The following is a 334,360-nucleotide window of genomic DNA, read 5'->3' on the forward strand; positions in this document are numbered from 1 at the left end:
AGTGGTCGAGACTCGCGCCTTCGGCGCATGCGCTTCGACCACTCGGACGCGAGACGAAGGGGGCCGCGAACCCGCGGCCCCCGGGCCGCCGAAACCTCAGCCCGTGAATGCGTTGCGACGCTTGGTGAGCAGTTTGTACAGGGTCTGCTGGATGGTTTCGCGTACCTGGTCGGTGACCTCGAACATCGTCATCGGATCGTCGGCCGCTTCCGGTTCGTAGGCGGTGGTCGCGATCGGCTCGCCGAATTCGATGTACCACTTCGAGGGCAGCGGCAGCGCGCCCAGCGGGCCCAGGTGCGGGAACAACGGTGTCACGGGGAAGTAGGGCAGGCCGAGCAGGCGCGCGAGCGGCTTCAGGTCGGCCAGTTTCGGGTAGATCTCCTCGGAACCGACGATCGAGCACGGGATGATCGGCACGCCGGTGCGCACCGCCGCGGCGACGAATCCGCCACGGCCGAAACGCTGCAGTTTGTACCGGTCGGAGTACTGCTTGCCGACGCCCTTGAAACCCTCGGGGAACACTCCGGTCAGTTCGCCCGCGCGCAGTAGGCGTTCGGCGTCCTCGCGGCACGCGAGAGTGTGCCCGGCCTTGCGCGCGAGGACGCCGAGCACCGGCATCTCGAAGATCAGGTCGGCGGCGAGCAGGCGTAGCGCCCGCTGCTTGGCGTGGTGGTCGTGTACGGCCAGTTGCAACATCAGCCCGTCGAGCGGCACCGTGCCCGCGTGATTGGCGACGATGAGCGCGCCGCCGACCTCGGGAATGTGCTGCATGCCGCTGACCTCGACCCGGAACCACATATCCGACAGGGGTCGCAGGGCCGGCAGGATGACCGATTCGGTCAGATGTTCGTCGAAGCCGAATTCATCGATCTGGTAGTCGCCGCTGAGGCGACGGCGCGCGAATTCGGCGGTTTTGCCGATCTGCGCGCCGAGCGCACCGCGCACCAGATCCGTTACCGACCGCGGTTGCGGCGGTTCGGCGGCCGCGAGGCGGTCGGTCAGCGATGTCACCTGGCCTGGCGTCGCTTCCCCGGCCGGATTCTCCGGTCGGCGACGCACGGCGACCCGCTGACGCGATTCCACATTCTGATCGTGGAGGTGGATCACTTTCGCTACGTGGTTCATCAATGTGCTCCCGTACCGGCCCCGAGCAGGCCGAGCAGTTTGTGTTCTGCGGCATCGATCCACGCGGGATCGAAGACGGGCCGCAACGCTGCGCCCCCGATGAAGTCGTCGAACGCCTGCACCGTGGTCCAGCGCGGGACGAACTGGAGTTCGGTCCGCATCCGGGTGGTGTCAAGGCCACATCCGAAATGGAAATAGTCGAGCTGTTCGCCGGTGAACTCACGCATGACCGGCCCCATCAGCGCACGTCCCGCGGTGCGGAACAGGACGAAGGGAACCGGCAGTTCGATGCGGCCCGCACGCCGCAACGCCTGGGACAGTGCCAGCGCACCGTCCCCTGCCACATTGTAGGTGCCGCCGGGCGCCATGCGGGCCGCCTGCTCGAGCGCGGCGACGGCGTCCTCTTCGTGCAGCAGTTGCAGCCGCGCGTCCCGGCCGAAGACGGTCGGGGTCACCGGGGATTGCAGATACTGCACACCGCGCCCGGCCAAACGCGGGCCGACAATCGGTGCGAAACGCAATATCGATGCCGATATATCCGGCCGACGCCGGGCGAGTCCGCGAACGAAACCTTCGATTTCGATCATGTCGCGCGCAAACCAACCGCGCGGTGGGGTTCGCGCACTCATTTCCTCGGTGAATTTCGCGGGATCCTTGGGACTGCATCCGTAAACCGCCGATGTGGACCGCACCACCACGCGGCGCACCGAGGGCGATTTCTGGCAGACCGCGAACAACTGCATCGCGCCGAGGACGTTGAGATCCTTCATCACGGCCCTGCCACCACCGGCGGGCGGCCGTGACAGCATCGCGGCATGGACGACGGTATCCACCTCGTTTCCACTGATTACCTTACGGATCAACGGATTTCGAATATCGGCGCGCACGAACTCGGCGCGTCCCATGCGGCGGCGCAACTCGCGACTCGGCGTCATGGTGTCGACCGCGATGACCCGTTCGATGCCCGGATCCTGCGCGAGCCGAGCCACCGTATTGCCACCGAAGAATCGGCTCGCACCGGTCACCATCACCACTTTGGGCGCGTTCCCGTCTCTTACCTCAGATCCCACGGCACCGGATCCCAACTACGAGGCCCTCATTTCGATTTCCTGGCGGTTCCAGCGTAACCGCTACCGTCGAAGACGCCGAGAGTATTAACCAGCTTCTAACGATGACTTCAGTCACCGGATACATTCGCGGATTTCAAATCGTATTGTTTCAAAAAGTGAGGCCCGTCACCACAAGGGTAACGGGCCTCATCTGTCGAGCGCGAGCTTACTTGCCGAGTTTGCGCCGCTGAACACGTGTACGGCGAAGCAGCTTACGGTGCTTCTTCTTCGACATGCGCTTGCGACGCTTCTTGATCACAGAACCCATAGGGTTGTCCTCGCGTTCTCTCTACTCGGCTGGTCGGCGCGCACGTTCTGGACGTACGCCATTTTCGGTGCTCGCGCTGCCGGCAGGCACCGGACACCACAAAGGGGGCCGCCGGCAGGCGAACACGAACCGAGGGTCCATGCTACCGTGCCCGACGGCGGCGCTTCCGCGGCCCTCCGTGGTGACGCGAGCGTATGCTCGCGGGCGCGTTGTGCACGCCGCGAGCTGGATGAATTTGTTTCACCCCGCGTCGAAGTAGGACGTCTCCAGGTAGTCGTGCACCGCCTTCGCGTGCACCCGGAACGAACGACCAACCCGCACCGCGGGCAGTTCACCCGAGTGAACGAGTCGATACACCGTCATTTTGGATACCCGCATCAGATTCGCTACCTCGGCTACCGTCAGGAATTGCGTACCGCCGCCGAGGACAGGTTGCCCTGTGCTCGCTCGGCTACCCGATGGACCCGACGAACCTGGGGATGAACCCGAACTATTTCCAGACATCTTATTCGCAGACATCATTGCACCATTGACCTCCGGCACGTCCGCGCCGCCGGCTTCCCCACCGGCGGAACAGACACGCACGTGCTCCTTGAAGCTTAGCGTTGCCACTGGGATTACTGCGACGGGTGTGAGAAATCAGCGCCGCTTGCAGGGCATCGGCGAGTCACTTCACGGACGCGCGGTGTTCGATTTGCGTTGTTCGCGGTTCGCCTCCGCGCAATCACCGGTTCACGGGTCCGCGATCACCGGTTCACGAGTCGGCGATCACCGGTTCACGAGTCGGCGATCACGCCGCGCCGCCGGTTCCGTCGTTCGCACCCTGTTCGGCCGAACGCGCCATGGCGGCGTGCAGCGCCTCCATGAACGCCGAGCGGACGCCGCCGCGCTCCAATTCGCGCAGGGCGGCGGCTGTCGTGCCCGCGGGCGAGGTGACCGCCGCGCGCAGTTCCACCGCGCTCTGACCGGAATCGTCCAGCAGGGCCGCCGAGCCGATCATCGTCTGCACCACGAGCTGGGTGGCCACATCCCTGGTCAGACCGAGTCCGACAGCCGCGTCGACCAGCGCCTCGACCACCAGGAAGAAGTACGCGGGGCCGGATCCGGACACCGCCGTCGCGGCGTCCATCTGGGCCTCGGCGACCGTCGCCACCTGCCCCACCGAGGCGAGCAACTCGTTCACCAGCGCCAATTGTTCCGGGCGGGTGTAGCGGCCGGGGGCGACCACGCTCATGCCCTGCCCGACCAGCATGGGGGTATTCGGCATCACCCGCACCACGGGGAACCCCGCGGGCAATTTGGCCTCCAGCCGCGCGGTCGGCACACCGGCCGCGAGCGAGACCAGCACCTGATCCTTGTCGCCGCCCAGATCGGCCTTGCCGAGCTGAGTGAGCACGGTATCGACATCGCCCGGTTTGACGGCGATCACCAGCAGATCCGCGCCGACGGCCGCGTCGGTCACCGAATCGGTCACCCGCACGCCGAAGCGGCCCGCGATCTGCTCGGCCCGTTCTTTGTACGTCTCCACGACGACCAGGTCTTTGCTCCCACGCCCGGACTCGAGCAAACCGGCGATCAACGCCTCCCCGATGCGACCGCCACCGATCACCGCAATTCTCGTCATGGGGATAAAGGCTAGACGCGCGACCGCCTCGGCCAGAAACGGGGCAACCGGTCTATCGGACGCGGCCGACCGCGTCACTCGCTCGGCTTGCGGACCGGTATCAGCGCCAACTGACGACTTTGGGCGACCACGGCACCGGTGGAATCGAGAACGAGCTGATCCTCATCGAACATGCGGCCACCGACCTCGTGCGTGGTCGCGATGATGCGCAGCCAGCCGGGGGCCGGTCGGCGGCGCAGGTAGGTCGTCATCTGCACGGTGGGAGCCCAGCCGAAGTGGCCGAGATTCATCGGGACGGGCGGACTCATATCCGCCGCCATCATGGCGAAGTAGGCGGCCACCTGCGGATCGGCCTGATCTCCCGCGCGCGGGCGCATCCACAGCCGCAGTCGCGGTTCGCCGTGCTCACCATCGAGGAATCGGGCCCAGTCGCGATCGAGGCGCAGGTCGGCGCCCTTTCCCACGTGCACGATCTTGCCCATCGGCGAGTCGTCCCCGTAACCGATGGTGTCGGAGGGCGGTTCGGCGGGCATATCGCCGTGTTCCGGCGCGTAGATCGGATCGACGTCATCGAGGTGACCGAAGGTGAACGCGGTCCGCACCAACCCGCGCTCGCCCTGGATCAGGGTGACATCGGCCAGACAGATCTGGCGGCCGATTTTGCGGATGGCCACCTCGTATTCGACCGGCCCCGGCTCGGGCGCGCCGAGGAAATCCGAACTGCCCGCGATGGGGGCCATACCGACCAGCGCCGGTTCGCAGGCGTGCAGCCAGTCGGCGGCCGCGGACGCGCTGGCCGCGACCATGGTGCCGCCGTGCACCTTCGAGCCGACGGTCCAGATGTCATCGATGACGCCCGCGTAGCGCCCGGTGCCGGTCGCGGCCGGCTCGGTCAGCGCGGTCAGCGCGCAGACGCGGCTGAACGGGGCATCCGTCGCTGTGGGCCGCTCCCGTTCGGCGGTCAGCTCCGAGGTCATCGTCACTCCTTGTCCACAGGCCGCGTCCGATCGGATCGCGGCACTTCGATGCCGCGCACGGCGGTCACCGAGACCGTCACCGGTTCGCGGCATTCGTACAGCGTAGAACGAAGCGAGGACACCGCGTCGTTCCCCCCTGGCGACCCGGTCGGGCTTCGTCACACTTGTTTCGTGCGGGGGGCCACGGCGACGGGGGCGGGAGCATGCCCGTTGAGATGTTCGCGGGCGAAGGTGAGCGTGCGGTGCAGCATGGCCGCCCGGTCGGCGGTGGTACGCGCGTTCTGGGTGTTGATCTCGGCCACCGCGTGACCGGAGAATCCGGAGCCGACCAGCATCGCGCAGACTTCGACACAGGGCTGGGTGCCCTCGCCGGGGACCAGGTGCTCGTCATGGGCGGCGCCACGCCCGTCGGCCAGATGCAGATGGGCAAGGCCACTGCCCATTCGCGCGGCGAGCACCAGCGGATCCGCGCCCGCGGTCGCGGTATGCGAGAGATCGAGGGTGTAGTGCTGAAATCCGGTATCGGTCGGATCGTAGGAGGGACTGAAGGCCGTCAGTCCTGGACCGGGCCCGCCACGACGCTCCAACCGCTTGACCGCGGTCTCCCTGCGACCGAACAGGGTGTCCGCGCGCATCGGGAACATATTCTCGACCGCGACGACCACCGAGCTGTGCTCCTCGAGTTCGGCGACCTGCGCCGCGAAACCCTGCGCGTAGCGGCGCTGCCAGCGAAACGGCGGATGCACGACCACGCTCCCCGCGCCCAGCGCCTCGGCGGTCCGCACACTTCGTTCGAGTTTGGCGACCGGATCCGCCCCCCAGACCCGTTGCGAGATCAGCAGGCACGGTGCGTGGACCGCAAGCACGGGCACACCGTAGCTGCGCGCATAGCTCTGCACGGCGGCGATGCTCTGACTGGCGGGTTCGGCCCACACCATCAATTCCACACCGTCGTAACCGAGTTCGGCGGCGTAGCGGAACGCGGCCTCGGTGTTCTGGGGATATACCGACGCCGTTGACAGGCCGACAAGGATCTGGCTGCCACCTTCCTGCGCGTCGCCCCGGGAACCGCCCTCGTCGAGCACGACCGAATCGGCGGCGCCCGCTCGGCCCGCCGCGTCGTTCAGGGTCGCCTGCTCGGCGCGAAAATCGTTCGCCTGCCCGATGTTCCCCACGGCCGCTCCCTACTCAGTTCGTACTGAGAAGAAAGGCTAGCGGCCCGAGCGTGACGAAGATGCCCACGATCACGGCGATCACCGTGCTGAGGATGTCGTCGGTCCGCCGCAGGATCCGCACCAAGGTCACCAGCCCGAGGATGACGATCATCGCCAGGGTCAGCGCCACCCACGGCAGCATCTCCCACATGCGCTCGAAACCCTTGAACAGCAACATGCCGGCAATCGCGGCGCCCGCGCTCTGACCGCCGAGCACCATCCATTGCCGCCGGTTGGCGTCGTGTTCGGCGCTGCGCGTCGCGCGCGACCGTCGCCCGCCCGTCTTGCTCGCCCGTCGCGATTTCGGCGCATCGCCGTCGTAGTAGTCGTCGTAATCGTCCCCGTCGAAACCGTCTTCGTCATAGGCATCCGCGTCACCGGAGAACGGCTCGTACACATCGGTGTAGCCCTCGTCCGCGTCGAGGAGATCGACCGGCTCACGGCCCTTGCGCCCCGCCCGGTCCCGCTCGGCCCGCTCGACACCGTCGCGCAACAGGTCGCCCGCGACCGTCGACCCCGAGACGAGCTGTTGGTCCTGACTGGCCAGCGACCACGCCGCGGTCGATATACCGCCCGATTCCGGTGCGTTGTCCGGCTGTGGCGGGGCCGTGGGGGCATGTCTTCGCACCGACCACGCGGGCAGCGCACCGCCCTGCCGTCCCTGCGCATCGCGGCGCGACGGCCGCCGCCCACCCCGATCCGGCGGTTCGGGAGCGGGGGGACGTTTGCGCGGCGGCGCGAGTGACGCGGCTTCCGGTAGCGGGGACAACGGCCGCTGCGTCGGCTCCTGGGGGAAATCGTCGGCGGGAGGCGACCACGGCGCCGTCGATGGACCCTCGTCCACCTCGGCCGCGCGCCTGCGCGCCGCCCTGCCCTGCCGCGAACGCGGTTCGGGGAGTTCGGTGCCGGCCGAATTGCCGTTACGCGCACCGAGATCCGGGCGTGCGGGGTCGACAGGGGCGACACCGGGCAGTCGATAGACCTGGGTGGCCGATTCGTCCGGTTCGTGTTTACGCCTGCGCCCGCTGCGCCGTGCGCCCGACGGTGGCTGGACCGGGTCGGCGACGGGCGGCGGATTCGGCGCGTAGGAAGGGGCGGGCGCCCCATACGGGGTCGCGACATCGAGCGGATCGGCCGGGGCGCTGTGGCGCGAGGTGGCGGCGGGCATCTCCCGTCCCGGCATGACCCGGCCGGAACGATTCAGCAGCGGGTCGGTCACGCGCTGGGGCGGTTCCGCCGGCGCGTAGGGCGAAAGCGGGTCGTACCGCGTGATCGGCCCCGACATCGGCGAGTAGCTCGGCTCGGGTTCGGGAACGGGCGGGGCGTACGAAACCGGTTCGGGCGCAGCCGTTCCGAACTGCGACGGATCGAACCGCGACGGTTCGTACGCGGGCGGTTCGTACGCCTGCGGCTCGTAGGCGGGCGGTTGCGCGGTCTCGCCTTCGGGCGCGGCATGGGCCGAATGGCCGCCGCCTTCGCGGATGACGGGCAGGTCGCCGGTCAGCTCGGCGACCGAGATACCGCGCCCGCCTCGTCTGCGTCTGCCACCGCCGGAGGACGACGAGGCCGCGCCCTGCGCGCCGTTGCGCGCCAGCAGCTCCGCGACCGACAGCTGCTTGGAATCTTCACTACTCATGACGACACCGTTTCGATCGGGCCGGATAGCGCTGACCCGCCACCGGACGTCGGCGGACCGCTTCCGGCCGCCGGGCCCGGTAGGTGCGTCGCCCTGGGTCCACCGTTCATATCGGTATCCAGTTTGCGCAGAATGAGCCCCTCGCGCAGCGCCCATGGACAAATCTCGAGGGAATCCAGCGATAGTGCCCGCATACTCGCCTCCGCGATCAATGCGCCAGCCACCAACTGCTGTGACCGATCCGAACTCACACCTTCCAATTCTGCCCGGTCCGACGCAGTCATCCGCGAGATGAACGCGATCAGCTGACGTAGACCGGAACTGGTGAGTGTACGACGAACCCTCGGGCCCGCGGCAGAGGGTGCGGCTCCGGTCAATCGGGCAAGCGACCGGAATGTCTTGGACGTGCCAACGGCCAGATCGGGTCGCCCGGCGTCGACCAGCTCTCGCGCGGGGGCGACGAGTTCGGCGTCGAGCCAGTCGCGCAACACGGCCACGCGGCGTTTACCCGGCGGGTCCTCACGCAGCCAGTCCCTGGTGAGACGGCCCGCGCCCAGTTGCAGCGAGAGCGCGACATCGGGTTCCTCGTCGCCGCCGTTGGTCATTTCCAGCGAGCCGCCGCCGATATCCAGACTCAGGATGCGTCCCGCGCTCCAGCCGTACCACCTGCGTACCGCGAGGAATGTCAGCCTGGCCTCGTCGACGCCGGACAGCACCTGGAGGTCGACGCCGGTCTCGGTACGCACCCGGCCGAGCACGTGCTCGGAATTCGTGGCCTCGCGCAGCGCCGAGGTCGCGAACGGCATGAGCTCGACGCATCGGGACGTCTCGGCGATGCTGGCGAATTCGGCCACCGTCGCGATGAGCCGTTCGGCGCCGTCGACGGTGATCGCGCCCTCGTCGTCCATGTTCTCCGACAGCCGTAACGCGGCCTTCGTCGAGCTCATCGGCGTCGGGTGCCCACCTCGGTGGGCGTCCACCACGAGCAGGTGGACGGTATTGCTTCCGACGTCGAGTACCCCAAGGCGCACATGAACACGGTACTGGGTCGACCAGCACTTCAGGCCAGGCGACCGAGCTGTTAGCGTCTCCGAGCGTGACGGAACGCGGCAATGCCGAGAGCGCGGCCCGACCCCGACCAGCGGGGAAGATCGACCCGAGCCCCGAGGTCGATCTGGATTTCCCGCGCGAGTGGATCGAGTTCGTCGACCCAGCAAACGACGAGCACCTGATCTCCGCCGATCTCACCTGGCTGCTGTCGCGGTGGACCTGTGTTTTCGGGACGCCCGCCTGCCAGGGAATCCTGTCGGATCGGCCCGATGACGGGTGCTGTTCGCACGGAGCCTTCCTCTCCGACGACGACGATCGGGACCGCCTCAAAGACGCTGTGAAAATGCTCACACCCGCGGACTGGCAGCTCATGAACGAGGCGACCACGTCGAACGGGAAGGTGTCGAAGAAGGGGTATCTGGAACTCGACGAACTCGAGGACGAGCCCGCGCTGCGCACCCGCCGTTTCGACGGCGCGTGCGTCTTCCTCAACCGGCCCGGTTTCGCGGGCGGCGTCGGCTGCGCCCTGCACTCCATGGCGCTGCGCCGCGGCCTCGAGCCGCATACGGTCAAACCGGATGTCTGCTGGCAGCTGCCGATCCGGCGCACGCAGGACTGGGTGGACCGGCCCGACGGCGTCCAGATCCTCAAAACCGTTGTCACCGAATACGACCGTCGCGGCTGGGGGCCCGGCGGGCTGGACCTGGACTGGTACTGCTCGGGTTCGCCCGACGCTCACGTCGGCGCGGAGCCGGTCTGGAAGTCCTACGCGCCGGAACTGAAGGAGTTGCTCGGCGAACCCGCCTACGAGGAGCTGGCACGGCATTGCAGGCGTCGCGAGGGCCTCGGCCTCGTCGCCGTGCATCCGGCGACGGTGCACGCGCGGCGCAACGCCGAACAGGCACAACCGAGCGCGTCCGCGTAGTCGGAATACGCGCCGGATCGCACCACGGGTGAGTCGGACGCCCCGACTGGTCACCTGCCCGCCATGCGAGCTTCACCCTTTTCGGGTTGGATGCTGAGTCATGAAGAAAGCGTTCACCCTCGCAGCAGTCGCTCTCGGCTCCACCCTCGCCTTGGCCGGAGTCGCGCACGCCGAACCGAACGGCGATCCGGCCAAGTACGCAGACTTCACCGCGAGCTTCGTCTCGGCCCTCGATCCCGGCGCTGTGAATGCCAAGGCAGAGGGCAAATACGTCATCATGAGCCCCTACGGCACCTCCCACACCATCGCCTGCCGAGGCAACGGCGCGGACGTGCCGATCTACGAATGCATGCAGGAAGACGACCTCGGCTGGATCAGCCTGCGTCTCACCGACTTCCCCGGTGTCGGCCCGACCTGGACCTACTTCCCGTAAGTCCGGCGCATACGTGAAAGGGGACGGGCGATGCGCCCGTCCCCGCCGATAACCGATACGCTCGCGCGGCCTCGGCCCCGATCTCACGCTTCGAGTTTGTAGCCCAATCCACGGACGGTGACCAGATGTTCCGGCTTGGCCGGATCGGCCTCGATCTTGGAACGCAGCCGCTTGACGTGCACGTCGAGGGTTTTGGTGTCACCCACGTAGTCGGCGCCCCAGACCCGGTCGATCAACTGGCCGCGGGTCAGTACCCGGCCCGAATTGCGCAGCAGGTATTCGAGTAGATCGAATTCCTTGAGCGGCAGGGTCACCGACTTGCCGTTGACCAGCACCGTGTGCCGGTCCACGTCCATCCGGACCGGCCCCGCTTCGAGTACCCCGCTCTCGTTGGAGCCGTCGATCTCGTCGCCGGCGCCGCGGCGCAGCACCGCGCGGATGCGGGCGATCAGCTCGCGCGCCGAATACGGCTTGGTGACGTAATCGTCCGCGCCCAATTCCAGCCCGACGACCTTATCGATCTCGCTGTCACGCGCGGTCACCATGATCACCGGCACACCGGAGCGGGTGCGCAGCTGTTTGCAGACATCGGTGCCGCTCATGCCGGGCAGCATGAGATCGAGCAGCACGATATCGGCGCCGGAGCGATCGAATTCGGCCAGCGCGGACGGCCCGTCACCGACGACGGTGACCTCGAACCCCTCCTTGCGCAGCAGGAACGCGAGCGGATCGGCCAGCGACTCCTCATCCTCGACGATCAGAACACTGGTCATCTGCGTGCCTCCACACCATTGGGTCTGCCCACGCTCGAAGGTCGCGGGCCGGTTTCTCTCATATTCATCACGGAACCGTCGGAGAACTCGTCTGCCTCGGCCTCGCGATGTGCGGGTATTCGCAGGGTGAACGTCGATCCGGTGCCGAGCTTGCTCCACAGGGTGATCTCACCGTTGTGATTGGCCGCGACATGTTTGACGATAGCCAGCCCGAGCCCGGTACCTCCGGTGGCACGCGAGCGCGCCTTGTCCGAGCGGAAGAAGCGCTCGAACACGCGCTCCTGGTCTTCTTTGGGAATGCCGATACCGCGGTCGGTGACAGCCATCGCCACGTGATCGCCGCGCAGCGAGCGACTCACCGAGACATGCGAGCCCGCAGCCGAATAGGCGATCGCGTTCTCCACCAGATTGGACAGCGCGGTGACCAACAACGTCTCGTCGCCGAGTACCTCCAGTCCGCTCGGCCGGTCGGTGCTGACGGTGATCCCCGCGGCCTCGGCGGCGGTGCGCGAACGATCGACGGCCTGCATCACGACGGTGTCCACGTCGACCACTTCGAGTTCGGGCAGTTTCTCCGCACCCTGCAACCGAGACAGCGCGATGAGTTCGGTCACCATCTTGCCGAGGCGGCGCGATTCCCCGAGCACGCGATTGCCGAAATGCCGCACCGCCTCCGGATCGTCGGCGGATTCCAGCAGCGCCTCGGCCAGCAGACTCATCGCACCGACCGGGGTTTTCAGTTCGTGGCTGACATTGGCGACGAAATCGCGGCGGGTGGCCTCCATCCTGGCCTGCTCGGAATCGTCGTCGGCGAACAGAACGGTGAAACTGGGCTCCTCCGGCGACAGCGGCCGGGCGACACCGCGCACCGCGATCCGGCTGCGGCCTGGCAGCGGATTCTTGGCGGTGAGATCGAATTCGGACGATTCGCCGCTGGCGAGTACTTTCTCCACGGCGGCCCAGGCCCGCTCATCGAGTAGCCGGTTGCGAACCAGGCCGAGTTCCTCGGCGCGCGGGTTCACCAGCACCACGTCGCGGTATTCGTCGACCACCGCGATGCCGCTTTCGGAGGCGAGCACGATCAGGTCGAGCACCTGCGACATGGTGAGGCCGGAATCCGCTTGTCGGCGTTCGGCCTGACGAGCGTTCACGTAGGGGATCAGTAGCCCGCCGACTGCCAGGCCGACGACAGCCGCGAGGACTGCCAAAAGCACCGCCTGCGGAACACTCACCCTTGAATCGTACGGTCGCCGACCGGCTGCCCAACGCCGGGTACACGAAGTTTCGCGCAGGTCACACCCCCTTCCGGGGCCGTTTGCCGCGTGTTTACGTGCTGTTTGTCCATCGAGATCGGGAGCCCTCCGACCCGCCTGTGAACTGCGACTCACGGACTCGACGACCGACTTCGACGACCGACTTCTCAGCCGTCTGCTCGGGCCCCGAGGACAACCGTGCGCACGGCCGCGACTCCCCCGCGCGCAGAGGAGAGCGGCCGTTGGCCGGATCGGGCTCACCAGCCCGGATTACCCCGCAGCGGAATGTTGACGAAACTCGGCCGATCCGGGTCGAGCCGGACATGCTGCGGCTTCAGACCCGTGTCGAGCAGCATGGGCAGTACCGGCAAGCCCTTCGGGAAGTTGCCCGCGAAGACGTCGACGCGCAGCCGGTGGCCGGGTTGCAGAACCGCCTCGGTCGCGGTCAGCGTGATGTCGAGGATGGTCGGCTCGCCGGGAACCGTCGGCTGCCGCTTGTCCAGCGAGGTGAACGGCCTGGGATCGGTGTAATCGCCGTTCGGGGACCTGGAGCTGTTCGCCTCGTCGACCTCGCGCAGCGACGCCATCAGCTGACCGGAGGACAGCACCGTCGATTGCCCGTCGGGGGCGACATCGTTCACGGTCACGGTCCAGTAGCCGTCCGCGTCATCCTGAACGGTCTCCAGGCGTATCGCGATCGGGCCGGATACCGAGGTCGCCTCAGCTACCGGGGCGCTGGTGAAGGTGAGCGCGTTCAGTTCGGCGATCCGCGAATCCTTGGCACAGCCGTCGATGATCGACAGCACACCGGCGGTGCCCTGCGCGGCGTCGTTGGAGCACACGGTCGTGAGGCCGGGATCGACGGTCAGGCTCGCGTCGCCGGAATCCGGCGCGGCCGTGAGCGATCCGTCGTAGCGGCTGGTCGCGGTCCCGCTCGGGGCCGCGGACAAATACATCCTGCGGTGAGCGGCCTCGTCGGCGCCGCTCGCCGTAGTACCGAAGCCGTTGACGGTGACCCACCCGCCGCCCTGCTGGCGCAGGGTGACCGGGCCGAAACCGTCGATGCCGTTGTCGATGCCCTTGAGCCACTTGTCGAACCAGGCGCGCTGGAGCACGTCCAGGCGTGGCGGCAGTCCCGGCTTGCCGTATTCGTTGCCGGAATTCAGGTGATAGGTGTTGCCCATCAGCAACTGCTTCTGTCCGGCCGGCAGCGGAATCTCGTTGTAGATCTTGGATTCGGAGTACGTGAACAGATCGTGCCAACCGCCGACGACGAAGGTGGGCACCTGGATTCGGCTCGGGTCACTGAGGTACTCCTGGCGCGAACGCGAGGTATCGGTCAGCAATTCGGTCAGCCGCGGATCCGCGTCCTGGAACCGGGTCGCGGTGTAGGCGTTGAGGAAGACGTCCATGAAGGTCAGCGGCGAGGCGGCCCGGTCCGCGAGCCACTGCTGGTCGAACTGCCCGTTGATGATCGATTGCGCGTCCGGCACCCATTTGAGGGTGTTGATCGCGGTGAGCCACAGCGGGATGAAGTTGAAACCGAAGCCGCCGCCCGGCGCGAGTACGTCGTTGACCAGATCGCTGCCGGGCACCACCGGGAAGATGGCCCGCAACGCGGGCGGCCGCGCGGCCGCGGCCTGCACCTGGTTGATCCCGGAGTAGGAGATGCCGTTCATCCCGATACGCCCGTTGGACCACGACTGACGCGAGGCCCAGTCGATCACCTCCAGGGTGTCCTGCTGCTCCCGGCCGCGCAGCATATCCCACTCGCCCTGCGAGAAGCCGGTGCCGCGGACATCGACGACGACCTGGGTATATCCGCTCTTGATCAGCTGGCGATCGACGGTGAAGTTACGTAGTTCGCCACCGCCGAATGCCTTGGTGAGATCGGTGACACCGGACAGCGCGGTACCGCTGAAGTCGATCTGGCGGAACAGGTCGAGCAGCGCGTCGGACATACCGGGAATCGACTGCGCGTGATCGGCGAGATTGGATACCAACTTGGTGTAGGGCGTCAGGTTCACGACCGTCGGCGTCGGGTCGTCCACGGGCCGCCCCGACTCGTCGGCGGGCCGGTAGACATTGCCCTTCAGCACCGTCCCGTCACTCATCGTGATGGGCACATCCCATTCGATGAACATATTCGGGTATTGCTGGGGGCCGTCCTCGGTCGCCGCCCACGCGGCACCGGCGGCGCCGCCGTCCGGGCCGGTCGACGTGGGCGCGGCAGCCGCGCCCGAGCCGAGGAAGGGGACGAGCACCGCGGCGGCTATCGCAGCCGCCGTGACCCGCAACGCGTACTTCATCGGACGTGTTCCACCTCTCCGCACTGATCGGACGATCGGAAGTGTACAGAACCTACCCGTCGGTAAGAACCTTCGGCCTACCCAAAAATAGGATGAATACACGTTCACATATGGCTAGCGGAAAACCGGAACGACGATGCGCCGCAGTCGATCAATCGACCACGGCGCATCGAAGGCAGTGAGAATACTTGTTTTGAGAATACCTATTTGCCGCCCTGGTTCGCGACAGCGGCCGCGCCCGCGGCGGCGGCCTCGGGGTCCAGGTATTCGGCCGGGCGCACCGGACGCAGATTCTCGTCCAGTTCATAGCGCAGCGGAATGCCGGTCGGGATGTTGAGACCGGCGATATCGTCGTCGGAGATCTGATCCAGATGTTTGACCAGGGCGCGCAGCGAATTGCCGTGCGCGGCGACGAGCACCGTCTTACCTGTCAGCAAATCCTTGGAAATCGTCGACTCCCAGTACGGGATCATCCGGTTGACCACGTCGAGCAGGCATTCGGTCCGCGGAACCTCGATACCGGCGTAGCGCGCGTCGCCTTCCTGGCTGTACTCGTCGGCCGGATCGATCGTCGGCGGCGGGGTGTCGTAGCTGCGCCGCCACAGCATGAACTGCTCGTCGCCGTACCGGTCGCGCACCTGGGCCTTGTTCTTGCCCTGCAACGCGCCGTAGTGGCGTTCGTTGAGCCGCCAATCGCGGATCACCGGAATCCAGTGCCGGTCCGCGGCATCCAGCGCGATATTCGCGGTGCTGATCGCGCGACGCAGCAGCGAGGTGTAGACGATATCCGGCAGGATGCCATGCTGGGCCAGCAGCTCACCCGCACGCTTACCCTCGGCGATGCCTTTGTCGGTCAGATGCACATCGACCCAGCCGGTGAACAGATTGAGGGCGTTCCATTCGCTCTCGCCGTGGCGCAGCAGCACGAGGTTGTACGTCATGCAGGCCATTCTGGCATGTCATGGGCGAGCCGCCCGCCCGCGGCTCAGCCGAGCCGACGTCGGTCGCTCAGCCGAGCCGACGTCGGTCGCTCAGCCGAGCCGACGTCGGGGCCTCGGCCGAGCCTCACCGCCGCGGCTCAGACAGGCGACGACAGGGCGGTGAGCAATCCGGCGCCGACCAGCGTCGCCCGATCGCCCAGTTCGGAGGGAACCACCTGCAGATCGCGCAGGAATCCGATGCGGGCGTGCGCGCCGAGCGACTCCTGCATCGGACGCCACAGCGGTTCACCGGCCTGGGCGAAGCCGCCGCCCACCACGACCAGGTCGACGTCGAGCAGCGCCGCCGCCGACGCAATCGCCTGTCCCAGTGCGATTCCGGCCCGTCGCAGCGCGGCCTTGGCGATCCGGTCGCCCTCGTTGGCCGCCTCGGCCAACTCTTTACCGGTCTCGCCGATCCACCCGCGCTCCTGCGCCCAGCGCACCGAGGAAGGACCGCTCGCGACGGCCTCCACACAGCCGACACCGCCGCAGGCGCACGGATCGGTCGACCCAGGGACGACCACGTGACCGATATGTCCCGCGTTGCCGGTGTGCCCGACCGCGACCATGCCGCCGACGATGACACCACCGCCGATTCCAGAGGACACCGTCATCGCGAGGGCGTCCGGCGTCTCGCGGGCCGCGCCGAAATGGCGTTCGGCCAGGGCAAGGCAGACCCCGTCGATCGCGAAACGCACGGCGGCGCCGGGAAATGCCTCCTGTACCGCGGACACGATCGGAAAGCCGTCGGCCCATTCGGGAATATTGATCGGCTGCATCAGCCCGACTGGCGAATCCACCGGACCGCACGCCCCGATCCCGACGACACGCACCTCCGACCCGTTCGCCGCCGCGAGCAACAGCCCACGACACGCCTCCCACACCCCCGTCGGCGGCACCTGAATTCGACCGACCTCGTGTGTCGTGCCATCGGGGCCGACCAGCCCCACCGCGATCTTGGTCGCCCCGATATCGAGCGCGAGCGCCGTCATATCAACCCCCCACGTCGGATCATCCGGGCCCACAGCGTTTGCGGCGCCCGCGGATGGCTGCCTTTCATAACGACAGAACGCTACGTGCCGCCCCGGTCGCGAAGACGGGCAGGGGCTATCGCCACCGCCTTCGCTGTCGACGTCGCGATATTCGCCCGGCTCAGGGCTGGTCGGCGGCGTCCACCAGATGTTCGAACGCGCGCAGATTCTTCAGCGACTCACCGCGCGAGACGCGCCACTTCCACTCCTTGCGAATGGATTCCGCGAAACCGAGTTCGAGCAGGGTGTTGAAGTCGGCGTCGACCGCCTCCAGCACCTGGCCGAAGATCCGGTCGAGTTCGTCGGCGGTGACGGCGTGCGTCGCCATCCGCCCGATCAGATAGATATCGCCGACCCGGTCCAGGGTGTAGGCCACGCCGTAGAGACGACGGTTGCGCCGCAACAGGAATTTGTAGACGCCCTCGAAATTCTCGTCGGGCTTGCGACAGACGAAGGACTCCACGCGCACGCCGTGTTTGCCGACGGTGAGCATCAACGTCGTCTTCAGTTTGCGTTCACCCGGCAGGATGACGACGAACACATCCTCGCTCGGGTGCGTGTACTCGATGTCGCGCTCGCGCAGCGTCTCATCGATCAGCAGCGCGGTCGCCCGTACCGTTTCCTGTGCCTGCGTCATCGGGGAACTCCCATCCTGCGCCGTCGAAGCGCCCGCGGTCCGGCTTGGCCGCCGAGGCCGACACGTTCACCGGGTACCCGGTCACGCGGGTCCTCACGCGGCACACCATACGAGCCCTCGCGCGCCGCCGCCCGGTCGTCGCCGAATCCCGCTATCCCGGAATGGAAGTCGGCGAGCGCGGCACAGTAGCTGGTGAGCAGTCCGTCGGCGGTGTGCGCCCAGGAGAAGTTGGCCGCGTGCTCGACGGCGCTGACACTCATGCGGTCCAAGCGTCGCGGATCATCGAGCAGTGCGCCGAGCGCGCCCGCCCAGTCCTCGATGCGGTGGCCGGGGACGAGCAGTCCGGTTTCGCCGTGGCGGACCGCGGTGCCGAGTCCGCCGACGTCGGCGGCGAGTACGGGGGTGCCGCTGGCCTGCGCTTCGATGGCGACGAGGCCGAAGGATTCGTTATAACTGGGTACCGCGACCAGATCGGCGGCCCGGTACACCTGGACCAGCCGGTCCGGTGGCTGCGGCGGCAGGAATGTGACCGAATCGGTGATGCCGAGTTCGGCGGCCAGTTCGATGAGCGCGTCCGGGCGTTTCAGCCCGCTGCCCGACGGTCCGCCGACGATGAGCACCCGCAGTGTGCGCGCACTGCGCGTATCGGAGACGCGCAGCAGTTCCGCTGCCGCGCGCACCAGGACGTCGGGGGCCTTGAGCGGCTGGATACGCCCGATGAACGCGACGATCCGCTCATCGGCGGCCAATCCGAGCGCGGCACGCGCCTCGGCCTTGTCGCCGGGGTGGTAGCGGGCCAGATCGGCCCCGGGGGGCACCACGTCGATACGTTCGGGCTGTGCGCCGTACAACTCGACGAGCTGGCGCGCTTCGTCGGCGGTATTGGCGACCATCCGGTCGGCCTCGGCGATGATCTGCTTCTCCCCGATTTCACGGGTCATCGGCTCCGGGCAGTCGCCCTCGGCCAGCGCGGCGTTCTTCACCGCGGCCAGCGTGTGCGCGGTATGCACAAGCGGAACGCGCCAGCGGTCCCTGGCAAGCCAGCCGACCTGGCCGGAGAGCCAGTAGTGCGAGTGCACGAGGTCATAGTGGCCCGGCTGATGTCGAGCCTCCTGGCGCAGCACCTCGGCGGTGAACGGGCACAGCTGGGTCGGCAGATCCTGCTTGTCGAGGCCCTCGAACGGACCGGCCACCACATTGCGCACGAGCACCCCCGGCGCCGCCTCCTGCACGGGCGGCACATTCGAGGAGGTCGCGCGGGTGAAGATCTCGACTTCGATGCCGCGCCTGGCCAGCTGGACGGCGGTCTGCAGCACATAGACGTTCATGCCGCCCGCATCGCCGGTGCCGGGTTGGGCAAGCGGTGAGGTGTGCACCGATAGCACGGCTATCCGACTAGGCCGTAGATCCGGGCGTGTACTCACATATCCATAGTGCACGGTGCATCCCCGAGCCCGGCAACCATGACCGGCCGAGTGACAGCCATCACAAAGTATTCGTGACCACGCTCACGAGGTGGGCGCATCCCTCCTCGAAAGCATGTTCGACAAGCGATCAGAGTTCGTCGACGAACGCTCCGACCTCGGCGACGAAACGACCGCGATCCTCGATGAACAGGCCGTGCTGGGCGTCCTCCCAGAAGGACGCGCGGGCCCTCGGCGCCGACTCGAGAATGTAGCGGCCGTCGGCGATCGGGACGACCGGGTCGGCGGTGCCGTGCAAAACGAGTACCGGAATGTCGAGCGCGCGCAGCATTTCGGTGTTGTCGACCGAGCGGTAGAACAGCGCCTTGCGCACCGAGGGTGGTGTCGCCAGACTCGAGCCGAACAGCCGTTGGGCTTCGACGCCCTTGTCACCGGGACCGGTATTGGCATTGCCGAAAGCCCCGAAGGCGCGCAGCGCCCTGCCCGCGCTCTCCTCGAAAACCCCCGGAATCGCCGCCCGCATGGCGGGCCCGGTCTCCGCGCCGGGAATATCGCGACCGATATTGGCCATCGACCCGGTATAGACGACCCCGGCGACCGCGCCGGTCCCGTAGGCGGCGAGGTAATCCGACACCACGATGCCGCCATAAGACCAGCCGAGCAGTACCGCACCGGATTCGACACCTTCGGCCGCCAGCACCGCGGCGATATCGGCGGCCCAGTTCTTCGGATCGTCGTACCCCGACGTGGGCACACCGGAATATCCGTGCCCGCGTAGGTCGACCGCGATCACCCGGAAACGCTCGGCCAGATCCTCGGCGGCCCCGCCCCAGCACCGCAGGTCGGCGGCCCAGCCGTGCACCAGAATCAGCGCTCTGCCCGCGGCGGGCCCTGAAACCCGATAGACGATGCCGGTTCCGTCCGCACTGATCGCTTCACGAATTGCCATGGCACCGAGATTAACGGTGATCCGGGCAACAGCCTCGGCCCCCGCAAATCCGCCGCACTTAGGATCGCAGCCATGACCAGTCGCAACGCCGTCGTCACGGGAGCCAGTTCGGGTATCGGAGAAGCCACCGCGAGGACGCTCGCCGCACAGGGCTACCACGTCTACGTCGGTGCGCGCCGACTCGACCGATTGAAAACCCTTGCCGACGAAATCGGCGGCACCGCACTGGAACTCGATGTCACCTCGGACGAATCGGTCCAGAACTTCACCGACGCCGTCACCTCGGCGGACGTCCTGGTCAACAATGCGGGCGGCGCCAAGGGCATGGCCTCCGTCGCCGACGCCGATCTGGACGACTGGCGCTGGATGTGGGAGACGAATGTGCTCGGCACCCTACGCGTCACCAAGGCGCTACTACCGAAACTGATCGCCTCCGGCGACGGCCTGATCGTCACCATCACCTCGGTCGCGGCCTTCCACTCCTATGACAACGGCTCCGGCTACACCTCGGCCAAACACGCCCAGGCCGTTCTGCACCGGACCCTGCGCGGTGAATTGCTCGGCCAGCCGGTCCGACTCACCGAAATCGCGCCGGGCGCGGTCGAAACCGAATTCTCGCTGGTCCGTTTCGAGGGCGACGCCGAGCGCGCCGCGAAGGTCTACGAAGGTATCGACCCGCTGGTCGCGGCCGATATCGCCGAAATCGTCGGCTTCGTCGCCTCGCGACCGCCGCACGTCAATCTGGATCAGATCATCGTCAAACCCCGCGATCAGGCCGATCCGGGACGCTTCGCCCGGCGGTGATTTCGGCGGCCCGGGGGCCGCGGGTTCGCGGCCCCCTTTTGTCTCGCGTCCGAGTGGTCGAGACTCGCGCCTTCGGCGCATGCGCTTCGACCACTCGGACGCGAGACGGGCCGCGAACGGGTCGCTCGTAAGACTCGCTCCGGGCGGGGCTGGGATGGCCGGGCGGTCACTTTGTCGGGATGCGGTTTGCGGTGGGGTCGTTGTTTCACTGTGCGCCGAGCGGCGGGTATCGCCGTCGCTCGTACACTCGGCCTCGGGGCGCGTTCGTCCGGCAGTCCTGTGCGGGACGCTGGTCAGCGGGCTTGCAGGATGATGTTGCTCAGCACTCGGACGCCGACGGCCAGAGCGCGTTCGTCCAGGTCGAAGGTGGGCTGGTGCAGGTCGAGTTGCTCGCCCTCGCCGGACCACACGCCCAGGCGCGCCATCGCGCCCGGCACTTCTTCCAGGTACCAGGAGAAATCCTCGCCACCGCCGGATTGCGGGGTGTCGGCGAGCGCCTCGGGGCCGAGCGTTCGAATGGCGTTCTCCATCATCCGGGTACAACGCTCGTCGTTGACCACGGGCGGAACGCCTCGGCGATAGTTGAGCTGGTACCGCACACCCGTGGGAGCCAGCAGGCCGTCGACGATCTCGCGCACCATCGGTTCCAGCAGTGACCAGGTGGCGTGGTCGCCGGTGCGGACGGTGCCGGTGAGCATGCCTGTCTGCGGGATGGCGTTGGGGGCTTTGCCCGCCGAGACCGCGCCCCACACCATCACCGTGCTTGTACGTGGATCTATGCGCCTGGTCAGCAAGCCGGGCAGCCCGGTGATCACCGTGCCGATGGCGTAGACCAGGTCGCTGGTCAGATGCGGGCGCGAGGTGTGCCCGCCGGGCGAATCGAGCACCAGTTCCACCGTGTCGGCGGCCGAGGTGATCGCGCCGACCCGCATACCGACCCGGCCGACCTCGAGGCGAGGATCACAGTGCAGGGCGAAGATCCGGTCCAGACCCACCGTCGCGCCCGCAGCGACCATATCGATGGCGCCCCCCGGCATGACCTCCTCGGCGGGCTGGAAGACGAACCGCACGCCGACCGGCAGTTCCACGTCCGCCAGCGCGAGCGCGGTGCCGAGCAGGATCGCGGTGTGCGCGTCGTGTCCGCAGGCGTGCGAGACGCCCGGCACCGTCGAGGCGAAGCTGAGGCCGGTGAACTCCTGGAGCGCGAGCGCGTCCATATCGGCTCGCAGGCCGATCCGCGGCGCGTCGACGGGGCCGATATCACAGATCAGGCCGGTACCACCCGGCATCTTCTGCGGCGTCAACCCGGCCTTGGTCAGCCACGTCGAGATGAACTCGGTCGTGGCGAATTCGGTGCGGGACAGCTCGGGATTGGCGTGGATATGTCTGCGCCACTGGATCAGATCCACCGTGTGCTCGGCCAGCCACGCGTCGATGGCCTCTGACCCGCTCACGCTGCCTGGCCCGGCATCCCCCTGGCCCTCCGTGGTCGCACACGCGCCCCCCTCCGCATGCGCCGACGACCGGCCGGTAGTGCTCACCGAATTTCCTCCTGTCGTTGAACCAACCGTTGCAACAACCTGCCTCTGTGTACTTCATCGCGAGCGACAGCGATGGCGGTACGCGCGAGCGCTAGCGCACCGTCGGTTACCGCACGATCCGCCGAGGCGTTGATACTGGCCGCGGCGAAACCGGGCTGATGTGTCACCGCCCCGCCGGCGTCGATGCCGATCACCGGGTGGATGCCGGGGATGACGTTGGTGACATTGCCCATATCCGTACTGCCGAGCGGTCGCTGAGCCTCGAACTCCGGTGCGATCGGCACCCGACCCAGGCTGGCGAGCTGCTCACGATAGGCACACAGTAACGCCGCATCTGGAGTCAGCTCGGTATATGTCGGCGCGAGCGTCCGGATTTCGTGGGTGCAGCCCGTCGCCAGGGCGCCCGCCTCGAAACACGCCGACGCGCGTCGCATCAGTTCATCGAGGGATGCGGAGTCGACTGCGCGAAGGTAATACAGCAGTTCCGCACGCCCGGGCACGATATTGGGAGCTACGCCACCATCGCCGACTATACCGTGAAGTTGCTGACCAGGCCGTATATGTTGCCGCAGCAACCCGATGGCTACCTGAGACACGGTGACCGCGTCGCCCGCGTTGCGGCCGAGTTCCGGCGCTGCGCTGGCGTGTGCCTCACGGCCGTGGAAGACCACCCCGATATCGGCGAGGGCCAGCGATCGGGCGCCGACGATATCGACCGGACCCGGATGCACCATCATCGCCATCGCCACATCGTCGAAGACACCGCGCTCGAGCATCAGCACCTTGCCGCCGCCGCTCTCCTCGGCCGGTGTGCCGAGAACGACCACCGTGATGCCGAGTTCATCCGCGACCTCGGCCAGGCCGAGACCGGTCCCGACCGCCGCGGCGGCGATGATGTTGTGCCCGCAGGCATGACCGATCTCGGGTAGCGCGTCGTATTCGGCGCAGATGCCGATGGTCAGATCGCCGTCGCCGTAGGTCGCGCGGAAGGCGGTCGGCAGATCGGCGACTCCCAGTTCGATCTGGAAGCCACGCTCCGCCAGCGGCGTCACGGTCTTGGCCACGCTGCGCGTCTCCTCGAACGCCAGTTCCGGCTCCGCGTGGATGGCGTGCGAGAGAGCGATGAGCCTCTCCGACGCGGCAACGATCGCGGCATCCGATACCGCGGCGGTATCGACCCGACGTTCGCTGCGCGTTTCATCGTGCCCGCTGCGCGGTGGTGGCATGCGACACAGTGTCGCACCTCGCGGCGGGGCCGGCGCACCCCGCGCCCGCCCGCCGCTCGTCGTGGGGCTATCCCGCGGCGAAGGCCAGGTTCTCCGGGGTGGTCGCGACGGCCAGCCCGGCCAATGCCTCCGCGTGCAGCGCGCGCTTGATCACCGGCAGATTCGGCTTGCGATTGCTCGCCAGTGCCGCGGCGCGGGCGACGGCCGCCGCCAGCAACGCGTCGGCATCGGAGGTCTCGTCCACGATGCCAGCGGCGACGGCCTGATCCGCCGGGTAGCGATGGCCGGTGGTCATCGCCTGCACGCAGACCTGGTTGCTCAGCCGCCGAGTCAGCAGGGCGTTCATCCCGAGGGTGAACGGCATACCGAGATGCACTTCGGGCAGGCACCAGAAGCCGCGGTCGCCGCGCATCACCCGGAAATCGTGCGACGTGGCCAGCATCGCGCCCGCACCGAAGGCATGGCCGTTGATCGCCGCGACGGTCGGCAGCGGAAAGGTCAGCAGCCTGCTGAAAATGCCGTGCACGCGGTCGAGGTAACCGTGCATTCGATCGAGGTTGCCGAACAGCCAGTCGGTGTCGAGCCCGTTGCTGTAGTACTTGCCGGTGGCGACGGTGACCAGCGCGGCGGGGCCGTCATGCCCCTCGACCTCGTCGAGAAGTCCGTGGAATTCATCGATCCAATCCGGATGGAAGCGGTTCTCGCTATCGGTCTGTCCCTCGTTCCCGAGATACAGGACGAACACCTCTGCCTCGCGCTCCAGATACGGCATGCGCGCAGCTTATCCCGGCCGCGGCCACGAGTCCTACTCGCGGGTAGCCATTGTGCGCGGCATGGTTTCGACGCGAAGCGAAGTCCGCGGCGACCGGCGCTCGCCCCGCGACCGCTACTGCGCGACCCGTATCCCGTCGCGGTCGAATAGAGTGAGTTCATGCTTGCCGAACAGGCCGCCGAGGCGATCGCCGAACGTACGGGAGTCGAGCGCCACCGGGTCGCGGTCGTGCTTGGGTCGGGCTGGCAGGACGCCGCCGCCGAGATCGGGACGCCGCAGGCGTCGGTGGCCATGCCGGAACTGCCAGGATTCGGCGCACCGAGCGCGCAGGGACACGTCGGCATGGTGCATTCGATCGCCGTCGACAGCACGCCCGTCCTGCTGCTCATGGGACGCCAGCACCTGTACGAGGGCTACCGGCCCGCGCAGGTGGTCCACCCGGTCACCGCGGCCATCGCGGCGGGCGCGGACACCGTCGTGCTCACCAACGCGGCGGGCGGTATCCGAGAAGGACTCCACGTCGGCGAGCCGGTGCTGATCGGCGACCACCTCAATCTCACCGGGCAGACGCCACTGGAAGGCGCGTCCTTCGTCGACCTCGTCGACGCATGGGATCCCGAGTTGCGGGCGCTGGCGCGCGAGATGGACCCCGACCTCACCGAAGGCGTCTACGCGGGCCTGACCGGGCCACAGTACGAGACGCCCGCCGAAATCCGCATGCTGCGCACCATGGGCGCGGACCTGGTCGGCATGTCCACGGTGCTGGAGGCCATCGCCTGCCGCGCCCTCGGCGCCAGGGTGCTCGGCATCTCGCTGGTCACCAATCTGGCCGCGGGCGTCACCGGTGAGCATCTCTCGCATGCCGAGGTGCTCGCCGAGGGCCACGCGGCGGCCCCGCGCCTGGGCAAACTGCTGCGCGGCATCCTCGAACAGCTGTGATCATGGGCGTCACAGCGCTGTCCGTCCCGGTGCGCGAGGCCCGCTGATGTTGCGATTCGGGACAGCCGGATTGCGCGGTCCGCTCCAGGACGGCCCCGACGGCATGAACGTCGACACCGCCGCCCGCGCCACCGCGGGGTTGTCCGAGTGGTTGCGCGGACGTTGTCTCGGCGGCGGCATCGTCGTCGTCGGTCGCGACGCGCGTCACGGCTCCGCCGCGTTCGCCGAGGTCACCGCCGAGGTTTTCGCCGGTGCCGGTTTCACGGTGCTGATGCTGCCGCGTCCGCTGCCGACTCCGCTGGTCGCCTTCGCGGTGCGGGAACTGCGTGCGGTCGCGGGGGTGCAGATCACCGCGTCGCACAATCCGGCGACCGATAACGGCTACAAGGTGTTCCTCGACGGCGGCGCGCAATTGATCCCGCCCGCCGACTCCGAGATCGAAACGGCGATCGATGCGGTGCGCGTCCCGATTCCGCGCGCCGACTACGTCGCGGGCTCCGGCGACGCGCGCGTGGTGGCCGCGCTCGGCGACGATCCCGGCGAGGAGATCGTGCGCCGCTACCTCGCCCGTGCCGCGCGAGTGCCGACCGCGATCGGCGGTCCCGGCGACCGCGCCGCAATCAGGGTCGCGCTCACCGCCCTGCACGGCGTCGGTGGCGCGACCGCCGTGGCCGCGCTCGCGGCGGCCGGATTCACCGACGTGCACGTGGTGCCCGAGCAGTTCGAGCCCGATCCCGACTTCCCCACCGTCGCCTTCCCGAATCCGGAGGAGCCCGGCGCGACCGATCTGCTGCTCGGTCTCGCCGAGCGAGTCGGGGCCGACGTGGCGCTCGCACTCGATCCGGACGCGGACCGCTGTGCCGTCGCGATCCCGGGACCCGACGGGTGGCGGATGCTGCGCGGCGACGAGACCGGTGTGCTGCTCGGGGATTGCGTTCTGCGCACCGCGCCGCCCGGCTCGCTGGTAGCCACCACCATCGTCTCGTCGCGGCTGCTGTCCCGACTGGCTCCGGCCAGGGGCGGTCGCTACGCGGAAACGCTGACCGGTTTCAAATGGCTGGCCCGCGCGGGCGACGGACTCGTCTACGCCTATGAGGAGGCCATCGGCCACTGCGTCGACCCGGGGGCGGTGCGTGACAAGGACGGGATCACCGCCGGCGTCCTCGTCGCGGATCTGGTGGCCCGCCTGAAGGCCGAAGGACGCGCCCTGACCGACGAACTCGACGACTACGCTCTCGAATTCGGCGTGCACGCCGGTGACCAGGTCTCCTTGCGACTCGCCGACGCAGAGGCCGCAGCCGCCGTGGTGAACCGCCTGCGCGCCGACCCGCCGGACGAGATCGCGGGCGAGCCGGTGAAATACATCGATCAACTCCTGGTGCGCGGCCGGATGCGGACCGACGCACTGATTTTCGAGGGCGCGGGCATTCGCGTCGTGATTCGGCCGTCCGGCACCGAACCGAAACTCAAATGCTATCTGGAAGTGGTCGAACCCGTGCTCGACCGCTCGCGGCTCGGTGCGGCGAAAGAAGTTGCCGCTGATCGTCTTTCGCTGCTACGGGAATTCTGCGAACGGCTCTGATCGCCCGGTGCCGAGCGGCATGACGCCCGGCCTGGACCGCGACGCCCTGCCCTCAGCGCGGTCCGAATTGGCGATCGCCCGCGTCGCCGAGGCCGGGGACGATATAGGCGTCCTCGTTCAGGCCCGCGTCGACTGCGGCGGTGACCAGACGCACCGGCAATCCCGAATCACCGAGCGCGGCAATACCTTCGGGGGCGGCGACAACACAGACCGCGGTGATGTCGGTAGCGCCGCGGGCAACGAGCAGTTCCAGGGTGTGACGCATGGACCCGCCGGTGGCGAGCATCGGATCCAGCACGTAGACCGGGATGTCGGCGAGGTCGGCGGGCAGCGATTTCATATAGGGGACGGGCTGGTGGCTGTCCTCGTCACGGGCGATGCCGACGAATCCGACCCTGGCATCGGGAATCAGCCCCGCCGCCGCGTCGATCATGCCGAGACCCGCGCGCAGCACCGGCACGAGCAACGGCGGCTTCGCCAGCCGCGCACCCCCCGCGACGGCGACCGGTGTGACGACATCGAAGTGGGTCACCGGCGCCTCGCGCAAGGCTTCGTAGATCAGGATTCCGGTGAGATCGCGCAATGCCGCGCGGAAGGCGGGATTCGGTGTGCGCGCGTCGCGCATGGTGGTCAACAGGGTGGTGGCGAGTGGGTGGTCCACGAGGTGCGTGCGCATGAGGGAACGATAAGGTCGTCGGCGACCCAGGTGGCGAATGCCGGCCCGAAATTTTTTCCAGCGAGCTGGAACCGATCGGGAAGACAGCGCGTCGAACTAGGTGGATGACGTACTCTGCCTGGGAACAACGGATGGGGGAAGCACTATGCGAAAGATGTCGGCGGACACCGAAGGCATTGCGGCTTATAGCGCGACCGCCGAGGTGATGTCCGGCGAGATGGCGGGGGCCGCGGCGAGCGCGGCGGCGGCGAACCCGGCACTGCTCGGACCGATCATGGGCCTCATCGGCGGTGATTTCATGACGGCCTACGCGGCCGCGCACGCGGGGCATATCGCCTCGATCGGCCAGCTTTCCGCCGTGCTGTCGAGTCTGGGCGGGGCCACCGCGGGCGCGGCGACCGTGCTCACCGAAACGGATCTGAACAACGCCGCCGCGCTGAAGTCCACAGATTTGGGCGGATGAGCCGGTGATAGATATCAACGTGCTGGCCAAGCCGCTGTTGGATCTGCTCGCCAGCTTCGGTACCGGTGTGCTGCCGACGGGCGGGGCGTCGGACGCGCTGAACTCCACCTCGACGGTGCTCGATCAGCTACATCAGTTGAGCCGCAACAGCATCAACCAGATGAACACCGCGTGGGACGGCGTCGCCGCCGATGCCGCGACGTCGAAGGCGTTGCGGGTGCAGACCTCGACCGCGACGATCTCCGACCGCGGCACCGAGATGGCCACCGTCGTCGATCAGGCCGCCGCGCAGGTGGAAACCGGTCAGAAGGATCTCAACGGCATCGTCCAGTCCTTCGTCACCCAGGCCGCCAGCCTCGGCCCCGCCATCGCCACGCCCCAGGGGCTGACCGTGCTCGTCGGCTCCGCCATCGACCACCTGAATCAGGGCCTGAGTGTGGTCAACCGGACCCAGACCGAGCTCAATACGCAGACCCAGGCGATGAACTCGTTGACGCCGCCGCCGTCCACCTCGTTGGCCTCGGTGCCGAGCAACCTGTCCTCCGGCCTCACCTCCGGCGTCAAGTCGGGTATCGAGGGCCTGGTCGGTCTCGCGAGCAGTGCGGGCAGCATGGTGAGCACCGTCAGCAAATCGGCGTCCTCGGCCGCGACCACCCCCGCCGCGAGCAAGGCCACCGGTAACTCGGGTACGCCGAGCAATACGAATACGGCCAAGTCGGCGACGTCCAACGGCACCGGGGTGAAGATCACGCTGCCCGACGGCAGCACGGTCGAGGCGCCGAACGAGAAGGCGGCCACGGCGGTGAAATCGGCCCTCGGCGCGGTCGGCACGCCCTACGTCTGGGGCGGCAACAGCCCGGGCTCGGGCATCGACTGCAGCGGTCTGACGCAATACGCCTACGGCGAGGCCGGCGTGGAATTGCCGCGTCTGGCCCAGGAGCAGCACATCGGACACCCGCAGGTGTCACCCGGTGATCTGATGCCGGGCGATCTGGCCGTCTGGGACGGTCACGTCGCCATGGTGGTCGGCAACGGGCAGCTCGTCGAGGCCGGCGACCCGGTCTCGGTCAGTTCCATCCGAACGGAGAACATGGGTATGGAGTTCTACGGCTTCTACAGGCCCACCGAATGAGCAGGCCGGTAGATCCACAGCAATCGCAGCAGGTGCCGAACGTGACGGTCGCGGGCAGCACCAACCGGTCGGGCACCATCGCGGTGCGCGCGACCGATCAGGGAATGCCCGTCGAGATCAAATTCGAGCGCAGTGAATACCGTTACGGTGCACAGGCTCTCGCGGCCGAGATCCTGCGTCTCACACAACGTTCCACCGTCGCCGCACGGGCGCGCCGCCGCGAGGTTCTCACCGAGGCGGGTATGCCCGCCGACATCCTCGATCGGCTCGGACTGCCCACCCGACAGCAGGCGGTGGACGAACTGGACCGGATCGACGACGCCGACACGGGGCCGACGAGCTGGATGAGGCCGGTATGAGGCAGACGAGGACAGAGGTGATCCCTCCGGAACCGAGTGGCAGCGAGGCGCAGGCATGAGTGCGGAAATGGACGCGCTCGTCGCGAACGCGACGGCGAAACTGGAGGCGCTCGAGGCCGCGCTGTACGGCCTCAAGCAGGTGCGCGGACAGTTCACCACCGATGACGGAGCGGTCAGCGTCGAGGTGAACAGCGACGGCGCGCTCGTCGGACTCTCGCTGTCGGAGGCCGTCACATCGATGGCGCCGACCGATGTCGGCCAACTCATCATCTGGGCCTGCAGGCAGGCTTCCGAGGACGCCGGCGCGCAGCGGTCGAAGGTCGTTGCGACACTGAACGAGTCGTTCGCCCCCGCCGCTTCCGATGCCGCGGAGCGCGTTGGGGGCGGGCCGGATAGTGCCTGACGCGGAAGGTCGATAGGCTTCCGTTCATGGCTTCTGGAGACATCGTCCCGATCGAGCTCGGCCTGACCGACGGCGATCTCGTCACACTGTGGGCACCGCGCTGGCGTGACGGTGACGACGAGTGGGAGGCGTTCCTCGGACACGAGGATTCGCTGTACGGTTTCGAGTCCGTGGCGGAGCTCGCCGCCTTCATCCGGACCGACGCCGACAACGACCTCGTCGACCATCCGGCCTGGAAGATCGTGGCCGGACTGTCAGCGGTGGAACTGGAGCCGGAGGAGAACTTTTCCTTCGATCTGGTCGCGGTTCCGGAGCTGGCCGCGGGCGATCCCGAGGTGGACGCCATCGCCGAACTCGAGGACACCCTCGCGATGGTCCGCAATATCGGTGAGGTCTGCGAGCTGGAGGTCGTCACCAAATTCTTCAGTTCGCACCCGGTCCTCGGCGCCCTGCCCGCGGGCGTGAGCTCTTTCTTCGGTCGCGACGGTGAAGAGTTGTGGGGTCAGATCGGCGCGGCCATCGCCAAGGACTGGGACACCGTGCTCGACGCCATCGACTCGGTGGTCTCCACCCCCGAGGTCGACGCCGCGGCGGTCGCCGTCGCCGAGGCGGAGCTGCTGGCCGCCGAGGAGAACGTCATCGACGCCGACGACGCGGCCGACAGCGAAGAGGACGAGGAGTTCGAGCGGGTCGACCTCGACGAGGACGACGAGGACGACGTCGAGGACGAGACGTTCTGGCACGAGGTCGGCATCGACCCGGTGAAGATCATCACCGCCGACGGCGAGTACTTCACCCTCCGCTGTTACCTCGACGACGAGCCCATCTTCCTCGGCAAGGACGGCTCGATTTCGGTCTTCGGCTCGGAACGGGCGCTGGCACGCTATCTGGCCGACGACCACGAACACGATCTGTCCCGGGTCAGCACCTACAGCGACGTGCAGACCGCGGCCGTGGACGGCTCGCTCGAGATCGAGGTCACCGACGAGAACGTCTATGTGCTGAACGGTCTGGCCGACGACCTGTCCCAGGGCCCGGAATCGGTCGATATCGACCAGCTCGACCTGGCGGTGGAGTTGTTCACCGACGCGGCCGACTACGCCGAGGACGAGACCGTTGAGCAGGCCCTCGCCCAGTCCACCCCGTTGGGCTGGTATGTCTCCTACCTGCTCAATCCGGACCCGACCCGGCTCGCCCCGAATCCGCCGTTCACCGCCGAGGCGCAGGACTGGCGCGAACTGGAACGCAATTTCGAAGCTCGCATAGTTCAGAAATAGGGACGCCGGCGCGGATTCCGCCGGGCACGCCGCGTCGCCATCGAGTGCTGGGACCGGGCCACTGGGCCCGGGCCCTCTCCCCGTCCGGCGACGCTGCCACGCCGTGTCGCCGGGCGAATCGGCCGACAGCCGACGGGCAGTGCGTCACTTCAACCGGATCCACACCTGTTCGGCGCGACCGAGAAGTCGTCCATCCGCCCCGTAGACGGCAGAGGACGCGAACGCCTTACGCCCCTGCTCGCCGTGGAGTTCACCGACCGCGACGCAATGTTCGCCGACCTCGGGCAGGTCGGCGACGGTGGCGGTCATCCTGCCGAGGACGGCGGGGCGTTCGACCATATCCGGCAGCGACCAGCCGCCAGGACAGTCCATCGCCGCCCACACCAGCGCCGGGCCGAGCGGCAGCGACGCGTCCGGTATCCACTGCGAGGCGACCAGACCTTCCCCGACCGGACCCGGCTCGATGCGCAGCCCGTCCGCGCGAGCGCTGCCGCAGACGAAACAGGTCGAGAAGGTCTCGTTGCAGCGGTACGCACTCGACGCCGCGCCCGCCACCGGGAACGGCACCGCTCGCGGTACCTCGTGTTCGAAAGCGCCCGCACTCGATTCGGCGACCACGATGTCACCGTCGAGCAACTGCCCGGCGCGCACCAGCAGCGGGGTTTCCAGCCGAGGCGGACTCCGCAGCACCACCGTGACGGTGGTGTCGTCGTGCCGCTCGGCCAGCAACCCGCTCACATAACCGCCGTTCGCGGAGTCCGGCGGGCCGTTGAAACGGCGGGGAACCTGCAGCACTGTCATGGTCAGGCACGCTAGCCAATCGACGCATCGGCTCCCGAAGGCCGGGGTATGTACCGCGCCTCGCGGAATACAGCGCGGTACCGCACGGCCCGTCCGGCGGAGTCCGACCGAGCGGGGTGGACAGACCCCAACCATCGGCGCCCGACTACCGAGCCGCCGGGTAGTGCTGGTCGAGCCAGGCGTCGAAGGTCGGCCCGGTGCGGATCGCCCCTGGCCCCGGAAGCAACGCGCCCTCGGCTTGGAGTCGGTGATCCGGAGTGGCGGGGTCGGACACCTCGGTCACCCGCGCGGGCGCACCGCGACGGGAGGCGAGTTTCGCGGTGGCCGCCGCCAGATTCAGCGCTTCCGGACCGGCGATCTCCAGGCGTTCAGCGCCGGATTCGTCGACGGCCAGGTCGGCCAGGTATTCGGCGACGGTGCGGGCGGCGACGAGTTGGGTGCGGACTTCAGGGACATAGGCCGTGTCGCCGCGGGTGGTCCAGTCCAGCATCATCTCGGTGAATTCGTGGAACTGAGCGGCACGCAGGATGCGCACCGGCACCGGACCCGCCAGATAGGCGCGTTCGTGCGCGAGCTTGCCCGCGTAGTGACCCGCGGTGAACGCATCGATGCCGATGATCGACACCAGCACGATCCGCCGCACCCCGGCGGAAGCGGCGGCGCGCTGTACATTCCCAGCCACCGTGCCGAAGAATTCCGTCACCGCCTCGGTATCCGTCGTCGCCGCGTTCACCGCGTCCACCACGACCTCGACACCGGTCAGCGCCCGCTCGAGACCCTGACCGGTGTAGACGTCCACTCCCGAGGAGCGCGTGATCGCCACGACATCGTGCCCCTGGTTCTTCAGCACATCGACCACTTCGCGTCCGATCCGCCCACTCGCCCCGACTATCGCGATCCGCATTGCGTTCTCCTCTGTCTCGTTCGGTCATCGAGTAGACGAAGCGGTGCGGCGAGGTGTGACAGAGGTCGGGTCAGCCCAGCAGAACCGCGTACCCGGGTTTGATGATGTCGTCGATGATGCGCAGACGTTCGGGGAACGCGATGAACGACGATTTCATCGCGTTGATGGTGAAGCGCTCCAGATCGCTCCAGCCGTATCCGAACGTCTCGACGAGTTTGAACATCTCCTTGCTCATCGTGGTGTCGCTCATCAGCCGGTTGTCGGTGTTGACGGTGACGCGGAACCGCAGCCTGGCGAGCAGGTCGAACGGATGTTTGTCCAGTGAGGGCACCGCACCGGTCTGCACATTCGAGGACGGACACAATTCGAGTGGAATTCGGGTGTCCCGCACGTAATTCGCGACCAGCCCCAACGTCGCGTCCTCGATCGCGCCGGGCACCTGGATATCGTCGGTGATCCGCACACCATGCCCGAGACGGTCGCAGCCGCAGAAGGCCAGCGCCTCATGGATGGAGGGCAATCCGAATGCCTCACCGGCGTGAATCGTGAAATGCGCGCTATGGGCCCGCATGTATTCGAAGGCGTCCAGATGGCGACTGGGTGGATAGCCCGCCTCGGCCCCGGCGATATCGAATCCGCCGACACCGCGATCGCGCCAGCGCACCGCGAGTTCGGCGATCTCGCGTGACCGCGCCGCATGTCGCATGGCGGTCAGCAGGCAGGTCACCACGATCGGGTGACCGTCGGCCGCTGCCGCCGCCTCGCCCTCACGGAACCCGGCGAGCGTGTGCTCGACGACCTGGTCCAGGCTCAGTCCGCGTTCCAGATGCTGTTCGGGCGCGAATCGCACCTCCGCGTAGACGACGCCGTCTGCGGCCAGATCCTGCGCGCATTCCCTGGCCACGCGGCGCAGTCCCTCCGGCGTCTGCATCACCGCGACGGTGTGGGCGAAGGTCTCCAGATACCGTTCCAGTGATCCGCTGTCGGCGGCGTTTCGGAACCACTCGCCGAGCGATTGCGCGTCGGAGGCGGGTAGATCGTCGTAACCGCAATCGGCGGCGAGCTCCAGCACGGTCGCGGGCCGCAGACCACCGTCGAGATGATCGTGCAGAAGTGCCTTGGGAGCCTGGCGGATCGAGGCGAGGGTCAAAGGCATCGGTCCTGTCATGAATCCACGTTAGCCGCACCCGCCCGGCCCGGCAGCCCAGTTGGCGGAGTCGTCATCCGGCGGGTGGGAGTGATTACCCTCTCGGCCATATCCGCGCGGGGAAACCGAGACACCGGTCGCAGCGCGACGCTCAGGTGCGGCCGATCCGGTCCAGCACCAACGGCGCCGGCGCGGGTGCGGTAGCGCCGATCTCGTAGGCATCGTCGAGGGCGGCCACGGCACGGGGAAAGGCATCGGGGGTATCGGTGTGCAGGGTGAGCAGCGGCTGACCCGCCGTCACCGAATCGCCGGGTTTGGCGTGCATTTCGACACCGGCGCCGAATTGGACCGGCTCACCCTGGCGGACGCGGCCCGCGCCGAGACGCCAGGCTGCGACGCCGACGCCCATGGCATCGAGGCGGGTGAGCACCCCGTCGCGCTCGGCGCGAATTGTTTCGGTGTGCCGGGCTCGGGGCAGCGGCGCGTCCGGATCACCGCCCTGGGCGCGGACCATGGCGCGCCAGTGATCCATCGCGCGCCCATCGGCGAGAACATCGGCCGGCTCGATATCGAGACCGGCCGCGGCGACCATCTCGCGGGCCAGCGTCAGGGTCAGTTCGACCACATCGGCGGGGCCGCCGCCCGCCAGCACCCGCACCGACTCCTCGACCTCGAGTGCGTTACCCGCCGTGTGCCCGAGCGGGGTGTCCATCGCGGTGAGCAGCGCGACCGTGCGCACCCCGGAATCGGTGCCGAGTTCGACCATCGCGGTGGCCAGTTCACGCGCACCGTCGAGGGTTTTCAGGAAAGCGCCCGAACCCACTTTGACGTCGAGTACCAGGGCCGCGGTGCCCTCGGCGATTTTCTTGCTCATGATCGAGCTCGCGATCAGCGGAATGGATTCGACCGTGCCGGTCACATCGCGCAACGCGTACAGACGTTTGTCGGCGGGGGCGAGATCCGCGCCCGCCGCGCACACCACAGCGCCGATCGCGGGATCGGCGAGAATGTCGCGCATCCGCGCCACGGGCACATCGGCGCGCCAGCCGGGTATGGATTCCAATTTGTCCAGGGTGCCGCCGGTATGCCCGAGACCGCGCCCGGACAACTGCGGTACCGCCGCGCCGCATGCCGCGACCAGCGGGGCGAGCGGGAGCGTGATCTTGTCTCCGACGCCGCCCGTGGAATGTTTGTCCACCGTCGGCCGCGCCAGATTCGTGAAATCCATCCTGCTGCCGGAGGCGATCATCGCCGCGGTCCAGCGGGCCGTCTCGCGCCGCGTCATCCCTCGCCACACGATCGCCATCGCCAGTGCCGACATCTGTTCGTCGGCCACCTCGGCCCTGGTGAAGGCGTCGACCACCCAGTCGATCTGCGCGTCCGACAGCTCGCCGCCGTCGCGCTTGGTCGTGATGATCGAAACCGCGTCCAATGCCGTCACATCGGCCAGTCTGGCACGGGATACGCGCCGCCCCTGGTCGAGCTGCGGCTCATCGGCGTCCGGCGTCCAGATCCTCCGGACCGAAGGCGTCGGGCAGCAGCCGCCGCAGCGGTACCGGTCCGTCCCGGTGGTCGACCAGGAGTTCGGGGCCGCCGTGTTCGTACAGGAGTTGTCTGCAGCGACCGCACGGCATCAGGATTTCGCCGCGTGAATCGCTCACCGAGACGGCGATCAGACGTCCGCCTCCGGTCACAAATAAGTTACCGATGAGTACACATTCGGCGCACAGGCCTAATCCATATGAGACATTTTCCACATTGCAACCGCTCACAATTCGGCCATCGACACTGAGAGCCGCAGCGCCGACCGGAAACCGCGAGTACGGCGCATACGCATTCCGCATAACTCCGATGGCATTGTCGCGCAATACATTCCAGTCGATTTGTGACATCGCACCCCTCCCGTGTGACAAGCCGAATACGAACGCGAGAAGGCTACGACGCACCCCATTACCCATCAAGAAAGGTAAGCCTAACTATGCCCTGTGTAGCGCAACGCACGGCACGGTGAATTAGTTCCAGGAATGACAGGGGATTAGAGTTCAGAACAGATCGGTTCAGGTTCCCGGCAGCGGGCCGGAGTGTAGCCACCTGGGCATTCACCCCCCAACGCGACCGGCGTTAGGACTTGCAACCGGGTCCATCAACGACGTTGGAGGCGACCGCACTCTATGACCACGATTGAAGCTCCGGCCCAGCCGAAGCGGAAGACGCTGTACCGAGGCGACCCTGGCATGTGGTCGTGGGCGCTGCACCGGATCACCGGGGTCACCATCTTCTTCTTCCTGTTCGTGCACGTGCTGGATACCGCGCTGGTGCGCGTCAGCCCGAACACGTACAACGAGGCCATCGAGACCTACAAGACCCCGATCGTCGCGCTGATGGAAATGGGCCTTGTCGTCTGCGTGCTGTTCCACGCGCTCAACGGCGTCCGGGTGATTCTCGTCGACTTCTGGGCCAAGGGCCCCAAGTACCAGCGCGTGATGCTCTGGATCATTCTCGCGATCCTCGTGCTGCTGGCGGCACCGGCGATCGGCCGCATGTTCTTCTACCTGTTCACGGAGCACTGATACCCATGAGTGAGCACAGCGAACGAATCATCAGCGAGGCACTGGCATGAGCGCACCCGTTCTCGGCAAGTCCTATGACCGGCCCGCGAGCCTGGATCTGCCCCGCTCCCCGCGCGCCCGCGCCAACAGCAATTTCGAGAAATACGCGTGGCTGTTCATGCGTTTCTCCGGCCTGCTGTTGATCGTGCTCGTGCTGGGCCACATGGCGATCATGCTGCTGCTCGACGGCGGCGTGAAACGCCTCAACTTCGCCTTCGTGGCCGGTCGCTGGTCGAGCCCGTTCTGGCAGATGTGGGACCTCACCATGCTGTGGTTGGCCCAGTTGCACGGCGGTAACGGCCTGCGCACTGTGATCGCGGACTACTCGCGCAAGGATTCGACCCGCTTCTGGCTGAACACCGCCCTGGCGATCTCGATGATCCTGATCATGGGCGTCGGCACCTACGTCATCTTCACCTTCGACCCCAACATCAGTTAGGAACAGGCCACCTCACATGAGTGAGCGCAGCGAACGAATCATCGACACAGCGTGCTTCGCACAGGCCGGAGCCGAGCGCAGCGAGGTGCAGGCATGAGTGAGTCCCGGATTCAGGAGCACCGCTACGACGTCGTGATCGTCGGCGCGGGCGGCGCCGGCATGCGTGCGGCGATCGAGGCGGGCCCCCGCGCTCGGACGGCGGTCCTGACCAAGCTGTACCCGACCCGCAGCCATACCGGCGCGGCGCAGGGCGGCATGTGCGCGGCGCTGGCCAACGTCGAAGAGGACAACTGGGAATGGCACACCTTCGACACCGTCAAGGGTGGTGACTACCTCGTCGACCAGGACGCCGCGGAGATCATGGCCAAGGAGGCCATCGACGCGGTGATGGACCTCGAGAAGATGGGTCTGCCGTTCAACCGGACCCCCGAGGGCAAGATCGACCAGCGCCGCTTCGGCGGTCACACCCGCGATCACGGCAAGGCCCCGGTCCGCCGCGCGTGCTACGCCGCCGACCGCACCGGCCATATGATCCTGCAGACGCTGTACCAGAACTGCGTCAAGCACGACGTGGAGTTCTACAACGAGTTCTACGTTCTCGACCTGGTGATGACCGACAGCGACCGCGGCCCGGTCGCCACCGGCGTCGTCGCCTACGAGCTTGCCACCGGCGACATCCATGTCTTCCACGCCAAGGCGATCGTCTTCGCCACCGGCGGCTCCGGCCGGATGTACAAGACCACCTCGAACGCGCACACGCTGACCGGCGACGGTATGGCGATCGTGTTCCGCAAGGGCCTGCCGCTCGAGGACATGGAGTTCCACCAGTTCCATCCGACGGGCCTGGCCGGACTCGGCATCCTCATCTCGGAGGCCGTCCGCGGTGAGGGCGGCATCCTGCGCAACGCATCCGGCGAACGCTTCATGGAGCGCTACGCCCCCACCATCAAGGACCTCGCGCCGCGCGATATCGTCGCCCGCTCGATGGTGCTCGAGGTGCTGGAGGGTCGTGGCGCCGGACCGAACAAGGATTACGTCTACATCGACGTGACCCACCTCGGCGAGGACGTGCTCGAGGAAAAGCTGCCCGACATCACCGAGTTCGCCCGCACCTACCTCGGTGTGGATCCGGTGCACGAACTGGTGCCGGTCATGCCGACCTGTCACTACGTCATGGGTGGCATCCCGACCCGGATCCGCGGCGAGGTGCTGCGCAACAACACCGACGTCGTCCCCGGCCTGTACGCCGCGGGCGAATGCGCGTGCGTCTCGGTGCACGGCTCCAACCGCCTCGGCACCAATTCGCTGCTCGATATCAACGTCTTCGGCAGGCGCGCGGGTATCGCGGCCGCGGAATACGCCCAGCGCACCGAATTCGTGGAGATGCCCGAGGCTCCCGCGCGGATGGTGCAGGACTGGCTGGAGCTGATCCTGTCCGATCACGGCACCGAGCGGGTCGCCGATATCCGGACCGAATTGCAGTACACGATGGATATGAACGCCGCCGTGTTCCGCACCGAGGACACCCTCAAGCAGGCGCTCACCGATATCCACGCGCTCAAGGAGCGCTACGCGCGAATCACCGTGCAGGACAAGGGCAAGCGCTACAACAGCGATCTGCTCGAGGCCGTCGAACTGGGCTTCCTGCTCGAGTTGGCCGAGGTCACCGTGGTCGGCGCGCTCAACCGCAAGGAATCGCGCGGCGGCCACGCCCGCGAGGACTACCCGGACCGCGACGACGTGAACTTCATGCGGCACACGATGGCCTACAAGGAGGGTCCGGAGCTGATCTCCGATATCCGCCTCGATTTCAAGCCGGTGGTGCAGACCCGTTACGAGCCGATGGAGCGTAAGTACTGATGACTGCTGTAGCCGAAGCACCTTCTTCGCAGAAACCGGCTCCCGTGCCCGAGGGCTCGGTGATGGTCACCGTCAAGGTGGCGCGGTTCAACCCGGAGGACGACAAAGGCGCGCACTGGGATTCGTTCCAGGTGCCGGTGCTGCCGACCGACCGCTTCCTGAACGTGCTCATCTACATCAAGTCCTACCTGGACGGCACGCTCACCTTCCGTCGTTCCTGTGCGCACGGCGTCTGCGGTTCGGACGCGGTGCGGATCAACGGTGTGAACCGGCTCGCCTGCAAGGTCCTGATGAAGGACATGCTGCCCAAGGGCGGTAAAACCCTCACCGTCACCGTCGAGCCCATCCGCGGCCTGCCCGTGGAAAAGGATCTCGTGGTGAATATGGAGCCGTTCTTCGACGCGTTCCGCGCCGTGAAGCCCTACCTGATGACCTCGGGTAACGAGCCCACCCGCGAACGCATCCAGAGCCAGGCCGACCGCGCCCGGTTCGACGACACCACCAAGTGCATCCTGTGCGCCTGCTGCACCACCTCCTGCCCCGTGTACTGGAGCGACGGCAGCTACTTCGGCCCGGCCGCGATCGTGAACGCCCACCGCTTCATCTTCGACAGCCGCGACGAGGGCGCCCGCGAACGCCTCGACATCCTCAATGACGTCGAAGGCGTGTGGCGTTGCCGCACCACCTTCAACTGCACCGACGCCTGCCCCCGTGGCATCGAGGTCACCAAGGCCATCCAGGAAGTCAAGCGCGCCCTGCTCTTCGCCCGCTGATCGAGGAAACACCCACGAAGGCCGTCCCATCGAAAGGTGCGGGCGGCCTTCGTCGGTCCCGGATCACAGGCCGAGCTGGCAGCCGCCATCAACTTGGACAGATCGGCTCTGGCGAAGATCGAGGGCGGAACCCGACGTGTCTCGGCACTCGAACTCGCCTCGATCGCCACCGAGGTCGGCGAACGCGTCGAGTGGTTCATCCACGCCTCCACCCCGGCAATCGTCTCACATCGCAATCTCCAGGAACCGGGCTCGCCCAGCCCGGAAATCGATCGCGTACTCGAGCGCATCGCGTGGAACGTCGAGTTCGTCATGGACAACGATCCCGCCTTCACCCTGAATACGCCGACTCCACTGGATAAGCCGACGACGATCAATGAAGCGGAGAATGTCGCGAAGCAGGTTCGCGCTTTGCTTGCCCTCGCTTCCGACGAGCCGGTCCATGACATCGCCGGCGCTGTCGAGCAGTTGGGGCTTCTCGCTTTTTCTTTCGATCTCGGTACCGATGGCGCCGAGGCGGCATCACTCGCGTTGCGCTCTGGAGGCGTAGCGCTGATCAATGGCACGCTGCGCGTGGGTCGACGACGCATCGCATTGGCACACGAACTCGGCCATTACCTCTTCGCCGACGAGTACACAATCGATTGGCGACTCGGCACGAGCGACGACGACGCGGCATGGGAAGCTCGACTCGATCGTTTCGCCCGCGCTGTACTACTTCCCGCTACTGCCATCCCTCGCGAGTGGAATGAAGCGGTGTCCGTAAACGACACCCGGACGGCTGCGGTACTTCTGGGGAGCAAATACCAGGTCGATATGACGACGCTGGCACTGCGCTTGAAAGAGCTCGGCGCTATCAACGGAAATCAATTCAACTTCATCAGGTCGGTCCGTACCACCCAAGCCGACATCATAGAATTGGACCTCGTGCTTCGTCACGATCTCGAACCGAAGTACCTCGCTCGCGTATACGAAAAGGCCGTTCTTCGCCTCCACCGCGCATCGGTCGTTTCACCCGCCCGCGCTGTCGTCGGTGAACCGAGAAGCCTGGGTGCGTCCGACCGGCGGGTACGCGCTGTCCTCGAAACCGGTTGGATCGAACAGCGAGAATTGCGGAGTCCGGCAGAGCTGGAAGCATTCGCAGACTTCTCGGCTCGCTTGGTCCGCAATGACCGCAATCGCGGGGAGGCCGGAGTGCTCGCACTGGCGCGAACTCTGCCAGGCATCGCCGTCATAGATGACGCGGCGGGCAGAAAGGCGGCCAGAGACTTTCACATAGAAAACAGCCCAACGCTGCGACTGTTGTGCGACGCCATTCGACAGGGACTCCTGACTGTCCCGCTCGTATCCATATTGGCCGACGATCTGCTCATCAATGAATATCGTCTACCGTTCAAGCCCGGCGATTTCGAAAAATGGGCGCGCGAGAATGGCATGCTGGACTGACCTCTGAGTGGCGATCTCACGAAGGCCTCCCCGAAGGTGCGGCAGCTTCGTTATTCGGCGGGTGGCGCGGCGGCGCGGGTGTGGACGTCACGGATCGCTTCGATGATCGCGTCGGGTTCATCGAGTTGGATGGTGCTGTGCCTGGCGGTTGGCAGCGGCCGATATTCGCCGTTGGTCACCGATTCGGCCATGGCGGCGTACAGCCGCGCCTTACTGTCGTTCAATTGACCGAGCATCTTCTTCGACAGCGAAAGACGTTGGCCGGAGTCGCTTCCGAGGGCGGCGATGGCGATGAGCGGAACGTCGGGGAACGCCGGGCCGGCTTTCAGTTCCTCGCGCAGCGCGGTCATATTGCTTCGCTCCTTCGCGCCGATCACCATCCAGTCTCGATCGACATGTCCCGCGACGAGCGGCGTGCGGATCTCGGCGGGCCAGGCCGAGAACATCTTTCGATAGAAGGGGCGAGACAGCACGCGCAGCAGGGTGGTCTGGAACCGGCCGGGGACGGCATCGGGGGTCTGATCCAGATATAAATCCTCGGGCATATAGGCGTCCCAGTCCTCGGAGAACGATTCCAGGGCGACAAGACCGGCCACATCACCGGGGAACATCTGCGCGAATCGGCGCGCGTACGCCCCACCGAGCGAATGCGCGACGAGGATATAGGGCCCGTCGATACCGGCGGTCGACAGCAGCGAACGCAGTTCTGCCGCGACTTCGCTTGCGGTGCGCGGTAATTCGATGCGGTCGCTCCAACCGGTGCCGCCGCGGTCGTAGAGCACCGAGGTGGTGAACGCGGCGACCGCCTCGTGGATTTTCAGGTAGTCGAGGCCGACCGAGTTCGCGCCGGGCAGGAACACTACGGCGGGGCCGCCCTCACCGGAACGGTGCAGGAACAATCGCCGCCCCGCGACCCGGTAGCGGTCGCCGATCGGAGGTATGCCGCCATCGTTGCGCTCCACAGCCTGCTGGTTCATCGACCACCTTCCGCGAGGTTTATACGCACAAGTATACGTATATCCCCTATGGCGGGTCCCATCGGACCGCGATCCCCGCCGAGCGGCAGTCTCAATCCCCGCCGAGCCGCAGAGGCGCGGCGCGCGACCAATCCTCCCCCGCCACCACCACGTGATCGAGGAAACGTAAGCCGACGGTACGAGCGGCCTCGACGAGCAGGGTGGTGGCGCGACGATCATCGAGACTGGGGGCCGGGTCGCCGGACGGGTGGTTGTGCACGATCGCGAAGGCGCGCCCGTCGTGCCGTAGGACGGTGTTGAGAATTTCCCGCACGGGGACGGCCACCTGATCGATCGCGCCCTCGGCGACGAAAACCTTGCGCCTCAGGCGGTGCTGCGCATCGCACACGAGTACGAGTAGCCGCTCCACCCGTTCGCCCGCGAACAGCGGACCCGCGACACCGACCACGTCGGCGGCGCTCTCCAGGCGCGGCGCGAGGTCGATACTGTGCCGCACCCTGGCCCCGAGTTGGAAGGCGGCCGCGATCGTCGCGGCCTTCGCCGGCCCCACCCCGGTACGCAGGGCCAACTCCTCCGGCCTTGCCGCGGCGAGCCCGGCGAGCCCGCCGTGTTCGGCCAGCAACTCCGCGGCCATGTCCAGGGCACTCTCCCCGCGCCGACCCTGCCCGAGTAGCAGGGCCAGCAGTTCGCTGTCGCTCAGCACCCGGGGACCGAGGCTGAGCAGTCGCTCCCTCGGACGCTGGCCGAACGGCAGATCCGCGATCGGTACCGACATGCGCAGCCCCCTCGAATGCGTTGGTCGACTCGCATGATGCCAGCAGCCACCGACAAGATCGGAGTCGACGCGTTCGGACGGGAGCGGCTTGCGTCTAACCGCCTGCCACGGTGACTATCTCCGGTCCAGGCCTCGCGCTCAGCGCCCCCGACGCCAACCGCTCCAGATGATGGAGTTGTCGTTCGTGTACCACGATTCGACGCAGCGCCTCGTTGACGGTGGCGTTACTGTTGGACGTCCCCATAATGGCGGCGGCAGCGGCCAACAGTTTCTGGTCGAGATCGATCCGCACGCTGTTCATGCGCCCTCCTTCGTGCTTTCGTCATCTTGCGGCATCGAGCCCGCTCATATACGGCAAATGGCGCAGTCGGATCGGTCCGGGGAATCACGGCGGCCACGCAACCTTCGCAACCGTCGTGCGTACACCCGGCGGTGCGCCCCGAATCTCCGGGCGAAAGGTGCGCACGCCAACTGGTCATATCCGCGTCCCGATGACATCTTCCTCTCGGGACGGCGAGGACAGATCACGGTCATCTAGTCAGTTTGCGCAGTTGGGCGTGGCTTTGTTGTCGCATCGGGCACTCGGTGCTTGCATCGAAGTATGTTCACCGAGGCCAAATTGTATTCACCGGTGACAAGGACCGGCGGCGATGTGACCGTCCATCTGAGCGCCGAGCATCCCGGCGTGCACGACCCGGAGTACCGGGCACGCCGCAATGCGATCGCGGCGCTCGCGCTGGAGTACACGCCGGATGCGCCGCTACCGAGAATCGCCTACACCGAGGCCGAGGAACAGGTCTGGCGGACCGTCTCGGTCGAGCTCGCTCGCAAACATCGCAGCCACGCCTGCGCCGAAGTGCTGGCGGCATCAGAACGCCTCGCGCTGCCAACCGATCACATACCGCAACTGGACGAGGTCTCCGCCGCGCTGTCCCCGCTGACCGGTTTTCGCTATGTCCCCGCCGCGGGTCTGGTGCCGCTGCGTGAATTCTTCGGCTCCTTCGCCGACCGGATCTTCCACTCGACCCAGTACATCCGGCACCATTCGGCCCCGCTCTACACGCCCGAACCCGATGCCATCCACGAGATCATCGGCCACGCCACCCAGATCGCCAGTCCCCGATTCGCCGCGATCTACGAAACAGTCGGCGCGGCGGTCGCCCGGCTGCGGACCGATGCCGCGCTGAAATTCCTCGCCGACGTCTTCTGGTTCTCCCTCGAATTCGGGGTGATCCGAGAACACGACGAAATTCGTGCCTACGGAGCGGGACTGCTCTCCTCCTACGGCGAGATCGATGAATTCCGGCAGGCCGAACTACGCCCGCTGGATGTGTCGGCCATGGGGACCGGCGCCTATGACATCACTCACTATCAACCAATTCTATTCTGCGCGGAATCGATATCGGAAATCGAGGACGTGATCGGCGGGTTCTTCGAGACCATGGACGACGAAACCCCCATGCGCGTGCACTCTCACGCCAATGTCGCAGGTGCGCAATAGGTTTCACTCCGACTTGGGGGTTTCCGCTCGTCGTGACAACTCGGCCATCGGCTGTTACGGTCTTTCGCGTCCAACACAGCCTACGGGACGAGAACCAAATGACAATTGATGCAACGGATTCGACGCAGACAGCGGAAACACCGCTGTGGTTGCAGGGCAGGGACGCCGTGGTCGCGGCAGCCGCGCCCGAGGACTGGCGTCATGAAGCGCCGGATTACCACCTGACCGAGGTGACCGTGCCGCGTGAGCGCACCACCGAACACGCGCCGGGATCGCTCGAGGCGATCGTCGAGGATCTGGTGCGGGTATTCGAGATGGAGATCTCGCACAAGAAGGATCCGGCGACATGGGTGTCGCTGGTGGCCGAGCACTACCGCGGCCGCGTGAACGGCGGCCCGTGGCAGAACGCCGAGGAGTTCGCGCGAATCGGCAGCTACAACATCCTGATCGGCGACAATCCGTACTACGACGGCGCGGCCGAGACCTTCGAGAGCTCGCACGCGATCTTCCACACCGCGATGCCGAACGGATTCTTCTGGGAGGTACTGGAAGTGATGTCGGGCCCGCCGACCGTCAGCTTCCGCTGGCGGCACTGGGGCAATTACGACGGCCCTTACCGCGAGCATCAGCCCACCGGCGAGCTGATCGAGATGTTCGGTGTGACCATCGCCAGGGTCAGCGAGGATCTGCGCATCCTCGAGCTGGAACACTTCTACGACAACAGCACGCTGCTGCGCCCGCTTGCCCACGGGTGCCCGGTCACCGGTCCGCAGAGCTAGCCGTTCGGAGGCAGGCGCGATACCCGTTCGGCGACGTTCAGGATTCGCCGCGCAGGGGAAATCCCGCCTCCATGAACATCAGCGCCCGGCCGATGTTCTCCGCGTTCATCGGAACCATCTTGGTGACGGCCAGCGCGGCGCCCGCCATGGCCCCCGCCGTGACTCGCACCTCGAAATCGGCCTCGTCCCGACCGAGATAATCGGCCAGCAGGCTGGAGATGAGATCGATACTCCGCTCGAACTCCCTGGTGATGGCGGCGCGCAGATCCGGGACGTGGTACAGCAACGCCTGCCGTTCCTGTTCGAACGCCAACTCCTCATTGGACAGGTTGGCGAAAACCGTCACCACCGCCTCGCGGAACGCCGTCAGCGGCGGGGTGTCGCGCGGCTGCCGCCGGATCGCCTCGATCATCGGCGGGTCGAGGTCGTCGGTGATGACCAACTGTTCCTTGGACGGGAAATAGCGGAAGAAGGTGCTCGGCGAAACCTCCGCCGCTTGCGCGATCTGCTCGATGGTCGTCTCGTTGTAGCCCTGTTCGCGGAACAGGCGAAACGCCTCGGAACGAATCGTCCGGCGCGTACGTTCCTTCTTCCGCTCGCGAAGGCCCTGTGTCTCCGGCAGGGCCTTCGCCGCGGTCCCGTCACCGGGTGAGTCAACCGACATGTGTCGATTCTGGCGTATCGACGGCAACCGGTGCGTCCGATACCGATCTGCGCCCGCGCGGCAGTACCCAGATCGCCAGCGGCACCGCGACCGCACAGATCGCGGCACACACCCACAGCATGGCGTCCATGCCACTGACGAAGGCCGCCTGTACGTGGTCGAGCACCGCCGGATCGCCCGACGCCTTCGCCGCCGCCACGCCGGAATTCACGCTGTCGCGGAGGGGATCGACATCCAGATCACCGAGTTCGGAGCGATAGACGGTCACCGAGACGGTACCGAGCAGCGCCACCGCGACGGTGCCCGCCGCTTGCCGCAGCGCCTGCAACAGCGCCGAGCCCATCCCCGCGCGCGCCACCTCGAGATCATCGATGGCCACGGCCATACCCACCGGCATGGCGACACCCATTCCCGCCCCGGTGAGCGCGATCCACGATGCGCTGTACCAATACGGGGTATCGAGCGCGGTGCGCGCACCGAGTCCGAGCCCGACCGCGAGCGCCACCAGACCCACGGTGACCAGTGGACCCGCCCCCAGCCTCGGCAGCAGCCGATCGCACAGTCGCGCTCCGACGACGAGCCCCCCGATCAACGGCAGTAACCGCAGTCCGCTGCCGAGTGCGTCGGTGCCGAGCACCGCCTGGTGATACTGCGGCACCGTGAAGAACAGGCCGAACATGCCGAAGGTGATCAGCACCGTGAACACCGCGCCCCAGCGGAAACCGGCGGCGCGGAACAGCGCCAGATCGATGAGCGGGTATGCCGCACGGCGCTGCCACAGCAGGAATACCCCGAGCACCGCGACACCTGCGGCGAGCACAGCCCACGCCGGGCCGTCGCCCCAGCCCTCATCGCCGAGACGGATGAACCCGTATGTCAGACCGAGCATTCCGGCCATCGATGACAACGCGCCGACCACGTCGAGCGGACGCCGATCCGGGTTGCGCGATTCCGGAACCAACGCCGCGACCGCCGACGCCCCGATGACCACCATCGGGACATTGATCAGGAAGACAGAGCCCCACCAGAAGTTGTCGATCAGCCACCCGCCGAGGATCGGGCCGAGCGGTAATCCGATCGCCGTCGACGTCACCCAGACCGACATCGCGCGTGCCCGCTCGCCGGCGTCGGGGAACAGCACCGGCAGCACCGCCATCGACAGCGGCATCATGGCCGCCGCCGCGAGACCGAGGACGACGCGGGCGGCGATGAGCTGACCGGACGACGCGGCGAACGCACAGGCCAGCGATGCGGCGCCGAACAGGATCAGCGCGCCGAGCAGGATCTTCTTGCGCCCGTACCGGTCGCCGAGCGCACCGGCGGGCAGCATCATCGCCGCGAGCGCGAGCGTGTAGGCCGAGCTGAACCATTGCAGCGCACCGCTGTTCGCGTTCAGGTCGACCGCGAGGGTCGGCAGCGCGACCGTCAGCACGGTCATATCGAGCCCAATGGTGAGCATCGCCACCGCGAGCGCGCCGAGCGCCAGCCAGCGCCGAGCGGAATCCGTCGTCATACCGCACTCCTGAATGAGAGTTACTATAATTTGATATTAGCTCTCATTTAAGAGTTGATGTCAATATATGCGCGACGCCGCGCCGACCGACCGAGGGTCCGCCCCGCCCAGCGTGACCGCGTGCCCCGACATCCGGCGGGACCGACCGATAGGCTTCGAGCCGATGAAATTTCGGAATTCTCGCCTCCTCGCCGCGCTCTGCCTCGTCTCCACGCTGATCACGATGGCCGCGACCGGCGCCGGATCGACCGCACCCTCCCACGCGGAGCCGCCGGGTAGCACGACAAGCACACCGTTCACGACACCCAATACCGATACCTGCCCGCAGAAAACCAGACCCCCGGCCCCCATCGACCTGTCCGAGGTACCCGCCGCCGGGGAGCCGACGCCGAGCGCGCTGGCGATCCCGGCGTCCCCGGTGGGCGGTACCCGCATGGGCGAGTGCGGGGTCGTGCTCCCCAAAGGCGCACTCGCTGTGCCGGAAGAGATTTCGGCGACCTCGTGGATGGTGTCCGACCTCGACACCGGTGAAGTGCTCGCCGCCAAGGATCCGCACGGCCGCTACCGGCCCGCGAGCACGATCAAAGTGCTGCTCGCCACCGTCGCCCTGCGCGCCCTCGACCTGAACAAGACGGTGATCGGCACCCAGGCCGACGCCGATGCGGACGGCACCAGGGTCGGCATCGGGCCCGGCGGCCGATACACCAACCTCCAACTCATGCAGGCCCTCATCATGGCCTCGGGCAACGATGCCGCGCACGCCATCGCGGCCCAGCTCGGCGGCGACGGCGCGACCGTTGCCAAAATGAACAATGTCGCGAAATCGTTGTCCGCCTTGGACACTCGTGCCGCCACCCCGTCCGGACTCGACGGCCCCGGCATGAGCACCTCGGCCTACGATCTGTCGACGCTGTTCCGCGAGGCCATGACCATCCCCCTGTTCGCCGAACTGATCCACACCGAGCAGGTCGACTTCCCAGGGTTTCCCGAGGATCCGAAGGATCCCGACGACAAGGACCGCCCCGGATTCACCATCGGCAACGACAATCAACTGCTCTACAACTACGACGGCGCGATCGGCGGCAAGACCGGATTCACCGACGACGCCAGACAGACCTTCGTGGCCGCGGCCGAGCGCGACGGCCGCCGACTGGTGGTATCCCTGCTCAAGGCCGACGTGAAACCGATCCGCCCGTGGGAACAGGCCGCACGACTACTCGACTACGGATTCGCGCTCCCGCGCGGCACCAAGGTCGGCACCCTCCCGACGCCAGAACGCCTCGTGCCGAAGGACGCGCCCGCACTGGCCGCCCCACCCGCCGACGACACCGTCCAGCAGGCGGAACCGCAGGGCGAGACACCTCATTCGGACACCGAGACGGTGCTGCTGGTCGGCGGTGTGGTTGTGATCCTCGCACTGCTCATCGGCGCACGCCGCGCCAGTCGTCCGCGCCGCGACCGGTACCGACGCCGCCGCTGATCGGCGGTCACGCGCGAGCGGTGGACCGGTCGGGTACTCAGCGCCGATCCGACAGCCGACGCAGCTGTGACAGGGCCAGCGCGGCGAGAGCGCCGGCGCCGAAGGCCGCAGCCGCACCCGGCGACATGCCCGAGCTGCTCACCCGTGGCCTGATGACGGCGGGGGCGGGCGCGGGGATATCGGCTTCGCGCATATTGTCGGAGGCGGTGGCGGCCCAGGCGGTGGCGAACAGGATGATCCGGTAGGTGATGTAGCTGAACACCATCAGACCGATGATGGATCCGAAGGTAGCGCCCGCCGGGCTGCGCAGCACGATCTGCAAGTAGATCGAGGCGATGAATTTGAACGCCTCGAACGCCACCGCCGCCAACAGCGCCGCTCTCGCCGCGCTTTTCAGCGTGACGGGTTCGCGCGGCAGTCTTGCGATGATCCAGGCCAAAACCGCCCAGGTCGCCAGAAGTGCGAGCGCGATGGAGGCCATCGCGAGCAGGAAGCGGGCGCCGGGCAGATTCGAGAGCCCCAAGGTCTCGAGCACTCGCGCGCCGAGACTGCTCGACCCCAGTGCGGACAGTCCGAACGAGACGACGAAGGCCAGGCCAAGGCCGACCAGCGCACCGAGATCCGATAATTTGCTCATCACCCAGTTGGGTTCCCGAGTCTTCTGGTCCCACTGTTCGGTGAGCGCGGCGCGCAGATTCGCCATCCACCCCAACCCGGCATAGGCCGCGCCGAGCAGACCGAGCACGCCGACCGTCCCGCGCGATCTGATGGCTTGATCGATCAACTCGTTGATCTGCGTGCCGAGCGAACCCGGGATGTTCTCGACGATCTTGTCCTGCATCTCGACCAGCAGACTCGGATGACTGGACAGGATGAAACCCGCGACCGCGAAGGCGACCATCAACAGCGGAAACAGCGAAAGCACGGTGAAATAGGTGATTCCGGCGGCGTAGTAATCGCCTCGTTGACTGCGGTAGCGCCCACCCGCCCGGATCATATGAGCCAACCACGGCCGCGCCTGGACCTGTCGTTCGATCCACGCCTTGCTGTTATCGATCGCCTGCACCTGTCCAGCCCCCTTCGACCGAAATTCGCGGGCGCCGCCGGATCAGCGAGTCAGGAAGCCCACCCGATCGTAGACCTGTGCGAGAGTGTTGCCGGCGATCTCGCGCGCCCGCTCGGCGCCGCCTGCGAGGATACGGTCGAGTTCGCCCTGATCCGCCAGGTATTCGTCCACTTTCGCACGCAACGGCGTGACGAATTCGACCAGCGCGTCGGCGACATCGGATTTCAGGTCACCGTAGCCCCTGCCCGCGTAATCCTGTTCCAGGGTGACGATCGGCGCGCCGCTCAGCGAACTGAGGATCACCAGCAGATTGCTGACCCCCGGTTTGGCCTGCGGGTCGTAACGGATCTCGCGCTCGGTGTCGGTGACGGCGGAACGGATTTTCTTCGCCGTCACCTTCGGGTCGTCGAGCAGGTTGATGAGACCGGCGTCCGTCGACGCGGATTTGCTCATCTTCGCCGTCGGATCCTGCAGGTCGTAGATCTTGGCGGTGCCCTTGACGATATGGGCCTCCGGCACCAGGAACGTCTTCTTGAACCGGGTATTGAAGCGCTGGGCCAGGTTTCGGGTGAGCTCGAGATGCTGGCGCTGATCCTCGCCGACCGGCACCTGGTGCGGGCGGTACAGCAGGATGTCGGCGGCCATCAGCACCGGATAGATGAACAAGCCTACGGTGGCGTTCTCGGCGCCCTGTTTGACCGACTTGTCCTTGAACTGGGTCATCCGGCTCGCCTCACCGAAGCCGGTGATGCAGCTGAGCACCCAGGACAGTTCGGCGTGCTCGGGTACCTGACTCTGCACGAACAGCGTCGACTTCTTCGGGTCGATGCCGAGCGCGAGCAACTGCGCCGCCGCGGCCTTGGTGCGCGCCCGCAGTTGTTTGGGATCCTGCGCCACGGTGATGGCGTGCATATCCGGGATGAAGTACAGCGCGTCGTAATCGTCCTGCATCGTCACCCAGTACTGCAGCGCGCCAAGGTAGTTACCGAGGTGGAACGATTCGCTGGTCGGCTGGATCCCGGACAGGACACGCTGCTTGCGCTCTGCGGCCGGGGTGTGCGCAGGACTGGACATGCCCTCAATCTTTCCATGCCGGTCGAGCGGAATTTCGCGCCGCCCAGGTGCGGGGGTCGACGCCGGGCATACTCGGGCGCCCGGTGCGCACGAGTTCGTGTTCGCGCCGCGAGACCAACGTGTAGACCGGCCCGCTCGGCCCGGCCAGGGTGCCGCGCAGCACCGGGGGAACAAGCGGCGGGGAGATATGCGCGGTCCGCACGCCATGGGCGAGGGTGCGGTAGGCGAGTTGATCCGCCGTACCCCAGCGCATTCCGTACATCTCACGAATCCGCGGCGGCAGACTGCCCCGCACCAGCAGGAAGAACGCCGACGTCAGCTGATGCACCGGCATCCGCTGACGGTAGGCCACCTTCTCGCCCGCGAGGTAGGAGCCGACCAGCCGCGCCTCGTCGGTGAGGAACAGTTCGTCCGAGGCCAGGTAGTCGTCGAAATGCCGGCGGAAATCCGGATAGCTCGCCGGCGCGGCGTCGGCGGGCATGCCGAACAGTTGCGCCCATCGCACGTAGTCCTGGTACAGCCCCTCGCGCTCGCCGTCGGTCATGGGCCGTACCAGCAGGTCGTACATCACCTCGGCGGAATCGAAGGTGAAGGCCATGGTCATGAACATCAGGTGCGGATCGAGGGCGGAATACCCGGTGCCCGCGGGGTGGTGCGCCCCCGCGTCCTCGGGGAGCGCGCCCACGACTTTCGCGTGCTTCTTCGTGGTGAAGGCCAACGCGCGATCGGCCTCTTCCTTGGTGCCGAGGAATACCGCCTCGAACAGCTTTCCGGTCAGCGCGAGCCGGGTGTACGGGGTCATCCGGTGCTGGGTGTTCTCCGCGGTGCCTACGTAGAGCAGCGGATGTACCGCGCCGACCACCAGGGCGCGCTGGCCGTAGGTGAGTCCGACCGCGCGTTTGCTCATGACCCGCCGAGCCATCGAATGGTCGGCGAAGTAGCCGGGTTCGGACATGATGCCTCCTGGTCGCGCAGATCTGGCAATAGAATCCCCCAGATCGGCGATTCTGGCAATACTCTCTGCCAGAATCGTGGTCGTGCCAGAATCGAAACGTGACAGCGCAGCGGACCTACGGCGGGATCTCCGCGGATGAGCGCCGGGCCCAGCGGCGCGCCGCGCTGCTCGACGCCGCACTGGAACTGATCGGCGACCAAGGGCTGTCCAAGCTCACGGTGTCGGGGCTGTGCGCGCGGGCCGGTTTGAACGAGCGCTACTACTACGAGAGTTTCACCGGCCGCGATGCCGTATTGACCGCGGTGGTCGATCGGATCGCCGAGGAACTGGCGATCGCGATCATCGAGGCACTGCGCGCGGCTCCCGACGACTCGCGAGCCAAGGCCCATGCCGCGATCGAGGCGGGGATCCACGTGCTCACCGATGATCCGCGCAAAGCGAAAGTCGCCCTGATCGCGGGCCAGGCGACCCCCGAACTACGGGCCAGGACAACCGAAACCGTCCGGGTCTTCATACGACTCGTCGCCGCGGAGGGTATCGGTTTCTACGGCGTCACCGGCCGCGCTCCCGATCCTGCGATCGACTTCCGCGCCACCTATCTCGTCGGCGGTCTGGTGCAGACCCTCACCGGGTGGCTCCAGGGAGATCTCCCCCTGAGCCGCGAGGAACTGATCGACCACACCACCGACATCTTCGTCCTGCTCGGCGAGGATCTGGCAGCCAGACTCGGCTGAGGGCGCTTTCAGTCGAGAGCGAGCGCGGGAATCCGAGGGGGCGCCGGCCTGCCCTGGAAGATGACGCGGAAGGCTACCTGGCGGCGGGCCCAGTAGTCGGCGCAGTCACCCATCGCCCTGGTGAACCATTCCCGCTCCTGTGGCGCGTTGGCGAGCAGTTCGTCCGACCTTCGGAGCACGACCACATACCCGGGGGCATCGCCGATGAAATCGTCCAGATCACGCAGACATTCGTCGAAGGCGTCCTTGTTCTCGCCGAAGTAGTACGGGAATTGGAACGCGGCGGCGAATTCGTCGAATACGCCCGCGACGCTGCGCATCTTCACGGCCCGTAATTCTCGCACCTGGTATCCGCTCGGCACGCGGTAGCGCAGGCTGCTGAGTTCGGCCGAGGCGACGGCGAGCGCGCCCAATGCGGGACCGCTCGCCTTGGAGACGGCCGCGGCCATCGGTGCCGCGCCGAGCGCGACGGGACGGGCAAGGAACTGCGACAACGGAACCGGCTTGGTCATCAGCGCATCCTCGTGAAAGTCGTGTAGTGGTCACCGGTGTACCAGGCGGATCCGTCGCTACCGGTGACGATGCGTTCGGCATCGCGGGATCTGTTGCGTTCCTTGGGATTGACATCCCATTCCCGATAGGTGACGGTGCGGCCGGCGGCATCGGCGCGCGGCAGGTCGCCGCCGCGATTCATCCATTGCTCGCCGCCCTTGGTGCCGGGCGCGTTCGCCGAATCCGGCCAGCGGCCCGCGTCGATCTCGACCAGGGTCGTGTACGCCCGATCCGGGACGCCCGGCGCGCGGGTGGACGAGGCGACAGGCGCACCGACCGCCGAACGCGGAGTCGTCACGGGTGAGAGACTCGTCGTGGTGGCAGCGAAGGTGCGTGCGGTCGCATCCGTTTCGCCGGTCTCGCCGCCGCGCCCGACCAGCACCGCGACAAGCACCGCCACCACCAGCGCGCCGAGCGCGCCGAGTAGTCGCATCGCCTTGGGGTCGAGTTTCATCGGTACTGTACCGTCACCGGGGCGTGATCGGACCAGCGCAGCGCGTAGGTCGGCGCGCGTTCCACGAGCGCCTGCTTGGCCCGTCCGGCGATATCGCCGCGCGCCAAGTGGTAATCGATGCGCCACCCGACGTCATTATCGTAGGCACGACCGCGATAGGTCCACCAACTGTAGGGCCCTGGCACGCCGGGATGCAGGGAGCGCACCGTGTCGACGTAACCCGCGGCGAGTATCCCGTCGACCCAGGCGCGCTCATCCGGCAGGAAGCCCGAGTTCTTCACATTGCCTTTCCAGTTCTTGATATCGGATTCGGTATGCGCGACATTCCAGTCGCCGCAGATCACGAAATCCTGTGTGCGCGAGGTGAGGTGGGCCCCGAGCTCGCCGAGGAACCGGTATTTCTCGTCCTGCATCGGCGTATCGGCCTCACCGGTGTGCACGTAGACGCTCGCGACGGTCACCTCGTCGAAATCGGCCTCGAGGTAGCGGGCCGCCCCGTCGAATTCGGCGCTGCCGAAGCCGATGCGGACCGCGAGAGGTTCGCGCCGGGACAGAATTCCCACCCCGGCCCTGCCCTTGATCCCCGGTTCGGCGTGCGACAGGTACCACCCGGCGTCGAGTGCGGGCGCGAGCGCGACACGTGTCTGCGCGTCGGTGGCCCTGGTCTCCTGAACGCAGACGATATCGGCCTCGGTCGCGGCCAGCCACTCGAGCATCCCCTTGCCGGTTTTGCCCGTAGCAGCGCGGATGCCGTTTACATTCACGGTAGAGATGATCGTGGGCACGTGACGACCGTACAATGCTGTTCAGACATACCTCCCCCCGGACACCGCCGTCCAGGAAGGGGTGACGACGATGACGTCCGACACCTCCAAGTCCCTGGTCCCTGCCACGCGCACCGCCGCGGCGAAACGCGCCGCGGGCGCACGAGCCGTCCGCAAGCCCGATTCCCGCCCGAAACCGACGAAAGCGCTGCATATCGGCTCGGGCGATCCAGTGCTCTTGCTGCACGGGTTCCTGTTGTCGCCGCACAGCTGGGAACAGACAGCCGCCCGCCTCGCCGGACAGTGCGAGGTTTTCGCACCGGCTCTCACCGGACACTGGGGCGCCGCCGCGGCCGACAGTTCGACGATGAATGTGCACATCCTGGCCGATCGGGTCGAGCGGCAACTCGACGAACTCGGTTGGCGCACCTGCCATATCGCGGGCAATTCGCTGGGCGGCTGGGTCGGCGTCGAACTGGCACGACGCGGCAGGGCGCGCACCCTCACCCTGGTCGCGCCCGCTGGCGGCTGGAATTCCCCTTCGCTGACCCAGATCCGGGTCGGGATCAAATTCCTCTCGCTCGTGCCGATGGTCGGAATCGGCAAGCTGATCGGCGATTTCGCCGCCGCCAATCCGGTCCTCCAGCGCTTCGCGAGCCTGCTGCTCGGCAAAAGCGCCACCTCGGTACCGCGCGGTGCCGCCGCCGCCGCCATCACCGCCGCCCTGAACTGCGACGCCATGATCCCGATGATTCTCGGCGGCATGCGCATCCCGGCTCTGGCGGATCTGTCCACCCTCACCACCCCGGTGCGGCTGCTGCTGGCCGAACACGACCGGATCATTCCCAACCGGGTCTACGCTCGGCGCTTCCTGCGGGAACTGCCGGATTCCGCCGATCGCATCCTCGTCAACGGGGTCGGTCACGTCCCCATGTTGGAGGCGCCCGACCGGATCGCCACGTTGATCGCCGAACACATCTACGCCAGCCGCACCCGCCTGCGCGCGGTGTGATCGTCCCGGGTGCGCGTACCGCACCCGGGTCCGGTATTACCGTTCGAGCAGCCCCTTGGCGATATGGGTCACCTGGATCTCGTTGCTGCCCGCGTAGATCATCAGCGATTTGGCGTCACGGGCGAGCTGCTCGACCCGGTATTCGGTCATGTAGCCGTTGCCGCCGAACAGTTGCACCGCCTCCATCGCCACCTCGGTGGCGGCCTCGGAGGCGTACAGCTTGATGGCCGACGCTTCGGCCAGACTCGGCGGTTTCCCCGCGCGGCCACGCTCCAGCACGTTGAAGACCATGTTCTGCACGTTGATCCGCGCGACCTCCATCTTCGCCAGCTTCAGCTGGACCAGCTGGAATCGCCCGATCTCCTGCCCCCAGAGCTTGCGGCTCTTCGCGTATTCCAGGCACAGCCGATGGCATTCGTTGATGATGCCGAGCGCCATGAAACCGACCCCTATGCGTTCGGCGGTAAAACTGGAACGGGCGCTCTCGCGGCCGTCGCCGCCGCTGTGCTCCTCGGTCTCGCCGAGCAGACGGTCGCGCCCGAGGCGCACGTTGTCGAAGAACAGCTCACCGGTCGGCGAGGAGTGCAGGCCCATCTTCTTGAACGGTTTGCCCTGTGTGAGGCCCGCCATCCCGCTGTCGAGGACGAAGGTGAGAACCTTTCGCTCGCGTTTGTCGGCGCCGTCGCCCTCGTCGAGTTTGGCGTAGACGATGATGACGTCGGCGAAGGGACCGTTGGTGATGAACGTCTTCTGCCCGTTGAGGATGTAATCCTCGCCGTCGCGCCTGACGTAGGACTTCATCCCGCCGAAAGCGTCGGAGCCGGAGTCCGGTTCGGTGATCGCCCACGCCGCGACCTTCTTCATGGTCACGATATCGGGGAGCCAGCGTTGCTTCTGCGCCAGCGTCCCGCGCGACATGATGGTGGTGGCGCCGAGTCCGATGGAGACGCCCATCGCCGTCACCAAACCCATACAGACACCGGACAATTCGCCGATCAGCACGGCCATCATGGATTCCTGACCCGCGAACGGGCTGCCGCCGGACTTCTGCTTGTCCGCCGGTTCGGGCTCACCCGCCGCGGCGGCATCGGCTCTGGTCTGCTCCTTGTCGAGCAACTTCCGAATCGACTCCCCCGCCGCGGCGTCGATGCCGAACTGGCCGAACAGTTTCCGGATGATCGGATACGGCGTCATCTCCCCGTTGTCGAGCGCGTCGAGATGCGGGCGGACCTCCTTGTCGACGAAGGTCCGCACGGCATCGCGGATCATCACATCGGTTTCGGACCATTCGAACATCGTTGTTCTCCTATCTTGGTCAAGGCAGCCGTGCGGCGATGTCGTCGATGAGCCACGGCCCTTCCGCCTCGATCGTCTTCACGTCGTGCCAACCGGCCAACTCGGAAATGGCGCCGCCCTGAACGGCGAACACCTTGCCGGTCGTCGTGCACTTGTCCGAAGCCAAGTATGCGACCAGCGGGGAGATGTTGGCCGGGCTGAAGGCGTCGAACTCGCCCTCCTCCAGATGTTCGGCCTGCGCGGCCAGCATCTCGCCCATACCCGGGGTGGCCAGGGTGAGCCGGGTCCGCGCGATCGGCGCGATGGCGTTCACCCGCACGCCGTAGCGCCCGAGTTCCTCGGCGGCCACCAGGGTGAGCGCGGCGATACCGGCCTTGGCCGCGCCGTAATTGCTCTGCCCCGCGTTCGGCAGGGTCGTCCCCGACGCCGAGGCGGTATTGATCACCGCGGCATCGGGCTGGTTACCCGCCTTGCTCTGCCGCTTCCAGTACGCGGCGGCGTGGTGCAGGACCGCGGCATGGCCCTTGAGATGGACCGCGATCACCGCGTCCCAGTGCGCCTCGTCCATTCCCGCGAGGAAGGCGTCGCGCAGGATACCCGCGTTGTTGACCACCACATCGAGTCCGCCGAATTCCGAAACCGCCTGTTCGACGACTTTTCTCGCGCCGTCCCAGGTGGCGATGTCATCGGTGTTCGCGACAGCCCGGCCACCGGCGGCGACGATCTCACGCACGACCTGCTGCGCCGGGCCGGTATCGGCGCCGTCGCCCGCGTTGCCGCCGCCGAGATCGTTGACCACCACGGCCGCGCCCTCCCGGGCGAAAAGCAGCGCGTGTTCGCGACCGATACCTCGGCCCGCGCCGGTGACGACGGCGACCTTTCCCTCCAATGCGCCCATTACTCACTCCTCGTCTCCCGCACGGCAGACCGTGCGGGTCGTCATCACCCGCTTCGGCGGCGGTGCTGAACTCTGTTCACGTGCCGGGCCGAGGTCCTGCCGGGCCTCGGGGGCGGTGGTGTATGCCGGTCCGGCGCGCGTCAGTCGGCGATCTCTGCCAGTCCGTCACTGAGCACCAGGTCGGCTCCGCGCACCGTTTCGAAGGCGTAGGTGGTGATCCCGTCGCCGGACCCGACCTTCCATATGCGGGTCTGGAGGTCGTCACCGGGGAAGACCATCGCGGCGAAGCGCACCGCGAATCGCGCGAGCCGGTGTGCATCCGAACCGGCCACCTCGGTGAGCACCGCCCACGACGCGAAGGCCATGGTGCACAACCCGTGCGCGATGATGCCGGGCAGCCCCGCGTCCCGAGCGATTTGCTCGTCCAGATGCAGTGGCACCGGATCGCCCGCGGCGGGTGCGTAGCGAAAGGTCTGGTCCAGGTCGACGTGCTGGGCCACCGTCGCGACCGGATCCGCCGACCGCAGAGTCTCATCGGATATACGCGCGGGCACGATCGCACCGACCGACGCACCCGCATCGATGCCGCGGAAGAAGGCGGTCAGATACTGCTCGTTGACCAGTTCGCCCGCGTCGTCACGGCATTCGATGAGGATCGTGATGGTGGTGGCGGTGGGACGACTCGTGTAGCCGATCGCCTTGGCCCGCGACACCAGCCGGTCACCGGGCCGGATCGCCCGGTGGAAGTGGAAATCGTACTCACCGTGCACGACTCGGCCGAAGATGTCCGTCGGCGCCACCTCGATCACCGGCATCAGCATGGCCTCGAATACCGGGACGATGGCGAAGACCGGCGACGCGACTCCACCCGCGAGATGGGCCGCGATCGGATCATTGGTGGCTGCCGCGTATTCGGCGATCCGCTCCGGTGTGACATCGAAAGTCACCTCGTCACACCAGGTTCCCAAACCCGCGTCGTCGAATTCGACCACGCGGGCGCTGGTCTGCGCTGTCATCGGATACCCGTCGATCAGGCCGACGCCAGGGCGTCGAGCTCTTGCAGCGACTTGTCCAGCTGTTTGAGCCCGTCCTTCTCGACGGCCTTGCCCAGCGCGCCCTTGATGAGCGCCCCCTCGAAATCGCCGGAGACGACGACGGTGCTGCCTCCGTCGCCCTTGGGGCGGATATCGAAGGTGAACTCGGTTTTCACACCGGCCATTCCGGCCCCACCGAGGGTGAGCCGGTGCGGCTGCGCGACGGACATCACGGTCCATTCGAGTTTGTTCGCCATGCCGAGCATGACGATCTTCGCGACGAGTTTCGCGCCCTCGGCCAGCGCGGTGGGCGGTTCCTCCATGAACCGCTCATGGATGGTGAACCACCTCTCCCAAGTCCGCGGATCGGCGACGACGGCCCACAGTGCCTCGGGGGTGGCGTTGACGTCCTTGGTTGCCTCGATATGTCCCATGTCCGACTCCTGTAGCGGTGAACGTCGATGTGGTACAGCGGCTTTCGTACGAACAGCTCAGCGCTCGGCGCGCTGGTAGGCCGTGACGACAGCCGCGCCGCCGAGGCCGATGTTGTGCTGCAGGCCCGCGGTCACGTTCTCGACCTGGCGCTTGTCGGCCGCGCCGCGCAGCTGCCAGGTGAGTTCGGAACATTGCGCGAGGCCGGTGGCGCCCAGTGGATGCCCCTTGGAGATCAGGCCACCGGAGGGATTGACCACCCATTTTCCGCCGTAGGTGGTGGCGCCGTCGTCGACGAGCCCACCCGCCTCGCCCTCCCCGCACAGACCGAGGGCCTCGTAGAGCAACAGTTCGTTGGCGGAGAAGCAGTCGTGCAATTCGATGACCTGGAAATCTTCCGGGCCGAGTCCGGCCTGCTCGTACACCGTGCGCGCGGCCCGCGCATTCATGTCGTAGCCGATCAGATTCTTGGCGGTGCCGTCGAAGGTCGAGCCGAAATCGGTGGTCATGGCCTGGCCGACGATTTCCACCGCCTGCGCCGCGAGCCCGTGCGCGTCCACGAAAGCCTCGCTCGCGAGGACGACCGCGCCGGACCCATCGGAGGTCGGCGAGCACTGCAATTTGGTGAGCGGGTCGTAGATCATCCGCGAGCCCAGAATGTCGTCGAGGGTGTATTCGTCCTGGAACTGCGAATACGGGTTGTTCACCGAATGCTTGTGGTTCTTGTAGCCGATCTTGGCGAAATGCTCGGCGGTGGTGCCGAACTGCTTCATGTGTTCGCGGCCCGCCGCCCCGAACATCCACGGCGCGACCGGAAACTGCGCCTCGGAGATTTCGGCGAGCGCCATGACGTGTTTGGCCATCGGCTGTTCGCGATCATCCCAGGTGGAACCGAGCGAGCCGGGCTGCATCTTCTCGAAGCCGAGCGCGAGTGTGCATTCGGCCAGGCCGCCCCGGATGGCCTGGGCCGCGAGGAACAGCGCGGTCGAACCGGTGGAACAGTTGTTGTTCACGTTGAGCACCGGAATGCCGGTCATCCCCAGTTCGTAGACCGCGCGCTGCCCCGAGGTCGATTCGCCGTAGACGTATCCGACATAGGCCTGCTCGACCTCTCGATAGTCGATTCCGGCGTCGGCGAGCGCCTTGGTGCCCGATTCCCTGGCCATGTCCGGGTAATCCCAGCCGGTGCCGTCCTCGTTCTTGCGGCGACCCGGCTTTTCGAATTTCGTCATGCCGACGCCGACCACGTAGACCTTGTTCGCCATCGAACTCCCTCAGGTTGGCCGCCCGCACCTCGCGGATGACGTGGCGGATCCGTGTGAACCGAACTGATAACAAACATACAAGCATGTATGTAACTGCGCAAGACAGGTATCCCGGGTTTCTCCGGGCACATCAAGCTGCCTGCGATAAGTGCGCGACTGCGCTACATACAGCTGATCGCGTATGTGGTCGGCCGCGGCTCGTTCAGCCGGCGGAGTGGGACTCCGTGAGCGCCGCGTTGGCGATGCCACGCAGGTGCACGCAGGCGCGACGCCAGCGACGGCGTGCCCGCCCGGAATCTGCGTCGATGAAATTCGCGACGAGGATGCCGCGCAGCGCGTCCATCGCGGTGTAGACGAAATCGCGAGCTTCCTTGCGGCGCATCTCATCCGGCACGAACCGGGCCACCGCCATCAGCACCGCGTTGTTCACGAACGGCTCGACCTTCTCCATCGCCGAGGCCAGCACCGGATCGGTTCGCCCCGCCACCCACAACTCGGCCGTCGCGATGAACAGCGGCCCCTGATGCAATTCCCAGAGGACGTTGAGGGCCGCGTCGACCGGATCGGCGCCGATCACCACCCGATCCATCTCCCGCATCGCGGTTTCGGCACGCCGCTGCGCGAGATGACTGATGGCCGCAACCACCAGGTCGGCCTTGGATCCGAAATGGTGGACCTGCGCACCACGGGTGACCCCCGCCCGCTCGGCGACCCGTGGCGTCGTCGTCCCCGCGTACCCGTACTCCACCAGACAGTCGATCGTCGCGTCCAACAACCGCGTCCGCATTTCACTACTGCGCTGTTCCTGCGTACGGCGCTGCGGCTTCGGGGCATCGGTCCTGGTCATTCGGATGATTCTACACTTACATACAGTCCTGTATGTTCTACGGCATTCGGGCGGCCGTGCGCTTCGACGAGGTGGCGGCGGGCAGCCCGGACGGTGAGCGTGAACAGGGCACCGCCCAGCACCGCCGAGCCCGCACCGACCGCGGCGGGTGCGGTGTAGCCGAGGGCGGCGGCGAGGGTCTGCGCGTCGGCGGCGACATCCATCAGCCGGGTTCGCAGGCCGGGAGCGAGCGCCGCGCCCGCCGCGCCGATCGGGACCAGGAACGCCGACGACGTTGGCGGCGCTCATTTCCAGCATAACCGCAGCAACCGCCTTGGCACGCTGCCCTACGGGAGCCAACGTGGCCGCTGCCAGCGCCGCGATCACCGGCGCTCCGAGCACCACACCCAGCGCGTAGGCCGATACCGCATGCCCCTGCCGTCGGCTCGGAGACGTGCATGGCCTCGGCGATATCGGGCAGCAAACCCATGGTGACGAATTCGGTCGTAGCGATGCCGAAACCCCCGAGCGCGAGGGCTCGGGAAACAGCTCGGGCACCCGTTCCACCACACGGTGGGCGGGTGCCCGTGTCGACCCGGCGCTGGGACGTCCAGCGCCGGAGAGGTGAGCGCATCACTCACCCCCGATGCTCCGGCTCAGCGCAGGGCGCGAGCCAGGTTCTCGTCGAGCGCGCCGAGGAATTCCTCGGTGCTCAGGTAGCCCTGGTCGCCGCCGACGAGCAGCGCGAGGTCCTTTGTCATCTGGCCGCCTTCGACGGTCTTGATGACGACATCCTCGAGGGTCTGGGCGAAGCCGATCACCTCGGGGGTGTTGTCCAGCTTGCCGCGATGCTCGAGTCCGCGCGTCCAGGCGAAGATCGACGCGATCGGATTGGTCGAGGTCGGCTTGCCCTGCTGATGCTGACGGTAGTGCCTGGTCACCGTGCCGTGTGCGGCCTCGGCCTCGCAGGTGCGACCGTCCGGGGTGAGCAGCACCGAGGTCATCAGGCCCAGCGAGCCGAAGCCCTGGGCGACGGTGTCGGACTGGACGTCGCCGTCGTAGTTCTTGCAGGCCCAGACATAGCCGCCCTCCCATTTCATGGAGGAGGCGACCATATCGTCGATGAGGCGGTGCTCGTAGGTGAGACCTGCCGCGTCGAACTGGGTCTTGAACTCGGCGTCGAAGACCTCCTGGAAGGTGTCCTTGAACATGCCGTCGTAGGCCTTCAGGATGGTGTTCTTGGTGGACATGTACACCGGGTAGTTCTGCGCGAGACCGTAGTTGAACGACGCGCGGGCGAAGTCCTCGATGGACTTGCGGAAGTTGTACATGCCCATCACGACGCCGCCCTCTTCGGGCATCTTCACGACCTCGTGCACGATCGGCTCGCTGCCGTCGTCAGGGGTGAAGGTGAGGGTGACGGTACCGGCCTGGAAGACCTTGAAATCGGTGGCGCGGTACTGATCGCCGAACGCGTGGCGGCCGATGATGATCGGCTTGGTCCAACCGGGGACCAGACGCGGCACGTTCGAGATGATGATCGGCGCGCGGAAGATGGTTCCGCCCAGGATGTTGCGAATGGTGCCGTTGGGCGAGCGCCACATCTTCTTCAGGCCGAATTCCTCGACCCGGGCCTCATCCGGGGTGATGGTGGCACATTTGACGCCGACACCGTGCTCTTTGATGGCGTTCGCGGCATCGATGGTCACCTGGTCGTCTGTTTTGTCCCGGTACTCGATTCCCAGGTCGTAGTACTCGAGGTTCACGTCGAGATACGGGTGGACCAGCTTGTCCTTGATGAACTGCCAGATGATCCGGGTCATCTCGTCGCCGTCGAGTTCTACGACGGTACCTTCAACCTTGATCTTGGACATGGATCTTCGTGTCCTCCTAGGATGGTGCCCTCATTGCACGGCCAGGCGAACACGCTTGTGAGCGGACCCCAGCTGTTCCAACAGACAACGTATATGTCCCGTCTTGTCGGCGGGACGTGTGGCAAAACAAGACAAGCGTACTGCTGGTGATGTGCTCACCGTGCGGGGAGGTGCCACTGTGCGCAACCTCGCAGCGTACCCGGGTAACGGCGTTAGTTATTACTCGCAGGTAGGTATTGGGTGATCCAGACCACGTCCGCGCAGGTCACGCATGGATCGCACCGACCCGCAGAAAGCGACGAGGGTCCGCGCGCCCAACCCGGCGCACGGACCCTCGCATCCCCTCGAGTCAGACCGTCATCGGAACCTTCACACCCTCCTCGGCCCCTTCGATCAGATTCTCCGGCTTATCCCTGATCATCAGCGCGACCACCGCGACAGCGGCGAGGAAGAAGCCCGCGCCGACGTAGAACGCGACGTCGTAGCTGTGGATGGAGGCACGCGCGGTGAGATCGCCGAGACCCTGATTGTCGATCACATAATTCTTGGCGACCTGCACCGAGATCGTGGTGAGCAGCGCGGTGCCCACCGCGCCGCCGACCTGCTGCGCCGCGTTCAGCAGCGCACTGGCCACACCGGAATCCCGTTCCTCGACCTGATGCAGGGCAACGGCTTGCATTCCGACGAACAGCGGACCCATGCCGAGCGCGATCAGCGACTGGGCGGGCAGCACGCTGAGCGCGTAGCCGTCGCCGAAGCTCAGCTGGGCGAGCCACAGCAGGCCGATGACACCGAGGACGGCGCCGGTCAGCATCAGCGGACGGGGGCCGAATCTGGGCAGCAGGCTACTGGTGATACCCGCGGAGATCGCGATGCCGATCGGGAAGGGCAGGAAGGCGACACCGGCCTTGAGCGGCGTGTACCCCAGCGTGTTCTGGAAGTAGAAGCTGAGGAACAGGAACATCGCGAACATCGCGATCGGAACCAGCAGCGCCACGAGCAGCGCGCCACCCCGGTTGACCTCACCCGGAATACGCAGCGGAAGCAGCGGATTCGACGAGCGCTGCTCGACGGCGACGAATACCGCGAGCAGCACGACACCGAGGGCGAGCAGCCCCAGCGTGCCGGCCGAGGTCCAGCCGGCTTCCGCGGCACGGCTGAAGCCGTACACGATGGCGATCAGACCGAGGGTGACGGTGATCGCGCCGGGCACGTCGTAGCCGCCCGTGCGCGGTGCGGGCACATCCCTGACGACGAAGGTCAACGCGCCGACCAGCGCGATGATCGCGATCGGGGTATTCACCAACAGCGTCCACCGCCACGAGGCGTATTCGGTGAGCGCGCCACCCGCGAGCAGGCCGATCGCGGCGCCGCCCGCCGAGATGCCGGCGAAGATGGAGAAGGCCGTCGCCCGCTCCTTCGCCTCGGTGAACGTCACCGAGAGCAGTGACAGCGCGGCGGGCGCGAGAAGCGCGGCGAAAGCGCCCTGCAGGCCGCGGCCCGCGAAGAGCTGCGCCCCGTTCTGCGCGAGGCCCGCCAGCGCCGACGCGGCGGCGAAGCCGATCAGGCCGACCATGAAGATCCGGCGACGGCCCAGGTAGTCCGCCATGCGGCCGCCGAGAAGCAGCAGACCGCCGAAGATCAGCGTGTACGCGGTGAGCATCCACTGCTTGTTGCTATCGCTGATGTCGAGATCACGTTGTGCGAAGGGCAGTGCGATGGTCACGATGGTGGCGTCGAGAACCACCATGAGCTGCGCCAACGCGATGACTGCGAGGGCGAGCCAGCGTGCGGAACTCCCCCGTTTCTCCGGTGCTTCGGCCACCGATGCGGTGTCGGTCATCTCGGTCTCCTCGTTCGAAGTGCTGGACTCTCGGATCAATTCGGCCAATCCTGTCACCGTCAGACAATTGGCGTCAAGAGAAAAATGTCGCAATCGGACATTTGTCGGTTGCGGACAGCGACTGGGCGCCGTGCGATAGAATGCGGACATGCTCGACTCATCAGCGCCGATCGCCGCGGCGGCCGACGCCCGCGCCAACGACCCGGCCGATGGTCGGTGCGGACGGGGACCGAGCCTGCGCGAGCGCAAGAAAATACAGACCCGTGCGCGAATCATCGAAGTGGCGCTCGACCTGTGCGACGCCCAAGGGTTCGACGCGACGACGGTCGAGCAGATCGCGCATGCCGCCGACGTCTCGCCGCGCACCGTTAACCGATATTTCGAGACCAAAGAGGACATCGTCCTCGGACCGGTCGCCGACTTCGGCGAGGGCGTCGCCACCGCGCTGCGGCAACAACCAAGCACCGACGGCGACCTGCCCGCGCTGTGCAACGCCTACCTGGACATGATCGACCGCGCCACCGCCGGGGACAGCACATCCTTCCGGCAGTTCCAGCAAATGCAGCGGATCGCTCGCAGCAGCCAGACGGTTAACGCGCGCGCCCTGGAATTCGGCGAGACCAAGACCACGGCGATCAGTCGCTGCCTAGCCGAACGCGCGGGCACGGCGCCCGACGCGCTTCCGGTCCGGCTGGTGGTGGCGACCTGGCAGATGCTGTGTCATATCGCGATGGCGGATTCGGAGGAACTGGTCGTCAACGGCGACCCGCAGACCGCCGCCCGCGCCGCCCGCGCCGCGGTACTCACCGCGTACGACGAGCTCCGACGCATCTGCTCGCACGCGCGCCCGCTCGACTCCGCGTGATATTTCCAACGGGATTCGGGCGTTGCCCGACCGCCGGTTACCATGTTTGTCAGGTCATGAGTGCCAGCGCCAAGCCCCGGCTCGCTGGACGGCAACCCTCCAGCTGCGGTGGGGTGCTCCGGGTGATGACCGGGTTCCCGAAGGCCGGGAGCAAGCGCGCTGTTCAGGAGGATCCCGAAATGTGTTGTTGTCCGTCGCCCGCAATACGATAACCCGTTCGTCCGGCGAACAACCCCCCATTTGGAGAACGATATGAGCGAACCCATCGCGTCCCCGATCGATCCGGCCGCCTGGTCCTTCGAGACCAAACAGGTCCACGCGGGCCAGTCCCCCGATCAGAGCACCGGCGCCAGGGCCCTGCCGATCTACCAGACCACCTCGTACGCATTCCGCGACACCGCGCACGCCGCGGCGCTGTTCGGTCTGGCCGAACCAGGCAATATCTACACCAGGATCATGAACCCCACCCAGGACGTGGTGGAACAGCGCGTCGCCGCGCTGGAAGGCGGAGTGGCCGCGCTGCTGGTGGCCTCGGGGCAGGCGGCGGAGACCTACTCGATCCTCAACCTGGCCTCGGCGGGCGATCACATCGTCTCCAGCCCGCAGCTCTACGGCGGCACCTACAACCTCTTCCACTACTCGCTGCCCAAACTCGGCATCGAGGTCTCCTTCGTCGACGACCAGGACGATCCGGAGCAGTGGCGGGCCGCGATCCGGCCGAACACCAAAGCCCTCTACGGCGAGACCATCGCCAACCCGAGCGGCGCCATCTTCGACATCCGCGGTGTCGCGGACGTGGCCCACGCGGCCGGGCTGCCGTTGATCGTCGACAACACCGTCGCTACGCCGTACCTGATCCAGCCGCTTGCCCACGGCGCCGACATCGTCGTGCACTCGGCGACGAAGTACCTGGGCGGGCACGGCACGGCCATCGGCGGTGTGATCGTGGACGGCGGCAACTTCGACTGGACGGTGCGCGACGAGAACGGCGCGGCTCGCTACCCCGGTTTCACCACACCCGACCCGAGCTACCACGGCGCGGTCTTCGCCGATCTCGGCGCACCGGCCTACGCGCTGAAGGCGCGCGTGCAGTTGCTGCGCGATCTCGGCGCCGCGATCTCGCCGTTCAACGCGTTCCTGATCGCTCAGGGCATCGAAACGCTGAGCCTGCGACTCGAACGGCATGTCTCCAATGCTCAGGCCGTCGCCGAATTCCTCACCGAGCACGCGGACGTCGAAGCCGTCTTCTACGCTGGCCTGCCCACCTCGCCGTGGCATACGCGCGCCAAGGAGCTGGCCCCGAAGGGTGCGGGCGCGATCGTTGCGTTCGACCTGCGCGGCGGGATCGACGCGGGCAAGAAGTTCGTCGACGCGCTGACACTGCACAGCCACGTCGCCAATATCGGCGATGTGCGCTCGCTGGTGATCCATCCGGCCTCGACCACCCACTCGCAGCTGACACCCGAGGAGCAGTTGGCCGCGGGCGTGACACCGGGACTGATACGTCTCGCCGTCGGCATCGAGGGCATCGATGACATCCTGGCCGATCTACGCGCCGGTTTCGCGGCGACCTCGTGACCGTGAGCGCCGAGCCGAGCACCACCCGTCCAGCGACCGGTGTGACACTTCTGCCACCGCCGGACGGGCGGCTCGGCGTGATCGCCATCGGGGATGTCGCGCTGGAGAACGGCGCCGTCGTCCCCGACGTGCTTCTCGCGGTGCAACGTTGGGGTGAGCTCTCCCCCGCGCTGGACAATGTCGTACTGGTCGAGCACGCGCTGACCGGTGATTCACACGTGGTCGGCGGGCCCGACGACGCCCACCCGCAGCCGGGCTGGTGGGAGGGCATGGTCGGCCCCGGTGCGCCGCTCGATACCGACGAGTGGTGTGTGATCGCGACGAATGTGCTCGGCGGCTGCAAGGGCAGCACCGGGCCCTCCTCCCTCGCTTCCGACGGAAAGCCGTGGGGCGCAAGGTTTCCGGAGATCTCCATCCGCGATCAAGTGACCGCGGAGATCGCGTTGACGCGGTTGCTCGGCATCGACCGGTTGGCCGCCGTGGTCGGCGGGTCGATGGGCGGCATGCGGGTGCTGGAATGGATGATCGAAGCACCGCAACGAGTGGCGGCGGCCCTGGTGCTCGCCGTCGGCGCGCGCGCCACCGCCGACCAGATAGGAACCCAGACCACCCAGATCGCCGCCATCAAGGCCGATCCGGACTGGCAGGGCGGTGATTACCACGACACCGATCGCGCCCCGATGACCGGCATGGGCATCGCGAGGCGGATCGCGCACCTGACCTACCGCACCGAGTCCGAATTGGATCACCGCTTCGAGAATCACGCGCAGGACGAGGAAGATCCGTGGCGGGGTGGTCGCTACGCGGTGCAGAGCTACCTGGACCATCAGGCCGAAAAGCTCTGTAGCCGTTTCGATCCCGCCACCTACGTCCTGCTCACCGAGGCGATGAACCGGCACGATGTCGGCCGCGGGCGCGGCGGTGTCGCGGCGGCGCTCGCCTCGACCCCGGTCCCGTGCGTGGTGGGCGGCGTCGACTCCGATCGGCTGTATCCCCTACGGACACAGCAGGAATTGGCCGACGCGCTACCCGGCTGCGACAGGCTGGAGATCGTGCATTCCAGGGACGGGCACGACGGATTCCTGACCGAGGCCGCCGCGGTGTCGAAACTGCTGATCGAAACCATGCGGCTGGCACGCGAACATCGCTGAGCGGTACCGGGGTTGGTTCCTCACCAGCCCGGGGCTGGTCAGCCGACGCCGACCGTGCTGATCGTGGCGGCGATGGTCACGATGGCGGAGCCGAGCAATCCGAGGGCGGCCACATCGAAGGGTCTGCTGCGCACCGCGAGCAGTCCGACGCGCGCGGTCGGCAGACACAGCCGGAACGCCGCCGCGAGCAGGGTGGCGCCCCCGAAGAACAGCGCGCCACGTCGCCACCGATCGGAGGCGACGAAGACCACGGCCAGCACGATGACCAGGGTCACCACGACCATCGGCAGATGGCAGCGCAGGAACTGTTCGCCTGCGCTCGGCTTCCTTCCCGCGGGCGATTCGACATCGGTCACGCCCCCGATTCTTGCAGACCCCGACCCTACGAGCACCCGGCCCTCACCCCGAGGACGAACTCGGCGCCCGATGCCCGACCGGCGCTCGGCCCCCTTGACCGGTGACCGTCGGCCGTACCAGACTGGGCGCGGCATACGGGGCCCGCAGATCTGGCGGAACCTCGATCATCGGGGACGAATCGGGGGAAGACCATGCGAATCAATCGTGCCGTCATGACCTTCGTGGTGCTGGCGACCGCCCTCGGCGGCGCGGGAGGCTGTTCGGGGGACACCGTGGCCGAGTCGGCGACACCGAATTCCGTGGCGTCATCGACCACCGTCGCACCGCCGCTGCCCGACTTCGGGCCGCTCGGGTACGGGAAGATCCGGCTCGGCATGAGCGTCACCGATGCCAAGGCCACCGGGGAGATCGCGAAACTCGAGGACATGGGCGGCGACCCGCCCGGATGTGGCCGCTACACCGCCGCCGCGGGCTGGAGCGGCTTCTACAACCAGGGCGAAATCGTCGCGATCACGCACAACAAATTGCCCGCCCACACCCCCGAGGGCATCACAGTCGGCTCCACCCTGGAACAGGTGCGCACCGCCTACCCCACCCTGAAACTCGGTCATAACTGGAGTTCCGCCGACGTCCCCGGCCACCCCGCCCACTACGGTTTCCTCGGCATTCGATCCGAGAGCCCGCCCGAGGCGAAGGTCACCCAGATGCTGCTCTACAACGACAAGGACACCTGCCACAACTGATCGACCCGCTTCATCGCCGATGTGCCACGAGCCGCAGGTGATTCACATCGAATCAGAATATCGCCGCCTGATCCGGTCGGTTCGCCAGAAGCGGTGTGATCGTGTCGACGTCAGTGACCATCGCGTGCCCCTGGAAGGCGAATTCGTCGTAGGCCCTCGCCATGGCCTCCTTGTCCTTCCCGCCACAGGCGTCAGCGATCACCACCGGCACGAATCCCAGGTCGGTGGAATGCGCGACGGTGGGCGCGATGCCGATCTCCAACGCCACCCCGCAAATGGCGTAGCTGCCGATACCGAGGTCGCGCAGCGTAGCGGCCAGCGGAGTGCCCTCGAACGCCGACATCGAAGTCTTGTCGAAGACGATCTCATCCGCCTGCGGTCGTAACTCGGGAACCAACTCGAAGGACGGAGTGTCGCGCTGCAGGATCGGTTTCAACTCTTCGACGGTCTCGACCCGCTGCCAGCTCATCGCCATACGCAGACCGAATACGCCACTGAGTCGAGGTGGCAAGAAGAAGTGGCGCAGGAAAATCACCGGATAGCCGCCGCGCCGCGCCGCCTCGACCAGCCGCACGACCCGCTCGATGATCTGCGGTCCGTCGCTCAGTTGCGACAACACCCCGACCTGCATGTCGTATACGAGCACCGCCATTCGGTCCGGTGCGCACACGTCGGCGAGTCCTTCGGGTATGTCGAGTCCGTTGCCGAACCGCATCGTCCCCGCTCCTTACATCGATAGTGTTCTCCGGGATGACCGCTGTCCACGGCGATCCGATCGGGCTCCGACCACTGTACGTCCAGCGACACTGTGCGATACCTCGATGGCACGTGCCCCGATCTACCTCAACGGCGAGACGGCAGCTAGACCACCTTCGCGATCTCATTCGTGCTGACGGCGGTTTCGGACACAATCTCCCGAACGATGCGCTCGGGGTCACTCCGATCGTCCAGAGGGATCACATCGACGGCCGACCGGCCGGCATGACTGGGCCAGACCAAAGCGATTTCGCTTCCCGACGCCGTCGTCACCAGAACGCCCTGACGACCAGCTACCCGACTGACCAACTCATCGACGGACAGCGACCACCTGGTTGACTGATACTTGTGTTCCGACTGATGTTCCACGAGCCCGCCATCCCGGGGAATACCGGTAATGCGATTCGCCTGGTCGCGGGCACCGGATGCGAATTGCATCTGGTCGAGCCATTGGGATTCGACCTGTCCGAATCGAAGTTGCGGCGGGCCGGGTTGGATTACCACGATCTGGCGTCGGTGACGGTGCACGGGAGTCTCGCCGAGGCGTGGCGGACACTGGAGCCGGAGCGGGTTTTCGCGTTCACCACCCAGGCGACGACGCGCTACACCGATATCGCATATCGGGAAGGCGACGTGCTCCTGTTCGGCACCGAGCCCACCGGACTTCCCGCGCAGGTGCTTGCCGATCCGCACATCACCGAACGGCTGCGGATTCCGATGCTGCCGGGGCGGCGATCGATGAATTTGTCCAATGCCGCCGCGATCACGGTGTACGAGGCGTGGCGGCAGCACGGGTTTCCCGGCGGGGTTTAGCGGTCCACCTCGAAACGTTTGAAGCGGGAGGTCGCGCCCGCGGTCAAACGGACCGCGCTCTTGGGGACGCCGAAATGGTCGGCGAGGAGTTCGATGGCGGCTTTATTGGCCTTGCCCTCGACGGCGGGTGCGCGAACGTAGAGCTGAAGGGTGCCGTCGTCGAGGGTTTCGACGAGCGGGCCCTTACGGCTGTTCGGTTTGATCGTCACCCTTACCACCGTTGGGGGCACCGGATTCTCCTTCCTTGGCAACGGTTTTCGTGGTGTCGGGGGTGGATTCCGCGGTTCCGGTCGCGGCCTCTGCGGCACCGGTCCTCGCTTGCGCGGTGTCGGGAGCCGCCCGGCGCCGCTCGGCTTTCGGTGTTCGGCCCGCCGCGGCGCCCCCCGTCGGACGCCGCCGCACCAGGCGCGCGATCCCCCATACCACCGTGCCGACCACCGCCAGGAATCCGAGCCATGGAATCGCCTTGCCGACGAAGACGACAGCATCCTGCAACCAATCCACCAGCGAATTCCAGCCGGAGATGACTCCGTCCCAGAAATTGCCCGGGTCGTCGTCGTGGTCGGACTTCTGCTCCGTGGCCGTGATGTCGACAGTCAGGCTGGAAAGGCTCACCTGGTCGTCGAGCAATCGTTGCCGCGCGGTGAGGCTGTCGAGTTCGCCCTGCCTGCTCGACAGCGCGTTCTCGGCGGCGAGCAGGTCGGCCGTGCTGGTCGCGCCCGCGATGAGCGCACGCAGCCGGTCCACCGAAGCCTGCAACGCCTTGATCTTGGCGTCGAGATCCTCCCACTGCATGGTCACGTCTTCGCGATTGGTGCTGACGCGGGTGAGTTTGCCGACGCCGCCGAGTCCGTCGATGAACCTGTCGGTCTTGTCGGCGGGTACGCGCACGGTGAGCGACGCGCTTGGATCGTCATCGTCGGTTCCCGGTTGTTCGGTGCGGCTGTCGATCCGTCCGCCCGCGGCTCGCACCTGCTCCGCGACTGTCGCGGCCGCGGCGATGGGATCGTCGGCGGTGATGTCGACGCTGCCGGTGACGACTTCCTTGCGCGCGACCGTATCCGGCGACTGCCCGCGACTGTCGGCGGGTGAGGGCGCCTGTTCGCGCAGACCGGGCGGCGTTATGGCGGGCGCGACCGTCGACGCGGATTCCAAGGTCGACGTCGTCTGACTCCCGCAAGCCACGAGCAGCACCGAACCCAGGAGACCGATGCACAGCACCGCAAGCTTCCGCATGATCGCAGAGTAGTCGTTACGCGGACTGCGGCGGCGGGATAACGCGGCCAGGGTCGGCCCAAGCGCCCCTGCGGGTTCGGATGGCGCGAAGGCGCGTCTCGATCGGCGGGTGGGAGTCCAGCAGCCTGGCGATCGGCCTCGATTTCCGTCGAGACGAGTGGTGGCGTAACCACAGATCGAGCACGGTACGGGTTTCCCGCCCGTACCCGAGGTCGACGGCGACACCGTCGGCCTGGATTTCCGACCATCGCCGCTGTGCCTGTTTCGCGAACGGCTCCACCAGCAGTGCCGTCGCCGCGCATGCCACCGCTGGTGCGCCGAACACCCGCGCCGATCCGATGGCCGCTGCCGCGAACACCAGCGCCCTGGTCGGCGCGAGGACCGTGAAACAGATGACGTCCATGGCATTTCGCATGCCGAACAGTCGCAGCAGCGCGACGAGTCCGACGATATGCGCTGCCTGCGCGACGAAAACGGCGAACAGCCAGGTGATCTTGCGATAGACGGTCCTGATGACACTGATCGGCAGGCCATACCAGTAGGCCAGCATGTGCGCACGCTGACCGCCGCCGAGATGATGGCCGAGTTCGTGGGCCAGTACGGCCTCCAGTTCGCGCGGGCCGAGTGCCGCAACCGCCCATCCGGTGACCGCGACGATGCGTCCCGGTGCGGCGAGTGCGTTGACGTCGCCGGTGTCCTGGACCCAGAGCGAGTAATCGGCGGCGCGCACCCGCGCGGCGTGAGCGACGTTGTGCCAGGCCGGAATCAACGCGGATTGTTCCTCGGGGCGTGGTCTGCGGACCCCGAAGATCCGCGGCGCCATATCGGCGGTCGGCGCGGGAATGAGTGGGCCGACAAGTGACCAGGCGAGTATCAGTCCGAGGGCGAACCGCGGGCCTGCGAGGGTGCCGACGCCGTAGACCAACAGTCCGCTGAGCACCGTCGACGGCAGCGAAACCACCAGCACGACCATGGCCGTCATGCCTCGGGCGCACGGCGATACCGCAGTCCGATCCGATATGCCTGCGCGCATAGGGTGTTCATCCCGTCGGTCGTCGGCCGGATCCACCGTACTTCACCTCCTCCCGGCCGTGAACGACCTGAGGGACCGGGCTCGCGCGCTGGTTCGTCAGCGGAAGTCGCGCGAGGTGGAATCGACACGGAGATCCATGCGCTGCAGATGTTCCGCGACGACGCTGACCGCCCCCTCCGCATTCTGCACCCGGCCGCGAATGAGCAGCGCCGGTGCGCCCTGGGCCAGTCGCCGGTAGCGGGTCCACAGGCCGACCGAGCAGACGATATTCACCATGCCGGTCTCGTCTTCCAGATTCAGGAAGGTGACGCCCGCCGCGGTGGCGGGCCGCTGCCGATGCGTGACCGCGCCGCCGACCAGCACCCTCGATCCATCGGGGACAGCGAGCAATCCGGCGGCGGGGATGACGCCGAGCGCGTCCAGTCGCGGGCGCAGGAATTCCGTCGGATAGGTGCCGGGAGAGACTCCGGTCGCCCAGACGTCGGCGGCGGCCAGTTCGAGATCGCTCATACCGGGCAGGGCGGGTGCGGTGGTGGCCGCGCCGGTGCCTGGCAGGCGGTCGGGGCGTTCGCCCGCGGCGGCGCCCGCGGCCCACAACGCCTCGCGCCTGGTGCCGCCGAGGCTGCCGAGCGCACCCGAGGTGGCGAGCGATTCCGCCTGCGGGACAGTCAGTTCCACGCGTCCGGTCAGATCGAGGAAGGAGGTGTATGGCCCGGCTTCTCGTGCCGCCACGATCTTCTCGGCCAGTTCCTCGCCGATATGGCGCACCGACGACAGTCCGAGTCTGATGCTCGTACCGCGATCTTCCAGCGTCGCCTCGGCGCGACCGGCGTTGATATCGGGACCGCGCACCGTGACGCCGTGTCTGCGCGCGTCGGCCACCAGCGACTGGGGCGAATAGAAACCCATCGGCTGTGCTCGCAGCAGCCCCGCGCAGAAGGCGGCGGGATGGTGCAGTTTGAACCAGGCCGAATAGAAGACGAGCGAGGCGAAACTCTGCGAATGACTCTCCGGGAAACCGAAATTCGCGAAGGCGTACAGCTTCTCGTAGATGCGGTCGGCTACCTCGCCGGTAATGCCGTGCAGGTCACGCATGCCGCGATAGAGGCGTTCGCGTAATCGCTCCATCCGTTCCGGTGACCGTTTGGAACCCATGGCACGGCGCAGTTGATCGGCCTCGGCCGCGGTGAATCCGGCGACGTCGACGGCCATCTGCATGAGTTGTTCCTGGAACAGCGGAACCCCGAGGGTGCGTCGGAGCGATTTCTCCAGCGCCGGGTGGTCGTAGCGGACCTTCTCCTGCCCGTTACGGCGACGGATATACGGGTGCACCGAACCGCCCTGGATCGGGCCCGGCCGGATCAGCGCGACCTCCACCACCAGATCGTAGAAATTCCGGGGTTTCAGGCGGGGCAGGGTAGCCATCTGAGCGCGCGATTCCACCTGGAAAACCCCGACCGAATCGGCGCGCGAGAGCATGTCGTAGACCCCGGCCTCCGCCAGGTCGAGCCGGTGCAATTCGACCGTCTCGCCCACGTGTTCGCGCACCATATCGATCATGTAGTGCAGCGCGGAGAGCATGCCGAGGCCGAGCAGGTCGAATTTCACCAGACCGACGGCCGCGCAATCGTCCTTATCCCATTGCAGGACACTGCGACCGGGCATCCGCGCCCATTCCACCGGGCAGACATCGGCGATGGGCCGGTCACAGATCACCATGCCGCCCGAGTGGATGCCGAGATGTCGCGGCAGACCCTCGATATCGGCGGCGAGTTCGAGTACCGGCTCCGGGATATCGGTGCCGGTCTCGGCCGCGACGCCGGTCCAGCGGCTCACCTGTTTACTCCACGCGTCCTGTTGGCCCGGCGAGAACCCCAGTGCGCGAGCGGCATCGCGGACCGCGGATCTGCCGCGATAGGTGATCACATTCGCCACCTGGGCCGCGTATTCGCGTCCGTATTTCGTATAGACATGCTGGATCGCCTCTTCCCGGCGATCGGATTCGATATCGATATCGATATCGGGCGGACCGTCGCGCTCCGGCGAAAGGAACCGTTCGAAAAGCAGCTCATTGGCGACCGGATCGACATTGGTGATGCCGATGGCGTAGCAGACCGCCGAATTGGCCGCCGAACCCCTGCCCTGGCACAGGATGTCGTTGTTCTTGCAGAAGGTGACGATATCGTGCACCACCAGGAAGTAGCCGGGAAAATCGAGTTCGTCGATGGTCGCGAGTTCGTGTTCGAGTTGGCGATACGCCCGGGGATCACCGCTCGGTGGACCGTAGCGGGCTCGCGCCCCTTCCATGGTGAGCCTGCGCAGCCAGGAATTCTCGTCGTGGCCGTCGGGCACGGCGAACGGCGGCAATCGGGGAGCGATCAGCCGCAGGTCGAAGGCGCATTCGCGCGCCAGTTCCGCCGCGTTCGACACCGCGCGCAATCCCGCCCGTCCGGCCCCAGCCCCCAGCAGTCGCGCCATCTCCGCGCCGGAGCGCAGATGCGCGCCACCCGCCGGGGCCAGCCAGCCCGCGATATCGTCCAGACTCTGCCCGGCGCGGATCGCGGCCAGCGCCATGGCGCGGCGACGTTGTCCCGGTCCGGCGAAATGCGCACCGGTGGTGGCCAATACGGGAAGACCTACCCGGTCGGCGAGGGCGATGAGGTGGGCGTTGCGCTCGTCGTCCTCGGGGACGCCGTGGTGGGTGAGTTCCACGCCGACCCGGTCCGCGCCGAACCGATCGATCAGCTCGCGCAGTGCCGCCTCCGCCCGCGTCAACCCGGTGTCCCCGGCCCGCAGATCCTGTTCGACGGCCTGCCTGAGGTGGCCTTTTCTGCAGCCCGTCAGGATATGCCAGTGCCCGTCCGCCGCCGCGGCGAGCGCGTCGAGGTCGTAGCGGAGGATGCCCTTCTCTCCCGCGGCCATATGCGCGGCCGAGATCTCCCGCGCGAGCCGCCGGTACCCCTCCTGGCCCCGAGCCAGGACCAGCAGATGCGGACCGGCCGGATCCGGCGAGCCGGTGCGCGGCGCGGAATCCCGCGCGTGGGCGGACTGCGCGACCGGCCGCCTGCCACCGCGCCCGGAGAGCCCGGGGAGAACGTGCCCGCCCGGATCGAATCCGGAGCCGAGTGAGAGCTCCGAGCCGAAGACGGTCGGCATGCCCCACTCCTTGGCCGCCTCCGCGAAGCGCACCGTCCCGTAGAAACCGTCGTGGTCGGTGAGCGCGATCGCCTCGAGCCCGAGCCGTACGGCCTCCTCCACCAGTTCCTCCGGCTGACTCGCGCCGTCGAGAAAGCTGTAGGCCGAGTGGGCGTGCAGTTCGGCATAGGGCACGGCGGGGCCGTCGACCCGGTTGATCGGCTCGGCCAGGTATCGGCCGCGTTTGCGCGACCAGGCCGGGCTGTCGCCGCCGTCGCCGGGGTGCATCGTCTCCGGATTCGTCCGGCCGGGACGCCCCGACAGCACCCGTTCCATCTCCGCCCATGTGGGCGGCCCGTTACCCCACCCCACCAGCGCATCACCTCCTATCTATCGAACATACATTCGATAGATGAGAAGTCATGCATCGGGCCGACGAATCGCCGAGTTCTTCGGTTAGGCGACCCGGACGTCCTCGGCCGACGCGGCGACCTCGGGTTCGAACATGTGCGTCCGTTTCGGCAGCAGGAGCGGGGTGGCGAGCAGGAGAACGCCGGACATGGTGATCGCGGTCAGCGGGTTGGTGAGTGTGGCGAGGATGCCCCAGACCACCATCAGGACAGCTTGGAGGAGTTTGCCGCCGACACTCCAGGTACTGAGGACTCGAGCGGCATGATCCGCGGATACCCGTTGCAGGCGTTCTGTCGCGTAGATCGGAGTGAAGACGCCCATGCAGGTGATCAGCAGGCCCTCGACGATGATCACCGTGATGAGCCCGGAGATGCCGGGATGGATGAACGCGAGACCGAGCGGGAAGATCGATCGCGACCAGCCGGAGACGATCATGACCCGGTGCCGTCCGTAGCGGGCCACGAGGGGTGCGGAGAGCCGGGCGCCCACGAAACCTCCGAGCGCCGGACCGCCGAAGGCGAGACCGTATTGCCAGGCCGGGAAGTGGTATTCGCCCAGCAAGAGGACGGCCAGCAGCGGGGCGGTGGCCATGATCAGGCCGCCTACCAGGATCGAGTTGAGGAACAGGCGCAATAGTGCGTGGTCATGGCGGATGAACCGCCAGCCGACCAGCAGGTCCGCGCACCGCAACCTGGCGGCCGGGTCACGGGGGGTCGCGATGTCGCCGCCGCGGATGCGGAGAACCCCGAGCGCGGACAGTAGGTAGCTGAGGGCGTCTGCCATGACGGTGACGACCGGGCCGAGCAGTCCGGCGAGCGCACCGCCGAGAGGCGGCCCTACCGCGGTCGCCACCCAGGTCGTGCCTTCGAATCTCGCGTTCGCGACAAGGAGGTGATCGCCGCGGACGAGGTGTTTCAGGTACGCGCCGGAGGCGGCGGTGAAGACGATGCTCGCGGTTCCGGAGACGACCGAGGCAATCAGCAGTTGACCGTAGGTCAGTAAGCCGAGGACGTAGGTGATCGGAACACTCGCCATCGCGAGGAACCTGGCCAGGTCCATCGCGATCATCACCGGGCGTTTGGCCCGGTGCTCGATCCACGGCCCGAGCGGGAACGCGACGATCGCCGCGACGACGAGCCCGGCCGCCTCGAGCAGCGAGACGGCGAATGCCGGTGAGTGCAGCACCCGCACCGCGATGAGCGGGAACGCGCCGAAGGCGATCCACGTGCCGTATGTACTGACGGCGTAGGCCGACCACAGCCAGCCGAAACCGCGTCCCAATTGCACAGGCATGCGACTCCTTCGCAGCAACCGATATTCGGTACATCTGGCCGCGGCGAACTACGACCTACGCCGCATCCCGATCGTGAATCCGACGCTCACATACGCGCTTTCGCTCATCTTCCACGAAACGAATCCGCACCGAGGACCAGGGGTGATCATCGACCACCCCGCAAGCCCGACACCGGTCCCGAAGACAGCTCGACTCCCCTCTCGGGTGAGGACCCCGCGCCGCAGCCGCGCGGATTACTCGGCCATCAACCGTTCCGCCGATCCGGCCACGAGGGCGGCTTCCACCCGATCCAGCCCGGCCCGGATCATCGCGCCGTAGGCGTCCTCCGCCAGGATCCGGAGATGACCGCGAGCGATAGCCAGTTGCATTCGGGCGCCATCGAAATCGCCCACCCTGCGGTGACTGTCGGCCAGATTGAGGTACAGGGAGGGCAGGAAGCAGCGCAGTCCGTCATCGAGCGGTATGCCGGGACCGAAAACCGCGGCCAGCGCTCGCTGATCCCAGATCAGCGACTCCTCGGCAGTCTTCTGCAGAACGGCCAGATGATGCGCCACCACGCAGCGTTGCAACGGATCTCCGGCCGGACCTAGCTCATCCCACAGCGTGCGCAGGACGCGACGTCCCGCCTCCGAGTTACCACTGCCGAGCCGCACCGCGGCAAAGATGTCCGCCATCCGATCGTCCGCCATGCGCACGAGTATCGCACATATGTTCGATAGATTCGAGGCTTGCCGAAAGGAATCACCGAGCCTTTGCGCGAGGATTGCCCGAACAGGTTTCCCGCCCGTCCACCGAATCTTCGATACGCCGAATGCCTTACCGCGGAGTATCTTCGAAATATCCCGCGACCAGCGGCGGGACCGCGATCCCCGGCGCGAGGACTACCGACCGCGACGCCGCTGAGTGGCAACCCGGTGGCGTCGAACGCTTCGACCGGACGCCTCTCACCGCGCCGACACCGCCTGCCCGGTCCGGCGAGGCGGAACCTCGACGCCGGCGACCACCACTTGGCAGTGAACTTACTTCGGAGTAAGTTCATGCTCATTCGACTGCGAAGGAGCAGCCATGAACGCAGCGTCGGGCAGCGACTCACCGGGTGACGAACCGTCACCCGACGCGATCACCGCCGCGGGTGAGCGGATCCGGCGCGACCGGCGCAGCCGCGACCTCACCGGTCGTCACGTCGTGATCACCGGCGCGTCCTCCGGTATCGGCAGGGCCGCCGCACTGGCTGTCGCGGCAAAGGGCGCGACCGTCTTCCTGCTCGCCCGCCGTGGTGACGAACTCGCGGACGTCGTCGAGGAGATCAGGGCCGCGGGCGGCAGCGCCTACGGTTACCAGTGTGATGTCACCGAATCCGATTCGGTGGACCAGATCGTCAAAGCCATCCTCGATGAGCACGGCCACGTCGACATGCTGGTGAACAACGCGGGCCGCTCCATCCGGCGCGCCATCCACCGCTCCACCGACCGGCTGCACGACTACGAGCGCACCATGGCGGTCAACTATTTCGGCGCGCTGCGCATGACGCTGGCCTTGCTGCCGCAGATGCGCGAACGCGGTTTCGGCCACATCGTGCAGATCAGCAGCGCGGGAGTGCAGGTCGCCACCCCACGGTTCTCGGCGTACCTCGCGAGCAAGGCGGCACTCGATAAGTTCACCGAGGTCGCCTCGGTCGAAACCATGGCGGACGGTGTCACTTTCACGACCATCCACATGCCGCTGGTGCGCACCCCGATGATTGCGCCGAGCGGCGCTCAGGGTCCGTCCGAATCCCCCGAATGGGCCGCCGCGACCATCGTGCGCGCCCTCGTCGAACGCCCCAAACGCATCGATGTGCCGCTGGGCACCTTCGCCGAATACGGCGCGCTCCTCACCCCCAAGATCCGCGACCGCATCCTGCACCGCTACTACCGGGCGCTGCCGGACTCACCCGCCGCCAAGGGCGAACAGGCCGACGAAGCGCCGGAAACCGCTGTCCCGCACTCCGAGCCGCGACAGCGGTCGGCGGCTCGCCGCGTCACCGGCACCGCGCTGCGCCGCGCCGCGCGCTGGGTACCGGGAACGCACTGGTGAGCGCACCCATCCCCACCCCGCAGGGGGCGGTGGGGATGGGTGCGACGCAAGCGCTCGGACGCAGGTCGACGAGGACAACGACCGCGACAAAGGCCGGTGAGCCTACGACACGGGTCGGACCGGCGGCAGCGGGCGCGGGTCGCCTGCCACGACGGCGGTGGCCGGTTTGGGGTTCGCGCCGCAACTGGCCTGACGCGGGTCGAAGGTGACGGTACGCGCGCTCACCCGCCAGCGGCGGCCATCCCTGTGAGTGACCACCGCGGTCGCGGTCACCGCCGGATCAGCGGCATCCGCGGCATCAGCAACCGCGGCATTCGCAGCCACGTAATCCGCTGGCGCGATGCCGTTTTCGGGTTCCATGTGGACGAGCAGATCATCCGCGCCCGCGGCGGCGATCCTGCGGACCGCGATATCGGCGGCCTGCTCGACCGGGTGATGGCAACTGCGACCACGCAGTCCGGTCAGGGAGACCGCACCGCGGCGGGCGGCCTCCACCGCCTCGATGGCCGCGGCGGAATCGACCCGGCCGTAGGTCGATCCGGACGGCAGTAGGACCATGGCGGGGGCGAATCGGTGTCCGCCGGTATGCGAACACTCCCAGACCTGATCCGGATAGCGCGCGGCCAGCGCGGCCGCGATCGGCCTGCCGAGCAGGGCGCAGCACTGGTCGCGTTTTCCGTGCGCGCACACCAGCGCCAGCGGATCACGCACCGGCGCGCCGATTCCCGGCGGCGGGCCGTTGAGCAGGTCGAGATCCAGCTCGAGCAGCTGTTTCACATCGGTGATCTCGAAACGTTCACACCAGGAGCCTTCCTGGCGTGAACTCGCGATCAGCACCGTGCGCGTACCGGTGAACTCGTACCGCCCCGGCCGCCTGATCAGCGTCGGCCGCACCCGCGCGGCCTTGGTGCGCGCCGCGAGCTCCTCGGTGATCTCCGGACCGAGCACCGCGTCGCCGATCACGTCGCGACCCCACCCGCCGGGATGTTCGATACACAACCACCCGGTTACTCGGGTCGCCGTTCCCGGCAGGGGAAGATCGACCGCGGCGGCCGAACAGGTCATGCCGTCGAAGCGGGTGACGCCGAGTGGCCGCGGGGTCATCCGGCGCCCCGTTCGGGCGCTCGCCCGCGCGGGGCACGCATGATTCTCACTGTAGGGTCCCGGTCTGCGCGGACATTTCGCCGCCGTGATGTCGGATTCCCCACAACATGACGCGACAATGTCCGCGCGGGCCGGGTATCACGCCAGGAACGGAACAACCACGGCCTCGAATTCCCGATGACGATCACGATGAATGCTGTGACCGCACGTGAACGCGCGCACGGTGCAGTCCGAGACGGCGGACTGCACGATCGCCAGCTTCTCCGGATCGACCATGCCTCCGGAACCGCCGCGCAGCATCAGCGTGGGCGCGGTGATGTCGGGGAGCCGATCCCACCACTGCGGATCGGGTTTGCGGAACTGTTCGAGCGCGGTCGCGGTCATCGTGCGGTCGAAGGCGAGGACGGCACGGGGATGGCGGATCAGGCTGGACGCGGCATGCCAGAGTTCGGGCACGCTCGGGAATCGGCGGGTCAGCGTCATCTGCTCGGCGCCGGAACGCGCGGGCAGCGGGCATTCCTCGATGACCAGCCTGCGGACCAGATCGGGACGCTGCTGCGCCACGCACGACACCGCGTAACCTCCGAGCGAATGCCCGACCAGATCCACCGACGACTGGCCCAACCCCTCGATCAGCCGCAGCACATCGGTCCCGAAATCGGCGAACAGGTATGAGTCGGAATGTGAGCTGCGCCCGTGACCGCGCAGGTCGGGGATGATCACGCGCCTACCGCTCTCGATCAGGGTGCGCGCGAAACGCTTCCAGGTATGCCCGTCACCCCCCATGCCGTGGACCAGCACGATCGGTACGTCGCTTGGGCCGGGTCGAGCAGTTGATCGGCCGGTCGCCGTCGCGGAATCCCGGTAGGCGATCCGCACATCACCGATCGCCATCCTGGTCACCGACAGATCCACGGTATTGGAGCGTACCGGGAGCGCGGCTCAGTCGTAGAGGCCCTCCGCCCGCCATATCTCGTCGCGGTAGATGAGGAGCAGGACTCTGGCGTCGGTTTCCTTGCCGTCGAGTTGCACCTGGGCGCGGGCGGACGCGGCGGCGGATTCGGGGGTCCACCAGTGTTCGTCCACCGGCCACGGACCCGCCCATCCGGCCAGCTGCCACTGCCTGCTGCCCCAGCGCAGAGCCGCGGGCTCGGCGGAGAACAGGCCGCGGGCGGTGACGCTTACCGGGCTGCCGTCGGCGGCTTCCAACAGCACCGGAGGACGGTTCAGCAGTAGTACGGCGGGGGCGGGCTGGGGCAGACGGCCCGGCCAGGGCAGCGCCGGATCGGTGGCGGGCACCAATTCGTCGCCGAGCACGACCATCGTGATGCGTTCGGCGGGGCCGCGACCGCCGCTGAGAACCCCGACCCGCACCGCTTCGCCGCCGAGCAGACCCTGCACCCGGATCAGGGCGCGCCTGGCACGCTCGTCCTGCTCCCCGACGCCGCCCCACAGTCCGAGTTGCAGCGCGCCCGCCTGCGCGATCTCGACGGGCTCGAGGCGCAGCAGGGTGATCGGCGCGCTCGGGCGGTCGCGCCGGGTCAGCCAGCCGTCCAACTGCCAGCGCACCCGATCTGCCGTACCCTCCGGGGTCAGCGGTTCAGCGCACCGCCAGATACGCGAGAGCCGCTCTCCCGCTTCGGTTTCCGCGAGCACCGAAAGTCTGGTGCAGGATACCGACGCGGCGGCGAGGGCGGCGTGCAGCCGGGTCGCGAGCATGCGGCCCGCGAACGCGGCGGCGTCGACCCGGTCGATCGGCGGATCGCAGCGGTACTCCACGGCCAATTCCGGCGGCGGTCGGCGCGCCGAAGGGGGACGCTCCGGCACCGCCCTGGCGCAGCGATGCGCCAGCACGGCGTCGACGCCGAAGCGCGAAGCGACCTCCACCGGACTCAGTGCGGCGAAATCACCGACGCGTCGCAGGCCGAGGCGGTGCAGCAGATCCACCAGGTCGGCGCGTTGCGGGGCGGCCAGACTCGGTTCGGCGGCCAGTTCGGAAATCGGCAGCGGCGCAAGGAACCGCGCCCCCTCCCCCGGCGGCACCAGCGCGCCCCGTTTGGCGGCGAGCACCGCCGTGGAGAGTTCGTCGGCGATGCCGATCTGCGCTTCCGCACCGAGCGCGGCCACCGCGTCGACGAGACGTTCGGCCGCCGCTTCCTCGGATCCGAAAAACCGTGCGGCTCCGCGTGCCCCGAGAACGAGCAGTCCAGGCCGCAGCACCTCCACCCCCGGCACCGTCGCGTCCACCGCCGACAGCACCGGCTCGAAGAGGCGCGCGTCCCGATCCCTGTCGTCCTGCGCAAGGAACAGACCGGGACATCGCGCCTGCGCCTCCCGCCGCCGTAATCCCCGCCGCACCCCCTCGACCCTGGCCACCGCCGAACACGCCACCACCCGGTTCCCGGACAACACCGCGACCGGTCGCGTCGCGGGCAGTTCCGCCGCCGCTGCCGCCGCCACCGCTGGCCAGTCCTGGCACCACACGGCGAGCACCCGAGCACGCCCCGGCCGAATCACGCGCCGCGCACCGCGACCGGCGTCTCGCCCGTGCCCGCCGGATTCTCCCGCCTGACCCATTCGACGCGTCCCGCGTTCGGGCACAGGTCGATGCGGCCACGACGCGGCGGGCCCGACTTGGCGCGGACTCCGACGTCGAGGCAGAGCGAACGCAGACGGCCGTGGCCTGCGCCGAGCCCGGCATGGCCGCAGACGCGGGCGTCCAGCCGCAGGGTGGGGTTGGGCCAGTGACCGTCGGTGACCACGAGGGTGGCGCCACGGCTGCGGGCACGGGCGGCGATCACCCGGGACCGGGATGGCGCCACCGAGGTCTCACCGAGGCCGAGCACCACCAGATCCAGGCCTTCGAGCAACACCGCGGCGATCTCGACGGGGTCGGGGCCGGGATCGGACACCACGGCGAGTCGCGTCAATTCGGCGCCCATCTCCACCGCGGCGAGCAGACCGAACCGGGGCATCCCCACCACCGCGGCGTGGCCGCCGTGTTCGGTCACCGCGGCGAGCAGACCTGCCAGCAAGGAGCGCGCCCCCGCGTACGCCACGACCGAACCCTTGACCAGACCGCCATCGGGCAACAATTCCGCAAGGGCGCTCGGCACCGGAAGCGCTTCCCTGCGCAGCTCGGTCCCATGGGGAATCCGCGCCGCCGCCGACTCCCCGCGCCCCGGCACCGCGGCCATTCTCCTGCGGAGTTCCTCCAGCTTCCACTGGTGATTCTCATCCCCCACCCGCACGTCCGAACCCATCACAACCACCTACTTCCCACGATGGACCCCGAGGCGAAGCGAGCGGGCCGACTCCCTTTCTCGGCCGAGAAAGAGCAGCCAGCACCGATACAGCTATCGATCGCTATCGAATATACGTTCGATAGATCTCAAGTAGAAACCCGACCCCGTGTTCCGTCAAGAGCGCCGTGCCAGCACCGTTTCACCCCGTCCCCGCGGACCATCTCCGGCCCCAGCCGCCCCAGAAGTATCCGGATATTTGCCAGCGCGCACCCACCCGGCGGCGGGCGAGGAACGATCACACGGGTAGGGTCGCCACTACTGCGGGAGCGGCCTCGGCGAGCACGGCAGCCCGGTCGAGATCGGAGTCACCGTCGGCTCGAATCAGGTCGCCTAGCACAAGATTCGGATACCCTGCACCCATGATCGATCGCCCCCGTCCCATCGTCGGCCCCCAATACCTGGTCGCCGGTCGTTACCGCCTCCAGTCGAAACTCGGCGGCGGCGGTATGGGAGCGGTGTGGCTGGCACACGACCGTCTGCTCGATCGCGATGTCGCCATCAAACAGGTGCTCACCACCGCGGGATTGCCCGAAGAAGAAGCGGAGAAGATCCGCAGCCAGATCCTGCACGAGGGGCGAGTCGCGGCGAAACTGTCGCACGATCACGCCATCGCCGTCTATGACGTGGCGCTGGAGGCCGGTGAGCCCTGGCTGGTCATGGAACACCTACCCTCGCGCAGCGTGGCCGCGGCGCTCGGCATAGCGGGAACCCTGCCCGTGGTCGAGGTCGCGCAGATCGGGGCGCAGGTCGCCGACGCCTTGGCCGCCGCGCATTCGGTCGGCATCGTGCACCGTGACATCAAACCGGGCAATATCCTCGTCGCCGATCGCGGGCCCGCTGCCGGCCTGGCCAAACTCAGCGATTTCGGCATCTCGCGCGGCGCGGGTGATCTCACCGAGGAACCCGACGGCATCATCACCGGAACCCCCGCGTATCTGCCGCCCGAGGTGGCGCGCGGCGCACGGCCGACCGAGGCCAGCGACGTATTCTCCCTCGGCGCGACGCTGTACACCGCGATCGAGGGGCAGCCGCCGTTCGGCCTCGACGAAGACAGCGACGTGTTGGTCGAACGCGCCGCCATGGCCCAGATCATTCCCCCGACCCGCAGCGGCGTTCTCACCAACGTCCTGCTGCACATGCTGGAACCCGCCCCGCAGCGCAGGCCGACGATGGCCGAGGCCAGGGACGAAATCCTCACCGCCGCCTTCGGTCCCGGCACCGGCTCCTATATTCTCGGCGCCCCGATCCGCACCGAGGACGGCACCATCCCGTCCTGGGCCGCCCGCAGTTCCGCCTCCGGCCTGCGCAGTCCGCATGCCGCGCCGCTGCCGCGCCCGCAGCACACCGCACCCGTCAGAACCGCCGCCGCCCCCGTATCGCAGCGCCCGCAGGGAAATCCGCCCAGTAACGCACCGCTCGCCATCGCCGTCGGTCTGCTGATCGGGCTGATCATCCTCATCGCGATCCTCGTCGCGGTGATGTAGTTCCGCTCAGTCGATCCGGCGACGATGCGCCCACCGGGTCAGGGCATTGCGATTGGACTGCTGGGTTTTGCGCAACACATTGGAGGCGTGGGTCTCCACGGTTTTCACCGAGATGAACAGGTTCTCGGCGATTTCGCGATAGGTGTAGCCACGGGCGAGCAGACGGAGCACCTCGAGTTCGCGCGGCGTCAACGAGTCCAGTTCGGGGTCGAGCGGCGGCTCCGGCACCGGTGACCTGCCCGTGAACGAGTCGAGGACGAATCCGGCCAGGCGCGGACTGAATACCGCGTCGCCGCCCGCGACCCGCCGAATACCATCGGCCAGTTCGGATCCCGAGATCGTCTTGGTGACGTAGCCGCGCGCGCCCGCGCGGATCACCGCGATCACGTCCTCCGCGGCATCGGACACGCTCAGCGCCAGACAGACCGGGCCGTCCTCGATTCCCGCCAGCACCGCGACACCCCCGCCGTCCGGCATATGCACATCGAGCAGCACCACATCCGGGCCTGCGGTCTTGATTCCGGCGATCGCCTCGGCCACCCCACCCGCCTCGCCGACCACTTCCATATCGGGTTCACGACTCAACTCCGCCCGCACACCCGACCTGAATACGGCGTGATCATCGACGAGAAAAACCCGCACGCTCACCTGCTCCGCTCCTCCGCCGCTCCGCACCCGCCGCCGGTCGAGAAGAACCCGGCGGCACCGTCGCGGATCGGTGGTCGCATGCCGGGCCGAATTCTGGGCGCACCCGGCGAGTCACCGATATCAGCGCGACATCGGTTGCCCGGATGCCACCCTAACCGCGGCGGCGACTTTGTCACTTCTCCCGTCCGGTCGGTTGCGGAATCCGCGCCGTGACAGCGCCGTCGGAGCCCGCACCGCCGTCGTCGCGACCGGAATCGGTGCGGGGCATGATGATCCGGACCTCGGTGCCGCGGCCGGGGGTGGACAGGATCTCGACCTGCCCGCCGCGGCGCTCGACCCGGCCGCGAATGGATTTCGCCAGACCCTGGCGGTCCTGCGGAACGGCGTCGAGGTCGAAACCCGCGCCGCGATCGCGCACGAAGACGCTCACCTGATGCGGCTCCGCCTCGGCGAACAGATCGATGGCCGGGACGCCCGCGTGTTTGGCGGCATTCACCAGCGCCTCCCGGCTCGCGCCGAGCAGTGCGGTGAAATGTTCCTTCGGCAGGCCGTTTCCGGTGTCACCGATATCCATCGACACATCGCCGACGGTCACCGTGGTGACCTGCACGCCGTGCTGATCTTCCACCTCACCCGCGATGGTGCGCAGCGCCGCGGCCAGACTCGACTGGGGCGGGGCCGAGTCCTCGAACAACCATCGGCGCAACTCACGTTCCTGACTGCGGGCCAGCCTGGTCACTTCCTGGGGATCGTCGGCCTGACGCTGGATCAGGGCCAGCGTCTGCAACACCGAATCGTGCAGGTGGGACGCGATCTCCTCGCGTTCCTCATTGCGTATGCGGGCGGCGCGTTCGGCGTTCAACGCCCGCATCATGCGCAACCACAGCGGCACCGTCAGCAGACCTGCGCCGATCAGCGTGACCGCGACCGCGATCAACGCCGACCCGAGTGAACTCAGATCGATACGGGCCAGCACCACAACGCCGAGTCCGAAGACGACCATGGTGGCGCCCGCGACGATGCGTGCCCATGTCACCACCGAGGGGCGCGCGGGCAGGCCGAGCAGCGAACGCGGGCCGTCGGTGTCGTATTCACGCCACACCAGCGCCGCGCCGACCGTCACCACAACGATCGGGACGATGATCTTCGCCGCGACCGTCCCGTTCATCAGCCACGACACCACGATCGACAGCCCGAGTCCGAGCAGGGCCAGACCGACCGCCTGCCTGCGTTCGGTAGCCGACGGCTTCACCGTATCCGCGCCGCCCGGGGTGAAGACCCACAGCAGTCCATAAGCCGCGATGCCCGCCCCGGCCAGCGCGGACAGCAGCACGAACGCCATCCGCACCTTGAAGACGTCGAGCCCGAGATGGTCGGCGAGACCGCCCGCCACCCCGCCGACGATGCGGCCACCCGAGCGCCTGACCAGCCGCACCTGCGGTTGCGGCCCGAGATCCAGCACCGGCGAGGGGGTGACCCCGCGTACCGGCGCGAACCCGTACCCACCGGCCGGATCGGGTGGATACCCTACCTGTCTGCCGGCAGCGTCGGACGCTGGTTCAGTCGGGTACATATTTCGATACTGGCACGGCACGCCGACAGCGGGCATCAGGAATCACCCTGATGTCCGCATCGGTGTGACGACAGGTTGTAGTTGTCACTTGCAGGTTGTATCTGTCACCTGGTGCGTGGTCGGCGTCCGAGTGGTGGGGTGGGCTTGGGCGGGCCGGCCTCGCCGACGCCAACCAACGGCAACCCCGGCAATGCCCGAACCGGCGCGGTTATCTCACCCGAACGGTGATAGCAGGTCGCCGTCCACCTGCCCGGCCGATCACCATCAAGGCAAGGCGATCGATCATCGTGGTCGTGGGCGTTGAACGCCGCGTACATACTCCGAGCCACCGCCCGCACGTCGTCGGTCACGAGTTCTCCAGTTCGGTTGTATTCGCGCGGATGCGCTCCAGCACATCGAGCACGATCTGTCGTTGTCGCGCGGTGACGCCGTCGAGCAACCGTTGCTGGTATTGCTCGTGAGCTCGCTCGAGGTCGGCAGCTGTCTGCTCGCCGATGGGTGTCAGCGCGGCAAGGTTATAGCGGTTGTCGGTCGGGTCGAGGCGACGGCCGAGCAGTCCCTGGGTTTCCCATGCTTCTCGATTCCCGATCGGTCGCTCACCCGTCCGCTCGCGGACCGTTGGCGTTCCCTCCCGCCACCACACCGGCATTTCCGTTGCCGACACCGTCCGGTCCGGACAGAAAAGTGCCGACCACCAGCGAACTCAGGGAGAACTCAGACAGGCCGGATATATCTGATGCCGAGAACACGGATGTGCGCGAGCCGCCGGACCGGAAACTCGAACTTCGGCTTCTGCCAGTGGGTTTCCGCTCCGAATCAGCAGTGGGGGGCGGTCGCGGCGTGCCGCCGCACACACGTTTCTCACGGGCCGACTCACCGACCGAGCTGGTCCCGTTGGAACACAGGGGAGGAATTTTGTCGTACAAATCCGCACGCATCGTCGTTGCCGCCCTGGCATCGATCCTCGGAGTCTTCGACATCGGGGCGGGGCCCGCCAGTGCTTACGTATTCGCGGCGCACGAGAACCACTACGCCACGCCGACCGGTTTCCAGTTCACCGTCGGCCACACCGATCTCGTGGCCAATCCGGTGGCTCCGCAGAACGGACTGCCGACCACAAGGGAAGTGTTCCTGGACAACACCTCCTACGGATACGTCGACGCTCCGGGTACCGGAACACTGAAAACCGGGTACCTCGTCAGCTGCGCGGTCGGCATCGACCTGACCTTCGGGACACACGTCGGCGCCGGCTTCGACGCGGGTGTCACACTGGGCGTCGGCGCCAGCCCCGACGCACTGGTTCCCGGCCTCAACGCAGACATCGGCCCGGCGATCCACGCGTCGATGGATCTCGACCTGGACATCACCCCCGGCGTCATCAAACAGATCGAGGTCGGCACGAAAACCCTCTCCGGTGGCGCCAAGGGCTACGTGATGAGCCGAGACTTCCACCTGTTGGCCGAAGGCTGCGGCGGACCGCTGACCATCCGGCCCTATACCCGGATCGAGGTCGATTCCCCCGAGACATCGGCCAACGGGGCGGTCTACGGAGACGTCATCGTCCTGTAGACACCGAATTCGCCCGTGGCGGTGCGGATCAGCCCGCACCGCCACAGCACCCGTCTCCGACTCGGCGATCGGCGCGGATCGAAGCGTGCGGCCCGGAGACACGTATGCGCGGCATCAGGTGAACTCTCAGGGTTACCCCCGATGCGCCGTAGGCCGGTTTCGGCCCACCATGGAAACATGACGAAAACGAGCTTCGGCGATCAGCTCCAGCAGATGTGGCTCTCGCGGCCCGTCCGGTTGCCGCGGCAGGGGCCGGTCGCGGGTATCGCGGCAGGTTTCGGCAGGCGCTATCACGTCGATCCGGTGCTCGTGCGGGTCGCTTTCGTGGTGTCGGCGCTGTTCGGCGGAGCCGGGATCGTCCTCTATCTGCTGGCGTGGCTGTTACTCAGCCAGGCGGGCGATGAGACCTCGGCGGCGGAATCGCTGTTCGGCAAGGGCCACAGCTCGCAATCGCCGACCAAGACCATCGTGCTGATCGTGGCGCTGGCCATCGCGGTGAGCACCATGGGACCGGTCGGGGTCGGCATGGCCGGTTCCGGAGTCATCAGCCTCGCACTTATGCTGGCGGGCTGGTGGATGCTGTTCATGCGCACCCCCGAGCCGCCACCGGGCACGAGCCAGCTCGACGAATACGGCTTCGACACCGGACTCACCGCCACCGGATATCCCGGCGCGGCCTTCCCTAGCGGCACGACCGGCAGCTTCTACGCTCCGGAAGCCCCGTCGGCCAGCATGTACACGCCGTATACGAAGCTGCCGGAAACGTACACGCCGGACAACGTCGCTGGTAACGACGATCCGCCCGTCGCGGATGCGGGGCAGGCGGTCGCCGATGCGGACAACGCGACCGTCGTACTCGACAAGTCCCCGGCCCCGACCGGTGCGCAACCGGACGCGGGAACCGACGTCATCGCCGCGAACTCCGGCAGCACGTCGACGGGCACCCCTCCCGACGACAGCGCGGCCGGGGAGAGCGATTCGGCGTCTGCGGGGCAGGGCAGCGGCCACACGAACGCGAAGCCGGCAGCGGCGGCAACACCCGCCGCCGAGAACATCCCCCAGCGCGTCCGGACCGTGACACCCGCCCAGCGGGCCATCATCGGCGGCCCGATGCCGCCGTCCTGGGATCCCCTCGGCGTCGCGCCTCTCGCCTGGGATCTGCCCGATCCCACCCCGGCTCGCCCGGTCATGGCCCCGCCACCGAGACGTCCCCGCTCCAGGCTGACCCCGGTGGTGATCGGTCTGGCAATCCTGGCCGCGGCCGGTGCGGGCGCTGCCGCCGCCTCCGGCGTCGAATGGATGACGCCCGCGCGGATCGGGGCGGTGGCGCTGGCGGTGGTCGGCCTCGGACTGGTGTTGGGCGCATTCCTGCGCCGCGGCTACGGACTGCTGGTCGTCACCGCTCCGCTCGCCGGTTTCGTCCTACTCGCCTCGCTCGTCGGTCCGATCGAATTCGACCAGGCCACCCTGGGCGACCACACCTGGGCGCCTGTTTCGATCAGTGACCTGAAACCGGAATACCACCTGTCCATGGGTTCGGGGACGCTCGATCTGCGCGGGTTGAATCTGACCGAGAACCGCACGGTGGATCTGTCCGTGCAGATGGGCGAGGCACGGGTACTCGTTCCGGCGGGAATGACGGTCCATACCGAATGCACCGTCGCCATGGGCGACCAGTCGTGTCCCACCGGCATCACCGGCCCGAAAACCCCTGGCGCGCCGGTGCTCGATCTGAATGTCGATGTCCGAATGGGAGATGTGGTGGTGGAACGTGGCTGAGCAGACCGATAGCGACAGGACGAGCCAGGGCCGCGGCCCCTCCGCGTCGCTACTGATCGTCGGATTACTCGCACTCGCGCTGAGCGTCTGCGCTCTCGCCGGGCCCGCGACCGTCTCGGCGGCGGGAGCCATCTCCTTCGGCTGGATCATCGTGATCGCCGCCATCGTGGTCGGCATCGTCCTGGTGATCTCACCCCGCAAACGCGGTTGACCCGGCAGCCGATTCGCCACATGACGCGATGGCCCGCCCGACCGGACGGGTCATCGTCTTCGACATCGAGGAGAACCCCATGGCCACACCGCATCTCGACCGTCCCGAACGGGACGAGGATCGCCGCCCCGGCTCGCGTCAGCCGATCACGCCCCCACCGGGGCTCGGGTTCGGTGGCCTACTGCTCGGACAGTTGATACTCGGCCAGGCCCGAACAGGTACCACGCCGAAGTAACCCGCTCACGAGCAACGCGCTCGGAATCGTCCGCGACGAACCGTCACGTGGCGGAAATACTCACCCCGCCACCGGTGACGGTCACTCCCACTCGATCGTGCCCGGCGGCTTGCTGGTCACATCGAGCACGACCCGGTTGACCTCGGGCACCTCGTTGGTGATGCGGGTCGAAATACGTTCGAGTACTTCGTACGGCAGCCGCGTCCAGTCCGCGGTCATGGCATCCTCGCTGGACACCGGGCGCAATACGATCGGATGTCCGTAGGTGCGGCCGTCACCCTGCACGCCGACACTGCGGACATCGGCGAGCAGCACCACCGGGCACTGCCAGATCTGACGATCCAGATCGGCGGCGGTCAGTTCCTCGCGCGCGATGGCATCGGCTTGGCGCAGCGTGTCGAGCCGATCGCCCGTCACTTCGCCGACGATGCGGATCGCCAGGCCTGGACCGGGGAAGGGTTGGCGCGCAACGATTTCCTCGGGCAGGCCGAGTTCGCGGCCGACCGCGCGGACCTCGTCCTTGAACAGCAACCGCAGCGGCTCGACGAGTTCGAATTCCAGATCGTCGGGCAATCCGCCGACATTGTGATGCGACTTGATATTCGCGGTGCCGGTGCCGCCGCCGGATTCGACCACATCGGGATACAGGGTGCCCTGCACAAGGAATTCGACCTCGGGGGCATCGCCGCCTGTGCCTTGTTCGGCGACGACCTCGCTCACCGCGTCCTCGAAGGACCGGATGAACTCCCGGCCGATGATCTTGCGCTTCTCCTCCGGGTCGCTGACGCCTTTCAGCTCACCGAGGAATTTCTCCACCGCGTCGACGGTGACCAGCCTGGCCCCGGTCGCGGCGACGAAATCCTGCTGGACCTGTTCACGCTCCCCCGCCCGCAACAGGCCGTGGTCGACGAATACACAGGTCAGGCGATCACCGATGGCGCGCTGCACCAGCGCGGCGGCGACGGCGCTGTCCACGCCGCCGGAAAGCCCGCAGATGGCGTGCCCGTCACCGATCTGCTCGCGCACCGCGGTGATCAGCGATTCGGCGATATTGGCCGGGGTCCAGGCGGCGGGAATACCCGCGATCTCGTGCAGGAAGCGGCTGAGTACCTGCTGACCGTGCGGGGAGTGCAGCACCTCGGGGTGGTACTGCACCCCGGCCAGGCGACGTGCGCGATCCTCGAAGGCGGCGACCGGCGCGCCCGCGGTGGTGCCGGTGACTTCGAACCCCTCCGGCGCGTCGGTGACCGCGTCGCCGTGGCTCATCCACACCGGCTGAATGGTGGGCAGACCGCCGTGCAGGACACCGCCGTCGATATTGAGTTCGGTCCTGCCGTATTCGCGGGTGCCGGTATGGGTGACGGTGCCGCCGAGCGCCTGCGCCATCGCCTGGAATCCGTAGCAGATGCCGAAGACCGGCACGTCGATATCGAACAGCCGCGCGTCGAGCCGCGGCGCGCCTTCGGCGTACACGCTGGCCGGACCACCGGACAGGATCACCGCGAGGGGCCGCTTGTCCGCGATCTCCTCGACCGTCATGGTGTGTGGGATCACCTCGGAGTAGACACGCGATTCGCGAACCCGCCGTGCGATCAGCTGGGCGTATTGGGCGCCGAAGTCGACGACGAGGACCGGTCTCTGGGATTCTGCCACCGCCGTAGTCTAGTGAGCGGGCACGGCGAGCCGATCAACGGGCACGGCGGCGCATTTCCGACACGCTCGGACGAAACTCGGCCGACGTGGCAAATCCCCCCGCGCGCCACCGCGCCCCTGGCTATCCTCATGGTCGTGCCCTTCGCCCGCGCGATAGATGCCGACATCCACTACGAGGACAGCGGCGGGGACGGCCCGGTAGTGCTATTGGCGCACGAATTCTTCATGGACCGTACGATGTTCGCGTCTCAGATGGCAGCGCTGGCACCGGAATTCCGCATCGTCTCCTGGGACGCGCGCGGACATGGCCGCACCAGGGATCAGGGCCTGCCGTTCACCTACTGGACCGCGGCCCGCGACGCGCTCACCGTGCTGGACCACCTCGGCGCCGAGCGCGCCGTATTCGGCGGCACCGCACAGGGCGGCATCACGGCGCTGCGCACCGCGCTGATCGCACCCGAACGAGTTTCGGCGCTGACACTCATCGGCACCGAAGCGCACGGGCCGACTCCGGAACAGTCGACGGCGACCCAGGAATTCCTGGACAAGTGGTATGACGACGAATCCCGCAGGGGTGCGGTCAATCAGTTGGCGCACTGGCTGATCGGCGACGACGACTGGTACCGCGCCATCTGGACCAAACGCTGGCTGGTGCGCGACCGCGGCGGCATCGAAGTCGCCGCGGGCTGTCTGCTCGGCCGCGAGTCGGTGGTCGGCCGCCTGCGCGAAATCACCTGTCCCGCACTGGTGATCCACGCCACCGACAGCGGTATCCCCGACCACCGCGCCAAACGACTCGCGCAGGATCTGATCGCCGCGACCTACGTCGAGATCGCGGGCGCTCGGCTCGCGGTGACCATGACCCACCCGGAACCGGTGAACCACGCCATCAAGCAATTCCTCCGCGGCTACCGCGCGCCGAGCCACGCGCGCTGAGCTCAGCGCTCACGCGCGGACGCTGAGGTTCACGCACCGACGCTGAGGTTCACGCGCGGACGCTGAGGTTCACGCGCGGACGCTGAGACCGACCCGCTGGAATTCCTTCAGGTCCGAGTAGCCGGCCTTGGCCATGGAACGTCGCAGACCGCCGACCAGATTCAGCGAACCGAACGGGTCGTCGGACGGGCCGTACAGGACACGCTCGAGATTCGGCCGCACCGGTTCCCCGATGGACTCGCCACCGAGATCCCACGGGTCGTCGACATGCAGCATCGAACCGCGCGGCACCGAAGGATGCGCGGCGGCCGACGGCCAGTACCAGCCCCGGCCCGGCGCCTCGGCGGCCGAAGCCAGTGGAACACCGAGCATCGCCGCGTCGGCGCCGCATGCGATGGCCTTGGCCAGATGACCGGACGTGGCGATATCACCGTCGGCGATGACGTGCACGTAGCGTCCGCCGGTCTCGTCGAGATAATCGCGACGCGCCGCGGCGGCGTCGGCGATGGCGGTGGCCATCGGCACCCCGATACCGAGTACCTCGCCGGTGGTCGTTGCGCCCGGGTAGGAGCCGTAGCCGACGATGACACCCGCCGCCCCCGTGCGCATCAGATGCAGCGCGGTGCGGTGATCGCTCACGCCGCCCGCGACCACCGGCACATCGAGTTCGGCGATGAAGGTTTTGAGGTTGAGCGGTTCGCCGTCCCCGACATGTTCGGCGGAGATGATGGTGCCGTGCACGACGAGCAGGTCGATACCCGCTTGCACCAGCGACGGCGTCAGCGCGCGCGCGTTCTGCGGACTCACCCGCACCGCGACCGTCACCCCGGCGGCGCGAACCTCCGCGACCGCCGCCGCGAGCAGATCAGCCTGCATCGGCGCGGCGTGCAATTCCTGCAACAGTGCGACCGCGCGCTCGTACCCGCCCTTGCCGACGAGTTCGAGCAGCTGATCGATCTTCGCCTCGACATCGGCGTGCCTGGCCCACAGCCCCTCGCCGTTGATCACGCCGAGTCCGCCGAGACGGCCCAATTCGATGGCGAACCTCGGCGACACCAGGGCGTCGGTGGGGTGGGCGAGGAACGGGATCTCGAACCGGTAGGCGTCGAGCTGCCAGGCCAGCGACACCTGCTTCGACGAGCGGGTCCGCCGCGAGGGGACGATATCGACATCGTCCAGTTCGTAGGTACGCCGGGCGGTTCGGCCCATGCCGATCTCGACCATGTCGCGCACGTGTCCTCCTGTGATTCGGCCGCGCGGGCGCGGCGGGTTCGCGGCCGGCTCGGGGGGACGGGCGCGGCGTGGCTCGGCGGTGGCCGGGCCGGTACGCGTATCCCCTTCGGGCAGGTCACTCATGCACCGACCGGGTAGGGCCGTGCACGACCGCCGACCCGGTGGCCGCTCGGCGAACTCACGGCCCGGTTATCGCGGCCGGGTTGTCGCGATTCGGCGCGCCGGATTCGGCGCGCCTAGTCCTCATCGTTCGATCAGCCGCGACCAGTGTAGTTCGGGGCCTCCACGGTCATCGTGATGTCGTGCGGGTGGCTCTCCTTCAGACCGGCCGCGGTGATCTGCACGAACTGCGCTTCCTGCAGATGCGCGATCGACTGTGAGCCGGTGTAGCCCATCGCCGCCCGCAGGCCGCCGGTGAGCTGGTGTATCACCTGGTTGACGGGGCCGCGGAACGGCACCCTGCCTTCGATGCCCTCGGGAACCAGCTTGTCCTCGGCCAGGACGTCGTCCTGGAAGTAGCGGTCCTTGGAGTAGGACTTGGCCTGCCCGCGGCCCTGCATCGCCCCGAGCGAACCCATGCCGCGGTAGCTCTTGAACTGCTTGCCGCCTACCAGGATCAGCTCACCGGGCGATTCGGCGGTGCCCGCGAGCAGCGAACCGAGCATCACGGTGGACGCGCCCGCGGCGATCGCCTTGGCGATATCACCGGAGAACTGGATGCCGCCGTCGGCGATCACCGGCACACCGTGCGGCTTGCACGCGGCGACAGCCTCGAGTATCGCGGTGATCTGCGGCGCGCCGACACCGGCGACGACGCGAGTGGTGCAGATGGAGCCGGGACCGACGCCCACCTTCACCGCGTCGGCGCCGGCCTCGACCAGGGCGAGCGCGCCCGCCCTGGTGGCGACATTGCCGCCGACGATCTGGATGCGGTCGCCGACCTCTGTCTTGACCTTGGTCACCATCTGCAACACGCCTGCCTGATGTCCGTGCGCTGTGTCGACGATCAACACGTCGACACCGGCGTCGGCCAAGGTCATGGCACGCGACCAGGAATCCTCGCCGACGCCGATCGCGGCGCCGACCAGCAGGCGGCCGTCGCGATCCTTGGTGGCGTTCGGGTACTGATCGGTCTTGACGAAATCCTTGACGGTGATGAGCCCGCGCAGCCGGCCATTACCGTCGACGATGGGCAGCTTCTCCACCTTGTGGCGGCGCAGCAGCCCGAGCGCGGCCTCCGCGGTCACACCCTCCCGAGCGGTGATGAGCGGCGCCTTGGTCATCACGTCGGCGACACGGCGGTTCTGATCGACCTCGAAGCGCATGTCGCGGTTGGTGATAATGCCCACAAGCGCGCCGGTCTCATCGACCACGGGCAGGCCGGAGATACGGAACCGGGCGCACATCGCGTCCACTTCGGCGAGCGTGTCGGAGGGGCGACAGGTCACCGGATCGGTCACCATGCCCGCCTCGGAGCGCTTCACTGTCTCGACCTGGGCGGCCTGATCGGCGGCGGCCAGATTACGGTGCAGCACACCCATACCGCCCGCCCGCGCCATGGAGATGGCCATCCTGGCCTCGGTGACGGTATCCATCGCCGAACTCACCAACGGGGTGCGCAGACGGATCTCCCGGGTGAGCTGACTCGAGGTCTCGACCGAGCTGGGGATGAGATCCGATGCGGCAGGCAGCAGCAACACGTCGTCGAACGTGAGGCCGAGCATGGCGATCTTGTTCGGATCGTCGCCACCCGTATGGGGGCGGACTGCGATTCGTTCGCCCGTTACGGGACTACTCATTCGGATCGACCCCTCCTGGACATCGAAAGCGACAGACGCCGAATGGACCGGCGTCGCGCACAATTTCTGGGATGAACGGTGACGGCGACGACCAGCGTGTCGGGAACCGGGCGGCGCCTGAACCCATGGTATCTGTCCCGCAAACTCTCCAGTGACCGCGCCTCGATGCCAGCGCGCCGACCGCGCGAACCGACACCGCCCGCGAAACTTGCGGGCCGCATCGCTGGCGCAGACCACCCTGTTCTGCGTACCGTGGGTGTGTGCGTGACCATCTACCACCTGGCTTGCCGCCGGATCCATTCGCCGGAGACCCCTCCGACCCGTCCGCCGCGCTCGATGCCATCGAGCCCGGCGAACCGCTGGATCCCCACGAGCGCCTTGCGGTCGAGGAGGATCTCGCCGATCTCGCTGTCTACGAGGCGCTACTCGCGCACCGCGGGATCCGCGGACTCGTAGTGAGTTGCGAGGACTGTAGGCAGGATCACTACCACGATTGGGACATGCTCCGCGCCAACTTGCTTCAACTGTTGGTCGACGGAACGGTCCGACCGCACGAACCCGCTTACGACCCGACCCCGGAAGCGTATGTCACCTGGGATTACTGCCGGGGATACGCGGACGCCTCGATGAACGAGGCATTCCACGGCGACGGATTCGACGGATTCGACTGAATCCCGCACGTCCCGGTCGACGCTGTTCCGGCGGTTGACGTACCGGAACGACTCGCGGACCCGCTTCGGGCGTGTCCGGCGAGTCGTGGGCGCTTCCACTGTCATTTCTCGCACTGTCATTTCTCGCTCGCGACGCACAGCGGCACGAGAAACGACACACGCGCGACTATCGGGTGGGCACACCGTGAAAAACCGATCGCCGGTCCGGCGATCGGTTTTCGGGTCGAGTGACTTTTCCACGGAGCTACCGGAAAAGCCATCCCCGGTATGCGGGGAGCGAGTCGGAATCCGATCCTTCACGATCAGGGGTCCGGATTACGGCAATCAGCTGGTCGGACGACCCGGAAGTGTGAAAGGCAGGGTCGGTATCGTGATGCCCGGATTCGGGGTCAGATTCGAGGGCTGCGTGGGAATTTGCCCACCACCGGTCGGAGCCGCGGTCGACGGCTCCTGGGTGGGCTGCTGAGCCTGAGTCGGCGGCTCCTGCGTGGGTGAGGCCTGGGTGGGCGGCTCCTGCGTCGCCTGGGGCACCGTGGTCACCGACGGCGGCTCCTGCTGAGTCGGCGCGGTGGGCTGCGTCGCTGTCGGCGGCTTCGGCTCCGAGGTTTCGACCGGAACCTGCATGATCGTGTTGTTCGGCGTGGTCTGGCTCGCGGGCTGCTGACCCGACTGTCCCGGAGTCGACGGCGTATTGCTGCCCGGACCCGTGGTCGGCTTCGGCTCGGCCGGTTTCGTTATCGACTCGATCTGCTCGGCCAGCGCGGGCGAATCCTTGCGCAGCGTTTCGAGCAGTTGCGCCCACTGCGTCTGCAACTGAGCGCGTTTCACCGGATCGCTCACCTGATCGACGTTGGCGAGCGCGGCCTCGAGCTGAGCCTTGGCGGAGGACGGATTATGTTGCGCGAGGGCCTGTTCGGCTTGATCCAGCTGGCTGTCGGCGCGATTGACCACGGTGGTCTGCGCCTGTTCGCTGAACACGACTTCCTTGACCCGCCACAGCGGATTACCCGGCTCGGCGTTATACGAGAACGCCGTCAGACCACCGATGACCAAGGCCAACGCGGCCGCGGTACCGAGGATGGGACGAACCAGCCGCAAACGGCCGTTGGCCTGGGCCCCGACCCGCACCTTGCGCGCGCCGATCTCCTGATTCACCGCTGCGGCCACCACGTCCAGATCGGGGGCGCTCGGTAGCGGGGGCACGATGATCTCCGCCCGCCAATCCGCGAGCAGCGCCGCGAGCTGGAACTCCTCCGTGCTGTCGGTCTGCACCGGCCCACCATGAGAGATGGCGTCGATCAGCGCGTCGTCCCAGCGGACCGCGGCGATATCCACCGGTCCGGAGTCACCAGAAGCCCCGGCGTAGGGACCGCTGTTCCGCGATCCACGTCGCGCCTTCCAGTCGCCCCGACCGCGCTCGCCATCCCTAGCCATACATTTCACCTGCCCTCGCCACTTGTGACTTCAGTTTCGCGAGCGCCCTGTGCTGGGCAACCCGTATCGCACCCGCCGTACTGCCCACGGCGACCGCGGTTTCTTCCGCTGACAAACCCATAACCAAACGCAGGATCAGAATCTCTCGGTGCTTCTCGGGAAGCGTCGATAGCAGGCGGTTCATCTGCCTGCTCGTCTCGGATTCGAGAGCTCGTTGTTCCGGCCCTTGGTCGGTGGATATGACATCTGGTACTTCGGCCATCGCCTCCGCCTTGTTACGGGCGGCGTTTCGATGAGCGTCTGCGACCTTGTGCGAAGCGATTCCGTACACGAAGGCCATGAAGGGCCTGCCCTGGTCCTGATACCTGGGCAAGGCGGTCATCACGGCCAGGCATACCTCCTGCGCGACATCGTCGGCGGAGAGCTGTCCGCGCTCCGCTGCCCCGATCCGCGCGCGGCAGTAACGGACTACCAACGGGCGGATCAGCTCTAGTACCTGAGCTAAAGCGGATCTGTCGCCCTGCGCAGCGGCAGTGACGGCGAGGTCCAACTCTTCGCCCATGTTCGTCATCGTCAGAGAGATTCCTGGCGTTACAAGTGGCACCGGCCAGAGGACCCTGTGCTTCCGCGGAGCTGCGGAACGGGTCTAACAATAGCGATACAACACACACTGCTGGGCAACGCGGTGTGTTGTCGCCACAACGTCCCCGGTCGGCTCAGTCGGCGCCGAAGGGCCGAAAGTGACCGCCGCGCCTGGCAATCGCCGCGCCACACGCTGCGGCCTCGTCGGCGGCGCTCGAATCCGAGAGCCCCGTCCGCAGCATCGCGCACGCCCATCCGAGTGGAAGTAATTCGTGTTCGCGACACCGCGCGGCGACCTCGCCGGCGACCTCCGCCGCCGCGACCTCATCACCCCGGGTCATCGCCGCCGCCGCGACGAGCAGCAGCGACTTGACCCGGTGCCGTGTCGATGGACACTGTTCGGCGAGCGCGAGCGCCGCGTCGGCGTGGATGGTCGCGGATTCCGGCCGCCCCGCTGCCAACGCGGTCTCCGCGCTCACCCAATGCCAGCGGATCATCGCCCTCGGGTGCCGCGCGTCGAGCACCTTCTCGACGCGGCGCAGCAATCGGGTGGCCAGTGCCGTTCGGCCGGTGCCGAGCGCGTCGGCGGCCAGGCCCGTCAGCGCATCGCACAGCGCGGCGACCCGATCGGGTCGGGCAGCGAACTCGGCGAGTGTCCACGGCTCGGACAGCTCGAGTGCGCCAGGTTGCTCAGCTGGGACGGCGGACGTGACCACGGCATCGGGATTCGCCCCGCCGAGCAGCGGCCCGTCCGACAACAACGCGACGGCCCGGCCATCGGCCACGGAGGCTCGCGCATGCCAGCCCAGTTGACGCAAGAGCGATCCTTCGGTGCTCGCCGCCAGCGACAGCAGCACCGGATCGGTGGTCAGCGCACGGATGCGGCGCAGCTGCGCGCGTGCCGCGGCGTAGTGGCCCTGACCGCCCATAACCACCGCTCGCAGCCATGATTCGCCCGCGTCGGCGGCGGCCGGCAACTCGGCAGCGGCGATGCCGGGCCGGTCACCGAAGGCCGCCACAGCGAGTACTTCAGATCGGATATCCACGAGCGGAGCTGGTGCGAACACGGCCGCACTCTATCCCCTGGCGGCGCGGGGACCGCACCGGCGCAAAACCGCGCCGCGCGACCGGCAACTACTCAGCACTTCCAGTACGAAGCAAGTGTTTCCATCAGGTAAATCTCGTTCCGGCTTTGGCGGATCCGCATCGACGCGAATTCACATGCGTTTCGCGCAATTAACCTGCGCGCCCCGCTTCCGCCATCTCTCGCGCGGCAACCGGACACAGCCACCGAGGCGGTCGCGACCACCGATACCTCACCGCTACCGCCCCGACAACCGGCGAATTCACTGAAAAATTCGCTTCTACCAGCGGAAACGAGGCCAGGGAGAGGCCAGATGAGGTCCAGCCACCTACTGGCCAGTCGAACAGTATCACCGGAGTCAACGTAAAAAGTAAACAGCGAGTAGGTTAAATCTCGCGGTTGAAGATTTGGGAAACCAGTGCGTCGAACTATTGACGGAATTTCGCGGCTGGACCTAACGTAACTCATCGCCACGGTCGGCGCCGCGCGAAATTGCAGCGACCGAGAAGGGCGAGCCTCGGGCCACCCGCCAACCCGGCCGCGGTCCGAGAAACTTTGCAGAACAAACTGCTCGACAACGCTGACGAGCTCGCATCACGAGGAGTTCACCATGCCCATGCCGACCCACCTCCCCGGACCGAACGCAGATGTCTGGGATTGGCAGATGCGAGGCTCATGCCGCGGGCAGGATTCCGCGGTGTTCTTCCACCCCGACGGCGAGCGTGGACGCGCTCGGACCGCACGGGAGATGCGCGCCAAGGAAATCTGCCGCAGTTGCCCGGTACTCATGCAGTGCCGCAGTCACGCGCTGAAAGTCAGCGAGCCCTACGGCATCTGGGGCGGTATGTCGGAGACCGAACGCGAGATGCACGCCAGGCGCAATCGGCGCCGTATGGCGGTGTAGCGCCCTTTCGCCGAATCCGTCCCATCCGAACCGTGCGGTGCGCCGAATGCCTAGCGAACAACCGGCCACTGAACAACACACGCACGATCACCGGTCGACCCCCTGACGGTCCATTCGCGTCGGGAGTTCACATCCGGCAATCGGCGCGCAGGCTGCCCGACGGTCACCACCGTCAGCCCGCCGCCGTGGCGGTCAGAAGCCGTCAACTGCCGACCCGGCGTTTCGCGCAACGCATCGGCGAGTCATGGCGCGTCATCCGCGAAACGCCGTTGCGTGCCATCTACGTGCACTCGGTGTCCGGCAGTAGCCGAACCGAAGTCGCTGAGCGACGGGCGGTTTGCCTACACCCACCGAAAGGGAGGCGATAGCGGCCCGCTACGGTAGTGACCGATGACACAGAATGGAGCGTTGTGACAACGCGGCAGCCGGCCGCAGAGGGCGACTCGTTCCGAAGAGAAGCCATCCCACCCCGTGTGGATTCTGCGACGTCGGCACGCGCAGCCGAAAGTATCGAGCTCGCCGCCCTTTTGCATCGTTGCGGCCAGTCCGATCAGAAAGCTTTCGCCGAACTGTACGACCGAACGTGTGCGCGCGTATTCGGTCTGGTGCTCCGGGTTCTCCACGATCCCGGGTACGCGGAAGAGACCACGCAAGAGGTCTATCTCCAAATCTGGCGCACCGCGGCCAGCTACGACCCAGCGAAAGGGTCGGCGGTGACATGGCTGATGACCCTGGCCCACCGACGAGCGGTCGATCGGGTGCGCGCCGAACAGGCCCACACCCAACGTGAAGTCGCTTACGGAATAAGGGTGCTCGGCAACGAATTCGACGAAGTCACCGAAGAGGTCGAGCGCAGGCTCGAACAACAGGCCGTCATCGAAGGGCTCGCGACATTGACCGAGACCCAACGAGAAGCCATCTCGCTCGCCTACTACGGCGGGCGAACCTACGCTGAAGTAGCGGCCTATTTGGGCGTGGGATTACCGACCGTTAAGTCCCGAATTCGGGACGGACTGACACGACTGAAGAAAAGTTTGGGGGTGACGTGAGATGAGCGAAGTCCGGATCGATCTCGCGCACGCCGTCGCGCTCGGATCGATCGACGACGAAGACCATCACGCGGTACAAGAATTGCTCGACAGTGAGGACCCCGCCCTACGCGCCGCGTTCCTCGCGGAAGTGCGCCGGACGAAGGACGCGTTGTCCGCACTCGCGGACATAGCGTCGACCCAGCCGCCGGTCGCCCTGCGCGACCGCCTACTCGCGGCCATCACCGACGAACGGCCCCCGGCCGCATCCTGACGCCGCGATCACCCATCGCCGACTACGGCGCTCCCGCACACGGCGTTCACCCCCTCGCCGACCACGGGCCCCTTCCGCGGCTCACCCCTGCGCGATCGCCACTCGCCTGCCGCGGACCACGCCCCGCCACGGCCCTCGCCATCGTGCGCTCGGCGACTCCCGCGCGGGCTGATTCCAGATATCCGCGCTATGAGCGCCCGAGTTCCCCACCGACGACGAAACCCCCGGACCATGGCGGATCCGAGGGCCTCGTCTGTTATGCGATGCGAGCCGAGCTCAGTGGCTGTGGCCGTGATGACCGTGGTCATCGGCCTGTTCGGCCGGCTTCTCCACGATGGCGCTCTCGGTGGTGAGCACCATGCGCGCCACCGACGCCGCGTTCACGACGGCCGAGCGGGTCACCTTGACCGGGTCGACGACACCGTCGGTGAGCAGATCGCCGTAGGTGAGGGTGGCGGCGTTGAAACCTTCCTTACCCTCCGCGACCTTGCTGACCACCACGGCGCCGTCGAGGCCGGCGTTGCTGGCGATCCAGTACAGCGGCGCGCTCAGCGCGGTCCGAACGACCTCGACCCCGATGGCCTGATCGCCCGACAGCGAATCACGCAGCTCGACGAGTTTCGCGGCGGCGTGCACCAGCGCGGTGCCGCCGCCGGGCACGATGCCCTCGTCGACGGCGGCCTTGGCCGCGCTCACCGCGTCCTCGACCCGGTACTTACGCTCCTTGAGCGCGGTCTCGGTGGCCGCGCCGACCTTGATCACCGCGACGCCGCCGGCCAGCTTCGCCAGCCGCTCCTCGAGCTTCTCCCTATCCCAATCGGATTCGGTCGCCTCGATCTCGCGACGCAGCTGCGCGCTGCGGGCCGCGATGTCCTCGGCGGTGCCCGCTCCGTCGATGATCGTGGTCTCGTCCTTGGTGACCACCACGCGCCTGGCCTTGCCGAGCACCTCGAGGCCCGCTTCGCGCAACGTGATCCCCAGATCGGGGTTGATCACGGTGCCCGCGGTGACGACGGCCAGGTCGTCCAGGAACGCCTTGCGGCGGTCGCCGAAGAACGGCGCCTTGACCGCGACGGCCTTGATCGTCTTACGGATCGAGTTGACCACCAGGGTGGACAGCGCTTCGCCCTCGACGTCCTCGGCGATGATCAGCACGGCCTTGGCGGATTCGGCGATCTTCTCGAGCAGCGGCAGCAGGTCAGGCAGCGAACTGACCTTCTCGCGGTGCAGCAGGATGTAGGCATCCTCGAGCACGGCCTGCTGGCTGTCGCCGTCGGTGACGAAGTACGGCGACAGGTAGCCCTTGTCGAACTGCACACCTTCGGTGACGACCAGTTCGGTCTGCAACGTCGAGGATTCCTCGACGGTGACGACGCCGTCCTTGCCGACGGTGGTCAGTGCCTTGCCGACCATCGCGCCGATTTCCGCGTCGCGCGAGGAGACGGTCGCGACCTGCGCGATGGCTTCCTCACCGGAGACCGGCGTCGCCAGCTCCAGCAGGGCCTGGGAGACCACGTCGACCGCCTTCGCGATGCCGACGCCGAGGCTGATCGGATTCGCGCCAGCGGCGACGTTCTTCAGGCCGGCGCGGATCAGCGCCTGCGCCAGCACGGTGGCGGTGGTGGTGCCGTCACCCGCGACGTCGTTGGTCTTGGTGGCGACACTCTTGACGAGCTGCGCGCCCATGTTCTCGAACGGATCCTCGAGCTCGATCTCGCGCGCGATGGTGACACCGTCGTTGGTGACGGTCGGGCCACCGAAGGCCTTCGCGAGCACCACGTGCCTACCGCGCGGGCCGAGAGTTACCTTGACGGCGTCGGCGAGTTTGTCGACACCGCGTTCCAGAGCCCGGCGAGCCTTCTCGTCGAACTCGATCTGCTTTGGCATATGTCCTTTTCCTTGGATAGGCCTCGAACGACACTGCCCCGGCCCCGCTGTAGGGGAACCGGGGCAGTGTCGTTACGACTCGATCCCGGCCGGACGGCCGGGGAACGCGGTCACTTGCTGACGACAGCCAGCACGTCGCGCGCGGAGAGGATCAGGTATTCCTCGCCCTGGTACTTGATCTCGGTGCCGCCGTACTTGCTGTAGATGACGGTGTCGCCCTCTTGGACGTCCAGCGGAATACGCTTCTCGCCTTCGTCGTCCCAGCGACCGGGTCCGACGGCGACGACGGTGCCTTCCTGCGGCTTCTCCTTCGCCGTGTCCGGAATGACCAGGCCGGAGGCAGTCGTCGTCTCGGCCTCGTTGGCCTGGACGAGGATCTTGTCCTCGAGCGGCTTGATGTTCACGCTCGCCACGTTGAGCCCTCCACTTTCAGGGGATATACGGTCGTCCGAAACCTGTTGTCCCGGACCATCGGTGTCGTGTTGTCTCGAGCGGCCCGCAGGCATTCGCCTACGACCGAACGATCTGACCCTGCGCATAGCCCCGTCGTCGCGGGTGCCGGGACCCCTGCTCAGTGGTCAAAGGCTTGGCACCCACACATCACGCGGTGCCTGCTAGCACTCTATACATGAGAGTGCCAGCGCTCAAGGGCGGGCCGTGCCAATTCCCGTCCGCGCGGCTCGCGGCGCACCGAGAACGGGTCGACACACACTGAACAGGGCACGTTGGCCCACACTCCGTGGGCTTCCTATTAGTTCGCCGAATCTGTAACGTTCGGATAACAGATTGTGACAGTATTGACGACGGTCGCTGTACGCCCGCCTGATTCGTCACGAACCGGCGTCGCAGGGAGCGCGGTCAGTGTCACGAAACACCCAGCCAGAAGACATCACCTGTAACAGCAGCACCACAAAGCTTCACCAGAGAGCAACTCCACACGTGATCGAAGGCCGTTCCCAGCGACCCCACCGGACAACGGGTCGGCCGGATTGTGCGTCCGGATCGTCCGTCATCCACGTGGCGGCCCCGCAGTCCAGTTCGAGATGGTCGGCGACACGGTGACCATCCGCTCGAAGGGAGGTGAAATGCGAACATCACTCGGCATCTCCGCCGGCACCGAGGTCGTGTGCTCCGCGCTGGTCGCCACCGCGCCGAACGGGGCCCAGAGTTTCGACTATCGTGTCGTCTCCGTCGACGCCGCCCAGTCCGATCTCGGCGATCTCGTGTCCTCCTCGATCGAACTGATGACGACCCAGCTGCCCGCCAGTCAGCAGATCACCTACGACGTCGCCTTCCCGGTCGGAGCGCGCTTCACGGGCAGCCATCCCACCGGCCTCGACGCCGTGCCGACCAGTGTCGCAGTCGCCTATCGCAGCAAGGAGCAGGCCCAGCTCATCCGGGCCGCCACCGGCAAGCAGCGCGATCTCCAGCTGATCCCCGAATGCGACGCCGCCCTCACCTATCTGCGCCACACCGGACTACTCGACCGCTATACGACGGTCGCCATCGTCGATCTCGGCGCCTCCGGGCTCACCGTCACCGTCGCCGAACAGGCCGACGGGACCGTCCTCCGGTCCGAACGCACCACCGCGATCTGCGGCAACGCCATCGACGACCTCATCTACCACCACCTGGTCGATCTGCACTACGCCAGGCGCGGAACCAGGCCCAATCGCGGCATGCTGACCAACCGCGGCAGGGCGGCCAAAGAGCACCTCTCGATCGCGCCCGCGGTGACGATCGATCACGTGGCCGGGCGTCCGCTGAAGCTGACCAGGGCAGATTTCGAGGAACTGATCGCCGACCTCCTGCGGGATACGGCTGCTTTCGCCGCCGCGGTCTTCGCGAGAACGTCCACCTACCCGGAAGCGGTGGTGGTAATCGGCGGCGGGGCCAATATTCCCTCGGTGGTGACCACCCTCGCCGACAACCTCGGCCTGCCGGTGCACACGGTGGACGATCCGGAAGCCGTCATCGCCAAAGGCGCGGCGCTGGTGGCCGATTCGGTACAGCCATCGACCTTCCCGGTCGCGACACTCGGCACCGACGCGCCGGTCGGCACCTTCACCAAGGTCATCGGCACCCTCGCGGGCGCGATCGTCGTCGTCGGCCTGGTGATCGGTTACGGCATCAAGACTTTCGCGCCCACCGCGGACGACGAGATCTCCCCCGCGGGCACGACCAGCAGCGCCCAGCAGGTGCCGAACCCGCCGATCAACGTGGCCCCGCCCACCGCAGCGGGCACCGCCACCGGCCGCGACAGCACGAGTCGGCCCGCCATCGGCACCATCCCCTCCACCACGCAGGAGCCCGCGCAACCGCCGAGCAGTAACGGTCCGACCTCACCCCTGCCGACCACCCCGGCCGCGCCGACCCAGCCGACGCTGCGGCCCGACCCGAACCTGCCGTCGATCCCGTTCCCGGAGTTGCTCGCTCCGCCCCTCGGCGACAGCGACGAGCCCGCGCCGGTGCTGCCGGAACACAACGGTTCCGATACCCGAACCCCGTCCCCGACGACCGGCGCGGCGCCGACGCCGGCGCGGACCCCGGCACGGACGCGCATTCCCCTGACGTTCCCGCCGCATTCCGATTCGGGATCATCGACGCCACCTACCGTGGGCGCCCCCCGGTAACGGTCGGCCGCGGCGATGGTCGTCCGGGCTTCAGGCGACCTGGCTGGTCGACACCGGAAGGCCCGGGTCGGTGGCGACAGTCAGCGCGGACGGCGTCGCACCACCCGCGATGACATGCGCGCCCAATGCCGCGATCATGACGCCGTTATCGGTGCACAGCCGGGGTTTCGGCACGCGCAGCGTCAAACCGGCCGCGAGGCAGCGTTCTTCGGCCATGGAACGGATGCGGGAGTTGGCGGTGGCGCCGCCGCCGAGCACGAGGGTGTCCACGCCGACATCGGTGGCCGCCCTGATCGCTTTCATGGTGAGTACATCGGCGACCGACTCCTGGAACGAGGCCGCGATATCCGGAATCGGAAGCCGATCCGGGGTGATGCCCTGACGCTGGGCCGCCTCGACATGCCTGGCCACCGCGGTTTTCAGGCCGGAGAACGAGAAGTCGTAGCGGGGATCACGCGGTCCGGTCATACCGCGTGGGAAGGCGATCGCTTTCGGATCTCCCGCTTGCGCCGCCGAGTCGAGCGCGGGGCCACCGGGATAGCCGAGGCCGAGCAGCCTGGCCACCTTGTCGAAGGCTTCCCCCGCCGCGTCGTCGACGGTGCTGCCGAGTTCCACGATCGGCTCGCCCAGATCGGTGACGTGCAACAGGTGGGTATGACCGCCGGAGACCAGTAGCGCGACGCACGGCGGCATCGGACCGTGTTCGAGAGTGTCCACCGCGACATGTCCGCCGAGGTGATTCAACGCGTAGAACGGCACATCCCACGCCGCCGCATAGGCTTTCGCGGCGGCGACACCGACCAGTAGCGCACCGGCGAGACCCGGCCCGATGGTGACGGCCAGCGCATCGGGTTTGACGACGCCCGCCGCCGACAGCGCCCGCCGCATCGCGGGAACGATCGCCTCCAGGTGCGCGCGCGAGGCGATCTCGGGCACGACACCGCCGAAACGGGCGTGCTGGTCGACGCTGGAGGCGACCTCGTCGGCGAGCAGTTCGCAACCGCCGTCGCCGTTCCAGCGGACGATCCCGACTCCGGTTTCGTCGCAGGAACTTTCGATACCCATCACGATCACGACAGCACCTCGTCCTGCTGGATGCTGCGCCACGCCTGTCCTTGCGCGGTCAATTCCGGCCTGCGCATGGTGTAGGCGTCCGCGCCGCTGGGGTGGTAGTAGTTCTTGCGCAGTCCGATGATGTGGAACCCGTGTTTGGCGTACATCGCGATGGCGGGCTGATTGTCGGTCCGCACCTCGAGGAATACCGGCCCGCCGCGTTTACCCGCCTCGGCCAGCAGCGCCTCTAGCAGCAATGTGCCGACGCCGCCACGGTGGCAGGTCGGGTCGACGCCGATGGTGTGCACTTCGGCCTCGGGGTGTTCGGTGTCACCCAGCAGGGCGATACCCGCGTACCCCACCATGCGCCCCTGTTCGTCGCGGGCCGCGATATAGCGATTGTGCGCAGCGGCGAGTTCCGACCGGAAGGCCACCGCCTGCCAGGGATCGTCCTCGGGGAACAGCAACTGCTCCAGGTCGACGCAGCGCTCGATATCGGCGACGGTCATCGGCTCGATACGGATAACGCCACGGACCGTCTTCTCCTCGGCCGACTGCTCGTGCGACTCCCTTTCCTGATCCACGGGCGTCACGCTCCCGTCCGGTCGAGGGTGCGGAAACTGTTCTCGACCGCGTCGGGTCTGCGCAGATACAGCGGCGTCAGCGGTTGCGGCACCGCGCGCGCGAGCAGATCGGTCGCGGCGACGCGCACCAGTCCGGCAGGCGAGGGTGTCTCGACCGGCACCACGGGAAGATCGAAAAAGTCCACGTGCGATGCCGATCCGGCGATGACCTCCGCCTGCGCCGAATCCAGATCACCGGGTTTGGTCACCTCGGGTCCCGCCACCCGAACGCCGTCGCGGTAGCGAGCCCAGTACACCTCGCGCCTGCGCGCGTCGGTCACCACGAGCAGTTCACAGTCCGGCGTCAGATCCGGCGCGGAATCGGCGGCGATGGCGTCGAGGCTGCACACGCCGTATACCGGAATGCCCAGCGCGTCCCCGAACGCGGCGGCGGTCGCCATGCCGACCCGCAGCCCGGTGAACGGTCCCGGGCCGACGCCGACCACGACCGCGGCGATATCGGTTCTGGAACGGCCTGCCTCGGTGAGGCATTCGAGGATCTGCGGGGTCAGCACCTCCGCGTGCGCCCGGGGATCGACCCGGACACGCGAGGCGACTGTCCGCAGGTCCACCGTGGTGGTCGCATCCGACGCGCCCTGCTCCAGTTCCACCAATCCCGCTGTAACGGCGGGTGTCGCGGTGTCGACAGCTAGTACAAGCATGATTGGCCCAACGATACCGGGTGGTACCTGGCCGTGGCGCGGAGCTACCGGGTAGCAACGAGGAACTGGTCATTTCCCGTTTCGCACGGCGCCGCGACTGTGATCGGCGCTACTGCACCCACTCCCAGACGGCAGTTCGCACATCGGAATCCGGTTCCCGCGACAACCGCACCCGCAGATGCCGGTCGGTCAGATGCTCGACCACCCCGAGTCCCCACTCCACCACCACGACCGCGTGCTGCAGATCGGTGTCCAGATCGAGCGCGTCCAACTCATCCAGATCCCCGCCCAGCCGATACGCGTCGACGTGCACCATCGGCACCGCACCGGCCCCCGTGCCCGCCCGGTGCTGCCTGGCGATGATGAACGTGGGCGAACTCACTCGCCCCTGCACCCCGAGCCCCGCCGCGATCCCTCGCGTCAGCGCAGTCTTGCCAGCACCGAGTGGTCCGTCGAGCACCACCAGATCCCCCGCCGACAATTCGGCCGACAACTCCCGGCCCAGCGCCTCGGTGTCCTCCACCGTCGGCAGCACCCGCTGTCGTAGCGCCACCGCCGCCTCCGATCCGAACGTCCGCTGAACTCGCCCGAGCGTACCGGCGCGGGCTTGGTGAGCAGGCGGGCGGCTCGCCACGCGGGTCGCGACTCGCCCGCGTTCAGCTCCCCGTGGCCTCCGGCGCCGATTCCGAGCGCGCCGAGTCGACGCGCGCACGGGCCGCGCCGAGGAGTCGGTCGATGGCGTCGTTGACGACATCCGGGAATTGCAGGTGCGGCATGTGGGCGGCACCGTCGAGACGGACCAGCGTGCTGCCGGGAAGTTCGCGGTGCAGCGCACGGGAGTTGCGGAACGGAATGACCAGGTCGTGGCCGCCGCCGAGGACGAGAACGGGCATGTCGGCCAGGATCGGCAGCGCACCCGATTCGTCGTGCAGTTCGAACGCTTTCAAGAATTTGACGATCGTCTCGACGGGGGTTCTGTCGATCATGGCCGTGGTGAAACGCGACAGTGTCGGGCTCACCGGACCGTGGTAGGAGCTCACGTGCAGGATCGGGGCGATGATGTGGCGGACCGTACTGCGTCCCGCCTGGACGAGGGTCGGCGCGGTGTGCACGGCCAGCCGGAAACCGTCGATCGCCGGATTGCGCAGCAGTTGGGTGACACCGGCCGCGGTGACCTCGGCGGCCGCGGTGGACAGCAGCCCCACGCCGATCACCCTGTCGGAGAACAGCGTCGGGAACTGCGCCGCCGCGGCCAGCACCGCCATCCCGCCGAGGGAATGACCGATCAGCACGACAAAACCGGTGGGCGCGGTCTGTTCGAGCACCGCCGCCACATCACACCCGAGTTGAGCGATGGTGCACCGGTCGGTGGCCGGGGTGCCGGAACGTCCGTGCCCGCGCAGATCGAAGAAGACCATGCGAACCCCCGCGCCCCAACGTTTTTGCAGATCGCGACGCTGGAAGTGGAAGGACTCCATGCTGTTGCAGAACCCGTGCACGAAGATCACGGTGACCGGCGCGTCCGCAGGTCCGCATTCCCGGGTGGCGAGGCGGACACCGTCGTGGGTGAGCACCGCGCCCGCGCGGTCACGCTCCAGCAGAGTGAAATCCTCGCCGCGATATTCGTCACGGCCCATCGGCCACAGCACCCGCGCCCCCACCCTGCGTAACGCGTGTGCTCCCGCCAGCGCGCCGACCACCCCCGCCGTCGCCATCCCCCCACGCAACATGCGATTCGACCGTCGCGATCCCATCGGAAACCCTCTCAGATAACGGCATGCACACGAGTCGGCCACGCGACGCGAACAAGCGCTGCCACGGTCACCATAATCGCCCCGCGAGCGTGACGTCGACGCTCAGGTTCGCCCGCCCACATGACGACGGATAACCCGACCCTTCGGCGCGCAAACGACTTCGTAGTGAATGGTGTCGAGCAGATCGGCCCAGTCCTGCGCTCCGGGCTCGCCCGCACCGACGCCGAACAGCACCGCGGTATCGCCCTCGATGACGTCGGCCGGGTTGTCACCCAGGTCGACGACGAATTGGTCCATGCAGACGCGGCCGACGCTCGGGTGCCGCGAGCCACCGAGAAAGACCTCGAAACGCCCACTCAGCGAGCGGAAGACGCCGTCGGCGTACCCCGCGGGGACGAGCGCGACCGTGGTGTCGCGCGGGGCGATCCACTGATGCCCGTAGGACACCCCCTCCCCCGCCGCGACCCGCTTGACCAGCGCGACCCGCGCCTGGAATGTCATCGCGGGCCGCAGCCCGAAATCGGGCAGGCCGGGAACGGGAGGAAGCCCGTACACCGCGATGCCGGGACGCACCATATCGAAGGCCAGGTCGGGTCGGGTGAGCGTGGCGGCCGAATTCGCCAGATGCGTCGTTTCCGGATCCAGACCGACCGCCCTCGCGGCGGCGATAGCCCCGATGAAGCGGTCGCGCTGCTCGTCCAGGAAGGGATGTTCGGGCTCGTCGGCATGCGCGAGGTGGGAGAAGATCGCCCGGAACCGCACCACGCCCTCGTCGACCAGCGAGCGCAGCGCCGCGAGGACCACCGGGTACTCGTCGGGCGAGATACCGTTGCGGTTCAGTCCGGTATCGACTTTGAGCGTCACGATGGCGCTGCGTCGCATCCCGCGCGCGGTCGCCGCCACCGCCCGCAGATGCGCCAGCGACGACACCCCGATCTCGATATCGGCCCCGATGGCCGCGGCGTAGTCCGCATCGGCATTGTTGAGCCAGCACAGAATCGGCACGGTGATCCCCGCGGCGCGCAACCGCACCGCCTCCGGCACCGTCGTCACCCCGAGTTCGGCCGCCCCCGCCGCCAACGCGGTGCGGGCCACCTCGACCGCGCCGTGGTTGTATCCGTCGGCCTTCACCACGACCATCACGGCCGCGTCACCGGCGTATTCACGCAGGACACGCACGTTATGGGCGATGGCATCCAGATCGACGACGGTTTCCACTTGGGCGTTCACGGCTAACGATCCTGCCATCCCCGGTTCACTTCGAGAGCGGACTTCGCCCCGGCGCATCCACGTCGCGGCGATTTTTCGGGTCCGCTAGCGGGTCGAACGATCCCACAGGTGATGTGACGCACGCTTATCGTCTATCGGGTGCCAGAGCACGCAGTGTGCCGATCGCGGGACGCAGGTGGTCGAGCAGTGGCGATGCCGAGATGGGGGCCGCGGCGGGACCTGCGCTGGCGGCCAGGTTGGCCGCGAGGCTGTGCGCGCGAGCCGCCGCCGCCGCCGACCAGACCGGATCGCGGCCCGCCGCGAGGAGCGCGCCGATGATTCCGGACAGGACGTCGCCCGCGCCGGCGGTGGCGGCCCATGAACCGCCCGCCTCGTTGACGAGAACCGGGCGACCGGGGGCGGCGATCAGTGTCGCACGGCCTTTCAACAGCACGGTGAGCCGCCAGGATTCGGCCAGTTCGCGTACCGCGGCCACCCGGTCGGGCCCGACGTCATGGCCGGTCAGGCGCGCGTATTCACCGGCATGCGGGGTCAACACGGTGGGTGCGGCGCGGCCACGGATCAGCGCGGGGTCCGCAGCGAGCAGGGTGAGTCCGTCTGCGTCGACGACGACGGGGAGATCCGTCGCGAGGATTTCGGCCAGACGCCCGCGCGCGTCGGAATCCGTGCCCGCTCCCGGACCGAAGACCCAGGACTGCACGCGACCCATCGCCGAGACGGACTCAGCAGCGATCACTTCGGGGAAATGCGTCAGTACCTCACCGGCCCCGGTGCCCGCATAACGCACCATCCCGGAAGTGGCCGCCACCGCCGCACCGGTGCACAGTACGGCCGCGCCCGGATAGGTCGCGCTGCCGGCGCACACACCGGTGACACCCTGCGAATACTTATCGTCGGCGGGGCCGGGCACCGGCCAGTCGGCGCCGACAGCGCCGGACTCCAGCGCCGCCAGCCTCGGTTCGGGCAGCTGTAAACCGATGGGCACCAACTCGATTCGCCCGCAATACGGCGCGGCGAGCGCGTGCACCGGTTTGTACGCGCCGAAGGAGACGGTGACATCGGCACGAACAGCAGGCCCCGTCACCGCGCCGGTATCCGGGTCGACACCACTGGGTAGATCCACGGCGACGATCGGAACATCGATTCCGGCGACGAGTTCCGCCGCACGCGGGCGCAGCGGACCTAGCCCGGAGATGCCGACGATCCCGTCGACGACCAGATCGGGTGAGCCGATCCCGTCTCCGATCCGGCCACCGGTCGCGCGCAGAGCGGCGAGGCCTTTCGCATGCGCGCGTTCGGGATTCAACAGCACCGCCGTCACCGTGACGCCGCGGCGGCGCAATATCGAACCGGCCCACAGCGCGTCGCCGCCGTTATCCCCCGACCCCACCAGCAGCGTCACCGAACGACCCGCCACACCGCCGGTGCGCGCACGCAGTTCCGCCGCGACGACTCTGGCCAACCCGTACGCCGCGCGCCGCATCGGCACGCCATCCGGCACCCGGGTGAACAATTCGGCTTCCGCCGTCCGAACTTCGTCGGCGGTGAAATATCCCCGCTGCGTGGACATCCGCGCATCGCCTCCACTGCGTCGATCCGGCATTGCCTTCCCGCCCCGGTTCGGGGGGCGATCCGACCCTACCCGCCGACGAACGCCGAGGAGGGCGTCGGCCACGGTGCCGGGTGGCCCGGCGGTGACCGCGACTAGGCTTGGCCATCATGTCGATCGGTAGCCACGCCAAAACCGCCCGGGTCGTGACCGGATTCGTCCTGGCCGCCACCGTCCTGCTGTCGAGTTGCGGGTCCGGTGACTCCGATTCGCCCGCGACCTCCACCGCGAAATCCCCGAACGCGGCCACCTCGGCCCCCGCGAACACCGGTGCGCGCAAGACCGCCGCGGTAACCGTCACCGTCGATGATATGAGCTTCTCGCCGGAGAACGTCACCGTCAAAGTCGGCGATACCGTGGCATGGAAGTTCTCCGACCGGTACCCCCATTCCGTGCAGGGGATCGGAGACAAGGCGATGGGTATCAACAGCCCCATATTCACCACCGGCGAATGGAGTTACACCTTCACCGCCCCCGGCACCTACCGCTACCTCTGCTCCCTGCACCCGCAGATGCGCGGGACTGTCACGGTGGAGTAGATCCAGCACCGCGGTGCGCGACGCACGATCTGTTACCGAGTATCAGAGGGCGATCGCCGACCGGTCCCGGATCATGCCGACTCCGGGACCGTTCCTATCGGTGAAACACCGTGCATCACAACAGATTCGGTCGATTCACTCGACGGTGACGGATTTGGCCAGATTCCTCGGTTTGTCCACGTCGTACCCACGCGCCTGCGCCACCTCGGCGGCGAATATCTGCAACGGGACCGTCGACAGCAGCGGCTGGAACAGCGTCGGCGCCGAGGGAATCTCGATGAGATCGTCGGCGAACGGGCGAACCGTGTCGTCACCCTCCTCCGCGATCACGATGGTGCGCGCGCCGCGTGCCTGGATCTCACGGATATTGCTGAGCAGTTTGGAATGCAGCACGGCACGGCCCTTCGGCGATGGCATCACCACGATGACCGGCAGTCCGTCCTCGATCAGCGCGATCGGACCGTGCTTGAGCTCACCCGCCGCGAAACCCTCCGCATGCATGTAGGCGAGTTCCTTGAGTTTGAGCGCACCCTCCAGCGCGACCGGATAGCCGACGTGACGACCGAGGAACAGCACGGTCGGCACGTGAGCCAACTCCCGTGCGATCGCCCGCACCTGCGGACCGGTCTCCAGCACCCGCGCCACCAGCTTCGGCATCGCCTCCAGCTCGGCGAATTCCCTGGCCACCTCGTCCGGATATTTGGTGCCCCTCGCCTGCGCGAGCGCCAGCCCGACCAGATAGTTCGCCGTCACCTGGGCGAGGAACGCCTTGGTGGAGGCGACGCCGATCTCCGGGCCGGTCCTGGTGTAGAGCACCGCGTCGGACTCGCGCGGAATCTGCGCGCCGTTGGTATTGCAGATCGCGAGGACGCGCGCCTTCTGCTCCTTGGCGTGGCGAACCGCTTCCAGCGTGTCGGCGGTCTCACCCGACTGGGAGATCGCCACGACCAGGGTGGACCGGTCGAGCACCGGATCGCGGTAGCGGAATTCGCTGGCCAGCTCGACCTCGACCGGCAGCCGGGTCCAGTGCTCGATCGCGTACTTGGCCAGCAGACCCGCGTGATAGGAGCTGCCGCAGGCCACGACGAAGACCTTGTCGAATTCGCGCAATTCCTGATCGGCGAGGCGCTGCTCGTCGAGCACGATCCGGCCACCGGCCTCGTCCTGGGTGAAATGCCCGATCAAGGTGTCCGCGACACCCGCGGGCTGCTCCTCGATCTCCTTGAGCATGAAGTAGTCGTGGCCGCCCTTCTCGGCGGCGGCCAGATCCCAGTCGATGGTGAACGGGCGGGTCTTACCGCTGACCTCGTTACCGTCGAAATCGGTGACCAGGTAGGAATCCGCGGTGATCACCACGGCCTGATCCTGCCCCAGTTCCACCGCCTCACGCGTGTGCTCGATGAACGCGGTGACATCGGAGGCGACGAACATCTCGCCCTGGCCGACACCCACCACCAACGGGGTGGAGCGGCGGGCGGCGATGATCAGGCCCGGGTGGTCGGCATGGGTGAAGACCAGCGTGAACGCACCCTCGAGCCGCCGCAGCACGGCCAGCGCGCTGGCGACGAAATCACCCGCGGTCGGGCCCGCGGCGTAGGCGAGGCCGACCAGGTGCACCGCGACCTCGGTATCGGTATCGCTGCGCAACTCCACCCCGGCCGCTTCGAGTTCCTTACGCAGCGGCGCGAAGTTCTCGATGATGCCGTTGTGCACCACGGCCACCTTCTCGGTGATATCGCGGTGCGGGTGCGCGTTGCGATCGGTCGGCGCGCCGTGTGTCGCCCACCGGGTATGGCCCATTCCCGTGGTGCCGACGAAGCGCTCGGCCCCCGATTCGGCGAGTTCGGCCTCCAGATTCGCCAGCCGTCCCGCCTTGCGTTCCACGGCCAGAACGCCCGAATCGCTGAGGATCGCGACCCCCGCGGAGTCGTAGCCCCGATATTCCATGCGGCGCAACGCGTCAACGACAACGCCGAGCGCGTCCCGGTACCCGACGTAGCCAACGATTCCGCACATGGCTCCCCAGAGTACTTATCGGATAACGTTCACGTCGTGTCGGCGTCTGTGAAATCCCTTTTGAGCACCCTGACCAGCCGTGGCCCGCACCGCGTGTTGCGCGGCAATCTGGCGATCGCGGGCCAGCCCGGGGTCGTCTATACGCCCGAATCGGGGCGCAACCTGCCCGCTGTCGCCTTCGGCCACGGCTGGCTGACCGGCGCGTCGAAGTATCGACAGCTGATGGAGCATCTAGCTTCCTGGGGTTTCGTCGTCGCCGCCCCCGACACCGAGCGAGGGCCGATTCCGTCACATCTGGGTCTCGCCACCGATCTGCTCACCACCCTGGATATCTGCACCGGCGTTCGACTCGGCGACGGCGACATCAGCGTGCACCCGGATCGCCTGGCCCTCGCCGGGCACGCCATGGGTGCGGGCGCCGCGGTGCTCGCCGCCGGCCAGCGCGAGGTCGCCGCCGTCGCCGCCCTCTTCCCCGCCCCCACCGCGCCGTCCGCCGAAAGCGTCGCACCCGATATCGACTGCCCCGCCCTGATCCTGGCGGCTGCCTCCGGTATCGAATCGGTCAACTCCAACGCCATCCCCCTCGCCACCGTCTGGGGCGGGCAGAGCATCCTGCGCGCCCTCGACGGCGCCTCCAACAACGGCATCGTCGAGGGCCGTCGAGCACTCGGCGCTCTCGGAGTGGGCAAGCACGAACGCAAGACCGCCCGTGCCACCCAGGCCCTGCTCACCGGCTACCTGCTCCACACCCTCCTCGGCGACAAGACCTACGAACCTTTCGCCGATCCCGAAGCCGAAATTCCCCACACCCACGTGATCGACCCCCACGCCCCCCGCGAGGAGGAGAAGCCCAAACTCTCCCTCGGCACTGTCGCCTCCCTGATCCGGAAGTGAGGGGCAGCACCGATCAGCACAGATCGGCGCCGCGGACCACCCCTCCGGTCAGATCAGCCAACTCTTGCGCCGGTAGTACTCGCCTTCGGGATCGTCGTCCTCGTCGATGGGGGTAACGACATCCTTCGATTTGCGGGCGGCGATAGACCGGGCGATCGCTTCTCGCTGCTCGCGCGCCTCGGTCTCGAGCCGCTTCCGTTCATCGGCTTCGAGGCGGGCTTGCGCTTCCCGCTCGGCTTCGACACGCTCGATGGCTTCGAGCAACGCCGCACCGTCGTCCGCGCTGAGGCTTCTCTTCATCTCGTCGTATTCGCTTTGCAGTCGCAGCACACCACGCCGGTATTCTTCGACGACGCACTCGATTTGATATCCGTAATCCATCGCGATCACTTTTCACTCGGGTGTCTCACAGCGGGCCTGCCTCGGCCAATTGCGCACCACTGTCGGGCTGCCGCACCGCCTGCTCGTCTTGTGTCCCCGGTGCCGGAGCGACCGTGGGTGTGTGTTCTCCGTCCTCCCCCCGACGCGCACCGGACGGTACGCCGGGGCTCGCACCCGGCTGACCCGTGTCCTCCTCGGAGGATTTTGCGGCAGGCTGCTCCCGTTTGTCTTCCCCGTTCGCTCCTCGCTGCTTACCTTCCTCTTTCTCACCGCCGCCTTTCTCGCCGTCGCCTTTTTCGCCGCCACCTTTTTCGCCGCCGTCCTTCCCGACTTCGTCGATGGAGATCTGCGGATGACCGTCTTCGTCCAACTTCACGCTGTACTCGTGCGATGTGCCGTCGGCGTCGGTCGCGACTAGCTTCGGCTGACCGTCCGGACCGACTTCGAGCGCGAAATGCTTACCCGCGAGGTCGAACTCGCTCACCTTCTTCTCGCCCTTGGTCTCTTCGCCGGCCTTCTCGTCGTCCGGCTCAGCATTCTTCTGCTCTTCGGCCGCTGCTTCCGCTTTTTCCAGAGCATCCTGGATGCCGTCGGTAATCAACCCGCTGAGCGAACTCAAGCCGGTCTCGAGACTTTGAGTCAACGTGCTTGCCGCCGACGCCAGCGTCTGGGCGGCCTGACCGAGGGAGGCGAGACCAGTCAGAGAGTTGGAAGTGGCCTTGCTGTCACCGGATTTGCCATCACCGGAGTTGCCATCGCCAGATTTGCCATCACCGGATTTGCCATCACCGGACTTGCCATCACCGGACTTCCCATCACCGGACTTCCCATCACCGGACTTCCCATCGCCAGATTTGCCATCGCCAGATTTGCCGTCACCAGATTTGCCGTCACCGGACTTCCCATCACCGGACTTCCCATCACCAGATTTGCCGTCACCGGACTTCCCATCGTCACCGGACGTCTTCTTGCTGTCATCGTTCGGGGTACTGACTTTCGGTGTTTCGACAGGCATCGGATACGCGGCCGTATCAACGCCGTTCAGCGCTGCAACCAGATCGTCGTATATTTGCCTTACCGTCGTCTCGGTGTCGGCGCACAGTTTTTCGAAGTTGGCTACCGTGGCTTCGACGTGAGGGACGAATGTTCCTTCCAACCACCGCTTGGCCTCTCGCCCTTCGGCCGATTCACCGTCGTTCCACGCGACCACGATGAATTTGTCGATATTCTCCCTGCCTTGCCCGTTCGCATCGGGAATATCCGGCAAAGTCGGATGCCAATAGTTCTTGACCGCTTGAGCTTTGGCCTTGACGACTACACGTAAACCAGTGGCGGCCTTGGTCAACACCGAGGACAAGGTCGAAACATCCGTATAGTCTGCTTCTGCTCGCTTGATCTGAGCGTCCAACATCTGCCATGCCGCATCGCCAGCCTGCCCCTGCCAGACAGACGGTAAAGCCGTCCGCTGTTTGGCTTGTTTATCGAGTTCCTCCTTGGCGGTGGTGACCACCCGCCCCATCGCCACGGCCATACAGTCCAATGCCGCGATATCCATACCACGCTCGACATCGTACTTAGCGTAAATCGTATTCATCTGCGTCATCGAAATATCGCTTCGGCCGAAACCGAAAGAGTCGAAGCATGTGCTGTACCGCGGCAGATACTCCTCGAAATACATCAGACCGGTAGCACCGTCGTTCAATAGATCGTCCGCCGATGCGTCGGCGCGCGCCGACAACGTAGTCGATTCATTTCCGGCCACTTGGTACACCCCCCAATCGACGGCACTCTGGTGTGCCTACGGCGTGGAATATCGCGAAGCTCATCCGAGGTCGACCGCCGCTGCGGCTATCCGCTTCACGTTGCTGTCGTCGACGGAGGCATAGGTGCCGGCACTCGAACTCAGCTGAGCTCCGGTCTTATCGACAGCCGTCTGCCAACTCTTCAGCCATGTCGCGACGCGACCGATTCCCCCGGCGACCTTCGTACCTTCGGCGGCGTACGCTCGACCGGCCTGTCCCGGCCCGAACGTCCAACCTTCGACATCGGCCGTCTTACCTCCGACGATGGCGGCCGATGTCTGGAGGTTGCTACCGATCTTCCCCAGCGTGGTCGGGTCCACCGTTACCTGTCCGCCAGTCGACACGAGAATCCTCCATCCGTCTCGCAAAACCGTCCGTCATCGGGCAGCTCTGACGGCCGGGAGCCGCCATACCATTTGGACGTCCCCGAGAAGAGTTCGGTTCCCTCGAATCCCGATCCGTCGGCCGCTCATCGGCAATTCGGAAGCGACCGACACCGCCGAGCGACGCCTACTTTCCGAGTTTTCCCTGGTCCGTGCGAACCCACCCCGAAGTCCCATCCGGATGGTGATGGAACTCCCAGGCGGCGTAATCGCCGTCTTTCTCGACGACGGTGACGTGATCGGCGATGCCGTCGTGGTCGTAGTCCGTCCAGACCTGCATGGCATCGTCACCGGTGGTCGTCTCGGTGTCGAGGATGCCGTCGCCGTTGATGTCCTGGGTGGGGTGGTTCAGTTCGACGGGGCCGAGCCCGTCCAGCGAAGACGAGATATCGATGTCGGGTAGATCCAGGCCTGCGAACTCGCCCGATGTGATCATGACTCCTCCTCGACGAACTCGTGTGACGACGCTGTGGACTTCGCCATGCGGTGGACTCCCCCTGCGCGATGAGACCACACCATCCTGTCATCCACGAGTCCACGGCGCAGCCCCTTACCGGGTCGGGGTAGTCACTTTTTCGGGATGATCAGCCACAACACCAGATACAGGATGAACTGCGGGCCGGGAAGCAGACAGGACAGGACGAACAGCAGACGCACGACATTGGCGTTCCAGCCGAAGTATTCGGCGATGCCGCCGCAGACTCCTGCGATCCAACTGTCGCCGGTAGAACGGGTGAGGCGGCGAACGGGTGCGGTCATCGGAATCCCTTTCGGAGTCGGTCGGTACGACAACAACTCTGCTCCGTGCGGGAGCGCGGCGCATCGGTCCGATAACCGATCTCGACCCTGATTTCCGTGACGTCGGACTCAGGGTGCGACCCCGACAACCCCGACAACGCGGAAGCGCGGCGACAGCGAGTCCGCTCGCCCGGACCGACCGGGTGCGGAGGCCCCGGACGAACACGGCAGACTTCTTGCGGTGAGCACCACTCTGCATGCGCGCGGGCTGTCGGCGGGACACGGCGAACGCACCCTGTTCGACGATCTCGATCTGATCCTCGCGCCCGGTGACGTGATCGGCCTTGTCGGCGTGAACGGCGCGGGAAAATCGACTCTGCTGCGTATGCTCGCCGACCGCGACGCTCCTGCGGGCACCATCGCCTTGAGCCCTCCCGATGCGACGGTGGGCTACCTCGCGCAAGAACCTGAGCGCGTGCCAGGGGAAACGGTGCTCGAATTTCTCGGCCGCCGTACCGGCGTAACCGAAGCCCAGCACGCCATGGACGCGGCGGCGCAGCGACTGGCCGAGGGCGGCGACGATGATTACACGCCCGCCCTGGAGCGGTGGCTGGCCCTCGGCGGCGCCGACCTGGAACAGCGGGCCGAGGAAGTCGCGGCCGATCTCGGTCTGACCGAATCGCTGGCCGGCGGCCTCGATACCCCGATGACCGGTCTGTCGGGCGGACAGGCCGCTCGAGCCGGATTGGCGTCGGTATTGCTGTCGCGCTTCGACATTCTGCTGCTGGACGAGCCGACCAACGATCTGGATCTGGACGGGTTGGCCCGGCTCGAGCAGTTCGTGAACGGTCTTCGGGTGCCGCTGATGGTGATCAGTCACGACCGAGAGTTCCTGGCACGCACCGTGAACGGGATCGTGGAGCTGGATCTGGCGCAGCGACAGGTCGGCATCTACGACGGCACTTACGACTCGTACCTGGCCGAGCGAGCGATCGCCCGCCAGCACGCCCGTGAGGCCTACGACGAGTTCGCGGATACCAAATCCGGTCTGGAGGCGCGGGCTCAGATGCAACGCAACTGGCTCGAGCACGGGGTGCGCAACGCGCGGCGCAAGGGCAAAACCGATTCGGATAAGGCCGGACGCAAGATGCGCGCCGAATCCACCGAGAAGCAGGCGGCCAAGGCCCGCCAGACCCAGCGCCGGATCGAACGCCTCGACGTCGTCGAGGAACCGCGCAAGGAATGGGAACTGCGGATGTCGATCGCCGCGGCCCCGCGCAGTGGCGCGGTGGTCGCCACGCTGACGAATGCTGTCGTCACGCGCGGAGATTTCACCCTCGGCCCTCTCACGACCCAGGTCGACTGGGCCGATCGGATCGTACTCACCGGCGCGAACGGCTCGGGTAAATCCACGCTGCTCGCGCTGCTGCTCGGCAAGCTGGGCCCGGATAGCGGGACGGCCGCGCTCGGCTCCGGCGTCGAAATCGGCGAGGTCGATCAGGCACGCGAACTGTTTCGCGGCGGCGCCCCGCTCGCCGAGACTTTCGGCACCGAGATGCCGGACTGGCCCGATGCCGAGGTACGGACGTTGCTGGCGAAATTCGGCCTTCGCGGACAGCATGTCACCCGCGCCTGTGAAACCCTCTCCCCCGGTGAACGCACCCGCGCCGCGCTCGCGCTCTTGCAGGCGCGCGGGGTGAATCTGCTGGTGTTGGACGAGCCGACGAACCATCTCGACCTGGTTGCCATCGAACAGTTGGAGCAGGCTGTCGAATCCTTCACCGGCACACTGCTGCTCGTCACCCACGATCGCCGCATGCTCGATGCGGTCAGTTCCACCCGCCGTTGGCGCATGGACAACGGGCAGCTCATCGAGGACCGATAGCAAGGCGCAGGCCGTCGCCGAGTCCGGATACTCCGTGTTCGCCATCGGGAACACCGGGCTCACTCGCCGCCGACGGCGGCCGAGACCGCCCGCGTCGGGACGCAGCGCAACCACTCCGCGCCGGGCAGTACGCCCACCGGCGTTCCCGAACGCAGCAGGCCGATCAATTCCGCCGCCTGCCCATACCCGCGCCGCCCGCGGTGCCTGCACACTTCCTGCGCCAACTCACGCAGTGAAATACCCCGCTCGACAGCAGCTTCCAGCGTCGCCGAGGCGACCGCCGGGCTGGTAGTCCTTGCGACGTCGACGGCGGTGCGCGCCGCGGTGGTGGTCAGCGTTCCCCTGATCAGTTCGAGCTCTGCGGCATCGGCGTGATCGCGGTGGACGAACAACTGCGCCGACCGTGCCGCGCGGGCGCCGAGCACATGTGTTGTCCGCGTGTCGGACACCGAGAATCCGTGTAGTTGCGCCGCGGTCTCGTAGGCAGCGGTCACCGATACGAGCCCGGTCGTCAATCGCGCGGCTTCCACCCGCAATTCCGGCACGGGCGGCGTGCCCGCCTCGCGGTAGACGCCGCGGAAGACCCGCACCCACTCCCCGCGGTCGACCAGCCTGCGCATTTCGCCCCTGGTGTACTCGCAGAGCACCTGCCACACGGCGAATGCCCCGAATTGCATATCTCGTGCCTGTTCCAGTCCTGGTCGCATGGGCCGAGTCTGGCCCTCGGCCGCGCCGCCGCCGTCGGACCGACCTGCGCGAACAACAGGTCTGTGGATAACTCGGGACCTGTGGATTACCGGCCGGTCCCTCACGGGGGGCCGACGGCGACCGGGGCGATCGGGCGATGCTTCGGACGCTCTCGCCGAGGGCGATACCGAGTGCGGCCGGTCGGCGTGCGTCGAAATCGCCCGGTCGCGCTACATGCCGACGCAGTCGATGATCGGTGCGGGATAGCCTGTGGTGCTACTGTTTTCACGCCAGGGCCGATGCGCCGACGCGCCTGGCAATTCGGCGACCTCCGGCACCCACCTGCGCACGTACACGCCGTCGGGATCGAAGCGTTCGGCTTGCCGCAATGGATTCAACACCCGGTTCGGCCTGGTGTCGGTGCCCGTTCCAGCCACCCACTGCCAGTTCAGCTGATTATTCGCGATATCCGCGTCCACCAGCCAACGCAGAAAATGCGCCGCTCCTATCCGCCAGTCCACCCGCAGTGATTTCGCCAGGAAACTGGCCGCTATCAACCGCGCCCGCCCCGGCATCCACCCCTGCTCCCGCAATTGGCGCATGCCCGCGTCGATGATCGGATAACCGGTGCGGCCGTCGCACCACGCCTCGACGGCCCCCGGATCGTCGCGCCACCGGATCGACCTGTCGCGGTAGTCCTTCCACGCGACGGAAGGACGGGCCGCGAGCAGTTGGTGATGAAAGTCCCGCCAGGCCAATTGGCGTGCGAACGCCAATCCGCCTTCATCGGACACATCCGTCCGATGCAATACCTCCGACGCCGAGAGACAGCCGAAATGCAGATACGGCGACAGGTGCGAGGTGGCGTCCGCGACGAGGTCGTCACTGCGCCCGGCGTAGCCCTCGATGGGTCCGGCCAGCCACTGCCGCAGCAGTTCGCGCCCCGTCGTCTCGCCACCGACGGCCAGTTCGGGCGATGGTGCGCCCGCACAGATCGAGCCCGCCACCGGCACGTTCCCGGCCGCGATCCTCGGCAACGTCATCGCCGACGGCCGCGAGAGCGGGGCCCGCCGGTGCACGTCTATCCACCTGCGGAAATACGGTGTGAACACCGCGAAATGATCACGACCTGTTGACGGCGCCACCGCCTCGGGTTCCACCGTCATGATGGAGGCCTCGTGCACACGCAGCTCACATCCGCGCCGCGCCAAGCGCTCTCGCAGCGCGCTTTCACGACGCCGGCTGTATCCGCTGACATCGGCCGCGATATGCACGACGCCCGCGCCGACCTGCTCGACGACCCGATCGACCTCCTCGGCCACCACACCCCGGCGCACCACCAGTCGGCCGCCCATTCCCCGCAGTTCGCCATCGAGTTCGGCGAGGGCGGCGGCCAGGAAGGCGGCACGATTGGGGGTAGCCGCCCGGCCCGAGAGGATCGTCTCATCGAGGACGAACAGCGGAACCACCCGCTCGCCGCGGCATCCGGCGGTCAGGGCGGGATTGTCGTGCACTCGCAGATCCCGGGTGAACAGCACGATACTCACGGTCATCGGATATCGACCATGCCGTCGCACCTCTTTCACTGGAAAGTGTCATCGCAGAACGCATTTCGCGCGACGACCACGAGGGTCGCGCCGCGACAGCAGTGGGCGGCTCAGCTTCTACCGGTACGGCGCGACCCTCGCGGGCGTCGCGCTGCGGAACGCGCGATCCCCTGGGGCAAGCCCATGGTAGCCGATGAACGATGCATATTCGATGCACAAGACGAAAGAGGCCGCGCGCAACCCTCGAGGCCGCCGATCACAGTCACCCACTCGACGTTCTGACGAATCAGAGCTACGGCCTCTGCGACACCTCGAGGTCGCAAGCGCGACCCGGCCGGTTCGGCGGTAAGGCCCCGACGCCTCCTCGCCGAATCGACACAAGCAATTCGAGGCGTAATCGATGCGTCTGTCAGGCGTGACGTATAGCCCAGGCGCAATCCGCCCCGCATCCGGACACCGAAATCCGGCGACGCGTCAGACCCGGCCTACACCGAAGCGACACGCTTGGCCAGATCATCGGCCAACTGCCGCGCCTGCACCGGATCGGTCGCCTCGACCATCACCCGAACCAGTTGTTCGGTTCCGCTGGGCCGCAACAGCACTCGGCCGGAATCCCCGAGAATCCGCTCCGCTTCCCGCACCGCGTCCAGCACCTCGGGCGCGCGAGCTACCAGGGATTTATCTGTCACCGGCACATTCACCAGCACCTGCGGCACGGTCTGCAGCACAGCGGCAAGGTCCGACAGCGTGCGGTGGGTCTGCGCCATCCTCGACATCAGCGTGAGCCCGGTGAGGATGCCGTCACCGGTGGTGCCGAATCGGGGCAGCACCGTATGCCCGGACTGCTCGCCGCCGAGGGTGTAGTTGCCGCGGCGCAATTCCTCCAGCACGTAACGGTCGCCGACGGCGGTGGTGCGCAACGTGATTCCGGCCTCACGCATCGCGATATGCAGGCCGAGATTACTCATGACGGTGGCGACCAGCGTGTTGTCGGCCAGTTCACCCGATTCCCGCATGGCGATGGCGATGATCGCCATGATGGCGTCACCGTCGACGATCTCTCCGCTCGCGTCCACCGCGAGACAGCGATCGGCGTCTCCGTCGAGCGCCAGACCGAGATCGGCTCCGTGTTCGCGTACCGCGTGCTGGACCTGCTCCAGATGCGTGGATCCGCAGCCGTCGTTGATATTGAGGCCGTCGGGTTCGGCGTTGATGGCGATCACGGTCGCGCCCGCCTCGCGGAAGGCCGCCGGGCCCACCTCGGATGCCGCGCCGTGCGCGCAGTCCAGGACGACGGTCAATCCGGTCAGATCCTGCCCGGTCGCCTCGACCAGGTGCTCGACATACCGTTCGTGCGTGCCCTCGAGGCTGTATTGACCTGGGATGGCCAGACCGTGGTCGCGTGCGCCGGAGGCATTGAGCACCCGCCCGATACCCGCGCCGGTCGGCCGATTCGGCGCGCCGTCGGCGATCAACGCCTCGATCTTGTTCTCGACCGCGTCATCGAGTTTGCGCCCGCCCGCGGCGAAGATCTTGATGCCGTTGTCCGGCATGGGGTTGTGCGAGGCGGAGATCATCACACCGAGGCACGCGTCGTAGAGCCCGGTGAGGTAGGCGACGGCGGGCGTCGGCAGCACCCCCACCGAGAGCACGTGCACCCCGGCTGCGGTCAGCCCCGCGGTCACCGCGGCTTCGAGCATCTCACCCGAGGCACGCGGATCGCGGCCGACGACGGCGAGCGCCCGTTTCTTTCCCCTGCTCAGGATATGCGCCGCCGCTCCCGAAACCGCGAGCGCCAGCTCCGGACTCAACGACTCATTGGCCAGCCCACGGACTCCGTCGGTGCCGAACAAACGTCCCATAGTCGTGTCCCTCGTTCCCCTTCATCGGGAATACAGCACGAGAGCAGGCAACCAGCGGTGCTGGAAACCTGCTCTCATACAGCTGCCGCGCCGACCATACCGCCACCGGCAGCCCGAAGGCGCCGGATGACGGAGGCCGACGATGCCAAAATCAGCGCTTCGAGTACTGGGGCGCCTTACGCGCCTTCTTCAGACCGTACTTCTTGCGCTCGGTGGCACGCGGGTCACGCGTCAGGAAGCCCGCCCGCTTCAGGGCGGGGCGATCGTCCGGGGTGACCTCGATCAGCGCGCGGGCGATCGCCAGACGCAGGGCGCCTGCCTGACCGGACGGGCCGCCGCCGTGGAGGCGGGCGTGGATGTCGAAGTTCTCGGTGCGCTCGACGGTCACCAGCGGGGACTTGACCAGCTGCTGGTGCACCTTGTTCGGGAAGTAATCCTCGATGGTGCGGCCGTTGAGCACGAAGTTGCCGGAGCCGGGGGTCAGCCGCACGCGGACGACGGCTTCCTTACGACGGCCGACGGTCTGCACCGGACGGTCGATGAGGGCCGGGGCGTAGGTGGCGGGCTCGGCCTCGTAGCCGTACTCCTCCTCGACGACCTCGACGGTGCCATCGGCGTCGAAGGTCTCCTCGACGGCCTCTTCGGTGTATTCCTCGGGCGCGGTCACTGGGCCACCTGCTTGATCTCGAACGGAATGGGCTGCTGAGCGGTATGCGGATGCGTCGGGCCCGCGTAGACCTTCAGCTTGCTCGCGATCGCGTTGCCGAGCTTGTTCTTCGGGATCATGCCCTTGACGGCCTTCTCGACCAGCCGGTCGGGGCGGCTCTCCAACACCTGACCGACAGTGCGCGACTTGAGGCCGCCCGGATGCCCGGAGTGGTGGTGGATCAGCTTGTCCGCCTTCTTGTTGCCGGAGATGGCAACCTTGTCGGCGTTGATGATGACGACGAAATCGCCACCGTCGAAGTTCGGGGCGTAGGTCGGCTTCGTCTTGCCACGCAGCAGATTCGCTGCCTGGACGGCGAGACGGCCGAGCACTACGTCAGTGGCGTCGATGACGTACCACTGACGGGTCACGTCACCCGCCTTGGGGCTGTACGTAGGCACAGTGCTTCCCTGTCTGTAGTCGGTGTTGCCGGCCACGGCGCGCGATCGAGGCTGTTCCCGGCGGCCGGTGGAGACCCGGGCCTCGGTGATGCCGCACGCCGACGAGCCACGATACCAGGAAGGTATGGCTCCCGAAGAATCGCCTCAGATCTCGACCGGTGGCCCGGGATCGCTCGCGCCCGGCCTGCCGGGGACCACGAACCGCAGGTTGTCCACGCTCGGTTGGGCGCATTCGGAATCGGCGTCACGAGCCCGCGCTACGCCCGAACCGGGCTCCGCGCCCACGTACGGAGTCGTCGCGCACGCGAGCGGATCGGACGAATTCGCCAGTTCGACATCGTCCCGATGCTGCGGGAACGCGACCACCGCCAGCACCACCGCGCCGACTACGGCGTGAGCGCCGAAGAGATTGTCCCTGATCTTGTTCCACCGCTTGCCCTTGCGGGCGCCGGACTCGTCGTCCTCATCACCGGCGGGCGGGCGGGCCTGCCACTGCTCGAGACGAGCCTGCTCCGGTGTCGGATAGGGCGATCGGGGTTCGGACGGCGGCGTGGTCCGCTGCTCGTCGGGAGCATCCGGCGGCCGTGTGAAACGACTGCCGAGTTCGGCGAGATCGGGCGGAAGACCGCGTGACAAATCCTCACGGGTGACCCTGGTCGTCGGTTCCTCGCTCGGCGCGGGCTCGGGCGGCACCGTCGGATATCCGGGACCGTAGACGACCGCGGGCGGTGTACGTGGTTCGGTCGCCCGCTGCGGGGGCTCGACCGGTCGCTGCGCGGGCATCGCCTGCTGCCGCGCGGCCTCGGCCTGCTGGCGCGCCACCATCGGCGGCGGTGCGTCGTGGCGCGCGGACGGCGGATCGGTATGCCCCGGCTCCGGCGCGGCCGATTCGGCATCGGTCACCAGCAGATGAGTGGCCCCGAGTACCAGGGCGTGCATGGGATGGTCGGCCACCTGCAATCGGTGTCCGAGGTGGTTCTGGAACGCGAGCCGCAGCGCGTCGTTGAAGCACACATTGCCGCAGAGCAGCACCGTCGAGGTGTCCGCGCCGATCGCGCGGGCCGCGGCCATCACCTCGATCACCACGTTGTCGGCCGAGCGCGCGTCGCGCATGGCTTCGGCGGTGACCGGGACGTCCACCGATTCGGTCGGCTGCTCGTCGTCCCCGTGCACCGCGACGACGAGCATGGTGCGGCCGTCGGAGTACACGCCGGTGGCGCCCACCCCCCTGGGATTGCGATCGTCGGGCGCGCGGACCAACCCCAGCGCCCGCACGTAACCCGACAGCGCCACACTTTCCGGCAGTGGCTCGACCGCCACATCGAGTTGTTCCACCAACTCGGCGTAGATGTCGATCCTCTCGTCCGGCCAGCCGTCCGGGTACGGCAGCGCCACCACGTCGGGCTTGCCGCGCAGGTATTGGCCGATGGCCGCGAGCGGGTTGTACATCCGCGCGCGAAACACCAGTTCCGCAGGCCATGTCGCGCCCGCGACCACGATCTGCGGATGCCCGAGAATGTCACGCACATCGGCGATGGCCATCCCCAGATCCGGCCGTTGCCGCTCCACACCGGCGGTATGCAACCGACCGGAAGAGTCGGCCAGCAGATAGGCGGGCGGCGTATACGTCCCTTCCACCTGAACAGGGCGGATCGGTGTCCCCGCACCGCCCGCAGCCACCGACACCACATCCCAGCCGAGATGCACTGCCCCTACTCGCACCGTCACAGGCATAAGTGTGCCTGGTACGTGAACGTCGTGCTCGCGATCCCCGCCATCGCGACATCGCCGAACCGATCGAATCCACTCACGTCGTCGACTTCTTCAATCGCAGCCTGCTCCAGGTGAATACGGCAAGTATCACGGTGATCACCACCAGCAACGAGATATCGAGGATCCAGGTTCCCGCCGTGTGATCCCACAGCCCGTCCGGTTGCGCGTTGAGGAAGATTTCCCTGATGTTCACCGTCGACGCACCTGCCGCGTAACCCCATCGGGAGGGGAACAGCCAGGAAGCCTGTTCCAGCCCCGGCCGGTCGGTCACCGGGATCAGTCCGCCCGCCATGACCAACTGGACCATGATCATCACCACGAGCATCGGCATGACCTGTTCGCTGGACTTCGCCAGACTCGACAGCAGCAGACCGAAGACCACACAGCAGACCGCGGTCAGCGCGATATCGACATACAGCTCGACGCTGCCGGAGGGAATCACCGATCCGGCGCCCGGCGGTTTCTTGCCGATCAGCGTGATCACGACGAGCACGGCGGCCTGTAGGAAGGCCGTCACGCTGAAGATGGCGATCTTGGCCAGCAGGTACGCGGAAGGCAACAGCCCGACCGCACGCTCCCGATAGAAGATGGTGCGCTCGCCGACCAGGTCTCGCACCGTGAGAGTGGCTCCCATGAAACAGGCCCCGAGTATCAGCACGACCAGTAGTTGCTGGGCCTCGGCGCCACCGGAGGGGGTAATGGCGCCGCTGACCGGATCCTGGACCAATCCGCCGGCGGTGAACCCGTTCTTGCCGGGAACAACCAGCGAAAGCACGCCGAGAATGAACGGCAACACCAGGAGGAAGGTCAGATACCCCCGATCGGCGAAGATCAGGCGCACCTGTCGGCGCATCAGCGTGGAGAACTGTTTGAAACCGCTGGCGCGCGGCGGACGGCCCGCTGCCCCCGCTCGGGCGGGCGCGGGGGGAGGCGGCGGTGGAGTGAATGCCTGACGGGACCGATAGGCGGCGAACGCCTGGTCCGGATTGGCCGCCACATTCGCGAAGATCTCGGCCCAGTCGCTGGTGCCGAGCGCTCCACCGACACCGGCGGGATGGCCGCAGAACGCGGTCTTGCCGCCCGGTGCGAGCAGCAGGACCTGATCGCACATATCGAGGCAGGCGACCGAATGCGTCACCACGATGACGACGCGACCCGCGTCGGCCAGTTCGCGCAGCATCACCATGACCTGACGGTCCAGCGCCGGGTCGAGGCCCGAGGTCGGCTCGTCCAGAATCAACAGCGAAGGGCCGGTGAGCAGTTCGAGCGCTACCGACGCGCGTTTACGCTGACCGCCCGAGAGTCGGTCGACCCTGGTGTCGGCGTGTTCGGTGAGCGACAGTTCCTTCAGCACACCGTCGATCACCTTCTGGCGATCGGCCTTGCTGTTGTCGGGCGGCAGCCGTAGTTCCGCGGCGTAGCCGAGGGCCTGACGGACGGTGAGTTGGCGATGCAGCACATCGTCCTGCGGGACCATGCCGATCCGGGAACGCAGGGCCTCGTATTCGGCGTGCAGGTTGCGACCCTCGAAACTCACCACGCCACCGGAGGGCTGGGTGCTGCCCGCGATGAGTTTCGACAGTGTCGACTTGCCCGCGCCGGACGGTCCGATCAGCGCGGTCAGGGTGCCGCGCCCGGCCTGCATATTCACGTCGACGAGCAGTTGTTTGTTGTTCTCGACGGTGAATCCGACACCGTGCACATTCAGACCCTGCTCGGCGACGGGCTTCTGCCGATGCGCCAGCGCGCCCTGCTGGACGACGAAGTCGACATTGCCGATCGTGACGATGTCGCGCTCGCGCAACACGGTGCGCTGCTGGCGGGTGCCGTTGACGAAGGTGCCGTTGGCGGACCCGAGGTCCTCGATGGTCAGCCCCTCCGGGGCGGCGACCAGCCTGGCGTGTTTACGCGACGCGAGCGGATCGTTGACGACGATCTGGTTGTCGGTGGTGCGGCCGATGGCGAGCCCACCGGGCGGCAGGCGATCGGCGCGCGCGATCGGCGAGGTCGACGGCCTGGCACGTAACGGCGGCAGCGCCGAGGTGTCCGCCTTGGTCGTCATATTGAAATTCGGCTGCGGGGGAACCGGCGGCTGCGCCGCGGACTGGGGCGGCTGGGGCGGGGACTGCTGCGGTATCGGTGGCTGCGACGCCGACTGCGGCGGCACCGGAGGCTGCTGCGCCTGGCGTTGGGGCTGGCCGGTACCGGGCCGGTTCGGATGCTGATAATTCGGCCGCTGCGCCTGCTGCGGCTGCGAGACGGGAGGCGTCATCGGGCGCTGCTGATGAACTGGCGGCGCCGAAGGCAGCAGATGCAGCAGCGGGCCGCTGATCGCGTCGCCGAGCCGAACCTGGGTCGGGCGATCGACCGATACCGGCTGACTCAACCGCCTCGCGTCGACGAACACGCCGTTGGTACTGCCGTTATCGGTGAGAACCCAGCCGCTCCCCTGCCAGGCGAGAGTCGCGTGCACCCGCGAAACCAGTGGACTGTCCACGAACAAGGTGACCTCTGGTGCGCGGCCCATGGTGATCTTCTGACTCGAATCGAAGACCCGTTCGGTTCCATCATGGCGCACGGTGATGGTCTGCGCCCCCGGTGAAGACATGCAGCGGATACTATGCCATCACCCGGACATCGGCGGTGCCCCCGACGCGCCTTTTCGTCCCGATCCGGCGCCCGACGCGAACGTTACACCGGCCGACTTAGGGGGAGCCTTGCCGAAACTCCTGGCGAACGCGGTCATGACAGCACTGCTCTGCGCGACAGTGCTGCTGGCGGGCTGCACACATCTCGTGGCCGGACGCGCGGTTTCGGTCTACGACGATCCGTTCAAGGTGGCCGGACTGCCGACGACGAGCGGCCCCAGCGGCCCGCGGGCGAATGTTCCCGACACCACTCTCACCGCGGCCAACGGCGACGGCGGGGCCGCGGACACCCTCGCCCTCAACGCCGTCGACGATATCCAGACGTTCTGGCGCGCCGAATACCCCAAATACTTCGACGGCGAATTCGTTCCGGTGGACCGACTGCTGTCGTGGAACGCCAAGGCGCCGCGCAGTCAGGCCAAGGAGTTCTGCAAGGAGACCACCTACCACCTGGTCAACGCCGCCTACTGCCGACTCGACAATTCCATCGGGTGGGACCGCGAAGTGCTGTTGCCGAGTATGGAGGAGACCTTCGGCAAAATGGCCGTGGTCATGGTGCTCGCCCACGAGTACGGCCACGCGATCCAGAACATGGCCAAAATCGTCGACTCCAAGGATCCGGTGATCGTCAAGGAACAGCAGGCCGACTGCTTCGCGGGCGCGTTCATGCGTCACACCGCCGAGGGCAAATCTCAGCATTTCACCATCAACACCTCCGATGGCCTGAACTCGGTGCTGGCCGCGACCGTGGCCATCCGTGACTCCGACCCCGACGATCCGGAAAGCGTGCACGGCTCGGCCTTCGAGCGGGTCACCGCCGTGCAGATCGGTTTCACCGACGGCGCCGAGGCCTGTAGAGGCATCGACATCGACGAGATCAATTCGCGGCGCGGCAATCTCCCCCAGTCGTTCAACGGCGACTACAACCGCGGCGAGTATCCGATCGACAAGACCACTTTGATCGAGCTCAGCAAGGCGCTCGCCGCGATTCTCCCGGTGAAGAACACCCCGACCTACGATTACAGTGGCGCGAAGATCGACTGCCGCGACGGTGTCACGACCGAGCCGGTGTCCTATTGCCCGATGAGCAACACCATCGCCACCGATATTCCCGCCTTGGCCGAGCGCGGGACCGCCGATACCGAGGAAGCCGACAATCCGTTGCCGCTGAAAGTGACCGGCGACTACAACGGCTACGTGGTGTTCATCGCGCGCTACACCCTGGCGGTGCAACTCGGACACGGCCAATCGCTGGTCGGCGCCAAGGCCGGACTCCGCGCCGCATGCCTGGCAGGCGTCGTCACCGGCAAGCTGGCCAACCCCGATCGCACACGTGCGGACGGCGACATCACACTCGCGGCGGGTGACCTCGACGAGGCGGTGTCCGGCCTGCTCACCGACGGTTTGGCGGCCAGCGACGTCCAGGGCAAGACCGTGCCGAGCGGTTTCGCCCGCGTCGACGCCTTCCGCGCGGGCGTCCTCAACGGCGAGAACACCTGCATATCGAGGTATTCGTAGTCCGAGGACCGGCCCCGTCAGCCGCCGAACGGCGGGGGCGCGGCGGGCTCGTAACGCAGCACCCGGTTGCCGATCATCACCTCGGTGCCCTGGACCAGGATCATCGGCTGGTTCGGGGTGAGCCTGACCCAGTCGCGGTAGCCGGGCAGTCGGGTGCGGGTGCCGTTGGTCGACCCCCGATCCACCACGGTCACATCCCAATTCACCAGGTGGATCTCGGCATGCGCCCGTGACATCCCGCCCGAGGAGTCGTCCACTTTCAGAGGGATCAATCCGCGCTGCGCGGCATCGGAATGCTCGGGATCGCGCCCGATCACCGCGTCCGCGGCCAGCATGTAGGTCATGCCGTCATCGAGGACGAGCATGCCGAGCGGCGGTCGGACCACCTCGATCAAATGCTGCGTCTGGTCGACCGGCATTCCGCAGACGGTGCAGAACGCGGAACGGGGATCGCTGGGATGGGCTCGCGCGCACTTGAATCCCAGCACTTTGACGGTGAGCGCGGTCGCCTTCGCCGTCGCCTCCAGACGGCGCTGCAGATCCGGGTCGGGACGTGGCGCCGGATTGGTTCCGCCGAGCTGGGTCAGCGCCTGATGCGGATCGGGCTGGTCGGCCACCGAATCCAGCATCGACGTCGCCGCCTGGGTAGCGGTGATATGCGGCGTGGGCTCCGGAGTCGGTTCCGGTCGCGGCTGCCGACGAGGTTCGGGATCAATCCGCGCGGTCGGCAACGGCGTCCTCGGATGTCGCGCACCCGCGCCCGCCCCGACGTGCTCGCCACCGCCGGAACGACTTCCGTCCGACCACACGATCGCGCCCCCCGCCTGCGCGATGCCCTCGACCAGCCAGCCGATCCCCCGGCCCGCGGGCAACTCGGGGATACGGCCATCGGCGTCATCGATGAACAACGCGACCGCGCGGGACGGAATCGAGGCGACCCGATCGACGGTGAAAGCCGCATCGCTGCCGCGGAACCGCTCGGTGCGACCGGAATCCTCGAGCACCGCCGTCACCGCGCCGTGCAAGAAGATCGCCATCCCGCCGCCCTCGGCCGAGGACAGGATGCCGAAATCGATCGGCACCCCCGGGCTTATCTGCTCCGCGTACTTCATCAACCAGCGCGTCGCCTGACGCGCCACGATCGCGCCCGGACCTTCCGGCTGCTGCTCGACGGCATCACGCACCAGTCCGGCCAGCGATTCCACGGCGAGGGCGGTGGGCGATTCCGGGGTGAGCTCCTCGCTGCCCCGATGCGCGACCAGCACCACCGCGCCCGCGACCCGGGCGACCGCGTGATTTCCGACGACGACTTCGACCTGCCGATCCTTCAACGGAATCCGCCTCGAACGCGGGCCGGGGTCGTCGCCATACCAACCAGGGTAGTGCGCTCCCGGCGGTGAAGTACGCGTTGGTCGCGATCGGCCACGGCACGCCCGGGCAGATCGCGATCGGGCGGTATCGGTCGCTCTCCCCGGCATCGGTCCGGTAACTTCGAGGGCATATACGGGAGGAACGAGGGGCCTGTCATGGTTCGGACTTCGCGCATCGCACTGGCGGCGACATGCGTGCTGGTGACGGGGGTGCTGAGCGCGTGCGGCGGCATATCCGGAACCGCCGTTCCCGGGGAATTGGACGTGCGGAAACTGGAAGTCGGCACCTACCCGGTCGACGCCCACGACTACGACCAGGACTCCTCGGGCAAGGGCCCACTGCTGGAGGGCATGCGGATGGCCGACGCCGTCGTGCCGACCGTCCAGATCGACTCGTCACTGAAATTCGGCCGCGGCAGCACGGTGCTCGCCGACGCCGCCGAAGCACTCGACTTTCTCGCCGACGAATCGGCGCCGGTGCTCAGCAACCGCAAATACGTCACCGGCTTCGTCGCGCTCGGCGCCGACAAACCCGACCTGGTGGGCGAGACCCACCCACCGGCGGACGCCACCATCGTGACCACCGCTGTACTCCGCTTCCCCGACGAGGCCTCCGCCAAACTGGCAGCGCGCGAACTCGAGGACGCCGACCTCAGCGTCTCCCCCGACAATCGCAAACTGCCCTCGACCAAATACCCGGACGCGTACGTGCATTGGCGACCGGGCGTAGCGGATGTCGGAGCGTTCCACGCGCACAGGGAATTCGTGATCTCGCTGTACATCCAGCGTCCCCGCGCCGACAGCACCGACCTGCTCAACTGGGTCGACCGCACCCTCGCCGCGCAGGTACCCGCCCTCGACACCTTCCGCCCGACACCGGTCGACCAGCTCGACACCCTGAAAGTCGACCCGGAAGGAATGCTCGCCCGCGTCGCCGTCGCCGACCGCAAGGGCCGCTCCCCCGACGCCGACTCCTTCGCCGTCTACGGCCCGAACCACGGAATCCACTCCGCCGACGACGAATCCGTCATCCAGAAATTGTTGCAGGACACCGGAGTCGAGAAAATCGCGATAGTCGACGCGGGCACGGTCATCCGAGTTCGCGATCTCGACGCGGCCCGAGAACTCATCGACGGCCTCATCAGCGCCATCGGCGACGATTTCGACCCCATCACCGCACCCACCGACGTGCCCGGCGCCAAATGCCTGCAGCTCAACAGCCAAGGGGATCTGGAACGCAACTTCAAGTACCGCTGCTATGTCCCGTACAAACGGTATGTCGGGTTGGTGACCAGCGATAAGGAGCCGGACGTTCGTCAGAAGGTGGCGGCGCAGTACGCATTGCTGGCCAATAGTCTCTGAGAACCAGGCGCGGGCGTGCGACCTGTCGGTGCAGTAGGATCCGCCGGGAAGTACGGAAACGGAGGGGGGAGCGGAAGGGCGCCGAGTGAGCGCCCGAGGTGGCTTCGCCAGACGCGACGCTGACCGACCGCGCCCGAACGGGGGGGACATGAAATTTTCAGTCGGGGCTGGAGCACTGCTCGCCGCCACGATCGTGGTGACCGCCGGTTGTTCGGCGAGTATCGCCGGAAGCCCGCGACCTGGACTGACACCGGTCGACGTCGCGACATTGAAGACCGGGGGGTATACGCCGGAACCGTTGGAATTCGAACCTGATCTCAGTACGCCTGCCGATCTGTATTTGATCGAATCGAGGCGAATGCTCGGATATCTCGTACATCCCGCGGATATCGACAAAGAGCTGTCGGTGGCGGGAAATGTTCGTTTCTTCTCCCACCCCGAGGCTCCGTTCACCTACGAACTGCTTCCAGACAAGTACCGACCCGCTACGGTCGACAACAATTTGCTGGCCGGAGTGTATGTCTCCCGAATCAACGACAACCTGCGGAGCAGGAAGAAGTTGATCGTCTCCGTCTTGCGCTACTCGACCGACGCGGTCGCGACGAAGGCCGCAGAGGATTTCGAGCGCATCACCTACGAGGAGGCTGGCAGGCATGCGATCCCGATCGCGGGCAATCCTGCCGCACGAGCATCCTCAGCCGACGATGTCACCGCCGTGTCCTTCATCGCCCGAGGGCCGTTCGTCGTCATCACGAACGCGGGTGTGCCACAGCCCGATCAGAGTGCCCTCGCGCGCGTCATCGAGGCAACCATCGACCGCCAGTTCACACTGCTCGATCAGCTGAAACCCACCCCATGGGACGATATTCTCGATATTCCGCTCGATCCCGACGGCATCATGCGACGCGCCCTGCCCAAAGCACCGGATTACAGCGACCCGTTCGTGTTCGACCAGGACTTCGGGGCCCACTCCCCCGCAGGCGAATTGCATTTCGAGCGCAACCCGGTCGAGGTGAAGAAGGCCTTCGAGGAAAGCGGCGTTGATCTGGTCGGCCGACGCGGCGGAATCGTCTACCGCACGCGGGATCTGCCTGCCGCGTTCCGCCTCCAGTCGGCGCTGGTCATCGCCGGAAAGAACGACGAGGTGCTGGATCCACCACCGGGGTTACCCGATGTTCGTTGTCTACGCCTCGATTCAGCGGATCTCGTGCGGTCATTCGATGGGCTCTGCGCTGTGGTCTACGGACGATACGTCGCCGTGGTGATGTCCAAGTCGCCGATGACCAGCCGGATCGACCACCCTCTGTATCAGCGTGCGGCTGCTCAATATGCGATCCTGGCCAAGAGTGAGTGAGGTAGCCGTGCGAGTCCGATACAGCCTGCTACTCAGCCTTGTCACCGCCGCTGTCACTGCGACAACAGGCTGCGGTGACGCGCAGTCGCCGACACCGGCCGTCGACCTCTCGAAACTGGACTCCGGCAACTACCAGGCGGTTCCACGCGAACGGCAGGAGTTGCGGGCGCCGAAGTATGGACCGCTGCTGGAAGCCGTCAGAATCGGCGGCGCGACGCCGCTGATCCTCGAGTCGGACGACAAGTTCTCGTTCCAGCGGTACTCCAGCCCCGAACGACGAGTCGTGCCGGACTCGCTGCCCGCCCTCTATTCCATGAACGCCGCCGAATTCACCGAACTCACCCAGGGGTTCATCACTGGGTGGACCACCAGTGCCGAACGGCGCAAACAACCGTTCCTCGGGCGCATGCTCACCGTGCAAACCCTGCGGTTCACCGACGCGAGCGCGGCCGAGACCGCAGGGCGGAGACTTGCCGAACGGCAGGCCCAGAACCTGCCTGGTGAGTCCGTGTCGATCACCGGCTTCCCCCAGGCGCGTGCCAAATGGTCGCCGACCAAGAAATACGTCGACGCGTGGCTCGTGCACGAATCTCTGGTGCTCTATGTACATATGGACGATCCGGTCAGCGAGCCCGCCGAGCCGGCGCCTCTGATCGAAACGGTGCACGCGGTCCTCGGCAACCAGGTCGAGGCGCTGAAGAGCTACACCCCCACGCCGGTGGATCAATTCGGGTCTCTGCCGATCGACGTAGACGGCCTACTCAGCCGGACTCTCCCTTTGGAAGACAGTCAGAAGGCGAAAGGCTACGACCAGTCGACGGTGCTGCCGGGGCGAGCGGCACTGCACTACGAAACCAGTCCGGCGTCCTCGAAGATCGCGTTCGAAGACGCCGGCGTCGACCTCGTCTCGTATTCGGGTGCGCAGGTATACCGCGCACGGGACAGCGCGGGCGGAGCACGCCTGATGGCAGCCATGATCGCTCAGAACTCCCGTGGCTGGCAGCAGGTGGAGAGCCCGCCCGGCCTGCCCACTGTCGAATGCTTCGAAACCAAGGACAAGAAGGTGAATTCGAGTCGGTACCCCCCGACATGCTTTATCCCCTATGACAGGTTCGTCGCCCGGATCACCGGCACGAACGTCCAGGAAATGCGTCAAAAGGCCGCAGCCCAGTACAAGCTGCTGGCATTCAAGTGACGGGAGTCGGCACGATGAGATCGCGACCGATTCGCATCGGCTGCGCGTTGTCCACCGCAGTAGCTATGGCCATCGGCATCGCGGCCTGTGGTTCGGAGATATCCGGCACCCCGGTTCGGGTCCAGCCGGATATGTCGCGGCTCGACGTCGGCAACTATCAGAGCCGACCGCGTACCGTCGGCAACGCCAGAAGCGAAAAACAGGCCCGCGCGCGGGAATCCCAGCGACTCGGCGATTTCGTCGCGCTCCCCTTCGAGGCCGATCCCGCCTATGTCGAGGACGCGTGGTTCGTCCGTCCTCATATCGTGCTGAACCGGAAGACGCTGGGCAACCTGGTTATCAATGACACCTTCGATGACGTCGCCGCCGATCTGGTCGCCGGATGGGTCAACGCGTGGTCTACGGGCGGCGATATCGAGGCCCCTCGGCGCACACTCGATATCGCGGTCCTCATGTTTCCCGACGCCGCCACCGCGAAATCGGTCGGTCCCACACTCGAGCACGACGATTCCACCTACAACCGCGACAACGAACCGGTGACACTGACTCGTCACCCCGATAGCGCCGCGCACTGGCGGCCGGGCATCGGATCCATCGGATCCTGGACCGTGCACGACCGATACGTCATCTTCATCAAGGTCGTCGACGACATCTCCGGCCCCGACCTGCCCGCGCTCACAGATCAGGTCGAGCGCATGCTCGACGTTCAGATTCCACTGCTGGACAAGTTCCAGCCGACACCAGCGGGTGAGCTCTCGCGGATACCACTCGACCCGCCCGGACTACTAGGGCGCACGCTGCCGAGCGATCCCGAATCGCCGTTCCGGCCCGAACCGGACGGCCTGTATGGCGGCCGTGGCGCACTGTCGCTGTTGCGGCAGAGTTCCGAGAACACTTTGTCGCTGTTGGAGAAGAGCGAGATCGATCTCGTGTCGTTCGGCGACGCCGTGGTCTTCCGCAGCAGGTCCGCGAAGGGCGCTGATGCGCTGTGGCAGGAGTGGCGGCTGTCCAAGGATCTCGAATCGAACACCAAGATTGTCGATGCCCCCGCCGGTCTCACCGACAACACCGAATGTATGGCGGAATACATCGGTTCCGGCGACAACCAGACTCTCGTCGGCAATCTGTGCATGATGCGTGTCGACCGATACATCGTGCAGTCTCGGAGTAAACAGTTGCCGGACCTGCATCAGAAAATGTCGGCTCAATACGCCCTTTTGACAAGCGGATGAGCGGCATAGTGCGATCGGCTGATCGTGTGGCGCCGCCACACGGACCGAACGCGAAGCACGGGAGCGTGGACGGCGCTACGCGGTCGAATACTCAGCGACGGCTTGCTAGATTCTCCCCGAAGGCTCGTATGCCGGGCATTCGACATCGTTGAGGAGGACCGAATGGCGTTGCGGCCCGGCGCGATCGTAGGCGGATACCGGGTGCTGCAGACTTTGGGTAGCGGCGGGATGGGCACGGTATACCTGGCGCAGAATCCGATTCTCCCGCGCCGTGACGCGCTGAAAGTGCTCAGTTCCGACCTGTCGACCGACCCCGAGTTCCGTGCTCGTTTCGAGCGAGAGGCCAATCTCGCCTCCGGACTCGACCATCCGAATATCGTCGCGGTCTACAACCGCGGCGAGGAGGACGGCCAACTCTGGATAGCCATGCAGTACGTCGACGGCACCGACGCCGCGGAGGAGGCCAGGAGAGGGCCTGCGGCGATGCCCCCAGAACGCGCGTTGCGCATCGTCTCCGAGGTCGGCAAAGGGCTCGACTACGCGCATCGGCGTGGGCTTCTGCATCGAGATGTGAAACCAGCCAACTTCCTGATCTCTGCTCCCGACGGAGCCGATGAGGAGCGCGTGCTGCTGACCGATTTCGGTGTCGCCAAATCGTCGGACGACGGTCAAGATCTCACGGCGACGGGCAATTTCATGGCAACGGTCGCCTACGCGCCGCCCGAACAACTGGTCGGTTCCAGCCTCGACCCGCGCTCCGATATCTATAGCCTCGGCTGCGCGTTCTTCCGACTGCTCACCGGCCAGAATCCGTACCCGTCGACGTTACCCGCCGTGGTCATGATGGGGCACCTGCACGAACCACCGCCGAAGCTCAGCGCGGTTAGGCCCGGCCTCCCCGCAGCTCTCGACAAGGTGATCGAGAAGGTGATGGCCAAGGATCCCGCAGACCGCTACCCCACCTGCCGTGAATTCGTCCAGGACGCCGAAGCGGCGTTATACGGTGCCGCACAACATCTCCGGGCTCCCGTCTCGTATCCGGCCACCGATCCACAGAATTGGTATACCCCACCGGTCACCGACGCCGGAACACCCTTCCTCCCACCGAATACGGATCCGCGTTCGCAGCTCGTGCGGCATCCGACCGAATCCGGCGCGCCTATCACGCAACACAGTCAGGCGGAACCCACTGACCAGAGTCTGGTGGCCACGGTCCGCCGTGGAAGCCGATCGCGAGCGCGCGGACTACTGGTGCCGGTGGTACTCGCCCTCGTCCTCGCGGTGGCCGTCGCCACGGGCACCTTCCTGTTCGTCACCCGAAATTCCGATACATCGAAATCCGGCGGCACTCAACTGGCCGATGTTCGTGAAGCTCATCCGCAGTTCGACGGAAAAACCATCACCGCACTGAATTTCGGAAATGGAACACTAACCGCAGTTCTGACTCCCAGCTCGCAAGCCGAATTCCTCCACAATATCGGCTTTCGCTACAGCACCAAGTACAAGGCCGTCGGTGACGAGAAGTCGCCGCGCCCACTGTCGCCCAATGGAAATTCCTCGGATATCGATTCCGAGATAGTCATCGTGCTGCGCACGGACAAGGCCGCCGGCAACGGCGGCTTCCGAGGATTGCCCACAGGTATCGCGAACAGTTCGGCGAAAATCGTTGTGGTCGACAAACTCTCGACCATCCAGGCGTTCCAGGTGTGGACCGATCAATCGACCGGGGTGTTGATCGACGAACTGGTTCCTGTCATCGCCGAGGTCGTCACGGGCTAGCGCTCACGGATGCGCTTGCGCGGCATCGCCGATGGGTTTGACCTGCTGACGACCGTTGTCGCCGGGTGAATAGCTGGTAGCGCGACACGACACCATTCGGTAGGGTGATGCCCAGCCAGCCCACTCGCCAGTTCAGGTGGTAGCGAGCAGGGGGAAGGAGGGGAGCGATAGCGCTGGCGCGACCGTCGCAACGGCACCGCGGTCGAGACGTTCGGGGGGAACTCATCCTTACCCTCCCCGTCGGTGCAGCCGGTCGACTACGCGCAGGCTTCGCGCCGCGAGGGTTCCAGCAGATTCTCAGAACTCGATGGAACCGATCCGGCATAGGGCGCGTCCAACCATATGAACAGGGTCAGCTCTGACTTCGGGCACCGACCATGAGCAGGAGGAGGAAGCCGCAATGGCGGACAATGTGAAGGCCGATAGTACAGTCATCGCGCAAAAGGCCAAGGAGTTCCAGGAGCAGCACAACAACCTGATGATCGCCATCAGGACGCTCAAGGCCGACGAAGACAACGTCACCAACGGCGCCAATTGGCAGGGTCAGGCCCGCGATGCCTTCAACGCGTTCATGGAGCGCTACTACTTCCAGGCCGACAAAATGAACGACAAGCTGATGGAGACCTCCGAGAAGCTCGTCAAGATGAGCGGCTCGTTCCAGGATCAGGACGACTCCTTCTCCTCGAAGGTGAACGCCCAGATGTCCAGCCTCGACCTGCCGCCGGTCTAAATCCGAACCACTCGTAAGGAGTCCGAATCATGAGCAAGCCCATCTCCGCTAATTTCTCGGGTGTCGAGTCCGGAGCGCAGCAGATCATCAAGCGCGCCGAGGGCATCGGTCAGGAACTCGACGCCTTCCACAAGAAGGTCGAAGAGTACGTGGCCACCTACGGCGCCGGTGCCGCCAACGATGCGTTCAGCGAACTGCAGCGCACCTGGCAGACTCACGTCCAGCAGCTGAACGACACCCTGACCGGTGCCGCCCAGCTTGTCAGCACCGGCAACTCGGAGCTGCAGAGCACCGACTCCGCGCTCGCGGGTCTCTTCTGAGTTTCGACTCGAAACCGCTCGTGCCCCCGACGATTTCGTCGGGGGCACGAGCCTTTTGGGGGACCGATGGGGTGCGCTGCCGACTACGGGGTGATGTGCACCGACGCGGCGAATTTATCGCAGATCGTCGCCACAGCGTCCCAGCCGTTGCCGAGATACTGGCACCCGATACTCACCTGGGTGCCATGCTCGACCAGCACATGCCAGTTGACGGTGGACCCGCCTTCGGGACGTTCGGTATAGGCCAGCATCGAACGACCACCGAAGACCACATCGCGCCGCAGGTCGCTGATCGTCGGCTTCTGTTTCATCTGCTCGGACAGCTCGGTGGCGATCTGCTCGTATCCGGCGCTTGGGGCGACCGAGATCTGGGTGACGGTGATCCGCAGTCTGGTGCCGTCGACCGGTGCGAGGTCGACGCGGGAATTGCCGGTCGCGGATGTCGCCTTCCAGCCTTCCGGAACTTGAAAACGTATGCGTCCGAGTACTTCTGGTGCGGGGCCTGGAAGGCCGTCTGGCACGACGGCCCGGGTCGTCGACGGCGGAGTGACTGTCGCCGGGACGGTGGTGGGCGGGAGCGCTACCGCGGCCCCATCGTCGGAACCGCCGACGGCGACCACCGCGCCGACCGCCGCGGCGGCGAGCACGATGACAGCACCGACACCGGCGAGGATATACATCGTCCTGCGCTGGCCGGGGTCTCGCTGCGCGGCGGCGCGTTCGCGCAGCGGCTGCAACCATTCGTTCGAGGGCAGCGTTGGCGCCGGACGGTATTCGGGTTCGGGTTGCGGCTTCTCGCCGCGCACCAGGTCCGGCCCGGAGATCGGACGCACGTCGGTGTCGTCTCCGCACAGCTGCCGCACCGACGAGCGGATCTCGTCCAACCCGGCCCGAGTCGAAATTCCCACTACCTGAACGATATCCACCGGGCGGCCGTCGAGCAGCGTGCCGAGCAGTGACGAGAGGGTGTCCGCCGCGCGTGGATCGACACCGAGATCCGCGCCTGCGAGATCCGGTTCGAATTCGCAGGACTCGAGCTGGATGCCCTGCGGCCCCGGCACCACCGAGGTCGCGGTAGTGGTGATCGGGCCGAATTCCAGCACCACGGTGCGCCTGGCGCGCGCGGCGGATGCGTCGGTGGTCACCGAACGAATCGCCATCTCCTCGAACACCACATCGGCGGCGAAGCGGCGGACGGCGGAATCGACCACCGACCTTCTGCGCCCGCCCCATTCGGTCGGGCAGACCACTGTGACACGTTCGGCGGGCGAGGCGACCCCGAGGTTCTCGAAGACGGCGTCGACGACGGCGGCCATCGCTTCGACGACCGTGGGTACCAGGGGCAGTAACGCGATCCGATCGGCCGGGATGAACTGAACGGCGGAACTGACCTGGGTCGGCGGGGTGAGCGACTCCCCCACCACCAGATTTCCGTTGCTGCCCAGCACAACCGAGGGCGGCGCCTCCCAGTGGGTGACGGGACCGACGGCCCAGACCCGGGTATCGGTCAGGACCAGTTCGATGGTGGACATCACTCCGCCGCCGGCATCCAGGCCAACTGGATCAGCTCCTGCGCGTTGCGGGTGATGTAGTGGCCGCGGCCCGGCGGCAGCGGGCTCGGGCGCACGGTGCCCATCAGCACACCCTCGTCCTTGTTGCAGCTCATGATCAGACCCGCGGAACCGAGATCCTTCATACGCGCCAGGGTCGCCTCGTACATGGCCCTGGCCGCGCCGCCCGAACGCCGCGCGATGATCAGGTGGAAGCCGAGGTCGCGTGCGTGCGGAAGGTGTTCGACCAGAACCGAGGTCGGGTTGCCCATCGAGGTGGCGACCAGGTCGTAGTCATCGATGATGACGTAGAGCTCGGGACCGCTCCACCAGGATCGATCGCGCAATTGCTGCGGTGTCACATCGGCACCGGGAGTGCGTTGGCTGACGTAGGCGGCGAGGTCGGCCATATTCTGGGTGAACTGCGGCGCGGTCGATCCGTACCCCGCGAGATAGCCGTCGGGCACGAGTCCGAGCATGGAACGCCGGTAGTCGCCGAGAATGATCCGTGCCTGATTCGGCGTATTCGACGCGGCGATACCGTCGATGATCGAACGCAGCAGGGTCGTCTTCCCGGATTCGGTATCGCCGATGATGATGAAATGCGGGCTCTCGTTGAAATCGATGAAGACCGGTGCCAGCTCGGATTCATTGATGCCGAGCGGAATTCGCATGGTCTTGACGGCGGGATCGACCTGCGATGGCCAGTTGCCCACGTGCTGGAGCAGTTGTTCGCGCGGCAGTACCTCGGGCAGCATGCGGGCGGCGGGAGCGGCCCGGCCGGGGGTGAGCCTGGCGATGGTCGACACCGCCTCGGAGACGGCCTGACCCAGATTCGTCGGATCGGAGCTGCCATCGATGCGCGGTAGACCGGTCAGCATATGCAGGCAGTCCGGCGTCATACCTCGACCGGGACGGCCCTGCGGCACCAGAGCGGCGAATTTGCGACCGAGGTCGGAATCCATCGGGTCACCGAGGCGCAATTCGATACGGGTGCCGATCTGATCCTTGAGAGCGGGACGCGCCTCCGCCCAGCGGTTCAGCGCGATCACCACGTGCACGCCGTAGGACAGACCCTGCACCGCGAGATTCATGATCGGCTGTTCGAGCGGATCGAAATCCTGACGGATCGAGCTGAATCCGTCCACCACGAGGAATACGTCGCCGAACGGGTCCTCGTGCGCGCCCGCGGCAGCCGGACTGCTGGACGGATCCACCGACCGCAGACGCCGGAATTCGGCCATGGATTCGATGCCGAGAGCGCGGAAACGACCCTCGCGCTGGCGGACGATGGTCAGCATCTCGGCGATCGTGCGCCGGACCTTGTCCTCGTCCAGACGGCTCGCCACCGAACCTACGTGCGGCAGACCCTCGAGACTGCCGAGGGTGCCGCCGCCGAAATCGAGGCAGTAGAACTGCACCTGCTCGGCGGTGTGGGTCATCGCCATCGCCATGATCAGGGTGCGCAACGCTGTCGACTTACCCGATTGCGGGCCGCCGACCACCGCGACATTGCCGCGCGAGCCGGATAGATCCACTACGAGCGGATCGCGTCGCTGATCGTAGGGCCGGTCGACGAGGCCGATGGGGGCGCGCAGGGTGGCCGGCGAGGAGTACTCGCCGGTGAGAACCGAACGCGGGATGAGTTGATCCAGGGTGGGCGCCTCGTCGAGCGGAGGCAGCCAGATCTCGTGCGCGGGGCGGCCGTGCCCGCGAATGCGGGAGACGAGCATATTCAGATTGGAGATCTGATCGCCCTCGTCGGAATGCTGATCCTCGAGCTCGCGAGCGGGTTCCTGCGGCATCGGAATCCGGTCGACGGCACGGAAATCGACGTGATGGGCGGTGAAAGGCCGAGCCTTGACATCGATTTCGCCGCCGGCGATACCGGCGCTGGTGACCTCGCGCTGGGAGCCGCCGCCGATATAGGGGCCGGACACGTAGGACGCCTGGAAGCGCTGGATCTCACCGGAATCCGATTTCAGGTAACCGCCACCGGGGATGCCGGGCAGGTTGTAGGCGTCGGGCACGCCGAGCACCTGGCGGGATTCGTTGGCGGAGAACGTCTTCAGGCCGATGCGATAGGACAGGTGGCTCTCCAGGCCCTTCAGCTTGCCTTCTTCGAGGCGCTGCGAGGCCAGCAGCAGATGCACGTGCAGGGACCGGCCGAGGCGACCGATCATGACGAACAACTCGGCGAAATCCGGATGCTGGGTGAGCAGTTCGGAGAATTCGTCGAGCACGACGAACAGCGCGGGCAACGGGTCCAGATCCGCGCCGGCGGCGCGCGCCTTCTCGTATTCGGAGACGTTGGCGAAATTGCCCGCCTGGCGCAGCACTTCCTGGCGGCGGTTCATCTCACCGGCCAGCGCGTCGCGCATACGGTCGACGAGATCGGCTTCCTCTTCGAGGTTGGTGATGACGGCGGCCACGTGCGGCACCCCGTCGAGGCCGAGGAAGGTCGCGCCGCCCTTGAAGTCGACGAGGACGAGATTGAGCTGATCCGGTGAATGCGTGGCGAGCAGGCTCAGCACCAGGGTGCGCAGGAATTCCGATTTACCCGAGCCGGTCGCGCCGATGCACAGGCCGTGCGGGCCCATACCGCTTTCGGCGGCCTCCTTGATATCGAGTTCGACGGGCAGGCCGTCGGCGCCGATGCCGAAGGGCACCCGCAGCCGCTCCCTGCCGTATCGGGGACGCCAGGCGTGTTCGGGGTTGAAGGTGCCGATATCGCCGAGGTTCATCAGCTGCGACCAGGTCGAGATCACTTCGCTGTCATCGGTTTCCACATCGCTGCTGCGCTGGGTGGCGGCGCGGTAGGGCGCGAGCCTGCGCGCCACCTGCTGGGCCTGCTGACTGCTGATCCGGTCGATCAGCGCGAAACGCTCCTGGTTACCGGTGGCGCCGCGACCGATGCACTCGCCGTTCTCGATGACCATCTTGATACCGCGCGAGACCGCGAGCCGGGGCGCGTATCCGCAGAGGTCGATGATGGTGACGCCCTCGAACCCGGATTCGCGCAACTGATCGTCTTCGGCCTCCAGCAGGCCGCCGTCGACCACGATGACGATATGGACCAGATTGGCGTTGGCCGGTTGGTTACGGGAGTAGCGGACGCGGTTGGCCAGCAACGGATGCAGACTCGTCATCGCCTCGCGGATCGAGCCGTAGAACATGCGCTGGGTGCCGATGCCGTCCTGGGCGTCCGGATGCTGGGTGTGCGGAAGCCATTTGGTCCACTCCCATTCCCGCGCCGTGTCCGGACCCGCCACCACGGCGACAAGAACCTGATCGGGCGCCTGGAACATGCACAGCTGCAACAACATCGCGCGCGTCATGTCGCGCGCCTCGACCCGGTCGCCGTCGAGGGCGATCGTCGCGAAACCCTTGACCGCGATGGCCGTCGGCAGATCCGGCACCGTCGAATGGGCGCGCACGAAGCGGCGCAGCGATACCGCCGCGATCGGTTCCAGTTCCTCGACGGGGCCGGTTTCCGGCGCGACGAGCCGGGTGGCGAGGCGTTGGCCGCCGATGCCGATGCGGGCGTGGCAGAAATCCTTGTCGCCCGCGCGCCGCTCCCACATGCGGCTGGTGCCTGCGAGCATCCAGATCAGCGCGGGTTCGGGATGACTCCATTCGACCGAAGCGCGCTGCTGGCTTGCGGTTTCGTCGACATCCCTGCGCACCTGATCCAGGTATCGCAGGTAATCCTTGCGGTCCTCGTTGGCCTCGGCCGCCTTCGCGCCCTTACCCCCACCCTGGCCTGCGAACATGCCGACCATCGAGAACACCATCATGAGCGGGAACATCATGCTCATCGGATTGGACGCGATACCGCCGCCCTGGGTGAACATCAGCGCCATCATGCCGACCATGCCGATCACCATGACCACCGGCATCATCTTCGACAACAGGTTGCCGGGTGTCACCCTCGGGATTTCGGGCGGCGGCTGTAGGGTGACCTCGCCACCGGGGGTGCGCGGCATCTCCCGACGGGCACGGCGCTGGAACCGGACAGTACTCATCGGACGAGAAATCCCCCTTTTGCGTGCTGCAACTTCCGGCTCAGTGTAGAGCCCGCAGCCGACATGTCGTACAGTTCGACCAGCATTCTGCTGTCAGGCCGCCGGGGTTCGCAACCTCGCCGCCTCGGGCGCGCGTCAGCGGAAATACGAGGTAGAACACGAAGTTGGGGGAAGTTTGACGCACGCGCGCCTTGACCACATCGACGAAGACTCCTCCCGCGGGATCGTCCGCGCGCCGGATCTGGCGCGAGTCACCATCCTGGCCAAGCACACCCAGGTGGATATGGCCATCCCGGTCGACGTACCGGTCGCGCTGGTCATCCCGAGCGTCGTCGACATGGTCGCTCAGCACAGCCGCACCAACGATTTCGACAACGAGGGCGAACGCTACGAACCCGCCGAATGGGTACTGGCCCGCATCGGCCATCCGCCGTTCTCCAATTCGCTGAGCCTCGGGGAGCACGGCGTACGCGACGGTGAACTGCTGATGCTGGAAAGCGCGTCGCATATCGCGCCGACGCCGCTGTTCGACGACATCATGTACAACGTCGCGATCGCCGACGCCGACCACTACCGGAGCTGGACACCGAAGACCGCGCGACTAACCGGTTCGGTGCTCGCCGCGATCACGATGATCGTCGGCTGCCTCGGCCTGCTGCTGTCGCCGAGCGAACTGCCGGTGTGGGTGAGCGGTTCGATCGCTCTCGGCGTCGCGATCCTGCTCGTGGTCGCGGGCATGGTGCTGAGCCGGATGTACGGCGACACCGCGACCGCGCTCGTCCTCGGCGGATGCGCCCTGCCCGCCGCCTTCTCGGCCGGAATGCTCTACGTCCCAGACGATTACGGGTGGGCGCACCTGCTGCTCGGCTCGGTACTGCTCGGCGCGACCGCGATACTCGCGTGGCGCGTCACCGGCGTCGGACTCGCGCTGTTCATCGGCACCGCGACGCTGTCGGTATACGCCGTCCCCGCGGCCATGGTCGGATTGCTCACCGCCCAGCCGGAAAAGGCGATCGGCGCGGTCGCGGCGGCACTCGGTCTGGCCGGACTGTCTCTCTCGCCGCGGATTTCGATGCTGCTGGCGAAACTTCCGCTGCCGCCGGTGCCCTCCCCCGGCACCCCGATCGACCCGACCGAGGACGATCCGGACGACCACCGCGCACTGCCGACCATGGACGCGCTGCGGGTGAAATCCGAGCGGGCCAGGATGTACCTCGCCGGTCTGGTCGCGGCGACGACGCTGGTCACCGTGGTCGGCGCGTTGGCGGCCACCGACCCCGCGTCCGGGGAACCGTACTGGCAGGGCATCGCGCTCGCACTGGTCTGCGCCGCGGTACTGATGTTCCGCAGCCGCACCTACGCGGGCGCCGAGCAGGCGGTCGTCCTGATCGCCGGTGGCGCGTCGATCGTGCTGATCATGCTGGTGGGAGCCAGTTTCGAAATGGATATGCCGCTGGGCGTCTTCGGCGCGGCCGTGCTCATCGTGATCGCGTCGCTGATCCTTGGCATCATCATCCCGAACCAGTCGGCCACACCGCCGATGCGCCGCGGGGTGGAACTTCTCGAATACGCGTTCGTCGCCGCCGTCCTGCCGCTGGTGTTCTGGGTGGCCTCGCTCTACTCCCTCGTTCGCGGGCTATGAGTGCGCACGACGAGCCGAACGGCATGACGATCAGCGAGGCGCTGTGGTGAATGTGCGTCTGCGAGTCGTCACCGTCGCGCTCACGCTCGGTCTGAGCGCATCACTCGGCCTCGGATCAGGTCACCCGACCGCGCACGCCGAGCACCCGCCCACGGTGAATCCCGCGCTACGGCCCGCGGGTGATCCCGCCGTGCCGCCGGACAAGACCGAACGACCCTCGAATTCCAATTGCGCGGATATCGTCACCGGCGGAAGCGGTTCGACGATTCCGGCCGCGCAGCGATCGCTGGATCTGGAACACGCCTGGAAGTTCTCCAGGGGTGAGGGGCAGGTCGTGGCGGTGATCGACACCGGTGTGGCACGACACCCCCGACTGCCCGGGTTGGAGGCCGCGGGCGACTACGTGGCCCAGGTCGGCGACGGCACGGAAGACTGCGACGGCCATGGCACCTTCGTCGCCGGACTGATCGCCGCGTCGCGCGTCGACGGCCAGGGCTTCGCGGGCGTCGCTCCGGAGGCGCGGATCATGACCATCCGCCAGACCAGCAAGATGTATCAGAAGGAGGGCGCGGGCCGGAACAAGTCGCCCGACGATCTGCCGGAAGGCTACGGCAATCTGGGCACCATGGCTTCGGCGATCGTGCGCGCGGTCGATCGAGGCGCGACCGTGATCAATATTTCCGAGGTCTGGTGCGGGTCGGAGAACAACGTCGATGGATCGATCGGCGCGGCGTTGGAGTACGCCGTCGATCGGAACGTGGTCGTCGTGGTGGCGGCGGGCAATACCGACACCTGCAAAACCGAGAACACGGTGATCGATCCGCTCGATCCGACGGCGGACCCGTGGAGCAAAGTCTCCATGAACGTGGTCCCGGCACGCTGGGACGATTACGTCCTCTCGGTCGGCTCCATCGATTCGAACGGGGCTCCGTCGAAATTCACCGTGCCCGGCCCGTGGTTGAGTGTCGCCGCGCCCGGCGAGAATATGGTCTCGCTCGATCCGCGCGGTGACAGCACGGCCCTCGGCGCGATCAACCAGCGCGGCGAGCAGGGGACGATCTCCGGGACCAGTTTCGCGACACCGATCGTGTCCGGCGTCGTCGCGCTGGTACGAGCGCGTTTTCCCGAACTGAGCGCCCGCGAGGTGATGCGGCGGATTCAGGCGACCGCGCACGCGCCGGCCGAGGGATGGAACAAGTACATCGGATACGGAGCGGTGGATCCGATCGCCGCACTGACCGATGAGGTGACCGGTTCACTGCCGCCCAAGACCCCGTCCCCGCCCAAGAGCCGCCAGCTCGCGGTGCCCGCCGCGGCGCCGCCACCGGATAATCGCGCGCGCGACGCCGCACTGATCGGCACCGGGATCATCGCGGGCGCCCTGATACTGGGTTACCTCGCGTCATTCCCGATCCGCCGTCGCTTCGGCATCACCGGCGACGATATGTGACGGTGGGAAGGCCCCACCACGACTGCGTCGCCGCCCCGCGCGGACAGCAGGTAGCCTCAGCGGCCTAACCTGCGGTGACACCTCTGCCGCAGCCGACCGACACAGGTAGTCCCGATGGCCCACACGCAGTCCGAGTTCACCCGCAGGGAATCCTGGGAGCGGATGACCGCCGTCCCCATGATGGTGCTGGCCGTCCTCTTCCTCGGCGTCTACGCCTGGCAGGTGCTCGATACCGGGGCCTCACCCCGTCTCGATTCGTGGCTCACCCGGGTCGATGTGGCGATCTGGGTGACGTTCGCCCTGGATTTCGTGGCGCGGCTGTGGCTGTCCGGGAACAGGTGGCGGTTCCTGCGCACCCATCCGGTCGACCTGTTGATCGTGGTGCTGCCGCCGTTCCGTCCGCTGCGGCTGTTACGGGCCGCCGTCCTCGTGATCGGCACGCTGAACCGCAACACCACGACCAGGGCCAGGCTCGCGGTATTCGTCGGGGCCAGTTCGATACTCGTGCTCGTGCTGTGCAGTCTGGCGTTCTTCGACGCCGAATACGGCGCCGTCGACAGCAAGATCCACAATTTCGGTGACGCGCTGTGGTGGTCGATGGTGTCGGTGACCACGGTCGGCTACGGCGATGTGTACCCGGTGACGACGGAAGGCCGTCTGATCTCGCTGATCCTGATGACCCTCGGCATCGGCCTGATCAGTTTCGCGATCGGCACCACCACCAGTTGGGTGATGGATCAGTTGAAGAATGTCGAGGCGAATGTCGAGAGCACCGATCGGGAGATCACCGTGCTCGTCACCGAGATCAGAGCGCTGCGCGACGAAGTGGCCGCGCTGCGCTCCGCGACAGCCGCATCGAAAGCGGCCGACGTACCGGGCGAATGATTTCGCCTATTTCGAACCGACCGTTTGTTTCGCCGGTGACGGGTCAGGGGAAACGCCGTCGTGGGCGACCATCGCCTCTTCCCGGCCCAGAGTCGGTCCCGAGGCGAGCAGACCGACGATCGGCCACGGCGCGGGTTCGGGTTCGACGCCGGATTCGGAGTCGAGGCCGAGCGCCTTCTGCGCGTCCGCGTTCTTGATGCCGTACCTGACGCCGGTGTCGGCGATGTAGAACATGCTGTCCTTGCGGCGACTGTCCGGTTCGATGCCGGTGGTCTGCACGAAGGCTCCGGTGCCCGGCGGCACGTACACCGAATCGGCATTGGGGCCGGAACCGTCGGACTGGGCCAGCGGCACGAGTTTGGCGCTGTCCGGAATCGGCAGGGCGACACCGGTGATCACCGAGAGTTCGGCCCGCCTGCCGCCGTCCTTGTTCTCGGCCGCGGCCGAGATCGGCTTCCAGGACATGCAACTGACAGGATGATCCTTCACCTCGATGATGGACGGGGCGCGCAGCGGGTAATCGTCGACCTTCAACGCCCGCGAGACGTCGGCGTGGGTTCGATCCGATTGGCTGATGCGCAGATCATCCGACAGCGTGGGATTCGCGTTGCGGATGATGTCGGCGGTCAGCTTCGAGACTTCCTGCAAGCCGTCCCGCAGCACCACGTAGTACTTGTCCGGCTCCGTCGGCACCTGCACCACATCGGCGATGCGATGGTTGTTGACCTGGTAGCCCACCGAACCGCCGGGATTGTCGATCTTCGGCGAGATGATCGGCAGCACTTCGGGAATGGTGTTGACCAGACCCTCGCCGACCGGGCGCGGGGTGGCTCCGGTGATACCGAGCGCGTCGGTGACCGCGCGATCGTTCATGTCGACGCGCGCCCGCTTCTTGTCGAAGACCAGGTACACGGTGTCCTTGGCCTTGACCAGCAGTGCCTGGTCGCTGCCGAGTACCGATGCCTTCTCCCCCAACTGCGGGGCGCCCGCCAGCACCGACGTGGTGAGATCCTTACTGCCGTCGACCTTCAGCACATCGCAGACGGTCCAGGCCCTGCCGCCGCCGTCCTTGTCGTAGCGCAGCGCCGCGGGCGCGCCGGGGATGCCGATCAGCTGACCGCGCGGCTTCTTGCCGAGTTCGGATTCCTTGACGATGACGGCCTTTCCGGATTCCCCCGAGGCCAGCCGAGCCGAGGCCAGGTTCAGCGCCGGATGCACGACACCGTCGATCTGCACGTAGACGCCGCCGGACTCCTTGCCGATCAGCAGGACGTTCGAACCGATCTTGTCCTGCGGACGCAGCAGCGCGAGAATTCCGCAACCGGCCAGCACTACCAGACCGAGTACCAATCCCACCGCGTACGCGCGCGACTGCGACCGCATCGGGTCGTGCAGCATACGAACATCCCTGCGCACCAAGGCATGTTCCATCCGGCGGACCAGGAAGCGATAGCCGCTGACCTGCCAGCGTGTAGTGGGTTTCGACGGCATTCTCACTCCCCCGGACAGTGCTCACCTTCGCGGAACACAGTACAGTTCGCGGGGACTGTTGTTCAGCTCGGCCGGTAGGAAGCGGTCGAGACCGGGTACTTGGGGGACGATCATGGCCGAAGCAGCCGGAGCCGGGCCACGCCCACTCTTTGGTCGCATCTCACTGCAGAATCTGCTGATAGCACAGGTTATCGGACTGTCCGCGGGCATGATCGCGCTGCTGGCCGGACTCGGCAGGTGGCCCGCGCTCGGCGTCGCGGCGCTCGTCGCGCTGATTCCGGTGATCCCGATCGCCAAACGCACCGTGCTGGATTGGATCGTGACCTGGTGGCGCTATCTCAGCAGGCGCGACTACGAGATCGGCGACACCGTCGATTTCCGCGGCCCTGACGACCGCTCACTCGGCCTGTATTGGGACGGCAGTCGCGTCGTCACGGTCGTCGAGGTACTGCCGCCGCGCGGCGGACTCACCAGAATCTCCAGCAGCACCGTGCACGCGTCGCATCTGCTGCCGCTGCCGGAACTCGCGAAATGCCTGAACCAGCACGACATTCTGCTCAGCGGTATCGACATCATCAGCCACGGACACCGCAGCCGGTCGGGCACACCCGCGGGCACGATCTACGAATCCCTGCTCGGGCCGCTTCCCGCCACCGCCCACCGCGCGGTATGGCTCGCCATCAGTTTCGACGCGATCGCCTGCCCGGAGGCCGCGGCCCGGCGCGGCGGCGGCAGTGATGGCGCGTCACGCGCGGTGACGATCGCGACGCAGCGGATCATGCGCGCGCTCGAGGACGCCGATTGCAGCGCGCGTATCCTCACCGCGCCCGAAATCCGCAAGGCCGTCCTCCAGATCACCGCGGGCTACGACCCCCGCACCCTGACTCAGCGCTGGCGCTATGCCGAAATCGGCAACGCGGTCAATATCGGCAGCGCCGTCGATCCCAAACAGCTCGGTTCGGACCTGCTCGCCCAACTGTGGGTGGCGCCGTCACGCGGTACGACGGTGTCGGTACGGCTGCGACCGGGCAGTTCCGCCGATTCGGTGAGTATCGGGGCGGCCTGGCGTCTCACGGCTCGGGAACTGCCGGAACGCGGCAAACTCGCGGGCATGGTGTCGATGGCCGGTCGGCACCGCGACGGTCTGCTTGCCCACCTCCCGCTTGCCGTCCCCGGCGTCGACGACACCGTGCCGATGACCGAATATCCGATCGATGTGATCGCCGCGCTGCACCTTCCGTCCTCGGGCTGCGGTCAGCTGATCGGCTCGGACGAGGAGAATCAGGGCGTCGCGGTCCGCATCGTCGGCACCGGTATTTCCACCGTGTACGTGGCGGGCGAGCTGTATCTGGCCCAGCAACTCGTCTTCCGGGCGCTCGCCGTCGGCGAACGGATTCTGATCCGCACCGATCGCGCGCACGCCTGGGACAACCTGGTGCAGACCATCGGGAATCCGGAGCGTTTGACCATCGCGGTCGAAACCCACCAGTCCGACGCCGGTTTCACCGCGACCGTGGTGGACGGGGTGCTCGCTCCCGCACCGCACGCGGGCGTCACGACCATCTACGTCACCGGCGATCCGATGGGCTGGCCCGCGACGCGGCCCGACCTGTCGATCCATCAGCCGGGGGCCATCGGCAATCACGTGGTGCTGCGCACCGGAACCGCGCAGGTCGATCTGACGCTGGTCTCCATTCCGCGCGAGGCCACCTATATCGGGCAGCCGCGCGGGCGACGGGTCATGCAGCACCAGTGACCGCCGGATCCGGCATTCCTCAGCCGGGGTAGGGGTCGTCGCTCCGGGCGGCGCGCAGTGCGCGCGCCCACCATGCCAATTGACGCAGCATGCGCGCCGAGGCGTCGATCGCCGCGCCGTCGCGGGTCTCGCCCTCGGGGTCGAACGCGCGCTTGGCCTGGTGGAAGCTGACGGTTTCGCGGACCGAGACCATATGGATCTCTGCCACGACCTGACGCAACTGTTCCACCGCGCGCAGCCCGCCGGAGAGCCCGCCGTAGGACACGAATCCGATGGGTTTGGCCCGCCATTCGCGTTTCGCACTGTCGAAGGCCGTCTTCAGCGAGGCCGGATATCCGTGGTTGTACTCCGAGGTGATCGCGACGAAGGCATCGGCGGCGGCCAGACGCGTCCGGAAGGCCTCGACCTGCGGCGTCTCGGTGAGATCCACCGGGAGCGGGGTATCGATCAGATCGATGACGCCGGTATCGAATTCGGGTTCCGCACGCACGGTGCGCAGAAACCAGTCGGCGACGACGGGGGCGAACCGTTCCGGACGCACACTGGCGACGATGACTTCGAGCCGAAGCGGGGTGTCCACGTCGCGAGCCTAGCCCGCGATCGCGGCCGAACCCGGTACCAGCGCGGCGAGTTCGAGGTGGACGCATACCATCGACTCGATCGACGGATTCTCAGGTATCCGCGGATTCCGTGGTCGGGGCGGCGAATTCGGCGAGTCCGAGGGCGGGGGTCACGGTGGCGGTGAAGCCGATGGCGCGTTTCGCGCGTGTGGGGTCGCCGACGAAGTGGCGGACGTCGGCCACCCGATATTGACCGGTCACGATGGGGTCGGGGCCGCCGCGGGCCCGCGACATGATCGAGGCGACCTGATAGAGCGTGACCGGGTGACCCGAGGCGATATTGAGGGGGACGAATCCGGGTATCGCACGTTCCACGGCGGCGACGGTAGCGGCGGCAGCGTCGTCGACGTGCACGAAATCCCTTACCTGCCCGCCATCTTCGAAAACACGTACGGCTGCGCCCGCGACGAGAGCATCGCGGAACACCGCGGCCACACCGAAATGCGCTCCGGGGCCGTAGATCTGGTGATACCGCAGCACGGTCACCGCGTTGCCGGTGGCGAAACCCCAGGAAAGGGCGTAGTTCTCCTGCGCCGCTTTACTCGTCGCGCAGAACCCGCGCGGACGCGACGGCGCGTCCTCCCCGACCGGTTCCCACGTCAGCACCTCACCGGTGCGCGGCGCGCGATGGTCGAACATGCCGCGATCCAGATCGGCGCGCAGCCGCACCGTGGGTGAGAACGACCCGCCGTGCACCATTCGGTACCGGCCCTCACCGTAGACGCTCGCCGACGAGGCCAGCACCAGACGCCGGACCCCGGCCCGGCTCATGGACGCGAGCAGCACCGCCGTTCCGAGATCGTTGTGCGCCGCGAACTCGGCGGGGGCCAGTCCGGACTCGACGAATCCCTCCGGTGCGTCACCCTGCCTTTTCGCCGCGCCGCTCACCCCCGTGACCGCCGCGAGATGACACACCACGTCCACTCCGCGGAGCAGCGATTCCATCGCCGCCCCGTCGCGGATATCGACACGCGCAACGCCCTCCGGCGCTCGCGCATCCGGGCCGTGCACGCAGGTGTGCATGACATCGACGGCGACGACGTCGTGATCCGCCGCGATCAGCGCACGCCGCACATGCGATCCGAGGAAACCGGCCGCCCCGGTCACCAGCACCTTCATATCGGTACCCCGCGTTCTACTACCGCATCGAGTTCTCGGCGATTCGGCCCAGGAACCCGCCTCTCACGGTAATTCGAACGGCAGTGATACTCCCGCATGAACACGGCATCGGTCACAGGTGTCGGTACCGGTGACCGCGGATACCGAACGGCGGATCAATTCCTTGAAGGGTCCGAGGTTGCGTTCGAATTCGGCGAAGACGTCGACCGCGTGCACGCCCGTGCCCTCTTCGAGTCCCGCGTCCAGATCGGTCACCAAAGCGACAGCGGCGTAGCACATTTCCAGTTCTCTGGCGAGGACGGCCTCCGGATGACCGGTCATATTCACCAGATCCCAGCCCTGCCCGGCGAACCAGCGGCTTTCGGCGCGAGTGGAGAAGCGCGGGCCCTGGACGACGACCATCGTGCCGCCCGCCTTCAACGGCAGCTGCTCGATTTCGGATTTGATCGCCGCGGACCGCAATTCGTCGCAGTAGGGGTCGGCGAAGGAGATGTGCACACCGCCGCCTTCGAAGAAGGTCTGCGGACGTCCCGAGGTCCGATCGACGAGTTGATCCGGGACGCCGACGGTGCCCGGCCCCCAGTCGGCGCGCAGACTGCCGACCGCACACGGCGCGAAGATCCTGCGCACCCCCAGTGCACGCAGCGCCCACATATTTGCCAGGTACGGCAGGGTATGCGGCGCGTACTCGTGCTGTCGGCCGTGCCGGGGCAGGAATGCGACCGCCCGGCCCTCGACCTCGCCGATCGCGATCGGCGCACTCGGCGTGCCGTACGGGGTGTCGACCACCACGTCGGTGGAGTCGTCGTCGAAGAAATCGTAGAAGCCACTGCCGCCGATAACGGCGAGCGCGGGCCGGGGAAGCGAACTCATGACTGCGTATTCTCCCGTCCCGCGAACCGTCGGGCGAACCCGGTACCCGGTCGGCGTCGCGCGTCGCCTCGGCGACGACCACGAGGCGGAATGACGGGATGAGCGCAGAGGCGCAGGCCACCGACGTCAGTACGACGACGATCTGACAATTCGGCCCGGCGAATGTACCCTAGGGGGGTATCGACATGTCGATACGATACCCGGCGGGCAGCGAGGAGAGATTCGGTGACATCCCCCGAAACGAGCACCACCCAGGATCAGTCCTGCCATGACGAGCACGCGCCCCACGGCTACATCACCGCCAAGGACGACTACCTCAAACGTCTGCGCCGCATCGAAGGCCAGGCACGCGGTCTCCAGCGGATGGTCGAAGAGGAGAAGTACTGCATCGATATCCTGACGCAGGTTTCCGCGATGACCAAGGCGTTGCAGGCGGTGGCGATGGGATTGCTCGAGGACCATATCAGCCACTGTGTGGTGGACGCCGCGGTCGCGGGCGGTCCCGAGGCCGACGCGAAGATCAAAGAGGCCACCGACGCCATCGCCCGACTGGTGCGCTCCTGACCCCTGCCCGAGTGCGAGCGTCGTGCCTTCGGCAGCCGGGACGCCGAGCGTGCCCGGACCATCGATCGATGGTCAGGGCACAGTCTCACCGCGCGAACGGCAATACCGGCGCCAGCACGCGCAGCGCCTCCAGATAGTCCTCGTTCAATACCTGGATCGCGACGTGATCCGCGCCCGCGTCCAGATGCGCGACCAGCCCTGCCGAGACTTCCGAGGGTGTGCCGTGAACCGCGAGGACGTCGACCAGCCGATCGCTGCCCGGCTTGGTCACATCCTCCTCGGAGAATCCGAGACGGCGCAGGTTGCCGACATAGTTCACCAGCCCCAGGTACATGGACACCATGCCCCTGGCGACCGCGCGTGCCCGCTCCGGGTCGTCGTCCAGGACTACTTTCTGCTCGGCGACGAGCAGCGAATCCGCGCCGAGCGTCTCGCGGGCGATCCGCGTATGTTCCGGCGGCGCGAGATAGGGCAGTGCGCCGGCGGTGCGGTCGCGCGCCAGTTTCAGCACGCGCGGACCGAGTGCCGCCAACGCCCTGCCTTCCTTGGGCACGCCCGCCGCATCGAGTTCATCCAGGTAGGCCACGAGCGCGTCGTACGGTTTGACGGCGTCACTGCCATTGGCCTCCGGATGGCCGACGCCGATGCCGAGCAGAAAGCGCCCCGGGAACCGCTGCTCGATCCGATGGTAGGACTCGGCCACCGCCTCGGCCTTCGCCGTCCAGATATTCACGATGCTGGTGCCGACGGTCAGCGACTCCGTCGCCTCCAGCAGCGATTCGACCACCGGCAACTCCGCCGGCGGCGAACCACCGAGCCATAACGCGCCGAATCCCAGTTCTTCCAGTTCCCGCGCCGCCTCCGGGGTGAACCCCCGGTATCCGCGCCACACACCGAATTTCCCGAGATCATCTTTGGTCATGTCGGAGGCAACCAGGGCCCGACCCGCATCTATTCCGTCGCGGCGAACGAACCGCCGTTCAACTACCGCAGCAACCCGCGTCGCCGGTAGGAACCGTACGCGTTTCCCTGGTCTGGGCATTGCGAGCGGCGAGATCGGCGTCGGCCGGGTAGTCGACGGCGATCAGGCTCAGCCCGTGCGCGGGGGCGACGGTGACCGAACTGGAGCGCTCGGATTCCCCGAGCAGCGCGCCCACCCACTCCGGGGTGCGTCTGCCCTCGCCCACCGCGAGAACAGCGCCGACGAGACTGCGCACCATCGACCAGCAGAAGGCGTCCGCGCTGACGTGGGCGACCAGCAGCTCGCCGTCACGCTCCCAGTCGAAACGCTGCAACTCGCGCACCGTGGTCGCGCCCTCACGACGGCGGCAGAAGGCCGCGAAATCGTGCAGACCGAGGAGTTTCGCCGAGGCTTCGCGCATGGCGGCGATATCGACCGTGGCGCGACACGGGACAACTGAGCGCGCCGACAGCGGGTCGGCGCCGTAGGGGGCGGTGGTGAGCCGGTAGGCGTAATGCCTGCGGATCGCGGAGAAACGGGCGTCGAATTCCGGCGGCGCGAGGCGCGCCTGCTTGATGCGCACATCCTTCGGCAGGAATTTCGCCATCCGGTGCACCAGCGCGGGCCCGTCGAATGCGGCCGCGGTGTCGAAATGGGCGACCTGGCCTTCGGCATGGACCCCCGCGTCGGTACGACCGGCCACGGTGAGCTGGATCGGCTCGCGGAACACCTTGCTCAGCGATTCCTCGAGGACGCCCTGCACGGTGCGCAGTCCCGGCTGTTTGGCCCAGCCGATGAAATCCGTTCCGTCATACGCGATATCGAGGCGAATCCGGACGGCCGGACGTTCGGGCTCCCCGGCCGTCGCCGGAATACCCACCGGCTCGCCGGAATCCGACGACATATCGATCGGAACCATCGAATCCTCCACGCTCTCCGCTCGTCGATGGACGAGAGTCAACTCGTGCGAACGCATCCCGGCGGAAAGCGAACAAGCCCGCCGACCCGGAAACGGGTGGCGGGCTCGTTCGAGAACTCCGACCGAGGTCAGGCGTCTGAATCATCCCCGCGTGGGCGGGGGATACAGCCGTCAGGCCTTCTCGTCCTCAGCGGCCTCGTCGGCAGCCGGGGCGTCGGCCTCGGCGGTCTCGGTGACGGCCTCGTCGGTGACAGCCTGCTCGGCGGCGTCCTCGACAACCTCGGCAGCCGGAGCGGCCTCGGTCTTCTGCGACGCGGCAACACGACGGGCGCGGTCGGCCTCGTTGGTCACGGTCTTCTCCCGGACCAGCTCGATAACCGCCATCGGCGCGTTGTCACCCTTGCGGGGCATCGTCTTGGTGATGCGGGTGTAGCCGCCCTCACGACCCTCGAACGAGGGACCGATCGAGGCGAAGAGCTCGTGCACCACATCCTTGTTGCGGATGACCTTGAGCACCTCGCGACGGTCGGCAAGGGTGCCGGCCTTCGCCTTGGTGACAAGCTTCTCGGCGTAGGGGCGCAGCGCCTTGGCCTTGGATTCGGTGGTCGTGATCCGACCGTGCTCGAAGAGCGCCGTCGCCAGATTGGCGAAGATCGCCTTCTGGTGCGACGCCGACCCGCCGAAGCGAGCACCCTTCTTGGGCTTGGGCATTGTTGTCTCCTTGTGTGAGGCCGAACCGGGGCGCCTACCCCAGCGGCCTAAAGCTGTTCGGTCTCGGCGTAGTCCTGCTCGCCGCCGTCGGTGTCGCTGAACGTGCCGCTGTCGCTCCACGTTCCGGTGCTCGCGTCGTAACCCACCACGGAGGACGGGTCGAACGACGCCGGGCTGTCCTTGAGCGAGAGGCCGAGCGCGTGCAGCTTGACCTTGACCTCGTCGATGGACTTCTGGCCGAAGTTACGGATGTCGAGCAGATCCGACTCGGTGCGGGCGACGAGCTCGCCCACCGTGTGCACACCCTCGCGCTTGAGGCAGTTGTAGGACCGGACGGTGAGGTCCAGATCCTCGATCGGCAGACCGAACGAGGCGATGTGATCCGCCTCGGCCGGCGAGGGGCCGATCTCGATACCTTCGGCTTCGACGTTCAGCTCACGGGCCAGGCCGAAGAGTTCGACCAGGGTCTTGCCCGCCGAGGCGAGCGCGTCCCGCGCGCTGATGGAGTTCTTGGTCTCCACGTCGAGGATGAGACGGTCGAAGTCGGTGCGCTGCTCGACACGGGTGGCCTCGACCTTGTAGGTCACCTTGAGCACCGGGGAGTAGATCGAATCCACCGGAATCCGGCCGATTTCCGCGCCGGACGCCTTGTTCTGCACCGCCGGGACGTAACCGCGACCGCGCTCGACGACGAGCTCGATCTCCAGCTTGCCCTTGTCGTTCAGGGTGGCGATATGCATATCCGGGTTGTGCACGACAACACCCGTCGGCGGCACGATGTCACCGGCGGTGACGGTGCCCGGCCCCTGCTTGCGCACGTACATCGTGACCGGCTCGTCCTCCTCAGAGGACACGACCAGACCCTTGAGGTTCAGGATGATGTCGGTGACATCTTCCTTCACACCGGGGACGGTGGTGAACTCGTGCAGAACGCCGTCGATACGAATGCTCGTGACCGCGGCCCCCGGAATCGAGGACAGCAGGGTACGCCGCAGCGAGTTGCCGAGCGTGTAACCGAAGCCGGGCTCGAGAGGTTCGATGGTGAACTTCGAACGGTTCTCGGCGACGACCTCTTCGGTCAACGTCGGACGCTGGGAAATCAGCATTGGGATCATCCTCCTGTACGGGCGCCCACTATTTGACGCCCACGTTGTGGGATTTCCCTCCCGCCGCCGAAGCGGTGAATCCGCCCGGGCGGGGAAGGAACAGCAGCGCGAAAGCCGTTACTTCGAGTAGTACTCGACGATCAGCTGTTCCTGCAGCGGCACATCGATCTGGGCGCGCTCGGGAACCTGGTGCACCAGGATCCGCAGACGGCCGGGGATCACCTGCAGCCAACCCGGAACCGGGCGGTCGCCGACGGTCTCGCGCGCCACCTGGAACGGCAACGTGCCCAGCGACTTCTCCTTGACATCGATGATGTCGTACTGGGAGACCTGGAAGCTGGGGACGTTCACCTTGCGGTTGTTCACCGTGAAGTGACCGTGGCTGACCAGCTGACGCGCCTGGCGGCGGGTACGCGCCAGACCGGCGCGGTACACGACGTTGTCGAGACGGGTCTCGAGCAGGCGGAGCAGGTTGTCACCGGTCTTGCCCTTGAGGCGGTTGGCCTCTTCGTAGTACCGGCGGAACTGCTTCTCCATGACGCCGTAGGAGAAGCGAGCCTTCTGCTTCTCCTGCAGCTGGAGCAGGTACTCGCTCTCCTTGATCCGCGCGCGGCCGTGCTGGCCGGGCGGGTAGGGACGACGCTCGAACGCCTGGTCGCCTCCTACCAGATCAACACGGAGTCGACGGCTTTTGCGGGTGATAGGGCCTGTATAACGAGCCATTTTTCGCTATTCCTTTCCCGCTAGACGCGACGCCGCTTGGGCGGACGGCAGCCGTTGTGCGGCTGCGGGGTGACATCGGAGATCGTGCCCACCTCGAGGCCAGCGGCCTGCAGCGAGCGGATCGCGGTCTCGCGGCCCGAACCCGGGCCCTTCACGAAGACGTCGACCTTCTTGACGCCGTTCTCCTGCGCCTTGCGGGCAGCGTTCTCGGCGGCGAGCTGCGCGGCGAACGGGGTCGACTTGCGCGAACCCTTGAAGCCGACGTGACCCGACGACGCCCAGGAGATGACGTTGCCGCTCGGGTCGGTGATCGACACGATCGTGTTGTTGAACGTGCTCTTGATATGCGCGTGGCCGTGCGGGACGTTCTTCTTTTCCCTGCGACGCGACTTCTGGGTCTTCTTGGGGCCGGAGGCCCTGCTCTTCGGAGGCATGCGCTATCCCTACTTCTTCTTGCCTGCGACGGTGCGCTTCGGGCCCTTGCGGGTGCGCGCATTGGTCTTGGTCCGCTGGCCGCGTACGGGCAGGCCACGACGGTGACGCAGGCCCTGGTAGCAGCCGATCTCGATCTTGCGACGGATATCGGCCTGCACCTCGCGGCGCAGGTCGCCCTCGACCTTGAGAGCCGAGCCTTCGATGTAGTCACGCAGTTGCGTGACCTGCTCGTCGCTGAGATCCTTCGACCGCAGATCCGGGCTGATGCCGGTGGCGTCCAGGATCTCCTTCGACCGGGTACGGCCGATGCCGAAGATGTAGGTCAACGCGATCTCCATGCGCTTTTCGCGCGGGAGATCTACGCCCATGAGACGTGCCATGGTGGCAGTTCCTTAATTGTCGCGGAGGTCTGCTCCCTGTCCGTTCCCCTCGTCTTGGCGGGGCACCGGCCTCCGTACCGGTGGTTGGCTCGCACGCCTCGGGGTGAACCCGAATAACCGCAGCGTGCGGCTGGATCTGGGAGTTCTTCGCAGGACGAGTGCTTGCAGCTCGTCCCATTCACTTCTGTGCCAATCCGAACCGCGTTCGGTGCTCGGCAGGTGACCTACCGGGGTTACCCCCGGCGTCGATCAGCCCTGGCGCTGCTTGTGACGCAGGTTGTCGCAGATCACCATGACCCGGCCGTGACGGCGGATCACCTTGCACTTCTCGCAGATCTTCTTGACGCTCGGCTGAACCTTCACGTCCGTCCAATCTTGTTGTGGTTCACATGGGTGTGAACACAGTTTTTCCCCAGTCGACGACTGGGGAAGTCTGTGGTGACGGGCTCGCGCCCGTCGAGTCGATCGCGCCGGAGCGCGGTCACTTGTACCGGTAAACGATCCGGCCGCGAGACAGGTCGTAGGGCGACAGCTCGACGACCACCCGGTCCTCGGGAAGGATACGAATGTAGTGCTGCCGCATCTTTCCGCTGATGTGCGCGAGAACCTTGTGTCCGTTCTCGAGCTCGATCCGGAACATCGCATTGGGCAGCGGCTCGACAACTCGACCCTCGACCTCGATGGCCCCGTCTTTCTTCGCCATGTCCTCCGCGATCCCGGTTCACCGAACGGCAGCGCCGCTCGAACCTGGTTTGATTGCCTGGGTGTCTGCTTGTATGGATCCGGTGAACGATCGAACCGGCGACACGCAAGCAGTCGGCGCATAGGTGCACCGCCGCTCAAGCCTACCGGGCGGGTCGGGATCCGGCAAAAACGCATCGCCGGTCGCGGGGTTCACCAGGGTACTCGCCGAGGCCCCCGAGCGCTCGCGGACGGTAGCTCCCCGGTACATCCCACTGCCCACGTGGGGCCGGTGGGGGTCGCGTAAACTGACCTCGGTCGAGAATCGGTCGAGCAGATCCCAGGGGGATGTCCGTGAGCCAGCGCAGTGACCGAGCCGCGCGCGCAACACCCTCGGCCACGGCGGGGGCGCGACGGCGCCGGGTCGGGGGCAATATCCTCCGCGCTTTCCACGGCGGCGCGGTCGGCATCCGGCGGGGGCGTGAATGCGGCGAAGCCGGGTACCTTGTGGACGAGCGCGCTGTACGGATCGCGAATACCGCGGTTCAGTGTGCTGCCGGATCGAACCTTCAGCGGGGTGGCGTGTGAGTCGGAACGACGACGGCCTGCCCATGCTGCCGCCGTGGCTGTCCGAAAGCGATGTCAGCGGTGGGTACGAGGCCCCCGTTCAGAATCTGCCACACGACGAGACGATCGATGACCCGGCGCCCTCGCGACGCAGGCGCGGCCGTTCGGCCGCGCCGGACAGCGGTCGCCAGGACCCCAATTCGACCCCTGCGCGCAAGGATAAGAAGCGTCGCCTCTTCGGCGGTCGCGACAAGGACGAACACTCCGATATAGGCGCACCCGGTGATATAGGCGCACCCGGTTCGAGTTCGGACGAGCGCGACTACGGGCACGACCAGCGGCACGCGGATTCGCGCGATATCGGTCAGCAGCCCTGGTCGCAGCAGCCGGACGCGCACTCCGGTGGGCAGCAGCCGGTTCCCCGATCGGACGGGCCGCCACCCGGCGCACGATCCGGCGGGCCGTTCGACCCGCATTCCGGCGGGCCTCAGCCCGAGCCACAGGCCGGTGGACCGCAGTACGACCCGCGCGCCGCCGGACAGCAGGCCGACCCGTATCAGGGGCGGCCTCGGCCGGATATGCCGTCGGGCTCGTCGCATCCCGGCGGGCAACCACTCGATTCGAGGTCGCAGCAGCGCCCGGACGCACCGCCGCACGGTGTCATCGGCACCCCGCCCGCCGGGCCCGACAACGCGCCGTCGACTCCTCAGCGGCGTGATGCCGCGCAAGGTTTGCCGACGCGTCAACCGAGCACACCTTCCGAGGGATTTCAGCCGCTCCGAAGTCCCGCGGTGCCCCCGCATGAGCCGCTCGACCAGAGCCCGCCCCTGTCCGAAGCGGCGACGACCAGGTACCAGCAGGTCCGGCCCGATCTTCCGGCCCCGCCCACCGCGTCGGCCGCACCCTCGGTGCCGTCTATACCGCCGGTACCGCCTGCGCCCGAGAATCTCCGAGCACCCGGCGGCGCTCCCGGCGAGCTCGGTGAACTGCCGTCGCCGCCGCCTCCTTCGCGGCCTCCCCTGCCCGCCCCGCCGCCTGCCGGATTCGACGGCCGACGCGACGATCGCGAGCCCGTACCCCCGGCGTTCGACGGTGCACCCACGCCGGCGGCGGTGGAGCGTCTTCCGCTGCCGGATTCGCCGGTTCGCGCGGACACTTCCGACGACGCGTCCGCGAGCCGGCACGAAGCGGTATCCGAACAACAGGGAACCGACGGTCCGCCACCGTGGCTGACCCCGCCTGCGGATCCCCCGGAACGACCGGAAGAATCCGCGGCGTCCGCCGATTGGTCGGCACCGAGCGAGCACGCCGAACCGGTCGGTGAACAGCCCCGGTACGAACCGATCCCGCCCGACCAGATCCCGAGTACGCCCACGCCCCGCTCGCCGTACGCCGATCCGGTGCCGCCACCGGATTCCGGTGCCGGCGGCCCGTCCGGTTCCTCGCCCGACACGACCTCGCGCGGGGAGTACTACGGCACACCGGGTTACGCCGACGCTCGCCCCGGCGAGCGGGAAGCTCACCCGGCTTCGGAGGCCGAATCCTTGCCGGAGTCAACGGGTTACACCGCCCCGCCAGGCCCCGGCTACCCGCCGCCGATCCCGACCGGCCCACCCGGATACGGGCCGGGCCCCACGCCGCCGCCCGCACCAACCGGTGACCCGAACCCCCAGGGACCCGGCGCCCCGTGGGGATCCGCACCGGCACAGGCATCCGACGCCGCATGGGATTCCACCGCGGGATCTCTTTCGAATCCTGGTGGCCGTCATCGCCTTTCGCCGCCCGGTGGAGCCGTCACTCCCGGACACCGCGCACCGGTCAGCGACCAGCCCTCCCCCGGCATGCTCGGCCGCGATCCGAACGTCTTCGCGCAGCCGCCCGCCGATCCGTCCGCGCCGGGATGGACCCGGCCCCCGCAACCGGCCCCGCTGGCCGGTGTTCCCACCGAGTCCCCCGGCTATGCGACACCTCCGGTCGGACCGCCGCCGGGCGCCTACGACGCACCCGGCCACCCGCCGCTGCCCGGCCCTGCCGACACGTTCGCGCGGAAGCCCGACCAGCAGATGCCGCATACCGCGCCAGGGCACCACCCGCAGCACCAGAACCCGAACACGCCGCCGCCCGCTCCGATGGGCCCGGCATCGGGCTGGGGACAGGTCCCTCCCTCCTCGGGACCGCGACCCCACGGCGCGCCGTCGCTGGACGATGTGCCGTTGCGCCGAGCCACCCGCGCGCCGGGCGGTGGGTGGCGCAAGGCCGTCCACCACATGTCCGGTGGGGCGATCAATCCGGGCATGTCGGCCGAGGAGCGGCGTCTCCAGGAGTTGGTGGCGCGCATCAGGCAGCCGGTTCGCGGTGATTATCGAATCGCGGTGCTGTCGTTGAAGGGCGGTGTCGGCAAGACGACGACCACGATGGGTCTCGGCTCGATTTTCGCGTCGGTTCGAGGCGATCGGGTGATCGCGGTCGACGCCAACCCCGACTTCGGCACCCTCTCCCAGCGTGTGCCGCTGCAGACCCGGTCGACGGTGCGCGATCTGTTGCTCGATCCGTCGATCGAGCGCTACTCCGACGTGCGCAGGCACACCTCCCAGGCCACCAGCAGGCTGGAAGTACTCGCGAGTGAGCGGGATCCTGCGGCATCCGAGTCGTTCAACGACGAGGAATATCGCGCGGTCGCACGGATTCTGCAGCGCTACTACAACATCATCCTGACCGACTGCGGCACCGGTTTGATGCATTCGGCCATGTCGGGCGTGCTCGATCTCGCGCATTCGCTGGTACTGGTCTCCTCCGCGGCGATCGATGGCGCCCGCAGCGCGGCGGCCACTTTGGACTGGCTGTCCCTGCACGGCCACGATCACCTGGTCGTCAACGCGGTCGTCGTCATCAACCTGCCGCGCGAGGGGTCACCGAATGTCGGGGTGCAGCAGCTGCGCGAGTACTTCTTGTCACGCTGCCGCGCCGTCCACATCATCCCGTACGACCAGCACCTGTCCGAGGGCGCCGAAATAGATCTGCATCGGCTGAGCAAACAAGCGAAACGCGCGTATGTGGAATTGGCCGCTACCGTCGCCGACGAGTTCGGGGCGGATCACCGCCGGTACCACTGACCGGCCGCGCGAACGCGCGGCCATGGGTCACCGGGTCATGACCTCGGCCCGAAGGAGACGGGTACCGCTCACCACGCGGGCAGCCGCCTGCGACCAGCGAGCACGTCGCGCACCAGATCGTCGTAACCGTCCGCGAGTTCGGCGAGGTGGTACCAGGCCGCGTGCAACTGCTCGTCGTTGGCGTCGAGCGTCTCCAGCGCGTGATGTGCGCGCACCGCGGATTGGGCGAGACGGTCGATCACCGCGCCGACGGTTTCGGTGTGCAAGGTGGCGCCGAGCCGGTGCTGGGGTATCGCGCGCAGCACCCAATCATCGATAGCCATGACCAATTCGCCTCGGCGACAGTCATTTTCGAGGATATGCGCGGGATCTGTGTCCACCGAGCCGCCACGACCGATCCACCGCCGCTCGTGGAGCACGGCGAGATCGCGCGCGAACCACAACAGCGGGCCACCGACGACCCGGTGCCCGCGGCACGCGCGAACCAGCACACCGGAAGAAGGTAGTGCGCCGAGCGTTCCGGACTGTACTGCCGGGTCGAGGCATCGCCGTGCCTCGGGAACCGCCATCACGACCGTAGATGAATCCGAACCTGCCACGTTGCCTCGCCGTTCATAGCCGCACAACACCGGATCAGGACGTTCTTACAGTAAACCTCTGAGGGGACCTGTCAAGCACTACACGGCCCCGTGAGTGCACTGTAATCGGTGCCGTTCGCCCGTGTACGGACTTTGGCCGGCGAACTCACAGCACGACGTGATCCGTAGGGCGCGGCGAATTCCGGGCGACCGCATATCCCGGCCCGGGGTGTCGATCACCGCCGCAACGCCATTCAGGCGCTCGTGCTCGATGAGGCGCCGACGGTGGGTGTGTCAGAGGGGCGGCAGGTCGGCGATGTGGACCAGCTCGACGCCCTGGCTGCGGGAGATGAGGGTGCCACGGCCGGGGGGCATCCTGCTCGGCCGCACCTCGCCGATGATCTTGCCCTCGTCGCGGGAGCCGCTCATGACCAACGCGGGCACCGACAGGTTCTTCATCGCGCCGAGGATCGGGTCGTAGAGCGCACGGGAGACGCCGCCGATGCGACGGGTGACGATCAGGTGCATACCGATATCGCGGGCCTGCGGCAGGAATTCGAGCAGCGGCGCGAACGGGTTGATCGAACCGGTGGCGACCATGTCGTAGTCGTCGACCACGATGTAGATCTCCGGGCCCGACCACCAGCTGCGCTCGCGCAGCTGCTGCTGGGTGATGTCGGCACCGGGGATGCGCTTGGACAGGTAGGTCGCCACTTCCTGGATCATCGGTCCACAGGTCTGCGACGACGTCGAGTATCCGGCGAGTTGGTCGCCCTCTAGCACGCCGAGCATGGTGCGCCGGTAGTCGATGAGAATCACCCGCGCCTCGGCGGCGGTGGAGTTCTCGGCGATGCCCATCACGATATTGCGCAACAGCGTGGTCTTGCCGCACTCCACATCGGCGAAGGCCATGAAATGCGGTTCGGCGCCGAAATCCAGTGCCAGCGGCTGCAATTCGGATTCACCCAAGCCGACGGCGATACGGGTCGGACCGAGTTCGATGCCCTGTTCCCTTGCGGCGCTGAGCACTTGCTCGCGCGGGAAGCGCAGCGGCAGCATCCGCACCTCGGGCGCGCGGCGGTCGCCGTGGAGTTCGATCAGCCCCTCCTTGGCGCGAGTGACACCGTCGGCGATCGAGGACGGATCGGAGTCGGAATCCAGGCGCGGCAGGGCGATCAGCATATGCAGCCGATCGGGTGTCAGGCCGCGGCCCGGCCTTCCGACAGGCACCTGGTGCGCGGTGCGGCGATCCATCTCCGAGTCGCCGGGATCACCCAGGCGCAACTCGAGCCTGGTGCCGACCTGGTCCTTGACGACGGGCCGGATCTCGGCCCAACGGGAGGCACCGATAATCAGGTGGATGCCGTAGGACAGCCCCTGGGTGGCGATGGCGTTGATCTGGCCTTCGAGCACGTCGAACTCTTCGCGGATGGCGGCCCAGCCGTCGACGACCAGGAACACGTCGCCGAACAGGTCGGCGGCCAGCAGATCACCGGGCTCGGGGGCGGTGCCGTTGATGCGCCGTGCCTCCTGCGAGGCGAACTTGCGGCGGCGGAACTCCGCCATCGACTCGATGCCGAGTTCGGCGAAGCGCTCCTCGCGTTGGCGCATGAGGGTGGTCAACTCGGCGACGGTGCGACGCACCCGGTCGCCGTCGAGACGGCCCGCGACCGAACCCACATGCGGAATCCCGACCAGACCCGCCATGGAACCACCGCCGAAGTCGAGGCAGTAGAACTGCACCTGTTCGGGCGTGTGGGTGGCGGCGGCAGCCATGATGATGGTGCGCAGCGTCGTCGACTTGCCCGACTGCGGACCACCGACGACCGCGACATTGCCCTGTGCGCCAGCGAGACTGATGGTGAGCACGTCGCGGCGCTGCTCGTACGGCTTGTCCACGACACCGATCGGCATCCACAACTGTCCGTGCCGGTTCACCGGCGAGGTCCACTCCGGGTTCGGCAGCAGCATGTCGACGGACGGCGACTCGTCCAGCGGCGGCAGCCACACCTCGTGCGCGGGCCTGCCGTGCCCGGTCAGCCGTTCGACGACGACATCGAGCAGCGAGTCGGGAATGCCTTCATCGGCAACGGATCCCGCCGTCGGGGGCGGCGGCAGTTCGGGCAGCCCGCGTACCGTCGGCTCGCTCGGTTCGCCCTCGGCGCCGGGTTCGGCGATCTCGACGGGCGCGGCGGTGAACACCACAGGGCGCTGGCCGCCGACCGGCTCGCTGTCGGTGCCGGTACCCGTGCCCGCGGGGGCGACATAGGGCCCCGAGACGTAACTCGCGTTGAACCGCAACGGTTCGGACGCGTCGCTCTTGAGGTACCCCGCGCCGGGCACGCTTGGCAGGTGATAGGCGTCGGTGATGCCGAGCACCGCGCGGGATTCGTTGGCCGAGAAGGTACGCAGGCCGATCCGGTAGGACAGGTGCGACTCGAGGCCGCGCAGTTTGTTCTCCTCCAGCCGCTGCGAGGCAAGCAGCAGGTGCACGTGCAGCGACCGGCCGAGCCTGCCGATCATCACGAACAGCTCCGCGAAATCCGGCTTCTGCGAGAGCAGTTCGGAGAACTCGTCGACCACGATGAACATCGCGGGCAGCGGGTCCAGCGGCACACCGGCCGCACGCGCCTTCTCGTAGTCGGTGACATTGGCGTAGTTGCCCGCCGAACGCAGCAGTTCCTGCCGCCGGTTCATCTCACCGGCGAGCGCGTCCTTCATGCGGTCGACGAGGGACAGCTCCTCCTCGAGGTTGGTGATAACCGCCGCGACATGCGGCAACGAATCCAGGCCGAGGAAGGTCGCGCCGCCCTTGAAATCGACCAGCACCAGGTTCAGCGCGTCCGGCGAGTGCGTGGTGACCATCGACAGCACCAGCGTGCGCAGGAATTCCGACTTGCCCGATCCGGTCGCGCCGATACACAGGCCGTGCGGGCCCATTCCGTTCTCGGCGGATTCCTTGATGTCGATCTCGACGGGGGTGCCGTCCGGGGTGATACCGATGGGCACGCGCAGGCGTTCACGCGCGGTACGGGGACGCCAGACGCGGGCGGGGTCGATCTGGGCGGCGTCGGGGATGCGCAGCAGGGCCATCAGACCCGGGTCGGTGGCGGCGCCGTCGCCGAGGCTGACGATCTGCGCGGCGGTGGCCAGCCGGTACCTGGCCAGTTTCCTGGCGAAGGCCTCCGCCTCGGCGGCGCAGACGGTGTCCGCGGTGGCGAAGCGTTCGATGCCCGCGGCACTGCGGGCCGAAACCACGCCGTCGCCGACCACCAGCTGCAATCCGCGCCGTGCGGCCAGCCCGTGCTCGGGCGCGGTCAGGTCGAGCACGGTGACCGAGTCGAGGCCGGATTCGCTGATGAGCCGTTCGTTGCCACTGACGTAGCCGTCGTCGATGACGACGACCAGGTGCACCCGTCCCGCGGTCGGCTGCGGGTTGCGCATGAACCGGCCGCGTTCGAGAAGTTCGGCCGACAGCGCGGATTCGAACTCGCCGAGCGAGGTGTAGATCATGCGGGCCGAGCCCATGCCATCGCGCAGTGTCGAATGCTGCACGTGCGGCAGCCATTTGGTCCACGCCCATTGCGCGTCGGGGTCGGCGCAGACCAGGGCGACCGCGAGATTGTCCGGGCCGTGGAAGGTGGTGAGCTCCATCAGCATGGCGCACACCAGCTCTCGCGCCTGCTCGAGGTCGCCGCCGAGGTTGATCGCGGGGAAGGCGCGCAGCGACACCGCGGTCGGCAGTTCGTGGACTACCGAGTGGGTGCGGACGAAGCGACGTAGCGCCACCGTCGACACCGGCTCCAGGTCCTCCAGGGGACCGGTCTCCGGCCTGGCCAGTTTGGTGGCCAGCCGGTGACTGCCGACGCCGACGCGCACATTCCCGAAGTCGGGATCGTTGGGGCGGCGTTCCCACATGCGCCTGGTGCCGATCAGGGCGGGCAGATCGGCGGGTTCCGGGTGACTCCAGATCAGTGACTCGAGCTGTCTGCGGCCGGTGGTGCGCACATCCTTGCGCACCTGGCCCAGGTACCGGAAGTAGTCCTTGCGTTCCTCGTTGAGTTCCACCGCGCGCTTGGGCCCGCCACCGCGCATGCCTGTCATCATTCCGACCATCGACATGAGCATCATCATGGGGAACATCAGCATCATCGGATTGGCCAGCAGGTTGCGACCCATCGTCGCCATCATCGCGATCATTCCGACGACGGCCACCACCATGATCACCGGCATGATCTTCATCATCAGCGGCGACGGGATGGCCCGCTGGATCTCCGGCGGGGGCGTGAGCGCGACTTCACCACCGGGCGCGCGAGGCGGCGCGATCCGGGGACGGCGGACGAAACCTTCGGTAGCCATCACAAGCCTCTAGTCGAATTCCGAGTTCAGGTCGGCCCGGCGGGTGCGGAACGGAAAACCCAGTGCGGCAACAATACCGAGCGCCGCCAGCAGAGTCACCGATCCGATCGCCGCGACCCGGCGCGGGCGCGGATCCGGTTCGGCCGGCGACGCCGGCGCCGCCAGCGGACGACCGCGGTCGGCGCCCGTGCTGATCGGCGCGGTGGGCAGGGGTGCGGTGAGCGCCGCCAGCGGGTCGATGAGCCCGGCGCCGATGGCGTCGTCGCGACCTCGACCGGGTGCGTGCGCCGTGCGGGTGATCCGGTCGATCACCTGCCCGGCGGTCAGCTCCGGGAACTTCGCCCGCACCAGCGCCGCCAGGCCCGCGACATACGGTGCGGCGAAACTGGTTCCGTCGACCGGTTGGAGGCCGTCGTTGGTCTGCACGCCGTCGACCAGACCCGTACCGCCCGGTTTGGAGTCGAGCGAGACGATATTGCGCCCGATGGCCGCCGCGCCGATCCACGGCCCGTGCAGCGACAGCGCCGACGGGGTGCCGTCGGGGTCGACCGAGGCGACCGACAGCACGTACGGGGTGAACCACGCAGGGGTGGCGACGGTGCTCACCGCACCCCAGCCCGAACCGGAGTTCTGGGTCTCGCACGGCCCGCCCGTTTCGACATTGCCCGCGGCGGCCACCACCACGACATTGCGTTCGTAGGCGTACTTGACCGCGGCGCCGAGGGCGCCGTCCGCGGTGGCGGATCCGGCGGAGCTGCACGCCACTTCGGAGATGTTGATGACGGTGGCGCCGAGGTCGACCCCACGCACCACGGCGGCGGCGAGGGTCAGCACGCTGCCGTATCCGTCGCTGCGCAGCTGATCGGCCGATTTGTCGGCGCCGCGGCGGTCCTTGGGCTCGTAGGCGAGGCTGAGCTGCCGGATCGTGAGGATCTCCGCCTCCGGCGCCACACCGACGAACGCGTCGTCCGGGGACGGCCGGGCGGCGATGATGCCTGCCACCAGGGTTCCGTGGCCGTCGCAGTCGAGCGTGCCGTCGGAGTCGCTGACGTAGTCGCCGCCCGCCTCCAGGGCGGGCAGGCGCGGATGCCGGTTCACCCCGGTGTCGATCACCGCGACCTTCTGGCCGGCGCCGCGGCTGAACCGCCAGGCCGACGGGAGATCCAGCACCCGTTGCGACACCGGCGCCTCGGTCGGCGGCGCACCGCGCAGGACCGGTTCGGCGCACAGCTGCCGCTGCTCGGTCGGTTCCAGCGGGGCGGGCCTGCCGCTGAGCGCGAGGGCGGCGCCGAGCGCGCCGTCGTCGATCCTCGGCGGCGCTACCGCCAGGGCGGGCGCGGGCACGGCGGCCAGCACTGCCGCGGCACAGGTGAGCCGCAGCAGCGTGCGCCGAAAGACTGTGCGGGTCATATGTTCCGGGCGGTCGAGTACACGTCCATGACCCATAGAGCCAGCGGGATCAGCACGATGATGAGCAGGTATTCGAAGATCTCGATACCGCGCCTGGTCACCGGGGTCACCTCGATGTGCGGACCGATCACACCGAAGCCGACCACCGCGACCGCGGTGACGAGCAGGACCGCGACCGCGGCGAATTCGAATGCGCTGTGGCCGAGTCCGAGGCCGGTCACCACGGCGAGCAGCGTCAGCGCGCCCGTGGCGATCAGGGTGGCCGCCTGGACCAGGTCGGCGTAGGAGCGCCCGCGCAGGCACAGCACGATCGCACCGATCACCGCCAGCGCCACTCCACCGGAGTGGATGGGCCCGAACGGGTCCGCGGCGCCGAACGCACCGATAGCCACCGCCACCGCGCACGCGGCGACAAGTCCGGTCTGCACCTGGTTGGCGGTGCGAGCACGCTCCCCCAGACCGGCTCCGGACGGCAGCGCGATCGCGCCGATCGCACCGATGCCCTCGATCGTCGGGCGCTGTTCGTGGTCGGCCGGGTCGATCGCCCCACCGGCGGTCGGCACGGGCGGAATCGGCAGGCGCGCAACCACGGCCGCCATCCGCGCCACCGACGACAACAGGACGAAACCGGCGACGAGGACCGCGGCGAACAGCTTCGGCAATCCCGGATGCCAGATCAGATACACCACCGCGGTCACCGCGGCGACGACGCTCATCAGGACCGCCGCGGCGAACAGCCCCGCCGCCGAGCCGATGATCCGGTGACCGACCACGCCCGCGACCAGCACCGTGACACTCCCGAGCAGCACGTGGGCTGCGCCGAGCGCTCCGGGCACCAGCAGCGCGCCACCACCGAACAGCAGCGCGAGCGCGTCGAGAGACAGGTATCTGGCGGTCAGCTCGTCGAAGTACTTGCGTGCGGCGAGACCGGCCGCCGCAAGCGCGAGAATGCCGGTGCCCAGCAGCGCGAAGGCCGGTGTCAGCGGATCGCCGCCGGAGCGGGACACCGCCAGCACCGCCAGCGCGGCGACGACGGCGACCATCGCGACCACCAGCCCGGTCCAGCGGGCCGCCGCCCCGGACCAGGACCGGAATTCCCCTGCGGTGAGCCGGGATACGGCGTCGATCACATCGTCGAACAGCGCCGGGGATTCCTTGCGCAGGACCGGGCTGAGCACCAGCAGTTCCCCGTCGTGGACCTCGGCCTCGGTCAGCGTGCGGTTCGGCGCGAGCGGATCCTGCCCCAGACGGGCCAGGGTCCAGTGCTGGGCGCGGACCGGCGCCGAATCCTCCTCGCCGTCCGGCAGGCGCGGGTCACGCGAGCGAATCAGCGCGACCAGATCGCCGATGAACGCGGCGATCGGGACGGTGGCGGGCAGGCCGATGTCCAGCTGTGTGTCACCGCCGATCACCGAAACCCGGCACAGTTCGGGCTCATTGCCTAACAACGTCGACACCAGTGATGAACTCTCAGTCGTAGCTGACAACTTCCGTTGCGACCACACGGCAGCATTACCTAATCTAACGGACAGACCCATCCGGCGCGATGTAGGTCTGCCACAGCCTGATTGAACGTAACCTGTACATCAGTCAAAGATTTCGGGGTCCGACACCACATGCCTGACATTCGCCAAGCCCAGCGTGCCTTCGACGCAGGCGTACTGTCACTCGGGCTGCCCATCGACGGCCAGGAGTCCCAGCGCGACCAGGAATACGCCAAATTGGCGTTCCAGCGCGCGACCGAATGGGATACCTCGATGTGCGATGCCTGGTTGGGTCGCGCCGCCGCCGGTGAGGTGACCCGTGAGGTCCTGTTCAATCTGCACCGGACCAGTGTCGACTCACTGGGCCGGGAACAGCGCAGGGTCGGGCTGGCGCCGCGGGCGCTGGCCGGGGTGTTCCTGCCCGGCCTCTACATCAACTATCCGCTGTCGAACATCGCCGAGATCTGGCTCGCCTGGGCCGCGCAACTGATCGCCGACAAGGACTACGCCCAAGCGGAGAAGGTTCTCGATGAACTCGCCGAGCTGCGCCGGGGCCTCGCCGACACGCCGGACAAGCAGATCGATGACCGGATCAGCGCCTACGTCCGCGGGATCCTGCACTACAACACCCAGCGCTGGCCGGACGTGATGACGGTGCTGGCCGGTTCGGCGGACTGGAAGGATCCCTACCTCGCCACCGGCGCGCATGTCATGGTCGGCACCGCCTGCGCGCAGCTCGGCCTGTTCGGCGAGGCGATCCGGCGCATGGAAGCCGCTGAGGCGGGCCCGATTCCGTCGGCCCGGTTCACCGCCATGTACAACCGCGGCCTGTGCCTGCGCGAAGCGGGCAACGAGGCCGAGGCCCATGCCCTGTTCGAGCAGGTGTATTCGCAGCTGCCCGACTTCACGGCCAACACCACGGCCATGCGCGACCGCACCTTCCGCATCGTGGTGACCAGCCGCGAGTCCATCGACGCGCGCACAGACAAGTGGGATCCCGCCTCGGCGCCGAGCCTCGCCCAGCTCGACCAGGACCAGGCCGAGGACCGGGCCAAGGACATTCTGGCCAAGGCCCGCGCCCAGCTCGACAAGCAGGTCGGCCTCGCCTCGGTGAAAACCCAGGTGGCCAAACTGCAATCATCGGCCCAGCTGGCGAAGATCCGTGCCGGGAAGGGCCTGTCGAGCCAGTCACGCGGTCAGCACCTGGCCTTCACCGGGCCGCCCGGCACCGGCAAGACCACGATCGCCCGGATCGTCGCCCAGATCTACTGCGGTGTCGGCTTGTTGAAGACCGACAAGGTGGTTGAGGCCAAGCGCGTCGACTTCGTCTCGCAGAACCTCGGCGGCACGGCGATCAAGACCGAGGCCCTGATCGACAGCGCGATGGACGGCGTCCTGTTCATCGACGAGGCCTACACCTTGATCCAGACCGGCCTGTCCGGTGGTGACGCGTTCGGCCGCGAGGCGGTCGACACCCTGCTGGCGCGGATGGAGAACGACCGCGACCGGCTCGTGGTCATCATCGCGGGCTATGACGGGGAGATCGATCGCCTGCTCGCCGCCAACGACGGTCTCGCCTCACGTTTCGCCAAGCGCCTGCAATTCCCGTCCTACACCCCCGAGGAACTCGGGCAGATCGGCGAGATCATCGCGGGCAGCCGCGATTCGACGATGTCGGAGGCGGCGCTGGCCGCCCTCATCGAATCCTGCCGGTTCCTCTACGACCTGGAGAGCACCGACCAGAGCGGCGCGGCGCGGCGCGGTGTCGACCTGGCCGGAAACGGCCGCTTCATCCGCAATGTCATCGAGGCGGCGGAGGAGGAACGGGAGTTCCGCCTGGCCAACGACGCCGAGCTCGATCTGTCCGAGGTCGACGACGAGGTGCTGATGCGGATCGAGGAATCCGATATGCGCACGGCGCTGGCCGCCATTATCGCCACCCTGAACGTGCGGCTGCCCCCGAACTGATCGCGCGATGCGGCTATTTCGCGGTCGGCAGGGAATCGTAGCTGGTCAGCGCGTCCTTGGCCGATAGCGTCGGGCCGGGGACCAACTGGCCGATGATCGACCACGGCGCGAGCCGGGGCGAGTCCCCGAGGCCGAGCACGCCTGCGGTCGCCGCGTCCGGGATGCCGTAGCGAATTCCGTTGTCGGCCACATAGAACAGCGACTCGCGACGCGGGCTGCCCGGCTCGATGCCGGTGACCTGGATGAATTCGCCGGTGGCAGGCGGGAGGTAGACCGCGTCCATGCGGTCGCCGGTGCCGTCGGCGGTGGCGAGTGTGACCGGCTCGGCCGAATCGGGCAGCGGCAGTGTCGTTCCGGTCAGCAGCGTGACCGCGGCCCGCTCACCGGGTCCGTCGACCTGCTTGTCCTGCTTGGCCGCGGTACCGGGGTTCTTCGACCAGCTGACACAGACCACCGGGGCGTCCTCGGCGGCCACGATGCGTGGCGTGCGCGCCGGGAAGTGATCGACCGGGAGTGTGTGCAGCACCGGAATCCGGTCAAGGGCGTCCGGTGGCACGACGGCGATCTCGCGCATATTTTGCGAGTCGGCGTTGCGCAGCAGCGTCGCGGTGAACTCCGAGACCGGCTGCACGCCGTCGGCCAGCACGGCGTACAGCTGCTCACCACCCGAACCGGCGTGGCCCGGCACCGAGATGACGCCGCCCACCGGCACATTCGACAGTCTGCCCGGACCCGGCTGTCCGGCGCCTTGGACGGTAGGCACGGCCAGCGCCGGGCCCTCGGTGGTGGCGCCGAGGAAGCCGGCGCCCGCCGGGCGCGGCCTGTGCCCGGACAGCCCGAGCGTGCGGGCGATGACCGAGTTCGTCGGGTCGATCTCGACCCGACGCCCCTGATACACCAGATAGGTCTTGTCATTGCGCCGCACCAGCAGGGCGTCGTCCGCGCCCGCCACGCCGATCCGGTTGCCCAGCTCGAGCGGTCCCGCGATGGCGGTGGTCAGTCCGCCCGTGACGCCTGCCGCGCTGCCGCCCGCGGACAGCTGCGTGCTCTCACACAGCGTCCACTCCGAACTCGCGCCCTGCTTGGATGGGGGCAGGGCCGTCGGGGCGCCCGGAATGCCGAGCAGTGGGCCGCGCGGGTACGAGCCGAGTTTGTCGTCCTTCACCGAATGCGGTGCTTCGGACTTGCCAGCGATCAAACGCGCCGACGCCAGGTTGAGCACGGGGTGCAGCGTTTTCGAGCCGTCCTCGGACTGAACCACCACGTACAGCGCGCCGCTCTGTTTTCCGCTGACGATGAGCGAATCCCCGATCGACCCCTGCGGCCGGAGGAAGCCCAGAATCGCCGCGCCCGCCACGATCAGCAATCCGAGGACCGCGCCCACCCACAGCGACCGGCTCTGCGAGCGCATCGGATCGTGCAGCATGCGCACATCGCGCCTGATCAGGGCGTGGTCCAGTCTGCGCAACAGAAACCGGTATCCGTTGACCTGGGCCTTGGTCGTCAGCTGTGCCGGCACGCCGACCCCCTCGGTGCGTGTGTTCCAGATGCGAAGCTCACCATCTCGTTCGACACGGTACCGTAATTCGGATTCGTCCTCGAGCCGAGATCCGACGTATGCCGATCAGGGACAACGATTTTGAACGACACCATGAACGCCGGGGAAACCACGGCCGACAACGCGCACGACACTTTACGCGATCCGAACTTCTGGCTGTTCCGCATGTTCCCGCTGCGCGCGTGCGTGATCGTCGCGGTGCTCGCGGCAGCACTGGCCTGGGTGGTGCTGGCCGCCACCGCCTCGGTGCTCGGCGCGATCGCCGCGGCCGCGGCCGTGCTGCTGATCGGGCTCGTCCCGGTCGGACGCCGCAATCTCGCCGTGCGGGTCGGGGCGTTGGCCGTGCGTAAGGTCCGCGGGCGCGCCGAGACCCTTGACCGGGCACCGGCTTTCGACGTCCCCCTGCCCGAGGGCGGCGCCTGCGGGGTGCGCTGGGACGGCGATCTGCTGCTGACCATGCTGCGCATCGCACCGCCGCCGGACACCCTGACGTTGTTGCGTCGCAGCACGCTCAGCGACGACCAACTGCTGCCGCTGACCGAGATCGCCCGCTGCCTGGATCAATTCGACGTCGAGCTGGCGGGCATCGATGTCATCGCCACCGGCGCGCGCACCGCGGGCACCGGCGCCGCCGCCCACCTCTACGACCGCATCCTCGGGCCGCTGCCCGCCATCGCCCACCGCACGTGCTGGCTGGTGCTGCGCCTGGACCCGGTCGCGAATGCCGCGGCGGTGGACAAGCGCGGCGGCGGCGCCGAGGGCGCACTGCGCACCATGATCATCGCCACCCGCCGGGTGGCCAATCGGCTGGCCACCCACCACATCGACGCCGCGATCCTGACCGCGACCGAGATGAACAGCGCCGTGCGCGAACTCACACACGGCTTCGACCCACTGACCGTGACCGAGACCGGGCGCGGCCTGTCCAGCGAGCACCGCCATCTCACGCATTACCAGCTGACCGCACCGATGCTCGGCTCCAGCGGCCTGGCCGACATCTGGGCCACCTCCAGCCTGTCCACCACGGTGACCCTGCGGCTGCATCCCGGCGCGCGACGCGCCGCCCGGATCGGCGACAAGGCGGGCACTGTCGTCCTCAACGCGGTGGTCCGGTTCGACACGGCCACCCCGCCCGAGGAACCCCCGCTGCCCGGCCTGCGCGAACTCACCGGCAGCCATCGGCACATCCTGCTGGACACGCTGCCGATCGGCGCGGCCGAGGACCTGGGCGGCAGCGACGGCTACCGCGGCACCCTCACCGCGCTCGCCGACCTCGCCGTCCCCACCACCGGCTGCGGCCAGCTCATCGGCGCCGACCATCTCGGCCAGGGCATCGCCGTCCCCCTCATCGGCGCGGGCACCCGCCACGTCGACGTCATCGGCAATCTCGACCTGGCCCAGCAGGTCGTTCTGCGCGCCACCGCCCTCGGCGCGCACGCGGTCGTGCACACCAACCGCCCCAATGCCTGGCAGACCATGGTGGCCAATCTGGCCACCCCCCAACTACTCGCGATCGCCCCGCGCACCGCGGGGGCCACACCCCAGCCGCAGCCAGGCCCACCCCCCGTCCCCGCCGCGCCGTATCCGACCACCACCGTCCTGGTCTACGACGGCATCGCCCCGACCGTCCACCTCGGCGGCGCGACCATCGTCGAGGTGCGCACCGCCGAACGCGACCCCGACGCCGCCCAACCCGACGTCACCCTGATCCAGGACCCGTACCAGCCCAACCGGATCACCGTCCGCACCAGCACCGGCAGCGCCACGGTCGCGATGGTGACGACCCCCGACGAGATGCACTACATCGGCGAATCACTCGCCGCCCGCTGAGTTTCCGGAGACGACAACGGCCTGTGCCCCATCCGGTGCACAGGCCGTAGTACTGCCGACCGGGAAACGGTCCGCGATGAACTAGAAGGAAGCGAAGCCGTCGCCCACCTTGCCGTCGGCCTCGAGCGCGCGGTTGAGCGCGCCTTCGACCTGGGCGGCAAGCCGGTCGAGCTTGTCCAGGGTGTCGGTGAGCTCGGTGGTGACGCCCTTGTGAGCGGTGTCGAAGCTCGAGATCGCCTGTTCACCCTGGAGGTTGGCCCGGAAGTCCGAGGCGGCGCCCTCGAGCTCATCGATCTCGCTCTTCATCTTCCCGCCGTGCGTCTGAAGGTCGCTGTAGAGCTCGTTCATCGCAGCGGGATCGTAAAGGATGGTCATCAGAGTTTCCTTACTCTCAGAAGAATCAGACGAGGTTGGTGTATCCGCCGCCGCTGGAGGCGCCGCCGCCACCGGACAGACCGCCCTGGTCCATGTTCACGATGGTGTTCTTACCGCTGTTGACGGCCTCGGTGAGGCGGTCGAACTTCTTGTTCAGCGCGTCGGCCTCGTCGTGCCAGGCCTGGGCGACCTTGACGAATTCGTCGCTCGCGTCACCCTTCCAACCGCGCAGCACCGCCTGTGCGGCGTCATCGATCTCCTTGACCGAAGTACGCAGGTTGGTGATGGACGACTCCATGTGGGAGACGACCTTGTCTACACCACCGGCTTCTACGCCTACTGGTCCCTGAGGGGGCATTGTCGAACCTTTCCTTCGTAATGTGTGGAACGGGAGTGGATGATCGGTCTAATCGGGCAGCCACCTCCCACCGGGAAGCCCCTCGAGGAGCGCACCGACGGCCTGGGTGAGGCGGTGATCGGTGCCCGGCGTAATGGTTGACCACACCTGTCCGTCGGGCGCTGTCGTCGGCGCCACGACGATCCGGCCGCGCGCGGTGTCGTACACCGCGACCGCGCCAGGGGCTCGGCTGGTCAGCCCGTCGTGGTGGACGGTGGCGACGATCTCGGTGTAGCCGTGGCAGGCGCCGAAGGCCGCGCCGAGGACGGTCGCGTCGTGCGCGTCGATGCCGAGCGCGTACATCGCGTCCACGTAGTCGGTGGTGGTCTCGGCTGCGTCGAGCCTGCGGGCGAGGTCGTCGGCGACGACACTGGCCGCGGCGACCTCGGCGGGCGGGCAGGCGGGCAGGGCGGCCAGCAGCAAGCGGGCCAATTCCCGGTCGGAGCCGTCGATGTCGGTGGTGGCGATGTCGAAGGCGTCGCCGGTGCGGACCGCGGTGGCGTGCCGGGCGCCGCGGCGGGCCAGGCAGATCCTGCGGGTGCCGTCGGCGCCGTAGGAGCGGCCGGACAGTTCCGCTTCGGGCTGGGTGAGCGTGTACATGGCCTCGGCGAGACCGGGTTCGACGTCGCCGTAGCTGTCGAAGGTGCCGTCGGCGGTGAGTTCCGTGACCGCCTGGTCGCGGGCGGCCTGCCAGGCTTGGAAGCTGTCCTGGCGTGGGCCCGCCGCCAGGACCAGCGGCATGGTCTGCACGCCGAGCCGTTCGGCGACGGCCAGCAGGGCGTCGTTGGTGAGGGTGGTCATGTCTGCCCCTCGGACGGCGACTGTATTGGCTGCGCCGTATTCGCCTGGGACGCCTGCCGTTCTGCGCCGCCGAGCACCGCGGGTGCGGCCTGGATCTCGCCCTCGACCACCAGTTGATCGGATTCCTCGTAGGCGATGCTCGCGCGCGGGAAGCGCGACGCGTCCGCGGCGCCGCCGGAAGCCATGGCGCCCGGCACGACCGGCGCGGCCTGCGCGGCGGGCGAGGACACCGGCGCGGCCGACGCGGTGGTCACCGCGGGTGTGGTCGACTGCGCGAACACCGATGCGCGATAGGCGGTTTGCACGGGGGCAGGCATCGGGGGCAGCGAGATCGGGCCCATCGCACCGATTCCCGGCAGTGCGGACGCGGCGGTCTCGGTGGCCGCCGCGTCCGGGGTCCCCCCGGATCGTTCGGCGGCCAGCGCGGTCTCGGGCACGATCGGCGGCGGTGGCACATGCAGCCACGGGGTCGCCAGCGGCTCGGCGGCCGCCTCGTAACTGCGCATCACCCGGGAGGCGAGGGCCGTGGCAGCGTCGGCATCGGCATCGGTGTGCGCGGCAACAGCTTTCACCGGCGCGCCGAGCATCGACCCCACGTTCTCCAGCGCCCGCTGCACGTGCGCGATCGCGATCAACTCGGCGGCGCCCGGCATGGTCCTGGCCGCCACCTCGTAGGCCACCACCTGCGCCTGCATACGCGCGGCGTTGGCGGTGGCGGCGGTCGCCGTCTCCACCAGCCAATCCCGCAAGGTCGAGATCCGTTCCCACACCTCGTCACTACGCCCGGACTGCCAGGACCCCCGCAGTGTCCGCAGCACCTGCTCGTAGTCGAGCACGGCCGTGCCGAGTGCGGTGGCCAGCCGCGTCCACGCGGCGGCCGCGTCGGCCATGGGCACCGGTCCGGGACCGGTGGTGAGATCGGCGGCCAGCCGCGACGGCTCACGCGCCTCCCACACCACGCCGGTGAACCCGGGCTGCGGCGGTTCGATCATCGGTCCTGCTTTCTGTATCCGCGTCTAGGAACCGCCGAAGCCGCCGACGTTGTCGGACTCCATGCGCTCGAACTCGGCGACCTGCGCGCGCAGACCGGCGGCGAGCTTGCTCATCTCGTGCACGCCGCGATCGGCGTTCGCGAGGAAGTCGGCGGCGACATCGTTGGCGGTGAGCGCGGCTCGGCCCGACACTTCGTCGACCCCCGCCGGGGCGACGTTCAGGGCGGGCGTGACCGCGGCCAGTTCACCGGCGAGCCGGTCGACCAGCGCGTCCAGGGACGCTGCCGCGTTACCCGCTGCGGCGGCGTCGAATTCGAAAGTGTTGCTCACGGCTGATCTCCTCGGTTTCGTACCTGCGTCACAAGGTCAGGGCTTTATCGGGCGGCGGCTCGGTGGACGACACCTCGGCGGCGCCGACCACCGGCGTCGCCACCCCTTCGATCGGTCCGACGACCTCGTCGCCGTGCTGGGCGGTGACCAACTGGGAGTGCACGGCGTCGCCGGCGCCGCCGTCAACGGGGCGAGCGAGCGAGGCGCCGCCCGCGCCCCCGCCCATGGGCATGTAGCCGGGGGCGCTGGTGACGGCGTTGCCGTTCGCCGCCGCCGTGGTCGCGGTGGCGCTCGTGGTACCGGCGCCGCCCGCGCCCGCCGTCACGGTGCCGCGGCCCTGCCACGGGCTCAGCGGTGTGCTCGCGGCACCGCTCACGCCCGCTCCGCCCACGGCGCCGATCGCGCCGACGCCGGTAGCACCGGCCCCGGCGCCCGCTGACTCGAGATCGGCCCCCGTCTCTGCGCTCTCGCCCGGCACGCCCGCGCCCGCGATCGCACTGGCGCCGGGCCCGGTCTTGTTCGAGGTCGACAGCGAACTCGTCTGCGACGCAAGGGAAGTCAATGACCCGGTCACCGTGCTCACGGTGCTGATCAACGGTGAGATCAGGCTCATCAGCTGGGTGAGCGATTCGGCCGAGTCGACGCCGGTTGGCGCGTTGGTGACCTCGACCTTCTGACCGGCCTTGGTCATCTCGGCGCTGTGCGCGACCAGCTCGGTCTTCGTCTCGGCGACGATCGCAAGCCCCTCGCCGATCGCCTCGACCGTCGCCGCGACCAGTGCGGCCTGACCGACCGGGGTCAGGGCATAGACCGGGGCTGCGGCCAGCGTCGCCGAGTACCGCGCGATCACCGCGGACAATTTCGCAGAACCGATCGCTACGCTGCCCGCCGCCTTGGTCAGGGTCGTCTTCTCCTCGACGCTCTGCTTGGCCAGTGCGGCGCCGTCGGACTGGGCGGCGGTTGCCTTGGTCGCGGCCTCGGCGGACGCGGCGCTCTGCCACAGCGACATCACCGTCGACAGCGCCGTCGACCCCAGCGACGTCACCGTGCTCAGAACCGACCCGATATTCGACAGCATGTCCGCCGGATTGGTGGATGTGCCACCGGCGCCCGCCGTAGGTACGGCGCCGAGCTGCCCGGTGCCGAAGGCCGAGGCCAGCTCGGTCAGCGGCCGCATCAGCGCGGTGAGGTCGATCGTCGGTAGCGGCGGCAGTTCCGGCAGGTGCAGGAATTCCGGCAGCTGCGGCAACTGCGGCAGGCCCATGGACGAGAGCACGTCGCTGACCGGGCTATCGAGCATCGGCGCCAGTGAGCTCGCGCGCAGCAGTTCCAGCACCGTCGGGTCCGGCGCTGAGGCGCCGGCGACCGGAATTCCCCCGGGATAAGTCATGGTTACCCTGCGGCCGTCGAGATGCCGAACTTGCCCGCGGCGTCGGCGCCCTCGTAGGTGGCGGCGGCTTCCATCGCCGTCAGCGCGGTACCCGCGTGCACTGCGGCCAACTGGGCGACCGAGGTGAGATGGTTGGCCTGCGCGTAGATGAAGGACAGCAGGAACTCCTGGCCGATGAGACCGAAGACCGGGACCGCGGCGGCGACGGTCGCCGCCTGGTCGACCGCACCCGCCTGCGCCACACCGGCCGCCATCGAGGCCGAGGCGCCCGCGTAGGCACGAACTGCATCGGGAACTACCGCAACATGATTCATGGCCTTCGTCCAATCTCGAAACAGGCAACGGTGTCTCGCTACCATAACTACCCAGCCCGGGCGTTCGCTACGCATCATCCCGGTGAAAATCAGTTGAACCTCATGTGTTCGCTTCGTTGAAAGTGGTGATCAGCGAAGCACGTTCGGCGTAGGCGCGAGCGAGCGCGGCGTGCGCGGTCCGCACCAGCACCCCCTCGAACTCCTCGGGTGCGAGCTTGCCGATCGCACCGGTGAAGTCCAGCCCGACGAGCGCACCCGCGCCGTCCACGACCACCGTCACGGCGCCGTCGGACGAGGTCTCCTCGATCCTGATACCCGCCGTCGCCTCTTGCAGATCCTGCAACCGGTAGAGCTGGTTCCGCACCCGGGCCACCAGCTCGTCCATCGTCTCGACCATGCTCACACCGACCTCAACCAGCTCTGCGGTTCCGTGTCGTACTCCTGCTCCTCGACGATCTCCGCCGCGGCGACCTCCGCCTCGCTTGGCAGCCCGGTCGCCGCCAGCAGTGCCGGATCGAAACCCGCGGCGGCCAACTGGTTACGCCGCGCCAGCCCGGCCCGCTTGGCCGACTTCTGACACAGCCGCAGCACCTCTGCCGCCAGTGCGTGCGGATCGCGTCGAAGCTCCGCCGCTTCCACACTGATCCCCACCGGCAGCCCCTGCTCGGTGGTCCGCACCACGATGCTCCCGGTCAGCGAGGACGCGGTGAACTCGGTGGGAAATTCCTCCTCCATCTGCCCTCCCTAGGCTCGATCGTCCTTGATGGCACGGATGACCTCGGCGATCTGCGCGTTGATCAGTCCGGTCACCCGGGTGCGGTCCGCACCGACCGCGACCGGCGGCGTGCCAGGCATCACCACGTAGCGGCCGTCGCCGTCCAGATCGCGCCAGCCCAGCCGCAGACGCAGCACGCCGCGCGGACCGAACCGCGACCAGCCCTGTTCGACGCGGATGACGCCCTCGCGCTCGGCCGTCGCCCGCTGGAACTCCGAGGCCCGCGCGGCGTCCGCGTCGTCGTAATGCTGTACGAGCGAACGATGATAGGAATAGTCGAACTCCGTCTCGTCGGGCTCGTCCAGTGCGATTTCCCGACCACGGCCCCCCTCGGCCTCGGGCATGTCCCTGGCGATCACGTCACCGAGCGCGACGGCCTCGTGCCGCGTGACGACGAAACCCGCCGCGTGATAGATGGTTTCGCCCGGCCGCTGGCGCACCAGATAGCCGGTGTCACCCTTGCGCGCCGCGAGCAGGCGCACCGACCGGTCCGGGTCGGACACCTTCGCACCGCCCCCGTAGCCCTGCACGATCACCCGAATGTCGGGATGCACCAGCACGTCCACGATCTCGTCGAGGTCGGCGCCGCAGCGCTGCCGGATCTCGGTGTAGGCCTGCCTGCGGATCCATTCACCTTCCTCGGCACTGCGCGGCGGGCAGGTGTGGATGAACGGGTCCGGCATGAATTCTTCTTTGATACCCGTCCACAGGGCATCGAACTCATCGCCGGTGAATTCCCAGGTGCGCGTCATTGTTCCACGACCGGCCTGGCGACGATGGGCGCGTCACCGAGCGCTTCCTCCAGGTAGGTCACCGAATCGAGGTACTCCGCGCGCTTGTGCTCCTTCTGCTGCTGTCCGCCCGCGCCAGCGCCGGCGCCACCCATCGGCATGCCGCCCATCGGCGAACTCGCACTCGATGACGCCGCTCCGGCGCGGAATGTCGCCTCGGCGGCCGTGGTGGCGACCGAAGCACGCGGGAACAGCCGGGAGGCGGCGTCCAAGGTCGGCGAACCGCTGCCCGCGCCGCCCGCGCCCGAGCCACCGCGCGCACCACCGCCACCCGAGCCACCGCCACCCTTGCCCGCGGTACTCATGGCCTTCTTCGCCTGCTCCTGCAAATCGCTCAGGCCCGCCATGCCCGGCAGCGCGGACAGCCCGTCCAGACCCGACAAGCCCGCCTGCTGCGCCGCGGTCTGCGCGGCGGAACTCGCCTGCTCCACACCGGATTGCAGCGCCGAACTCGCCTGCTGCAGACCGGATTGCAGCGCGGAACTCGCCTGCTGCGCGGCGGCGGCCGCCTGCTGGGCTGGCGTCTGGCCGGAGCCCGCGGTCTGCGACCCCGAGGTCGCCTGCGTCGCGCTCTGGGCCAGGGCGGCCAAGCCACTCTGGAAGGCCGACGACAGACCCGCGTTGTTGCCGGAACCGGAACCGGAACCGGGGCCCGTGCCAGGGCCGGTTCCTGGGCCCGTGCCAGGGCCCGGTCCCGACTCGGTGGTGATCGGCGCGGTGGGCTCGGGCAGGGTGGCGATATGGCTGGAGGTGCCGTTGACGCCGGGCACATAGACCGACCACATGACCGCCCGAGCGTTCTTGGCGGCCTGTTCCTTGGCCGTCTGCTTGGCAGCCTCGTCCTTGTAGCACTGATTCAGCGTCAGCGTGGTGGTCAGTTGCAGCGCCGTGGAATTCAGCCAGCGTCCCGCCAAGTCCAATGCCGTCGCGACCTGGCGCATCCGCTCGATGAGCACTCCGTTGCCGTCGTGGTAGCTCGTCATCGCCGCCCTGGCCTTGCTCGCACCACCGGGGCTGGTCCAATACTTCTGACTGGCCTCGACTTTGGTGTGCAGGGTGTTGAAGTCGGTTTCGAGCGATGTGGCCAGGTAACGCCATTGCGCGACCGCGCCCGCGAGCGAGTAGGGCACGCCCGCGATGGAATCGCGGATACCCGCGAGCTTCTCGTAGTCGAACGCGCCCGGATCCTCCGCCGTCGTGCGGGCGGGATCGAAAGCCGTTCCGTTCAACAGGGAATCAGGCAGGTTGACCGCGCCGTTTCCGGTGGGATAGTTCGTGACATACGGCCCGTAGATGGCCTGCTTGGAGCCTTTGGTCTTACTCTGCTCGATGGTCGTGCGTAGCTGGTCCATATCGACCTGACTCGCGGAATCGGCGCCTTTGTAGTGCCTGGCGGCGTCCATGAACGTCTCGGCGACATCGTTGAGAATGGTCTGATGTTTGGCCAGGATCCCGGCCAGCTCCCCCGCCTTGTCCGAGAATTGCTGCGCCAGCTGATTTCCCGAATCCAGGGAGGAGAACCGCTTCAGATGACCCACCACATCCACCGACAGTTTCACCGTGTTCACCTGTACCCGCGCATCGGTGGCCGCGGCGATCAGGTCCGGCAGCGCCTTCGGTTCGAGCACCAACGCGCCCTCGGACGCCGCGGAACGCAGTCCCGCCCACTGTTGCGCCACAGATGGTCCCGGTGTCATATCCTTCGAGCCTCCCAGTCAGCCCAGTCACCGACGCCCCGCCCGGCACCGCTCGTCACGACACCATCGATTCGCCCGGCTCGCAGGTGATTCTACGGTTGGCTGAGTGAATTCCGCATGTACTGACCAACTCTCGCTGGTGACCGCACGGTGACCGACAATCCCGAGTTCCGGTCAGACGATCACGGAAGACTCACCCGACTCGTTCCACACACGCGCCGATTCCGGAGCGCCCCATACAGAGCCTACTCGATTTTCCGGCTTCGCACCGCCGTCGGGATGCCACCAAAACAAGGGGGCCGGTCCGCTATTTGCCGGTATAGGCGGCTGGATCATCGATGACGAAGTCTTCACTCATCGGTCCGTCTCATCCGCGAGTCCGGCTCCGCGCACCACGGCCACGCCCGCGAGGGACAGCTGGAACCAGGCGCCGTCGACGTCGTACCGCGCGCGGGGGAACACCGCGATGAAGGCCTCGACCGCCACCGCCGCCCGCTCGGCCGCGCGCACCAGACCGGGCAGCGCATCGAGCTGGTCGCGGGTCGCGGTGTCGCCGAGCAGTCCGGTCAGCAGATCCACCACGGTCCGCGTCGACCACATACCGGGAACCGCCGGAGCGACCTCGTCGGCGCCGGGCGAGCCGCCGCGATACCAGCGGCCGTGCTCCCACCAGTAGCAGAAGGTGAGCATGCCGTTGCCCGCGCGCCGGTTCAGGACCGGATCGGCCACCCACTCCGGCGCCCCCGCATACAGCTGCGGCAGCGCGGCCGAATGGTTGTAGGCCGCATCGAGTTCCGGCGCGTTCCAGATCCCGCCCGACAGCACCGCGCGGTCGCCCGGCAGCAGGCACAGCGTCGAGCCGTGATGGGTGGAACCCTCGAAGATGTGGAAGGCGGGCGAGATCCGCGGTCCCCACTCCGACCGGATCGCGACGAACGCCGCGGCGATCAGTGCCCACCGTCGCGCCATCGGATCCAGCGCCGGAAACTCCTCGTCCGGCGCGGAACCGACGGGGATGCGCCCCGCCGCGGCATCGACTCGGGCCTGTTCGGCGGCGGCCTCCGGGCTCCGGGTCTGCCGATCACCGTGCCGCACATAGGCGGCCAGCCACACCGGCAGCCGCTCGCGCGGGTAGATCTCGAGATCGGTGCGGTACACCGTCGGCGGGAACAACTGGTCGTCGGGGAAAGGCTCGTCACCGTAGTCGAAGTCGACCTCCATGTGGCCCGAGCTCGTCATCGACAGCAGATAACGCCACCACGGCCCGTCACCCAATTGCGCCGACAGATGCCGATGCTCACGCAGCAGACCGAGCAGGTCCTCGCTGGGGAACACGCGGGCGATCCGGTCCACGTCGTCGCCGAACACGATCAGGGTGACCTCGGCCGCCGCCGTCATGGCGAAGGTGGCCTCCACCCGCCGCCACCCGGCGGGGCCGAGCACGCCGACCTCGCGGGCGATTCGATGACTCAGTGCCGCAGCGCGTTCGGTGACCTCGTCGGCCTCCGCTACCGCCGCGGTGAGCGTGAAACCCACATCAGGATCGGTCTGGTCGGGGGATTGTTCCCCTGCCATCGGTCACTCCTCTGCTCGCACTGATCGTCACACCGTTCGCGGCCGGGGCCGCGGGATCTCAGGTCTTCTCCCGCACCCCGAGCGAGGGCAGGAGCAGTCGGTGGTTACCCGACCGCTCGACCCACGCCTCATAGGACAGGTCGTCCGGCTTCGCGATCCCGAACCCGTCGCGCAGACCGGCCACCGCCATCGCCGCTGCCTGCCGGTAGTTCCCGGTCGTGACGGGCCACGCGAACTCGACCCACCGATTGAAGGTATCGACGCCGTCGGGCGGGTGCCAGCCCGCCCGACTGATGGCGGCGCGGCCCGCCTCATCGGGACACGACCCCGGCTCCAGCCACCGGTCAGCCGTCAGTTCGGCCCACAGCGCACCCTCGTCCTTCCTGAACTGCACGAAGCGCCACGACGCCGCGGGTACGGCCTCACCGATCACGATCACCGACGTATCGGGGGCAGTGGACAATTCGTCGGCAAGCCCGGCGGCGAAGGCGTCCCACCCGGTCACAGCGAACCTTGGTCTTCCAGTTCGATATTGCGGTCGTCGGCCGCGAGGCGTGTGTTGGTCACCCACGACAGCAACACCGACACCGGGGACCGCCGCAGCACGAGCGTCGTCTCCGGCCCGATCCAGCGGGCCTGTTCCGAAACACCCGGGGTCGACGGATCCGGCGTGCCGATGGCTCCGGTCAGGACCTCGACCGTGTCGTCGAATGCCGCAGCGACCCACGCGTGCCCCTCCGGGTCGTCCGCGGCGAAATCCGTCAGCCGCACCTCGATCCGCACCACGGTTCCGTCTTCCGCGTGGAATTTGCCGCTGCCAGGACCGAATCCGGCGTCGAGCAGGACCCAGCGCGGCTTGCTCGCCAGCGTGCGCCAGCCGAAGGTTTGGGCCACCGCGGGAGCGTCGGCGAGCCGCAAGACCGGTTCGAGCGCACGGAGCCGGACGGCGAGATCAACCAGATCGGCTGCGGGCAGCACGTGCGGCGACGCCCCGTCCGCGTGACCGCGACCGTTTCCGGCGGCCTCGTCACTCATAGCATTCACCCTCTCCTCGCTGATCGGCTCGCAGTCAGAAATATGCCATCATGGCGTCTTCGAAGGCGGGATCATCGAGATCGAACACGGGCGGCACGTAGTCGTGTGCTCGTACCCGGGCCACGAACTCGGCGGGCAGCGCCAAGGGGCGCTGCGCCAAATATTTCAACGAATCGACCCGCCATATCCACTCCCCGTCGGAATGCAGCGACGAACCACCCGGAATCCATCCGTCCCCGGTCACCAGATCCTCGACCGACTCCATCACATCCAGCACACCGGGCGCGGTGTGCATGTAGTCCAGGATTCTGGCGCGATCCGATTCGACATCGTCGGTATCCGCCGTGCTCAGCGAGGGCAGGTCCTGGTGTCCTTTTCGATACATCTCGCGATACATCGCCACCGGCTTCAATTCCACTGTGCTCCTACTGTTCGTCCACGACGAGCATGCCGCGTTCGTCCCACACCTTGCGCGAGCGCAGTGCACCGTTGACGGAGAGGACCGTCTCCGATTTCGGTCGCCCGTCGGGAAACCATTCCCGCCAGGTGCCGGTCTCCCTGCCGTCTGCGTACTCGCCGTCGAAGCTGTCCGAGCCACTGATGTACCAACCGCGGCTGCGCCCGTGCGGCCGCCCTTCGGAGTAGGTCGTCACCTCCGTGATCGGCGCGCTCGGCGCAGGGCGGCGGATCAGCTGACCGGTGAAAGGCGCACCGTCATAGGTCGTCCGGTCCGTCACCGGGTCGACCCGGACCGCTGGGTCGCTCGCGTCGACCGCCTCCTGTCCGATCCCCTTGTCCGTCCGTTCGTCGGCGAATTCGATCAGCTCACCGGAGGAGTCCCACACCGAACTCGACACCGGCCTGCCATCGATGTCGTAGACGTCGACGCGACGCAGGCGACCGTCGGGATACCACTCCTGCCAGGTCCCGACCGCGCGGTTCCGATAGAACTGCCCGTTGTACCGCTGTGTGCCGTCGGCGTACCAACCCGACCAGTCGCCGTCCCGATCGCCGTTGTCGTAACTCCAGTACTCGATCCAGGTCCCGTCGGGACGGACCTGTTCGACCGCGCCGGTGTAGGGCTCGCCTCGGTAGGACAGGCGGCCGGTCCGCGCGTCGATCACGATGCCGGGATCATTCCGGTCGATGAGGTCGTCACTCACCGGGCACCTGCCTTCCTCGCCGTGTCACTGGAAAATCGTCGTCACTGGAAAATCGTCGTCCGGCGCGACGGGTCGGCCACCACGTCGCGCACCAGCAGGCCGAGATCCAGCTCGGGCGGCAGGGACCGGTAGGCCAATTCGCACTGCGCCTGTCCCGCCACCATGATGGCGAATCGGGTGATGCGCCCGGCGCAGCGCTCCCACACGACCTCGACCGGACCTTCGAGATCGAAGGACCGGTTACCGACACGCAGGATCAACCCGTCCCCGCCACGGTAGAACACGGCGGGCACGTCACCGAGGTGGGAGTAGTAGCCGGACGAGGTGGTCTGCGCGGATGGACCCACCTGCAGGGTGCCGGTCTGTGGGTCGAACTGGGCGGGCAGCCCCGCACCCGCGAACGGGCGAACCAGTAGCAGTTCGGATTCCACCGGGGGCCGGTATTCCGGCCGGTATCGCCTCCCGCTGCCGTTACCCCCCTGCCCCGCGCCGTTGACCGGCGGCATCACCGGCGGGTACATGCCGGTGCTGCCGTCGTGCGGGTAACCGGGTGCGGACGGCTGCCACCCGGATGCCTGTGGCCCGCCGTTCACCGGCGGGTAGTCCCCCGGCGGGAACTGGCCGGGCGGGAACTGGCCGGGCGGGAACTGGCCGGGCGGGTTCGATCCCCATGGAGACTGGCTGCCCGGAGTACCGCCTGATGGGAAGGACCCGCCGGGCGGGACCGGGACACTCGGCGGCGGCCAGGTCGGCTCCGTGGGCGACGGCGGTTCGGTCGGCCCCGGTCCCGGGGGTGCCGGTTCGGTAGGCGACGGCGGGAGCGGTGACGGCTCCGTCGGAGCGGGAGGCGGCTCGGTGGGTGACGGCTCGGTGGGTGAAGGCTCCGTTGGGCTCGGGGGTTCGGTCGGTGAGGGAGGGTCTGTCGGCGACGGAGGCTCCGTCGGCAAAGGAGGTTGCGTCGGCATAGGAGGTTGCGTCGGCAAAGGAGGTTGCGTCGGCAAAGGAGGTTGCGTCGGCAAAGGAGGTTGCGCGGGTTCTGGCGGGTAGGTCGGTGGCGCGGTGGGGACGGGCGGCTGCGGCGACACCGGCGGGTCAGGTGGTAGGGGTGACACAGGTGGCTGCGGCGGGACCGGCGGATTCACCGGCTCCAGCGGGGGCACCGGCCACTCCGCCGGACCGTCGAAGACCGGGACCTCGAGTTCGTACTCCTCCTCGTGCGGCGGATGCGGGATATGCGAACGCAGCGCCCATCCCGGCAATTGCCTGCGCCGTGGCGACCCATCGCTATCCGGGTTACGCGACGAATCCTGATTGCCGCCGTCGTCATTGCCGCCGTCGTCATTGCCGCCGTCGTCGCGGTTGCGGGCATCGCGGTTGCGGGCGTCGCCACCATCGGCAGCGCCATCGCCGCCGCGATCGTCGGATCGATCGGGATCTGCGGCCCGGCGAGATTCGGCCGCGCTGTCGACGCCGCGCGTCCGATCCGGGTCGTCGACACCGTTCGGCGCGACCCGGCGACCGGGATCGACCGGCGCCGCGTTGTCGATACGTCCCAAGTCGAAAGACTTGTCGACGTCGGCGTTTCCGGCCGGGTCCGGAACCGGGTGATCGTGGGTGGTGTCCCGAGTCCCCGCTCGGTCGGCGTCACCCGCCTGTTCCGGTTCCCCGACCCCGGGCGGTTCGGCCGGGGTGTCGGCGCGGGTCGGCGTCTCCCCGGAAGCAGCCGGGAGTTCCGGGATCCGCGAACCGGGTGTCACCGCGGGACCGGACGGCGGCACCGGCGCGTCGGCCGTGCCTGCGGGCAGACCGTTCGACGGCGACAGCGGAGTCCGCGGGCCCCCACCGACTTCCGGGTTCGTCGCGTCGGGGGCGTGCGGTTCCGCGAGCAGGGCACGCAACGCGGCGATATCCGCTGCCCGCTGCCGGATCTCATCGCGGATCTGCTCGTGGACCTCGGCCAGCCGGGCGAGCGTGAGGCGTTCGTCCTTGTCGATCCGGCCGTCACGGAACACCTCGTAAACCTCGGCCCACCGCCGCGGGTCGGCAGCGGTCAGGTCGACGCCGAGCAGCCGGGCGTAATCGCGGCTCGGGGCGGGCGGCTCGCCTTCCGGCGCCTGCGGCAACGGCCTCGTGTCGGTGAGGTCGGTGGCGCCGATCTCACGGAGGAAATCGAGCGCGTCGCGGTTGTGGACGGCCGGATCGTCGCCCCGCGCCCGCGGGTCGCTGTCGGGGTTGTAGACCAGTCCGTCGGTGTAGGGGTCGATCGCGCCGAGCGCCCGCGCGTAGTCGGCCAGTGGACCGGTGAGGTCATCGAGACGGCCGCGGGCCATGCGGTTGGCGATGGCCTCGGCGAGCGCGTCCGCGCCTGCGCGCAGTCCACCGCGCTCCAGACCGAGATGCGGGGCCAGCGCGTCGCGCGCGGCGTCGACGGCCGCCGCATCGACACCGCTCAGATCCTTGGCGTAGGCGACGAGGTCGCCGATCTGCTGACGCCACCGGGCGGTCGGCGTATTCGGGTCGGCGATCGTGTTGGCGACGACCTCGGGCGTGAGGTCGTCGGCCTCGACCCCGAGCCGGTGCGCCAGCGCACTGCGCGCGTCGTGCAGATCGTTGAAGGTGTCGATGGCGTCGGCGGACAACGCGAAGTCGACGAGTCCTTCGACCTGCCTGGCGCGTACCTGGTTGGCGCGTTCGAGATCACTCAGCAGGGTGCGCAGTTCGTCGCCCGACAGCGTGGTCGGATCATCGACGCCGAGCCGCCGCGACACCGCGCCGATATCGGCCAGGATCTCCGCCGACGACCGCGGCTCCCGAGCGGTCAGGTCTGTCTCACCGGGTACGACCGGAAGGTTCGCGGCCGGTTCCGCACCCGACGGCGGCACCTCGACCATCCGCCACGGGCCGAGCCCCGCTCGCAACAGCGTGATGTCGACGGTGCGCCCGTCCACCTCGGTGCGCACATGGCGCACCTCGGGAGCATCGAGTTCGATGATGTGGACGCGCCCGGCCTCGTCCAGCGCGACGGCACGGATATCGATGGTGACCTCGCCCCGGTTCACCCGGTCGATGAAATCGGAATCCGCACCGGCCAGTGCTCGCGCCAGGGCATGCTCGTGTCCGTTCCCGGTGTCGACGATCTCGATCCGGCCGTTGTCCGGATCGAGCACGAGACGGTCACCGGAGTCGGCGGCATCGAAATCCGCCACGCGGCGCGCGAATTCGTCGAGCACGCCGGTGTTGCGGTCCAGTTCAGCACGCAACCTGGATAGTTCGGCGTCGCGATCGCGCGCCAGGGCTTCCAGATCGACACCGCCCAGATGCGCCCAGGTGGAGCGCTCATCGCGCAGTCCCGAACGGCGCAGGGCGTTCTCGAAGTATTTGCGCAAGCCCTGGTCGCGGCCTGGCTGTTCGGTGTCTTCGAGATCGTCCCAGTGCCTGACCCATTCGCCACCGTTGTTGACTCCGCGCCAGTCCAGGATCCGGGTGTCGCCGCCATTGGCCGCGACCACCTCCTTGAGGAACGACCCGAGCGGGTCCTTGCTGAAGAAACTGTTCGAGCGGTACGGGGTGCGCGCGTTCTCCTGGTCGAAACCGCGGGCGGCGGCTTCCAGCCCATGGAGCACGCCGTCGCGCCGCAGCAGACGATATTCACCCTCCGCGACGGCACGGCGCAGGCCCTCCGGACTGAAATCGGTGAGATGGATACCGAGTTCGTGCGCGAGCGCTTCGAGTGCGGCGGCGTCGGCCACGCGCTGACGCACCGCGTCCACGACCTCCTCGGCCCACGGCGGCAGCGGGTCGGTCGACTCGAGGGATGCCTCACCCGAACGCGGAACCCGTACCGGCTCATCGGCATCGGGCCCGGCGGTCAGTTCGCGATCCCCGCCGGCGGGAAGTTCGCGATCCGCGCGGCTCTCCGGCTCGAGCAGATGATCGAGACCGGCGTCGCGCAGTTCCTGCTCGATCTGACGGCGCAACTGCGGGTCGGCGTCGGAGATCCACGGCTTGTACTCCGAGCCGTCGAGATTGCGTAGCGGCAGGAATTCCCCGGCGCGGTCGACGATCCGCGAGGACAGATGCCTGAGGATCGGCACGAGTTCCCGGTTCTGCCACATGAGCACCCCCTCTTTGAGGATGCGCGCGGGGTTGAACTTGGTTTGCAGCTGCTCGTACTCGTCACCGACCGGACCGTGCGGCGTCGGGTCCTTCTCCTTGGTGAGCGGCAGGCCCGCCTCGTGCCCGAGCAATGATTGACCGGCGCTGTCGATACCGGAACCCGAAGGGTACTTGGGGTACTCACCGAAGTAGCCGCCGGTGAGCCGGTCCCACAGCTTGCGCAGCAACGATTTCGGCTTCGGCGCGACCTCGACCGTCGTCTCGGAGGTCGCCACCGGTGCCTCATCCACCCGCTGAACGGGTTCGAAATGCCAGGAGTCGGGACCGTCGGCGATCAGCCGGACCAGCATCCGCTCGCCGTCCACGTCGATCGACAGGCAGCGATCATCGAGGTCGGCCGCGCGCAGATCGGACAGGTGCGCCAGGTCGGCGGCATCGCGGGCCACCCCCGGCCGCAGCCGGGCGATGTCGTCGGCGGCTCGCGCCAGGCCGGGATCGGCCGGGAGACCGAGCCGGTTCGCCCACCGGCGCGCCCTCGCCTCGAGCTGCGCCCGCAGGGCCGGGTCGGTCGTCTCCTGGGCGCGGCGGACGGTCTCCGCGAACGCCTCGACCGCGCCCGCGCGCAACAACTGCCGGTACCGCTGGGCATCAATCGCACCCGGATCGCCGGGGTCGACCCCGAACCGGGCGGCCAGGCGTTCGGCCGCATGCTGCGCCGGTTCCACCCGCGGCGTGCCGGGGTGCTGCGCGGGACCGTCACCCGGCGGCAGCAGCGACGACGGGCGCAGGGGCTGCTCGCCGGAATCCGGTTCCGGCTCCGCCGACAGCGACGGGCGCGAACCGTCCTCCAGCCCCGCCTGCCGCAGTTCTTCGGCGATCCGCGCGCGCACCTCGGGATCGCCCTCGACGCGCCAACTGTCGTAACCGTCCTGCAATTCGTCCAGGTCGAGCGCGTCGTAGTCGTCCGGGTAGCGCATGGGAGCACCCAGCTCGGCGTCGGGATCGAGTGCGCTGTCGAGGAATCCACGCGCACGGGCCATGTCGGCGATCTCCGCGAGCGCGCCGAGCGGATCGGCCAGTCCGGTGAGCGCGTCACCGAGGCCGAGCGCCTCGGCCAGTCTGCGGACGTGTTCGGCCTGCGCCGCAGTCAGCGGCGGCGTGTCCGCGTGGACCGACGGCGGCAGGTCCGCCAGCTCCCGCAGGAACTCGCGGGCGTCATCGAGGAAGTCGCCGTGCCGCGTGGCCTGGGTCGGCGCGGTCTCATCCGTGCCGTTGGCGTTCACCGGATCGACATCGGTCTCGCCGACCCGTGACAGTTCGCCGCCGGACTCGGGCAGACCGGAGCCCGACCGCGCCGCATCGCGGTGCGGTTCCTCCGGGTCCGGAGTGAGCGCGGTGGGAGCGCTCGACGGCGGCTTCGACGGCGGCCCGGCAGGCGCAGGCCGAGGCCCGTCCGCATCGGGCTCGTCGTCCCCGCGCGTTCCGTCACCGGATTCGTCCTCGCCGCGCGAACCGCGTTCCGCACCATCGGATTCGGTACCGTCCCCGGAGGCGTCGGAGTCTGCTTGCGCTCGCAGCTCCGCTGCCCCGGTTTCGCGCTCGACCGCCTCGGCGAACCGTGCGTCCATCGCGAACCGGACAGCGTCGAACTCCCTCTGCGCCCGCAAATACGACTCCAACGCAGCGGCATCCGCCGCGACCTCCGGATCGACACCATCCGGACGCGTCAGCTCGTCGAGACCCGCGATCGGACGATCGAGTTCCTCGGCGACGCGGTCGAGCTCGCGCATGGTCTCGTCCAGCCGGGCGTCGGCACGGTCGTCGAGGTCATGGCCGCGCTCGGGGATCTCCCCCGCTGCGGGCGAGTCGGTTCGCGTGTCCGCAGTCGGGTTCCGCTCTCCGGTCGGGCCGGATTCGGTCGGCGACCCCGGGGGCAGGGCGCGTGGATCGGTCCCCGGATCTCCCGGTGTCGGCTCCTCCCCGGACTGCAGCCGACGTTCGCCCTCGGGACCGTCGAGTTCCGGTCGCGGCCCGGCCGGGTGTTCCCGCGCCGATGGGTCGCTGCCCGCGGGCAGATCTGCCGACGGGCGATAGAACTCGTCGGTCAACGACTGCAGCTGCCTGATCTGCTCGGCACGGGCGCGGATCTCGTCGCGGATCCGCGCGACCTCGGCATCGAATTCCTCGGGGCTCAGGCCCTCGTGCTTCTCGATCTTGCCGTCGCGGTAGGCCTCGTAGACCTTGCGGAAAGTCGCGTCGTCGGCGGTCGACAGATCCACGCCGACCAAACGCCCCCAGTCCCGGTTCGCCTGCGGGCGTGGCCCGTTGGGGTCGGTGGGCTCGTCCTGGCCGTAGGAGCGCGCGGCGTTCTCCGCGACCAGCGAGGCGAAATCCCTCGGATCGGTACCCGGCAGAGCGGCGCCGACGGCATCGCGCAACCCGTGCACCGCGTCGAGGTCGTAGACGTGCGGCTCGCCGGTAGTACGCGGATCGGCCGAGCGATCCCCCTTCGGCACCTCGGAGTACGGGTCGATGCTCAGCAGTGCGTCCGCGTAGTCGGTGAGCGCTCGCAGAACCAGATCGTTCTGGCCTCGGCGCTGCAACCGCATGATCCGCTTGCGCAGTTCGTGCGGATCGATCCCGTTCTCGGCCCGCACGTACTCGAACCGGCCGTGCGGGCCCTTGCGCTGGACCATGGGGCGCAGTGCATCCGGATTGTCCGGACTCAGCGCGCGGACCAGCGCCTCCTGCGCGGCCCGAACCCCGGCGCTGTCGACGATCGACAGCTGACGCGAGTACCCGTCGGTCTTCTTCCCGTCGTGCCTCGGACCGTTGAGCAGGTCCTCGAACTGCTGCTCGCGCAACGCCTTGCGCTGCCCCCGATCGGCGAGCGCCTCGGCCAGCCTGCGCGGGGTGAGCTCGGCCTCGGTGAGTCCCAGCCGGGCTGCGAGTTGTCCGCGCGCGTCGCCGATGAGATGGAAGGTCTCGATATCGGACATGGTGCGCGCGTAATCGGCCAGTGCCTCGACCTGAGCGGCCCGCACCGCGTTGTCCAGGCTCAGTTCGGCGATGGTCCTGGCGATATTGTCCGGGTGCAGTTGCGTCGGGCCGAGCCGCAATTGGTCTGCCAGGTCACGGATCTCGCGCACCATCTCGGCGCGATCGCGAGGTGGCGGCGGTGTCTCGGAGGGCGCCTGCACCGGGTGCCACTGCCCGTCCTCGCCGCGCACCAATGTCACCTTCAGCTCGCCGCCGTCGACGGTCTGGTGGACGTGCCGGACCTCGGGCGTGGCGGCCGGGTCGAGATGCACATGCCCTGCCCCGTCGGCACGGGTGGTGCGGAAGTCCAGTTGGAGGGCGCCGTCGCGCAGCCCCCGGACCAGATCCTCGTTGCCGTCCAGCGCACGCGCCAGCGCCTGCTCCCGGTCGAGCGGCCCGTCGGTCACGATCAGCCGATCCGGCCCACCGCTCGGGTCGGGAACGCGGGCGACCTGGTCACCGTAGGTGCGGCCGACCGGCGCGCCCTCGTCGCCGCGCAGGATCGGTTCCGCGGCGGCGATGAAGTCGGCCAAGTCCTGCGCGCGTCTACCCGCGGCCTCGCGCAACTCGGCGAGAGTCCGGTCGAGATTCGAGCCGGTGAGGTCGGAGAGATCGCGGCCGAACATCGCGGCCCAACCGGATAGTTCGTCGCGCAGCTGGTCACGGCGCAGGGCGTGTTCGAAGAACGAGCGTGGACCCTGATCCCGGCCGAGTTCGGCGGCATCGGCGATATCGCCCCACTCGGGCAGGCGATCCGCGCCGTTGCCGACCCGTTCGTAATCGCGCAGCACGGTGTCGCCCCCGAAGGCGACGATGAGGTCGCGCAGGAACCGGCCCATCGGGTTGTCATCGAAAAAACTGACCTCATCGGAGAACGGCACCGGCCGCGGCTCGCTCGTGTCGCCCCAGTGGCTGCGGCGGCTGGGTGGTTCGCTGTCGGACTCGTCGAAGTCGTCGTCGAAGTCCGGTTCGTCCTCGCGTCGGCGCGCGTCCGAATCCAGCTCCCGCGGAGCGGGTTCCCCTTCCCGCAGGGGCTGGCCGTCCGGTCTCGCCGCGGGCGCTTCCGCGTCCTGGACGCGTCCGTAGGGTCGGGTCTGTTCCTCCTCAGCCCTTCGCGCCGAGTCCGCCAGCCCCTCGATCGCGCCGACCTCGCGCAACACCCGGTAGGTCTGTTCATCGATGGCCCGGCGCAGCGCCTGCGGGCTCTCGTCGGCGAGATCGAAGCCGAGGCGGTGCGCCATATCGGTCAGCGATTCGTCCTCCGGCGGGGCGGCGTCGGGTTCCGGTTCCCGAGCGGGCTCGTACGGCGGCGCGTCCTCGAGTTCCCTGGCCTCGTCGAAATCGATGAGGTCGTTGTGCTCGAGATCGTCGACGAGATCCTGGCGCAGCCGCGGATCCGCGGTCTCGAACAGCTCCCGCAGGATGGCACGTGCCTCGTCCGGCGTCATCCGGCGAGCCTGGAGTTCGCTGATCACGTTCTCGCGCACCAGATTCGGATCGGCCTCGGTGATCCACGGCCGGTACTCCGACCCGTCCTGGTTATGCACAGGATGGTGCTCGCCCGCGACGTCCTCGACGCGTCCCATGGCACCGCCGACGATCGGCAGGTGCTCCCGGTTCTGCCATACCGTGACGCCCTCTTTACCGATCCGCGCGACGTTCAAGGCCGGATCGGCGGGCCCCGGCGGCGGCGCCTGGATCTCGGGGCCGGTCGGTGTTGGCGCGGGATGATGCTGCGGCGCCGGGTGCGGGGCAGGCGGATCGGTCACCAGGTTCACACCACCGACCAGGCCGTCGCGCACCGCGGTCTGACCGCGCCCGTCGAGACCCGAACCGGACGGATACTTCAGTGTCAGCCCCTCGTACCCCGCATTGAGCTGATCGACCAACCGCCGCAATACGTTCCGGTTGTCCACCTCGCCGTCGGCGTTCCGCGGCGTGGGATTCTGCGGGGTGGAATTCTGCGGGGTGGAATTCTGCGGCGTCTCGTCCTCCCGCGCGACCACCCATCGGCCGTCCTCCAGCCGCGCGTGCAGCGCGACGACCTCACCGTTGTCGCCGAGTTCGATCCTGACTTCCCGCTCGGGCGAGGACGGGTCGGCGAATTCCGGACGACGGGGCTGGTTCTCGCTGTCGTCGCCCATGAAGTCGACGTCGTCGCGGCGGGTCGCGGCGTCGGGCTCGGCGTCGCGCGACGGTGACGCCGAATCGGTGTCGAACGGCAGCGGGGCGTCGGCGAGTACATCCGTCCCGTCGCGCGTCAACTCCAATTTCGTGACGGTCACCGTGCCATCGGCGGCGGCGTGCACAAGGCGGTAGTCGACGCGCAACGTCCCGTCGTCCCGCGCCGTCCGCAGCGCCTCGACCGCATCGCGCAGGGCGCGACCTTCCGCGCTGTCGGGATCGATACCGCGGTCCCGCATCTGCTCGGGTGTCTCGTTGAGGATCTGAGCGAGGTTGCGGTCCATCGCCAGAATGTGGCGAAGATATTCCGGAGATCCCTGCTCGGCTTCGGCGACCTTGGAGCCACCCAGTTCGGAGCCGACGCCCTTGGCCTCCACCACGAGCAGCGTGGTCGGGTCGACAGCCGTCTCGCGGAGCAGCGACGCGATATCGACGACACCCGCACCGTCGAAAGCTCCGGTGAACGGCGTGAGCAGGACAGCTCCCGGCCTCGCCTCGGGATCGAGGGCGTAGGCGAGGCCCGCCAACTCCCCCAACGCCTTGGACACCCCGACCATCTCGCGCCCCAGGTCGTTGTACCTTCTGGCGGTGTCCTCCAGATCGGCGAGGTCGGTCAGCCTGTTCAACATCTCGGTCTCGCTGAGCGAACGGTCGGAGTCGATCTCGGCTTCCAGCTGCTGAATTCGGTCCGTCAGCCGTTTCGGAGCGAGTTCCTTCGAGTGCTCGATGCCGAACTCCGCTTTGAGCCGCTCCAATTCCACCGCGACCGCGTCACGTTCGGTCTGCAGCTCGAGTCGACGAGCGGAGGCGTCGCGCAACTGCTCGGCCAAGTCGGGATCATGGACCTCGTACCGCTCCGAGGCCCCCTTCTGCGCCTCGTGAACGTAGTCGTTCTGGGTGAGGTGGTCGGCGAGAAACGCTCCGCTATCACCTTGCAGGCAAAAGTTCTTGTTGCGGAACGAATTCGGTGGATCGTCACGATGATGCCAGGTGCCGTCGTGATCACGGTACGAGTCGGGCCGGTCGCCGGGACGATGCAGCAGACCGTCGTCACCGCGAGACATTCCGGCGGGCACCGTCGAATCGTGGGCCCCGGAAGGCGGCCGATGCTGCCCGTCGGAATCGGGATCGTCATCGCCCATGAAATCGACGTCGTCATCGCGCCGGGGGGAACCGTCCGGTTCGTCCCTGTTGGGGAGGTCATCAAGCGGCGGACGCTCGGTGGAATCCTGCCGCGGCTGCGTCGAGTTCTCCGCCTCGGCGGCCGCCTGCATCTCGGCATGACGGGTTGGAGGCGTGTACGTCGAATCCGATGGGGGATAACTAGAATGGAATCCTGCGGCACTCTCTGTCCCGTTCAGAGTGGCGTTGCAGTTCGCGCAGTAGGGCGCATCCCCCTGAGCACCACCACGCGGGAAGTGCGGTGCATTCATCACCGAGTGCAGAGAGTCGGGGCCATTCGGCACTCCGAGTTCACCTCGGTGGTGCAACAGCGCATTCGTCGTCCGCACCTCCGCGTGCCCGAGCGGCTGGTCCGGATGAGGGAACTCGTGGGTCGGCGAACCGTCTCCGTGGCTGTACGGCCCGTTGCGACGTACTTCGCTCAAGTTGTCGCGCAGCGTCTGGTGAAGATCGCTGTGTGAAATGACGCTGTCGGGGTCTCCGTTGGCCGCCTCGTATACATGGCCGGTGACGCGATCCACAGTAACCGCCATCACGGCACCCATTGCGTTTCTGCCGAGGCGGTTGGCATCGGCAGTCGCCACAGCCCGTTTGGCCGCGTTGTATTCGGCCTCGGCTTCGGCATGCCGGGCCTGCGCCTCCCGCAATGTCTCCAGCGCCGCAGGCTTCTGATCGGCGTCGGCTCCTCGAAGTGCGGCCACAGCTTCGCCGCGGTCATGAACAGCGGCTTTGAGCGCCTCATCCGCACTACGCAGGCGCTGCGCCGCCTCAGGGTCGTGCTCACCGGCACGGACGTATTCGGCTGCTCGCTCGGCACTGAGCCGACGCATGAAGTCATCGACGAATTCGCCGTCGACGTGCGTGATGAGATCGGTATCCGGGTCGCGGGTGACCCGCGACTCATCGATGCTGCCGAGCAAATGGGCATCCACCGACGGCCGTGGCAGCGCCTCCGCGCCGTCCGGTGGCCGCAGATGCGACGAAGCCGGGTCACGCGGCGGGTCGTCGTCGGAGTCCATCCAGTCCGTACGGTCGGGCCCCCGGCGTGCCGGTTCCAGGTCCGAGGGCGGCCCCTCTCCCTCGCGACGCGGACCGCTCGCATCACCCCGATCCGACAGCGGTGCGGTGCGATCACCGGGAACCGGGTTTGCCTGCGGACGCACCGTGCGCCATTCCCCGCCGTTGGCGATGGTCGGCTCCGAGCCGGGTCTGCGCGGGACACCGACCTTGTCTGTGGGTGCGAGAACATCCACTCCGAGCCGGTCGGCGATGTACTGCGCCCACCCGTTGGCATTGCCAGCATGGCAGGACACCAGCCGGATGGGGGTCCCCCGCTGGTAGCTCGGATTGGCGAGGATCGCGTCGACAATGTCTTGCGGATGCACGGGGAAGCGTTTGCCCGGTGCGGGGAATCCGTCGCGGCGGCCGTGTACAACGACATCGTGGGCGCCGTCGTTGCGGATGTTCTCGCGCACGCGATGGGTGCGGTTGTCCTCGCCGATCGACGTGCTGGTCGGACGATGGATGACGCCTTCACCGCTGGGAGTCCGGGTGTCGTAGACCGGTGGGTTGCCGTTGTCGTCACGCCACGGCTTGCGGTCGTCGGAGGCGTCGTCGCGGTCGCGGGTGGGTGTGTCGTCGGGTTTTCCGGCGCGGTTCTCGTCGTGCGCGGTCGTGCGGTCGGGTCCGCTTCGCGGTTCGGCGGCCCGCCCCGGCCTGCTCGCGTCTCCGACTGGGCGCGTGGTACCGGCAGCGGTGTCCGGGCCGATCGGCAGCACCGGCGGGATGTCCGCGGCGAGATCGGCGTCGGTACGAGGAGTGCCCGCTTCCGCCGGGGTGGCCCGGACCGGGTCGGTGACGGACTCGGATTCGCCGGTTCTGGCCCGCGGGGCCTCCGCGGGCGCGTGCTCGGCACGCACACCCTCATGGGGCGTGTCTGCTGTACTCGCACGTCGGTCGGTGGCGCCCGCGCGACTTTCGCCATCGGATCGGGTCGCCGGTCCACCGGGCCGCGCATCGTTGCCAGCGGCTCGTGTTCCGTCGGCGGCCCCGGCCCGTGGCGCCTCGGGGCGGACTTCGGGTCCGCCTGGTCGAGCGCCTGCCGGTGATGCGCCACGATCTGTGGTGGTCTGGCCGGGCGTGGCCTGGTTCGACTGCTGCGCGTGCGTGGTGTTCGGCTGGCCAGCGGCGCTCGGCGAATGGCTCGGTTGCCCCGAGGCCGCGGGCGACTGACCCGTGGCCGGAGTGTGACCCGTCGCGGCCGGGGACGCACCGGTCGCGGCGGCGGGAGCACCGGCGGCCGTGGTGAGCGGTGCCGCGCCGGTCTGCGTGGTGGTATCGCGATGTGTGCTCTGGGCATCAGCCGACTGTGTTGCCGCCTCGTTCCTCGACGTGGCATCGGTACGCGTCCCGTCCGCGGTCCCCGCCGCGTCGTTGGCGCCATCGGCGCGCGAGGGTTCCTGGTGCGTTGCTCCGGAATCGGCCTGTGCCGCAGGGGCTTCAGCCTGGACACGAGGTCCGCTGTCGTGGCGCCCGCCGCCGTCGCCGGTAGCCCGCGAATCACCGCCCTGTGTCTCGGGCCTCGACTCCTGACGACCTGCGGCGCCGCTACCACTGTCGGTCGATGATTGGCTGTCTGCCCGGGCCTGCTGGTCGGCGCGCCCTTCGGCGTCGCCCGCCATCGTGTCGCCTTCGACTTCCGGCGGTGCGTCCACGGTTCCCGCCGGGCGCACGCTCTGGGCGTCGGTACCGTCACCGGCCCGCGATTCACCCGAACCGTCACCGGTCACGTCACCGTCAGCCCCCGCGCGCGTGCCTTCACCCCGCGTGTCTGTGCCGCCGTCACCCTCGGCATCGCCCGCTCGCTGGGTGGAGCCTTCACCGGGCCTGCTGGTGGAACCGTCGCCGGCGCCGTCGTTCCCGGCGCCGTTGTTGCCTGCGCCGTCCTGGCCGAATCCGCCGAGATTCACGTCGGGACCGAGAGTTTCGGCGATCCGCGAACTCAGGTTGGGGCGCTCGAACAGCCCTGGCTTCATGCCTTGCCAGGCGCTCGTCGCGGCCGACTTGTTCATCCCGGACAGGGCGCCATTGGTGGCGCCCGCGCTCCACATGAGCGGATCCGAGGCCGCGGTCTGCAGGTTGTTCCAGGCATCGCCGAGACCGACGGTCGCGATGTCATAACCGAACTGCCCCAGCATGCCGCCACCCGCGCCGACCAGACCCGCGCCGGTGCCGGTGATCGCGCCGCGCAACCACGGCTTCATCTGCGTGCCGAGTTTGTTGCCCAGCCAGTGTCCGAACGGACCCGCCGCGGCGCCGCCCGCCGCGGAACTGATCGCCGCCGCCTTGACCTGGTTCCAGTCGATCTCGGTGCGATGGCCGTGATCCTTCTGCCACTGCTGGACACCGAGTTCCTGCAAGGTGCCGATCACCGTGTCGATCACGACATGGCGGGCGATGAATTTGACCAGCCGCGTCGCCGCCGCCTTTACCACCGCGCGGATGATCGCCGCGACCACACGCCCGGTGATGATGCGGGCCGCGATCCGTGTGGCGCCGATGGCCGCCGCCTCCACCGCGGGCGCGGTCGGTGGAAAGAGCCAGGCGGCAGCGAGTTCCGCCGCCAGCAGACCCAGCGACGAATAGAACATGAGCTTCGTGTACTCGATCTCGGTGCCGGTCTGGTACACCGACTCGCCGACCTGATCGAAATACTCGGCCAGCTTGTTCAGTGACTGATCCTGGTCGCCACCGTCCCCACGGGCCAACGTGTCGAAGGCCTTCAGCATGTCCTCGACGCCCTCGCCGTACGGATATGCTTTATGCGCGGCGTCTTTCGCGGCATAGATGTCGTCGACGATATCCCGGAGATCCCCGGCGGCGGTCTTCCAGTCACCCGCCATCGACCACATCTCGTCCTCGTTGCCCTCCGGCCAGTCCATACCGGCGACAACGGAGAGCCAACGCAGCCCGGACGGCAACTCGATCATGAGTGCCTAGCTCACCAGCTCGAATCGGTTGCCGCGCTGCCCTTGTCGCGTGCGACAGCACCGTCCGCGAAACTGTCCTCACGCGCCGCGGGCGGGGTCAACGGGGCCTCGATCGTCTCGGGGATGCGCATGTCGGGAATGCCGTCGATGAGATCGGACAGCGAGGGCAGACGAGCGCGCTGCTCCTGGAACGGCGCCATCAGCTCACCGACCTTACGACCGACTTCCTCTGCGGCCAGCTGCGCGGCTTCCGTTACCGCCTTGGCGATTTCGGAATAGGTGAGATCCTCGATATCCGGGCCGAACTTGGTCTCGATGATCTTGTTGTCCGCATTGACGGTGACGGTGACTCGCTTGCGCACCGTGGCACGACCGGTGATCTCGGCACGTTCACGTTGAATCCGCGCGACATGCCGGAACTGCGCCTGCACGCCCTCGATGATTTCGTGCAGATCGGCCTTTTCCCGCTCGTTGGTCATCGGCTACTCGCTCGAATCAGCCCGGACGAGGTTGGCGTCGATCCGAACCGTCCACACCATCGCCCTCATCCCTCCACAGTGATGTATTCGAGCACACCACAACTCATCCGGCTACGCAACAGACTCGCATCGACGGACTAATCCTTCATTACGACAACATGAATGGACGGTTCGACTCCGAGCAGTCGCCCGTCCAGGGCACCGCTCAGCATTCGATCCGATTACCAGCAGCGTCCCACTGAAGTGAGGACACCTGCTTGCCCGCCGAGTCGAAGCATTCCTCGCGCACCAGATTTCCGTCGATGTCCCAATGGACCCAGGTCCCTATCGGTCCCGAGGCTGTGACGACACCGATGGCCTCGAGCGAGCCGTCCGGCCTGTATCGCTGTTCGAGCGCATCGGCGGCGATCACAGGGATATCGGTCAACGAGCCGCCCGCCTCGTCCCAGACTCGTTGCGCGAGTGTGCTTCCGTCAGCACCGAGCACTGTCATCTTCTGCGGTGATCCGTCGGGAAACCAGCGTAACCACAGGCCGATTCCTCTGTTGCGCTCGGTGGCACCCAGATGACGGCGTCTGTCGGTGATGTACCAACCCCGCGAGGGACCGGTACCGAATCCATCGAGGTAGGTGTCCAGTCTGACGATGACACCGTCGGGGTCACCGCCCGCACGCTCGATCATCTGACCGTGAAACGGCTCGCCGTCGAAGAGGACACGGCTACCGTCCTGAATGGTCGACAGCCGAGGATCACCGACCAGCACGGCGTCGCCGTCTATGCCCTTGTCCCAGCGTTCCCGATCCGTCTCTTCGAGCACATCCCCCGATTCGGACCACCGCGCCCGAAGCCTCAGTCGACCCGAATCCGAATAGATCTCGCGCTGTTTGCGCTGTCCATCCGGGTACCACTCATCCCAGGTTCCGATCGGCAGACCGCGTTCGTATCGGCGCGAAGCGCGCTCGGCGCCTCCGGGGTACCAGTGCGAACTACTCCCCTCGAGCACTCCGTTCACGTATGTCGAATACTCCAGCAGTCCGCCGTCGTCGTCGAACTCGACCACGTCGCCCGTGAACGGTGTGCCTTGGTACCAGGCCAGACCGGCGGACTCGTCGCGCGCGAGATCGGCGTCGGTCGTCTCGACCGGGAGGGTGGTCATCCCCAGATCACCACCCGGTCCACCCGAATACGGCTCGCGGCAACGGCCTGAAGGTGTCCACTCACCACCGCGGTCACGTCATGCCGTCGGTGTTGCCGCGCTCCATCTTCTCGAGCAGCACCGCGCTATCGATCTGACCGTCGGCGAATTCTCCCATCGTCGTGGCCATGGTCGCCGCGTTGGTCGTGGTGTTGGTACGCGAGGCGTCGTAGCCATCGTTACCGCCGGGGCCGTTGAAGAAGTTCTTGCCCAACTTGTCATTGCCCCAGGGGGTGCCGCGACCGTTGATCGCCCCGTTGAGCGTGTCCAGCACGGTGGTGATCTTCTCGCTGACCGTGCGCGACTTGCCCGCCGCGGCCCGGAAAAGGTCCGCGTCGTACTCCAACTTGTCTGCCATCGCCCCGTCCCTTCAGCAGTGATACTTCGAGCACACCACAACTCTTTCGGCCGCGCAACAGGCTCCCATCGTCGGGCGAATCTGTCGTTACGACAATATGAATGGCGCGTTCCCGCGTTCGCTCACAACAAACTCACCGTCCTCGTTCCACGGCTTCCAGTCGACGGCGAGGCCCCTATCCGTCAGCATCCCGACGTAGCGCGGCGACCTTCGATGCCAACCCTGCTGAAGCCCTCGGGCCTCACCCGTCTACGTAGGTTCGGAGTTCGATGATCGGCGAATCCTCGCACGCGCGCTCGTAGATCTGGCCGGTGAACGGACCGAGTCGACGCGGGGTGGCCGGAGCGGAATTCACGCTCGTAGCGGTCGACACCGTCGGGGTAGGACTCGATGGTTCGCCCGGTGAACGGTTCGTCCCGGTACAGCAATCGGTCGCCGTCCCGACGCAGCGCGGCGTCGGAGACATCGATCGGGTTGCGCGTCGCGTCGGTCATGGGCCTCCTTCGTGCCGGTCGCGCACCACGTTACGCAAGGCTCCTACGCGCTGGCCTCCCAGTGCGATTCCACACGGCCCATCATGCGCTGGATAGAGGCATTGATCTGCTCGATCAGGGCGGTGCGGGACAGGGGGGCGGCGGTCGGGCTGTCCGAGGGCAGCGTGATGACGTACCGGCCGTCGTCGGGGAGGTCGCGCCAGACGAGGATGTCGCGATGCATGCCGCGGGAGCCGAACATCGACTGGTTCTGCAGGATGTTGATGGTGCCGGTGCGGTCGGCGGGGGTGTCGAAGAATTCGGCGCTGCGCTGGGCGATCGAGGTGCCCGCTTCCTCGAAGAACATCGATGAGCCGGAGTGGTGTTCGGCGGAATCGGGGTGGACGTCGGTGACCAAGGGCAGGACGCCCTTGCGGCCCGCGCCGACGTCGGGCATCAAGTCGACGATCGCGTCGGCCAGGCCGTGCGGACCGCAGTCGGTGATGATGTAACCACCGCTGTGCGTTGGTGTTTCGCCGGGCAGCTGATTGATGATGTAGCCGTTGGCGCCCGCGCGCGCCGCCCTCGCCTTGAGCCAGCGCTGCGCGTCGTCGCGTTCGCGGTCGTTCCAGCCGCGCAGGCGCAGATAGACATCGGGACGCTCGAGCACGTCGAAGACCGCGCGGAGCGTGGGGTCGACGGTGTGCTGCAAGCGCTGCCAGGTGTCGTACTTCTCCCGCTCGTAATCCGTGTGCAGCGCTGTGGTGGCCTGGAAGGTCAGCGGGCGGGGCAGGCCGTTGCCGACGAAACGCTGCCAGAGGACACGGAATTCGACATCTGTGAATTCCCACGTGCGGGTCATGCGTCGGCCTCGGGCCGACCGAAGACCGCCGAGGTGACATCGACCTGTTCGAGAGTGTGCAGCGGGATCGGCGCCGCCTCGGTCTGCGGTGCGGCGACCATGCCTGCGATCGGCGCGACGACTTCATCCAAACCGGACAGGAGATTGGAGAAGTCGGGCAGCGAGGCACGCGGGAACGCCTCCGCGAGCGTCGCCTCGGCCGTCTCGGACTCTCCCGACCCGTCGGCATCGGCCTGCTCGCCGGGCAGCTCGATACCCAGCAGGTCCGCCAGCGGCTCCAGCACGGGGTTGGCCGCGATCACCGCGCTGACCTCCGGAGACTGCGCGAGCACATCGGCCAGATCCGGGAACTGCTCGAACAGCCTGCCGAGCTGGGTCAGATCGGGTAGGCCGGAACTCAGGCCCGCCGACGCCTGTTGCAGAGCGCCCTGCACCGCGGTTTGCAGGTTCGGCAACGCCTGGGACAGCCCGGAGATCGCGGAGTTGACCGCCGACATCAGCGGGGACACCGCCGACATCAGCGGGGACAGGATGTCGGCCCCGCCGCCCGTCCCCGGACTCGTCGACCCCGCCCCGATACCAGCCAGGCCGGGAATACCTGTGCCGGAGCTACCCGCGCCGGGGGCGCCGGTCTGCCCGGCGCCCGTGCCCGCGACGCCCGACTGGAGTTGTCCGAGCGCCTGCTGCGCTGCCTGACCGGCCGCGGAGATCTGCGGCTGCGGCTGGGTCTGCTGGGCGCCCGGCTGTTGAGTGGTCGGTTGCTGTGAACCGGGCTGCTGCTGCGAACCCGACGGCTGCTGCTGCGTGGTCGGCTGCTGCGAACCCGGTGGTTGCTGCGAACCCGGCGGCTGTTGCGTGGTTGGCGGCTGCTGCGTAGTCGGCGGCTGCTGCGTGGTCACCGGCCCCGCCGGTGCGGCCGGATCGGTCACCGCCGGGAAGAACTTCTCGGTCTGGTGGACGCCGGTGACGTAGTGCCGCTCGTACCGCTCACGGTTCTCATCGAGATCGTCGTCGCATCTGTCCTCGGTCTCGATCGGCATGCAGGCCTTCGTCGCGTACAGCCAGTCGGCGGTGTATTCGAGATTCGCCTGGGTCATCTTGAACGAGTCGTGCAGGTCGTACACCGACGCCGCGAATGTGGAAATCGCCGCGAGCGCGGCGTCACCGCCTTGGCTCTCCCAGGTGGTCGAGGTGATCGTCGCGAGCTTCTGCTGTAGGTCGTACGCGGCGGTGTGGACCTGGGTCGCCATCGCCTCCCAGACGGGTGCATCCTCGGCCACCTCGCCCCACGAGATGCGCTGACCGAGGTCGTACAGATCCCGCCACGACATGTTGTCCGCGGCCCGGACCGGGATCGGCACGCCGACGCCCTCCGCCTTGACGCGTGTCCCCTCGGGCAACTTCGGAGCTTTCGCGGTGTCGATGTCGTAGTCGTGCTTCGTGTAGTCGATCGTGATCGTAGACCCGGAGATGTGGACATCTATGTCCGAGTTAGCCGGCTTGTACTGACCCGCCTGGGTGATCGAACCGGACAGATCCCTGGCACCGGGCGAGGAGTTCACCCTGCCGAGGTCGCCCTTCATCGTCGAGAGCTGGTCGGCCGAGTACTTGTCGGTGTTGGTATAGGTGTCACCGGCGGCCTTGAACAGGTCGACGAGGTCGTGCAGGGCGTCGATGAACCGCCCCACCGACTCCTTGGCCTGGGTGGCTTCGTCGATGAAGCGTTGACGCAGCGGCGGGCCCGCGATCACCTCGGAACCGCCGAGGTGCTGGGCGTCGAACGTATTGAGGTGCTTGGAGTCGAACAGCGCCTGACAGCCCTTGAAGACCTCGATGGCCGTGCTGCACGCCTTGGCCGCCTCGAGCGCGGCACCCGTCTCCACCCGGACCTTCGCCCGGCCTGCCAACCCCGACCAGGGAGTTTCGCTACCCACGCCACTCGCTCCTCGATGCATTCCGCCGACGGCTCTCGCCGGTGAGCCGGAATGGTCGAAGTTTAGCCACCACGGCGGAACATGCCCAGCCCCAGAAGTTTCCGGCTACCTCGACATCCGGTCATATGGACGGCCGGGGGCGATCTGTGACAGACCTTGCTCTGCTCCGCAAGAATCTCCCACGGCCCCGTTCCCACGCGCAATGCTCCCCGACGCCCACCACCCGACCACATTCGTCCAAAACGCTGTATGCCGAGTGATTTACGAGTCTATGCCACTGGAGCGAGACAGGCACGCGCAATCGTAGGTCGAGCGAAACATGCATGCGCACTGCCTAATTCGATATCGATTGCCATCGACGGCAACTCCCCGGCATCGCGCACCCGCGGGAATGAAAGGATCAACCGTATGCGAGTACTGGTGCAGCGGGTAACGGCGGCGCAGGTCGTGGCGGACGGCGAACTCGTCGGCCGGATAGCACCGAATCCCCAGGGGCTGGTCGCCCTGGTCGGTATCACCCACACCGACACCGAGGCCACCGCCAAAACCCTCGGCGACAAACTCTGGCGGCTGCGCATCCTGGACGGGGAACGTTCCGCCGCGGATCTGGACGCTCCGATTCTGGTGGTCAGCCAGTTCACCCTCTACGCCGACACCGCGAAGGGCCGCCGCCCTTCCTGGTCCGCCGCCGCACCCGGCCCCGTCGCCGAACCGCTCGTCGAGTGTTTCGCCCGTGCCCTGCGCGACCTCGGCGCGACGGTCGCCACCGGCAGGTTCGGCGCCCATATGCGCGTCGAACTGGTCAACGACGGGCCCGTCACCGTTCTGCTCGAGGCCTGATACCGCGCTGTTCTCGGCCGACATCCAGCACGGCCGAGGAACCCCGGTCGACGACGTGGCGATCCGGCGCCGCTACTGGTTCGGGCGCTGGCGGGAGCGTACCCGATCAACTCCGCATTGTCTTGGGCGTGTGAGCCCGACATATGGCAGACTCTGCGCGAGCACGAATGCGGCCGATCGACGACCGTATGCGGAAGGTGATGCGGGAGTTGGGTTCGCGATGGAACTGAGCGCGATCGAGCGTCAGGTAGCTGCGGATCGTAGCGCCGCCAGAGACCGAACGGTCGACGCCGAACTACGACTGGCCACGACACTGGTCGAACTCGCCAAAGCCATGATCGCCACGAAGACCGATCCGGCCGCGCGCAGGGACCGGACCCTCGAGGCCCTCGCGCCCGCCCAGGAGGCGGTGGGCCTGCGGTTGCACTGGTTCGCCAACGGGAATGTGTCGGCGCGTTCCGCTGGCGAGTTGCAGGAAGCGCTGCGCGTTTTCGAACAGGCGACCCGCTCGGCCAACCGGCGTGAGTTGGCGGCGAGCACCATCCGTGGCGCGTGCGCGGTATATCTACAAGCCGCGCAGAGCGATCCGGCGGTCGCGGGCATGTGCGCGGACTGCCTCGGGAAATGCGGGGTCTGGCTCGGACGCCTCGATCAGAATGCCGCCGTCGCCGCGACCGAGGACGCCGCGCGTATCCGCAGCGAACTCGCCGCCGCGAATCCGGAGTTGGCGGGCAAATACCTGCAGAGTCTGAGCACGCTGTTGCGCACCCTGATGGTCGGGCGCTCCCGCAAGCAGGCGATCTCGATGTACCGCGAGCGGTATGCCGCGTTCACCTCAACGAGTATGACGATTCGGCTGCGCGCCTGCGGTATTCGCGATCTCGATCTGACCCCGAAGTCGTACAACGCGCTGGTCGAACTGGAATGCCGCACCCTGGAGCAGGCGGGGCGCCTGACCCAGCAGCAAATCCTGCGCAAGACCTCGGGCGACCTATCGACGGTCGAGGAGATCAACTGGCGTTTGGCGCTGGTCGGTCTGCGCCCGCTCGCGCCCGGCGAAGATCCCGATCCGCCCTCGGCTCCTGTCGAGATCGGCCCGACCTTCGGTGCGCTCGGTGTGCGCTGTCCGGACAAGAACGCCATCAACCTCCTGCGTGCGGCCATCATCGAGGCGTATGCCCTCGACGATATCCACCTCGTCGACAGCGCGACCTATCTCACCGCGGACGAAGACGATTGGGTGATCGGCGACCCGGAGCTGAACACCTCGAGCACGCTCGGCGACGATGTGGTGCTGATCGAACTGTCCTATGGCGGATGGGTCACCGTCATGAGCATGAACTGGGAACTGTCGCCGGTCGGCAGAAATCCGCTGGCGCTTCGGCTCTCGCGACAGTGGCCGGTCTTCAGCGTCACCGCGACCGCGAACATGTCCTACGAGCTGTGCCGCTACGAACAGGGCCGGGCCACCCAGTACGCCGCGCTCGGCCGTCCGGCGGGACCGGCCACCTTGGATGAACCGCTGGCACCGCTGGATTTCGGCATGCTCGCCGCCTACGGCGCGCATTTCGCCACCGAGACCAAACTCCGCTCCGCCTTCGGCAACACCCAGGGCTTCGCGAATCTGACGTATCTGCCCAGCGGCGGCATCCGTCAGGTCCGCAAGACCATGCCGCTCATCGACCACGATCACGTGCTGTTCTTCCGTAAGACCGGCCAGTCCTGAGCGCCACGTCCTCATCCATCGATCCCCGAAGCGACCGCAGATACAGACGAACGCACCCCGGCCGGAAGGCCATGGGTGCGTTCGGACAGTTGCGCGAGTGGAGGATTACTCCGGGCGAAGGGTGAGAATTCGCGGACCGTCCTCGGTGACCGCGACGGTGTGCTCCCAGTGCGCGGCACGCGAACCGTCGGTGGTGACCACGGTCCAGTCGTCGTCGAGCACCTTCGTCTGGGTGGTACCGAGGGTCAACATCGGCTCGATGGCCAGCACCGAACCCACGACGAGTTTCGGCCCCTTACCCGGCGCGCCCTCGTTCGCCAGGAACGGATCCATATGCATCTCACGCCCGATCGCGTGTCCGCCGTATCCGTCGACGATGCCGTAGGCGCGACCGTGCTTCTCCTCGGCCGCGCGAGTGCCGAGTTCGATGGCGTGCGAGACATCGGTGAGCCGATTACCCGGCAGCATCGCCGCGATACCGGCCTCCATCGACAGTTTCGTCGCCTCGCTCAGCAACTCGTCGGCCTCGATGATGATGCCGACCCCGAACGTCCACGCCGAATCGCCGTGCCAGCCATCGAGAATCGCACCGCAGTCGATGGAAACGAGATCGCCTTCGGTGAGCATCTCCTCGGCGACCGGAATCCCGTGTACAACGCGGTCGTTCACCGACGCGCAGATCGACGCGGGAAATCCGTGATAGCCCTTGAAGGAGGGCACCGCACCGGCGTCCCGGATCACCTGTTCGGCGACCTCGTCCAGTTCCAGGGTTGACACCCCCGGCTTGGCCGCCGCGCGCACGGCGACCAGGGCACGGCCGACGACCGCACCCGCCGCCGCCATGGCGTCCAGCTCACCGGCGGTGCGGAAGGGCACCACCTTCTTGTTCTTGCTACGGCCGAAGACCATCGCGGCTCAGCGCTCCCGATTCCGGGACATTACCCAGGTTGGGGACATTACCCAGGTTGGGGACATTACTGTCCCAGCGCGCGCAGAGCGCGCGCGTTGACGTCGTCGACCTCGCCGATCCCGTCCACCGTGACAACGAGACCGTCGTAATGCTGCAGCAGCGGCTCGGTCTCCTCGCGGTACACCCGGAGCCGGTTGCGGATCACGTCCTCGTTGTCATCGGCGCGACCGCGCGCGAGCATCCGCTCGACCACGGTGTCCTCGGCGACGACGAAGCACAGGACCGCGTCCAGTTTCGTGTCCATATCGCCGAGGATCTTCTCCAGGGCATCGGCCTGGTCGATGGTGCGCGGGTAGCCGTCGAGCACGAAGCCGTTGGCGGCGTCCGGCTCGGCGACCCTGGCCTCGACCATGCGGTTGGTGACGTCGCTCGGCACCAGATCGCCGGCATCCATGTACTTCTGCGCTTCACGGCCCAGCGGGGTCTGCTGGCTGATATTCGCGCGGAACAGATCCCCGGTGGAGATGTGCGGGACGCCCAGCTTCTCGGACAGCAGGACGGCCTGGGTGCCCTTGCCGGCACCCGGCGGACCGAGCAATACAACTCTCACTTGAGGAACCCTTCGTAATTTCGATTCATCAGCTGGCTCTCGATCTGCTTCACCGTGTCGAGACCGACGCTCACCATGATGAGCACCGCGGTGCCGCCGAACGGGAGGTTCTGCGCACCGCCGGAGGAGCCGATATCGAGGAACAGGTTGGGCAGCACTGCCACGAGACCGAGGTAGATCGAGCCGGGCAGGGTGATGCGGCTCAGGACGAAATTCAGATAGTCGGCCGTCGGCCTACCGGGACGATAGCCGGGGATGAAGCCGCCGAACTTCTTCATCTCATCCGCGCGTTCCTCCGGGTTGAAGGTGATCGCGACGTAGAAGTAGGTGAAGAACACGATCAAACCGAAGTAGATCGCGATGTAGACCGGGTTGCCCGGGTTCACCAAGTATTTCTGGATGACCTCTTGCCACCAACTCGGATCCTTCGCGTTCTGCGAACCCGTCAGCTGAGCGACCAGGTTCGGCAGGTACAACAGCGAGGAGGCGAAGATCACCGGGATGACGCCCGCCTGGTTGACCTTCAACGGCAGGTAGGTCGATGATCCGCCATACATCTTGCGGCCGACCACCCGTTTGGCGTACTGGACGGGTATCCGCCGCTGGCCCTGTTCGACGAAGATCACCGCGGCGATGATGACGAAAGCCGCCACGAGGACCAGGCCGAAGATCAGACCGCCACGGCTGTCGAGGATGTTCTTGCCCTCGGTCGGGATCCTGGCCGCGATACCCGCGAAGATCAGCAGCGACATGCCGTTGCCGACGCCGCGTTCGGTGATCTGCTCGCCGAACCACATGACCAGCGCCGCGCCAGCGGTCATGACCAGCACGATGATGATCATGCCGAAGATACTGGTGTCCGCCAGGATGTCCTTCTGGCAGCCCTGGAGCAACTGACCGCGCGCCGCGAGCGCGACGAGACCCGTTGCTTGCAGGATCGCCAGCGCGATCGAGAGATAGCGCGTGTACTGCGTCATCTTGGTCTGGCCGGATTGGCCTTCCTTGCGCAGTTCCTCGAACCGCGGGATGACGACGGTCAGCAGCTGAATGATGATGCTGGCGGTGATGTAGGGCATGATGCCGATCGCGAAGACCGACAACTGCAGCAGCGCACCACCCGAGAACAGGTTGATGAGCTGGTAGATGCCCTGGGAGTCACCACCGGAGACCAGGTCGATACATTCCTGCACCGCCTTGTAGTCGACGCCGGGGGACGGCAGCGCGGCACCCATGCGGTACAACGCGATCAACCCCAGCGTGAAGAGAATCTTCCGCCGTAAGTCCGGAGTCCGGAAGGCCGATACGAAGGCGGAAAGCACAAATCCTCCTGGCGCGAACGACATGGTCATGACATGGATATTTCAGCGATGTCCAACTCTGGAGAAGCCGAAAACCATGACGTGGCTTGGCAGACAACAATTGAACTCTAACAGCGACACCGGACGGGCCTTCACCCGTCCGGTGCCCACTACGTTGAGAGTACCGTCAGCCCAGCTCGGTGACAGTGCCACCGGCAGCGGTGATCTTCTCCTTGGCGGAGCCGGTCACCTTGTCGACGGTCACCTGGACCGCGACGCCGATCTCGCCGTCGCCGAGGACCTTGACCAGCTGGTTCTTCCGAACCGCGCCGGCCGCGACCAGCTCGGCCTTGCCGACCTCGCCGCCCTCGGGGAACAGCTTGGCGATCGAGCCGACGTTCACGACCTGGTACTCGGTACGGAACCGGTTCGTGAAGCCCTTGAGCTTGGGCAGCCGCATGTGCAGCGGCATCTGCCCACCCTCGAAGGCGGCGGGGACGTTCTTGCGCGCCTTGGTGCCCTTGGTACCACGGCCCGCGGTCTTGCCCTTGGAGCCCTCACCGCGACCCACACGGGTCTTGTCGGTCTTGGAGCCCGGAGCCGGACGCAGGTGATGCAACTTGATGGTCATGTCAGACCTCCTCAACTGTCACGAGGTGGCGCACGACGTTGATCAGGCCACGGTTCTGAGGGGTGTCCTCACGAACCACGGTCTGACGGATCTTCCGCAGGCCGAGCGTGCGAAGGCTCTCCCGCTGGTTCACCTTGGCGCCGATCGACGACTTGATCTGGGTCACCTTGAGATCTGCCATTACCTGGCACCTCCCGCTGCCTGAGCGCGTGCGCGCAGCATGCCCGCGGGGGCGACGTCCTCGAGCGGCAGGCCACGACGGGCCGCGACCTCTTCCGGACGCTGCAGCATCTTGAGTGCCGCAACCGTCGCGTGCACGACGTTGATGGCGTTGTCGCTACCGAGCGACTTCGCCAGAATGTCATGGATGCCAGCGCATTCCAGCACGGCACGAGCCGCACCACCGGCGATCACACCGGTACCGGGCGAAGCCGGACGCAGCATGACCACACCGGCCGCCGCCTCACCCTGAACCGGGTGGGTGATGGTGGAGCCGATCATCGGAACGCGGAAGAAGCCCTTACGAGCCTCCTCGACACCCTTCTGGATGGCCGCGGGAACTTCCTTGGCCTTGCCGTAGCCGACGCCGACCAGACCGTTGCCGTCACCGACGATCACGAGGGCGGTGAAGCTGAAGCGACGACCACCCTTCACGACCTTGGAGACGCGGTTGATCGCTACGACGCGCTCGAGCTGGTTCTTATCGGTCTGCTGGTCACGACGGTCACCGCCGCCGCGCCGATCACGGCCACCGCCGCGGCCGTCGCGGTTGTCGCCGCCACCGGCGGCACCAGTCTGCTGTCCGGCGGGTCCGCTGCCGCCGTCACGCCTTTGACGTCCCGGCATCAGACGTTCCTTCCGTTGATGAAATCGAATCGCAAGCTGTGTTGAATACTCGCTCCGCAAGCTCCGCTCATTAGAACTTCAACCCACCTTCGCGAGCGGCATCGGCCAGCGCCGCGATGCGGCCGTGGTAATCGTGACCACCACGGTCGAATACGACGGCATCGACGCCAGCGGCCTTGGCACGCTCGGCCAGCAGTTCGCCGACCTTCTTGCTCTTGGCCGACTTGTCGCCGTCCAGTGCGCGCACATCGGCCTCGATGGACGACGCGGCGGCGATGGTCTTGCCGATCGAGTCGTCGACGAGCTGCGCGTGCAGGTGACGCGAGGAGCGGTTGACCACCAGGCGCGGACGCTCGGTGGTGCCGACGACCTTCTTGCGCAGACGGAAGTGACGGCGGGTCTTCGACAGACGACGCGTCGTGGACACGTCCTTGCCACGCGGCTTGCGCTTGGCGATCTGGTTTTCGGTTTGCGCCATGATCACTTACCCGTCTTTCCGACCTTGCGGCGAACGACCTCGCCGGCGTAGCGGATGCCCTTGCCCTTGTACGGGTCGGGCTTGCGCAGTCCGTGGATCACAGCGGAGATCTGACCGACCTTCTGCTTGTCGATTCCGGACACAGCGAATTTGGTGGGCGATTCCACCGCGAAGGTGATGCCCTCGGGGGCCTCGATCGGCACCGGGTGGCTGTAGCCGAGAGCGAACTCGAGGTTCGACCCCTTGGCCTGCACGCGGTAACCGACGCCGAAGATTTCCATCTTCTTCTCGTAGCCCTTGGTCACGCCCTCGACCATGTTGGACACCAGGGTCCTGGTCAGGCCGTGCAGCGAGCGGTTCTGACGATCATCGTTCGGGCGAGCGACCTCGAGCTGGCCGTCCTCACCCTTGGTGATGGTGATCGGTTCGGCGACCGTGTGGGACAGGGTGCCCTTGGGCCCCTTCACCGAGACGACCTGGCCGTCGATGTTCACCTCGACACCCGCGGGGATTGCGATGGGCTTCTTGCCAATACGCGACATTGTCCTGACCTCCCGTTACCAGACGTAGGCGAGGACTTCGCCGCCCACGCCTTGTTTGGCCGCCTGACGATCAGTGAGCAGACCGGTCGACGTGGAAATAATCGCCACGCCGAGGCCGCCCAAGACCTTGGGCAGGTTGGTGGACTTCGCGTACACACGCAGACCGGGCTTCGACACGCGACGCAGGCCCTGCAGGCTGCGCTCACGGCTGGGGCCGTACTTGAGGTCGACGACGAGGGCCTTGCCCACCTCGGCATCCTCGGTCCGGTAGTCGGCGATGTAACCCTCGCGCTTGAGGATCTCGGCGATATTCACCTTGATCTTCGAATGCGGAGCCTTCACCTGATCGTGGTACGCCGAGTTGGCGTTGCGCAGACGCGTCAAGAAGTCTGCGATCGGATCAGTCATGGTCATGGTTAGACCTCGACACCTTTCTCGCCGCGGTTCCCATACAACACCGACCTGCGCGAGGCATGACGGCCGTGGGCCTACAGCAATGGGGCTGGTCCGGCCGACACTTGCCGACCGGATGAGTTCTCTTACGAGCGCTCGGTGCCGGGGCTGGCCGCACGTCGATCCGGACACTACATCGGAGATATGCGGACACAGATATGCCCAGGCAACCGCTCTAGTGTAGGCAACGGCCTGACCAGGACAAAATCAGGGGTCGAACCGGTCGTCACACAACTATCATGAGCGTCATGGCGAGTCCGCTGGTCGAACGCCCCGACCTCCCCGCATACATGACATGGGAGCAGCTCGAGCAACTGCCAGACGAGGTCGCACGCCAGATCGAGCTATGGGACGGGCGTGTGATGTGGGTGCGGCGTGGGCCTGCGGAGCATCAGGAGTTCACCAATCTGATCTGGAGCGGCCTCCGCCGCTGCGCCCGAAACGACATGGCAGGCGATCCACAGCATTGCTGGCGGGTCCACACCGAGACCAACATCTTCTTCGGGCGGGCCGGTAAGTCCGATTTCGTCACACCGGACTTCCTGGTGCAGCGGTGCCTGCCCGAGCCGTATCAGGATGTGCGTGCCGACGACGTCCTGCTCGCGGGTGAGGTCCTCTCCCCATCCAACTCACAGACCGATATCGATGAGAAGAAAGCCAAATACGCGAAAGCGGGAATCCCCTGGTACTGGGAAGTGACCTTGGCGCGCGAGAAGAGCGCGATCGCGATGATCCGCGCCTTCGCCCTCGAAACCTCCCACGGCCCGCTGCCCGAGGGCGTCCATCCTTTGTATCCGGCTAATTACCTGCTGACCGGAAAATGGACACCCAAGGATTCCGACGCGATCAGCACCGAATTCCCTTTCCCCATTCACATCCCGTGGAGCGAGCTCGAATTCTGACCATCCGGTCGCACCGCCACCCCCGGATTCGACTGGGAGACTGTAGATCTGGACGCGAAGCGAGAGCCCCGCGTTTGATTCTCCTCACGCCACCACACCTGGAATGACCATCACTCAGTGAACTCGGACCCGCCCTGCGGTGAAGTAGGCAACAGCGTGATCCACGGCCGATACCGGCTGGTCCAGATTACTCAGAGCGAAGCGCAACCCCTTGGTGCCGAAGATGTGTTTGTTCAGAGCGTTTTGCACGTCAGGATTCTCGAGCCCGACCACGCCGGGAGTCCTCGCGTCGACTCCGGGGAAGATGTCGATGACGACGAAGTGTTGACGCCTCCACCGGTGCAATCGAAACCCCTGAACAGTGCCCCACGGCAGGAAGACCGATTCCGGGGTGGCATCACTCTTCATCTCCACACCGAAGCCGGAGAGTCGCATCGCCCACGGCGGCATACCCTTGTCCTGCCACATATTTCGCACCTTCCGAAATGCGCGCAGTTTGCGAATCCCGAAGTAGGCGAACAAGGCGGCGAGCGCGAACAGCAGGAGGCCGATCGGTTCGGCCGACAAGAGGAGTAACAGCCCGAGCACTACGAACCCGACTGCCGCAGCCACATCGCAAGCAGCAGAGAACGTGCCCAATGTGATCGTACGGCTCCGGGCGCGCTGTAATGCTTGGAAATCTATGCCGACTACGAACTCCCCCACGCTGTTCACGCAACGAGGCTACCAGCGGGGCATCCGATGTCGGCACGGGCGGCCGTTCGACCGGCTCCTGATTTTCGCCATGCGGAAAGTCACCTGCCACCGGTGGAATACGACTACGTGCCCGCACGGCACCGTGCACGGCATCGGGACTCCGGGGCACCCTCCGGGGCCGAACAGGCTCGGCGGTAGCGGTGAAGTAGATGTCGTCATCATCGTCGGGAGTGTCGAACGGCTCGATGACATGACCGAGCGACATATCGTGCGCCGCCGCGCTTTCCGTGGGTGAGTCGGGGTTGTCGCGGCGGCTCGCTGTGGGATCGACGTCGTACCCATCGGAAACAGGCGGCGCGATATCGGGGGGCGATTCCTCGGGCGATGATTCGTCGCGGGACGATCGCTGGAATCCATCGGAGTCATCGCCGCTTTCGCGATCGGTGTCGGACTCTGATGCGGCTGTGTCGTCTTCGTCATCGCCGAGGTTTTCGATAGCCTCCCGCACGGCGGCCCCCGCTCGCGCGAACGCGATCTTGTGCAATTCCACTACTACATCGGCTAATTGGCGCACCGACAGCCGCGCCGACCCGTCCCCCAACTCGATCGCGTGCAGCACCCCGTTCGCACCGACCGCGACGGTGACGGCGCCGTCCGACGACGAAGCCGTCCCGCGCGAGCGAGCCATAGCCGTATGGAGCCGCTCGATCCGCTTTGATTCCGAGCTTCGATCCCCCATGTCACTCCCGAACTCCCACCCCCCAGGGGTGGGGAAACTTGAACTGTCGCAGGGGATATGGTCACCAGGTGAGGAGCAGGGCCGAAAACCCTCCGCCGATCACGAGACAACCGACTATCAGCGCCGTCCACGCGATGGCGAATCGGGGGACGGCGTACCGCAGGAATGCGCCGAGTGCCACGGGCGGAAGCATGGGCAGAAGCCAGACATCGATGCCGAAGGGAAGGTCGGTGTCGATAATGCTGATCTCCGCTTGGAGGACGGCTATGAGCGTGAGCCAGTACAGGAATCCGCCCGCGATGATCCCGAGGGACATCTGCGCGACGGCTCCGCCGGTGCGGGCGAGGAGGGATTGATCGGGAGGCGGCACGGTGGGGTTGTCGTCCATTTCACTCGGGGCCGTTGAAGAAGACGAGGCTGTTCTTATTGGAATTCGTCGACGCGTCGGGTATGCCGTTCATCGAAACCTTCCTGGCATCCGAGTGGCGATGTCTGAGCGCGATTCTCTATCCGGCGCGTATCGCCCCTTCGTCGCCGCACGCGCGCCCGGCGGCAAGCCGACCGCCAAACCGTTCTACCGGATCCTGGTCCACCGTCAGTACGCTCGACCTCTGGAACGGCCTAGCCAACCGGGTCGGTGTCTCCACTGGTGTGACCAGGACAAATCGGGGGCGAACCGCCCCGCACGATGCCGGCACCGACGTGATCATGACGACGAATCCGCAGGCCGTGTACACAAAATGTGTACACTTCGAAGTATGGCAGACGAAGCGCTGACAATCCGTGAGTTCCGTGCAAGCCTAGCGAAGGTAGTAGACAGCGCGGTGGAAGACGGCGCTGTCACCGTGGTGACCCGCGACGGCGTTCGTGTAGGAGCCTTCATTCCCCTCTTCATGCTGGAGAAACTCGAAGAATGGGAGGATGAGGAGCTCGGCCGGATGGCAGCCGAAGCGCGGGCGGCCGACGATGGCTCGCCCGGTGTGAGCCTCACCGAAATGTATGCCCAGGTTCTGCAAGAGCCGAATGCCGGCGCGGTGTGAAGTATGCCTTCGAGTTCCGCCCGCTCGCCCAGCGGAACCTCCGCGCGATTCCCCAGCGTGATGCGATAGCCCTCTTGAATGCGTTGGCGGCGTTGGGAGATGACCCGTACACCCCGAACCAGGCGGTGAAACCGATGTCGGGTACGCCGGGACAGTTCAGGCTTCGGTGCGGAAACTATCGCGCGGTGTACGAGATCGTCGATGGCCGATTGATCATCTTGGTCATCGACGTCGGCCATAGGAGCGCCATCTATCGGCGACGGACCTGAGGGTCGCAACTCCGCCAATCTTGCGCCGCCCAATTACCAATACCGTCCCTCACCAGATGGACCGATCAGAATGTCTTCAGGATCCTGCTCGATCACCGCTACCTCGACACCGGCATCTGAATCTTCCTCCCGATCACGCTCGTGACCGGCGCCATCGAAGTAGATCCTGTTGGTCCGCACGGTTGTATGGAACGTCCACTTGGCCTTGTCGACAACCCGCTCGCGCTGACGGCAACTCTCGCAGTCTCCAAAAGCCGATTCGTCTCCCGATTCGTCATACGTCTCGTAATGCTTCTCGCATGGCTCGAATTCCGTCCAGTGCACATGGCCTTCGTCGCTCATGCCTCCGGTCGGTGGCCACTCCACGTCGAGCCACTGCCCCGGCTCGATCCCGCATGTCGCGATCCGCTCTTCCATCACGGTCTTCAGGTCGGCATCCGTCCAGGGCACGGCAGGAGGCAAAGCCGCATCTTCGATCGGGTCGAATCCACCCTGGACAGGTCGTAGACGTCGATGTAATCGCCGAATACCTTGCGCGTACCGAATTCGCCACGGGACTCGGCGACGAGTACGTCGACACCAGCAGTGTCACCGGCGCTGTCGCCCATTCGAAGAAGGGTGACGGTCTGCTGACCATTTCCGGCGGTATCGCCAAAGTGGCGATCGAGATGTCGGATTCGGGCAGCAAGAAGTGGAACGACTATCTCGACGAGACCGAGCGCAACCGTGGCGCGGTCGCCTCGCTCGGACTGGTCCGCTACCGAAAGCAGAACGGAAACAACGCTATTCGTGTACTCGGCCCGCGAAGGATCGTCCTGGCCTTCGACACCGATAACGACGATCCCGACCTGCTGCGGACGGCACTGCAACTCTTGCGGGCAAGCGCGCTCACCGCGAACACCCGGTCCGACACCGCGCAGATCACCACCGCCGAGGAGAAGATCTCCGAGGCGCTGGACCAGCTCGGCACCGTCGACCGGGTCAAACAGGCGGCAGGCGTGATCCACAAGAAGGCGCAGAGTATCGAGAATGACTGCACCACAATTTATTCGGGTATTGATCGTCTGCTTCGCGCCGCACTCGACGCGCTGAAACCCGCTCACGCCCACCACGATGCGACCGCACAAGGCGCCGCGTGAGAGTCACCGCGATAACCACCCTTATCACCCACCACCCTCGACCTCTGCCCGCCGGAGTGATCGAGTGATCCGACCCGGCCACGGCCTGAACGCCACGTGCCGATCGATCGAAAAGTCAAGAACGCAGGAGAAATGAAACTCACCAAATTCGCCGCTACCGCACTGCTGAGCATCGTGGCACTCGCCATCACCGATGGCACCGCCGCCGCCTCCCCGCACGCCACCGACCACGTCGACGCGGCAACGGCCGCGCCGCGGATCGCGCAGGGCATCGACCGCGGCATCGGCTTCACCTTCCAACGCGGCAGCGACGGCACAACACTCGACGCGATGATCACCGGAGGAAATTTTCGGCTCACCGAGGACACCATCGAGCTCAGCGCGGCTGACGGCAGCGCCGTGGCGAGCCTGCCCCTGGTCTTCACGGTCGACGACCAGGTGATCACGCTCGCACCGCGCCCCACCGCCGACAGCACAACCCTGGTCGCCGATGTCACCGCGCAGGACATCGGATACTGGCGCAAAACCTCTCCGAGGCAGCGCAGTATCGAAGCGGGCATGGGCATCGGCGCGGCGCTGGGCGGTATCGCGGGCGCTTTCGTCGGCATCGTGATCGGCATCGCCGCCTCGGGCCTGCTGATCCCGATCAGCCTGCCGATCGGACTGATAGTCGGCCTGCTCGGCGGTATGGCGGTCGGCGGTGCGGCTGGTGCTGTCATCCCCAACTCCGATATCCCCGACCAGTGGGATTACGAGGTGGAATGCCGGGGCAGCGGCGACTACCGGTACTGCTGGTAGTAACCGACTTGGCCCAGTAACCGGATCGGATTCGACGGACCGCGGCGCACAATATCTACCGGACAGGGTCGGATGCCCTCTGGCCCCTGCCCGGGGACGACGAACCAGATCTCCCTGGCCGCGATCCGGTCTACCATGACGCCATGTCCGCCCCGCATGTCGAGCGCCCCGACCTCCCGGAGTACATGACCTGGGAGGAACTCGAGCAACTACCCGAGGAAGTCGCGACGCAGATCGAACTGTGGGAGGGCCGGGTGGTGTGGTTGCGGCGCGGGCCCGCAGAACACCAGGCGTTCACCTTCGCACTGACCAGCGCGCTGAAACGCTGCGCACGTTCAGCGATGTCCGAACGACCGGAACGCTGCTGGCGCGTCGACTTCGAAACTAATGTCTTCTTCGGCGACCACGGTAAGTCCGATTTCGTCACACCGGATTTCGTGGCCTACCGCTGCCTCGACCAGCCGTACCAGGACATTCGCGCCGCCGATGCTCTCTTGGTCGGCGAGGTTCTCTCACCGTCCAACAAGCAAACCGATATCGAGGACAAGAAGGCGCGCTACGCCGGCGGCGGCATTCCCTGGTACTGGGAAGTGGAGCTCGCCCCACAGCGCAGCGAGATCGCCTTCGTACACGCCTACGCCTTGGAAACCACCCACGGCACCCTCCCACCGGGCGTGACTCCCCTGCACCAGGCCAACTACATCCTGGCGGGCAAATGGTCCCCCGCCGATTCCGAGGTGATCGCGATCGACTTCCCGTTCCCGATCGCCATTCCCTGGACCGAACTCGAATTCTGAGTCCTCGACGCGCTCTACCGCCGGGCGGGGACGTATCGACAGGGCGCAGGCGACGTAGTCGTCGTTACTGCTGACCCGTCACTCATCGGCGTCGGCCGTGGCGCGTCGATCACCTGTCGGCGAGGGTGAAGAACGCGCCTCGATCACTACGGACCTTTCCGTCCTTCATGACCAACAGGATGTTCTCGGGACGGCCGACCGCTTCGATGTCGTGCACCGGATCGCCGCGGACCACGACGATATCGGCGAGTTTGCCGGATTCGATGGTGCCGAGGCGGTCGTCCACGCGTGCCGGGCTGACGCGGTGCGCTCATGCCGGAAAGATGCACACCATGAGCGATCCCCGTGACTGGAACACCGAGGTCATCACCGAGTTCAGGGCCAACGAAGGCCGGGTGGGCGGCCCGTTCGAGGGCGCCCCGGTCGTTCTGGTCCATCATCGCGGCCGGCGCACCGGAAGGGAGCTGGTCAGTCCGATGATGTACCTGCCCGACGAGCACGAACCCGACCTCATCTACGTCTTCGCCTCAAAAGCCGGCGCGCCGACCAATCCAGACTGGTACTACAACCTGACCACTGCCGGGGAAGCCACGATCGAACGCGGCACCGAGACCTACCCGGTTACGGTCACCGAAGTCACCGGGGCACAACGAGATCGACTCTTCGCCGAGCAGGCGCGCCGCTATCCCGGCTTCGCCGGGTACGCCGAGAAGACTCGAGGCATCCGCACGATACCGGTACTTGCGCTCCGTCACGCCTGACCAGTGTGAATGTGACTGTGCCGCACCTACGATGAGGTCATGGCGTGTCCCTGGATCGACCGGCCGACCACGGCGAGTACATCTCGGATTCCGGACGGCCGGTAGCTCGTGCCCATAGGGATTGATATCAGGGATCGGAACCACCGACCGATCAGACCCGCTCCCGGAGTCGACGACAACCCCGGCGGCTGATGGGCGAGCGGCCTATACGGACGTTCTTACCTCGTGTGGACAGATTCGTGTCGGCGACGGCTGGGAATGTCCACTCAGGCCGGAACACGTGAAGGCACGGACTCATCGAGTCCGTGCCTTCACGTGCTATGCAGTTGAGAGCGCCCCTAGGGGCGCACGCTCACCAGGAGCTCTTGCGAACGCCAGGGAGCTCGCCGCGGTGCGCCATCTCACGCAGGCACACACGGCACAGGCCGAACTTGCGGAAGACCGCGTGCGGGCGACCGCACCGCTGGCAGCGGGTGTAGGCGCGGACCGCGAACTTCGGCTTGGCGTTGGCCTTGTTGACCAGTGCTTTCTTAGCCATGTGCTCAGTTCTCCTTGAACGGGAAGCCGAGGTGCTTGAGCAGGGCACGGCCTTCTTCGTTATTGGTCGCGGTGGTGACCACGGTGATGTCCATACCGCGCGGGCGGTCGATGGAGTCCACGTCGATCTCGTGGAACATCGACTGCTCGCTCAGGCCGAACGTGTAGTTGCCGTTGCCGTCGAACTGCTTCGGCGACAGGCCGCGGAAGTCGCGGATACGGGGAAGCGCGATGGAGACCAGGCGGTCCAGGAATTCCCACATGCGATCGCCACGCAGGGTGACCTTCGCGCCGATGGGCATACCCTCACGCAGCTTGAACTGCGCGATGGACTTGGTCGCCTTGCGGATCTCCGGCTTCTGGCCGGTGATCAGCTCGAGATCCTTGACCGCGCCGTTGATCAGCTTCGCGTCACGGGCGGCGTCGCCGACACCCATGTTCACGACGACCTTGACGACGCCGGGGATCTGCATGACGTTGGCGTAGTTGAATTCGCCGTTCAGCGCGTCCTTGATTTCCTCGCGGTAGCGCTGCTTCAGCCGGGGCTGGACCTTCTCAGAGGTGGTCATATCAGATGTCCTTCCCGTTCTTACGGGAGATCCGGACCCGCTTGCCGCTCTCCTCGTCGGCGCGGTAGCCGACGCGGGTGGGCTTGCCATCGGAGTCGATGATCATCACGTTGGACACGTGGATCGGAGCTTCCTGGGTCACGATGCCGCCCGAGGAGGCGCCGCGCTGGTTGGCGGAGTCCGCGACGTGCTTCTTGATCCGGTTCACGCCCTCGACGAGGACCTTGTTGGTCGCCGGGTAGGCCTGGATGACCTTGCCCTTGGCGCCCTTGTCCTTGCCCGAGATGACGAGAACGGTGTCACCCTTGTGCACCTTCATGTCAGAGCACCTCCGGAGCCAGCGAGACGATCTTCATGAACTTCTTCTCGCGCAGTTCGCGCCCGACCGGGCCGAAGATGCGGGTGCCACGCGGGTCGTTGTCCGGCTTGATCAGCACGGCCGCGTTCTCGTCGAACTTGATGTAGGAACCGTCCGGACGACGACGCTCTTTGACGGTGCGCACGATAACGGCTTTGACGACTTCACCCCGCTTGACGTTGCCGCCGGGGATGGCGTCCTTGACAGTGGCGACGATGATGTCGCCGATACCGGCATAGCGACGCGACGAACCGCCGAGCACACGAATGCAAAGGATTTCCTTCGCTCCCGTGTTGTCGGCGACGCGCAGTCGCGACTCCTGCTGAATCACTTCAGCCTCCTTGACCTGGACGTATAAGCACGCCGGATTGCCGACCCGACGGGCGTGGTCATGTCACCAACCGAACGCGCGCCTGCCAGCGGTTTCGACGTCACGAGCTCGGAAACTCGAACACCACCACTGGGGGTTCACGGCCGGATTGCGGGCACAGCTCCCGCAGGCAACCGGTCAAGCATAGGTGAAGGCCAAGGTCTGCCCAAATCGGGGTCAGACCTTCGCCTCGATCGGCCCCAGCGTCCAGGGACCGCTGCCTTGCAGCTCGAGGCGCTGGGTGTGGTGGCGGTCGACGGTACTGCGGTGGGCCACGCTGACCAGCACGGTTTCGGGCAGTTCGGTGCGGACGAGGGAGTACAGCGAGAATTCGAGACCCTCGTCGACGGCCGAGGTGGCCTCGTCGAGGAAGACGACCTTCGGCTTCAGCAGCAGTACCCGCGCGAACGCGATCCGCTGCTGTTCACCGGGGGACAGTTCCTTGGCCCAGTCGGCCTGCTCGTCGAGGCGGTCGACGAGATGGCCGAGGTGCACCTGGTTCAGCACTTCGCCGAGCCGCGCGTCGGACAGATCCTCCGGTCGGCCCGGGTAGGCGACGGCCGAACGCAGGTCGCCCAGCGGCAGGTAGGGGATCTGGGAAAGGAACAGCGATTCGGAACCGCCCGGGCGGCCGATCTCACCGTCGGCGTAGGGCCACATCTGGGCGAGTGCGCGCAGCAGGGTGGTCTTGCCGCTGCCGGAGGCGCCCTTGACCACGAGGGCGTCACCGGGGGTCAGGTTCAGGTTCAGATTGTCGATGAGGACGTCGCCGCCGGGTTTGCGCACGTCGATCTTCGTCAACCGGACCGCGTCGTCGAGTTCGGTGGCGGTGAGCGCGGGCAGTTTCCTCGACTCGCCCGCCGCGACGAGCAGGCCGTCGAGTCGGATCAGGGAGGCGCGGTAGGCGGCGAAGTCGTCGTAGGAGGTACGGAAGAACGACAGCGCGTCGTGGATCTCCCCGAAGGCCTGGGCGGTCTGCATCATGTCGCCGATCTTGATCTGGCCCGCGAAGAACCTCGGCCCCTGCAACAGGAAGGGGAACACCACGGCAGTCTGGCTCACCGCGAGGTTCCAGCCCTGGAACTTCAGGTTCCTGAACACGATCGACCAGTACGCCGAGATCACCGCGGCGAAGCGGCCGAGCAGTCCGCGCTGTTCGACGCCTTCACCCCGGTAGAAGGCCACATTCTCGGCGCTGTCGCGCAACCGCACCAACGCGTAACGGAAGTCGGCGGTGACGCGCTGGTAGAGGAAGTTCAACCGGATCAGCGGTCGGCCGATCCAGAACGCGACGAAGGTCGTGAGCAGCACGTAGATCATCACCAGGTACACCATCGCGCGCGGGATCTCGGTGTCGAGGATGGTGATCGGGCCGGACAGATCCCACAGGATCTTCGCGAAGGAGGCGATCGAGACCACCGCGTTCACCGCGCCCATCGACAGGATGCGCGAGGTCTGCACGAAATCGGTGATGTCCTGCTGAATACGCTGATCGGGATTGTCGATGGTGTTGTCGATGAACCGGGCGCGGTAGTAGGCGCGATCACGCAGCCAATCGACGGTGACCCGTTCGGTCAGCCAGACCCGCCACCGGATATCGAAGGCCTCGCCGAGGAAGAAGTAGAGCAGGGCGCGCACCACGTGCACGGTGGCCAGCACCGCGAACAGGATCATCGCGCTCCAGAACCCGTCACGCGCGATGTCGAGTGCGCCGGAATCATCCTTGGCCAGGGCCGCGGCGCCGTCCTGCAACGACGAATACATGTCGTTGTACCAGTAGGAGAACAGCACGTTCATGCGGACCGAGAACACCGTCATGAACAGCAGCGCCGCGACGAACAGCAGGGTGGGCACCGCGCCGCGGCCCTTGTAGAAATCCCCGGTGACCGACCAGAACTGGCGGCCCCATTTGGTGTAGCGGAAGACCAGCACCGCGACCAGCGCGAAAACCACCGCGGTGATCGAGAAAGCGAGGAGTATCCACTGCACCGACTCCCCGACCTCGTTGGCCCAATCCCTCGACGTCGTCACCCGAGCTCCCAATCCCACGATGCGGCAAAGCCCGCGCAGTCTAACCTGCGACCCCGCCGCGCGCGGACCGAGCGAGGACTGTGCGATCGGCGGCGCCGGGCCGGGTGGGGCCTAGGGTTTAGGCCATGCGCCGGGGTGATGTAGGCAGACGCGGGCGCGGCCGACAGCTACGCCGGACGGGACGCGACTACCCGGCCCCGAACCGAAAGACTGTTCGTGCCGTCGTGATCGCGGTGCTGGCCTGTGTACTCGCGCCGCACGTGACCGCGTGCACCATCCCGACCCGGGATGAGCGGCCGAACCCGGCACCGGTCACCGTCACCCACGCCTTCGGCGCCACCACCGTCACCGGGACGCCGAAAAATGTTGTGGCGCTCGGTGATCAATGGGTCGATGCCGCCCTCGCGCTCGGGGTCACGCCCATCGCACGGCTCGCGACGCCGCCAGGGGATCCACCGCCGTGGCGAACGGGCACGCTCGACGCCGCGCGACAGTTGGACGCGACAGGCGATCTGGCCGGGCAGATCGCCGCGCTGCATCCGGATCTGATTCTGCTCGACCGACTCGCCGCCGACCGCGCGACCTACGACGGTCTCGCGGCCCTGGCCCCGACGATCCCCCGCGACCCGGCCGTGTCATGGCGCGAGGAGATCACGATGCTCGGCACAGTGCTGCGCGAGACGGAGCGGGCAGCGGATTACCTCGCCGATTACGACACGAAACTCACCGAAGCGGTTCGAGCCAATCCTGGTCTCGCCGGAAAGACCTACGCGGCAACGTGGTTGGCGAGCGACGCGCAACTGTTCGCGCTCACCGAGCCGAGTGCGGTCACGGGCGAGGTGTTCACCCGCCTCGGCCTGCGCCTTCCCGACACCCTCACGACCCGCCCCGCCGCCCAGGGGCACGTGCTGCTGTCCCCGGACGACCTCGCCCAGGTCGGGGCCGATCTCCTACTCGCCGGTCACTCCCCCGGCCTCGACGCGACCTACCGCGGCCTGCCCGGTTACGCCGACCTCGCCGCGACCCGAAGGAACGCGGTCGTCTTCCTCAGCGCCGAGGAGATCGCCGCGATGGAACAGCCGACCGCGCTGTCGGCGGTCCATCTACTGGACACGCTGATACCGGTGCTGCCTTCTGTAGCCGAGTAGCTCAACGACAAAGAGAGAACCGGAGATGACAGGCATGACTTCGAGGGGTCCAAGCGGATCGTGGCGCGCTTCTGGATCGACACTTTCCTGACTGAAGGCAACCTGGTCGCCGCCGTCGGCGGTGTCGATGCCGACGGGCAGGCGAGCCGCTTGATCTGGCTGGTCCGAGTGTCGGAGGGCCGCATGGCCGAGATGTGGACTTATCACGGCAGCTGAATCGCGGCAAGACGCCCGAATCAGCGCACGGGGACCGGGTCTGCCGCGCGTTCGGCGGCCTCGGCGAGTTCCTCGTCCTCCTCGTGCACATATTCATCGCCCGCGAACCACGAGGCGACGGCCGCCAGGAGCATCATGACCGCGGCGGCGAGGAAGACGACCACCAGTCCGGAGTGGAAGGGTCCGGTGAGCAGGTGCGGGAAGAATTCCTGCCCGGTCAGCACCTCGGCATCGACGCCGGGCTTATTCAATTCCCCCGAGGGGCCGAGCAATTCCTCGATCGGGTTGAAGCCGAGGAACGCGGCGAACATGCTGGCCACCGGTGGCATTCCGGCCAGTTCCGAGGCGGCTGCCGCCGAGACGCCCTGGGCGCGCAGGCCCTCGTCCAGCGCGGAGGGAAGGCTCGCCGCGAGGCCGACGACCATGAGGGAGAAGAAGGCTCCCATGGACAGGGCGTTGCCGCCGTTGAACAGGGTGCCGCGCATACCGGAGGCGGCGCCGCGCTGCGAGGCGGGCACGCTGGACATGATGGCGGCGGTATTGGGCGAGAAGAACAGTCCGCTGCCGACACCGTTGACCAGGATGATCAGGGCGAAGACCCGATAGTCGAAATCCACCGGGATGACGAGCAACATGATGAAGGTGGCGCCGGTGAGCAGTGCGCCGCCCGTGGTGAACAGGCGCGATCCGTAGCGGTCGGAGAGCCAGCCCGATATCGGCCCGGCGGTGAGGAATCCGACGGTCAGCGGCAGCAGGTAGATACCGGCCCACAGCGGAGTGGTCTCGAAGTCGTATCCGTGCAGCGGCAGCCAGATGCCCTGCAACCAGATGATCAGCATGAACTGCATGCCGCCGCGACCGATGGAGACCATCAGATTCGAGAAGTTCCCGAGCCCGAACGCGCGATTGCGGAACAGCGCGAGATTGAACATGGGTTGCGCGACCCGTTTTTCCACCACGCAGAACGCGGCGAGCAACGCGAGACCGCCGATGACGGAGCCGAGCACGAAGGGGCTGGTCCAGCCGGTGGCGTGGCCGCCGTGCGGCTGGATTCCGTAGGTGATGCCGGTGAGCAGCGCGGTGAGTCCGAGGCCGAAGGTGAGGGTGCCCGCCCAGTCCAGCGAGCCCGCGCTGCGGACTCCGACCTCGTGCAGCGAGCGATAGGACCAGACCGCGCCGATCACGCCGATCGGGACGCTCACCCAGAACACCGCGCGCCAATCCCATTCCGACAGCACGCCGCCGATGAGCAGGCCGAGGAATGATCCGGCCACCGCGGCGACCATATTGATGCCGAGTGCGGTGCCGCGCTGATTCGCGGGGAAGGCGTCGGTGAGGATCGCCGAGGAATTGGCCATCAGCATGGCGCCGCCGACGCCCTGCACAACGCGCCAGACGATGATCCACATCGCGCCCGCCCCGCCGTGGCACGGATCGAAGGACAGGGCGACCGCGCAGATCGCGAAGACCGCGAACCCGAGGTTGTAGATCTGGACCCGTCCGTAGATATCGCCGAGTCGGCCGAACATGACCACGAGGACGGCGGTGGCGAGCAGGTAACCCATCAGCATCCACAGCAGATAGCCGACATTGCCCGCGTCGAGCGGGTTCAGGCCGACGCCGCGGAAGATCGCGGGCAGCGAGATCAGCAGGATGGACGAATTGATCGCGGTGAGCAGCACGCCGAGGGTGGTGTTGGTCAGGACGATCCACTTGTAGCGCGGATGATCGCGGTCGTAGCGCAGCCGACGCCGGATGGTCTGGACATCGCCCAGGTCGAGATCGGTGGATGAAGTCGTCACGGCAGCCCCTCGGAGAATTTACTTCGGCAAACAATATAGTTAGCTGACGTAACGATCAAGTGGCAATCCCAACCTGCGGACACCCCTTCGTCGGAGCGGAATAGATAGGTTAGGCTTCGCTGACTTGCCCTGACGGCCCCGAGCCGAGTCGGGGACGTACTCGACCAGATCGGCTCGATCAGCGGAGGTTAGCGGCATTGTCTGCCGTCACATATCCCGACCAGACCAGATTCGCGCTGCGTGCCGGAGTCACCTGCCTGACCACACCCGCGGGTGCGGTACTGCTGAACCCGCCGCGTAACGAGAAGTTGACCGGCCTCACCGCAGGCCAACTCCAGGCGCTCAAAACCCTCAACCGGGGTCCGGCGACGGTCACCGAAATGTCGGCGGGGGCGGACGGAGCCGATGTCGCGGGTCTGATGGATCGACTCGCCGACGCGGGCTGGCTCGCGGTCACGGTCCGCGACGGCGGACGCGATCTCTACACGATCCGTCCGTTCGGCCGGCCCGCCCCGCGCCCGACGACTCCGCCACGCTGGTCCGCGACGCTGTCCAAATTCGCCGTGCTGCACCGGGATTCGGAGGGTTTCGTCCTCGAACACCCGCGCGGCTGGTGCGATCTGCGGATTCACGACCCACGACTGCTCGCCCTGCTCGACGGGCCGGGCGCGGCCGACGCCACTGTGCCGATCGCCGTCAAATCGCAGTTCGCCGAGGATCTGCACTGGTGCGGATTCCTGGTTCCCGACGCGGACGCGGAGGATCGCGACTTCGCCACCCGCAGTTGGAGCGCGCCCGATCTGTGGTTCCACCGCCGCAGCACGCTCGGCGAACGCACCGTCACCTGGGAGCATTTCGGCCCGACCGCATGGGGTAGGGGGCAATTCCCTCAGCCGACGGCCCGTAAGCCGAACTACCCCGGCGAGCCGATCGCGCTGCCGGCACCGGATCTGGCCGCCAAGCGCGTCGAGGACCCCAGCCTCACCGCCGTCCTCGAAGATCGGGTGTCGACCCGCGCTTTCGACGACGCGCGTCCGATCACGCTGGAGCAGTTGGCCGAATTGCTGTATCGCACGGGACGGACGCGGGGCACCCGGTCCGTCGGCGAAGGCGAGGAACTCCTCTCGCGGCCCTACCCCTCCGGCGGCGGCGTCTACGAACTCGAGCTCTACCCGGTGGTGCGCACTGTCGCCGGGCTGGAACCCGGTATGTACCACTACGATTCGTTCGATCATGTGCTGCGACCGGTCGCCGCCGCGGATTCACCCGCGGTGACGCGGCTGTTGACCTCGACACGGGCGACGCTGGCCGACGGCGCCGATCCGCAGGTGCTGCTCGTCATGGCGGCGCGCTCCGGCCGGATCATGTGGACCTACGAGCAGGTGGCCTACTCCGTCATCCTCAAACATGTCGGCGTGCTGACGCAGACCATCTACCTGGCCGCGACGGCCATGGGTCTCGGCGCGTGCGCGCAGGGTTTCGGCGATACCGCGGCCTTCGTCGCGGCAGCCGGGGTCGACGAACTCAAGGAGTGCAGCGTCGGAAGCATCATCATCGGTTCCCCCGCGCCGCGCTGAGTCGCGGCGACCGATGCGCGTCGAAGTAGGCGCGTTTGGCCTCAGGCCACCGGCGCGCCATGTTCAACAGATAGCGCAGTTCCACGTCGTGGCGGTCGGCGGACTCGTCACCCGGATAGGCGACGAGTCCGATCTCTGTACTGCGCACGATACGCAGTGTGTCACCGCGGATGTCGTCGTGGCCGTCACCGTCCGCGTGCCTGCGCAGATGCAGCAGCGCGTCACGAATCTCGATCGTCATCCGGTACCGGCGCTGGGCCGGAGCGCGGCGGCGCGCTTCGTCGGGCGCCATCGCGATATGCGGAACCGCCGCGGTGAGATCGGTCCACAGCGGAGCCAACCTGCGGCAGTCCCTGCTCTCGCGATCCCACCCGAACCACACCACGGCCATTCGCACCAAGGGAATCGCGAGCAGTGCCGTGATGACGGCGAAGAAGGCGAATCCGCTCAGCGCCCAACCCTTTCCCGGATCGTCCGGCGGAAGCCCCAAGCGGTATCGCACGAGCAGGATCGGCGCATAACACATCCAGAAGACCGCGACGCAGATCAGCGAGCAGTAGGCGATCCGTTCAGCGAGGGGAGTATCGGCGGAACGGATCTCACGGATACTCGCGCGCATGAGGCGGAATCCGGACACCGCGAGCGGCAGACAGGACGCGGCGGAGCAAGCGCTGTGCCAGCGCGACGAAACGTCGACGGACGTCAGATGCAGAACGACCGATGCGTTGATCAGCACGGTGAGCACCGACACGCTCAGGGCGACCAGATCGTATCGGCGCTGACGCAGGCGGGCCTCCTTCGGATCCGCGCCGTCGAGCATCCGCGCGACACCGTAGAGCGCGCTGGCGGTGAACAATCCGGCGATCCCGCCGAGGTGCGTGACGATGATCGGGACAGCGGGCCGCGTCGCCACGACCGCGATGAGCATTCCGATCCCGGCCAGCCCCAACGCTCGGTTGATCAGACGGTCGGTCACGTTGTCGTGCAGGAATATCCACCGCAACGCAGCGACCAGGATCGCGAACCCGGTGATCAGCACCACCGGAACGAGCGGGACCGCCGTCATGCCCGCGTCTCCCGGCGGGAGGCTGCCTCGATATCGTCTCCGGCCGGATCCCTCATGGGTCGAAGATAGGCGCGTTCGACTCCAGGCGGGTCTCCGGGTCGACACCGGCGACCGCTCTCACGCCTCGGCCAGAATCTCCTCATCGGTCATCGCCGCGACCTCCAGGTAGAGGCGCGCGACCGCGGCAAGCCGTTCCGGGGCGCCCCGATCGGCTTCCCGCTTGCCGAGCCGCTCGGCCAGACTCGCCACGGTGCGCGTCGCGAAGATATCCGCGACAAGCGCGTGGTCGACCTCGAGCCATTCCCGCACCCGCGCGATGACGGTGGTGGCCAGCACCGAATCGCCGCCGAGGCCGAAGAAATCGTCGTGCACGCCGACCGCGTCGACTCCGAGCGCCCCGGCGAAGATATCGGCGAGCGCGGCCTCGAGATCGTCGCGCGCGGCGCTGTTCTCGATCTCGCCCGCACCCGGTTCGAGTAGCGCGACCACGGCCCTTCGGTCCAGTTTGCCGTTATCGGTCAGCGGCATCTGCGTCACGACTTCGACCCTGGTCGGAATCATGTAGCCGGGCAGCAGATCCGCCACGGCGGCGGTGATGTCGCCGATATCGTCGGTGTTCCCCGCTATGGCGGCAACCAGTTTCGGTGCGCCCGCGCCGACGACCGCCGCGACGGCGTGGCGCACCCCCGGTACGGTGCGTAGCGCGCTCTCCACCTCACCGAGTTCGACCCGGTAGCCGCGGATCTGCACCTGATGGTCGGCGCGACCGAGGAATTCGATGGTGCCGTCGGGCCAGTACCTGGCGATATCGCCGGTCCTGTACCAGCGGATACCCTCGTATTCGACGAAACGCTCGGCGGTGCGCTCGGGATCGTCGCGGTAGCCCGCGGCGACATTCGCTCCGCCGACCCAGAATTCACCGGGCACCCAGTCGGGGCAGTCCCGGCCGGACTGCGAGACGACCCGGCATCGCACATTGCGCAGCGGAATACCGAACGGCACCGTCGCCCAGTGCGCGGGCGGTTCGCCGACGACCTCGCAGATAGTGTTGTGGATGGAGGTCTCGGTGGCCCCGCCCAATCCGGAGAACCGGCAGCCGGGCACCTGCGCGGCCAGCCTGCGGGCCAGATCAGCGCCGACCCAGTCGCCGCCGAGCGTGACCGCCCGCAACGAATCGCCCAGTCGGTCGCCGCCGATCTCCAGAATCATGTCGAGCATGCTCGGCACGCAGTTCAGGATCGAAACCCGGTGCCGGCGCAGCAGTTCCACCCAGGTCGTCGCTTCGGCGCGCTGGGCGGGGTCGACGGCGACCACGGAGCCGCCGACGGCGAACATGCCGAACATGTCGTAGACCGACGCGTCGAATTCCAAGGCGGACAGCGCGAGTACCCGATCGGCGCTGCCGACCTCGAACCATTCGTTCACCGCGTCGATGGTGTTCATCGCACCGCGGTGCGGCACGTCGACGCCCTTGGGCACGCCCGTCGAACCGGAGGTGAAGATCACGTAGGCGATCGCGTCGGTCTCGGGGAAGACGGGGGCGGCGAGCGGCCGTGGATAGTCGCGTACGGCCTCGATGGACAGGCACGGGATCGGCACGTCCATATCCGCGCCTGGCGTCGTCAACGCGGCGACGATCGCGCCGGTGCGCAGGATTTCGGCGCGCCTGCCGACCGGCTGATCGAATCCGATCGGCACGTAGGTCGCGCCCGCCGCGAGCACGCCGAGGACTGCGAGGATCTGGTCCGGCCCCTTCGGCAGTTGGACGGCGACGGCATCGCCGGGCCGTACCCCCTCCGCCCGCAGCGCACCGGCTACGGCGAGCGCGCGTTCCGCGAGTTCGCCGTAGCTCCAGCCCCCCGCGTCGGTCCCGAGTCCCCACACCACGGCGGGCGCGTCGGGATCGGCTGCGGCGTAGTCGAACAGACCCTGGTGCAGGCAGCGGCCGCTCACCGGGCCGTCGGTCGCGTTGACCGCGGCCCTGACCTCGGCCTGATCGACCGGCAACCGCACGGCGGCCTGCGCGTTCCAGCCCGCGTCGCCGTCGCCGAGCCGTCCGATCGCCCTGGTGTACCGGGCGAACATGGCCTCGACCATGCCCGCGGGGAATGCCGATTCGCGGACGTCCCAGTTGAGCAGCAGTCCGCCGCGCACCTCGGTGACCTGGGCGTCCAGCAGGACCTGCGGGCCCTGGGAGATGATCCACACCGGGTCGCCGAACGTCTCGGTGACCCGCTCGGCGAACAGTTCGCCCAGATTCAGCGCGCTGGTGTAGACGACGGGGGCCAGCACCGGCTCGCCGCGATACCTGCCGAGATCGCGCAGCACCTCCAGCCCGGAATAGGCAGTGTGCGCGCCGCTTTCGTGCATGGTCCGCTGTAGCGCCCTGGCCCTGTCGGCCACCGTCATATCCTCGCTGACATCGATCTCGAGCATGATCGATGAGGTGAAATCGCCTATCACCCTGTCGATTTCGGGATGGACCGGTTCACGGTGGAACAGCGGGACGTTCAGCAGGAAACGATTCCGCGCCGACCAGCCTCCGATGGTCTCCGCGAATACCGCGGCCAGGGCGATCGCCGGGGTGAGACCCCGCTGATGGGCCGCGGCGCGCAGGCGCCGTGTGGCCTCGGGCCCAAGCCAATGGTCGTAGCGGACGGTGCGATGGGGCTCGGCGCGCTCGCCGACCGGGACGGTCGGAAGTTCGAGTGCGCCCGGCAGTTCCGGCATCCGCTGCTGCCACCACCGGCGGTCCCGATCGCGTGCGGCGTCGCTGTCCCGGCGTTCGGTGCGGTAGCGCCGGTAGGTGTAGCCGGGGGCCGACACGGTCGCGCCGTGGTACAGCTCGGTGAGTTCGGAGATCAGGACCCGGTAGCTCATCGCGTCACCGGCCAGCATGTCGACGTCGAGATGCAGGCGGGTGCTGTTCTCCTCGCGCAGGGTGAGCGTGATGTCGATGACCTGACCGTCTTCGATGGCGAGGCGCTGATGGGTTTTCCTGTCGCGCAACTCCAGCAACGCCGCTTCGGCCGCCTCGGGCGTCTGTCCCCGCACATCCACGACGGCGAAGACGGGCCTGCCCGGTCGGGGCATGGTCTGCTGCGTGCCGTCCGGCAGGAATCGGGTGCGCAGCATCGGATGGGCGGCGACCAGGTCGGCCGCGGCGCGCTCGAGCCGCACCGGATCGATACGGCCACCGTCGAATTCGACGTAGAGATGGGCCGCGACGCCGCCGAGTTCCTGTTCGTCGGAGCGCCCGATCCAGTACGCGTGCTGCATGGTGGCCAATGGGAAGGGCGCGTCTTCGGCATCGGGTTCGGCGGTCGGTGATTCCCCGACGGGCTCGGGCTGCGCACCGGCCGCGTCGGCGTTGAGCAGATCGTGCCAGGACGCCACCGATGGACTGGCCGCGAGCTGGGCGAAGTTGATATCGGCTCCGCGTTTGCGCCAGCCGCCCGCCAATTTCATCGTGCGGATCGAGTCAAGACCCAACTGGATGAGGTCGTCGTGATCGGCGAAATCGCCCGCGTCGATACCGAGTTGGCCCGCTACCGCGGCCCTGATCTCCTCCTTGCCGATGCCGATGCCGATGCCGACCTCGCCGCCGCCCGACTGCCGTGTCGACTCCATGCCGCTCTCACTCCTTACCTGTCGCCGCATCCGGCGGATCGAGTCTGCTCAGTGGGCGAATGCCGAGGAAGACCCGCTGGTCGAGCATGGCCACCGGATGGTCGGCTTCCGGCAGCACCAGTTCCGGTGTGAAACCGGATGCCACCAGCTGTTCGCGCCATTCGTCCTCGGTCAGGAAGATCCGGTCGGTGCCCGCCCGTACGTCGGTCAGGCCCGCGTGCGGCTGATCGCTACCCGGCGACATCAGGAAATGCACCGAGGTCAGCTGTTCGCAGTGCGCGTGGCAGGTCTCGATGACGACCACCGCGCCACCGGGATTCAGCAGATCGTGCAACTGCCCCAGGGTCACCCCGATGTCGTAGGCGTTGTGCAGCACATTCGCCGCGATCACGATGTCGTAGCGCGGCTGATTTCCCAGATCCGCGTTCATATCGACGAGTCCGAAGCGCATCCAGGGATAGTCGGCGAACCGGCTCTTGGCGGCCTCGAGGAAGAAGGTGGACACGTCGGTGAAGTGGTACTCGACCGGCAGCCCGGACAGTGCCGCCGTGACATCGTCGGTGGTCCCGCCGATTCCCGCGCCCAATTCCAGGATGCGCACCGGCGATCGGTCGCCGCGCAACCCGTCGACGAGGTCGGCGACCGCCCGGCCCGCCGCCAGATTCAGGTAGCGGCTGCTGAGGTTGTCGCGGTAGGCGGCCTCGGCGGTCGTCATATCCCCGTTGGGGAACAGCAGCTCCTGCAATCGCATCGTGTCACTGGCGAGTTCGGTCAGGTGGTCGTCGGATGCCTGGAGGAAGGTCGCCAGTGGTCGCGAATAGCCCAGGTCGGCGCATACCTCCACGAGATCCTGCCTGGCGGGCTCCCGCACCGGCCCCGCATACCGGTAACCGCGATCCGAATCGCCCTCGACGCTGCCGTGCGCGGCCAGCGCCCGCAACCATTGCCGCAGCAGCCAGCGGTGACGCGGCGCGAATTCCATGCGCGCCGCGATATCGTCCACGGTGCGAATATCGCTGCCGGACAACGCGGGTTCGACCGCTGCCAGCATGGCGCGCAATCCGAACAGATCGATATCCTCGCGTGCCGAGCGGAACCTACCGGCATCGAAATCACTCGGAATCGCGTGCTGGGCAGCCTGTTTCGCCCTGGCGATGCGAGCGACCGAACTCACCGCCGCTCCCTTCGGCAGGGTTTCCACCACGGGCGCGGACCGCGTCGGTGGCGCGACCTCGGTGACGACCGTGTGTGCCGCGGCCCCGCCGTCCCGCTCGGTCTCGATGAGCCGCACGACATCATCGAGCGATGCCCCTCCGATGAGATCGGCTACCGGCAGATCGGTGCGGAACGCGCTCTTGACGCGCCTGCGCAATTCGAGGGCCTGCAGGGAATCCAGACCGATGGCGACCAGCGGCTTGGTGTTATCGATCGTGTCGAGATCGTCGGCTCCGATGATCTCGGCGAGCAGTCGCGCCATCCGGCCAGGTACGTCCGCCTCGGCCGCCGCCGGGGCCGCATCCGCGGCACCGGGTGTGGGGGCGTCCGGCGTGTCCAACCCGGACAGCAGCGGACCGTAGCCGAACGCGCCGAGAACCGTACGCCCGCGATCCCAATCGAAGGCGGCGACCGCGGCATTGCCGCGCACACCGCCGAGACCGAGTGCGATGGCGTCGGCCGAGGCCATCGGAAGATAGCCGACCTCGGCCAGTTTCGCGATGTCGGCGTTACCCCTGCCCTCGAAGACCGCCCACTGTCCCCACTGCACCGAAACGCACGGGAGACCTTCGGCCAGCCGGTGGCGCGCGAACGCGTCGATCATCCGGTTGGCCGCGGCGTAGACGACGGTGCCGCGTCCGCCGAGCGAGGCGGCGAGCGAGGAGCACAGCACAATCCGGCACTCGTCGGCCCTGGTCAGCGCGTTCAGGATATTCGCGATACCGGCGACCTTCCCTGACATGGCCTGTTCGACATGTGCGTGGGTGATCTCCGCGAGTTCGAGTTCACCGATGGCCGAATTGTCGGCCGCCGCGTGGATGATGAGCTGCGCGGGCGCGTCCCCGAGCCGCTCGGCCAGCCGCGCGACGGACGCGGCGTCACCGATATCGCACGGCACGACCGTGACCTCGGCCGAACCGAGCGCGCGAATCCCGCGCAGTCGTCCCGTGACCGCCTCGGTTTCGCCCGACCTGCTGACCAGGGTGACGCGCCGGGCCCCCTGACGAACCACGTGCTCGCAGAATTCCAGACCGAGACTGCCGGTGCCGCCGGTGATGACGACATTCTCCGGCGTGGACGGCCCGCTCAGCGCGCACCGATCGGCTTCGACGAGCCGCTTGGCGTAGAGATTGCCCTCGCGCAGCGCCAATTCCGGCTCCGCCACCGTATGCAGGGCGGTGACGACCGAGGCAGCCGCCGCCGAATTTGTTTGTCCCGCAAGGAGATCCAGATGCCGGAACGCGACGGACGGGTATTCCGCTCCCACCGAACGGAATCCTGCTGCCACCGCGGCGTGCACCGGGTTCGGCGGCGCGTCCTCGGGTAGGACGGCCTCGCCGCCGACCGTGAGAAGCCAGTATTCGGTCACCCCCGCGTCGGGTTTGACCCACCAGCGCCTCGCGCCGAAGAATTCCGCGATCTCCGAGATCGCGGCGGGCCCCTCCAGATCGGGCAGGGTGGGTAGCAGGACGACGATGGTGTCGATATCGCCGCCCCCCGCACCCGCTTCGATATCGAGCATCCGCCCGACCAGACCCTGATTCGTCGCGTAGTCGACCAGCGCGGCGGCCAGTTCGGCGCTCGTACCGGTGTGATCGACGATGCCGAGCGCACGCGGCGCGGTCATCGAACGCCGCACGAGGCGGACCCAGTCCTCCTCGAGCAGTTGCGGAACCTGGCCGGTCCGCACCGGCACGACCGGGTCCGGCCGCGCGGGGACGACCCGTGTCCGCGCCCCGGCGTCGGCGCCAGCTCTGGCGTTGCCGAGGGTGACATCGTGGGGAAGCCACAGCGTCATCTCGTTCATCCGCACATTCGGGAAATCCGACAGCGGCAACGGGACGGGGGCATCGGATTCGACGCGAAGACTCTCCCAGCGGTAATTCAGGTCGTTGACCGCCAAGACCGCGAGATTCCTGGTGAATTCGGCCAGATCGGTCGCCGTCCGGCTGGACGTGCCGCACACCAGGGTGGCGCGATCGCTCGCACACACGGCGAGGTTCTCCTCGACGGCCAATTGCAGCGTCGGATGTTCGGCGAGTTCGACGAAGGTATCGACTTCGCGCGTGACGGCGGCGGCGATGGCCCGATCGAATCGGACCGGATTGCGCAGATTCCAGAACCAGTACTCGTCGACCGGAAGGTCGGTGGTGATCGCATCGCCGAGAGTCGCGCCGAGACAGTCGATATCGCTGTCGAGGAAGTGGGCGTTCGCCAACCGGCTGTGCACGGCCTCGCGGATGACATCGCGGAATTCGTTGAGCAGACCGGTGTGCGCCGGGTAGCGGACCTTGATGACACGGGCGAAACGGCCGCGTGCGGCGAGAACGTCGACCACGGCCCGCACGGTGTCCCGATCACCGGAGATTCCCACCATGCGCGGCGAATTGACCACCGAGACCTGGGCCCAACCGGACTGGCGGGCGAGCACGTCCTCACATTCGTCGCGGTCGGCGGCGACGACGGCCATGGCGTATCGGTCGGAACCGATCGTGTCGACGGCGTGCGCCCTGGTTCCGACGACGACGATCGCATCGGCGAGGGTCATGGTCCCGGACAGGTAGGCCGCGGCGATCTCGCCCTGGCTGTGACCGACCGTGGCATGAGCCTCGATGCCGACCGAACGCCACATCGCGCCGAGCCCGACCATCTGCACGAACAGCGCGGGTTGCACGATCCGGGCGGCGTCGTCGTCGTCGGCGGCGGCGTGGGCGTCGGCGTCGGCGTCGGCGGCGGCGGCGAGCAGGTAGGGCAGCGGCGATTCGCCGAACTGATCGCGGAATATCGCGTCGCAGCGGTCGGCCTCCGCGCGGAACGCGGGCACCAGGTCGTAGAAGAGTCTGCCCATGCCGGGGCGCTGGGTGCCCTGGCCGGGCAGCACGTAGGCGAGTCGATGCGCGGCGGCGGGTTCGGTGGTGGCGACGACAGCCGGATGGTCGAATCCCGCACGCACCGCGGCCAGCGCCGCGACGAGATCGTCTCGATCGTTCACCATCAGCAGGGCGCGGTGCCGTCGCGCGATCCTGGTGCGCAACAGCATGTCTGCCACCCGATCCGGGGTGAGCTTCGGGCGATCCGACACGTAGGAGAAGATGGCCGCGGCCTCGTCGCGCAGCGTGCCAGGCGTATCCGCCGACAGCAGGACCGGAATCGAACCGTCGGGCAGTCGATAGCTAGAAATCGTCGTTCTCCTCACAAACGGGCATCGCGATGATGGCGTGCGCGTTGGATCCCCCGGCGCCGAAGGAGGACACCGCGCCGTAGCGGACGCCGTTCGTCGGTTCCCACGGCTCCAGTTCCTTCGCCAGCCGCAGACTCGACCGCTCCCAATCCACCCGCGTGGTGGGATTGTCGGCGAACAGCGTCGGCGGAATCGTGCCATTCCTGCCCGCGAGCAGCAGTTTGACCAGTCCGAGCATGCCCGCGGCGGCCTGCGCGTGACCGGCATTGGATTTCACCGAGCCGAGCAGCGGCTCGGAACCCGCCATGCCGTAGGTGTTCTGCAATGCGACGAGTTCGACCGGATCACCGGCGCGGGTGGCCGTGCCGTGCCCCTCGATCAGGCCGACGACGGCCGGATCGATGCCCGATTTCTCGATGGTCCTGCGGATCAACCGTTCCTGTGCGTCGGTGCGCGGCACCAGAATCGGTTTGCCCTTGCCGTTGTGATTGTGATGGGAGCCGAGGATCCGGCCGTAGATCCGATGTCCGAGCCGCCGCGCCCTCGACTCGCGTTCGACGATGACGATGCCGGCGCCCTCACCCCACAGCGTGCCGGTGGCGTCCTCGGCATAGGACCGGCAGTGACCGTCGGTCGACAGGGCGTTGTGCTTGGAGAATTCGTAGAAGGCCATCGGCGAGCCCATGACGCAGACCGCACCCGCCAGCGCCCATGCGCAATCACCGTCGCGCACGGCGGCGGCGGCGAGATGAACGGCGGTCAGGGATGAGGCGCAGGCCGCGTCGACGGTCATCGAAGGACCGGTCAGTCCGAGGCAGTGCGACACCCGGCCCGCGACGCTCAGCAAGCCGTAGCCGATGGTCCGAACACCGGTGTACTCGTTCACTTCCGAGGCGAGCGGACCGTATTCCATCGGCGAACACCCGATGAAACATCCGGCGTCCTCGCCCGCGAGCGCACCCGGATTGATTCCCGAATTCTCGAGCGCTCGCCACGCCACCCGCAACGCCACGCGCTGCTGCGGATCCGTCGCGATCGCTTCGCGGTGGCCGATTCCGAAGAATGCCGGGTCGAATTCCGCGGCGTTGTCGAGGAATCCGCCCGCGTCGCTGACGTGACTCCAGCCTTCGAGATCGGAGACCGACAGCAGATCCTCGACCGGCCAGCCGCGATCGCGGGGAAATGGTCCGATCAACTCCTCGGACGCCGCCAGCGCGGACCAGAACGATCCGGGACTGTCGACACCACCGGGCGCCTCGATGGCCATACCGGAAATGACGATGTGGTCGACGTCATGCGCCGTTGCCGATGGCACCGCTGATCCTCTCGAGCTCATACCGGCGATCCGGGGCGGGCCTGTTCGGCGAGCAGCTCCGCGATGGCCTCGACGTGGTTGTGCAGATAGAAATGCCCGCCCTCGAACATGGTGACCTCGACATCGTCGCCGTGGCGATGCCATCCGTGCAGATCGGCCATCGACACGATCGGGTCCCGATCGCCGCCGATGGCGTGGATTCTGGTCCCGACGCGCACCGTCTCGGGGCACCGGTAGGCCTCCGACGCGCGGTGATCGGCCTTGATGGCCGGCAGCGACAGCCGCATGATCTCGCGGCTGGCGAGGACATCGGAATTGATGCCCTCGAGCATTGCGAGGTGATCGAGCAGTTCGTCGTCGTCTTCCGGTGTCGGCTTGCGATATCGGGCGCGCGACGGCGCCACCGCGGCCGAAATCGTGAGCTGCCGTACGTCGATGCCCGCGGCGAGCGCGAGTCTGACGAATTCGAAGGACACCAGTGCGCCCATGCTGTGCCCGAACGCGACGATCGGCACGTCACGGTTGTATCCGGACAGACGGAATTCAGCGAATGCCCCGGCGGCGATATCCGGCAGCGAGGTCAGTGCCGGTTCGCCGGCGCGATCTTGACGTCCGGGATATTGGAAGATGATGACGTCGTAATGCGCGCTGAATGCTTTGGAGAGTGTGCGATACGCGGACGCGCCCGCACCCGCGTGCGGAAAGACCAGCAACGGCAGCCGCTCGGGTGAATCCGGCTTGTGAAACTTCCTTATCCATCCCGGTTTGTGCTGCATAGTGCTACCCACTTTCGAAACTCCCGCCGACAACTACAGCGGAAGCGAATCCGCGAACCGTTCGATACATGTGCCACCGCAGCAGGTTCCGACTGCTTAGGTAAGGCTACCGTAACTTACTCTAGATCGAGTGCGTCGGTCAGCACCGCGACACTGCGATCCCAGAGTCCGGTCATGCGCTCGATCTCCCGCTCGGTGAACAGTGCCGAACTCCAGCGCCACGTCGTCGCCAGTCGCGGCCCGTCCTCGGCGGTGTGGACCGCGGCGATGAGACCGAGCGAATAGCGCAGCGGCAGATCGGGTTCCGGCGCGATCGGCATGGCTCCCGTCAGCGCGGGATCGGTGCGCATCGACCACGGCCGGTCGGCCGGTCCGGCGAGGTCGACCCGGCCGAGGTAATTGAATTCGACCTGGGGTTCGTTGGTTCCCGACAACTCGGGGATGCCGAGCACCGACCGCAACAGCCCGTAGTCGAGGCCCTGCTCGGGCACGGACGCGATATGCGCGACAACGGAATCCAGCAGAGTACGGGCCAGTTCTGGATCGGCCTCTGCGCTTTCCACGTCGATCGCGGCGGGGCCGGCACCGAGCCGGACCGGATAGGTGGCCGAGAACCAGCCCACCGTGCCCGAGGTATCCGCCCCGAGGATGGCATCGGCGCGGCCGTGGCTCTCCAACCCGATGAGCGCGCCGCCGTCGTGCTCCTGGCCGCGCTCGCGCCGCCAGGAGACCAGTGTCATCGTCAATGCCGAAAGCAGGAACTCGCGAATGCCGTCGGACCTGGTCAGCGCCCGCATGATCCGCGCGGTCGTCGGCGCGGGGACCTCGGACGAGGTGAGCCGCAACGCGGCCCACGTATCGGTCTGCTCCGGTTTGCGCTGTCCGACAGCGGGATCGGGACCACTCACCTGCTCGACCCAGTAGTCGCGCTGGGCAAGTACTCCGGGTTCGTCGGCCCGCTGCCACATGAGCTGACACCAGCGACGGTACGAGGTGGGTTCGGCGAGCGCCTTCGGCACCGCGCCCGCCACCACCTGTTCCCACGCCGCGGCCAGATCTGCCAGCAGAATGCCCCAGGACACCACGTCCACCGCGAGATGATGGATGGCGAGCAGCGCGATGTCGCCCCCCGGCGCGCCCCGGAACCACACCGCCCGCACCATCTTCGCGGCGGCGGGGTCGAGATCGTCCAGCGCGGCGCGACCGGCCGAGGCCACTACGTCACCGAAAGTATCGGCGGGACCGCTGAATTCGACTCGGGTGAGTATATCCGCGGCGGCCACCGACCCCGCTTCGCTGGTGACCAGACGCGGACCGTCGGCGGTGTCGTCGAGCCGGGATCGCAAGGTGTCGTGCCCGTCGAGCATCGCCTGCAACACCGCTTCGAGATCGGCTGTCGACATCGCGTCGGGCAGGGTGAGCAGGATGTGCTGGGCCAGTCTCCGGAATCGGGGCTGACGGTACATCCAGGTGACGATCGGCAGCGGCAGTACCTGGCCGTAGTCCTCGGCGCTCGCCACACGCGCCGTCACCGCGCTCGCCCCGCTGTCGACCGCGGCGGCCAGATCACGAATGGTCGGCGCGGCCAGCACCATGCGCACGTCGATCGCGATGCCGTGCCGACGCGCCTTGTTCACCAACGAGATCGCCACGATGCTGTCCATGCCGAGGGCGAAGAAATCGTCTTCCACGCCGGGGGCGCGTCCGTCGAAGACCTCGGTGAGCACCGCGGTCATGGTGCGCTCGGTCTCGGTAACCGGCTGCGCCGAGGCCGACGAACCGTCACCGGTGAGTGCGCGTTCGGCGAGGACGGCGAGTTCGCGCACATCGAGTTTGCCGTTGGCGTTCACCGGGAGTCGGGCCAGCACCACCAGCCGAGCGGGAATCATGTACGCGGGCAGGCGATCGGCCAGCGCCGAGCGCAGACCGACCGGATCGGCGGCACGGCCCGGTTCGCACACCACGAAACCGACCAGGGAGACCGCGTCGCCGCGCCGCACCACGGTGGCCGCGGCTCCCGCGATTCCCGGCAGGGTCCGCAGGGCCGTTTCGACCTCGCCGATTTCGATGCGGTAGCCGCGGATCTTCACCTGATCGTCGGCCCGCCCCAGATAGGCCAGGTTGCCACCGGGCAGGCGGCGCACCAGGTCGCCGGTGCGGTACATCCGCCGTCCGTCCGCGCAAGGGTCGGCGACGAAGCGGCCCGCCGTACCGGCCGGGCGTCCGGCATACCCGCGCGCCAGCTGCGGACCGGCGAGATACAGTTCACCGACCACGCCGACCGGGGCCGGGCGCAGCCGCGAATCCAGCACGTACGCCGACGTTCCCGCGGTCGGCTGCCCGATCGTCGGCGCCTCGAGACCAGTAGCCCCCGGTGCGGTGATATCGGCGACGACCGCCTCGACGGTCGTCTCGGTCGGGCCGTAGCAATTGTGCACGGCGACATCGGGCAGGGCGCGCAAGCGACTCCACAGCTGGGTGTCGATCGCCTCGCCGCCGAGGGCGAGCACAGCGGGCGGACGCTCGAGCAGTCCCGCCGCGGCCAGCTGCCGCACCATCGACGGCGTCGTATCGATCATGTCGATCCCGTGCCGGATCATCCCGTCCACCAGGCGTTGCGCGTCCCGCATGGCCGCCTCGTCGAACAGGTGGATGCCGTGGCCGTCGAGCAGACCGACCATCGGCTGCCACGAGGCGTCGAAACTCAGCGACCAGGCGTGCGCGATCCGCAGCGGACGCCCGAGCCGGGCCACCGCGGGCCGGTACACCCGTTCCCGGTGATCGGCGAAGTAAGCGACAAGGGCCGCATGGGAATTCACCACGCCCTTGGGCTCGCCGGTCGATCCCGAGGTGAAGATGATGTAGGCGCTGTGCGCCGGATTCCGCACCACCGAGGACAATTCGGCGGGCCGGGCGGCCGTGCGCTCGGCGAGATCGGGATCGTCGAGGTCGAGCGCGGTGGCCGGGTCGAGATCCGTGCCGTATCCGTCGCAGACCAGCACCAGTTTCGGCCGCGCCTGGCGCAGGATGGATTCGACGCGGGCCTCGGGCAGCGCCACATCCACGGGCACGTAGGCGGCGCCTGCGGCGAGTACGGCCAAGACGGCGATGATCGCGCGCTCACCGCGCGGCAACGCGATGGCGACGACATCTTCCGGCCCGACGCCGCGCGCGAGAAGTTCACCGGCCAGCTCTCGGACCCGCTCGCCCAGCTCCCGGTAGGTCAGCCTCGAGGTGTCCGTGCTGAGCGCGATCGCGTCGGGGGTCGCGGCGACCTGACGTTCGAACAGGTCGAAAATCGTCGCGGCGCGATCCCGCGGCACCTCGGCAGTGGTGTCGAACAGGCGTGATTCGGCGCGCACCGCCTCCGGCAGTACGTCGAGATCGTCGGTGGGCAGTTCGGCGGAATCGGGCAGCCGACGCAGCACGGACAGCATGGCGGCCCCGATATCCTCCGGCAGGTACGGCACCGATTCCCGCATTGCCTCGACCACGACGGCCACTTCGTCCTCGTGCAGGTGGGAGACGACGGTGAGCGGGTAGTGCGTCAGATTCTTGGCCATCATCGGCCGGAAGGTGACCCCTCCGACGGTATTCGCCCCGACCGCGTCGTCCATGGGCGCGTTCTGGAAGACGAACATCGTGTCGAACAGCGAGCTGTAGCCCGCCGCGCGCTGCACCGAGGAAAGGCTCAGATACCCCACATCGCGCATGGCCGCCGATTCGCGCTGTAGCCGAACGCATTCGGCGGCGATGGGGGCGCGGGGATCTATCCGGAATACCACGGGAATGGTGTTCAGGAACAGGCCGATCATCCGCTCGACGCCCGAGATCTGCTCCGGGCGTCCAGTGACGATCGTGCCGTAGACGACATCGTCGCGATCGGTGAGACGCGAGAGCAGGATCGTCCAGGCGAATTGCACCGCCGAATTCAGCGTGAGCCCGTGCCGCCGCGCCCAGTCGCGCAGCCGGGCGGTGTCCGCGGCGGGCAGGATGAAGCGGGTGACCTCGGCGGTCGCCGACGACGCGCCCCTGGCGATACCCATGCCGGTGCCGCCGTCGGCGATCATCAGCGGTCCGCTCAATCCACCCAATTGCTCGGCCCACCACTGCTTGGCCGCCGACATATCCTTGGCGCCGAGCCAGCCGATGTAGTCGCGGTAGGGCCGCACCGGCGGCAGCGCGTCGGCCGCTCCCCCTGCCAGATACAGTGCGCGCAGCTCACCGAAGAGCAGTCCGAGCGACCATCCGTCCATCAGGATGTGATGGATCGTCATGATCAACCGCCACCGCGCGGTGCCGTCTTCGTCGGGCGGCAACGTTACGAGCGTCGCCCGCAGCGACGGTCCCCTGCCGAGGTCGAACGGACTACTCAGCTCCTCGGCTTCGACCGACTCCAGGTCCGCCGGCCGCGCCGTGCGTTCGGCCCACGGGAGTTCGACCCGGCGCGGCACGATCTGAACCGGCGTGGGCACATCGCGATCCCAGAACACCGCGCGCAGATTCGGGTGACGCCGCAGCAGTGTCTCGAGGCAACCGCGCAGCAGTGCGGCGTCCAGCGGTCCGGCGATATCCACGACGAACGGGATGGTGTAGACGTCGCGCCCGTCCCCGGTCAGCTGGGACAGCGAGAACAGGCCCTCCTGCAATGGGCTGAGCGCCAGCACATCCTCGATCTCCGCAATGGCCTCACTCATACCGCTCTCCTGACTCGCTGCTACCTCCGCCGAAAGGCTAGGCTTGCCTAACTTATTGTGATGGTAGCCCACACCGACCCCGAGATATCCACATGTGGTGTGGCTGACCTCACGCGATGATGGAGGTTCAACAATGAAAACCGGGCGAACACGCGGCATCTGGGCGCGCGCGGCAGGCGCGGCGCTCGCGGGTGTGATGGCGTTCGGTCTCGCCGCGTGCGGATCGGACGAGAATTCCGCCGGTGGCGGCGAGTCCATCACGATCCAGCACGCGCGTGGCGAGACCACGATCGACGGCACGCCGGAAAGGATCGTGGTACTCGGCAATCAGTGGCTGGACACCGCACTCGCACTCGGCGTGGCCCCCGTCGGGTATATCGACAATGTCGCGGTGCTCTCCAAGGGCGCGCCGCCCTGGCAGTCGCCGATCCCGCAGTCGGCCCGACAGCTGAATGCCACGGGAAATATCCCCGAACAGGTGGCCGCGCTCGAACCGGATCTGATCCTTGCCGACACCTTCATCGCCGATCAGCAGCGATACGACGATTTCTCCGAGATCGCCCCGACCCTGCCCGGCCTGAGCAAGGAAATCGTCTCCCCGTGGCAGGAACTGGTGACCACACTCGGCACCGTGCTGCACAAGCAAGACGCGGCGACCGCACTCGTCGCGGGCGTGGACACCAGGATCACCGCCATCACCCAGGCGAATCCGGGCCTGAAGGGCAAGAGCTTCGCCAGCACCTGGCTCGGCGGCCCGACACAGCTCATGGTGCTGACCGACCCGAACGACGGTTCCGGCAAGGTTTTCGGGCAGCTCGGCCTCGCGATCCCGAAGAACCTCACCGAATTGCCCGCCAGTCAGGGCCGTGTCTCGCTGTCACCGGAACGGATCGACGAGTTGACCTCGGATCTGCTGCTGGCCGGTTACACCCCCGGCATGGAGGAGAAGTACCGCCAGCTGCCCGGTTACGCGGACCTGCCCTCGGTCAAGAAGGGCGGGGTGGTCTTCCTCAGCACGCAGGAGATCACCGCGGTCAATCAGCCGACCGTGCAATCCATTCCGTACATCCTGGACAAGCTGACGCCCGCACTGGTCAATATCGCCAAGTAAACCGCCGGGAGGGCAGGTCGCCGCCCCGGGTCACACGATCTCTCGTGTGACCCGGGGCGATCGAGTTCCGAGCGATCAGCCTCGCGCCGCCCACGAACTCTGGAGCGCGACAAGCGCGTCCGCGTCCAGGCCCGAGGCCGACATGGGCGCGTGCTCCCGCTCGTCGGCCGCGTCGGCGGCGGACGCCTCGGGCGGATTGGCGATGGCATCGTCCACCGCGGCGGCCAGATCCGCGATCGTGAAGTATTCGAACACCATCTGCGGGCTCAGCGGCAGATCCGCTTCCGCCGCCCGCGCCGCCCACTTGATGGCGATGACGCTGTCGCCGCCGAGTCCGAAGAACCCGTCCTCGCGGCCGATATCGGTGATCTCGAGCAGGTCCTCGAGGATCGAGGCCAGTGTGCGCTCGGTGTCGGTCTGCGGCGCGACGTATCCGGATTCGACCGCGGCGGCGGCGTAGCGGACCACCGAACGGCCGGTGTCCCAGTCCTCGGGCAGTACGTCGAGGTCGCCGACGGCCCGGTCCGGCTGTTCGGCGAAGGCGTGGAGCACGCCGACCAGCACGTCGGCGAAGATCTGACCGGTCTCGGCCTCGTACAGATCCGGATTCACCACGACGCGCGCCATGAGATCGCCGTTGGCCTGCACCGAGTAGTCGAGGTGGAAGTCCATGAACGAGACGTCGTAGTACCCGGCGATCCCACTGAGGGTGGTCGACCCGTCCTCGGTGAACGGCACCGTGGTCGGGCGATGCCGGAAGTGCATCATCACCTGGAACAGCGGATTACGCGACAGCGAGCGGGCCGGATTCAGCGTCTCGACCAGCCGCTCGAAGGGCACGCCCTGGTGACTGATCGCGTCGAGTGCCGCATTGCGCGTGCGCTCGAGCATGCCGCGCGGAGTCGGGTTGCCCGCGACATCGTGGCGCATCACCACCACGTTGGCGAACAAGCCGACGAGTTCATCGGTGGCCTGGCCGATCCGGTTGGCGACCGCCGCGCCGATCGCCACGTCGTCACCACCGCCGAGGACGTTGACGACCGCCGCGCTGACCGCCTGGCAGAGCATGAATTCGGTCGCGCCGACCTCATCGGCCCTGGCGCGCAGCGCATTCCAGGTCGCGGCGGGCACAACGCGCGCCGCGCTGAAACCGTTGCGGCCCAGTACTAGGGGACGCGGGTGATCGTGGGCGACGCAGATCTCGTCGGGCAGACCGGCGAGGGTGGTGCGCCAGTAGTCCAGCTGCGCCTGTCCGTAGGCGCTGACCTCGCGATCGGCGCCGCGGTCGAATATCTCGCGCTGCCAGATCGCGAAATCGGCGAACTGGATCGGCAATTCGGACCAGCCGGGGGCCTCGCCCGCCAGCCGGGCGCGGTAGGCGAAGGTGAGATCGTCGAGGAAGATCTGGCAGGACCGCATATCCGCGATGATGTGGTGCATCAGGATGGACAGCACATGGGTGTCCGGGTCGAGTTCGAGCAGGCGCAACCGCACCATCGGCTCGGCGGCCAGGTCGAAGACGTAATCCCAATCAGCCGCGAGTTCCTCGGCCAGCCTGGCGTCGACATCGTCGGCCCCGCCGATCCGCACGAGCGGCACCGGCACCGGTCCGGCCGCGGCGATCAGCTGGTAGGGCGTGCCCTCGTGTTCCGGGAATGTGGTGCGCAGCGATTCGTGACGGGCGACCACGTCATCGATGGCCGCACGCAGCGCGCCGACATCGAGCGGTCCGTCGAAACGCACCGGGTAGCTGACGTTCTCGCCGTCGATCGCGCCTTCCAGCCGCCGCTGCAACCAGTAGACGCGCTGGGAATACGACAGCGGAATACGCTCCGGACGCGCTTTGCGCACCAGATCCGGTTTCGCGGCGCGTGATTCGACGACAGGCGCGGGCTCGGTCGCCGCGTCGGCGGTCTCGAAGCCGTCGATCTCATCGAGGTCGATATCGAATTCGGCGCGAAAGGCCGCGACCAGGTGGGCGGCCAGCGCGGTCACCGTCGGCTTGTCGAACGGCACGCGCATATCGATCTCGATGCCGAATTCGGCGCGGATCATGGTGATCAGCCGCGCCGCGAGCAGCGAATGGCCGCCGAGTTCGAAGAACGAGTCATCGGCGCCCACCCGTTCGCGGGTGAACAGCGTGGCGAAGAGTCCTGCGATGCGGACCTCCGTCGGGGTCCGCGGCTCCCGATACGCGCGCGTCTCGGCGAACGCGGGCGCGGGCAGCGCCCGCTTGTCCAGTTTGCCGTGCGCGGTGAGCGGCACCTCATCGATGACGGCGAAGGCCGAGGGCACCATGTACTCCGGCAGCGTCGTCGCCACCTGGGCGCGGATCTCGTCGAGGTCGACCTCGGCGCCGGACGCGGGCACGACGTAGGCGGCGAGGATCGGGCCGAGCATCTCGTGCTCGGCGACGATCACCACGCAATGCGCGACCGAGGGATGATCGGTGACGGTGGCCTCGACCTCGCCGAGTTCGATCCGGTGCCCGCGCACCTTGACCTGTTCGTCGGCTCGGCCGATGAATTCGATCTCGCCCGCGCCATTGCGGCGGGCCAGGTCACCGGTGCGATAGAGCCGCCCGCCCGCCAGGAAGGGATCGGCCACGAACCGTTCCGAGGTCAGACCGGGCCGGTGCAGATATCCGCGCGCCAGCTGACGTCCGCCGAGGTAGATCTCGCCGACGACACCCGACGGCACCAACTGCAAGGCGTCGTCGAGTAGATAGAGGTACACATTCTGGTTGGGCCCTCCGATCGGCACGATGCCGTTGCCCTGCGGGCCGTCGACCTCCATATGCGCCGAACACACCACCGCCTCCGTCGGGCCGTAGTGGTTGCGCAGCTCCGCGTCGAACTGGGTGGCGAAACGGTCGGCCACCTCGCCCGCGAGCGCCTCCCCGCCGACCGGAACGCGGCGCAGCGTGCGCCAATCGTTCACCTCGGGCAGTACAAGGAAGGTGGCGAGCATCGACGGCACCATATGCAGCACGGTGACGCCGTGGCGGGTGACCAGATCCGCGACGTAGGGAATGTCGCGGTAGGCGTTCGGCTTCGGAATCACCACGCGCGCACCGGCGGTCAGCGTGACGAAGATATCGAGCAGGGACGCGTCGAAACTCACCGACGTCGATTGCAGTACCCGGTCTCGCGGGGTGAGATCCCACTCCGCGTCGAAGCCGGACAGATGTTCGGCGATCGCGTCGTGCGGGACCGCGACACCTTTCGGTTTGCCGGTGGAACCCGAGGTGTAGATGACATAGGCGGTATTCGACGGGTGCATGGCCGCCGAACGGTCGGCATCGACCGGATCACGATCGGGCAGCGTCGCCGCGTCCTTCTCGGCGGCGGCGATCGTCACCTCGTCCAGGGTCAGCCTGGGTCGGGCGTCGTCGAGCAGGTATTCGGTGCGCTCGGCCGGGTAGGCCGGGTCGATGGGCAGGTACGCCGCGCCCGCCTTCTGCACGGCCAGGATCGCGACGACGAATTCCACCGAGGTGGCCAGGCGCAGCGCGACGAGATCTTCCGGACCGACACCGCCCTGGATCAGCCAGTGCGCCAACCGATTCGCCCGCTGATTCAGCGCGTGGTAGGACAGTTCGACCTCGTCGGATACCACCGCGATGGCGTCGGGGGTCGCGTCGACGCGGCGCTCGAACATGGCGACCACGGTGGTCGGCGGCTCGTCGACGAGCCTGCCGTGCGATACCGCGAGCAGCTCCTCGCGGTCGGCGTCGCCGAGCAGGTCGAGATCGCGCAGGCGCCGCGCGGGATCTCGCAACGCGCTGTCGAGCAATTGCACATAGTGGTCGAGCAACTGCGCGACCATCGACCGTTCGAGTTCGTCGACCTGGTAGGTGGCCTCCAGCCGGGAGCCCGCGTCATCGGAGACGACCATCAGGCCGAGCGGTTCCTGGGCGACGACGCTGCCGAGCGCCAGTTCGGTCGCCGTGATTGCCGGCAGGTCGAATCCGTCGGCCTGGCCGCGCACACCGAAGCTGAGCTGAACCAGCTGCGACATGGCGTCTTTCCCCGCGACCCGCTCCGGGCTCACCGCCTGGATCACCCGATCCACGCCGATATCCCGGTGGGTGAACGCGCCGACGACGCTGTCCCTGGTCCGATCGAGCAGCGCGGCGAAGGTATCCGCGCCCAGCGGTGTCGCGCGTACGAGCACGGCATTGCCGAAATATCCGATCAGCGCCTCCGCGCTCGCGTCGCGACGGTTGGTCACCGGCATCGATATCAGGAAATCGGTCGCGGCGGTGTAGCGATGGACCAGGGCCTGGAACCCCGCGAGCAGCACCGTGAACGGGGTCGCCGAATGTGCCCGACCGGTCGAGGCGACCAGCTCCATCAGCTCCGCGGGCAGCTCGCGCACCACGCGGTCCGCGCTCTTGGAACTCGCGCCGCGTGCCCGCTTACTCGGCAGTTCCAGCCGCTCGGGCAGCGGGGTCAGCGCGTCACGCCAGAACTCCAGGCCCGCACTGTCCTCGCGCTCGGACTGGCCGAGCACCTCGACATCGACGTACTGGGCGCGGATTTCGGGCAGCGCGTCCTCGCCACGGTAGGCCGCGTCGAGTTCGGCGAAGAAGACCGGCCACGAGTCGTCGTCCCAGCCGATGTGGTGGACGACGAGAACCAGCACGGACGACTCGTCGCCGGTGCGGATCAGCGTGGGACGCAACGGCAGATCGGAGGCCAACGCGAACGGGCGGGCGAATTCGCGGCGCGCGAGCACCTCGACCCGCCGCTGCCGGACGCTATCCGGCAAGTCCGTGAGATCGTGCTGCTGCCAGGGTAATTCGGCGTCGTCACGGGAGACCTGATACGGCTCACCGTTGTCGTCGACGTGGTAGGTGGCGCGCAGCACCTCGTGCCTGGCGACGATGGTCGCGAACGCGGCCCGCAGCCGGTCCGGATCGACCGGTCCGTCGAGCCGGTAGGCCACGCAGACATTCAGCGTGGTGTCGCTCGGATCGAGCCGCTGCACGAACCACATCCGCCGCTGGGCCGCCGACAGCGCGCTCGGCTCGCCACCGCGCCTGGCCGCGGCGGGCTGTTCCCGGGGCGACGCCTGCACACCCTGCTCACGCAAGCGCCTCTGCAACAGCTGCTTGCGGCGCTCGAGAATGTCGTCTGCCATATTCGTCCTTCGAATCGTCTGTCGGGCTCGATGTCCGGATGCGCCGGACAGGCGGCGGTACGCCGATCAGGTCACTGATCGGTGAGATATCCACCGCGCGCGAAGAATTCGGCTCCGTCGTGTTCGACGCCGTCGGCGGTGCGCACCCGGGTGACCACCAGGGCGTGATTGCCGCCGCGATGGGAATCGACTCCCGTCACCACGGCGCCGCCACCCTCCTGCGCGATGACGCGTCCCGGTGTGCCGCCGTAGCGCGCCTCGGACACCCGCGCGGACAGCACCTCGATACGTTCGCCGCGGTAGTGACTGAACGCACGCGGATACGGCGCGGACAGCGCGCGCACGAAACGCTCCAGATCCTGTGCCGACCAGGTCAGGTCGATCCGGCTGTCGCGATCGGAGCGCTTGTGGAAGTAGGTGCGTTCGGCCCTGCTCTGCGGACGCCACACCGCGGTGCCGCCTTCCAGCGCGGCCAGCGCCTCGTTGATCGCGTCCGGAATCAACTCCATGCCGCGCAGCACCAGTTCGGTGCCGGTATCGGTGGGGCCGATGGGGATCGAGCGCTGCACGATGATGTCGCCGGTGTCGAGACCCTCGTCCATGCGGTGCACGGTCAGGCCGGTTTCGGAGGCGCCGCTGATCAGCGCCCACAGCACCGGCGAGAAGCCGGTGAATTCCGGCAGCAGCGAATCGTGCAGGTTCAGGGTGCCGTGCGGCGGAAGGTTGTACAGCTCGGCGGGCATCCAGGTGTACCAGCTGTTGACCACGATGACATCGGGTTCGGCCCGCTTCACCAGGTCGATGGTCTCGGCATCGGCCCGTTCGGTCAGATGCACCGCGATCCCGTGCTCGCGCGCCAGTTCCTCGACCGAATCCGAGAAGATCGCCTTGTAGGACTGCTCGCTCGCGGGGTGCGTCACCGCGAGCACCACCTCATGTTCCGAGTCGATCAAGGCCTGCAGGGTTTTACGACCCCAGGTCTGGAATCCGAACGACACGATACGCATGAAATGAACCTTCCCTAGCGATTGCAAAGGTTAGCCTAGCCTACTTTCGCCGGGCTGGGTGCGCGCCCGGAGCGCTCGACGGAGCGGCCGAGTCCCCGCGCCGAGCCAGCGCTGGGCCCTAGCGTCGAGCCGCCGCCTGACGGACCGTCGCCGTCTGCAACACCCGATCCGACAGTGCGCCGAGGCAACTGAGGTTCGGGAATCCCGGTCCCTGGGCCAGCGCGGCCAGATTCGGCAGGTACAACTTGCTGTCGAGGCCCGACACCGCCAGGTCGTAGCCGATGGCCGCCTCGATCCGCGACTGCGTCAGCTCACCGCCGACCGCGAGTTCGAGCAGATCCGCCGCATCGGCGTCGAACAGTTCGAGGAACCACAGCGGACGGCCACCGGTCGCGTCGATCACCAGATCACAGGTATGCACCTGGTCCGGGCGCATCTCGTTGCGCAGTGTCAGCGCGACGGCGTCGTCCTGATCCGCGACCCTGACCACCCTGCCCTGCATGTGGTGGACACGATTGTCGGCCAGCAGACTCTCCTGCACCCGGACCGAGAACACGCCGCGATCGGTGCGCCGGATGACATCCCTGCGCTCGTCGACGCTCAGCGCGCCCCATTTGATGGGATCGCTGAACAGCGAGTTCTCGAAATAGCTCTCACCGCGGGTATAGATGGTCGCCATCGGCGAGATCACCGAAATCGACAGCATGCCGTGGCGGATCAACTCGTCCAATGCCGAACCCGCGGTCTCGCCACCGCCGATCACCGCGACGCGGGAGGCGACGGGAAGACTGCGCCTGCCCGCCAGATCCCAGAATTCCGCGATGCTGAGCACCTTGGGATGTTTGGTGAGCGCCTTCTCGCTGCGTCCCTGGCCGGTGATCATCAGCCCGTCCGCCGCGATCTCTGTCGCGACGCCGTCGCCGTCCACCGCGGTCACCTGCCAGCCGTCGCCCGCGGCGGCGATCGAGCGCACCGTGCCGTAGACGACCTCGATATCGATCGCGCGCGCGACCCATTGCAGGTATTTGGCCCAGACATGATGCTGCGGACTCGGTCGGCCCCGGTCGATCCACTCGGCGTAGGTGCCCTGATCGATCAGGAACGAGGTCCAACTGAATGCCATCATGGCCTCGTTGATGGCACGGTTGCGGCCCCGCGCCCAAGTCGAGTGGTACGGGAAGCCGATATCTTTTTCCGGGCTGGTGCCGAGGCGATGCTGTCCATCGGTCCAGCCGCCGCTCGGCAGCCAATTCCCGCCGACCGCTTGCGCTTCGACGACTACGACGCGCGGCGCGGGCAACCCCAGTTCACGCAGCACATGCGCCTTGGCCGCTACCGCGATCGCCTTCGGCCCAGCACCGACCACTACTAGCGTTCCCACCGGTTCTCCACTCTCGACTCGCGTCATATCCGTGGGCGCGCCCACATCGACCGCACCCGTGGGGTTATGTTTGCATAGGCTTACCTTACAGTGAAGACGCATGCTCGACCCGACCACGGGCGGACCGCACCGGAACGATGGGAATGAACACATGATCGGAATCAGCCGAAAGACCCTGGGCGCTATCGCGATCGCGGCCTCGGTCCTGACGGGTGGGCTCGGCGCCGTCGCCACCACCTCGGTCGCCACCGCCTCGGTCGCCACCGCCGCTCCGTCGACGGCCCCGCTGCGCGCGAACACCCCCGGTGTCGGCGAACTCCGGGCCAAGGTATCGATCCTGCTCAACGCGGGTGGATCGCGCTCGGCACGGGCGGCAGAGCTGGAGACCGGCGAAGCGGGCCTGCCCGCGTTCGATCGCGCCGCCACGCTGATCGCGATCGCGCCCGCCGGATGGCGCTGGGATGTCGTCGGCCCGGTCACCAGCGACGGCGATCTGGTGTACGCCCAGCTGCTGACCGCCACCGACGGTTACGAGCCGTGGTACTTCGATCTGTCCTGGCGACAGGTCGGCGGCACCTGGAAGCTGACCCAGGAATCGGTATGCACCATCGGCAATTTCGTCGGCACGGGCTGCTGAACGCATGAGCAGAGGATTCAGCGGCGTCGTTGTCAAGGCGTGGGGCGGCAAGGACTACCGGCTCACCGTGACATCGACCGAAGAGGTCACCGATAAATTCGTGCGGCTCGGCTTCGACGCCGGCGGGCTGCTGTCCGACCACCCCGTGCATCCCACCCAGTGGATCCGCGTGTGGATTCCGGAGCCGGACAGCGACAAACTGCATCACCGCGCGTTCACCCTCGTCGACCCCGATCCGGCGGGCGACCGCTTCTGGATGGAATTCGCCCTGCACCACGGCCCCGCCGCGGACTGGGCGAGCAACGCCTCCGTCGGCGACCCACTCGAAGCGAGCGTGCTCGGCTCCAAATTCGAACTGCCGCAAACCGCGCCGAGCGAATATCTCATCTTCGGCGATACCGCCTCGCTGCCCGCGATCAACTCGCTCCTGGACGCCATCGGCGACGTCCCCGCGCGAGTCTGGCTGGAATGGCAGTACGAATCGGATAAGACCCTGCCGGTGCGCGATAGACCGCACCACGAGGTGACCTGGTTGCAGCGGGTCGACGACGGCCGGTTGCTGCGGGAGCGGGCGCTCGAAATAACCTGCGGCAAGGACGCGTTCGGTTGGGTCGCCTGCGACGGGGCCACCACCCGCTCGATCGTCAAAACCCTCAAGACCACCCACGGGCTGCCCAGGAACGCGATCAAATCCCAGGCCTACTGGAAGTGACAGCCGCCCCACAACGAAGCCGCCCGCTACCTCGGGTCGCGGGCGGCGCTCGTCGAAAGCCCTCAGACCGCGGCCGGTTCCAGCCGCCGGCCGACGGCGCACGAGCGTTCGTTCCAGTTGTCAGGACGCGATCTTGCGGGAATCGGACAACCCGGACGGGCTCGGAATCCAACGCCGAGCGGTGACGTTGTCGACGATTATGACCACTTCAGCATCCGTCGTCGATACCGGCACCGAACTCGGCGCCAGGGTCGCCGAGCGATTGAACAGTGAGAATGTCATCTGGTTGACGACGGTCGGCCCGAGCGGCACACCGCAGCCGAATCCCGTCTGGTTCCAATGGCGCGACGGCGAATTCCTGATATTCAGCCAAGCCGATAAGCCGAAAGTCCGCAATATAGCTCGTAATTCGCGAATTTCGTTGAATCTCAACAGCACCGAGCACGGCGATGAGGTCGCCGTACTCACCGGCACCGCCCGCATCGATTCCGAACGCCCGAGCGATGCGGAAATCGCCGCTTACACAACGAAATACACGGAAGGGATGATCAGCATCTCGATGACACCCGAGCAGTTCTACGCCGAATACCCGGTCGTGATCCGCATCACGCCGGACCGGCTGCGCGGATTCTGAGCCGGGTTCCACCCCGCCGCCGGCAACCGATGGGCGAAGACTAGGGTCGTCTCCGATGAGAAGGAGGCAGCAGCCGCCGTTGCCCAAGCGGTTCGGCTTGGATCCGGCCCGGCTACGACTGCCGGAGGACGGTACCTGGGCAACCATCCGGGAGCACCTGGTCGAACGGCTGCCCCGGGTCGATCCCGCGCGGATCGATGAGCTGCTGCACGCCGGAGCTATCGTCGATCTGGACGGGCCGATCGCGCCCGACGCCCCCTACGCGCCCGGCGGCGCCGTCTGGTTCCACCGCGACCTGCCGCAGGAGACCGACGTCCCGTTCGACATCGGCATCGTGCACCGCGACGACACCCTGCTCGTCATCGACAAACCGCATTTCCTGGCGACGATTCCGCGCGGTCAGCACATTCGGCAGACGGCGCTGGTTCGGCTGCGCCACGAACTCGACCTGCCGGACCTCATACCGGCACACCGGCTCGACCGGGTAACCGCGGGACTGGTGCTCTTCGTCATCGATCCGGCCAAACGCGGGGCTTATCAGACGATGTTCCACCGTCGCACCGTGCGCAAGGAATACGAGGCCATCGCGGCCTACGATCCGGCGCTGGAGCTGCCTCGGACGATCCGCAGCCGGATCATCAAGGAGAAGCAGGTGCTCGCCGCGCAAGAGGTCGACGGCGAGCCCAATGCCGAAACCGTGGTGGAACTGCTGGAACAGCGCGAAGGACTCGCCCGCTACCGGCTGCGGCCGCATACCGGGCGCACCCATCAACTGCGGCTGCATATGAACGGCCTCGGCCTGCCGATTCTCGGTGACGACTTCTATCCGGCGGTGACCGATAAGCCGGTCGACGATTTCACCAGGCCGCTGCAATTGCTGGCGGCGACGCTGGAGTTCACCGATCCGATCAGCGGCGAGCCCCGGCGGTTCCGGACACAGCGATCGCTCCAGGCGTGGACCGATCCCGAAGGCTGGGCAGGCTGAGGGCCTCAGCGTCCGTCCGTACACTGGGCCGAGTGCTTGACACCGACCTCGAGGAAGCGGCCCGGCCCCGCCACCGACTACATGCGTCTATCGATGTGGCCGTCGTCGTCGTGGTTCTCGCGGGAACCAATCTGATCGCGCATTTCACCACCGCGTGGGCGAGTATCGTCACCGTTCCCATCGCGGCGGTCATCCTGCTCGCGCTGGTGCGCCGCCGCGGCCTCGGCTGGCACGAACTCGGTCTCTCGCCCCGGCACTGGCGGCGCGGCACGCTCTACGGGATCGCCGCCGTCGGCCTCGTGTTGACCGTGGTGGCAATCGGCGCGCTACTGCCGGTGACCCGTCCGTTCTTCCTCGCCGACCGCTACGCCACCATCTCCGGCGCGCTCATCGCCTCGATGATCGTCATCCCGTTGCAGACGGTGATACCGGAGGAACTCGCCTTCCGCGGTGTCCTGCACGGCACCCTCGATCGGGCCTACGGCACCCGCGGGGTATTCGCCGCGGGTTCACTGCTTTTCGGTCTGTGGCATATCGCCTCCTCACTCGGCTTGACCACCAATAATCGAGGTCTCACCGGATTCCTCGGCGGCGGTGTCACCGGTCAGATCGCGGGCATCCTGCTCGCCGTCGCGGCCACCGCGGCAGCGGGTTGCGTATTCACTTGGCTGCGTCGGCGCAGCGGCAGTCTGCTCGCCCCGATCGCCCTGCACTGGTCGGTCAACGGCGCGGGAGCGCTCGCCGCCGCCATCGTGTGGCACGCCACCGTCTCCTGATCGCGTCGCGCGTACGGCAAGTCAGTCGCAACCTTGTCGAATAACCAGGAATGGCCGACATACCCGAACTCGATCAGCCGTTTCCACGCCGTTCCGGCATCGGGTTCGGCGCATCTCGGACTTATCACGACAGTTCGGTGACGGCCTGCGCGAGTCACCGAAAATCGATGCGGCGGACAGCCCTTGTTTCCGCCTCGTACGCACTATTTCCGCGATAACGAACCCCGGCATTCCGGGCGATTCGAGTGACACGCGTGACCGCGTCCGCCGTGCTGGTTCCACATTCAACCTGCGCTACCAGCGTGAATACGTAGTGTTCACAATGTGGCGTCCGTTGGCATTGACCTCGGCGGGGCACCCGGATTACTCTCACTGCGATCAAACATATGTTCGAGCACACTTGTCGCCACCGATGAATCGGCACGATACCCGTTCCAGGGAAGGTTCGCGATGCCCGACGAACAGTCGACCGGCAATTCCGAGATCGCCGCACTGGCGCACCGGGTCGCGACGGCGCGTGGCAAGCTGCCGCTCCAGCACGACTCCGCTCTGGTCGACGTGCTGTCCGACACCGAGATCGCGGCCGAACGCGAACTGGCCGAGTGGATTCGCGAACAGCGCCGCGGCCAGCGACGACGGGCGCTCCAGGACGAACTGACAGCCGAGAAACGCAACCGGCGCAACGCCGCGGCCATCCAGCGGGTGGATGAGGCCGATGCGCGCTGGCACCGGCGGGCGCTGGCGGCGCGACGCCGGGTGGCGAATCAGGACGCCAGACTGGCCCAGCTGTACCGGCGCGCGGAATGGTCGTCGCGGGCGCTGATCGGGGTCGTCGTACTCGGCATGGTCTGGGCCGGGGTGAACGTGCAACACAACCTGGTGCCGAGCGGCGATATGTCCGATCCGCTCTACTGGCTCAGTTACGGCATCGAAGCCATGATCTCGATCCCGATCATCACCATCATGGTCGTCGCCACCACCGCCGCCCGTTGGGGTCGCGAACTGCCGCGCGGCAAGGTCGCCTTCTTCGAATTCGCCCTGCTCGGCACCACCGTCGCACTCAACGCGGGTCCGCATCTGACCGCGGGGCACTGGGGCAAGGCCGCCGAATACGCCATCGCGCCGGTGATGGTCGGCGTGGTGATCTGGTTACACGCCTGGGTTTCCGCGCGGTACGCGCAGCTCATCGACAGTGTGCCGATCGTGGACGACACCGCGGCGCCGAAACTGAGCGGAAGTATCTACGCGCCCTCGGTCGACAGCTCCGCCGACTACCGCGAGCTGCCCGGCGAGCGCACCGCGGATCCGGCTGTCGAGCATGTGCCGACCGCCGCGGTCGCACCGCGCGAGACCGCCGACGATTCGCTGCCGCGGTCGATTCCGATGACCCGGCTCGACGGCGCTCACATCCCGCGGGACCCGGAACCGAGCGAGCGCCCCCGGACGAACGGGCACGGTTATCGCAACGGGGGCGGTGGCGCGACGTCGCACGACGCAGCCGACAGGAACGGGCATACCTCGACGGCCGTGAACGGTGCGGCTCCGCATTCGATTCCGGGGCGCAACGGCTCCGAGCCCGCACGCCGGAACAACGGCAACGCGCCATCGGCTCGGTGGATAGAGGAACGTGCCTCGGAGATCTTCGCCCACGAATTGGTGGCGGTTGCCGAGGCCAGGACGTCCGCCAACGGCGCGGCCACTACCGCCAGGACGAACGGGCGCACCGTCCGCACCGCCAACGGTCGTGCGGTACACGATGTCGACGGTTCCGTCCCGCACCCCGCGCCCGACCAGCCGCGCGAGTCGCGGCCGATCGGCGGTGCCGCGCGCACGGAGGAGAGCACATCGGACCAGGTCGCTGTGGATACGGCTGGAGACGTCCCGCTGGCCCCGGTAGCCGAGTACGCCCGCGCCACAGATCCACAGACACGGCGGGAAGTGGCTGTTAGCGAGGACTATTCGCCGGTTGCCGACCCGCATGCCGCCGAGAACATCGGCACGCGCGGCAGCGGATTCGCGGCCGAATCGCACGATGGGCTGGAAACCACAACCGTGACCGAGCCGCAGGCGCCGGAGCCGATCGATGACGATCCGACCGGCGATTCGAACGGCGGTTCGACAGCGACGCCGCACCGCATCAACGGATCCGTCGCCTCACTCGCCTACGAGCGGGCCGCCCGCCAGAACGCCATGAACGGGCACCCGGCCGGGTCGGCGCTGGTCGCCGCCACGGCCCCCGAACCGCGCCTGCCTCTCCAGAACCACTCCACCGAGCGAGCCGACAACCGCGCGCCACATCTCGTTCCGGTCGATTCACACCCGACGTCCGTGAAATCCCCCGAAAGCCAGGAACCCGCCGCCCCCGATCACCCGCCCGCCGAACCGCCGCTGATCCCCCTCGAGGATCTCCCCCTGACCGGCCCCGACACCGCGCCGACAGCGGAGTCCACCCGCAAGAGCCTCGCCCGACCCGCGACCCCCACACCCGATCAGTCCCCCTCCGCCGCAACGGATTCCGAACAACTCACCCTCGATGCCGACCCCGGCCCCGAGCCACGTCACCCGCGCATCACCCTGGATGCGATCGCCGCCGCCCGCGAAGCGGTCGAGCAGGTCGAACGCGCAGAACTCGACGAGCCCGACGCCGAACTCGACGGTGACGTGGAGATCTGGTCGGTCGCCCGCGCCATTATCGACCGCGGTTTGTCCCGGCTCCCGGTCGCGCAGATCGCGGACATCCTGACCCTCGCCGACCAGTCGTGGACCCCGGCGGGTATCGGCAACGAAGTCGGCGTTCCCACCTCCACCGTCGCCAGGGTTCTGGACGCGGTCACCAAGGTCCGCCGCCCCCACGCGGTGGGCTGACCCCTGCCGCTCGGATCAATCGGCGAGACCGGCGCATCCCAGCAAGTAGGCGATCAACGGTTCGTAGTGGTGCTCGGGCCGAATCCCATCATCGAGCGGTACCGCGACCACGATCTTGCCCTCGGCCTGCCCCGCGAACAGCGCGGGATCGTTGCAATCGGCGAATCCGACGGTCGCGATACCCGCCTCGCCCGCGGCCCCGGCCCACCCGTGGTCGGCGATCACGAAATCCGGCCACGGTCCATCCGCGAGTTCCCGCAACATCGCCCGCATCGGATGCGGCTCGTGGGTATGCGCCGGTCTGCCGTCGGGGCCGACGACCGCGCCGCGTAGAACCGTGGGCCCCTGTGAACCCCACGAGTCCAGCCAACCAGACGGCGGGCGCGCGCACAGTGTTGTGCGGTCTCAGCGGACATTCTTCGAAGGATGTGCGGGAAATCTGTCGACATCCGCTGGAAGTGTCCGGCCAGGCCCGACCCCGAAACACCTCATTCCAGAGCGGATTCCGGGTGAGTCCGAATTGCTCACGGACGGATTGCCGGTCTACCTCGACGCGGGGAACGCCGCACATCCTCCCGGCGTGCTCGAGGGCAACTCGCCTGCCCGAACGCTCCCGCCGTCGCTCCCGGATGGCGATCGCGGGCTTCATTCCGAATTCAGGTCATCGGGAAGGATTCTGAACGCGGGATACCCGTTCAGTGGCCGGCTTCGGCCCCGGACAGCGTGCGCTGACCGCCGACATATCGAAGGCCCGCTTCCCTCGGGGAAACGGGCCTTCGGTATTCGACTATCAGCCGTGGAACAGACTTACTTCGCCCGCTCCAGGACCTCGACCAGACGCCAGCGCTTGGTGGCCGACAGCGGACGGGTCTCCATCAGCTGAACGTGGTCGCCGATGTTGGCGATCTCGTTCTCGTCGTGCGCCTTCACCTTGGAGGTGGTGCGAATGATCTTGCCGTAGAGCGGGTGCCGGTGACGGTCTTCCAGCTCGACGACGATCGTCTTGTTCATCTTGTCCGAGACAACGTAGCCGCTGCGAACCTTGCGGCTGTTGCGCTGCCCTTCCACTTTTTCGCTCATGCCGCATCTCCCTTGCCAGCGGGTCCGGTGGCCAGGCCGAGCTCGCGCTCGCGCATGACCGTGTAGATGCGCGCGATCTCGTGACGAACGACGCGCAGCCGACGGTTGTTGTCCAGCTGACCCGTCGCCATCTGGAAGCGCAGGTTGAACAGCTCTTCCTTCGACTCACGCAGGCGGGAGACGAGTTCGTCCTCGGTGAGCTCGCGGAGCTCTGCGGCCGGTGTTCCAGTAGCCATCAGAACTGCTCCTCCCTGGTCACGATCCTGCACTTCATGGGGAGCTTGTGCATCGCGCGGCGCAGGGCCTCACGAGCGGTCTCCTCATTGGGGTACGACATTTCGAACATCACGCGACCGGGCTTGACGTTCGCGATCCACCACTCCGGCGAACCCTTACCGGAACCCATGCGGGTCTCGGCGGGCTTCTTGGTGAGCGGGCGATCCGGGTAGATGTTGATCCAGATCTTGCCGCCACGCTTGATGTGGCGGGTCATCGCGATACGCGCCGACTCGATCTGCCGGTTGGTCACGTACGCCGGCTCCAGCGCCTGGATGCCGAACTCGCCGAACGTCACCGCGGTGCCGCCCTTGGCCATGCCGGAACGACCCGGGTGATGCTGCTTGCGGTGCTTGACCTTACGAGGCATCAGCATTGCGTCAGCCCTCCTGTGTCTCTGCCGGAGCCTCCGCCACAGCGGTGGCGGCGCGCCCGGCCTCGGTGCTGGTCGCCGTGGTGCCGGCGGAACCGGACCGACGCGGACGGCTCGGACGCTCGCGGCGCGGACGATCGCGATCGCCTGCCGGAGCGCTCGCGGCGGTCAGCTCACGCTTACCACCGACGATGTCGCCCTTGTAGATCCAGACCTTCACGCCGATGCGACCGAAGGTGGTCTTGGCCTCGTAGAGGCCGTAGTCGATATCCGCGCGCAGCGTGTGCAGCGGAACGCGACCTTCACGGTAGAACTCCGAGCGCGACATTTCGGCGCCACCGAGGCGGCCCGAGCACTGCACGCGGATGCCCTTGACGTTCGGCGAACGCATGGCCGACTGAATGGCCTTGCGCATCGCGCGACGGAACGCCACACGGTTGGAGAGCTGCTCGGCCACACCCTGGGCGACGAGCTGTGCATCCGATTCGGGGTTCTTGACCTCGAGGATGTTCAGCTGCACCTGCTTCTTGGTGAGCTTCTCCAACTCGGCGCGGATGCGGTCGGCTTCCGCACCGCGACGGCCGATCACGATACCCGGACGCGCGGTGTGGATATCCACACGGACGCGATCACGGGTGCGCTCGATCTCGACCTTCGAGATGCCCGCCCGCTCCATGCCGGTGGCGAGGAGCTTGCGAATGGCGACGTCTTCCTTGACGTAGTCCGCGTACTGCTTGTCCGCGTACCAACGCGACTTCCAGTCGGTGGTGATACCGAGGCGGAAGCCATGGGGATTGATTTTCTGTCCCATTTACTTTGCCCCTCCCTTCCGGCGGTTACGAGTGGATCCACCGGCGGTGGGAACGCTCTCGACCTCGATGGTGATGTGGCTGGTCCGCTTGCGAATCCGGAACGCACGGCCCTGGGCGCGCGGCTGGAAACGCTTCATGGTGGCGCCCTCGTCGACGTAAGCCGTCGAGATGACCAGGGTCGCCGGATTGAGGCCGAGGTTGTTCTCGGCGTTCGCCGCGGCACTGGCCACGACCTTGGCGACCGGCTCGCTCGCTGCCTGGGGCGCGAACTTCAGGATCGCCAGGGCGTCCTCGACTCGCTTGCCGCGGACCAGGTCCACGACACGACGAGCCTTCATCGGGGTCACGCGAACGTGCTTGGCGGTCGCGCGCGCAGTCGGATTCTGGGAAAGCGTCGCTGTGCTGTCAGTGGTCATCGCCGCTTGCTCTTCCGATCTTCCTTGACGTGGCTCCGGAACGTCCGGGTGGGCGCGAACTCACCCAGCTTGTGTCCGACCATGTTCTCGGAGACGAACACCGGGACGTGCTTGCGACCGTCGTGAACGGCGAAAGTGTGTCCGATGAAATCCGGGGTGATGGTCGAACGACGCGACCAGGTCTTGATGACCTGCTTCGTGCCCTTATCGTTCTGAACGTCCACCTTCGCTTGGAGGTGGTCGTCGACGAACGGGCCCTTCTTGAGGCTGCGTGGCATTTCTTACCTCCTCCTTCAGCGCTTCTTGCCGGTCTTGCGACGGCGGACGATGAGCTTGTCGCTCGGGCGGTTGGGCTTACGGGTGCGGCCTTCCGGCTGGCCCCACGGCGAGACCGGGTGGCGACCACCGGAGGTCTTGCCCTCACCACCACCGTGCGGGTGGTCGACGGGGTTCATCACGACACCACGAACCGTGGGGCGGCGGCCCTTCCAGCGCATACGGCCGGCCTTGCCCCAGTTGATGTTCGACTGCTCGGCATTGCCGACCTCGCCGACGGTGGCGCGGCAGCGCACGTCGACGCGGCGGATTTCACCGGAGGGCATACGCAGCGTCGCGTAGGGGCCTTCCTTGCCGAGCAACTGGATGCTCATACCGGCCGAACGGGCCAGCTTGGCGCCGCCGCCCGGACGAAGCTCCACCGCGTGGATGGTGGTACCCGTCGGGATGTTGCGCAGCGGCAGGTTGTTACCCGGCTTGATGTCGGCCGTGGGGCCGGACTCGATCGGGGTGCCCTGCGCGATGCCCTTCGGCGCGATGATGTAGCGCTTCTCGCCGTCGACGTAGTGCAGCAGCGCGATATTGGCGGTCCGGTTGGGGTCGTACTCGATATGAGCGACCTTGGCCGGGATGCCGTCCTTGTCCAGCCGACGGAAGTCGATCAGACGGTAGGCACGCTTGTGGCCGCCACCGCGATGCCGGGTGGTGATACGACCGTGCGCGTTACGGCCACCGCTCTTGGTCAGCGGACGCAGCAGCGACTTCTCGGGGGTGGACCGGGTGATCTCGGCGAAGTCCGAAACGGACGACCCGCGCCTACCCGGGGTAGTCGGCTTGTACTTACGAATTGCCATGAGTTCTTCTCTGCTTTCTGGATTCCCGCCCGCTTACGCGACCGGGCCTCCGAAGATCTCGATGGGCTTGCTGTCGGCCGAGATGGTCACGAGCGCGCGCTTGGTGTCCTTGCGCTTGCCGTAACCGAAGCGGGTCCGCTTGCGCTTGCCCTGACGGTTGGCGGTGTTGACGCTGGTCACCTTCACACCGAAAACCTTCTCGACGGCGATCTTGATCTGCGTCTTGTTGGAGTCCGGGTGCACGATGAAGGTGTAGGTGCCTTCCTCGATGAGTCCGTAGGACTTCTCCGAGATGACCGGCGCCAGCAGGATGTCGCGGGGGTCGGCGATGGTGGTCACTTGCTCTCCTCCTGAACAGCAGAGCCGGACTGTTCATTCTGTGCCGACTCCGTCGGACCGTGCACGAAGGCGTTCAAGGCCTCGACGCTGAACACCACTTCGTCGCTGTTGAGCACGTCGTAGGTGTTGAGCTGGTCCGGAGCGATCGGCAGCACGTTCTCCAGGTTCGCCACGCTCTTCCACGCGGCGACATCCTCGCGACCGACGACGACCAGGAACTTCTTGCGGTCCGAGATCTCGGCCAGGAAGGTCTTGGCGGTCTTGGTCGACGGGGTCTGCCCGGCGACCAGTTCGGTGATCACGTGGATACGCTCGTTGCGGGCCCGATCCGACAGGGCGCCACGCAGTGCGGCGGCCTTCATCTTCTTGGGGGTCCGCTGGCTGTAGTCGCGCGGCTGCGGGCCGTGCACGACGCCACCACCGGCGAACTGCGGCGCACGGGTCGAGCCCTGACGGGCGCGGCCGGTGCCCTTCTGCCGGTACGGCTTCTTGCCACCGCCGCGGACCTCACCACGAGTCTTCGTGGCGTGAGTGCCCTGGCGTGCCGCGGCGAGCTGCGCCACGACGACCTGATGCATCAGCGCGATATTGGCGGTCACGTCGAAGATCTCCGCGGGGAGGTCGACGGTTCCGTTGGTCTTGCCGCCGATCTCTTTCACCGGCAGCGTGAGATTCACGGACTTCTCCGCGGAACCTTTTTTCTCGGTATTGACGGTCATGCGTGCGCACCACCCTTCACGGCGCTCTTGACGATCACGACGCCGCCCTTGCGACCCGGGATCGCTCCCTTGATCAGCAGCAGGCCGTTCTCGGCGTCCACCTTGTGAACCGACAGGTTCTGGGTGGTGACGCGGTCGTTACCCATCCGGCCCGACATACGCATGCCCTTGAACACGCGGCCGGGGGTGGCGCAACCACCGATGGAACCCGGGCGACGGTGCACGGCCTGCGCACCGTGCGAGGCGCCCTGACCGGCGAAGCCGTGACGCTTCATGGTGCCGGCGAAGCCCTTGCCCTTGCTGGTGCCGGTGACGTCGACGTAGGCGCCCTCTTCGAAGACATCGGCCGAGAGTTCCTGGCCGATCTCGAAGGTGGTGGCGTCGGCGACGCGGATCTCGGCGACGTGGCGGCGCGGGGTGACGCCGGCCTTGGCGAACTGGCCGGAAGTCGGCTTGTTCACCTTGCGCGGGTCGATGGCGCCGAAGGCGATCTGGACGGCGCTGTAGCCGTCGCGCTCCACGGTGCGGATCTGGGTCACGACATTCGGGCCCGCCTTGATGACGGTGACCGGAACGACCCGATTCTTGTCGTCGAAGACCTGGGTCATGCCGAGCTTGGTGCCCAGAATCCCTGCCGCAGGCCGGTTCTTGTTGTCAGTCATATCTCGAGTCCCCGTCACTGAATGTTGACGTCGACGCTGGCCGGCAGGTCGATGCGCATCAGCGCGTCGACCGTCTTCGGCGTCGGGTCGAGGATGTCGATAAGCCGCTTGTGCGTACGCATCTCGAAGTGCTCGCGCGAGTCCTTGTACTTGTGCGGCGAACGGATGACGCAGTACACGTTCTTCTCGGTGGGCAACGGCACCGGGCCGACGACACGTGCCCCGGTACGGGTCACCGTCTCGACGATCTTGCGCGCTGACGCGTCGATCGCCTCGTGGTCGTAGGCCTTGAGCCTGATGCGGATCTTTTGTCCCGCCACGCTAAGTGTCCTTTTCTCCGCTTTCGTTCGTGATCCGGAAGCAGAGCTTCCGTACCACCCTCATTTGCACAGTCCGAACACACGAAAGACGCCTCAGAAGAGACCTACGACCGGGCACCGCCCGATCTTCGCCGCTGTTCATCTGTCATGGTTCTCCGGTCCACGCGGTCGGGCGTGTCGCCTTTCCGCCCATTCCTCTGCCCGGATCGAAACTTCATCTCAGGCCTGGAACGTTCGTCCCGGACGTACCCACGCTGATAAACAGCGAGGTACATGATTGGGTACTACTCGCCTCGCCCGACCTCGTTCGACTCCACTCAGGGAACAGACGCGGCCCGGTGCAAGGCAACCCGAACAGTATGCCCGATGCCCCTTGCCACTTCAAATCCGCCCCCACCGCCGCCACTCACATCCGAGAAAGCGCAGCTCGAGGGCCTATTCACCCAGTATGCCCGTGTCGCGCCCGCATCGAACTTACTTCTGAGTAAGATACCGGCATGACGAAGGAGACCGCGACCTATCGCGGCTGGAAGAAGCTGCCGGACAATCGCCTGGGCCACGCGCTGTTCTCACTGGGCATGGTGGCGCGGGTGCCGTATTTCGGCACCGTACTGCCGAATGTGGTGCGGCTGGAGCCGGGACTGTGCGAGGTGACCTCGCCCAAATGGTTCGGCATCAACAACCACCTCGGCACCTATCACGCGATCGCGGCGTGCAATCTCGCCGAGGTCGCGATGGGCATGCTCAGTGAGGCGACGGTGCCGTCGACCCACCGCTGGATTCCCAAGGCGATGAACGTGCGCTACCTCGCCAAGGCCGAAACCGGGCTGCGCGCGGTGGCGCGACTGGCGGAGGTGCCGGATTTCACGCGGATCACCGAGGGCAGCGAGGTGATCGTGCCGGTCTCGATCTACGACAAGCACGGGGTCGAGGTCGTACACGCCGACATCACCACCTGGGTCACGCCCATATAGCGCGCGGGCGCCACGCGGCGCGGTTCGCCACCGGTAGTTGCACCGGCCGATCCCGAGCGATTTGAATGCCCTTATGAGTGACAGCGCGGTCCGCGACTTCGATATCGCCGTGGTCGGGCTCGGTCCGACCGGGCGTGCGCTGGCCCATCGCGCGATGCTGGCCGGATTCCGCGTCGCCGCTATCGATCCGCGCCCGGACCGGCTGTGGCCGCCCACCTTCTCCTGCTGGGTCGACGAATTGCCGGAATGGCTGCCCGCCGACGTCATCGCCGTCCGCATCCCCGCACCCACCGTCTGGACCGCGACCGAGCACCGGATCGAACGCCCGTACTGCGTGTTGTCCAAACCCGGTCTGCACGCCGCGCTGCCACTGGACGACGCGACCGTCTTCGCCGCCCGCGCGACCCGGGTCGGCGCCGACGAGGTCGAACTCTCGGATGGCACGATACTCAGGGCCGCAACGGTTTTCGATACCCGCGGACTGCCGTCCCTCGGTCAGCGGCGCGCGGCGAGCGCCCACGGCATCTTCGTCGACGCCGATACCGCCGCCCCCATGGTCGCCGATAACGAAGGGCTACTGCTGGATTGGCGGCCGGAGAACGGCGCGGGACCGGATGAGCCGCCCTCGTTCCTGTACGCGGTGCCGCTCGGCGACGGAACCGTCGTCTTCGAGGAGACGAGCCTCGGGCTGCGCGGCGGCATGCCGCAGCACGAATTGCGCAGGCGCACTCTCAATCGTCTTGCCGCCCACGGCATCCGGCTCACCGGCGACGAACCGAGCGAGGCCGCGCACTATCCCCTCGATCAGCCGCCGCCGCGCAAGGGGGTGCGCGCCGCGATTGCGTTCGGCTCCCGCGGCGGGATGATGCACCCGTGCACCGGCTACAGCGTCGCCGATTCACTGGCCCTGGTCGATACCGCCGTCGCCGCGCTGCGAGAAGGTCGCGATCCGGTCGAGGCGCTGTGGCCGTGGCGGGCGCGCTTGGTCTATTGGATGCGAATGCGCGGCCTGTACGGCCTGGGCCGACTCACCACCGACCAATCGATCGCCATGTTCGAGGCGTTCTTCACCGAATCCGAACGCGGGCAGCGCGCCCTGCTCTCGGCCCACGACGACTACACCGCCCTCGGTAAGGTGCTGTTCGATACCGTCGCCCACACCTGGCCGTTCCGCTGGCGCTACGATCTGGTCGGCTGGACCAACCGCGATCGCTGGCTGGATTTCGACTTCCCCGGGGTTTCGGAGCAGCTGTCCCGCCGCGTCGAATGATGTGCCGTCGCCACCCGCCCTGAAGGTTCCCTAGTCGAATTCGACCGTTTCCAAGGTGAACGAGAAAGGCGAGGGTAGTTCGAGCGGCTTCCCGAACGGAATCCGGATCTCCTGGCGGAACTGGTGACCTCGACCACCATCATGACCTTGTCGACCGGCATCCATGAAGGCTCGTCCTTGAATGCACCGAGTGGAACGAAGACACCATCGGGGATGAGGTGATTCTTCGGACATAGGCCACCGCGCTCCAGTACCAGTCCTATATTTCCGGAAAAACGCACCGGGAACGTCGCCGTCCCGGTGCCTCGGAGTGACGAACTCAGGCTCCCGTCTCGGCGGCGCGCTGATAACCGCGGATCGCGGGATAGCCGAAGACGGCGACGATGCCGACCGTCCATGCCACGGTCTTCAGCAGCGGTTCGGCGACCGGTCCCCCGTAGGACAGTCCGCGCATGGCGTCGATGGCGCAGCTCATCGGCTGGTTCCCCACGACATCCTGCAACCACACCGGGTAGGCCCCGACCGGGACGAAACCGGTGTTGAAGAACATGAGCAGGGTGTTGAAGATGCTGACGAGACTGACCAGCATCACGCCCTCGGTGATCGTCGCCAACGCGGTGACCAGTACCGCGAAGCCGACGCCGAACAGGACCGGGATTCCGATCATGGCCAGTGCCGCCAGCGGCCCCTGGTCGAATCGGAAGCCGATCGCGAAACCGACCGCGATGACGACGAGCGTGGTGATGAGCACCCGGACCGCTTCGGCGAGCAACCGCCCGGTCAGACCGGCGGCCCGGTGCACGGGCATGGTCCAGAAGCGGCCGAGCAATCCGGTGGCCTTCTCGACCTTGAATCCCAGCGCGCTGACCACCGCGCCCGCCATGGCGGCCACCAGCGTGATCATCGGCACCTGACCGTAGACGGCGGGTTTGCTGGTGGCCGAGCTGATCGAATTGCCGAGCACCACATGGAACATCAGCAGGGTGACAGCCGGGTACAGGATCGTCTGGATGGTGGTCGCCGGGTCGCGGGCCCAGCCGTAGAGCAGTCGTTTGCACTGGATGAGACTGTGCGAAACCCAGGTGGCGAACGCGCTCTCGGACCTCGCGTGCTCGACCGTCGGCAGCGGGGTCCAGTGCGGCGGCGCCGCCGGATCCGGGTCGGGTCCGGGTGTCACGTCGGATTCCAGGGTCATCTCCACCGAACTCATGCCCGCCTCACACTCGCCCAGACCGCGAACGGGATGAACGCGATCGCCAACCCGCCCAGCCACACCAACGGAACCCACAACACCTGCCAGGTCACGCCGTCGGCGGCCATATCGCGCATGGCGAAGGAGAACTGGGAGATCGGCTGATTCCGCGCGAACGGCCGTATCCATTCCGGGAAGTTGCCCTCCGGGACGAAACCGCACGACAGCATGCCGAAGATGATGGTGGGCAGGGTGAGCGCCTGACTCAACGATTCCGGACTCTTGGTCACACTGCCGAGTCCATCGGCGCCGATCGCCAGCACTGTGCCGACCCCCAGCGAGAAGGCGCAGAACAGCGCGGCCTGCCCGAACCCGGCCTCGAACCGGAACCCGATCATGTGACCGAAGAGCACCGCCCCGATCAACGAGACGACCGAGCGGACCAGACCCGCGCAGATCCGCGCCGTCAGCGGCACCAGCGTGCCGATGGGCATGGTCTGCAATCGAGTACTCAGTCCGGTGAGCGCTTCGAACGCCGAGAGTTGGGCGTTCGACATCATGGTGAAGGCCATGGTCTGCAACACGATGACCGGCATGACGAATTGCGCGTAGTCGATGCCGTGGAACTTCATCACGAATCGCAGCGGCAGATAGAAGCCGAGGGTGAAGACCAGCGGCGTGATGAAGGCGACGATCAGCTCGCCCTTGGTCGCCATGGTCCACACGACGCGACCGGTGAGCGCCCGCCACTGCGCGAAGGAGGAGGGCTCGGCGACGGGTAGTTCGGCGAAGAGTGCGGCCGGGTCGGTCCGGTGATCGGCTCGCTCGCCGGTGGCGGCCGTCATGCGTGGCTACCCGAATGTCCGGTGATCGACAGGAATACGTCGTCGAGCGAGGGCCTGCGCAGACCGATGTCGGCCAGGTCGACCCCGGCGGAATCCAGCCTGCGCAGCGCCTCGGCCAAAGTGGCCGCACCGTCGGGCGCGGGGATGGAGATCCGGTCGGCACCGTCGAGTTCGGCCAGCACCGCGGCGGGAACCAGATCGCCGAGCGAGGCGGCGACATGGGGCATCTGCGTGGGATCGAGCGGAACCACTTCGCAGTAGCTGCCTCCGGTCCGCTCCTTGAGCTCGTCGGCGGTGCCTTCGGCGATCACCGTGCCCTTATCGATGACGATGATCCGGTCGCTGAGTACGTCGGCTTCCTCGAGGTACTGCGTGGTCAGCAGGACGGTGATGCCCTGGTTCTTCAGTATCTGCACCAGATCCCAGACGCCCTGGCGACTGCGCGGATCGAGTCCGGTCGTCGGCTCGTCGAGGAAAACCACTTCGGGACGCACGACGAGTCCGCAGGCGATGTCGACGCGGCGGCGCATACCGCCGGAATAGTTGCGCACCGCACGGCGACCCGCGCTGACCAGGTCGAACTGTTCGAGCAGATCATCGGCGCGGCTGCGTGCGGCGGGTTTGCGCAGACCCATCAGCCTGCCGAAGAGTTCCAGGTTCTCCCGGCCGGACAAGTTCTCGTCCAGCGCGGCGTACTGGCCGGTCATCATGATCGAGCGGCGCACACTCGCGGGATCTTTGCGCACATCGTGGCCCGCGACGACCGCTGTGCCGGAATCCGGGCGCAGTAGCGTGGACAGGATCTTCACCGTCGTCGTCTTGCCCGCGCCGTTGGGTCCGAGGATGCCGAGCACACTGGCCTTCGCCGCGGTGAAACTGATGCCCTGCAACGCGTGGACGTCGCCGAAGGACTTTCGGACATCCTCCACGATGACCGCTGGATCACTCGCGTGCGAATCTGCTTGGTTCAAGCTCGGCATCAACTCTCCACTATCGGCCGGGGGGCGGCGATCGGTCACCGGAGCGCACCGCTGAGTGCGCCCTCCGGAGGTGATCGGACAGCCTGGCGTGATGTTACCGGGCCGGCCCGGTACGACCGGGCCTGCGCTCGTATCCCGTCGATGCGCGGCCTAACTGTGTTGTTACTCACATTTCGGGAACGCGGGCGGGCCGTCGCGGGATCACCGCTGGTCGGACCGATCAGGGGCAGCGCAAGGGCAGCGGCGACGCCTTGTCGGTGCGCGGCGGCGACCATACTCTGCATGCAGGGGAACCAATGTGCTCACTCGTCGGCGGGGTCGCTGTGTACCGAGTGAGTATCAGGGCGGGGATGACTGCGAAGAGGTGACCATGGCCGAGTCCGCGCAGCCACAAGTGGTGGTGTATCCCGGTGGATCGGGCCGATCGAACGTGCTGACGTCCTACGATCCGCGCACCGGAGAAACAGTCGGAACGTATGCGGTAATGGGCGCGGGTGAGTTGAACCGTGCGGTTCGCTCCGCTCGCGCCGCCGAAAGATGGTGGGCAGACTTAGGTTTCGCTGCCCGGAAACGCTGGTTGCTCGATTGGAAACGCAGTATTGCAAGGCGGGCAAGCGAATTGGTCGAGATCCTGTGCGAGGAGACAGGAAAACCGGAGGCGGACGCGGTAATCGAGGTGATGCTCGCGGTCGAGAATCTGGATTGGGCCGCGCGCAACGCGGCACGCGCACTGCGCAGGCGCCGCCTCGGCTCGACCTGGCTGACCCGCAATCAGAAAGCCTCGGTCGGCTATCTGCCACTCGGGGTCGTCGGGGTGCTCGGGCCGTGGAACAACCCGGTCTTCACCGCGATGGGCTCGATCGCCTACGCGATGGCCGCCGGTAATGCCGTGGTGTTCAAACCACACGAACTCACCACCGGCGTCGGGGTCTGGCTCGCCGAGAGCTGGAACAAGCTCGCGCCGAGTCAGCCGGTACTACAGGTGGTGACCGGTGACAAGACGACCGGCGCGGCGCTGTGCCGGGCCAAAGTGGACAAGATCGCGTACGCCGGTTCGGATTCCGGTGCCCGCGAGGTGATTTCGCTGTGCGCGCAGAGCATGACCCCGGTGGTGGTCGAGCACAACGGCAAGGGGTCGATGGTCGTGCACGTCGACGCCAAACTCGACGACGCCGCGGAGGCGGCGGTTTTCGGGGCGATGGCGAACGCGGGCCAGAACCCCACCGGCATCCAGTGCGCGTACGTCGCCGATTCGGTGTTCGACACCTTCCTCGAATTGGCGGCCGATCACGCCAGGAAGTTGCGGCCGGGCGCGGACAGGAAGGCGTCCTACGGCCCGATGATCATGGAATCTCAGGTCAACGTGGTGCGCAAACAGGTGCGCGACGCCCTGGCGCGCGGCGGGCGAGCCGTCGTCGGCGGGCTCGATTCGATACGCGAACCGTATATCTCCCCGATCGTGCTCGCCGAGGTTCCCGAGGAGAGCGTCGCGGTCACCGGGGAGGCGATCGGGCCGGTGCTGATCGTGAACCGGGTCGCGAATATGGACGAGGCGGCCCAGCGCATCAACGCGTCCGGAAACGGCGTCGCGGTCTCGGTTTTCACCCGCGATGTGCACAGCGTCGACGCGTTCGCCGAACAGTTACGGGTAGGCGTGGTGACCATCAATTCCTCGACCGCCTACGCGGGAATTCCCGCGCTGCCGTTCGGCGGGGTCGGCGAATACGGGCAGGGGCACAGCCATGGCGACCACGGACTGCGCGAATTCAGCCGGACGCTCGCGGTGGCTCGTAAGCAGTATCGGGCGGCGGTGAATCTGTCCACCTTCGACCGGCATTCGCGTCATCTGCGCGCGGCCATGACCATGTTCCGACTACGTCACGCGCGCTGAGGGGTTCAGTTCTCCGGATCGGCTTTCCCGCCGAGCAGCACCGCGCCCATCAACGTGATGACGCGGGCCAATTGCTCGGGCCGGGAATCGAAACGGACCGCTCGGCCGACATCGATGACCTGACCGATCGCGGCGTGCACGCGAAAGCGCGCCTCGATCGGGTCACCGTCGAGCAGATTGGCCCACTCCAGGATGTTCTGGCGTTGGATCGCACGCAGCTTGTGCTGTTCGGCGGGCGGCAGGTTGCTGAATTCGGCGTAGTAGACCGGCATGATCTCCGGCGTCGCGAAGGTCAGCTTGGCATAGCGTTCGGCAATGCCGCATGCCGCGCCGGGGCGGCTGGTCGCCTCGGCCAGCGCCTCGGTGATCGCCATCGCGACCCGGTCGCCGGTCCGGTAGAAGGCCGCGGCCAGCAGATCGGATTTGCTGGTGAAGTATCGGTACACGCTCGAGGCGTTGATGCCGACGGCAGCCCCGATCTCCTCGATACTGGCCTCGTGGTAGCCCTGCCTGCCGAAGATCCGGATCGCCTCGGTGAGCAGCTGTTCGCGTTTCGATGTCACCGGCAGGCCCTTGACCGCCGGCCCCGGCTCGGGTGACGACGGCGCCGGCGGCAGGTCGGCGCGCACCAGCGACCAGCACATGTCACGCAGCAACGGCAGCAGGCGCGCGCCGGAGAGCGCGGTCCGGTGGGCGGCGATACTGGCGACGGCACTGAGCACCGCCGCGGCCAGCATCGCGATGTCCTCCGGCGGCGCGCCGGGGCGCAACTGCGCGATGGGCGCGGCGACGGTGGCATTGAGGTCGTCGTAGATCTTGCGGATCCGGAGGCGATCTTCGCGTTCCAGGTAGCGCCGCTCCCAGCGGTACAGCCCGGCCTCGCGGCGGATCTCGATGGTGTGCTCGCTGATCGCCTTGATCACGGCGTCGAGCCGGGCATCCGGCGCGAGCTGAGGGTCGTCGGCGGCCTGCGCGACGCTGAGCAGATGCTGTGCGCCCTCCTCGGCCGCCGCCACCAACAGGGCGTACTTATTGGCGAAATGCCGGTACAGCGCGGGCCCGGAGATACCGACCTCAGCGGCGATCTCGTCCACGCCGACCGGGTAGTACCCTCGCTCGCTGAAGGCGCGTGCCGCGGCTCGGATGATCTGCACCTTGCGGTCCTTCGGCCGTCGCCGCACCGATTTGACGGTGTCGGCTCCCACCCCATGCCCGCCGGTGTCGGCTCCCACCCCACGCCCGCCCGTGTCGGCTCCCGCCCCGTTCTTCCCCGGGTCACGCCGCGCGGGAGCGAGATCGACCTCGCTGCGATCCGCGACCATGCACCACTCCGTTCTGGGACGGCACTGCGTGTTGACAGCGCCGGACAAATCACCCTAAGTTAACCACAATTCGCAAAGTTAACCACTATTCGTGTTGCGATGCCCGCCGAATGGCAGACCAGGAGCACAAGATGAGTAATACCGATTCCGCAGCCGCCACCTCCTTTTCCGCGGTCAAGGACGGCAAGATCCTGCGGGTCACCATTACCAATCCGAAGCGCAAGAACGCGATCGACTACGACACGATGGTCGCGCTCGGCGAGACCTTCCTGGCAACCGCCGAAGATCGTTCGGTCCGGGTCATCGTGCTGACCGGAGAGGGCAGCGATTTCTGCACGGGCGCGGATCTGTCCGCCGCCGCGAACAACGTGCAGCGCGGCATCACCTCGGAGATGGTGATGGACGCCGCCAACAACCTCGTGAAATCCATCATCGACTGCCCGGTTCCTGTCATCGCGCGGATCAAGGGCGCGGCGGCGGGCGTCGGGGTCGGGATCGCGCTGGCCGCCGACCTCGTCTACGCCGACGTCGATTCCTATCTGCTGCTCGCCTTCATCAATATCGGCCTGATGCCCGACGGCGGCGCCGCCGCGATGGTCGCCGCCGCCGCCGGGCGACCGCTCGCCGCCGAAATGGCCCTGCTCGGCGAACGGCTGCCCGCCCCCGCCGCCAAGGCGGCCGGTCTGTTCGCCGGGGTGCACGCGGGCGAGGATCTCGACGCGAAGGTGGAGGCCGCGGCGGCCAAACTCGCCGCAGGCCCGCGCCGCGCCCTCGAGCTCACCAAGGCGGCGCTCAATGCCGCCGCACTGCCCTCACTCGACGCGGCGCTGGCCGCCGAGAAATCGGGGCAGTCCGAACTGCTGGAATCGCCGGACTTCATCGAAGGCGCGACGGCGATGCTGACCAAGCGCCCGCCGGTCTTCTCCGACTGAACCGAGCCGTCCGCGATTGTGGCACCCGCCACACCTCGCGGATTTCCGCCGACTATGTTGATCGGCTATGACATACCTGGTTACCGGAGCAACTGGGTTCATCGGTCGGTTCCTCGTCCCGCAGTTGCTGAATCATGACGGCGATATCCACATCCTGGTCCGGCCCGGCATCGATTCGGCGGACCGGTTCACCTGCTGCGCGAGGGAATGGGCGGCAGGCGACCGGGTGCGGCCGGTGCACGGCGATCTCGGCGCGCCGGGTCTCGGCATCGACCCGGCCTGGCTCGATGAATATCGCGGCACCATCGATCACGTCTTCCACCTGGCCGCGAGTTACGACCTGACCGAACGCGGCGGCGGCACACGACATGTCGTGGACGTCGCCGCGAATCTGCGAGCCGGACTGCTGCATCACATCTCCACCATCGAGGTGGCCGGCATGTACGAGGGCCTGTTCACCGAGGATATGTTCGACGAAGGCCAGGTGCTGGCCTCGCCGATGCAGCGCAGCAAATTCGAGGCCGAACGGATCGTGCGCGAATCCGGCCTCGACTGGCGCATCTACCGGCCATCGATCGTGATCGGCCATTCCAGGACCGGCGAGATCGACCGGATCGATGGGCCGTATTACTTCTTCCGGCTGCTGCGCATGGCCGCGCAATTGCCGCGCATCCTGCCCGTCCTGGTACCGAAACTCGGCGAAACCAATATGGTGCCCGTCGATTTCGTGGCTCGCGCGCTGGCTCACCTGGCACATCGGGACGGCCCGAATTCGATCACGTATCACCTGGTGAACCCCCGCAGGCAGAGCGCCGCCGAGGCGCTGAACCTGTTCGCCGACGAGGCGGGCGCGCCGCATCTGGTCGAGGTGATGCCCAAACGCACTCTGGAGATGCTGCTGCGGGTGCCGGGGGCGCACTGGCTGCTCCCGCGCGTGGGCGTACCCCAGGATGTGCTGGCGCACAGCGAGTTCACCTGCTGGTTCGACTGCCGCCACACCACCGCGGCCTTGGCCGGCACCGATATCAAGGTGCCGCCGCTGGCCGGCTACGCCCCGCTCATCTGGAAGTACTGGGCCGAGAACTGGGTCTGAGCGGAGCCACGCGGGATGGTCAGCCGACGACGGTGAGGTAGATCAGCGCGACGTTCAATAGCGAGATGATCGCCGCGACCAGCCAGGCCAGACCGCTGGTGCCCCGGTGGTTCACGTCCTCGCCCATCAGCGCGCGGTCGGAGGTGAATCGCACCAGCGGTATCAGCGCGAACGGGATACCGAAGGACAGCACCACCTGCGAGATGATCAGCGCCCTCGTCGGGTCGATCCCCGCCGCCAGGATGACGAGGGCGGGGATCAGGGTGATCAGGCGGCGCAGCAGCAGCGCGATCTTGCGCCGCAGCAGACCCTGCATGATCATCGCCCCCGCGTACGCGCCGACCGAGGTGGAGGCCAACCCGGAGGCCAGCAGTCCGATCGCCAGCAGCAGTCCCGCGGCGGGTCCGAGCGTTTCGCGGACGGCCGCGTGGGCCCCCTCGAGGGTGTCGACATTCTCGCGACCGCGCAGGGTGTTGGCGGCCATCAGCAACATCGCCAGGTTGACCGTTCCCGCCAGCACCATCGCCAACCCGACATCAACGCGCGTCGCGCGCAGCAGTCGGGCGCGCCCCGGGCCGGGATCAGGGTGACCGTGGCGATCCCTCGCCAGCCCGGAATGCAGATACACCGCGTGCGGCATCACGGTGGCGCCGATCATGGCCGCGGCGAGCAGCACACTCTCCGCGCCGTCGAAGCGCGGCACGAGACCGCCGACCGCCTCCGACACGGGCGGCGGCGAAATCACCACGCTCGCCAGGAATCCCACGGCGATCACCGCGAGCATTCCGATGATGACCCGCTCGAACGGCTGCTGTCCGCCCCGGTCCTGCACCAGCAGCAGTCCCATCGACACCACACCGGTGATGACCCCGCCGATCACCAGCGGCAGCCCGAAGAGCAGGTGCAGCGCGATCGCCCCGCCGACGACCTCGGCCAGATCGGTCGCCATCGCGACGGTTTCGGCCTGCCCCCAGTACGCCAGCCGCACCGGCCTGCTCGACCGCTCACGCACCGCCTCCGGCAGCGACAAACCGGTGACCAATCCGAGTTTGGCGGAGAGGAATTGGACGAGTCCCGCCATCGCGTTCGCCATCACGATGACCCACACCAGCAGATAGCCGAATTGCGCGCCCGCGCTGATATTGGACGCCACATTGCCCGGATCGATGTAGGCGATGGCCGCGACGAAAGCCGGACCGAGCAGGGCCAAGAACGCTCCGGCCCGTCGTGTGGCCGACCGCGGCGGCTCCCCCAGGGTTGTACTCACAGAAAACTATTTTACGGGTAACCGAACTTTTCGGCACGCCCGGATAGCAGAAGCCCCGGCCGCACCTTCGCGGTGCGGCCGGGGCGTCGCGGAATCTCGCCTGGGGTCAGATACCCATGCCGCGGGCCAGGGTCGGCCACGACTGATGCAGATCGTCCTGCCAGTAGCCCCACGAGTGGGTGCCGTTGGGACGGAAGTTGAACGTCGCCGGGATGCCGAGTTCGTCCAGCTTGGTCTGCAGGTTGTGGGTGCAGTAGTTGGTGCCCGCCTCGATCACGCCGCCGATGACCAGTTGGTTGGCCAGGCCGTACGCGCCGGGCAGCGCGTATTTGCCGTCGAGGGTGTCGTACTGACCCGGCAGGCCGGTGCCGGTGGAGATGTAGAGCTCGACCCCGCGCAGACCTTCGGCGTTCAGGTACGGATCGTTCTTCTTCCACTCCTCGGAGCCATCCGGGCCCCACATGTTGAGAGTGTCGCCGCCGCCCCACGTCTCGACGGTCAGTTTCACGAATTCCGACCCGACCGGATCACTGGTCTGGGCGCAGCCGCTGTACGCCGCGGCGGCCTTGTACAGGCCGGGCTTGGCGATCGGCAGCGCGAGCACGGTGGTGCCCGAGGTCGACAGACCCGCGATGCCGTTCACCCCGTTGGTGCCGAGCGCGCCGTCGACCAGCGGCGGCAACTCCTCGGTGAAGAAGGTCTTCCACTTGTTGCGGCCGAGCGTCGGGTCGTCGTTGATCCAGTCGGTGTAGTAGCTCCACTTGCCGCCGATCGGCTGGATCACGTTGACGTTCTTATCGCTCAGGAACGCCAGTGCGTCGGTCTTGGCGTTCCACGAGGCAGTGTCCTCGCCGCCGCCCGCGCCGTTGAGCAGGTAGAGCGCCGGGCGCGGCACCGAGGCGTCGGCGGGACGCTGCACGTCGACGGGGAAGGTCTCGTCCATGGCCGCCGAGTAGACGTACAGCCGGATACTGCGGGCGTCCTTGATCTCGGCCTTGGTGATCTTGGAACCGTCGGGCGCGACCGGATTGGCGAGCAGCGCCTTGGAATCGATGATCGGGTCAGCTGTCGCCGAGGATGCGCCGAATCCGGACATGACTCCCGCGAGTACTGCGGTCGCCGCGATCATCGCCGCGGCACGCGAGCCACGGCGCCGGGTCTGTCGACGTATCAATTTCGCACCTTCACTTCGTATCGATGACGGATGGGCGTGCCGGCCGTTGGCCGCCCCCGAGGATGACAGCACGCCCGACCATACGGCCTCCGTTGTCGTGACAACAGGGGGGATTTCCTGGGGCATTGTTACCGCTGCGCATCCTCGTCGACCCTGACCAGCGCAGATCATATACGCCCGCCAGGGTCCGGTCGGGTGACGGCAACCCATCGCGATTCAGCGATCACCGTCTCCCGCCTGCAACAATTTGTCGAGCACGGGGCCGATTTCCACTAGCGCCTCCGGTTGCGTCATCAACTCGTGCACGGTCGGAATCGGATGATCGATCACCGCCGCCGCGTACGGCCGCCACGCCGCGATCACGTCGTGGGTGCGGCGATCGTCGTTCGCGGCGCGGAAATACTCGATGGTGCCGTCGAAGACGCCCGGCTGGTAGGTCTGGGTGAGCCCGACCGACCGCATGGCACTGGTGTAGATCCGCCGCAGCCTGTCCGCGTTCATGCCGACCATCTCGGTCGGAATCAGCTCGTGCAGTTTGACGAAATCCGCCTCGGACAACTCGTCGAGCTGCTCGATACTCAGCCCGCCGATACCGAGTTCGGCCAGCATCTCGACCATCGTGGTCCGCCAGGTGGTCAGGTCGAAGCTGTGGTCGCTGTCGAGCATCGCCAGCAGCGCCACCTCGTGACCGGCCGAACGCAGCCGCACGGCGATCTCGTGCGCGAGCACACCGCCGAGCGACCAGCCGAGCAGCCGGTACGGACCCTGCGGCTGCGTGGCGATGATCTCGTCGGTGTAACGCGCGGCCATCGCCGTCAGCGATTGCGGGGGCGGGCTGTCCTCCGAGAGCGCGGCGGCCTGGATGCCGTAGATCGGGCGCTGCTCGTCCACGTATTGGACGAGTCCGGTGTAGCACCAGGCCAGGCCGTACATCGGGTGGATGCAGAACAGCGGCGGCTGGGTGCCCCGTGCCCGGATCGGCAGCACGAGTCCGAGCGCGGCATCGGATTCGGCGTCGTAGTCCAGCGTCCCCTCCTGTGCCGCGGCCAGCCGGTCGCCGAGCGCCTGCACCGTTGGAGCCAGGAAGAACCACTGCACCCGCACCTCGATATCGGTGAGTCTGCGCAGCTGGTGCACCACCTTGCTGGCCACGAGACTCGTGCCGCCGAGTGCGAAGAAATCGTCGTCGAGACCGACTCGGTCGATACCGAGCACCTCTTCGAAGACCTCCGCCACCATCCGCTGCATCGCGGTCACCGGGGCACGGAAGGCGCGGGCCGCGAATTCCGGTACGGGCAGCGCCTTGCGATCCAGTTTGCCGCTGGCATTGAGCGGCAAGTGCGGTAGCACGACCACCACGGCGGGCACCATGTACGACGGCAACCCGGCACGGGCGTGGTCGAGCAGGCTGCGCTCGGAGACGGCCCGATCGGGGGCGGCCACCACGTAGGCGACAAGACGATCCGGATCCTTCACCACCGCGACCGCGGCATGTCCGACCGAATCATGTTGCAGCAGGACCGCTTCGATCTCGCCCAGCTCGATGCGCTGACCGCGGATCTTGACCTGGAAGTCGGCGCGTCCCAGATATTCCAGACCGCCTCGGGACAGCCGCACGATATCGCCGGTGCGATACAGCCGCATGCCACGCTGGTACGGATTCGCGACGAACCGTTCGGCGGTGAGCGCGGGCGCGCCGATGTAGCCGCGCGCCAATTGCACACCGGCCAGGTACAACTCGCCCGGCGCACCGAGCGGCACCTGGCGCAGCTGCCGGTCGAGCACATACACCCTGGTGTTGGACACCGGCGCGCCGATCGACACCGAACCGTGGGGATCGGCGCCGTTGACGCGGCCCGCGGTGACCACGGTCGCCTCCGCCGGGCCGTACCAGTTGTGCAGGGCGCCGGGCAGCGCCGCGTCGAAGCGGGCCACCGTCGACGCGCCGAGCGCCTCGCCCGCGGCGAAGACGCGCCGGGGAACCGTGGTCGGCAGTTCCGGCGCGAGATCGAGGAAGGCGTCGAGCATCGACGGCACGAAATGCACCGAGGTCACCGATTCGCGTTCGATCAGATCGGCGAGATAGCGCGGATCGCGATGACCGTCCGGCTCGGCGATGACCAGCCTCGCGCCGGTCTGCAAGGGCCAGAACAACTCCCACGTCGAGATGTCGAAGGTGATCGGCGTCTTGTGCAGCACCGTGTCGGAGCGATCGTGCGGATAGGCCGACTGCGCCCAGCGGAACTGATTCACCATCTGCCGGTGCGTGATCATCACGCCCTTTGGCCTGCCGGTGGAACCGGAGGTGTAGATGACGTAGGCGAGGGTGTCCGGCCGCACCACCCGGCGCGCCACCGCGCCACCCGACCGCGCGGCGAGCGAGGCGATATCGAGAACCGTTGTCGAGGTGTCGGTTTCGAACGCGTCGGCGGCGGTGGTGACGACGAACAGCGGCTGCGCGCTGCTCAGCACGTGGTCGTTGCGCTCGACCGGATGATCCGGATCGACCGGTACATAACCGGCACCGGTTTCGAGCACCGCGTAGATCGCCACCACCAGGTCGATCGAACGCCGCATCGCGACGGCGACCAGGGTTTCCGGGCCCGCGCCCTGGCGCGCCAAGGCCGCGGCGAGATTCTCGACGCGATCGCGGAGTTCGGCGTAGGTGATCGTCCGTCCGGCGAAGGTGACCGCCGGTGCGTCGGGTGTCCGGTCGCACTGTTCGTGGAACAGCGACACCAGGGTGGCGTCGTCGGAGGACCACGCCACATCGGTGCGGTTCATCGAGTCGACGACGAACCGCTCGGTGCTCAGCAGCAGATTGGCCGCGGCCAGATTCCGCTGCGGCGCGAGGACGAATTCGCCGAGCAGCATCCGCATACGGTCGGAGACCGACTGCGCCACCGCGCTGTCCACGGTTTCCCGCTGATAGAGCACCTTCACCCAGAGCTGGGAGTCCAGGTTGACGAGCAGCGTGATCGGGTAGTGGGTGAAGTTGACCGCCTGCAAATCGGCGACCGACATCCCATCGATGCTGCTGGCCTGTTCGAGGCCCTCGGTATCGACCGGATACGACTCGAACGCGATCATCGTGTCGAACAAGTTGTCGACACCGATACCGCGCTGGATATCGGCGAGCCCGATGTAGTGGTGGTCGAGCAGGGAGGCCTGCTCGGACTGCAACCTGCTCAACATATCCCGCACGGTCCAGTTCGGATCGAACCGGACCCGCACCGGAATGGTGTTGACGAACAGGCCGATCATCGAGTCGATGCCGTCCAGCTGCGGCGGACGTCCGGAGACCGCCGCGCCGAAGACCGCTTCGTCACGATCGGTGCTGCTCGCGATCACCATGGCCCACGCCGCCTGGACGACGGTATTGATGGTGACCCCGGTATCGGTGGCGAGCGCGGCCAGCGCCGCGGTCTCCTCCGGCGGCAGCGTGAAACCGGTGGTGCCGACGCCGACCACCGGCGTCGCCGGTGCGGGCAGCGCGGGGATCAACGGTGTCGGAGCCAATCCGGTAAGCGCCTCGGTCCACGCGCGCAGCGCCGCGCCCTGATCCTGTTTGTGCAGCCAGGCAAGGTAATCGCGGTAGGGCCGCACCCGTGGCAGTACGGACGCGTCACCGCGCAGCGCGTACAGCGCGAGCAGATCCTTCATCAGCAGCGGCATCGACCACCCGTCGAGCAGGATGTGGTGGGTGGTCAGGGTCAGGAAACTGCGTCCCGACACGGTGCGGTGCATGGAGAATCGCACCAGCGGCGCGACCGAGGGATCGAATCGGCGCTGCTGATCGGCGGCGAGGACGGCGGGCAGTTCGTCGTCGGGAACCCCGTTGACGGCCTGCCACGGCACCTCGACCGAATCCACCACGAGTCCGACGGGCGTGCCGTCCGCGGTGGTGACGAAGGCGGTGCGCAGATTGGCGTGCCGGTCGAGCACGGCCTGGGCGGCGCGCTGCATCCGGTCGATGTAGATGCCGCCGGTCAGTTCCAGGGTGAACTGCATGACGTAGTCGTCCACCGTGGACGCGCTGAGTTCGGTGAGGAACAGCAGACCGGACTGCAACGGCGACAGCGGCAGCACATCGGCGAGACCGGGGCGCTCGCGCTGCCACGCGTCGAGTTCGGGCTGGGTGACCTCTACCAGCGGGACATCCGACGGGGTCAGCCCGCCCGCCGAGGCGTCCTCGGTGTGCCGGGCGAGCGCGGTCAGCGCGGCGACCCAGTCGTCGGCGAGCTCCCGCACCGCGGGCTCATCGATCACCTCGGACGCGTACAGGAAGGTCACATCCATCTGCGGGCCCGCGTCGCCGTCGTTGACGATCGCGTTGATATCGATGACCGCGGCGGCGGGCATGCCGTGATCCTGGTCGGGATTGTGCTGTCCGACTTCGCCGGTCGGCATCCAGCCGAGTGCGGTGAGGCCCTCGGGGACACCGCCCGCGGAGACGCGGCCGAGGTAGTTGAAGCTGATCTGGCCGAGCTGACCGGTCAGCTGACTCGCGCTCTCGCGGTTGAGGTAGCGCAGCAATCCGTAGCCGATGCCCTTGTCCGGCACCCGAAGCAGTTGTTCCTTGACCGCCTTGATCGCGTCGCCGGTGGCCGCGCCGCCGTCGAACGCCGCGCCGAGGTCTACCGCGCTCAGATCGAGCGATACCGGGTAGATGCTGGTGAACCAGCCGACGGTCCTGGTGAGGTCCGCGCCGGGGAGTACCTCTTCCTCACGGCCGTGACCTTCCAGTTTGACCAGGGTGCGCGGCGCGTCGACGCCACGACGGGCACGCCAGGCGCGCACCGCCATGGCCAGCGCGGCGAGCAGTCCGTCGTTGACGCCGCCTCGGTAGAGCGCGGGCACCTTGGTCAGGACGGCGTCGGCGACATCGACCGGTATCCGGATCTGGACTCGTCGCACCGTGGCCTGGGTGTCGAAGGCGGGATCGAGCACCCGGCTGCCCAGCAGCGGGTCCGGCGTCGACGTCACGGATTTCCAGAAGTCGATTTCGGACCGGCGACTCGGCGACGCGGCGAGTTCGACCAGACCGTGCGCCCAACGCCGGAACGATGTGCCGGTGTCGGGCAGGCTGATCGGCTGTCCCGCCGATCGTTGCGCCCAGGCCATCGCCAGGTCGGGGATGATGATGCGCCACGAGACGCCGTCGATCGCGTAGTGGTGCGCGGCGACGGCGAGCACATCCCTGGCGTCGGGACGGTGCAGCCAGGTGAAGGCCAGCATCTTGGCGTCACCGAGATCGAGCGCCGCCACCGTCTCCTCCATGGCGGAGGCCGCGATGCGCTGGAGTTCGTCCTCGCTCACCCCGGCGGGCACATCGATGCGCCCGACCAGATCGGCGGGATCGACCGCGCCCGGCGCCAGCGTCTCGAAGCGCCACTCGCCGTTGACCTGACGCACCCGCGAGCGCAGCACATCGTGGTGATCGAGGACCGCGCCGATGGTTTCCACCAGACCCGCGGCGTCGATCTCCTCCGGGAGACCGAGCACCATGCTCTGGAAGAACCGGCCGAACGAACCGTTGGCGAGGTAGGCGGCCAGCACCGGCGTGAGCGGTACCTCGCCGACGCCCGCCCCCGCCATTTCTTCCAGCACGACCGGCACGTTGTCGGCGGCGCTGACGGCCACCCTGGCGAGTCCAGCGACGGTGCGCTGTTCGAAGACGTCACGCGGGGAGAAGACGATACCCGCCGCCTTGGCCCGCGATACCAGCTGAATCGAGAGGATGCTGTCGCCGCCGACGGAGAAGAACGAGTCGTCGACACCGACCTGTTCCAGGCCGAGCACCTGGGCGAACAGTTCGGAGATCCGCGCTTCCACGTCACCGATCGGCTCGCGCGTCTCGGTGGTCGTGAAGGTCGGCGCGGGCAGCGCGCGACGGTCGAGTTTGCCGTTGGCGGTCAACGGGATCGCCTCGAGTGTCACGAACGCCGACGGCACCATGTAGGCGGGCAGTAGTTCGCCCGCACCCTCGCGGACCGCCTCGGTGTCGAGCGTGGCTCCCGGATCGCCGACCAGGTAGGCGACGATGCGCTGCTCCCCCGGCTTGTCCTCGCGGACGATCACGGCGGCCTGGCGGACCTGATCCTGGGCCAGGACCGCGGCTTCGATCTCGCCGAGTTCGATGCGGAATCCGCGGACCTTCACCTGATCGTCGGCGCGGCCGAGGTATTCCAGATCGCCGTCGGCGTTCCAGCGGGCCACATCGCCCGAGCGGTAGAGCTGGGAACCGGGCTCATCGAACGGGTTCGCCACGAACCTGCCCGCGGACAGGGCGGGCCTGCCGAGGTAGCCGCGCGCGAGTTGCGTTCCCGCGACGTAGATTTCACCGGGAACACCGGCGGGGACCGGCCGCAGCCTGGTATCGAGCAGGTAGGTGCGCAGGCCGGGGATGGCCCGGCCGATCACGCTGCCGTCGGCGGCGGCGACCGCCGCCGCGTCGAGCGCGCGATAGGTGACGTGCACCGTCGTCTCGGTGATGCCGTACATGTTCACCAGGCGCGGCGCGGTGTCGTCGTGCCTGGCGTACCAGTCGCTCAGCCTGCGCAATTCGAGCGCCTCACCGCCGAAGACGATGTAGCGCAACGACAATGGGTCGACGTCGGTTCCAGCCGCGCGATCCGCCTCGGCCAGTTGGTAGAACGCCGAGGGCGTCTGGTTGAGCACCGTGACCCGTTCGCGGCGCAGCAGTTCCAGGAACTGCTCGGGCGAGCGCGAGACGTAGTAGTCGACGACGACGAGCGTGCCGCCGTAGAGCAGCGGACCCCACAGCTCCCACACCGAGAAGTCGAACGCGTAGGAGTGGAACATCGTCCACACGTCGTCGCGGTCGAATCCGAAGGCGGCCTCGGTATTGGCGAACAGTTTCACCACGGTCCGGTGCGGTACCCGCACGCCCTTGGGGCGGCCGGTCGATCCGGAGGTGTAGATCACGTAGGCGATGGTGTCCGGGGTCAGCGGGTGACGACGTTCGGCGTCGGTGATGGTGGAGGCGTCGTACGAGGACAGCTCCAGCCGGTCCAGTTCGAGTACCGGCAGCGTGGCTGGCAGTTCGATCTCGCGCTCGGCGGTGGTCAGCACACAGACCGGACGCGCGTCGTCGAGCATGTAGGCGATGCGGTCCGCCGGATAGGTGGGATCCACCGGCAAATACCCCGCGCCCGCCTTGACCGTGGCCAAGAGCGCGACGACGAGATCGAGCGAGCGCGGCAACGCCACCGCGACCAGGGTCTCCGGGCCGGCGCCGGTCTCGATCAGCTTGCGGGCCAGGCGGTTCGCCTGATCATCGAGTTCGGCGTAGTCGAGGCGGGCGTCGCCGAAGACGACCGCGGTGCGGTCGGAGTTGGTGCGTGCCGCCAGATCGAACAGGTCGACCAGCGTGGTTTCGAGACCGACATCGGGCCCCGACGAACTCCACGACCGCAGGACCTCGTCGCGTTCGGCGGCGGTCAACAGTTCGACATCGCCGACCGGCGTGCGCGGCCGGTCCGCGATCGCGCCGAGCAGCCGCTGGAAACGGTCGGCGAATCCGGCCGCCGTCGCCCGATCGTAGAGATCGGTCGCGTAGGACAGGTGGCACGAGAGAACCTCGGCGCCGTCGGCGTCGACGGTCTCGAAGATCGTCAGCGACAGATCGAATTTCTCCACCGCCGCGTCGAATTCCACGGTGCCCGCACGCAGGCCGGGCAGTTCGAAGGCGCCGCCTGGCAGGTTCTGGAAGGCGAGGATCACCTGGAACAACGGCGAGCGGTTGGTCGAGCGCTCCGGCTCGAGTACGTCGACGAGACGTTCGAACGGGATATCGGTATGCGCGAGGGCGGCGATATCGGTGTCGCGCTGCCTGGCGACCAAGTCCATGAAGGTCTCGCCGGGCCGGATCTGGCTGCGCAGCACGACCGTATTGACGAACATGCCGATCAGATCGTCGATGGCGGCGTCACCGCGCCCGGCCACCGGGGTGCCGATCGCGATGTCCTCGGCGCCCGACAGCCTGCCGAGCAGGACCGCGAGCGCGGAGTGCACCACCATGAACAGCGTCGCGTTCTGCGTGCGCGCCACGTGCGCGAGACCGCTGCGCACCCCGGCGTCGACCACGAATTCCACGGCCGCGCCACGCTGGCTCGGCACGTCGGGACGGGGCCGGTCGCCCGCCACGGTGGATTCCTCCGGCAGCCCGGACAGTTCGCGCTTCCAGAAGGCGATCTGTTCGGCGGCGAGCGATTCCGGATCGTCCTCGGCGCCGAGTACCGCCCGCTGCCAGATGCTGAAATCGGCGTACTGCACGGGAAGCGGCGTCCACGCCGGTTCCACCCCGGCGGCCCGGGCGGCGTAGGCCGCCATGACATCGCGGGTGAGCGGACCCATCGACCAGCCGTCACCGGCGATGTGGTGGACGACGAACACCACGACGTGATCGTCGAGCGCCGCGTCGACGCGGAAAAGCGCGACCCGCAAGGGGATTTCGGCCGCCACGTCGAAGCCGGCGCCGATCACCTCGGCGACCCGGTCGAGCAGTTCGGATTCCCTGACCACGACCGGATCGACACGCGGCACCGATTCCGCGGCGGGCATGATCACCTGGACCGGACCGTCCGCGGTCTGCGGATAGGTGGTACGCAGGATCTCGTGCCTGGCGACCAGGTCGGCCACCGCCTGGCGCAGGGCGTCCAGATCGAGAACACCGGTCAGCCGCACGGCGACCGGGATGTTGTAGGTCGCCGAGGCGGTGTCGAACTGGTTGAGGAACCACATGCGCTGCTGTGCCAGCGACAGCGGCACCCGGCCCGGTCGCGGCTTGGCCACCAGCCTCGGCCGCGCTGTCGCCGCGAGGGTTTCCACCCGCGACGCGAGCGCTTCGACGGTCGGGGCCTCGAATACCAGCCGGACGGGTACCTGGACGTTCAGCGCCGCGCCGAGCCGCGCCGTCACCTGCGTGGCGATGAGCGAGTTGCCGCCGAGCGCGAAGAAGTCGTCGTCGGTGCCGACCCGCTCCAGGCCGAGCACCTCGGCGTAGACCTCGGCCACCGCCTGTTCGGATTCGGTGGCGGGCTCGCGGAATGTCGCGGTCTCGAAAACCGGTTCGGGCAGAGCCTTTCGGTCCAGTTTGCCGACCGGATTGAGCGGGATGGTGTCGAGCACCATGATCGATGTCGGCACCATGTGGGTGGGCATCCGCTGCTGCGCGTACGCGGTCAGCTCCGCGACGTCGACGGATCGGTCCGGCGCGGCGTGCACGTACGACACGAGCGCGGTCGCCCCGCTGGCCAGTTTGCGGCCGATCGTCACGGCGAAATCGATGCTGTCGTGATCGGCGAGGACGGCGTCGATCTCGCCCAGTTCGATGCGGAAGCCGCGCACCTTCACCTGGAAGTCGTTGCGGCCGACGAATTCGATCTCGCCGCGCGGGGTCCACCTGACCACGTCGCCGGTGCGGTACATCCGCACCCCCGGCTGCCACGGGCAGGCGACGAAACGGCCCGCCGTCAGGCTCGGACGCCGATGGTAGCCGTTGGCCACTTGAGCACCGGCGATGTACAACTCGCCCGAGACGCCGATCGGCACCGGCTGTAGGCGCTCGTCGAGCACCCATTCGGTGATGCCGCGAATCGGGGCGCCGATCGTCACCTGGTCGCCGGGGGCGAGCGGTTCGCTGAAGTTGACGATGATGGTGGTCTCGGTCGGACCGTAGGCATTGTGGAACTGCCTGCCGTCCACCGCCCAGCGGCGCACCAGATCCGGGGACCAGGTCTCACCGCCGGTGAAGACGGCGCGCAGATCGGTGAGCCCGGTCGGGTCGAGGGAGGCGAGCGCGGCGGCGGTGATGAACATATGGGTGACCCGCTCGGTCCGCAGCAGATCCGACAGGTCGGCGCCACCGTAGACATCGGTCGGGACGATCACCATGGTCGCCGCGGCGCCGGTGGCGAGCAGCAGTTCGAGCACGGCGCCGTCGAAACTCGGCGTCGCGAAATGCAGCGTGCGCGAATCCGGTGTGACCGTGAAACGTTCGCGCTGTTCGGCGCTGTAGCCCGCGAGACCGGCATGGGTCACCGCGACGCCCTTCGGCACGCCGGTCGACCCGGAGGTGTAGACCATGTAGGCCACGTTCGACGCGCGGAGCGGGCGAATCCGGTTGGCGTCGGCGATCGGCGCGCCGCTGCGGCGCTGGATCGCGATCTCGAAATCCTGGTCGTCGAGGACGAGCCAGTCGATATCGTCGCCGAGATCGGGGCGGACCGCGGCGACCGTCAGGCCGAGGATGGCGCCGGAGTCGGCGAGCATATGCGCGACCCGCTCCGGCGGATAGTTCGGATCGACCGGTACGAAGCCCGCGCCGGTCTTCGCCACCGCCCAGAACGACAGCACCGACTCCAGCGAGCGCGGGATGCCGATCGCGACCAGATCACCGGGACCGATACCCCGTTCGATCATCTCGCGCGCCAAACGGGAAGAGCGCGCGTCCAATTCGCGGTATCCGAGCTTGCGCGCGCCGTCCTCGACCGCGACCGCGACCGCCTCCGGATCGCGCGCGGCGGCAGCGGCCAGGATATCGGGCAGCGTGCCGGTCGCGGTGACGGCGGGACCGCTCATCCTGGCGAGCCGGTCGCGTTCGGTATCGGAGAGCAACCGCAGATCGCCGACCGCGCTCTGCGGATTCGCCACGATCTCGCGCAGCACCCGCACGAAGCGCTCGGCGAAGCCGCGCACCGTGGCCGCGTCGAAGATATCGCGGGCGTAGGTCAATTCGCCCGCCATGCCGTCGGCGCTGCCCGTGGAACCCTCCACCACGGTCAGCTGCATATCGAAACGCTCGATATCGACGGGCGCGTCGAGGCCGCGCACGCTCAGGCCGGGCAGTTCGAAATCACCGGCGGGCAGGTTCACGAACGACAGGGCCACCTGGAACAGCGGGGTCCGCCCGGTCGAGCGGGAAGGGGCGAGCACGTCGACCAACTGCTCGAACGGAATGTCGGCGTGCGCGAACGCCGCGAGATCGTCCTCGCGCTGCCTGGCGAGCAGCGAGATGAAGGGTTCACCGGGGTCGAGGGCGGTCCGCAGCACCACCGTGTTGACGAACATGCCGATGACGTCGTCGAGTTCGGCCGCGCCGCGACCGGCGATCGGGGTGCCGATGGCGACATCGTTGGTTCCGGACATCCGTGCGAGCACCACGGCCAGCACGGTGTGCACCACCATGAAGACGGTCGCGTTCGCCGAACGCGCCAGATCTCGCAGTCCGCGGTGGGTTTCGGCGTCGACGCGGAAACTCACCGCGCCGCCCTGGTAGGACTGGGCGACCGGCCGCGGCCGGTCCAGCGGCAGCGTCGACTCCTCCGGCAGGCCGGCCAGCGTGGTCTTCCAGAATTCGATCTGCTTGGCCGCCAGCGAATCCGGGTCGTCGGTCGCGCCGAGCAGCGCTCGCTGCCACAGCGTGTAATCGGCGTACTGCACCGGCAGCGGGGCCCAATTCGGTGCGGCGCCCTGCGAACGCGCGGCGTAGGCCACCATCACGTCGCGGGTCAGCGCACCGATGGACCAGCCGTCGGCGGCGATGTGGTGCACCACCACCAGCAGGACGTGTTCCTCGGGGCGGTCTCGCACCTGGAACAGCGCCATCCGCAGCGGCACCTCGACGGAGACGTCGAAACCGGAACCCGCGATCTCGGCCACGCGCTCGTAGAGTTCGTCCTCGTCGACCACGATCGGCTCGACCACCGGCGCGGCCTGGGCGGGCGTCAGAATCACCTGCGTCGGACCGTCGTCGGTCTGCGGGTAGCGGGTGCGCAGCGTCTCGTGCCTGGCGACGATATCGGTGGCCGCCGCGCGCAGCGCCGCGACATCAAGTGTTCCGGTCAGCTGCACCGCGACCGGCAGGTTGTATGCCGCCGCGCCGGTGTCGAACTGGTTGAGGAACCACATGCGCTGCTGTGCCAGCGACAGCGGCACCCGCTCCGGGCGCGGCCCGGCCACCAACGCGGGGCGTCCGCCCTCGGCGAGTTCGACCCGCCCCGCGAGCCCGGCGACCGTGGAGACCTCGAAGATCAGCCGGACCGGAACACGGGTGTCCAGTGCGTCGCCGAGCCGGGCGGCGACCCTGGTCGCGCTGAGCGAATTGCCGCCCAGTTCGAAGAAATCGTCGTCGCGGCCGATCCGCTCGATGCCGAGCACCTCGGCGAAAACCTGCGCGACCGCTTCTTCGATGGTGGTGGTCGGCGCGGTGAAACTCTTCGCCTCGAACTGTGGGGCCGGCAGCGCCTTGCGATCCAGTTTGCCCGAGGTGTTCAGCGGGAACGCGTCCAACACCAGAACCGTCGACGGCACCATGTAGGTCGGCAGCACGGCGGCGATCTCCTCGCGCAACGCGAGGGGGTCGGGACTGTGGCCGGGGGCGGCGACCACGTAGCCGACCAATTGATCGCCGGTCGGCCCGGTCGCGACGACCGCGACGGCCTGGCTGACCGAGGGCAGCGCGAGCAGCGCCGTCTCGATCTCGCCGAGTTCGATGCGCTGGCCGCGGAACTTCACCTGGAAATCGGTGCGGCCCAAGTAATCCAGGACGGGTCGGCCGTCACCGGCGCGACGCCAGACGACGAGATCGCCGGTCCGGTACATCCGCTCGCCGAAGCCGAAGGGATTGGCGACGAACCGATCCGAGGTCAGATCCGGGCGGCCGACATATCCGCGCGCCAGCTGGTCACCGGCCAGGTACAACTCGCCGACGACACCGGCCGGTACCGCGCGCAGACTCGAATCCAGCACGTAGACCTGGGTATTCCACTGCGGAAGACCGATCGGCACGGATATGGCGGAGGTGGCAGCCGCACCCCCCGCAGCCTGCCAGTAGGTCACCGAGACCGCGGCCTCGGTGGGACCGTACAGATTGTGCACTCCGGCGTCGGAGACGGCCGCGAAGGCCGCCACCGTCTCCGGCGGCAGCGCCTCGCCGATCACGAAGACGTGCCGCAGCGACGTCAGCAGTTCGGCCCTGGCGTGCGAGGCGAAGACCGTCAACATCGACGGGACGAAGTCGGTCACCGTGACACGGTGCGCGGCAATGGTTTCGGCGACGTATTCGGGATCGCGATGTCCTTCGGGGGTCGCGACGACAAGTTTCGCGCCCGCCCGCAGCGGCATGAAGTAGCCCCACAGCGACACATCGAAGGTGGTCGCGGTCTTCTGCAGGTACACATCCCCCGGACCCAGCGGGTATTCGGCCAGCATCCAGGCGATCTGGTTGTGGATCGCGCCGTGTGACACCGCGACGCCCTTCGGCCTGCCCGTCGAACCCGACGTGAAGATCACGTAGGCCGGGTGGTGCGCCAGCACCGGACGCGACAGTTCGGCGATCCGTACCGGTCGGTCGTCGAATCCCGACAGATCGACCCCGTCGATCAGCAGCGACCTGACGCTCTGCGGCACCGCCGCGGCATCGGCCGCCGTACTCAGGACGCAGACCGGCTTCGCGGTGTCGAGGATATGACCGATCCGCTCGGCCGGATGATCCGGATCGAGCGGCACGTACGCGGCGCCCGCGGTGACGATCGCGTACATGCCGACCACGAGATCGATCGAGCGTCGAATCGCCAGACCCACCAGCGATTCCGCGCCGACGCCCTGCGAGATCAGCAGGCGCGCGAGACTGTTCACCCGCGCGTCGAATTCGCGATAGGTCAGTTCGACGCCCTCGTAGGCCAGCGCGATCGCGCCGGGATTCGCGGCGACCGTCCGATGATAGGTGTCGAGCAGCAGTTCCGAGCGAACCCGGTGCCGAGTGTCGTTCCAGTCCAGCAGAATTCGGTCGCGTTCCACCGGCGCGAGCAGTTCGATCGCGCGGACCGGACGTTCGGGATCGGCGATGACCGCCGTGAGTACCCGGATCAGCCGCTCGGCGAATTGCGCGACCGACGCCTCGTCGAAAAGGTCTGTGGCATAGGTGAACAACGCGGGCAGACCGGCGGGGACACCCGCCTCCATCCGCGGCTCCAACGTCAGCTGGAGATCGAATTTGGCTACCGCGCCGTCGAATTCGACGACCTGCGCGGACAGACCGGGCAGGTCGAGCGTCGCGCTGTCCATGTTCTGGAAGAACAGTGCCACCTGGAACAGCGGATGATGCGCTTGCGAGCGCACCGGGTCGAGGATCTCGACCAGCCGCTCGAACGGCAGCTCGGCGTGGGAGAACGCACCGAGGTCGGTGTCCTTGGTCGCGTGCAGCAGATCCAGGAACGACACGTCACGACCGACGCGGGTACGCAGCACCAGGGTGTTGACGAACATGCCGATCAGATCGTCGAGTTCGCGTTCACCGCGCCCGGCGACGGGGGTGCCGATGGTGACGTCGTCGGTATTGGCCAGGCGGGCCAGCAGCACGGCGAGCGCCGCGTGCACGACCATGAACAGCGACGCGCCGGTGTCCTGCGCCATTTCGTTCAGTTCGGCGTGAATGCGGGCCGGGATCTCGAATGAGTAGGTGGCGCCACGGCCCGAGGCCACGCCCGGCCTCGGCCGGTCGGTCGGTAGTTCCAGCCGGTCGGGGACACCCGCCAGGGCATCTCGCCAGTAGGCAAGCTGGACCGCCGCCACCGAGGCGGGGTCCTGCTCGTCCCCGAGGACGCGGCGCTGCCAGAGCGTGTAATCGGCGTACTGCACCGGCAGCGGCACCCACCTGGGCGTCGCGCCCGCGGCCCTTGCCATGTAGGCGGCCATCAGGTCCCGCACCATCGGCGCGATCGACGCGCCGTCGGCGGCGATGTGGTGCACCACGACCGCGACGACGTAATCCCCCGAACCCAGCGACGCCAGGCCCATGCGCAGCGGCACCTCGGCGGCCACGTCGAAACCGGTCAGCGCCGAGCGCAGCAGCCAGTCGCGCAGGTCGGATTCGGTCACCGGCTGCGGCGTCAGATCCGGCAACGCCTCGCTGGTCGGCAGAATCGACTGGTAGCCGGTGCCGTCGACGGCTGGATAGACCGTGCGCAGCGATTCGTGCCGCTCGATGAGATCGGCGACCGCGTCCTGCAGCGCGGCCACGTCGAGCGCGCCCGAGAGCCGGATCGCGAACGGGATGTTGTTGGCGGCCGACTCCGGATCGAATCGGTTCAGGAACCACATCCGCTGCTGGGCCAGCGAGAGCGGGATCCGCTCGGGCCTGGCGACCGGCTCGAGCGCGGGCCGCCGCCCGGAACCCTCGAATTCGGCCAGCCGCTGCGCGAGCGCGGCGACGCTCGGCGCTTCGAAGAGCAGCCGCGCCGGGACATGGGTGTCGAGGGCAGCGCCGAGCCGGGCGATGGCGCGGGTGGCGATCAGCGAGTTGCCACCGAGTGCGAAGAAATCGTCGTCGGCGCCGATTTCGGCGTCGGCATCGAGCAATTCGGCGAAGACGGCGGCGACCATTGTTTCGGTCCGGCCGGTCGGAGCGCGGAATTCCTTGGCGCGCAACACCGGTTCGGGCAGGGCGGCCCGATCCAGTTTGCCCACCGGCGTCAACGGGATCTCGTCGAGCACCATGATGCTGGTCGGCACCATATGCGCGGGCAGGCTGCGTTCGGCGTGCGCGGTCAACGCGTCGACGTCCACCGTCGCACCGGGCGCGGCGTGGACGTAGGAGACGAGAATCGTGGCGTCGGTATCGAGGGTCTGTCCGAGGGTGGCGGCGAAATCGACCGTCTCGTGTTCGGCGAGCACCGCGTCGATCTCGCCGAGCTCGATCCGGAAACCCCGGATCTTGACCTGGAAATCGTTGCGGCCCATATGTTCCAGTTCACCCGCCGGGGTGAAACGCACCAGGTCGCCGGTGCGGTACAGCCGGGAACCGCCCGGCTCGAACGGATTCGCGATGAACCGGGACGCGGTCAGCGACGGCCGCCGATGGTAACCGCGCGCCAACCCCGCGCCCGCGATGTACAGTTCGCCGATCACACCGGTCGGCACCCGCGCCAAACGATCATCGAGCACATATTCGGTGACCCCGCGGACCGGACCGCCGATGGAAGGCACATCACCCGGCAGCAGCGCCGGGCTGATATTTACCACGATCGTGGTCTCGGTCGGGCCGTAGGCATTGTGGAATTCCCGCGTCGCGCCACCCGCGATGGGCTGTGCCCAGCGGCGCACCAGATCGGGCGGGCAGGCCTCACCGCCCGCGGCGACCACGCGGAAATCGTCGAGTCCGGCCGGATCCACCGACGCGAGGGCGGCGGGGGTGATGAAGGCATGGGTCACCCGTTCGCGCCGCAGCAGGGCCGCGAGTTCCGCGCCGCCGTACACCGTCGGGGAGACGACGACCATCGTCGCCGCGGCGCCGATGGCGAGCAGCAATTCCAGCACCGACGCGTCGAAGGACGGCGAGGCGAAATGCAGGGTGCGCGATTCGCTGGTTACCCGGAAGCGATCGCGTTGCTCATCGCAATAGGTCGACAGTCCCGCGTGGGTGACGACGACGCCCTTGGGCAATCCGGTGGACCCGGAGGTATAGACGACATAGGCCGGGTGCTCGGCGCGCAACGGCCGCACCCGTTCGGCGTAGGTGACCTGTTCCGGCGACTGCGCGGCGAGCACGTCGACGAGTTCGGGCGCGTCCATCACCAGCCATCGCACCCGGTCGGGCAATCCCGCGGCGGCCGAGGCGATGGTCACGCCGAGCGTCGCGTTCGAATCGGTGACCATGTGCTCGATCCGGTCCACCGGGTAGTTCGGGTCGACCGGGACGAATCCGGCGCCGGTCTTGGCGACCGCCCATACCGCGACCACCGATTCCAGCGAGCGCGGCACACCCACCGCAACCAGGTCTTCCGGCCCGATCCCCTGGGCGATCAGCAGGCGGGCCAACCGGGTGGACCGTTCGTCGAGTTCCGCGTACGTCAGTTCGCCCAGCGTCGCCTCGGCGTCGGCGAACCGCGCGGCGATGCCGCCCGGATTGGCCTCGACGGCGCCGACGAGCAGTTGCGGCAGCGTTTTGACGCGCGCCCGGGGAGTCCGGGTGGGGCGCGTCCGGGTGGGGCGCGTCATGCCTGCACCTGGCCCCACGTCGCGTACCGGTGACCCAAGTCCACCCGAATCATCTAGCAGCTCACCCTATCCATCTATCCACAGCGCGGTCGTCGGCTCCCCTTCGCCCACTTCGTGTGCATCGTAGAGATAAGCCACGATCGTTACCAGACGCGCTGCTCACCCCCGGGGTCGGTACGGAACAAGTGTTCGACGTTACGCGGGGCGGAGCGGGGCGGCAACAAGGCCAGGATCACTGTTCCGAGCGCTGAATCAGCGCGTCGACCGTGGCCCGCCCGGCCAGGTATCGCACGCCCGGCCGGGACGTGGCGGCTAGCGGCGAGCAATCGATCCCCGGCGCGGATCGCAAGTCCGGGGCGCGGGCGATCGCCGTCGCGGCCGGGGAGGCCGCCGCGTGCCGAGCATCACATCACGCGTACACGACACATGGACGAACGATCGGCCGATATGTCACGCACGGTGTGGGCGACGGCACGGTGGCGCGAGCGCCGGACGCCGGTGAAGGCAGCGCCCAGCGCGGGTCCCGGGGCCACCGTGTCCGCAGACGTCTCGCCGACGACACCACCCGGTACCGGCATCGGTCGATCGGCTAGTACGACACCGCGATTCCGAGCAACTCCGACAGCGTGACGATCTCGACCGACCCCGCGGACCTCGCGACGCCCGGATCACCGTCGAGCACCGCGACTTTCAGATCTTCCAATTCCGAGACATCGACGGTCGCGAATGCCGCGGCGTCGGTGAACAGATGGGTCACCCATTCGTCGGCCAGCAGACCGGTCAGATCACCCGCGGGGTCACCGATGACGATCGATGCGCCGTTCGTGCCAGCGACGACCGTCTCGATCAACGCGGACACCGATTCCTGCCGCCCGTGCTCGAAGGTGCGCGATTCGAAACTCACCTCGCCGCGGGCCGCGAGTCGAGCCGCGGCCGAGGCCAATTCGTCATAGGTCAACGAGCCGACGCCCGCCGATAGGAAGGCGGGATCGCCGCCGCGCAGGGTGCGCACCCGGTTGGCGTAGGTCACCGGACGCGGGGACTGCGCGGCTATTTCCGCGACGACCGCCGGATCGTCCAGCGCCAGCCGATCCACCGTGTCGAAGCGGGGATCGGCGGCGAGTCCGAGACCCACCGCGACGGTGACCGCGCCCGGCAGCGCGACATCCGTGCTCGCCACCGGAACCAGGGCGGCGCCCGCCTTCAGCACCGCCCACCGCGCCACCACCGCGTCGACGCCTCGGTTCAGCCGCACCGCGACACCGGTGCCGGGACCGCAGCCGCGCCCGATCAGCGCCCGCGCCAGGCGCGAGGACCTCGTATCGATCTCCTGATAGGAGACCGCCCGCTCACCCCACACCACGGCCGGTCCGTCCGGATCGTCCTCGACCGCGGCGGCCAGCGACTGGGTCAGCGCCGCGCCTGCCGTGGTGACCGAATTCTCGCCCGAGTCGGCGGCGCCGACGAGCACCCGATCGCGCTCCTCGGCGTCGAGAATATCGATATCGCCAACGATCACCGAGGGATCGGCCGCGACGGCGGTGATGATGCGCTCGAAACGGCGACCGAACGCTCGCGCGGTGGATTCGTCGAAGATATCGGTGGCGTAGCTGAACAGGACGCTCAGTTCACCGGTCGTCCCGTCCGCGGCGCGGCGCGGATCGACGATGACCTGGAGATCGAATTTCGCCGCGACCGTGCCCGCGTCGAGCCCGGTGATCGTCAGGCCGGGCAGTTCCAGCGACGGCTGTTCGATGCTCTCGAACGACAGCGCCACCTGGAACAGCGGATTGTGCGCGTTCGAACGTCCCGGCGCCACTTCCTCGACCACCCGCTCGAACGGCACGTCGGCATTACCGAAGGCCGACAGATCGGTTTCGCGGGCCAGATCGACCAGTGCGCCGAAATCTGCCCCCGAGTCGACGCGGGTGCGCAGGGCGAGGGTATTCACGAACATGCCGACCAGATCGTCGAGCGCGCGTTCGCCGCGACCCGCGATCGCGGTGCCGATGGCGATATCCGAACTTCCCGACATCCGCGCGAGCAGCACGGCGAGGGCCGCGTGCACGACCATGAACAGCGTCGAATTATGTTCGCGCGCGATCTTCGACAGCTTCTCGTGCACCTCGGCGGGTAACGAGATCCCGGTCATGGCCCCGCGCATGGACGGCACCTGGGGGCGCGGGCGGTCCAGCGGCAGCGCCAGTTCGCCGGACAGTCCGGCGAGCTGACCGCGCCAGTAGGCCAATTGCGCCGCCGCCACCGAATTCTCGTCGGTGTCGACGCCGATCGCGGCGCGCTGCCAGAGCGCGAAATCCGCGTATTGCAGTTCCAGCGGCGCCCAGGACGGCGAACGTCCTTCCACCCGTGCGACATAGGCGGTGGCGAGGTCGCGAGCCAGCGGCGCCATCGAGACACCGTCGGCCGCGATGTGATGTACGACGACGACGAGCAGATGATCCTCGGCCGCTTCGGCGGTGCCGTCGCCCGCCAGCAACACCGCGCGCAGCGGAACCTTGGCCGTCACATCGAATCCCACCGACATCAACTCGGTGATGCGGCCGATCGGATCGTGGTTCGTCTCGATCTCGAGTCCGCCGGGCAGCGCCTCGGCGACGGTCATGATCTCCTGGTACGGCAACCCGCCGGTGCCCGCGGCCGGGTAGCGGGTGCGCAAGGCCTCGTGCCGCTCGAGCACATCGGCGACGGCGTAGCGCAGTGCGGAGACGTCGAGTGCGCCGCTGAGCCGGATGGCCAGCGGAATGTTGTAGGCGGGCGAACTCGTATCGAGCTGGTTGAGCACCCACATCCGCTGCTGCACGAGCGAGAGCGGCACCTGGTCGGGGCGTTCCCCCCTGGTCAGCGGCGGGCGTAGGTGACCGCCGCTCGCACCTGACACGATGCGGGCGGCCAGCGCCGCGACGGTGGACGCCTCGAACAGTTCGCGCACAGCGAGATTCGCGTCGAGCGCGGCGTTGACGCGGGCCACCGCGCGCGTGGCGAGCAGCGAGTTGCCGCCGAGTACGAAGAAATCGTCGTCGAGACCGACCTCGATGCCCCCGAGCAAACCGGAGAACACCTCGGCGACAGCCTGTTCCAGCGGCGAGGACGGGGCGCGGAAGGTCGCGTCGCTGACGAATTCCGCCGCGGGCAGCGCCTTGCGATCCAGTTTGCCGTTGGGGGTGAGCGGCAGGGTGTCCAGCACGACGATCGCGTCGGGCACCATATAGCCGGTCAGGAATTCCGCTACGGCGCTGCGCAATTCGATCGGATCGAGCCGAGCCCCGGTATCGGGAACCGCGTAGCCGATGAGCCGATCGCCCGCGTGCTCGTCGGCGCTGATGAGTACAACGGCCTGGCTGACACCCGCACAGCGCAGCAGCGCGGATTCGATCTCGCCGAGTTCGATACGGAAACCGCGCAATTGAACCTGCTGGTCGCTGCGGCCCGCGTACTCGAGATTGGCCTCGCCGCCGAGACCTACCCAGCGTCCGACGTCACCGGTGCGGTACATGCGCGATCCGGGCGCGCCGAAGGGATTCGCGACGAATCGGGTCGCGGTGAGTCCCGGCCTGCCCAGGTAGCCGCGCGAGAGCTGCCTGCCCGCGACATTGATCTCCCCCGCCACGCCGACCGGCGCGGGGTGCAGACGCTCATCGATGACATAGGCGTCCAGACCTGGCAGCGCCCGGCCGATGACGCTGGCCGGATTCTCCACCTTCTGCTCGTCCAGCGACAAGAACGACACGTGCACCGTGGTTTCGGTGATGCCGTACATATTCACCAGCCACGGGGCGTCCACGGCGTGCCGGTCGTACCAGCGCCGCAACTGCCGCAGATCCAGCGCCTCACCGCCGAAGACCACATAGCGCAGCGCGAATTTGCCCTGGCCGGTGGCATGGGCGGCCCGGTCCGCCTCGGCCAGCTGATAGAACGCCGACGGCGTCTGGTTCAGCACCGTCACCTGTTCGCGGATCAGCAACTCGCGGAACAGTTCCGGCGACCGCGAGGTCAGGTAGTCGACGACGACGACGGTGCCGCCGTTGGCGAGCGCGCACCACAATTCCCAGACCGAGAAGTCGAAGGCGAAGGAATGGAACAGCGTCCACACGTCGGTCTCGTCGAATTCGAACCGCGACTGCGTATTCGCGAACAGCTCGACCACATTGCGATGGGCCACCCCGACGCCCTTGGGCATACCCGTCGAACCCGAGGTGTAGATGACATAGGCGAGATTGTCCGGGCGCAGCGGCGCGATGCGATCCGCGTCGGTGACGGGGGCGGAAGCGTAGACCGCGGTCTCTTCCAGCAGCACCACGGCACGGCCCGCGCTCGGCACCCGGTCGCGCTCTTGCGCGGTGACGAGGATGCAGGCGGGAGCGGCGTCGGAGAGCATGAACTCCAGCCGTTGCGCCGGATAGGTGGTGTCGATCGGCAGGTAGCCCGCGCCGGACAGCAGCACCCCGAGCAGGGCGACGGGCAGATCCTCGGTACGCGCGACGGCGACGGCCACCAGCTTTTCCGGGCCCGCGCCACGGATGATCAGGGCGCGGGCCACGCGATTGGCCCTGCGCTGGAGTTCACCGAAGCTCAGCGAGGTGTCACCGAACCGGATCGCGATCGCGTCCGGGCGCAGGCGCGCCTGCATGGCGACCAGATCGACGAGGGTCACCTCGGGAATGGCGGCGCCGGGGGTATTCCATTCGCGCAGCACCAATTCCCGCTCGCCCGGTGCGAGCAGGTCGATATCGCCGACGATCGCGGAGGAATCGGCCACCAGTGAGGACAGCACCAGGCGGAACCGGTCCGCGAAATCGCGCACCGTCGGTTCGTCGAAGAGATCGGTGGCGTAGGTGTAGGCGATGGAGACGCCGCGGGCCGTTCCGTCCGGCGCGATATCCTCGACCAGTTCCAGCTGCAAGTCGAATTTCGCCAGCGGCACCGTCATCTCGACGCCCGCCGCGGTGAGTTCGGGCAGTTCCAGCGACGTCGGCGCGAGATTCTGCAGGACGAGCAGCACCTGGAACAGCGGGTGCCGCGCGGTGGAGCGGACCGGATCGAGCAGTTCGACAAGGCGCTCGAACGGCACGTCGGCGTGACCGAAGGCGTCGACATCGCTGCCGCGGACCCGGCCGAGCAATTCCTCGAAGGTGGCGCCGGGATCGACTTCGGTGCGCAGCACGAGGGTGTTGACGAACATGCCGATCAGATCGTCGAGCGCCGCCTCGCCTCGGCCGGCGACCGGGGTGCCGATGGCGATATCCCTCGTCCCGGACAGTCGTGCCAGCAGCACCGCGAGCGCGGCGTGCGCGACCATGAACAGCGTCGAATTGTGCCGCTTGGCCACCGCGCGCAGCGCCGCGTGCAATTCGGCGTCGAGATTCGCGCGCAACGTCGCGCCCTCGTTGGTGGCGACGGCGGGGCGCGGACGGTCCGCGGGCAGATTCAATTGTTCCGGCAGCCCGGCCAATTCGTTCTGCCAGAAGGTGATCTGCTGACTCAGCAGCGAATCCGGGTCGTTCTCGTCGCCGAGGGTTTCGCGCTGCCAGATCGCGTAGTCGGCGTATTGCACCTCGAGCGCGGGCCAGGCAGGCGCGGCGCCCGATACGCGATTCGCGTACGCGGTCATCAGGTCTCGGGTCAGTGGGCCCATCGAGAAGCCGTCGCCTGCGATGTGGTGGACGACGCAGACCAGGACGTGCTCGGTCGCGCCGAGACTCATCAACCGCAGCCGGATCGGCGGTGCGGCGGTCACGTCGAAACCGGCCATCACGGTCTCGCCGACGAACTGGGGAACCTGCGCCTCGCTCCCCTCGACTGCGAGGAGTTCCGGCACCGCCGCGGGATCGTCGATCGAGAGCACATGTTGCACACCGACGCCGTCGACTTCGGGATAGACGGTGCGCAGCACCTCGTGCCGCTCGATCAGATCGCCCACCGCGGCCCGCAGCGCCGCGATATCGAGTCGCCCGGTGAGCCGCACCGCCATCGGGATGTTGTTGACCGCGCTGGCCGAGTCGAAGCGGTTCAGGAACCACATCCGCTGCTGCGCGTAGGAAAGCGGCACCCGCTCCGGCCGCTCCACCGGATGCAGTGCCCGTCCGGCGGGCGTATTCGCCTGCTGCTCCACGCGTTCGGCCAGCGCCGTCACCGTGGTCGCCTCGAACAGCAACTGCACCGGAACCCGCACGTCGAGCGCGGAGCCGATCCGCGCCGCCGCCTGCGCGGCCAGCAGCGAATTGCCGCCGAGTTCGAAGAAGTCGTCGTCGGCGCCCACTTCGGCGTCGTCGACGCCCGCGAGCAGCAGCGCGCCGAAGACCTCGGCGATGATCCGCTCGGTCGGGGTGGTCGGAGCGCGGAATTCGCGGGCGGCGAAAACCGGTTCGGGTAGCGCCGCGCGATCGAGTTTGCCCACCGCGTTCAGCGGAATCTCGTCCAGCACGACGATGGCGGCCGGAATCATGTACGCGGGCAGCGATTCGGCGATATGCGCGGTGAGTTCGGCGGTGTCGACGGCGGCGCGCTCGTGCGGCGATACTTCGTGCGGCAAGACATAAGACACCAGGGCCGTCTGACCCGACGGCAGCGTCTTACCCAGCGTCGCCGCGTAATCGATACTCGGGTAGCTGGTCAGCGCGTTATCGATTTCGCCGAGTTCGATGCGGAAACCGCGGACCTTGACCTGGAAATCGACGCGGCCGAGATATTCGATGGCGCCGCCGTCTTCGGAGCGACGCACCAGATCGCCGGTACGGTACAGCCGCGCACCGGGATTGCCCGTCTCCTCGCCGAACGGACTCGCGACGAAACGCTCCGCGCTGAGCCCCGGACGGTTGAGGTAGCCCTGGGCCAGCGCGGGACCGGACAGGTAGAGCTCGCCGATGACCCCGGCGGGCACCGGCCGCAGCCTCGGATCGAGGACGAACGCGCCGACACCGGGGATGGCGGTGCCGATGGTCACCGGTTCGTCGGCGCGCATCGGCGCGGAACTGGTCGCGAGGATGGTGGCCTCGGTGGGGCCGTAACCGTTGTAGAACTCGCGGGTGCCGTCCGCCCAGCGCCCGACCAATTCGGGGCCGAATTTATCGCCCGCGACCACGATGACGCGCAGATCAGGCAGATCGGCCGAATCCACCGATTCCAGCGCACCCGGGGTGATGAGCATGTGCGTCACCCGCTCGCGCCGCAGCAGATCGGCGAGTTCGAATCCGCCGAATACCGACGGCGGCGAGATCACCAGGGTCGCTCCGGCGGTGAAGGCCAGCAGCAATTCGAGCACCGACACGTCGAAATTCGGCGAGCAGACGTGCAGCACCCTGGACTGTCCGGTGACGCCGTAGTGCTCGCGTTCGGCCGCGACCAGACCGGCGAGGCCGGTATGGCTGACGACGACGCCCTTGGGTTTGCCGGTGGAACCCGAGGTGTAGATGACGTAGGCGGGATGACGCTCGTCGAGCGGGCGCACCCGGTCGGTGTAGGAGATCGGATGTTCGGGGCGGTCCGCGAGCCGTCCGGCGACCACGGGATCGTTCAACTCGATCCAGTACACCGAGGAACCGAGCACCGCCCGGTGGGCCGAGGTGGTGAGTCCGACGGTGGCGCCGGAATCGGCGAGGATGTGGGCGATCCGATCCGAGGGATAGGACGGATCCACCGGAACGTAGGCCGCGCCGGTTTTCGCGATGGCCCAGACCGACAGCACCGACTCGATGCAGCGCGCGATCCCGATGGCGACCACGTCACCGGGGCCGATGCCCCGTTCGATCAATTCGCGGGCCAGACGGGAGGAATCCGCGTCCATCTGGCGGTAGGTGAGTTCGACGTCGCCCTCGCGGACGGCCACCGAATCGGCGGCCGACTCGACCGCGGCGGTCAGCAGCTGACCGAAGGTGGGGCTGCCCGACCTGCGGCGACGACTAGTACGGCCAGAACGGCGGGCAGTGTCCATTCGGGTGTGATCACCTCTCGCGTGCAACTCGGCCGCACGGCCGTCCTGTTAATCGGCCCCACCCCGTAGATCGTGATCCTGGGCCAGCGCGGTCCGGGCAATCATATCGGTCTGTCCGGTCTCGGAAACCCCGCGGACTGACGAGCGATCACCCGCACCTCCCCCATGCATCGGCGCGAGCAGCCGCGATGTTGCAGATCCGCCCAGTCCGTGGGCCTGTTCACAGGCCGCCGCCACCGTCACCGGGAGCCCTCACAACCAGTAGCGCAGGACATCGGCGATCCTGCGCAGCGAGGTATCGGTGGTCATGCGCCAGTGCGTGGTGTCGACCGGATGGTCGTGCACCCGTCCTGTCACCGCTGCCGTCCATGTCGCCGCGTTCTCCGCGCCCGCCGAGTCGGCGGCGGTGAAGTAGACGAGGTCGCCGTCGAAGGGCCGCGCGCGATAGGCGGCGTCGAGGGCCAGAGATCCGATCGCGGCGTCGACGACCCGTTCGATCCGTTCCGCCCCGAAGGAGGCGAATGGTTCCGGCAGGGCGCTCAACCGCTCGGCCAGCTGCGACGCCTCGATCGGCTCGTCCAGCCCGAAGGCGGCAGCCTGGTCACCGAGCAGACCGCCGAGCAGTTCCCGCACGCTCACCTGGGCCGGTGCGTGGCCGTGCGACGGCGTCGCGTCGCTCAACGTGCTGTCCATCATGCCCAGCAGCGCCACTCGCTCGCCCTCGTCCTGCAATTGCACGGCCATGGCGTGCGCGAGCACACCACCGAGCGACCAGCCGAGCAGGTGGTACGGACCGTCCGGCTGGATCTCGCGGATCTGTTTGACGTAGTGACGCGCCCAGTCCTCGATCGAATCCGGCAGCGGACCTGCCGCACCGAGCGCGGGCGACTGGAGTCCGTACAGCGGCCGGTCCGCGTCGAGGTAGGCCGCCAGCCCGGCGAACGACCACGCGATACCGCCGACCGGATGGATACAGAACAGCGGTTCGGCCGAACCGGAGGTCCGCAGCGGCAACAGCACGTCGAAGGCCGCGTCCGAACCCGGCCCCTCGGCCCCGCGCGCCCGCAACTCCGCGACGATGCCCGCCGGGGTCGGCGCGGTGAAAACCCACATCACGCGGACCGTCTCGGCCACCGCCTTGCCGAGCCGGGCCGTCAGGTCGGTCGCGATCAGCGAATTGCCGCCGAGTTCGAAGAAGTTGTCATCGAGTCCGACGCGATCCAGACCGAGCACGTCCGCGAAGATCTCGCAGACCGTGGTCTCGAGTCCGGTGACCGGCGCACGGTAGGCGCGGGTCCGCAGCTCCGGTTCGGGCAGCGCCGCCCGATCGAGTTTGCCCGCGGCGGTCAGCGGGAATTCGTCGAGAACCATGATCGCCGTCGGCACCATATGCGACGGCAGGGTGCGAGCGGCCCATTCGGACAGTCGGTCCGCGTCGATCTTCCGGTCTCTCGCGGCGACCACGTAGGACACCAGCACCGTCGCCCCCGCGGCATTCTCCCGCCCGACCGTGACGGCGATATCCACGTCGGCATGGGCGGTCAGCACGGCGTCGATCTCGCCGAGTTCGATGCGGTAGCCGCGGATCTTCACCTGGAAATCGGTGCGACCCCTGTAATCCAGTTCGCCGTCGGCGGACCACGCCGCGAGATCGCCGGTGCGATACATGCGCTCACCCGGCCGGAACGGGTCGGCGACGAAACGATCCGCGGTCAATCCGGGGCGGCCGAAGTAGCCGCGCGCCACCTGCGCGCCCGCGAGGTACAGCTCGCCGGAGACACCGGCAGGCACCGGCAGCAGCCGCCGATCCAGCACGTATATCCGACTGTTCCACACCGGTCTGCCGATCGGCACGCTCGCCCGGTCGAGGTCGCCGACCCGGTGGCTGGTGACGATGACCGCCGCCTCGGTCGGCCCGAACAGGTTGAACAGCGCCGCCTTCGGCGCCGCCGCCGCGAACCGCCGGGCCAGCGCGGGCGGCAGCGCCTCACCGGCGGCGAGTACGCGGCGCAGCGAATCCGGCAGCCGATCGCCGGTCAACGCGTCGAGCATCGACGGCACCGCGTGCAGGGTGGTCACTTCCTCGCGCGCCATCAGATCGTTCAGATACACCGGATCTCGCTGCCCGCCGGGCGCGGCGATCACCAACCGGCCGCCGCATACCGCCGACGACCAGAACTCCCATACCGACACATCGAAGGTCACCGCCGTCTTCAACAGCATCGCGTCATCGGTGCCGAGACCGAATTCCGCTGTCTTCCACAGCAGCTGGTTGACGATCGCGCCGTGCGAGACGGCGACGCCCTTGGGCCGCCCGGTGGAACCCGAGGTGAAGATCACGTACGCGGTATGCGCGGCCAGCAACGGCGCGACGCGGTCGCGATCGGTGATCGGGGCGTCGTCCACCGCCGACAGATCCAGCTCGTCCAGGCGAACCACCGGCGCGACCGCCGTGCTGAAGGCGGTTTCGGTATTCGTCAGCACACAGACCGGGGCCGCGGTTTCCAAAATGTACTCCGAGCGCAGCGCGGGCTGATCCGGATCGACGGGCACGTACGCGCCACCGGCTCGCGTCACCGCGTACACCGCGACGACCAGATCCACCGAACGCCGAATGGCGAGCGCAACCCGCGAGTCCGGTCCGACACCGAGTGAGATCAGGTGCCGCGCGAACCTATTCACGCGCACGGTCAGCTCCGCGTACGTCAGCCGCGCCCCGTCGGGCGCGACGAGTGCCACCGAATCGGGCACGGCGGCCACCGTCGCGTCGAGCAGCGACACCAGCGTGGCGGCCGAATCCACCTCGTGCGCGGTGTCATTCCATTGCCGCAGCATCCGATCGCGTTCCCGCGGCGCGAGCAGATCGATCGCGCCGACCGGCGAGAGCGGGTCCGCGATCACCGCGTCGAGCGTGCGCGCGAACCGCTCGACGAATCCCGATACCGTCGATTCGTCGAACAGGTCCGAGGCGTAGGTGAAGTGGCCGCCGATCCCCGTCGGCGCACCCTGCTCGTCGTAGGTGTCGGCGACGATGACATGCAGATCGAATTGCGACAGTTGACGATTCGTATCCATGGCCTCGATGGTCAGGCCCGGCAGTTCCAGGTGGACCCGGTCCAGATTCTGGAAGGACAGCCCGACCTGGAACAGCGGATGACGCGCCGTCGACCGGGCCGGATTCAACACCTCGACCAGCCGCTCGAAGGGCACATCGGCGTTGGCGAAGGCCTCGAGATCGCAATCACGCTGGCGCGCGAGCAATTCGGTGAAACTCGCCCCGCTGTCCACCCGGGTGCGGAAGACCAGGGTGTTGACGAACATCCCGATCAGATCGTCCAGCGCCGCGTCGCCGCGACCGGCGACCGGTGTCCCGATCGCGATATCGTCGGTGCCCGACAGACGGGCGAGCAGCACCGCCAGCGCGGTGTGGACGACCATGAACAGCGTCGCGCCCTGCGCCCGCGCGATATCGACCAGCGCGGCGTGGGTAGACGCGTCGACGCGCAGGTCGACCCGGCCGCCCGCGTAGGACTGCACCGCCGGTCGCGACCGGTCCCTCGGCAGTTCGAGCTGATCGGGCAGGTCCGCCAGCGCACGCCGCCAGTAGGCGATCTGTTCGGCCGCTACCGATCCCGGCTGATCCTCGCTGCCGAGCAACGCCTGCCTCGACACCGCGTAGTCGGCGTACTGCATGGTCAGCGGGGCCGATCGCGGCGCCTCCCCCCGCGCGCGGGCCGCGTACGCCATCGCGAGATCGCGGGTCAGCGGACCACCCGAGGCGCCGTCGGCACAGATGTGATGGACCACGATGGCGAGCACGAGTTCGTCGTCGGCGACCCGCAGCAGTTCGGCGCGCACCGGCACCTCGGCGGTGACGTCGAAGGCGGTCGCCAGCAATCGCGCGACCTCGGTCTCCACCTCGGCGGCGGCGACCGTCCTGACGGCGAGGCGCGGTACGTCCCGATGGTCGGGCGCGAGGATGACCTGCACGGGGCCGTCCTCGGTCTGCGGATAGACGGTGCGCAGGATCTCGTGTCGCACAATGAGATCGGTGAACGCCTGGCACAGCGCGTCGATATCCGGCTTCCCGGTGACGCGCAGCGCGACCGGGATGTTGTAGGCCGTCGATCCGGCGTCGAACCGGTTGAGGAACCACATCCGCTGCTGGGCGGGCGACAGCGGGATACGCCCGGCCGGGCGGCAGAGCGCCGGTGTGCGGATACTGCCGGTGCCCGCGAGCTCGCCGACCGCCGCCGCGCAGTCCGCGACCGTCGGCGCGGTGAACAGCACCCGTACCGGAACCCGCGCGTCCATCGCGGCGCCCAGACGCGCGGTCACCCGCGTGGCCAGCAGCGAATTGCCGCCGAGTTCGAAGAAGTCGTCGTCGGCGCCGACGCGTTCGATGCCGAGTACCTCGGCGAAGATATCGGCCACGGCGCACTGCGCCGCCGTCGACGGTGCGCGGTAGGGGCGCGCGGCGAAGCGCGGATCGGGCAGGGCTTCGCGGTCGAGTTTGCCCACGGCGGTCAGCGGCATCTCATCGAGGACGACCACCGCGGCGGGAACCATATGCGCGGGCAGCGTGCGCGCGGCGAAGCGCGTCAGGCGATCCGGGCCGAGATCGCGTCCGGTCACGTACGACACCAGAACGGTGACGCCACCGGCATTCTCGCGTCCGATCGTGACCGCGCCATCGACATCGGGGTGCGCGAGCAGTACCGCGTCGATCTCCCCGAGTTCGATCCGGTATCCCCTGATCTTCACCTGGAAGTCCGTGCGGCCCAGATATTCCAGCGCCGCCCCGGACGATCCGGCACGGGTCGCCGCGACCCACCGGACCAGATCGCCGGTCCGGTACATCCGCTCGCCCGGCGCGCCCCAGGGATCGGCGACGAACCGTTGCGCTGTCGCGCCCGCGCGGCGGTGGTAGCCGCGCGCGAGCGCCGCACCGGACAGGTAGAGCTCGCCCGTCACACCGGCGGGCACCGGATTCAACTGCCCGTCGAGCACGGTCGCCCTGATACCGGGGACAGGACGGCCGATCGTCACCCGGTCTCCGGCGAGCAGCGTCGTATAGGTCGCGCCGATGGTCACCTCGGTCGGGCCGTACCCGTTGATGAATCGGCGACCGGGCTGCCAGCGCGCGACCAGTTCGGCCGTGGTGGCCTCACCACCCGCCGACACCACCGCCAGCTCGTCCAGCCCGGCCGGGTCGACGGTGCCGAGCAGCGCGGGGGTGATGATCGTATGCGTCACCCGCTCGGCGCGGAACAGTTCGTGCAGTTCGGCGCCGCCGACGAGATCCGCGGGTGCGATCACCAGGGTCGCGCCCGTGTAGAACGCGCTGGACAATTCCTCGACCGACTGGTCGAAACTCGGCGAGCACACGTGCAGCATCCGGTGTCGCGGGTGCAGGTCCAACATGTCGACCGTGTAGCCGACCAGCCCGCCGAGACCCGCGTTGGTCACGACGACGCCCTTGGGCATACCCGTCGACCCGGAGGTGTAGATCACATACGCCGGATGCGAGAGACGCAGCGGGGCAAGGCGATCCACGTCGGACACCGCCGCTGGCGACTGCTCGGCGCAGCGCGCGAGCAACGCCGGATCGTCGAGTTCCAGCCACTGCACCGCGTCGGAGCGTTCGCTTTCCGGATCGGCGACGGTGATGCCGAGCGCCGCACCGGAATCGGCCACCATGTACCGCACCCGGTCCACCGGATAGTTCGGGTCAACGGGCAGGTACGCGCCGCCCGCCTTGGCCACCGCCCAGATCGCGACGATCATGCGGTAGGAACGCCGCAGCGCCAGCGCCACCACGGTCTCCGGCGCGACGCCGCGTTCGATCAGGACACGTGCCAGGCGCGAGGACGTTTCGTCGAGCTCGCCGTAGGTGTAGGCGCGGCCGGCCTCCCGCACCGCGATCCGATCGCGGCCGAGTGCGACGCCGCGCACCAGCAGCTCGGCCAGCGTGCCGGTCTCGACCGGATCGCCGCCGCCCATCCGGGTCAGCCGCTCGTACTCGTCGGGGGCGAGCAGCGCCAGATCGCTCACCCGCGTCCGCGGCCGATCCGCGATCGCGTTGAGCACGCGCAGGAACCGCCGGGTGAACTCCCCGGCCGCGTGATCGTCGAAAAGCTCCGGGGCGAACGATATCTCGCCGCGCATCCCGCAGGCGTCGTCGTCGGTGATCGAGAAGGACAGCGTCAGATCGCCGAGTGGTTCCGGCGCGTCCTGGAAGGTCATGGCCACCTGGAACAGCGGATGCCGTGCCGAACTCTGGTGCGCACCGAGCAGTTCGACCAATTCGCCGAACGGGATGCCTGCGTGCGCGGCGGCGCGCTGCTCCACCCGGTAGGCATCGGGGAGCAAGTCGTCGAAATACGCGAGCCGATCCACGCGGGTGCGCAGGACCAGTTCGGCGCGCGCCGCGCCCGGCGCGGACGTCGCGATCGCGATGTCGTCGGTCCCGGACAGCCGCGCGAGCAGGACCGCCGTGGCCGTGCGCACGACAGTCGACCAGCTCACCGCCGCTGTCTCCGCGAGCAGGCGCAGCGCCGCGCGCACCTCGTCGGGCACCGAGAAGTCCACTCGCCGAACGTTGTCCGAACACGAATCGGAGACCGTCCGATCCGAAGGCAGTTCCAGTTCCTCTGGCAGACCCGCCAGGGCGGCGCGCCAGTACCTGGAGCGGGTGATCGGATCGTCGGATTCGGCGTCGAGCAGGGCCGCGGTATCGGCGGGGGTGCGGTCCGGTGACGTGACGAGTTCACCGAGCACGTGGCGGAGCCGATCGGTGACAGCCCGCGCGGTGGCGTCGGACACGAGATCGCGGCGGTACTTCACCTGCACGAGCGTGCGGGTGTCGAGGAAGACCAGGACCGTGATCGGGTAGTGCGTGAAATCAGCGCCGCTGAGATCCTCGACCCGTAAACCGCCGACCGCGCCGCCCGCTTCCCGCAGGCCCTCGGCGTCGACCGGATAGGACTCGAAGACCAACATCGTGTCGAACAGTTCGCCCATACCCGCGACCCGCTGGATCGCGCCGAGGCCGAAGTGGTGATGATCCAGCAGCGAAACCTGTTCGGCCTGTACATCGTTGAGCAGCGATGACGCGGTGGTATGCCGGTCGAACCGGACGCGCACCGGAATGGCGTCGACGAACAGGCCGATCATCTCGCCGATCCCGTCGAGCTGCGCGGGCCTGCCGGAGATCGTCGCGCCGAAGAGGATGTCGTCGCGGCCGGTGCTGCCAGCGATGACGAGCCCCCACGCGGTCTGCACCACCGTATTGGCGGTGACCTCGGCGCTCGACGCGAACGCGGTCAGCGCCGAGGTCTGCGTGTCGGACAGCGCGAATTCACAGAGGCCGAAACCCGCGCCGTCGGCGGCGGGCCAGCTCAGCTCGGGCGCGAGCATCGTCGGCGTCGCGCCGTCGAGCGCCCGCGACCAGGCCCGCGCCGCCGCATCCCGGTCCTGTCGGGAAAGCCATCGCAGGTAGTCGCGGTAGGGCCGGACCGCGGGCAGTGGCGACGCGTCGCCGCCGGTCGCGTACAGGACGAGCAATTCCTTCATCAGCAACGGCATCGACCAGCCGTCGAGCAGGATGTGATGGCCGGTCAGCACCAGATGGTGACGCCCGGAGGCGGTGCTGTACACCGTGAATCGCAGCAGCGGCGCGATAGCGGGATCGAATCCGCGTCGCCGGTCGGCGGCGAGCAGTTCGGGCAGGTCGGCCTCGGTGACGTCGCCGATGAGCTGCCACGGCACCGCCACGCCGTCCACCACCAGTTGTACCGATGAGCCGTCGGGCATGGTGCGGAACGCGGCGCGCAGGTTGGCATGCCGGTCCAGGATGGTCTGCGCCGCCCCGCGCAACCTCTCGGTATCCAACTCACCCGTCAGCCGCGCGACCAACTGGATGATGTAGGACTCGACCGAACCGTCGAGCATGTCGATCAGTACGCGCAGCGAACCCTGTAGCGGCGAGAGCGGCAGCACATCCGACAGGCCCGGATACTCCAGCCGCCAGCGATCCAGGTCGGTCTGGGAGACATCGACGAGCGCGACATCGGACGGGGTGAGGCCGCCCGCCGCCGGATGGCGCGTGTGATCGGCGAGGGCGCGCAGCGCGGCCGACCAGTCCTCGGCCAGTTCGCGTACCGCGAACTCGTCGAGGATGTCGCTCGCGAACCGGAAATGCGCCTCCAGCAGCGGCCCCGCCTCGGTTTCCGCGGTGATCGCGTTGATATCGATCACCGCGCCCATGGGCAGGGCGGGGTCGTACTCGATATCGAGTTCCCCGAGGACGCCGGTCGGCAGCCAACTCGGATCGGACAGTTCCGCCTGCGCCCCGCCCGCCGAGGCGCGGCCGAGGTAGTTGAAGCCGATCTGCCCGATCTCGCCGGTGAGCCGGTCCGAGGAGTCGGGATCGTTGGACTCGGGATCGTTGGACTCGGGATCGTTGCGCAGGATGCCGAATCCGATGCCCTTGTCCGGCACCGCGAGCAGCTGTTCCTTGACCGTTTTCAGCACCGCGGCGAGCGTCGCGTCGTCGGCGGGCGCGGTGTCGCAATCGGACAGATCGAGCGCGACGGGATAGACGCTGGTGAACCAGCCGATGGTGCGCGTCAGATCCGCGCCGGGCGCGATGGCTTCCTCGCGTCCGTGGCCCTCCAGCCGGATCCTGGTTGTCGGCGCGTCCGTGCCGCGCCGGGCCCGCCACGTGCGCACGGCCAGGGCGAGCGCCGCGAGCAGGCCGTCGTTGACACCACCGCGGTAGAGCGCGGGCAGGGTGGTCAGCAAGGCGTCGGTGACCTCGACGGGTATCCGAACGGTGAACGAGCGCACCGTCGCCTCGGTATCGATGGCGTGATCCAGTGCGCGCGCGCCGAGCAGCGGATCGGGCGTGGCCAGTATCCGCTGCCAGTAATCGATCTCGCCGGTCGCGCGCCGTGCCGCCGCCGCTTCGGTCAGGGCGTACGCCCATCGCCGGAAGGACGTGCCGACCGCCGGTAGCGCGATCTGTTGCCCCGCCGCGCGCTGGGCCCAGGCCAGCACCAGATCGGGGATCAGGATGCGCCAGGAAACGCCGTCGATCACATAGTGGTGCGCTGCCACCGCGAGCACGTCGGACCCGCCATCGGAGGCATCCGCGCAACGGCGCACCCAGCTGAAGGCGATCATCTTCGCCGCGGCCGGATCGAGCGCGGCCAAGGCCGAAGACATTGCCGCACTGCCGATTCCGGTCAGCTCGGAGCCGCTCGCGGTCCCCGCGTCGAACTCGGTCACCAGCGCGTCGACGTCGACGGCACCGCACGGCAGCGTCTCGAACCGCCAGCCCTCCTCGGCCCGCCACACCCGGCCGCGCAGGACATCGTGCCGATCGAGTACCGCGCCGATCGTCTCGACGAGCCCGGCCCTGTCGATACCGCGGGGCAGCGCCAGCACCATGGTCTGGGCGAAACTGTCGAAGGAACCGCCCGCGAGGAATTCGGCGAGTACCGGCGTCAGCGGAATATCGCCGACACCGCCGCCCGGCAGCTCCGCCAGCACCGTCCGCGCCGCGTCGACGCCCCTGGCGATCCTGGCCAGCCCGGCCACCGTGCGCTGTTCGAAGACATCGCGCGCCGTGAAGACGATGCCCGCCGCTTTGGCCCGCGATACCAGCTGAATCGACATGATGCTGTCGCCGCCGATCGCGAAGAACGAATCGTCGGCTCCGACCGTCGTCACACCGAGCACCTGGGCGAACAGTTCGGCCAACCGCGCTTCGACCGGTCCGAGCGGCTGTCTGGTCGGGGTCACCGCGAAAACCGGCTCGGGCAAAGCCTTCCTGTCGAGTTTGCCGTTGGTGGTCAGCGGCATCTCGTCGATGACCACGATCGCCGACGGCACCATATGCGCGGGCAGGAATTCCGCCGCGTACTCGGAGAGCCGCGCCGGATCTACTGTGCGGCCGGGCACTTCGAGGACATACGACACCAGTGCGGTCGATCCGGACGGCAGCGTCCTGCCGACAGTGACCGAGAAGTCGACATCGTGATGTCCGCCGAGCACCGCGTCGACCTCGCCTGGTTCGATGCGCAACCCGCGCACCTTGATCTGCGCGTCGGTGCGCCCCACATATTCGAGGCGCAGACACGGGGTATCCGATCCCCCGTCGGCCGGGTCCGCATACCAGCGCACCACATCACCGGTGCGGTACATGCGTGAGCCGGGCGCACCCCACGGATCGGCGACGAACCGCTCGGCCGACAGGCCAGGCCGGTTCCGATAACCACGGGCCAGCCCCCCTCCGGCCAGGTACAGCTCGCCGGCGACGCCCGGCGGCACCGGACCCAGTCGCGCGTCGAGGACGAGCGCGGACATGCCGTGCACCGGAGTGCCGATCGTAATGCGCTGTCCCGCAGTCAATTCCGCGTAGGTCGAGATGATGGTGGTCTCGGTCGGTCCGTAGGCGTTGAGATAGCGACGTCCCGGCTGCCAGGTGGCGAGGAGCTCCGGTGTCGTCACATCGCCGCCGACCGACACCACGTCGAGTGAGTCCAGCCCCGCCGGGTCGACGGTGCCGAGCACCGCCGGGGTGATGATCGCGTGCGTGACCGCCTCGGTGCGCAACAGCTCGCCGAGTTCCTGACCGCCGATGATCGAGGACTCGGCGATGACCAGTGTCGCGCCGACGGAGAACGCGCACAGCCATTCGAGCACGGACGGGTCGAAACTCGGCGCGCAGATGTGCAGCATCCGGTGGTGCGGCGCGAGCCCGTACCGGCGGACCGCCTCGTCCACGAGACCGCCGAGCCCGGCGTGGGTGACGGTGACGCCCTTGGGCACACCCGTCGAGCCGGAGGTGTAGATGACGTAGGCGGGATGCCGGATATCCAGCGGGGCACGGCGCTCGGTATCGGTCACCGGGGTGGCCGACATCGTGGTGATGTAGTGCCGGGTGGCCGGATCGTCGAGTACCAGCCAGTCCAGCCCGGCGGGTAGCCGATCGGCGTGCTCGACACCGGTAATGCCGAGCGCCGCACCGGAATCGGTGACCAGATGACGCAGCCGCTCGGGCGGATGCGCCGGGTCGATGGGCACGTACGCGCCGCCCGCCTCGGCGACGGCGCGCACCGCGGCGACCATCTCGTAGGAGCGCGGCAGCGCGAGGGCCACCACATCCTCCGGGCCGATACCGCGTTCGATCAGCACCCGCGCCAGTCGCGAAGTGTATTCGTCCATCTCGCCGTAACTGATCGACCGGCCCCGATACCGCACCGCGACGCGGTCGCGGCCCGACTCGAGGCCCTGGCCGAGCAGTTCGGGGAGCAGGCCGGTCGCCATCACATCGTCGGCGACGACGCGGGTCAGCAGCGCACGCTCGTCGGCTCCGAGCAGCGCCAGATCACCGACCGGCGTCCGCGGCCCTCGCACGGCGTCGGCGAGCAGCAGCAGGAAGCGCTCGGCGAAAACCTCCACCGTGCGCCGGTCGAACAGCGCACGCGCGTAGGTGAACTCGGCCGCGATACCCGTCCCGTCCGTGGACTCGCGGATACGAAGGGACAGATCGAATCCATCGGTGCGAGCCCGGTCGCCGGTGGACAGCATCGTCCGCACCGGCGGGCGCGTGGTATCCAACAGGGATACCACGGCGTCGAAGGACAGCGCGGTTCTCGTGAATGCCCGCAGGGCAGTGTCTTTCGCGCGTGTGAGCAGCGCGTCGAAGGTGATGTCGCCGGGGACGCTCGTGCGCAGCACCACTGTCTCCGCCGCGTCGGGGGTCGCGATCGCGATATCGTCGGTCCCCGACAGCCTGGCGAGCAGAACCGCGAAAACCGCGTGTACGACGGTGAATACGGTCGTATCATGGGCAAGGGCGATCTCGGCCACCGACCGGTGCAGGTCGGCGTCCACCCGGAATTCCACGTGGTCGGTCGCCGTGGCCGAGACCGACGACCGTGGGCGATCGGTGGGCAGACTCCAGTCCTCGGGCAGCTCGGCGAGGGTGTCGCGCCAGTACCGCGCCTGGGCGATCACATCGTCGCGCCCGGCGAACAGCGCTTCCAGATCCGCCGGTGTGCGGCCGGGTGAGGCGACGAATTCGCCTATCGCCGTGCGTAATCGGTCCGCGAGCGCCCGCGCGGCCACCGGGGTGACCGAGTCGTGGCGATACTGCACCCGCAGCACCAGGCGCGTACTCGATTCGACCTGGACGGATACCGGGTAGTGGGTGAAGTTGCCACCGAGCAGGTCGACGATTTCCAGTCCGTCGATCGTGCCGTAGGCCTGCCGCAATCCGTCGGCGTCGACGGGGTAGGACTCGAAGGCCATCAGCGAATCGAACAGTTCGCCCGCCCCGGCGGCGCGCTGGATATCGGACAACCCGACGTGATGACGCTCCAACAGCGAAACCTGTTCGGACTGAAGGCGAGTCAGCAGTTGCCGCACCGGCTCGTCCGGATCGAAACGGACGCGGACCGGGACGGTATTGGCGAACAGGCCGACCATATCGTCGACGCCGTCGAGTTCCGGCGGGCGGCCGGATACCACCGCGCCGAAGACCACGTCCTCGCGCCCGACACAGCCCGCGAGCACCAGACCCCACGCCGCCTGCACCACCGTATTGACGGTGACCTCGGCGGCGGCCGCGAATTCCGTCAGCGCCGTGGTCTCGGCCGCCGAGAGATCGGCCTCGCACTCCCCGTAACCGTCGTGCGGCGACGCGGGTGCGGGCAGGGCGGCGGCCGATCGGGTCGGTACGACCCCGGCCAACGCCTCGCGCCACGCGCCGATGGTGGCGTCACGGTCGTAGCGCGCCAGCCAGGCGAGGTAATCCCGGTACGGCCGCACCCGCGGCAATGCCGCCGAATCCCCTTTCGCCGCATAGGAGATCAGCAATTCCTTCATCAGCAACGGCATCGACCAGCCGTCGAGGAGGAGATGATGCGCGGTGAGCACCAGGTGGACACGTCCGAACTTCGAGCGGTACACCGTGAAACGCAGCAGCGGCGCCACCGAGGGATCGAATCCGATGCGCCGCTCGGCCTCGAGTAACGAGGCCGCGTCGCAGCCGTCGGTGTCGATGATCCGCCACGGCACCCGCACGCCCTCGGTCACGAGCTGGACCGGGACCCCGTCGGCGGCGCAGGTGAAGGCCGCGCGCAGAATCGCCTGCCGATCGAGCACCGTCTGCGCGGCCAGGCGCAGGCGTTCCAGATCGATCACACCGGACAGCTCCACCGCCAACTGGAGCAGATAGGGATCGACCGGCCCCTCCGCGACCTGGGTGAGGAACAGCAGTCCACCCTGTAGCGGCGATAGCGGCAGCACGTCGGAGAGACCAGGATACGCACGCTGCCAGCCGTCGAGCTCGGCCTGGCCGACGCGAACCAGCGGGACATCCGAGGGGGTCAGGCCACCGGCCGACGGGTCGTGCGCGTGTGCGGCGAGCGCGGTCAGCGCCGCCACCCAGTAGTCGGCCAGATCCCGCACGGCCTTCTCGTCGAGAATTTCGGACGCGTACGCGAACGACGCGTTCAACTGTGCGCCGGACGCGGTCTCGGTGACGATCGCGTTGATATCGATGACGGCGGCGGCGGGCATGGCCCTGTCCTGTTCGGCCTCCGGATCACCCCATTCGGCGGTCGGAAGCCAGCTCAGGTCCGTCGAGGTTTCGGGCATATCACCGCCCGCGATCCGCCCGAGGTAGTTGAAGCCGATCTGGCCGAGCGATCCGCCCAGTTCGTCGGCGGCCTCCGATCCGAGATGACGCACCATGCCGAAGCCGATGCCGCGGTCTGGCACCGAGAGCAACTGCTCCTTCACCGCTTTGAGCAGCGCCGCGGCATCCTCGCCACCGCGCAGGACAGCGTCGCCGTCGAAACCGCTCAGATCGAGCGCGACCGGATACATGCTGGTGAACCAGCCGATGGTGCGGGTCAGATCGGCGCCGGCGACCGCCGACTCCTCGCGGCCGTGTCCTTCGAGGCGAATCCGGGTGGCCGCCGCGTCGACGCCCCGATCGGCCCGCCACGAGCGCACCGCGAGCGCCAGCGCCGCGAGCAGACCGTCGTTGACCCCGCCGCGATATATCGCGGGTAATTCGGTCAGCACCGCGTGGGTGATATCGGCGGGCACGACGACGGTGAGTCGCCGCACGGTCGCCGCTGTATCGATCGCGGGATCGAGAACCCGCGCGCCCAACGGCGGATCAGCCACCGCCAATACCCGCCGCCAATACGGAATTTCGTCGGATCGCGTGTGCGCGGCCTCGACCAGACCGTGCGCCCAGCGGCGAAACGATGTGCCGACCGCGGGGAGGACGATCGGCTGCCCGGCGGCGCGTTGCGCCCACGCGGTCACCAGATCCCCGATCAGAACCCGCCACGACACGCCGTCGATCACGTAATGGTTCACGGCGACGACCAGCGCGTCCGGTCCGTCCGGACGCGACAGCCAGGTGCAGGCCACCATCCGCGCCAGCTCCGGATTCACCGTGTCCAGCGCGAAATTCATCGCGGTCGTCGCGCTGCGGCGCATCGCGTCCGCGCCGAGACCGGCGGGCAGTTCCACCCGGGTGAGCAGCGCGTCCACCTCGATCTCGCCGACCGGCAGGGTGCGCAACTCCCACCGTCCATCGACCGACCGCAGCCGCGCCCGCAGCATGTCGTGGTGATCGAGCACCGCAGTGAGGGTCTCCACCACATCGGCGCGCTCGACGCGCTCGGGCAGGGCGAGCACCATCTGCTGGGTGAACCGGCCGAAAACCCGGCCCCCGGACAGATAGGCGGCGAGCACCGGCGTCAGCGGCATATCTCCGACGCCGCCGCCGGGAAGTTCCGCGAGGGTCGTCGCGCTGTCACCACCGACCGCCGCGACCCGCGCCAACCCGGCCACGGTGCGCTGCTCGAAAACGTCCTGGGGCGTGAACGTGATGCCCGCCGCCCTTGCCCGCGACACCAATTGGATCGACAGGATGCTGTCCCCGCCCGCGGCGAAGAACGAATCCTGCGCGCCGACCCGGCGCACACCCAGTACCTGCGCGAAGAGTTCCGCGAGTCGGGATTCGACGGCACCCATCGGTTCCCGCGAGACCGCCGCTTCGAATACCGGCTCGGGCAGCGCCTGACGATCCAGCTTTCCGTTGGCGGTCAGCGGTATCGCGTCGAGCGCGATGATCCTGGACGGCACCATATGGCTCGGCAACGACGCGCCGACGAACCGCGTGAGTTCGCCGGTGTCGAGCGATATCCCGTCCCGCGCCAGCACGTAGGAGACCAGCAGCGTCGCACCCGACGGCGCGACCTTGCCCAGCGTCGCCGCGTATTCGATATCCGGGTGCGAGGTCAGCGCGGCATCGATCTCGCCGAGTTCGATACGGAATCCGCGGATCTTCACCTGGAAATCCGAACGGCCTAGATATTCGAGTGCGCCGTCCTCGGTGCGGCGGCGCACCAGGTCGCCGGTGCGATACATCCGCGCCCCCGGCGTGCCCGCATCACCGCCGAAGGGATTGGCGACGAACCGCTCCGCCGTCAGCGCCGCCCGTCCCAGATAGCCGCGAGCGAGCGCGGGGCCGAACAGGTAGAGCTCGCCGGTGACACCGGCGGGCACCGGACGCAGCCGGGTATCCAGCACCACCGCGCCGACACCGGGCAGCGGCGCGCCGATGGTGATCGGTCCGCCGGGAACGAGCGCGTCACTGCCGGTAGCGAGGATCGTCGCCTCGGTGGGGCCGTAACCGTTGTAGAAGGACCGTCCCGCGACCGCCCACCGCTCGACCAGTCCCGGACCGAACGCATCGCCCGCCACGACGACGACGCGCAATCGGTCAAGCCCGGCCGGATCGACCGATTCCAGCGCCGCGGGGGTGATCAACATATGGGTGACGTGTTCGCGCCGGATCAGATCGGCGAGTTCCGCGCCGCCGAAAACCGTCGGCGGGGACACCACGAGCGTCGCCCCCGCGCCGAAGGCGAGCAGCAGTTCGAGCACCGAGACGTCGAAATTGGGCGAGCACACGTGCAGAACCCGTGACGTGTCGTCTACCGCGTAGCGCTCCCGTTGCGCGGTGACCAGTGCCGCCAGGCCGGTGTGGGTCACCACAACGCCCTTCGGGCGACCGGTGGACCCGGAGGTGTAGATCACGTAGGCCGGATGCTGTTCGGTCAGCGTGCGCACCCGGTCGACATAGGAGATCGGATGCGCGGCCATGGCGGCGATCCGCCGCGCACTCACCGGATCATCGAGCTCGAGCCACTCGATATCGTCGCCGAATCGCGCCCGGTGCGTGGAATCGGTGAGTCCGAGCACCGCGCGGGAGTCGGCGAGGATGTAGGAAGCTCGCTCGGGCGGAAGGGCCGGGTCGACGGGCACGTAGGCCGCGCCGGTTTTGGCGATGGCCCAGACCGCCAGTACCGATTCGATCGAGCGGGTGAATCCGACGGCGACCACATCGCCGGGGCCGATACCGCGCTCGATCAGTTCGCGCGCCAGTCGCGAGGATGATTCGTCCAGTTCGGTATAGGTGAGTTCGCGGCGGTCGCCCGCGTCACCGGACGGGCAATAGCTGATCGCGATCGCGTCGGCCGCGGACTCGACCGCACCCGTCAGCAACTGGACGAACAGCGGGGCCGCCGATCGGCGACGAATGCGACCTCGGGCGGCCCGGCGAACCCCATCCATCGGTGTCGAACATTCCTCTCGCGTCGAGCCCACAAGGTTCCGCCGAAACCCACCAACCCGGCTGGATTCCGGCCCCTGGGTGGAGCCGGCGTCGAACAAAGCAAGAGGTATCGCATTCGGGCGTTTCGGCCCAATCAGATCACAGGTAGCGGTGTCATGACGGGACAGCGACCTCGGTCCTGGATTGAGCCGATCACCAGTTGCTAGATCATAGCCATCCCCGCCTGGTCGCCTGAACACCAGCCTGGAATCGGGTACTCGCCCCAAGCCTTTCCAGCAATCGGGCGGTGCGCCGCACCACCGTGCGCCGTGACATGCCGAGCCTGCGGGCGATGGTGTCGTCGGTCGCGCCGAGACCCATCAGGGTCAGGATCGCCTTATCGCGTTCATCGATCTCATCGGCGGAGGGATTCACCGAAATCGGGGCGGACAGCGACCACAGCACATCGAAAGTCTTGACGAGCAACCGCAGCGCGGGCGATCCGGTGATACGCAGACCCATCGGATCGGGACGCCGCTCGTCCGCGTGCAGGACAAGGCTCGCCCGCTCGTCGTCGCAGATGATCACCTTGAGCGGCGGTTCGGGCAGGGTTCTGGCCTGTGCCCCACTGGCATTGGTAGCCAACGCGTGCCGCAATCGGTCCGGGTCCTGGTAGATGGTGTCCTGATAGAGGGTCTGGTAGCGGATGCCGTCACCGAGGCGAGCGCGTTTGAGCAGGAACAACTGCTGTTCGCGGTCGGCATCGCTCAGGTAGGGCGCGCGTTCGACGACTTTGACGCAACCGCGTGCGGCGGTCTGCAATTCCTCGAAATCGGCCAGCATCTCCAGTCGTTCGTATACCGGCACCACGGCCCCGTTGCCGCGCGGGGACCGCCGCACCGATCGGAAAGTCTCGCTGAGTCGCTGTGCGGAGGCGTGCATCTGATTGATCGCATGCTGTCTGCGCCTGGCCTCGGATTCCGATAGCGACTCGGGGGCATGGGCATCCCAGATCGGCTCGCCACCACTGCGTTCGATGCGAACCGCTGCCTGCAATTCGCACAGGACCTCGAGGGAGGCCGCAGCGGACTCGGGGGAGACGCTCAGATATCGCGCGATATCGGCAAGTCCGGATCGCGGATGATGCACCAGCGCGGCATAGGTACGGCCGTGCGGTGATCCAGGCTCGAAAATATCGCCAAGCTCGGTCACGGGCCGAGCCTAACGACCGGCCGATCGGCGCGGGTCCGCATGAGCAGACATGATCGCCTGCTCCTCATCGGACCTCTTCGCGCCGCGACATTCCGCACCACCCATTCGGGTATGAGGAGTGGAACCACAAGCCCGGCAGGAATATCAGTGCTCGGACGGGCCCCAGTGCATCGGCACACCCTTGGCCGCGAGGTACGGCATCGGGTCGATCTTGCTGCCGCCCTGGTCCCAGATCTCCAGATGCAGATGCGGTCCGGTCGACTGGCCCCTGTTGCCGACGGTGGCGATGACATCGCCGGCGCGCACCTTCTGACCCGCCTGCACGAGCATGTCGTTGACGTGTCCGTAGACCGCGATGGTGCCGTCGTCCTGCAGCACCCGCACCCACAGCCCGAAGCCCGAGGCCGGTCCCGCTTCGATAACCGTGCCATTGCTCACCGAGTGGATCGGCGCGCCGATGTGATCGGCGAAGTCGAGACCGTAATGGAATTCACCCCACCGGCTACCGAATCCGGAGCTGATGACCCCGGCGACCGGGCGCACTGCGGCAGGCGCGGGAGCGACCTGCTGTTGCACGCCTTTGAGGATGTCCTCGACCTGCGCCAGCGGACCCGCGATCTCCGGCGGGAGGTTGCCGATACCGAACGGCGCGGCGACAGGAGCGGCGACGGGAGTCGCGACGGCAGCGGGGGCGGGCGCGGCCTCGGCGACCGGGGCTTCGAATTTCGCCTGGGTCGTCGGAACGGCGTTGCCCGTGAAGGTGATCGGCTCGGCGGCCTGGGCTGCGTCTTCGGCGTCGTGATCCGAGAGCGGAGCCGCGATGGCGGGAGCGACCTGCGACAGGGTGCCGATGATGGCGCCCGCGGCGACCGCGGCGCTCGCGGCCATCTTCACCCGCTCGACGGAAGTCGACTCGGCACGATGCCGTGTCGGCCGAACCGACGCGCCTTCGCCGATGAGGCTCATGACGGTGATGGAACTGGGGCCTACCCGGTGCTGCGACAAAGCTTCGTCCTAGCGTCCGACCTACATTGAAGAACGAAGCCCGACCGGATTACCCCGATCGGTGAACCCGAAACTTTGTAACGTTTCGGCCTCCGTTGTGATGGGAACTCTACCCCGTCGTGACCATTTCGCAACCTTCCGGACCAATCCGTTGGATCAGGGCCAGGTCACACCACTTTTCGTAAGGTTACGGACCGTACATCGGCGAGACTCGAACCGTGATCATCGACGCATTGCGAGTCCCGATAGTCCTCGCCCCGATGGCAGGCGGACCGTCCACACCCGAACTCACCGTCGCCGTCGCGCGGGCGGGCGGCCTCGGCCTGCTCGCGGCCGGCTACCTCGGCGCGGCCGAGCTCGCGGGAAGAATCGAAGCCACCCGCGCGGGCACGGACGCGCCGTTCGGCGTGAACCTGTTCGTGCCGGGGCCCGCGACCGCGCCCGAGCGGTTCGCCGACTATCTGGCCGAACTCGGCGCGGACTACGAATTGGGGACACCCCGGCACGACACCGACGACTGGGACGCGAAACTCGACCTGCTCCTCACCTCCCCCGTCGCGGTGGTGACCTTCACCTTCGGCTGCCCGACCGCGGCGCAGATCGAGCGGCTGCACGCGGTCGGCTCCGAGGTATGGGTGAGCGTGACCTCGGTGGCCGAGGCGCGCATCGCCGTCGCCGCGGGCGCCGACGTCCTCGTCGCGCAGGGCGCGGAAGCGGGCGGGCACCGGGCCGCGTTCACCGATCGGGTCGAGGACGACGCGGTCGATCCACTCGGCCTGCTCGCACTGCTTCAACTGCTCACCGTCGCCGTCGACGTGCCGATCGTCGCCACCGGCGGCATCGCCACCGGCGCGGGAATCGCCGCCGCGCTCGCCGCGGGCGCGGCGGCGGTCCAACTGGGGACGGTATTCCTGCGCTGCCCCGAAGCCGGCACCAATCCGGTGCACCGCGCCGCCGTGGGAACCGCCGACCCCACCATGCTCACCAGAGCCTTCACCGGCCGCCGCGCGCGCGGAGTGCGCAACCGATTCATGGCCGAACACTCTGCGACCGCACCCGTCGCCTATCCGGAAATCCACTACGCCACCGCGCCGTTGCGGGCCGCAGCACGGGCCGCGGGCAATCGCGCCGATGTCAACCTGTGGGCGGGTCAGGCCCACCCCCTCACGCCCGAGCTACCCGCGGGCGAACTGGTGAACACGTTGGCCGCCGATACGAAAACCGCACTGAATACGGCACTTTCACGACGAATTCGGTCTTGTTGACAACGACTTTCGATTAGACTTCGAGGCGCGTCGCATCCGCCATCCACCCCATCCCCAGGAGGAGAGCGCCATGTCCCTCGATGTTCCCGCAGCATTACTCGAACGCGCCGAAGCAGGTGAAGTCGACGACGCCGACTTCGTCGAAGTCGTCCGCACCTCACTGCCGTACGCATGGGAAGTCGTCAGCCGGGTAGCGAGCGAGCTGGCATCCGGGTCGGAGGAATACGCCGACAACCTCGTCGCCCCGCCGGACGAGGTGGCGCGCGGCCAACTGCTGCGCGCTATGGCCTCCGATGCGATTCGCGGTGGCCTCGAACGGCATTTCGCGATCAAGCTTGCCTTCCAGAACTGCCACCGCGTCGCGGCCTTCCCACTCTCCGCGGTGGGCGGCGACACCTACTCCAGATTCATCGGCACCAGGGCTCAACTGCTGAACCAGCACCCGGAACTGCGCAACTGCTGAGCACAGAACGGAATCCGGCCGTTCGGCGGGGGCGGGTGCAGTGGGACCGCACGCCCCACCCCCCACAACAACAAGAGGGGTGGGGCTCGGGCGGGGGGGCCAGAGAGGGGCAGGGGGGGGGGGGGCCCGCCCACCCGCA

General features: G+C 67.4%; 265 protein-coding genes, 3 pseudogenes and 1 riboswitch. Of the genes and pseudogenes, 83 read left to right on the forward strand and 185 right to left on the reverse strand.

The window, feature by feature from the left end:
* Window positions 1-96 precede the first annotated feature (96 nt).
* The 9 genes from ABZS43_RS07430 to ABZS43_RS07470 form a co-directional block, all read right to left on the reverse strand.
* A complete protein-coding gene (locus tag ABZS43_RS07430) occupies window positions 97-1,125 on the reverse strand; it encodes a lysophospholipid acyltransferase family protein (RefSeq protein WP_355034985.1) in 1,029 nt (342 codons plus the stop codon).
* Complete coding sequence (locus tag ABZS43_RS07435) at window positions 1,125-2,153, reverse strand: NAD-dependent epimerase/dehydratase family protein (protein WP_355035214.1); 1,029 nt, start codon at window positions 2,151-2,153, stop codon at window positions 1,125-1,127. Before ABZS43_RS07435 ends, ABZS43_RS07430 begins: the two co-directional genes overlap by 1 nt.
* 247 nt (window positions 2,154-2,400) lie before the next feature.
* Window positions 2,401-2,502, reverse strand: coding sequence for an AURKAIP1/COX24 domain-containing protein (locus ABZS43_RS07440; protein WP_003402602.1), 102 nt, complete (start codon window positions 2,500-2,502; stop codon window positions 2,401-2,403).
* Between the two features lie 240 nt (window positions 2,503-2,742).
* Window positions 2,743-3,006, reverse strand: a complete 264-nt coding sequence (locus tag ABZS43_RS07445; RefSeq protein WP_355035215.1) for a helix-turn-helix domain-containing protein — start codon at window positions 3,004-3,006, stop codon at window positions 2,743-2,745.
* 286 nt (window positions 3,007-3,292) lie between these two features.
* On the reverse strand, window positions 3,293-4,126 hold the full coding sequence (gene proC, locus ABZS43_RS07450) for a pyrroline-5-carboxylate reductase (protein WP_355034986.1): 834 nt from the start codon (window positions 4,124-4,126) through the stop codon (window positions 3,293-3,295).
* A 74-nt stretch (window positions 4,127-4,200) separates the two neighbouring features.
* Window positions 4,201-5,103: a thioesterase family protein gene (locus tag ABZS43_RS07455; protein WP_355034987.1), complete on the reverse strand. Its 903-nt coding sequence runs from the start codon at window positions 5,101-5,103 to the stop codon at window positions 4,201-4,203.
* Between the two features lie 158 nt (window positions 5,104-5,261).
* Window positions 5,262-6,188, reverse strand: coding sequence for a sugar phosphate isomerase/epimerase (locus ABZS43_RS07460; protein WP_355035216.1), 927 nt, complete (start codon window positions 6,186-6,188; stop codon window positions 5,262-5,264).
* A 103-nt stretch (window positions 6,189-6,291) separates the two neighbouring features.
* Window positions 6,292-7,953, reverse strand: a complete 1,662-nt coding sequence (locus ABZS43_RS07465; protein WP_355034988.1) for a hypothetical protein — start codon at window positions 7,951-7,953, stop codon at window positions 6,292-6,294.
* Window positions 7,950-8,984, reverse strand: coding sequence for a Ppx/GppA phosphatase family protein (locus ABZS43_RS07470; RefSeq protein ID WP_355034989.1), 1,035 nt, complete (start codon window positions 8,982-8,984; stop codon window positions 7,950-7,952). The genes ABZS43_RS07465 and ABZS43_RS07470 overlap by 4 nt, the downstream gene beginning before the upstream one ends.
* A 119-nt stretch (window positions 8,985-9,103) precedes the next feature.
* Between ABZS43_RS07470 and ABZS43_RS07475 the strand changes: the two genes are divergently transcribed.
* Window positions 9,104-9,928 carry a hypothetical protein gene (locus ABZS43_RS07475; RefSeq protein WP_355035217.1) on the forward strand — a complete coding sequence of 275 codons (825 nt, stop codon included), beginning with the start codon at window positions 9,104-9,106 and terminating at the stop codon, window positions 9,926-9,928.
* 100 nt (window positions 9,929-10,028) lie between these two features.
* Window positions 10,029-10,361: a hypothetical protein gene (locus tag ABZS43_RS07480; protein WP_355034990.1), complete on the forward strand. Its 333-nt coding sequence runs from the start codon at window positions 10,029-10,031 to the stop codon at window positions 10,359-10,361.
* A gap of 83 nt (window positions 10,362-10,444) precedes the next feature.
* Here ABZS43_RS07480 and ABZS43_RS07485 read toward each other — a convergent pair whose 3' ends face one another.
* From ABZS43_RS07485 to ABZS43_RS07520, 8 genes are all read right to left on the reverse strand, one after another.
* Window positions 10,445-11,134, reverse strand: a complete 690-nt coding sequence (locus ABZS43_RS07485) for a response regulator transcription factor (RefSeq protein WP_355034991.1) — start codon at window positions 11,132-11,134, stop codon at window positions 10,445-10,447.
* The gene (locus ABZS43_RS07490; RefSeq protein ID WP_355034992.1) at window positions 11,131-12,366 is read right to left on the reverse strand and encodes an ATP-binding protein; all 1,236 of its coding nucleotides are present in this window, start codon (window positions 12,364-12,366) and stop codon (window positions 11,131-11,133) included. Before ABZS43_RS07490 ends, ABZS43_RS07485 begins: the two co-directional genes overlap by 4 nt.
* Before the next feature lie 278 nt (window positions 12,367-12,644).
* Entirely contained in the window at window positions 12,645-14,696 is a 2,052-nt protein-coding gene (locus ABZS43_RS07495) for a CocE/NonD family hydrolase (RefSeq protein WP_355034993.1), read from the reverse strand.
* Window positions 14,697-14,899: 203 nt separating this feature from the next.
* On the reverse strand, window positions 14,900-15,637 hold the full coding sequence (locus tag ABZS43_RS07500) for a phosphoglyceromutase (protein WP_355034994.1): 738 nt from the start codon (window positions 15,635-15,637) through the stop codon (window positions 14,900-14,902).
* A gap of 137 nt (window positions 15,638-15,774) precedes the next feature.
* A complete protein-coding gene (locus tag ABZS43_RS07505) occupies window positions 15,775-16,668 on the reverse strand; it encodes an ROK family protein (protein WP_355034995.1) in 894 nt (297 codons plus the stop codon).
* Window positions 16,669-16,828: 160 nt separating this feature from the next.
* On the reverse strand, window positions 16,829-17,344 hold the full coding sequence (locus tag ABZS43_RS07510; RefSeq protein ID WP_355034996.1) for a YbjN domain-containing protein: 516 nt from the start codon (window positions 17,342-17,344) through the stop codon (window positions 16,829-16,831).
* On the reverse strand, window positions 17,341-18,768 hold the full coding sequence (gene mshA, locus ABZS43_RS07515) for a D-inositol-3-phosphate glycosyltransferase (protein WP_355034997.1): 1,428 nt from the start codon (window positions 18,766-18,768) through the stop codon (window positions 17,341-17,343). The genes ABZS43_RS07510 and mshA overlap by 4 nt, the downstream gene beginning before the upstream one ends.
* 130 nt (window positions 18,769-18,898) lie before the next feature.
* Window positions 18,899-19,717 (reverse strand): alpha/beta hydrolase, encoded by an 819-nt coding sequence (locus ABZS43_RS07520; protein WP_355034998.1) that lies wholly within the window; start codon window positions 19,715-19,717, stop codon window positions 18,899-18,901.
* Between the two features lie 72 nt (window positions 19,718-19,789).
* Between ABZS43_RS07520 and ABZS43_RS07525 the strand changes: the two genes are divergently transcribed.
* Complete coding sequence (locus ABZS43_RS07525) at window positions 19,790-20,521, forward strand: SDR family oxidoreductase (RefSeq protein WP_355034999.1); 732 nt, start codon at window positions 19,790-19,792, stop codon at window positions 20,519-20,521.
* A 293-nt stretch (window positions 20,522-20,814) separates the two neighbouring features.
* Here the strand turns inward: ABZS43_RS07525 and ABZS43_RS07530 are convergent, their stop codons facing one another.
* From ABZS43_RS07530 to ABZS43_RS07540, 3 genes are all read right to left on the reverse strand, one after another.
* Window positions 20,815-21,975, reverse strand: a complete 1,161-nt coding sequence (locus tag ABZS43_RS07530; RefSeq protein WP_355035000.1) for a M20 family metallopeptidase — start codon at window positions 21,973-21,975, stop codon at window positions 20,815-20,817.
* Between the two features lie 83 nt (window positions 21,976-22,058).
* Window positions 22,059-23,288 (reverse strand): M20 family metallopeptidase, encoded by a 1,230-nt coding sequence (locus ABZS43_RS07535; RefSeq protein ID WP_355035001.1) that lies wholly within the window; start codon window positions 23,286-23,288, stop codon window positions 22,059-22,061.
* Window positions 23,289-23,355: 67 nt separating this feature from the next.
* Window positions 23,356-24,060 carry an enoyl-CoA hydratase/isomerase family protein gene (locus ABZS43_RS07540; protein WP_355035002.1) on the reverse strand — a complete coding sequence of 235 codons (705 nt, stop codon included), beginning with the start codon at window positions 24,058-24,060 and terminating at the stop codon, window positions 23,356-23,358.
* Window positions 24,061-24,219: 159 nt separating this feature from the next.
* Here ABZS43_RS07540 and ABZS43_RS07545 point away from each other — a divergent pair, with 159 nt between their 5' ends.
* Entirely contained in the window at window positions 24,220-24,999 is a 780-nt protein-coding gene (locus ABZS43_RS07545; RefSeq protein ID WP_355035003.1) for a purine-nucleoside phosphorylase, read from the forward strand.
* Window positions 25,000-25,045: 46 nt separating this feature from the next.
* A complete protein-coding gene (locus tag ABZS43_RS07550) occupies window positions 25,046-26,581 on the forward strand; it encodes a phospho-sugar mutase (RefSeq protein WP_355035004.1) in 1,536 nt (511 codons plus the stop codon).
* A 52-nt stretch (window positions 26,582-26,633) separates the two neighbouring features.
* On the opposite strand, the gene upp is transcribed toward ABZS43_RS07550, so the two are convergent.
* Complete coding sequence (upp, locus tag ABZS43_RS07555) at window positions 26,634-27,257, reverse strand: uracil phosphoribosyltransferase (protein ID WP_355035005.1); 624 nt, start codon at window positions 27,255-27,257, stop codon at window positions 26,634-26,636.
* 154 nt (window positions 27,258-27,411) lie between these two features.
* Here upp and ABZS43_RS07560 point away from each other — a divergent pair, with 154 nt between their 5' ends.
* Genes ABZS43_RS07560 through ABZS43_RS07580 form a run of 5 tightly spaced genes read left to right on the forward strand, consistent with a single transcriptional unit; the run spans window position 27,412 to window position 30,891 of the window.
* On the forward strand, window positions 27,412-27,720 hold the full coding sequence (locus ABZS43_RS07560) for a hypothetical protein (protein ID WP_355035006.1): 309 nt from the start codon (window positions 27,412-27,414) through the stop codon (window positions 27,718-27,720).
* Between the two features lie 4 nt (window positions 27,721-27,724).
* Window positions 27,725-28,852: a C40 family peptidase gene (locus tag ABZS43_RS07565; protein WP_355035007.1), complete on the forward strand. Its 1,128-nt coding sequence runs from the start codon at window positions 27,725-27,727 to the stop codon at window positions 28,850-28,852.
* Window positions 28,849-29,211 carry a hypothetical protein gene (locus tag ABZS43_RS07570; RefSeq protein ID WP_355035008.1) on the forward strand — a complete coding sequence of 121 codons (363 nt, stop codon included), beginning with the start codon at window positions 28,849-28,851 and terminating at the stop codon, window positions 29,209-29,211. The genes ABZS43_RS07565 and ABZS43_RS07570 overlap by 4 nt, the downstream gene beginning before the upstream one ends.
* Before the next feature lie 55 nt (window positions 29,212-29,266).
* On the forward strand, window positions 29,267-29,614 hold the full coding sequence (locus tag ABZS43_RS07575) for a YbaB/EbfC family nucleoid-associated protein (RefSeq protein ID WP_355035009.1): 348 nt from the start codon (window positions 29,267-29,269) through the stop codon (window positions 29,612-29,614).
* 26 nt (window positions 29,615-29,640) lie between these two features.
* On the forward strand, window positions 29,641-30,891 hold the full coding sequence (locus ABZS43_RS07580; protein ID WP_355035010.1) for a primosomal protein: 1,251 nt from the start codon (window positions 29,641-29,643) through the stop codon (window positions 30,889-30,891).
* A gap of 144 nt (window positions 30,892-31,035) precedes the next feature.
* Here ABZS43_RS07580 and ABZS43_RS07585 read toward each other — a convergent pair whose 3' ends face one another.
* From ABZS43_RS07585 to ABZS43_RS07605, 5 genes are all read right to left on the reverse strand, one after another.
* Window positions 31,036-31,692, reverse strand: coding sequence for a hypothetical protein (locus ABZS43_RS07585; RefSeq protein WP_355035011.1), 657 nt, complete (start codon window positions 31,690-31,692; stop codon window positions 31,036-31,038).
* 145 nt (window positions 31,693-31,837) lie between these two features.
* On the reverse strand, window positions 31,838-32,596 hold the full coding sequence (locus ABZS43_RS07590; RefSeq protein ID WP_355035012.1) for an NAD(P)H-binding protein: 759 nt from the start codon (window positions 32,594-32,596) through the stop codon (window positions 31,838-31,840).
* Between the two features lie 70 nt (window positions 32,597-32,666).
* The gene (locus ABZS43_RS07595; protein ID WP_355035013.1) at window positions 32,667-33,764 is read right to left on the reverse strand and encodes an adenosine deaminase; all 1,098 of its coding nucleotides are present in this window, start codon (window positions 33,762-33,764) and stop codon (window positions 32,667-32,669) included.
* A gap of 130 nt (window positions 33,765-33,894) precedes the next feature.
* Entirely contained in the window at window positions 33,895-35,184 is a 1,290-nt protein-coding gene (locus ABZS43_RS07600) for a thymidine phosphorylase (RefSeq protein WP_355035014.1), read from the reverse strand.
* 49 nt (window positions 35,185-35,233) lie between these two features.
* Entirely contained in the window at window positions 35,234-35,635 is a 402-nt protein-coding gene (locus ABZS43_RS07605) for a cytidine deaminase (RefSeq protein WP_355035015.1), read from the reverse strand.
* Window positions 35,636-35,914: 279 nt separating this feature from the next.
* Here ABZS43_RS07605 and sdhC point away from each other — a divergent pair, with 279 nt between their 5' ends.
* The 5 genes from sdhC to ABZS43_RS07630 all read left to right on the forward strand — a co-directional run bounded on the left by sdhC (window position 35,915) and on the right by ABZS43_RS07630 (window position 40,870).
* The gene (sdhC, locus tag ABZS43_RS07610; protein ID WP_355035016.1) at window positions 35,915-36,313 is read left to right on the forward strand and encodes a succinate dehydrogenase, cytochrome b556 subunit; all 399 of its coding nucleotides are present in this window, start codon (window positions 35,915-35,917) and stop codon (window positions 36,311-36,313) included.
* 46 nt (window positions 36,314-36,359) lie between these two features.
* Window positions 36,360-36,791, forward strand: a complete 432-nt coding sequence (locus ABZS43_RS07615) for a succinate dehydrogenase hydrophobic membrane anchor subunit (protein WP_355035017.1) — start codon at window positions 36,360-36,362, stop codon at window positions 36,789-36,791.
* A 108-nt stretch (window positions 36,792-36,899) separates the two neighbouring features.
* Window positions 36,900-38,651, forward strand: a complete 1,752-nt coding sequence (gene sdhA / locus ABZS43_RS07620) for a succinate dehydrogenase flavoprotein subunit (protein ID WP_355035218.1) — start codon at window positions 36,900-36,902, stop codon at window positions 38,649-38,651.
* Entirely contained in the window at window positions 38,651-39,424 is a 774-nt protein-coding gene (locus ABZS43_RS07625; protein WP_355035018.1) for a succinate dehydrogenase iron-sulfur subunit, read from the forward strand. The genes sdhA and ABZS43_RS07625 overlap by 1 nt, the downstream gene beginning before the upstream one ends.
* 36 nt (window positions 39,425-39,460) lie before the next feature.
* On the forward strand, window positions 39,461-40,870 hold the full coding sequence (locus ABZS43_RS07630) for an XRE family transcriptional regulator (RefSeq protein WP_355035019.1): 1,410 nt from the start codon (window positions 39,461-39,463) through the stop codon (window positions 40,868-40,870).
* A 50-nt stretch (window positions 40,871-40,920) separates the two neighbouring features.
* On the opposite strand, the gene ABZS43_RS07635 is transcribed toward ABZS43_RS07630, so the two are convergent.
* From ABZS43_RS07635 to ABZS43_RS07645, 3 genes are all read right to left on the reverse strand, one after another.
* The gene (locus tag ABZS43_RS07635; RefSeq protein WP_355035020.1) at window positions 40,921-41,847 is read right to left on the reverse strand and encodes an alpha/beta hydrolase; all 927 of its coding nucleotides are present in this window, start codon (window positions 41,845-41,847) and stop codon (window positions 40,921-40,923) included.
* A 91-nt stretch (window positions 41,848-41,938) separates the two neighbouring features.
* Window positions 41,939-42,622: a DNA repair protein RadC gene (radC, locus tag ABZS43_RS07640; protein ID WP_355035021.1), complete on the reverse strand. Its 684-nt coding sequence runs from the start codon at window positions 42,620-42,622 to the stop codon at window positions 41,939-41,941.
* 94 nt (window positions 42,623-42,716) lie between these two features.
* Window positions 42,717-42,923 (reverse strand): type II toxin-antitoxin system VapB family antitoxin, encoded by a 207-nt coding sequence (locus ABZS43_RS07645; protein ID WP_355035022.1) that lies wholly within the window; start codon window positions 42,921-42,923, stop codon window positions 42,717-42,719.
* A gap of 300 nt (window positions 42,924-43,223) precedes the next feature.
* Between ABZS43_RS07645 and ABZS43_RS07650 the strand changes: the two genes are divergently transcribed.
* Together ABZS43_RS07650 and ABZS43_RS07655 are read left to right on the forward strand one after the other, a co-directional pair.
* Window positions 43,224-44,123: a phenylalanine 4-monooxygenase gene (locus tag ABZS43_RS07650; RefSeq protein WP_355035023.1), complete on the forward strand. Its 900-nt coding sequence runs from the start codon at window positions 43,224-43,226 to the stop codon at window positions 44,121-44,123.
* Window positions 44,124-44,221: 98 nt separating this feature from the next.
* The gene (locus ABZS43_RS07655) at window positions 44,222-44,902 is read left to right on the forward strand and encodes a SnoaL-like polyketide cyclase (RefSeq protein WP_355035024.1); all 681 of its coding nucleotides are present in this window, start codon (window positions 44,222-44,224) and stop codon (window positions 44,900-44,902) included.
* 37 nt (window positions 44,903-44,939) lie between these two features.
* On the opposite strand, the gene ABZS43_RS07660 is transcribed toward ABZS43_RS07655, so the two are convergent.
* Entirely contained in the window at window positions 44,940-45,566 is a 627-nt protein-coding gene (locus ABZS43_RS07660) for a TetR family transcriptional regulator (RefSeq protein WP_355035025.1), read from the reverse strand.
* The gene (locus tag ABZS43_RS07665) at window positions 45,556-47,079 is read right to left on the reverse strand and encodes an MFS transporter (RefSeq protein WP_355035026.1); all 1,524 of its coding nucleotides are present in this window, start codon (window positions 47,077-47,079) and stop codon (window positions 45,556-45,558) included. Before ABZS43_RS07665 ends, ABZS43_RS07660 begins: the two co-directional genes overlap by 11 nt.
* A gap of 163 nt (window positions 47,080-47,242) precedes the next feature.
* Between ABZS43_RS07665 and ABZS43_RS07670 the strand changes: the two genes are divergently transcribed.
* Window positions 47,243-48,559: a D-alanyl-D-alanine carboxypeptidase family protein gene (locus ABZS43_RS07670; RefSeq protein WP_355035027.1), complete on the forward strand. Its 1,317-nt coding sequence runs from the start codon at window positions 47,243-47,245 to the stop codon at window positions 48,557-48,559.
* A 37-nt stretch (window positions 48,560-48,596) separates the two neighbouring features.
* Here the strand turns inward: ABZS43_RS07670 and yhjD are convergent, their stop codons facing one another.
* Genes yhjD through ABZS43_RS07685 form a run of 3 tightly spaced genes read right to left on the reverse strand, consistent with a single transcriptional unit; the run spans window position 48,597 to window position 51,654 of the window.
* On the reverse strand, window positions 48,597-49,625 hold the full coding sequence (yhjD, locus tag ABZS43_RS07675; protein WP_355035028.1) for an inner membrane protein YhjD: 1,029 nt from the start codon (window positions 49,623-49,625) through the stop codon (window positions 48,597-48,599).
* Window positions 49,626-49,667: 42 nt separating this feature from the next.
* Entirely contained in the window at window positions 49,668-50,699 is a 1,032-nt protein-coding gene (gene trpS / locus ABZS43_RS07680; protein ID WP_355035029.1) for a tryptophan--tRNA ligase, read from the reverse strand.
* Between the two features lie 4 nt (window positions 50,700-50,703).
* Window positions 50,704-51,654: an oxygenase MpaB family protein gene (locus tag ABZS43_RS07685; RefSeq protein ID WP_355035030.1), complete on the reverse strand. Its 951-nt coding sequence runs from the start codon at window positions 51,652-51,654 to the stop codon at window positions 50,704-50,706.
* 98 nt (window positions 51,655-51,752) lie between these two features.
* Here ABZS43_RS07685 and ABZS43_RS07690 point away from each other — a divergent pair, with 98 nt between their 5' ends.
* Window positions 51,753-52,388, forward strand: a complete 636-nt coding sequence (locus ABZS43_RS07690) for a TetR/AcrR family transcriptional regulator (RefSeq protein ID WP_355035031.1) — start codon at window positions 51,753-51,755, stop codon at window positions 52,386-52,388.
* A gap of 8 nt (window positions 52,389-52,396) precedes the next feature.
* Here the strand turns inward: ABZS43_RS07690 and ABZS43_RS07695 are convergent, their stop codons facing one another.
* Genes ABZS43_RS07695 through ABZS43_RS07705 form a run of 3 tightly spaced genes read right to left on the reverse strand, consistent with a single transcriptional unit; the run spans window position 52,397 to window position 54,158 of the window.
* Window positions 52,397-52,900, reverse strand: a complete 504-nt coding sequence (locus tag ABZS43_RS07695) for a barstar family protein (protein ID WP_355035032.1) — start codon at window positions 52,898-52,900, stop codon at window positions 52,397-52,399.
* A complete protein-coding gene (locus tag ABZS43_RS07700; protein WP_355035033.1) occupies window positions 52,900-53,394 on the reverse strand; it encodes a ribonuclease domain-containing protein in 495 nt (164 codons plus the stop codon). Before ABZS43_RS07700 ends, ABZS43_RS07695 begins: the two co-directional genes overlap by 1 nt.
* A complete protein-coding gene (locus ABZS43_RS07705) occupies window positions 53,391-54,158 on the reverse strand; it encodes an exodeoxyribonuclease III (protein WP_355035034.1) in 768 nt (255 codons plus the stop codon). The genes ABZS43_RS07700 and ABZS43_RS07705 overlap by 4 nt, the downstream gene beginning before the upstream one ends.
* A 91-nt stretch (window positions 54,159-54,249) precedes the next feature.
* Here ABZS43_RS07705 and ABZS43_RS07710 point away from each other — a divergent pair, with 91 nt between their 5' ends.
* Window positions 54,250-55,170 carry an alpha/beta hydrolase gene (locus tag ABZS43_RS07710; RefSeq protein WP_355035035.1) on the forward strand — a complete coding sequence of 307 codons (921 nt, stop codon included), beginning with the start codon at window positions 54,250-54,252 and terminating at the stop codon, window positions 55,168-55,170.
* A gap of 36 nt (window positions 55,171-55,206) precedes the next feature.
* Here ABZS43_RS07710 and ABZS43_RS07715 read toward each other — a convergent pair whose 3' ends face one another.
* The 6 genes from ABZS43_RS07715 to ABZS43_RS07740 all read right to left on the reverse strand — a co-directional run bounded on the left by ABZS43_RS07715 (window position 55,207) and on the right by ABZS43_RS07740 (window position 60,942).
* Window positions 55,207-56,466 carry an acyl-CoA dehydrogenase family protein gene (locus ABZS43_RS07715; RefSeq protein ID WP_355035036.1) on the reverse strand — a complete coding sequence of 420 codons (1,260 nt, stop codon included), beginning with the start codon at window positions 56,464-56,466 and terminating at the stop codon, window positions 55,207-55,209.
* 19 nt (window positions 56,467-56,485) lie between these two features.
* Window positions 56,486-57,364 (reverse strand): SDR family oxidoreductase, encoded by an 879-nt coding sequence (locus tag ABZS43_RS07720; protein WP_355035037.1) that lies wholly within the window; start codon window positions 57,362-57,364, stop codon window positions 56,486-56,488.
* Window positions 57,365-57,504: 140 nt separating this feature from the next.
* Window positions 57,505-58,380, reverse strand: coding sequence for a MaoC/PaaZ C-terminal domain-containing protein (locus ABZS43_RS07725; protein ID WP_355035038.1), 876 nt, complete (start codon window positions 58,378-58,380; stop codon window positions 57,505-57,507).
* 14 nt (window positions 58,381-58,394) lie between these two features.
* The gene (locus ABZS43_RS07730) at window positions 58,395-58,832 is read right to left on the reverse strand and encodes an SRPBCC family protein (RefSeq protein ID WP_355035039.1); all 438 of its coding nucleotides are present in this window, start codon (window positions 58,830-58,832) and stop codon (window positions 58,395-58,397) included.
* A 57-nt stretch (window positions 58,833-58,889) separates the two neighbouring features.
* Entirely contained in the window at window positions 58,890-60,095 is a 1,206-nt protein-coding gene (locus ABZS43_RS07735; RefSeq protein ID WP_355035040.1) for a lipid-transfer protein, read from the reverse strand.
* 202 nt (window positions 60,096-60,297) lie between these two features.
* Window positions 60,298-60,942, reverse strand: a complete 645-nt coding sequence (locus tag ABZS43_RS07740; protein WP_355035219.1) for a helix-turn-helix domain-containing protein — start codon at window positions 60,940-60,942, stop codon at window positions 60,298-60,300.
* Window positions 60,943-60,974: 32 nt separating this feature from the next.
* Here ABZS43_RS07740 and ABZS43_RS07745 point away from each other — a divergent pair, with 32 nt between their 5' ends.
* Complete coding sequence (locus tag ABZS43_RS07745) at window positions 60,975-61,241, forward strand: hypothetical protein (protein ID WP_355035234.1); 267 nt, start codon at window positions 60,975-60,977, stop codon at window positions 61,239-61,241.
* Between the two features lie 46 nt (window positions 61,242-61,287).
* Here the strand turns inward: ABZS43_RS07745 and ABZS43_RS07750 are convergent.
* The 3 genes and pseudogenes from ABZS43_RS07750 to ABZS43_RS07760 form a co-directional block, all read right to left on the reverse strand.
* A pseudogene (locus ABZS43_RS07750) lies at window positions 61,288-61,459 on the reverse strand (MFS transporter); the annotation flags it as partial.
* 118 nt (window positions 61,460-61,577) lie between these two features.
* Window positions 61,578-62,795 carry an NADP-dependent isocitrate dehydrogenase gene (locus ABZS43_RS07755; RefSeq protein WP_355035041.1) on the reverse strand — a complete coding sequence of 406 codons (1,218 nt, stop codon included), beginning with the start codon at window positions 62,793-62,795 and terminating at the stop codon, window positions 61,578-61,580.
* 349 nt (window positions 62,796-63,144) lie between these two features.
* Complete coding sequence (locus tag ABZS43_RS07760; RefSeq protein WP_355035042.1) at window positions 63,145-64,638, reverse strand: MFS transporter; 1,494 nt, start codon at window positions 64,636-64,638, stop codon at window positions 63,145-63,147.
* 148 nt (window positions 64,639-64,786) lie between these two features.
* Here ABZS43_RS07760 and ABZS43_RS07765 point away from each other — a divergent pair, with 148 nt between their 5' ends.
* From ABZS43_RS07765 to ABZS43_RS07775, 3 genes are all read left to right on the forward strand, one after another.
* Window positions 64,787-65,503, forward strand: a complete 717-nt coding sequence (locus ABZS43_RS07765; protein ID WP_355035043.1) for a TetR family transcriptional regulator — start codon at window positions 64,787-64,789, stop codon at window positions 65,501-65,503.
* Window positions 65,504-65,555: 52 nt separating this feature from the next.
* Window positions 65,556-65,666: riboswitch (SAM riboswitch) on the forward strand.
* 89 nt (window positions 65,667-65,755) lie between these two features.
* Window positions 65,756-67,081, forward strand: coding sequence for a bifunctional o-acetylhomoserine/o-acetylserine sulfhydrylase (locus ABZS43_RS07770; RefSeq protein ID WP_355035044.1), 1,326 nt, complete (start codon window positions 65,756-65,758; stop codon window positions 67,079-67,081).
* Between the two features lie 41 nt (window positions 67,082-67,122).
* Window positions 67,123-68,232 (forward strand): homoserine O-acetyltransferase, encoded by a 1,110-nt coding sequence (locus tag ABZS43_RS07775; RefSeq protein WP_355035045.1) that lies wholly within the window; start codon window positions 67,123-67,125, stop codon window positions 68,230-68,232.
* Window positions 68,233-68,270: 38 nt separating this feature from the next.
* Here ABZS43_RS07775 and ABZS43_RS07780 read toward each other — a convergent pair whose 3' ends face one another.
* A complete protein-coding gene (locus tag ABZS43_RS07780; RefSeq protein ID WP_355035220.1) occupies window positions 68,271-68,516 on the reverse strand; it encodes a DUF3017 domain-containing protein in 246 nt (81 codons plus the stop codon).
* 264 nt (window positions 68,517-68,780) lie between these two features.
* Between ABZS43_RS07780 and ABZS43_RS07785 the strand changes: the two genes are divergently transcribed.
* Window positions 68,781-69,332, forward strand: a complete 552-nt coding sequence (locus tag ABZS43_RS07785; RefSeq protein WP_355035046.1) for a hypothetical protein — start codon at window positions 68,781-68,783, stop codon at window positions 69,330-69,332.
* A 52-nt stretch (window positions 69,333-69,384) separates the two neighbouring features.
* On the opposite strand, the gene ABZS43_RS07790 is transcribed toward ABZS43_RS07785, so the two are convergent.
* Entirely contained in the window at window positions 69,385-70,047 is a 663-nt protein-coding gene (locus ABZS43_RS07790; RefSeq protein ID WP_355035047.1) for an isochorismatase family cysteine hydrolase, read from the reverse strand.
* A gap of 389 nt (window positions 70,048-70,436) precedes the next feature.
* Here ABZS43_RS07790 and ABZS43_RS07795 point away from each other — a divergent pair, with 389 nt between their 5' ends.
* The gene (locus ABZS43_RS07795) at window positions 70,437-70,901 is read left to right on the forward strand and encodes a tRNA (cytidine(34)-2'-O)-methyltransferase (RefSeq protein WP_355035048.1); all 465 of its coding nucleotides are present in this window, start codon (window positions 70,437-70,439) and stop codon (window positions 70,899-70,901) included.
* On the opposite strand, the gene ABZS43_RS07800 is transcribed toward ABZS43_RS07795, so the two are convergent.
* The 6 genes from ABZS43_RS07800 to ABZS43_RS07825 all read right to left on the reverse strand — a co-directional run bounded on the left by ABZS43_RS07800 (window position 70,898) and on the right by ABZS43_RS07825 (window position 78,684).
* Window positions 70,898-71,119 carry a DUF167 domain-containing protein gene (locus ABZS43_RS07800; protein WP_355035221.1) on the reverse strand — a complete coding sequence of 74 codons (222 nt, stop codon included), beginning with the start codon at window positions 71,117-71,119 and terminating at the stop codon, window positions 70,898-70,900. The genes ABZS43_RS07795 and ABZS43_RS07800 overlap by 4 nt on opposite strands.
* Complete coding sequence (locus ABZS43_RS07805; RefSeq protein WP_355035049.1) at window positions 71,085-72,137, reverse strand: DUF4349 domain-containing protein; 1,053 nt, start codon at window positions 72,135-72,137, stop codon at window positions 71,085-71,087. The genes ABZS43_RS07800 and ABZS43_RS07805 overlap by 35 nt, the downstream gene beginning before the upstream one ends.
* Before the next feature lie 16 nt (window positions 72,138-72,153).
* Window positions 72,154-73,119, reverse strand: a complete 966-nt coding sequence (locus tag ABZS43_RS07810; RefSeq protein ID WP_355035050.1) for a M48 family metalloprotease — start codon at window positions 73,117-73,119, stop codon at window positions 72,154-72,156.
* Window positions 73,120-73,266: 147 nt separating this feature from the next.
* Window positions 73,267-76,677, reverse strand: coding sequence for an error-prone DNA polymerase (locus ABZS43_RS07815; RefSeq protein WP_355035051.1), 3,411 nt, complete (start codon window positions 76,675-76,677; stop codon window positions 73,267-73,269).
* 84 nt (window positions 76,678-76,761) lie between these two features.
* Window positions 76,762-78,009: an MFS transporter gene (locus tag ABZS43_RS07820; protein WP_355035052.1), complete on the reverse strand. Its 1,248-nt coding sequence runs from the start codon at window positions 78,007-78,009 to the stop codon at window positions 76,762-76,764.
* Window positions 78,010-78,243: 234 nt separating this feature from the next.
* Window positions 78,244-78,684 carry a hypothetical protein gene (locus ABZS43_RS07825; protein WP_355035053.1) on the reverse strand — a complete coding sequence of 147 codons (441 nt, stop codon included), beginning with the start codon at window positions 78,682-78,684 and terminating at the stop codon, window positions 78,244-78,246.
* Window positions 78,685-79,075: 391 nt separating this feature from the next.
* Here ABZS43_RS07825 and ABZS43_RS07830 point away from each other — a divergent pair, with 391 nt between their 5' ends.
* A complete protein-coding gene (locus ABZS43_RS07830) occupies window positions 79,076-80,086 on the forward strand; it encodes an SDR family NAD(P)-dependent oxidoreductase (protein WP_355035054.1) in 1,011 nt (336 codons plus the stop codon).
* A 102-nt stretch (window positions 80,087-80,188) separates the two neighbouring features.
* On the opposite strand, the gene ABZS43_RS07835 is transcribed toward ABZS43_RS07830, so the two are convergent.
* The 4 genes from ABZS43_RS07835 to ABZS43_RS07850 all read right to left on the reverse strand — a co-directional run bounded on the left by ABZS43_RS07835 (window position 80,189) and on the right by ABZS43_RS07850 (window position 84,453).
* A complete protein-coding gene (locus ABZS43_RS07835) occupies window positions 80,189-81,190 on the reverse strand; it encodes a sucrase ferredoxin (RefSeq protein WP_355035055.1) in 1,002 nt (333 codons plus the stop codon).
* 138 nt (window positions 81,191-81,328) lie between these two features.
* A complete protein-coding gene (locus ABZS43_RS07840) occupies window positions 81,329-82,084 on the reverse strand; it encodes an alpha/beta hydrolase (RefSeq protein WP_355035222.1) in 756 nt (251 codons plus the stop codon).
* Window positions 82,085-82,132: 48 nt separating this feature from the next.
* Window positions 82,133-83,704, reverse strand: coding sequence for a DNA polymerase Y family protein (locus ABZS43_RS07845; protein ID WP_355035223.1), 1,572 nt, complete (start codon window positions 83,702-83,704; stop codon window positions 82,133-82,135).
* Window positions 83,704-84,453 carry a hypothetical protein gene (locus tag ABZS43_RS07850; RefSeq protein WP_355035056.1) on the reverse strand — a complete coding sequence of 250 codons (750 nt, stop codon included), beginning with the start codon at window positions 84,451-84,453 and terminating at the stop codon, window positions 83,704-83,706. The genes ABZS43_RS07845 and ABZS43_RS07850 overlap by 1 nt, the downstream gene beginning before the upstream one ends.
* Window positions 84,454-84,854: 401 nt before the next feature.
* On the opposite strand from ABZS43_RS07850, the gene ABZS43_RS07855 reads away from it, so the two are divergent.
* Complete coding sequence (locus tag ABZS43_RS07855; RefSeq protein WP_355035057.1) at window positions 84,855-85,979, forward strand: serine/threonine-protein kinase; 1,125 nt, start codon at window positions 84,855-84,857, stop codon at window positions 85,977-85,979.
* A 6-nt stretch (window positions 85,980-85,985) separates the two neighbouring features.
* Here the strand turns inward: ABZS43_RS07855 and ABZS43_RS07860 are convergent, their stop codons facing one another.
* From ABZS43_RS07860 to ABZS43_RS07870, 3 genes are all read right to left on the reverse strand, one after another.
* On the reverse strand, window positions 85,986-86,621 hold the full coding sequence (locus tag ABZS43_RS07860; protein WP_355035224.1) for a response regulator transcription factor: 636 nt from the start codon (window positions 86,619-86,621) through the stop codon (window positions 85,986-85,988).
* Between the two features lie 178 nt (window positions 86,622-86,799).
* Window positions 86,800-88,200, reverse strand: coding sequence for a PspC domain-containing protein (locus ABZS43_RS07865; RefSeq protein WP_355035058.1), 1,401 nt, complete (start codon window positions 88,198-88,200; stop codon window positions 86,800-86,802).
* A gap of 346 nt (window positions 88,201-88,546) precedes the next feature.
* A complete protein-coding gene (locus ABZS43_RS07870; RefSeq protein ID WP_355035059.1) occupies window positions 88,547-88,864 on the reverse strand; it encodes a hypothetical protein in 318 nt (105 codons plus the stop codon).
* A 251-nt stretch (window positions 88,865-89,115) separates the two neighbouring features.
* Between ABZS43_RS07870 and ABZS43_RS07875 the strand changes: the two genes are divergently transcribed.
* From ABZS43_RS07875 to ABZS43_RS07890, 4 genes are all read left to right on the forward strand, one after another.
* A complete protein-coding gene (locus ABZS43_RS07875) occupies window positions 89,116-89,769 on the forward strand; it encodes an MspA family porin (protein ID WP_355035060.1) in 654 nt (217 codons plus the stop codon).
* A 177-nt stretch (window positions 89,770-89,946) separates the two neighbouring features.
* Window positions 89,947-91,548, forward strand: coding sequence for a PspC domain-containing protein (locus ABZS43_RS07880; protein WP_355035061.1), 1,602 nt, complete (start codon window positions 89,947-89,949; stop codon window positions 91,546-91,548).
* Window positions 91,541-91,759 (forward strand): hypothetical protein, encoded by a 219-nt coding sequence (locus ABZS43_RS07885; protein WP_355035062.1) that lies wholly within the window; start codon window positions 91,541-91,543, stop codon window positions 91,757-91,759. Before ABZS43_RS07880 ends, ABZS43_RS07885 begins: the two co-directional genes overlap by 8 nt.
* A gap of 79 nt (window positions 91,760-91,838) precedes the next feature.
* On the forward strand, window positions 91,839-91,994 hold the full coding sequence (locus ABZS43_RS07890) for a hypothetical protein (RefSeq protein ID WP_355035063.1): 156 nt from the start codon (window positions 91,839-91,841) through the stop codon (window positions 91,992-91,994).
* Window positions 91,995-92,075: 81 nt separating this feature from the next.
* On the opposite strand, the gene guaA is transcribed toward ABZS43_RS07890, so the two are convergent.
* Window positions 92,076-93,647: a glutamine-hydrolyzing GMP synthase gene (gene guaA, locus ABZS43_RS07895; RefSeq protein ID WP_355035064.1), complete on the reverse strand. Its 1,572-nt coding sequence runs from the start codon at window positions 93,645-93,647 to the stop codon at window positions 92,076-92,078.
* 129 nt (window positions 93,648-93,776) lie between these two features.
* On the opposite strand from guaA, the gene ABZS43_RS07900 reads away from it, so the two are divergent.
* Entirely contained in the window at window positions 93,777-94,583 is an 807-nt protein-coding gene (locus tag ABZS43_RS07900; protein ID WP_355035065.1) for an alpha/beta fold hydrolase, read from the forward strand.
* A 69-nt stretch (window positions 94,584-94,652) separates the two neighbouring features.
* Here ABZS43_RS07900 and ABZS43_RS07905 read toward each other — a convergent pair whose 3' ends face one another.
* Both ABZS43_RS07905 and guaB read right to left on the reverse strand, forming a co-directional pair.
* Window positions 94,653-95,816: a GuaB3 family IMP dehydrogenase-related protein gene (locus ABZS43_RS07905; protein WP_355035066.1), complete on the reverse strand. Its 1,164-nt coding sequence runs from the start codon at window positions 95,814-95,816 to the stop codon at window positions 94,653-94,655.
* A 254-nt stretch (window positions 95,817-96,070) separates the two neighbouring features.
* Window positions 96,071-97,615 carry an IMP dehydrogenase gene (guaB, locus tag ABZS43_RS07910; protein WP_355035067.1) on the reverse strand — a complete coding sequence of 515 codons (1,545 nt, stop codon included), beginning with the start codon at window positions 97,613-97,615 and terminating at the stop codon, window positions 96,071-96,073.
* Window positions 97,616-97,875: 260 nt separating this feature from the next.
* Here guaB and ABZS43_RS07915 point away from each other — a divergent pair, with 260 nt between their 5' ends.
* Window positions 97,876-98,286, forward strand: a complete 411-nt coding sequence (locus ABZS43_RS07915) for a DUF5319 domain-containing protein (RefSeq protein ID WP_040704598.1) — start codon at window positions 97,876-97,878, stop codon at window positions 98,284-98,286.
* Window positions 98,287-98,610: 324 nt separating this feature from the next.
* Here the strand turns inward: ABZS43_RS07915 and ABZS43_RS07920 are convergent, their stop codons facing one another.
* The 3 genes from ABZS43_RS07920 to ABZS43_RS07930 form a co-directional block, all read right to left on the reverse strand.
* Complete coding sequence (locus ABZS43_RS07920) at window positions 98,611-99,720, reverse strand: anti-sigma-D factor RsdA (protein ID WP_355035068.1); 1,110 nt, start codon at window positions 99,718-99,720, stop codon at window positions 98,611-98,613.
* Entirely contained in the window at window positions 99,713-100,291 is a 579-nt protein-coding gene (locus tag ABZS43_RS07925; protein WP_355035069.1) for a sigma-70 family RNA polymerase sigma factor, read from the reverse strand. The genes ABZS43_RS07920 and ABZS43_RS07925 overlap by 8 nt, the downstream gene beginning before the upstream one ends.
* A gap of 145 nt (window positions 100,292-100,436) precedes the next feature.
* The gene (locus ABZS43_RS07930; RefSeq protein WP_355035070.1) at window positions 100,437-101,369 is read right to left on the reverse strand and encodes a hypothetical protein; all 933 of its coding nucleotides are present in this window, start codon (window positions 101,367-101,369) and stop codon (window positions 100,437-100,439) included.
* A gap of 627 nt (window positions 101,370-101,996) precedes the next feature.
* Here ABZS43_RS07930 and ABZS43_RS07935 point away from each other — a divergent pair.
* The 3 genes from ABZS43_RS07935 to ABZS43_RS07945 all read left to right on the forward strand — a co-directional run bounded on the left by ABZS43_RS07935 (window position 101,997) and on the right by ABZS43_RS07945 (window position 103,592).
* Entirely contained in the window at window positions 101,997-102,290 is a 294-nt protein-coding gene (locus ABZS43_RS07935; RefSeq protein ID WP_040704593.1) for a WhiB family transcriptional regulator, read from the forward strand.
* A gap of 473 nt (window positions 102,291-102,763) precedes the next feature.
* Window positions 102,764-103,339: a sigma-70 family RNA polymerase sigma factor gene (locus ABZS43_RS07940; protein ID WP_355035071.1), complete on the forward strand. Its 576-nt coding sequence runs from the start codon at window positions 102,764-102,766 to the stop codon at window positions 103,337-103,339.
* A gap of 1 nt (window position 103,340) precedes the next feature.
* Entirely contained in the window at window positions 103,341-103,592 is a 252-nt protein-coding gene (locus ABZS43_RS07945) for a hypothetical protein (RefSeq protein WP_355035072.1), read from the forward strand.
* A 276-nt stretch (window positions 103,593-103,868) separates the two neighbouring features.
* On the opposite strand, the gene groL is transcribed toward ABZS43_RS07945, so the two are convergent.
* Both groL and groES read right to left on the reverse strand, forming a co-directional pair.
* The gene (gene groL / locus ABZS43_RS07950; RefSeq protein ID WP_355035073.1) at window positions 103,869-105,479 is read right to left on the reverse strand and encodes a chaperonin GroEL; all 1,611 of its coding nucleotides are present in this window, start codon (window positions 105,477-105,479) and stop codon (window positions 103,869-103,871) included.
* Between the two features lie 110 nt (window positions 105,480-105,589).
* Window positions 105,590-105,892 carry a co-chaperone GroES gene (gene groES, locus ABZS43_RS07955; RefSeq protein WP_040704586.1) on the reverse strand — a complete coding sequence of 101 codons (303 nt, stop codon included), beginning with the start codon at window positions 105,890-105,892 and terminating at the stop codon, window positions 105,590-105,592.
* Window positions 105,893-106,564: 672 nt separating this feature from the next.
* Here groES and ABZS43_RS07960 point away from each other — a divergent pair.
* On the forward strand, window positions 106,565-108,112 hold the full coding sequence (locus tag ABZS43_RS07960) for an Hsp70 family protein (protein ID WP_355035074.1): 1,548 nt from the start codon (window positions 106,565-106,567) through the stop codon (window positions 108,110-108,112).
* A gap of 30 nt (window positions 108,113-108,142) precedes the next feature.
* Here ABZS43_RS07960 and tsaD read toward each other — a convergent pair whose 3' ends face one another.
* The 7 genes from tsaD to ABZS43_RS07995 all read right to left on the reverse strand — a co-directional run bounded on the left by tsaD (window position 108,143) and on the right by ABZS43_RS07995 (window position 115,004).
* Window positions 108,143-109,186, reverse strand: coding sequence for a tRNA (adenosine(37)-N6)-threonylcarbamoyltransferase complex transferase subunit TsaD (gene tsaD / locus ABZS43_RS07965; protein ID WP_355035075.1), 1,044 nt, complete (start codon window positions 109,184-109,186; stop codon window positions 108,143-108,145).
* Window positions 109,183-109,674 (reverse strand): ribosomal protein S18-alanine N-acetyltransferase, encoded by a 492-nt coding sequence (gene rimI, locus ABZS43_RS07970; RefSeq protein WP_355035225.1) that lies wholly within the window; start codon window positions 109,672-109,674, stop codon window positions 109,183-109,185. The genes tsaD and rimI overlap by 4 nt, the downstream gene beginning before the upstream one ends.
* Window positions 109,675-109,754: 80 nt before the next feature.
* A complete protein-coding gene (tsaB, locus tag ABZS43_RS07975) occupies window positions 109,755-110,450 on the reverse strand; it encodes a tRNA (adenosine(37)-N6)-threonylcarbamoyltransferase complex dimerization subunit type 1 TsaB (protein ID WP_355035076.1) in 696 nt (231 codons plus the stop codon).
* Between the two features lie 109 nt (window positions 110,451-110,559).
* Window positions 110,560-111,003 (reverse strand): tRNA (adenosine(37)-N6)-threonylcarbamoyltransferase complex ATPase subunit type 1 TsaE, encoded by a 444-nt coding sequence (gene tsaE, locus ABZS43_RS07980; protein WP_355035077.1) that lies wholly within the window; start codon window positions 111,001-111,003, stop codon window positions 110,560-110,562.
* A 103-nt stretch (window positions 111,004-111,106) separates the two neighbouring features.
* On the reverse strand, window positions 111,107-112,204 hold the full coding sequence (locus ABZS43_RS07985) for an alpha/beta hydrolase (protein WP_355035078.1): 1,098 nt from the start codon (window positions 112,202-112,204) through the stop codon (window positions 111,107-111,109).
* A 102-nt stretch (window positions 112,205-112,306) separates the two neighbouring features.
* Window positions 112,307-113,452: an alanine racemase gene (gene alr, locus ABZS43_RS07990; RefSeq protein ID WP_355035079.1), complete on the reverse strand. Its 1,146-nt coding sequence runs from the start codon at window positions 113,450-113,452 to the stop codon at window positions 112,307-112,309.
* A 106-nt stretch (window positions 113,453-113,558) separates the two neighbouring features.
* Window positions 113,559-115,004 carry an NAD(P)H-hydrate dehydratase gene (locus ABZS43_RS07995; protein ID WP_355035080.1) on the reverse strand — a complete coding sequence of 482 codons (1,446 nt, stop codon included), beginning with the start codon at window positions 115,002-115,004 and terminating at the stop codon, window positions 113,559-113,561.
* Between the two features lie 149 nt (window positions 115,005-115,153).
* Here ABZS43_RS07995 and ABZS43_RS08000 point away from each other — a divergent pair, with 149 nt between their 5' ends.
* Window positions 115,154-115,582, forward strand: a complete 429-nt coding sequence (locus ABZS43_RS08000; RefSeq protein ID WP_355035081.1) for a cupredoxin family copper-binding protein — start codon at window positions 115,154-115,156, stop codon at window positions 115,580-115,582.
* A 135-nt stretch (window positions 115,583-115,717) separates the two neighbouring features.
* Here the strand turns inward: ABZS43_RS08000 and glmS are convergent, their stop codons facing one another.
* The gene (gene glmS, locus ABZS43_RS08005; RefSeq protein ID WP_355035082.1) at window positions 115,718-117,598 is read right to left on the reverse strand and encodes a glutamine--fructose-6-phosphate transaminase (isomerizing); all 1,881 of its coding nucleotides are present in this window, start codon (window positions 117,596-117,598) and stop codon (window positions 115,718-115,720) included.
* Window positions 117,599-117,634: 36 nt separating this feature from the next.
* Here glmS and ABZS43_RS08010 point away from each other — a divergent pair, with 36 nt between their 5' ends.
* On the forward strand, window positions 117,635-118,492 hold the full coding sequence (locus ABZS43_RS08010; RefSeq protein ID WP_355035083.1) for a dienelactone hydrolase family protein: 858 nt from the start codon (window positions 117,635-117,637) through the stop codon (window positions 118,490-118,492).
* Window positions 118,493-118,540: 48 nt separating this feature from the next.
* On the opposite strand, the gene ABZS43_RS08015 is transcribed toward ABZS43_RS08010, so the two are convergent.
* The 5 genes from ABZS43_RS08015 to ABZS43_RS08035 form a co-directional block, all read right to left on the reverse strand.
* Window positions 118,541-118,882 (reverse strand): hypothetical protein, encoded by a 342-nt coding sequence (locus tag ABZS43_RS08015; protein WP_355035084.1) that lies wholly within the window; start codon window positions 118,880-118,882, stop codon window positions 118,541-118,543.
* A gap of 16 nt (window positions 118,883-118,898) precedes the next feature.
* Entirely contained in the window at window positions 118,899-120,635 is a 1,737-nt protein-coding gene (locus ABZS43_RS08020; RefSeq protein WP_355035085.1) for a hypothetical protein, read from the reverse strand.
* 60 nt (window positions 120,636-120,695) lie between these two features.
* On the reverse strand, window positions 120,696-121,019 hold the full coding sequence (locus ABZS43_RS08025; protein WP_355035086.1) for a hypothetical protein: 324 nt from the start codon (window positions 121,017-121,019) through the stop codon (window positions 120,696-120,698).
* 166 nt (window positions 121,020-121,185) lie between these two features.
* Window positions 121,186-121,494, reverse strand: a complete 309-nt coding sequence (locus tag ABZS43_RS08030; protein ID WP_355035087.1) for a DUF6802 family protein — start codon at window positions 121,492-121,494, stop codon at window positions 121,186-121,188.
* Between the two features lie 131 nt (window positions 121,495-121,625).
* Window positions 121,626-121,817, reverse strand: a complete 192-nt coding sequence (locus tag ABZS43_RS08035; RefSeq protein ID WP_355035088.1) for a PspC domain-containing protein — start codon at window positions 121,815-121,817, stop codon at window positions 121,626-121,628.
* 220 nt (window positions 121,818-122,037) lie between these two features.
* On the opposite strand from ABZS43_RS08035, the gene ABZS43_RS08040 reads away from it, so the two are divergent.
* On the forward strand, window positions 122,038-123,681 hold the full coding sequence (locus tag ABZS43_RS08040) for an ABC-F family ATP-binding cassette domain-containing protein (protein ID WP_355035089.1): 1,644 nt from the start codon (window positions 122,038-122,040) through the stop codon (window positions 123,679-123,681).
* 59 nt (window positions 123,682-123,740) lie between these two features.
* On the opposite strand, the gene ABZS43_RS08045 is transcribed toward ABZS43_RS08040, so the two are convergent.
* The 7 genes from ABZS43_RS08045 to ABZS43_RS08075 all read right to left on the reverse strand — a co-directional run bounded on the left by ABZS43_RS08045 (window position 123,741) and on the right by ABZS43_RS08075 (window position 133,265).
* Complete coding sequence (locus tag ABZS43_RS08045) at window positions 123,741-124,358, reverse strand: hypothetical protein (protein ID WP_355035090.1); 618 nt, start codon at window positions 124,356-124,358, stop codon at window positions 123,741-123,743.
* 240 nt (window positions 124,359-124,598) lie between these two features.
* Window positions 124,599-125,921 (reverse strand): deoxyribodipyrimidine photo-lyase, encoded by a 1,323-nt coding sequence (locus ABZS43_RS08050; protein ID WP_355035091.1) that lies wholly within the window; start codon window positions 125,919-125,921, stop codon window positions 124,599-124,601.
* 479 nt (window positions 125,922-126,400) lie between these two features.
* Window positions 126,401-127,777, reverse strand: coding sequence for a phosphoglucosamine mutase (glmM, locus tag ABZS43_RS08055; RefSeq protein ID WP_355035092.1), 1,377 nt, complete (start codon window positions 127,775-127,777; stop codon window positions 126,401-126,403).
* A 151-nt stretch (window positions 127,778-127,928) separates the two neighbouring features.
* Window positions 127,929-128,444, reverse strand: a complete 516-nt coding sequence (gene rpsI / locus ABZS43_RS08060; protein WP_355035093.1) for a 30S ribosomal protein S9 — start codon at window positions 128,442-128,444, stop codon at window positions 127,929-127,931.
* Complete coding sequence (gene rplM, locus ABZS43_RS08065; protein ID WP_355035094.1) at window positions 128,441-128,884, reverse strand: 50S ribosomal protein L13; 444 nt, start codon at window positions 128,882-128,884, stop codon at window positions 128,441-128,443. The genes rpsI and rplM overlap by 4 nt, the downstream gene beginning before the upstream one ends.
* Window positions 128,885-129,028: 144 nt before the next feature.
* Window positions 129,029-130,618 carry a hypothetical protein gene (locus tag ABZS43_RS08070; protein ID WP_355035095.1) on the reverse strand — a complete coding sequence of 530 codons (1,590 nt, stop codon included), beginning with the start codon at window positions 130,616-130,618 and terminating at the stop codon, window positions 129,029-129,031.
* 73 nt (window positions 130,619-130,691) lie between these two features.
* Complete coding sequence (locus ABZS43_RS08075; protein ID WP_355035096.1) at window positions 130,692-133,265, reverse strand: FHA domain-containing protein; 2,574 nt, start codon at window positions 133,263-133,265, stop codon at window positions 130,692-130,694.
* Between the two features lie 136 nt (window positions 133,266-133,401).
* Between ABZS43_RS08075 and ABZS43_RS08080 the strand changes: the two genes are divergently transcribed.
* Entirely contained in the window at window positions 133,402-134,823 is a 1,422-nt protein-coding gene (locus ABZS43_RS08080; RefSeq protein ID WP_355035226.1) for a metallopeptidase, read from the forward strand.
* A gap of 17 nt (window positions 134,824-134,840) precedes the next feature.
* Here the strand turns inward: ABZS43_RS08080 and ABZS43_RS08085 are convergent, their stop codons facing one another.
* Window positions 134,841-136,154, reverse strand: coding sequence for an FHA domain-containing protein (locus ABZS43_RS08085; protein WP_355035097.1), 1,314 nt, complete (start codon window positions 136,152-136,154; stop codon window positions 134,841-134,843).
* 195 nt (window positions 136,155-136,349) lie between these two features.
* Here ABZS43_RS08085 and ABZS43_RS08090 point away from each other — a divergent pair, with 195 nt between their 5' ends.
* The 7 genes from ABZS43_RS08090 (at window position 136,350) to ABZS43_RS08120 (ending at window position 144,165) form a co-directional block, all read left to right on the forward strand.
* Window positions 136,350-137,555, forward strand: coding sequence for a hypothetical protein (locus tag ABZS43_RS08090; protein ID WP_355035098.1), 1,206 nt, complete (start codon window positions 136,350-136,352; stop codon window positions 137,553-137,555).
* Between the two features lie 148 nt (window positions 137,556-137,703).
* Entirely contained in the window at window positions 137,704-138,909 is a 1,206-nt protein-coding gene (locus tag ABZS43_RS08095) for a hypothetical protein (RefSeq protein WP_355035099.1), read from the forward strand.
* Window positions 138,902-140,104: a hypothetical protein gene (locus ABZS43_RS08100; RefSeq protein ID WP_355035100.1), complete on the forward strand. Its 1,203-nt coding sequence runs from the start codon at window positions 138,902-138,904 to the stop codon at window positions 140,102-140,104. Before ABZS43_RS08095 ends, ABZS43_RS08100 begins: the two co-directional genes overlap by 8 nt.
* A gap of 14 nt (window positions 140,105-140,118) precedes the next feature.
* Window positions 140,119-141,336 carry a hypothetical protein gene (locus ABZS43_RS08105; protein ID WP_355035101.1) on the forward strand — a complete coding sequence of 406 codons (1,218 nt, stop codon included), beginning with the start codon at window positions 140,119-140,121 and terminating at the stop codon, window positions 141,334-141,336.
* A gap of 162 nt (window positions 141,337-141,498) precedes the next feature.
* On the forward strand, window positions 141,499-143,115 hold the full coding sequence (locus ABZS43_RS08110) for a serine/threonine-protein kinase (RefSeq protein WP_355035102.1): 1,617 nt from the start codon (window positions 141,499-141,501) through the stop codon (window positions 143,113-143,115).
* Between the two features lie 400 nt (window positions 143,116-143,515).
* Window positions 143,516-143,845, forward strand: a complete 330-nt coding sequence (locus ABZS43_RS08115) for a WXG100 family type VII secretion target (RefSeq protein WP_355035103.1) — start codon at window positions 143,516-143,518, stop codon at window positions 143,843-143,845.
* Between the two features lie 29 nt (window positions 143,846-143,874).
* On the forward strand, window positions 143,875-144,165 hold the full coding sequence (locus tag ABZS43_RS08120) for a WXG100 family type VII secretion target (protein ID WP_355035104.1): 291 nt from the start codon (window positions 143,875-143,877) through the stop codon (window positions 144,163-144,165).
* Between the two features lie 83 nt (window positions 144,166-144,248).
* On the opposite strand, the gene ABZS43_RS08125 is transcribed toward ABZS43_RS08120, so the two are convergent.
* Both ABZS43_RS08125 and eccCa (ABZS43_RS08130) read right to left on the reverse strand, forming a co-directional pair.
* Window positions 144,249-145,697, reverse strand: coding sequence for a type VII secretion-associated protein (locus tag ABZS43_RS08125; protein ID WP_355035105.1), 1,449 nt, complete (start codon window positions 145,695-145,697; stop codon window positions 144,249-144,251).
* A complete protein-coding gene (eccCa, locus tag ABZS43_RS08130; RefSeq protein ID WP_355035106.1) occupies window positions 145,697-149,740 on the reverse strand; it encodes a type VII secretion protein EccCa in 4,044 nt (1,347 codons plus the stop codon). Before eccCa (ABZS43_RS08130) ends, ABZS43_RS08125 begins: the two co-directional genes overlap by 1 nt.
* 175 nt (window positions 149,741-149,915) lie before the next feature.
* Here eccCa (ABZS43_RS08130) and eccD (ABZS43_RS08135) point away from each other — a divergent pair, with 175 nt between their 5' ends.
* From eccD (ABZS43_RS08135) to ABZS43_RS08145, 3 genes are all read left to right on the forward strand, one after another.
* On the forward strand, window positions 149,916-151,382 hold the full coding sequence (eccD, locus tag ABZS43_RS08135) for a type VII secretion integral membrane protein EccD (RefSeq protein WP_355035107.1): 1,467 nt from the start codon (window positions 149,916-149,918) through the stop codon (window positions 151,380-151,382).
* 46 nt (window positions 151,383-151,428) lie between these two features.
* Window positions 151,429-152,832, forward strand: a complete 1,404-nt coding sequence (gene mycP / locus ABZS43_RS08140) for a type VII secretion-associated serine protease mycosin (RefSeq protein ID WP_355035108.1) — start codon at window positions 151,429-151,431, stop codon at window positions 152,830-152,832.
* A 114-nt stretch (window positions 152,833-152,946) separates the two neighbouring features.
* Window positions 152,947-153,717, forward strand: coding sequence for an ion channel (locus ABZS43_RS08145; RefSeq protein WP_355035109.1), 771 nt, complete (start codon window positions 152,947-152,949; stop codon window positions 153,715-153,717).
* Window positions 153,718-153,723: 6 nt separating this feature from the next.
* On the opposite strand, the gene eccB (ABZS43_RS08150) is transcribed toward ABZS43_RS08145, so the two are convergent.
* Complete coding sequence (gene eccB, locus ABZS43_RS08150; protein WP_355035110.1) at window positions 153,724-155,208, reverse strand: type VII secretion protein EccB; 1,485 nt, start codon at window positions 155,206-155,208, stop codon at window positions 153,724-153,726.
* A gap of 112 nt (window positions 155,209-155,320) precedes the next feature.
* Here eccB (ABZS43_RS08150) and eccE (ABZS43_RS08155) point away from each other — a divergent pair, with 112 nt between their 5' ends.
* The gene (gene eccE / locus ABZS43_RS08155; protein ID WP_355035111.1) at window positions 155,321-156,964 is read left to right on the forward strand and encodes a type VII secretion protein EccE; all 1,644 of its coding nucleotides are present in this window, start codon (window positions 155,321-155,323) and stop codon (window positions 156,962-156,964) included.
* A gap of 19 nt (window positions 156,965-156,983) precedes the next feature.
* Here the strand turns inward: eccE (ABZS43_RS08155) and ABZS43_RS08160 are convergent, their stop codons facing one another.
* The 3 genes from ABZS43_RS08160 to ABZS43_RS08170 all read right to left on the reverse strand — a co-directional run bounded on the left by ABZS43_RS08160 (window position 156,984) and on the right by ABZS43_RS08170 (window position 159,576).
* Window positions 156,984-157,544, reverse strand: a complete 561-nt coding sequence (locus ABZS43_RS08160; RefSeq protein ID WP_355035112.1) for an NAD(P)H-dependent oxidoreductase — start codon at window positions 157,542-157,544, stop codon at window positions 156,984-156,986.
* Window positions 157,545-157,635: 91 nt separating this feature from the next.
* On the reverse strand, window positions 157,636-158,703 hold the full coding sequence (locus ABZS43_RS08165) for an NAD-dependent epimerase/dehydratase family protein (protein WP_355035113.1): 1,068 nt from the start codon (window positions 158,701-158,703) through the stop codon (window positions 157,636-157,638).
* A 63-nt stretch (window positions 158,704-158,766) separates the two neighbouring features.
* The gene (locus ABZS43_RS08170) at window positions 158,767-159,576 is read right to left on the reverse strand and encodes an S-methyl-5'-thioadenosine phosphorylase (RefSeq protein WP_355035114.1); all 810 of its coding nucleotides are present in this window, start codon (window positions 159,574-159,576) and stop codon (window positions 158,767-158,769) included.
* Window positions 159,577-159,801: 225 nt separating this feature from the next.
* Between ABZS43_RS08170 and ABZS43_RS08175 the strand changes: the two genes are divergently transcribed.
* Window positions 159,802-160,140, forward strand: coding sequence for a metal-sensitive transcriptional regulator (locus ABZS43_RS08175; protein WP_355035115.1), 339 nt, complete (start codon window positions 159,802-159,804; stop codon window positions 160,138-160,140).
* An 85-nt stretch (window positions 160,141-160,225) separates the two neighbouring features.
* Here the strand turns inward: ABZS43_RS08175 and ABZS43_RS08180 are convergent, their stop codons facing one another.
* The 9 genes from ABZS43_RS08180 to infA form a co-directional block, all read right to left on the reverse strand.
* Window positions 160,226-161,062, reverse strand: a complete 837-nt coding sequence (locus ABZS43_RS08180; protein ID WP_355035116.1) for an LLM class F420-dependent oxidoreductase — start codon at window positions 161,060-161,062, stop codon at window positions 160,226-160,228.
* 58 nt (window positions 161,063-161,120) lie between these two features.
* On the reverse strand, window positions 161,121-161,933 hold the full coding sequence (truA, locus tag ABZS43_RS08185; RefSeq protein WP_355035227.1) for a tRNA pseudouridine(38-40) synthase TruA: 813 nt from the start codon (window positions 161,931-161,933) through the stop codon (window positions 161,121-161,123).
* A 258-nt stretch (window positions 161,934-162,191) separates the two neighbouring features.
* A complete protein-coding gene (rplQ, locus tag ABZS43_RS08190; RefSeq protein ID WP_355035117.1) occupies window positions 162,192-162,731 on the reverse strand; it encodes a 50S ribosomal protein L17 in 540 nt (179 codons plus the stop codon).
* Window positions 162,732-162,778: 47 nt separating this feature from the next.
* Window positions 162,779-163,837, reverse strand: coding sequence for a DNA-directed RNA polymerase subunit alpha (locus tag ABZS43_RS08195; RefSeq protein WP_014981770.1), 1,059 nt, complete (start codon window positions 163,835-163,837; stop codon window positions 162,779-162,781).
* A 117-nt stretch (window positions 163,838-163,954) separates the two neighbouring features.
* A complete protein-coding gene (gene rpsD / locus ABZS43_RS08200; RefSeq protein WP_355035118.1) occupies window positions 163,955-164,560 on the reverse strand; it encodes a 30S ribosomal protein S4 in 606 nt (201 codons plus the stop codon).
* Between the two features lie 20 nt (window positions 164,561-164,580).
* Window positions 164,581-164,994, reverse strand: coding sequence for a 30S ribosomal protein S11 (gene rpsK / locus ABZS43_RS08205; RefSeq protein WP_014349147.1), 414 nt, complete (start codon window positions 164,992-164,994; stop codon window positions 164,581-164,583).
* Window positions 164,995-165,003: 9 nt separating this feature from the next.
* The gene (rpsM, locus tag ABZS43_RS08210; RefSeq protein ID WP_355035119.1) at window positions 165,004-165,375 is read right to left on the reverse strand and encodes a 30S ribosomal protein S13; all 372 of its coding nucleotides are present in this window, start codon (window positions 165,373-165,375) and stop codon (window positions 165,004-165,006) included.
* 249 nt (window positions 165,376-165,624) lie between these two features.
* Complete coding sequence (rpmJ, locus tag ABZS43_RS08215; RefSeq protein WP_011207363.1) at window positions 165,625-165,738, reverse strand: 50S ribosomal protein L36; 114 nt, start codon at window positions 165,736-165,738, stop codon at window positions 165,625-165,627.
* 118 nt (window positions 165,739-165,856) lie between these two features.
* The gene (infA, locus tag ABZS43_RS08220) at window positions 165,857-166,078 is read right to left on the reverse strand and encodes a translation initiation factor IF-1 (RefSeq protein WP_003418601.1); all 222 of its coding nucleotides are present in this window, start codon (window positions 166,076-166,078) and stop codon (window positions 165,857-165,859) included.
* 562 nt (window positions 166,079-166,640) lie between these two features.
* Here infA and ABZS43_RS08225 point away from each other — a divergent pair.
* Window positions 166,641-169,736, forward strand: coding sequence for an AAA family ATPase (locus ABZS43_RS08225; protein WP_355035120.1), 3,096 nt, complete (start codon window positions 166,641-166,643; stop codon window positions 169,734-169,736).
* Between the two features lie 68 nt (window positions 169,737-169,804).
* Here ABZS43_RS08225 and ABZS43_RS08230 read toward each other — a convergent pair whose 3' ends face one another.
* The 4 genes from ABZS43_RS08230 to eccD (ABZS43_RS08245) all read right to left on the reverse strand — a co-directional run bounded on the left by ABZS43_RS08230 (window position 169,805) and on the right by eccD (ABZS43_RS08245) (window position 177,540).
* On the reverse strand, window positions 169,805-170,305 hold the full coding sequence (locus ABZS43_RS08230) for a DUF4254 domain-containing protein (protein WP_355035121.1): 501 nt from the start codon (window positions 170,303-170,305) through the stop codon (window positions 169,805-169,807).
* A 303-nt stretch (window positions 170,306-170,608) separates the two neighbouring features.
* The gene (gene eccCa / locus ABZS43_RS08235) at window positions 170,609-174,673 is read right to left on the reverse strand and encodes a type VII secretion protein EccCa (protein ID WP_355035122.1); all 4,065 of its coding nucleotides are present in this window, start codon (window positions 174,671-174,673) and stop codon (window positions 170,609-170,611) included.
* 9 nt (window positions 174,674-174,682) lie between these two features.
* Complete coding sequence (gene mycP / locus ABZS43_RS08240; RefSeq protein ID WP_355035123.1) at window positions 174,683-176,083, reverse strand: type VII secretion-associated serine protease mycosin; 1,401 nt, start codon at window positions 176,081-176,083, stop codon at window positions 174,683-174,685.
* Window positions 176,080-177,540: a type VII secretion integral membrane protein EccD gene (gene eccD, locus ABZS43_RS08245; protein WP_355035124.1), complete on the reverse strand. Its 1,461-nt coding sequence runs from the start codon at window positions 177,538-177,540 to the stop codon at window positions 176,080-176,082. The genes mycP (ABZS43_RS08240) and eccD (ABZS43_RS08245) overlap by 4 nt, the downstream gene beginning before the upstream one ends.
* A 159-nt stretch (window positions 177,541-177,699) precedes the next feature.
* On the opposite strand from eccD (ABZS43_RS08245), the gene eccA reads away from it, so the two are divergent.
* Window positions 177,700-179,535: a type VII secretion AAA-ATPase EccA gene (gene eccA, locus ABZS43_RS08250; protein WP_355035125.1), complete on the forward strand. Its 1,836-nt coding sequence runs from the start codon at window positions 177,700-177,702 to the stop codon at window positions 179,533-179,535.
* 13 nt (window positions 179,536-179,548) lie between these two features.
* On the opposite strand, the gene eccB (ABZS43_RS08255) is transcribed toward eccA, so the two are convergent.
* Window positions 179,549-181,054 carry a type VII secretion protein EccB gene (eccB, locus tag ABZS43_RS08255; protein WP_355035126.1) on the reverse strand — a complete coding sequence of 502 codons (1,506 nt, stop codon included), beginning with the start codon at window positions 181,052-181,054 and terminating at the stop codon, window positions 179,549-179,551.
* 132 nt (window positions 181,055-181,186) lie between these two features.
* Between eccB (ABZS43_RS08255) and eccE (ABZS43_RS08260) the strand changes: the two genes are divergently transcribed.
* Window positions 181,187-182,923 carry a type VII secretion protein EccE gene (eccE, locus tag ABZS43_RS08260; protein ID WP_355035127.1) on the forward strand — a complete coding sequence of 579 codons (1,737 nt, stop codon included), beginning with the start codon at window positions 181,187-181,189 and terminating at the stop codon, window positions 182,921-182,923.
* A gap of 81 nt (window positions 182,924-183,004) precedes the next feature.
* Here eccE (ABZS43_RS08260) and ABZS43_RS08265 read toward each other — a convergent pair whose 3' ends face one another.
* The 22 genes from ABZS43_RS08265 to ABZS43_RS08370 form a co-directional block, all read right to left on the reverse strand.
* Window positions 183,005-183,298 (reverse strand): type VII secretion protein EsxR, encoded by a 294-nt coding sequence (locus tag ABZS43_RS08265; protein ID WP_355035128.1) that lies wholly within the window; start codon window positions 183,296-183,298, stop codon window positions 183,005-183,007.
* A gap of 25 nt (window positions 183,299-183,323) precedes the next feature.
* Complete coding sequence (locus tag ABZS43_RS08270) at window positions 183,324-183,656, reverse strand: WXG100 family type VII secretion target (protein ID WP_355035129.1); 333 nt, start codon at window positions 183,654-183,656, stop codon at window positions 183,324-183,326.
* A gap of 48 nt (window positions 183,657-183,704) precedes the next feature.
* Window positions 183,705-184,496 carry an ESX secretion-associated protein EspG gene (locus ABZS43_RS08275; RefSeq protein WP_355035130.1) on the reverse strand — a complete coding sequence of 264 codons (792 nt, stop codon included), beginning with the start codon at window positions 184,494-184,496 and terminating at the stop codon, window positions 183,705-183,707.
* A complete protein-coding gene (locus ABZS43_RS08280; protein ID WP_355035131.1) occupies window positions 184,493-185,488 on the reverse strand; it encodes a PPE domain-containing protein in 996 nt (331 codons plus the stop codon). The genes ABZS43_RS08275 and ABZS43_RS08280 overlap by 4 nt, the downstream gene beginning before the upstream one ends.
* 24 nt (window positions 185,489-185,512) lie before the next feature.
* The gene (locus ABZS43_RS08285; protein ID WP_355035132.1) at window positions 185,513-185,818 is read right to left on the reverse strand and encodes a PE family protein; all 306 of its coding nucleotides are present in this window, start codon (window positions 185,816-185,818) and stop codon (window positions 185,513-185,515) included.
* A 28-nt stretch (window positions 185,819-185,846) separates the two neighbouring features.
* Window positions 185,847-187,208 (reverse strand): hypothetical protein, encoded by a 1,362-nt coding sequence (locus tag ABZS43_RS08290; protein WP_355035133.1) that lies wholly within the window; start codon window positions 187,206-187,208, stop codon window positions 185,847-185,849.
* Between the two features lie 2 nt (window positions 187,209-187,210).
* The gene (locus tag ABZS43_RS08295; protein WP_355035134.1) at window positions 187,211-187,522 is read right to left on the reverse strand and encodes a type VII secretion target; all 312 of its coding nucleotides are present in this window, start codon (window positions 187,520-187,522) and stop codon (window positions 187,211-187,213) included.
* A gap of 100 nt (window positions 187,523-187,622) precedes the next feature.
* The gene (locus ABZS43_RS08300) at window positions 187,623-187,919 is read right to left on the reverse strand and encodes a YbaB/EbfC family nucleoid-associated protein (RefSeq protein ID WP_355035228.1); all 297 of its coding nucleotides are present in this window, start codon (window positions 187,917-187,919) and stop codon (window positions 187,623-187,625) included.
* Window positions 187,920-187,921: 2 nt separating this feature from the next.
* A complete protein-coding gene (locus ABZS43_RS08305) occupies window positions 187,922-188,257 on the reverse strand; it encodes a hypothetical protein (RefSeq protein ID WP_355035135.1) in 336 nt (111 codons plus the stop codon).
* Window positions 188,258-188,266: 9 nt separating this feature from the next.
* The gene (locus tag ABZS43_RS08310) at window positions 188,267-189,049 is read right to left on the reverse strand and encodes an ESX secretion-associated protein EspG (protein ID WP_355035136.1); all 783 of its coding nucleotides are present in this window, start codon (window positions 189,047-189,049) and stop codon (window positions 188,267-188,269) included.
* Window positions 189,046-190,785: a hypothetical protein gene (locus ABZS43_RS08315; RefSeq protein WP_355035137.1), complete on the reverse strand. Its 1,740-nt coding sequence runs from the start codon at window positions 190,783-190,785 to the stop codon at window positions 189,046-189,048. The genes ABZS43_RS08310 and ABZS43_RS08315 overlap by 4 nt, the downstream gene beginning before the upstream one ends.
* Before the next feature lie 354 nt (window positions 190,786-191,139).
* Window positions 191,140-192,360 carry a hypothetical protein gene (locus ABZS43_RS08320; RefSeq protein ID WP_355035138.1) on the reverse strand — a complete coding sequence of 407 codons (1,221 nt, stop codon included), beginning with the start codon at window positions 192,358-192,360 and terminating at the stop codon, window positions 191,140-191,142.
* A 58-nt stretch (window positions 192,361-192,418) separates the two neighbouring features.
* Window positions 192,419-192,865: a hypothetical protein gene (locus tag ABZS43_RS08325; RefSeq protein ID WP_355035139.1), complete on the reverse strand. Its 447-nt coding sequence runs from the start codon at window positions 192,863-192,865 to the stop codon at window positions 192,419-192,421.
* On the reverse strand, window positions 192,862-193,395 hold the full coding sequence (locus ABZS43_RS08330) for a DUF6301 family protein (RefSeq protein ID WP_355035140.1): 534 nt from the start codon (window positions 193,393-193,395) through the stop codon (window positions 192,862-192,864). Before ABZS43_RS08330 ends, ABZS43_RS08325 begins: the two co-directional genes overlap by 4 nt.
* 34 nt (window positions 193,396-193,429) lie before the next feature.
* Complete coding sequence (locus ABZS43_RS08335) at window positions 193,430-193,813, reverse strand: hypothetical protein (protein ID WP_355035141.1); 384 nt, start codon at window positions 193,811-193,813, stop codon at window positions 193,430-193,432.
* Window positions 193,814-193,820: 7 nt separating this feature from the next.
* A complete protein-coding gene (locus ABZS43_RS08340) occupies window positions 193,821-194,558 on the reverse strand; it encodes a hypothetical protein (RefSeq protein ID WP_355035142.1) in 738 nt (245 codons plus the stop codon).
* A 41-nt stretch (window positions 194,559-194,599) separates the two neighbouring features.
* Entirely contained in the window at window positions 194,600-209,068 is a 14,469-nt protein-coding gene (locus ABZS43_RS08345; RefSeq protein ID WP_355035143.1) for a hypothetical protein, read from the reverse strand.
* Between the two features lie 11 nt (window positions 209,069-209,079).
* Window positions 209,080-209,547, reverse strand: coding sequence for a YbaB/EbfC family nucleoid-associated protein (locus ABZS43_RS08350; RefSeq protein ID WP_355035144.1), 468 nt, complete (start codon window positions 209,545-209,547; stop codon window positions 209,080-209,082).
* A gap of 205 nt (window positions 209,548-209,752) precedes the next feature.
* Window positions 209,753-210,703 carry a hypothetical protein gene (locus ABZS43_RS08355; RefSeq protein WP_355035145.1) on the reverse strand — a complete coding sequence of 317 codons (951 nt, stop codon included), beginning with the start codon at window positions 210,701-210,703 and terminating at the stop codon, window positions 209,753-209,755.
* A gap of 73 nt (window positions 210,704-210,776) precedes the next feature.
* Window positions 210,777-211,100 carry a hypothetical protein gene (locus tag ABZS43_RS08360; protein ID WP_355035146.1) on the reverse strand — a complete coding sequence of 108 codons (324 nt, stop codon included), beginning with the start codon at window positions 211,098-211,100 and terminating at the stop codon, window positions 210,777-210,779.
* A 537-nt stretch (window positions 211,101-211,637) separates the two neighbouring features.
* Complete coding sequence (locus ABZS43_RS08365) at window positions 211,638-212,435, reverse strand: ESX secretion-associated protein EspG (RefSeq protein ID WP_355035147.1); 798 nt, start codon at window positions 212,433-212,435, stop codon at window positions 211,638-211,640.
* Window positions 212,432-214,369, reverse strand: coding sequence for a hypothetical protein (locus tag ABZS43_RS08370; RefSeq protein ID WP_355035148.1), 1,938 nt, complete (start codon window positions 214,367-214,369; stop codon window positions 212,432-212,434). Before ABZS43_RS08370 ends, ABZS43_RS08365 begins: the two co-directional genes overlap by 4 nt.
* Before the next feature lie 408 nt (window positions 214,370-214,777).
* On the opposite strand from ABZS43_RS08370, the gene dtd reads away from it, so the two are divergent.
* Both dtd and ABZS43_RS08380 read left to right on the forward strand, forming a co-directional pair.
* A complete protein-coding gene (gene dtd / locus ABZS43_RS08375; protein ID WP_355035149.1) occupies window positions 214,778-215,209 on the forward strand; it encodes a D-aminoacyl-tRNA deacylase in 432 nt (143 codons plus the stop codon).
* A 220-nt stretch (window positions 215,210-215,429) separates the two neighbouring features.
* A complete protein-coding gene (locus tag ABZS43_RS08380; RefSeq protein ID WP_355035150.1) occupies window positions 215,430-216,935 on the forward strand; it encodes a hypothetical protein in 1,506 nt (501 codons plus the stop codon).
* A 105-nt stretch (window positions 216,936-217,040) separates the two neighbouring features.
* Here ABZS43_RS08380 and map read toward each other — a convergent pair whose 3' ends face one another.
* The 9 genes from map to rpsH form a co-directional block, all read right to left on the reverse strand.
* Entirely contained in the window at window positions 217,041-217,844 is an 804-nt protein-coding gene (map, locus tag ABZS43_RS08385) for a type I methionyl aminopeptidase (protein WP_355035151.1), read from the reverse strand.
* 65 nt (window positions 217,845-217,909) lie between these two features.
* Window positions 217,910-218,455: an adenylate kinase gene (locus ABZS43_RS08390; RefSeq protein ID WP_355035152.1), complete on the reverse strand. Its 546-nt coding sequence runs from the start codon at window positions 218,453-218,455 to the stop codon at window positions 217,910-217,912.
* On the reverse strand, window positions 218,452-219,774 hold the full coding sequence (gene secY / locus ABZS43_RS08395; protein ID WP_355035153.1) for a preprotein translocase subunit SecY: 1,323 nt from the start codon (window positions 219,772-219,774) through the stop codon (window positions 218,452-218,454). Before secY ends, ABZS43_RS08390 begins: the two co-directional genes overlap by 4 nt.
* Window positions 219,775-219,940: 166 nt before the next feature.
* Entirely contained in the window at window positions 219,941-220,384 is a 444-nt protein-coding gene (gene rplO, locus ABZS43_RS08400; protein WP_355035154.1) for a 50S ribosomal protein L15, read from the reverse strand.
* Between the two features lies 1 nt (window position 220,385).
* Window positions 220,386-220,565, reverse strand: a complete 180-nt coding sequence (rpmD, locus tag ABZS43_RS08405) for a 50S ribosomal protein L30 (protein ID WP_109525427.1) — start codon at window positions 220,563-220,565, stop codon at window positions 220,386-220,388.
* A complete protein-coding gene (rpsE, locus tag ABZS43_RS08410) occupies window positions 220,565-221,230 on the reverse strand; it encodes a 30S ribosomal protein S5 (RefSeq protein ID WP_355035155.1) in 666 nt (221 codons plus the stop codon). Before rpsE ends, rpmD begins: the two co-directional genes overlap by 1 nt.
* Before the next feature lie 70 nt (window positions 221,231-221,300).
* Window positions 221,301-221,708, reverse strand: coding sequence for a 50S ribosomal protein L18 (gene rplR / locus ABZS43_RS08415; protein WP_355035156.1), 408 nt, complete (start codon window positions 221,706-221,708; stop codon window positions 221,301-221,303).
* A 2-nt stretch (window positions 221,709-221,710) separates the two neighbouring features.
* A complete protein-coding gene (gene rplF, locus ABZS43_RS08420; RefSeq protein WP_355035157.1) occupies window positions 221,711-222,250 on the reverse strand; it encodes a 50S ribosomal protein L6 in 540 nt (179 codons plus the stop codon).
* 15 nt (window positions 222,251-222,265) lie between these two features.
* Window positions 222,266-222,664: a 30S ribosomal protein S8 gene (gene rpsH / locus ABZS43_RS08425; RefSeq protein ID WP_355035158.1), complete on the reverse strand. Its 399-nt coding sequence runs from the start codon at window positions 222,662-222,664 to the stop codon at window positions 222,266-222,268.
* A 287-nt stretch (window positions 222,665-222,951) separates the two neighbouring features.
* Between rpsH and ABZS43_RS08430 the strand changes: the two genes are divergently transcribed.
* Window positions 222,952-223,605, forward strand: a complete 654-nt coding sequence (locus ABZS43_RS08430) for a Uma2 family endonuclease (RefSeq protein WP_355035229.1) — start codon at window positions 222,952-222,954, stop codon at window positions 223,603-223,605.
* A gap of 114 nt (window positions 223,606-223,719) precedes the next feature.
* Here ABZS43_RS08430 and ABZS43_RS08435 read toward each other — a convergent pair whose 3' ends face one another.
* The 3 genes and pseudogenes from ABZS43_RS08435 to ABZS43_RS08445 form a co-directional block, all read right to left on the reverse strand.
* The gene (locus ABZS43_RS08435; RefSeq protein ID WP_355035235.1) at window positions 223,720-224,217 is read right to left on the reverse strand and encodes a hypothetical protein; all 498 of its coding nucleotides are present in this window, start codon (window positions 224,215-224,217) and stop codon (window positions 223,720-223,722) included.
* Window positions 224,218-224,797: 580 nt separating this feature from the next.
* Window positions 224,798-225,040, reverse strand: a pseudogene (locus ABZS43_RS08440) (YbaB/EbfC family nucleoid-associated protein); the annotation flags it as partial.
* Window positions 225,041-225,101: 61 nt separating this feature from the next.
* Window positions 225,102-225,428 (reverse strand): hypothetical protein, encoded by a 327-nt coding sequence (locus ABZS43_RS08445; RefSeq protein WP_355035159.1) that lies wholly within the window; start codon window positions 225,426-225,428, stop codon window positions 225,102-225,104.
* Between the two features lie 370 nt (window positions 225,429-225,798).
* Between ABZS43_RS08445 and ABZS43_RS08450 the strand changes: the two genes are divergently transcribed.
* A complete protein-coding gene (locus tag ABZS43_RS08450) occupies window positions 225,799-226,080 on the forward strand; it encodes a type II toxin-antitoxin system prevent-host-death family antitoxin (protein WP_355035160.1) in 282 nt (93 codons plus the stop codon).
* Complete coding sequence (locus tag ABZS43_RS08455; RefSeq protein ID WP_355035161.1) at window positions 226,077-226,349, forward strand: type II toxin-antitoxin system RelE/ParE family toxin; 273 nt, start codon at window positions 226,077-226,079, stop codon at window positions 226,347-226,349. The genes ABZS43_RS08450 and ABZS43_RS08455 overlap by 4 nt, the downstream gene beginning before the upstream one ends.
* Before the next feature lie 33 nt (window positions 226,350-226,382).
* Here ABZS43_RS08455 and ABZS43_RS08460 read toward each other — a convergent pair whose 3' ends face one another.
* Window positions 226,383-226,766: a hypothetical protein gene (locus ABZS43_RS08460; protein ID WP_355035162.1), complete on the reverse strand. Its 384-nt coding sequence runs from the start codon at window positions 226,764-226,766 to the stop codon at window positions 226,383-226,385.
* On the opposite strand from ABZS43_RS08460, the gene ABZS43_RS08465 reads away from it, so the two are divergent.
* From ABZS43_RS08465 to ABZS43_RS08475, 3 genes are all read left to right on the forward strand, one after another.
* The gene (locus ABZS43_RS08465) at window positions 226,745-227,488 is read left to right on the forward strand and encodes a hypothetical protein (protein ID WP_355035163.1); all 744 of its coding nucleotides are present in this window, start codon (window positions 226,745-226,747) and stop codon (window positions 227,486-227,488) included. The two genes, ABZS43_RS08460 and ABZS43_RS08465, sit on opposite strands and share 22 nt — an antisense overlap.
* Before the next feature lie 132 nt (window positions 227,489-227,620).
* A complete protein-coding gene (locus ABZS43_RS08470) occupies window positions 227,621-228,286 on the forward strand; it encodes a hypothetical protein (protein ID WP_355035164.1) in 666 nt (221 codons plus the stop codon).
* A 143-nt stretch (window positions 228,287-228,429) separates the two neighbouring features.
* Window positions 228,430-229,083: a Uma2 family endonuclease gene (locus ABZS43_RS08475; protein ID WP_355035165.1), complete on the forward strand. Its 654-nt coding sequence runs from the start codon at window positions 228,430-228,432 to the stop codon at window positions 229,081-229,083.
* 109 nt (window positions 229,084-229,192) lie between these two features.
* Here ABZS43_RS08475 and ABZS43_RS08480 read toward each other — a convergent pair whose 3' ends face one another.
* The gene (locus ABZS43_RS08480; protein ID WP_355035166.1) at window positions 229,193-229,369 is read right to left on the reverse strand and encodes an amidohydrolase family protein; all 177 of its coding nucleotides are present in this window, start codon (window positions 229,367-229,369) and stop codon (window positions 229,193-229,195) included.
* Between the two features lie 46 nt (window positions 229,370-229,415).
* Here ABZS43_RS08480 and ABZS43_RS08485 point away from each other — a divergent pair, with 46 nt between their 5' ends.
* Window positions 229,416-229,844 (forward strand): nitroreductase/quinone reductase family protein, encoded by a 429-nt coding sequence (locus tag ABZS43_RS08485; protein WP_355035167.1) that lies wholly within the window; start codon window positions 229,416-229,418, stop codon window positions 229,842-229,844.
* A 352-nt stretch (window positions 229,845-230,196) separates the two neighbouring features.
* Here the strand turns inward: ABZS43_RS08485 and ABZS43_RS08490 are convergent, their stop codons facing one another.
* The 5 genes from ABZS43_RS08490 to ABZS43_RS08510 form a co-directional block, all read right to left on the reverse strand.
* Entirely contained in the window at window positions 230,197-230,382 is a 186-nt protein-coding gene (locus ABZS43_RS08490) for a type Z 30S ribosomal protein S14 (protein ID WP_355035168.1), read from the reverse strand.
* Between the two features lie 4 nt (window positions 230,383-230,386).
* Entirely contained in the window at window positions 230,387-230,950 is a 564-nt protein-coding gene (gene rplE / locus ABZS43_RS08495; protein WP_355035169.1) for a 50S ribosomal protein L5, read from the reverse strand.
* Between the two features lies 1 nt (window position 230,951).
* The gene (gene rplX / locus ABZS43_RS08500; protein WP_355035170.1) at window positions 230,952-231,269 is read right to left on the reverse strand and encodes a 50S ribosomal protein L24; all 318 of its coding nucleotides are present in this window, start codon (window positions 231,267-231,269) and stop codon (window positions 230,952-230,954) included.
* A 1-nt stretch (window position 231,270) separates the two neighbouring features.
* Window positions 231,271-231,639 carry a 50S ribosomal protein L14 gene (gene rplN, locus ABZS43_RS08505; RefSeq protein ID WP_355035171.1) on the reverse strand — a complete coding sequence of 123 codons (369 nt, stop codon included), beginning with the start codon at window positions 231,637-231,639 and terminating at the stop codon, window positions 231,271-231,273.
* Window positions 231,640-231,855: 216 nt separating this feature from the next.
* Entirely contained in the window at window positions 231,856-233,709 is a 1,854-nt protein-coding gene (locus tag ABZS43_RS08510; RefSeq protein ID WP_355035172.1) for an ABC transporter ATP-binding protein/permease, read from the reverse strand.
* A gap of 125 nt (window positions 233,710-233,834) precedes the next feature.
* Here ABZS43_RS08510 and ABZS43_RS08515 point away from each other — a divergent pair, with 125 nt between their 5' ends.
* Together ABZS43_RS08515 and ABZS43_RS08520 are read left to right on the forward strand one after the other, a co-directional pair.
* Window positions 233,835-234,857 (forward strand): ABC transporter substrate-binding protein, encoded by a 1,023-nt coding sequence (locus ABZS43_RS08515; protein WP_355035173.1) that lies wholly within the window; start codon window positions 233,835-233,837, stop codon window positions 234,855-234,857.
* 60 nt (window positions 234,858-234,917) lie between these two features.
* Window positions 234,918-235,073 carry a hypothetical protein gene (locus tag ABZS43_RS08520; RefSeq protein WP_355035174.1) on the forward strand — a complete coding sequence of 52 codons (156 nt, stop codon included), beginning with the start codon at window positions 234,918-234,920 and terminating at the stop codon, window positions 235,071-235,073.
* A gap of 20 nt (window positions 235,074-235,093) precedes the next feature.
* On the opposite strand, the gene ABZS43_RS08525 is transcribed toward ABZS43_RS08520, so the two are convergent.
* Entirely contained in the window at window positions 235,094-236,875 is a 1,782-nt protein-coding gene (locus ABZS43_RS08525) for an MFS transporter (protein ID WP_355035175.1), read from the reverse strand.
* A gap of 197 nt (window positions 236,876-237,072) precedes the next feature.
* On the opposite strand from ABZS43_RS08525, the gene ABZS43_RS08530 reads away from it, so the two are divergent.
* Complete coding sequence (locus tag ABZS43_RS08530; protein ID WP_355035176.1) at window positions 237,073-238,452, forward strand: SagB family peptide dehydrogenase; 1,380 nt, start codon at window positions 237,073-237,075, stop codon at window positions 238,450-238,452.
* Here ABZS43_RS08530 and ABZS43_RS08535 read toward each other — a convergent pair.
* From ABZS43_RS08535 to ABZS43_RS08565, 7 genes and pseudogenes are all read right to left on the reverse strand, one after another.
* Window positions 238,427-239,518, reverse strand: a complete 1,092-nt coding sequence (locus ABZS43_RS08535; protein ID WP_355035177.1) for a DUF6545 domain-containing protein — start codon at window positions 239,516-239,518, stop codon at window positions 238,427-238,429. The genes ABZS43_RS08530 and ABZS43_RS08535 overlap by 26 nt on opposite strands.
* A 117-nt stretch (window positions 239,519-239,635) precedes the next feature.
* Window positions 239,636-243,148, reverse strand: coding sequence for an amino acid adenylation domain-containing protein (locus tag ABZS43_RS08540; protein WP_355035178.1), 3,513 nt, complete (start codon window positions 243,146-243,148; stop codon window positions 239,636-239,638).
* Between the two features lie 7 nt (window positions 243,149-243,155).
* A complete protein-coding gene (locus tag ABZS43_RS08545) occupies window positions 243,156-244,199 on the reverse strand; it encodes a class I SAM-dependent methyltransferase (protein ID WP_355035230.1) in 1,044 nt (347 codons plus the stop codon).
* A 237-nt stretch (window positions 244,200-244,436) separates the two neighbouring features.
* A pseudogene (gene nbtC / locus ABZS43_RS08550) lies at window positions 244,437-247,502 on the reverse strand (nocobactin polyketide synthase NbtC); the annotation flags it as partial.
* 34 nt (window positions 247,503-247,536) lie between these two features.
* Entirely contained in the window at window positions 247,537-248,880 is a 1,344-nt protein-coding gene (locus ABZS43_RS08555) for a polyketide synthase (RefSeq protein ID WP_355035179.1), read from the reverse strand.
* Window positions 248,877-249,635 carry an alpha/beta fold hydrolase gene (locus ABZS43_RS08560; RefSeq protein WP_355035180.1) on the reverse strand — a complete coding sequence of 253 codons (759 nt, stop codon included), beginning with the start codon at window positions 249,633-249,635 and terminating at the stop codon, window positions 248,877-248,879. The genes ABZS43_RS08555 and ABZS43_RS08560 overlap by 4 nt, the downstream gene beginning before the upstream one ends.
* A gap of 116 nt (window positions 249,636-249,751) precedes the next feature.
* The gene (locus ABZS43_RS08565) at window positions 249,752-254,332 is read right to left on the reverse strand and encodes an amino acid adenylation domain-containing protein (RefSeq protein ID WP_355035181.1); all 4,581 of its coding nucleotides are present in this window, start codon (window positions 254,330-254,332) and stop codon (window positions 249,752-249,754) included.
* 133 nt (window positions 254,333-254,465) lie between these two features.
* On the opposite strand from ABZS43_RS08565, the gene ABZS43_RS08570 reads away from it, so the two are divergent.
* Complete coding sequence (locus tag ABZS43_RS08570) at window positions 254,466-255,443, forward strand: ABC transporter substrate-binding protein (protein WP_355035182.1); 978 nt, start codon at window positions 254,466-254,468, stop codon at window positions 255,441-255,443.
* 75 nt (window positions 255,444-255,518) lie between these two features.
* Here the strand turns inward: ABZS43_RS08570 and ABZS43_RS08575 are convergent, their stop codons facing one another.
* From ABZS43_RS08575 to ABZS43_RS08585, 3 genes are all read right to left on the reverse strand, one after another.
* The gene (locus ABZS43_RS08575) at window positions 255,519-260,588 is read right to left on the reverse strand and encodes an amino acid adenylation domain-containing protein (protein WP_355035183.1); all 5,070 of its coding nucleotides are present in this window, start codon (window positions 260,586-260,588) and stop codon (window positions 255,519-255,521) included.
* Between the two features lie 71 nt (window positions 260,589-260,659).
* Entirely contained in the window at window positions 260,660-261,595 is a 936-nt protein-coding gene (locus ABZS43_RS08580; protein ID WP_355035184.1) for a methionyl-tRNA formyltransferase, read from the reverse strand.
* 118 nt (window positions 261,596-261,713) lie between these two features.
* Window positions 261,714-262,976: a SidA/IucD/PvdA family monooxygenase gene (locus ABZS43_RS08585; protein WP_355035185.1), complete on the reverse strand. Its 1,263-nt coding sequence runs from the start codon at window positions 262,974-262,976 to the stop codon at window positions 261,714-261,716.
* Window positions 262,977-263,127: 151 nt separating this feature from the next.
* On the opposite strand from ABZS43_RS08585, the gene ABZS43_RS08590 reads away from it, so the two are divergent.
* From ABZS43_RS08590 to ABZS43_RS08615, 6 genes are all read left to right on the forward strand, one after another.
* Window positions 263,128-263,613: a hypothetical protein gene (locus ABZS43_RS08590; RefSeq protein WP_355035186.1), complete on the forward strand. Its 486-nt coding sequence runs from the start codon at window positions 263,128-263,130 to the stop codon at window positions 263,611-263,613.
* Window positions 263,614-263,617: 4 nt separating this feature from the next.
* A complete protein-coding gene (locus tag ABZS43_RS08595) occupies window positions 263,618-264,325 on the forward strand; it encodes a siderophore-interacting protein (RefSeq protein WP_355035187.1) in 708 nt (235 codons plus the stop codon).
* 199 nt (window positions 264,326-264,524) lie between these two features.
* Window positions 264,525-264,959: a TIGR03667 family PPOX class F420-dependent oxidoreductase gene (locus ABZS43_RS08600; protein WP_355035188.1), complete on the forward strand. Its 435-nt coding sequence runs from the start codon at window positions 264,525-264,527 to the stop codon at window positions 264,957-264,959.
* 55 nt (window positions 264,960-265,014) lie between these two features.
* Window positions 265,015-265,944 (forward strand): RluA family pseudouridine synthase, encoded by a 930-nt coding sequence (locus ABZS43_RS08605; RefSeq protein WP_355035189.1) that lies wholly within the window; start codon window positions 265,015-265,017, stop codon window positions 265,942-265,944.
* A 32-nt stretch (window positions 265,945-265,976) separates the two neighbouring features.
* A complete protein-coding gene (locus ABZS43_RS08610) occupies window positions 265,977-266,720 on the forward strand; it encodes a CPBP family intramembrane glutamic endopeptidase (RefSeq protein ID WP_355035190.1) in 744 nt (247 codons plus the stop codon).
* A gap of 450 nt (window positions 266,721-267,170) precedes the next feature.
* Complete coding sequence (locus ABZS43_RS08615) at window positions 267,171-269,585, forward strand: hypothetical protein (protein WP_355035191.1); 2,415 nt, start codon at window positions 267,171-267,173, stop codon at window positions 269,583-269,585.
* Window positions 269,586-269,600: 15 nt separating this feature from the next.
* On the opposite strand, the gene ABZS43_RS08620 is transcribed toward ABZS43_RS08615, so the two are convergent.
* From ABZS43_RS08620 to rpsJ, 12 genes are all read right to left on the reverse strand, one after another.
* Entirely contained in the window at window positions 269,601-269,978 is a 378-nt protein-coding gene (locus tag ABZS43_RS08620; protein ID WP_355035231.1) for a phosphatase, read from the reverse strand.
* 414 nt (window positions 269,979-270,392) lie between these two features.
* Entirely contained in the window at window positions 270,393-270,665 is a 273-nt protein-coding gene (gene rpsQ, locus ABZS43_RS08625) for a 30S ribosomal protein S17 (RefSeq protein ID WP_355035192.1), read from the reverse strand.
* Window positions 270,662-270,901, reverse strand: a complete 240-nt coding sequence (gene rpmC, locus ABZS43_RS08630; RefSeq protein WP_355035193.1) for a 50S ribosomal protein L29 — start codon at window positions 270,899-270,901, stop codon at window positions 270,662-270,664. The genes rpsQ and rpmC overlap by 4 nt, the downstream gene beginning before the upstream one ends.
* The gene (gene rplP, locus ABZS43_RS08635; RefSeq protein ID WP_109525366.1) at window positions 270,901-271,317 is read right to left on the reverse strand and encodes a 50S ribosomal protein L16; all 417 of its coding nucleotides are present in this window, start codon (window positions 271,315-271,317) and stop codon (window positions 270,901-270,903) included. The genes rpmC and rplP overlap by 1 nt, the downstream gene beginning before the upstream one ends.
* Window positions 271,318-271,321: 4 nt before the next feature.
* Window positions 271,322-272,125 carry a 30S ribosomal protein S3 gene (rpsC, locus tag ABZS43_RS08640; RefSeq protein WP_109525365.1) on the reverse strand — a complete coding sequence of 268 codons (804 nt, stop codon included), beginning with the start codon at window positions 272,123-272,125 and terminating at the stop codon, window positions 271,322-271,324.
* On the reverse strand, window positions 272,126-272,542 hold the full coding sequence (gene rplV, locus ABZS43_RS08645) for a 50S ribosomal protein L22 (protein WP_355035194.1): 417 nt from the start codon (window positions 272,540-272,542) through the stop codon (window positions 272,126-272,128).
* Window positions 272,539-272,820, reverse strand: coding sequence for a 30S ribosomal protein S19 (gene rpsS, locus ABZS43_RS08650; protein WP_030522695.1), 282 nt, complete (start codon window positions 272,818-272,820; stop codon window positions 272,539-272,541). The genes rplV and rpsS overlap by 4 nt, the downstream gene beginning before the upstream one ends.
* 15 nt (window positions 272,821-272,835) lie before the next feature.
* Window positions 272,836-273,672 carry a 50S ribosomal protein L2 gene (gene rplB / locus ABZS43_RS08655; RefSeq protein WP_355035195.1) on the reverse strand — a complete coding sequence of 279 codons (837 nt, stop codon included), beginning with the start codon at window positions 273,670-273,672 and terminating at the stop codon, window positions 272,836-272,838.
* A gap of 33 nt (window positions 273,673-273,705) precedes the next feature.
* Window positions 273,706-274,011, reverse strand: coding sequence for a 50S ribosomal protein L23 (rplW, locus tag ABZS43_RS08660; protein WP_040686547.1), 306 nt, complete (start codon window positions 274,009-274,011; stop codon window positions 273,706-273,708).
* Window positions 274,008-274,730, reverse strand: coding sequence for a 50S ribosomal protein L4 (gene rplD / locus ABZS43_RS08665; protein ID WP_355035196.1), 723 nt, complete (start codon window positions 274,728-274,730; stop codon window positions 274,008-274,010). Before rplD ends, rplW begins: the two co-directional genes overlap by 4 nt.
* Window positions 274,727-275,392, reverse strand: coding sequence for a 50S ribosomal protein L3 (gene rplC, locus ABZS43_RS08670; protein ID WP_355035197.1), 666 nt, complete (start codon window positions 275,390-275,392; stop codon window positions 274,727-274,729). Before rplC ends, rplD begins: the two co-directional genes overlap by 4 nt.
* 14 nt (window positions 275,393-275,406) lie before the next feature.
* Entirely contained in the window at window positions 275,407-275,712 is a 306-nt protein-coding gene (gene rpsJ / locus ABZS43_RS08675; RefSeq protein ID WP_003938093.1) for a 30S ribosomal protein S10, read from the reverse strand.
* Between the two features lie 497 nt (window positions 275,713-276,209).
* On the opposite strand from rpsJ, the gene ABZS43_RS08680 reads away from it, so the two are divergent.
* Together ABZS43_RS08680 and ABZS43_RS08685 are read left to right on the forward strand one after the other, a co-directional pair.
* On the forward strand, window positions 276,210-276,686 hold the full coding sequence (locus ABZS43_RS08680) for a hotdog fold domain-containing protein (protein WP_355035198.1): 477 nt from the start codon (window positions 276,210-276,212) through the stop codon (window positions 276,684-276,686).
* A gap of 73 nt (window positions 276,687-276,759) precedes the next feature.
* Entirely contained in the window at window positions 276,760-277,956 is a 1,197-nt protein-coding gene (locus ABZS43_RS08685; protein ID WP_355035199.1) for a lycopene cyclase family protein, read from the forward strand.
* Window positions 277,957-278,275: 319 nt separating this feature from the next.
* Here the strand turns inward: ABZS43_RS08685 and ABZS43_RS08690 are convergent, their stop codons facing one another.
* From ABZS43_RS08690 to ABZS43_RS08700, 3 genes are read right to left on the reverse strand one after another with little or no spacing between them, the layout of a single operon-like run.
* Window positions 278,276-279,166, reverse strand: a complete 891-nt coding sequence (locus ABZS43_RS08690) for an ABC transporter permease (RefSeq protein WP_355035200.1) — start codon at window positions 279,164-279,166, stop codon at window positions 278,276-278,278.
* Window positions 279,163-279,993 (reverse strand): ABC transporter permease, encoded by an 831-nt coding sequence (locus ABZS43_RS08695; RefSeq protein ID WP_355035201.1) that lies wholly within the window; start codon window positions 279,991-279,993, stop codon window positions 279,163-279,165. Before ABZS43_RS08695 ends, ABZS43_RS08690 begins: the two co-directional genes overlap by 4 nt.
* Entirely contained in the window at window positions 279,990-280,973 is a 984-nt protein-coding gene (locus ABZS43_RS08700) for an ATP-binding cassette domain-containing protein (RefSeq protein ID WP_355035202.1), read from the reverse strand. Before ABZS43_RS08700 ends, ABZS43_RS08695 begins: the two co-directional genes overlap by 4 nt.
* A 370-nt stretch (window positions 280,974-281,343) precedes the next feature.
* On the opposite strand from ABZS43_RS08700, the gene ABZS43_RS08705 reads away from it, so the two are divergent.
* Window positions 281,344-282,864 carry an aldehyde dehydrogenase family protein gene (locus ABZS43_RS08705; RefSeq protein ID WP_355035203.1) on the forward strand — a complete coding sequence of 507 codons (1,521 nt, stop codon included), beginning with the start codon at window positions 281,344-281,346 and terminating at the stop codon, window positions 282,862-282,864.
* 5 nt (window positions 282,865-282,869) lie between these two features.
* Here ABZS43_RS08705 and ABZS43_RS08710 read toward each other — a convergent pair whose 3' ends face one another.
* Window positions 282,870-284,186 carry a TetR/AcrR family transcriptional regulator gene (locus ABZS43_RS08710; RefSeq protein WP_355035204.1) on the reverse strand — a complete coding sequence of 439 codons (1,317 nt, stop codon included), beginning with the start codon at window positions 284,184-284,186 and terminating at the stop codon, window positions 282,870-282,872.
* Window positions 284,187-284,317: 131 nt separating this feature from the next.
* Here ABZS43_RS08710 and ABZS43_RS08715 point away from each other — a divergent pair, with 131 nt between their 5' ends.
* Both ABZS43_RS08715 and ABZS43_RS08720 read left to right on the forward strand, forming a co-directional pair.
* The gene (locus ABZS43_RS08715; protein WP_355035205.1) at window positions 284,318-285,118 is read left to right on the forward strand and encodes an enoyl-CoA hydratase-related protein; all 801 of its coding nucleotides are present in this window, start codon (window positions 284,318-284,320) and stop codon (window positions 285,116-285,118) included.
* Between the two features lie 67 nt (window positions 285,119-285,185).
* Window positions 285,186-286,211, forward strand: a complete 1,026-nt coding sequence (locus ABZS43_RS08720) for an SDR family oxidoreductase (RefSeq protein ID WP_355035206.1) — start codon at window positions 285,186-285,188, stop codon at window positions 286,209-286,211.
* A gap of 19 nt (window positions 286,212-286,230) precedes the next feature.
* Here the strand turns inward: ABZS43_RS08720 and ABZS43_RS08725 are convergent, their stop codons facing one another.
* The 7 genes from ABZS43_RS08725 to ABZS43_RS08755 form a co-directional block, all read right to left on the reverse strand.
* A complete protein-coding gene (locus tag ABZS43_RS08725; RefSeq protein WP_355035232.1) occupies window positions 286,231-287,466 on the reverse strand; it encodes an Nramp family divalent metal transporter in 1,236 nt (411 codons plus the stop codon).
* Between the two features lie 118 nt (window positions 287,467-287,584).
* Window positions 287,585-288,607 carry an alpha/beta hydrolase family protein gene (locus ABZS43_RS08730; protein ID WP_355035233.1) on the reverse strand — a complete coding sequence of 341 codons (1,023 nt, stop codon included), beginning with the start codon at window positions 288,605-288,607 and terminating at the stop codon, window positions 287,585-287,587.
* Between the two features lie 261 nt (window positions 288,608-288,868).
* Window positions 288,869-305,674 carry an amino acid adenylation domain-containing protein gene (locus ABZS43_RS08735; protein WP_355035207.1) on the reverse strand — a complete coding sequence of 5,602 codons (16,806 nt, stop codon included), beginning with the start codon at window positions 305,672-305,674 and terminating at the stop codon, window positions 288,869-288,871.
* 589 nt (window positions 305,675-306,263) lie between these two features.
* Window positions 306,264-313,622, reverse strand: a complete 7,359-nt coding sequence (locus tag ABZS43_RS08740; RefSeq protein ID WP_355035208.1) for an amino acid adenylation domain-containing protein — start codon at window positions 313,620-313,622, stop codon at window positions 306,264-306,266.
* 252 nt (window positions 313,623-313,874) lie between these two features.
* Complete coding sequence (locus ABZS43_RS08745) at window positions 313,875-330,296, reverse strand: amino acid adenylation domain-containing protein (RefSeq protein ID WP_355035209.1); 16,422 nt, start codon at window positions 330,294-330,296, stop codon at window positions 313,875-313,877.
* A gap of 208 nt (window positions 330,297-330,504) precedes the next feature.
* Window positions 330,505-331,488 carry a DNA-binding response regulator gene (locus ABZS43_RS08750; protein ID WP_355035210.1) on the reverse strand — a complete coding sequence of 328 codons (984 nt, stop codon included), beginning with the start codon at window positions 331,486-331,488 and terminating at the stop codon, window positions 330,505-330,507.
* 144 nt (window positions 331,489-331,632) lie between these two features.
* Window positions 331,633-332,493: a M23 family metallopeptidase gene (locus ABZS43_RS08755; RefSeq protein WP_355035211.1), complete on the reverse strand. Its 861-nt coding sequence runs from the start codon at window positions 332,491-332,493 to the stop codon at window positions 331,633-331,635.
* A 218-nt stretch (window positions 332,494-332,711) separates the two neighbouring features.
* On the opposite strand from ABZS43_RS08755, the gene ABZS43_RS08760 reads away from it, so the two are divergent.
* Complete coding sequence (locus tag ABZS43_RS08760) at window positions 332,712-333,758, forward strand: nitronate monooxygenase (protein ID WP_355035212.1); 1,047 nt, start codon at window positions 332,712-332,714, stop codon at window positions 333,756-333,758.
* Window positions 333,759-333,828: 70 nt separating this feature from the next.
* Window positions 333,829-334,221, forward strand: coding sequence for an SCO5389 family protein (locus ABZS43_RS08765; RefSeq protein WP_355035213.1), 393 nt, complete (start codon window positions 333,829-333,831; stop codon window positions 334,219-334,221).
* The last annotated feature ends 139 nt before the right edge of the window (window positions 334,222-334,360 follow it).

The sequence above is a fragment of the Nocardia sp. NPDC005366 genome, assembly GCF_040606855.1.
GTDB lineage: Bacteria > Actinomycetota > Actinomycetes > Mycobacteriales > Mycobacteriaceae > Nocardia.

What these genes read in the sequence shown, in the direction of transcription:
- ABZS43_RS07430 (WP_355034985.1), bottom strand. Translation starts at nt 1,125, where the DNA reads ATGAACCACGTAGCGAAAGTGATCCACCTCCACGATCAGAATGTGGAA.
- ABZS43_RS07435 (WP_355035214.1), bottom strand. Translation starts at nt 2,153, where the DNA reads ATGGTGACCGGTGCGAGCCGATTCTTCGGTGGCAATACGGTGGCTCGG.
- ABZS43_RS07440 (WP_003402602.1), bottom strand. Translation starts at nt 2,502, where the DNA reads ATGGGTTCTGTGATCAAGAAGCGTCGCAAGCGCATGTCGAAGAAGAAG.
- ABZS43_RS07445 (WP_355035215.1), bottom strand. Translation starts at nt 3,006, where the DNA reads ATGTCTGGAAATAGTTCGGGTTCATCCCCAGGTTCGTCGGGTCCATCG.
- proC (WP_355034986.1), bottom strand. Translation starts at nt 4,126, where the DNA reads ATGACGAGAATTGCGGTGATCGGTGGCGGTCGCATCGGGGAGGCGTTG.
- ABZS43_RS07455 (WP_355034987.1), bottom strand. Translation starts at nt 5,103, where the DNA reads ATGACCTCGGAGCTGACCGCCGAACGGGAGCGGCCCACAGCGACGGAT.
- ABZS43_RS07465 (WP_355034988.1), bottom strand. Translation starts at nt 7,953, where the DNA reads ATGAGTAGTGAAGATTCCAAGCAGCTGTCGGTCGCGGAGCTGCTGGCG.
- ABZS43_RS07480 (WP_355034990.1), top strand. Translation starts at nt 10,029, where the DNA reads ATGAAGAAAGCGTTCACCCTCGCAGCAGTCGCTCTCGGCTCCACCCTC.
- ABZS43_RS07485 (WP_355034991.1), bottom strand. Translation starts at nt 11,134, where the DNA reads ATGACCAGTGTTCTGATCGTCGAGGATGAGGAGTCGCTGGCCGATCCG.
- ABZS43_RS07495 (WP_355034993.1), bottom strand. Translation starts at nt 14,696, where the DNA reads ATGAAGTACGCGTTGCGGGTCACGGCGGCTGCGATAGCCGCCGCGGTG.
- ABZS43_RS07500 (WP_355034994.1), bottom strand. Translation starts at nt 15,637, where the DNA reads ATGACGTACAACCTCGTGCTGCTGCGCCACGGCGAGAGCGAATGGAAC.
- ABZS43_RS07505 (WP_355034995.1), bottom strand. Translation starts at nt 16,668, where the DNA reads ATGACGGCGCTCGCGCTCGATATCGGGGCGACCAAGATCGCGGTGGGG.
- ABZS43_RS07510 (WP_355034996.1), bottom strand. Translation starts at nt 17,344, where the DNA reads ATGACGCAGGCACAGGAAACGGTACGGGCGACCGCGCTGCTGATCGAT.
- ABZS43_RS07520 (WP_355034998.1), bottom strand. Translation starts at nt 19,717, where the DNA reads ATGGCAATTCGTGAAGCGATCAGTGCGGACGGAACCGGCATCGTCTAT.
- ABZS43_RS07525 (WP_355034999.1), top strand. Translation starts at nt 19,790, where the DNA reads ATGACCAGTCGCAACGCCGTCGTCACGGGAGCCAGTTCGGGTATCGGA.
- ABZS43_RS07535 (WP_355035001.1), bottom strand. Translation starts at nt 23,288, where the DNA reads ATGCCACCACCGCGCAGCGGGCACGATGAAACGCGCAGCGAACGTCGG.
- ABZS43_RS07540 (WP_355035002.1), bottom strand. Translation starts at nt 24,060, where the DNA reads ATGCCGTATCTGGAGCGCGAGGCAGAGGTGTTCGTCCTGTATCTCGGG.
- ABZS43_RS07545 (WP_355035003.1), top strand. Translation starts at nt 24,220, where the DNA reads ATGCTTGCCGAACAGGCCGCCGAGGCGATCGCCGAACGTACGGGAGTC.
- ABZS43_RS07550 (WP_355035004.1), top strand. Translation starts at nt 25,046, where the DNA reads ATGTTGCGATTCGGGACAGCCGGATTGCGCGGTCCGCTCCAGGACGGC.
- upp (WP_355035005.1), bottom strand. Translation starts at nt 27,257, where the DNA reads ATGCGCACGCACCTCGTGGACCACCCACTCGCCACCACCCTGTTGACC.
- ABZS43_RS07560 (WP_355035006.1), top strand. Translation starts at nt 27,412, where the DNA reads ATGTCGGCGGACACCGAAGGCATTGCGGCTTATAGCGCGACCGCCGAG.
- ABZS43_RS07570 (WP_355035008.1), top strand. Translation starts at nt 28,849, where the DNA reads ATGAGCAGGCCGGTAGATCCACAGCAATCGCAGCAGGTGCCGAACGTG.
- ABZS43_RS07575 (WP_355035009.1), top strand. Translation starts at nt 29,267, where the DNA reads ATGAGTGCGGAAATGGACGCGCTCGTCGCGAACGCGACGGCGAAACTG.
- ABZS43_RS07580 (WP_355035010.1), top strand. Translation starts at nt 29,641, where the DNA reads ATGGCTTCTGGAGACATCGTCCCGATCGAGCTCGGCCTGACCGACGGC.
- ABZS43_RS07585 (WP_355035011.1), bottom strand. Translation starts at nt 31,692, where the DNA reads ATGACAGTGCTGCAGGTTCCCCGCCGTTTCAACGGCCCGCCGGACTCC.
- ABZS43_RS07590 (WP_355035012.1), bottom strand. Translation starts at nt 32,596, where the DNA reads ATGCGGATCGCGATAGTCGGGGCGAGTGGGCGGATCGGACGCGAAGTG.
- ABZS43_RS07595 (WP_355035013.1), bottom strand. Translation starts at nt 33,764, where the DNA reads ATGACAGGACCGATGCCTTTGACCCTCGCCTCGATCCGCCAGGCTCCC.
- ABZS43_RS07605 (WP_355035015.1), bottom strand. Translation starts at nt 35,635, where the DNA reads ATGTCACAAATCGACTGGAATGTATTGCGCGACAATGCCATCGGAGTT.
- sdhC (WP_355035016.1), top strand. Translation starts at nt 35,915, where the DNA reads ATGACCACGATTGAAGCTCCGGCCCAGCCGAAGCGGAAGACGCTGTAC.
- ABZS43_RS07615 (WP_355035017.1), top strand. Translation starts at nt 36,360, where the DNA reads ATGAGCGCACCCGTTCTCGGCAAGTCCTATGACCGGCCCGCGAGCCTG.
- ABZS43_RS07625 (WP_355035018.1), top strand. Translation starts at nt 38,651, where the DNA reads ATGACTGCTGTAGCCGAAGCACCTTCTTCGCAGAAACCGGCTCCCGTG.
- ABZS43_RS07635 (WP_355035020.1), bottom strand. Translation starts at nt 41,847, where the DNA reads ATGAACCAGCAGGCTGTGGAGCGCAACGATGGCGGCATACCTCCGATC.
- radC (WP_355035021.1), bottom strand. Translation starts at nt 42,622, where the DNA reads ATGTCGGTACCGATCGCGGATCTGCCGTTCGGCCAGCGTCCGAGGGAG.
- ABZS43_RS07645 (WP_355035022.1), bottom strand. Translation starts at nt 42,923, where the DNA reads ATGAACAGCGTGCGGATCGATCTCGACCAGAAACTGTTGGCCGCTGCC.
- ABZS43_RS07650 (WP_355035023.1), top strand. Translation starts at nt 43,224, where the DNA reads ATGTTCACCGAGGCCAAATTGTATTCACCGGTGACAAGGACCGGCGGC.
- ABZS43_RS07655 (WP_355035024.1), top strand. Translation starts at nt 44,222, where the DNA reads ATGACAATTGATGCAACGGATTCGACGCAGACAGCGGAAACACCGCTG.
- ABZS43_RS07660 (WP_355035025.1), bottom strand. Translation starts at nt 45,566, where the DNA reads ATGTCGGTTGACTCACCCGGTGACGGGACCGCGGCGAAGGCCCTGCCG.
- ABZS43_RS07665 (WP_355035026.1), bottom strand. Translation starts at nt 47,079, where the DNA reads ATGACGACGGATTCCGCTCGGCGCTGGCTGGCGCTCGGCGCGCTCGCG.
- ABZS43_RS07670 (WP_355035027.1), top strand. Translation starts at nt 47,243, where the DNA reads ATGAAATTTCGGAATTCTCGCCTCCTCGCCGCGCTCTGCCTCGTCTCC.
- trpS (WP_355035029.1), bottom strand. Translation starts at nt 50,699, where the DNA reads ATGTCCAGTCCTGCGCACACCCCGGCCGCAGAGCGCAAGCAGCGTGTC.
- ABZS43_RS07685 (WP_355035030.1), bottom strand. Translation starts at nt 51,654, where the DNA reads ATGTCCGAACCCGGCTACTTCGCCGACCATTCGATGGCTCGGCGGGTC.
- ABZS43_RS07695 (WP_355035032.1), bottom strand. Translation starts at nt 52,900, where the DNA reads ATGACCAAGCCGGTTCCGTTGTCGCAGTTCCTTGCCCGTCCCGTCGCG.
- ABZS43_RS07700 (WP_355035033.1), bottom strand. Translation starts at nt 53,394, where the DNA reads ATGAAACTCGACCCCAAGGCGATGCGACTACTCGGCGCGCTCGGCGCG.
- ABZS43_RS07710 (WP_355035035.1), top strand. Translation starts at nt 54,250, where the DNA reads ATGACGTCCGACACCTCCAAGTCCCTGGTCCCTGCCACGCGCACCGCC.
- ABZS43_RS07715 (WP_355035036.1), bottom strand. Translation starts at nt 56,466, where the DNA reads ATGTTCGAATGGTCCGAAACCGATGTGATGATCCGCGATGCCGTGCGG.
- ABZS43_RS07720 (WP_355035037.1), bottom strand. Translation starts at nt 57,364, where the DNA reads ATGGGCGCATTGGAGGGAAAGGTCGCCGTCGTCACCGGCGCGGGCCGA.
- ABZS43_RS07725 (WP_355035038.1), bottom strand. Translation starts at nt 58,380, where the DNA reads ATGACAGCGCAGACCAGCGCCCGCGTGGTCGAATTCGACGACGCGGGT.
- ABZS43_RS07730 (WP_355035039.1), bottom strand. Translation starts at nt 58,832, where the DNA reads ATGGGACATATCGAGGCAACCAAGGACGTCAACGCCACCCCCGAGGCA.
- ABZS43_RS07735 (WP_355035040.1), bottom strand. Translation starts at nt 60,095, where the DNA reads ATGGCGAACAAGGTCTACGTGGTCGGCGTCGGCATGACGAAATTCGAA.
- ABZS43_RS07740 (WP_355035219.1), bottom strand. Translation starts at nt 60,942, where the DNA reads ATGACCAGGACCGATGCCCCGAAGCCGCAGCGCCGTACGCAGGAACAG.
- ABZS43_RS07745 (WP_355035234.1), top strand. Translation starts at nt 60,975, where the DNA reads ATGTTCTACGGCATTCGGGCGGCCGTGCGCTTCGACGAGGTGGCGGCG.
- ABZS43_RS07755 (WP_355035041.1), bottom strand. Translation starts at nt 62,795, where the DNA reads ATGTCCAAGATCAAGGTTGAAGGTACCGTCGTAGAACTCGACGGCGAC.
- ABZS43_RS07760 (WP_355035042.1), bottom strand. Translation starts at nt 64,638, where the DNA reads ATGACCGACACCGCATCGGTGGCCGAAGCACCGGAGAAACGGGGGAGT.
- ABZS43_RS07765 (WP_355035043.1), top strand. Translation starts at nt 64,787, where the DNA reads ATGCTCGACTCATCAGCGCCGATCGCCGCGGCGGCCGACGCCCGCGCC.
- ABZS43_RS07770 (WP_355035044.1), top strand. Translation starts at nt 65,756, where the DNA reads ATGAGCGAACCCATCGCGTCCCCGATCGATCCGGCCGCCTGGTCCTTC.
- ABZS43_RS07780 (WP_355035220.1), bottom strand. Translation starts at nt 68,516, where the DNA reads ATGGTCGTGGTGACCCTGGTCATCGTGCTGGCCGTGGTCTTCGTCGCC.
- ABZS43_RS07785 (WP_355035046.1), top strand. Translation starts at nt 68,781, where the DNA reads ATGCGAATCAATCGTGCCGTCATGACCTTCGTGGTGCTGGCGACCGCC.
- ABZS43_RS07790 (WP_355035047.1), bottom strand. Translation starts at nt 70,047, where the DNA reads ATGCGGTTCGGCAACGGACTCGACATACCCGAAGGACTCGCCGACGTG.
- ABZS43_RS07805 (WP_355035049.1), bottom strand. Translation starts at nt 72,137, where the DNA reads ATGCGGAAGCTTGCGGTGCTGTGCATCGGTCTCCTGGGTTCGGTGCTG.
- ABZS43_RS07810 (WP_355035050.1), bottom strand. Translation starts at nt 73,119, where the DNA reads ATGACGGCCATGGTCGTGCTGGTGGTTTCGCTGCCGTCGACGGTGCTC.
- ABZS43_RS07820 (WP_355035052.1), bottom strand. Translation starts at nt 78,009, where the DNA reads ATGCCTGTGCAATTGGGACGCGGTTTCGGCTGGCTGTGGTCGGCCTAC.
- ABZS43_RS07825 (WP_355035053.1), bottom strand. Translation starts at nt 78,684, where the DNA reads ATGGCGGACATCTTTGCCGCGGTGCGGCTCGGCAGTGGTAACTCGGAG.
- ABZS43_RS07830 (WP_355035054.1), top strand. Translation starts at nt 79,076, where the DNA reads ATGAACGCAGCGTCGGGCAGCGACTCACCGGGTGACGAACCGTCACCC.
- ABZS43_RS07835 (WP_355035055.1), bottom strand. Translation starts at nt 81,190, where the DNA reads ATGACCCCGCGGCCACTCGGCGTCACCCGCTTCGACGGCATGACCTGT.
- ABZS43_RS07840 (WP_355035222.1), bottom strand. Translation starts at nt 82,084, where the DNA reads ATGGCGATCGGTGATGTGCGGATCGCCTACCGGGATTCCGCGACGGCG.
- ABZS43_RS07850 (WP_355035056.1), bottom strand. Translation starts at nt 84,453, where the DNA reads ATGGGTTCGGACGTGCGGGTGGGGGATGAGAATCACCAGTGGAAGCTG.
- ABZS43_RS07855 (WP_355035057.1), top strand. Translation starts at nt 84,855, where the DNA reads ATGATCGATCGCCCCCGTCCCATCGTCGGCCCCCAATACCTGGTCGCC.
- ABZS43_RS07865 (WP_355035058.1), bottom strand. Translation starts at nt 88,200, where the DNA reads ATGTACCCGACTGAACCAGCGTCCGACGCTGCCGGCAGACAGGTAGGG.
- ABZS43_RS07880 (WP_355035061.1), top strand. Translation starts at nt 89,947, where the DNA reads ATGACGAAAACGAGCTTCGGCGATCAGCTCCAGCAGATGTGGCTCTCG.
- ABZS43_RS07890 (WP_355035063.1), top strand. Translation starts at nt 91,839, where the DNA reads ATGGCCACACCGCATCTCGACCGTCCCGAACGGGACGAGGATCGCCGC.
- ABZS43_RS07900 (WP_355035065.1), top strand. Translation starts at nt 93,777, where the DNA reads ATGGTCGTGCCCTTCGCCCGCGCGATAGATGCCGACATCCACTACGAG.
- guaB (WP_355035067.1), bottom strand. Translation starts at nt 97,615, where the DNA reads ATGAGTAGTCCCGTAACGGGCGAACGAATCGCAGTCCGCCCCCATACG.
- ABZS43_RS07920 (WP_355035068.1), bottom strand. Translation starts at nt 99,720, where the DNA reads ATGGCTAGGGATGGCGAGCGCGGTCGGGGCGACTGGAAGGCGCGACGT.
- ABZS43_RS07925 (WP_355035069.1), bottom strand. Translation starts at nt 100,291, where the DNA reads ATGACGAACATGGGCGAAGAGTTGGACCTCGCCGTCACTGCCGCTGCG.
- ABZS43_RS07935 (WP_040704593.1), top strand. Translation starts at nt 101,997, where the DNA reads ATGCCCATGCCGACCCACCTCCCCGGACCGAACGCAGATGTCTGGGAT.
- ABZS43_RS07945 (WP_355035072.1), top strand. Translation starts at nt 103,341, where the DNA reads ATGAGCGAAGTCCGGATCGATCTCGCGCACGCCGTCGCGCTCGGATCG.
- groL (WP_355035073.1), bottom strand. Translation starts at nt 105,479, where the DNA reads ATGCCAAAGCAGATCGAGTTCGACGAGAAGGCTCGCCGGGCTCTGGAA.
- ABZS43_RS07960 (WP_355035074.1), top strand. Translation starts at nt 106,565, where the DNA reads ATGCGAACATCACTCGGCATCTCCGCCGGCACCGAGGTCGTGTGCTCC.
- rimI (WP_355035225.1), bottom strand. Translation starts at nt 109,674, where the DNA reads ATGACCGTCGCCGATATCGAGCGCTGCGTCGACCTGGAGCAGTTGCTG.
- tsaB (WP_355035076.1), bottom strand. Translation starts at nt 110,450, where the DNA reads ATGCTTGTACTAGCTGTCGACACCGCGACACCCGCCGTTACAGCGGGA.
- ABZS43_RS07985 (WP_355035078.1), bottom strand. Translation starts at nt 112,204, where the DNA reads ATGGGATCGCGACGGTCGAATCGCATGTTGCGTGGGGGGATGGCGACG.
- alr (WP_355035079.1), bottom strand. Translation starts at nt 113,452, where the DNA reads ATGGCAGGATCGTTAGCCGTGAACGCCCAAGTGGAAACCGTCGTCGAT.
- ABZS43_RS07995 (WP_355035080.1), bottom strand. Translation starts at nt 115,004, where the DNA reads ATGTCCACGCAGCGGGGATATTTCACCGCCGACGAAGTTCGGACGGCG.
- ABZS43_RS08000 (WP_355035081.1), top strand. Translation starts at nt 115,154, where the DNA reads ATGTCGATCGGTAGCCACGCCAAAACCGCCCGGGTCGTGACCGGATTC.
- glmS (WP_355035082.1), bottom strand. Translation starts at nt 117,598, where the DNA reads ATGTGCGGAATCGTTGGCTACGTCGGGTACCGGGACGCGCTCGGCGTT.
- ABZS43_RS08030 (WP_355035087.1), bottom strand. Translation starts at nt 121,494, where the DNA reads ATGATCACATCGGGCGAGTTCGCAGGCCTGGATCTACCCGACATCGAT.
- ABZS43_RS08035 (WP_355035088.1), bottom strand. Translation starts at nt 121,817, where the DNA reads ATGACCGCACCCGTTCGCCGCCTCACCCGTTCTACCGGCGACAGTTGG.
- ABZS43_RS08045 (WP_355035090.1), bottom strand. Translation starts at nt 124,358, where the DNA reads ATGCAATTCGGGGCATTCGCCGTGTGGCAGGTGCTCTGCGAGTACACC.
- ABZS43_RS08050 (WP_355035091.1), bottom strand. Translation starts at nt 125,921, where the DNA reads ATGACCGTGAGTATCGTGCTGTTCACCCGGGATCTGCGAGTGCACGAC.
- glmM (WP_355035092.1), bottom strand. Translation starts at nt 127,777, where the DNA reads ATGGGACGTTTGTTCGGCACCGACGGAGTCCGTGGGCTGGCCAATGAG.
- ABZS43_RS08070 (WP_355035095.1), bottom strand. Translation starts at nt 130,618, where the DNA reads ATGCCTGTGACGGTGCGAGTAGGGGCAGTGCATCTCGGCTGGGATGTG.
- ABZS43_RS08075 (WP_355035096.1), bottom strand. Translation starts at nt 133,265, where the DNA reads ATGTCTTCACCGGGGGCGCAGACCATCACCGTGCGCCATGATGGAACC.
- ABZS43_RS08080 (WP_355035226.1), top strand. Translation starts at nt 133,402, where the DNA reads ATGACAGCACTGCTCTGCGCGACAGTGCTGCTGGCGGGCTGCACACAT.
- ABZS43_RS08090 (WP_355035098.1), top strand. Translation starts at nt 136,350, where the DNA reads ATGGTTCGGACTTCGCGCATCGCACTGGCGGCGACATGCGTGCTGGTG.
- ABZS43_RS08095 (WP_355035099.1), top strand. Translation starts at nt 137,704, where the DNA reads ATGAAATTTTCAGTCGGGGCTGGAGCACTGCTCGCCGCCACGATCGTG.
- ABZS43_RS08105 (WP_355035101.1), top strand. Translation starts at nt 140,119, where the DNA reads ATGAGATCGCGACCGATTCGCATCGGCTGCGCGTTGTCCACCGCAGTA.
- ABZS43_RS08110 (WP_355035102.1), top strand. Translation starts at nt 141,499, where the DNA reads ATGGCGTTGCGGCCCGGCGCGATCGTAGGCGGATACCGGGTGCTGCAG.
- ABZS43_RS08115 (WP_355035103.1), top strand. Translation starts at nt 143,516, where the DNA reads ATGGCGGACAATGTGAAGGCCGATAGTACAGTCATCGCGCAAAAGGCC.
- ABZS43_RS08120 (WP_355035104.1), top strand. Translation starts at nt 143,875, where the DNA reads ATGAGCAAGCCCATCTCCGCTAATTTCTCGGGTGTCGAGTCCGGAGCG.
- ABZS43_RS08125 (WP_355035105.1), bottom strand. Translation starts at nt 145,697, where the DNA reads ATGTCCACCATCGAACTGGTCCTGACCGATACCCGGGTCTGGGCCGTC.
- eccCa (WP_355035106.1), bottom strand. Translation starts at nt 149,740, where the DNA reads ATGAGTACTGTCCGGTTCCAGCGCCGTGCCCGTCGGGAGATGCCGCGC.
- ABZS43_RS08145 (WP_355035109.1), top strand. Translation starts at nt 152,947, where the DNA reads ATGGCCCACACGCAGTCCGAGTTCACCCGCAGGGAATCCTGGGAGCGG.
- eccB (WP_355035110.1), bottom strand. Translation starts at nt 155,208, where the DNA reads ATGCCGTCGAAACCCACTACACGCTGGCAGGTCAGCGGCTATCGCTTC.
- eccE (WP_355035111.1), top strand. Translation starts at nt 155,321, where the DNA reads ATGGCCGAAGCAGCCGGAGCCGGGCCACGCCCACTCTTTGGTCGCATC.
- ABZS43_RS08165 (WP_355035113.1), bottom strand. Translation starts at nt 158,703, where the DNA reads ATGAAGGTGCTGGTGACCGGGGCGGCCGGTTTCCTCGGATCGCATGTG.
- ABZS43_RS08170 (WP_355035114.1), bottom strand. Translation starts at nt 159,576, where the DNA reads ATGAGTTCGCTTCCCCGGCCCGCGCTCGCCGTTATCGGCGGCAGTGGC.
- ABZS43_RS08180 (WP_355035116.1), bottom strand. Translation starts at nt 161,062, where the DNA reads ATGACCAAAGATGATCTCGGGAAATTCGGTGTGTGGCGCGGATACCGG.
- rplQ (WP_355035117.1), bottom strand. Translation starts at nt 162,731, where the DNA reads ATGCCCAAGCCCAAGAAGGGTGCTCGCTTCGGCGGGTCGGCGTCGCAC.
- ABZS43_RS08195 (WP_014981770.1), bottom strand. Translation starts at nt 163,837, where the DNA reads ATGCTGATTTCCCAGCGTCCGACGTTGACCGAAGAGGTCGTCGCCGAG.
- rpsD (WP_355035118.1), bottom strand. Translation starts at nt 164,560, where the DNA reads ATGGCTCGTTATACAGGCCCTATCACCCGCAAAAGCCGTCGACTCCGT.
- rpsK (WP_014349147.1), bottom strand. Translation starts at nt 164,994, where the DNA reads ATGCCTCCGAAGAGCAGGGCCTCCGGCCCCAAGAAGACCCAGAAGTCG.
- rpsM (WP_355035119.1), bottom strand. Translation starts at nt 165,375, where the DNA reads ATGGCACGTCTCATGGGCGTAGATCTCCCGCGCGAAAAGCGCATGGAG.
- infA (WP_003418601.1), bottom strand. Translation starts at nt 166,078, where the DNA reads ATGGCGAAGAAAGACGGGGCCATCGAGGTCGAGGGTCGAGTTGTCGAG.
- ABZS43_RS08230 (WP_355035121.1), bottom strand. Translation starts at nt 170,305, where the DNA reads ATGGCGGTTCCCGAGGCACGGCGATGCCTCGACCCGGCAGTACAGTCC.
- eccCa (WP_355035122.1), bottom strand. Translation starts at nt 174,673, where the DNA reads ATGGCTACCGAAGGTTTCGTCCGCCGTCCCCGGATCGCGCCGCCTCGC.
- mycP (WP_355035123.1), bottom strand. Translation starts at nt 176,083, where the DNA reads ATGACCCGCACAGTCTTTCGGCGCACGCTGCTGCGGCTCACCTGTGCC.
- eccA (WP_355035125.1), top strand. Translation starts at nt 177,700, where the DNA reads ATGCCTGACATTCGCCAAGCCCAGCGTGCCTTCGACGCAGGCGTACTG.
- eccE (WP_355035127.1), top strand. Translation starts at nt 181,187, where the DNA reads ATGAACGCCGGGGAAACCACGGCCGACAACGCGCACGACACTTTACGC.
- ABZS43_RS08265 (WP_355035128.1), bottom strand. Translation starts at nt 183,298, where the DNA reads ATGACCATCCTTTACGATCCCGCTGCGATGAACGAGCTCTACAGCGAC.
- ABZS43_RS08270 (WP_355035129.1), bottom strand. Translation starts at nt 183,656, where the DNA reads ATGCCCCCTCAGGGACCAGTAGGCGTAGAAGCCGGTGGTGTAGACAAG.
- ABZS43_RS08275 (WP_355035130.1), bottom strand. Translation starts at nt 184,496, where the DNA reads ATGACCACCCTCACCAACGACGCCCTGCTGGCCGTCGCCGAACGGCTC.
- ABZS43_RS08280 (WP_355035131.1), bottom strand. Translation starts at nt 185,488, where the DNA reads ATGATCGAACCGCCGCAGCCCGGGTTCACCGGCGTGGTGTGGGAGGCG.
- ABZS43_RS08290 (WP_355035133.1), bottom strand. Translation starts at nt 187,208, where the DNA reads ATGACTTATCCCGGGGGAATTCCGGTCGCCGGCGCCTCAGCGCCGGAC.
- ABZS43_RS08295 (WP_355035134.1), bottom strand. Translation starts at nt 187,522, where the DNA reads ATGAATCATGTTGCGGTAGTTCCCGATGCAGTTCGTGCCTACGCGGGC.
- ABZS43_RS08300 (WP_355035228.1), bottom strand. Translation starts at nt 187,919, where the DNA reads ATGGTCGAGACGATGGACGAGCTGGTGGCCCGGGTGCGGAACCAGCTC.
- ABZS43_RS08305 (WP_355035135.1), bottom strand. Translation starts at nt 188,257, where the DNA reads ATGGAGGAGGAATTTCCCACCGAGTTCACCGCGTCCTCGCTGACCGGG.
- ABZS43_RS08310 (WP_355035136.1), bottom strand. Translation starts at nt 189,049, where the DNA reads ATGACGCGCACCTGGGAATTCACCGGCGATGAGTTCGATGCCCTGTGG.
- ABZS43_RS08315 (WP_355035137.1), bottom strand. Translation starts at nt 190,785, where the DNA reads ATGACACCGGGACCATCTGTGGCGCAACAGTGGGCGGGACTGCGTTCC.
- ABZS43_RS08320 (WP_355035138.1), bottom strand. Translation starts at nt 192,360, where the DNA reads ATGGCAGGGGAACAATCCCCCGACCAGACCGATCCTGATGTGGGTTTC.
- ABZS43_RS08330 (WP_355035140.1), bottom strand. Translation starts at nt 193,395, where the DNA reads ATGAGTGACGAGGCCGCCGGAAACGGTCGCGGTCACGCGGACGGGGCG.
- ABZS43_RS08345 (WP_355035143.1), bottom strand. Translation starts at nt 209,068, where the DNA reads ATGATCGAGTTGCCGTCCGGGCTGCGTTGGCTCTCCGTTGTCGCCGGT.
- ABZS43_RS08350 (WP_355035144.1), bottom strand. Translation starts at nt 209,547, where the DNA reads ATGACCAACGAGCGGGAAAAGGCCGATCTGCACGAAATCATCGAGGGC.
- ABZS43_RS08355 (WP_355035145.1), bottom strand. Translation starts at nt 210,703, where the DNA reads ATGACCACCCTCCCGGTCGAGACGACCGACGCCGATCTCGCGCGCGAC.
- ABZS43_RS08360 (WP_355035146.1), bottom strand. Translation starts at nt 211,100, where the DNA reads ATGGCAGACAAGTTGGAGTACGACGCGGACCTTTTCCGGGCCGCGGCG.
- ABZS43_RS08365 (WP_355035147.1), bottom strand. Translation starts at nt 212,435, where the DNA reads ATGACCCGCACGTGGGAATTCACAGATGTCGAATTCCGTGTCCTCTGG.
- dtd (WP_355035149.1), top strand. Translation starts at nt 214,778, where the DNA reads ATGCGAGTACTGGTGCAGCGGGTAACGGCGGCGCAGGTCGTGGCGGAC.
- ABZS43_RS08380 (WP_355035150.1), top strand. Translation starts at nt 215,430, where the DNA reads ATGGAACTGAGCGCGATCGAGCGTCAGGTAGCTGCGGATCGTAGCGCC.
- map (WP_355035151.1), bottom strand. Translation starts at nt 217,844, where the DNA reads ATGGTCTTCGGCCGTAGCAAGAACAAGAAGGTGGTGCCCTTCCGCACC.
- rplO (WP_355035154.1), bottom strand. Translation starts at nt 220,384, where the DNA reads ATGACCATCAAGTTGCATCACCTGCGTCCGGCTCCGGGCTCCAAGACC.
- rpmD (WP_109525427.1), bottom strand. Translation starts at nt 220,565, where the DNA reads ATGGCAGATCTCAAGGTGACCCAGATCAAGTCGTCGATCGGCGCCAAG.
- rpsE (WP_355035155.1), bottom strand. Translation starts at nt 221,230, where the DNA reads ATGCCGGGACGTCAAAGGCGTGACGGCGGCAGCGGACCCGCCGGACAG.
- rplR (WP_355035156.1), bottom strand. Translation starts at nt 221,708, where the DNA reads ATGGCGCAAACCGAAAACCAGATCGCCAAGCGCAAGCCGCGTGGCAAG.
- rplF (WP_355035157.1), bottom strand. Translation starts at nt 222,250, where the DNA reads ATGTCGCGTATTGGCAAGAAGCCCATCGCAATCCCCGCGGGTGTCGAG.
- rpsH (WP_355035158.1), bottom strand. Translation starts at nt 222,664, where the DNA reads ATGACCATGACTGATCCGATCGCAGACTTCTTGACGCGTCTGCGCAAC.
- ABZS43_RS08430 (WP_355035229.1), top strand. Translation starts at nt 222,952, where the DNA reads ATGGCGAGTCCGCTGGTCGAACGCCCCGACCTCCCCGCATACATGACA.
- ABZS43_RS08445 (WP_355035159.1), bottom strand. Translation starts at nt 225,428, where the DNA reads ATGGACGACAACCCCACCGTGCCGCCTCCCGATCAATCCCTCCTCGCC.
- ABZS43_RS08450 (WP_355035160.1), top strand. Translation starts at nt 225,799, where the DNA reads ATGGCAGACGAAGCGCTGACAATCCGTGAGTTCCGTGCAAGCCTAGCG.
- ABZS43_RS08465 (WP_355035163.1), top strand. Translation starts at nt 226,745, where the DNA reads ATGTCGCGATCCGCTCTTCCATCACGGTCTTCAGGTCGGCATCCGTCC.
- ABZS43_RS08460 (WP_355035162.1), bottom strand. Translation starts at nt 226,766, where the DNA reads ATGGAAGAGCGGATCGCGACATGCGGGATCGAGCCGGGGCAGTGGCTC.
- ABZS43_RS08470 (WP_355035164.1), top strand. Translation starts at nt 227,621, where the DNA reads ATGAAACTCACCAAATTCGCCGCTACCGCACTGCTGAGCATCGTGGCA.
- ABZS43_RS08475 (WP_355035165.1), top strand. Translation starts at nt 228,430, where the DNA reads ATGTCCGCCCCGCATGTCGAGCGCCCCGACCTCCCGGAGTACATGACC.
- ABZS43_RS08485 (WP_355035167.1), top strand. Translation starts at nt 229,416, where the DNA reads ATGAGCGATCCCCGTGACTGGAACACCGAGGTCATCACCGAGTTCAGG.
- ABZS43_RS08490 (WP_355035168.1), bottom strand. Translation starts at nt 230,382, where the DNA reads ATGGCTAAGAAAGCACTGGTCAACAAGGCCAACGCCAAGCCGAAGTTC.
- rplE (WP_355035169.1), bottom strand. Translation starts at nt 230,950, where the DNA reads ATGACCACCTCTGAGAAGGTCCAGCCCCGGCTGAAGCAGCGCTACCGC.
- rplX (WP_355035170.1), bottom strand. Translation starts at nt 231,269, where the DNA reads ATGAAGGTGCACAAGGGTGACACCGTTCTCGTCATCTCGGGCAAGGAC.
- ABZS43_RS08515 (WP_355035173.1), top strand. Translation starts at nt 233,835, where the DNA reads ATGCGCCGGGGTGATGTAGGCAGACGCGGGCGCGGCCGACAGCTACGC.
- ABZS43_RS08535 (WP_355035177.1), bottom strand. Translation starts at nt 239,518, where the DNA reads ATGACGGCGGTCCCGCTCGTTCCGGTGGTGCTGATCACCGGGTTCGCG.
- ABZS43_RS08540 (WP_355035178.1), bottom strand. Translation starts at nt 243,148, where the DNA reads ATGGAGTCGACACGGCAGTCGGGCGGCGGCGAGGTCGGCATCGGCATC.
- ABZS43_RS08545 (WP_355035230.1), bottom strand. Translation starts at nt 244,199, where the DNA reads ATGCTGGCAGCGGTCGAACCCGCGTTGTCCGGCAGCGATATTCGCACC.
- ABZS43_RS08555 (WP_355035179.1), bottom strand. Translation starts at nt 248,880, where the DNA reads ATGAGCTCGAGAGGATCAGCGGTGCCATCGGCAACGGCGCATGACGTC.
- ABZS43_RS08560 (WP_355035180.1), bottom strand. Translation starts at nt 249,635, where the DNA reads ATGCAGCACAAACCGGGATGGATAAGGAAGTTTCACAAGCCGGATTCA.
- ABZS43_RS08565 (WP_355035181.1), bottom strand. Translation starts at nt 254,332, where the DNA reads ATGAGTGAGGCCATTGCGGAGATCGAGGATGTGCTGGCGCTCAGCCCA.
- ABZS43_RS08570 (WP_355035182.1), top strand. Translation starts at nt 254,466, where the DNA reads ATGAAAACCGGGCGAACACGCGGCATCTGGGCGCGCGCGGCAGGCGCG.
- ABZS43_RS08575 (WP_355035183.1), bottom strand. Translation starts at nt 260,588, where the DNA reads ATGGCAGACGACATTCTCGAGCGCCGCAAGCAGCTGTTGCAGAGGCGC.
- ABZS43_RS08580 (WP_355035184.1), bottom strand. Translation starts at nt 261,595, where the DNA reads ATGCGTATCGTGTCGTTCGGATTCCAGACCTGGGGTCGTAAAACCCTG.
- ABZS43_RS08590 (WP_355035186.1), top strand. Translation starts at nt 263,128, where the DNA reads ATGATCGGAATCAGCCGAAAGACCCTGGGCGCTATCGCGATCGCGGCC.
- ABZS43_RS08595 (WP_355035187.1), top strand. Translation starts at nt 263,618, where the DNA reads ATGAGCAGAGGATTCAGCGGCGTCGTTGTCAAGGCGTGGGGCGGCAAG.
- ABZS43_RS08600 (WP_355035188.1), top strand. Translation starts at nt 264,525, where the DNA reads ATGACCACTTCAGCATCCGTCGTCGATACCGGCACCGAACTCGGCGCC.
- ABZS43_RS08605 (WP_355035189.1), top strand. Translation starts at nt 265,015, where the DNA reads ATGAGAAGGAGGCAGCAGCCGCCGTTGCCCAAGCGGTTCGGCTTGGAT.
- ABZS43_RS08615 (WP_355035191.1), top strand. Translation starts at nt 267,171, where the DNA reads ATGCCCGACGAACAGTCGACCGGCAATTCCGAGATCGCCGCACTGGCG.
- rpsQ (WP_355035192.1), bottom strand. Translation starts at nt 270,665, where the DNA reads ATGAGCGAAAAAGTGGAAGGGCAGCGCAACAGCCGCAAGGTTCGCAGC.
- rpmC (WP_355035193.1), bottom strand. Translation starts at nt 270,901, where the DNA reads ATGGCTACTGGAACACCGGCCGCAGAGCTCCGCGAGCTCACCGAGGAC.
- rplP (WP_109525366.1), bottom strand. Translation starts at nt 271,317, where the DNA reads ATGCTGATGCCTCGTAAGGTCAAGCACCGCAAGCAGCATCACCCGGGT.
- rpsC (WP_109525365.1), bottom strand. Translation starts at nt 272,125, where the DNA reads ATGGGACAGAAAATCAATCCCCATGGCTTCCGCCTCGGTATCACCACC.
- rplV (WP_355035194.1), bottom strand. Translation starts at nt 272,542, where the DNA reads ATGACCACTGACAGCACAGCGACGCTTTCCCAGAATCCGACTGCGCGC.
- rpsS (WP_030522695.1), bottom strand. Translation starts at nt 272,820, where the DNA reads ATGCCACGCAGCCTCAAGAAGGGCCCGTTCGTCGACGACCACCTCCAA.
- rplB (WP_355035195.1), bottom strand. Translation starts at nt 273,672, where the DNA reads ATGGCAATTCGTAAGTACAAGCCGACTACCCCGGGTAGGCGCGGGTCG.
- rplD (WP_355035196.1), bottom strand. Translation starts at nt 274,730, where the DNA reads ATGACCGTCAATACCGAGAAAAAAGGTTCCGCGGAGAAGTCCGTGAAT.
- rplC (WP_355035197.1), bottom strand. Translation starts at nt 275,392, where the DNA reads ATGACTGACAACAAGAACCGGCCTGCGGCAGGGATTCTGGGCACCAAG.
- ABZS43_RS08680 (WP_355035198.1), top strand. Translation starts at nt 276,210, where the DNA reads ATGACGAAGGAGACCGCGACCTATCGCGGCTGGAAGAAGCTGCCGGAC.
- ABZS43_RS08685 (WP_355035199.1), top strand. Translation starts at nt 276,760, where the DNA reads ATGAGTGACAGCGCGGTCCGCGACTTCGATATCGCCGTGGTCGGGCTC.
- ABZS43_RS08690 (WP_355035200.1), bottom strand. Translation starts at nt 279,166, where the DNA reads ATGAGTTCGGTGGAGATGACCCTGGAATCCGACGTGACACCCGGACCC.
- ABZS43_RS08695 (WP_355035201.1), bottom strand. Translation starts at nt 279,993, where the DNA reads ATGACGGCCGCCACCGGCGAGCGAGCCGATCACCGGACCGACCCGGCC.
- ABZS43_RS08700 (WP_355035202.1), bottom strand. Translation starts at nt 280,973, where the DNA reads ATGCCGAGCTTGAACCAAGCAGATTCGCACGCGAGTGATCCAGCGGTC.
- ABZS43_RS08705 (WP_355035203.1), top strand. Translation starts at nt 281,344, where the DNA reads ATGGCCGAGTCCGCGCAGCCACAAGTGGTGGTGTATCCCGGTGGATCG.
- ABZS43_RS08710 (WP_355035204.1), bottom strand. Translation starts at nt 284,186, where the DNA reads ATGGTCGCGGATCGCAGCGAGGTCGATCTCGCTCCCGCGCGGCGTGAC.
- ABZS43_RS08715 (WP_355035205.1), top strand. Translation starts at nt 284,318, where the DNA reads ATGAGTAATACCGATTCCGCAGCCGCCACCTCCTTTTCCGCGGTCAAG.
- ABZS43_RS08720 (WP_355035206.1), top strand. Translation starts at nt 285,186, where the DNA reads ATGACATACCTGGTTACCGGAGCAACTGGGTTCATCGGTCGGTTCCTC.
- ABZS43_RS08730 (WP_355035233.1), bottom strand. Translation starts at nt 288,607, where the DNA reads ATGATCGCGGCGACCGCAGTACTCGCGGGAGTCATGTCCGGATTCGGC.
- ABZS43_RS08735 (WP_355035207.1), bottom strand. Translation starts at nt 305,674, where the DNA reads ATGACGCGCCCCACCCGGACGCGCCCCACCCGGACTCCCCGGGCGCGC.
- ABZS43_RS08740 (WP_355035208.1), bottom strand. Translation starts at nt 313,622, where the DNA reads ATGGACACTGCCCGCCGTTCTGGCCGTACTAGTCGTCGCCGCAGGTCG.
- ABZS43_RS08745 (WP_355035209.1), bottom strand. Translation starts at nt 330,296, where the DNA reads ATGGATGGGGTTCGCCGGGCCGCCCGAGGTCGCATTCGTCGCCGATCG.
- ABZS43_RS08765 (WP_355035213.1), top strand. Translation starts at nt 333,829, where the DNA reads ATGTCCCTCGATGTTCCCGCAGCATTACTCGAACGCGCCGAAGCAGGT.